Origin of the sequence: Helicobacter acinonychis (assembly GCF_900461455.1) — a bacterium.
In the GTDB taxonomy this organism is placed as follows: Bacteria; Campylobacterota; Campylobacteria; order Campylobacterales; family Helicobacteraceae; genus Helicobacter; species Helicobacter acinonychis.
This window is the reverse complement of record NZ_UGIA01000001.1, coordinates 1038085-1499457: the sequence shown is the minus strand read 5'-3', so window position 1 is coordinate 1499457 and position 461373 is coordinate 1038085. Positions and strand designations below refer to the sequence as shown.

The following is a 461373-nucleotide window of genomic DNA, read 5'->3' as shown; positions in this document are numbered from 1 at the left end:
CCATTCCATGGCATGAACGCTACACGCACATTTTTCCCTAACGCTAATTCGCCCCTGTCCATGCTAGGGCCATCAGCGATGATTTGCCCAGCTTCTACTTTATCGCCCACTTTAACGATAGGGACTTGATTGAAGCTAGTGTTTTGGTTGGTACGCAAGTTTTTTTGCAAAGAATACGCATCAATATAAGCTTCTTCTTTGCCTTCGCCTAAAATATAAATATTTTTAGAATCAATTTTTTCTACGACGCCTGCACGATTAGCTTTGATCGCTCCCCAAGAATCCCTAGCGATGATTTTTTCAATCCCTGTGCCTACAATGGGAGCATCGCTTCTTAACAAAGGCACCGCTTGGCGCTGCATGTTAGTCCCCATTAGAGCACGGTTTGCATCATCATGCTCTAAGAAAGGAATGAGCGATGCGGCTACCCCTACTAGCATGCTAGAGCTTAAATCCATTAAGGTTACTTTACTTTTTTCGTTTAAAACGATCTCGCCTTCTACACGCGTTTCAATCAAATCGCCTAAAATATTGCCTTCTTCATCAATGGGGGTGCTTGCGGGAGCGATCACATGGCTGTCTTCTTGAATAGCCGTTAAATAAATCGTCTCGCCCATTACCTTGCCATCTACAACCTTTTTATAAGGGGCTTCAATAAAGCCAAGATCATTCACTCTTGTGAAAGTGGAAAGGGTGTTGATCAAGCCGATATTCTGACCTTCTGGGGTCTCAATAGGGCAAATTCTGCCATAATGCGTTGGGTGCACATCTCTGGCTTCAAACCCTACTCTGTCTTTGACTAACCCCCCCTCACCGAGTGCTGAAAGGCGGCGCTTGTGCGTGACTTCACTCAAAGGGTTAGTTTGATCCATGAATTGTGAAAGCTGACCGCCCATGAAAAATTCCATGATCGTGCTTGTGATCATTTTAGAATTGACCAAGTCATGGGGCATGAGCGAATCAAAAGCCCCACTCATGGTAGTAAGCTTGTCTTTAATGGTCTTTTGCATTTTCACTAAACCTGAATGCAATTCATTAGCCAACAATTCCCCTACGGCTCTGATCCTACGATTGCCTAAGTGGTCTCTGTCATCAATCTTGCCCTGATTGTTTTTAATCTTCATGAGATATTTAACGGTGGTGATAATATCTTCATGCGTTAAAGTCGTGATGTAATCAGGCACATGCAAGCCCAATTTATGATTCATTTTCATACGACCCACCATGGTCAAATCATAGCGTTCTGGGTCAAAGAAAAGCTGTTTGACAAACTGCTTCGCCACTTCAGTGGTGATAGGCTCACCCGGGCGCATCACCTTATAAATACGAATCGCAGCTAACGCATTTTCATCATCAATCTTTTCAGTTTGCTTGAGCAATCTCAAAGACTCATAATCGGCCAAGAAAGAATGGATAATGGAAGCGTCATGCCCTAAAGCCAAATCATTGATGATCACAAATTCTTGCACACCTAGATCGTGGATTTTGTCTAACTTATTTTTATCCAACTGAGTGAGCATGTCTAGTAAAATCTCTTTCCCCGCCATAACAGGCTCAGCCAAATAACGATTGAGTAAAATATCCATAGGGTATTCCACCCATTCTAAATGGTTTTCTTTAAGCTCTTTGATCTTTCTTGGAGTGAGCTTTTTGCCCGCTAAAAGAATAGTTTTGCCTTGAGCGTCTTTCAAGTCAAATTCCATCCTTTGATTGGCGTCTAACGAAGCGAACGGAATCAGATATTTATCGTTTTCATAACGCACTTTGACAAGCGGATAGAATATTTTAATAATGTCTTGTTTTTGATAATCCATCGCTCTAAACAAGATAGTAACAGGTACTTTACGGCGTTTGTTGATACGAGCGTATAAAATATCTTTAGAATCGTATTCAAAATACAGCCACGAACCCCTATCAGGAATGATTTGCCCTGTGTAAATGAGCTTATTTAAAGAAGTGCTAGACTCTTCTTCTTTGAAAATCACACCGGGGCTTCTGTGGAGCTGATTGACGACCACACGCTCCACTCCATTGATGATAAATGAAGTGTGCTCCGTCATTAAAGGGATCTCACGGATAAAAATGCTTTGTTCTTTAATATCCTTGATACCGGTTTTTTCGCCATTTTTTGCATCTTTTTCCCACAAAATCAAGCGCACTTTAATTTTGAGCGGGATAGAGTAGGTAATGCCTCTCTCCATCGCCTCTCTAACGGTGTATTTAGCTTTGCCAAACTCACAACCTGCATACTCTAAAGTAATGCGGTTTTGTGCATCTTGGATAGGGAAAATAGATTTAAAAACCTTTTCAATCCCACTCTCTTTGCCATCTTTAGAATACAAGAAAGAATCATAGCTGTCTCGTTGCAATAACAATAAATTAGGAACTTCTAAATCTGTCGGAGTTTTTGTAAAATCAGCTCTCAAGCGGTTTTTTAGGGGAATTTTTTTTGACATATTTTAAGCCTTTTATCAAAAATTTTGAGTTTCTTAATGCATTTAATCGTATTGAGTAAGCATTGCAAAAGGATCTTTAAACTTTACAATCATCCATGATGAAAGAAATACCAAAACCCATCTGCAATGCCAACCACTTTAGACCACACGCTCACAAACCAAATCATGGAGCAAAATCTACCACACTAGGGCAAAGAAAGGCACAAAGACCTTTCAACTTTTTTTACTTAATTTCAACCTTAGCACCTACTTCTTCAAGTTTCTTCTTGATAGTTTCAGCTTCTTCTTTATTCACGCCCTCTTTAAGCACATGAGGGGTTTTTTCAGTAGCGTCTTTAGCTTCTTTCAAGCCAAGTCCGGTAATTTCACGAACCACTTTAATCACTTTAATTTTTTCAGCACCGCTATCAGCCAAGATCACATTGAAATCGGTTTTTTCTTCGCTCTCAGCCACTGCACCACCAGCCACAGCCGCACCGGCTACAACCGTTGGAGTCGCACTCACGCCAAATTTTTCCTCAAACATTTTAACCAATTCAGAAAGCTCTAAAACGCTCAATGAACCAATATACTCTAACACTTCTTCTTTTGAAATTGCCATAATTCAATCCTTCAAATTTTTTAATTAAAGCCACAATAGGGGCTCTTAGTTTTCTTCTTTTGCTTTACGCAAATTGTCTAAACCGGTCACAAAATAGCGTGCCGGAGCCGTCCAAACAGAAAGCAACATTCCCATAAGCTCTTCTTTGCTTGGAAGTTTTGAAACCGCTTCCACATGAGCTACGCTAACGCTTTCTTTATCAAACAAGCCCGCTTTTAACACAAAGTGATTTTTGTGATCTTTTTGGAAGTCAAACACGAGCTTAGAAAGAGCGATTTGATCATCGCCCCACAAAAACACATTGGTTTCTTTCAAATCCAAATGAGAATAACCCACTTCTTTCATTGCAATATGGGCAAGCGTGTTTTTAATCACTTGCACCTTAATGCCTTGAGTACGAGCCTTATTCCTTAAAGCTTCCAACTTGCTCACGCTAAGACCCTTATAATCGCAAATTAAAAGAGCTTTAGCACCATCAAATTGCGATTTCAAGCTAACGACTAGCTCTACTTTATGCTGTTTTTGCATCTTTTCCTCCTTTCTAGACTAGACCTCTGCAAGATTATCTTTTTAAAAAAGAAATTTTAAGCCTTTTAGCTCTTACGATCTTCAGCCTAAGATTAAAAACTCTTAAAGCTATTTAATATCCATCAATTCCTGTGCGTCCAAACTCACTGAAGGCGACATGGTGAGTGAAAGAGCGGCGTTTCGAATATACTTGCCTTTCGCGCTATTAGGCTTTAAGCGGTTGATCGTTTTCACAAGCTCAAGCATGTTTTCTTTGATTTTTTCTTCAGGAAAACTCACCTTCCCAATAGGGGCATGGATATTGCCCTTTTTATCCACTTTGAAATTCACTTGACCGCTTTTAGCATTAGTAACCGCCTTAGCAATATCCATCGTAACGGTTCCGGTTTTAGGGTTTGGCATCAAACCTTTAGGACCTAAAATCCTACCCACTTTACCAACAACCGCCATCATATCAGGCGTTGCGATCACCATGTCAAAATCAATGCGACCATTTTTGATTTCTTCAGCCAAATCGTCTCCGCCAACAACATCAGCCCCAGCGTTCTTAGCTTCATCTTGCTTAATGTCTTTTGCAAAAACGGCTACTCTCACTTTTTTCCCAGTCCCATGGGGAAGCACCACCGCACCACGCACCATTTGGTCAGCATGCCTTGGATCAACCCCTAGCCTTAACGCCACTTCAACGGTTTCATCAAATTTCGCTGAAGCGAGAGATTTAACTGCCCCAACGCCTTGCTCTACGCCATACACTTTATCGTTTTGGATTTTGGAGAAAAGTTTTTCCAATCTTTTAAATACTTTTTTTGCCACGATTCTAATCCTTAAAAATTTCTTTCAATTCCAATAAAACCAATAAGATCAATCCACAATCTCTACACCCATGCTCCTAGCGCTACCCATAACGATTTTTTTAGCCGCTTCCATGGTGCTCGTGTTTAAATCTTCCATTTTTAGTTGTGCGATTTCTTCCACTTGCTTGTGGGTGAGCTTTGCAACCTTATTTTTAAGCGGATTGTCCGAACCTTTTTCAACCCCAGAAGCTTTTTTGATCAAATCCGTTACTGGAGGCTTTTTAGTGATAAAAGTGAAACTCTTATCTTGATAAACCGTGATAATCACCGGAATATTAAAACTCCCCATGTCTTTAGTTCTTTCATTGAAAGCTTTGCAAAATTCCATGATATTGACCCCTCTTTGACCTAGTGCTGGTCCTACAGGAGGTGAAGGGTTTGCTTTACCGGCAGGGATTTGAAGTTTGATTTCTCCGACTACTTTTTTAGCCATATTGTCTCCTTAAAAGTCATATAATTTTTTCTACTTGCGAATGCAAAATCTCTATTGGAGTGTTCCTACCAAAAATAGAAATATTGAGTTTGAGTTTGCGGTGCTCCACATCATACTCTTCCACTGTGGCAGTGAAGTTCGCAAAAGGACCTTCCACCACGCGCACCACTTCCCCTTGCTCAAAAAAGATTTTTGGCTTGGGGGCTGCACGGTTGTTCATTTTTTCTAAAATATGCCCAATGTCCGCTTCACTCAATGGGGTTGGTTTTTTGTTTTCTCCAATAAAACGGCTCACTCTTGGCAAAGATTGTATCTTATGCCACAAAACCGTATCTAAATCCACCTTAATAAAAACATACCCAGGATAAAGGCTACGCTCCGTTACCTTTGTCTTGCTTTTTTTAGAAACCTCTATAATATCCTCAGTAGGCACAATAATTTCCTGTATCCTATCTTTTAGATCGTGGTCACTCGCTAAATTTTCAATCGCTTTCTTAACAGACTGCTCACTCCCTGAATAAGTTTGTATGGCATACCAATCCATTATCATTCTCCTTGATCTAAAGCCACCAACTTATAAAACACTAGAGACAAAAGCCCCTAGAGAAAAATCTAACAAAGCTAAAAACAGCGTGACAGCACTCACCACCACCAAAACAGAAACAAGTGCGTTGCGTATCTGCTCTTTAATAGGAAATATTACTTTAGAAAGCTCTTCTCTAGTCAATTTGTATTGCATGAACCATTTATTCATCGTCTCTTTTCGCCCCTACTTAATGCACAAAGCATTTAAAATGAACTTTCGATTCTATCCAAAATAGCTTAAACTAAAATTAAAAAACTTAAAAAATCTGTTGGAACAAAAAATGATGGATGAAGAATGGCAGGTCAGGAGGGACTCGAACCCCCAACAATCGGTTTTGGAGACCGGTGCTCTACCATTGGAGCTACTGACCTAACCTCCCCTCCCTTTAAAATCGCAACACCAAAGAAAGAACTAGCTCTTCAATTTGATTTCTTTATGAATAGTATGCTTGTTTTCTCTTGGACAGAACTTGTTAAGCTCCAGCTTTTCAGTGTTAGTTTTAGCATTCTTAGTTGTGCTGTAATTGATGTCTTCACAATCAGAACACTTCAATCCTATTTTAACTTTCATAACGACCCTTTTTTATGGTAACTCTTTTTGCTAATATTATTCAATAATATTGCTCACAACACCAGCACCAACGGTTCTACCGCCTTCACGGATCGCAAATTTTGTCCCTAACTCTAACGCAATAGAGTTGATCAATTCTACGGTGATTTTCACATTATCGCCAGGCATAACCATTTCTACGCCTTCAGGAAGGGTGATCGATCCAGTCACATCAGTCGTGCGCACATAGAATTGCGGACGATAGTTAGTGAAGAATGGAGTGTGCCTCCCACCTTCTTCTTTAGAAAGGACATAAATTTCCCCTTCAAATTTCTTGTGCGGAGTGATGGAACCTGGCTTACACAAAACCATACCACGCTCTACTTCTTCTTTTTTAGTTCCTCTCAAAAGCACGCCCACATTATCGCCTGCTTCACCTTTGTCTAGTTCTTTTCTAAACATTTCCACGCCGGTTACGGTTGTTTTTTGTGTGGCTCTGATACCAACGATTTCCACTTCATCGCCTACTTTCACCATGCCTCTTTCAATCCTACCTGTAACCACAGTTCCCCTACCTGCAATAGAAAACACATCTTCAACCGGCATTAAGAAACTTTTTTCAGTGTCCCTCACCGGAGTAGGGATATACGCATCCACTTCAGCCATGAGTTTGAGCACTTTTTCGCCCCATTCACCTACGCTACCCGCTTTTGCTTCTTCTAACGCTTTCAAAGCTGAACCCGCTACAATAGGAGTATCATCACCAGGGAATTCATACGCACTCAATAACTCACGCACTTCCACTTCTACAAGCTCTAACAATTCTTGGTCATCTACCATGTCTTGTTTGTTTAAGAAAACAACGATGTGAGGGACGCCTACTTGACGAGACAATAAGATATGCTCTCTAGTTTGAGGCATAGGACCATCAGCTGCAGAAACAACTAAAATCGCTCCATCCATTTGTGCCGCACCTGTAATCATGTTTTTCACATAGTCGGCGTGCCCTGGGCAATCCACATGTGCATAGTGCCTATTTTCAGTCTCATATTCAATATGAGAAGTAGCAATAGTGATCCCTCTTTCTTTTTCTTCAGGGGCGTTATCAATATTGTCATAGTCTTTCATTTCTGCAAGACCTTTCAAAGAAAGCACCGCTGAGATCGCTGCACTCAAAGTTGTTTTACCATGGTCTACATGCCCAATGGTCCCAATATTAACATGTGGCTTAGTTCTGTTAAACTTTTCTTTTGCCATTTGTATTTCTCCTTAATTTTTGAAATGGATTTTCGAATTATACTAAACAAAATCCTTATATGCCTGAATATTGTCAATGTTACCACAAATTTTAAGACATTTTTGTCTTATCGCCATTCAAGAGATTATAAAACTGGAGCCTATAAGCGGAATTGAACCGCCGACCTCTTCCTTACCAAGGAAGTGCTCTACCCCTGAGCTATACAGGCGTCTCAAAAATCAAGACATTGCCCTAAAACTGGAGCGGGAAACGGGGCTCGAACCCGCGACCCTCAGCTTGGAAGGCTGATGCTCTAGCCAACTGAGCTATTCCCGCACCTAAAAACAAACGATGGTGGTGAGACGTGGATTCGAACCACGGAAGACATAGTCAGCAGATTTACAGTCTGCCCTCGTTGGCCACTTGAGTATCTCACCAAAAAATTTGCAAAATAACATTTTAACTGGAGCTGGCTAAGGGACTTGAACCCCCGACCTGCTGCTTACAAGGCAGCTGCTCTACCAACTGAGCTAAGCCAGCAATAAATTAAATAAATCAAAGACTTGGGATTATAGCAGTTTTATGCTTAACTTGTCAAGAAATAGGGCTAAAAGGATCAATCATTTTTATAATAACGCAAGGCATGGTTAAAATTTTAGCTATAATCTAACTTAATGTGGCTTAACATAGTTCAAAAAGCTTATTGCATAATAAAAATTAATGGACACTTAAATTATGGCGAAAAAAAAACATAAAATTCCTACTTTTAAATACTTTTTGCGTTCTTTAAAGCAAATCTATATGCTCATCACTTTCAAGGAAAAAATGGTTTTTTTCCTGCTTGTGTTGATGGCTGTTTTCTCTTCTTTTGTGGAAGTGATGTCTCTTACACTCCTTATGCCTTTTATCACTCTCGCTTCTGATCCTAGCAGAGCTTTAGATGATAAAGATTGGAAAATGGTCTATGATTTTTTCCATTTTTCATCTCCCATTCGTCTTATGTATTTCTTTAGTTTTTGCTTGGTAGGGATTTATTTGTTTAGGATGTTTTATGGGGTGTCTTTCACCTATTTAAAAGGGCGTTTTTCAAATAAAAAAACTTATCAAATCAAGCAACAGCTTTTTTTGCAACACATTAAAAGCAACTACCTCTCCCACCTTAACCATAATTTGGATTCCTTAAGGGATATTATCAACAATAAAGCAGAAGGCATGTTTGCGAGCTTTAACGCTTTTTTAAGCTTATTGACCGAAATAACCGTGATTATTTTTTTCTACTCTACGCTCATATTGACTAACTGGAAAATAACGCTTGTTTTTACCCTAATTCTCGCTTTACAAATTTTTCTTATTGTCAAAAAAGTCACCGTCCTTATCAAAAAAAAAGGTGAAATGGCCGCCAAATCCAAAGCGCAAACGCTCAAAGTCTTTTCCAAATTTTTCAGCAATTTCAAGATCACTAAACTCAAAGACAATCATGAAGAAGCCCACAAACTCTTTGGGGAAAATAGCCGTAAAGCTCATGATATTGAGATTATTTACTCCACCTTGCAGGTAGTCCCCAAGTATTCAATAGAAACCGTGGGTTTTAGTTTGTTGATTTTAGCGGTCGCTTACATTTTATTCAAATACGGCGAAGCTAAAATGGTGCTCCCTACTATTTCTATGTATGCTTTAGCCCTTTATCGCATACTCCCTTCTGTAACTGGCGTGATCAACTATTACAATGAAATCGCTTACAACCAGCTTGCGACAAATGTTGTTTTCAAAAGCCTTTCTAAGACCATTATTGAAGAGGATTTAGCCCCTTTAAACTTTAATGACAAAGTCACTCTCCAAAACATTTCCTTCGCCTATAAATCAAAACACCCAGTTTTAAAAAATTTTAACCTCACCATTCAAAAAGGTCAAAAAATCGCTCTTATAGGCCATAGTGGGTGCGGAAAATCCACACTAGCAGATATTATTATGGGGATTACCTACCCTAAAAGTGGGGAAATTTTCATTGACAACACCCTTTTAACCAAAGAAAATATACGATCATGGCGTAAAAAAATAGGCTATATCCCCCAAAATATTTACCTTTTTGATGGCACTGTGGGGGATAATATCGCTTTTGGGAGCGCTATAGATGAAAAACGCTTGATTAAAGTGTGTAAAATGGCTCACATTTATGATTTTTTACGCGAGCATGAGGGGCTTAAAACCCAGGTGGGTGAAGGGGGCACTAAGCTTAGCGGTGGTCAAAAACAACGCATAGGCATCGCAAGAGCCTTATACGATAACCCTGAAATTTTGGTTTTAGATGAAGCCACTTCGGCCCTAGACAATGAAACTGAGGGTAAAATCATGGATGAAATCTATCAAATCGCCAAAAATAAAACCCTAATTGTTATCGCCCACCGCTTAAGCACGATTGAACGCTGTGAAGTCATCATTGATATGAGCAAGCACAAAGAACAACTTGGCTGATTAGCTTCACTCTTTTATAAGGTTTTGCAAATCAAACCCCTTAAAGCTCTCTAAATACTTCCCTTGGTAGCCATTTTGACCCACTAAATTTTTCAAAACCTTGCTGTTATAACCTAAAAACGCCACTTCATTAGCTTTAGCGCTTTCATAGTCATTGATGCTATCGCCTATCATTAGCATGCGGCTTGGGTTATAGGCGTATTCTTGAATGATATTATCAATGATTTTAGGTTTATGGGGCGGACTCCCTTCAATACTCTTAAAATACTCAACAATCCCTAAAAACTCACACAACACTTGTAATTCACTATGCAAGGCCGCTGAAGCGATATGAAAAGTATAATTTTGATAGTGCTTATCAATAAACGCCATCACTTCACTATTCAAATGCCCCCTATCAAAAAGCTTTTGCTCTATAATAGCGCCAAACTCTAGGGCTAATCGTTCCACTTCTTCTTGAGTAATAGAGGTTTTTAAAATCTCGTTATAAAAGTATTGGATCTTTTCATTCCTTGAAATCCCCCCACTTTGATAATGATAAACTTCAAATTGATTCAAACTCTCTTTATCATCGTTTCCATGCTTTTGGAACAACGCCTTAAATCCTTCATATTTTAAATGCATGCTATCAAAAATCACGCCATCAAAATCCCATAGAACCACTTCAAGCGCCATTAACTTTCCCTTTCTTATAGGTTTATTTGGTTTCATTTTATCTTATTTAAGCGATTATTTTTGTCATCATTGGAATATTTGGATTTGTTTTGGGTATTGGTAATAAAAAATGATCACAAGGTATTTTTTAAATTTGACAACACTCTATTAGAACAGAACTTTTTAAAACAAAAAAAGAAGCAGATTAGAAAAGATCATTGGTAATGGTGCCGAAGGTCGGACTCGAACCGACACGAGATTGCTCCCACCAGATTTTGAGTCTAGCGTGTCTACCAATTCCACCACTTCGGCGTATCATAAAGCAAGAGTGAGATTATACCCACCTATTCCTTAAAAAAACTTAATGGTGCACTGGGCGAGACTCGAACTCGCACGAGATTGCTCCCACCACCCCCTCAAGATGGCGTGTCTACCAATTCCACCACCAATGCTAAAAATTTAAAAAAAATTTAAAATGAGAAGATATTATAGCTAAATCATGCTTTTTAAGCAATAACTTAGCTCACCAAAACCCTTAACTCAAGAATGGGTTACTATAAATAGCGATAATAGCAAAGACTAAAGTATAAATCACTTGCGCTTCAATCATCGCCATAGCCACAAACATGGTTGTGAGCAATTTACCGCCCACTCCTGGGTTTCTCGCTGTGCCTGTAATGGTCGCTGCGGCTGCATTCCCCATACCGATCGCCCCACCAAAAGCGGCAATCCCTAGACCAATCATCGCTCCTAAGATAGAATAAGATTTAATCATATCCATCCCATCCATTCCACCATCATAAGCAAAAGCAACGCCCACTAAAGCTAGAAAAAATAACGCTAAAAATTTCATTCTCGCACTCCGTTTCAAAGATTAAGCTTGATTTTTATTTCGAATCGTTCCTCTACTTTCAAAAACACAAGCAGAAATTCATTTTAATACAAACTAGCTTAAAATCTCTTTTAAAAACGCTTTTTTAAATTTTAAGCCAAATCCAAGGCGATTTTACCCTTATTGAAGCTAATCACCCTACACCGAATGCTATCGCCTTCTTTTAAAGCCACTTGACACCTCTCCATGTGTTGCTTTCTCAACAAGCCTTCACCCCCCTTAGGTAGGCTCAAAAACGCCCCAAAATCCACGATTCGTTTCACTTGAGCTTCTAGCACCTCATCAATAGCGTATTGCTCTAATTCTTGATCTAAAGAATGCAAATAATTTAAAATAAATTCTTTAGTTTTTAAAACACGCTCTTTATTCCCCATGATTTTCACTTCACCGCTCGGTTTATTCAAATCAATTTTAACTTCAAACTTTTCTACTATTTCTCTAATCACACGCCCCCCTTGACCGATAATTTCTATAATTTTATCCGGTGCGACATTAAAAATTTCAGTTGTGGGCAAATGAGAAAAATTGATCACAATCTTTTCTTTCGCTTCATGCATGATTTTTAAAATATGTTCTCGCACCCTTTTAGCCTGGAGTAAGGTTTGGTATAAGATTTCTAATTGAATACCGCTCATTTTGGTATCCATTTGCATGGCTGTAATGCCTTCTAAATTCCCAGCAATCTTAAAGTCCATATCGCCTTCTGCATCTTCTAATCCGCTAATATCGCTTAAAATGGCGTAATCTTGCCCTTCACTCACCATGCCCATAGCCACCCCAGCGACTAAATCATGGATTTCTACACCGCTTGCATAAAGGGCTAAAGAGCCTGCACACACGCTCGCCATTGAGCTTGATCCATTGCTTTCTAAAATCTCAGAAACCAATCGTATCACCTGATCTTTATTTTTAATGCTTGTTTCTAAGGCTCTTTTGGCCAAATTCCCATGCCCTAATTCACGCCTTGAAGTTGCGCCAATAGAACTCGCTTCACCCACGCAAAAAGGAGGGAAATTATAATGGAACATGAAGCGTTCTTTTATAGGGGCTTTATGCTCCAAACTTTCATGGGTTTGAGCGTCATTATCCGTGCCTAAAACCCCTACGACCAAGCTTTGAGTCTGCCCCCTAGTGAATAAAATAGAGCTATGCGCCATAGGGAGCAAATTGCTCTCTATAGAAATGGGTCTAACTTCTTCTAACGCGCGTTTGTCTGGGCGGATTTTATCCCTAATAATCATGCGCCTAATCTCGGTTTTTTTCACTTTTTCTAAAGACAATTCAATTTCTTCTAAATTAAATTCTGAGTGGGCTTCACTGATTTTTCTGGCAATTTCATTGAAAACATTTTCTCGCTCGCTCAAAGCAGAGCTTTCAATACCCTTAATGATTTCATTAAAATACTGATTTTTTAATAAATCTAATAGCCTTTCATTAAAGACTATTCCTTGGCTCTCTTTAAAAAGAAGCGCGTTTTGATGGGGCGTGAAAGTTTCTTCATAAAGCGTGCAAGTTTCTTTTAAACTTTTTTGGGCTAATTCTAAAGCTTCTAGCATTAAAGGCTCTTCTAAAGCGTTTAATTTTTGCCCCAAAGAGCGCATTTCTATCATGTTCAAACTCTCTTTAGTGCCGGACACGAATAAGTCCAAACTGGATTGATTCAAAAGGCTTGTGCTTGGGTTGATAATAAATTCGTTATCAATCCTAGCGATCCTACAAGCGCTCACGCTTTTAAAAGGAGCTGCATGGGCTAAAAAAAGAGCGGCTGAAGCGGCATTTAAAGCAGAGACTTGCAAGTCATTTTCAATATCATGACTTAAAACCATTAAAGTGATTTGCGTGGGGTAGCGGTAGTCTTTAGGGAATAAAGGGCGTAAAGTCCTATCTATGAGCCTGGAAGTTAAGATTTCAAAATCTTGCGCTCTGCCTTCTCGTTTAACAAAACCGCCAGGAATCTTACCGGCAGCATAAGATTTTTCTAAAAACTGCACCACTAAAGGCAAAAAATCTTCGCTCACAAGCTCTCTTTCTACGCACACGCTCGCTAAAATGATGGTTTTTCCTAATCGGTATAAAAGAGAGCTAGTGGCTTGCTTGGCCACTTGTTTGAGGGCGAATTCTTCGGTTTTGTTAATAGAATTGATGGTGATAAAATCCATATTTAATGTTCCTTTTTTAAATTGGGTGCGTTGTTAGTGCCCAAGTATTTTTCAATTTCTTCATTGCTCAATCGCTTGAGTTCTTTATAATGATGCTCAATAGAGACAAAACATTCAGGGCGATACACGCTAATCACCCCATCGCACAAATTTTCTAAACCTTGAGCGGTATTTTGTGCAAGAATGGGGGTTAAAATATAAATGTCTTGGCATTCTTTTTTCAAGCAAGTTTGCACGCCTAAACCTGCTCTAAACCCAGTTTCAATCCCTCTGTCTATGATAAAAATATTTTTATCTTTTAAGCTTTTGATCGCATTGCCTTTGCGATACTGATAAATGCGAGATAAAATGTCTTCTTCATAGACTCTTTGGGCTTCCCCATAAACATAATCTAAAGCGATGTCAAAGGAATTGATCAAACTTTCATTCATCGCAATATCCATGCTTTCACTCACTAAAGCGATCTCGCATTTTGGGTTTAAAGGAGCCAGGATAGGTTCTAAAAAAAGTATATCATAAGTCGCTCCAAATTTTTGTGCTAAAGCGTGGGCTAAATACAGAGCGTTAAAACTCAAAGCGAGCAAAACAGAGTCTTTTAAATCAATGTGGTGCATGTGGATTTCATGGATTAGTTTATTTAAGGCATCTTCTTCATTGATAAAACGCATGCTCTCAATGTCAGTGATATAGCTAAGATCGGTATTCAAATCTATTCCTTTTCTTACTTACGCTGCAAGGAGCGGTAAGTCACATTGGTTTTGGTGATCGGTGAAAAATCTAATTCTAGCTTAACATAGTTATTTTCAAACACCCTTACAGGTTGGTTGGGATCGCCGGTAAGAATGGGGCGTCGTTGATTGACGAATTGAAACCCAATCCCAAAACAACGGATCTTTTTATAAAGCCCTACATTCCAGCTTAAAACCACATTGTTTGTAATATCATAACCCACATCCGCGCTCATGGAAAAATAACCAAAATCGTTGCTAAAACCCGCTTTCAAATAATTCGCAGAATTTTCCACAATCCTTTTAAAACCGCTACTAAAAATGTTGTTTAAGAAATAAGAGATATTAAAACTTAAAAATTTGCGCTGGTAATTGGCATTCACAGAGATTTCTTCCAAGCGGTTTTGATAAAACGAATAAAAGACATTCCCAAAGATATTCAATCCCCTTAAGGGCGAAAACCCAATCTTGCTTTCTAATGGCATTCTAAAGGGCGAGACTTTATCATCAATATTCACAAGTTGCGATATTTTAAAATACAACAACTCCTGCCCACCTAATCCGTAGAGATATTGCGTGAGATTTAGATTCAAAGTTTTATTACTCGTGTTAGTGGGTAAAATACTGCTTGGATTCCATACAGAGTCATATAAACGCCCTTGATAATTATAATCCCTTAACAAAGGCGAAGTGTAGCTGTTTAAGGCTTGCGAACTTAAAGCATACATGTTTTGAGAAAACAAGCCGTTTTTAAAAGTGTAATAAGGAAAATTGAAAATAGCTTCAAACTGGATCGTGTGGAAAAGTTTGTTGTATTCTTTAGCTAGATCCGTATTCACATATAAAGAAAGATCTGAAGAGACAAAATTCCCAAATTCCCTTGATTCGTTAGGGATAATAGGCACATAAGATCTTTTCGTTTGCATCAAAGCCACATTGGATAATTCTAAATTATTCCAAAGCCCCAAAGACAAATATTTTTTAAACAAAGAAAATTGCAAACCCACTGGGACATTCAAAGCGTTTTGCACATAGCCATAGCCAATCTCTCTTACGGTGTTTTTAAACTGATAATCCACCGAATACAACAAATTCCTAAAATACAAGTGGTTTAAATATTTGTGGTATTGCAAGTTAGGGGCAGACTGGAAAGTGCGGTTGTTGTTGATTTGATTTAAGTTCAGAAAATACATGATATTCAAGCCGTAATAATTATTTTCTGTTTGCAAATAATAATTCGCCCTAGACATGTGCGTGGCGTCTGTGATGCGCTTATTAACCTTTTCAAAACGCACATAATCCAAATCGTTCATGTATAAAAAGTCAATGTAATGCCCGTTATCCACATTGGAATTAAGGTGGAAGTATTTTTGCAAAGTGTCCCTGCTGGCACTTAAAAATTCAAAACCATAGATGTTTTGATTCCTCAGATCATAGCGTTTGACATATCGATCGTAATTCCTAAAATAGCGTGCATTGAATAAAAACCTATCGTCTTTAGAGTTAATGTAGCGTGCTTCAAAATTCACGCCAAAACCCCTTTTATAGCGCACTTGTGGGGTAAGGGTCATATCCCATGAATTCTGTGGGGCTATAAAAAAAGGCTGCAAATAAATAAACCCGTCTAAATTGGAAGTGCCAAATTCAGGGTATAAAAAGCCGGTGGTGCGTTTGTTGCTCGTGGACATGAAAATATAAGGCAAATACAACACAGGAATATCGCCGATGTAAATCTTAGGGTTCCACATGGACAAAAACGATTTTTTCATGTTAAATGAACCTGAAGTCGCGCTAACATGCCAAATAGGGGTATCAATACTACACCCTGAAGCGTTCATGTTTTTGATTTTATAAGTTTGATCTTTCCCACTAGCCATATCCGCGCTCACCCAAATCCCGCTCACGCTATCTTGGACATAAAAGGGGAAAATGATTTCATATTTTTCATTCAAACTCAATTTCACATAATCGGTTTTTATGAGCAAACCCTCGCCCTTATAAACCTTAATATTGCCCTCTAACAGCGCTTCTTTAGTCTTAGTGTCATAACGCACCTTGTCCGCTAGAATATACACATCATAATTCAACAAGATCGCATTCCCTGAAGCGGTTATCACATTGTCTTTAGCGCTCACTTTATCCGCAAGGATTTCAAAAATCTTATGGTTTTGTTTGTCAAATCGTTGCATAGCGATTTCTTTAGCCTCTAAAACGCTCAATAAAAAAAACACCACCGCATAAAACAAACGAATCATGATTAAAACAACACCAAAAGACTTTTGCTTTTTTCTTCATGCCATGCCCTATGATAGGGATTTTTGAAAATCACAAACCATAAGAAAGGGCATAGAAAAACCACAATTTTTAACCCTAAACGCTTGCATAACATAGCCCTGCTAGGGCAATCCGCTAAATAAATATCAATGATTTTAATCCTAAAAACAAGTTTAGCCAAACTCATCTTACACAAACACACAAAAAAGATTTCATAAACGCCATACAAGATAATAAAACTAAGCGCCACAAACACGCTGTAATAAATAGGGTTAGTCAGCCAATATAAAGAATGCAAAAAATCGCACGTGCCTAAAAGATCGCTCAATAAAAACGCCACTAACAAACTATCGGTTAAAAACGCTAAAGCACGCCAATAAAAGGGGCATAGACGCATTTTTTCATGCATAAGGAGTGTTTCTATGATTTCTGTTTCTTCTTTTTCTAAATTTGGGGATCGCATTCAAAACAAACAAGACAAATTTCCATTTGTCTCAAACTTTTAAGAATATTCTTTCAAATCCAACGCCTTAAAGCCAATATCCTTGCGATAAAACATGCCTTCAAAATGCACCTTTTGAGCGATCTCATACGCATGGTTTCTAGCTTCTAATAAGGATTTCCCTTTACCAATGGCAAACGCCACCCTCCCTCCACTGCTTTCAAACACGCCATTATCCTGATTGACTTCCCCTAAAATCAAATGACCCTTTTTTTCATCAACCGGATCAATATAAAGGGTTTGTTTGGGCGAAGAGCTAGTGGGGTAATTCCTAGAAACAAGCGCCACACTCATCACAAATTCTTTAGAAAACACCAATTCAAGAGAGTTTAATTCCCCTTTGGTCGTAGCTAAAAACAAATCTAAAAGCGGATTTTCTACAAGGGGTAAAATCGTCTGGCATTCCATGTCTTCAAAACGCGTGCTAAAATCCAATAAATACGGCTCTAAAACGCCCTCTTCTTCTACAACCATGATTTCAGCGAGTAAAACCCCTTTAAAAGGCGTACGATTGGCTTGAAGTTTTTTTAAAGTGGGTTTAAAAATCTGATCTTTAATCTTTTCTTCTAAATGATCAAAGAAAAAGTTTGCAGGAGCGAACGCCCCCATGCCACTAGTATTGACACCATTATCCCCCTCTAATAAGCGTTTGTAGTTTTGACAAAAGGGCAACAAAATAAAATCGTCATTGGCCACTAGTGCACTGACAGAAAGCTCAAAGCCCTCTAAAAAACGCTCTATGATCACAGGTTCATTGCTGTGTTTGAAAGCGCTTTCAAGGACTTTTAGCGCTTCTTCTTGATGGTTGATAACGCTTGCATGCTGGCTTGACGCTTTAACCACTAAGGGGAAAGAGGCATTTTGGAGATAATTTAACGCTTCTTTGAGATCGCTTGTTTCAAAATAAGATGCACTTTTAATACCGCACTCTTTAGCGAAAGCTTTCATATAGCCTTTAGAAGTTTCTAGCTTAGCGACCTCTTTAGAAGCCCCAAACACTAAAATACTCGCTTTTTCTAGCATTTCTGTAAGCCCTAAAATTAAAGGCTCTTCTTCTGAAATGATGGCTAAATGGATTTGTTTTTTAAGGGCTAATTCCACGACATGCTCGTAATGTTCGCATTCCAAATTTTCACCTAAATCTTGAGTGCCACCATTACCCAAACAAAAATACAAAGCATTCACTCGTTCGTCTTGCTGAAGCCTTTGCGCTAAAGCATACTCTCGCCCCTTATTCCCCACAATTAAAACATTATAGCTGTTGTTGTCTTTCATGTCTTCCCTAAAATGTGGTTGTTTTAAACCCAGATGACCGCTACTTTTACATGTGCATAAGTTCAATAACCTACACCAATAAGGCTAGGAGAATCTTATTAGGGGCAGATTTAAAAAATGCCATCACACAAAAACCACTACCTTAGCCTAACTTATTTTTTCAACGAACTTGCCATCAATAAGAAACGCAAATCATCCAGGCGACGCTAACAATTATACTTAAATTTTAAAGAAATTCCATGCAAAACTATTCAAGCGATTTAGCGCTAACTTATTTATTTCAATTTTTCTTTATACGCCACTTCCAAACTGCTATACCCTTTTTTTAATTCTCCCACATTCCCAAAAGCCACCACTTTGGCTTCTTTTAAAAAAATTGCGCAGTCTAAATACTTTTCCACATCCACCACCAAATGCGTAGAGACTAATAAGCTCGCATTCTGGCTCAATTCATTAGCGATTAACTCAAAAATCTCTTCTCTTGCAATAGGGTCAATCCCAGCCACCGGCTCATCAAAAAGATACAAAGAAGCATTTCGTGATAAGGTTAAAATCAGCTGTAACTTTTCTCTCATGCCTTTTGAAAGGGCTTTGAACTCTCTTTTTAAAGGCACGCTGAAGCGTTTTAATAAATCTAAAGCTTTTAATTCATCAAAATCGCTAAAAAAATCCTTATAAAAAGCGATCGCTTTTAAGGGCGTTATTTTAGGGTCTAAAAAATCGCCATCGCTTAAAAACGCCACGCTTTTTTTCGTCTCTATGCCAATATTTTTTCCTAAAATTTTCACTTTTCCCTGATAGTTTAAATTCAATCCGGCTAAAATTTTTAATAAAGTGGTTTTGCCTGCCCCATTAGGGCCTAAAAGCCCTATAAATTGCTGTTTGGGTAGTTTCAAATGGATATTGTCTAACGCTTTTAAACTCCCATAGGTTTTAGTCAAATTTTCTATTTCTACTAGCATTTTAATTCCCCGAATTTGCGCACTCTTTTATAAAAATCGCTAATGATGTTTTCTAAATCTTTAGGGGTGAAATCAGGCCATAAAATCGGTGTGAAAAACAATTCCGCATAGCTAGACTGCCACAATAAAAAATTAGACAAGCGCATTTCCCCCCCTGTTCTTAACAATAAATCCACTTCCGGTAAATCATGCGTGTCTAAACGATTGGAGATTTCATTTTCCAAGCTTTCTAAAGACTCTATATTATCAGGTGGATTCTCTAGTAAGCTTTTAAAAGCCCTTGAAAGCTCGTTTTTAGAGCCATAATTAAGGGCTAAAACTTGCGTAAAATCCTTAAAATACCTAGTATCGCTTTCAAGTTGTAAGATCGTGTCTCTCAATTCTTTAGAAAAGCCCTCTAAATCCCCTATCGCTCTGAAGCGTATATTATTATTCAAGTAAGTGGATCGCTCATCTTTAAGGTATTTTTTAAGCATTTTCATTAAAAAATCCACTTCACTTTTGGGGCGTTTCCAATTTTCCGTAGAAAAAGCGTATAGCGTCAAGCATTCTAATTTATAGTTAGCACACCATATCGTAATGTCTTTAAGGGTTTTTACGCCCTTTTTATGCCCATAAGCCCTAGCTTTATTCTTTAATCTAGCCCACCTGCCATTACCATCCATAATAATGGCAAGATGTTTGAGAGTGTTATCCAATGCCTTTACCTTTTAAAGAAAATCTTTAAAATTATACACCATTTAAAGCGTGCAAGCATCCACTAAATAAGCGATATGTTGCCAAGAAAATTGGGTTTTTTCACTCAAGCCAATCTCGCAAGTGCTAGAAGTTGAAAAACCCCTTTTAAGATTATAAGATTGATAAAATGTTTTAAAGCCATTCAAAGCACTCTCGTTTAGTTCAGGGGTAAAAAAGCCCTTATTCCCCGCAAAAGCGCAACAACCCGTCTCTTTATGGATAACAATCTCACCCAAAGTGCATTTTTTAGCCAAATTCAATAACAACTCTTCTTTATTTTCTAGCTTTAAAGCACACATCGTGTATAAGCCTATGTCTTCATTAATGGGGTTAAATTTTAATTTTGGGCTTAAAACTTCTTCAATATAAACGCTCAAATCATAGACTTTTAAATTCTTATAAGCTTTCATTTGTTTGAAAAAATGCGTCGAACATGCACTATGGTCCAAAACGATCGGTATTTTGCCATTATCGCTTAATTTTAAAAAAATCGCATGGTTTTTTTCATTGTTTTGCTCAGTCAATTGGGTGTAATTGATAAAAGCTTTCCCGCAACAAAGTGCATTCAATTCATTAGGATACATTACAGAAACTTTGGCTTTTTGGCATAAGGATTCAAACACTTCTTGAACGCTTCGTTTATCCGCCATTCTTGTTGATGGAGCGAACGAGCGGTTGATACAGGTGCTGAAATAAATGACTTTTTCTCCGCTCTTAAGCGTTTTATTTTCTAATGCATAGGCGTTGTTTTTAGGCATGTAATGAAAGGCTTTAGGAAAAGGCTTGATGAATTTTTTAATCTTTTTAGTCAGGCTTACTAAATTATTAGAGCCTATGAGGTTTTGAACCACGACAGCGCTTTTTAAAGAAAAACGAGCCGTGCTTGTGGTTGTTTGCATGTGATTAAGAATCTTTGAAGCAATCTTTTCACCTTTAGGGTTTGTTTGATAATGATTTAAGGCGATGCTTCCAGTATCAATTCCTAAAGGGCATAAAGTAGAGCACATATGACACACCGCACAAGTTGTGTGTGCTAAATATTCAGACTCTTTTAAAAGCTCATCTAATAAAGCTTGCTCTTCATTATAGCCTTGATTTGCTCTTTCTTTTAAACGCTCTATCTCTCTGTGAATGACGATGCGTTGTCGTGGCGTTAAAGACAAGTCTTTACTAGGGCAAATCCTTTCACAAAACCCGCATTCCATACACATGTCCAAATGCTCTTCAATAGGGTAAATGCTTTTTAAATTTTTAGTGTGGATTTCTTTATCATCAGTAATGATCACATCAGGGTTCAAAATACCCTTAGGATCAAACAACGCTTTGATTTGCTTATGGATTTTATAAGCTTTTTCTCCCCATTCCATTTCTACAAAAGGGGCTACCATCCTGCCTGTGCCATGTTCGGCTTTAATAGAGCCAGAACTTTTGCTCACCATTAAAAACATGTCATAAGCCAGTTTTTCAAACGCTTTCCTTTCGGTTTCATTTTCTAAAATCGGCGTAACGACAAAATGCAAATTCCCACTTAACGCATGCCCAAAAATAATGCTATTATCCTTAAAGCCATGTTTTTTTAAAAGCCCTTCAATCGCTTTTGTCCCTTCTACAAAATCCTCTTGACTAAAGCACACATCTTCAATGATTACAGAACTTTGGCTTTTTCTTTGAGATGCTGCGATGGGGAAAATGCCTTTTCTGATCTTCCACCACGATTGATAAATGCTAGGATCATTACTAATCTGAGTGTCTAAAACGACAGGGATGGTATTCAAGGCGTCTAAAATCGTTTGCATGTTGTTTTCTAAAATGGCTATTTCATCGCTCTCGCTTTGAATGAGTAAGCATGCGTTAGGCTCTTTGATTTCTAAAATCACGCTAGGCATGCCCTCCAAGTTTTTCACGCTCTTTAAGGATGCATAATCCATAAGCTCTGCTGAAGAAATCATTTCAGGTTGTTTGGTTTTTAAGGCGGCTAAAATTTGCGCGGCTTTGGTGCATTGCTCTAAATTTTCATAAAACAATAACGCGCAAGTTTTATAAGCGTAGTCTTTCACGCATTCTAATTCCACGCTTGAAATAAAGCCTAAAGTCCCCTCAGAGCCTATGAATAAATGGCTAACGATTTCAATAGGATCTTCAAAATCAATCAAAGCGTTTAAACTATAACCGGTGGTGTTTTTGATCTCGTATTTTTTCTTAATGAGAGCGTGCAATACTCGGTCTTTTAAAATTTCTTTTCTTAAGTTTAAAACCCCTTCAATCAAATTTTTGTGCGTGTTTTTGAAACTCTCAACGCTCTCTTGATTGGCCGTGTCTAAAAGCGTGCCATCCATTAAAATGACTCTTAAGGATTTTAGGGTTTTATAGCTATTTTGCTCCACCCCACAACACATCCCACTAGCGTTATTAGCGACAATCCCCCCTATCATAGCGGTGTTTATCGTAGCAGGATCGGGGCCTATTTTTTTACGATAAGGTTTTAATAAAGCGTTCGCATTGCTCCCTATCACCCCGCATGCTAGCTTAATGCTTTTAGCGTTATCTAAAATGTGAGCGTCTTTAAAAAAATGCGTAGCCACCACTAGCACCCCATCGCAACTCGCCTGCCCTGATAAGGAGCTCCCAGCCGCTCTAAAAGTCAAAGTAACGCTGTGTTTTTGAGCTAAAATGCAAAGTTTTTGAACTTCTTCTTCATTTTTCACCCAAACGACTATTTTAGGGATATAACGATAGCATGACGCATCAATGCCATAAGCCAAACGGCGTAAGTAGTCCTTAAAAATCCGTTCGCTTAAAAATTTGCTCGCTTCAATAAAAAAAGCATGGTAATTTTCTTCCACAACCGCTCCCTAAACATTCCTATTTATCAAATCATTGTAACATAACCTTACTTTAAAAATTAAGGATAAACATGCTTGAAGATTATGCAATCAGTTTAGAAGAAGTCAATTTTAATGATTTTATCGTGGTGGATGTGCGCGAGTTAGACGAATATGAAGAATTGCATTTGCCTAATGTTACGCTCATTAGCGTCAATGACGAAGAAAAGCTCGCTGATTTTTTATCCCAACACAAAGATAAAAAAGTATTGCTCCATTGCAGAGCTGGGGTTAGGGCTTTAAATGCGGCTAAAAGCATGCATGCCTTAGGCTATACGCCCTATTATTTAGAGGGCAATGTCTATGACTTTGAAAAATACGGCTTTAGAATGATCTATGACGACACTTCTTTGAGCGATAAAAAAAACTAGGCGTGAGGGAGATTGTGTGGGTGCATTCTCAAAGGATTGCCCCTTATAAAACTCTCATTTTAAATGGATTGCACTACTATCCTTTAGAATTAAATGTGAACCCTTTTAACGCCCTTATTTTTACCTCTAAAAATGCGGTGTTTTCCTTGCTAGAAACTTTAAAACATAGCCCTAAACTCAAAATTTTACAAAATATCCCTGCTTACGCTTTGAGTGAACCCACTGCCAAAACTTTACAAGATCACCATTTTAAAATCGCCTTTATAGGGAAAAAAGCTCATGGAAAAGAGTTTGCTAAAGAAATCATTCCTTTATTGAAAGGAAAAAGCGTTTTGTATTTAAGGGCGAAAGACATTGCTTCTTCTTTAGACACTATCCTTTTAGAGCATGGGATTAATCTTAAACAAGCCGTTGTTTATGAAAACAAACTCAAACATTTGACTTTAAGCGAACAAAATGCCCTAAAACCCAAAGAAAATAGCATTCTTATTTTTACAGCCATAAGCCATGCAAAAGCCTTTTTGCACTATTTTGGATTTTTAAAAACTCACACCGCTATCAGTATCGGCAACACGACTGCTCAATACTTGCAAGAGCGAGGTATTCAAAGCTATATTGCTAAAAAACCTTCTCTAGAAGCGTGTTTGGATTTAGCTTTAAGTTTGAAAGTTGATTAAAAACATCTTATTATAATGCTCTCAATTATTTTTTAAAGGATGATGCATGAATCTTGTCTTTTTATGGGCCGCTTTAGGGGGGGCTTTAGGGAGCTCGTTAAGGTATTTTGTGGGCAAGATGATGCCTAGCAAATTTTTAATGTTTGAAAGTTTTCCTTTAGGGACTTTTAGCGTGAATCTAATAGGGTGTTTTGTCATCGGCCTTATGGGGCATTTGGCTGCTAAAAAAGTTTTTGGTGATGATTTTGGGATCTTTTTTGTCACTGGGGTTTTAGGGGGATTTACGACTTTTTCTTCTTATGGGCTAGACACTTTAAAACTCTTGCAAAAATCCCAATACATTGAAGCTATTTCTTATGTTTTAGGCACTAATATTTTAGGGCTTATTGGGGTAGCTATCGGCTGGTTTTTGGCTAAAAATTTTGTTTAGTGCTCTTTAATTTCTTAAAAATCAAGCGTTAGTTTTTAGCAAAAATCTCCGTAAAAATTCTTTTAGGCTAAAAGGCTAAAGAATTAAGATTATCTCTTATTCTCTAGTGGGGAAATTCTCTAACAATTTCACAAATTCTTTAAAAATATAATGGCTCTCTTTAGGACCGGGGCTACTTTCTGGGTGGTGCTGGACAGAGATGATGGGGGCGTTTTTATAGTGCACGCCTTCAATGGTGTTGTCAAAAAGGTTGCGGTGTGTGATAGTAGCGATTTTTTCAATTGCTTCAGGGACACAATAGTTGTGGTTTTGTGCAGTGATTTCAACGGCGTTTGTTTCTAGGTTTTTGACAGGGTGGTTGCTCCCATGGTGGCCAAATTTGAGCTTGTAGGTAGGGTAGCCTTGCGCGATAGAGAGCAGTTGATGCCCTAAACAAATGCCAAACATAGGGATTTTAGCGCCAATGAGTTGTTTGATTTCTCCAATTTCTTGTTGCAAACTCAAAGGATCGCCTGGCCCATTAGAGAGGAAAATCCCATGGATTTCTTTTTTTTCATAAGCTTTGATAAGCTCGTTAGCTTTGGTGTGGTGCGGATAAATAAGGGCTTTTAACCCCACATTTTGAAGCTCATTTAAAATATTGCCCTTAGCCCCAAAGTCTAGCACAGCGATAGTTTTATGAGAGTTTTTTTCATCAAAAGGCTTGTAATCTAAGGTTTTGAAATCAAAAGTAGCGCGCTGATGGGTTATTATTTTTGGTGTAGAAACGCTAGCCACTAAAGGGGTGTGAGAAATTCTAGGGGCGTTTTTTAGAATCTCTTCAAGCTTGTTTTTATCATGCTCTATCGTGGAAGCGACCATCATCAAGCACCCATGATGGCGTAAAGTTTTAATCAAACTCCTAGTATCAACCCCACAAATCCCTAAAACGCCACGCTCTTTCAAATAAGCGCTCAAGCTAAAATCCGCCCTTGAGTTAGAAAAAAATTCGTTGTAATGGCGCACTAAAATCCCTGCACTTGAAAAAAAGGATTCATCATCTTTAGAATTAGCACCCACGACCCCAATTTCTGGCATGCTAAAAATCACAAATTGCCCTTTATAGCTAGGATCGCTAATGACTTCTTGATAGCCACTCATGGAAGTGTTAAAAACAAGCTCCCCCACTTGCGTACCGCTAGCCCCAAAACTTTGCACTTGTAAAAAAAGCCCATTTTCTAAATAGAGAGAGACCATTACAAAAAGCCTTTGCGTCTTAATTCTTCTTCATAAAGCCTTTCAAACACGAGTTCGTATTCATCGCTCCCTACGGGTAATTTGCGTTTGTAATGCTTGATTTTTTCATGCACTTCATTTTCAATGCTTTCATACGCCTTAGAATAGGTGTCAATGGATTTGTAAATCAAGTTTCTTATCAAATTTTCAGACACGCTAAACATGATCAAATCTTCATCTAAGATTTTATTCAAAATTTGGTGCGATAAATCGTTGCACCTTTCTTCCCAAAACAAATGAAAGCCTTCTTTTTGAGCGATTTGCCTTTTAATCATCCAAAAAAGCTGCCTTTCATCCATTCGCATGAATTCTATTTCGTCCGTGTTTTCTTCTAAAAGCTCCCTGGCTTGCTCATCTATGGCGTTTTCTTTTTTAACGCTTTTTTCCAAAATTTCTTCTATCAAGGTACACAATGATTCCCTAGGAGCTTTTAATTCTAGTAATTCTGAATGGGTAAAGTCGTTGGCAATCTTATGGCTTACATGCGTTATATGGGTTAGTTTGAGTCTCATGATTTTTCTCGCGTATTTTATTTATTTTTAGAGTGTATTTTATCACTCTTTAGATAAAATGCTTTTTAAAGATAAAATGCTTTTTAAAGCATGGGTTTAATGGCGCACCAAACTATAGGATTGTAGAATTTTATCAGCGTAGATGATTTCAATATCTGGGCGTTTTTTAGAAATTTTAGTGTTAATAAGCCTCAATCTCCCCCCCTTTTTAATGCCATAAAACTGAAGCCTTAAAGCGAGTTGTTTGTCATTAGTGCGGATTTGACGGATACCCCTTAATTGCAAAGCCGTAGCGACTTCTTTAGCTAAAAAATGCCGGTTTAATAACTTTTCATTGGCACCAGAAATTTTACTCCCCCACAAAAAGAGCGTTTCAGTGAGCATTAAAAGATACAGACTAAAAACACGCAAATAATACTGCCCCCTAAATTCCTTTAAACGCACCCTAAGGCTATTTAAAACGCTTTTAATGAATAAGGGCAAACCGATTAAGGCTAGAGGGGCGAAAGTTTTCAAATCTATCTCTTGACGCATGCTCAAAAGCAAAGGGAAAAGCCAACCGCTCGCGCTCATAAAGGCCAATAACGATGGCTTTTTATCAAAAAGGGCTTTATAGAGCGTATAAGGGTAGTAGAGGAACAATAAGGGTGAATACAAAAGCATGAGCTCTAAGCAAGTGTCTATAAAATACCCCCTAGGCAAGCCCTTAAAATTACCATTAAAAAGAGCGATATTCACACCCAAACAAACCAAAGCAAAGATCACGCTTTTAAAATAACGCCTTTTTAAAGTATAAATAAAAACCCCTAGCAAAAGTGCAACGAACGCGCCGTCTAAAAACGCACAAGCGCTAATGGTCAAATAGGGGATTTTTTGGGTTTTGACATACAAATAGCCAATCAAAAGCCCAAGGTTTAACACCAACACGCTTTTAGCCAATAAGATCGCAAAGAGATTCACTCCAGGCAATAAAGCGTAAGTCAAAACCACATAAAGGGCGTCTTTAGGCTTTTTTAAAGTCTTTCGCCCTATGAGATAGAATAAAAACATGTTGATAATGTGAGAGAGTAAAAAAGGCAATCTTAACGCCAAATCGTTTTGACCCAAGATTTCCGTGCTTTTTTGAGCGATTTTAACAAACCAAGCGTTGCTATAAAAAAAGTCTCTCGCCTCCTTGTAACTGATAGAAATTTCCCCAATCATCCATAGCCCTAAAGCCAGGACTAAAAAAACCATGATAATAAAAATCAAATCGCTTAAATCAAAACTCCTTGTTTTTTTCTCCGGATAAATAAAATAGCGAAAGTATAACAGTGCACTTTGTAGGGGGCTTAGTTGCATGATTTAAAATTTTTTAATTCTTTTAAAAGGGCGGGCAAGGCGATGAGTAAGCCTGAAAATAAAATCAAAGCCACCCCTAAAGAACTTTTAAGATCCAAAAATTTATCGCCTAAATACAGCCCAAACAAGAGTCCCCAAACAATGCGGGTATATTCAATAGGAGCAATGATCCCAGCAGGAGCGTTCATGTAAGCATAGGTTAGGAAATACTGCCCTAAAGTTCCGCTAATCCCTATTAAAGAAATCCACAAAATATCCTCTTTTCTGGGCATGTGAATGCCTGTGGATAAAAAAGGAATGTCAATAAACATGCCCACTAGCCCAAGCACGCTCATGCCAAAGGCGAACGCTAAAATCACGGCTTGCTTGTCGTAATACTCTCTCAAATCCCTTAAAGTGATATACGCCAAAGACACAAAGATTCCGCTCAATATACCCATAATAATTTCAACCGGTCCTACATTTTCCACACTAGGATTTGAAATGAGAACCACGCCCACTAGCCCAATGCATGCTGAAATTAACGCGCTTCTTTTGAGCTTTTCTTTCAAAAGGAAAGGAGAAAGAAGCACCGTGTAAATAGGCGCGCATTGCGAGAAAGCCGTTGCGGTAGCGAGCGAAATTTTTTCAATATTATAAAAAAACGCTAACATCGCTAAACCCCCTATAACAACCCTAAAAGCGAGTTTTTTAAAACCGCCTTGTTTGTAACTCTTTAAGCGGTAGGGCTTAAAAGGATAAACGAGTAAGAGTAAAAGCGTCATGGTAATGGAGCGGTAAAACACATTTTCCATGGGGGAAAAGTAGTCAGCTGTGACTTTAACAAACGCGCTCATGATCCCAAAGCATAAATTCGCCAAGAGTATCATTGAAACGCCAAATAAAATGGTATTACGCATGCCTTCTCCACCAACAAAATTTTTAAGGTAGTTTAACCTAAGATTTATAATTAGGACTTAAGTTTTGAAGCTCCAATATCGCTTGAATGGATCCAAAATATTTTATCTTACCCTAAAACCCATGCCATGATCTCACCTCATTATGGAATGGATTTTGCTTAATATTATCGTAAAATTCAATTCTAGGAAATCTGCATGGCCGTTTCTTCTATCAACCAATTTGATTCTAATCTCTATGGGCTTTTAAATTCAAAAAGCACTCCTAAAGAAGATTTAGCCCCTATTGAAGGCGTAGAAAAAGTAGAACGAGAAAAAAAGGACGCTCTCATAGAAAACCTCCCCTTTAACCCTAACAAGCGAGAGACTTATGGCTTTTTGGTTTTAGAATTGATGAGCGATAGAGAGTATGACGCTTTTTTAAGGGCGACGGCGGGAATGAATGAGAGTCAAAAACGCCTTGCGGCTCAATCGCTTTATAGCTTGACGGATTTTTATAATGGGAAATTCTCTAAAGAAGTGGAAAGCACTCCTAAACAACCGGTGAATGGCTTGCACAAGAAAGCCCTACAAACTTTTAACGCCACCAACCATAGCGATTTTTTGCAACGCTATCAAAACGCTTACAACAACGCTTCAACGATGGATGTGGTTCTTTAAGCGTTAGGGTTAAAATAGAGTATTGGTTATTAAAAAATACTCAAAAGTGTTTTTTGTAATAGCTAATATTCATTAAGATCAGAGCCAAAAATTTTATCTAATCTGTCTCTTCTAGGCTCTCAAACACTTTAATGAGATCAATATGCTCATCAATATCATGCACTCTTAAAATGCTCGCTCCATTTTGTAACGCCATTAAATGCAAGCTTAAAGTGCCAGCGAGTCGGTTTTGAACTTCACGCCCGGTGATAAGCCCGATCGTGTTTTTACGGCTCGCTCCCACCAATAAGGGTTTTTTGAATTTGAGGAAGTGGCTTAAATGCTTGATTAAGGCTAAATTATGCTCTTTTAATTTAGCGAATCCAAACCCAATATCTAAAACAATATCTTGAAGTGCATATTTTTCTAAAACCTCTAGCTTGTCTTTAAAGAAACGATCCATTTCGTCAAATAGATTATGGTAAAACACATTTTCTTGCATGTCTTTGGGGGTTTTTTGAGAGTGCATTAAAATGCAAGTAGGTTTGTAGTCTCTTGCGACTTCTAGCATTTCAGCGCTACTAAAACCGCTCACATCATTAAGGATAGAAAAATGATGCTCCAAAGCCATTTGGGCGGTTTTGGCATGGTAGGTGTCTATGCTAAATTGTGCAAGTTGGTAGAGTTTTTGGGATTTGATTTCCAATAAAACTTCTTTTAAGCGCTCTTGCTCTATTTTTGGATCAATGATTTCACTCTGTGGTCTTGAACTGGCTGCACCTATATCAATGAGTGTGATGCCCTTTTCTAGTAATTGATAGATTTCTTCAAGCGCTTTTTTGCTACTAAAACGGCTCTTTTCATAGAAGCTATCCGGCGTAAGGTTTAAAACCGCCATGATCTGTGGGGCGTTAGGTTTAGGGGCTTTGAGATGGCTTTTCAATTCTTGCGCTAAATGTTTAAGCCCAAAGGGTTGGGAATAGCACTTTATAATCAAACGCTCTAATTGATTAGCGCTCACGATCAACACCCCATCATAAAAAGGCTCTTTAGCCAAAATACAATCTTTTGGCGTGGCAAAATCGCCTCCAACACTTATGGCTTCTTGCTTTAAAATCAACGCAGCACTCAAGGGCAAATGTTTGATTTCAAAGACAAAGCTAACGCCTTTTTGGTGCATGCGGTTTTGCACGATCTTTTCTGGACCTATTTTTTGAAGGGCGTTTTTTAACGCATCAGAATTAAGGCGTTTTAAAGTCATCACACCCTCTTTTTAGACAAAAGGCTTAAAAGTAAGGGCAAAAGATTATAGCTAAGCTTATAATAAGAGCTATTGGCCTTGATCGCTAAATCAAAAGCTTGCAATTCTTGCTCGTTTAAATAGATCTGGTGTCTGTTGATGCTCTCTAGCAGGCTTTCAATTTTTTCCCTTTGATTTTCTCTAGAATCAAAATTTTCTTTGTCTAATTCCCTTAAAAACGCATAAATATCTTTTAAATCCAACTTGGATAAATCAAAATTTAAAGGTTTTAGAGGGATTTTTTGGCGCCTATCTTCTTTGATTAAGCGGGATTTAATGGTAGCTAAGACATGGTTTGGGCTTTTAGCAAACATGATAAAACAAACATTATTTGGGGGTTCTTCTAATATTTTTAAGAGCGCGTTTTGGGCTTCTATACCATAACTAGGGGCAGCGATTAAAAAGGCGTTCAATGTGCTGTGTTTGAGATTGGCTTTTGAAATCACTTCTTTGGCATGCTCTATTTTAAAGTCCTTGTTAAAAGTTTTGATCACCTTTTTGTCTTTTTCAAGGATTTCTGTGTAGAATTTAGTGTGGCGTTCAAAAAGGCTTGCAACTTCTTCTAAGCTTTCTTCAAGATTGTCCGTATAAATAAGGCGGTTGAAATTTTTCATAAAGTAACCTTATTGTATAGCACGCTAAAAAGCGCGTTTTCAAAGAGTTTGAAGAGTTGCAATAATTTATAATCTAACAAACTATCATGCTCTTTTAAAAGCAAGCAGTCTTCTTTAAGCTCTTCAAAAAGCCATAAAAAACTAGGGATTTTACTTAGTAGTATCGTTTTTAAGCCTTCATTTTCAATTTTGCCAATATGCCAAAACATGGGGTTTTGATAAGTGAGCTCTATGGTGGCTAGAGAGAGGTTTGCGTCATTTTTGGGGTAGAAAGAAGAAGCGTTAAAATCAATGACAGACAATAAAGGACGCTCTTTTAAATCTTTAGGGTTTAAGTTAGAAAGAATGTAGTTTAAAAACCAGTGCCTAGAAGAATCCACGCTCACTAACAGCGAACCGCCATTAAGCACATGCGAAATGGCTTGCGCCATGAGTTTTGCATAGCTTGAACGCTCTAATTCTAACCACCCACTTTGTTGGGCAATAAACTCACCCTGATCGCGCACAAATTCCCTGATCCAATCATAGAAATCTTTCATTTGTCTAATTCATACACCGCATGCAAAGTTCTAACGGCTAATTCCGCGTATTTAATATCAATTAAAACAGAAATTTTAATTTCGCTTGTAGAAATCATCATGATATTGATATTGTCTTTTGCTAGGGCTTTAAAAGCGGTGCTCGCCACCCCAGAATGCGATTTCATGCCCACGCCCACTATGGAAACTTTAGCGATATTTTCATCATAATCAATGGAGTCAATCTGCGATAAAAAAGGCTTTAGGGCGTATTTGGTCTCTTCTATTTGGGTTTTAACGATAGTGAAATCCAAATCCGTTTTGCCGTCTCTGCCGATCGTTTGGACTATCATATCCACATTGATGCGATACTCCGCTAAAGCACCAAAGATTTCTGCGGCAATGCCAGGCCTGTCTTCCACGCCCTCCATGCTCACACGAGCTTGATTTTTATCCAGTGCGATCCCACTCACAATAGGGGTTTCCATGCGTTCTCCTTTAAAGTCTTTTTCAGCCACAATGAGCGTGCCTTCGCTATGATTAAACGAGTTGCGAGTCACTAATTTCACGCTGAGTTTTTTAGCTAATTCCACTGATCGGTTTAACAAAACTTTAGCCCCCATAGAAGCCAATTCAAGCATTTCATCATAGCTGATTTGCGCGATTTTTTGAGCCTTTTCTTCAATGCGCGGATCGGTGGTATAAACGCCATCCACATCGGTATAAATTTCACACAAATCCGCTTTTAAAGCCCCAGCTAAAGCGACCGCACTCAAATCGCTCCCCCCACGCCCTAAAGTCGTCGTTTCGCCATGAGTATCAGCACCTTGAAACCCAGCGATCACCACAATGTAGTTTTTTTCCAAAAGTTCTCTAATGCGTTTGTTATCAATGGATTGGATCACAGCGCTTTGAAAATGCGAGTTGGTTAGAATGCCCGCTTCTTTCCCGCTCAATGAAATGGCTTTATACCCATATCTCTCTAACGCCATGCTCAAAGCCGCACTTGAAATCAATTCCCCCACGCTTACGATCCTATCCATTTCTCGCTTGCTAGGGTTATGGCTAAAATTCTTGCCAAATTCTAAAAGCCGGTCCGTTTCGCCGCTCATCGCAGAAACGATTACCACCACCTGATGCCCTAACTTAACGCTTTCTAAAACCCTTTGGGCGACATTGTGGATCCTTTCCACACTGCCCATGCTCGTGCCGCCATATTTTTGAACGATTAACACCCCAAATACCCCTCTCTTCTAAAATAAGCGATGACTTGGCGATACACTTGACGCTTAAAGGGAACAATTTTTTTAAGCAAATCCTTTAAATGAATGAACTGATAAGTCCTAAATTCTGGCGTGTGTTTGTTTAAATCAATGCTATTCGCATGCTTTAGGCGCACTAAAAAATAGCGTTGTTTTTGCCCATCAAAGGAATAGAAGTTATGTTCCATGTTGCTTGGGAAATCATAGGCGATCCATCTAGGGTATTGCGCTAAAACCTCTATTTCATTGGTGCCAATTTCTTCTAACAATTCCCTATAAAGCGCTTCTAAAGGGGTCTCGCCCTCGTCAATGCCCCCTTGGGGGAATTGCCAAGCCCCTTCAATATCCACACGCTCAGCGATAAAAACTTCGCATGTATTAGGGTAGTTTGGCGACATAATAATAGCCGCAACATTAGGACGATATTTCTTATGCAACATAGGTCTTGGTTTCAGCTCTTTCTTGTTTGATTAAGATCGTATTATAGTGTATGCTAGCTTTAAGTAGGGTTAAGAATGCAATGAAAAACAAGAATAAGAAAAAATAGTTTGAAACCAATCAAAATAGTGCCAAAAGCACTATTGAAATCAAGAGAGTTTATTTGAGAGTGGGGATGTATTTAGCTAAAGCCTTGATGTCTTCATCGCTCAATTTCTTAGCTTGCGCGTTCATGATAGGGCTTTTTTTCTTACCGGTTTTAAAGTCCATAAGCCATTCTATAATTTCTTTTTCGCTCAAAGTGTTAACAACTAAACTCTTACCTAAAGCCTTCTTTTCAAATTTAACCCCATGACAAGCGGCACAACCTTTTGCAAGAGCTTCAACATCGGTTGCCATTAAAGTGTTTGCGGATGCCAAAACGCCCAAAGCCAAAATAAACTTTTTCATAGTTCATCTCCTTATTTATCAAAATAATCCTAAAATGATACAATTCCAAGTTTAAGCTTTGCTTAAAATAAAGTAAAAATGAGAGAAATAAATATGATTTTATACATTCATATTCCTTTTTGCAACAACAAATGCGGTTATTGTGCTTTCAATTCCTATGAAAACAAACACGAATTGAAAGAAGAATACATTCAAGCGTTGTGCCTGGATTTAAAGCATGCCCTAAAACAAACCCATGAAAAAATTGAGAGCGTCTTTATTGGTGGCGGCACGCCTAACACCTTAAGCGTAAAGTCTTTTGAAAGAATTTTTGAAAGCATCCATCAAAATGCGAGCTTGAGCGCAGATTGTGAAATCACCACTGAAGCTAATCCTGAATTGATTTCTAAAGCGTGGTGTCAAGGCTTAAAAGATTTAGGGATCAACCGCTTGAGTTTAGGGGTGCAAAGTTTTAGGGAAGATAAATTATTGTTTTTAGAGCGCCAACATTCCAAAAGTATCGCCCCTGTGATAGAGGTTATTTTTAAAAGCGGGATTGAAAATATCAGCATTGATTTGATTTATAACACCCCATTAGATAATGAAAAATCTTTAAAAGAAGAATTGAAACTCGCCAAAGAACTCCCCATCAACCATTTGAGCGCTTATGCTTTAAGCGTTGAAAAGAACACGAATTTAGAAAAAAACGCCAAAAAACCCTCATGCGTGGATTTTGACAATGTGGTGAAAGAAACTTTAGAGGGCTTTTCTTTCAAGCAATACGAAGTGTCCAATTACGCTAGAAATTACCAAGTCAAACACAATTTAGCTTATTGGGAGGCTAAAGATTATTTAGGGTGTGGGGCTGGAGCTGTGGGTTGCGTGGCGAATGAGCGCTTTTATGCAAAAAAACTCATAGAAAATTATATTAAAGACCCCCTACAACGCCAAGTTGAGCCACTTAGTGGAAAAGACAAGCGATTAGAAAAGCTGTTTTTGGGCTTAAGGTGCATTTTAGGGGTTGAGATTAGCTTGTTAGATGCCCATAAAGTGGAGCTTTTGATTAAAGGAAATAAGGCTTTTATTAAAAATAACCGCTTGGTAGCGAGCGATTTTTTCATGGCTGATGAAATGGCTTTGTGGTTATTGTAGTTGCAGATTTTGCTTTCACAAAGTGTTAGCAAAATGCTAGAAAGCATGCTTAATCCTAGCGTTCTTAATCACAAAATACGCCGTAGGGATAATAAAAAGCGTTAAAACAACGCTGCTTATCATACCCCCTAGCATGGGCGCAGCAATGGATTTCATGATTTCACTACCTGTGCCATGGCTATACATGATAGGAATGAGTGAAGCTAAAATGCTAAAAAAGGTCATAAGTTTAGGTCTTACCCTAAGCACCGCCCCATGCATGATAGCTTCTTTTAAGGTGGCATTATTTTGCTCTTTTAAGGGGGTTTTAATGAATTTTTGAAACGCATCTTCTAAATAGATAATCATCACAATAGCCGTTTCACTCGCTACCCCTAAAAGGGCTAAAAAGCCCACTAACGTTGCCACGCTCATGTTAAAGCCCATGAGATTCATAAAGATCAACCCTCCCAAGAACGCAAAAGGCAAAGTGAAAAAGCATAGCAAGGAATTAGTGAAATCCTTTAAAGCAAAGACAATTAAAATAAAAATGATAAAAACGCTCACCGGCACGATGTATTGTAAGGTTTTAAACGCCTCTTCTAAATACTGGCTTTCGCCGCTAAATTCATAATAATATCCGCTAGGCAATTTGATTTTTTCTAACGCTTTTGTGGCTAGTTGTCTGTAAGTATCAGAGCTTATACCATTTTGTGGCACAATATAAATAAAATTCACATTCAAACCCTTTTCGCTTTTTAACACCGCCGGCGAGTTGTCGTAATACACATGGGCTAATTCTCTTAAGGGCATGTAATTGTAAGCGGTTTTGATATAGAGGTTTTTTAATTTTTCAATAGTGTTTCTTTCTGTATCTTCTAATCGCAAAGAGATAGGATAGCTTTCTACACCCTTAATCATGGTAGTGAGCGTGGCTCCGCCTAGAGCGAATTTAATCGCATCTAGAACGGTGTTTTTGTTGATACCATAACGAGCCAGATTTTCATCATTCAAATCCAGCGTGATATAGTAGCCATTGTTGGAACGCTCTGCAAAAACGGACAAACTCTCTTTTAGGGTTTTGAGCTGTTGCTCCATAAAGATCGATAATTCCTGCAATTTATCCGTATCATTGCCATAGAGCTTGATGCCTAAGGGCGTCCTGATACCCGTTAAAAGCATGTCCGTTCTCCCACGAATGGGGTAAGTCCATGAATTGGTCAAGCCTTTTAATCGTAAAGTTTTTTCTAATTTGTCTCTAACTTCTTTATAACTAAGCTTTTCTTTCCATTCATTTTGTGGCTTTAATTCAATGTAGGTTTCTAACATTCCTAAACCGGCAGCATCGGTGCTTGTGTTAGCGTGCCCCACTTTACCAAAAACTTGTTTGACAAAATCTAATTGCTTGATAGCGGTATTACTTTTTTTCAAATATTCTAAAGCTGTATCAATACCCACGCCATTAAGTGTTACAGGCATATACATTATTACCCCTTCATTGATTTTGGGGATAAATTCCCAGTTAAGTTTTTTATACGATACATACAAGCTCCCTAAACCCACAACGCTCGCTATTAAAAAAGCGTATCTAAACTTAAGCACAACCTTCAAACTCGCACCATAAATTTTAATGAAAAAGGCGTTAATGGGGTTTTTAGACTCTTCTAAGATCCGCCCCTTAATGAGCCATACCATTAAAATAGGGACTATGGTGATAGAGAGTATCGCCCCTACAAGCATGGCAAAGGTTTTCGTGTAAGCTAAAGGGGCAAAAAGCTTTTCTTCTTGACCAGTGAGTGCAAAAATAGGCAAGAAAGAAACCACAATAATCATTAAAGCAAAAAATATCGCCCCTCCCACATGCTTAACCCCTTGCATAATGCCATTAACCCTTTGAGTATTGTCTTTCATGTCAATATGTTGCAAATGCTTGTGAGCGTTCTCTACCATCACAATCGCCGCATCCACCATCGCCCCTATAGCGATCGCAATGCCCCCTAAACTCATGATACTCGCTTCAATATTGAAATAACGCATAAGCAAGAAACTAATACACACGCTTAAAGGAAGAGTGATAATAACGACTAATGCACTTCTAAAATGCAACAAGAAAATCGCAATAATAACTAAAACGATCGCGCTTTCTTCTATGAGCGTGTGGATCAAATTGTCAATGCCTTTTTCAATCAATTCGCTCCTGTCATACACGCTTGTGATTTTCACATCAGGGTTACTCGCTTGTAAGGTAGCGATTTTTTCTTTAATGGCTTTGAGGACTTTATAGGTGTCAGCGTGATAGCGCACCATCACAATGCCCCCCACCACTTCCTTATTGCCATTGAGGTTAGCGGCTCCTCTGCGTGGTTTTGGCACCAGTCTCACGCTAGCTATATCTTTCATTTTTAAAGGAATAGCCCCTTCTTTTTTAAGGACAATTTCTTCTAAATCTTTCAAAGATTGGATATACCCATGCGAACGAACAATTTTTTCAAACCCATTTTCTAAAATAATGCCCCCACCGGTATCGTTATTGGAATTTTTAATCGCATTAGCGATTTGCTCTAAACTCAGGTTATAGCGGATTAGAGAATCGTTGTTAAGCGTGATTTCATAATCCTTCACAAAGCCCCCCACGCTCGCAACCTCACTCACCCCATCAACCCCTAAAAGCGCATAGCGGTAATAAAAATCTTGCAAGACCTTCAAATCGCTTAAATTCTCGCTGTCGCTAGATAGAGCGTATTGATACGCCCAACCAATAGAAGTGGAATCGCTCCCTATTTCCACTTTAGCGTCTTTAGGGAGATTATTCACTCTGTTTAATTGCTCTAAAACCCTATCTCTAGCCCAATACAGATTGACGCCGTCTTTAAAAATGATGTAAATCAAACCGCTTTCATAGCTAGAAATCCCCCTGACCGTGTCAATATCAGCGATGCTCATAAAAGTAGAGACTAGCGGGTAAGTAACCTGCTCTTGCACGATTTTAGGGCTTTGATTGGGGTAAGTGATTTGCACGACCACTTGCACGGGGCTTAAATCCGGCAAAGCGTCCAAACGGATGCTTTTTATCGCCCACAAAGAGGCTAAGAAAATGAGTAGAGTGATTAAAGTGGTAAGGAGTTTGTTTTTAACGCTTAAATCAATGATTTTTTCTACCATCTTTAATAATCCCCATTGTTTTGAGCGTCAGCATCTAGCACGAATAAAGCGTTATTAGCGACTTCTTCACCCACCTCTAAACCCTCTAAAATTGCATAACTCCCATCGCTTAAGCGAGTGGCTTTAATCTCTAGGGGGCTTAAGCCAAAATCATCTTTTTTAAACACGATAGCTTTCCCCCCCTTAATCAAAACCGCTTCTTTAGGCAAGATCTTCATTTTTTTGGGTTTTTGAAAGATTTCTACTTGAGCGAACATGTTAGGGTAATAAAGCCGTTTAAGATTAGGCACATTGAAGCGCGCTTCTAGCATTTTATCTTGGGGGTTTATGATAGGGTTGATATTTTCAAGCGTGATTTCTTGCTTTTCTTTAATCCCCTCTACAAACAAGATCGCTTTATGCGTGTTTTTTAAAAACTCTAAATCTTCTTGATTGACTTTAGCCACCGCCCACAATTGGCTTAAATCTATGATTTGAAAAAGCTCTTGCCCTTTTTTAATAAAGCTCCCTTCATTTAAATCTGGGCTTTTTTTAAAAATAACGCCGTTGAAACGAGAATAAATATCCATGGTGTTTTGGACTTTATGAACGCTGATGATCTTTTCAATGCTAGAGCTTTCTAACCCTAATAGTTTTAATTTTTCTTTGATCGCTCCCACTTGTTGGTTGAATTTCAATGATGATAGTAACTCGCTTTGGACGCTCACTAATTCAGGGGAATACACGCTCAATAGTCTATCGCCCTTTTTAATGGGAGTATAAGTTTTATTCGCATAAAGCTTTTCTACATAGCCATCAAAACGCAGGGTTTGAGAAAAAATGAGCGCTTCATTAGGTTGTAAAAGCGCGTAATAGCGTCGGCTTTGGGCGAATTCTTTTTCTATGACCTTAATGGTAGAAAAATTAAAATGGGTTTGGCTTTTCACTTCTTTTATTTCTTGAGCGTTAGTGCATAAGGGGCTAAAGATAAGAGCCAATCCTAAGAATAAAAGCCGTTTCATTCTAATCCTTTAAGGTTTTGTAAGGACAAATAAGCGCTATTTAGAGCGCTTAAGGTTTCAAGCTGGGTGATTTGAATGTTGATTTTGTCGTTAAAGGCGTTGTAATAAGCGTTGTAATCGCCGCTAGATTTCAAATCAAGTGCATAAATTTGCGCGATTTTTTCATTTTGCCCTACAATTTTATCAAGGGCTTCTAGGTTTTTTTGTAAGGTTTCTAACTTTTTAAGGAGTTTTAGGGCCAGGTGGTGCGTTTTGTTTTTGGTGTTTTCCACTTCGCTTTTAAACACTAAACTTTCTTTTTTCTTTTGCTCCACTAATTTGGCTTGCTTGCCATAAAGAGGTAAGGGGATAGACAAAGCGATGCTAAACATGTCATAGTTATAGTATTGTTTGGAGCGGAAATAATACACTCCAGTAACATTCACATCTTCTAAAAAGCTTTTTTTAGCTAGAGTGATGTCTTTTTGCGATTTTTCTTCATCAAGTCTAGCGATTGCAATATCGTAATTGGTGGCGCTAATTTGATGGAGCTCTTGCTCATTGTTGAATTCAACATTTTTAGGGGCAATGCTCAAAAGCTCGTTTTCTTTAAAAGTCAATTCACCCATGGAATAATGGCTGCCAGACAAGGCTTCTTCTAAATTGTTTTTTTTGATTTCTAATTGCGATTTTAAAATTTCTAGTTTGGCGATCGCTATTAAATTGGGCGAACTAGAATGGTTGGCTGTATAAAGAGTGTTTTCTAAATTATGGATCGCTGTGTTTAAAAGCTCTATTTCTTTTTGATTTTTATAATTTTCAATGCCGCTTATCATTAAATTAATCACTAATTGTTGCTTGGTTTTTTTAAGCTCTAATATTTTTTTTTGTTTTTCTAAGTCAATCATTTTAGATTGCGTGAGTCTTTTACCATTTAAATCCACTTTTTGAGACAAACCCAAGCTCATGTTTTGCATTAAGGTGCTATCCAGCCTGAAAAAGTCGCTCACATTAGCGTTGTTATAGCCTAAATACAAAATAGGGTTATCCCATTTGCTAGTAACTTTAGCTTGAGAATTTAAGGCGTCAATTTGCTCTTGCAAAGCTTGTATTTTTTGATTTTTAGAAAGGTATTTAGCTGCAAAAGATTGGATCTCTAAGTCTTTAGCAAAACCCAAACCAACAAGCAATAAAAAAGCTCTTAAAAGGCGTGTAAACACGCCCCCTTTATAGAATACGCCCATAAAAGATAGCAAGTGCATGCCCTTATAAATCCAAGCTTGTTTTAGCGCGATAAACTTTGCCCTCTTTGGATTTAATATCCACTCTCACCTGCCATGTCCCATTCATAGAAAGATTGGTTTTAGCTTCATAAATGCCGTTTTTTTCGCTCGTTTGCACCATTTCTTTCATCGCTGGCATGCTAGGCATTTCAGGCATCATAAACTGCACCCTAACGATAGCTTTTTCTAAAGCTTTACCTTTTAGGGTAGGGCTAAGAATAAAAGTGTTATCGCCTTTAATGGGGTTACCCACGGATTTGATTTTCACTTCCAAATCATTGGCTTTTAGGGTTTGCTCCCATGCGTTTAAACTCATAACCCCCAACACGCCTGTTAACAATAAAGCGCCTAATTTTTTCATCGTTTTGACCTTTAAAATAAGATAACAAGAAAATCCTTGTTGCGAGTGTATAATAACCCTCTTTTGTGTAAAAATTGTGGAAATTAGAATAAAAATGGTTGATCCCTTGAGTGGTTTGCGGTTTTGAGAAGGAAAAACATGAAAATCAGAGCGTTATTTAAACCCACTGTTATTTTGGGACGCGTCATTATAGGGGTGCAAATTGGGGGGTCTGAATTGATCTTATGATGCGTGTTTAATCTGGGGGTGGATTTAAGGGGGTTTGTTGCAGGATTTCATCACGCCCCATAAGTAGCTTTATGGGGCAAACTCCAATTTAAGAAGGGTTTATCATGCGAGTCAAACATGATAAAAACTCTTGGCTAGCATTATACATTAAAATCTCTTTTAAGGGGTTTAAAGCAGTCTTTTTTATAAAAAAGGGATTTACTGGCCAAAGTTCCCTTAAGCTTTCAAGCTTAGGGGTTTCCTTTTCAAGTGGGTTTGTCTTTGACTTTTTGGGGCGTTAGCCGTTTAGCTTAAAATGACTCCCTTAAAAACCCATATTCATAGACTTTAGGCTGTATTTCTTTGGCTAAATCTTTTAAAGCGTCTTGCAAATGAGCGTAAAGCTGTTTGTAACACTCATCTTTAGCTTTAGCGGGTAAGTTTAATTTGCCTTGCGCGTTACGACCTTGAAAAAATTCTTTAATATCATAAAGGCTTGCATTAGCGTTATAAGGGGTGTTAGTGAAATCTTGGGCGTGGTAGTAGCGATAGATCTCTCTTCCGGCATCAAACACCTTTAAAGCGCTCGGGCTAAATTCTAGAGGTTTGTTTTCTTTTTTAGTGCTCAAAAAGAGGGTTTCGCCCTCCTCATTTTTCTTGCCTTTTAAAAAGTCCAATAAAGCGTGGCTGGTGTATCTTTCCTTAGGATCAACTTCTTTTTCGCTAAAGGGGATAAAATGGTTAATTTCCACTATTTTGGCATGGGTTTTACTAGCATTAAGACTGATTTTATTTTGCGAATGAAAAAGCATGAACGCCAAACAATTGTTTTTAAACTCGCTGTCATTTTGCCATGCATTATCATAAGGGGCGTAAAATTGATCTCTGTCATTCTGCCATGTGTGTTCGAACACATGGCGGATAGTTAAATACAAAAAAATAGGGATAACATTTTGTGTAGTGATGGGAGTAAATAATACCCTATCCACATCATTTGGTGTGAGCGTTAGGGTAAGAAAACATCCTGTGCTATTTTGAAAGTCTGCCCCTATCATGCGTAAAAAAGCTATAGGTTCATTTTTCTTATCATAAAATGGGCGTAAAAAATGGATAATGGGCTTAAGATTTTCATCATCTGCAAAATAATATTTATACCCTAAAAATCCACCAAACGAGTCAAACGCTTCTAAATTAATTGCACTGGTTGGTTTGAGGGGAGCTTTGGCAGTATCCCACACTAAAAAGCCAATAGGGAATTGCCCCTTCACGTTATCAAAGCTATCCGCAGGCACCATAAACCCTTTTAAAAACTTTGCCTTAAAGGCTTCTCTGAATTTTTTAAAATTGCTGGAGTTAAGGTATTTGAGCGTTGAAAAACTCGCCATGACAGAGCCGTTCAACTCTTTGTAAATGCGCATGAAAAATGCGCATGAAAAATTGGGCGAAAAGCTCACGACCTGCACTGCCTAATTCACTTTTATTCTTTGTGAAAAAAGTTGTTACAGCAACTTTAGGCTTATTGCTTCCTGTGCCACTTCTTGTGGCTGTTGTAGAAGCTTCTGCATAAGGTGGGTTGATATAAATAATGAGCTTTTTTCGTTTCTCTTTATCTTTTAAGATTTCTTGCAAACTTTTTGGCACTTTAGCGCTCAAAAAATCATCGTTTAAAAAATCAAATTGGAAAACATGGTTTTCCAGCAGGTTTAGTTGGTTGGTGGCGGCTAATTCTTTGACAATCGCTACATCATTACTATCCAAAGTGGATAGATACAAATTCGCTTTATTCAATAAACCCCTAAGCAAATTCCCAGTCCCCCCAGTGCAATCCCAAATGATATAATCGTCTTGATAATCTTGCCCCAAACTCATAGCTAAGCATTCTTGGCTTTTTTCTACCCAAATTTTAGGGGTGAAAAATGCCCCCTTCCTTTCTCTCACATCGCTTGGCACCAATAAATCGCGCCGCTCTAAAATAAAAGTTTGAAACTCTAATTTAGGAGGCCTTTCATAAACGCTCCAAAATTCTTTGTGGGCTTGCTGGCCGTCTGTGAAATCAACCCTCATCAAATCCATTACGCCTAAATCATTCAAGCCCCTTTTCAATTCATAATGGCTAGAGCTTAAAATCGTTTGCAATTTCTCAATAATGGTTTTATCGCCATCGCTAAGCAAGTCCGCTAAATAATAGTCTGCATCTAAAATGCCCTTGGCTTTGGCTAATTCCCAATTGGGCATGTTAATGGTGTGTTTGACAGCATAAAGCCACTTTTGATAGATCGTAACAAAATTGTTTTTATCAATTTGGATTTTATTTAAATGGCTGGAGTTTAAAATGTTTTTGATAAATTCTTTGCATTCTTCGCTTTGGGTTTTAAAGTCAAAAACAAATTTATTGGGTTTACACATGGCTTTAAACGCATCTAAAGCATGTTTAAAGCCCTCTGTGTTGTGGTTGCTTGGGGTGATAGAAAAGTCTATATCGCTTCTGTAAAGAAAGCTTGTGATCGCGTTATCAAAGGCGATAAATTCCATTCTAATAGCACTAAAAGTGCACAAGTAAGGTGGGGTGTATTGGGTATTGAGCTTATACTTGCCTATGGTTAAAAAGAGTTGCGTGAAGGCTTTGTCTAAATCGTCAAAATCGCCCCTTTTGGCTTCGCCCCATAAAACAGGTAAGATGGTGTTAGTGTGCTTATAGCTTAACATGAAATCTATCTTATCCCCACTATAAAGGAATTTCTTATCCTTAAAGAATTCGGTTTTGATCCTTTCTTTTAGGGTTTCTTCATTGAGGTTGATGAGATCTAAAAGCATTCAAAACACCACCGTTTTGTTTTCATGCACAAAGACTCTGTCTTCTAAAACCAGTTTTAACGCCCTAGCCAAAACCAGTTTTTCTATATCCTTACCCACCAAACGCATTTTTTCCACGCTGTAATTGTGGTTGATGGGTAAAGTGTCTTGTAAAATAATAGGCCCTGCATCAAGGCTTTCATTCACAAAATGTGCCGTAGCCCCAATGACTTTCACGCCTCTTTCAAAGGCTTGCTGGTAAGGGTTAGCCCCAATGAATGCGGGTAAAAAACTATGATGGATATTTAGGATCTGGTTTTCATAACGCTTTGTAAAATCATGGCTTAAAATGCGCATGTATTTGGCTAAAACGAGCAAGTCTATGCTTGTTTGATGCTCTGATTCCAAATTTTTGATGATCGCTAAAACTTCTTTTTCATGCAAAATTTGGTTAGCGCAAGGTGCATAAAAATAAGGGATATCAAATTTTTCCACTAAAGGGCGTAAAATCTCGTAATTGGCGATAACGCCTAAAATTTGAGCGTTTAATTCCCCCCCATACACCCTTAAAAGCAGATCCCCTAAACAATGGCTCTCTTTAGTGGCGAGTAAAACAATGTTTTTTTTGCGCATTAAAATGACTTCAATCAACAGCGCTTTAAAATTTTCTAAAGCTTTAAAAAGAGCGGTTTTTAAGACCCACTCTTCTTGTTCTTTAATTTCAGTGTTCAAGGGCTTAATTTCTTTTTGGATTTTTAAGCGCATGAAAAAGCGTTGTTTTAAAGGATCAACAAATTCATCGTTTTTGACAATATTATAGCCCTTGTTAGCGATGGTGGTGCTAATCGCACTCACCAGGCCTTTAGCGTCTTTGGCTTGGAATTTTAAAATGAATTCTAACATCTTACCTCATCAATAATTGATACCCAAGCGCTTGCGTGATGATATTTGTCGCTGATTGCGTGGCTTTTTCAATAAAACGCTCCATAGGGCTTTTTTCTAGCCAATAAGCTTTTTTGACCTTACTCAATTCCATTAAACGATTTTGGGCTTGTTTGATCGTGCTAATCTTATCAATAAGCTTTAAACTTAAAGCCTTTTGAGCGCTAAAAACTTTCCCTTCAGCAAAATTTTTATAATCCTTGGGGTTTAAGTTTCTCGCTTTAGCGACATCATTCACAAACATTTGGTATTGCTCATTGACTAAATTTTGTAAAAAATCCTTTTCGTTAGGTTTCCACGCCCTAGTGAAAGTGCCTATTTCTTTATATTCGCCTGCATGCACGCCTTGAGTGGCTACACCGACTTTATTGAGCAAGTTTTCCACATTCGCACCTGAAAAAATCACCCCAATAGAGCCAATCAAGCTCGCTTTAGAGGCATAAACTTCACTCGCTTGCATGCCCGCATAATAACTCCCGCTCGCCATAACCCCCCTAGCATACGCTAGAACAGGTATTTTTTGCTTCAAATCAGCAATTTTTTCGCTCAATTCCACGCTCGCTGACACAGCCCCACCAGGGGAGTCAATCAAAAGCAAAACGCCCTTAATGCTAGGGGTTTTTAAAATCTTATCCACTTCTTTGTTAAAATATTCCGTGCTAAAAATCGCCCCATTCAAATAGAGTTTGGCGAGATTAGGCGGAGTGCTTGGGGCACTTTCTTTAGCACTAAAAAAGACTAACACAATCAACAATAACACAAACGACTTGAAATATTTCGTAATAAAATCTAAAGGCATGATCACTAAAGCCTTAAAGATTTTTTGAATGAAACTCCACATGCAATTTTCCTAAACTTAAAATTTGACTATAAGAGTGTATTATACTTCAAATGTTTTAAGGATTAAATCATGGCGTGTAAATTTTGTCCTAAGATAAGAAAAACGGATTGGATTTTTATTTTAGTGGCGGCTTTGGGTTTTTATTTGGCCAATAAGCTAGGGTATATGCCCAAATTCACCCCCACTTCAAAGACTTCACATTCTGTTGAAAAGCCTAGCACCGAAGAAGAAAGGAAAAAACGCTTCATTGAGCTGCAAAAAGCATGCTTACTCAATAAAGATAAAAAGGCATGCGAAGAGATTTTTTAACCTCCAAACGCCCCCTACAACCCCAAAATTTAGGCACTCTTAAGCTAAACCTAAAGTCTAGTATAGTCAAAAGATTTTATTGCTTTTAATCTATAATAAAGGATACAAAATGAAAACTTATCAAAAAAATTATTGGGTGCGATCTGTTTAGCTTTGTATTTAGTCGGCTGTGGGAATGGTGGCGGCGGTGAATCGCCGGTTGAAATGAGCGTGAATAACAAGGGAGAGTTTCAGATCAGCTCTAAAGCAGATAGCATTACTATTCAAGGTGTAAAGCTTAATAGGGGGAATTGTGCTGTCAATTTTGTTCTAGTAACAGAGGCAGTTCAAATGGGTGTTTAAGTCAAATTGCTCCAATTTCTATACAGGGTTTTAAAGATATGGCAAGCGTTTATAAAGAATTTGACGAAAAAGAAAGGTTAGCAAACATGGAAAATAAAATTTCTCGATTAGAGCAAAAAGGTGTGACGATGGAATCTCAAACCCTTAAGTTTGGAGAAAAATAGAGAGCTTTTCTCAAGGGTGTGATATTAAAGAAGCAGAAATACAAACCGGCAAAGGCGCTTGGACTTTGAGCTTTGATAGATAAATATCAAACAACACGGAAAACACCCCCATAGGCAGAGAAAAAATCCTTGTAGAAGAGCTTAAAATTTTGCAAGGCATTACCAACAGAATGGCGCAAAACTCTTTGGAATGCAAAAAATGGACTCTCGTTCTTGCAACGGGTGTTTTGTCTCTTAATACCATAAACCCTTCATCCACGATAGAAAGTCTTTCTTATGGGTATCTTTTGGTTCTCAGATGCGTATTATCTTAGATTTGAAAGAATGTTTAGAGAGCAACATAAATGGCTGGTAGAAAACAGACCCACAACCACTCAAAGAATGTTTGAAGCGCTTCCCAAAAATGATTTGTTAAAAAAAGACTCTCGCAGATTCAATCACCTATATATTATGTTCTCGATCAAAAGCATGGCAATTTATTGGGTATTATTTTTATCTTTAGCGGGCTTAATTTTTTATAAAATCTTTCATGCATTTTACTCTAAATTCTAGCCTTACTTCAAACGATTCTTTTCCAAAGCATTTTGAATTGCAACAGAGGGAGAGAGATAATTGTAACGCACTAAAATTTCGGTGATTTCTTTAAAAATAGGGGCTGCAATCTTGCTGGCATAATATTCTTCCTTGCCATGCGAGCCTAAGATAACCACGCCAATGGTAAAAGCTTGCTTTTCATCTTCAGCAAACCCAAAAAAAGAGCTGTTGTAGGACTCCGTGCTATAACTCCCGTTTTTTGCCACCCTAGCGGTGCCTGTTTTACCCCCTATGTATAGCCCTTCAAATTGAGCGTTTTTGCCTGTGCCATAACGCACCACTTTAATTAAGGTTTCTTTCATTTTTCTAGCGCTTTTTGGGCTAATGACTTGAAAAGTTGGTTTGGGGCTAGGGATGTAAATATCGCCATTAGGGGCGGTTTCTCGTTGCACTAAATAGGGGGTGGTTAATTTACCTTCATTAGAAAACACCGCATAAGCCCTTAAAAGCTGCAAAAAAGTCGCATTCAACCCATAGCCATAAGAGACGCTGCCTTTTAACACTTCGCGCTTGAAAGCGGACAAAGGAGGGATCTTTCCTGTGGCTTCTAAAGATAAGTCGATACCAGTTTTTTGAGAAAATCCATAGCCTAAAAGCCCATTATAGAAATCCTCTGGGTTGAGATTTTTGCTGATTTTTATCATGCCTACATTACTAGATTGGATCAAAACATCTTCAACAAGGGCTTTTTTACTAGGGATAAAATCGTCTTTAATGGTGTATTTTCCTAGTTGGTGATAACCACGATTCAAATCAATGCGCTCTTTGGGGTTGATCAATTTTTTATCTAGTAGCAAGGAATAAACAATGGGTTTGATGGTGCTGCCTGGCTCAAAAACCTTTTCAGCAACGCTCAAATTCAAGTTTTCATAATCGCTGGCTTTAATCGCATTCGGATCAAAACGATTGCTTGAAGCTAAAGATAAAATTTCCCCACTTTTAGGGTTGATAATACCCACTAGGATTTCTTTAGCCTTGAGTTTGTCTTTGGTTTTGTCTAGCAAGGTTTCAATTTCTCTTTGAAGCTTTAAAGGAATGCTTAAATACACTTCATAGCCATCAAGGCGCTCTAATTCGGTGTAAGAGTGGTTTTGAATGAAATTAAAACCCACATCTCTTTTGCCTGTCCTTACGCCATTTTGTTGGGCTTTAAGCAAGTGGTTTTGAGATTTTTCAACGCCTTTTTTACCGGTAGTGAGAGTGAGTTTGTCTTCTTCTTTTTTTTGCACATAGCCAATGATAGGCTCTAAGCTATTTTGATAAGGATAATACCTAGAAACGCCACTCACTTCAATATTTAACCCTTGCTTTTGCCATACTTTATCGTGCGCGTCTTTGAAATTTTGAAAAACCCCAAAGGCTAAAAATTTCCTGTTCAAGTCTTTAAGATTGGCAGCCGTGTTGGGCGTGAGATCATAAGCTAGAATCGTGTAGCCTTTCGTGTTGATCGCATCTTTTAAGGATTTTTTAGGGATATTGCTATAAATAGAAAGGAAATCAATGAAAAAATCTTCTTTATTTGGGTTTAAAAACCTCGTGTCAAAGCCCAGTTTGAAAAGGGTTTGTGAAGTGGCTAGGCTGTAGTTATCTTGACTATAAATAGCCCCCCTAGTAGCAATGTCTTGCTTGCTTGCCATCAGAGTGGGCATGTTGGATCGCGGAGAAAAAGCCTTGAAAAACGCCACTATCAAAAAAAACAAAAAAAGCAATAAAAAAACTAAACCAGTAGAAGCACACTTGTATCTTTGGGTTTGTAAAAATTGCTCTAGGTTGAAGTGAGAATCAATATCTTTATTATCCATGAGTGCTTACTTAGAAATGGCGTGGCGTTGGAGTTTCACAACGCATGGGAGTGTGAATTTTGATGACAAGATCCATTAAAATTGGGTGTAGCAAAAAAAGATCGCTCTTCCAAAGAAAAAGACCAAGCGATCATTTTAAAAAACGCTACTTGAGAGATTAGATCTGCGTTCTTAAAAGCTCTTTGTAAGCACTAATAGCTTTGTTACGCACCTCAAGCATGAGCTTCATGCTCGTTTCAGCCTTCCCTATGGCGATAGCTGCTTGGTGCAAATCTTTGATTTGCCCTGTCGCCATGTCTGCTAAAGCTTTATCAGATTGCTCTTGAGTGTTGTTAAGCTCACTGATGGATTGTTTTAAGAGTTTAGAAAACTCCCCACCTTTTTGTTCTTTAAAGGTGCTACCTGATTCTTCTCTTTGAGTCCTATTGTCTGTGTTAAGCTCAGAGAAAGGACTCAATAAGCTTTTATCATTGTGTATGGCTTGCATAGAACCTCCTTAAGCTCTTTTTTAAAAATTTAACTTTATCAAATATTTTATTCATTTTTGTATTCTACTAATCTTTGGCTAATGCTACCTAAATTGCTCTAAATCATTCATGTTTGTAACATGCCGATTGCATTTTGTGCCATGTTTTTAGCGCTTTGAAAGGCGGCAACATTAGCCTGATAGGCTCTCGTTGCTTCCACTAAGTCCGCCATTTCAACCACCGCGTTCACATTGGGGTAAGCCACATAGCCTTGTGCGTTAGCGTCAGGGTGGCTTGGGTCGTATTTCATCAAAGGCTCGCTATCATCGCGCACAATCTTATCCACAACCACGCTTGTGATAGGGATTAAGGGGTTATCATCGCCTTCATCTAAGGGGTCTTCATAGGGGATAATTTGGTTGTTTTGAGCGATTTTTTGATTCAAAACTTCATTGAAATCAAAAGCCTTAAACACCGCTTCTTGCCTCCTATAAGGACCTCCTTCGCTCGTGCGCGTGGTGTTAGCGTTAGCGATATTAGAAGAAATCAAATTAGCTCTCAAGCGTTGAGCAGACAAGCCATAACCACTAATATCAAAAGAAGATAAAAACATGCTTTTCCCTTAACTATAAATTCTTACTAGAGTCAATGGCGTAATTCACGATACCTCGATACTTTTTTAAGGCTGAACTCAAGGCCAAATACATGGTAGAATTTTTACCCATCTCGCTCGTTTCAATGTCTAAATCCACGCTGTTGCCATCATTTTTAGCCAAATGCCCATCTCTAAAAAAAAGGCTTGCCCCATCATTTGCATTATTTTCAAAGTCTAAATGCTTGGGGTTAGTGTGGGCTAAAGGCAAAATCTTACTAGATTGGTTTTCAAAAATTTCTGCTTTTTTCTTCGCTAAAACGCTTTCAAAATCCAAATCCTTTGGTCTGTAAAAAGGGGTATCCACATTGGCGATGTTAGAAGCGATCATATCTTGCCTTAAAGCCCTATAATCTAGTGCTCTATAAACCAATCCAAACGCTTTAGAAAAATCCATATAAAAACCCTTTTTTTTAAACCCTTTAGACTCTTGAATATGCAAAAATTATTCCAAAACTCGCTTATTGCCCCTAAAGAGTGCAATTGATTAAAATCAAGCCTTAGCGATAAGCCAATTTGCACCCATTATAGTGTAAAATACCTCTAAAATACCTTAAGATAACACCCATTTAAACCTAAAATAAGGAAATCCTAATGACTACAGAGAAAAGCCTGTTTTTTTGCACTTCGCTATTGATTTTTTTAGGGGTATTGATGAGCTATTCGCTCTCAACTTACACCACAGTAGTGTTGTATCACTATGGGGAATTCCATTTTTTTATACGCCAGCTTATAAGCGCAATCATGGGGATTGTTGTCATGTGGGGGTTGTCTAGGGTCGATCCTAAAAAATGGTTTAGCCCTTTAGGGTTTTCGCTCCTTTTTATCCCACCATTACTCATCGTTGCCATGCCTATTTTGCCTGAAAGCCTTTCTAGTAGTGCAGGGGGAGCGAAGCGCTGGATCCGTTTGGGGTTTTTCTCTCTAGCGCCTTTGGAGTTTTTAAAGATTGGTTTTACCTTTTTTCTTGCATGGAGTTTGTCTCGCACCTTTGTAGCCAAAAAAAGGATCAATGTTAAAGAAGAGCTCATCACTTTTGTGCCTTATTCGTTTGTGTTTATGGCATTAGCGCTTGGGGTGGGGGTTTTGCAAAATGATTTGGGGCAGATCGTTCTTTTAGGGGCGGTTTTAGTCGTGTTGTTAGTCTTTTCTGGGGGGAGCACGCATTTGGTTGGTTTGATTGTTTCAGGGGCGTTTGCAATTAGCGTTTTAGCGATTGTTACGAGCGCTCATAGGATTTTACGCCTAAAATTATGGTGGTCCAATTTGCAAAATTCGCTTTTCACGCTTTTGCCGGATAAATTGGCTAACGCTCTTAAAATGAGCGATTTGCCCGAATCTTATCAAATCTTTCATGCGGGCAATGCCATGCATAATGGGGGGCTATTGGGTCAAGGGCTTGGGCTAGGGCAAATCAAGCTTGGGTTTTTAAGCGAAGTGCATACGGATATGGTTTTAGCTGGGATCGCTGAAGAATGGGGGTTTTTAGGGTTATGCATTTGTTTTATTTTGTTTTCTATTTTGATGGTTTTGATTTTTAGGATCGCCAATCGCTTGAAAGAGCCAAAATACGCGTTGTTTTGCGTGGGCGTGGCACTACTTTTAGGGTTTTCTTTGGTGATTAATGCTTTTGGGGTGGGCGGAATCTTTCCGGTTAAAGGTCTTGCGGTGCCGTTTTTAAGCTATGGAGGGAGTTCGCTTTTAGCGAATTGTATCGCCATAGGGATGGTTTTAAGCCTAGCGCGATACACCAAGAGCTAAAAAATATTAGCTCTTTTTTAAAAATTAATGCCACAAAAAGGGTTCAATTTCTGCATCATTCAAACCAAAAACCACTTTATAGTAATCTTTGATCATTGCATTAATATCCACGCCTTTAAACGCTTCAGGGTGGGCTTTTAAAGCGATAAACAAGCTAATGAGTGGGGCTCTTGGCCCACCAATATCCATTGTGGGGAGTTTATAAACTTGCTTGTTTTTGACAGCTTTGATGGTAGCGAATTTGGGGTTATTTAGAATATCTTCAGCATTAAGCGTGCTTATCCACCAGATGAAAATGATTTCAGGGTTTTCTTTAATAATCTTTTCTATATTGATTTCAGCGCGCCCATACTTGACATATTTAGAGCCAAGATTATCCACGCCCCCTTTTTCTAAAAGATCCGTATCCAAGGCTTTATGGCCGCTAACTTTATTGGGTTTGTCAAAAAATTCCACGCCCTTTTTCTTTTTGACATTCTTCAAACGCTCAGCAATAAAGTCCAAAGTTTCTTGCATTTTGGCGAATTTTTTAGAAGCGTCAATCTCTAAGATTTTGGCTTGCGTTTCAATAGATTGCATGGCTTCTTTAATGCTCTTTTCTTGGAAAGAAAGGATTGAAATCCCAAATTGTTTCGCATGCTCTACCGCTTTTGGGTTACCCACAAAGGTTACGACCACATTGGGGCTAATCTTTTTTAAAAGCTCCACATTCAATGCCGCCACATGATCGCTACTCATCACTTTAATGCGTTTGCGATCTTCATCTTTGAGAGTGGCTTTAACGATATCAGATTTAAAAGCGTAATCCGAAATACCTACAACCCTATCCCAAATATTCAGCATAGCAGGCACTTCTGCGTAACTACCCAAATAAACGATTTTAGAAATAGGAAGCTGTATGGTTTGCTCCCCAAAATAATCTTTGACTTTCATTTCTTTAGCGTTAGCCACGCCCAATAATGATGAAACAAGAAGCGCACCTAAAGAACAAGAAATTAAGGCTTTTTTCAAACTAAACATAACAATCCTTTCGTGTGAGTGTGATTTTATGAAATGATTATAACACTATAAAGGAAATAAAAGCAGTAAAAATGAAACTATTTTTCACAAAATCCTAAAATGTTAAAAAAAATATTTTTTCATTAACTTTTTAAGAATATACTCCCTATATGTTTCCGCAAGGGAAGTGGAAAACAGTCAAATTAAATCTGTTTAGATTTAACGAAATTTTTTAAACACTTAAGGAGTTACAGTATGTTAGTTACAAAACTTGCCCCCGATTTTAAAGCACCCGCTGTTTTAGGAAACAATGAGGTTGATGAGCACTTTGAACTTTCTAAAAATTTGGGTAAGAGTGGTGCGATCCTTTTCTTTTGGCCAAAAGATTTTACTTTTGTGTGCCCTACAGAAATCATTGCGTTTGACAAAAGAGTGAAAGACTTCCAAGAAAAAGGCTTTAATGTCATTGGTGTGTCTATTGATAGCGAGCAAGTGCATTTTGCATGGAAAAACACCCCTGTAGAAAAAGGCGGTATTGGTCAAGTGTCTTTCCCTATGGTGGCTGATATTACTAAAAGCATTTCTAGAGACTATGATGTGTTGTTTGAAGAGGCGATCGCTTTGAGAGGAGCTTTTTTGATTGACAAAAACATGAAAGTAAGGCATGCCGTGATCAATGACTTACCATTAGGTAGGAATGCCGATGAAATGCTTCGCATGGTAGATGCTCTCTTACACTTTGAAGAACATGGTGAAGTGTGCCCAGCAGGTTGGAGAAAAGGTGATAAAGGTATGAAACCTACCCATAAAGGTGTTGCAGAATATCTTAAAGAAAATTCTGTTAAGCTTTAATAACTTAACTCTTTTAGCCAAGAAGAATTTTATTGTTCTTGGTTGAATCCTTTTCTTTTTATTCTTTGCTAGTTTCCAAAATTTTCGTATCGTTTTATCTTTTTATAACTTTTGATTAATTTTTTAATAAAGGGTTTTTATGAATATATTCAAGCGTATTACTTGCGTAACGGCTATTATTTTAAGTTTTTTTAACCTCTTAGACGCCAAACACCACAAGAAAAAAAATGAGATCACTCGTGAGCTTAAAGTAGGCGCTACCCCTGTTCCGCATGCTCAAATCTTGCAATCTGTAGTAGGGGATTTAAAAGAGCAAGGAATTGATTTGGTGATCGTGCCTTTTACCGATTATGTATTGCCTAATTTAGCGCTCAATGATGGCTCTATAGACGCAAATTTTTTCCAACACCGCCCTTATTTGGATAGGTTTAATTTGGATAGAAAAATGCACCTTATTGGTTTAGCCAATGTCCATGTGGAGCCTTTAAGATTTTATTCTCAAAAAATTACGGACATTAAAAACCTTAAAAAAGACTCGGTGATTGCTGTGCCTAATGATCCGAGTAATCAAGGTAGGGCGTTGATTTTATTGCACAAACAAAGGCTTATCGTTCTCAAAGACCCAAGCAATTTATACGCCACTGAGTTTGATATTGTCAAAAATCCTTATAACATTAAAATCAAGCCTTTGGAAGCTGCCTTGTTGCCTAAAGTTTTAAGGGATGTGGATGGGGCTATTATCAATGGGAATTACGCTTTGCAAGCTAATCTCACCGGTGCGTTATTTTCAGAAGATAAGGACTCGCCTTACGCTAATCTTGTAGCCGCTCGTGAGGATAACGCACAAGATGAAGCCATAAAAGCGTTGATCCAAGCCTTACAAAGCGAAAAGACTAGGAAATTTATTTTGGATACCTATAAGGGAGCAATTATCCCAGCTTTTTAAGACCATTAAGCAAAACCCATCTTTAAGGCAGGTGGTGTTTGTTGGGCTCAACAAAAAGCACCGTTTTAATTTGACTATATAAAAAGCTTGCAACCTCAAGCGATAGAAATGTTAAAGATAGCCAAGCTCATAGAGTTTGTTGCTCATTTTCACTAACAAGCTCCCTAGTTTTGACCCTCCTTCCCCATGCTCTACTAAAATAGTGATAGCGTATTTGGGTTTTTCATAAGGCAAGAACGCCGTGATCCATGCATGGGATCGATGGAAATATTCCATATCCTTTTCCTTAATACGATCGACGATGTTTTGAGCGATCTCTACGACTTGTGCGGTGCCGGTTTTGCACGCTAAAGTGACTTTAGAACCTCTTGTAGAATGATAAGCGGTGCCGTCTTTATGGTTACACACTTCATACATGCCCACGCGCAAGGCTTGGAGCTTCTTTTTTTGAAAGCTATTCAAGGGATCTTTAAGGGGCGTTTTGTTATTGATAGCAAAATGAGGCGTTGCCAGTTTGCCTGTGGCAATGAGTCCCGTGTAGGCGAGCACTTGTAAGGGCGTGGTTAAAAAAGAGCCTTGCCCAATAGCGGTAATGAGCGTGTCCCCAACATGCCAGTCTTGATTGAAGCGCTTGAGTTTCCATAAATTATCCGGCACAATCCCCACAAATTCGCTCGGCAAATCAACGCCTGTTTTTTCCCCAAAGCCCATTTCCCTTAAAGTTTTAGAAAGTTTTTCTATGGAGATTTCAAGCCCAAACCTATAAAAATACACATCCACCGACTCTCTAATGGCTTTATACAAATTAGAATTGCCATGCCCTGTTTTTTTCCAATCTCTGAATTTGCGCTTACCCACTTCAATGAAAGGGGGGGTGGGTATGGTGGTGTTTTCTGTGATATTGAGATTTTCTAAAAAACTCAAGCCCACGCCCATTTTAACCACAGATCCTGGCGGATACAAAGCGTTAGCGAAGCGGTTTAGTAAGGGGTTATAAATATCATCTTGAAGTTTTTGCCATTTGTCTTGGCTGATTCCGCCCACAAAATCATTCAAATTGTATTCAGGGTAACTCCCTGCAACGAGCAATTCCCCATTTTCTGCGTTCATCACCAAAATAGCCCCCCTTTTGTTCTCAAAGAGCTTGTCCGCTTCTTCTTGCAAGCGTTTGTCTAAACTTAATTGCAAGTGGTTATTGGTGCTTGGTGGCATGACTTCTAAAGTGGCTAATTCTTGATTGAGAGCATTGACTTGCATGATTTTATAGCCCACCTTGCCTTGTAAAAGTTTGTTATATTCTTTTTCAATGCCCGTTTTGCCCACAATTTGGCTGTATTGATTCTCTTCATCGTCTTTTAAATCTTGCAAACTTGCCATTCCTACATAGCCTAAAACATGAGAAGCTAAAGCATTATTGGGGTAGTAGCGCTTGTCTAAAGGGTGCACAAAAATGCCTTGAGTTTGAATGAGTTTGGTATAAAGGGATTGCATGGTGGCATAGGGAATGAAACCAACCACTTTAATGAGGTTATGGTTATAAAGTGAATTTTCTTTTTGGTAGTTGTTTAGAAGCGTTTCTTTGGAAAAATTAGGGAAAAATTTTTGGATGATTTCAATTTTTTCCAAAAGCTCTTTTTGCTTCAATCTGCTAGGCAAAAACACGCCAAAAACCAATTCATTAAGGGCTAAAAATTCATGGTTTCTGTCTATAATATCGCCCCTTGTAGGGATTAGAAATTCTTTTTTGGTCATGTTTCGTTCGGCGAGTTTTTCATAATATGTTTGATTTTTAACGCTTAAAATGAATAAATTTAAGGCTAGTAACCCCCAAACCGCCATAAAACCAAAAAGCAAAAGGTTATAACGAATATTTTTCATACAGACCCCACAAAACGCCCTCTATGAGCACAAAAAGAGCGAGAAAACCTATCGTTTCTAAACTCAAAGATACCGAAAAAAAGCGCGATAAATAGAGATAATAAATAAAAAACACATGCAAAGATTTGAATAAAAAGCCATCATTAAAAAACTTTAACGAGTTTTTATAAATGATTTGATGGTAGATTAAAAACAGCAAAGCCAAAACGCCTAAAGTCTTTAAATGCATGCTTTCAAACCAAAACAAGCAACCAAACACGCTCAAACTTGACAATAAATGATCGTATTTTTTAATATAAAATAAGAATAAAAACCCAAGCATGGGGGGTAAAAAAGGCATCAAGTCCCTTAAAAGGCTATAAAAGTAAAAGCCAAAAACCCCTAAACATAAGAATAAAAAAGAATCTTGTTTTAAAGAGAGCATGGCGTTGTGGCTTATAGGGGGTTAGTGAGCAAGTATTTTAAAAGGGTTTGGCGCACTATTTCAAGGGTTGGGTATTTTGAAGAAAGGGCGTTAAAGTGGGTTGTGTTGATTAAAAAAGGTTTAGGGGCGTTTAAAAAAAGGCGGTGTTGCTCGTTTTTATTCAACTTGTCAAATTTCGTAAAAAGAGAAAGGTAAGCTTGATCGGACCTTAAAAGGGTTTGAATATTTTCTTTGGCGTTTTTATCAATTTCTAAATTCAAATGGCGTGCATCTATTAAATGGATAAAAAGCTTGATTGAAGTCCTCACACTCAACAATTCCCATAAAAACCCCTCCCATTCTTTTTTCAAGCTTTTAGAAACTTTGGCATAGCCAAACCCAGGCAAATCAATCACGCTAAAAGTGGTCGTTAAGGCGTTTTTTTTATCTTCCCAAGTGGTGGAAAAGAAATTCGCTAAACGGGTTTTTCCAGGCGTTGATGAGCTTTTAGCCAGATTTTTTCCTAATAAAGTGTTAATGAATGAGCTTTTGCCCACATTGCTACGCCCTAAAACCACCATTTCAGAAGTCAGGCTCGCAGGGCATTGTGAAAGTTGACTTGAAGAAGTGATGAAATGGGCGTCTTTAATAATAATCATGGTTTTTCTTTGGTGCTTTTCTTTCTTTGCTTCGCCTTACGATTTTCTTCGTTAATTTCCTCCATGTCAAACACGAATTTAGCGGGCCGTTTCGCACTCCCTAGCACATCAGCATAGCCTTTAGTTTTATTTAAAATGATTTCATCGCCGGTAATGACATTGGATTTCCCCACTTCTCTAACCACTGCATTTTGCAATAATTTGTATTCCCCATTCAATGCATTGTAGATGAGCTTATCAGCACTCCCACTGATTTCACGATGATCTTCTGTAAAAATATTAAAGCGCGTGTTCCCTATGGCTTCATAACGCTCTGGCTTTCGTTTATCGTTTAAAAACACGATCACTTTATTGGCGAACAGCCTATCTTTACCCTTTTTGATCTGCACATTGCCTTGAATGACGGCGGTTTTTGTTTTGTCATTCGCTACAAATTGATTGCCCGTAATCTCCAAAAGCTCTTTTTCTTTTTTCAAACTTTTATTATCTGTTTTTTGTGCACTCATCATGCTCAAAATCCCAAGACAACACATAAGAAAACACCACCAACGCATTAAAACCCTCCTTTGAAAGCGGGGAATTTTTTCTTTCCTTTTTGGCTTTGCTTGATTTCATCTAAAAATAAGTTAGCTTGAATGCTTTGCGCTTCAATAATGGCTAAAGCATGCGAATAAGAAATATCAAGCCCTTCAATTTTACTATTCTTTGAAGTGAGAATGAAACGACCCTTGCCTTTAAAATTTTGCTCCTTATGGTCATAAATCCCTGTTTCACTCCAAAAACTAGAATCATCGCTTCTTGTGTAAGTTACCCCATTAGGGAAGAAATACAAATCCTGCTGCCGTTTGGCTTTAGGAGACTCAACGCTTTCAATCATGTCTTCATCATAACGGCTGATTTTAGAATCAAAAAAGATTTCATAATCATCGTATTGCAAGGCTTTTTTACCCTCTATGGAAAGATCAAGGATTTTATCGTTGATTTGAAACGCTTTAAAATTTTCTAATTCAATTTTAGGGATATTTTCTTTAGAAACCACGCTAGTAGGTTGGGAGCGTAAAAAGAAAAAAACTAACCCTATCGTAATGAAAGATAAAACAATAAAAAAGTTTAAAACGCTATTAGAGGTAAAGCTTAAGCGCTTCATCTTGTAGGCCTTCTAATTCTAAAAGATAATCAATCGCTTCCCTAACAGCCCCCCTACCCCCCAAATTTTGCAACACTCTATAAGCCTTGCTTTTAATGATAGGGTGCGCATCAAAAGGGGCAAAACTCAAAGCGCATGCCTTAAACATGCCCAAATCGTTATAGTCATCGCCCACGCATGCGATTTCGTTTGCATCCAATTGCAAGTCTTTTTTGAGCCGCTCTATAACTGCACTTTTATTTTCAACACCCATAAAAACGAGCTGAACGCCTAAACTCTCCATGCGTTTTTTGACCATTATTGAAGTTCTTCCTGTAATAATAGCGATTTTTTTGCCTAATTTTTGCCACAGCATCATGCCAAGCCCATCTTTGACATTAAAAGCCTTGAGCTCGTGAAAATTTTCATCAAAATACAACGACCCATCCGTGAGCGTACCATCCACATCTAAAAGCAATAATTTAATCATTCTCTCGTTAATACCGCATTTTGATTGTATTGTTTCATAAAATCTCTAGCCTCTTCTTCGCTTTGAAACCCTTGGATTAAAACCTTATACAACCCCTCTTTAAAAGCAACCTTAACACTGTAATTCCTGCTCTCTATTTGCAATTTATCCACTAAAGTCTTGGCTCCCATTTGGTTTCTAAAAGCCCCCATTTGTAAGGAAAATTTCCCTCCGCTCACGCTTTTTTCACTCTCGCCAACTCTAAATTCTTTGTGCAAAATCTTTGAAGAATTGGCGTTAAACGATTGCTCATATTGTTTGGAGATAACCCCGCTAAAACCCAAAATAATAAGGCGGACGCTGGCCGTACCTTTTTTAACCATATCAATATCCCTAGCGGCCGCATTAGACAAATCAATGATGCGATCACTCACAAAAGGACCTCTATCGTTAATGCGCACAATGGTGCTTAAATTATTTTCAACATTAATGACTTTGACAATGGTGTTCATGGGTAAAGTCTTGTGCGCAGCGGTGTGGGCGTACATATTATAAATTTCCCCATTACTCGTCTTTTTGGCATGGAAATTGGGACCATACCAGCTCGCAATACCATCAAATTTTTCGCCTAAATCCACTTTAGTGGGGTAATACCACTTGTCTCCCACTTGATAAGGGCGCATGGTAGCTCTTTGGATCGCACTAGAATCACGCATGCCATTATTTAGGTTTTGGGTTTTTGCACTAGTGTCTTGCACATTGGTGTGATGTTTGAAATGGCGTTCAAAAAAATTGCGTTTATAGGTGGCTTTTTTGGTCACGGGGTCATAGTCTTTAGCGTTTTCATAAGCACGCAAGCCTTCATGCTTGTAAGATAAATTTTTGACCCCATCGTTTTTAGTCGTGCAAGCACTAATTAAAAGGACAAGCCCTAAAAAACAAATTTTTTTCAACGCCCACCCCATTAAAATTCCCTTATAGCGATGAGTTTTTTATTGGCAGGGATGAGCAAGCGTTGGCGGGTAAAGATATTGGAATCTTTAAGATTGTTGGCTAATTGGATGCTTGAAATGCTGACATGGTAGCGTTTAGCAATAGAAAATAGGGTTTCTTTAGGCAAGACGACATGGGTGATAAAAGGGCTTTTGGTTTGAGCACTTTTATGCTGCTTAAACTGGTGTTGTTTGAAAAGAGCGAGTTTTTCATAAGGGATATAGATGGTGTAAGTGGGATCTTTAGAGGGCAAAACATTGTAGCGGAATTGGTGGTTGTAAGATTTTAGGGTCTCTAAACTCAAGTTTAAACTTTTGGCGACTTGGACTAAAGAGATATGCCTTTTAAACGGAACGCCAACCAAACTCACCCTCGCCCCACGATTGAGCAAATACTCTTTGTTTTTGAGATTGTCTAGGTTGTTGAATTTTAACGCTAGGCTTAAAATGGAGCGGATATAATCCCTCGTTTCTTTGGGGAGGTATTTTTTATCCTCATCAAGCAAGATCTTAATATCCGAAGTGCCGGCGGCTTTAATGGCGTTTTGAACCTTTCGTAAGCCGTAATTATACGCCATAGCGACCAAATACCACTCTCCAGTTTGCTTGTATAACTGTTTTAAATAAACGATAGCCGCTTTGGTGCTTTTAATGGGATCTCTTCTTTCGTCAATGTAATGATTGACTTTAAGGTGCAATTCTTTCGCCGTGCTTGGCATGAACTGCCAAATCCCCACTGCTCTTTTCCTGCTATAAGCCCTTGTTGAAAAGTGAGACTCTGCCATCGCTAAAAACAAGAATTCCTGTGGGACGCTCGCTTCTCTTAACATGTTTTTTATGATGGGGATAAATTGGTAATTCGCATCAAACCTTTTGACCAACCTCCGCCATTCCTCTTCTTCATTCATTTTTTTTAAAACGCTTGGCATTTGGGATAAAAAGCTCGCATTAACCCCAAAAGCTTCTAACGCTTTGGTGTCAATACTAGATTCAAAAGCGATCTTAGCTTGGCTCAAAGAAGCCAATAAAAGCCAATGAGTCATTAAAAAAAACAGCCATTTTGTATTAAAATATTTCATTCTTTTTTAAAATCCTAATAATTTGATAAGTTTAATAATGGCTCTAATTATACCAAACTTGAATAATACTTTTTTAAATACAACTTTACTTTTAAGGGAAGTTAAAGAGCGTTTGGGCGTTATGCGTGCTTAAAGAAGCGAGCTCTTCAGTCTCTATATTAATTATTTCGGCAATTTTTTGAGCGATTAAAGGGATATAAGTAGGGCTATTTCTAGTGCCTCTAAAAGGGTGTGGGGTCAAATAAGGCGAATCCGTTTCTAAAAGAAGCCTGTTTTTAGGGATTTTAGGGAGGATTTCTACCAACCTTTTAGCATTCTTAAAAGTGCTAACCCCCCCTATCCCATAATAAAAACGATCGCTCAATTCCAAAAGCATGCCATCAGCATTAAAACAATGCAACACCCCAAAAGCTTTAGGATAATTTTTTAAAAGATTCAAACTATCAAAACTCGCTTCTCTAATGTGGACAATCAAAGGCTTCTTGTGTTTGACAGAAAATTCAATTTGTTTTGTAAAAATTTCTTTTTGTTTGTTTTTGTAATTTTCTCTTTCATTCAATTTAGGCAAGCGGTAGTAATCCAATCCGCATTCGCCTATCGCCACGCATTTTTCATGCCCAACAAACGCTTCAAACAAGCTTTCATCAAAGCTATCCGCATCATAAGGATGAGCACCTATGGCAAAAAACACGCCTTCATGTTTTTCGCTAATCTCTATTGCTTTATTCAAATCTTTCATGTCCGCACCTGGAATCACGCATTTAGAAACGCCTTTTTCTAAGCTTTCTTTTAACACTTCTTCTAAATCGTTTTCATAATCCTTGTGGTCTAGATGGCAGTGCGTATCAATAAACATGCTTATCCTATGGTTTTATTTAATATGTTATAATAACTGAGCATTTTAACATAAGGAAAATAACAACCAATTATGTTTAGTGGGTTAATCCATAAAATAGCTAAAGTGAAAAGTTTTAAAAACAATGTTTTAAGTATAGAAAGCGATCTTAGTCCCAAGCTTGGCGATAGCATTGCGATTAATGGGGCGTGTTTGACCGCCATAGAAAGTTCAAAAACGCATTTTAGCGTGGAATTGAGCCAAAAAACCCAAAACAGCGTGGCGTTAGAAAATTACAAGGATTTAGTCCATATTGAGCCGGCCCTAAAAGCGAACGCTAGGTTAGATGGGCATTTTGTGCAAGGGCATATTGATGCGATAGGGGTAGTTGAAAAAATCATTCACAACGCTAACCAAGTGGATTTTTTTATCAGCGCTTCTAAAGAAACGCTTTTATTGTGTGTTGAGCAAGGCTCTATTGCGATTGATGGGGTGAGTTTGACCTTGAGCAAGGTGGAAGAAAAAGGGTTTTGGCTAACGATCATTTCTTACACTTTAGAAAACACCCTTTTTAAGACTTATAAACTCAAAAGGCGCGTGAATATTGAAACCGATTTGTTAGTCCGTAGCGTTGCGTCTATTTTAAAAAAAACAAGAGGGTTTGAAAAAAATGTTTCTTGGAATGAAGCCGACGCCTTGACTTTAGGGTATTAGATGAATAAAACCATAAAAGCCGCCGCTCTAGCTTATAACATGGGGCAAGATCATGCCCCAAAAGTGATCGCAAGTGGGGTGGGCGAAGTGGCAAAAAGGATCATTCAAAAAGCTAAAGAATACGATATAGCGCTCTTTTCTAACCCCATGCTAGTGGATTCGCTTTTAAAGGTGGAATTAGACAGCGTGATACCTGAAGAATTGTATGAAAGCGTGGTGCAAGTGTTTTTGTGGCTCAATAGCGTAGAAAATGATGCACAAATGTCTAAGTGAGTTAAAATCAAACGATGGTAGTAGAATTAAAAAATATTGAAAAGATTTATGAAAATGGGTTTCATGCTTTAAAGGGCGTGGATTTAGAGTTAAAAAAAGGCGATATTTTAGGTGTGATAGGCTATTCAGGGGCAGGGAAATCCACGCTCATTCGCTTGATTAATTGTTTGGAGCGCCCCAGTTCTGGCGAAGTGTTAGTCAATGGGGTTAATTTATTGCAATTAAAGCCTAAAGAATTGCAAAAAGCGCGCCAAAAAATAGGCATGATTTTCCAGCATTTCAATTTATTGAGCGCTAAAAATGTGTTTGAAAATGTTGCTTTCGCCCTAGAAATCGCCCAATGGGAAAAAAATAAGATTAAATCTAGGGTGCATGAATTATTGGAATTAGTGGGGCTAGAAGATAAAATGCATTTTTATCCTAAACAGCTAAGCGGTGGGCAAAAACAGCGCGTGGCTATTGCTAGGAGTTTAGCGAATTACCCTAATTTGTTGCTTTGCGATGAAGCCACATCAGCCCTTGATTCTAAAACCACGCATTCTATTTTAACGCTTTTAAGAGATATTCAAAAAAAGCTTGATTTGAGCGTTGTTTTCATCACGCACGAAATTGAAGTGGTTAAAGAGCTGTGCAATCAAATGTGTGTGATAAGCAACGGCAAAATTGTAGAAAGAGGTTTGGTGGAAGAAATTTTTGCTAACCCTAAACATGCCGTCACTAAAGAATTGATTGGTATTAAAAACGAGCATGCAGATAAGAAATCGCAGAATGTTTATCGTATCGTGTTTTTAGGGGAGCATTTAGATGAGCCGATCATTTCTAATTTAATCAGGCGTTTTAAAATAGATGTGAGCATTATTTCGGGCAATATTGAAGAGCTTACGACCAAAGATATAGGGTATTTAGTGGTGCGGTTTTTAGGTAGCATTGCGGAAACGCAAAGGGCTTTAGAGTATTTAAACGCTTTAGGCTTGCAAGTGGAAAAATTAAAGGATTAAAATGATTGCTCAAATGCTAATTCAAGCCACGCTAGAAACGCTTTATATGGTGTTTGTGGCGAGTTTTTTGGCTGTTGTTTTTGGCTTGCCTTTAGGGGTTTTATTGTTAGTGAGTAAAAAAGGGCATTTGTTAAACAAGCCCCTTTTGCATAAAATTTTAGACACTTCTATCAACATGACTCGCTCTTTCCCTTTTATCATTTTGATTATTTTGCTTTTGCCTTTATCGCGCTTTTTGATTGGCACAAGCATTGGCTCAAGTGCGAGCATTATCCCACTAGCCATTTCAGCCATTCCTTTTGTCGCAAAGCTTTTTGAAAATTCTTTGATGGAAGTAGAGCATGGCAAGATTGAAACCACTTTAAGCTTGGGAGCGTCTCATTTAGGAGTTATTAAAATGATGCTTTTAGAGAGCCTACCCTCTTTAGTGAATAATATCACTATTACTTTAATTTCTTTAATAGGTTATTCAGCTATGGCAGGAGCTTTAGGAGCTGGTGGATTAGGGGATTTAGCCATTAGGATTGGTTATCAAAGTTATAGGGGCGATGTGCTTTTTTATGCGGTAGTCGTCATTATCGTTTTAGTGCAAATCATTCAAAGCGCTGGGGATTATTTGGTAAAACGCTTGAGAAGGCATAAGTATTAGGGTTTTGGCTCTCTTAACCCTTTTTTAATCATTTTTAATCACAAAATAACCAACGCCCCAAAAGTCAAGGACAAACCCACTTATAAGGAAACCCTAAGCTTAAGGGAACACTCTTGAACTCAGCGTTTCATCAAAAACACTATTTTAAACCAAGAAATTGAAATTTCAAGGTATAATACTTTCCAAGAGCGTTTATCGTGCACTTTAGACATGATGGCTCCTTTTGAGAACAGATTTGCCCCATATTGCGACTATGGGGCGTGATGAAATCCTACAACAAACCCGCTTTAAAGCCCTTAGATCAAACCATAAATCCCTCTAACTACGATATAATCTCAAAATTTATTGACTTAAGGGGCATGTTTGGCATTATCATTTCATCTAAAGTTTTTAAAGCCCCTAACTTGTCTGCAAGCCAGTTTGCTTTATAGCCTTATTTTTGGTGCGTTGTATCATTTCCCCTTATTCGTGTATGCTTATACAGAAAGCCATCAAATAAGTCTTATAGCAATTATCGCTATCGCGCTTTTTTGCGTTAATGGCGCTCTTTTTTTGGCGTTAGGTTTGATCTCTTCTTCTTTAATGCGTTGGAGCGCGATTGTTTTTAGTTTGCTCAATTCCATCGCTTTCTATTTCATTAGCGTTTATAAGGTGTTTTTAAATAAAAGCATGATGGGTAATGCCTTAAACACCAACACGCATGAAGCTTTAGGTTTTTTAAGCGTTAAATTATTCATTTTTATCGTTATTTTTGGGGTGTTGCCTGGCTATATCATCTATAAAATCCCCCTTAAAGCCTCTTCTAAAAAAGCGTGCTTTTTAGCCCTTTTAATATTGGTTTGCATCTTTATCGCTAACGCTTTGATCAACGCTAAAACCTGGCTATGGTTTGACAAGCATGCGAAATTTATAGGAGGTTTAATCCTACCCTTTGCTTATAGCGTGAATGTTTTTAGAGCGAGCGCTCTTAAACTTTTCGCCCCCACTATCAAGCCGCTCCCTCTTTTTTCCCCCAACCATTCTCATACATTTGTAGTGCTTGTCATAGGCGAAAGCGCTAGGAAGCATAATTACGCCCTTTATGGCTATGAAAAACCCACCACCCCAAAATTAAGCAAACGATTAGCCGATAATGAACTCACTCTTTTTAACGCCACTTCTTGTGCCACTTACACGACAGCGAGTTTAGAATGCATTTTAGATTCTTCTTTTAAAAATAGCTTTAGCACCTATGAAAACTTACCCACTTACTTGACTAAAGCCGGTATCAAAGTCTTTTGGTATAGTGCTAATGATGGCGAAAAGAATGTTAAGGTTACGAGCTACCTTAAAAACTATGAATTGATTCAAAAATGCCCTAATTGTGAAGCTATCGCCCCTTATGATGAATCCTTGCTCTATAATGTGCCTAACCTTTTAAAAGAGCACTCTAACGAAAATGTCTTACTCATCTTGCACCTTGCCGGATCGCATGGCCCAAACTATGACAAAAAAGCACCTTTAAATTTTATGGTGTTTAAGCCTTATTGCTCAAGTGCTGACTTGTCTTCTTGCTCCAAAGAAAGTTTGATTAACGCCTATGACAACACCATTGTTTATAACGACTATGTGTTAGACAAGCTCATTAGCATGCTTGAAAACGCCAAACAACCTGCCTTAATGATTTATTTGAGCGATCATGGCGAGAGTTTGGGCGAAGGAGCGTTCTATTTGCATGGCACTCCTAAAAGCATCGCCCCTAAAGAGCAATACGAGATCCCCTTTATCGTTTATGCTAACGATCTTTTTAAGAAAGAGCATTCCATCATCCAAACCCAAACCCCAATCAGCCAAAATACCATTTTCCATAGCATTTTAGGGGTGTTTGAAGATTTTAAAACCCCTAGCATTGTTTATCGCCCTTCTTTAGATTTATTTAAGCGCAAAAAAAGAGTAAAATAACACGCATGAAAAAGTTCTCATTCAAACAAAAATTTTGTGAAAGCTTACCCAAAAGCTTTTCTAAAACTCTGTTGTCGTTCAGCTTGGGCTTGATTTTATTAGGTATTTTTGTCCCTTTCCCTAAAATCCCTAAACATCAAAGCGTGCCTTTAGTGTTTCATTTCACCGAGCATTATGCACGCTTCCTCCCTACGATTTTATCTGTGGCGATCCCTTTAATCAAAAGAGATGTGATAGGGCTTTTTCAAGTCGCTAACGCCTCTATCGCTACGACCCTTCTCACGCACACCACCAAAAGGGTCTTAAATAATGTAACAATCAATCATCGGCGTTTGGGCGAGCGCCCTTATGGGGGTAATTTCAACATGCCAAGCGGCCATTCGTCTATGGTGGGTTTAGCGGTAGTGTTTTTAATGCGCCGTTATTCTTTTAAAAAATATTTATGGCTCTTGCCTTTAATCCCTTTAACCATGCTCACTCGCATTTATTTAGACATGCACACCATTGGCGCAGTGTTTGCTGGGCTTGGTATTGGGGTGCTGTGCGTGAGTCTTTTCACAAGTTGGAAAAAATCCTAAAAAGCCCTAATTCCTGTTTTTATAATCTTCATAAGAAAAGTTTTTAAGGATTTTGAAACCTTGTTCGTCTATTTTAGCTAGGCTTGGGAGCGGAATGCCGTTAAACGAATTGTTTTTAACGATCGTATAATGGAGCATGTCTTTAAATAAGATTTTATCGCCCCTTTTTAAAGGCGTATCAAAACTAAAGCTCCCCATAAAATCCCCCGCCAAACAAGTAGGACCGCCCAAAAAGTAAGAAAACGCCCCTTGATTTTCGCCCTTTTCAACTTCAATAAGCTCTCCATCGTTTTCTATGGAGATTTTAAGAATGCTAGGGCGATAAGGCATCTCTAAGCAATCGGGCATGTGAGCGCTAAAAGAAGTGTCTAAAATCGCAATTTCTTGGTCGTTTTTAATGATGTCTATCACGCTTGCGAGCAAAAACCCGCATTGCCACCCTATGGCTTCCCCAGGCTCTAAAATCACTTCTATGTTGCAGTAGCGTTCTTTAAAATCTTTGATCGTTTGAATGAGCAAATCCACATCATAATCGCTTCTAGTGATATGATGCCCTCCACCAAAATTCACCCACTCCATGCCCTCTAAATAAGGCTTGAAATGCCTTTCTACATGCTCTAAAGTCCTACACAAAGCATCAGCATTTTGCTCACAATGCGTATGGAAATGCAACCCATTCACCCCTTCTAAACCATGCTCTTTGACCCCTTTTTCAAATTCGCTAGGCACAATCCCTAACCGGCTTGCTTTAGAGCATGGGTTATAAATCGCTGGGGTTACTTCACTATAAAGGGGGTTGATCCTTAAACCCATTTTAATGGGGCTTAAGCCTAAGTTTTCTAATTGTTTGTTTTTCTCTAAAATCCTGTCTTTGTAGGTGGTATATTGATAAAAAGAGTTAAAAATAATGCTTGTGGCTAGGGGTAAAATGGCATTGATTTCAGCCTCCTTAAAGGCTGGGCTATAAACGCAAATTTCTTTCTGACTCTCTCGCCCCCCAAATTCTTCAAAAGCGAGCTTGGCTTCATAAAGACCGCTCGCACAACACCCATTCAATTTTTTCCTTAAAATTCCAAACTCGCGCCAAAACGCATACCCTTTTAAAGCGAGCAAAATTTTTGCCCCACTTTGTTGGTGCACAATCTCTAAGATGTTGGCGTTTTTTTCTAAGCGTTCGCTCTCTAGCACATAGCAAGGGGTGGGGATAGCACTGTATTGTTTCATGCTAATTCCAAAAATTGCTTAACCACTCGCTGTATGTCTTTGGGGTTAGATTTAGAGATGAAATCATCCGCCTTTAAACTCCTAGCCATGTCTTCATTAGAGCTACCGCTCATAGAAGAATTGACCACGATAGGGATTTTTGAAGTCAAAGGGTTGTTTTTAACCTGCTTGATCACTTCAAAACCGCTCGCTTCTGGCATTTCTAAATCGGTGATAATAAGACCAATGTTACTGATATTTGTTGTTGGGCTGAATAAATGCTCCAATAAGGTTTTGCCATTAATAAAGTCTATGTGCTTGACCCCTAATTTGTCTAAAATCATTTGCATGGTTTTTAAAACGCTTGGGGAGTCATCAGCAAGGAGAACGCACTGGTTAGAATGGATTTTAGAGAGCATTTCTAAATCGCTGTGTTTTTCTTCTTCAATCCAAGGGAACACATCTATAAGCATTTTTTCAATATCCACCACTTGCACCAAACGCCCATCAAAATAGCGCGTGCGGCTCACGAGCTTGTTATTGCCTGTAGATCCCCCTAATCCAGAGCTTTGCTCCATTTCAGTCCATTTCTTGCTTAAGATCCTATCCGCTTCATAGATCCTAACCCCTATAGTCCAACGGGAAAATTCACAAATCATAATGATGTCGTCTTCGCCCTTGTCTTTTTCTATTTTATAAGGGCGTAAATCCTTGTTTTTGTTTTGGCTGTCATAATAAAACCATTTTTTCATATCAATCAAAGGAATAGTGAGCTCTCTTATAATGATTAGCCCTTCAACTAGCGAATTGTTTTCGTGGCTAATGATAGTGAGATTGCCATGGTATTTCACCACTTCACGGATCTTAAAGACATTGACCGCATACAAATCCTTGTTTTTACCCAACCTAAAACACAACAATTGCAACTCGTTATTTTTATGCAAGCTCGTAACTTGATCAATGTTCGCTAAACTATCAGCCATGACTTCCCCTTAAGTTTTTATTAGTGGATTATATCGTTTTTTGCACCTGCACTTGAAAGCTAAATGTTACTTTAGGGTTTCTTTTTATATTTTTTAAGTTTATTCCAACTGCTTTAAAATAAACCCGTTTTTAAAACTGCGCACATATAAAATATTATGGCGGTTAGAACAAAAGACTTTTGGGGCTGCCACAAACCCTGAAAGCAATTCTTTAGCGTCAATGACTTCAGGGCTTTCAAGCGATTTTTTGCAAGGTTTTAAAGAAAACGAAAACGCCTCGGTGGAGTCGGCTTTGACTTTATAATGTTCAAAAGCCTTGTTGTCGATACGCATAACATAGAATTTATGTGCAAAAATGCTCGTGTTTCTCGTGTCTGCAAAGGTGCTTATGCCTGAATACAATGAAGTGATTAACCCCCCAAAAAACCCTAAATAATAATTTGCAATCGCTTGCAAACCCACCTTAAGAGTGGCAGATAAAATGGCTCTGGTGATGATATAGGGCAATTGCTTCCTAAACTCGCTCGCAACCACTGCATCTATTAAAGATAGCGTTTCAAAGGGTGTCGTTTTATTTTTCTCTTCAAGGGTGAAATTACGATAAAACGCTTCCCCTTTTTCCAACTTTGGGAAAGCCAGACTCGCATTATAAACCGAATCAATCATGACAATAGGCACATCGATTTTGAATTCGCTTTTTTGCGGCTCTTTGCCATCTTCAATGATGATCCAAGTGAAATGGCTTTTATTAGGGTTTTTAAAATAGAGCAAGTCTTTAGCCACAAAAGAGCTTTGAGTGATTCCATAAGCTTCGTTAAGATAGCCTAGCCCCTTATTTTTATCCCCATCTAAAGCGTAAAACAACCCTGAAAGATAGGAAACTGCCGGATTGATTAAGCCCTGATAGGCGTGGTATTTGTCTAAATTGGAGTAGGTATTACTTAAAAGCTCGCCCACTTTTTCCCTAGAGCGTTCCATATTGACATTGTGTTTTTTGCTAGTGTCCATTTCTTTGATGGCTTTTTGGACTTCTTTATAATAAAATTCTTTAGCCCTGCGTTGGCGCTCGTTCGCGCGATTGAATTGCACCCTAGCGTTCGCACTGTCGTTTAAAAGCATGTAATCTATGGCTTTATAGTAGTTGATCAAAACGCTTTCATAGATATTCCCACCATAAGCACGCACATTATCATTAATAATGGTAGCGCCCACATAACTAACCCCCTTTAAAAAAGCGTTCTGCGTCTTATCAAAGCGATCTTCAGCCTTGTCTAGCACCTCTAAAGAAGTCTTATAATCCCCTGCATACAAAGCACTCAAGCCATTTTGCAAATCCCATAAAAGAGCGTTCTTTTTTTTCTTGGTGAATTGTTTGGAAAATTCATAAGCTTGTTTAGGGCTTTCTTCATAATAGAGCGTGTTAAAATGGGCTAAATTCGCACGATAACCAATGCAACCGCTTAAGCATAAACCTACAATAACCCCCATCAATAAAGTGAATGATTTCAATATAGCCCTTTTTGGAATTTGCATGCATGAATTTGAGTGTATCATAACATTTTTATGAAAACATAAGCTTTTTATGGCTAAAATGTTCCCTAAGCTCTTATTTAGACCTATGCAATAGGATTTTAGGGTAACGCTTCAGGGTAGGAATACAGCAGAGTCCCCTAATTTCTTGTGTGCCTTAGCCATCTGAATAGGAGTGTTTCAATTAAAACTAACTCTTCAAAAGTTTTTCACGCCATTCTTTAGGATAGTCTTTTTGTAGCGCTTTCACTTTATTGACATGACTAGAGTCTGAATTAAAGATTTTCAAATAACGCCCCAAGCTCTCCAAACTCACATCAATCATGTTAGAACTCCCATTACCTAAATTTTTGACTAAAACCTGTCTGGCATACAAAGGGGTGTTTTCTAAAAAAGAAATTTCAGTTTCGCTCAAAGGCACATTGAAATGATTTTTCAATTCTCTAGCGTTTTTTTGCGGATACAAAATAAGAGTCCCCATGTTGCTTAAAAAACTATGGGCGTTTTTGACCCCACTCAGTTGGTAAATATCTTGCAAGGCTAACACCACCACGCCATTAGCTTTTCTGGCTTGCGTGATTAAAGCGTTAATTTTAGTGTTCAATAAATCGTTTTCCACATAGGATTTAAACTCGTCTAAAAAAACCAAAAAACCGCTATCGTTTTTCCTGGATTCTTCTAAGATTTTATAAAACAAATAATAGGCTAAAAGCCCTAAATCTTTAGGGTTTTGAGTGATTGTGTCTAGATTGATCACATTTAAAAAAGCGTTGGAATTGAATGCGTCATTCAGGGCGTTAAAAAGGGGGTTATTCAAATACGGCTCTAAACTCAAACCCAATTGGTTAGATGAGGTTCTTTTAAGCGTTTCTTTAAAATCTAGCAAACTAAAGGCTTTAGGGTATAAAGTCTCATAAAGGCTCTTAATCGCACTAGAAATCGCATTCATGTCTTCTAGGGCTTCTTTATTCCTTGAAGGCGTAAGATCAAACATGCTCAAAAAGAAAGATTGCAAAAACTCTAAATTTTGCAAATTAGGCTCTAAACAAAAGGGGTTGATGCTAAAAGATTTGCCGTCATGGTAATACCCTTTAAAAAACTCTGTGAAAGAATACAGCCCTTGCATCCTATCAAAGGCTAAAAGGCGCATGTTTTGGTATTTCAAAGCGCTCATCATCAAAAAGCTCATCAGCGTGCTTTTACCGCTCCCAGTAGCCCCTATGATTAGCGTATGCCCATTCACTCTAGGGATTTCTTTAGCGTTTTTGTGGCCCACTTCTTGGTTGTGGAAATTGAATAAAAAAGGGGAATAATCCAAATTTTTAAACACACTCAAAGGGCTATTCCCCCATGAATTAGCCTTAAAACCTAAATTTTGCCTTTCAAAGACCATTAAACACGCTAAGGCTTTAGAGGTTAAAAAACGCAAGCGGTGGTTTAAATGGATGCATTCAGGGAAAAAAGAAAAATACCCTCCCTTCAAGCCAAAAGTTTCTATAACACCCACTAAGTTTTCTTTAAATAAAAGCCCTAAAATTAAGCTTGTTTGAGCGTCTAATCTCCCTAAACTAGGGGCTTTAATAAGAATGTTTAAAGCGAATTTTTGCATGGATAATCGTTTGGTTTTGACCAGTTCTTGGTATTCTAATAATTCGTTTTTAACGAGACCAGACATGCTAAACTTAGCCCTTTCTTTTAAAAAACTCAGCGTTTTATGCACACTCATAGGCTCTATGGAAAAGATAATATCTAATGGTGTCTCTTGGTATAAGAGTGCCCCAATCGCTATGGAGGTGATGCGTTCGCTCTCATAGGCTTTAATGCCAATCAAGCGGTTGTAAATTTTTTGATTGAAGCTTTCTTGAATGAAATAATCTTTTTCAAAAGTAACAGAACTAGCGATATAGCTATCGCTCAAATACCCTCCTACTAAAGGCTTTAAAGGCAGTTCAAACCCATTGATGTATTCTGCGTAAAAATTCAAAACTTCTTTAGAGTTTAAGAGTTTGGGGGCATAATTTTTGAGTTGGATTTCTAAACTTCTTAAAGTTTCTTGTAAAAAATGCACTTTATAAGAGAGAATATCCTTAAAATTTTCTCTATTAGCGTGCATTAAGGATTTTTTCTTATGCTCTAAAACGCCTTGCAAGGAATGCGTGCTTTCTAAAACTAAAAAATACTGATTCTCATACACTTCTTTGTTTTCAAACTGGTTTAAAATCGCTTGCAAGTGTTGGGAATTGGCTTGAATATTTTGTTGATAATCAATTTTACGCCTTTTAACCACGATTCGCGCCACGACTTTTTCTAAAGAATCCAACGCCATTTGGCGATCCGTGAAAAGATCTTGCAATTGCTCCACGCTCAAATGGGTATAACTAACCCCCTCTAACCGGAGGACGCCAACGAGATTTTCATTTTTAGTGAGTAAAAAATGCTCATCATACAAGCCTAGGATATTGTTTTCTTCGCTCATAGAATAGCTTTTAGGCAAAACCCCTAAAAAATAGTTTGAAATTTTTTGTTTGATAGCGCTTACAAGCTTTTCTAGCATTCTATGCTCTATAACTTTTGGTTTTAGTTTTTATTCTGCTTTTAGCAATAATAATATCTGCAATATCTTCATCAAAAAATTCTAGCACGCTAAAGAGCGCTAAAAACCCCAAATACAATAAAAAAGCGCTCAACAAATCAATCCAAGGAAGCAAGATAAAAGGCACAAAAATAGAAATCAAATAAGATTTAGCGTTCAGCCACAAAAATTTTTCTTTGACCGAAATTTCACGCAAATTCTTCACGCTCGCTGATAAAATAATCATTAAAAAATTCCCATAAACCAATTCGCTAAACTAGGGGCTTTAAAGAATAGAAAAATCCCAAACACCACGCCAAGGATCGTGAATAAAATCTCTTTCCACCGGTCTAAATTCCTCCACACATAAATAGCGATCCCTATGAAAATCACCATTAAAATCCCCTTAGCAATAGGGCTTTTGAGCTGGGCTTCTAGGGCGTTAAAAAACCCCTCTAAGCCTTCAGCGAACAAGCTTGAAACACACATGCCTATTAAAAAAATGATTTTTAAAAAATGAGCGGACATCACAACCCTTTAAATGAATCTTAATAATGGTTTAAATTATCCCTAAAAAACCATTAAAACTCTCTAAAAGGGGGCTAAAAGGGGTGGCTTTTCTTTAAAAGGGGTAAAAAAGCAAAAGATGATAAAACCCTATTACTCTACGATTTGATAGACATAAGAAAGGTTGGCATGCTCTTTGGTTTGCAAGGCATTTTCTTCTAACAAGCTTTGAATCTTTTCAAAGCTGTATTGCAAGTGGTTGTAAGCAATGATTACCACCTCATCGCCTTTTTGCAAAAAATGCTCCTGTGCAAAAGGCATATAAGGGGTAGCCCCAATCGCCACCACGATTTTAGTGGGGAAATGATGGCACTCTAAAAAAGGTCTTAAAGCTTCTAAAGAGTCGCTGTCTTGTTGGTAGTTTAATCTGTCTTTGATCCAATCTAAAAGCTTTTGGTAAAAAAACTCGTATTTGAGCAATTTGCTGTTTTCCCCATAAATGTGCCAAACATTATTGTATTTTAAAAACGATGCGATAGAAAAGTTGTTACACACCCCTCCATAAACAAACCTATCAATGGGTAATTTTTGCCCAATACCTTTAGAAGCTGATGAAAAATTCTTTTTTTGTGAGAGTTTTTTGGCGTCTAGATTGCGCACAGAAGTGTCGTTAAACGCCATGAAGAAATTAGGCACAAGCTTTGAGACGAAATTTTTTTCATCGTATTTGACATCGCATTCCAAGGCGATTTCTGGTTCTGCTTGCACTTTTAAATTCAAATCATTGGGCAAAATAATCTTATGGTTATCAATGCAACAACGCCCCAAATAGCAATTTTCATATGGGATATAAAAAGGGAATAACCCTTTAGGGGCGTCCTTTTCTTCGCTTTTCATGTTAATAAAACTATGACTCTCCCCTGCCTGCTCCAAATGCCCTGCAAAATTCCCCACCACACCAAAACCTAAAAACTCCTGCATGCAAACCTCCTAAAAAACAGCTTAACGCTGATTAGAACTTTTTATTAATAGTATAAAAAGAAAACCCTTAAAACTCTTAAAAATCTCTTTTTAAGTGAATAAATACTCCCTAGCGCTCTCTTTATCCAAAGGGTGAAGCTCGCGTTTTTCATTCCCTATTTGAATGAGATAAGCTTGTTCTGTTGAAGTTTTAGCATACCCTAAAGCGATACGACCAGCTAATTCTTTATCTTCTTTACTCGCATTTTTATCCACCAAACTCAAAGGACCTTTACAACCTAACAATTCAATTTTATCCATTAAGGGGTGCTGAATGTCTAGTTTATGATTTTCCTCTTCATTCCTTGCCACCACCAAGCGGGCGTTATTGGGTAAGACAAAATAGCGCCCGATTTTGACAATCACGCTGTCTTCAAACACCATTTCTCTGTATTCTTTTAAATTCTTAATCTTATTACTCACTTGAATATCCGTAAGCAAGCACCCCCCACCCGGCTTTTCGTAATATTTCAAACCATAATCTTTAACCATTTGTAATTGCCTAGCACGCCCCCTACCATTCACATCTAAAAGCTTTTCTCTATCAACCCAACCCTTTTTTTCCATAAAAGTAGGCTCTAAGAGTTTAGCGCTCATGGGTCTTAGTAACAATTCATCTAAAAATTGCGCTTTTTCATTACTTTCTTGCGTTCTGTCTAAAATCCCATCAAAACGCACCTCTTCGCCCACCGCTCTAACCAATTTTCTCACCTGATCTAATGCTTCTTTTCTTTGAGATTTAGGGCGTTGCCCTAACACTTCCCCGCTCAAAACAAAATCTGCGTTTAGTTCAAGCATTTTATAAAACGCGTTTCTAAACATGTTGGCATGGCAGTCTATACAAGGGTTGAAATATTTCCCATAGCCGTATTTTGGCTTGAACAACACATCGTTAAAAAATTGCTCTCTAATATCACACACTAAGAGTTTAGCCCCGATTTGTGCGGTGGCGTTTTCAAAATACTCTCTTTTATCCTTATTCCCCCCAAACCCTATATTAAAGTGTAAGGCGGTTACTTCAATGCCTTGATCAATGAGTAATTTCATGGATAACAAACTATCTAGCCCCCCACTAAATAAGGCTAAAGCTTTAATCTTTTTCATATGGCGACTAATTCTCCTTGTTTTAATTTAATGATGGCTTGGCGGACCTTTTTTAAAGCGATCATTTTTTCGCTAAAAGAAAGCGGGCTTTTAGGGATTTCTTTGAGTTGCCGTTCAAAATAGCGTAAAATCAACAAACGCAATTCCTTTTCAAACCCCCCTTTTTTTAGGGGTAAATTCGCATCTAATAATAACGCAACTAATTTAGGGTCATCTAATTTTTCTTGACACAAAGCGTCAAATTCTTGTTTTTTATGCAAGAATACCCCACTATGGATATAACCCACCGCCAAATCTAATAAACTCCTGTCTTCTAAAAGATAGCGGATCACCAATTTTTCTAAAAATTCCAAACTGAGCGTGTTAGAAACATGCACAAACTTTTGAGAATAATTAGATTTTTCTGTTTTTGAATAAAAAGGTTGGAAAGATGAGCGCTCTTTGATCCCTAAAACATGCGAAGGCACTTGTAAAAGCGTAGCGATTAAGGGCTTGTATTCGCTTTGTAAAAGCAAGGAAAAGTTTTTCAAAAACCCTAACATTTCTTTAAGAGCCTTATCTTTTTCTAAAGGGTCATCCAAAACATAAGAACTCGCCATATGCCTTAAAACAAATTCAATAAAAGCTATGGGGTGCGATAACCAATTTTTTAAGGTTTCAATCTGGTTATTAGCGATCATATCCGCTGGATCTAGGTTGTTTTCAAATAAGATCACTCCCCCTTTTCTTTGCTCTTTAGCCAACATCAAGCTCGCTTTATACGCCGCATTCCTCCCTGCTTTATCCCCATCATAGCTCAAAAAAATCTCTGGCTCGCCTTTTTTAAGCAAGGGCAAATGCGATGGTGTTAAGGCCGTCCCAAGCGTGGCTATGGCATTTTTAAAACCCGCTTGGTGCAATAAAATCACATCTAAATACCCCTCTGTTACAATGACTTGTTTTTGTTTATAGATGCTTTCTTTAGCCAAATGATAGCCATAAAGCAAACTGGATTTATCAAAAAGCTTGCTTTGGGGCGAATTGATATATTTGGCTCCTTTTTCTTTTAAGGTGCGCCCTCCAAAACCCACCACTTGAGCGCTAGGGTTATAAATAGGGAACATAATGCGATCTAAAAAGCGTAAATAGGTTTTCTGATTGTTATCGTTTTTTCCTAACACGCCTAATTCAATGAGCTTGTCCTTATTCAAGCCTTTATTTTCAATGCCATGATAAATTCTATTTACGCATAACCCTAATTTAAACGCTCTGATACTCTCTATATTAAGCCCTCTTTTTTGCAAATAATCTAAAAAAAAGGGGGCGTTAAAAAGCTCTTCTTGATACAACGAGCTCACCATTTCTAAAAGGTGGTAATCTTCTTTATAATCGTAATAAACGCCTTTATCATATTCTAAAGTCACATTGAATCGGTGGGCTAGTTTCTCAAGCGCTTCCACAAACGAAAGCTTTTCAAACTCCATCACAAATTGAATGCTATCCCCACTCGCCCCACACCCAAAACAATGGTAAAACCCTTTAGCTTGATTGACGCTAAAACTCGCACTCCTTTCATCATGGAAAGGGCAACAAGCCATGTAATTAGAACCCGTTTTTCTTAAATCCACATAAGAACTAATGACTTCTACAATATCTGCAACTTGTAAAAGGCGATCAACGGAACTTTTAAGGATCATTTTAACGCTTTCACTTTTTCTTATAATTTAACTCGCTTCAACGCATTATACTCAATAAATAAAATCTTAAAAAAGGTTTGTCAATAACGCCCCTTTTTTAATCCCTATATTTTTAAACTAATGAAACTTTATACAAATAGACTTAATAATCCTTATAGCTATAATCTTATCTTTGTTTTTATGGCTTGACTTATCCCTAAAAATGCGCTATAGTTGTGTCGCTTAAGAACAATAAGCGCTAATTTCTATTTTATTTTAATCAAATTTAGGAGAACTGACATGAAGTTTCAGCCATTAGGAGAAAGGGTCTTAGTAGAAAGACTTGAAGAAGAGAACAAAACTAGTTCAGGCATCATTATCCCTGATAACGCTAAAGAAAAGCCTTTAATGGGCGTAGTCAAAGCGGTTAGCCATAAGATCAGTGAAGGTTGCAAATGCGTTAAAGAGGGCGATGTGATCGCTTTTGGCAAATACAAAGGTACAGAGATCGTTTTAGACGGCACCGAATACATGGTGTTGGAGCTAGAAGACATTTTGGGCATCGTGAATGCAGGATCTTGTTGCCATGCCAATAGTCATGATCATAAAGATCACAAGCATGCTGAAGCTTGCTGTCACGATCACAAAAAACACTAAAAACATTATTAAAGGATGAACAATGGCAAAAGAAATTAAATTTTCAGATAGTGCAAGAAACCTTTTATTTGAAGGCGTGAGACAACTCCATGACGCTGTCAAAGTAACCATGGGGCCAAAAGGCAGAAATGTGTTGATCCAAAAAAGCTATGGCGCTCCAAGCATCACAAAAGATGGCGTGAGCGTGGCTAAAGAGATTGAATTAAGCTGTCCGGTCGCTAACATGGGTGCTCAATTAGTCAAAGAAGTGGCGAGTAAAACCGCTGATGCAGCCGGTGATGGCACGACCACAGCGACCGTGCTGGCTTATAGCATTTTTAAAGAGGGTTTAAGGAATATCACCGCTGGGGCTAACCCTATTGAAGTGAAAAGAGGCATGGACAAAGCCGCTGAAGCGATCATTAATGAGCTTAAAAAGTCTAGCAAAAAAGTGGGTGGTAAAGAAGAAATCACTCAAGTAGCGACCATTTCTGCCAACTCCGATCACAATATTGGGAAACTCATCGCTGACGCTATGGAAAAAGTGGGTAAAGACGGCGTGATCACCGTTGAAGAGGCTAAGGGCATTGAAGATGAATTGGATGTGGTAGAAGGCATGCAATTTGATAGAGGCTATCTCTCCCCTTATTTTGTAACGAATGCTGAGAAAATGACCGCTCAATTAGATAACGCTTACATTCTTTTGACGGATAAAAAAATCTCTAGCATGAAAGACATTCTCCCCCTATTGGAAAAAACCATGAAAGAGGGCAAACCGCTTTTAATCATCGCTGAAGACATTGAAGGCGAAGCTTTAACAACTTTAGTGGTGAATAAATTAAGAGGCGTGTTGAATATCGCAGCGGTTAAAGCTCCAGGCTTTGGGGACAGAAGAAAAGAAATGCTAAAAGACATCGCTGTTTTAACCGGTGGCCAAGTCATCAGCGAAGAATTAGGCTTGACTTTAGAAAACGCTGAAGTGGAGTTTTTAGGCAAAGCCGGAAGGATTGTGATTGACAAAGACAACACCACGATCGTAGATGGCAAAGGTCATAGTCATGATGTCAAAGACAGAGTCGCTCAAATCAAAACCCAAATTGCAAGCACGACAAGCGATTATGACAAAGAAAAATTGCAAGAAAGATTGGCTAAACTCTCTGGCGGTGTGGCTGTGATCAAAGTGGGTGCCGCGAGTGAAGTGGAAATGAAAGAGAAAAAAGATAGAGTGGATGATGCGTTAAGTGCGACTAAAGCGGCTGTTGAGGAAGGCATTGTGATTGGTGGCGGTGCGGCTCTCATTCGTGCGGCTCAAAAAGTGCATTTGCATTTGAACGGTGATGAAAAAGTGGGCTATGAAATCATCATGCGTGCCATTAAAGCCCCACTGGCTCAAATCGCTATTAACGCCGGTTATGATGGCGGTGTGGTGGTGAATGAAGTGCAAAAACACGAAGGGCATTTTGGCTTTAACGCTAGTAATGGCGAATATGTGGATATGTTTAAAGAGGGCATTATTGACCCCTTAAAAGTAGAAAGGATCGCCTTACAAAATGCGGTTTCTGTTTCAAGCTTGCTTTTAACCACAGAAGCCACCGTGCATGAAATCAAAGAAGAAAAAGCGACCCCAGCAATGCCTGATATGGGTGGCATGGGCGGTATGGGAGGCATGGGAGGCATGATGTAAGCCCCCCTTACTTTCAATACAACTTGCTTTTTAAAATCTCTCTTCTAAAATCCCCCTTTTTGGGGGGTGCTTTTTACATTACAAAACCGCTCGCTTTAAAAAACGCATAGCGAAATGATCGCTCTATTAAAAATAAAACCTAAAAACCCTTTTAAAAACCGCTTTTAATGGTTTAGAAGAAATGGCTCAAAAATACCCTAAAACTTTTTTTGATAACAAAAACGCACTCAATGATTGCAAAAATCTTATCAATTCATGCTACATTGACGGAATCTTATTAAAGGGTCTTATTAAGACGCTTTCTGTAAGACTTGCTTACAAAATCAATCCAACCAAAAGCAAAACCAATGAAAAAGACTTTCTTACTCTCTCTTCATCGCTCTTAAACGCTGAAGGCAACGGCTTTTTGTAAGCGCAAGCTATCAAATCGGTGGGGCCACGCAAAGCGTTAAAAGCACCGGTGGGTTACAAAAACCCTCTGACGCTTATGGAAATTTAAACAACCTAGCTGCTCGGTTTCACCCTTAAACAACCTTATCAATCAGCCCAACAGCCCAAACGCCATCAATAAGTGCAAGGGGCAATTTAGGCTCAAGCGCTAGGAGTTTGCCAGATGAAAAAACCAATTCTCTTGCATATCAAGCGGCGCTTTTAGCGCTCCATGCAGCGGTGGGGTTGTGGAATGGGATAGGCTATGCGGTAATGTGCAGAAAGGGGAATGGTAGTGGGTCTAGTAACATGAATTTTGAAGACCAGCCAAGACAAGAAAGCGCGGCTGTTCAATGCAACCGGTATGAAGCCATAGGAAAAGACAAATCCATGAGCATTGAGAATTTTAAGAAACTCAATGAAGCCTGTCAAATCATCCAAGCGGCTTCAAAAAACAGGCGAGCGCGATGGTTAGAGCACTCCAAGACACTTGCCCGTATGCGCGCCCGCAAAGCGGTAATCATCCAGGTAATGGCTCTCCATGGGGCATTTCAGGAAATAGCAATAACATGCACAAGATTTTTGGCGCTTATTTCACTGCTGTCTAAAACATGATCAGCCGCGCTCAAAAAGTCGTAACGGAAACGAATTGCATTAAAAACGCTTTGAACACCAAGCCCAAAATGCGCCAGCCAATGACAACCCCTACACCAACGCCAATACAGCTTTCGCTCAAACGCTATTAAAAAACGCGCAAAGCCAAGCACGGATTTTAAGCCAAGCCGAGCAAGTGGTGAAAAACTTTGACAAATTCCCTAAAAACTTCGTAGCGGACTCTTTAGGCGTGCGCTATCAAGGAAGGCGGTGCTCATAGGGCACCAATCCAAGAGAGACGGCTTCTAACACCTAGGAGGCAGGCTTTGCACGTATGGGGAAGAGGCCATCACGCATCTCAAAAACAGCCTCGCTTGTTTTGGTAACCAAGCCGAGCGAATCAATCATGCACAAAAACTCGCCTGCACTTCAGCGGGCTTCAGCAGTGAATGCACTAAACTGGGGAACGGCTATCAAGCCACCCCTAAAGCGCTCCCTAATTTCCCCAATTCTTTATCTGATTTAGCGGCAAGCAAAACCAATGACACGCCTGATTTGAACGCTTCCACTCAATTGCAAAACATCACGAGAGAATAGGGTCATAACCCCTTCGTCTCTCAAACCCATAACGGCGCGATGCATTTGATTGGCGTGCAAGCGGGTTACAAACAATTCTTTGGCGGAAAGAAAACTTGGGGTGCAAGGGATTATGGCTTTTTAGACGATAACCACGCTTATATCAAGTTTAGTTTTTTCAATCCCGCTTCTGATGTTTTCCCTTATGGGGTGGGAGCGGGTGCACTCTATAACTTTACCAACGATAAAGCCACTCAAAACAACAAGATTTCTTTTGCGGTATCGCAATAGCTAGCGCTCCATGGCTTAACGCTCAATCCATGCATTCAGCGGCTTTTAACCATTTCTATAACGCCAAGTGGATGCGGCGGATTTTCCGTTTTTATCCAACTCGGGCTTGAGGGTGAATCCCGCCAAAAATAAGGAAAAAGCGATCATGCAACACAACATGGCATTGAACTGGGCGTGAAAATCCCCGCGATCAACACGAGCCACTATTCTTTATAAGGCACTCCATTGCAATACCGCTAGGCTTTAAAGCATCTATTGAATTATGTGTTTGCGTATTGGATATTGAAAAATGCTTTTAGAGCATTTTTAAAATAAAATAGCAAAGGGCTTGCGTAAGTAAGCGATGCAACTTTTTTGATATAACTAAAGAAGAAATCTCTAGCCTGTTGAAAAAAAGATGCTTGGTATCATAAAAAATAAAAGGGAAAAATAAAAAGCTTTTCTAGGAAGATAACACAAACTAGCGAAATATATCATTGAAAGCATTACAATTTGTAGCCCAAAAATTACTAGTAAAACAATAATATTTAAAAATGCTTCTCCATTCAAAATGCTGCCAAACTCATATTTATTCCAAATATCCTGCATGAGTGCGAAAATTTTTGTCGCATGAGTGACTATATTCTTATTGTTAATCTTTTGCGAAACATCTTGCACATTGAGTTGTTGTTGTAAGGATTTGACATCTTCGTCTATAGCTATTCCTAATAGATTGGCTAGAGCTTCTACAATTTCAACTACAATCTTATGCATTTTATTATCACTATGTATGTGAATAGTGGTAAAAAGATAAAAATTCAAAGAAAAAATAATTGTTGCAAAAGTTTTGGCTTCAAATAAATCATTACTTTGAAATCTCTTAAAAGCATAAAGAGTGATCAATAACACCCCTAAAATCCCTAACAAAATCCATGAGTTTAATCCGCTTTTAAACATCCAAAATCTTTTTTCCTACACTTCTAGTAGGAAACCCATAAGCGTCTAATTTAGCTTTGTGTGGCAAAAAGTTTTTTGATGGCATAAAGATAATCTTTTATTAAAGGGCTTTTACAGACAGCTCATTTTTGAATTTTTTTATAAGTGTTTTTAGGAGTTAAAGATTCTTTATCTAACCATTTTATTTCTTTAAGTTGTTGGTTAAGTTCTTTTTCATTTGTAGGGGGCGTGAATTTTTCTTTTTCCCAATGTGTTTTTTCTAATAAACTTTTTAGATCATTTAAATGATCAGATAGAGTTTTTTCTCTTTTTTTCAAGCTTTCTATTTGAGAAGTTGCACTGCCTAAAACCTTATAAAAATCATTTTCATGCCTAAAACTCTTATTGTTTCTAGCCTGTGTTTCTAGCGTATCTAACTCTGTCTCTATATTTTTAATCGCCTTATGAATATTGGGCGTGTTAGAATATTGCAATTCGCCTTTTGAGTTAGCAAACAAATAATCTTTAAATGTTTCTCTTAGTGTGTGGTAAAACTCTTTAGAGCTATCTTTAGAATGAAAGCGTAGTTGCTTATGGGTAATTTTGTTAGTTTTGTTGATAATCACATGTGCATGCGGATTGTTTTGGTGTGCATGGAGTTTTATTATAAAAGGATAATCATAACCTATCGTATTAGTGAGTGTTTGATACACGCTTAATTCCAAAGCTTTTAAATTTTTTTCATTACAATTTTCATCAATGCTAAACACTAAATATAAAGTGCAATTTTTAATACGACTCTTATTTTCTAATAGTTTTTCAAATTGCTCATTCCATTGCTCTGCTGTATCACCATAATCAACTTCAGTAAAAAATTCATCTCTCACTAGTTCACCATTGCTCATGAAATATACACCCTATCAAAACAGGCAATAGCGTAAAGCTATAGACAACAAGCATTGGGGGTAGAAGAAAAATTAAAAACAAACCTTTAAAAATATTAAAAATCTTATATTCGTATTTAATAATATCTTTCATTTCAGCCCAAACTGCCTTGCCATGACTATCCATATTGTGCCCATTAAAAAATAAGTAGACCGTCAAAAATAGTGGAAATAATGCACAAAAGAAAGAAACCTTAAAAAAACCGCTTTGAAAAAAATCATAGACGATGAGGGTTTGTTAGAAAACATCTTTAATTTAGCCAAATACAGATGAGTGTCAATAGATGAATGTTTATCATTTGACTTTAAGCGATACCAACATCGTTATAGAAAAAAGATATTAAACATTTACATATTAGCGTTTGCCCGCCCAATGGCTCTGTGCATGTGTCTTGCCTCCTAGCTTTAAGCGATGAGGGCCTTAAGCTTTCTTTGATTAAAAGGCTTCCTTGGATAAAAGAACAGCAACAAAACTTTTTAAACCAAAACAGACAGAGCCAAAGAGAAATGCCAGAAAGAGAAAGCCATTATCTTTTTGGAAAACGCTATTTGTTAAAAATTGAACACACTCAAAAAAACCCCTTTGTCCTCCAAAGCCCCACGCATTTAATCTTGCATGCCCATCAAAATACAAGTTTAGAAAATCGCTTAAAAGCGCTAGAAAAATATTACAGACAAGTTTTAAGAGAAAAAATACAAACTTGCATCAACCAATACGAAAAAGTTTTAAACGAAAGTATACAAAGCTTTAAAATCCAAAAAATGAAACGGATATGGGGGAGTTGCAATACTCTTAAACGCACCTTACTTTTTAATTTGGAATTAGTTAAAGCCGCTAGTGAAGGCATTGAATATGTGGTTGTGCATGAATTATTGCATTTAAAAGCGCACCACCATAACGAATATCTTAGAGATTTGTTGAGTTTGTATTTACCCAATTGGCAAAGGGCTAAGGCTAGCCTCAAAGAGACTTATTTGGAGCGTTCTTAAACAAAATGTTTAATTAACTTCAAGCACCCAATCTTTAGGGGCTTTTTGTTCGCCTTGTTGGATGGATAAAAGCAAATCATAGAGTCGCTTAGTAACATGACCTGGCGTTTCAAAAAAATAAGACTTGTTGTGGTGCACAATTTCTTTAATAGGCGTGATGATCGCAGCTGTCCCGCACGCTCCAGCTTCTTTAAACACATCTAATTTATCAATCAAAATTTCTTTTTCTTCCACTTTCAAACCCAAATATTCTTGAGCCAAAAACATCAAGCTTTTTCTGGTAATGCTTGGTAGAACGCTCGGCGAATGCGGAGTGATAAAAGTATTATCATGCGTGATGCCAAAAAAATTCGCCGCCCCCACTTCTTCAATTTTAGTGTGCGTGGTAGGGTCTAAATAAATGCAATCATCATAGCCTTGCTCTAGGGCCATTTTATGGGCCAATAAGCTTGCAGCATAATTCCCCCCCACTTTCACCCCCCCTGTGCCTTTAGGCGCGGCTCTATCAAAAGTCGTGGTGATAAATCTCGCCCCCCCTTTTTCTATACCCCCCTTAAAATACGCCCCCACAGGCACACAAAATACGATAAAAAGGTATTCATTGGCCGGCTTTACCCCCAAATTATCCCCTACGCCTATGACAAAAGGGCGCAAATACAAACTCGCCCCGCTTTTGTAAGGAGCGAGCCATTTCATGTTTGCTTTGATCGCTTCAGTGCATGCCCTTAAAAACAACTCTTCGCTCACTTTTGGCATGAGCAATCTTTCGCATGAAGTTTGCAAGCGTTTGGCGTTTTCTAAAGGGCGAAAGAGTAGGGCTTTTCCATCTTGAGAGCGATACGCTTTCAAGCCTTCAAAACAAGCCTGCCCATAATGCAAGACCGGAGAGCCTTCACTAATCTGTAACACATTTTCGCTGACTAACTCGCCCTGTGACCAAGAGCCGTTTTTATAAGTAGCGATGAAGCGAAAATCCGTTTTAATGTAGCTAAAGCCCAGATTTTTCCAGTCCAAATTTTCTAAATTTGCCATTTTGCACCTTTAACAGTTTTAGATGCGATTGTATCTAAAAGGGGTTAAAAATCCCTCAAATATTAACGCTCAAAGTAACTCCATTTAATTTAAAATGGGGTTTTAGTTACTTTATTTTAAAACCTAATTCTCTTAAGGGGATAGGGGGCGTTTTGAAATAACTCTCCCCCTTAACCCCCTTAAAAAGCCCTAATCCGAGAATACCGCTTCTTTAATTAAGCTATCACTTGACTAGCGTCAAGTTCTTTTGTTTGTTGTAAAAAATGCTAAAAGCATTTTTTAAGATTTTGCGATCAGCATTCCATGAAAATACAACTAATTAAAAATCTCTCAAATAGCTGACTTGGAATGCATACACTCTGCGCACATCCGCTTGTAAGGTATATCCTTTTTCATTTGTAATGGAAAAAAGCCGGTGCGTAATGGTGGGCACTTTAATCCCTAATTCTAGGCTATTGTATTTAGCGATATGGGTGCGGATCCCAAACTTCCATAAAAATTGGAAATTGGCCGGACTATAGCTAGAATTGCTATGGTGCTTTGCATAGCTTGCAATCTCTTTACTGATAGTCGTTGCCCAACTATCCCCAGCTACTTGGATTCCTACCACAAAGCCAAAAACCATGTTCTCTTTATTCACAAAATTCCACAGCGTATCCAATCCTGCACCATAAGTGAATAAATTGACATAATATTGCCCTCGATAGGAATCCCTTTCGGTTAAAGTCGTCCCACCAAAACTAAAACTATTATAAATAAACCCGCTAGCACCAACCGGAATACCCTTTGTCATCACGCCAAAACGATCATGCGTGTAGTCAAAAAACCCATAATAACGCATGCCAAACCACTTTTTCTTGCCAAAAAATTGCTTGTAACCCACTTGAGCACCCGCTCCTGCAAAAGGCGGAAACTTCATTAAAGGCTTTTGGACGCCAAGTTCATTCACCATTTTAGTTTGATTTTGTATCATACCGACTTGGTAATTAGCCCCTACAAACGCAGCGTTCTCTTCAGCGCTCGCTGCAACGCTCAAAGCTCCTAATAACACAACTCTTTTTAACATTCAGTCTTTTCCCTTTGTTCTTTCTATAATTAGCTTAATACCACAAAGTATTACTTATAGTGGAATAATAATATATTTTTTCTTAAACTCAATTAAAAAACTAACCTTTTAGATCATTCCAACGCTTTGCAATAAACGCGCTTGTTTCTAGCGGCACTCTTAAAGCATACACTTCATTGTTGAGAATGCGTTGGATTTCTTGCTGCAACTCTAGGGCGTTTTTTTCTTCAATCTCAAAAATCAATTCGTCATGCACTTGTAAAAGCAGCCTCACTGAAGAATCATTTTTAAAACGCTCGCTCACTTTGAGCATGCCCAGTTTCAATAAATCGCTCGCACTCCCTTGAAAGATCGCATTCACGCCCTCTCGCAAATAATTACCCTTAACATAATCATTAACGCCATTAAAGTCAAACACCCTATAACGCCCAAGCAAAGTGAAAGCTTTAGAAGTTTTTAAAATCTCTTCTTGCATGTTATTTAAATAATCTTTGATGCTAGGGAATCGTTTGAAATACGCTTCTATATAGCTTTTAGCCTCGTTTAAAGGGATATTTAAAGTTTCGCTCAATTTCTTACTCCCCATGCCATACACAAGCCCAAAATTAATGCTTTTAGCGATCGATCGTTTTTCTTTAGCTGAATTTTCGCCAAACAACGCCCTAGAAGTTTCTAAATGGATGTCTCGCCCCTTTAAAAACGCCTCCATTAAATCCTTATCCTGGCTAAAATGGGCTAACAAACGCAATTCAATCTGCGAATAATCCACCCCTAACAAACAATATTCTTTGGAGCTAGAAATAAAGCCCTTACGAATGAGTAAGCCTTTAGAAGATCGCACTGGGATATTTTGCAAATTAGGCGAATGCGAGCTTAAACGCCCCGTAGCTGTGCCGGTTTGAATGAAAGTGGTATGGATTTTATCGTCTTTGTCTTTTAGGCGTAACAAGGGGGTGATATAAGTGTTAGAAAGCTTGTTCAATTCTCTGTATTCTAAAATCAAAGGGATGCTTGGGTGCTTATCCATAATCTTTAATAAGTTTTTTTCATCGGTGGAGTGGCTTTTATTTTTAGGAAGGTTTAATTTTTCATACAAAACTCCACTGAGTTGTTTGGGCGAATTGAGGTTAAAATCCTCGCCGATTAAATCCAAAATTTGACGCTCTAAAACTTTTAATTCATCTTTAAACTCCTGCTCTAAGCGCTTAAAATAAGGTGCATCAATTTTAAAGCCTTGAAATTCCATATTCATTAAGACTTTCATAAACGGCATTTCAATCTCTTTAGCTAAAGAAAGTAAATCCTCTTCTAGCCCCTCTTTTTCAAAATACTCGCACAAACGCTTTAAAGCGTTTAATTCCACATTCAAGCACTCTAACTTTTCCGCCTTGCTTTTTGTCTTAAAATCTTTGATCTTTTCATGCAAAATTAAATCTTCTTTTAAATATTCCTTTAAAACCTCATCAAACCCAACTTTTTCTGGATTTTTCAAAAACGCTAAAATTTGAGTGTCTTGGATATGAATGTTTTCCAAAGAAACCTGATATTTGGCTTTTAAAAAGCTTAACAAGGGTTTTAAATCATGCCCTATGATGCACGCGTGCTGTAACATTTTAGAAAAAGCGTTTTGCAAAAACTCTAAAGAAAAGGGCGAAAATAACGCTTCTTCTAGGGGTAAAAAATAGCCTTGACATTCAAATAAAAACGCTAGGGCTAGAATTTCTTTTTCTTTATTCAGCACCAAACGCGCAAAAACCCTTGCACTAGAATTTTCTAATTTTTCTAAAAACGCGCTAAATGGTGCGGTATTTTCTAAAATGATCATGCTTGATTTTGTAGGAGCGCTGTCTAATAGAGGGGTTTCATCTAAAATTAAAGGCATAGGGGTATTTTCTAAATCCCTTAAAGTAGAAATAAAGCCATATTCTTTCAATTCATCTTTAATTTTCCATAAAGGGTTTTCACTAGGAAAAGCGCAACTTAAAAAATCAAATTCTTTAATACACTCTCTCTCTAAAGTGGCTAATTCTTTACTTAAAAACGCGCTCTCTTTATCATGTATAAGGGCTTGATACATTTTAGGGCTGAGTAAATTTTTCGCTAGATCTAAATTGTTATAGATTTTTTCCAAACTCCCTAATTGTTGCAACAATTCTTTAGCGTTCTTGCTCCCAATGCCTTTAACCCCCTTATAATTATCGCTGCTATCCCCTACAATGCCTTGATAATCAGTGAATTGACTGGGCAAAATCCCGTATTTTTCCACGCAATCTTTTGCTAAAAACTCCGTTTTACCATCAAAAAGCGCGATTTTATCGTTCAAAAGCTGGTTAAAATCCTTGTCTTTAGAATAAATGCGGGTTTTATAAGGGCTTAGCGTGGCTAAACTGGCGATAACATCATCAGCTTCAAACCCACTCACTTCCACGCAAGTAAAACCCATTTTTTGCAACCATTCTAATGCGATAGGGATTTGTAAAAGCATTTCTTTAGGGGCGTCTTTACGATTTTGTTTGTATTCGCCCAGTTTTTCAGATCGTTTCGTTTTAGTTTGGCTTTCTAGGGCAAACACGATAAAAGGCATGTTTTTTCTGTCTTTATAAAATTTTTTAATCATGCCCACAAGCCCCATTAAAAGCCCTGTTGGAAAGCCCTTATCGTTGGTTAAAGGCTTCGTTTTAGCACTCATGTAATAGCTTCTAAACAAATACGCAAAAGTATCAATTAAAGCTAAAGTCCCTTCTTTAGTGATTGGCTGTTCCATTGAATCTCTCTTAAATCAAGCAAATTTCAAATTTAATTGTAACACAAGCTTGCACCCCTAAATCCAATCTTAAACTTTTACGCTATAATTCTCTCACTTTTTCATTAAGGGATTTTATGCAAGATCGATTCGCTCAAAGTTACCCCCCCCCAATCAGCAATAAAAGATCACGCACCCAATAATGAAGAAATAGAGCTCCCCACTTACATCACAAGCCATTTAAAAAAAGAGCTTAGAGATTATCAAAAGCAAGCGATACATAATTATTTAGAAAGAAAACAATCTAACCCAACTCAAAAGCATTTCATGTTTGAAATGGCAACCGGTAGCGGTAAGACTTTAGTGATGGCAGGTTTGATTTTAGAATGCTATAAGAAAGGCTATCAAAACTTTATCTTTTTTGTGAATAGTGCAAGCATTTTAGAAAAAACCAAATTGAATTTTATAGACAGCGTCTCATCAAAATACCTTTTTAGTGAAAATATCAATATCAACGATAAAAGCGTAGAAATTAAAAGCATCAATCATTTAAACGAGAGCAATGATAGCGCTATCAGCATCTATTTTAGCACCATTCAGGGCTTGTTTTCATTATTCACCAAGGCTAAAGAAAACGCTATCACAATAGAGGATTTAAAAGATCAAAAATTAGTTTTTTTAGCGGATGAAGTGCACCATTTAAACACAGAGACCAAAAAGAAATTAAATGATACTGAGTCTAGTGAAAAACGCAATTGGGAAAGCGTCGTGAAATTAGCCCTAGAACAAAACAAAGACAATTTATTGCTGGAATTTAGCGCCACTATCCCTAAAGAAAAAAGCGTTGAAGAAAAATATAAAAACCTGAAGATGATAACTTACACCTTAAAAGAATTTAGCAAGGATAAATTTTGTAAAAATATCTACTCGCTCTCTTATGAAAGTAAAACGTTAGAAACACGATTTTTAGGGGCATGCGTTTCAAGTTTATATAAAGAATTGTTAGCCCAACACCACAATATTGAAAACTTTAAACCTTGTATTTTGTTTAAAAGCGAAAGGATTAGCGAGAGCGAAGACAATCAAAAGCGTTTCAACGCCTTTTTAAAGAATCTAAGCCATTTAGATTTAGAAGATTTTTTCAAATACAGCCACAACGCCTTTTTTAAAAACGCTAAAAACTTTTTTGATGCAAAAAACCACACCGCTAACCTTGCCGCATTCTTACAAACGAAATTCAAAGAAAGCACCCAGATTAACACCAATAATGAAAAAGAATTAGAAAAGAGCATGCTTTTATTGAACTCATTAGAAGACAGAGACAACCCTAAAAGGGTGATTTTTAGCGTGGATAAACTCAATGAGGGGTGGGATGTGCTGAACTTGTTTGATATCGTCAGGCTTAAAAATAAAGCAAATCAAAAAGACACCACCAAAGACGCCCAACTCATAGGGCGAGGGGCTAGGTATTACCCCTTTAGTTACAACGATTTTAAACCAAGCCGCATAGAGTTTTACCAACGCAAATTTGACCTCTCCGACCCCTTAAGCGCGCTAGAGAGATTAGACTACCATGCTATTTATGACAGCGAGTTTATCGCCAAATTAAAAAAAGAGTTACAAACTTCAGGTTTAGGATTTGCAAATGAAAAACAGACTATCCCTTTAAAACCCACCAAACATTTCAAATGCTACTATGCGAGCAATAAAAAGATAAAAATAAAAAACCTATTTAAAGACTATACAGGTCCTGTTAAAGTCAAACTCGAAAGTTTGCATATCCCCTTATTTGCCTTTGGCGTTCGTGAAAAGAAAGTGGATTTTAAAGAAGATAAAGGCGATAAAACTTATCATAAGACCCACAAATTAGATAAAATCCCCATAAACTATTTTTTAAAAGCCCTGAATTTAAAAAACCTGGATTTTAAAACGCTTAAAAAGGCTTTTAAAAAACATGCCTTCAACAATAAAGTAGAATTTATAGAGCGGTATATCTCTCAATTAAAAACAAACTTTCATAAAAACCAAAAGTTTGATGACAACAAAATACTTTTAGAACTCGCTGTTTATATCATTGAAAACCTAAAAGACACGCTTTTAAAAGAACAAGATAAACCCTTCGTGAGCGAATTAGAATTAAAAGAATTTGAAACGCATAACAAAAGCCTTAGCGCTAACGAATTTGAAAAAAACCCTTATGAATGGCTGCTTTTTAAGGACATGAGAAAGCTAGACAGCGAAACTGAAAGGGATTTTCTAATTTTTATCAACGACCATAGAGAGATTTTAGACAAGAAATTCAAAGAGTGGTGCATCTTAAGAAATGACCATTTTACTGAACTAAAAGTTTTTTGCAACATAGAAGGCCCTTATTACGGGCAAGGCTTTGAGCCTGATTTTATCCTTTTTGCTCAAACGCACGAAGATGAATTTTTAGGTTTCACTTGTTATATGGAAGTTAAGGGCGAACATTTAGAGCATTCTAACGCTTGGAAAGAAGAATTTTTAGAAATGCTAGAAAAGGCCACGCTTAAAAGCCACAATAAAAAGCTCCATTTAAAAGGCTTGCCCTTTTTCACGCTCCATAATGGCGTCGTAAAAGACGGATTTGTAACCGCCTTCAATCAAACTTTCAAGGACTCCCCATGTTAAAAAACCTACTAGACACTTTAATCCATCGTTTCACTAAAGAACGCTTAGCGACCTTAATCATACAGCATGATGAAAAGCTTTTAACCTTCATGCTTGAGAATGAAAACGCTAACGACTACAAAAAACACTTTTTTAAAACTATCGCCAACTCGCTTGTATTTGATGAAAAGGCGTTATTAGAATGTTTAGAAACAAGAGAATTAGAAAACTCTTTCACACGATTTAAAAATCAAATAGGTTTATTTTCACAAGGGCGTTTGATAAAATGCAGCGAACTGGTCGTCTTGAATTTCCCTTTTAAAGACAATGTTTTACTAGGCAACGCTAAAGACAACGCCACCAAATCTAACGAGCTTTTTTACCATGAAATACTGCATAAAAACGAAATTGACACGCTTTTAAGTCCAAAAGTGTTGTGCCATTTTGAAATGCATGGGAAAGGCGATTTAGAAAACGCTTTAAAAGAGAAAAACACGAACTACCTTATCAAAGGCAATAACTTAATCGCTCTCCATTCTTTAAAAAAGAAATTCGCTAAAAAAGTTAAATGCATCTACATTGACCCCCCTTATAATACCGGTAACGACAGCTTTAATTACAACGATAATTTTAACCACAGCTCTTGGCTGGTGTTTATGAAAAACAGGCTTGAAGCGGCTAGGGAGTTTTTAAGTGATAATGGCGTGATTTTTGTGCAATGCGACGATAACGAACAGGCTTATTTAAAAGTTTTAATGGATGAAGTGTTTGGCAGGGAGAATTTTGTGGCGAATTTGCATGTAGAATTATCAACAACGCAAGGCATGAAAGTGGCTTCGGCTAAAAAAGGAAATATTGTTAAAAATGCCGAATATATTTTAATTTATTCAAAAAATATGGAGAATTTTAGTTTTATCCGTTCTCTTTATGTGGCTAAAGAATGGGATGAACACTATTCGATCTATATAGATCCTAAAACTAAAAAACGAGAAACACTATTAAATTTCTTAAAAAGTAAGTATGAGAATATAACAAAAGACAAAATCGTGGCTCTTTACAATGATGATAAAGACTTTAGAGATTTTGTCCATAAAAATGCGAATAATATTTACAGAGATAATAATGCTGAGATTAATTTTAATTTCACGCAAGAACAAGAAAGCAATCTTAATAGTGGAGAGATTGTAGAATATAATCAATATTTAATATTTAAAACTTCAAATAATATTATAAGACAACTTCTTAAATTAAGTGATGCTATTGGCGAAACTGATGATTTTGACGCAAAAATTGGATTAAGAAAAATAAGGGGAGATTGGTGGGGAGGCTTTTATAAAGATATGATGAATATCAATAAAGAAGCAAATTTAGTATGGAAAGCTGGCAAAAAACCCGAACGACTTATTAAAGATATTTTAGAAATTTCCACCCAAGAAAACGACCTCGTGTTAGACTTTTTTGCCGGGAGCGGGACGACTTGCGCGGTGGCACACAAAATGAAACGCCGCTACATTGGCATCGAGCAAATGGACTATATAGAAAATATCACCAAAGCAAGGTTAAAAAAAGTCATAGAGGGCGAGCAAGGGGGCATTTCTAAAAAATGCGATTTTAAAGGGGGTGGGAGTTTTGTCTATGCTGAATTAAAAGAAGTGAATTTAGAGGTTAAAAGACAAATCCTTAACGCTAAAAACACCAACGAATGCTTAAAAATCTTTAACACTCTAAACGCGCGCATTTTAAAACGTGCAGATTATGAGATCGATCACATCCATAGCGAAGAATTCCAACATTTAGCTTTAAAAGAGCAGCAAGAGATTTGTTGCAAGCTTTTGGATTCTAACGAAGATTATTTAAACTTGGGCGATATTAACGAAGACGCATGGGGGATAGATGAGATCACTAAAAAATACAATGGAATTTTTTATCAAAACAAACCTTAATCAAAAGAGTTTTAACAAAAGCTAACAAGCGATGGGTTTTAAAAAGCGCTATTGAAAGTTAGGGGATTTTTAGTTAGGGGTTGTAGGGGATTTCAAAACGCCCCCTATCCCCTTAAGAAAATGAGTTTTAAACAAATTTTAAAAAGCAGTTAAAAGATTTTCTTTTTAACCTCTCTATAAAATTAGAACATTTTGAAATAAAAACCAACTCAAGGCGTTGTCAAATAGATTTTCATTTTTTGGTTGTCTAAAACAAGCGTGCCCTTGCCTTTAGTGATCATAAAAGTGCCCTTAAAATTCTCCATGAACGCCAATTCAAACGCCATCAACTGATCGTCTCTGCACACTTTTCTGGTGATCGCACTATCTCCAATTTCAATGCGTTTGCTGTCTTGCCATGCATAGCTAGCAAAATACCGGTTGCAATAGCCTCTCCCATAAATGCGGTTTTCCTTTTGGTCAAACACAAACTCTCCCATAGAGTTTTTAGGCTTTGGCTTCTTTTTAAAAAGCTCATACCAATGCTTTCTTTTTTCTTTTCTCTCTTGCTCTTTATTTGCGGCTGCTGTCTTGTCTTCAGGCGTATCCAAAGAAGAGTCTTGTTCTTCATGCTCTCTAAAAGCGCTATCGGCGAGCATGGTTTCAATATCATACACTTGATGGTTCATCTCCACTTTTTGGATATGCCAATCATCGCTAGAAAGCTTTTTGTTAAACACTCTTAAAAAAAAGCACCCCGAAAAAACACACGCTATCAAAACGCTCATTCCAACCAATCGCAAATTCAAAATCATGACTCCTTACTTTTTTAATGGGTTTTGCTCTTCAAGCGCTTTTTTAATCAAAGAGATCGCTTCTTGCACCGCTTGCACGCTCACATGCTGAAGGGATTGTATCGCGCTTTCTTGAAAATTTTGATTGTTATCTTTGCTCGCATGGGCATTTTTGTTTTCCAAACTGGAAATATTTTCATGCTTGATGATGATCCCTGATTGGGATTTGCCTTTCACGCTAATATCATACCCTAGTGCAAACTCTGCCCTATAAGCGCCATTCCCCTCTTCTAAAAGAGAAAACGATAAAATCGTAAAACGCACCGCATAAGTTGGCACGCCAACGCCATAAGGGGGCAAAGCCACGCTCAAGCACGCTTTTTCAGCCTCTTGCATGAACATGGTTTTTAGCATGTTGCGAGGCAAATCTATCCATTTTTGGCGCTTTTTGTAAGTGATTTGCCCGTCTTGTGTTTTAACCACAATCTCTTTAGTGTTGAACAAATCCGCGCTCAAAATGCTAACCAACCACACTTCAGCCAAAGGTTTAGCGCACTGGGATTTTTCAAAAGAACTTGCATTCAAATCATAGGTTTTAATCTCTGGCAGCACTTGTTTTAAATTGATACTCAAGCAACCCTGAAGCAACAAAGCTAATGCCGACGAAAGCGAAAAAATTTTGACACTAACGGCTCTCATGGTTACTTCCTTTCTCCAAAAATCGTTTTATAAGGATCGGCGTCAAATTTATCCATCAATGCAGAACCTTTTTGCACAAAATTATCAATATTCCTTAAGCTCAATTCCGCTTGCAAAATCAAAGGAGTGAACATCGCCTTAAAGTCGTATTGCCCTTCTTTTAGGCGTTTATCCACATTTAAAGCCACATCATTAGCACTAGAAACAAGATTATTAGCGTTTTTGATTAAAGAGTCAAATTGCACTTTTCTCGCGTCTAAATTGGCGATGAGATCATCCACTGAAGAAAGAATGTGCTTGACTTTCTCTATATTTTCATTATCCAGCACCCTATTGACATTGTTGATGACTTTCATCGCTTCTTTAACCATTTGGTTAGCGTCCCCGCTCAAGCGCCCTATAAACCCTTCTTTAAAGATCAAAACCCGCTCTTCTTTATCGTCACTGCTGTAAAATTCTTCATTGTGGCTTTGCTCTAAAGAGAGGTATTTTAACCCCATAAGCCCTTGCGAAGAAACCACCACTTTGGAGTCTTTACGGATCTTAACGCTGTTTTTAATCATCAAGTCCAAACGCACCACCCCCACTTTATCCTTTGCAAAACCCACTTTCACCACATTGCCCACCTGGATCCCCTTATAGCTGATAGGCGAATTCGTGGCAATGCCCCCTAAATCCTTGTCCGTATAGACCACATAGCGGTGGTATTTCCCATCATCTAATCCCACATGCCCTAGCCATAAAATAAAACCTACCATAAAAATTAAGCATAAAAAGAAGAGCCCGCCAATTAAAGTGTAATTCACATGCCTTTCCAAAATTTCTCTCCTCGCGTTGAATTGAATAAATTACCCTCATCAAGTCCTTGATTTTGGGCTTTTTTGATAAAATCTTTTAAATCTCCGTTAAATTCTAATAACCCGTCTTTAAGCATGATAAACCGATCCACGCAGTCATGCACGGAGTCCAAATCATGCGTAATCATCACCACCGTAAGCTGCAAGCTCTCTTTGAGCATCATAATCAGCTCATCAAATTTGCCCGCGCTATAAGGATCCAATCCGCTTGTAGGCTCATCTAAAAATAAAATCTCAGGATTGGTCGCCATAGCCCTAGCTAGACCCACGCGCTTTTTCATCCCCCCACTCAATTCATAGGGGTAAAGGCCGCAAGCCCTAGCGGGCAAGCCCACTTTTTCAATCCACATTTTAGAAATTTCTACAATGTTTTTTTTAGAATAAGTGCCGTATTTTTCTAGCATGATCCCCACGTTTTCTAAAACCGTAAGTGAGCTATAAAGCGCACCAAACTGGAAACAAATACCGCAACGGTTAAAAATCTTTCGTTGCTCTTCTTCTTTGATTTTCCAAATGTCTTTCCCAAAAAGCAGCACCTCCCCCTTAGTGGGGCGATTGAGTAAAACCATGCTCCTTAAAAGCGTGCTTTTACCGCTCCCTGACCCTCCTAAAACCGCCATCACTTCACCCTTATGCACGCTAAAACTCACGCCTTTATGAATAACGGTGCTCCCAAAAGCGTTATGGAGATCTTTCACTTCAATCAACGCTTGATTTTGAATAACGGCCATCATATACCCAATCGAGAAAAGACAATAGAAAAGGTGGCGTTTAAGAAGATGATCCAAAACAAGGCATTCACCACGCTAATAGTGGTCAAACGCCCCACGCTTTCAGTATCCCCCCTGACTTCAAACCCACGCATGCACCCTACTACCGCAATCGCAAACCCCCAAAAAGGCGCTTTGATAATCCCTACCCAGAAATGATTCCAAGTCACCGTGCTATGGAACCTATCCACATAGCTTGAAAAGGTTAGATCCAATTGGTATTTGACCGCGCACATGCTCCCTAAAATAGCGATCGCATCGGCAATAAACACCATTAAAGGCAGCACAATGATTAAAGCTAACACCCTAGGCAACACCAAAAACTCAAAAGGGTTAAAGCCCATGGTTTTCATCGCATCCAATTCCTCAGTGATTTTCATTACCCCAATTTGCGCGGTAAAACTGCTCGCACTCCTTCCGGCAACCACGAGGGTCAAAATAAAAGGGCCGATCTCTCTTAAAGCAAGCTTGGCTGTCATTTCAACCGTCGTTAAAGGCACGCCCATATCTTGCAATTGCAAAGCCCCTTGCAAAGTGATCGCAAAGCCTACGATAAACACCGTTAAAATGCTCACCGGCAAAACCTTAAACCCAGATTCATTGATGTGATAAACTAATGGGGTGAAGCAAAAACGCTTGGGGTTAAAAACCCCTTTAATGAAGTAGAATAAAATCATGCCACAAAAATTGAGTGCGTTTAAAAAGGTGTTGTAAGTCTCTACAATGCTTTTGCCCATTTTAGTGACCACAAGTTCGTATTTTTTGATCGTTTTTTGAGACTCAATATTTCCATCTTTTTCAAGCCAGTCCCTGACCACCTTTAAAGCGCAGGCGTTACTCTCGCTCACATTGCACAACTCAATGTTTAAAGAGCGCTCTTTAATGAGATCAAACAAGAACATGCCAAAAACAAAATCCACTTTTTGGCACCTTGAAAAATCCATTTTCAAACGCCCTTGATGGTTGGATAGGGTTTTTTTAAGCTCATCTAAAAGAAACACGCTCGTTCTAAAATCCCAATCCCCCCCTAAAATCAGCACAGAGCCAGATCCATCTTTACGCATCTCTAAAAATTCTTGTTTCTCTGTTTCCATTAAAATACATTCTCTCTATAGATTAGGTAAAATCTGTTAATCAATTTTAGTTTGTTAAAATTATTTTAGCACAATGATAAGTTAAACAATTAAACAACCTTAATAAAGGAATAACCATTCTCAAAAGTTTTAAAAAATCCGTTTATGGTTTCTTGATAGCGGAATTGATAGCTATAAGCCTTGATGCAACGCCCATCAAAAACCCCTCTAAAGCCCAATACAAAGAAGCCCATGAAAAGCTTTACAGAAGCATCATTAACCGCCAAAAACTCACGCGCCAGAAAAGCGGTTGGTATTTTTTAGGAGGTTTTGGCGCCCTAGAAGCCATTAAAGATTACCAAGGCAAGGAAGTGAAAAACTGGATCGTGACCTTCAACTTAAAAACCGGCGTGCAGAGTTTTTTTAGGAAATATATCGGCATTAGAGGGGTTTTTGCATGGGATCTTGGGGCAGGGAGGGTGAATTACCAACGCCATAAAGACCCCACCAACTCTTTTTTCACCATGCTTGCGGTGGGTTTGGATATTATTATGGAATTCCCTTTGGGGAGTTATAAGCATTATTTGGGGGCGTTTGGAGGGGCTGGGGGGGCTTTAGTTGTTTATGCAGACAGGCAGGATTTTAAATTTTTCAGGCATGCAGTGTATTCGGGCGGCTTGGTGATTGATGGAGGGGTTATGCTCACGCTTTTTTTAAGACACCGCCTTGAAGTGGGGTTTAAAATCCTACCCACTGCAAGATTGCTTTCTGATTCCCAACGCTTTGAGACTTCGCCCTTATTTTATGCGGCATACAGCTATAAGTTTTAAATTTTTAGAATAGATCCAAAGAAAACTTTTTCATATCAAGCTTCTTTTTTTAAAAAAGCCTAAAAATTTCTTAAACGCTTCTTTAGGATCGCATGCGTCGCACACCTTGCACCCATGCATGCCAATCAAAATCACAAGCCAGCTCACATACACCCAGCTCATCAAAAACCATAAAATAGAAACGCTCCCATAAAGCTCATGGTAAGTGCGGTTATACAACACATAATAAGTGAAAGCCCATTTCAGCACATGCCAAGAAACGCTCGTGAAAAACACCCACAAAAACACCCAAAAATAATGCTTAAACACCTTATTAGTGGGAATGGTAAAAAGGATTAAAAAAAACGCATAAGTGCCCATCCATCTTAAAACATGCAACAAACTTGAATTTTTATCTTCAAAAAACACTCGGATCTTAATGTCAAAAAACACCACCAAAGGCAAAGCGAATAAAAACACTAAAGTCGTGCCAAACCCCCAAAACAAAAAGATTTCTTTACCTCTGCAACGCGCATAATCCCTAGGCTTTGCATCAAAAATCTTGGATGCAATGGATCGGTAATTTTCACAAAACAACACCAACGCCACCACAATAGACACCGCTTCAAGAGTGCCTAATGCCGTATTGGTTTTTTTAAAGTTTTCCAAAAAATCCTTGATCGCACCAATGAGTTTGGGGGCGTTAGGGAAAATCAAGGCTTCCACTTCACCGCTGTGCGCTTGCATGTAATCAGACACAAAAAGACTGAACACAAACAACAAAATGGGCGATAAGGACAAAATCGTGTAAAAACTCAAGCTTGAAGCGTAGTAAAACAACTCGCTTAACCCCCAAAAGGCGTTTTTCAAGCGCTGGGGGAAAATCATTTTAAGAAGGCACAAAAACCCTCTGATGCTTTTAAAAAGTTCTCTCATTAATGACAGCTTGCCGCCATTTTCAAGCCATAAGAGAGCAGTCTTTCTATATCTTTTTTAGGGGCTTTGCCTTTGGTGGTTAAATAGTCCCCTAACACCACTGCGTTGATGCCGTATTCAAAAAGCTTGGCTTCCTTTTTATCGTTATCTTTAAACACCACTTCACGCCCCCCAGCTGCCATAAGCCTAGCGTTAGGCAAAAATTCTTTGGCTAAAAGCACGCATTCTAGGGCTTCATCCGCGCTTAAAGTTTCTGCATCAATGGGTAAAACCGGGTTTTTAATGAAAAAGTTAATCGGCGTGGTGTGCGGGGAGAGTGAAGCTAACGCCCTAAGCATTTCAATCCTGTCTTCCCAGCTCTCATTAAGCCCAAAAATCCCCCCGCTGCACAGCCCCAAGCCCGCCCTTAAAGCGTTTTCGCATGTGATAAACCTTTCTTCCCATGTGTGCGTGGAGCAAATTTTAGGGAAGAAATTTTGCGAAGTCTCTAAATTATGGTTATAGCTATGAATGCCTGCGTCTCTTAAAAACTCTAGTTGGTCTAAATCCGCGCGCCCACAGCATGCGATTAAATGCAAGCCCAATTCTTCTTGATTGATGGCTTTGGCTAATTTAGCGATATATTCGCATTTTTCATCGTCTAATTCGCGCCCTGAAGTAACCAAGCAAAACCCTAAAGCCCCTAGCTCCCTTAACGCCCTAGCCTCTTGCAAAACCACTTTTTCATCTTTAAATTTATAGCGCTTGATCGCTCCTTGATGGTGCGAGCTTTGCGTGCAATAAGCGCAATCTTCTTTGCAATCCCCACTGCGCACGTTGGAAATGGAGCATAAAAAAATCTCTTGCATAACAGTCCTTTGTTGTGTTAAAAAAGTTGGTTTTTTAGGCTGATTATAGCAAAGAAAAAGAAGCTCTTTTGATTTTAAAAGCGTTTAAAAGAGAAAATGCGGCGTTTTAAGCCCTTTGTTTTGGTTTCAAAACAACGAGTCTTTTTGAACGGGTGTTTCTTGGTTGATGATGGCTTTTGCGGCTTCTTTTTGAGCGCCGCTGTATGCAACCACGCCTTGAACGGTTTGTTTCGTTAGGGCGTTGATGAGGGTATGCATGAAATGGAAATCAATACTATCGAGGGTTTTAGTGTTAGCGGTGGGTTTTAGGGGTAGTGAAAATTTAAACTCTGCAATACTTTCTGTTGTAGAGCCTAGCCCCCAAGTCAAGGGTTTTAAAATAAATTGTAAAATCGCGCTTATAAAATGTAAAATTTTAGGGCTTTTGAAAGCAAATTTTGGTTTTAAAACTTTAACCTTATTGCCTGTAAAATAAGGTTGTTTTTGATAAAACACCGTGAAAGTATCTTGTGCGAATGAAAGGGTATTTTTGTCATTGGTAAATATAGGGTCATCCATAATAAAGCCTTTTATACCATTGTTGGTTGCAGCGCGCACGACATAAGGATAGCTGTTTTCTATTTGCGTGTCATGAATTTTTATCGTGTTAGCATGATAAATTTTCTTACTTGACAACACTTCAAACAAATCCCCCAGTTTGAAGCTTTGCCATTTCAAGGCGTTTTCGTGAAAGGCTTTAAGGGCGTTTTGTTATTCGCCAGAAAGGGTGGTGTTTTTTAGCCCTGTGGCTTTTAAGTAAGCCTCAAGTTCGGCGAGCCGACACTGCTCAAGTTCGGCGAGCCGACACTGCTCAAGTTCGGCTATAAAATTTTCCATGAAGTTGAAATCAATACTATCGAGGGTTTTAGTGTTAGCGGTGGGTTTTAGGGGTAGAATGACTTTATCATTTTTAATTTTTGCCCATGAACACATGTTTTCATAGCCGAATTTTTTAGGGTAACCAAAAAATAGCGTGGATAAAAACAAACCGATTTTATGGCTAATCTCAAATTTAGGTTTGAGAGAAAATACCCTAGCGTGTGTTACCATTTTGTAAGGAAAACTGCGATAAAACGCACAACCAAACATGTCTATAGTAATGGTATGGCTTTCAAAAACTTTTGCTTTTATATCGCTTTGCCCCAAAACGCCATTATTGCTAAGCCCTGCGGTAATGACAAATTCGCCCCTATGATTAATGTGGCGTTTTTGGATGTCAAAATCGCCATTACTCGCTTCAAACAAATCCCCTAATCTGAACTCGCCCCACTTAACAGCGTTGAGTTGGCTGCTAAGGGGCCTGTCACTTTGGGGGCGTTTGGTTTTTTAAAATCAAGCCCACTTCATAAGAAAGGTAATCGGCTATCGTTCTTTTAAAATCCTCTAGCGCGGGTTTGGTCTCATTCTTTTGGTGGGCTTCAAAATTAAAGTCTTTAGCATGCTTGTTTTCGTGCGGCTTAGCGATAAAATCTTCAATATAGATCGTTTCTAAATCGCCCCATAGTTCTTTAGAGACTTTAGCGTTTAAGCCGGCTTTATAAATTTTAATGATTTCTTCGTAGCGTTTAGTGGGGTTAGAGATTTCATTCAAGCCTCTTTTGGTGCGTTTGAAGCCATCGTTTCTAAAGTCTATGAATTTAACGGGCTTTTCATAATCATGCGGTTCATGGGCTTTAAAAATATAGACGCTTGTTTGCACCCCAGCTTGCGGCATGAATAAATCGGTGGGCATTTTAATGCTCGCTAAAAGCGTGTGTTTTTTTAAAATTTCCACATTGGATTTTAACGCTTGCCCACTCCCTGCACTATCTTGGATGATAATCGCCCCTAAACCGCCTTTTTGCATATGCTCTAATCCGAATTTAATAAAGGGCATGCCGTTTTCTTCATGGCTGAAAGGAGGGTTTAATAAAAGGATATTGGGTTTAAAATCCTCATAAATCTTTTTCTTGGTTTCAAAAGTGTTGCCTTTGATGATCAAACTTGAGCCATCGCCTCTTAAAATCATGTTAGTGGTGGCTAGAGAAAACATTTCAGCGTTAAGCTCTACGCCTAAAAGTTGCGTGGTTTTCATGGCTTTTATTTTTTCGTTCGCTTTAGTGGTGTTTTTGCCATAGGTTTTTTCAATGTCTTCAATCATTAGCACCATAGAAGAAATTAAAAAGCCCGCACTCCCTGCGGCCAAGTCCATCACAAAAGACTTTGCATTAACCCCTAGAAGTTCGCTCATCATTTTAGTGACATAAGGTGGGGTTAACACAATGCCCAATTCTTTACCATCCCCTAAAGCGTATTTTAAAAATTCGCTATACAGTTCGCCCATGATGTCTAAATGGCCGGTATTGTCGCTTTCATTAATGGGCTTATGGACAAATTCATAAAGAAAGGTAAAAATTTGCTTAGTGATGCTTGCATCTTTTTCTAAATGCATGCTGATGGCTTTATCAAGGCTCGCTATTTTATCGCGCTGCGGGTCTTTACTGATTTCTTTAAAACTGGCAAGCATTAAGTCTCGTTTTTCTTCGTTCAAGTTTTTGGTTTTCAAGAATTCGCTGATTTGGTTAAACACTAAAACGCCATCACGGCTAGTGTCGGTCACTTCGCCTTTTAAATCGCTTGGTTTTAAGCCCTCTTTTTTGCCCTTAATTTCTTGCATGGATAAAAGCATGCCGCTCACGTATAGCACGCGCTGAGGCGCGGTGATGTTGTGGTTATGCATAAGGCGGTTGAGTTTTTTAGCGGTTTCGTTTAGATCGGCTTTAGTTTTGATTAAGATTAAATGTTTTTCTTATTCAGTGAGCGTGCATTCTTTATAAAAAGCGTTAAACGATTCTTGATTTTCTAAAAAATGCAAGTTTTTAGTATGGGTGAGTTTGTGCGAATTAATTCCGCTTGCAAAAACATAATACACTTCTATAAAAAGGTTTTCTTCATCATCGCCAGCGATGCCTATAGCGATACATTCTTTATATTTTTCTTTGTCTCTTAAGATGTTTTGAGCGTAGTGCAAAGCCCCATTCACGGCGAATTTTGAAATGGAATTATCATCGTTTTGCAGCGTGTCGTTTTTGAGCTTTTTTAAATGTTTAGCGTAGAGCTTGTTTTCTATGATTATAGGGATAACACTCCCTTTATTTTTAGGGTGCGTGTATTTTTCTAAGCTAAAATCCGGTCTTCCAAAAGAATCTTTGTTTTTGGTTTTACTCGCATTCAAAAGGGCGTTTTTAAGGCTATCGCTCATTTTCCCTTCAACGTTAAAATCCTTATTTTTTATCAACCCTAAATTTGTCAATTCTTTTTTAACATAGTCATTAACATCATCTTCTAGCTTAAAAGCTGGCATGTTTTCATCCTTTTAGAAAATAGAATTATAACTCATTCATCCGCGCTGCAAAGCGCGATCGCAAAATGCGCTTTAATATTGAGAGTTTTAAGATATTTTAAGGCTTCTTTTAGGGTGGTGCCGGTGGTGATAATATCATCCAACAAGAAATAATCTAAAAATCCATCGCCTTTGAAAGTGAAATTCCTAGGGTTATTGGCGCGAAATTCTAGGCTTTTCCCGGCATACGAAACAGAATTAGTCGCCCTTAAATTCCCGTAAGCGGGCTTTAAATTGCCTTGACAAAAGCCTTTTAAAAGCGCGGCGGAATGCGAGTAAAAGGATTTGATCTTATCATCAATAGCGATGCCATAAAGGGGGGCGTTCAAGCCTTTTTCTTGTAAGATTTTCACAAACTTTGCGCCCACTTTTTGAGAAAGCAAGGGCAAAACGCGAGAGCCAATCAGCGCGTATTTGCTTTTAATCAATTCTTCTATTTCGCTATAAGCGTAAAAACTATACACGCTCACGCCCTCTAAAACCCTTACTTTTAAGCTTAAGGGCAAATCGTTCAAGCAATTCTGGCAAAGGGGCTTGAAAGAGAGCCTTAAACAAGTTAAACAACGCATTGGATAAAGGCGCTGATTCGCTCATGCAAATTTTTGGCGTTTTCTTTAGCGTTTAATTCCAAAACCTCGCACCCAAATTGTTCTTTTAAAGCATAAGCATGCGTTTTGAACTTTTGCTGGATATGGAGTAATTTTTCTACGCCTTGGTTTTCTATTTTGTCCAAGCTTTTAAGGCTTAAGCGCTCTTTTAAGCCCTCTTTGTCTATCCATAAAAGAATGATTTTTGCGGGTAAGATGCTTTGAGTGGCAAGCAGGTTTAATTCCAAGCTTGAAAATGCGCTATAAGCCATGCCAGAGATCAAACTCCTATCGCTAATGATGAGTTTTTTTTCTTTTAAAGCCGGTTTGATAACGCTTTCTATATGCTCAGCCCTATCGCTTAAGAATAAAAACGCTCTGGCTAACTCGCTGAGGTTTTCATGTAAAGCTATATGCCTTAAAGTTTCGCCTATTTTTGTCCCCCCTGGCTCTTTGGTAAAAAGGGCGTTTTGAAACGCGCTTTTTAACAATTCTATTTGAGTGCTTTTGCCCACGCCATCAATGCCTTCTAACACCACATACATTTTAAACCTTTGAAATAAAAGGGTAAATTTCTTTAGGCACTAAATGGCTCGCATCGCCCTTATGAGCGATAATGGATCGCACAATAGAAGAGCTAATAAACGCATTTTGTAAAGTGGGCATGAAATACAAGGTTTCTAATTCGTGGTTTAAGGATTTGTTCGCATAGCCCATTTGCAATTCGTATTCAAAATCGCTCACCACCCTTAAACCCCTGACTAACACCCTACAATGATACTCTTTAGCCAAGTTGGCTAATAGCCCTTCAAATGCGATGCATTCTACATTTTTAAAACTTTTAGTGGCAAGCTGTATCATTTCTAAGCGCTCTTTTAAACTAAACATAGGGTTTTTAGCGCTTGAGTGCGCCACAGCGACAATGAGTTTTTCAAACAATTCGCTAGAGCGATGGATGATGTCTATATGCCCATTAGTAACAGGATCAAAAGTGCCGGGGTAAATGCCTATTTTTTGCATCAGCCAACCCCCCATCGCGGGTATAAGTCATTGTCTATCCCTAAGCTATCAAACCACTTCCCCACTAAAAAATCTTGCATCGCTTCTAAAGTCTTGCTTTGGGTGTAATAAGCCATCATGGGCGGTGAAATGATCGCATTAGAGCGCGCGAGTTTGAGCAAATTTTCTAACATAATATCGCTTAAAGGCATTTCTCTAGGGGCAATGAGCAAGGGGCGCTTTTCTTTAAGCATGACAGAGGCACACCTGGAGATCAAATCCCCCCCAAAGCCATGCGCGATTTTAGCGACCATGTCCATGCTCGTTGGAATGATCGCCATTTTATGGATACCATAGCTCCCTGATGCAATGCTGGCATGGATATCTTGCTCGTTAAAAAAAATAGCGCTAGGCCGCAAGTCTTTCATGGCGTTTTTAAGGTTGATGTTGGTTTCTTCTAAAGCCACGATGTGCGCGTTTTTAGACGCCACGACAAACGCTTCAATTTCTTGGGGTAATTTTTCCAAAAACCGCAAGGCTAGGGGGATTCCACTCGCCCCGCTGATGCCTAAAACTAATTTCATGATGATCCTTTATAAGATTTGAACTTTAGAGCTGCTTAACACTTTTGCTTTTAAGATTTTATTGCTTTCTAAATTTTTCGCTTGAATGATTTGATTGAGCGAGCCATTTTCTAGGGCTTTTAGGCTTATTTCTATGCTGATACGCCCTTCTTCATACACTCCGGTGATGATGTCATTTTTACGCACAATGATTAAATCTTGGGTTTTGTCCGTGTTTAAAAGCGTATCAGCAGCGATGAAGACTTTCGCGCTCACTTTATCAATCGCGCTCTCTAATAAAGGGTTAGAAAGCGTGCCAAAAGCAATGCGCTCTTTTTTAGTGTTGTTAGCGGTGATGTTTTCATCTTTTTTAATCGTGTTGGTGCTTTTAAAAGCTTGCATGCTCCCTATCACGCTATAACGCACCGGTAGGCGTAAATTAGGCTCATTTTCCAATCTTAAAAACACGACCCCATCTTTTTTAAGCTTGTTGGAGGGGTTTAATTCATAGCTTATAATGAAAGAATTAGAAAAACGCTCTGGGATTTCTAAATGGATATTTTCAATTTCCAGTTTTAAGTCTTTGTATTTTTTAAGATAAATTGCTTTAATCTCTGTTTTAAGCGTATTAGTATCCATAGCCAATAGCGCGTTTAAAACCATGAAAAAAAGAATGAAAATTTTCAAAATCCGCTATCCACTTTTTCTACAAATTTTTCTGAAATTTTGTCATAGACATTCCCTCCGCAATTGATTTTAAAACACAAACCGCTCAAGCCTTTTTCTACGCCCAAAACCCTTCCGGTGCCAAAAATCTTATGCTTGATCAAATCCCCCACTTTAATGGGCGTGTTTTTTTTGTGATCTTGTTTAGGGGGTTTATTTTGTTGGAGCAACTGGGCTTCTTCTAAAAACGAAGAGGGTAAACAGGTGATTTTTTTCCCAAAATACGAACGCTCTTTGACATAAGAGAGTTGCAATTCTTCTTTAGCCCTAGTGATCGCCACGTAAGCCAAGCGCCTTTCTTCTTCCAAATCGCTTTCTTGATTAAACCCCCTATGCGGGAAAAACCCTTCTTCTAACCCAATCACAAACACATGCTTAAATTCCAAGCCCTTACTCATATGCACGCTCATGCAACTCACTTTATGCGCGTTTTCTGTGTTATGGACATCCAGCACGCTTTCATTTAAAAAGTCTAACAAAGAATGCGTGGGGTTAGTTTTAAAATGCTCTTTCACTAAGCTTAAAAGCTCTTTGACAAAGCCCTCTCTTTCTTCGTAATTGTCTTCTTTTTCATAGCTTTTTAACAGATTAGTCTCTTCTAAAAAACGCTCGCAAAACTTCTCTACAGAAAATTCAAAAGCCTCCCTTAATCGCCCTATCATGGCGGTGAATTTCTTTAAAGCGTATTCGTTTTTAGGGTTCAATTTGTCTTTAAACGCCCCAAGTTTTAGCGCTTCTTCTAAATTTGAGTCTCTCTCATCTAAAAGAGAAAAAATCAATTCTTGAGTGATCTTGCCAAGGCCTCTTGGGGGCTTGTTTAAAACGCGTTTGATAAAAAAACGATCGTCTTTTTGAGCCACTGCATGCATGAACGCCAAAGCGTCTTTAATCTCCGCTCTTTCATAGAAACTCACCGCTCCGATAAGCCTATAAGGGATATTCAAAGCGTTCAAGCTCTCTTCAATGTTGCGGCTAAGCCCGTTTAAGCGATACAAAATAGCGATATTTTCTAAATTTTCACCCTTATTTAAAAGGGCTTTGATTTGATAAGCCACATCCAGGCTCTCTTCTTTTTGCGTCAAATACTCTTTACAAATGACGCTTTTACGCGAGCCTTTAAAACTCTGGAGCGTTTTTTTGTGGCGGTTTTGGTTGTGGCTAATGAGCGCGTTAGCACACTTTAAAATTTCAGCGCTGGAGCGGTAGTTGGTCTCTAATTTCACCACTTTAGCCCCCTTAAAATGCTTGGAAAAATTTAAAATATTAGAAATATCCGCCCCCCTAAAACCATAAATGCTTTGATCATCATCGCCCACCACGCACAAATTATTATGCGTAAAACTCAATATTTTTAAAAACTCTAGCTGCAAGGCGTTTGTGTCTTGATACTCATCTACCATAATATAATGGTAGCGCTCACTAGTCTCTTTGGCGAGCTTTTCATTATCTTGTAAAATCTTAAGGCTTAAAAAAAGCAAATCGTCAAAATCCACTAAATTGTCTTTTTTTAAGGCATTTTGATAAAGATCATACGCTTTATAGCATTCTGTGTCTTGTGTATTTAAATCAATCATGCCGTTTTTGATTTGAGAAATATTGGCTCTAAAACCTGAAATTTTGAGCTGTTTGCAAAGCGTTTTAACCTCATCGCTATCTAGCACCGAAAAATCGCACGCCCTTTTTAAAAGGCTCATGTGTTGTCTTAAAAACAACAAACCAAAACGATGGAAAGTGCAAAGCAAGGGGGGGATAAACGCTTGGTTTTTCAATAATTTCAAAGCCCTTTCTTGCATTTCTTTACTCGCTTTATTGGTGAAAGTGAGCGTTAAAGTGTTCTCGCTAGGCACGCCACAAGCCCCAATCAAATACGCTAAACGGCTCGTTAAAGTCTTAGTCTTACCGCTCCCAGCTCCCGCTAAAATCAACAAAGGCCCTTGAATGTGGCATGCGGCGATTTTTTGCACTTCGTTTAAATTGTCTAAAATACTTTTTGCAAAATCCATTATTCTAAAAACTCGCCTTTTTTTTCTTGGTTCAAACGCTCTTTTAAAAGGTTGGTATCAATTTCAAAATCAAAATAAGGCGAAAAAAAATCAGAGGTTTTAATGGCTAGAAAATGGTTTAACGCTGATTTGAGATCCCCTTTTCTTTGATACAACAACCCTAAAGCGTAACGGATATTCTCATTATTAGGCTCATCTAATTTCCCAAGCTCTAGCCATAAAGCCGCGCTATCGTAATTATTTTGCGCGATATAAGCCAAACTAGCCAAAATTTTTAAACGCGCTTCATTATCTTTAAGACCATCAATGAGATTTTGATACAACGCGCTCGCTTTTTCATACTTGCCTTGAAACAAACTCACTAGCGCTAAATTGTCTAGCCAATCATTAGGGGCTTCGCTCTCTTCTAAACTGGCGATTTTTTGCTCTAGTAATTTTTCTTGTTTGTCTAAATCATTGACCATAAATCCCATGTAAGCGTAGAAATTACGCCCTAAAATTGGCCCTAGCATGGTTTGATCCCAGCTGATTTTATGCGAATCTAAAAGGGTGTAAATGCTTAAAGTGTGCCGAATGCTCGCATCATAATACGAGACAATTTCATAAAAGATATTAGAGATGAGATCGTTAGGGAGCATTTTTTTTAAATTCCCAAAAGATTGGACCATCAATTTTTTATCCTTGCTCTCTTTAGCGAAAACCGCTTCTAGCGCGTAATAAAAAGGGAGTTTTTTAGGGGCGTTTTTAAGCCAGTCCATATCCCAATTCGTGCGGTAATTCAAATAAGCGATGAGTGAAGATAATAAAGCTTTTTGCGTGGGGCTAGAAAAATCCTGACTGTAAAAACTCTCAGTAATTTCTCTTAAAAACTCCGTGGTGTCTTCATGGGTGAAATGCGAGGCTAAAATGGCAAAAATCGCGCTCAAATAATCCGCAGAATTCAAATGAAAAGCCCTTAAAAAATGGAAATAAGCCTTATAATAATCCTCTAATTGTGCATAAATCAAGCCCGCATTATAATGAAGAAGCGCGTTATTGGGGCTATTTTTTAAAGACAAATTGAAAAAACCAAGGGCTTTTTTCAGGCGTTTCTTTTCTAATTCTTTCAACCCTTTGAGCGCGTTTTTATCCGCTATCGCCATCAAACGCCCCCTTTTAAAAGCAAGGCTTGCCCCCTCTAAATCCTTTTGCGTGTCAGAATCCAAAAGAAACAGCCCCTCTTCAATCACGCCTAAGGTTTCTTTAGAGTCTAAAACCTTAAAAGGGGCGTAATAAAATAACAAACGGTAGATAAAATCCCTCTTGCCTTCAAAATATTGTGTGTTCCAAAAACGCTCTTTAGCTTTTTCTTTGTCTAAAAAAACAGGGTTGATGGTAGGTTTGATAGGGTAAAAAGAGTTGGCTAAGACGCTATCTTCTTTTGTGTGGCTGGCTAGTTTTAAGGCTTCGCTCGCTTTAAGGGTATCGCCCATTTTCAAGCCCACTAACTCCAAAGCCATTAAAGCGTTTAAATCTTTAGGGTAGTTGTGCAAATAATGTTGCAAATGCTGCAAAGCCTGCTTGTAATTGCCCAAACGAGCTTGTAAAAGCCCTAAAGAAAGCTCATCTTGAATATCTGCACTTTTTTGCAATTGTTTATAGGCGTTAGCTTCATCTTTAAACATCAAAAACAATTTAGAAGCTAAGCGAGCATTAGGTTTTAAAAAGGCGTTGGAATTAGGGTGCATTAAAGGCGATAGCGCTTCAAAATACTCTTCAGCGTAATAGGATTTGAGCGCGTAAGCGTAGGAATAAAAAGACTTTTTATAATCTTTATACAAAGTGTCTCTCGCAATTTTTAAATAATGATAATACAAATCCGCATCTTGTAAATAGTAAGCGCTCACTAACGCATCAATTGCGCTCACGCTCGCATTTTCTTTAGAGGCGATACTAGAATCAAACAAATCCAATGCCCCATTAAAATCCTTTTCTTTAAATTTAATCACCCCTAAATTGTGGCTCGCAATCCCTTGCGAAAAAGAAGCGATTTTATCAAACAAATGTAAGGCCTCATCTTTTTGCCCTTGCTCATACAAAATACTCGCTTTTTGTATCATCGCATCTACTTGATTTTCATCGCTTCTTTTGAGGGAGTCTTTACCGATTAAATCAGGTAAATCCAAATTCTCTATTTGCCCCTCGGCTTCTGTGGTGGTGTTGGTCTTATTAGGCGTTTCGCTAGCAGCGTTAGGGGTATTAGCTTGTAAAGAAGTTGGTTGGCTTTCTTTTTTATGCCCTATCAACAAGCTCAAAGCCGCAATGAGTGCAATGAGTAAAACTAACACTCCAAGCGTGATATAAAGCCTTTTTTTATTGTGTAAAAGTTGTTTGAAAAAGTTTTTAGAGTTTTTGATTTTATTAAGGGTTTGTTCTAAAGCCTGCTTGAAAGAAGGGATTTTAGAGTGAATGCCCTTTAAAGGGGTTTCTTTTTCAGCCTTGTTTTCGCTCCCTTTTTGCTCTAATTCTTCTAATTTTTGAGGATTTTGCTCTTCATTTAGCACAAACTAGCCTTAAAGGTATTTTTCTAACGCCTTAGGAATGTGGATGCTCCCATCCGCTTGCTGGTGGTTTTCCATTAAAGCGACCATCGTCCTTCCTACCGCTAAAGAAGAGCCATTTAGAGTGTGCACTAATTGGTTTTTTTGATTTTCCTTGAAGCGGATTTTAGCCCGCCTGGCTTGAAAATCTCTCGTGTTAGACACCGAGCTGATTTCTCTATAACAATTTTGCCCAGGCAACCACACTTCAATATCTATCGTATTACTTGCACTAAAACCCAAATCCCCACTGCATAATTGCACAAACCGATGAGGTAATTCCAAAGCCTTTAAGATCCCACTCGCGCTCTCTAGCATATACTCTTGCATGACATCGCTTTCTTTAGGGTGTGTGATAGCCACTAATTCCACCTTATCAAATTGGTGTTGTCTTATCATCCCCCTTGTGTCTTTTCCCGCACTCCCTGCTTCGCTCCTGAAACAAGGCGTGTGTGCGGTCATTTTAATCGGGAGTTTTTCAACGCTGATGATCGTGTCGTTGTATAAATTGGTGAGCGTTACTTCAGCGGTGGGGATCAAATACAAATTTTCATTTTCTATTTTAAAAACATCTTCTTTGAATTTGGGTAATTGCCCAGTCCCAAAAAGCATTTTTTCATTCACTAAAGCCGGCGTGTAGATGATTTCAAAGCCATTTTTTTCATTAAAATCTAACATTAAATGAATGAGCGCGCGATAAACTTTGGCCCCAAAACCCCTAATAACTGAAAAACGGCTTTTAGCGAGTTTCACGCCGCTTTCAAAATCAATCCAGCCATTTTTTTGAGCGAGTTCAAAATGCTCTTTAGGCGTGAAAGTGAAATCTCTTGGGGTTAAGATTTTTTTAATTTCTATATTATCTTCTTCGCTTGTGCCTAAAGGGGTTTTTTCATCCACTAGATTAGGGATTATTGAAAGCTTTAAATCAATTTTTTGCTCCAACTCGCTCACGCTTTTGGAAAGCTCATTCAACTTGATTTTATTGTTTTCTAGCTCTTTTTTGAGATCGCTTGCATCCACTTTTTGAGTCATTTTGATACCAAATTCTTTAGAAACCTTGTTTTGAAAGGCTTGCAAGCTTTCTAACTCAATGAGTTGTTTTTTATAATGCGTGATGATTTCGCGCAAACGCTCCAACCCATCATCTATCACGCTGTTACGCTTTTTTAAAGAATGAGCCACCTTATCAAAATCTTGTAATAAAAGTTTTCTATCAATCATTTAACCCTCTCGTTCTAAAATGCCATAATTTAGCCCATTCATCTATATCATTTTTATCAATTTGAACGCTCAAAGCCCCCATTTTACCCTCCAAAGAATTTTCAATAACGCCATTAGGTAAAGCCGCAAAACTATCCCCATAAAATTTCCACAAAAATTCGTTTTTTTGCCCTTCTTTTACAATGATTTGGCGATACGCTCCGATCCTATTGGCCCTTACCACCACACAAGAAGCGCAAAAAGCGCGCATCTGGCATAAAAAACGCCACCTTTCATTGGATTCAAACGATGCCACGCTGCTTAAAAGCACCACATCCACGCCCTGATTTTTAGCCTGAACCCATATTTCATCAAAATGCGCTTCAAAGCCAAACAAAGGGGCGAATTTCAAGCCACCTCTTTCAAAGACTAGCAATTCTTTAAAATTGCGCTTTTCATTGTCAAAAAAGCTCTCTTCATCCCAGTGAGGATAGGGGATGAGGCGTTGTTGCGTGTAATACTGAACGCTTTCTTTAGAAATGAGGGCGATTTTTTTATAGATTTTAGATTCTTCTTCTAAAAGCACCGGGGCTGAAATGATTAAGTCTAACTCTTGGCATTTTTGAGAGAGGAATTCAATCGCTCGCTTGGATTGATCGCTGATTTCATTCAAATCCAACTCCATGTTATGGTGGAAAAAGGGGTTGATCACATATTCAGGCAACACGATTACGCTTTGCTTTGGCACGGAGTTGAATAAGGATTGCATGAGAGCTTCTTTAAAAGACTCTAGCTGTAAGGCAAACACTTGCATGCCTTAAGCCTTTTTATCTGGCGTTTGGAGTTTTTCATACTCTAAATAAGCGTTTTCTAAAAGTTTTTGCGCTAAAAACAATTCTTGCATAGCCGTTTTATACAAATCCATCCCGTCTTTTAAAGACAAATTAGGGGCATTCAAGCACTCTATGGCTTGCTCTAAAGAATCAACATGCTCTTCAAAACTTTTTTTAGGAGCGTTTTTAACGCTTTTTTTGGGGGCTTTTTCAACCTCAAACAATTCATCTTGCATGGGGCATTCCTTTAGCTTTTTTTCACAAGCATGGTCGTTGAAATTTGAGCGATAGAATCTTCGGTTCTTAAAATCTCAAACCCTGCGTTTTTTAATTCACTTTTCAAACTCTCTAAACTCAAAAACCCTTCAATGGATTGCGGTAAATAAGAATAAGCACCATAATTTTTACTGATAGCCCCTCCCACTAAAGGCAAAACCTTATTCGTGTAAAACCATGAGATTTTATCTAACCATGTGGGGTTGTCTTTTTTTAAAAATTCTACAATCACTAAAACGCCCCTAGGCTTTAACACCCTAAAAAACTCTTTTAAAGCCTCTTGTCTTTCCACGATATTACGCAAGCCATACGCAATGGAGAGAATATCCACGCTGTTACTTTCAACGCCTTTTAAATCTTTGGCTTGAGCCTGGATAAAAGAAGTTTTGTTTCCAAGCTTCTCACATTTTTTAATGGCCAATTCTAGCATGTTGTTTGATGGGTCAATCCCCAAACATTCTTTAAACTCTATATTGCAATTTAGAGCGCTTTTTTGCCAAGCCAAAAGCATATCCCCTGTCCCGCATGCCACATCCACAAGCTTTAAAGCTTTCTTATTTTCTAAAAACAAAAACGCATGCTCGCAAGCCCTTTCACGCCATTTAACATCTAAACCAAAACTTATCAAGCGATTCGCTTGATCATAAGAGCTAGCTATATCATCAAACATGTTGATGATTTTTTCTTGCTTGAGATGCTTTTCTTTTTTCATGATCAGTCTTTAAAAGGGCTTGACAACCACTAAAATCACAATGAGTATCATTAAAATCGTGGGTATTTCATTAAACATACGATAAAACTTCCCGCTTTTTTGCGTGGGGTCTTTCTCTAAATCGCGCATGCATTTTTTGCAATAAAAATGATAGATTAAAAGCAACGCCACTAAGGACAATTTCGCATGCAACCACCCCCCACTTTTAAAGATTTCAGGGGCGATTAGTAGCATTAAAATCCCTGTAATGAGCGTGAAACCCATCGCCGGTGAAGCGATAAAGGAATAAAGCTTTTTTTCTTGGATTTTAACCACTTCCACAAACTCTTTTTTATGGGTGTTTTCTGCATGATAGACAAAAAGCCGTGGCAAATAAAATAACGCTGCCATCCACGAAATAACCGCTATCACATGAAAAGCCTTGATCCACATAAAGTATTCGTTCAAAAATTCCACTTGCATTCTCCCTAATTGGTGTTATTTTGTTTTAGAAACGCTTGCAAATTTTCCCTTGCACCGGTGATTTCCACTTCCACGCTTTGGCTTGAAAAATTCTTCTTGTTTAATTGTAAGCTAAATTTCTTAATTTCACGCTGAATGTGATCCAATTCTCTGTAAGAATAATGAGTGCTCCAACTCTCTAACTCCGCAAAATCCTTAAAAGCACTCTCTTTTTTGGCGTTTTCTATACACAATAATGCACTAGTGGCATAAGCTTTCATCAAGCCCCCCACCCCTAAAAGCGTGCCTCCAAAATAACGCACGCTGATTAAGCCTATATTGATTAAATCCTCTCGCCTTAAAACGCTAAGCATAGGCATGCCTGAACTCCCTTTAGGCTCGCCATCATCGCTAAAACCCTCCGTGATTTTTCCCTCTAAAGAATAGCGGAACGCCGTTACAAAATGCGCGGCTTTAAAATGCTCTTTTTTCAATGTTAAAAGGGTTTTTTCAAAATCATTAAAAGGCACAAGATACCCTAAAAAACGAGACGCTTTAGTCTGGTGCTTGGAAGCGATTAATGTTTTAAGCGTTTTCACAAGCTTTCTTTAACGAGCTGAGTTTGAACACACTCCCTATAAAACCCACCATAAAAATCACAATAAGCGCATAAAAATGGATGGACACATCCATAAATTCGGCATGCATTTGATTCAAGTGCCCTAACAAACTAATCCCATGGTAGGCTGGCACTGTTTGAACAAAAGCTTGCAAATAAGAGGGCAAGGATTCAAAAGGCCATACAAAACCCATCATAAAAATCAAGGGCAAAGAAGAAATCAAAATGATTTGAGTGGTGTGGGCTTCATTTTTAATCCATGCACCTAAAAACGACCCCAAACTCAAGGTTGCAAGCATGAAAATCAAGCTATTCAAAAACACCGCCAAAGCGCTCGCATGCCGTTCGATCCCATAGGCAGAAAACAGCGCCCCAAAATACCATAAAATAAAAACGCTAAACGCTCCCATAAAAATCAAGAGCCTTGCACACAGCCTTAAAGCGATTTGTTTCTTATCTAAAAAGGCTAATTCCAAACGATTAGAGCTAGCAAACATGCTACTTGCAATGAGCATCACCTGGTGCAAAATGAAAATAAACACGCTAGAGAGCGCATAATTCAAATAGCCTTCACTAGGGTTATACAAGGCGATGGGTCTGATTTTAATCCCATCTGTCCCCAACTCGGCTTCTTCTATTTGGGCGTTGCGTTTAAACCTGATTTCCTCATTTAAAGCGTTAATGCTCTCCACAATCGCATTCGCTAACGCGCCATAAATCAAAAAGTAATTGGAATTGGCGTAAAGATCGATTGTTACAGGCACTTGCTTGTGGATATTGGCTTCAAAATGCGAAGGGATGTGCAAGATCCCATAAATTTTTTCTTCTTTTAAAAGCTTTTTGGCTTCTAACATAGAGGGGCTAAAAAAAGCGATCTCTAATTCGTTGGAACTTTGCGCCATGAAGGCTAATCGCCTAGAAAGAAAGGAATTGTCTTCATCTACAAGGGCGATTTTTTGCTGCGTGACAACATCTCTTAAATAAGGCAAGGGGTATAATAAGCCATAGATTAAGGGAGCGCCTATAAGGATCAACAAAACGCCCTTATGAGAAACAATAGCCCTTAACTCCATCAAAAGGATTTTAAAAAAATTCATGCATTAACCCTGTCTTTTTTGAAAGAAAAATAAAAAACCAAAAGCCCTAAAGCCAAAAAGATTAAAAAAACAAAAAGCGGTATTAACGAACGCAAAGACTCTGCAAAATCCGTCTTATAATAAGCCTCTTGCAAAAAGAACTTCATAAAATGGCTAATGGGCAAGCAATGGCTCCAAAAACTCCCAAAAGTTTCCATGTTGTTTTGTGGGTAAGTCACCCCAGCAAACGCAAAGCTTGGAGCGGTATAGACCCCAATCGCACCGGCGGTTTCAATAACGCTTTTTGAAATGCCATAAACTAACACCACAAACCCACTCATAATGAGTGCCATTAAAACGACCGCCAAAAAGACTAATGACAAATGCGCATAATTCCCCTCCATGCCAATCAAATTAAAATAAAACGCCATGCCCATCCCCCAAAAGCTAAACACAAACACATTCGCTGCAATGCTTATGAAAAGCTCGCGCATGTTAGAAATTTTTTGAATGAAATTGAGCATGCCAATAGAAATAAGAATAAGCCACATGCAAGGCAGCATCACGCTTAAAAGGTATTGCGTGTAATTGTTTTCTTCATTGTATAGGGCATGCAATTCAAGCCGAATAGGCACCGCTTGGGCTTTAGCAGAAATCAAATTAGAATCTCGCACCAACGCTTTGGTGGCTAAAGTTTTAGCGTCTAAAGTCAAAGCGGTTTGCAAAAAGGCGTTTTTGAGCGTTTTCCCCACTAAAACATATTCCGCATTATAATAAAACGGCAAATCAACCTTTCGCCCCATTTTGATTTTTTTCTCTAAATCTTTAGGCAAGACTAACGCCCCATACACTTCGGCGGAGTTTAAAAGGCGTTTGGCTTCTAAAAGGCTAGTGACTTGGTATTTGATTTTAAGGGCGCTCGTAGCGCCTAATTCAAACGCCACTTGAACGCTTGTAGTGGTCTTATCCAAATCCACCACCACGATAGGAAGCTGTCTTGGGATTTCTTGCTCAAAGATTTGCTTGCCTAAAATCCCCAAACAAAAAGGTAATATAAAACACACGATAAACAAGAATTTATCTTGCAAAACCCATGCGCTTATCAATCTAAACAAGACAATCCTTTTAAGGTTTAATGGTGACTAACACGCTCATCCCTACCCTAAAATTTTCCAACTTTTCTAAGGGTATGGCCTCCACTTCATAGCTTTTCATGTCGTAAGTGTTAGAATTATTCGTCGCTTTCCAAGTCGCAAAATCCCCCATCACGCTCAAATATTTGACTTTGAATTTCGCGTTCTTTTTCAACGCCGGGATATAGCCTTCAAATTCCTTACCCACTTCAAAATCGCTCAAATACTTTTCAGGCACGCTGATTTTTAACCAACTATCCTTTAAATCTATCATGAGCACCACAGGAAAACCTTTAGGACTAAGCTCACCGCTACTTAAAAGCACATTGCTCACCTCCCCATCAATAGGGGCAGTCGCTTTAACATCTTTTAAATAGGATTCCACTTCATTCACCTGCCCTAACGCCGCGCTCTCTTTAGCTTTAGCAGCAATCTTACTTTCAGAGCTCGCACCCCCTAAAGCCATTTTATACTTTTGATAAGCTGCGCTCTCGTTGTATTTGGTGCTTTCATAAGCCGCATAGGCTTCATCGCGCTTTTGCAAACTCGCCACGCCATTATCATACAAATCTTGAACACGCTTATAAGTCTCTTTGGCTAGAGTCGCTTGAGATTTAGCCGCTTGCCAAATATCTCTTGCGGAATTAATCATTTCATCTCTAGAGCCTCTTTTGACTTCATCGCTAAGCGCTTTAGCGGCTTTGTGCCCAGCTTCGGCTTGAGCGAGCTTGGCTTCTAATTCAGGGCTAGAAATGCTAAAGGCTAGATCGCCTTTTTTGATTTGATCGCCTTTTTTAACAAACACCTTTTCAATGCGTCCAGAGACTTTGGAGCTCACGCTGTATTCTCTGGCTTCCAAAAACCCTTGCAACACTTCAGCCCTAGGGCGATAAGCCAAATAAAATAAAACGATAAGCCCCAACAATAAAACCCCACCCCCTATAAAAGCGGCTTTCTTTTGATCCAACTTGCTGTTTAACATGATTTTTCTTAACATGGTTTTTCCTTTTAATAAACAAATTCATAAAATAAATCAATGTGATCGCTTAATGCCATTAAATTCGCTAATGAAACGATGTATTTATAAGCCACGCTCTTTTGCTCCACGCTAATAGAAGAAAGCGTATTCCTTGCGTCAATGACTTGCGCGTTCGTGCTTAAGCCTTGCAAAAAAGCCTGCTCTTGGAGTTTGAGGTTTTCCTTAGCCAATTCCACGCTAGAAAGCAAGCTCTCGTATTCTTTCAAATAAGAGAGCGTCTCTTTATAAGTCTTATTCACTAACAATTCCATGTTTTTTCTGGCTTGGATTTTCTCGCTACTGGCTTGCAACTCAGCTAATTTGCTCGCTTGGTATTTTTGGATGCGCCCTGTAGGGGAGAGGATAGGCATGCGCCCTGCCACACCCACAAACCAGTTAGGGATCATGTCTTCAAACACCGAATTGTTTTGCTTCATGATATAAGAGCCAAAAAAATGCACTTGAGGTAAGAATTTAGCGATCTGTAATTTCGTGTTTTCTTTAGAGATTTGAACCTGATTTTCTAAAGTTTTTAAAGCTGGGTAAGAATTGAGCGTAGAAGAAACAAAAAAGCTCAAATCGGGTAATTTTTTTTCCGTGTGGATCTCTAATTTACTAGAGGGCGATAAATCGTCTTTGCTGGATAAAATAAAATTAAACGAGAGCTGTGAAACCTCTAACACATCTTTAGCCTTAACGCTAGCGATATGAGCCTTATCGTAAGCCACTTGAGCGCTCAAGGTTTCTACCCTAGCGATTTGCCCTGCTTGTTGCATTTTTAAAGCGTTTTGGAAATGCTTGTAATGGCCTTTTTCTACCTCTTCTAAAGTTTCAGCCACTTCAGTGTTTAGCACCATGCCATAATACACGCCCACGAGCTCTTGAAAAGTGGAAAGCTTTTTCAAGCGATACACTTCATTGGCGTCCTTTTGCATCAAATCCGCAATGCGCACCATCGTGAATCGTGTCCCACCCATATAAATAGGGTAAATAATGCTCAAAGCCCCAAGCACAACATTTTGCTTGGAAAATAAAAAAGGAGTGCCTAAAGCGCTACCCAACGCCCCAAAGCCTTGCATCACCCCTTGTATGCCCGCTTGGATTTGAGGCGTGATGAGTTGGGGAGGGACACCATTTTGGATATTTTGCAAGCCTTGATGGATCTGGTTGGTGGCTTTTTGAACGCCGGCTTGTTTTTGACTAGCAAAATCCACTTTAATGGGGTTAGAAAGATACACATAAAAAGCGCTCAAATCAATTTGAGGCAAAAAAGAAAGCTTGGCCGCTGATTTCATTTTGCCTGCACGCTTAATCGCGTATTCTTGTGCATGCAAGCCCTCATGGCTAGACAACACCCTACCCCATGCGTTTTTCAAAGAGAGTTTTTGAGCGTTATGGTTGTTAAAAGGTGCATTATTTTCAGCCAAGCTCAAAGAAGAAGGCTTGGTTTTTTCTTGGATATTTTTAGGGTTTTCATCCACAGCGTTTAAAAAACTACCGCACAACAAGCTCAATGCAAAGAGAATGGTTTTTTTCATTTTAATCTTCTTCCTTATTTTCTTTAATCGCTTTCAAGCGTTTTATCCTCGCTCCATCCACGCTTAAAACTTCAAAGGCATACCCATGCGAAATGATGGTATCCCCTTCCATAGGCATGCGCTCTAACAAGCTAAAAACATAACCCCCAAGCGTTACCTGCTCGCATTCTTTGTCAAATTGGATATGAAGCACTTCTTCTACACTCTCTAAATCCAACATGCCCTCTAATTCAAACACGCCTTCTTCAAGTTTATTCACGCCCTCTTGCTTTAAATCGTATTCATCGCTAATCTCCCCCATAATCTCTTCAATAATATCTTCCATAGTGAGCAACCCAGCTGTGCCGCCGTATTCATCAATCACTAAAGCAGTATGGATTTGTTCTTTTTTCATTTTAATAAGGATTTGAGAAATAGATGCACTCTCTGGGACAATGATCATTTTTCTGACGATTTGCTTGAAATCATGCATTTTGGGGGTAAAAAGGGAGCGAGAAAGCAAATCTCTGATATGCACCATGCCGATAATATTGTCTTTAGATCCCTTACAATAAGGGTAGCGCGTGAAACGGCTTTTTAAAACAATGTCTATATTTTCTTCATAGCTGTTTTCTTCATCTAAGCACACCATGTCTTTTCGTGGGGTCATAATCTCTTTAGCGCTTGTGTCAGAAAAATCCACTGCATTTTTAATGATCTCGCCCTCCACTGAATCAATAATGCCCTCCCTCAAGCTCTCGCCCACAATGATTTTTAACTCTTCTTCAGAATGCGTGCCCTCATGCTCTTTGGGATTAACGCCCATCTTTCTTAAAAAGAAATAAGCGATCACATCAAACAGGCGCACCACCGGGTAAAACGCCACCCAAAACACATGCAAAGGGCGCGCAATAAAAAGAGTGGCTTTTTCAGATTTGGCGATCGCTAAAGATTTGGGCACAATTTCGCCCAACACGACATGCAAAAAAGTGATGCTTAAAAACGCCACCACCACGCTCATTGAATGGATAAAAAGGGAGTTGTCTTCCAAATTTATAGATTGAAACAGCGTGGCTAATAACCTCGCGATAGTGGGCTCACCCACCCAACCCAAAGCCAATGAAGAAAGCGTTATGCCCAATTGCGTCGCGCTCAAATAAGTGTCTAGTCTCTGACTCATTTCTAAAGCGAGTTTAGCGTTGGAATTACCGATTTTAACCAGCTCTTCTAAACGGGTTTTACGCACTTTCACAAGAGCAAACTCTGAAAGCACAAAAAAAGCATTCAACAACACTAACAAAAAAGCAACCATCAACATCAAAATCGACTCAGACGGATCCAAATAAGCTCCTTGATCCTCCCCATGATTTTAAAAAACCTAACGATAACTAAAATCTTACAATTTTAACATAAAAGATTAAGCCTAACTTTAAAATCAGGCCTTTAAAACCCTAGAAAAATTTTTCCGCAAAATTAAGGACGATAAAAAGAAGCACTCCTAATAACGCAGAAATGGGCACCGTGACAAGCCAAGCGGTGACAATCTTTTTTAAAATGGAGCGTTTGATCACTTCTTCTTTATACACTTTTTTGAGCGACTTTTTCTCTTTCTTTTTCAATTCCAAAGCAATGGCGGTATTCTTGCTTTTTTTCAAGCTCTCTAACATGAGCGATTTTTCTTTCAAACTGGCTTTATCAAAGCGCTCCAAAAAGCCTTCAATTTCTTCTAAATCCCCCCCAAAGTGTGCCGCTACGATGTCGTCTCTAATCTTGGCAAAACGCCTTCTTGATTGCTCTCTTAAGCGCTCTCTTAAAAAGCCCACTCCAAACACCGCCCCTACCACAATGTGCGTAGAGCTTACCGGTAAGCCCAATTGAGAGGCTAAAAGCACGGTGATAACCGCAGAAAGCGCAATGCAAAAAGCTTGCATTTTATCCAACTCTGTGATTTCAGAGCCCACCGTTTTGATGAGTTTTGGCCCATACAAGCTCAAGCCTAAAGCAATCCCAGCCCCCCCTATGATCATAATCCACAACGGCACAGAACTTAAAGCATTCTTTACAGAACCGCTCGCCTCCCCTAAAGTCTGACTGATCGCTGCTAGCGGGCCAATCGCATTAGCCACATCATTAGCCCCATGCGCAAAGCTCAAAAGTGCAGCAGCAAAAATCAAAGGGATATTAAAAAGCTCATTGATGCTCTCATGGCTATTTTCTAACTTTAGGGCTTTTTTTAGTGCAAATCTTTTAAAAAGAATAAAGATTAAAAGTGCAAGGATACAGCCACAAACAAGCTGGATTTCAAAACCCACCGCGTAGAGGCGTTTGAAGACTTTTAACACTAAATACCAACTAAACGATAAGATCATCAACGCCACCAAGTAAGGCACGACTTTTAAAGCCGCACTCTTTTTATCTTCTTTATAGGCGATGGTCTTTTTGATAAACATTAAAAAAAACATGGCTATCAAAGCCCCCATTAAAGGCGAAACCACCCAGCTAGCCACAATGCCTAGTAAAAAACTCCAATTGACCACAGACGCACCAGCGGCCGCTATTCCAGCACCAATCACCCCCCCTACCACAGAATGCGAAGTAGAAACTGGTGCACCAATTAAAGTGGCTACATGCAACCACAACGCCCCACTGAGTAAGCTTGCCAACATCACTTTAATGAAAATATGTGCATCTGCAATCAATTCAGGCAAAACGATACGGCCTTTAATGGTAGAAACCACTTCCCCCCCAGCGATAACCGCCCCAAGCATTTCACAAACCCCAGCGATCAAAATCGCTCCTCCCATGCTAATGGCTTTAGATCCTACGGCAGGACCGACATTATTGCACACATCATTAGCGCCAATATTCATCGCCATATACCCCCCAATCACAGCCGCAAACATGAGCAACAAGCTCCTGGAGTTAGTCTGCCCAAAAATAAGAGCGAGCAAAGCGGCAACAATGAGAAACAAAAGTGCAAAAGCGATTTTTAAAGTGTCTTTTTGGAGTTTTTTAGAAGCTTTTTCAAACTCTTTGATATTTTTAATTTCCATATCGTCATCAAAACCTTGTTATAACAATGGGCGTATTCTAACCAATTAGCCCTTGAGCCACTCTTAAAAAGAGTTGTTTGATCAAAATGGCTCATTATGTGGTATCTTAAAGTAAAATTTCAAAGAGAGTTTTAAAAATGATAGAATTTAGCGATGAAGATTTGCAAAAACCAGTGCATATAGCGATAGAAAAAATCCGCCCTTACTTGCTCAAAGATGGCGGTAATATTGAAGTGTTAGGGATTAAAAGCATGAAAATTTATGTGACTTTAGAAGGGGCGTGTAAAACTTGTTCTAGCAGTAAAATCACTCTAAAAAATGTCATTGAAAGGCAGCTTAAAATGGATATTCACCCTAATTTAGAAGTGGTGTGTTTAGAAAATGCAAAGGAGTTTCACAAACTTTAAGGGTATGGGCATGCAAAAGTTTGATTATGAGTATAAAAAGCGTGCGTTGATTAAAGAGGGGTTTTTAGCGTTCAAACGATCGTATTATGCTAAAGCGTTGCGCCTTTTTTCTGAAGTTTTATTTTTGGATAAAGACAATCAAAAAGCTAAAGTGGGGGCGTTATTAAGCGATATAGCTAAAGATTTCCCTAAAGAGGCACACAGCTTTTATGAATTGTATCAAAGCTTGATCGCTATGCAAAAACGAAGCCAAAAACACCAAGCTGAAGAGCAAATCATGGCCTTAATCGCTTCTTTTGATGAGGGGTTAAGCCAAATGGCTGAAAAGATTGATGCACAAATTTCTCAAAAAGGCGAGGAATTGAATGGCATTTTGTATGCGGATTTCAAACGCTTGAGCTTGGAGCGTGGCTTTAAGGAAGCGTTTGAAGATTTGATGTTTAGTTCTAGGTTGGTTTTTGACAATAAAGAGGATTTTTATGAATTTTTAAAAGAATTGAACCGCTATGGCTATTATGAATTAGCGATCAATTACATTGAAAACATGCATCAAGACTCTTTCATTTATGATGAATTTTTGCGCTCTCTTTTAGAAGACGCCCTCAAATCCCATAAGGCTTAAAAAATGAAACTTAAAAAATCCCTGACTTATCGCAACCATAATTATTCTTTTTTAAGCGATAACACTAACGAGATTTTAGAAAACCCTAAAGAGTTCCTTTTTATCAAAACGCCTTTAAATGAAAAATACTCCTCCTTAATTGAAGCAAAAAACCTAGCTATTTTGGATTTTAACGAGCTTAAAAACTATTTTGATTTTAAGATTAAAATCATAGGTGTTACTGGCACTAATGGTAAAACGACCACGGCGAGCTTGATGTACTCCTTACTTTTGGATTTGAATAAAAAGGCCGCTCTCCTAGGTACAAGAGGCTTTTTTATTAACGACAAACGCATTAAAGAAAAGGGTTTAACCACGCCCACCCTTTTAGAGCTTTATGGCGATTTAGAAGAAGCGATGCGTTTAGAATGCGAATACTTTATCATGGAAGTGAGCTCCCATGCAATTGTCCAAGAGCGTATCGCTGGGCTTAATTTCGCCCTTAAAATTCTCACTAACATCACAAGCGATCATTTGGATTTCCATAAAAGCATAGAAAATTATAGGGACGCTAAAAACAGCTTTTTTAAAGATGAAAGCTTAAAAGTCATTAACAGAGATGAAACAAACGCCCTTTTTAACCCCATTAATGCACACACTTACGCATTGGATAAAAAAGCGCATTTAAACATTCAAGCCTTTTCGCTCAACCCTTCAATTAGTGCATCTTTATGCTACCAACAAGATTTAAGAAATCCTAATGTCAAAGAAATGGCGCTCATGCATTCCCCCCTTTTAGGGCGTTACAATCTTTATAATATTTTAGCGGGCGTTTTGGGGGTCAAATTACTCACTCAATTACCTCTAGAAACAATCACGCCGTTATTAGAAAACTTTTATGGGGTGAAAGGGCGTTTGGAGATTGCACATTCTAAACCTTTAGTGGTTGTGGATTTTGCACACACAACAGACGGCATGCAACAAGTCTTTGAAAGCTTTAAAGCCCAAAAAATCACCGCTCTTTTTGGAGCAGGGGGCGATAGGGATAAAACCAAGCGCCCTAAAATGGGGGCAATAGCGAGTTGTTACGCTCATAAAATCATCTTAACTTCAGACAACCCTAGAAGCGAGAACGAAGAAGACATTATTAAGGATATTTTAAAAGGAATCAATGATCCTTCTAAAGTGATTGTAGAAAAAGACCGAAAAAAAGCCATTTTGAACGCTTTAGAAAATTTAAAAGACGATGAAGTGTTATTGATTTTAGGCAAGGGCGATGAAAACACTCAAATCTTTAAAGACAAAACGATTTTTTTTAGCGACCAAGAGATCGTTAAAAATTATTATCTCAATTTAAAACAAGGATAGAACATGCAAGAATTTAGTTTGTGGTGCGATTTTATAGAAAAGGATTTTTTAGAAAACGACTTTTTAAAGCTCATTAATAAGGGGGCTATTTGTGGGGCGACCAGTAACCCTAGCTTGTTTTGTGAGGCGATTACAAAAAGCGCATTTTATAAAGATGAAATCGCTAAACTCAAAGGCAAAAAAGCCAAAGAAATTTATGAAACTTTGGCGTTAAAGGATATTTTACAAGCTTCTAATGCGTTAATGCCTTTACATGAAAAAGACCCTAAAAATGGTTACATTAGCCTAGAAATTGACCCTTTTTTAGAAGACGATGCGGCTAAAAGCATTGATGAAGCCAAGCGGTTATTTAAAATATTAAATCGCCCTAATGTGATGATCAAAGTCCCAGCGAGTGAGAGCGGACTTGAAGCCGTCAGTGCTTTAGCTAAAGCCTCTATTCCCATTAATGCAACTTTAGTCTTTTCGCCCAAAATTGCGGGCGAGATCGCTCAAATATTGGCTAAAGATGCACAAAAAAGAGCGGTCATTAGCGTGTTTGTCTCACGATTTGATAAGGAAATAGACCCCCTAGTGGTTCAAAACTTACAAGCTAAAAGTGGGATTATCAACGCCATAGAGTGCTATCATACAATCAATGAGCATGCTAGCAAATTCACAAGCACCCTTTTTGCATCCACAGGCGTTAAATCCAATGCTTTAGCTAAAGATTACTACATTAAAGCGCTATGCTTTAAAAACTCTATCAACACAGCCCCCCTAGACGCTTTAAACGCTTATTTACTTAATCTCAATACAGAATACCAAACCCCTTTAAAAAGTGCAGAAATTGAAGCGTTTAAAAAAGAATTACAAACGCAAAACATTGATTTAGAAAACACTGCTCAAAAACTCCTTAAAGAAGGCTTGATTGCATTCAAACAATCCTTTGAAAAGCTTCTAAAGAGTTTTTGATTTTTAAGGGTTTTTTGGATAGAATAGACCCTTATTTTATTTTAAAGGATTGACATGTTAGAAGGCGTTATTAGAGAGAGTATTACTAAAGCTAACGCTAAAGCTTTAAAAAAAGATGGCTATCTAATCGCAAATGTTTATGGTAAGGGCGTTGAAAATGTGAGTTGTGCGTTCAAATTAAACCCTTTCATTAAATACCTTAAGGAAAAAAAGCATTTGATTTTTCCGGTGAAATTAGGGGATAAGACTTTTGAAGTTGTAGTTCAAGAATACCAAAAAAACCCTGTCACTAACGAGCTTATCCATGTGGATTTACTCGCTGTCACTAAAGGCGTAAAGTCTAAATTTAAAGTCCCTGTTAAATACCAAGGCACTCCAGTGGGCTTGAAAAATAAAGGGATTTTAATGCTCTCTAAAAAGCGTATTAGCGTAGAATGCGCTCCAGAGCATTTGCCCAATCACTATTTAGTGGATGTAGCCCCTTTAGATGTGAATGAGTCTATTTTGGTGCGCGATTTAGAAAAACATGAGAATGTTAAGATCTTAGATCATGATTCTATCGCTGTGATCGGTGTGATTAAAGCGAAGTGATTTAATCATGACGCTTTTAGTAGGTTTAGGTAACCCTACTTTGCGTTACGCTCACACCAGACATAATGTTGGCTTTGATATTCTAGATTCACTCGTTAGTGGATTGAATCTTTCTTTCACTTTTTCTCCCAAACACAACGCTCATTTATGCATCTATAAAGATTTTATCTTGCTCAAACCCCAAACTTACATGAATTTAAGTGGTGAAAGCGTTTTGAGCACTAAAAATTTTTACAAACCTAAAGAGCTTTTAATTGTCCATGATGACTTGGATTTACCTTTAGGCGTTGTGAAGTTTAAAAATGGCGGAGGGAATGGAGGGCATAACGGCTTAAAATCCATTGACGCTCTGTGCTCTAACGCTTATTATCGCTTGAGAGTGGGGATTTCTAAGGGGACTAATGCCACCGAGCATGTGCTTTCTAAATTTAACGAAAACGAAGAGCCTTTAAAAAACGCTGTGTTTGAACATGCTAAAAACGCCCTAAAATTTTTTATAGAATGCAATGATTTTAACGCCATGTGCAATCATTTCACGCTTAAAAAACCTTTAGCGATAGAGACTTAAGGGTTTAAAGTGCGTTTGTTTAGATTTGTAGGGTGGTATTATTTCAAATATTTTTTAATCGTGCTTTTAGCTTTAGAATTGTTTTTTGTAGGTATTGATAGCTTGAAATACGCCGACAAAATGCCCGATTCTGCGAACATGATTATCTTATTTTTCACCTATGACATCTTATTTGCCCTCAATTACACCTTGCCCATTTCTTTGCTTTTAGCGATGGTTTTATTTTATATCACTTTCATTAAATCCAACCAATACACCGCTTTGCTCTCCATTGGCTTTTCCAAATGCCAGGTTTTAAAACCCATTTTTTTCATTAGCTTGTTTTTCACGGCGATTTATGTGGGGTTGAATGCAACTCCTTTTGTGTATATGGAGGAAAAAACGCAAAATTTGATCTATAAAGACAATTCTTTGAGCGTTTCAGAGCATTTGCTAGTGAAATATGACGATGACTATGTGTATTTTGGCAAGATCGATCCCTTATTGCAAAAAGCTCAAAATATCAAGGTTTTTCGCCTGAAAGACAAGACTTTAGAATCTTATGCTGAAGCCAATGAGGCCTTTTTTGAAGGCAAACACTGGACTTTGCATGACGCCACCATCTATAGCCTGCCTTTAAATTTTGATTTAGGCAATAACGCTTTAAGCGCTATGCATTTAGAAACCTTTAAAACGCTCAAAAATTTCCGCCCTAAAGTTTTAGACACCATTTACCAAAACAAGCCCGCGGTTTCTATCATGGACGCTCTTTTTTCCTTGCATGCTCTAGTGCGTCAAAAGGCAGACACCAAAAAAGTGCGCTCGTTTTTGTATGTGTTTGCGATCTTGCCCTTTTTTGTGCCGTTTTTAAGCGTGTTTATCGCCTATTTTTCGCCAAGCCTTGCACGCTATGAAAACCTAGCTCTTTTGGGGCTAAAATTCATCATTATCACGCTCGTTGTTTGGGGGCTATTCTTTGCATTAGGGAAGTTTAGCATTTCAGGGATACTTATCCCTGAACTTGGCGTGCTTTTGCCCTTTTTCTTATTCTTAATTATTAGTCTTTGGTATTTTAAAAAACTCAACAAGAGGTTGTGAGGGTTTAATCTTATTTTTGCTAGAACAATAAAAATCTGTCATTTTATTTTTAAAGGCTTCATTCAACGCGTATCGTTTCAAAAAGCACACGATTTTTAGCGTGTGGCAGAATCAAACACTCCAAAGAAGAAGCGTTAGCAGTTACGACCAATATCATACAGATACTGCTATCGTCTGAAGGGTTGAACAATATTGAAACCAAGTATATAGAAGAATACACAGATAAAGCCAGCTTAATGGGCCTGAAAATAAGAACGATAGAGAGCTTATTACCCAAAGGATCTAGTTCCCAAACTGCCTCTCTTTTAAAAGTGCAAACCCTTACTTTCCATCGTGCAAAAATAGAGGGGGGTGTTACCACTTCAATCTCACATGCGATCAAAAATTCTTTCATGAGGGGCCATTAGGGATCAATCTTTGTTGGGCTAAAAACAACACAAGCGAGTTTATCTATAGATTGACTTTTTGCATCACGCATGGGGCCATTCTTTACTCATCTCTTGCGTTCAAAGTAAAAAGATTTAGAGCTCATGCATTTTGACGCTTTGGCTAAATTGCAAAGCAAAAATCTCGTTTTTCTTAGTCGGTCTCGCTAAAGGATTAGGAAAGCTTTTAAGATGTTCCAAGGTGCTTGGCATCCCAAATGAAGGCTCTTCAATCAATGGGAAAATAAGAGCCGGGGAAAGATTGTTTCAACTACGATAATTTTTTTACCCAATGCGAAGCAGAGCTTATAGAAACAAAAGGATTTACCTTATTGGGAGATCCCCTTAAATGAAAAACCCATTGGAGAATACCCCCACAAACACCGCACCAAAAAAAGAGCCAGGAGAAAGGTGCTAGAAGCTTTCAAACAAGATTTGGAAAAAATCCTTGTATTAGAATGAAATCAAATATGAAGATAGACGCATTAAAATCGCTTTTTAATGGTTGGCGCTGTTGTTTTTGGCGTGCTTGATGATGAGATCTAGTATTTCTAAAACCTGTTTCTCTTCTTCATTGGTGTGCTTGGTACTTACCGTGGGGTTGTATTCGGTGACCTCAACGGCTCTCAATCTATCCTTAAAACTTTCTAAAAGCATGCCTAGCAATTGTTTTAACTCGCTAAAACTTAGCCCATGATTTTCGCGCACGCCGGTAGAGGTGAAAAGCTTGCCATCCATAATATCCAAATCCAAACTAAGATAAATAATACCCACTTCTTGCAATAATTCTTTCGTTTTTTTCACCACTTCTTGCATGTTTTCTCTTATCGTATCCACGCTAAATAAAGGGATTTGCAATTCTTTAATCACATCTCTTTCACTTTGTTCAACGCTTCTTACCCCAAAATACACCAAGCATTTAGGATCAACTTCTAACCCTCCCTTTTCTAGCCCCAAAGAGCAAAGCTTTTGCCATGCTTTTTCTTCGCTTTCATTCATGTGGTTAAACCCGCTACGGACACGATTTAAAACCATGCCTAAAGGCATGCCATGGATGTGTTTTGAATCGCTGTCATAAGCCGTATGAATATCCGCATGCGCATCCAAATACAAAATCCCTATTTTTTTGTCTTTATGAACGCTCCTAAACGCTTGGAAAATCCCAAACATGTTCGCATGCTCTGAGCTTAAGATTAAAGGAAAATCTTTTTTTGCAAACACTTCTTGCATGCAAGGGATCAAATTTTCTTTGCAAAACACATAGTAATCTTCAAAATTTTTAGCGTATCTAAACTCTTTATAAAGTACACAACGCTCTTGGATAATCATTTGCATGTTTTTTACTAAATCGTTATATTTTAGGCTTAAAGCCTCTCTCAAACGCCTAACGCCTGCATCTGTGCCTTTTTTTGACGCCCCTAACTCGGCTTCTAATCCTACTAAAATCATTTTATCGCTCCTTTAAAGTCCTTTTTCTTGCTGATAGCCCCATTGGTTTTTGCTCGCGTAATACGCCACATAGCAAAGCCCCATAAACACTAGCGTGAGATACCCTCCAATGCGTTCATTCGCATCCATATACGCACCCACAAGCCCCACCAAGCACCCGCCGATGCCAACAATTTGGATTAAGGGGTTAAAAGGGGCTTTATAGGGCAAATCTTTTAAAGACTTGCCTGAAGCCACATACGCTTTTCTAAACCTATACTGTGCCACGCTGATGCTAATCCATACAATAATCACCATAAAGCTCACCACATTAATTAAGCTTGCCATGATTTTTTCTGGTGCAAACGCATCAGTGAGCATGCCAACAAGTGTAACCCCTAAAGATAAATACAAAGCATAAGTGGGCGTGCCCAAAGCATTAAGCTTTGCAAAAATGGGGAAAAACATCTTTTTTTGACTCAAGCCATAAATCATCCTCCCTGAAGCGTATAGTCTAGAATTAGCGGTGGATAAAATCGCTGTCACAATAACAAAATTCATAATATCTGCCGCATAAGGAATACCCACGCCCAAAAAAGGCAGAGGGATTTTTTCTAAAACGCTCACAAAAGGGCTTTGCGTCAAACCGCCATCCGTCATGGGCAAAAACACCGACACCACAAACACCGCCCCCAAAAAGAAAAAACACGATCCGCCATAAAGTCGCTTTAACCGCTTTGGGCATGACTTTTTAGCGTCTTTAGTCTCTCCTTGCGGCAACGCCCATAATCTCTGTGCCCATGTAAGCAAAAATCACCGTTAAAATCGCCCCCACGCCTTTAGGGAAAAGCCCTTCTCTAGCCCTTGAACCTCCCCACTAAAATAGAAATTAGCAAACACCCCTTCAAAGCCATGCAGATAAAACGAATAAATAATGCCAACGCTCCCAAGCATGGTAAACACAAAGACCGCTAAAACTTTGATGGTGCTGAGTAAAAATTCGCTTGTCGCAAAAATTTTGACCGAAAAGAAATTCAATAAAAATAAAAGCACAACACATGCAATGACCCACACATACACAGAAATGCCAAGAAACCATCGTTGCATAAGCAAGCCAATAGCGATATATTGCACTGCCACGGTTAAAACCCAGCTCAACCAATACATCCAAAAGACCATATACCCTGCACTAGGGTTGATAAACCGGCTCGCATAACCCCCAAAACTCCCTGTGGTAGGATACACGCTCGCTAATTCCCCCAAAAATAAAACAATAGAATAAACGATAACCCCCCAATTAAATACGCTAAAAGCATGGCTAAATGACCTACGCTAGCGCTATTCCCTCTTGCACCTACAAAAAGCCCTATGCCAATCGTCCCCACCTAAAGCGATCATCATCAGTTGGTTTAAGCCAATGTCCCTGCTTAAGGTCGTGTTGTCTTTCATTATGCACCTCCTTTATTAGTCAAGTGTTCTTTATTTTAAACCCCAACCAACAATTAAAAAATAATAAGAAAATGGATAACAAACAAAAAGCATTTCATTGTGTAAAAGAGTAAGATTATTTGAGATTTTAAAAGAAAGATACCCAATCGCTTAAGGGAATGAGTATAATCACAATTAACACTATTCTTTAAAGGATGCAACATGGATATTGGGTTAGTCAAAGAGAGCATGGATTTAGAATCACGAGTGGCTTTGGTGCCTGATGATGTGGCGTTACTCACTCAAAAGGGCGTGGGGGTTTTAGTGGAAAATAATGCCGGTGCTAATAGCGGTTATAGTAACGTTGCGTATGAAAGCGTAGGAGCCAAAATCGTGGATTATAAAGTGGCGTGGGGGCAGGATTTGGTAGTCAAATGCAAAGAGCCTTTAGAGCATGAATACCCTTTATTGAAAGAAAAAGCGACTCTGTTTAGCTACTTGGATTTAGCGTATCAAAAAAGCTTGTGCGAAATGTTTATTGATAAAAAAATCACTTCTATTTGCACGGAGACTATCGCTGGACCTAAAAACGACTACCCTATTTTAGCACCTATGAGCGTGGTGGCTGGGAGGTTAGCGGCGCATTTAGTCCAACACTATTTATTGGCTTTAGAGCATGTCAAGGGGTTTATGGGCAAGGGGATCATGCTAGGGGGTTTATCTGGAGCACAAAGGGCTAAAATCGTCGTAATCGGTGGCGGCGTGGTTGGCATGGAAAGCGCGAAAGTTTTAAGCCAAATGGGGGCTAAAGTAACGATTTTAGAATTAGACTACGCTAAATTGCAAAACCACCCCTATTATCATTTGTATGATTTGGAAGTTTTGAGCGTGAATGAAGCCAATATCATCCACGCTCTAGAGGGGGCTGTGGGGTTAGTGGGAGCGGTGCTAGTGACAGCGAGCCAAACCCCTAAAGTGATTTTAAGAAGGCATTTAAAGTGCATGCAAAAACAAGGGGTGGTGATTGATGTGGCTTGCGATTTAGGGGGTTGTATAGAGACCATACACCAGACAAGCCATTCTAACCCAGTATATGTAGAAGAAGATTTATTGCATTATGGCGTGCCTAACATACCAGGGATTGTCGCTAAAACAAGCTCTATGGCTTATAGCCATGCGAGTGTGCCGTATTTGTTGTATTATTTAGAGCATGGTTTAAAGGGCTTTTTAAAAGCTAACACTAAAATCGTGGCGAACACGCTTGGAGGTTTGAGTGCTTATAACGGCTATATCACTCAAGAAGGCATCGCTAAAGCTTTCAATGTGGCGTTCAAATCGCCCTTAGACGTTTTAAATGAACTTTGAAAGCAAGTTTTAAACCGCATGGCTATCAAACCATGCATTTTAGTATTTAGAAATATTTCAAAAAAACATTTTTTAATGTTATAATCTATCTATCCCAAATCATACAAGGGGTTTTTATGGCAAAAAAATTGACAGCAACGATCTCAACCTAAGAAGTATTTTAAAAAATGAACTCTATTGCCAAATCCCTATCTACCAACGCCCTTATCAATGGACAGAAGAGAACTGCGAAAAGCTTTTAGGCGATTTGTTTTTCAATTATGAAAATTATAGGGAAAGCGATTATTTTTGCGGCTCACTAGTCTTAATCGTAACTTGCAGTGATCCTGAAACCAATGCCAACACCTATGATATTGTAGATGGCTAGCAACGCTTAAGCGCTTTTATCTTACTTGCAAAAGTTTTAGCCGTTCTTTATCGTGAATATCTAAACCGAACTAGCAGAGATTTTTTAGAAAAGAGTTTAAGCGATACTGATGAAGAAAAAAGAAAACGACTGAGTTTTAACACTATAGGGTCTAACGCTAAAAAAGATTTTGAGAATGCATTAAAATATTTTGATAGTTCTCATGCAAATTAAGAATAAAAATAACAAGAACAACTACTTAAAAAATGCAATTTTCTTAAAAAACTATCTTGAAAAAAGAGATTGGAGACATTAACGCTTTTATTAAGTGGCTTTATCTTAGGGTCATATTTATTAAAACCACTTGCCCCAATGTCAGCATGGCGTTAAGGATTTTTAGCGTTTTAAACGCTAGGGGTTTGTTAACGCGACAGATATTTTCAAGGGGGAGCTGTTAAAACACGCTAAAGAAATGATGGTTATTGGCGTGTTATTTTGTGCACTAGTTTGTTGCACGACTATAGCCAAAAAGACATAGACGCTTTAAAAGAATTGTTAGTCAAATTTTACTACCAAGATTGGATTGCAGGGCAGACAAAATCCACACGCGGCCAAACTTGTTGCAACATTATTAATGCCCTGAAAGAAAAGAAAAGCATTGAAAATATTACTTTTATTATGAAAAAATTATTTAGATAATCACAATGTAACGCAACACTTTAAAGAAAACCTAGAAGATAAAAACTTGTATCAAAACCTCAACAACAAAAAGAATTCATGTCTCAATCCCATTCTCATTTTAGTCAATTATTTTATGAGCGATAACGCCAACCCCACTTATATTAAAAAGGATGACGATTTTCATGTTGAACGCATCTTACCTCAAAAGCCCAATCCTTCAAGCCAGTGGGCGAAAGACTTTTAGCGAAGAATAAAGAGAGCTTTACACACACTCTTTAGGCAATCTCACGCCTTTAGGGGGCACGAAAAACAAGCAAGCTTCAAATAGGGATTTTAAAGAGAAAAAAGAAATCTATAAGGGGAATGCTACCACACAAGGCAAGAAAAATTCTAAGGTAATGACTTGTTATAATATAACCAAAGATATTGCGTTCAACTACGCAGAATGGACGCCCAAAAGTTTAGAAAAAAGAAAAGAATAATTGATTCAAATCATTGAAAGCACGCTAAAACTCTAGGGGAATACCCTAGAAAGTGAATACATAATTCACATACCACGAATACACACGCCTAAACCCCATATCCAAGTCTTTTGCGGTAATGTAGGGGTTTTTCTTTAGCATGGGGAATTTCACGCCTGCTTCAATGCTAGAGTGTTTTAAGACCCTAATGCGAGCACCCACATTGAATAAAAACTGGAATGAAGTGGGTTTTTTACTCACCAACGCTTGCTCCACCAAAAACCCTTCAAAGCTCGGCGTTGACATAATCCATGAATTCCCAGCGAATTGCACCCCACCAAAAACCCCTAAACTCATGATACCATTGTTGATGAAATTGACCATCAAATCCATAGCCCCTCCATAAGTGAGCATGTTGGGCGAAAAGATCTTGGGGTTAGCGAGATTGGATAAGCGATTGACTTGAGAAAGGGTGTTATCGGCTTGATCCTCACCGATTTGGTCAGCCAATTGCTCAACTTTACCCAAAGAGTTTTTATAGTTAGGGTTTTTAAGCTTGAGAGAGCTAGCACGCGCATAATCAAGAAACCCATAAGCGCGCAAGCCAAAGTATTTCCCAAAGAAAAATTGATACCCCACATTCACATCAAAGCCTCTGATGGGGGCACTAGTGACTTGTTTGTGAGAATTGATATTCGCATGCATTTGTGCCTCCCCTTGCAAATAACCCGCTCCTATAAACACGCCATTACTATCCATCGCCAATAGCGTATTCACAGACATAACCAAAGCTAGCAAAGGTTTAGAAAAAAAATTTTTCATTTATGACTCCCTAAAATATAATTTTTTGTTACTTGAAAAGAATACCAAAAAAATAATTAAAAAAGGTTTAAAATGAAATATTTTGGTAAATAAAGATAAAACTTTGCTCTCATCAAATACAAATAACCAAAACTTTTTATTTTTTAAAAATTGGAATTTTTAGCCTTGCCTTAAAACTCATTTTCTTAAAGAAATGAAATTTACACAACCATGATAAAAAAGCAGCTAAAACCCCATCTTTTAAAATTTTGTTTCAAGCTTTAAGCTACAATATACGCATGAAAGATTCACACCAAACTATCGGCGTGTTTGTGCGGCCTACCCACCATCAAAACCCTCTTTTTAGCGAGCTGACACAAGCTAAAGAATGGGTTTTAAGGCTTTTAGAAGATGAAGGGTTTGAAAGCTTTATGGCTGATGATAATGGGTTGAAAGATGAACGCTTGATAGAAAAAGCTTATGCGTTTTTGTGTTTAGGAGGCGATGGCACGATTTTAGGGGCTTTAAGAATGATGCATTCTTACAATAAGCCATGTTTTGGGGTTAGAATGGGAAATTTAGGGTATTTGACCGCTATTGAGCTTAATGAATTAAAAGATTTTTTACAAAATCTCAAACACAATAAAATCAAACTAGAAGAGCATTTGGCTTTAGAGGGTCGTATTGAAGAAATCTCTTTTTATGCGATCAATGAAATTGTGATCACTAGAAAAGAAGCTTTAGGGATTTTAGACATAGAAGCCTGCGTGAGCCATACGCCTTTTAACACCTATAAAGGCGATGGGCTTATCATTGCCACGCCCCTAGGCTCAACCGCCTATAATTTGAGCGCTCATGGACCCATTGTGCATGCTTTAAATCAAAGCTATGTTTTAACGCCCTTGTGCGATTTTTCTTTAACACAACGCCCCTTAGTGCTAGGGGCGGAATTTTGCTTGAGTTTTTGTGCAAATAAAGACGCTCTTGTCATCATTGATGGGCAAGCCACTTATGATTTGAAAGCTAACCAAAAACTATACATTCAAAAAAGCCCCACGACCACCAAACTCTTGCAAAAAAACTCAAGGGATTATTTTAAAGTACTTAAAGAAAAGCTGTTATGGGGGGAAAGCTCTAGCAAAAAAAACTAAAAACATTAAAAAGGGTAAAAAGCATGCAAGATTTCAATAACGCTCAAATCACGCGCTTAAGAGTGTTTCAAAACGCTGTCTTTGAAAAGCTAGATTTAGAATTTAAAGACGGCTTGAGCGCGATTAGTGGGGCTAGTGGTGTGGGAAAAAGCGTTCTTATTGCGAGCCTTTTAGGGGCGTTTGGGCTTAAAGAGAGCAACGCTTTAAACATTGAAGTGGAATTGATCGCCCCTTTTTTAGACACTGAAGAATACGGCATTTTTAGAGAAGATCATAATGAGCCTTTAGCCATTAGCGTGATCAAAAAAGAAAAAACGCGCTATTTTTTAAACCAAACAAGCTTGTCTAAAAACACCCTTAAAGCGTTATTAAAGGGGCTTATTAAACGCCTGTCTAACGATAGATTCAGCCAGAATGAACTCAATGATATTTTAATGCTCTCCTTACTAGATGGCTATATTAAAAATAAAAACAAGGCGTTTAGCCCCCTTTTAGACACACTTGAAAAAAATTTTATCCATTTAGAAAAACTAGAAAAAGAAATGCGATCGCTAGAAGATAAAAAGCGTTTTCAAAAGGATTTAGGAGAGCGTTTGAATTTTGAAAAAATGAAATTAGAGCGCTTAAATTTAGAAGAAGGCGAATACGAACGCCTTTTAGAACAAAAAAAATTACTCTCCAGCAAGGAAAAATTGAACGATAAAATCGCCCTCGCTTTAGATGTGCTAGAAAATACCCATAAAATCACGCATGCTTTAGAGAGCGTGGGTCATAGCGCTGAATTTTTAAAAAGCGCTTTAATGGAAACAAGCGCCTTATTAGAAAAAGAGCAGGCTAAATTAGAAGAGTGCGAGCATTTGGATATTGAAAAAGTGTTAGAAAAACTTGGCATCATTAGCGGAATTATTAAGGATTATGGGAGCATTACGCATGCTAAAGAGCGTTTGAATCACATTAAAAACGAGCTTCATAATTTAGAAGAAATTGACAATCATTGCGAAACCCACCACAAAGAAATAGAACAATTAAAAGCCGAATGTTTGAAATTGAGCGAGCAAATAAGCGTTTTTAGAAAAGAGCATTTAGCCGGATTTAACGCCCTTTTAAGCGCTAAAGCGAAAGACTTGCTGTTAAAAAGCCCTAGTTTGATTTTAGAAGAAGCCCCCATGAATAGCAAAGGCGCTCAAAAACTTATTTTGAATTTACAAAATTCCCAATTAGAGACTTTAAGCTCTGGAGAATACAGCCGTTTGAGGTTAGCGTTCATGCTTTTAGAAATGGAGTTTTTAAAGGATTTTAAAGGCGTGTTGGTGTTAGATGAAATGGATTCTAATTTGAGCGGTGAAGAGAGTTTAGCGGTTTCTAAAGCCCTTGAAACTTTGAGCAGCCATTCGCAAATCTTTGCCATTTCGCACCAAGTCCATATCCCAGCGGTCGCCAAAAACCATATTCTCGTATTCAAAGAAAATCACAAAAGCCTTGCAAAAACCCTTAATAGCGAAGAAAGGGTGTTAGAGATCGCGCGCATGATAGGGGGGAGTGAAAATATAGAGAGTGCGATTTCTTTCGCTAAAGAAAAATTAAAGGCGCAAGAATGAAATTTTTTCTTTTAAAGAAATTCAGCGAATTTTTAAACACTCAAACAAGCTTCACTCTCAAACGCTTGAATGCGTCTAGTTTTTTATTAGAGACTTTTTCAAAAGAAAAATATGCCTTTGTTGTGGATTTGAATATGCCTTATATTGGTTTGTCTAAAAAACCGCTAGAGAGCGTTTTAAAAAACGCTCTAGCGCTAGATTTTTGTTTGAATAAATTCACTAAAAACGCCAAAATTTTACAAGCAAATACCATTGATAACGATCGGATTTTAGAAATCAAAGGCGCTAAAGATTTAGCTTATAAGAGCGAGACTTTTATTTTGCGCTTAGAGCTTATCCCTAAAAAAGCCAATCTTATGATTTTAGATAAAGAAAAATGCGTGATAGAGGCCTTTCGTTTCAATGACAGAGTCGCTAAAAACGATATTTTAGGGGCATTGCCCCCTAATACCTACGAGCATCAAGAAGAGGATTTGGATTTTAAGGATTTGTTAGAAATATTAGAAAAAGATTTTTTATTCTATCAACACAAAGAATTAGAACACAAAAAAAATCAAATCATCAAACGATTAAATACCCAAAAAGAACGCTTAAAGGAAAAATTAGAGAACTTAGAAAACCCTAAAAACTTGCAGCTAGAAGCCAAAGAATTACAAACTCAAGCCTCCTTATTGCTCACTTATCAACATTTAATTAACAAGCATGAAAGTTGCGTGATTTTAAAAGATTTTGAAGATAAAGAATGTGCGATTGAAATTGATAAGAGCATGCCCTTAAACGCCTTTATCAACAAAAAATTCACTCTTAGCAAGAAAAAAAAACAAAAATCGCAATTCTTGTATTTAGAAGAAGAGAATCTAAAAGAAAAAATTGCCTTTAAAGAAAATCAAATCTATTATATTAAAGGAGCGACAGAAGAAAGCGCTTTAGAAATGTTTATGCCGGTAAAAAATTCTAAAATCAAACGCCCAATGAATGGGTATGAAGTGCTGTATTATAAGGATTTTAAAATCGGTTTAGGGAAAAACCAAAAAGAAAATATCAAGCTTTTACAAGACGCAAGGGCGAATGATTTATGGATGCATGTGAGAGACATTCCTGGATCGCATTTGATCGTTTTTTGCCAAAAGAACGCACCCAAAGATGAGATCATCATGGAATTAGCCAAGATGTTAATTAAAATGCAAAAGGATGTGTTTAATAGTTACGAAATTGACTACACGCAACGAAAATTTGTCAAAATTGTCAAAGGAGCTAATGTTATTTACTCAAAATACCGAACTATTAGCCTAAAGGACACTTAAACATTCAAGGAGGTTAGCATGGGTGTTTCCGCTTTAGGCAATGTAACTTATATCAACCAGAACGCTCCTTTAAATTCTGCTATCCAACAGGGTGCAAGAAGTGATATGCTAGATTTAGCACAAAGCTTTCAAAGTAAGCTTGAATTAGCCCAAGAAACAAGGGCGTTAGAAAACATGCAAGCCATTAGCGATAAAGATCATAAAGAAGGCTCTAAAAACCGCTATCAAAATAGCCAAAGAGCTAAGGCGTTTGGTCTAGAAGAAGAAGAGATTGAGTTATGGCATGAAGAGCGTTTGTTGGATATTGTGGGGTAGGTGTTGCAAATAACCCATATCCCATATCTTTTAAGAAAATAAATTTCATACAAAAACAACGAAAAAGGCGATCAAATAAGAGGTTACTCTAATATCTATGATGGAATTTTAAATCAAAATACCCTTTATGCTACCGCCTTATCAAAGAGAATGCACACGCTACACTTTTATCCAACAAGATTAAAAAACATTCAATTCTCCCCAATACAGACGAACTTACCTTATAGATACTATGAAAGAATATGATTTTGAATATTTTGGTGGAACTTCTTTCTGTCAAAAACACTTTAGCGCCAATAACTATAGAAATCTAAAAGAGTGTGTATATGAGTTAATGAGCAAAGAGTTTGAAATGGAACTCTCTTGGCAAGACAATGCTTATTAAAATTCTTATGCAAAAAGAACAAACATAACGCCCCATCAAAGACAAACCCACTTGAAAAGGAAACCCCTAAGCTTGAAAGCTTAAGGGAACACTCTTGAGCTCAGCGTTTCACAGAAACGACTCCTTTAAGCTCCAAAAAAAGCAAACTCAAAGTACAATTCTTTCCAAGAGCGTTTGTTATGTGGCTTTGGTATAACATGCTCCTTAAAATATCGGTTTGCCCCATATTGCAACTATAGGGCGTGATGAAATCCTACAACCCTTAAAGTTTCTATTCAATCAAACGCTAAAAACAAGTCGTTTTAAAGCAAACAAGCGATAATCTCAATAGGTTTTACAACTAAAAACAATAAAAATCCTAGCCCTAGTCAAACCCCATTAAACGGCTTTTGTTTAACTGGTTGCTTTTATGATATTTAACAAACCTTTTGTTCTCTCAAAAAGAGGGAATGGCGATGGGATCTCTTGGTGTCTGGCTCTTGGAGATCTTTTGATTAGAGTGTTAGCGCATTTGGAAAAATCAATCAAATCTATCGTGGTTTTGACATAATTAGGCAAGTTTAATAGGCATATTTCAAAGAGCTTGTAGCTCGCTAAAGCGTCCGCATAGGCTCTATGGCTGACCTCTATACCAAACCCTAAAAGCTCTTTTAAAAAGCTCAAAGAATAGCGCATGGATAAAATCGCGCGCCTGGATAAATCCAAAGTGCAAAGCTTTAAATTCAATAAAGGGCAATGCAGTTTTTCTACAAAATAACGCCCTAAAAAATTATAATCAAAATTAGCGTTATGGGCCACAAACACGCTATTACCCAAAAAAAGCCGCAATTCTTGCAAGGCTTCATGCACGCTTGGGGCGTTTAGGGTGTCTTCATAAGCGATGCCTGTAAGATCAGAAATATAATCGGGTACGCTTTTGACTTTCACAAGGGTTTCAAAACGATTAATAATTTTCCCACCGCTCACTTGCACGGCCCCAATTTCTAAAATCTCATGCTTTAGGGGGCAAGATCCGGTGGTCTCTAAATCAATAAAGGAAAAAACTTCATCTTTAAGGGGGGTTTTAAGGTTTTTGAGCGTGATTAAATTTTCGTTCGTTTCTATGAAATTAAGCCCGCACGCTTTTAAATACTCCAAATTGATTTCATCATAGATAAGGCGAGAGAGCGATTTTTCTAGCATACCCAAGCTTAAATCCTGGTTTTTTAAGCGAGCGATTAGGGCTTGAATATCTTTATGCAAGAGATTTATTGGCATTCTGTAAGCCTTCAATAGCTAGCTTACGATCTTTAGATTTAAAAATATAACTCCCTGAAACCACAATGTCCACATCCGCTTGTTGGAGTTCAAAGATATTTTGATCATTCACGCCCCCATCCACTTCTAAAAGACAGCTAGGGTTGTAGCGCTTGATCAACTCTTTGACTTTCAAGCATTTTTCTAGCACTAAATCTAAAAACTTCTGTCCGCCAAAGCCCGGATTCACGCTCATTAAAAGCACTAATCCCACGCTTTCTAGCAAGTATTTAACGCTTTCTTCATGCGTGTGAGGGTTTAAGACAATTCCTGGCGTGATGCCTAAACTTTTAATGAGTTGCAACACTCTGTGGGGGTGTTTTTCATTTTCTGCATGAATGCTGATGATTTCTGGCTTTAAAGGGGCGAATAACTCTACAAAAAAGCTCGCATTTTCTACCATTAAATGCACATCTAAAGGCACTTTGCTCATTCGGGTAACATTTTCTAAAATCACAGGACCCATCGTTAAATTAGGCACATAATGCCCATCCATCACATCCACATGCAAAAAATCAGCACTACTCACACTCTCTAACTCTTTGGCTAAATGCATAAAATCAGCGCTCAAAAGGCTTGGGGCTACTTTCAAAATACTTCCCTATTTTCAATGTTTTCAAGTAAAATATTAGCATCTTTAATCAAATCATAAAAGGGTTTTTCATGGATTACAAACATTTTAAAGGCGTGCATGCAAACATTGTTATAGAGGTTATCAGTCTTTTAGAAAAAGGAGTTAAAAAAGCTCAAGAGATTTTAGAAAAACCAGATGCAGGGAGCCACACCAAGTTAGAAAATAGCAGCGGAGATACGCCTATTAAAGCGGATTTAGCTCTAGACAAATTTTTAGAAGAAAATTTTTTAAGTTTAGAGAATGTGAAAAGCGTTTTTAGCGAAGAAAAAGAAAAACCTGTTACTAAAGAAAACGGCTCGTATTTGATCGCTTATGACCCACTAGATGGGAGTTCAGTCATGGAGGCGAATTTCTTAGTAGGCACGATTATAGGGATTTATGAAAAGGATTATAAGGCTCACAATTTAGCCGCAAGCCTTTATGTGGTTTTTGGGCATAAGATTGAATTAGTGGTGGCTTTAGATCAAGTTTATCGTTACGCTTTCTATCAAAACAAGTTTCATTTTATAGAAACCATCGCTTTAGAAAATAAGGGTAAAATCGTCGCTAGTGGGGGCAATCAAAAGGATTTTTCTATGGGCTTGAAAAAGGCTTTAGAGGGATTTTTTACAGAAAATTACCGCTTGCGGTATTCAGGATCTATGGTGGCTGATGTCCATCATGTGCTCATCAAAAAGGGTGGGGTGTTTTCTTATCCGCAAAAGAAATTACGAAAGCTTTTTGAAGTCTTTCCTTTAGCCTTGATCATTGAAAAAGCTAAGGGGGAAGCGTTTTATTTTGATAAGGGGGTTAAAAAGCGTTTGTTGGATCAGGGCGTAGAAAGTTACCATGAAAAAAGCGAATGCTATTTGACTAGCCAGCACGAAGCTCAAATTTTAGAAAAATATCTAAAGGGGGAATGATGCAAAATAACGCTAAAAAATTAGCCTATGAAGAGCGTTTCAATGACGCTCTTTTGAAATTGCAAGCATGCCAAGAAGAAAAGCAAGTAGTAAGTTGCTTGAAGTGCGAGCAGGTTTTAAATTGTGAGATTCGCAAAAGCTATGTGAACGCCGCTTATGAAAGCATGAGTTTAGGCGAAGCGGGTGGGTTTGATTTCAATTAAAAGCTGGATCAAAAATGGTTAGTGATGCTATCTTACAAAAGAATTTAGACGCTTTTTACACCCACCCCAAAATCGTGCGATTTTGTTTGGATTCATTAAAAGATCTCATCGCCCAAAGTTTAGGGCTAGATTTAAGTGCATTCCATTTTTTAGAGCCAAGTGCAGGGAGTGGGAGCTTTGTTCATGCATTAAAAGAATTAGGGATTAAAAATTGCCTCGCCCTTGATATTGCCCCAAGCGCTCAAGGCATTCAAAAGAAAGATTATTTGTTGGAGTTGATTGGGTTTAACAAAAAGCGTGTTGTTATTGGCAACCCTCCTTTTGGGCATAGAGGGAAATTAGCCCTAGATTTTTTAAACAAATCTTTAAGCGAAGCGCCTATCGTGGCGTTTATTTTGCCCAATTTGTTCAAACGCTATTCCATTCAAAAACATATTGATAAGCGTGCAAAATTGGTTTTAAACACCCCTTTAGAAAAAAACGCTTTTCTTTTTAATGAACGCCCCTATGATGTGAAATGCGTTTTTCAAATCTATATGCATAAAAATATCGCTTTAAATCTTAAAGATGAACGAATCATTGCACCCCCCAAAATCCGCCATGATGATTTTATCACTTATATTCATAATAACACGCCACACACCCTTAAATATTTCAATAAAGAAAAATACCAATGGGATTTTGCGGTGGTGAGACAAGGCTTTTATGACTACAACGAAAAGATCACCAATGCAAAATTGCTTATCAAAAACCGACAATACTTTTTCATTAAAGCCCACTCCAAAGAGGCTTTAGCCATTATCAATCAGGTTGATTTCAACAAACTCGCTCATAAAAACACGCAAGTTTTGGGGTTTTCTGCTTATGATTTTGTGGAAGAATATTGCAAATTAAAGGAAATGCATGCTTGAAAAAGTGTTTCAAGAAATTACCAATAAAAGAAAATTTTTTGCAAGTTCTCACACAGGGGAGCAATTTGAAAACAAATTCAGGAATGAATTAAAAAAACACTTTAGCGAAATCAATGGCGATTTAATCGAAGAATTAAGCCATATTGAAGAAAAGCCTAGCAAGGAAATCAAAGCCACTTTTAACCAACTCAAAAAGCAAGTTTTAGAAAAAAATCACCCCCATACCCTTAAAAACCCTTTTTCAAACCTTACAGACCATTTTTTATACCAACCTTTTGGATCACAAAATTACCCTGATTTTTTGGTTTTTACCCCTAATTATTTGGTAGGAATTGAAATAAAGTTCTCTAAAAACGATAAGGGTGAAAAAAATCTTCAAACTTCTCGCCCCATGTGGAATTCAAACTTGCCTAAACCTAATGCAATTTATGTGTATGGAGTCGCTAATGCAGACATTGCTTTTTTTAAAGGATCAGATATTTTGAGTCATGAAACCAGAGAAGTTTTACTCAAGTATTTTGATAATTTAGATAAAGATGAAGAAAGTTTGAAAAACGCCTTGAAAAATTTAGAAAACCCCTTTGGGTTTGCCCCTTACATTAGAAAAGCTTATGAGCATAAAAAAGAATTTTCTAACCACCACCAAAGGCAAAGCGAATAAAAACACTAAAGTCGTGCCAAACCCCCAAAACAAAAAGATTTCTTTACCTCTGCAACGCGCATAATCCCTAGGCTTTGCATCAAAAATCTTGGATGCAATGGATCGGTAATTTTCACAAAACAACACCAACGCCACCACAATAGACACCGCTTCAAGAGTGCCTAATGCCGTATTGGTTTTTTTAAAGTTTTCCAAAAAATCCTTGATCGCACCAATGAGTTTGGGGGCGTTAGGGAAAATCAAGGCTTCCACTTCACCGCTGTGCGCTTGCATGTAATCAGACACAAAAAGACTGAACACAAACAACAAAATGGGCGATAAGGACAAAATCGTGTAAAAACTCAAGCTTGAAGCGTAGTAAAACAACTCGCTTAACCCCCAAAAGGCGTTTTTCAAGCGCTGGGGGAAAATCATTTTAAGAAGGCACAAAAACCCTCTGATGCTTTTAAAAAGTTCTCTCATTAATGACAGCTTGCCGCCATTTTCAAGCCATAAGAGAGCAGTCTTTCTATATCTTTTTTAGGGGCTTTGCCTTTGGTGGTTAAATAGTCCCCTAACACCACTGCGTTGATGCCGTATTCAAAAAGCTTGGCTTCCTTTTTATCGTTATCTTTAAACACCACTTCACGCCCCCCAGCTGCCATAAGCCTAGCGTTAGGCAAAAATTCTTTGGCTTTAATTTCTAAATCTTTGATTGATCTAAAATTTGATATTTCCATCTTTGTCAATTCCATTGCTGCTCGCTTTTAGCGCTTCAAACAATCCTCAAACAAATATTGGTGCTCGCAAGGCAAAGCGTCAAACAAGGCTTTCGCTAAATCTTGCATTTCTTTTAAGGCTTTATTACTGCTTCTTAAAGTCAATAAATTTTGCAAGCTCCTAGCGTTAATGCTATAAGCTAAATGCGTTTTATAGCTTTCAGGCATGGCGTATTTGGCTAAATCGTTTTTGATGTTATGCTCGTTCAATAAAACCCTTAAATTTTCTAAAGCCAAAACGCTCATTTCATTCACTTTCTCATTATCCACAAAAACTAAAAACTCTTCCGCCCTCGCTAAATTCGTTTCATTAAGGGGTAAAAAACTCTCCACTTCTTTCAATTCCCTTAAAGTGTAACGGCTTGATTTCACGCTCAAGCTCGCTATTCTGTGTCGGCTCAATTCTTGTAACGCCCCCCTACTCAAACCCTTAATTTCAAAATTGTAATAAAGATGCTCCAAAGTGGAAGAATGCCTAAAGATATTCCCCACCCTATGGATCAATGCCTTATCCTTACAACCTCCATCATCGCTGTATTCAAAACTTTGCCAGCAAGTGCGGATCGCTTGGCTTGCAATGTCTAAAGGGGTGTGATGCTTACAAATCACTTCCATTATTTTACTCCTGTATCGCTATTAGCTCATTCCACGGTTACGCTTTTAGCCAGATTTCTTGGGTGATCCACATCATGATTTAAGCGCATAGCGATTTCTAAAGCTAAAAGTTGCATCGCTAAATTCATGCGGAAAAATTCTTCCATGTAGCTTTCACTCTCTTCTAATTGGATAAAATCATCAGCGATTTCTAAAACTTCAGAGCTTAACACGCAAATCGTAGAATCCCTAGCGCTCAATTCTTCAATATTGCTTTTTGTTTTATCAAACAATAAATGTTTAGACAATAACGCAATAGTAAAAAGGTTAGAATCCACCAACGCAATAGGCCCATGCTTCATCTCTGCACTCGCATACCCTTCAGCGTGCAAGTAACTAATCTCTTTAAGTTTTAACGCCCCCTCTAAAGCAAGCGGGTAAAACACATCGCGCCCAATATAAAAAAAGCCATGCCCATGCAAGTAGCGTTTGGATAGGCGCTTGATTTTTTCATGCAATTTAGACTCTATTTTCATCGCATTCACGCTATCTAACATGTTTTTAGCTTGGATCTTTTCTTCTTCTTTAGAAATCGTCCCTAGTTGTTTGCCCACATACACGCTCAAAAGCCATAAAAGCATCACTTGCGAAGAAAACGCCTTAGTAGATGCCACGCTCCTTTCTACCCCCGCTCTAATCAACAAAGTGTGATCGCTAATGCGGTTCATCATGCTAAAAGGGGCGTTACACAAACTAATGGTTTTAAGCCCTTGCGCTTTGGCTAATTTTAAAGCCTCTAAAGTGTCAGCGGTTTCTCCGCTTTGAGAAATCGCTATAAAAAGCTCGTTAGGGTTGCTTTTGAAATTGGCGTAGCGGTATTCGCTCGCTAAAATGGCTCTCGCTCTTATTTTGGCCAACCTTTCAAACAAATACACGCTCGCCAAACTCGCATGATAGCTACTCCCACAAGAACACAGCGTGATCTCACTCACATTTTCTAAAAATTTAGGATCGATCTCGCAATACACATTCAAGGCTTCCAAACGCCCCTCTAAACACTCTAACAAACTGCTATGCTGCTCATAAATCTCTTTTTCTAAATAATTCCTAAAATTCCCTTTAGAATAATCCTTATTGTCAAAGGCGTAATCTTTCATGTTTTCAATGTGTTTTAAATCTTGAAAATTCTCTAAAGAAATTTGCCCCACGCTGTTTTCTTCTAAGATGACAAATTGCTCCACTTTAGGGGCTAACACGCTCAAACTTGACGCAAAAAACAACCCCTCTTGCCCCTTACCCACGATTAAAGGTGAAGAAGATTTAGCGTAAAACAAGCTCTCTTTGGCCCTTTTATGGAGCATTAAAATCGCATAACTCCCCTCTAAAAGGCTGATGCTTTTTTCAAAGGCTTTCAATAAATCGCTCTCGCTTTTAAGCGTTTCTTCTAAGAGATGTGCAATGACTTCCGTGTCCGTTTGGCTCAAAAACGCATGCCCTTTATTTTCTAATCCTTTTTTCAAACTCGCATAATTTTCAATGATCCCATTATGCACTAAGGCTAAATTTTCTGTAAAATGCGGATGGGCATTCACGCTGTTTGGTTTCCCATGCGTTGCCCATCTGGTGTGAGCGATACTCACGCCAAAATTCAAAAACTCCTTATCTTTAAGCTCTGATATAAGGTTTTCTAATTTCCCTTGAGCTTTAAACACTTCCAAACGATTATCGCTCAATATGGCCAAACCAGCACTATCATAACCTCTGTATTCTAATTCCTTCAAGCCCTCTAAAAGAATGGATTTTTTTTCACTATTCCCTATATAACCTACAATCCCACACATTTAAAACACCAATAACCCTTTTTTGATTTTATTTAAAGCGTTGATAAGCTCCTTTAGGCGCTCCACTTCTTCGCTTAATTGCGTAAAAAACGCTTCATTCACGCTCTTTGGCATGTCCATGCTCCCTCTTTTAATCTCAATAAAATCCCCCAAACTCAAATTCGCTAATTTTAAAAGCATTTCAATTTCATTTTGCGAATCTTCAATATCCGCTAAAATCTTGCGCATTTTTTCAAACATTTGATTGCCTTTAATTTAGAATGCTACATGATAGCTAAACTATCAATCGTGTTTTCTAAAACTTGTTTGACTTTGGCGTGGTTTTCCTTAAATTCCTTGCGTGCATTAAGCCCCACATGATTACTCACGCAAAAAATCCCTTTAGCCTTTAAAGAAAAAGTTTTAGCCACGCTCAAAACGCTAAAAAACTCCATGTTTTCTAATAAAACGCCCTTTTGAACCATTTTTGCAGCAAACATTTCGTTTGTATGGATATAGTTACTGCTATTCACACGCGCCCTTTTAAAAAGCGCCTTCTCTTTAGTTTCTATTTGAATGAAATTGTCTAAAGGCGTGTAGCTATTTAGATGGCTAAAACTCTCTTCAATTTGATAGCCTTGAGCGCTTTCAAACACGCTTAAAAGCTCAATTTCTAGGCTATAACTCCCCGCGCTCCCTATAAAAATAACGCTCTCTATACTAGGGTTTTTTAAGCATATTCTCGTTAGGTTTATCGCGCTTTCTATCAAACCCACACCAATAGGTACCGCTCCTTTTAAAGCTTCATTTCTTCCAGCACAAAGCAGCATGAAAATCCTTTTTTCGCTTATTATTGAAGTAAGCATTATAGACAAACCTTTAAAAAAATACCTTAATTTAAGGCTTCATTCACATTTCATTCACATGTCTTTCCTTTTTCATTCACAACTTATTCACGCTATAATAACGTTATGGATACGAATAACGACATTGAAAAAAGAATCTTAGAGTTAGCCAAGCAACAAGTTAGCCCTATAGAATACGAAAATTACTTAAGCCAGCTCAAATACAACCCTAACGCGAGCAAGAGCGATATTGCCTTTTTTTACGCCCCAAACATGGTCTTATGCAGCACCATTACGGCTAAATACAGCGCGTTGCTCAAAGAGATTTTGAGCCAAAATAAAGTCGGCATGCATCTAGCCCATAGCGTGGATGTGCGTATTGAAGTAGCCTCTAAAGTCCATGTTAGCGATCATTCTAATATCAATTACAAAGCCACAAAATCCAGCATCAAAGACTCTTACACTTTTGAAAATTTTGTCGTAGGCTCATGCAATAACACCGTTTATGAAATCGCTAAAAAAATCGCCCAAAGCGACACTCCCCCTTATAACCCGGTGCTTTTTTATGGCGGCACAGGGTTAGGCAAAACGCACATTCTAAACGCTATCGGCAATCATGCCCTAGAAAAGCATAAAAAAGTCGTGCTAGTCACTTCTGAAGATTTTTTAAGGGACTTTTTGAAGCATTTGAACAACCGCTCCATGGATTCTTTTAAAGAAAAATACCGCCATTGCGACTTTTTCTTATTGGATGACGCCCAATTTTTGCAAGGAAAACCCCAACTAGAGGAGGAATTTTTCCACACTTTCAACGAATTGCACGCCAATAACAGACAAATCGTGTTGATTTCAGACAGATCGCCTAAAAACATCGCCGGTTTAGAAGATCGCCTAAAATCGCGCTTTGAATGGGGGATAACCGCTAAAATCATGCCCCCTGATTTAGAAACCAAGCTTTCTATTGTCAAGCAAAAATGCCAGCTCAATAAAATCATTTTGCCTGAAGAAGTGATGGAATACATCGCCCAACACATCAGCGACAATATCCGCCAAATGGAAGGAGCGATCATTAAAATCAGCGTGAATGCAAACCTAATGAACGCCCCTATTGATTTGAATCTCGCCAAAACCGTTTTAGAAGATTTGCAAAAAGATCAGGCTGAAGGCTCAAGCTTGGAAAATATCTTACTCGCTGTCGCACAAAGCTTGAACCTAAAATCCAGTGAAATCAAAGTCTCTTCACGCCAAAAAAATGTCGCTTTAGCAAGAAAATTAGTCGTGTATTTTGCAAGGCTTTATACCCCAAACCCCACGCTTTCGCTCGCTCAATTTTTGGATTTAAAAGATCATTCAAGCATTTCTAAAATGTATTCTAGTATCAAAAAAATGCTTGAAGAAAAAAACCCCTTTGTCTTAAGCCTTAAAGAAGAGATTAAAAACCGCTTGAATGAATTGAATGACAAAAAACAACACTGAATTTGAGTGAATGAAAAAAGGCTTATCAAAAAGCGTTTCATTCACTTTTTTCTAAACCCCACAACCCCCTAAAAAACGCACACCCTTAAAGCCTTATTAATGTTTCATTCCATTGATTCACGCCCCTACTACTGTTACTAAATATCTTTTATTTAAGCCTTATTTTACCCATAATCTTTATCCAATCTCTTTTTAAGCTATAATCAAAACAAAAAGGAACTTGCATGAAAAAAATCCTTTGTCTTTTCTTGCTTTTTTTAATCCCCCTTCAAGCTTTTGTCATCGAACTTTTAGAAGAAATCAAAACCTCACCATCTAAAGGCACTTTTAAGGCTAGAATCATAGATTCTAACGAACCAAAACAGGTTTTAGGGACTTACAAAATCTCACCACACCAAAAACTCACGCTCACTATCACCCATATCGCTAAAGAAAATTCTTATCAACCTCTCAATGATAAACCTTCTTTAGAAACGAACTTAAACCCCAATCGCTCTATTATCCCTAAAAACACGCAAATTGTCTTTTCTTCAAGAGAATTAAAAGACCCCTACTCCAACCAAACCACTTCTTTAAATTTGCCGAAACAAAAACCACAAAACAAACCCAGTTCATCGCAACAATCTCAAAAATTTTCCTATTTGGATTACCCTAACAAACTCAATTCTAAAGCTCCTAAAAATAACCTTTTAGTGCCTTTAAGTCTCCCTAAAACAAAAAGCGAAGCCAAAACAGGCGACACGACTTCTGAAAACTCTTCATCCAATCAAGGAGGTGGGATTTTTATGGTGCCTCAAACTGAAAAAACCCTCTCTAACGATAAAACCCCTAACGCTGACACAAATGAAAGTAATGAAAACAACGAAAATAATGAGAACAATAATAATGAAAATAGTGGGGAAAAACAAGCCATTAGAGATCCTAATATCAAGGAATTTGCGTGCGGAAAGTGGGTTTATGATGATGAAAATTTACAAGCCTATCGCCCAAGCATTTTAAAACGCATTAATGAAGACAAACAAACCACCACAGACATTACCCCTTGCGATTACAGCACGGCTGAAAATAAAAGCGGTAAAATCATCACCCCTTATACCAAAATCTCTGTTCATAAAACAGAGCCCATAGAAGAGCCCCAAACTTTTGAAGCTAAAAACAATTTCACGATTCTTCAAGCTAAAAGCACCACAGAAAAATGCAAAAGGGCTAGAATGCGAAAAGACGGCACTATTAGGCAATGCTATTTGATAGAAGAGCCTTTAAAACAAGCATGGAATAGCCAATATGAAATCACTTCTCAGTTAGTGAAAGCTACTTATGAACGCCCTAAACAAGATGATCAAATAGAGCCAACTTTTTATGAAACCAATGAATTGTCTTATTCTTCTACGCGAAAAAGTGAAGTCACACAAGATGAATTGAAATTGGATAAAAAATTCATGGAATTTGTGGAAGTGTATGAGGGGCATTATTTAAACGATGCAATCAAAGAAAGCAGTGAATACAAAGAATGGGTTAAAAACCATGTGCGTTTGAAAGAAGGGGTGTGCATGGCGTTAGAGATAGAAGAAAAACCGCGAGCTAAAAGCACGCCTTTGAGCGTTGAAAATTCTGAAGTTGTTTGTGTGAAAAAAGGGAACTATTTATTTAATAGGGTTTGAAATGGTGGCTTGAGGCGGAATCGAACCACCGACACGAAGATTTTCAGTCTTCTGCTCTACCGACTGAGCTATCAAGCCAAGCAAAAGCTAATTATCACATAAAAAAGGTAAAATAAAGCTTAAAGATTAAAAAATTGAACAAGGATTAAAATGAAATTGATTTCATGGAATGTGAATGGTTTGAGAGCTTGCATGACTAAGGGCTTTATGGATTTTTTCAATAGCGTGGATGCGGATATTTTTTGCATTCAAGAATCTAAAATGCAACAAGAACAAAACACCTTTGAATTTAAAGGGTATTTTGATTTTTGGAATTGCGCGATCAAAAAAGGCTATTCTGGGGTGGTGACTTTCACCAAAAAAGAGCCTTTGAGCGTGAGCTATGGTATCAATATTGAAGAGCATGACAAAGAAGGGCGCATCATCACTTGCGAGTTTGAATCGTTTTATTTAGTGAACATTTATACCCCCAATTCCCAACAAGCCCTATCCAGACTCAATTACCGCATGAGTTGGGAAGTAGAGTTTAGAAGATTTTTAAAAGCTTTAGAGTTGAAAAAACCTGTCATTGTGTGCGGAGATTTGAATGTGGCTCACAATGAAATTGATTTAGAAAACCCTAAAACAAACCGAAAAAATGCAGGCTTTAGCGATGAAGAGAGAGGGAAATTCAACGAGCTTTTAAATGCCGGTTTTATTGACACTTTCCGTTATTTTTACCCCAATAAAGAAAAGGCTTATACTTGGTGGAGTTATATGCAACAAGCGAGAGATAAAAATATCGGTTGGCGCATTGATTATTTTTTATGTTCCAATAGTCTAAAAACGCGTTTAAAAGACGCTTTAATCTATAAAGATATTTTAGGGAGTGATCATTGCCCAGTAGGGTTGGAATTGGTTTAGAGGTAGAAAGTGTGCGAAATAAAAATAGCAAACATTCTCACAAAAGGAGAGTTGTATTCAAAGGCAAAAGGCCATTTGACCCCCACTTCTATGCTAGCGTCGTGGTTGAATAGCACGGTTTGGAATTTAAACCCCACCAAGCCCAGCATCCTAAAATTAGAGGTTTTGAGTGAAAACCCTTGAATGCTGCGCCAATCATCGATGATAAAATTCGCGCTGTGTTTGGAAATCGTCCATGTGTTTTCTGCAATTTGCATGCCGTAAAAAAGCGAAAAAACATACATGGGGTTTTTATTGTATTCCACGATCAAATCCCCCCCCAAGCCGTAAGTGAACATGTTCGCTTGAGCGCCCGTTCTCTTATTGAGCATCACATTCCCATAATCCATAAAAAAATAATAACGAGAATAAAACCAGTAATTAGTGGGGTTAATCTCCCAGCCTAAAGAAAAGCTCGCCCCTTCGATCGTGCGTTTCAAGTCGTTGTATTTTTGCATGATCATCTTGCCCACTTGGTATTGGGAAGCCACATAAAAACGGCTTTTTGCTTTTATAATGGGGGGGCTTAAAAAAGAAACGCTTAAAAACAGGGGGGTTATTTTTTTAAGCAAATCCTTTGAAAAACGTCTCAAAATTTAATAATTCCTATTGAGTGGGGAGCTGAGATTGTCCAGGTGGTTAGTGGATCGTTGCAAAATATTGTTATTCCTTTTTTGCGGTTGAGCGTTTTCTTCATTGATTTCATCTGTTTTATTTTCTTCATCGATCAAATCATCCACTTCTTTAGTGATTTTTTCATCATCTTCTTCATGCTCAATTTTTTCCACATCGCTATTGGTTTGATTAGCTTGATTGGTTTTAGGAGCCGTTTCAGTCGTTTGATGCTGATTTTGGTGCGATTGAGACGATTTTTTAACTCTATCTTTACACGCGCTAAACAGGGTTAAAACAAGAGAAATAGCGATAAAATGAGTGATTTTAGATTGCATGATTTTATTCCTTAAGTCAATGTATAATTTGATTATCTTATCACAAAATGGTTAAAATACTAGGATAAAACTAATGAGGTTAAGGCTTTTTATGGGATTAGCTAGGGTAAGAACAAATTGCAAGAAATAAATCATTTATTAAAAACATTGAATGTGAAATCGCTTTTAGAAGCCTTGCTTGTTTATACGCCTAAGGGTTATAAAGATTTAAGCTTGTTAGAGCGTTTTGAAATGGGTTTGAGCGGCGTATTAGAAGTGGATGTTTTAGATAAAAAAAACTATGCCAAAGTTTTAAAGATTTTTGCTTATTCCAAACGATTTTGCAAAAATTTAGAGCTTGTCTTTTTCAATTACAGCGCGTTCCATTACAACCAATTTAAAATCGGCGAGAGTTTATTTATTTATGGTAAATTAGAGCAAAGCTCTTTTAATCAAGCTTATATTATTAACACGCCTAAAATCCTTAAAGAATTTGGCGGCATTTCTTTGCTTTTTAAAAAAGCCAAAAACCATAAAAAAATCCAAGAAAATTTGCAAAAACTCATTTCTTTAGAAAATCTAAAAAATGAAGGTATTAAAGAAAATATCGCGCATCTGTTATTAGAAATCTTTTTCCCCACTCCACATTTTCTCAAAGATTATGAATACTATAAAACTTTCCCTTCACAGCATTTAAATGCATTAAAATATATTGAAATGCTTTTTTATATGAAAAATTTAGAGCGTAAAAAATTGCAATTCAACGCTAAAATCATATGCCCCAATAATAGCGAGCGCTTAAATCATTTCATCGCTTCTTTACCCTTTAAACTCACTAACGACCAACAAAACGCCATTAAAGAAATCCAAAACGATCTCACTAGCCCTATAGCGTGTAAGCGTTTGATTGTAGGCGATGTGGGGTGCGGGAAAACGATGGTGATTTTAGCGAGCATGGTATTAGCTTATCCTAATAAAACCCTTTTAATGGCGCCCACTTCCATTCTCGCTAAACAGCTTTATAACGAAGCCTTAAAATTTTTACCCCCTTATTTTGAAGTGGAATTATTGCTAGGCGGGAGTCATAAAAAAAATCATTTATTTGAAAAAATCACTCATGTTGTTATAGGCACGCAAGCGTTGTTATTTGATAAGCGCGATTTAGATGAATTTGCTCTGGTGATCACTGATGAGCAGCACAGGTTTGGCACAAAACAGCGCTACCAATTAGAAAAAATGGCGAGCAGTAAGGGCAATAAACCCCATTCCTTGCAATTTTCCGCAACCCCCATTCCTCGCACTCTAGCTCTAGCCAAAAGCGCGTTTGTCCAAACGACTATGATTAGAGGAATCCCCTACCCTAAAGAGATTAAAACTCTGGTTTTGCATAAAAGGGAATTTAAATTAGTTATGGAGAAAATTAGCGAAGAAATCGCTAAAAACCATCAAGTCATTGTCGTTTATCCTCTTGTGAATGAGAGCGAAAAAATCCCCTATTTATCGCTGAGTGAGGGGGCAAGCTTTTGGCAAAAACGCTTTAAAAATGTTTATATCACTTCAGGGCAAGATAAAAATAAAGAAGAGGTGATTGAAGAATTTAGAGAGTCAGGGAGTATTCTTTTAGCGACCACGCTCATTGAAGTGGGCATTTCTTTACCGCGATTGAGCGTGATGGTGGTTTTAGCGCCTGAAAGGTTAGGCTTAGCGACCTTGCACCAATTAAGGGGGCGTGTGTCTCGTAATGGTTTGAAAGGCTATTGTTTTTTATGCACGATTCAAGAAGAAAACGAACGATTAGAAAAGTTTGCTGAGGAATTAGACGGGTTTAAGATCGCTGAATTGGATTTAGAATACAGAAAGAGCGGAGATTTACTCCAGGGTGGGGAGCAGAGCGGGAATAGCTTTGAATACATTGATTTGGCTAAAGATGAAAGCATTATCGCTGAAGTGAAACAGGATTTTTTAAAAAATGTCAGTGTTTCACAAGGAACATTGAACATTTGAAAATTAAGGTGGAATTGGGTAATTTAAATCATTTAAAATAAAGGACAGAGATGCAAAATAAAGAGATTTGTGAAGAAGAAAGCGTTAATGAAAAAAATTTAGAGATTTTTAACCGCTATTTTCCCGGTTGCTTGAACATGGAAAATGGTGGTAAACTCACGCTAGATGCAGAAAAATTAAAAGCGTTATTAGGGGATTTTAGCGGAATAAAAGAAGAGGGCTATGGGTTGAATTTTGTGGGTAAAAAAATCGCTTTAACTCAAGCTTTTAAGAAAAACGATAAGATTTTACAACCCTTAAACGAATCTAATAGCAAGCACATCCTCATCAAGGGCGATAATTTAGACGCTCTCAAAATCTTAAGACAAAGTTATAGTGAAAAAATCAAAATGATTTACATTGACCCTCCTTACAACACCAAAAACGACAATTTTATTTACAGCGATGATTTTTCACAATCTAATGAAGAGCTTTTAAAGCAATTGGATTATTCTAAAGAAAAATTGGATTATATCAACAATCTTTTTGGGTCAAAATGCCATAGCGGGTGGCTTAGCTTCATGTATCCTAGATTGTTACTCGCTAAAGATTTGCTCAAAAAAGACGGCGTGATTTTCATTTCTATTGATGACAATGAAGCCGCCCAACTCAAACTTTTATGCGATGAGATTTTTGGGGAGGGGAATTTTGTGGCTCAATTTATATGGCATTCTAAAAATAAGCCAAGTGGCAATACAACAGAAGATAAAACGATTGACACAAGAACGGAATATATTTTTTGTTATCAAAAATGTAATTTTAAAGCAAATAAACATGAAAATACAAAAGAAGAATTGGAAGAAAAAGGTTATGTTTTAAAAGATGAGTATTTTGAAACAAGAGGGCATTATAAGCTCACTCCTTTAATGCGCTCATGTTCTGCAAGTAGTTTTCAATATATTGAAAGCTTGGATTATGAAATACAAGCACCTGATGGCACATGGTTTAAAAATCATCAAAATATTAAAAAAGAGAAATCATACTGCTATACTTGGAGTAAAAAATTATTTGATTTTGGTAATCAAAATGGATTTATTGAATTTCAAAAAACAAGCGATGGTTTTTGGTGTGCATATAGAAAAATGTATGAATTATGTGCAATTGATAATAAAAACTACAAGATTATCTATCGTAAAAGTGGGAATGCATATTCTAATTTAATTACTAATCTTTATAGTGATATAGGAGCAAATGAAGTAAGAAATATTTTTAATGGAGAAAAAATTTTTTCATACCCCAAACCCCTAAAACTCATTAACCGATTGATTGAATTATCCACAAACGAGGGCGACATCATTTTAGACTTTTTTGCTGGGAGCGGGACAACCGCGCATGCCGTGTTAGAGAGTAATAAGAGCGATTATCAAAAATTAAGTGAGGGGGGGGGTTATTTAATGGCTTGAATGCTGAATTTAAAGAAAGGCGATTCATTCTGGTCCAATCAGACGAAAAAATTGATCCCAAGAAAAACAAAAGCGCGCATGACTTTTGTTTAAACACCCTAAAATCTGCCTCCCCAAGCATTTTTGACATCACCGAAGAAAGGATTAAAAGAGTGGGGGCTAAAATCAAAGAAACTTGCCCTCTTTTAGATGTGGGTTTTCAAGCGTTTGAAATCGTTGATGATGAAATGAGCGTTATTTATAATAAAAATCTTAGCGAAGTGGAGCAAAAGGATTTATTCGCTTATTCTAACCCCAAAAAAAGAGAAACCCAAACGATTTTAACGAATCTTTTATGGTGTGAGGGTTTAGAACTCACTACCCCTATAACTTGCTTGATTGAAAATGTTTTGTATCTGGCTAAAAATACGGCTTTCATTGTGGGGGATATAGAAATGAGCGAAGTTTTAGAAAACTTGAAAGATAAAGGGGTAGAAAAAATTAGCATGTATATGCTTAATATCAGTAACGATAATTTATATTTGGAATTGAGCAGTAATTTGAATGAATTGCATTTAGAGATTAACGATTTAAAAAGTAGGAGATAGATGATGAAAATCAAATTCAAACGATTAAATTATCAAGAGCAATGCTTGAAGCAAATTTTAGGGGTGTTTAATGGGATTAGATTGAGAGAGTCACAAAAGGATGTTCAAAGGATTTTTAACCCTGTTTTTGAAATAGAGGCGCTCAAAGATCTTTTATTAGAAAATATCAAAAACTTGCAATCAGAGCAAAAAATAACCCAAGGAATTATAGGGATTGAGAAGTCGTTAAATTGCGATATTTTAATGGAAACAGGTACGGGGAAGACCTTTTGCTTTTTGGAATGCGTTTATGCCTTGCACAAAGAATATGGTTTGTCAAAATTTATCGTTTTAGTGCCAAGCAACGCCATTAAATTAGGGGTTTTAAAGAATATTGAAATCACAAGAGAGTTTTTTAAAAGCGAGTATTCTAACACGCATTTAGAAAGCTATGAAGATATTGAAAGCTTTATTTTAGTGAGTAATCACAAATGCTGTGTTTTGGTGATGACTTTTTCTGCTTTTAATAAAGAGGGCAACATTATCAATAAATCATGTTTAGAAAACATGAATTTATTCAATGGTGCAAAAAGTTACATGCAAGCTTTAGCCAATATCCGCCCAGTAGTGATCATGGATGAACCGCACCGATTTTTAGGCGATAAAACAAAGAATTATTTGGAAAAATTAAACGCTTTGATCACGCTCAGGTTTGGGGCGACTTTTAGAGATGATTATAATAATTTGATTTATGCATTAGACAGCAAAAAAGCGTTTGATGATGGGCTAGTGAAAAGCATTAGCGTGGCGTCTGTGGGAGAGAGTCAAGAGTATTTTTTGGAAGTTAAAGAGATTAAAAAAATACAAAATGAATACGAAGCGATGATTAGCTACACGGATTTAGAAAATAAAACTAAAAGCGTTAAAGTCAAAAAGCACGATAATTTGGGGGAGCTAACCAATATCAGCACTTTAAAAGATTATATTGTAGAAAAAATCGCTAAAAAGGAAGTGCTATTTCTTAATGGCTTTAATTTATTGTTGGATCAAAAAGAATCTTTTTCCCATCTTTTAGAGGGTGAGCAAGAAATGATGCTAAGAATAGCGATAGAAAGCCATTTTGAAAGAGAAGAAGAGCTTTATAAAAAAGGGGTTAAAGCCTTGTGCATGGTGTTTATTAGCGGGGTGAATAGCTATTTAAGTGAAAATGAAAAGCCGGCTAAATTAGCCCTTTTATTTGAAAAACTTTACCAACAAGAGCTTGAAGAAGTTTTAAAAAAGCCTTTAGATAAAAATTATAGAGCGTATTTAGAGCGCGCTAAAGATGACATTAAAAAAGTGCATGGAGGGTATTTTGCTAAAAGCAATAAAGAGGGCGATGAAGCTAAAGCGATTGAACTCATTTTAAAAGAAAAAGAAAAATTGCTGAGTTTTGATTCCGATCTCAGGTTTATTTTTTCGCAATGGGCGTTGCAAGAGGGGTGGGATAACCCTAATGTGATGACGATTTGCAAATTAGCCCCCAGCCATTCTAATATCACTAAATTGCAACAAATTGGCAGAGGCTTAAGGCTCGCTGTGAATCAAAAGGGCGAACGCATCACTAAAGAGCATGTTGATTTTGATTTTGTCAATGAATTGGTGGTGATCGTGCCGCAAGTTGAGGGGGATTTTGTGGGAGCAATCCAGCAAGAGATAAGCGAACATAGCTTGATTAAAAAGGAATTTAGTGGGGGGGAGTTGGAAGAAAATGGGGTGATTAAAAAAGGGTTTTATGGGGCTTTGTTTGACAAATTAGAGGGTTTGGGTTTTGGGGAAAACACAGATGATGGGAATTTTAAACTCACTCTCAATCAAAATGAATTTTTAGAAAAAGAGCCAAAATTAGAAGAATTAAAAAGTGAAAAATACTTGGATTTTGAAAAATTAAAAGATTTTTTAAAAGATCGCTTGATTGGCCATTCCAGGGTGAGAAACAAAAACGAGCGAAAAATTGAAAAAATTAAAATCAATCAAGAAAATTTTAAAAAATTTGAAGCCTTATGGGAAATCTTGAATTGTAAAGCCTGGATCACTTATGCTATTGATAGCGAGCGCTTGATTGAAGAGATTGTCAAAAAAATCAATTCTTCTTTTGAAATCAGTTCAAAATTCGTTGCGGTTACAACGCATAAAAAAGTAGAAACCATGAAAAAAAACGAAGTGGCAAAGTCTATTGAGCAAAAAAGCGCATGTTCATTTAGCTTGCATGAATTTATCAGTGCCTTGTCTAATAAGGTGAAATTGAGTTTTAAAAGCGTGGCTAAAGTATTAGAAAAAATTGATGCAAAAAAGTTTAACTCAATTAAAAACAATGAACAAGAGAGCTTAAGGCGCTTAGGGGATCTATTTTTAGAAATTATTTATCAAAATATTAAAGATAAAATTTCCTATCAAATGCGCGAAACGGCTATTAAAAACAAAAAAAACGATGCGTTTTATGATGAAAAGGGAGAGGTTAGAGAATTTTTAGATGGGAGTTTAGGGGCACGAAAATATGAAATTAAAAATGCAAGCGCGCGAGAAAAATGCTTGTATGAAAATTTCATGCAAGTGGATAGTGAGGCTGAAGAAGGCACGATTGAAGAATCTAACGATACCAAAATCATTGTTTTTGGCAAACTCCCTAGGGTTAAGATCCCAGTAGGATTGAATCAATCTTATAGCCCTGATTTTGGGTATGTGGTTGAAAATAACGATAAAAAAGTGTTGTTAGTGATAGAAACTAAGGGGTATGATAGAGAAATCCAATTGCGCCCTGAAGAAGAGCGAAAAATTTCAACCGCTGAGAAATTTTTTGAAGCTTTAAAAAAGCAAGGCGTGAATATTGAATACAAAACAAAGATGAGTAAGGATCAATTAAGCGCGTTGATCAATGAAGTTTTAAACCATACAAAACAGAGTTAAAATAGATCCATTACCCCAATGTTTCACATGAAACAATTTGACTTTTTAACTTTATCTAAAATTCTATTTTATAACTCGCGTTTGAATAGCGAAAAGCGCGGTTTTAAAGAAAAGCGTTTTCTTTGGATTTCACAGCCATTTTGCTATAATTTGATCGCATTTCATTAGATCTCAAAGGCATTTTATGATCAGTTTCATTTTCAACCCACTCAAAGATTTCATTAAAAAGTATAGTCCCCAAACACCCACAATAGAAACTATAAAAAAATTTAAAAAAGAAATAAAAAGCTTGCTAGAAAACGCGCCAAAACAAGATGATGAAGAGTTTCAAAAAAACAAAATCAACAAATTTTTAGACAATGTCTATGAATATGAATGCAACACTTATAAAAAAGTTGATAGCGCGATTTATAATAGTAATGAAGAAGTTTTGGTGCTTATTGAAGTCAAAAAATTGAGTAATAAAAATGAATTCCCCAAAGACAAAACAAAGTTGCTCAGTAAAGCCTTTTGTCAAATGGTTTTGTATTTTTTAGATGAAACCGAAAAAGAAAAAAACAATTCCCTAAAACACACCATTATCTGCAACGCGCATGAATATTTTCTCTTTGATTGTAAAGATTTGCTCTTTTTAAAAGAAGATAAATGCATCAAACAATTCTATAAAAATTGCGTTAAAAAAGAAGGCACAGATTCTTCAAAACCAAAATTTTACAGCGAGTTAGAATTGTATTTGCAAGAAAATTTTCAAGGCAAACTCCCATACACTTATTTTAATTTGAACGATTGGAGCGATGAAGAACTCCCCTTGATCTATCAAGTTTTAAGCCCAGAAGCTCTTTTAAAACAAAAAAGAACCCTTGATGCCAACACGCTTAACAAAAATTTTTATAAAGAATTGCTTTATATTTTGGGGTTAGAAGAGCAAAGTAGGGATGGGAAAATTTTAATCAAACCCAGCCATACCAAAAACTCCCTAAGCGATGCCCTAAAAGAGCAATACAACAATTTAGATGATGAAGAAGTCATGGCGTTACTGATCGCTTGGAATAACCGCATTTTATTTTTACGGCTTTTAGAAAGCCTTTTAATCTCTTTCAAGCATTTTGAAAAACCTTTTTTAACCACAGAAAACTTTAAGCATTTCAACGCCCTAAACACCCTCTTTTTTGAAGTTTTAGCCAAGAAAAACAGCGAACGCTCCCAAGCGATTAAAGAAAACAAGATTTTAGAAAAAATCCCTTATTTGAACTCCAGTTTGTTTGATAAAACGCCCTTAGAATTAAAGAATTATCAAATCAAATTGCTCAATAACAATTCCTTAGAGCTTTATCCCCAATCCATTCTCAAAAAAGACGACAAAAAATCTTTGCCCTTGCTGGAATACCTTTTTGCATTTTTGCATGCTTATGACTTCACCACCACCCCTAAAGACATCAAGCAAGGAGTGAAGCAAAACCACGACACGCTGATCAATTCAGCCGTGCTCGGGCTTGTTTTTGAAAAACTTAACGGCTATAAAGAGGGGAGTTTTTATACCCCAAGCCTTATCACAAGCTACATGTGCAAAGAGAGTATCACATCAATTGTGTTGGATAAATTCAATCAAACCTATCAAATAAAGTGTGAAGATTTAACAGAATTACAAAATTATCTAAAAGATAGCTACAAAGAGGATAAACACAAAGAATACCTGAACACGCTTTTAACCTTACGCATTTGCGATCCGGCGGTGGGGAGTGGGCATTTTTTAGTCTCTGCACTCAATGAAATGGTATGGATTGCTTACGATCTAGGGCTTATCACTTCTTTGTATCGCTGCGATCTCATATTGGAAAACGATGAAATCATCATCCGCACGCCAAAGGGCGGGATCTTTAACTACACAATGCCAGAGATTGAAAACGACGATCACCACCAAATCCAAAAAGAACTCTTTGAGCTTAAGAAATCCATCATTGAAAACTGCCTTTTTGGCGTGGATATTAACCCCAACTCTTGCGAAATCACCAAGCTCAGATTATGGATAGAGCTTTTAAAATACAGCTACTATATTTTTGATGAAAAAGGTAACACCCAAGCGCTTGAAACCCTCCCCAACATTGATATTAATATCAAATGCGGTAACAGCTTGATTTCACGCTTTAGTTTGAATGACGATCTCAAAAAGATTCCTAATATCAAGAAAAAAGTCCAAGAATACAAAGATCTAGTCGCCCAATACAAAGACCCAAACCCTCTCTATCCCTTCAATAAAGCAGATCTTATTAACAAAATCTCAGACTTAAAAAACACTTTTTCGCTCACGCTCAAAGACCCTAAAACTAAAACAGAGCTTGAAAAGGCTATTGAAAAACACATTAACAATTACAATGATTTTGCCCTAGATGATAAGAGTTTGCTGGATGGCTTAAGTTATTTTATCCCAAATATTTTTGGCACGCCTGAACTAAGCCCTGAAAAACAGGAAGAGGCTTTTGCTTCTTATGGGCGTATTAGAACTTTGAGAAAAAGGCTTGATGACGCCTTAAGTGGTAGGGAGTATCAAAATGCGTTTGAATGGCGCTTTGAATTCCCTGAAGTGCTGGATGATGAGGGGAATTTTTTAGGCTTTGATTGCATCATGGGCAACCCGCCTTATATCCGCCAAGAAAAAATCAAAGACTTAAAACCTTTATTAGAAAAGCAATACCAAAATTTCTATAACAGCTCCGCTGACATTTACACCTACTTTTTTGCCCTAGCTTCCAATCTTTTAAAAGAAAAGGGGTTTAACGCTTTCATCACTTCTAACAAATACACACGCGCTAAATACGGCGCTAAATTAAGAGAGTTTTTACTCAAAAACACCACCATTATTAGCTACATGGAATTGAGTGCCTTAAAAGTCTTTGAAAGCGCTACAGTGGATACAAGCATCATCAATTCCATCAAACAAGTGCCCCTTAAAGAGAGCCGCTTTAAATATTACGAACCCACCCCAAACGATAAAAACGATTTGAAAAACACCCACCCCCTACTTATGAGACAAAACGCGCTCAAAACAGAAAGCTTTATTTTTGCCAACACCAAGCTTTTAGATTTAAGGGATAAAATAGAACAAAACGGTACCCCGCTTAAAGACTGGGGTATTCAAATCAATTACGGGATAAAAACCGGCTGCAACGAAGCCTTTATCATTCCCACTGAAAAAAGAGACGAAATCTTAAAAAATTGCGATGATTCGCAAAAAGATGGCATGGGAATGAGCGAAAGAGAAAGAACTCAAAAGCTTATCAAACCCGTTTTAAGAGGGAGAAATATTAAGCGGTATCGTTATGAGTGGGCGGGGGAGTGGCTGATTAACACCCATAATGGCTATACTTCTTTTTCTAATCATAAAATCCCTCCAATAGATATAGAAAAATACCCCACGCTCAAAGCGCATTTAGACTCTCATTGGGACGCTATTGCAACACGATCCGATCAAGGAGACACCCCCTACCATCTCAGGAATTGCGCGTATATTGAAGAGTTTGAAAAAGAAAAAATTGTGTATGGCGAGATCGTGCAAGAGCCACGATTTTATTTAGATAATGGATCATGTGAGTTAGGATATTGTTATGCAGAAGCCACGAGCTTTATTCTCACAGGAGAGCATTTACACTATCTTTTAGGAATGTTGCATTCTAAATTGATTACTTTTGCTTTCAAAACTTTCTACGCAGGCGGTGGACTAGGTGAGAGTGGTTATCGCTATAAAAAGGCTTTTTTAGAACGGCTCCCCATTCCCCAAATCACCCAACAAAACCAAGAATCAGCCCAAAAAATCGCCGATTGCACAGAGCGGATCTTACAAACAAAAGAGAAAGACCCCAAAGCCAACACTCAGGAATTAGAGCAAGAAATTGACGCCTTAGTCTATCAGCTCTACAACCTCACCGATGAAGAGATTCAAACCATTGAAAATGGGCAATAAATGGCAATAAATAACAAGCGATTGACCCTAAAGGAAAACCCCTACTTTTTAAGCAGAGGAAACCTTTGGCTTAATGGGTTTTTTTAACCACTGTTTTAACCCTAGACTTATAAAAGAGGTATTTTTAAGTATAATAGAACCAAAGGTTTTTTACCATGTTTTTTGGACATAATAATCTTTTGAAAGGTAATCTTACCCCCTAATCTCTGGCAAAAAAACTAGGGGGGTAATCGTTATTTTACCCTAACCTCAGAAACAAGCAAGAACAACCAAACGCGATCTAAAGATTAAAAAGCCAACTCATCGTAAAAAATGACCGATAAAATTATTTTTAAACCGATATAGTGGGAGAAAAGACTTATTTTGATTATAAAAAGCGGTTCTTGTTTAAAAGGGTTGTTAAAAGATGAAAAAAGCGGGTGATTTTTTAAGAAATCTTGATTTATTCTTATTTTTGAGTTACAATGCATCCGCGTTATAAGGGTTTCAGTGGCCCACTTTTTTACAAATCGCTTAGACTTTCCAAATCTTTAAAAGAGCTTATAGCTTGGTATAATAAAAATCAGTTTTTTATTATCAAAATACCTGCGATTTTAAGCCACTGCCAACCATATTTCAAGGCTACCTTTAATGATTTGTTAGGCTTATTGGGCAGTATCTTCTGCACTAACAATCGCCATAACGCGCATGGGGTAAAAAACTTTGATGATTGTTAACCTTTTGGTGCGATAAAAGCTTTAAAAAGCCTTTCAAAAAACCATTTCTTCTATAAACCCCTTAATTTTTTCTAGCATGGCGTTTTCATTATTCAAATTTTCTTCTATGATTTTGACTAACGCTGAGCCGCAAATCACGCCATCAGCCCCCATGCCTTTAGCGTTTTTGATGTGTTCTTTTTTAGAGATTCCAAAGCCCAGTAATGCAGGGATAGGGCTAAAAGTTTTTAAGGTTTTAATAACAGCGCTCGCATCATTTTCTAAAGCATGACTTGCCCCAGTAACCCCACTCCTGGCTAAAGTGTAAATATAGCCTTGCGAATTTAGGGCTACTTGTTCTAAATCCTTAACGCTCGCATTAGGGCTAGCGATAAAGATTTGTTTAATTTGGTGTTTTTGAGCGGATTTGATGACTAATTCTTTTTCTATCAGGGGCATATCCGCTATTAAAACGCTATCTGTACCGCATTCTTTAGCTTGAGCGTAAAAACTATCAACGCCATAAGAAAAAATTAAATTCGCATACGCTAAAAGCCCTATGGGAATATGAGAATCATAATCTCTAATTTTTTTTAAAAGTTGGAAATTTTTAGCCATAGAAGCGTGTTTTAACGCCCTTAAATGGCTCGCTTGTATAGTGATGCCATCAGCTACAGGATCTGAGAAAGCAAAACCTAACTCTAAAGCGCTCACACCGCTAGCAATTAAAGTTTTAATGATTTCAAAACTCAGTTCATAATCAGGATCGCCCAAGGTTACAAACGGGATAAACGCCATTTTTTCTTGTTTTTTCAAAGTTTCAAACATGGTTTTATACCTCATTTTAAATCCCCTTTTAAAGCGCTATAAACGGTATTTAAATCTTTATCCCCCCTGCCGCTCAGATTCACTACAATAATGCTTTCTTGTGTGCATTTTTGAGCGAGTTTTAAAGCATACGCTAAGGCGTGTGAGCTTTCTAAGGCTGGGATAATGCCTTCTTTTTGGCATAATAAACTAAAGGCTTCTAGCGCTTCAATATCGCTTGCACTTTCATAAATCGCGCGCCCGCTTTCTTTTAAAAAGCTGTGCTCTGGCCCTACTCCTGGATAATCAAGCCCAGCGCTTATGCTATGACTTTCTATAATTTGGCCTTCATCATCTTGCAAAAGATAGGTTTTATTCCCATGCAAAATCCCCACTCGCCCCTTATTCAAAGTTGCTCCATGCTTATTAGTTTCTAGCCCCAAGCCTGCCGGCTCTACGCCTATGAGTTTGACCTCTTTATCGTTTAAAAACGCGCTGAATATCCCTATGGCGTTAGACCCCCCTCCAACGCATGCGATAACATAATCAGGCAAGCGGTTTTCTTTTTCTAGAATTTGTTGTTTGGCCTCATCGCCTATCATTTTTTGAAAGGTTTTGACCATTGTAGGGTAAGGGTGCGGCCCAGCGGCTGTGCCCAGCAAATAGTGCGTGTCTTTGTAGCTGCTCGCCCAATCTCTTAAGGTCTCATTCACAGCGTCTTTAAGTGTCGCGCTCCCTGAATTGACTTCTCTGATTTCAGCGCCCAACAAACGCATTCTGAAAACGTTCATTTCTTGGCGCTTGATGTCTTTGCCTCCCATAAAAATCACGCATTTTAAATTTAACAATGCACAAGCGATAGCCGTTGCAACGCCATGCTGCCCAGCGCCTGTTTCAGCAATGATCCTGGTTTTACCCATTTTTTTAGCCAAAAGGGCTTGCCCTAACGCTTGGTTCGTCTTATGCGCTCCGCCATGGATTAAATCCTCTCGTTTCAGATAAAGCCTAACTTTAGGGTTAGAAATGATATTTTGACACAAAGTTAAAGGGCTAGGGCGGCCCACAAAATCCTTTAAAAGATGGAAATACTCTTGTTGGAATTTATCATCTTTTAAACAAGCATCAAACGCTTGTTCTAACTCTCTTAACGCAGGCACTAACAATTCTGAAACAAAACTCCCCCCAAACTCCCCAAAATACGCTTTTTTATTCATTTTAATACTCTCTTAAAATTCGGGCTAACCGCTTGATTTTATCCTTATTTTTAATACCAGGGCTTATTTCCAAACCTGAATTAAAATCCAGACCCAACGCTTTGACCTTTAAGGCTTTTTGAGCGTTATCCAAATCAAGCCCACCGGCTAGCATGAAAGGCGTTTTGACATGGTCTAAAATATCCCAATCAAAACTCACGCCATTGCCTCCATATTTATCCCCTTTAGTGTCGTATAAGATTAAAGAGGCTTCTTCAGTTTTAGGGGCTAAATCTTTAGAATCCGCGACGCTCACTACTTGCCAGATTGCACAAGTTTTAGGGAGCGATTTTTTTAATTGAGCGATTTTTTTAGGCGAATAGTTATAAAGCTGCACCGCTTTTAAATCAAGCTTTTGAGCGATTTTTACGATTTTTTTAATTTTATTTTTCACAAACACGCCCACAAAATCCAATTTTTTAACCGCTTTTGTGATTTTTAGGGCTTCTTTGGGTTTAATGTATCTGGGCGAAGATTTTTCAAAAATCAAACCCCCATAAATAAAATGGTTTTTATAGACGGCTTTAGCGTCTTTGATTCTTGTAAGCCCGCACACTTTATTTTCGCCTAAAATCAATTTAATGCACGCTTTTTTCAAATCCTTTTCTTTCATTAAAGAGCTTCCCACTAAAAAGCCATTCACATAAGGGGCTAGGGCTTTGATTTGTGCATGCGAATGGATACCGGACTCACTGATGATGAGCGTGTCTTTAGGCAATAAGGGGCGTAATTCTAGCGTGTGAAACATATCGGTTTTTAAGGTGTGTAAATCCCTATTGTTAATGCCTATAATGTCGTATTTAAGTTTGAGTAAGCGCTGGATTTCTTGCTTGTTGGAAACTTCACTCAACACGCTCATTTTTAAGGACTTGGCGAGTTCAAAAAGCTCTAAATAGTTTTTGTCATCTAGCACGCTTAACATTAAAAGCACCGCATTAGCCCCCATAACCCTAGCGAGTTTGATCTGGAAACTATCAATGATAAAGTCTTTGCATAAAATAGGCTTGGTGGAATGCTTTGAGACAATCTTAATGTTTTCATAAGATCCTAAAAAATGCTTGGCGTCGGCTAAAACCGAAATGCAAGAGGCAAATTTTTCATAAACCTTCGCTATTTTTAGTAAATCAAAATCTTTTCTGATCAAGCCTTTAGAGGGCGATGCTTTTTTACACTCTAAAATAAAGCTTGTTTTTTTTTCCAATAACGCTTTTTTAAAATCCCTATCGCTTGGGCTTATGTTTGCGGGCAAGGTGTAATTTTTTTTAAGTGCAGAGACTTCTAAGAGTTTGTCTTTAAGGATATTCTCTAACACGCTAGGCATGGCTTAATCTTATGATTTTTTGTAAATGCGTATAAGGCGCTTTGGTTTTTAAATGCTCTAAAGTCATGCTCACGCCCTCTTTTAAATCTTTAGCTCTATTACTCAAATACAACAAACTCGCCACATTCGCCACAACCACCATCGTGTGCGAATCCTTGCCCTTATTTTCTAAAATATCCAAACACGCTTGAACGCTTTCTTGCACGCTTTCAATCTGTAATTCTTTCAAATCATAGGGGGGTAAATTAAAATCTTTAGCGCTCAAGTCATACTCTAAAATCTCGTTATTTTTTAATTCACACGCATGCGTAATAGCATGCAACACGATTTCATCTGTCCCTCCTCCATTAACCACCATCGCCCTTTTAACGCCTAAAGCCTTTAATGCTAGCGCCATAGTCTTGCACAAGGATTCATCATACACGCCTAAAAGCTGGATTGTGGGTCTTAAAGGGTTGATTAAAGGCCCTAAACAATTAAAAATCGTTTTAGTGAAAAGCTCTTTTCTTAAAGGGGCAGATTTTTTAAAACTTTGGTGGTATAAAGGCGCGAATAAAAACCCAAAATGCGATTCTTTGAGGCAATTTTCTAATTGCGCGCGATTCATTTCAATATTCACGCCTAGATTTTCCAATAAATCCGCGCTCCCGCTATGACTGGACACGCTTCTTGATCCATGTTTAGCCATCGGTAATCCCATAGAGCTGGCAATGAGTGCAGCAATAGTGCTAATATTAATCGTTTTTAGCCCATCACCCCCCGTGCCGCAATTGTCTATTAAATCCAATCCGCTCTTAAAAGGTTTAGGGGCATGCTCTAAAAGCGTGGTTGCAGCGGCGCTAATCTCACTCAAGCTCTCGCCCTTAATCTTTAAAGCACACAAAATCGCCCCAAGTTGCGTGGGGCTTACTTCTTCGTTAATAATAAAAGTGAATAATCTTTTGACTTCTTCATCATTCAAGTCTTTTTGATGGTACAAGGCGTTTAAAATCCCTTTCATGATGATAGCCCTTTTAAAAACCCCACGCTTTGTTCCAGTAACGCCCTCCCTTGTAAAGTCATGATGCTTTCAGGGTGGAATTGATAGGCTAAGATTCTATCCTTTTCATCAACAATAGCCATAGGGATATTTTCATGTTCTGCGATCACTTCTAAATTTTTAGGCAATCCGCTCGCCATTAAAGAATGGTAACGCCCCACCACCATGCTCTCCCCTAAGCCTTTAAAAACGGCATGCTTTTTGAGCGCGATTGTCGTTGCTTTGCCATGCACGATCTCTTTACTCCTTATGATTTTGGCTCCATAGCTTTGCGCTAAAGCTTGCAACCCCAAACAAACCCCTAAAATGGGGAATTTCTTTTTAGCCATTGCAATGATTTCTAAAAGATTACCCGAACTATTAGGGTTACCAGGCCCAGGCGAAATAAACAATAAGGGCGTTGTTGATTCTTTAAGCATTAAATCCATGAGATAGCTAGGCTCAATATCGTTTTGATAAACAGCCACTTCATAACCCAAGCACTCCAATTCATACACCAAGTTATAAGAGAAAGAATCAAAATTATCTATAAAAAAGATTTTCATAAGCTTGTTTTCCTGATCGCATCAATAAGGGCTTTAGCTTTGGCTTTTGTTTCATCCGCTTCATTTTGTGGCACGCTATCTAAAACGATGCCAGCTCCTGCTTGGATCACAGCTTGATTGTTTTTGACAAAACATGAACGGATAGTGATACAAGAATCCATAGACCCTTCGCTATTCAGATAACCCACACTCCCTCCATAAGAGCCTCTTCTTTGATTTTCTAATTGGTAAATGAGTTTAATTGCAGAGATTTTAGGCGCCCCGCTAAGCGTACCGGCGTTCATAAAACTCCTATAAGCATGCAAACTATCGCACCCTTTTTTCAATTCCCCCACAACCCTTGAAACTAAATGCATGACATTAGAATATTTATCCACTTTTAAAAGCTTATCGCAATAGCGCTTTTTTGAAACTCTGGCCATGTCGTTTCTGGCTAAATCCACTAGCATGATGTGTTCAGCCCTTTCTTTAAAGTCGTGTTGCAAATCAAATTCCATTTTACTATCTAAATCGTAATCAATATTCCCTTCTTTATCCTTACCCCTCAAACGAGTGCCAGCAATGGGGTAAATTTCAGCCATATTCGTTAAAGCGTTGTACTTCAAGGCGCTCTCAGGGCTTGCCCCAAAAAGAATAAAATCGCTATCTTTGATATAAAACATATAAGGGCTAGGGTTAGTTAGCTTTAAATGATAATACGCGCTCAAACCCTCCAAGCACTCCATGTAAAAACTGCGCGATAATACCGCTTGAAAAATCTCGCCCTTTTTAATTTCTTCTTGTAAGGATAACACTTTTTTTTCAAACTCGCTATCGCCGCAACTAACACTAACTTCTGTGCTTTGCTCAGATTTTTTAGGGATAAAGTCGCTTTTAATGTTTTTAGCCAACTCTTTTAAATCTTGTAATTCTTTAGCTATCTCTGTTTTAAAGCGCTCATCAAAACACGCCCCCAAAATTTCAGCGCTTTTTTCTTTGTGATCGATAATGATCAAATTTTGCGCGACGAAAAAAATAAAATCATGCGCTGTGTTGTCTTTTGCTTTTAAATGGGGTAAATCTTCAAAGAAATTGAGCATTTCAAAAGAAAACACGCCCGCGCTTAAAAGCGTAAAGGGGTGTTTGGGGTTTGTTTTAACGCTTTTAAAAAGCCCCCTTAAAGCGTCAAAAGGGCTAGGCTCAAAGAGTTTAGAAAACTCATCTTTGGCTTTTTTGTCTTGCGTGTAAGTTAAAGTTAGGGTATTGTCTTTTGTGGGCGTTTTAAAAAACGCGCTCAATTTTTGCAAAAACGCTCCGCCATTAGCCGTCAAGCCAGTGATAGTTACGATATTGTGATTGCAAATTAGCTTCAAACAAGCTTTAGCCATTAACAGGGATTTAGTGTGCGCTTTGCTTTCAATCTCAGCGCTTTCAAAAAGCAAGGTGTGTTGGCGCTCTAATTTTTCATAAAGAGCTAGGGGGTAGGGAATGTAAGGGGCTTTTTCTATGAGACTAATCATCGCTTGCTTCAAATTAAAAATGAAGTCGTATTTTACAAGAAATAGATAAATGGGCTCTAAATTGGCTATTCAAACGCAATAACAAGAAAAATTTGTATCCAGTTTTATGGGGACGGATACAAAAATCCGGTTCAATGAAGCTTTTATTTTTCAGCTTTATCATAATCCATGTGATTACAAGAAAGCCTTTTTCTGTGGGTGTCAAACTTGGGGCTAAAAAGGTTTTTACTCTCTATCGCGTCTTTAGTGTGGATGCCCACTAAAGGCAAAAGAGAATGGATTAAATCATCGCTCATGAAAGGTTTGTTGAGGGCGTTTTTTATCAACTTTACTTTCTCGGGGTGTTTTTCTTTGAAAATGCCACTCACATAAATCATAAAAGGGATTTCTACGCCCGCTTTAGAACACCTATGCCCATAAGCAGGACCGCTTTCAAAAATATCTTGTGCATGGTCGCTCAAATAAAACACAATAGCGTCTTTATCTTTAAAAAGGTTAAAAATTTGATTCAAAATGGCGTCGTTATAATAAAGCGAATTGACATAATCAACAACGATTTGCTTGTCTCTGTCATTACTCACATGCAAATCAGAAAAAGACAAATCGCTTGTTTTGAATTTGGCAAAGCTTTGGGGGAAGCGATCGGCATACCAATCGTGTGAGCCATGCAAATGGAACACGATAAAATTCTTGCTTTTTAATTGGGGTTGGATATTTTTAGAATAAAATTTTACAAGCTCTTCATCGTATGGACCATAGCCTTCTAGGATATAGTGGCGGTTTTTAGAGCGTTCAGAGACTAGATCTTGTACGACTGACCATCGATCAATGTATTGTTTTTCTAGCCAAAAAGTTTCATAATGGGATCGCTTGAAAATATCTATCATGTTGTGGTATTGATACCAAGGCTTGGTTGTTTCAGCGTCGCTATAATTGAGCAAACTCTCAAAGGTAGGAGAAGTATGGGCTTCTTTGCTTATGACATCAGAAAAGACGAATAGGCTACTCTCTCTCTCTCTCTCTCGTTAGCGAGTTGGCTCAATAACGGGTTATTAGGAACGCTATACCTATAGAGTTGCATAAAATTTCTGCTTGCACTTTCGCCGATGACTAAGACAACATTTGGGACATCGCCCATGCTAGAAAGATAGCCGCTTGGTAAATAAAGGTTCTTTAAAGCGCTATAAAGCTTTATGGCTCGTTGGCGATCAAATAAGCTTAAATAGGTGGAATAAAGCCCCTTGGTTAAGGAAAGGGAAAACAATGATTTTTTTAAAATGGTGTCGTTGTTTGTAAGGGGCTTAAGGTTACGAACGCTCCCTATCATAAGGATAGAAACTCCTAAAACGCTCGCTATCACACCAGGCACAAGCGCTCTAAAACGAATCATTTTAATGGCGATCAACAAAGCGATCAAAATAAAGGCGTAGTAAAGCAAATAGTTTTTATAGCTTTTTATAAACGCCATCGTTTCAGAGCCATTTGTGGCTAAAAGCGTGTCAATCAAGCCTTTTGAAAAAGGCATTTTAAACATGAATAGCATAAAAATTTCTGCCACGCTAAGAGCGATATTGCTCCCTATAAACAGCCACTCTAATGAATATCTCAAGCGTTTTTTAGGGATCAGTGCACAAAAATAATACACCACAAACCCGATTAAAAAAGCGCCTAAAAAGCCTTTAGAGAAAGAAAACAAATCGTTATTCCTGTAAGCGTTAGCTAGAGCGTTGCATACAAGAAACATTAAAAATTTTTCATCTAACGCCACGCTCTTTGCAAAGAATTTTAAAAACTTCAATGGTTTTTCCATGAAAATGTCCTTTAAGAGAATTTGAAAACTTTTTTCAAAATATTTTTTATTCTATAATAAAAATAATCTCTAACCGTCCGCGATCTTATGTGGGTTTTAAAAGATTGCATTTGTTTGTCTTTAGTCATTTCAAGGCGTTCTTTTAGGAAATCGTTTTTAAAAGGGGTGCAAAAAAGGTTTGCGAGCCAAAAACTCGCTGCAGTTTCATAGCAGATCAAACGCCCGTTTAAAGAACTGACAGAATGCCAAGGCTTGTATTTGATGAAATGGAGCATGACGATATTTTTATGGTAGTGTTGATTGAAAAGGTCAGAATAGCAATTATAATGGATGGGCAATTCTAAAATGCGCTCCAAAAACACCATATTCACTAAGCATTGTTCAGAGTAGAAAAGATCTTTTCCTCTATTTTTTAAAAACTCTAAAGCGATTTTTTCAAACCCCTCTTGGCGCCATAAATCTAAATTCGCCACCAAAAAGCCCATGTTAAAGCCTTGGTGGATGCGTTTCAATTCGTTGGAACTAAAATGCGAAAAATCAATTTTAAAATTCTTACAAGTGCGTTTGATAAAATTGCAAAAGGTTTCAAAAGAAAGATGAGAAAAAGTGTCTCTAACCATGCCAAGTAGTTTAGTGGGCTCATTATCCAGCGCAAAATAAGCGCTTGCAATATCGCCTAAAAACACCGTATCCACATCTATGGAAATGATTTTAGAATAATTAGAAAATAGCGAAGCGAGCAAAAGCCGGCATAAAATGAGAAGCCCACCATAACGCTTGGAGCAAGACTCATTAAGATAGCTTTCTATGGAATTGTCTAACAAATCACTATCTATAAACTCTAATGAAGCGAATTCTTTAAAAGGCTCAATGGTTTTTAAAAGCTTGTTTTGTTGCTCTAAAGTTACCCCTTTAATCAAACAATGGATTTTGTATACGATGTTAGCGGGTAAAAGTTTGTTGCTTTGATTGAGAGGGCTAAAATCTATAGCGCTTGTGTGCTTGCTCGCATGAGCGAGTAAAGAATAAAGGCTCACACCTGCCCCTAGCGCGTAATTTTTATCAAAACTCATAAAAATAGGGATAACTTGATTGGGTGAGATTTGCGTGTTCATGGGCTATTCTTTAATACCGCTTTTTGAGCGCTTTAAAATCGCATGCCTAACTTCTTCAACGCTCCCCACATAAAGGTTGTTGAATTGGGTTTTATTGAAAGTGTTTTGCCGCTTGGCTAATTTTATGGTGTTAGAGACAATCGCTTCTTCTAATTCTTTTAAAGTGAGCTGTTTTTCTAAATAAAGAATGCTCTCTTTAACGCCTATGGCTTTAAAAGGCTGTGAATCTTTAGGGTATTGGGTATAAAGGGCTTTGATTTCTTCAATAAGACCGCAATCAAGCATGTTTTTAGTGCGCTGTTTGATGCGGTTATGGAGTACGGTTTTTTCAATACAAAGAGCGAATAGCGTTATGGCATGCTCAAAGGGCTTTTTGGGATTTTTTTTAAAATACTCGCTTGGGGGCGTATGGGTGGCATAAAAGATTTCTAAAGCCTTATGAATGCGGTAAGTGTCGTTTGAATGAATTTTAAAAGCCATGTTAGGGTCAATGGATTTTAAAAAGGCGTAAGGGTTAGTCAGGGTGGCAATTTCTCGCTCTATTTTTAAAATTTGATCGTTATTAAGTTTTGGCATGCTGCTCAAACCTTCTAAAATGGATTTGAGGTAAAAACTGCTCCCCCCCACAATGAGTAAAATCTCTTTTTGGGATACTTTCATGGCGTCTTCTAAAAGGGTTTTAAAAAGGGGGGCGTTATTTTTTTCATCAATGTTAAGGCAGTCTAGGGCGTAATGTTTGATATTTTTTCGCTCTTTTAGGCTGGGTTTAGCCGAAGCGATATTAATATCTTTATAAATACTCAAAGAGTCCAAAGAAAAGATTTCTGCGTCTAATGTTTGGGCTAGTTCAATAGAAAGAGCGCTTTTCCCGCTCCCGCTAGGCCCTAGAAGCGCGATAAGTTTCTTAGGCGTTTTGATAAGTAAGCTCCCTTTTATAAGCGTTTAAAAACCCTTCTAAATCAAATTTTTTACGGCATTCTTCTGTGAAAAGATGGATCATCAAATCCCCTAAATCTAAAATGATCCACTCTTCATTGGATTCATCTATTTGGTAAAAGACTTCACCTAAAGACTTAAGGGTGTTTTTTAGTGCATCTAATAAAGAAAGGGCATGCTTACTCGCTAGAGTGGTGGCGATAATGACATCTTCTACCAAATAGGGGGTTTTAGACAAATCAATATGCGTAATATCAAAAGCCTTTTTTTCATCCAATAAAGCCGTAATAATCTCTATGCGTTTGTTCATTGAGTTTCCTAAAAAATGGGTTAAAATAGCCTTATTATAACTTAAATCAAGGAATATTCATGAGTTCTGAATTAAACCTTAAATTATTAGGCGCTAAAACGCCCTATATTTTTGAATACAATAAAGATTTGTTGGAAGCTTTCCCTAACCCAAACCCCAATTTAGACCCCTTAATCACTTTAGAATGCAAGGAATTTACAAGCCTTTGCCCTATCACTTCCCAACCGGATTTTGGCGTTGTTTATATCCGCTATATCCCTAAAGATAAAATGGTAGAAAGCAAGTCTTTAAAACTCTATTTATTCAGTTATAGAAACCATGGGAGTTTTCATGAAAGTTGTATCAATACGATTTTACTGGATTTAGTGGGATTGTTAGAGCCAAAGTATTTGGAAGTGTATGGGGATTTTGTCTCTAGGGGAGGGATTGCGATCAAACCCTTTGTGAATTATGCGATCAAAGAATACCAAGACTTTAAAGAAAAACGCCTTTTGGGTGCGAAATAATATGCTGTTAAATATGCATTAACTTTTTGGCTAAAATGAGTTGTTAAAGAATTAAGGAGCGTGAAACAATGAAATGCATTTTTAAAAATTTGCTTTCTCTTATAAGATCCCAATCTTTTATTCTCAATATTCAAATTGTTTAATGTTTTTAATTTTTTCAACCCCATATCGTTTTTTGCATGCGGGGTTAATAAAGTTAAAAGGAGCAAAAATGCCTGGGGATCATTTAGAAAGAATCGCTAGTGCGTTAGAGGAAATGGCGTAAGCAATGCAAGATTCAGTCAAAAAGCAAGAAGAAATTGCTCAAGAGACAGAAACTGTTAGAAGAAGTGTTTATGATTGGGTTGATCAATGCGAATCGCAAGGTAGTAGATTTAGCGCTCCATCAGCCAATATTAACCGCAATTTAAGAATGCTCAACGGACAAGCCTTTAAGGCGCTGCAAAGTCAAGATTTACTAGATCCGCAAGCAAGAAAGGAATTAGACGAAGCTTTGGGAAGCATTACTAACGCTAGATGGTATTGCCGTGGGCATCATAGCAGACAATGGAACGCTTAATGAGAAGCCAAAATGAGTGGCGAGGGTAATAAAGAAATGGGAACAATAAACGCTAACATTGACAAATATACGGATGGATAAAAGCCTATTGTCCCTCAATGGTAGTGGGATTAAAACATTACTATTTAAAACGCCCTAACCCCATAAAACGCTACTCTTATTATTCTATCCAACCCAACAAACCTTATTTTTTAGCCCCTTATTCAAATAATTTCAAATAACTTTTATCAAATTTCTCTCAAACTTTAAGCAAACTTTAAGCATCGTATGTCTATAATTACATTTCGTTTTTAAAGAACGAGCTTTAAAAAGTTCTTCAATTCAAACAACCAAACAAGTTGTTACAAGCCAAAAAGCTTAAAAAAGCTAAAAGCTCATAACTTGATAAGTTAGAAGAGATTAGAGATTAAACATTTTTAGTCTTCTTGTTAAAAAGGGTTTAAAATTTGAACTTATTATAGCGAGTTTTTGAATAAAACGGAGTTGTTTGATTTAATATTGTTAATAGCCTATGTAAAAGTAAAGTAAAACTACAATGACTCTGTCTTACATTCACTAAGGCAGTGGTAGCGCTAAAGAATATTGGTGCAATTGTCGTTATTCATTATAAAAGGGCGGGTTTTAAAGGATATTTTAAAATTTAAAACAAGCTTTTAAGAGCAGATGGCGGATGCCTTGCCAAAGAGAGGCGATGAAGGACGTACTAGACTGCGATAAGCTATGCGGAGCTGTCAAGGAGCTTTGATGCGTAGATGTCCGAATGGGGCAACCCAACTAATAGAGATATTAGTTACTCTAATAGAGAGAGCGAACCTAGTGAAGTGAAACATCTCAGTAACTAGAGGAAAAGAAATCAACGAGATTCCCTAAGTAGTGGCGAGCGAATGGGGAAAAGGGCAAACCGAGTGCTTGCATTCGGGGTTGAGGACTGCAATATCCAAGAGAACGCTTTAGCAGAGTTACCTGGAAAGGTAAGCCATAGAAAGTGATAGCCTTGTATGCGACAAGGCGTTCTTAGGCAGCAGTATCCAGAGTAGGCCAGGACACGAGAAATCCAGGTTGAAGCCGGGGAGACCACTCTCCAACCCTAAATACTACTCTTTGAGCGATAGCGAACAAGTACCGTGAGGGAAAGGTGAAAAGAACCGCAGTGAGCGGAGTGAAATAGAACCTGAAACCATCTGCTTACAATCATTCAGAGCCCTATGATTTATCAGGGTGATGGACTGCCTTTTGCATAATGATCCTGCGAGTTGTGGTGTCTGGCAAGGTTAAGCGAATGCGAAGCCGTAGCGAAAGCGAGTCTGAATAGGGCGTTTAGTCAGATGCTGCAGACCCGAAGCTAAGTGATCTATCCATGGCCAAGTTGAAACGCGTGTAATAGCGCGTGGAGGACTGAACTCGTACCCATTGAAACGGGTTGGGATGAGCTGTGGATAGGGGTGAAAGGCCAAACAAACTTAGTGATAGCTGGTTCTCTTCGAAATATATTTAGGTATAGCCTCAAGTGATAATAAAAGGGGGTAGAGCACTGATTGGGCTAGGGCTGCTCGCCGCGGTACCAAACCCTATCAAACTTCGAATACCTTTTATCGTATCTTGGGAGTCAGGCGGTGGGTGATAAAATCAATCGTCAAAAGGGGAACAACCCAGACTACCAAATAAGGTCCCTAAGTTCTATTCTGAGTGGAAAAAGATGTGTGGCTACTCAAACAACCAGGAGGTTGGCTTAGAAGCAGCCATCCTTTAAAGAAAGCGTAACAGCTCACTGGTCTAGTGGTCATGCGCTGAAAATATAACGGGGCTAAGATAGACACCGAATTTGTAGATTGTGTTTGACACAGTGGTAGAAGAGCGTTCATGCCAGCGTTGAAGGTATACCGATAAGGAGTGCTGGAGCGGCATGAAGTGAGCATGCAGGAATGAGTAACGATAAGATATATGAGAATTGTATCCGCCGTAAATCTAAGGTTTCCTACGCGATGGTCGTCATCGTAGGGTTAGTCGGGTCCTAAGCCGAGTCCGAAAGGGGTAGGTGATGGCAAATTGGTTAATATTCCAATACCGACTGTGGAGCGTGATGGGGGGACGCATAGGGTTAAGCGAGCTAGCTGATGGAAGCGCTAGTCTAAGGGCGTAGATTGGAGGGAAGGCAAATCCACCTCTGTATTTGAAACCCAAACAGGCTCTTTGAGTCCTTTTAGGACAAAGGGAGAATCGCTGATACCGTCGTGCCAAGAAAAGCCTCTAAGCATATCCATAGTCGTCCGTACCGCAAACCGACACAGGTAGATGAGATGAGTATTCTAAGGCGCGTGGAAGAACTCTGGTTAAGGAACTCTGCAAACTAGCACCGTAAGTTCGCGATAAGGTGTGCCGCAGCAATGCGGTCTCAGCAAAGAGTCCCTCCCGACTGTTTACCAAAAACACAGCACTTTGCCAACTCGTAAGAGGAAGTATAAGGTGTGACGCCTGCCCGGTGCTCGAAGGTTAAGAGGATGCGTCAGTCGCAAGATGAAGCGTTGAATTGAAGCCCGAGTAAACGGCGGCCGTAACTATAACGGTCCTAAGGTAGCGAAATTCCTTGTCGGTTAAATACCGACCTGCATGAATGGCGTAACGAGATGGGAGCTGTCTCAACCAGAGATTCAGTGAAATTGTAGTGGAGGTGAAAATTCCTCCTACCCGCGGCAAGACGGAAAGACCCCGTGGACCTTTACTACAGCTTAGCACTGCTAATGGGAATATCATGCGCAGGATAGGTGGGAGGCTTTGAAGTAAGGGCTTTGGCTCTTATGGAGCCGTCCTTGAGATACCACCCTTGATGTTTCTGTTAGCTAACTGGCCTGTGTTATCCACAGGCAGGACAATGCTTGGTGGGTAGTTTGACTGGGGCGGTCGCCTCCTAAAAAGTAACGGAGGCTTGCAAAGGTTGGCTCATTGCGGTTGGAAATCGCAAGTTGAGTGTAATGGCACAAGCCAGCCTGACTGTAAGACATACAAGTCAAGCAGAGACGAAAGTCGGTCATAGTGATCCGGTGGTTCTGTGTGGAAGGGCCATCGCTCAAAGGATAAAAGGTACCCCGGGGATAACAGGCTGATCTCCCCCAAGAGCTCACATCGACGGGGAGGTTTGGCACCTCGATGTCGGCTCATCGCATCCTGGGGCTGGAGCAGGTCCCAAGGGTATGGCTGTTCGCCATTTAAAGCGGTACGCGAGCTGGGTTCAGAACGTCGTGAGACAGTTCGGTCCCTATCTGCCGTGGGCGTAGGAAAGTTGAGGAGAGCTGTCCCTAGTACGAGAGGACCGGGATGGATGTGTCACTGGTGTACCAGTTGTTCTGCCAAGAGCATCGCTGGGTAGCTACACACAGATGCGATAACTGCTGAAAGCATCTAAGCAGGAAGCCAACTCCAAGATTAACTTTCCCTGAAGCTCGCACAAAGACGATGTGCTTGATAGGGTAGATGTGTAAGCGCAGTAATGCGTTTAGCTGACTACTACTAATAGAGCGTTTGGCTTGTTTTTTGCTTTTTGAATAATATAACGACAAGAAGCATCAATAAGTTACCACTGCCTTACTGAGTGTAAGAGAGTTGGAGTTTTACAAAAGACTTTTATAGTTGGTTTTAAGTGGGGATAAGACACGCTCTATTCCTTTTTAAAATAAAAGGCTATTAATGTCTTCTTGGTTAGAAACAGCTCCCTAATAAAGAAAGGGGAGTTAAGGGTAAATGCGGTTTATCTTTAACTCCCTTTTCCTTGTGCCTTTAGAGAAGAGGAACTACCCAGCTAACCATTCCGAACCTGGAAGTCAAGCTCTTCATCGCTGATGATACTGCTCTTTTCAAGAGTGGGAATGTAGGTCGGTGCAGGGATAGGGAAATGTTTTTAATTCTGTCTTGTTTTATCTTGTTTGGTTTATTTTTTATGGCTTATTTTTTATTTCTTTGGTTTTTTAATCTCTTAGTGGTTTTAGTTTATTGTTTATTCTGTATTTTTAATTTTGGTTTGTTGCTTAAGGTTTTGGTTTTTGGGTTGTTTTTAACCTCTTAATGTTTTATTTTTTTATTTTATATGCTTTGTTATAGTGGTGTTTTTATTTCTCTTGTTTTTAACTTTTTTTGGGTTGTTTAATCTCTTAATGTCTTGTTTTATTGTTTAGTTTATTGTTTAAGGTTTGGTTTTGATCTCTCAATGATTTGTTTTAGTGGCGATGGGTTGTTGGGTTGTTTCAGTTTTTTGGTTTGGTTTTGGGGAGGGTTGGTTTGGTGTGCAAATAATTAAGTCATAGCGTAACGCATAGAGTTTGGTATTTTATAAGAAAACGAGTTTTGCAACAAAATAAAATTTAAAGCTATAAAATACAGCTTAAAATTTATTTTTTAAAAACTAAAGGACATTGGAGTTAAATTAAAATTTTATGTTTAATGAGAACAAGAGCCTGCATCAATCAAACATGAACTTAAGGGATTTAAAACTTGTTTGTATAAGTGGGTTTTGCAAAATCATGCAAAAAAGGGTTTTATTTGGGATTGTTATTAATAAACCCATCCATTTGCCCTTCTAAACCTATGATTTGCGTTATCGCTCCGTCTAAAATTTCAAAATTTTTAGCGTTTTTTGGGGTAAGGCATGCGAGTTTGCTAGAAGTTTTTTCTAACGATTGGAGATCTTTACGCAAGGTTTTTAAAACTCCTACGCTTTTGAAATCTTTCTCAAAATAGTCATCAAATTGTTGTTCTGTTTGAGATAAATTTTCTAAAAAAGCGTTTTGGAGGCGTATTTGGGTGCGATCATGCCCGCTCTTTATGCAGGTTTTATAAGTTTTATTGATTGCGCTAAAAGCCTCTTTAGCCTTTAAAAAAGCCTTTGAAAGTTCAGCGATGATTTCATAATGTTCGCCCTCCGCTCTTAAAAACCCTAAAAATAGTGCAATAAACAATAACTTTTTTAACATTTTATCCCTTTACCATTCATAAGAAAAGCTCACCCCATAGCGGTTTCTCCCCTTAAAATCGCTAGAAATTTCAGGATAGAGCATCCATTGTTTAGGCTTATAGCGTGAAGTGAATAAATAAGCAAATCCCCAAGAAATAAGGCTGCCAATCGTAACTTGCAAGATCGTGTGCTTTTTGGCTACTACTCTGCTAACATCCGTAAGGAATGCAAGAGCGATCACAGGAAGAGCCGGCTTCCACCCATAGCGGTAATACACAAACCCAGCCGCACTAAATGCTCCCCCAGCATGTCCGCTTGGCATGCCTCTCCAAGAATTACAGCATGGGCGTTTGGCAAAATCCACTCTAGCCCCATTCTTATGGGCGGAACTGAGCGCTCCTTTAATGCCATAAATCACCCCTTGAGTGACTAAAGTGCCTACCGCTAACTCCCCTAACCCCCTATAATCTCGCATCGCTAAACTAACCGTGCCGACAAAAATAGGCAAAAACCTGAGCACATCGCCAATTTCTTCTAAAACATATGCTCCGTTACTCAAAGGCTTGCTCTCTAAAGGATACAAGCATAAAAGCAAGCTCAAAAAAAGACCTTTAAGCCTTTTCATTAAGATGCTCGTTTTTCTAGGGCACAAACTTGCCTGTTTAAATAAAAATAGCCCATTAAATAGCATGCGATAAAGACTAGGCCAATAATAATGAGTGCATAAGGATTCAAGCGGAATAAGACGCTTGTTAAGATAAAAGGCAGGTTGCATACAATGATGATAAAGGCGCATAAAGAATTAGGATAACCCAAAGAGCGCCGTTGCAAGAATTTGAATAAAAGGGTGTGCAAATGCAAATTATCTGGCATGGTGGCTTTTTGGCGTTTTATTTTGCGCCTAAGGATACTAAAAAGCACCTCTATGATTGGATAAAGCATTAAATTTAATCCAAAAAACACGCTGATTTTTTGCTCTAAACTCAAATATAAGAGGGAAATTCCGCACGCCAACCCTAAAAAATACGCCCCCCCATCACCTAAAAAAATCTTTCCTAAAGGGAAATTTAACACCATAAACCCAAGCACCATGTAAGCTAACAAACACGATGGACCATTAGGCTCTATGTAATGGACGATTAAAAGCGTGATCGTGCAAATCCCAGACGCAAGCCCGTTAAACCCATCAATAATATTGATAGCGTTACTGATACCTACAAGCATAAAAATAGCGAATAAAAAAGCGATAAAATAAGGTAGGCTAAAAAGAGGCGAAAAATCGCTCACCACTAAAGGCGTTGATGAAATGATGCAAACGACCCCTATGCCTTGCAAAATAAGGCGCGTTTTGGGGCTAAGCGAAAGGTTAATGTCTTCTAAAAAGCCGCTCAAAAAGACTAATAATAGCCCCAAAAAAACAAAAGATCCCTTAAAAGGCATCTCTAAAGGCTCAAAAAAACAAGCCAACACGAAAGAAAGAAAGATCCCAAGCCCCCCAGCTCGTGGGGTTCTTGCGTGATGGAAGCCCTGGATCTTGTTGGCGTTATCCACAAAGAGCGTGGATTTTTTAGACCACAAAACAATCAAAGAGCAAATGAATAGACTGGTTAAAAAATATAGCACCCACAACACTTTTTATTAGATTTAGTATTTTTACTTCAGTTATTATAGCAAAAGATAGCTTGATGATAAAATCTTATACATAGGGAGGGTTTTTGTGTTACAATTTCAAAAATCATTATTACAAAATAAAGGATAGCCATGCGTTTTGGATTGAATATTGATCATATTGTTACTTTAAGAGAAGTGAGGAAAACTTACGAGCCTGAGATTTTAGAAGCCCTATTCATCGCTAAAAACACCCATAAAGTGGATTTAATCACTATCCATTTGAGAGAAGACAAACGACACATTCAAAATGAAGATGTTTTGAGACTGCTTGAGATTAGCCCTTTACCTATTAATATTGAATGCTCTATTAATGCTCATATCACTGATTTTTTATGCTCCTTAAAGAATAAGCCAAGTAAGGTTACCATCGTGCCTGAAAATAGAAACGAAGTTACGACAGAGGGGGGGTTGGATTGTTCTCTAAAGGGTTTAGGGGAAACTATTAAGGCGTATCAAAACAAAGGCATTGAAGTGTCTTTATTCATTGATCCTTTAGAAGACGCTTTGCATTTTGCAAGAGAGCATCAAGTCAAACAAGTGGAGTTTCATACCGGCGTGTATGCGAATTTGCACAACGCCTTGTATTCTAACGCTAACAATCAAATCCATGCCATTAGTGCGCTCAAAGAAAAAAGCCCTAAAGAGTTGAAAGAAGAATTACACAACGCCTTTTTGCAATTAAGGAAGATGAGTAAGGAAGCGTTTTTTATGGGTATTATGGTGTGTGCAGGGCATGGGTTAAATTACTCCAATGTGAAAGAATTATTAAAAATCCCTTCTTTAAGAGAGCTTAATATCGGTCATAGCGTGATTTCAAAAGCGGTTTTAGTGGGCTTAGAAAAAGCGATTTTAGAAATGGCGCAACTCATTAAACGCTAAAATGGTTAAAAAGAAAATTGCGATCAGTTGTGGGGATATTCAAGGTATAGGCTTAGAATTGATTTTAAAAAGCCATAAGGAAGTGAGCGTGCTTTGTGAGCCATTGTATCTCATTCATAGCGAACTTTTAGGGCGAGCCAATCAATTACTTACTAACGCTTATGAAGTAAAGCCGCTTAATGCTATCGCTATAAATTCCCCCTTACCTTCATTCAACTCTAGCACGATAGGCAAAGTCAGCGCTCAAAGCGGAGCGTATAGCTTTGAGAGTTTTAGAAAAGCTTGCGAGTTAGCAGATGATAAAGAAGTGGATAGCATTTGCACCATGCCTATCAATAAACTCGCATGGCAACAAGCTCAAATCCCTTTCGTGGGGCATACCGATTTTTTAAAACAACGCTACAAAGAGCATCAAATCATTATGATGCTTGGGTGTCCTAAACTCTTTGTGGGACTATTTAGCGACCATGTGCCTTTAAGGGCGGTTTCTCAACTCATTCAAGTAAAAGCGTTAGTCCAGTTTTTATTGGCGTTTCAAAAAAGCACTCAAGCTCAAATTATTCAAGTGTGTGGTTTTAACCCTCATGCGGGCGAAGAGGGTTTGTTTGGAGAAGAAGATGAAAAGATTTTAAAAGCCATTCAAGAGAGTAACCAAACGCTAGGCTTTGAATGTTTTCTAGGACCACTGCCGGCTGATAGCGCTTTTGCCCCCAATAAGCGCCAAATAACGCCTTTTTATGTGAGCATGAGCCATGATGTGGGGTTAGCCCCTTTAAAGGCACTCTATTTTGATGAGAGCATCAATGTGAGTTTGAACGCCCCTATTTTGCGTGCTTCCACTGACCATGGCACTGCATTTGATATTGCTTATCAAAACAAAGCGAACAATAAAAGCTATTTGAATGCGATCAAATACCTATCTCAAAGGCTTTAAATAAAATTAAGATAAAATGAAAGCGATGCGCCAATAAGCGGCATCAAGCGAACTAAAAGGCGAATTTAAATGATTAAAAGCGTAGAGATTGAAAATTACAAAAATTTCAAACACCTTAAAATGGAAAGTTTTAAACCCATCAACTTTTTTACCGGTCAAAACGATATGGGCAAAACCAATCTTTTAGAAGCCCTTTACATCAACACAGGTCTTTGTGATCCTCTTATCAATCAAGTCAGTCTTCCCCCTGAACATGCCACACTTGTTAGTGAATTTAGGAAAATCAAACCCAATAACGACAACTTAAAAACCTTTTTTACCAAGGGAACACTGCTAATCTTATTAGCATCCGCACTGAATTTGAGCATGCCACTATCCCTCTTACTATCCAATACCACACCTATGCAAATGATAACGATCACATGGCAAACCTTATCAATCAAAACAACCAGCTAAAGGCTAAACCACAACTGCAATTTTTCTACAACCCCTCTCTTTATCCCAAGGCAATGACTCTAACTTATGAAAGCGAAACGCACAATTCTGGTTCAATCCATTCTGATTTAGATAAAATCGCTCAAATCTATAAAGAAAACGCCGCATTTATTCCCATAGAGTTGCCCGCTCTCAATTCTCTTAAAGCGTTGCAAAATTTACGAAAAGCGAGCAAAGAAAAGGAATTGGTTGGAATCTTAAAATGCTTCAACTCTGATATTTTAAACGCTGAAGATATAGGCAATTCCATGCTATATTTAAATCAAAGATGAAAACACACCGCTGGAAAAAAGCCCCAAAAGACTTTTAAATTCGTTTGGTTGGGGATTTATCAAATTCTTTATCATGGCGAGCATTCTTATGGATAATCGTGTTAAGTACCTTTGCGATACCGCCATAAACCCCCACAGAGAGCTTGTTGTTTTTACCTAAAAGTTGGTGGCTTTGTCGTTGATGAATTATAGAGAGCGTCCGTGCCCACGCCATAAGTTCAAACCTCAGAAGCGGCATTGAAAAATTGGGATTTGGTATAGGCATGGTTGTAATCCACAAAGCCATAATATCTAGTGCCCCATCGTTTCTTTTTGCCAAAAAATTGCTTATAGCCCACTTGAAAACCGATCCCATTCATCGCACCGTTGTTGTTTTGAGAGCTAATCCTTACTACGCTTCTAAAAGGGTTGTTGGCTAATTGTTGTGCAGCACTTGCATTTGATTGTAAGCGTTTTGGTTGAAATTATAGGTGTTTTGCAAAGGATCAACGCTGTTAGAGAAATTGAGTAGCGTGTTAGCGATGGTTTCAGCCCAATTGATCTGATCGCCATAATAAGCCACGGTGTTTTCTAAAGTGCCTAAAGTGGATGCAAGCTTTGCGCAGCTTGAATACCTAGCGTTATGACCAACCCCACCAACGCCTCCTAGGCATGTTTGCATGTAGTGTTGTTGCAAGGAATTGATGCTTTTGAAATTATTCGCCACTTGAGTGGCGAGATTGAGGAGCGCTGATTGGGATATCAAGCGTTTTTGGAGCATTTTGTCAGCGAATGCTGTCTCGTTAGTGTTGAAAGGGTTGAATTGGCCTAGGTTTTGGATTTGACTTTCTTGTGTGCTATTAAGGGCTTTAGTTTGGTTCACGACTTTATTGGCGTTAGCGATCATGTTGTGATGCTATCTGAAGTGTTTTTAAAGATACTACACACTGCCCCACTCGTGCTAGTTTATCCAAATGCTTTACCGCCATCGCTTGTTTCTAGCCATGGGCATTGGGTTTTAAGTGTGTCTATGATGGTGCTAGCGTTGGTGAGTAGGGTTTGAGCGTCATTTTTGACTTTCTGGTCTGCACTTGTTCCGCTACCACTACTACCTGAGCCGTTTTTTAGCGTATCCACTGTGACTTCAGCGTTACCATTTGTTCCTAAAGCACTCATCCCTTGTTTTAAAACCGCCTAGATCTTTTGGTAGGCTTCATTGATCTTTTTGGATTCATCGGTTTTGAGAGTACCTTGAACCCCTACATGTTGAGTGCGGTTGCAGTTAGTCGTCCTAGCGGAGGTGTTTTGAAAAGTGTTTCCATTGTTTCCGTAGCCAAATATTGGGAGCGACGAATTGCCGCATCGCCACTGCAGAATTGAGAGCTAAAAGCACCGTCTGATACGCGGGCGAAGAGGTGGTGTTTTGGGTTAGATTTTTAACGCCTTCATTGAGATTGTTGATCGCGCCATTGATACTAGTGGTACTGCTAGCGTTAGTGACTGCCCAATTCAATTTGTTGAAACGATCTAAAAGGTTGTTTAAATTTTCATAAGTGTCTGAAAGCCTTTTGATCGTGCCGGTGTTTTTAACCATCTGCGTGGCTTGACCGATTTGATAGCCAATGCTTACAAAATAATCGTTGCATTCAGCGTTTAAGAGCAATGAATAGAGAGTAATAGGGTTTTTTCATAAATATTCTTTTTGGAATAAAATTGTTTTGTGAAGAAGTCTTGCAAGAATTTAAGTAAAGCCATATCACAAGCTTAATATACTCTAAATTAATGGGTTTTTTAAAATAATGGGGCGTTTTTGCCCTTTCAAAAAAAGTTTTGTGGTATTTCTAAACAAATGTTAAACAAATAAAAGCGGTTTTTGACTTTTGTTTATCAAATTGAGTTTTTTATTGGTGGATTGTTAAATTGTGGGGGTTAACCCCCCCCTTTTTGTGGTAGTGGTTATTTCCCCACATAAACCTGTCTTGGGCGCGTGATTTTGGCTTGAGGGTTTTTGACATGCTCTAAAAGTTGTGCACACCAACCCACGGTTCTGCCGATGACAAAAACCGGCGTGAAAAAACGCACCGGAATTTTTAAAGCCCTTAAGATTGTGCCGGAGTAAAAATCCACATTAGGGTAGAGATTCCTTTCAATGAAATACTCGTCTTTTAGGGCGATTTCTTCCACTTTAGCGGCGATTTCGCTTAACCTTTCGTCCATTTTAACGCCTTTTTTATGCAATTCATCTTTCAAGCCTTTTAGGATTTTGGCACGCGGATCGTAACTCTTATACACCCTATGCCCAAAGCCCATGAGTTTGAAGCTGTCGTTTTTATCTTTCACTCGTGCGATGTATTTATCCACATTTTTCACATCGCCGATTTCTTCTAATTGCAAAAGGACTTTTTCATTCGCTCCGCCATGCAAATGCCCCCATAAAGCGCTAATCCCCGCACTAATTGCAGCATAAGGGTGCACGCCGGTGCTAGCGACATTCCTTACGGTGGTAGAAGAGGCGTTTTGGCTGTGATCGGCGTGTAAAGTTAGAATCTTGTCAAAGGCTTCTATTTCTAGGGGCGTGATTTCGACTTCGCCTTTGGTGGTGTGTTTTAAGCGGCTATAAGGATAACCTCTCAACATAAAAAGGATATTTTCCACATAAGAGCGTGCAATATCCGGATAAATAATAGGTGCTCCCACTTCATTACGATAGCAAATAGCCGCAAGAGTGGGGATTTTGGCGATGATCCTTCTTGCCATCGTTTGGTAATCTTCTTCAGTGTGCATGTTTTGGTGCGTGGAATAAAGAGTGGATAAAATAGACACACCGCTAGAGAGTTTTGCCATAGGGTGGGCGTTAGTGGGGAAGGCTGAAAACATGTTGAGTAAGCTTTCATGCACAAAACTTCTGTGACGTAATTCTAGTTCAAACTCTAGGCTTTCCTCTTGATTTTTAGGCAATTCCCCTGTAAGGAGCAATTTGCACACATCTACATATTGGTATTTGGCGACTAGATCTTCTATTTTATGCCCTCTGTAATACAATTCGCCTTGTTTACCATTGATATAGCTTATGGTGGATTGGCAACCGGCAGTGGAAGAATACCCTGGGTCGTAAGAAAAAAACCCAGTCGTTTCAAAAAGCTTGGAAAAATCCACCGCTTTAGGTCCACGGGTGCATTCAATTATCTCAAATTCGTAGCGTTCATTATTTTCATTATTGATTAAAGTAACAGACATTTGACTTCCTTAAAGTTTCAGAATGAATGATAAATTATAAGCCAAAAAATTAAATATTTTTTTAAAAACATTTCGTTTTTTCAAGTTATTTCTAAACGCTACTTTTAAACACGCCTCTAAAAAAGATTAAAAGATTTGATTAAGGGTTAAGTCATGTTTTTATGCTAGTATAATCACCTAAATTTATAAAAAAGGATGAGAGATGGCTTACAACCCTAAATTTTTAGAAAAACCTAAAGAGGGCGAAGAAATTACGATTAAAAATGGCAAATTGTATGTGCCAAATTGCCCTATTATCCCTTTTATTGAAGGCGATGGCATTGGATCGGATATTACCCCAGCGATGATTAAAGTGGTGGATAGTGCGGTTCAAAAAGCTTACAAGGGCGAGAAGAAAATCGCATGGTATGAAGTGTTTGTAGGCGAAAAATGCTATCAAAAATTTAAAGATCATAAGGAATTAAGCCCAGAAGAGCAATGGCTCTTACCGGACACTATTGAAGCAATCAACCATTATAAAGTTTCTATTAAAGGGCCTTTGACCACGCCTATTGGTGAGGGGTTTAGATCGTTAAATGTGGCGTTACGCCAAAAAATGGATTTGTATGTGTGCTTGAGACCAGTAAGGTGGTATGGGAGTCCAAGTCCGGTTAAAGAGCCTCAAAAAGTGGATATGGTGATCTTTAGAGAAAATTCTGAAGACATTTATGCGGGCATTGAATGGCAAGAAGGCAGCACGGAAGCGAAAAAACTCATCCATTTTTTACAAAACGAACTAAAGGTTAAAAAAATCCGTTTCCCTGAAAGCAGTGGCATAGGGGTAAAACCCATCAGTAAAGAAGGCACAGAAAGATTGGTAAGAAAAGCGATTGAATACGCTATTGATAACGACAAGCCAAGCGTAACTTTTGTGCATAAGGGCAATATCATGAAGTACACTGAAGGGGCGTTCATGAAATGGGGCTATGCGCTCGCTCAAAAAGAGTTTAACGCTCAAGTCATTGATAAAGGTCCATGGTGTTCTTTGAAAAACCCTAAAACCGGTAAAGAAATCATCATTAAAGACATGATCGCTGATGCGTTCTTGCAACAAATCCTTTTGCGCCCGGATGAATACAGCGTCATTGCGACCATGAATTTAAACGGAGACTATATCTCTGATGCACTAGCGGCGATGGTAGGGGGCATTGGGATCGCTCCTGGGGCTAATCTTAACGACACAGTGGGCATGTTTGAAGCCACCCATGGCACCGCCCCTAAATACGCTGGGCTAGATAAAGTCAATCCGGGGTCTATTATTTTGAGTGCAGAAATGATGTTAAGGCATATGGGTTGGGTGGAAGCGGCTGATTTGATTGTCTCTGCTATGGAAAAAGCGATTAAGAGCAAGAAAGTGACTTATGATTTCGCTCGTTTGATGGATGGGGCTAAAGAAGTCAAATGCTCTGAATTCGCTAGCGTGATGATCGAACACATGTAAAAAATAAAGAGCGTTAGGGCTGATATTTTTATTAAGGAATAAAGTTGGTAAAAGTAGTGCGTAATGTGGTTTTATCCCTTGTAACGATAATCTTTTTAGCACTCATGCTCGTGGTGAGCTATTGCATGCCCCATTATAGCACGGCTGTCATTAGTGGGGTGGAAGTCAAAAGGATGAATGAAGACACGCCCAATAAGACGCTAAAAAGCCCCACTAGAGATGTTTATTTCATACAAACTTACGACCCTAAAGACAAGCAAAGCGTGAAAGTCTATCGCAACGAAGACACGCGCTTTGGCTTCCCTTTTTATTTCAAGTTCAACTCTGCTGATATTACAGCTCTCGCTCAAAGTTTAGCCAACCAGCAAGTGGAGATTGAATACTATGGTTGGCGGATCAACATGCTTGATATGTTCCCTAATACGATTTTTATAAAGCCCTTAAAAGAGAGTGCTGAAATTTCAAAACCCATTTTTAGCTGGATTTTATACGCCTTACTGCTTGGGGGCTTTTTTATCAGCGTGCGTTCTATCCGCTCCTTATTTAAGAGTAAAATCCATTAAGTTTTTTAAACTTTTTTGAAAAATCACAATGGGGTTATTGGATCGCTCATTAAAAAGCTCAATATAAGGCAAACTAATGCTATTAAAAGCGGTGCTATTTTCTCTTAAATTGATAGCGATTTGATAATCCATTTTATGGGATTTCAATAAAAAGTCATTCAACAAACAATCATTGATTAGACCCAAATTGTCATGGCTAATCAAAAGCGTTTTGGCTTTTAATTTCAAGGCTAAATCCAGCATGTTTTCTTCTAAAGTGACAGGCACGCATAACCCTCCAGCCCCTTCAACGATGACTAAATCATAAGTTTTTGTGAATTTTTGAATGCGTTGGATTAAATGATGGGTATCAATAGGGGTGTTTGGATCTTCTTCTTGTTGGGCGATGAGGGGGGCTGAAGCTTTACCATAACGATAGAATGAAATGTCGTTTAATGTTAAAGAGCTGTCTAAAAGGCGGTTATCTTGTAAGAATAAATGCGCATCGCTAGAATGATTAATCGCATCATTAACGCCGGTTTCAATGGGTTTTAACAAAATGGTTTTAACGCCACAAGTATTGCAATATCTGGCTAATAGCCTGGCACAAGTGGTTTTGCCGGCATTGGTGTTAGTCGCACTGATAAAGAGCATGGTTTAACCTTTTTAATGCTTTATTATTGGGATTGTAGCGCTTTAAACTTCAGCGGTAATTAGGGTTTATTTGCTATAATATCAAAACTTCATGTAAGGTTGGTCTTATGAATATTTTATTTGGGATTAGTGACACGCAAGAATGTTATAACGCCATTAAGTTCGCTATCAAGTTCGCCCATTCGCTTAAAGAGGTTCGTTTTACTTTGTTGCATGTGAGCATGGAAGTGTTTATTTATAGCGAAAGTGGGATGATGGATTATGGCCAAACAGAAGCTTTAGAAGAAGAAAAAGCTAAAATTTTATTAAAGCAATTTGAAGACGCTTTCAAAAAGGAAAATATAGAATGCGAGAGCGTTTTAAAAAGTGGTGATTTAGTGGATGTGGTTTTAGAGATGGAGAAGGATTATGATTTGTTGTTGATCGGAGCGAGTGAGTCTAATTTGTTGTATCGTTTGTTTAGTTCAAACCAAAACCGTTTGGTTGAGCAATCTAGTATCTCTGTAATGATCGCCAAATAGCATGAAAATCTATAAAATACCCATCCCCACCATGTCAGGAGTGATCATGCTCAATGACCCTGTTACGAAAGCTGAGTTTGTGATCTCTACTTTGAGGGATGTTTTTGACAAGTCTTTAGAAGAGGCCCAAGATCTCATGTTAAGCATCCACCATAATGGCGATGGGGTTTGTGGCGTCTATCCTTATGAAATTGCCATATATAAAGCGGTATGCGTGAGGGATAAAGCCAGAGCGTTAAAATTCCCTTTAAGATTAATGGTGCAAGAGATAAGATAATGGATAAATTCAATAAAGATTTAAATGAGGTATTATCCCATTCTTTAGATTTAGCCCTAGAATTCAACCATGCCCTTTGCACCACAGAGCATGTGCTATTAGCCGTATTAGAGCATGAGATTGGGGTAAGGATCTTTAACACTTTAGAAGAAGATGAATACCACAAAATGGGGCAAATCCTTAAAGACTATTTGCAACAATATATCCCTTTAAAAAATGATCCGACCAAAGTCCCAGACAGAAGCCCCGTATTAGCAAGGGTGTTTAAAAAACTGCGTGTGAGCTATTTAGAGAGCGTGGGCGTGGAAGAATTGTTGATTTTTATCCTAGAATACGCCGATTGCTACGCTTCGAAGCTCATGGATAGTTTTGGCATCACTCGTTTGTATTTCAAGTCTGCTTTATTGGATCTTGATATTTCTAGCGAGACGAACGCCAACCAAGAGGAAACGCCCAAAAATAACGCCCTAAAAAAATACGCTAAAAATTTGAGCGCTTTAGCCCAAGATAACGCTTTAGATCCGGTCATTGGGAGAGAAAAAGAGATTTTAAGGGTCATAGAAATTTTAGGGTGCCGCAAAAAAAATAATCCGCTTTTAATTGGCGAAGCAGGGGTAGGCAAAACCGCTATCGCTGAAGCTTTAGCCCTAAAAATCGCCCACAAAGAAGTGCCAGAATTTTTGCAAGAATATGAAATTTATTCTTTAGATTTAGCTTTAATGGTGGCTGGGGCGAAGTACAGAGGGGATTTTGAAAAACGCCTGAAAAAAACGATTAAAGAGATCCAACAAAACGGTCGTGTCATTTTATTCATTGATGAAATCCACACCCTTTTAGGTGCAGGGAGCAGTAGTGCAGGGACTTTAGATGCAGCAAACATGCTAAAACCGCTTTTAACGGATGGGAGTTTGAAATGTTTGGGGGCGACCACTTTTGAAGAATACCGTAGCGTGTTTGAAAAAGACAAGGCTTTAAACAGGCGCTTTTCGGTAGTGAAAGTTGAAGAGCCCACTAAAGAAGCGTGCTATTTGATTTTAAAAAAGATTGCCCCCCTTTATGAAGAGCACCACCAGGTGCGTTATGATGAGAGCGTGTTTAAGGCATGCGTGGACTTGACGAGTTACTACATACATGATAAATTTTTGCCGGATAAGGCGATTGAATTACTAGATGAGGTGGGATCAAGGAAAAAGATTAACCCCAAAAAAGGTAAAAAAATCAGCGTTGATGATGTGCAAGAAGCGCTCGCTCTAAAGCTTAAAATCCCTAAAATGCGTTTGAGTGGCGATAAAAAAGCCCTTTTAAGAAACTTGGAAAAATCGCTAAAAAATAAGATTGTCGCCCAAACACAAGCGATCAATCTCATCAGTAATGCGATTAAAATCCAACATTGTGGGCTTTCTTCTAAAAATAAGCCTGTGGGGAGCTTTTTATTCGTGGGACCTAGTGGGGTGGGGAAAACAGAGTTGGCTAAAGAATTGGCCTTGAATTTGGGTTTGCATTTTGAACGCTTTGACATGAGCGAATACAAAGAAGCCCATAGCGTGGCAAAGCTTATTGGTAGCCCTAGCGGTTATGTGGGGTTTGAACAAGGGGGGTTATTGGTGAATGCGATCAAAAAACACCCGCATTGTTTGTTGCTTTTAGATGAGATAGAAAAAGCCCACACCGATGTGTATGATTTGTTGTTGCAAGTGATGGATAACGCCACTTTGAGCGATAATCTAGGCAATAAAGCGAGTTTTAAACATGTGATATTGATTATGACTTCAAATGTGGGGAGTAAGGATAAGGATACGCTAGGGTTTTTTAGTGCTAAAAACACTAAGTATGATAGAGCCATTAAAGAGCTTTTAACCCCTGAATTACGCTCCAGGATTGATGCGATTGTGCCATTTAGAGCGCTGAGTTTGGAGGATTTTGAACGCATTGTTTGGGTGGAATTGAATGAGTTAAAAGCTTTGGTGCTAGAGCAAGGTATAACCTTAAATTTCCATAAAGAAGCGGTGAAATTTATCGTGCAAAAGAGCTATCAAACGACTTTGGGGGCGAGAGAAATTAAAAAAATCATCTATCATGAAATCAAAACAAAATTAAGCGACATGCTGCTCTTACAATCGTTTAAAAAACCTTGTAAGATCGCTTGCTTGTTGGAAAACAATCAATTGGTTTTAAAAGAAATCAAGCGTGCACAAAAGGTGAAAGAAAATGACTTTTGAAATGCTTTATAGCAAAATCCACAGAGCGACTATCACAGATGCTAACCTCAACTATGTGGGCTCGATCACCATAGATGAAAATTTAGCCAAGCTCGCTAAACTCAGAGAGGGTATGAAAGTAGAAATCGTCAATATCAATAACGGCGAACGCTTCAGTACCTATGTGATTTTAGGGAAAAAAAGGGGCGAAATTTGCGTCAATGGTGCAGCAGCGAGAAAGGTAGCCATAGGCGATGTGGTGATCATTTTAGCTTATGCGAGCATGAATGAAGATGAAATGAATGTGCACAAGCCGTGCATTGTGTTAGTCAATGAAAAAAATGAAATTTTAGAAAAATAAAAGGTTAGATATGGATTTTAGTCAATTGAGTGGGTTATTAGACGGCGTGAAAAAAGAATTTTCTCAATTAGAAGAAAAGAATAAAGATACGATTTACACTTCCAAAAGCGGTGGGGGAATGGTGAGCGTGAGTTTTAATGGGGTGGGGGAGTTAGTGGATTTGCAAATTGATGACAGCCTGTTAGAAGATAAAGAAGCGATGCAAATCTATTTGATGAGCGCTTTGAATGATGGGTATAAATCCGTAGAAGAAAACAGAAAAAATTTAGCTTTTAGTATGTTGGGGAATTTTGCCAAATTGTGATGCTTTGCAAAGCCCTTATTGTTCTATTGTTTTTTGTGAATGGCTTAGGGGCTTATGATTTCAAGCATTGTCAGGCATTTTTTCAAAAAGCCAGTCTTCAAAAAGGGGGTGTGGCTTTAAAAGAGTTGCCTAAAGGCGTGTATTTATATTATTCTAAAACCTACCCTAAACATGCCAAAGTCATCAAATCCGATCCTTTTATAGGGTTGTATTTGTTGCAAAGTGCACCAAGTGCTTACGCTTATACTTTAAGGGATTTAGATAAAAACGCTCTCACAAGACCTATGGCTAGCGTGGGGGCAAACCAAGTCACAGAAGTGCAATTACTCTCTAAGCAAAAAGGCTATAACCATTACGCTCGCATTTCGCAAGCGATTCAAAAAAATGGTGTCATTAGCAATATTTGCTATCAAATGTTAGGGCTAGGGGTAGGGGGGAATGGTTTTATAGAAACAAAATTTATCAAGCGTTTTTTAAGCCAAAAAGAGCCTTATTATGGGGATATTGGGGTGCGTTTAGAAGAATATCATAAGCGTTTAGTGGTAGTGCAATTTGATCCCTTTTTCCCCAAAAACCCTTTTTTAAAAAACGATGAAATCATAGCGATCAATGATCAAAAAATCCATTCGTTAGCGGAGTTTGAATGGGTAGTGAGCAATCTCAAATACCAAAGCCTTGTTAGAGTGAAAATCAAGCGGAACCGCCAAATCAAAGAAGTAACGCTTAAAGTCAATAAGCGTTATGGGGGGTTTTTACTCAAAGACACTTTTTTAGAACGCTATAATATCGCTTTAGATGAGCGTTTTGTAATCACTAAAATAGGCAGTCATTTACCCAAAGGCTTGGATTTTTTAAAGCTTGGGGATAGGATTTTATGGGTGAATCGTAAAGATGTAGCCTTCAATCAAAAAGCTTTAAGAGAAGCATTGAGTGCACCTAAAATTGAATTGTTGGTGTTGCGTAAAGGCTTTGAATTTTACATTAAAGCGCGTTGAAACATTGATGAAAAATGACGCTTATGAAATTATTCTTTCTTGGTTTATCACACCGCTCACGGCGATTTTAGGGCGTTTTGCTGAATTTTTTCTCTACACTTTGCATGCACAATTCGTGTTTAATAGCGCGGTCGCTTTGGCGTTCATGTTCTTTGCTTATAAAAGTTTGAAAGAGCAGAATTTCTTTAGCGTTAGCACGATTTTAGAGGCGTTATTGTTTGTGGGGTTTTTTGTGCTTTTTAACTACGCTTTGAAAAATCCTTTGCATTTTTATGAATTTTTTCAAAACGCTATTTTTATTTTGCCTAATATGGTTACCCATGCCCTTTCTCAAAGCTTGAATCATTTTTCTAGCCACACGCTTTCATTAGATTTTATTTTCAATCATGGGTTTTATGCCCTTAGCTTTATCAGCGATTTGAGTCATAGTGAAATATCTGTTTGGCTTTTTTTAAGCGTTTTGCAAGCGCTTTTTTTGAGCGTGCTGTTTGCGATTATTATTTTAGTGTATTTGGAAGTGCATGTGTGGTGCTCTTTAGGGGCACTGTTTTTAGCGTTTGGGTTTTTTAAAACCTGGAGGAGCGTTGTGTTTGTATGCCTTAAAAAATGCCTAGCCCTTGGGTTTTACAAGCCTTTTTTGTTATTGGTTGGGTTTTTGAATGTGTCTGTAACTAAAGCCCTAATGGACGCTCGCATGCAGGAACAACAAGACTTGAGCCTTTTATTGGTGGTGGCGTTATTTTTGTGTTGCGTTTTTATCATAGGCGTGCCTTTTTTCATCAACGCTTTGTTTAGGGTGCAAAATAGCCTTAAAGAAACTTACAAACTCGCTACAAATCTGGGCACTAACATGAGCCAAAACGCTCTCACTTCTTTGCAATATGTTACTACCCCACCTGTTACTACTGCTCTCTCTAGCGTCTCTACTTCTACAAGCGAAAGCGTCTCTAAAGAAAAGGAAACGCATTCCCCCACATTCAAGGTAGAAACCACCCGATTGGATGTAAAAATTCCAAATTTCAAGCAAAAAAAGGTTAAAAAGGATACAATAAATCCAAAGCATGAAATTTAAATAAAATTAAATAAATGAGAATATAATGAAAATTTTTTTATTATTGGTGGGGTTGGTGCTTATTGGTTGCACAAGCAAGGTGCATGAGATGAAAAAAAGCCCTTGTGCATTGCATGAAAAGATGCATGAAAAACTATATGAAAACGGATTAAACCTTGCATGAAAGAAAAGCCTTTCAACAGCGAGCAATTGGCTTTTTTAGAAGAGCTTTTAAGCCACCAAGAAAAGCATTTAGAAAACAAGCTCTCTAGTTTTTCGGTGAATGATTTGGACATGCAAAGCGTGTTTAGGTTGGAGAGAAACCGCTTGAAAATCGCTTACAAACTTTTAGGTTTGATGAGTTTTATCGCTCTTGTTTTAGCGATCGTTTTAATCAGCCTTCTACCCTTACAAAAAACCGAACACCATTTCGTGGATTTTTTAAATCAAGACAAGCATTACGCCATTATCCAAAGAGCGGATAAAAGCATTTCTAGCAATGAAGCCTTGGCTCGCTCACTGATTGGGGCGTATGTGTTAAACAGAGAGAGCATTAATCGCATTGACGATAAGTCGCGCTATGAATTGGTGCGTTTACAAAGCAACGCTAAAGTGTGGCAGCGCTTTGAAGATTTGATTAAAACCAACAACAGCATTTATGCACAAAGCCACTTAGAAAGAGAAGTCCATATCGTCAATATTGCGATTTATCAGCAAGACAATAACCCCATTGCAAGCGTGTCCATTGCCGCCAAACTCTTGAATGAAAACAAATTGGTGTATGAAAAGCGTTATAAAATCGTGCTGAGTTATCTTTTTGACACTCCGGATTTTGATTACGCTTCCATGCCTAAAAACCCTACCGGCTTTAAAGTTACTCGCTATAGCATCACCGAAATTGCACCTAGAAATAAGAGCGATTGATGCAAAGATTTTTATTTATTCTTGCGTTTGTTTTTAGCGCTTTAAGGGCCGATGATTTTTTAGAAGAAACTAACGAAAAAGCCCTCACGAATTTAAACCACCCCATGCAAGATTTAAACGCCATTCAAGGGAGTTTTTTTAATAAAAACCGCTCAAAAATGTCTAACACTTTGAATATTGATTACTTTCAAGGGCAAACTTATAAGATCCGCTTGCGCTATGCGATGGCAACTTTATTGTTTTTTTCAAAACCTATTAGCGATTTTGTTTTAGGGGATAAGGTGGGCTTTGATGCAAAAATATTAGAAAGCAATGATCATATTTTGCTCATCAAGCCTTTACAAATTGGCGTGGATTCTAATATCAGCGTGATTGATAGTGAGGGTAAGATTTTTTCTTTCTATGTGTTTTCTACCACTTTCACTAGCTCCAAACACCCTAATTTACAGGTTTTTATAGAAGATAAGAATTATTATTCTAACGCTTTCATCAAGCCTAAAAAAGGGAATATAGCTGAAAATACAGCCGAAAACAATAACAAACCCTTAAAAGAAACCAAAGAAACCAAAGAAGAAGAGATCATAACTATTGGTGATAACACCAATGCGATGAAAATCGTTAAAAAAGATATTCAAAAAGGCTATAAGGCTTTAAAAAGCTCTCAAAGGAAATGGTATTGTTTGTGGCTATGCTCTAAAAAATCCAAACTCTCTTTAATGCCTAAAGAAATTTTTAACGACAAACAATTCACTTATTTCAAATTTGACAAAAGATTAGCGCTCTCTAAATTCCCAGTGATTTATAAGGTCGTTGATGGCTATGATAACCCAGTGAATACAAGGATTGTGGGCGATTATATTATCGCTGAAGATGTTTCGGCTAAATGGACTTTAAGGTTGGGTAAGGGCTATTTGTGTATCCGTTTTATAAAAAAGGGTAGAGATGAATAAGTGGCTCAAGGGGGCACTTATTGTTGTAGGGGGTTTTATAACGATTGTAACAACCTCTTTAATCTACCACCAAAAGCCAAAAGCCCCCTTAAACAACCAACCCACTCTTTTAAATGATGATGAGGTGAAATACCCCCTACAAGATTACACTTTCACTCCAAGCTTACAACCAACCCATACAGAAAGCTCCAAAGACGCTACTATAAAAGCCTTACAGCACCAACTAGAAGTCGCTCTCAAAACCTTAAACGCCCAAAAAATGAATATTCCTAAAGAAGAAACTAAAGAACCCAACAATCCTCCCATAGAGCCTCAAACAAAACCAACTAAAAAAGACGTTTCTTTAAAACAATTAGATTTATTAGCCGCTCGCATCACTCCTTTTAAACAAAGCCCTAAAAATTACGAAGAAAACTTGATTTTCCCAATGGATAACCCTAAAGGGATCGATGGCTTTACTAACCTTAAAGAAAAAGACATTGCCACTAATGAAAACAGGCTTTTACGCACCATTACAGCGGATAAAATGATACCCGCTTTTTTGATCACGCCTATTTCTAGCCAGATCGCTGGTAAAGTCATTGCACAAGTGGAGAGCGATATTTTTGCGAGCATGGGCAAGGCTGTTTTAATCCCTAAAGGCTCTAAAGTTATAGGTTATTACAGCAACAATAACAAAATGGGCGAATACCGCTTGGATATTGTGTGGAGTCGCATCATCACCCCCCATGGCATCAATATCATGCTCACTAACGCTAAAGGGGCGGACATTAAAGGCTATAACGGATTAGTGGGGGAATTGATTGAAAGGAATTTTCAACGCTATGGCGTGCCTTTATTGCTTTCTACGCTCACTAACGGCTTGTTGATTGGGATCACTTCCGCTTTAAACAACAAAGGCAATAAAGAAGAGACGACTAATTTCTTTGGGGATTATCTTTTATTGCAATTGATGAGGCAAAGCGGTATGGGGATCAATCAAGTGGTCAATCAAATTTTGAGAGACAAGAGCAAAATCGCCCCCATTGTTATCATTAGAGAGGGGAGTAGGGTATTCATTTCGCCTAATACTGACATTTTCTTCCCTATACCCAGAGACAATGAAGTCATCGCTGAGTTTTTGAAGTGATAAATGCTGTGTTAAAAACGCTATAATAACCCTAAAAGCAAAAGAGAGCATGACAAGAAAGCCCATGAAAATCAAACATATCTTACTGAGTGGGGGGAGTGGCAAACGCCTATGGCCTTTGAGCCGTAGCCTATACCCTAAGCAATTTTTAAAGCTTTTTGATCATAAAAGCCTGTTTGAGTTGAGTTTTAAAAGAAACACTCCCTTAGTAGATGAAACGTTGATCGTGTGCAATGAAAAGCATTATTTTTTAGCCCTAGAAGAAATAGAGGGCGAAATCCAAAATAAAAGCGTGGGTTTTTTATTGGAGAGTTTGAGTAAAAATACTGCTAATGCCATTAGTTTGAGTGCTTTAATGAGCGATAAAGAAGATTTGCTCATCGTTACGCCAAGCGATCATTTGATTAAAGACATTCAAGCGTATGAAAATGCGATGCAAAAAGCGATTGATTTAGCCAAAAAAGGCTTTTTAGTTACTTTTGGCGTGAGCATTGAAAAGCCTAACACGGAGTTTGGGTATATTGAAAGTCCTAACGCTTTAGATGTCAAACGATTCATTGAAAAGCCAAGGTTAGAAAAAGCGATAGAGTTCCAACAAAATGGAGGGTTTTATTTCAATAGTGGCATGTTTGTTTTTCAAGCGGGCGTTTTTTTAGAGGAATTGAAAAAACATGCCCCTAATGTTTTAAAGGGGTGTGAAAGGGCGTTTGAATCGCTAGAAAACACGCATTTTTTTGGCAAAAAGATTGCACGCTTGAGTGTGGAGAGCATGCAAGATCTAGAGGATGTGAGCGTTGATATAGCCTTAATGCAACAAAGCCATAAAATCAAAATGGTAGAATTGAACGCTAAGTGGAGCGATTTAGGGAATTTTAACGCTCTTTTTGAAGAAACAGCTAACGGATCTAAAGAAAATGTCAGCTTGAATCAAACGCCCGTTTTTGCTAAAGAAAGCGAGAATAATTTAATCTTTTCTCATAAAGTCAGTGCTCTTTTAGGGGTTGGGAATTTAGCAATCATTGACACTAAAGACGCTCTTTTAGTCGCCCATAAAGACAAGGCTAAGGATTTAAAAGCTTTAGTGAGCGAGATAGAAACACACAACCAGGAATTATTGCAAACGCACACTAAAGTGTATCGCCCTTGGGGGAGTTATGAAGTCTTGCATGAGAGCGGTTGCTATAAGGTTAAGATTTTAGAAGTCAAACCAAACGCTAGGCTTTCTTTACAAAAGCATTTCCATAGGAGCGAACATTGGGTGGTGATTAGTGGGATGGCGAGCGTGGAATTAGATTATCAATTGTTTGAATTGCAAGCCAATGAATCCACTTATATCCCTAAAAACACCTTGCACCGCTTGGCTAATTATGGCAAAATCCCTTTAATTATCATAGAAGTCCAAGTGGGCGAGTATGTCGGTGAAGACGATATTGTAAGGGTTGATGATGATTTTAACAGACAAAATCCGAGTAAATAAAGGACAATAATGAAAGAAAAAATCGCTTTAATCACTGGGGTTACCGGTCAAGATGGGAGCTATCTGACTGAATACTTGCTGAATTTAGGCTATGAAGTGCATGGGCTAAAAAGGCGCTCTTCTAGTATCAACACTTCTAGGATCGATCATCTGTATGAAGATTTGCACAGCGAACACAAAAGGCGTTTTTTCTTACACTATGGGGATATGACAGACAGCTCTAATCTTATCCATTTGATCGCCACCACAAAGCCTACAGAGATTTATAATTTAGCCGCACAAAGCCATGTAAAAGTCTCTTTTGAAACCCCAGAATACACCGCTAACGCTGATGGTATTGGCACGCTAAGGATTTTAGAGTCCATGCGGATTTTAGGGCTAGAAAATAAAACACGATTCTACCAAGCCAGCACGAGCGAATTGTATGGTGAGGTCTTAGAAACCCCACAAAATGAAAACACCCCCTTTAACCCACGAAGCCCCTATGCGGTCGCTAAAATGTATGCCTTTTACATCACTAAAAATTACAGAGAAGCCTATAACTTGTTTGCGGTTAATGGCATTCTTTTTAACCATGAAAGTAGGGTGAGAGGCGAAACTTTTGTCACTCGTAAAATCACACGAGCCGCAAGCGCGATAGCGTATAATTTAACGGATTGCTTGTATTTAGGGAATTTAGATGCTAAAAGAGACTGGGGGCATGCCAAAGATTATGTGAAAATGATGCATTTAATGCTCCAAGCGCCCACTCCGCAAGACTATGTGATCGCCACAGGAAAAACCACAAGCGTGCGCGATTTTGTGAAAATGAGCTTTGAATTTATCGGTATCAATTTAGAATTTCAAAATACAGGGATTAAAGAAATTGGTTTGATTGAAAGTATTGATGAAAAAAGAGCGAACACTTTAAATCTAAACTTAAGCCATTTAAAAACAGGCAAAATCGTGGTGCGTATAGATGAACGCTACTTTAGGCCTACTGAAGTGGATTTGCTCTTAGGCGATCCCACTAAGGCTGAGAAAGAGCTAGGCTGGGTGAGAGAATACGATTTGAAAGAGTTGGTTAAGGACATGTTAGAGCATGATTTAAGCGAATGCCAGAAAAACTTTTACTTACAAGATGGGGGCTATACTTTAAGGAATTTTTATGAATGAGATTATTTTAATCACCGGTGCCTATGGCATGGTGGGGCAAAACACGGCGTTGTATTTTAAAAAAAATAAGCCTGATATCACTTTACTCACCCCTAAAAGAAGCGAATTAAACCTGCTAGACAAAGACAATGTTCAAGCCTATTTGAAAGAATACAAGCCGATAGGCATTATCCATTGTGCTGGGAGAGTGGGGGGCATTGTCGCTAACATGAACGATCTTTCAGCTTACATGGTTGAAAACTTGCTCATGGGCTTGTATCTCTTTTCTAGCGCTTTAGATTTGGGTATCAAAAAAGCCATCAATTTAGCGAGCTCTTGTGCTTATCCTAAATTCGCCCCTAACCCTTTAAAAGAGAGCGATTTGTTAAACGGCTCTTTAGAGCCAACCAATGAAGGCTACGCTTTAGCCAAACTCTCTGTGATGAAATATTGCGAATATGTGAGCGCTGAAAAGGGCGTTTTTTATAAAACCTTAGTGCCTTGCAACCTTTATGGAGAGTTTGACAAATTTGAAGAAAAAATAGCGCACATGATACCAGGGCTTATTTCTAGGATGCACACCGCCAAATTAAAGGGCGAAAAAAATTTTGTGATGTGGGGCGATGGAACCGCTAGAAGAGAATATCTAAACGCTAAAGATTTAGCCCGATTTATTGCTCTAGCTTATGATAATATCGCTCAAATCCCTAGCGTGATGAATGTAGGCTCTGGCGTGGATTATAGCATTGAAGAGTATTATGAAATGGTCGCTCAGGTTTTAGACTATAAAGGCGTGTTTGTTAAAGACTTGTCTAAGCCGGTGGGCATGCAGCAAAAACTTATGGATATTTCCAAACAAAAGGCTTTAAAATGGGAATTAGAAATCTCTTTAGAGCAAGGCATCAAAGAAGCTTATGAGTATTATTTGAAGCTTTTAGGAGCTTAAAATAATGGTTTTGACGCTTTATTTATAAAGTCCATGCTATGCTCATAGTGCTTTGATATAACAATCTATTCCTTTTTAAATGGATGCTAGCGATCTAGTCAAATAGCGTATAATATTTATGTGGGCGGTTCGTTGGATTTGGCGCTTGTTATTCAAATGGTTGCAGTAAGTTTCATGAGATATTTTCTCCTAAAGCTAGGGTCTTTACGGCGTTAATTGGTAAATATTCACCCTTTAAGCTTAATTTAATTTTTTAATAACCTTTTTAAAATATTTTGATATGAAAAAATACGAAAAAAAATAAAAACGATAAAATCTAAAGAAGATGTCTCAATGAATGACATTTTAGACGAAGGTGTGGAACATAGGGCTAATTTGTGTTTTTAGAACAAGCTTTCAGAAGGCTCTATAAAGATTACTTTTATAATTTTAATTAAATAGAGTTTATGTAAAAAATTAAGCTTTCTACATAAATTCTTGGAGTTTATTCGCTTGTGCCATCCATTCTGCAAGGCTTTCATAATCGTTATTTTCTATCCAAGCCTTAGCTTGTGCGATTTCTTTTTCGCATTTTTGAATCGCTTCTAAGACATTGTCTCTATTTTGTTTGAAAATATCCTTCCACATTAAAGGCGAGCTTTTAGACAAACGACTCATATCCCTAAAGCCCCCACCCGCTAAAGATAGAATCATCTCTGGGTCGTTTTGCTTTAAAACGCTATTGGCTAACGCATAGCTCAAAACATGGGGTAAATGGCTAATATAAGCCACATGTGTGTCATGCTCGTTAGATTTCATTTTAATCAGGCGTGCTTTAATGCCTAGAAAGATTTCTTTAGCGAGTTCTGCTTGCTTGACCCCTGAATCTTCTAAATCGCACAATATCACTAGAGCGTTTTCATACAACCCCTTAACGCTCGCTTTAGGGCCATAAAATTCTGTCCCACACATAGGGTGTGCAGCGATAAAATTTTGACGAATGCTTTTAGGGATATTGTGAATGATTTGAGCTTTAGCGCCCCCTAAATCAATGATCGTTGCGTTTTTTTTAATGGAAGTCATTTTTTTTAAACATTCAATAATGCCTTCAACGGGAATGGCCAAAAAAATCACATCGCATTCTAAAATCTTTTCAAATTCCACACATTCATCTACAAGCCCCAAAGTCAAGGCTAATTTAGCATGCAAGGCGTTATGATCATAGCCTATAACGCTTTTAAAACGCCCTAATTCTTGCAAAGCCAATCCCAAACTGCCTCCCATAAGCCCTAAACCAATGATTCCGGCTTGCATTTTAAAGTAAGGTTTTTTCCAACACTTCAGCGATGTTTTTCACCGCAACGATTTTTAAATTCTCTAGCACTTCAGCAGGGATTTCATCTAAATCCCTTTCGTAATTTTTGACAGGAATGAGAGCGGTTTTAATGCCGGCTTTAAAAGCAGCGATCAATTTTTCTTTCAACCCTCCTATGGGTAAAACTTCCCCACTCAAAGTCAGTTCGCCCGTCATTGCCACATCGCTTCTTGTGGCTTTGTCGCACAAAATACTCGCAATCACGCTCGCCATAGCGATTCCAGCGCTTGGCCCATCTTTAGGCGTGGCTCCTTCAGGGACATGCAAATGCAAATCGTAAGCGTTATAAACCTTAAGCGCTTTTTTCTTTTTCTTACCCTCTGTGTCTTTAAGGGTCTCGCTAGGGATTTTGGGGGCTTTTAATTTTTCTTCATCCAACAAGACTTTAACGACAGAAAAAGCGATCAAAGCGGATTCTTTCATCACATCGCCTAAGCTTCCCGTGAGTTTCAATTCCCCTTTACCCCTAATCTTAAGCGCTTCAATTTTAAGCACATCGCCGCCTACTGGCGTCCATGCCAAGCCATTGACAATACCGATTTTATTTTCTTTATCTATGGGGTCAATTTCAAACACCGTGCGTTCTAAATACTCTTTAAGGTTATTAGGCGTGATAGAGACACAAAAATCTTTATTTTCGCCTTTTTTATTTTCATCTTCTTCATTTTCGTCTTTTTTGGCTCGCCCTTTTTTGTGCGGATTATCCTCTAGGTATTTTAAAGCCACCTTGCGCATAATCGTTGCGATTTGTCTTCGTAAATCCCTAACGCCCGCTTCTCTGGTGTATTTTTCAATAATGAGCTTCAAACACGCCTGGCTAATCTTAACCTCGCTAGGTTTTAAGGCATGCTTTTCTAATTCTTGGGGGATAAGGTAGTTTTTAGCGATTTCTTCTTTTTCACTAGGCGTGTAGCTAGACACGCTAATAAATTCCATTCTGTCTCTTAAAGGAGCTGGGATTCTATCCACATTGTTGGCGGTGGCGATAAAAATCACTTGCGACAAATCAATGCTAAAATTCGCATAATGATCCCTAAAAGCAACATTTTGCTCAGGGTCTAAAATCTCTAACAAAGCGCTCGTTGGATCACCCCTAACGCTCCTATCCACTTTATCAATTTCATCTAAAACCATGACCGGATCCATTTTTTTAGCTTCAATAAGCCCTTGGACAATGCGCCCAGGCATTGAGCCTACATAAGTGCGCCGATGACCTCTTAATTCATTCACATCCTCTAATCCCCCTAAAGCGATCCGAACTAATGGGTGCTCTATCGCTTTAGCAATGGAATTGGCTAGGCTTGTTTTACCTACGCCAGGAGGCCCATAAAAACACAAAATAGTGCCTTTGGTTTTGTCTTTTTTGTTTGGTTGTAGCTCTTGTTTTTTCTTTTGGCGCATTTCTAAAAGCTGCATGGTGGCAAAGTATTCCACAATGCGCTCTTTAGGTTTTTTCAAGGAATAATGATCCTTATTCAATTGTTCTCTAACATGCTTAATGTCTAACGCTTTTTTCCCATATTGACCAAAAGGCACATCCAACATAGTTTCAATATAGCTTTGCAAAGTCGCACTATCAGAGCTATCCACATGGGTTCGGCTTAATCGGTCAATTTGTTTTTTGATTTCTTTAAACGCTTCTTCTTTTAAAAAAGGCTTGATGCTTTCTAATTTTTGGTAGTATTGGTTTAAATCCTCATCTCGTTGCTTGTCTGTGCCAAGCTCTTTTTGGATTTGTTTGAGCTGCTCTTTTAAGAAATATTCCTTATTGACTTGCTCCATTTTTTGATGGACTTTGGATTTGATTTCTTTTTGGAGTTTTTGGGTTTTAGTCTCTTCTATCACAATATCAATCAAATCCAATAAGCGTTGCTCGGTGTTGTTGTTAGCAAAAAGGGAATACGCTTGATCTTTTTTCAAGCGCAAAGCCGCTGCGATTAAATCAGCGATGCGGTTGGGATCGTCATTGTCTTCTAAAGCTTTGATCAAATCTGGGGGGAAGAGCGAGCTTACATTCGCTAGAGTGATCACTTTTTCTTTCAACACTTCCACGATAGCTTGAATGTTTTCTTTATCGTATTCTAAATATTCAATAGGGCTTATTTGAGCTTCCAAAAAGCCTTGCTCATTTTCTTTAGCGGGCTCTAAAATACGCCCTTTAGCGATACCATTAAAAAGCAATTTCACGCGTCCATTAGGCATGTCCGCTTCGCGCATGATAGAGCCAATCACCCCCACATCATAATAAGGGGCTTCATTGTCGTTCAATTTGTCTTTTTGGCATGCAATAAAGACTAATGATTTGTTGCTTTTAGCGTAAGCCACCGCCTTGATACTCGCATTATTTTGCAAAAAAATAGGGGCTATCATAAAGGGGTATAAAAAAGTGTCTTCTTCTACCAACACGGGCAGAATTCTAGGAAAATATTCAGTCATTTTTCATCTCTCTGTTATGGTTTGTATGGTTTGAAATATCCTACCAATCAAAAATCAACACATACCAAGGCATGTGTGATGGTTTGGGTTTAGTCTCTTTCTCTAAAGTCTCATCCACTCTTTCTAAATAGCGTTTCACGCCCTCAGGTTTGTGGCGTTTCCTATAAACATTTGCGATCGCACGATTGAGCTCATTTTGCCCCAAAATAAATTTCACTTGCATGTATTCCACATAAGGGCGGTAGCGGCTGTTAGGGTATTTTTCTATAAATTCACCCAAATTGACAATGGAGTTAGAGATAAATTCCTGGTCTTTGGAGTGGTTTTTAAAAGCGTAATAATGCGATTGCAGTTTCAAAAAAGTCAAATAATCCACATTGTCTTCCGTCCCAAAGCGCTTGATATATTCATCAAAATAAAAAGACGCCAAAACATATTCTTTCTTTTTCATGTGTGCTTGCCCTAAAGCCAACATGGCCTCTGGGACAAGGGGGGAGTTGATGTGTTCGCTTTGTAAGGAAGAATAATAATTGTCTGCTGTTTCTAAATTGCCAAAAAGGATTTCTCTTAAAATCCCTTGATACCAAAAGATCGCCGGTTTGTTGTATTCATCTTTTTTCTTTTTATTCGTACAACCTGTGCTTACCACAATAACTGCCATTATGATAAAAAGAAATGTTTTAAAATGTTTCAAATGCATGCCACCTATCTTGTATAAGTTTTTTGAATTGTTTAAAAGGCTAAACCTATCTTTTTCAAATTATACCCAAAACTAGCAAAAATTGATTTTATAAAAATTGTTTGATATAATAGGAATTTGAGTTTAGAAATCATTGAGCGCTAGTTTTAAGGCGGTCTCTATTCTTTAAGGAGAGGATTTTGTGCTTTTTTAAAGGGAATGCAATCGCCTATGCTTTTTGATGTGAAAGTGCCTATATTGGGGTTTGAAACCATTCATAAAATGCGTTTGCAAAAGATTGATGAAATCTTTTTGCGTTTGAGTAGTGCAGAAGAGAATTCTGTCGTGTCTTTCACGCTTGTCAATCCCTTTGCTTTAAGAAAATACGAGTTTGAAGTGCCCACCCCTTTAAAAATCCTTTTAGAATTAGAAGAGGCAAAGAGCGTGTTAGTCGCTAATATTATGGTCGTTCAAACCCCCATTGAGCTTTCCACCGTGAATTATCTAGCCCCTTTAATTTTCAATTTTGATAAGCAACTCATGGGGCAAGTGGTTTTGGATTCTAACAAATACCCACACTATCATTTAAGAGAAAATATTTTAAGCCACACGCATGAATGATGCATGAAAATGCAAAATAAAATAATGCTTAAAAAGCCATTTTTAAACTTATTTTTAATGCATGGGAGTTTTTGCAAAAGCGAGCGGTTTTCTTGTGGTATAATAGCAGTTATTTTTTAAAATAGCAGGTGCTAAAATCATTAGTTTAATCAAAAAGGAGTTGGTATTCCATGGAAACAAGCCAAAACCCACAATCTCAATTTTTTATAGAGCATATCTTACAGATTTTACCGCACCGCTATCCCATGTTATTAGTGGATAGAGTCGTGGAGTTAGAAGCCAATAAAAAAATTGTCGCCTATAAGAATATCACTTTCAATGAAGATGTGTTTAATGGGCATTTCCCCAATAAGCCCATTTTCCCAGGCGTTTTAATCGTAGAGGGCATGGCGCAGAGCGGAGGGCTTTTAGCTTTCACTAGCTTGTGGGGGTTTGACCCTGAAATGGCGAAAACAAAAATCGTGTATTTCATGACTATTGATAAGGTTAAATTCCGTATTCCTGTAACCCCAGGCGATAAATTAGAATACCATTTAGAAGTCCTCAAACATAAGGGTATGATTTGGCAAGTGGGTGGCACGGCTCAAGTGGATGGCAAGGTGGTCGCTGAAGCCGAATTGAAAGCCATGATCGCAGAGAGAGATTGAAAATGAGTAAAATTGCAAAAACGGCTATCATTTCTCCTAAAGCAGAGGTTGGTAAGGGCGTAGAAATTGGGGAATTTTGCGTGATTGGGGATGGTATCAAACTAGATGATGGCGTGAAACTCCACAACAATGTAACCTTACAAGGGCATACTTTCATTGGAAAAAATACCGAAATTTTTCCTTTTGTGGTTTTAGGCACACAACCTCAAGATTTAAAATATAAAGGCGAATACAGCGAACTGATTGTTGGAGAAGACAATCTCATCCGTGAATTTTGTATGATAAATCCTGGCACTGAAGGTGGGATTAAAAAAACCATTATTGGGGATAAAAACCTGCTCATGGCTTATGTGCATGTCGCGCATGATTGCGTGATTGGTAATCATTGTATTTTGGCTAATGGCGTAACTTTAGCAGGGCATGTTGAAGTAGGCGATTATGTCAATATTGGCGGTCTCACTGCAATCCATCAATTTGTGCGCATCGCTAAAGGATCTATGATAGCCGGTAAGAGCGCTTTAGGCAAAGATGTGCCACCTTATTGCTTGGCAGAGGGCAATCGCGCTTTTATCAAGGGATTAAACCGCCACAGGATGCGCCAATTGCTAGAGAGTAAGGATATTGATTTTATCCATGCACTTTATAAAAGGCTGTTTCGCCCTGTTCTCTCCTTGCGAGAGAGTGCTAAATTAGAGTTAGAAGAGCATGCCAATAACCCTATTGTAGAAGAGATTTGCTCTTTTATTTTAGCGAGTTCTAGGGGCGTGGCGTATAAATCAAGCGAATATTCTAGCGAAGAAAAACAAGAGGATTAAAATGAACGAAACGCTTTATTGTAGTTTTTGCAAAAAACCAGAATCTAGAGATCCCAAAAAACGCCGTATTGTCTTTGCGAGCAACTTGAATAAAGATGTGTGCGTGTGTGAATATTGCATTGATGTGATGCATGGGGAATTGCATAAATACGATAGATTTAGAAGAATGGAATCAAGTGCCTATGCCTATGAAGAAGAGTTTTTGCTCTCCCACATTCCAGCCCCTAAAGAGCTTAAGGCGGTTTTGGATAATTATGTGATAGGGCAAGAGCAGGCCAAAAAGGTTTTTTCTGTGGCTGTGTATAACCATTACAAGCGCCTATCTTTTAAAGAAAGACTCAACAAACAAGAGAGCGATTTAGAGCTAGAGCATTTAGAAGAAGTGGAGTTGGGCAAGTCTAATATCTTATTGATTGGACCTACAGGATCAGGAAAGACTTTAATGGCACAAACTTTAGCCAAGCATTTGGATATTCCTATCGCCATTAGCGATGCGACTAGCCTTACTGAAGCGGGTTATGTGGGTGAAGATGTGGAAAATATCCTTACAAGATTGCTACAGGCGAGCGATTGGAATGTCCAAAAAGCTCAAAAAGGCATTGTGTTTATTGATGAGATTGATAAAATCAGCCGCTTGTCAGAAAACCGCTCCATCACCAGAGATGTTTCTGGCGAGGGCGTGCAGCAAGCGTTGTTAAAGATCGTTGAAGGCTCTTTAGTGAATATCCCCCCAAAAGGCGGAAGAAAGCACCCTGAAGGTAATTTCATTCAAATTGACACGAGCGATATTTTATTCATTTGTGCAGGGGCGTTTGACGGACTGGCTGAAATCATTAAAAAACGCACCACGCAAAATGTGTTGGGCTTCACCCAAGAAAAGATGAGTAAAAAGGAGCAAGAAGCAATCTTGCATCTAGTCCAAACCCATGATTTGGTTAGTTATGGGCTTATCCCTGAGCTTATTGGCCGTTTGCCTATTTTAAGCACGCTAGATAGCATTAGTTTAGAAGCGATGGTAGATATTTTACAAAAGCCTAAAAACGCACTCATCAAGCAATACCAGCAGCTTTTCAAAATGGATGAAGTGGATTTGATTTTTGAAGAAGAAGCGATTAAAGAAATCGCTAAACTCGCACTAGAAAGAAAAACTGGGGCTAGGGGCTTAAGAGCGATCATTGAAGATTTTTGTTTGGATATTATGTTTGATTTACCCAAGCTTAAAGGCTCTGAAGTGCGTATCACCAAAGATTGTGTTTTAAAACAAGCTGAACCTTTGATCATTGCTAAAACGCATTCTAAAATCCTTCCTTAAGGAATACGCTTATAAGTTTAATTCAATTTAATAATAAAGGATTAGAAAGAGCATGATTTTTAGCAAATTAATTGGTCTGTTTTCGCATGATATTGCCATAGATTTAGGCACGGCTAACACGATCGTGTTAGTCAAAGGGCAGGGCATTATTATCAATGAGCCTTCTATTGTAGCGGTGCGCATGGGATTGTTTGATTCTAAGGCTTATGATATTTTAGCAGTGGGGAGCGAGGCTAAAGAAATGTTAGGTAAAACCCCTAAAAGCATCAGAGCGATTCGCCCCATGAAAGATGGCGTGATTGCTGATTATGACATTACCGCTAAAATGATGCGCTATTTTATTGAAAAAGCGCACAAACGAAAAACATGGATTCGTCCGCGCATCATGGTGTGCGTGCCTTATGGATTGACGAGTGTAGAAAGGAATGCGGTCAAGGAGAGCGCTTTGAGCGTTGGGGCTAGAGAAGTCTTTTTGATTGAAGAGCCTATGGCAGCTGCGATTGGGGCAGGCTTGCCGGTGAAAGAGCCGCAAGGGAGTTTGATTGTAGATATTGGCGGTGGCACGACTGAAATTGGCGTGATTAGTTTAGGAGGGTTAGTCATCTCTAAAAGCATTAGAGTGGCTGGGGATAAGCTGGATCAAAGCATCGTGGAATATATCCGTAAAAAATTCAATTTATTGATAGGTGAGCGCACCGGCGAAGAGATTAAGATTGAAATCGGTTGTGCGGTCAAACTAGACCCACCACTCACTATGGAAGTGTCAGGGAGGGATCAAGTGAGTGGGTTGTTGCACACGATTGAATTGAGCTCTGATGATGTGTTTGAAGCCATTAAAGATCAGGTGAGAGAAATCTCTAGCGCTTTAAGGAGTGTGCTTGAAGAAGTGAAGCCGGATTTGGCTAAAGACATTGTGCAAAATGGCGTGGTGCTTACCGGCGGTGGGGCTTTGATTAAAGGTTTAGACAAGTATTTAAGCGATATGGTTAAACTTCCTGTATATGTGGGCGAAGAGCCTTTGTTGGCGGTAGCTAAAGGCACGGGAGAAGCTATACAAGATTTGGATTTACTCAGCCGTGTGGGTTTTAGTGAATAATATTATGCACTTTTATTCCAAATTCCTTTGGCTTTTAGGGATTTTTCTTATTTTTTATTTTTCAGATATTAAAGGTGGCTCTTCTTATATCAGCGACAAGCTTAAAGACGCCTTGATGAGTGCGAAAAATAGCTTATTAGACAACATTCAAGCTTATTTTTTTCAAGCCAAAAACATTAAAGAATTTCAAAAAGAACGCTTGGTTTTAGAAGCTTTAAAACTAGAAAACGCTGATTTGAAAGAGCGCTTAAAGGGCGTGTATCCTTTAGAAAAGCCAAAAATGATTTATACCCCCACCTTTATGACTTCCTTTATTAGTTTAGAAGACACGCACAGCGTTTCTCTCAACCCTATCATGAATTTAGAAGAAAATAAGATTTATGGTCTTGTTTCTCATAATCAAGCCATAGGTATTGCGGTGCTAGAAAAAGGGCGTTTGAATGGGTTTTTGAACGCCCACAAGCGGTGCGCTTATAGCGTGATGATAGGCAAAAATCAAGCGTTAGGTTTTATAGGGACTAATTTCAAGCAAGAGTTAGTCGTGGATTTTATTGTCCCAAGCGCTGAAATTAACATAGGTGATCAAGTGCTAACAAGCGGATTAGATGGGATTTTTGGAGCGGGGGTGTTTGTGGGCGAAGTCTCAAGCATTGAATATCATTACACTTATAAAAGCGCGGTGTTAAAAAACGCTTTTTTAAGCAACGCTAAACTTTTAAGGCATGTGTTTTTGAGCGATGTCAAAAACTAGTATGGATGGTGGATTTAAGAAATTTTAATGGATGGAGTTGTTTGATGATTTTAGATTCTAAATTTTTTGTGTTCATTCTTTTTAATGTGCTTTCAGCATGTTTTCTCTCTTCAGCGAGTGCGGATTTTATTCTTAGGGCGTTCTTGTATAGTTTTATATGGCTTTTTATCGTTTATTGGGCGATTAGTTTTATTAAGAATGGGTTTGTAGCAGAAATCCTAAAAAGTTTTATATTGGTTTTAGGGATTGTGTTTAGCTGCATAGATATTTTTGGTTCATATTATTTTCATTTGCCTTTGTCTAATGAGTTGGGTAATATTTTATTCACCACGCATTATAAAGAGAGCTTGGAGTTTCTCCATGCTTATGTTTATCCGAATTGGTATTTTGTGGTAGGTCTTATTTTAATAGCTGTAGGCTCTCTAAAACTATTTAGCTTCATTCCTAATAAACCCATTCCTTTAAAAATGGCTAGTATTCTAAGTGTTTTATTTTTGATTGTAGAAGTGCCACACACTATAAAAACAATCAAAAAATATAAGGAGCATGAAGCTCTGTTGAACGCTGATGGGACGATGGAATACATTGCTTTAGCTAAAGGAGTGTATTATTTTGGTAGGAATATCAGCAGCTTGAGAGAAAGCAACAACTCTAGTCAAGTTTTAGAAAAAGCTTCTTACCCTAAAGATTACCTGCTCAAAAATACAGGAAGTGTTGAAAATGTGGTGTTGGTTTTTGGCGAGAGTTTGAACAGAAACTTTATGGGTGTTTATGGTTATCAAGCCCCTACAACCCCTTATTTAAGCGCTCTAAAAGAAAAAGGTTCGCTTTTAGTGTTTGATAATGTGATTAGCCCAGCTTTTTATACGGACAAAAGTTTCACAATGCTTTTAACTTACGCTAATAGGGATAATCTCAACCAAAAAGCATGGTATCAATTTAAAAATCTAGCCCATATCCTTAAATTGAGCGATTATAAAAGCGTTTGGATCACTTCTCAAGGTTTTGGAATCATGTGGGGCAATAGCTATTATCAAGTGGCTAAGTATTTTGATACTTATATAGAAAATGATAAACCTTATGATGAAAATTTGGTGGCTCTTTTCAAGCGGTATTATGACAATGAGAGAGAGAGAGAGTAGCAAGCGTAAAAATTTTGTTGTTTTTCACTTGATTGGCAATCATTTTGAATACAAAAACCGCTTTCCTAAAGAATTTTCCCGCTTTAATCTCAATAACACTTCTTATTTTTCAAAAACCAAGTCTTTGAAGGTTAAAAACAATACTGACAAGCAAGTTGTAGCCGATTATATTAACAGTGTTTATTATAATGATTATGTTTTGCATTCTTTGATTGAATTGTTTAAAGACAAGGATAGTCTCGTTATCTACCTAAGCGATCATGGCGATGACATGTTTGAATCAAGTGCTTTTAATACCCATGAATGCTCAAATGCCAGCATGGAAATCCCATTTTTAATCTATATGAGCGATGCATTCAAACAAAAACACCCCCAAATGGTAAAAAGATTTGAAGAAGCTTTGCACAAGCCTTTTATGAGCGATGATTTATTGCATACCGTATTGCCATTAGCAGGAATAATAACCAAAGATTATGAAAAAACGAGGGATTTATTTAATGAGAATTATAACGATAAACGCCCAAGGAAGCCATGCGATAACAAGGTTTATCCTATGGATAAATGAGTGGTATTTATAATTGCCCATTTAAAAAATCAATCAAGCTTTGCTTGTCATGGTATGGGCAAATGTTATGACTTAAAAATAGGATCAATCTCATTCAAACTTTAAACCCATTTTTTGATGGTTTGATTTAGTGAAAAATAGGCTCAAATTTAGCCTTAAAAAATTTAGTCATACACCTTTAACACCGCAAGTTTTTCAACTTAAAGCTCTTTTTAGAGCTTGTCTTTAATTCTTAAACAAAGACTCTAAAGCTTCTACCCCTACTTTTGGTGTTTCTTTTTCGTCTTCATTTTCTGTATTTTCTTTGACGCTAGGAATGGTTTCAAACTCTATATGATAGCTAGTAAGCATGGACGCTAGGCACACATTCACCCCACCCTTGCCGATAGCCTTAGATTTTTCCGTGTCTAACAAACGCACTTTAGCCTTTTGCAAATGGTTATTGACAATAAAACGCTCTTGGATTAACTCTTTTTCTTGAGCGCTCAATTCTTCTATGGGAATTTTTTTAATCTCAACGCTTAAAATTTTAGCAGGAGCGAGCGCCAAAGTGATATAAATTTCAGGCACATTAGAATACTCTATGCAATCAATATTTTCTTTATTCAATTCATTGCTTATCGCATTAATGCGCACGCCTTTAACCCCTACAGCCGCACCTATAGGATCAATCCTAGAATTGTTAGAAAAAAAGCTCACTTTCGCTCTATTACCTGGGATTCGCACGCAATGGATAATTTCAATTTCTTTATCCTTAATCTCAGGGACTTCTAATTCTAGCAAAGCTTCAAGCATTTTAGGGGTGGTGCGGCTAAGCTCTAATAACAAGCCTTTTTTAGTGCGTTTGACTTGCGTTAAAACCGCCTTAATACTATCGCCTATTTTAAAACTCTCGCCCTTGATGCGATGGCGCATGGAAAGAACGCCTTGAAATTGTTGCTCAATTTCAATAAAAGTGTTTTGATTGTTATCCACTAAAATCACTTGCCCCATTAAAACGCTGTTGAGACGCTTTTGGAACGCTTCAAAATGGCTGTCTTCTAACGCCTTTTCTAACTGGTATTGCAAATCTTTAAAAAGGCGGTTGATCGCTCCTTGTTTCATGCTCTCTAAACTCAAACTATAAGACAATTCATCTTTAATCTTAACGCTCGGATCCATTTCTTTGGCTTTAGAGAGGCTAATATATTTAGAAGGATCGTTAATCAATCCTTCATCATCATCTTCTAAAACTTCTACCAACTGGATAAGCTGGAGCTGCTTGTTTTCTTCAATCACTAAGTAGCGTGCTAGGGGGTCTAATTCATTTTGCGCCATTTTTAACAAACAACCTTGAACCACTTTTGAAATCATCTCTTTAGGCAAATTTTTTTCATACGCAATGCATTCTATAAGGTCGCTGATTTTTTCCATTTTTGAGTTCCTTTAAATTTTTGTAGGAGAGAGTATTTTAAAAGAGATTCTATTATAGCGAATTTTTAAGCCTTATTAAGGATTTCTTCTAAAACTAGAGCGATTTTTTCCAAATCTTCTCCATCCAAGCTAAAGACTTCAAAACACACAAATTCGCATGAGATTCTTGAAATAACGCCTTTTTGAAAAAGTCTTAAATAAAGCTTCTCACAATCTAAAATCTGGGTGTTTTTAGACCGGATCTTCACGCAAAAGGATTCTAATTCTGTATGGGACAAATTCCCTATTTTAGAAAAGCTAGACGCTATGCTCACATCTAATTCTAAAGGTTTTAAAAGAGCGTAGAGTTTTAAAGCTTTTTGTAACAATTCGTCTTTAGTTTGATTGAGTAATTCATAGAATTTAATCTCTTCTTTATGGCTTATCCATGCTTTTAGGCTATGGAAAAGCAAAGTGAGCGTGATTTTATCCGTTCTCAAAGCTCTATAAAGGGGGTGGTTTTTTAAGGTCTCAATCAATTCTTTTTGCCCCATAATAATGCCAGCTTGCACGCCATTAAAGAACTTATCTGCACTAAAGCTTAAAAGCGATGGTTTTAGGGCTAGAATTTCTTCCAAAGCCCTTTTATTGAATAGATCCACATCCCCTAAATTGTAATAATCTATCAAACCATGCTCTTTAGCTAGGGCTTGCAAATCTTTAAAAGGCGTGTCTTTTTTAAAAGTGGGGTTATGGATTTTAAATAGCATTTTACTATTTTCATTCAAGGCTAAGCGGTAATCCCTTAAATAAGTGCGATTGGTATTTCCCACTAAATGCAACCTAGCCCCACTGGCTAACAAAATGTCTTTAATCTTAAAATTCCCTCCCATGCCCACTAATTCGCCATAAGAAACAATGATTTCTTGTTGCAAGGCTAAAGCGTTAGCAATAAGAATTAAAGCGCTTGTGTTATTATTGACAATCAAAATTTCTTCAGTGTCAAAACACGCTTTAAAAAGCTTTTTTAAGGGGGTTAAGCGGTTGGTTTTTTTGGCGGTGTTTAGATCGCATTCCAAATCAATGGGGTGGGTTAAGATTTCTTTTAAGCAAGGTTCAATCCTTTCATAAAATTTTTGGCTAAAAAACGATCGCCCATGGCTTTCATCAAAAACGCTCGCACTCGCATTGATGATCTTTTGGTAAGGGTTTTTCAAGAGATCGGAGATTATTTGGGGCGTTTCTTTAGTCGTGATATTAGCCATAGATGAAAGCGCGTTTGCTTTTCCTTTTTGAGAGTTAATAAGGCACGATTTTAATTCAAGCTCGCTAAATTTTTAATAAAACTACTTTTTTAAAATCCTTAAAAGCGTTTTAATGAGTCTGTTGAGCGAGCGGAACTTTTTCCATAAGGTTTGGTAATTTTTGTAAGGTTTTTTCATGTTCAAAATTCAAAAAGAAATCCTAAGATTTCTTTCAATTTAGAACTGATAGGACACCTCAAAACGCGCATTAAATCCAGGAGCCGGAAGTGCCATGCGTTTGTCTTTAGGGATCATATCGCTCGCTGGAGCGTCTGCACTCGCTTGCCATACTGAAGCCTGACTGATATATTGCTTGTTTAAGATATTGTTAAACACGGCTGAAATCCTTAAGCCCTGCCATTTTTTAGAAGTGGGAGTCCAGTTGACAAAGACATTATGTACGCCATACCCAGGTTTATGGATTTTCATCAAGCCGTATTGCGGATAGTAAATAGAATAGCCTTCATAAAACATGTTGGTTACAAAGCGTGAGAGCCAAGTCAAGGTAAGCCCCCATTTATGGATATTGTAATCGGCTTTTAGGATAAACACATTCCCTGTGGTTGCAGCTAGTGCGTAAGTATCGGCTAATAAATGCCCCCTAGCTGTCGGCCAAGAGCGTGCCACCGAGAAAGTCCCTACGAAATTTTTATATTGCACATTCCCTGAAACTTCATAACCATAGATATTGATGGTTTCAGGTAAATTCCCTGACATGTTTTTTGCCGTTGCATTACCCCCACCATTTTTAGAGGTGTCTTGCCCATAGCTGTTGATGAAGTTGTTGATCACTTGATAGAACGCTGCCCCACGCACATTGAAATACTTGCTGTTGTAATCCACATTGAATTCCACATTTTGACCGATTGCAGGGCGCAAATTCCTTTGATAAATCACTGTGGGATCGCGCATCAAAACGCCATCTCCCGGTAAAGCTCCCTTAGTCACATACGCGTAGCTCACTTTCAAGCCAATGCTTTCAATAGGGTTATAAAGCACGGTTGCAGAAGGTGAAAAGCCAGAAGTCACATGCGTACGACCGTTTTTATCTAGCAAGGTGTAAATATCATAACGAGTTCCCGCACCCACGATGAGATTTTCCAAAAGATTGTAGTTGGCCTGCATAAACCCACCGATGATATTGCCAATCGCATGCGAATTTTGGGGCATGTTACGATAGAGCGGATTAGGCGTGTTCAAATTTTGAGGGTATTGGGAGCTTTGATCGGTGTAATAGTGGCGGTAAGGCAAGCCCAAGCCGTTAGGGTCGTTAGGGTTAATGTTGTTTTTATAGTAGCCGTTTTTACCTTTATCCAATCCAGAGAAAACGCTCAAATTTTGATAAATCATGCCGTATTCAAACACATTCCCATAGTCTTCGCTAATGGGGTGGGTGACTTTGAAATTAACACCCGAGTTGATTAAGAAAATCCTTCTCGCTAAAGTCCCCTCAGCGTCCGCATTCCCTAAAGTCCAATCGTTAGAAGCGGTGTTTTCAGCGTTTGGAGGGGTCATGTCGTAATCAGGGTTTTTAGGAACAAGCCCATGGTAAATATTAGAGCCTGTAGAAATCATAGAAGTGTTTTGCCAATCGATTGCACCCGGCTTCCCATAGCCTATTTGATAGCCTCCATCAGAGGGTCTGATAGCCCCTTGCGTGCACTGGCTGATATTATCGGGGTTGTTACACCAATCCTTAACTTCAGGAATGTAATCTGGGTTGGCTGGCTCGTTGGAATTATAAGCGAAAGGATTCACCACAGGGTTATAATCGCCTCCCCTTACCCCTAAAAAGGCGGTGGATTCAATGCGAGGCTGACCAAATCTAGTACCACCGTCATGCTTGTATTTCAAGCTCAAATTGTGGTTGAAGTTGATCGTATGGGCTAACTCTTTCCCAAAGTCAATCACAAAAGGTGCTGGTTGGCTTCCTGGATCGTTGGCTTTAGAAAGAGCTGATGTGGTGTTGGGGCGTAAGAGCCTAGTGGAATTTTCCCTTGTCATGTTATAGCTTAAGCTGATGGTGTCCGTGTCGTTGATATAGCCATTGACTTTGCCTAAAACACTATTGACTTCACTAGGAGTCCCTACGCCAATATCACTATTGCTTGGATCTTGCAAGTCAAAATTGGGGTGGAAGAGACTCCTAAAAGCGTTGTTCCCATCTCTGTAATAAAAAATATCTTGATGGTTGTAATACGCAAGAATATCCCAATTTTTCCCACGGTAAGCTGCAGTGGCGTTCATGCGGTATCCAAAGTTAGTGTAAAAGCCCGCTTCCATTTTGGCACCATAAGTTTGATTTTTCCTTAAAAAGTCGTTAGCGTCAATCGTGGTGAAAGACAATTTACCTGCCACCGCACCCGGACCCGCTGAAGCGTTCGCTGCACCTTTGATGACTTCCACTTCTTTGATCATGTTAGGATCGATTACGGTGTTAGCGTCATGGTGGAAAATATTACCATTTTGAGCGACGCCATCGATCGTTACCCTTAAGAGACGGCTTTCAATCCCCCTAACATAAATCTTTTGTGCCATTAAGCCCCCACTAGCCACATTCACATCGGCTCTAGTCCTAAAAATATCACGGACTTGGTTACTTTGGCGTTGTTGGAGCTCTTTTCTTTCAATATACATTTTATTGTTATACTCAAAGGTCCTTTCGCCTAGCGTGGTTACCTTACCCAAAGTGTGGGTTTCTTCTTGAGCTTGCAAACTGCTAGCGACAATACAGGAGACAAATACAATACGAAATCTATTTCTGAGCATTTCTTTTTAGCCTTTTTCTTTACTTTTTCTCTAGGAGTTAATCTTCTTGAACCTAGATTATTATTACACTATTCTATTTAATAATACCTTAAATTTTGTTTTAAAATTAAGAAAATACGAAGAAAAATGTGATCAAAAAACGCTTTAGCATTTTATTGAGCGACCGAATCAACCACGATCCGCGAAAAATTACTGCTCATGCCCCTTAAAAAAGTTTGAGAAGACACATTGATTTCAGCGTTTTGGCGAAAAATATCGCTTGGTTGGTTGCTTTGGCGTTCTTCTAAGTCATGGCGTTTGATAATGATTGTATTCCCCCATTGAAAGGGTTTGTAAGATCGCTTTTTTTTGATGACAAAACGAGGTTCTAAATCCAAAAATTGCGCGTAACTTGGGAAATATAAAGGCTCTAGTAGGGGGTTTATGGGTTGTGCTTTTAAAATAATAATGAGAAAAAAGAGGTTAAAGATGGTTTTCATAGTTAATTTTCACGCTCGCCCCCACTTGAGAATTTTTAGAAATCTCTAATTTGCTGATCTTTAAAAAAAGCTCAGTGATCTCCTTGTAGCGTGTTTTTAAGATGCGGCTTAAATCTTTAAGGGCGTCTTCAATGAGTAAGTATTGTTTTTCTTGCATCGTGTTTTGAATGATTTCTTGGATTTCCATGTAGTCTAAATAGACCTTGTTGGGTGATTCCGTGTAGAAAAGATCCAAATTTACGCTTATTTTTTGGGGTTTCAAGCGTTCAAACTCTAAAATCCCTAAAATCGTTTCAAACACGAAATGATGGATATGAACGGCTTGTTTGATTTTCATAAGACTTTCTTTTCTTTACCGGCGAGCAAGTTAAAAATATTGCCCACATGCTTGATAAGAGTAAAAATAAAGATTAACACCATAGGCGTTTGTGTGCCTACTTCTTTAAGGATATTGACGCTATCTGGGATATGCATGTAGGGGACAAAAAAGATAAGAATTGTCGCTGTGCCTACCCCTACAATGCTAGCGAGAGAAGAGATTTTAAGCACCTTACCCACAAAAAACCACACCATTAAACCGATTAAGCTTTCAATAGGGATAAGCAACACCACAGAGCCCATGATCGTAGAAACGCCCTTGCCTCCATTGAAATTTAAAAAAGGCGAATAACAATGCCCTAAAATGCTTGCGATAGCGACCATCCATTGCAAGCTATAATCCAACCCAAACAATTTGCTTAAAAAAACAGCAAACATGCCTTTGAATAGATCCAAGATTAAGACTAATAGTGCCATTTGTTTGGCGTTACTCACGCCCCTACTTTGTAAAGTGCGCAAGACATTCGTCGCGCCAATGCCCCCTGATCCGATCTTAGTAATATCCATACCATAAAAGATTTTCATTAACGCATAGCCAAAAGGAATCCCTCCAATAAGATAGCCCAAAAGGGTGAAAATCACATTGATATTGGTTAGGAAGTTTAAAACGCCATCCATAAATACCCTTTCAAATAAAATGTTTGCCATTATAACATGTTGATTTTAAGTGAAAGCGTTAAGTTGTTAGGGTATAGTGGATTAAAAATTTTAGGATATGAGAATGCTTGAATCTTCTAGCCATTTTTTAAAATCGTTTCGCTTGAAGCGTTACATAGGGTTTTTATTGATCTCTTTAGCGCTATTAATCACGCCCTTTATTCGTATTGATGGGGCACATTTGTTTTTGATCTCCTTTGAGCATAAACAATTGCATTTTTTAGGCAAGATCTTTAGCGCTGAAGAATTGCAAATCATGCCTTTTATGGTTATTTTGCTTTTTATAGGGATTTTTTTTATTACCACTAGCCTTGGGCGTGTGTGGTGCGGATGGGCTTGTCCGCAAACCTTTTTAAGGGTGCTTTATAGAGATGTGATTGAAACTAAGATTTTCAAACTCCATAAAAAGATCAGCAACAAACAAGAAAGCGCTAAAAACACCCCAAGCTATAAGATCCGTAAAATATTGAGCGTTTTGTTATTCGCTCCTGTTGTGGTGGGGCTTATGATGTTGTTTTTCTTTTATTTCATCGCCCCTGAAGATTTTTTTATGTATCTTAAAAACCCTAGCGAGCACCCTGTTGCTATGGGTTTTTGGCTTTTTAGTGCGGCTGTGGTGTTGTTTGATATAGTGGTGGTTGCGGAGCGTTTTTGTATCTATTTATGCCCTTATGCTAGGGTGCAATCGGTGTTGTATGACAATGACACCTTAAACCCTATTTATGATGAAAAGCGCGGTGGGGTGCTTTATGATAATCAAGGCAATCTCTACCCTCTATCCCCTAAAAAGCGCAGTGCGGAAAATGAATGCGTGAATTGTTTGCATTGCGTACAGGTTTGCCCCACGCATATTGATATTAGAAAGGGCTTGCAATTAGAATGCATCAATTGTTTGGAATGCGTGGATGCATGCACCATAACAATGTCTAAATACAACCGCCCTTCACTCATCCAATGGTCTTCAACCAACGCCACAAACACGCGCCAAAAAGTGCATCTCGTGCGTTTAAAAACAATCGCTTACATGGGGGTTATCGCTATTGTTAGCGCTCTTTTAGTCATCACTTCGTTTAAAAAAGAACGCATGCTTTTAGACATTAACCGCAACAGCGATCTGTATGAAACGCGCTTGCAAGGGTATGTGGATAACGATTATGTGTTTTTATTCCACAACACGGACAATAAAGATCATGAGTTTTATTTCAAAATTTTAGGGCAAAAGGACATTCAAATCAAAAAACCTTTAACCCCCATTATGGTTAAAGCTGGGCAAAAGATTAAAGCGGTAGTGATTTTAAGAAAACCTTTAAAAAGTGCAGAACAAAAGCGTGCCAAAGACATTTTAACGCCTATTAGAATACAAGCTTACAGCACGGACGATAAGAATATTATGGTAGAAAGAGGATCGGTGTTTATCGCACCAAGTGAAGATTGAGCCTAAAACTAGCGCTCAATCACTTCATAAGGCAGACCTTGTTTAGTCAATTCTTCCATGAAAGGATCGGTGTTTAATTCTTCTATGTTAAACACCCCAGCCTTAAAATGCTCCACGCTCCAAGTGTCATTGCAAATCATTTTAGCCGTGCACATCGCTGGCACGCCGGTGGTGTAGCTTATAGCTTGCGAGCCTACTTCTTCATAGCATTTCTTATGATCGCACACATTGTAAATGTAGAGCGTTTTGTCTTGGTTGTTTTTAATGCCGGTCATATAGCACCCAATATTGGTTTTACCGGTAGTGTCTTTGGCTAGAGTTGCCGGATCAGGGAGCAAGGTTTTTAAAAATTGTATCGGCACGATTTTTACGCCTTGATGCTCTATCTCTTTAATGCCTAGCATGCCGACATTTTTTAAGCATTTCATGTGAGTCAAATAGTTTTGAGAGAAAGTCATAAAAAATCTCGCCCTCCTTAAACCTTTAATGTTTTTGACTAACGATTCCAATTCTTCATGGTATAAAAGATACGAATCCATTTCGCCAATTTGAGGGTAAGCCCACACTTGTTTGATTTCTAAGGGCTTAGTTTCAATCCATTTGCCATTTTCATAATAACGCCCTTTAGAGCTCACTTCTCTTAAATTGATTTCAGGGTTAAAATTGGTAGCAAAAGGGCGTTTGTGATCCCCAGCGTTGCAGTCTAAAATATCTAAAGTGTGGATGGTGTCAAAATGGTGTTTTTGAGCGTGAGCGACATAAGCGTTAGTTACGCCTGGATCAAACCCCGATCCTAAAATCCCTAAAATCCCTGCTTCTTTGTAAGCTTTATCAAACGCCCATTGCTCTTTGTATTCAAACTTCGCTAAATCCGGATGCTCGTAATTAGCGGTATCAATGTAATGGGTTTTAGTCTCTAAACATGCTTGCATGATTGTTAAATCTTGATAGGGTAAAGCCACATTAACAACGACTTTAGGCTTGTATTTGTTGATTAAAGTTATTAAGGCTTGCGTATCGTCAGCATCCACTTGTTCAACACTGATTTCCCCCAAACCTTTTTTGAGCATGCTTTCTTTAATCGCATAGCATTTGTCTAAACTCCTACTTGCTAAAACGATATTTTTAAAAACATCTCTGTTCATGCCCATTTTGTGTGCTACCACACTGCCTACGCCACCAGCTCCAATTTGTAATACTGTATGCAAGGAACACCTACTTTCTAGCTAATCTCGTTCTTTTAAGTGTCTATTATATTATAATAAGATGAATTGATTAACCAAAGGAGACAAGCTTGCAAGAAATTAAATTAGACATTTATGCCACTTTGGTGTGCATGGTTTTAGTGTTGCTTTTGGGGCGTTATGTGATTTCTAAAGTCAAGTTTTTACGAGATTATGATATTCCAGAACCTGTTGTGGGTGGGGTTTTGATCGCTTTTTTTATCATGCTAGCCCACCATTTTTATAATTTTGATTTGCGTTTTGATTCTTCTTTAAAAGATCCTTTGATGCTGACTTTCTTTATCACTATTGGTTTGAGTGCGGATTTCAAATCTTTACAAAAAGGCGGGAAAATGCTCGCGGTTTTTTTGTTGGTTGTGTCTGGGTTTGTGGTGTGTCAAAATGTGGTAGGGGTTTCTGTCGCCGGTCTTTTAGGGGTCAATCCTTTAATGGGGCTTTTAGGCGGATCTATCGCTTTAGTGGGAGGGCATGGCACTAGTGCGGCATGGGCTAATTTTTTCACCCAACCGCCTTATGATTTTAATTCTAGCCTAGAAGTGGGCATGGTGTGTGCGACTTTTGGCTTGGTGAGTGGGGGGATTATTGGGGGGCCTGTCGCTAAATATTTGATTTCAAGATACAAACTAGAGCCTAAAGACACTAAAGAAAAAGACGCTTTAGAGGGTATTGTGGCTAAAGGTTTTGAAACCCCTAAAGAGCAACGCTTAATCACCGCATCTAGTTTTGTAGAAACTTTAGCTCTAATTGCGATCGCTTTATTGGTGGGGACTTTTTTATCGCATTTGATGCCTAAAAGTTTCACCTTGCCCACTTTTGTGTGGTGCTTGTTTATAGGGGTTCTTTTAAGGAATGCCTTGTCGTTTTTTAAAATCCATAGCGTGTTTGATAGGGAAGTTTCAGTCATTGGGAATGTGAGCTTGAGCTTGTTTTTGGCTTACGCTTTAATGAGCGTGAATTTGTTAGAATTATTAAAACTCGCTGTGCCATTGGCGATTATTTTGAGCGTTCAAGTGGTGTTTATGATCCTTTATGCGGTGTTTGTGACCTTTAGGATTTGTGGGAAGGATTATGATGCGGCGGTGTTGTGTGCGGGGCATTGCGGTTTTGGGCTTGGAGCGACACCAACAGCTATGGTGAATATGCAAACCATCACCAACCACTATGGGGCGTCGCATGTGGCGTTTATCGTGGTGCCTTTAGTGGGAGCGTTTTTCATTGACATCATCAACGCTTTGGCGATCAAAGGCTTTTTGTCCTTACCCTTTTTCCCATCATGAGACTTTATGAGAGTTTATTAGAAATTTGTTTGAATAAGGCGTGGGAATACCAGACCCTAGCCTTAGAAAACCCAAGTGTGGCTTGCATGGTGTTAGATAAAAACCATGAGATCTTAAGCTTAGAGGTGCATAAAAAAGCCAAAACTCCGCATGCAGAAGTCTTAGCCACTAAATCGGCGTTGAAGATTTTACGCCCTAGTTTAAAAATCGATTTAGACCAACTAGAAGATCCTAAAATCTTAAGCGACTTTTTAAAAACACACCATGATAACGCTTTTAAAGACTGCGTTTTTTTAATCACCCTAGAGCCATGCAATTCCTATGGTAAAACCCCCGCATGCAGTGAATTATTAGAAATTTTAAAGCCTAAAAGAGTGGTTATTGCGATAGAAGAAAATAAAGCTAAAAAAGGGGGGTTAGAGAGGCTCAAAAAAGCCCATGTTGAAGCGCTCATTTGCCCAAGTTTAGAAAACAAGGCTAGAGATTTGCTCTTGCCTTTTAGGATAATGGAAAAAAAGGGACGTTTTAATTTATTCAAACTCGCTTTAAGAATGAATGGGGATTACCAGCATGGCAAGATCACCGGTCAAAAAAGCGCTATTTTCACGCACAACCAACGAGCGGTATGTGGCACTCTTATTGTCTCTGGAAAAACCATAAGAACGGATAATCCCTTATTAGATGCACGCTTTTGCGATGGTTTTTATCAAGGTAAAAACCCTAATATCGCTATTTTATCCAAGCATCCAACTAACTCTCATTTGAGAGTTTTTTCTGCACCTAATCGTTTAGTTAATACTTTTCATGACCCTAAGGATTTGCCCTCAGATAAGGGGTTTAATTTCATTGAAGGGGGGTGGGAATTGTTTGAGAGCTTGAGAGACAAAATAGACATGTTACTTTTGCATTCCCATGCGTCTATGATTGGCGAATCTTTTAGCTCGCTCGCTCTAAAAACCCCTTTTAAAGGCCGTTTGTTGCACACGCAAATCTTAGAAAATGAAGCCCTTTTATGGATAGAAAACTCTTAAGATTATACCAACCTTTAAACGCTTATGCTTACAATAGCGATTCGCTCTTTTTATACGATTTTTCATGCCCTTTGATTAAAAATAGTGGTGCGATTTTAGACATAGGCTCAGGGTGTGGGATTTTAGGCTTACTTTGTGCTAGAGACAACCCACTAGCCAGCGTCCATTTAGTGGAAAAGGATAGCAAAATGGCGTTTTGTTCTCAAAAAAACGCCCTTAAATTCCCTAACACTCAAGTGTTTGAAAGCAATTTTTTAGATTTCAACCCCCCAATTTTATATGATGTAGTTGTGTGTAACCCTCCTTTTTATGCGTTAGGCTCTATCAAATCCAAACATAAAGGGCATGCGAGACACCAGAGCGAATTGGATTTCCCCTCTTTGGTTTCTAAAGTGAAAAAATGCTTGAAACCTAAGGGGTATTTTATTTTTTGCTATGAAGCTTTGTCGCTTTGCTTAGTTATAGAGAGTTTAAAAAGCGTTAAACTCACGCTAGAGATTTTAAGGTTTGTCCAAAGCTTTAAAGATAAAAACGCTCATTTGATGCTTGGAGCGAGCAGGAATAATTCCAAAAGCGCTTTAAAAGTTTTGCCCCCCTTAATCACGCACAATTCCAAAAACCAAAGCGACAACACTAAAGAAGTTTTAACAATTTATCAAACTTGTAATACTTATTCTATAAAAGCACTTTTAGATTAAGGATTAAAAAATGAAATGTTCGCATTGCCAATTAGAGTTTAAAGAAAGCGAGCTTTTTAAAGAGACTATCAACCATAAAGAATTGCATTTTTGTTGTGCAGGGTGTGCTAGGGTGTATGCGTTGTTATTGGATTTGAATTTAGAGAGCTTTTATGACAAGTTAGGCGCTTCTACTTTAGCCCCTGTAACGCATCAAGCTCCAGTGAATGCTTTAGAATTAGAGCAAGCTATTGAAGAAAACGATAAGGGCGATTTTACCCTTAATCTTTTGTTAGAAAAAACGCATTGCAACGCTTGCTTGTGGCTCAATCAAAAGGTTTTAGAGCGCTTAAGTGGGGTTAAAAAAGTGAGCGTGAATTTCACCACCCACCACTTACAAATCGTGTTTGAGAAGTCCTTAAACCCCAAAGAAATCATTCAAAAAATTGAGAGTTTGGGCTATGGGGCTAAAGTCTATAACGCTAAAAATTACACCCTAAAAGCGCAAAAAGAGCAACGATCTTACTTGCTCACTTTAAGCGTGGGGTTTTTTGCCACCATGAACTTGATGTTTATTGCAATTGCCAAATATGCGAGTTATGGTAGCAGTGGCATGGATAAGCTCATGCAAAGGAATTTGGATCTCGTATCGCTCTTTTTAAGCTTGTTGGTGTTGGTGGTTGTGGGGCGCTTTTTCATTAAGGGGGCGTTTTATGGGCTAAAAAATGGTGTTTTTGGCATGGATTTGAGCGTGTCTTTTGGGGCGTTGTCGGCGTTTGTTTATTCCGTTTATGCCATGTTTGTGTCTCAAGAGACTTATTTTGAAGCGAGCAGTACCATTTTAACGCTTGTTTTTGGATCTAAGTTTTTGGAATTGAAGGCTAGGTTGTTTGCGAATGAAAAATGTTTGGCCCTAGAATCGCATGAAATCCATAGCGTGATCGTTTTAGAAAAGGACAAACAAGTGGAAAAACACCCCAAAGATGTGGCGATAGGCTCTATTATTTTGGTGCCAAGTGGGGCTAAAATCGCACTGGATGGCGTGCTTTTAAATAATGCGAGCGTGGATGCGTCTTTAATTAGTGGGGAGTTTAAACCTTTGGAATTGGGGGTTAATGATCAAATTTTAGGGGGTTATGTGAATGTGGGCGTGCCTTTTAGCTATCAAGTGAGCGCGAATTTTCAAAACTCACGCCTTTCTAGTTTGCTAGAAACCTTAAAAAAGAGTTTTTTAGAAAAGCCCTTAATTGAGAGCAGTGCGAATAAAATTGCAGATATTTTTTCTAAAACGGTGCTATTTTTAGCCTTTGTGAGCTTAATTTTATGGCAATTTGGTTGGGGGGCTAATTTTGAAAAAGCGTTAATGGTATGCATTAGCGTGTTAGTCATAAGCTGCCCTTGTGCATTCGCTCTAGCTACGCCCATTGCATTAGTGATAGGGGTGTTTAAAAACCCTTTGATTGTGTTTAAAGAAGCGTTGTTTTTAGAAACTTTAGCCAAAGTGAAAAAAATCTTCATAGACAAAACCGGCACTCTCACGCAAAAAGAAGTCCTTTTAAAAGAGAAAATTATTTATGAACATTTTGATGAAAGGCTTTTAAAGAGTCTTTTAAAAACCAGAGAGCATTTAGCCCATAGTGCGATTCTTAAATCATTAGATGGCGATGAGGTTATTTTAGAAAAGATAGAATTTTTTGCCCATGGTTTGAAAGCGCATTATCACAACGAAACCTTGATTGTAGGGAGTTTGAAATTTTTAAATGCTATGGGGGTTAGCGTAAAAGTTAAAGAGAGTGCAAATATCATGGTAGGTTTTGCGAAGAATAAGACTTTATGCGCGTTATTCATTTTAGAAGAGCGTTTGAAGAATAACGCTAAAGAAGTCGTTCAAGCTTTGCACAACAAAGGCTTGGAATTAGAAATTTTAAGTGGGGATAATGAAAGTTCTGTTAAAGAGTGCACGAAAAAATTAGGGATTTCTAAATACCATGCGAATTTGACCCCTGAAGATAAGGCGCAAATCATTAGTTCTTATAAAGGCGTGTGCGCGATGATAGGCGATGGCAATAATGACGCACTAGCCTTGAAACAAGCGAGCGTTTCTTTAGGGTTTGAAAAAAGCGCTTTGAGCAAAAGCGCATGCGATATTTTGCTTTTAGAAGAAGATTTGAGTTTGTTAGAAAAAGCGCTTCATAACGCTCAAAAAGTCTATCAAGTGGTGTTACAAAACATTGTTTTGAGCTTGATTTATAACGCTATTTTAATCCCAGTAGCTATGCTAGGCTATATTAACCCCTTAATAGCGAGTTTGAGCATGAGTGCAAGTTCTTTATTAGTGGTATTAAATTCTTTGAGACTGAAACGCTCTTAAGTGGATTTGTGGTTTTTACTGAAATAGTCGCTAACTATTAGAGTTTTTGCCACTCAAAAATCCGATTAAAACGACTCATAAACCCTTAAAACCCTCTCTTGCGTTCTAAATAAAACAAACTTAAAATACATCAAAAACGATTAAAAAATGAGTGCGTTAGCAAATCCTAGGCAACAGCTCGCCTTCTGGCATTTCTAAGATCCTTTCAAAACCCCATGCGTTCTTTAAAACCACGATAGGATAAGGGCTTTCAAGCACTTCGCCGATCATGCAAGCGTTTTTGGCTTGTTCATTACTTTTTAAAATTTCTAAGGCTTTGGGGGCGTCTTTTTGATTGAGTGCTAAAACAAACACCCCCTCATTAGCTAACGCATAAGGTTCTAGCCCTAAAATCTCACAAATCCCTTTAGTTTCTTCTTTTAAGGGGATTTTTTCTTCTTCTATGACGATTTTTACTTTTGAGCTATTCGCCCATTCGTTTAACACGCTCGCTAACCCACCCCTAGTCGCATCTCTTAAAGCATGGATTTTTAGATTGCTTAAAAATAGGGGTCTTACTAAAGGATAGAGCAGTTGGCAATCGCTTTTAAGATTAGTTTTAAGCTTGATTTCATTACGCATCGCAAACAGGCTTGCCCCATGATTAGCGATAGTATCGCTCACGATAATGGCTTGCCCTTGTTTTAAATGGTGTGAAGAAATCCCTGTTTTTATGATTTTACCAATACAAGTCGTGTTAATAAAAAGCTTATCCACGCTCCCCTTTGGCACGACTTTAGTGTCTAGGGAGAGGAGTTTGAGGTTGGCTTTAAACAACTCTTTTTGCATGGATTGTAGAATTTGTTTTAAAAGAGCGATTTCTAAACCTTCTTCTAAAATAAAACCGATATTCAAATACAAAGGTTTGCCCCCTTGCATGCTCACATCATTCGCACTCCCGCAAACACAAAGCTTGCCTATATCACCCCCATTAAAAGTTAAAGGCGTGATGACAAAACTATCCGTGCTCACGCAATATTCCCCATTGGCTTCAAATTTAGGGGCGTCTTCACCAAATGCACTGATCAACTCTTTTAAATAGGGCATAAAAACTCGCTCAATTAAAGCGTTTGTTTCTTTCCCACCATTCCCGCATGCTAGAGTCACGCTTTCCATTTTTATCCTTTCTTGATGATTGTAGGGTTAAAATACGCCATTAAGGCTTGACCGACAGCAATACTGCTATCGTTAGGGGGGAAATGTTTGTGGAAAAAATACTTCCTTTGAAGTGTTTTTAATCGTTTGGCTAATTGTTCGCACAATAATTGGTTACAAAACACACCCCCACTACACACCACCACATGCTCTTTAAAAGGTGCAATCAAAGCGATAATGATTTCTATTAAGCTATTAAAAAATTTCTTAGCGATATGTTTAGGCTCTAAAATATCCAAATCCTTTTCAAACGCTTGATAAAATTCTTTCAAACCCACCACGCTATTTTTGATTTTAAAAGGATAAAAGGCGATCTCTTCGCTTTGTAGGGCCAAATTTTCTAAAACCTGTCCGCTCTCTGCTTCAAAACCAATCGTTTCTACTGCCCCTAAACTAAACGCCACTATATCAAACAAACGGCCTATGGAATTGGTGGCTACGCTTTGAATTGCTTTGGCATGCATTTGTTTAAAAATTTCTATTTCATCTTCCTTAAAGTGTTTTTGAATGCGTTTTAAAAGCTTGTTGAGTTGGTGTTTTAAAGCGATTTCTAAAACCAAGCGTTTAGGTTCTTTAATCGCTTTTTGTCCCCCTAAAAGCAAAAATTCTTCAAACCTAGCCGCTTCTTCAATTTGGTTAAAATCCCCCACAAAACACTCCGCCCCATAAATCTTATTTTCATAAGCCCCACTCCCATCCCAAACAATACCTATAAAAGGATAGTTTAAGTGGGGGTCTTGTAAAAACGCATCTAGCATGCTCGCTAAAAAGTGGGCATGGTGGTGCTGGACTTGCAATAAAGGCGTGTTAAAATCAAAAGCCATTTTAGTGGTGGTGTAGTTTTTATGCTCATCGCAAGATAAGAGCGTGGGTTTGAAATTATAAGTGTTTAAGAAAAAATTCAGGGTTTCTTTGAAATGTTTTTCATTTTCTAAAACGCTCAGATCCCCACAAAAAGGCGAGAGTAAAAGAACAGAAGTCTCACTATCCAATAAACTAAAATGCCCTTTTTGCTCCGCTCCAAGCGCTAAAATTTTTGTGGGCGAATGAGTAGAGCGTTTAGGGAGAGTGAGATAAAGGGGAGCAAACCCTCTAGCCAAACGCATGGGGCGAATCGCATTATCCACATATTGCGTGATACTATCATCAATCCTGTGAATGATAGTGCGATTGTGCGTGAGCTTAAAATCAAAAATAAAATGAAAACGATCCATCTCTTTTTCATCGCTCGCTAAAGGGAGGGAGTTAAAATTCGCGCTCGTGAACACAATAGGGAAATCCAATAAATCCAACAATAAAGCATGCAAAGGGGTATAGGGTAAGATAACACCATAAAAGGGGGAGTTTTTGGCGATATTGGGGGCTAATTTTGTATCAGGTTTTTTATGCGCTAAGAGGATGGGGGCGTTAGCGGATCTTAAACTCTCGCATTCTAATTCATTCAAAAATACATATTGTTTGGCTGTGTTTAAATCTTTAAACATGAGCGCGAAAGGCTTTAGGGGGCGCTTTTTTAAAAGTCGCAATCTTTCTATGCTCTGAAAGTTTCTCGCATCGCACACCAAAGCAAAGCCCCCCAGACCTTTAAGAGCGATGATTTTACCCTTTTGAATGTCTTTAGCGCATTCTAAAAGCGCATCATAATCCTCTAATTGTTTATAGTCAATCGCAATACCGCACTTTTTGCAGCTTATACCTTGGATATGGAATCGTTTGTTATTAGTGTCTTTATAGACAAATGTGCAAAATTCACAGAGTTTAAAAGGTTTTAAGGCAGAGTTTTCTCTGTCATAGGGTAAGGCGTTTAAAAGGCTGTATCTTGCTCCGCATTTTGCACAAGAATTAAAAGCGTAATGGAAATAGGGGGAGCTTTCATCTCTAATCTCACGCAAGCAATCATCGCACACGCCTAAATCTTTAGGGATTTGACTGAGCAAATTTAAGGGGTGGTTTTTGCTTTCTAAAATCCTAAAATCATTAAATTTGAGCGTTTTATCATAAGGGCTAATAATGATTTTTTCAATCAAAGCTAAAGGGGGCAACTCCTTTTTTAGGGCGTTTAAAAAAGATTCTGTTTTTTGAGTGGGTAAGATGATCTCTAAAGCCGCTTGAGTGTTACGCACAAAGCCTACAAGCTCTAATTTTTGAGCTAGGGTATAGATAAAAGGGCGCATGCCCACGCCTTGAACCACGCCAAAAAGCGTGATTTTATTCAATAAAGTTGCATCGTTACACAATGCAAACTTCCATGCTGCTTGATTAAAGTATTACAATCAACCCCTATCACTTCTAGGGGTGTGTGTTGCTTGAAGATCTCTAAAATGAGTGCGTCTTTAGGGTCGTTGTAAGTGGGCACGATTAAAGCGTTATTGCAAAATAAAAAATTCACATAAGTTGCTGGCAAGCGTTGTTGGTTTTCATCAAAAATAGCTTTGGGGATTTCTAGAGGGATAAGTTTATAAGGCGTGCCATCTAGTTTTTTAAAGGTTTTTAATTCTTCTTGCATTTTTTTTAGGGCATCGTAATGTTCATCATTTTTATCCTTGCATGCACTATAAACAATGGTGTCTTTATCTAAAAAGCGAGCGAGCGTGTCAGTGTGGCTATTGGTATCATCGCCTTTTAAATAGCCATAAGAATACCATAACACTTGTTTAGCCCCTAATTCCTTTTTAAGCATTTCTTCTATTTCATTTTGATTCAAATGGGGGTTACGATTTTTTTCTAACAAGCATTGGGTGTTGGTTAAAATACTCCCATCCCCATCGCTCTCTATACTCCCACCCTCTAAAATATAGGGCACCGTTTTTAAAGGGTGTTTTAAAAACCCTAAATTTTTGAGCTTGAAATTCACTAGATTGTCTAAATTGGATGGGTATTTTAACCCCCAACCATTAAAACCAAAATTCAAGCACTCTAAAATGCCCTGATTTTCAATGCTAATCGCTCCAAAATCCCTAGCCCATGTGTCATTAGTGTCAATCCTTACAATTTCTACGCTAGATAAATTTTTAAGCATCTCATAACCGATAGTATCGCTAGTATGGACACACACTAACACTTTAGTGTGTTTGGCTATGGTTTGAATGATATTTAAAAAGCTCTCTCTGGCTTCTTTAATGCAATACGCCCAATCGCCAAACTCATGGGGAAACGCCATCAAGATCGCTTGGATTTTTTCAAACTCTGCTAACATTCTTTTCATTAAAAATCCTAATTAAGGTATCATTGCAAGCAACTATAACACAATCTCATTCAAATAGCGTTTTTAAAACTAGCCTAAACGCTTTTTAGCGATTTGAAAATATTCTTTTTCTAATTCTGTACCGATAAAGTTTCGCTTTAAATTCTTGCATGTTAAACCGGTGGTGCCGCTCCCCATAAAAGGATCTAGCACGAGATCATTAGGGTTTGTGTGGATAGAAATGATTTTTTCCATTAAGGCTAGGCTTTTTTGCGTGGGGTGTTTAACTCTTTCGGTCCTACTCACTATGGGGCTATGGGGCTTTTTAAAATCAAGGGGCGTAAATTAGGTTTCATTGTTGGGTTTGTTAAACGCCCATTTAGCTTTCTTTTTAACCGCCCATAGGGCAAATCCCATGTCTTGGATATAATGCCGATTAAGGTTTCTTAGCATGGGATTGGTTTTAACTCATTGGATAAAGTCTTTTGTTACAAAGCCATTTTCTTCTAAAAAATCAGCGATATAGCTCATAAACCTATTAAGAGCAAAAAATAATCATGCAACCGTTTGGATTGACTAATGGGGCGTAGTGTGTGATCCATTCTAAAAGCTTGAAATTTTTATCTTATTCCCCAAAATCTATACCTTGTCTTTTAGCGCTATTTAGGGTGGGAAAATTATTTTTAACCGAAATATTATAAGGAGGGTCTGTGATAATCGCATCCACTTTTAAATTTTGTTGGCGGGAATCCTTGATGATTTCAAAGGCGTTAGCGTGATGAATTTGTATCATTTTTTTAAGCTTTTTAAGATCGCTTTGCCTAAAGCTAGGGCTAAAAGAGGAGGCACAGCGTTACCGATTTGCTTGCAAATACTTGTTTTATTGCCATAAAAAATATAAGTATGGCTAAAGCTTTGTATCCTAGTAGCTTCTCTGGGCGTGATAGAGCGGTGCAATTCGGAGTGGGAGTTGGTGCCATTGTTTGGAGTGTCAAACCTTGTGTCTATGGTGGGGCTTATTTTCTTCCAACTCAAACGCCCCATGTGCTTTAAATTGTTGTTTGCCATGCAGGTTTTTAGGCAAACATTCTTTGCCTTGCTCTTTGTCAATGAGCTTTAATTTTTCTAAAGCGCCTTGTGAGTGGTTGGTGGCTTGATGGTTGTATAATTTAGGGCTATTTTTTCGCATTAAAGCTTGATAATTGGATTGGATAGGGTTTAAATAATCGCTTTCAAACGCCAAACGCCCCCTCATTAGAATGAAAATAGGCTAAATCGCTTATAGCCTCTTGAACGCTCACGCTTTGAGAAGGCTCTAAAAGATTAAAATCAAAACTAAAATGAGTAGCCCCAACAATAAAAGCTCTCTCCCTGCTTTGAGGCACGCCATAATCTTTAGCGTTTAGGATTTGATAGCTTAATTGATACCCTAAAGCGTTTAATCTTTCTTTAATCTCTTCTAAAAAATAGCCTTTAGTGTATAAGATTAGGTTTTTCACATTTTCAATGATAAAAATTTCTAGTTTTATGGCTTTCACTATTTCTATAATATCCTAAGAATAAGAAATTTCTAGGGTCTTTTAGCCCTAAATTTTTTCCCTTTAATTAGAAAAGCCTTGATTAGGGAGACCCACCAATGATCATGTTGATTTCTAGTTTTTTAGCCAACTCTATAACTTTTTCTTTAATGTCGGCTTGAGTGATGTCCCCACAAATACCCATAGCGTTTTTATGGTTGTTTTTAAAAGTATTCAAGGCTTGCTTACCGCAATCTAGCCCTATTAAAGGGCTAAACTCCTTTAAACGCTCTAACCTAGCCCTAAAACCTCCAGCCCCACAAAACAAATCTAAGATTTTATAATTCATTTTAAGTTTTTTAAAAAGATTATAAAATAGCGCTCATTAGTTTTTGTTTAAAGGGATTAGAATGTTGTTAATAAGGCGTGTTTTTAAAAGTCTTAAGTGCATTCAAGTTCTAAAAGGACAAAAGGGCATTCATGTCCTCTTTTTTATTATTAAATAATCCACGATTATGGGAATTTTAGGGGTGGTTTTTGCTTGACTTTTAAGATTGCAATTGGTTATAATAAAATAATTCAGAAAGTAATACTGCATTAGGCAGAGTGTCTCAAAAATGGCACTCCATTTTATAGTAAAGAAGAAGAGTAGGATGCAAAATCGCAGGGTTTGTAAAAATTTTAATCGTAAGGAATCTGTTTTGATGGCTCAATTTGTCTCTAAAAAAGGCTCGGTAGTTTTAGGTGCTCTTTTGAGTTCGTTGTGGCTGACAAGCCCCTTAATCGCCCATGAAAAGAATGGTGCGTTTGTGGGGATCAGTTTGGAAGTGGGTAGGGCTGATCAAAAAACAAACGCTTATAAAAACGGCGAATTGTTTCAAGTGCCTTTTGGCGATGTTTCGGCTAATGATGATGGCAATGTGCCCAATGGGCAAACAGGTGGCTGTCAGCCAGCTTCTGGGACACCTGGAACACCAGGCTATACTAAAGCTAACTGCGTGGTCAATTGGACTTCTCGCACCATGTTAAGCACTAATAAAAATATTCCTGGTCGTAACCAGCCAATGTATGGGCTAGGCGTGATGACAGGCTATAAGCATTTTATGGGTAAAAAGAGGTGGTTTGGGTTGCGTTATTATGGTTTTTTTGACTATGGGCATTCCAATTTCTCTAACTCTAGGGCCGCTAACGCCATATCGCCTTTCTATTTGAGCGATCAAAAAACCGACATGTATACTTATGGTTTTGGTACGGACACGCTTTTTAATGTGGTGGATAAGCCTAAAGTTACGGCTGGGTTTTTTGTGGGCGTGAATTTTGCGGGTAACACTTGGACTAATAATCGTGTGGGGTATTTTAAGGATGGGTATGTTTATGGCGTCAATACCAACGCTGACGCTTACATGACTAACGCTGATGGCACGATCACATGTGGGGATACGACGCCAGCGAGTTGTAATGTGGGGATCAACCCTAACAGCGTCTATGCCACAGGAAAATTAAACTCTAAAGTGAATAGCACGATTTTCCAATTTTTAGTGAATGTGGGCATTAGAACCAATATTTTTGAACACCATGGCATTGAGTTTGGTATCAAAATCCCTACGCTCCCTAATCACTTTTTCAAAGGCTCTACCACCATTAAAGAGCAAAGCCAAGGTCCGCTAAAGAATGGCAAACCAACCACTATCGCCGGAGCAGAAACCAATTTCAGCTTAACCCAAACCTTACGCCGTCAGTATTCTATGTATTTGCGTTATGTTTATACTTTTTAAGGTTATCAAAGCTTGATTTTTCAAGCTTTTATTTAGTGGCTTTTTTGTTATTCTGCTTTTTGTAAGATCAGCATAAAGTTTCGTTAATCTTATCTTTGAATTGAGCAAATTCCATCTATTTTTTGGAGTTATGAAGACATTCTCGTTAGTATCAGAACTCCCCCTTTAATCCATTTTCTTAAGCGACTTTATTGAAAGAATAACTTTTTTGAGAGCTTGAATTGAAGAGAGCTTATATAATTGATTAGTAAAAAGCGGATTTTGTGCTTTTTATAATCTGAATACGGAAGTTATTTTCCCACGAAACTTTTAATGCAATTAGACTTGTTCAAAATAGGTTGTTTCGTTGATATTAGACGGTGTATCTTCTTTTAAAAGATGAGGTGCAAAATGTTTAATGGTGTTAATAATATCTTGCGGATTTACAAAATCTGCTGGTGGGTGTAACATAGTCATAGCTTTGATTACTCCATTGGGTCTAGAAATTATTTTTTCAAAATTCCTTGGGTAAATCATGTGAATATTAGGACCAATTTCCTTTGGATAGGGGTTGAATCTTGGAATTGAGAGACCAGAAGCGATTATAAACGCATAAGGAATTCCCAGACAAGCAGCCAAATGCGTAATAGAAGATTCATTCCCTATTGCAAAACTAGCGTTTTTTAAAAGATGGATATATTCCATCAGGTTTGTTTGATTGACTAAAGAAATGGCATTTTTGTGGCGCTTCAGAATGGAGCGAGCAAGTTTTTCATCTTTTTTGGAGTTCCCACAAAGAATGAGCTGGTAGGTAGGATTTAAGAAAGCAATCATTTCATCAAAGCGTTTATACACTCTAAAATCATCGCTAGCTCCGAGATTTAACACGCCATAAGGTGGTTTTAGGAGATTTTGAAATTTTTCATATTCAGGAGCAGCTGGGAGTTTTAATTCAAGTTTAACAAACCCTATATCCACACCTTTAAAATGTTTAAAAAAAGACTGAAAAAAATCTTGATTTGAATCATAGATAAATTGTGGCACTTCCTTAGGATAAAATAAATGCGTGTAAAAACTTTTCCTAATCTCTCCTCTATTTCTATAATCAGTCCTAAGACGAGATTCTATTGGATGGGTGCAAAAAACCCCCACTTTATTTTCAGCAATTATATGCCTTATAATAGCGTCTTCTTTAGTTAAAAAGTAAAACATATTGCTATTAACGCATATCTCGTAGCTTTCTTGTCTCAAAACAGAAACATCTTTATAGCGTTTTCTCATAAATTTTGGGAGAAAAAATAACAATTCTTTTAGTTTTGAAAGGCGTGAGCCATTAGTGCCAATCTGCAAGTATTTTTCCCAATAAATGTTGTCTAAAAAGATAAATTTGTCTATATGTTTGGAATCGCAATAGGTCGCTATATCCTTGACTGCAGTGTTTCCAATAAAGGTAATTTTATAATCTTTAAAATATTTTTTAAAAAGGGGTAAAAAATTGCGATGGAGTATATAATCCCCTAATAGATCTAATCGGATAATGCATAAGGTTTTTTTACGAATGGGTGGAGGGGTAGGCTTTGTGAGAGTGATCAATCTGTCTAGTTGGTTTTGGATGCGAATAAGGATTTTTTTTTGAATAGTGTAACGACTCTTAGCAGACATTCCAATAGAAAGAAGCTCTGTAAAAATCGCAACCATCAAAACAAATATCACATAAGGGTAATAGTAAAGATAAGACAATCTTGATTTTAAAAACAAAGAGAGTAAAAAGATTCTCAAAAATAGCTCCTATTTTTTAGCGTTTAATAATGTAAAGTTCACGCAAACATTAAGAATAAGCAAAGACACAATTGTAGCAAAAATATCTTATCAAAACTATGTTTTGCAACAATGGATAAAATTCATTACATTCTCATACTCTACTTCAACCAAACCCATATCGTTTGAGCCATTAGGTGGAGTGATGCCCAAAAAGCGTTCATTGAAAGGCCGCCATCTGGCAATAGAGGCGGTGAGTTCGTTAGGGTAAAATCCGATGGATTGGTTGTCAAATAAAGCGTTCACATGCAAAGGACCTGAAGCGTTCCCAATATAGACGGACAAATTTGCGCACAATTTGGCTAAATCCACTAAACTATGGCTCGTATCATAAAGGTGGGCGAAAGGGATTTCTTTAAGAATCTCTTCTGTTGTCTCTCTCTCTCTGGGTCCGCAAGTAAGAATGATTTCACAATTTAAATTTTTGTGTAAAAATTCAATCAATTTAATAAAATGTGAGATGGGCAATGCGGGCGAACTGCCCCCACTATGCACATGCACGCCAATCCATGGCAAATCAAAATGGGCGTTGAGTTTTGAAGCGATGAGGGATCGCTCTTTTGGTTTGTCTTTAAGCTTCCATGCGATTTTTTGGAGTTGAGCGTTAGGGAGATTATGATCTTTACAAAAAACATTGATTAAATCCAAATTGTATTCGTATTCAGTTTTTAAACATAACGATCGGCTTTGGTGCACGCTTTTTTTATAAAGCCAAAAATAGGCTTTGGTTTTAGGGGCTAGAATATAAGGAATATGGTTTCTCAAACTGAAAGCGAGTTTAGCGTTTTTGAAATTGGAAAATAAAAAGATAAGAGCGTCAATGGATCGCTTTTTGAGAGTGGTAGATAATTGATTATCTTCTACAATGACTTCATCAATGAAAGGGAATTCTAAAGCGATAGGGGCGGTGTAATTAGGCACAACCACGCCCAAATACACTTCTTTGCCTTTTTCTAAAAAAGCATGCTTTAGGGCGATTAAAGCCGGGATAGCTAAAATAAAATCGCCCAATTTATCGTTACGGATGACAAAAACTTTTTGAGAGTTTTCTTTGTCCTTACATTTTAAATCTTCAAACCCTACAAAATCCATTCAAAACCTTTGCCATAAAAACCCTTTTGCATGCGAGCAAAAAGGTTTTTTGTGCTTAAGCTTTATTTTTTTTATGACTTTTATTTTGGCTTTTGTGGTGGTTTTGATTTTGCCAAGCTTTTATGGGTTCTTTCTCCCATGTGCCATAAAGAGAATTGGGTAAAATGATCCACTCAGTGCCAAATTTTTGAGCGTTTTGCAAGACTTTGGCTTGTTGCTCTTGGGTGTTTTTAGCGTCTTTGGCAAAAATGGCGTCAAAATCATGCAAAGTATCGCCCACTTGCAAAATAATCTCATAGTTTTTAGCGACCATTTCTCGCCTTACGGCTTTAGGCTTGTCTTTTTCCTCTAATAAAACGGATTCTTCACTCACTTGTGGGAGTTTAAAATCTTTCAGTGCTTTTAAGGTGAATGCCTTATTTTTTTGAGAGCGGTTAGAAATGTAAAAAATCTTAACGCCTTTAGAATTGGCGTATTCTAAAAAGTCCAACGCTCCAGGAATGAGCGAGAGCGAGCCTTGTTTTTCAAAATCATCCCAAGTTTCTGGGGTGTATTTAATGCAATTTTTAATCAAATAGCCTGAATAATCCGCCGTGCTTAAAACGGTTTCATCTAAATCCAAAATGACGGCTGGCTTTTTATCCTTAACAAGCTTAAGGTTGTTGTCTAACGCCATTTTTGCCATTTTGTAAGCTTGCAATTGTATAGCTCTAATTTCAGCGCTTTGCTGATGGTATTTGGCACTCTGTATCAAGGGCGACACACATTCTTTAGCGTTTGAGATGCCCAAACTCAATCCCAATAAAACGACTGCGATGGTTTTTTTTATCATAACGACTCCTACCTAAAATGAGATGCTTTATTATAGCTCAATATACCTTAAATAAAGAGGGGTTAAAAACAGAAATTAAAGCTATTTCTTAAATTAACTAAATTTGTTGTATAATCGTCGTTTTAATTTAAGAATGAATCGAGGAACAATGAAAAAAGCGTTACTATTCACCCTTTTTGGCGTTGGTTTGGCGTTTGCAAAACCTTATATGATTGATAAACCGCACTCTAGCGTGTGGTTTGAAGTTAAGCACCTTAAATTTAGCAAAGTCAAAGGTGCGTTTGATAATTTTGATGGCAAAATTGATGCAGATCCTAACACCAAAAAGATCAATGTTTTTGAAGGCACTATTGATGTTAAAAGCATCAACACCAGGAACAAAAAAAGGGATAACCACCTGAGAACCGCAGATTTTTTTGATGCTATGAAATACCCGCAAGGGAGTTTCAAAATGACAAAATACGAAAATGAAAAAATCTATGGGGATTTGACCCTTCATGGCGTGACTAAGCCTATTGTACTAGAAGCAGACATTAAAATCCCTTTGCAACACCCTATGGATAAAAAAGAATTCATGGTTCTAGAAGCTGAAGGCAAGATCAACCGCAAGGATTTTGGTATCGGTAAAAGCACAAGCGATCATATCGTGAGCGATGAAATAGAGATTGATATTAGGATTGAAGCTTACGCCCAATAAACTTTTTGCAAGAGATAGATTGTCTCTTGCACTTTTCTAGCAATACAAAACTTTCATTCTAACTAAAACTCGACGCTTTAAAATGCTAAAAAAGAGTGCTAAAACCCCCAAAAAATCATTATGATTTGCCTTTCTACTTCCTTGTAAATATCTTCAAGGTAGTCGTATTCTTTAACTTGGACAACTGATGGGGCGTATGCTGGAAGTGTATTTCATAGGAATGGGTGTTTTAGTATTATCAATGTGTATGGATTACTTCAAGTTATTCAATATAATATACTATATAAATGTTTATATTATATTTTGCAGATTACCACTCCTTCACATGTAAGCTCTAGAATGGGTAACCCAAAATTGATGAGTGCCGCTATGCAACAAATCAAAATCTCCCTTCCCCCTAAACGAACAAACCGCTATCGCTAACATTTTAAGCGCTTTGGACAATGAAATCACAAGCCTTAAAAACAAAAAACGCCAATTTGAAAACATCAAAAAATCTTTAAACCACGATTTAATGAGCGCTAAAATCAGAGTTTTAAACAAACATAACGCCCCATCAAAGACAAACCCACTTGAAAAGGAAACCCCTAAGCTTGAAAGCTTAAGGGAACACTCTTGAGCTCAGCGTTTCACAGAAACGACTCCTTTAAGCTCCAAAAAAAGCAAACTCAAAGTACAATTCTTTCCAAGAGCGTTTGTTATGTGGCTTTGGTATAACATACTCCTTAAAATATCGGTTTGCCCCATATTGCAACTATAGGGCGTGATGAAATCCTACAACAAACCCCCTTAAATCGTTTGAAAATTGTATTAAACAAAATGATGCGTTTGTTTATAGATGATAATCAAGCTGAGCGTGGTTGCAAAAAGCTTTCAACCCTACCTTAAAATTTTCACTTCTTCTTCTAAATGAATGCCGCATTCTTGTAACACTCTAACTTTGGCTAACTCTATCAAATCCAATGCCTCTTCAAATTCTGCACCCCCCAAATTCACCAAAAAATTCGCATGCTCTTTAGCAAAGCCCACCCTTTTCAAACAATAACCCCTTAAGCCCACGCCCTCTAAAAGCCTGCCCGCATAATCATTAGGCGGATTTTTAAAACAGCTCCCAAAATTAGGCAATTTAGGGTGGCTTTTTCGCATGCTTTTACACGCTTTTAAGACTTCTTCTCTAAAGCCGTGCATTTTTTTAAACCTAGCCCTTAAAACAACGCCGTTAAATTTGCTGCTACGATAATCTAACCCTAACGCTTTATTTTCTAGCCATTCATTATTGATACAAGCGCTTTCTAAAACATTTTTTATTTCATATTCTTTCATGCCAGCATTCATTTTAACTAGTGCCCCTAAAGTGCCAGGTAATTGCCCTAAAAACTCCAAACCCCCTAAATCATTCGCCCTAAAATAACCAAAAATTTTAGAAGAATTCGTCGCCCCTCCTATTTCAATACATTCGCCCCTATCGCAAATATAATCATAGTTTGGGCCCAATAGGGCAAGATTTTTCGTACTAGGAGCGATTAAAAGGTTGTTCGCTAACCCTATGATCTGGTGTTCTTTAGAAATTTCATCATCCTTTTCTAAAACGCTCACTTTTAAAGGTGCGCCGATTTTTACGCTACTATAACGAGAAAAATCAATAACGGTTTCTAGCATTTTCTAGCCTATGATTTTAGGAATGAGCTTGATTAAGGTTTTGGTGTAATCTAAAAGCATGTTAGTCATCCAAGGCATGGTTAAAATCAGCACGCCAATCACGGCTAAAATCTTAGGCACAAAAGACAAAGTCATTTCATTGATTTGAGTAGTCGCTTGAAAAATACTCACCAATAACCCCACCACTAATCCCACTAACAATACCGGTAAAGAAATTATCAAAGTGATTTTATAAGTCTCAATGGCGAGTTTCATAAGCTGTGATTCCATCATATTCCTTTTATTTTAAGATTTCTTCTAATTGTTTAGCACTTTGTTCAAAAGGCTGCAAGGCGTTTTCATCTTGCACTAAAAATTGCTCCATTAAAGCCTTTTTGTTGATCGCTTCATCAAGCTCTTTATCATTCCCCATTTGATAAGATCCGATGCGAATAAGCATCTCATTTTCTTTCAATAACGCATACAAACGGCGGAATTTTCTTGCATAAAGGTTTTGAGACTCGCTGATAATGTCTTTAGCCACCCTTGATGCGGAGTTTAAAATATTGATAGGCGGATAGATCCCATAATCGGTTAATTCCCTGCTTAAGACAATATGCCCATCTAAAATACTCCTAGCTTGATCGGCTATTGGATCACTCAAATCATCGCCCTCTACAAGCACGCTAAAAAAAGCCGTAATGCTCCCCTTGCCCTCTTCTTTGCCCGCTCTCTCCATTAACTGAGGCAATAAGGAAAGCGCGGATGGAGGGTAACCTTTGGAGGTGGGCGGTTCGCCTAAAGCCAAACCAATTTCTCTTTGAGCCATAGCAAAACGAGTTACTGAATCCATGATAAACAACACATCTAGCCCTTGATTTTTAAAATACTCTGCCACGCTCATCGCGCAAAACGCCCCATATTTTCGCATTAAAGGGCTATCATCGCTTGTAGCGACCACCAACACGCAAGAGCTTAAATCCCCTTGCAGGTTTTTCTCTATAAATTCAGGGATTTCTCTGCCCCTTTCCCCAATCAAAGCGATCACTTTAATAGGCACTAAGCACCCCCTAGTGATCATGCCCATTAGCGTGGATTTACCCACCCCAGAGCCGGCAAAAATGCCCAGTTTTTGCCCCTTACCGCAAGTCAAAAGCCCATCAATGCTTTTCACTCCCACGCTAAAAATCTCATCAATCAAGCCCCTTTTTAGGGGGGCTATAGGCGTTGTGATCACTGGAGCCAATCGCTCATAATCCAACGCCCCCTTATTGTCAATTACTTGCCCTAAAGGGTTAAGCACCCGCCCTAAAAGATTATGCCCCACAGGGAAATTCAACCCCTCTTTTAAAAACAGTACCTTATCGCCAGCCCTAGCCCCCTCTATAAAATTAAAGGGCGTGAAACCAAATTGTTCTTTTTCTACCACCACCACCATTCCCACGCATTCAGTGCCATCGCTTTTTTCAATCTTCACCACATCGCCCACAGATGGGTTAAAACCATTCGCATAAACGATATTGGGCATGATTTTTTTCACGCTCCCATAACGAGGCGATAGATCAAAATGTTGATTCAAGCGGTTTTTTAAGGATTTTAGGGGCATTTAAAGCTCTTTAGTCCATAAAACTTCAGCGATTTGGCGTTCATTCTTGATCCTATTGACATGCACAATCACATCAATCGCACTTTTAAAATACGCATGCATCAAATCCTTATCTAAAATATGTGCATAACGCATGCTTAGATTCAATGAAAGGGCTTCTAAAGTTTTTTGAGCACTGCTAGCATGAATGGTTGAAAGCATGCCCTTATGCCCCGTGTTTCCTAAACGCAAGAAGAGTGCGGCGTTTCTCGTGTCAATCTCACCCACAATGAGCCTGTCCGGATTTAGCCGCATGGCCATATTGAGAGCGTCTTCGTAATTAAAACACCCATTTTCTTGTTTGCCCACTAAAAGCCCCACGCAATTACTAAACGCCTTTAAATCCAATTCCTGGCTATCTTCAACGCTCACCACCCTTTCATCTTTATTCACGCAATCTAAAAGAGCGTTTAACAAGCTTGTTTTACCGCTTGAAGTTTCTCCGCTAATTAGAATATTATGCCCTTTAAGCGCTAAATTTTTCAAACTCTCTTTTTCGCTTGCTTTAAAAGTGAAATCCTCTAAACTTAAAGGCTTAAGCCTAGGCACACGGATATTGAGCGTGATTTGATTATTGGTAGTGATACTAAAGTGGTTCGCGCTCACCCTATAGCGCGTGAAAGGGATAGAGCAATTCAAAGTGGGGTGCTCTTCATCAAAAAACAACCCCCTAAAACCCGCTAATTGCTCGCAAAATCTCAATAAAAACGCCCTATTAAAAAGTGCATGCTCTTTTTTTTCTCGTGTGTTATTAGTTTTATAAAGCCAAAGTTCTTGCTCGGTGTTGATGATAAGCTCGGTGATCCCACTTTCTAAAAAAGGGGTAAAATGGCCAATTAGGGCTTGTAAAACTCTATGGGTTTGTAAAGTTTCCAAAAGCCCTATTCCCTTATCATTGTCGTTCTTTTAAAACCTGTTTGCAGCGCTTGCAAGGGGTGTTTTCTAATTCGCTTTTAAAACGCCAGCATCTAGGGCATTTGAAAAAGGGGGCTTTAAAGAGCGTGAATGTTGGAGTTTCGCTTATTTTTTCATTTGCAGACCCTACAGAGCTTACCATCAGCAATTCTTCTACTAAATTTTCACACAACGCTTTTTCTTCCACTTCAATAGTGCATTCCAACGAATTTTTAACTACGCCTTCTTTTTTCAATCGGTCTAGCTCTTCATTAAAAGCAGAGCGCAAGGCTAAAAGGGCTTCAAAATTTTCTGGTTTTTTACATTCTTTAAGGTGGAGTTTTTCTAAAACATTAATATCTTTTAAATCAAACACATCTTTGGCTTGTAAAAATGCGCAAAGCACTTCGCTATGCTCTAAAACCTCTTCAATCGTGTGCGTTAAAATGGGGGCTAAAAAGTAGCATAATTTACTAGCCACAACGAGCAAGACCATTTGAATAGCTTGTCGTTTTTCACTACTTATGCTATCACAATACAAGCTATCCTTACAAGCGTCTAAATAAATCCCACTCAATTCATTGGTAACAAACGCCATTAAAATGTTCAAACCCTTCACAAAATCATGCTCTTCAAACACGCTATTGACTTCATTGCTTATTGTTTCTAAAGTCTCTAGTAAAAAATGATCTAAAGGGCTAAAATCATGGGAGCGTTCTAAATTCTTAAGATCCATATCGCTAAAATTGGCGAGCAAGAATTTCAAAGTGTTACGGAATTTCTTATAATGCTGTTCTGTTTGAGTGAAAAAGGTTTGAGAGACCCTCAAATCGTTTTGATAGTCATTAAACGCCACCCACAAACGCACCACATCGCTCCCATGCTTTTTGAGCAAGTTGTCTAAAGACACCACATTGCCTTTAGATTTGCTCATTTTCTCGCCCTTTTCATCTACGATAAAGCCATGCGTAATGACCTTTTTGAAAGGGGCTTGGTTGTTTAAAATACAACCCAGTAAAAGCGAGCTTTGAAACCACCCCCTATGCTGATCGCTCCCCTCTAAAACCACATTGCTAGGGCTTTTCCCTTTTTCTCCATGATAGTCTTCTAAAACCGCCTTAAAGGTGCTAGCGCTATCAAACCACACATCTAAAATGTGCATGACTTTTTCGTAATGCTTGGCGTTATCTTGACAGCTAGGGGGCAATAAATCTTTTATATCATACTCCCACCACACATCACAGCCTTTTTCTTCAAAAAGATTGGCGGCATGCTCTAAAACTTCGCTTTCAAAACAAGGCTTATTCGTGCGTTTGTCTATAAAAAAGGCTAGCGGTACGCCCCATTTTCTTTGCCGGCTCAAGCACCAATCAGGGCGGTTTTCTATCATGATTTTTAGGCGGTTTTTTCCGCTACTTGGCACAAATTCCACCTTTTCAATCGCATTCAAAGCCACTTCTCTTAAAGTTTTTTGAGAGCCGTCATTTTGGATAAAAGGCTCATCCATTAAAATAAACCATTGCGTAGTCGCTCTATAAATCACAGGCTTGTGTGTTCTCCAACAATGCGGATAGGAATGTTCGATCTCTTGTTCTAGCAATAAAGAATCGCCCAATTGCTCCATAATGCGTTTTTGAGCCTTAAAAATATGCTCGCCCAAATAACTTTCATCTAATAATTTCTTATGGATAATGCTCTCATCATAGCAACCCTTTTCATCTACAGGCATTAACACTTCTAAATGATATTTTAAGCCTAAATGATAGTCGTCTTCACCATGCCCAGGTGCGGTATGCACGGCTCCTGTGCCATCTTCTAAACTCACATGCTCTCCTAAAATCACTAGCGAATCTCTTTGATTTAAAGGGTTTGTTGCGACTAAGTATTCTAAATCATTAGCATTAAATTCATGCGTAATTTTGCTATCCACCACCCCTAAAGCGACTAATTTTTCATGCAAGGCTTTAGCGACTAAATAGCCTTTTTGGGTGAGTGCATAAAGGGCGTCTTTTTTCAAAGCGATCGCTACATTCGCGCACAAAGTCCAAGGCGTGGTCGTCCAAATCACTAAGCTCGCTTTTTTGATTTTTAACTTTTCTAAACTCTCTTTTTTTAAACCAAACGCCACGAAAATGGAGGGCGATTTTTTCATCTTGTATTCCACTTCAGCTTCCGCTAAAGCGCTCTCGCACGCATAACTCCAATAAATAGGCTTATGGCGTTCTTTCAAAAGCCCTTTTTTAGCCACTTCCACCAAAGCCCTATAGATGCTCGCTTCAAATTTAAAGTCCATGGTTTTATAAGGATCTTCAAAATCCCCCAAAACGCCTAATTGTAAAAACTCATTCTTTTGGATTTCTAAAAACTTTTTCGCATGATCTCGGCATTTTTCTCTAAAAAGCGTGGGGTTTTCTAAGCTTGTTTTTTCTTTTTCTAATTGCTCTAAAATTTGTTGCTCTATGGGCAAGCCATGGCAATCCCAACCGGGCGTGAAATAAACCTTCTTCCCTTTAAAATATTCCCTTTTAACAACAATATCTTTTAAAATTTTATTTAAGGCATGTCCTAAATGCAAATGCCCATTCGCATAAGGTGGTCCGTCATGCAAGGTGAAATCCCCATGGTGATCCTTTCTATTTTGCATGCGTTTAAACGCTTGTTGCTCTTGCCATTTGGCGTAAGTTTTAGGCTCATTGACGCTCAAATTCCCTTTCATAGAAAAGGTGGTTGTGTTTAAATTTAAGGTGTCTTTGTACTCTTTCATTGATTGATCCTTGATTAATGTTTTGTTTCATTGATCTTTTGTTTTGGGAGCGATATAAAGGTGTGTGTCTTTTCGCGGCACATTTTTTAAAGTGGGGATTTGTAAAATCGTGTATTCTTCTATCCCCTTTAAATAGCGCAAGCTAATCACATCGCCTATTTTCACTTCTTTGCTGGGCTTACTGCAACTCCCATTGATCCACACTGCCCCCACATTACACATATCTGTCGCTAAAACGCGCCGTTTAACCAAACCCACCGATTGTAAAAATTTGTCTATTCGCATGCGTTTATTTTACCCTATTCTTTAAGTTTTTATTCACAACTTATAAGGGTTTTAGTTTTAGCATGTTAGCATTCAACCACCATTCTTTTTAAGGAATTTGTTTGAAGTTTCATGTTGTGAGTTTGTTATTGGCTTTTTTATTAGTCTCTTGTTTGCCTCCTAAAGGCCATTACTCTAGTTTAGTGGATATTTATATTGCACATCAAGGCCAAAGCGTGCGCACTTATTGGCGTAAAGTGGATAGAGAAGTTGTCGCTAAACATAACGAATTGCTTGAAAAAAACCCCAAAATAAAGCTCAAAGACCCTAGGGGGCATTTATTCATGCTAGGGAGTAATCGCTTCATGCTTTTATGGAAAAACGGCTACCCTTTAGCTAAAGTCCAATCAATCAAGCTAGAGCCTGGGTTTTATTACTTGGATTCTTTTAGCGTGGAAACTAAAAAAGGCATTATACAAAGCGCTCCAGGCTATTCATATACAAAAAATGGCTATGACTTTAAAAACAACCGCCCTTTTTTCCTAGCCTTTGAAGTCAAGCCTGACAATAAGATAGTCCTCCCTAGCGTGGAATTGAACTTGATTAAAACCCCTAAAGGCTTTTTAGGGGTGTTTTTATTTGATAATAATGAAAAAGGGGCTAACGCTCAATGGATTGAGGGGAGCTTGAATCAAAAGCTTAAAAACAAAACGAAGTTGGATGACGCTTGGTTGTTAAAAGATGAATGAAGTTAAATTGACAGATTAAACGAATACAAAAACTAGGAGCGACCCTAAAGTTGCCCCTAGCCACACCAATATTACTCGTGATGTCCGTGGCAACAACCGTCTTCATGTTGTTCGTGATGAGTGTTGCAACAACCCTCTTCATGATGAGAACCATGATGATGATGGTGATGGTGTTCGCCGCCATGATAATGGTGGTGGTGTGTGTGATGGTGGTGATGGTGTTCGCCGTGTTTTTCTTCATGGTGTGCCATGATGACTCCTTCAGTTTGAAATTTAAACTCTAGCTTATTAGGCTAGGATCCTATTTTATAATGCAAATTCCAATCAATTGTTAATGGAAGAAATTTTGACGCTAATTTTTGAAAGTACTGATACTTATTTGAAAAGAGAGTTAAAAACAAACTACACAAACTTACTAGTGGGGTTTAACAACATTCAACACAACCCACTTTAGATTAAAAAAGATTAAAAGATAAAACCTAGGAGCAACCCTAAAGTTGCCCCACAAACGCTCCGATCAAGATTGTTGGTTTTGTTGTTGGCGAGCTTGCTGATTGGCTTGTTGTTCTGCATGCTGTTCAGCATGATGATGGTGGTGGTGTGTGCCACCATAATAATGGTGGTGGTGCTCGTGATGGTGGTGCTGACCATTAGCTTGTTGTTGATTTTGTTGGCATGCTTGAGCTTGCTGTTGATTTTGTTGGTTGTGTTCATGGTTTGCCATGATAACTCCTTTAATTGAAATTTAATCTAGCTCATTGGCTAGGATTTGATTATACAGCGTGAAATTTAATGGATTGCTAACAAAAAAGATTTTGATACTAATTTTTAATACGAGCTCCAATTCAAGCGATCTAGCTTTTAGGGTTATCAAAACTTTAAATCAAAAAAGCTATAATGGAAGAGTTTTAAATTTTAGGGTATAATATTAGGAATTAAAAGCGTGCTATGGTAGTAGCTAAAAAGTCTTTAGGGCAGCATTTTTTAACGGACGAGTCGTTTTTAGATCGTATTGTTAGTGCTTTGCCCCCCTTAAATTCGTTAAGATTGATTGAAATTGGCGTGGGGCTAGGGGATTTGACTCTTAAATTGTTAGATCGCTATCCTTTAAAGACTTATGAGATAGATAGCAGTTTGTGCGAGAAAATGCGAGAAAGGCTAAAAAAGCAAAAAAAACCTTTTGAGTTGGAATTAGCAGAAAAAGACGCTCTTTTTTTAAAAGAAGAAGAGCCTTATTTTTTGATCTCTAATTTGCCTTATTATATCGCTACTAGGCTTGTTTTAAATGCGTTTAAAGACCCTAAATGCAGGGGTTTATTGGTGATGACACAAAAGGAAGTGGCGTTAAAATTTTGCACTAAAGATTCACAGAATGCTTTAAGCGTTTTGGCTCACGCCATAGGGAATGTTACCCTTTTATTTGATGTGCCACCTAGCGCGTTTAGCCCATCTCCAAAGGTGTTTTCTAGCATGTTTGAAGTGATCAAAGAGCCGTTGAAAGAAAAGGCGTTAGCGTCATTAATTCCAACGCTATCTTTTGAAGAAGCCCTACAAAAAGGGTTTGAAACATTAGAAGATTTTTTGAAAGCTTGTTTCTCATCTCCTAGGAAGACGCTTTCAAACAATCTTAAAAAAAGCGTTTCTTATAAAGAAAAGCTTGATAAGGTGTTAGATTTTTTAGCGTTAGAAAACCAACCAACAAGCGTGAGAGCGTCTGAGATACAAGATTATCTCAAGCTCTTAAAATACCTTTTAAAAGGCTAATACCTTTTAAAAAATTGAAATGAAGGAAAGAAAGTCATGAGTGATAATGACCATTTTGAAAACAACAGACACAATGAACATAATGAACATAGTGAAAACTCAAAAGCTGACGAGGTGCGAGATGGGGCGTTTGAGCGATTCACCAACCGCAAAAAGCGTTTCCATAAGGAAAATGCACAAAAAAATGAAGAATCTTCGCACCATAAAAAAGAGTGTCACCCTAACAAAAAACCCAATAACCACCACAAACCTAAACACGCCAAAACACGAAATTACGCCAAAGAAGAATTGGATAACAACAAAGTAGAGGGCGTCACTGAGATTTTGCATGTGAATGAGAGAGGGACTTTGGGCTTTCATAAGGAGTTAAAAAAGGGCGTTGAAGCGAATAATAAGATCCAAGTGGAGCATTTAAACCCACATTATAAGATGAATTTAAACTCTAAAGCGAGCGTTAAAATCACGCCTTTAGGGGGCTTGGGCGAAATTGGGGGGAATATGATGGTCATTGAAACCCCAAAAAGCGCGATTGTGATTGATGCGGGCATGAGCTTTCCTAAAGAAGGGCTATTTGGCGTGGATATTTTAATCCCTGATTTTTCTTATTTGCACCAAATTAAGGACAAGATCGCCGGTATTATCATCACCCATGCCCATGAAGATCACATAGGAGCGACGCCCTATTTATTCAAAGAGTTGCAATTCCCTCTTTATGGCACGCCTTTAAGTTTAGGGCTGATTGGGAGCAAGTTTGATGAACATGGTTTGAAAAAATACCGCTCGTATTTTAAAATCGTAGAAAAGCGTTGCCCCATTAGCGTTGGCGAATTTATCATTGAATGGATCCACATCACGCATTCTATCATTGACAGCAGCGCTTTAGCGATCCAAACAAAAGCGGGCACAATCATTCATACCGGCGATTTTAAGATCGATCACACCCCAGTGGATAATTTGCCCACTGATTTGTATCGTTTGGCACACTATGGCGAAAAGGGGGTGATGCTTTTATTAAGCGATTCCACTAATTCCCACAAATCTGGGACTACGCCAAGTGAAAGCACCATAGCACCGGCTTTTGATACCCTTTTTAAAGAAGCGCAAGGGAGGGTGATTATGAGCACTTTCTCTAGCAATATCCACCGGGTGTATCAAGCCATACAATACGGCATTAAATACAACCGCAAAATCGCTGTGATTGGGCGCTCTATGGAAAAAAACCTAGATATTGCCAGAGAATTAGGCTATATCCATTTGCCTTATCAATCTTTTATTGAGACCAATGAAGTCGCCAAATACCCAGACAATGAAGTCTTAATCGTAACGACCGGTTCACAAGGCGAAACCATGAGCGCTCTTTATCGCATGGCAACAGACGAGCACCGCCATGTTTCTATCAAGCCAAACGATTTAGTCATTATCTCCGCTAAAGCCATTCCTGGTAATGAAGCGAGCGTTTCAGCGGTATTGAATTTTTTAATGAAAAAAGAAGCTAAAGTGGCTTATCAAGAATTTGACAATATTCATGTGAGCGGACATGCCTCCCAAGAAGAGCAAAAGCTCATGTTAAGACTCATTAAGCCTAAGTTTTTCTTACCTGTGCATGGGGAATATAACCATGTTGCGCGCCACAAACAAACCGCTATTTCTTGTGGGGTGCCTGAAAAAAATATCTATTTAATGGAAGATGGCGATCAAGTGGAAGTCAGCCCCACTTTTATCAAAAAAGTCGGCACGATTAAAAGCGGTAAAAGCTATGTGGATAACCAAAGCAATTTGAGTATTGACACAAGCATCGTGCAACAAAGAGAAGAAGTCGCTAGCGTGGGGGTGTTTGTGGCTACAATTTTTGTGAATAAAAACAAACAAGCGCTTTTAGAAAGCTCTCAATTTTCTAGTTTAGGGCTTGTGGGCTTTAAAGATGAAAAGCATTTGATTAAAGAAATTCAAGGGGGCTTAGAAATGTTAATAAAATCTGCTAACGATGAGATTTTGAATAACCCTAAAAAATTAGAAGATCACACTCGTAATTTTATGAGAAAAGCGCTCTTTAAAAAGTTTAGAAAATACCCAGCTATCATTTGTCATGTCCAATCTTTTTGATTGTAACGCTACCGCTGTGCAAGTCTTGCAAGATGAAGCAAGTGCGCTTTTAGAAAGCGTTCAGCAATTCCAAAAACCTAACGATTTAGAAGCGATTGTCAAGCTTATTTTAGAGAGCCAAGAAAAAGGGGGTAAGCTTGTGATCGTGGGCGTGGGTAAGAGTGCTTTAGTGGCACAAAAAATCAGTGCTTCCATGCTAAGCACCGGTAACAGGAGTGCGTTTTTACACCCCACAGAAGCCATGCATGGGGATTTAGGCATGGTGGAAAAAAACGATGTGATTTTAATGATTAGCTATGGGGGCGAGTCTTTAGAATTATTGAATTTAGTGAGCCATTTAAAACGCTTGAGCCATAAAATCATCACTTTTACCAAAAGCCCTAATAGCTCGCTCTCTAAACTTGGCGATTATTATTTAAGCTTAAAGATTAAAAAAGAATCTTGTCCTATTAACACCGCCCCAACGACTTCCACCACCCTAACTTTAGCCTTAGGCGATGTTTTAATGGCATGTTTGATGCGGGCGAAAAACTTTAGCCAAGAAGATTTTGCCTCCTTTCATCCGGGTGGGCTTTTGGGTAAAAAACTTTTTGTCAAGGTTAAAGATTTATTGCAAACCACCAACCTCCCCTTAATCCCTCCTAACACAAGCTTTAAAGACGCGCTCATAGAAATGAGTGAAAAACGCCTAGGCAGCGCGATTTTAGTGAATGCTAATAACGAGCTTGTGGGGGTGTTGAGCGATGGCGATGTTCGCAGGGCGTTACTAAAAGGGGTTAGTTTGGAGAGCGAAGTGAGGGATTTTGCCACTTTAAAACCTAAAAGCTTTAAGAATTTAGACGCCCTTCTTTTAGAAGCGTTAGAATTTTTAGAGCGTCATAAGATCCAGCTTTTAGTGTGCGTGGATTCTCACAATAAAGTTTTAGGGGTCTTGCACTTGCACCAACTTTTAGAATTAGGGCTTAAAGCATGAAACCTAGCGTTTATGATTTCACTTTAAAGGAATTGAGCCAACTTTTAAAGCCAAGCTTTAGGGCTAAACAACTTTATTTGTGGCTTTATGCAAAGTATAAAACGAGCTTTAAAGATATGCAAAATAATTTTTCAAAAGATTTTATCGCTTCTTTGGAGCAAGAATTTGTTTTGCGCACGATAGAAATCACGCATGTGAGCCATAGCGTTGATGGCTCTAAAAAATACCTTTTTAAATCTTTAAAAGATAATCATACTTTTGAAGCGGTGTTTTTGAAAATGAAAGATAAAAAGATTGATGAAGAGACTAACGCCATTTTAGAGGGAGAAAAATACACCGTGTGCGTGTCTTGTCAAATAGGCTGTCAAGTGGGTTGCTCGTTTTGTTTCACTCAAAAAGGCGGTTTTGTAAGGAATTTAAAAGCGAGTGAAATTATCCAACAAGCTTTACTCATTAAAGAGGACAACAACCTCCCCATTGAAAAAGCGCTCAATATTGTTTTTATGGGAATGGGCGAGCCTTTGAATAATTTAGATGAGGTGTGTAAAGCGATTGAGATTTTTAATACCGGCATGCAAATTTCCCCTAAAAGGATCACCATTTCCACTAGCGGCGTAGCGGATAAGATCCCTATTTTAGCGGAAAAAAACTTGGGCGTGCAATTAGCCATATCCTTACACGCCGTAGATGATAAAACGCGCTCGTCTTTAATACCCTTGAATAAAAAATATAATATTGAATGCGTTTTGAATGAAGTGAAAAAATGGCCTTTAGAACAACGAAAAAGGGTGATGTTTGAATACCTTTTGATTAAAAACTTAAACGATAGCCTAAATTGCGCTAAAAAACTTTTAAAACTTTTAAACGGCATTAAATCCAAAGTGAATTTGATCTTATTCAATCCGCATGAAGGCTCTAAGTTTGAACGCCCTAGTTTAGAGAGCGCTAGAATGTTTGCGGATTTTTTAAACTCTAAAGGCTTATTATGCACCATTAGAGAGTCTAAAGCTTTAGATATTGAAGCGGCTTGTGGGCAATTGAGAGAGAAAAAACTCTAGCAGAAAATTTAAATTTTTTGGTGGCACTTTTCAATATTTATGAATAGTCTTCTATGACAGAGCATGTGAAATAACCCATAAAAAGCGTGAGCAGCCATAAAACAATGTAGCCTGCACAAAAAACCATGTTATTTTTGATAAAGACCACCCCATTGCGGCTGACAAAACGCTAAAATCCCCAATAATTCTATAACCCACAAACCATTCCGGCTAAACATGCTAAAGAAACAGCCCCTAAAATAAACACCACCAATCTTTCACTGGCTGTAAGACTACGGCGGCTAAAAATCCAACCGGCTAGCATTGGAATAGCCAATACTGCTCCAAGACCTGCAAACATGCTTCCAAGTCCAAACTTTGCTAATGAAGAAGTGAAAAACGATGCTGAACCCTTTGTAAACCAACCCCAAAGACCAAATCCAGTAAGAGCTTGAGCGAGCCAACCACCCTTCCTAACTTTATTGATACATTTCGTTATGCGATCCCAAAGCATGACAATAACGACTAATCCCAAAAGCACCACAATAGCAGAAAAATAAAATACACCATGCAAAAACTCCTTAAACATCAAATGTTGGAGTGTATCGTTTTTTTGCTTGTCAAGGGGGTGGTGGCTAGAAAAATACGATTGAATGTTTTATAGAATAAGATGATAGTATTGATAGTGATTAAAGTTTAGCCCCTAATTGTAGCACCCCTAACAAGCCCTTTACATTCAACCCTAACCCCACGCTTAAATTCTTGCTTGAGCTTATAATATAGGGCTTATGAAAGTCTTCTAAACGCACACAGCCCGTGCTTTCTTGCCACAAACCGCTTTCTAAATATCTTTCTACTTCGTTCAAATCAAACGCCCCTAAACGCGCTTTAAAGCCAGATAAATCCAGCCATTCTAATTTAGGAGAAATCAAGGCAGAGCAGGTTAAAATCTCTATTTCATTATCGCTTTGAAGTTTTAAAAATTCAAGGGCTTCTTGCTTGTTTTTGGCTTTTCGTTGCATTTGGCAACCCACACTCACCACACTATCAGCAACCACGATAGTGCAATGATTGGCAATTAGCTTTTTGGCTTTTTCTAACTTCCCCTTGCATGCTAAATAGACAAACTCTCTTGGGTCTGTAACTTTCAAGCTTTCTTCATCAAAATCCAGCGCTTTTTGTTTGAATTGAATGCCATGCTCTTTTAAAAGATTCGCTCTAGAGCTAGATTGAGAGCCTAAAATCAACTCCATGCTATTTTTCTAAAGCTTTTAAAGCGGTATTTTTCGCCGCATTAAGTGCTGCTTGTAATTTTTCAATATCCTTACCTCCAGCACTCGCAAAATCGTCTCTTCCGCCCCCTTTACCCCCCAAAATTTGCGCCACTTCATTAGCCCACACATGCGCTTTTATAGGGGCATTTTTTACCCCACATGCGAGACTGATGCGCTCATTTTCTTGCTTAAACACCATAGCGAGCAATTTTTCATGCTTGTTTTTTAACCGGTCAATCATTTCTTTAATATCGCCTTGTTCCACTACGCCCACCACTACGCTTGTGCCATTAATCGTTTCAATCGGCAAATCCATAGGGACGGATGCTTTTTGGCTATTCTTCACGCTCTCTTTGAGCTTATTAATGCCGGCTATCAAATCGTTATTTTTCAATAAAATCCTAGCGTTTTTAAGCTCTTTATTTTCTTCTTTAGCCAATTGGTAAAAGGCTTTCCCACATACCGCTTCAATGCGCCTGACCCCACTGCTTACCCCGCTTTCTTTAAGGATCCTAAACCCCCCAATAAGCCCAGTATTTTCCACATGAATGCCCCCACACAATTCAATGGACGCTTCTTTAAAGCTCACCACCCGCACATTTTCAGCGTATTTTTCACTAAACAACGCTAACGCCCCCTTATCCTTGGCTTGATTTAAAGGCATATGCTCCACTTGGCTGCTTAAGTGCTTGAAAATTTGAGCATTGACTAAATCTTCTACTTTTTCCAACTCTTCATCATTGAGCGCTTTAGAATGCGAAAAGTCAAAACGCAATCGTTTGGATTCTACTAAACTCCCCGCTTGACTCACATGCGAGCCTAAAACTTCTCTTAACGCACTCTGTAATAAATGCGTCGCACTATGGTGTTTAGCAATTTCTAAGCGTTCATTGCTCACTTGTGCAATCACTTGATCGCCTTTTTTTAGCGCTTTTTTGATTTTAAGGAGCGAAAAATTAAGCCCAAAAAAGTTTTTTGTATCTAGCACTAAAGCCGCTTCTTCATCATCTTTTAAAAGTGCACCCCTATCGCCTATAGCCCCCCCACCTTCTGCATAAAAAGGCGTTTTTTCTAACAACACCCAAACTTCTTGGTTAGGATTTGTTTCTGTCATTTCTTTAAAATCGCTATCAAAAAACCCTAACGCTTGGCTAAAACATTCTGTCGTTTCATACCCCACAAATACATTAGGTGCATAAGCGTTTAAAATGGTGCTAAAATCGGCGTTGTTTCGTTTGCCTTTCCATGAGGCTTTAGAGCGTTTCACCTGCTCTTGCATGCAACTTTCAAAGCCTTGCATATCCACACACGCCCCATGATTTCTTAACATATCGTTCGTTAAATCCAAAGGGAAACCAAAAGTATCATAAAGCTTGAAAGCGATTTTCCCATCAAAGATTTTATTGTCATTCAAATGTTTTAAAGACAAATTAAATAATTCCATGCCAGATTCTAAAGTCTCTAAAAAGCGTTTTTCTTCTTCAAAGCACTCTTTCATCACCATTTCTTTAGACTCTTTCAAATACGCATGCGTGTCGGCAAATTGCTCGCACACCACGCCCACGACTCTGTATAGAAACGCTTCTTTCAAGCCCATTAAATACCCATGCCTTAAAGAGCGCCTTAAAATACGCCTTAAAACATAGCCACGACCCTCTTTATTGAAATGCACCCCTTGAGCGAGCAAAAACGCCACCGCCCTTGCATGATCGGCCACTACCCTAAAGCTTGGCTGGAACTCGCTCGCATAATCTAGGCTTGTAAGTTCGCTGATCTCTTTCATTAAAGGCGCAAATAATGAAGAATCAAAATTATTGAGCTTATGTTCTAAGAGCGCTTGCACCCTTTCTAGCCCCATGCCTGTATCAATGCTAGGCTTTGGCAAGGGGGATAAAATGCCATCATTAGAGCGTTCGTATTGCATGAACACCAAATTCCAAATTTCTAAAAACCTATCGCCCTCGCCCCCAAAATAATCCTCACTCCCCTTAAAGTGTTTTTCGCCTTGATCAATATAAATTTCACTGCAAGGCCCGCAAGGCCCGCTATCACCCATTTGCCAGAAATTATCTTTATCGCCCATTTTTTTGATTTTATCAGTAGGCACAAACTTTTCCCATAATTTAAAGGCTTCATCATCTTTCTCATGCACGCTAATATACAAATCTTTAGGCTTAAACCCTAAATTTTTGGTTACAAATTCCCACGCAAACAAAATCGCTTCTTCTTTGAAATAATCCCCAAAAGAGAAATTCCCTAGCATTTCAAAAAGCGTGTGGTGTCTTGCGGTATAACCGACATTTTCTAAATCGTTATGCTTACCCCCTGCACGCATGCATAGTTGCGAGCTTGTTGCTCTAGGAATGCTAGGGTGTGGCACCATGCCGGTAAAAATGTCTTTAAATTGCACCATACCAGCATTAGTAAAAAGCAAGGTAGAATCATTAGGTACTAAGGGCATGCTAGGATAAATCTCATGCCCCTTATTTTTAAAAAATTGTAAAAATTCGTTGCGAATATCCATGGGTATTCCTTTTTGTTGTTTTATCGCACCTTTTAAGACTATTTTATAGCGCTTTTAAGTTGTTTTTTAAAAAGATAGTTTATTATACTTTAAACATCCAAAATAAAGGAGAAAACCATGTTCCATGAATTTAGAGACGAAATCAGCGTGTTAAAAGCGAATAATCCGCATTTTTATAGGATTTTTGAGAAACACAACCAACTTGATGATGATATTAAAACCGCTGAGCAACAAAATGTTAGCGACGCAGAAATCAGCCACATGAAAAAACAAAAATTAAAATTAAAAGATGAAATCCACAGCATGATCATAGAATACAGAGAAAAGCAAAAATCTGAACATGCTTAAGCGTTCATCTTTTTAAAACACGCTAAAACGCTTTTAAAAGCGTTTGACTTGTGATTTCATTAAGATCTGCTAAATTTAACGCCTTGATTTCAAATTAAAGCATTAGGTTGTTTTTAACTTCAATATCCTTTCATTCTTTAAAAAACTTAGTTTTATTTATTCTCAAATTATAGCGTTAAGATAGATCGTTTAGAGAATTTTCATTAACAAAAAACTTATATCAAGTCTTGTAATGACCCTAGCTTTTTATAATCAAGCCCCCTTAAAAGGGACTTTTTAAAAGTTAAAAAGAGGGTTTAGGGGTTTTGTCTGTCATCACAGGGAGTTCTGGGTAGATTATTTTAGGTTTTTTACCCTTTAAGGCTTCAAAGAAAGTTTCAATCTTTTGCGCTTCTGTATCGCTGATTTGAATGCCTAACTGGATAGAGCCCATTTCTTTGATCGCATCTTTGACATCCCAAAATTGTCCGTTATGAAAATAAGGCATCGTTTCGGTGATATTCCTTAAAGTAGGCACTTTCACAAGCCCGTTTTTATCGCCTTTGAAATCGCCCACATTAGCGAATTTATAAGGTTTGACCACCCCAAGAGGTTGCATCGATCCGCCAAGATTGATCCCATTATGGCAAGCCACACAGCCTTTAGAAATGAATAAATCCAGCCCTTCTTGTTCGGCTTTACTGAGTGCTTTAGGATTGCCCCTTAAAAAATCATCATAGCGGCTTGGGGTAATGAGCGTGGCTTCAAACATAGCGATACTATCTGCGATCAATTTAAAGTCAATTTTGACTTTAGAGCCATAAGCTTTTCTAAAGAGTTTGACATAGCCTGGCATGGAATTGATTTTTTCTACCACGACTTTTGGGTCAGCCCCCATTTCAAAAGAAGACTGGATAGGCCCTTGCGCCTGCTCGTTTAAATGCGTAACCCTACCATCCCAAAACTGCACATCATTAAAGACAGAGTTATACACCGTTGGGGAGCTTAAAAGGTGGGGGTTTTTCCTCCATTGAGAGCCTACTGCACTTGGGACTAGATCCACTCCGCCTAAGCCTAGATTATGGCATGTGTTACAAGACACAAGATAGGAAGTAGAAATCCTAGGGTCAAAATAGAGCATTTTGCCTAATTCCACTTGAGCGGGGGTCATAATCTCGCTTTTTTTAGCACCAATACCCACATCTTTAGTTTTTTTGATCTGGTATTCTTTGAGCTCCTTGCCCATAGGCATGGGTTCTAGATGGCTTTCTTTCGCTTTTTTGATGAGATCCATATCGCTTAAAGCGTGAATGCAAGAAAAAGCCAAGCAAACGCTCAATAAAATGGATTTTTTCATGATGAACTCCTTAATATAGCATCATAATAAGAAATATTTTCTCATTATAAGCATCATTATACAATAATTATCATTAAATTGACTTAATAAGAATAAAGGGTTTTTTAAAGAGCTATCAGTATAATGGCACTAAATCCAAACAGGGGTTATATATAGGGGTTAGACAATGAAAGAGACTAAAGCTTTTACGCATTTGCACTTGCACACAGAATATTCGCTTTTAGATGGGGCCAATAAGATTAAAATCTTAGCCAAACGCATTAAAGAATTGGGCATGAAAAGCGTGAGCATGACCGATCATGGGAACATGTTTGGAGCGATTGATTTTTATACGAGCATGAAAAAAGAAGGCATCAAGCCTATCATAGGCATGGAAGCGTATATCCATAATGACGACAACCTCTCCAGCAAAGAAACCAAACAACGCTTCCATTTGTGTTTATTCGCTAAAAACCAAGAGGGCTATGAAAATTTGATGTATTTAAGCTCTATGGCGTATTTAGAGGGGTTTTATTATTTTCCGCGCATCAATAAAAAGCTTTTAAGGGAGCATTCTAAAGGGATTATCGCTTCTAGTGCGTGCTTGCAAGGGGAAGTCAATTACCATTTGAATACCAATAGTGAGAGAAATCGCAGGTATGGGGCTAAGGGCTATGATGAAGCTAAAAAAATCGCTTGCGAATACCAAGAGATTTTTGAAGACGATTTTTATTTAGAGATCATGCGCCATGGCATTTTAGATCAGCGATTCATTGATGAGCAAGTCATTAAAATGTCTTTAGAAACAGGGTTAAAAATCATTGCCACAAACGACACCCACTACACCATGCCTAACGACGCTAAAGCTCAAGAAGTAGCGATGTGCGTAGCGATGGGTAAAACCCTAAACGATCAAGGGCGTTTGAAACACTCCGTGCATGAGTTTTACATTAAATCCCCTGAAGAAATGGCGAAGTTGTTTGCAGATATTCCAGAAGCTTTAGAAAACACCCAAGAAATCGCTGATAAATGCGTTTTAGAGATTGATTTAAAAGACGATAAAAAGAACCCCCCAACCCCCCCAAGCTTTAAATTCACCAAAACTTACGCCCAAAACGAAGGGCTAGATTTTGAAGATGACGCTTCTTATTTCGCCCACAAGGCTAGAGAGGGCTTGAAAGAGCGTTTGATTTTAGTGCCTAAAGAAAAGCATGAGCAATATAGAGAGCGATTGGAAAAAGAAATTGAAGTCATTACGAACATGAAATTCCCAGGTTATATGCTAATTGTGTGGGATTTTATCCGTTACGCTAAAGAAAGGGGTATTCCTGTAGGGCCTGGTAGGGGGAGCGCGGCAGGGAGCTTGGTGGCTTTTGCACTAAAAATCACCGATATTGACCCCTTGAAATACGATTTGCTTTTTGAAAGATTTTTAAATCCTGAAAGGATCAGCATGCCTGATATTGATACGGATTTTTGCCAACGCCGGCGTAAAGAAATCATAGAATACATGATTGAAAAATACGGCAAATATAATGTGGCTCAAGTCATCACCTTTAATAAAATGTTGGCTAAAGGCGTGATTAGAGATGTTGCAAGGGTTTTGGACATGCCTTATAAAGAGGCTGATGATTTTGCCAAACTCATACCTAATCGCTTGGGTATCACGCTTAAGGGCTATGAAAAAAATGGCGAGTTCATAGAGGGGGCGTGGGAATTAGAGCCTAAAATCAAAGAATTAGTAGAAAGCAATGATACGGCTAGACAAGTGTGGGAGTATTCGCTCAATTTAGAGAACTTAAATCGCAACGCAGGCGTGCATGCCGCAGCTTTGGTGGTGGATAGCCAAAAAGAATTGTGGCACAAAACCCCTTTATTTGCTTCTGAAAAAACCGGCGGTATCGTTACGCAATATTCCATGAAATATTTAGAGCCGGTGGATTTGATCAAGTTTGACTTTTTGGGGCTTAAAACCTTGACCGTGATTGATGATGCACTTAAAATCATTAAAACGCAACACCAAATTGATGTGGATTTTTTATCGCTGGATATGGACGACCCTAAAGTGTATAAAACGATCCAAAGCGGCGATACGGTGGGGATATTCCAAATTGAATCCGGAATGTTTCAAGGGCTTAACAAGCGCTTAAGACCTTCAAGCTTTGAAGACATTATCGCTATTATCGCGCTAGGGAGACCAGGACCCATGGAATCAGGCATGGTAGATGACTTTGTCAATAGAAAGCATGGCATTGAGCCTATCACATATGCGTTTAAGGAATTAGAGCCGATTTTAAAGCCCACTTATGGCACGATCGTCTATCAAGAGCAAGTGATGCAAATCGTGCAAACTATCGGCGGGTTTAGTTTGGGCGAAGCGGATTTGATCCGCCGTGCTATGGGGAAAAAAGACGCTCAAATCATGGCGGGCAATAAGGCTAAATTTGTAGAAGGGGCTAAAAATTTAGGGCATGATGGTCAAAAAGCGATTAATTTGTGGGATTTGATCGTTAAATTTGCCGGCTATGGTCTCAACAAATCGCATTCAGCCGCCTATGCGATGATCACTTTCCAAACAGCGTATTTAAAGACTTATTATAAGCATGAGTTCATGGCAGCGATGCTCACTAGCGAATCCAATAAGATTGAATCCGTGGCACGCTATATTGATGAGGTTAGGGCTTTAGAAATTGAAGTGATGCCTCCGCACATCAATTCTTCTATGCAAGATTTCAGCGTGGCAGAGTTTAAAAACGAAAAAGTAGAAAAGAAAATCGTGTTTGGTTTAGGTGCGATTAAAGGGGTAGGGAGCGAGCCGATTAAAAACATCATTGAAGAAAGGACTAAAGGGGATTATAAGAATTTAGAAGATTTTATTTCACGGATGGATTTTTCCAAACTCACTAAAAAATCTTTAGAGCCTTTAGTGAAATCTGGGAGCTTGGATAATTTGGGCTACACACGAAAAACCATGCTCGCTAACTTGGATTTGATCTGCGATGTGGGGCGTGCTAAAGACAAGGCTAATGAAATGATGCAAGGGGGCAATTCTCTTTTTGGGGCAATGGAAAGTGAAACAAGAGAGCAGGTCATTTTGGATATGGCTGATTTAGGCGAACATGACGCTAAGATGCTTTTAGAATACGAGTATGAAACTTTAGGTATCCATGTTTCAGGCAACCCTTTAGATGAGTTTAAAGAAGAGATTAAGGGCTTTAAAAATTTGGTCAAAAGCATTGATATTGAAGAGTTAGAAATCGGATCGCAAGCTTACTTGCTTGGTAAAATCATGGAAGTTAAAAAGAAAATTGGTAAACGAAGCGGTAAGCCTTATGGCACAGCGGAAATTTTAGACAGATACGGCAAGTTTGAGCTCATGTTTTTTGAAAAGCAATTAAACGCTTTAGAAGAGTTGGATATAAACAAGCCTTTAGTGTTTAAATGCAAGATTGAAGAGCAAGAAGAGGTTGCACGATTAAGGCTTTTTGAAATCTTGGATCTAAAGAGCGCTAGAGAGGTTAAAATCCCTAAAGCCCACTATAAAGACTCTAACAAACAAAAAGAAGATGTGCGCGAAATCCCCCCCATTGAAATGCTCGCTTCTAGCTCTTGCTCTTTAGCGATCGTGTTAGAAAACGATGTGAAAAAAGAGTTTTTAAGACAAATCAAAGAGAGTGCTTTAAAACACCAGGGCAAACGCCCCTTGTATTTGATTATCAAAGATAAGGGCAAGCAATTCAAATTCCAAAGCGATTTGTTGGTAGATGAAAAGATTAAGGACGATTTTAAAGAATTAGAGTGGAGGGATTTAGCTTGAGGATCAACCAATTTTTAGCCCATTATACCAAGCATTCGCGCAGAGAGGCTGAAAAATTGGTTTTAGAGGGGCGGGTGAAAATCAACCATGAGCATGCCAAACTCGCTAGCGTGGTTAAAGAAAACGACAAGGTTTTTTTGGATAAGCGTCTCATCAAGCCCTTAAAAAACAAAAAATTCAGCGTGCTAGTTTATCACAAGCCAAAGGGCGAGTTAGTGAGCAAAAACGATCCCTTAAAACGGCGCATGATTTATGAAAGCTTGGAAAGAAAATACGCGCATTTTGTGCCTGTGGGCCGTTTGGATTTTGCTAGTGAGGGGGTGCTATTATTAAGCGATAGTAAGGCGGTGGTGAGTGCTTTAATGCATGCAAATTTGGAAAAAGAGTATCTTATTAAAATTCAAGGTTTTGTTACAAAAGAGATGGAAAACGCTATGCAAGAGGGCTTGAAATTAGAAAACGCCACTAAAGGAGCACACCAAAAAACCCCAATTAAAAGCATGGAATTCGCCCCCTTTATTGGTTATGAAATCATCAAAAACCATGCCAAATACTCTAAAATTAGAGTTGTTATCAATGAGGGGAAAAACAGAGAATTGAGGCGTTTTTTTGCGTTTTTTAACGCTAGAGTGTTGGATTTAAGGCGCGTTCGTTATGGTTTTGTGAATTTGAATGCCTTGCCGGTAGGGAAAATGCGTTTTTTAAACCGCCAAGAATACAATGAATTGCATGCGTTTATGGCCAATGTTAAAGGGGATTAGCTTTTGGGTGTAGGGTTTATGCTATACTTTTAAAGTTGGGGGAAATAAAAATTAAGGATTATCATGTTAGAAGTGATTAACGGAAAAAATTACGCAGAGAAAATCGTTCATCAAGCGGTGGTGGTTAATGTTGGGGCGAGTTGGTGTCCGGATTGCAGAAAAATTGAGCCAATTATGGATAATTTAGCCAAGACTTACGCAGGCAAGGTGCATTTTTTTAAGGTCGCTTTTGATGAGAGCCAGGATTTAAAAGAAAGTTTAGGCATTCGCAAGATCCCCACTTTGATTTTTTACAAAAACGCTAAAGAAGTGGGTGAAAGGCTTGTAGAACCCAGCTCTCAAAAACCGATTGAAGACGCGATCAAAACGCTCTTATAAATAAAAATAAGAGCTTAAAAATCTTTTAACCCTTTTTTGGTCTCTTTTTTGTTTAGTCCCCTTTTTTAGGGGGCTAACTTCGAAAAGAGCTTTTATTTGTTATCGCTTTTTTTGGATAAAATGGCTTGGTTTTAACCCCCAACATCTGATGAAACAATCATCGCTCTAAACAACAAAGATAGGACTTTATTCTATGCGAAATACAAAAATGCACAGATTGAGACTCTTATTGATAGCGTGTGTGAGCATATGGGAGGGTGCTTGTGTTCTAGAGAAGTGGGATTTAAAGAAACTTCTTCATTGCAAGCCAGTCTTTTAAAGGACTTCATTGTAACTTGCCCTAACCATTCTTGGAAATTAGATCTTAACGCCTCAACTTATCAAAATGGCATCAAAAAACCCCTTTAAAAAATTACACCATTAAAGATAATATTTTGAATGTATCTCAAATCTCGCATTTAGAAAATCCGTTTAATGGGGCTAGAAAAGGCGTATTTCATTGCGCATATTTAAACCATGCAAGTTTGTTTTTTGAATGCGACAAGATCAAAATCATCACCGACCCATGGTTAATAGGTCCTTGTTTTTTGGGAGATTGGTGGCATAGCTAGCCAAACTCTAAAAGAGTCATAGAATGCTTAAAGAGTGCAGATTTTATTGACATCTCTCACAACCATCTGGGATCATTAAACGCTCAAACTCTAGCTCTTGTGCCTAAAGACAAGCCTTTTATTATCCCTAATTTTGAGTCTAAAAGCGTGGAAAATTCACTGAAAGGGATTGGTTTCACCTGTATTTATGCACTTGATTTTAAAGAAATTGTTGCGTTAAGCCCTAAAGTCCAAGCGAGCGTTTTAAAATCCGGAGATTTTAGAGATGATAGCGGGTTGTATTTGTGTTTGGATAACCATGAGATATTGCTTTCTGTGGATAGCAATTTTTTAAACCACTATGTATTGCCTAAAGAAATTACAATGTTAGTCACATCATTTGCGAGCGGATCAAGCGGGTTTCCCTTAAAAACGCTCAATATCATGACAAGCAGATCGTTACCTTATACCGACGAATGATGATTCTAGCACGATAGGTGGTGCATGTGTAGAGGCGAATTTTGACACTCAAAAATTCAGGGTTTTAAAATCTAATGAAGCCCCTTTAAACGAAAAAGAAAACTTATGCAATTAAAAGTGAGGGCTGAGATTTTAGCATGCGTTATCAAGCATGCTTTGCCTTTTTGAGGACTTTTCCATAGGGTTTCATTGCAGAATTTTACGCAGTCCTAATGTCTATGAAAGCGCTTTTTGGTTCCATTCCACTAACCTTTATATCAACCCTAGTGCGGTGTGTTTTAAAGAAGTTGAAAAAAATGGCGTTTTTAAGTAGAAGGTATAGGAGTTTATGCTATTTTTTTAAGGTTTTAAAATCAAATTTCAAAGGATTAGCATGCAATTTAGAATCGAACATGACACGATGGGCGAAATTCAAGTAGATGACAGCAAATACTGGGGGGCTCAAACGCAACGCAGCTTTGAAAACTTTAAAATCGGCACTGAAAGAATGCCTAAAGAGCTGATTGGCGCGTTTGCAAAGCTTAAAAGAAGTTTAGCGGTAGTCAATCACAAGTTAGGAAAATTGAGTCTAGAAAAATCGCAAGCCATTATCAAGGCGTGCGATTGCATTTTAAAAGGTGAGTTGTGCGGCGAATTCCCTTTAGTGATATGGCAAACAGGGAGTGGGACTCAAACGAACATGAATCTCAATGAAGTCATTGCCAATAAGGCTACCGAAATTTTAGGGGGTAATTTTAGAGAGAAAAAACTCATCCACCCTAACGATGATGTGAATATGTCCCAAAGCTCTAACGACACTTTCCCTACCGCAATGCATATTGTGAGCGTGCTAGAAATCACGCATAAACTGCTCCCTAGTTTGGAGAATTTGTTAAAAACCTTTAAAGAAAAAAGCCAACAATTTAAAGAGATTGTCAAAATTGGGCGCACGCATTTACAAGACGCCACGCCTTTAACTTTGGGGCAAGAATTTAGCGGTTATGCGAGCATGCTAGAGCATTCTAAACAACAAATTTTAGAGAGTTTGGAGCATTTAAGAGAGCTAGCCATAGGTGGGACTGCCGTAGGTACCGGGCTAAACGCTCATAAAGAATTGAGCGAAAAAGTGGCTGAAGAATTGAGCCAATTTAGTGGGGTGAAATTTATCTCTGCACCTAATAAATTCCACGCTCTCACTAGCCATGACGCTATCGCTTATGCACATGGGGCTCTTAAAGCTTTGGCGGCGAATTTGATGAAAATCGCTAACGATATTAGATGGCTTGCGAGTGGGCCGCGCTGTGGTTTGGGCGAGCTGAATATCCCTGAAAACGAGCCAGGTAGCTCTATTATGCCCGGTAAAGTCAATCCCACGCAATGCGAAGCGATGACAATGGTAGCCGTGCAGGTGATGGGGAATGATACCGCTATTGGTGTTGCAGCCAGTCAGGGTAATTTTGAATTGAATGTTTTTAAGCCGGTGATTATTTATAATTTCTTGCAAAGTTTAAGGCTGCTAAGCGATAGCATGGAAAGTTTTAATATCCATTGCGCGAGTGGCATTGAACCTAATAGAGAAAAAATTGATTATTACTTGCATCATTCTTTAATGCTAGTAACCGCTCTCAACCCGCATGTAGGCTATGAAAACGCCGCTAAAATCGCTAAAAACGCCCACAAAAAAGGCATTTCTTTAAAAGAAAGTGCAGTGGAATTGAAGCTATTGAGCACTGAAGATTTTGACAAATTCGTAGTGCCTGAAAAAATGATTGGACCTAAGGTTTGAAAACCTTGGGTGGGGGAGTTAGATTTTAGCAAGATTAAGGTTTTTGCATGGCAGATGAAGAAAAAATTAAAACAGAAAGAGAGTCTTACTTTTTAAAATCAATAGCGTTCGGTATGATTTCACCAAACAAAAATGCACCACGCTTATCCAAGTTTTGGTAGTGGTGCTTGGATTTATGCCGTTTGTAGCATATAAAGATAAATATGGCTCCTATTTTGCAACCTATTGATTGCTTCCGTTTAGCGCCTTGGGATCGTATAGTTTCAGTATGTGCGGTTATTATTTCTTTGATTTGTTACACGGTTTTAGTTATTCATACACTCGGTTCGGCTTATATTATAATTGTTTGATAATGCATGAGGCTTATTTTGATAACCAGGTCAAGACAATAGAATATGATATTAGAATATTGCAAAGCGATACGGATGCAGAAAGAGAGAGTATAAAAAAGGAAAAACAAGAACATGAAATTCAAGCAAAAAGATCATGCGAAAATTATGAAAAAGCAGTCAGAGGGCCTTTGGCAAGCCTTGTGTTTATAATTGTTTCAGCAATGTTTTGTATAATATTTAGTATTATTTATAACATTGATGTTTTAAGCCACAAAGATACAAAGAAAATGAATAACAATCAAAATTCAAGCATGGAGTGTTTTTTGGCATTCAAGTTGCAAAGGAAAATTTTAAACCAAAAGACAACACTAAAAAATAAGGCATTTTAAATGACTCTAGGCATTGATGAAGCGGGTAGGGGGTGTTTGGTTGGTTCGCTTTTTGTGGCTGGGGTGGTGTGTGGTGAAAAAATAGCCTTAGATTTTCTAAAAATGGGTCTTAAAGATAGCAAAAAACTCAGCCAAAATAAGCGCTTTTTCTTAGAAGATAAAATCGAATCGCATGATGAGGTCAAATTTTGCGTAATTAAAAAAAGCGCAGGTGAAATTGATAGCTTGAGTTTGGGGGTGTGTTTGAAACTCGCTGTGCAAGAAATTTTAGAAAAGCTAAGCCCTTTAGCTCAAACAATCAATATAGACGGCAACACGGCGTTTGGTTTGAATAAACGCTATTCTAATCTAAAAACGATCATCAAGGGCGATGAGAAAATCGCTCAAATCGCTATGGCGTCTGTTTTAGCAAAAACTTCCAAAGACAGAGAAATGCTAGAATTGCACGCCTTGTTTAAGGAATACGGTTGGGATAAGAATTGCGGGTATGGGACCAAAAAACACATAGAAGCGATTGCTAAACTAGGGGCTACGCCCTTTCATAGGCATAGCTTTGTGCTTAAAAACAACCTATTTTCTTAAGTATCCACATTAAATAGCACCTTGTTTAAAATTACGCTCAAACTTTTAGCGCTTTTTGGAGAAAGTTCGATACTTTTCCCTTTGAAATGAGCGATAAGATCTTCAGGATAGACAAAAGGGAATTGCACCATGATGTAGACGCGCTTGTTAGCGTTATCCACGAATCTTTTAGCCAAAATGGATTTAGAGACCAAAAAATCAACCACTTCAAACAAATTATTGATGGATTTATTTTGAAACTCCTTATAAATGCGCTCCCGCACTTTTTTAGTTAATAAGACAATCTCTAAAGAGCTGTAAGCGTTCATTTTAGCCCTTAAAAAAGCCACTTTTTCGGCGTTTTTTTCTGGGAATAACTTGTCGTCATAGGGGATGTAATTGGCGTAAAAATCGTTCCTTTTACCGGTCATAGAGGCTGATCCGACATATTGATTGAGCGGATTATTGCCATCAAAAAGGTTGGTTTTAAGCCAATTAGGGTAGTTGGTCGTATCTTGCAAGATTTCAGCATGCACTGCTTGAATTAAAAAACTTAAAGACAAAAGAGAGCCAAGAATGAATTTGATCCATGTTTTCATTTTATTCCCTTGAGTATCAGTTAAAATCTCTTGTATTTTTGGGATAGATGGGATCTCTCAAAAATACAAGGGTTTGGAAGTATATAAAGGGTTAGCTTAAGAAAAAATAAAAATATGTAATAATCATTTAAAAAATGCATAATGGTGCTTAATATTAAATAGATAAATAGATAAATAGATAAATAGATAAATAGATAAATAGATAAATAGATAAATAGATAAATAGATAAATAGATAAATAGATAAATAGATAATAATTATTATACCAAAATAGATTGAATATCCAAAGAAAAATCAATAAAATTAAGGTGTTTGTAAGAAGAATTAACCGCTAAAGTGGGGGCGTTGATAGAAACGACGATGATGTTTAAAAACCCATGTTCATTACACCATAAAAGCTGTTTTTCTAAAAAATGGGGCGTGGGGAAAGCATGGGCGATGAGGGCGAGCTTGTTAGCGTCGTTTTCGCTTAAGATGAAGATTCCGTTATCATGGGAGTAAAGCTTGTGGTTGGGGAATTGTTTGTAAAGCTCTAAAAAAACCATGTTTTCAAAGATATTTAAAAGCGAGGGGCTAGAAGTCAAGCTATAAGGCAAAGCAAAATCGCACAAATACAATTTGGTTTTATTGCTTTCAAAACTGGGGACTAAAAAAAGGATTCGTTGTTGTTCTAGGGTGTGTAAAAGTTTATAGAGAGTGTCTTTAGAGATTTTAAGCTCTTTTTTGAGTTGGGTATAAAGGTAAAAAACGCTCATAAACTTGGATTGATAAGCACAGATTTTAGCCATTAAAGGGGCGTAAGCTTGAAAGACTGATTTGATATTTTCTTGTTTTTTTAGGATTTTTCCTTGTTTATTCCCTGTAAAAAGCGAATCTAAAGCATTGCCCTCTTTTAAAAAGCGGTTAAACAGAGCACTTTTAGGGGTGTTGGGCTTGAAAAAGCGGCTGTATTCTTTAAAACTCAACCCTAACGCATAGCATAGGCTAAAATCTGGCATTATTATAGGGCTTAAAAGGCTAGGGATAAGAATGATTTGAGCGAGCTTTGGCAGGCTGAAATCCAAGCGATCGATATTGTCTAAAATGAGCAAATCCATTTTCTTTTCTAAATGCCATTTTAAAAGCCAAGAGCTTAAGATATTTTTATTCAAGCGCATGTCATTGTAATTGATATACACAGGGTTTTTAAAACGCTTTGCTAATTTGAGTGCGAAAGTGGTTTTACCGGATTTCATCGGGCCTAAAAGACAAATTTTATCGCTTGAATGTGGATCTAAAAGGGGGTTACTAAGGCTAGGTTCGTTAGGGGTTTCAAAAGGGCCAAAAGGGTGCAAGCAAGAAAGGGGCATGAACTTCCTTTTAATGGAATTGAATAAGATAAGCATACCGCATTTTCTTTATATTTCCTTATAAAAAGGAAGTAAAAATCCCTAAAAAGCACCTAAAAAGGGTAAAATCTATTGACTAAATGGTGCATTTTGAGTAGTATTTCAGTTTTTATTTTATTGTTTTATTCTATTTAGCAATGAATGAAACGAGTTCTTTTAGGAGAGTTTATGGAAAAAATCAGGTTGAAGCTCAAAGCTTATGACCATAGAGTGTTGGATCGCTCCGTTGTGGCTATCGTGGAAGCCGTAAAGCGTTCAGGTTCTGAAATTAGAGGGCCTATCCCTTTACCGACTAAGAATAAGCGTTACACCGTTTTACGCTCTCCGCATGTCAATAAGGATTCAAGAGAGCAGTTTGAGATTAGGGTTTATAGCCGATTGATTGATATTATTTCGGCCACCCCAGAAACCGTGGATAGCTTGATGAAGTTAGATTTAGCTCCTGAAGTGGATGTAGAAGTAACTTCTATGGAAACGAAGTAGTCCTAACACAGATAAATAAATTAAGGGTTAGATATGGAATTTTTAGTTCAAAAGATAGGCATGAGTCGCACCATTGATGCTAACAGCACGCCTGTAACCTTGCTTAAAGTCTTGCAAGCGAAAGTGTGCCAGCTAGAAAACGGAAAAGCTTTAGTGGCCTATGCGATGCATAAAAAACACAATAAGGCGATTGAAGGCCAGCAAAAGAAATACCAACTCAGCAAAGAGTTTAACCATTTCGCTACCTTAAAAGCTTCCCAACAAAAAGAGCTTGGCGATTTGGATTTGAGTGCTTTAGAAACGCTTAAAAGGGTTAAAGCGAGCTTTAAAACTAAAGGAAGAGGCTTTGCAGGGGTGATGAAGCGTTGGAATTTCCAAGGCGGGCCTGCAGCTCATGGGAGCCGATTCCACCGCCGTCCTGGTTCTATTGGTAACAGAGAATGGCCAGGAAGGGTGCAAAAGGGTAGGAAAATGGCGGGGCATTATGGCAATGAGCTAGTTACTTGTCAAAACGAGGTGCTCTCTTTTGATAAAGAAAGTATGGTGTTAGTTCTAAAGGGTTCAGTAGCCGGCTTTTCTGGGGCTTATGGGCGCATTAGGGCGTTATAAAACCATCGTTGAATGTAATATAAAGGGTTTGATATGAGTAAGGCCATCGTTTTAGACAGCCATTTGAAAGAAAAGGGTAGCATGGAGTTACCCAAAAGATATGAGGGTATTAACAGCCATAATCTCTATCTTTATGTGAAGCACTATTTATCTTCTGTGCGTGCTAATACCGCTAAAAGTAAAAACCGTGCTGAAGTGAGTGGGGGCGGTAGGAAGCCTTGGGCACAAAAAGGGGGCGGAAGAGCTAGAGCAGGGAGCATCACTTCGCCTGTGTTTGTCGGTGGGGGTGTCTCTCATGGGGCTACGAACAACCGCAATTACAACCTTAAAATCAATAAAAAACAAAAACGCTTAGCTTTAGAATATGCTTTAGAAGAAAAAGCACAAGCGAATAAGCTTTTTGTGGTGGAAAAAATTGCTATAAAAGGCGTGGTTGAATACAATAAAAGGAAGCATTTGGCTAAAGAAGCGAACAAAATGTTCCAAGCTTTAGAGCAACGAGACACTTTGTTTGTGTGCATGAACATGGACGAATACACTGAGTTAGCCTTTAGTAACCTTAAAAAATGCCTTGTTATTGATGTGAGCGAATTAAACGCTTATCTTTTAGCGGCGTTTAGCTCGGTAGTGATGGAAGAAGTAGCGTTTCAGCATGTGGTGCAAGATAAGACAGAGGAGTAAAAAATGGCAGACATCATGGATATAAAGTCAATTCTTTACACTGAAAAGTCATTAGGATTGCAAGAAAAAGGCGTTTTAGTGGTCCAAACGGCTCAAAATATGACCAAAAACCAGCTTAAAGAAGTGTTTAAAACTTACTTTGGCTTTGAGCCTTTAAAAATCAATTCTTTGAAACAAGAGGGTAAGGTGAAACGCTTTAGAGGGAAACTTGGACAAAGAAAGTCTTTTAAGAAATTTTATGTGAAAGTTCCAGAGGGTGCTAGCATTGTCGCCCTTGGCGCGTAGAAAGGAGAAAGCGTTATGGCGATTAAAACTTATAAGCCCTACACTCCAAGCAGACGCTTCATGTCGGTGTTGGATTCTAAAGATATTACCGCAAAAAGCAGTGTCAAAGGCTTACTCACTAAGCTTAAAGCGACAGCAGGGAGGAACAATAATGGACGCATCACCAGCCGCCACAAAGAGAGAGGGGCTAAAAAACTCTATCGTATTATTGATTTCAAACGCAATAAATACAATATTGAAGGGAAAGTGGTTGCGATTGAGTATGATCCTTACAGAAACGCGCGCATCGCTCTTGTAGTCTATCCTGATGGGGATAAACGCTATATTTTACAGCCAAGTGGTTTGAAAGTAGGGGATAGCGTTATCGCTGCTGAAGGCGGTTTGGATATTAAAGTGGGCTTTGCGATGAAGTTGAAAAATATCCCCATAGGAACGGTGGTGCATAACATTGAAATGCATCCGGGAGCTGGCGGACAATTAGCAAGAAGTGCAGGAATGAGCGCTCAAATCATGGGTAGGGAAAATAAATACACTATCATTAGAATGCCAAGCTCTGAAATGCGCTACATTTTAAGCGAATGTATGGCAAGTATTGGCGTGGTAGGGAACGAAGATTTTATCAATGTTTCTATTGGTAAAGCAGGGCGCAACCGCCACAGAGGGATTCGCCCACAAACTCGTGGAAGTGCCATGAACCCAGTGGATCACCCGCATGGTGGGGGTGAGGGTAAAACAGGGACAAGCGGTCATCCTGTATCGCCTTGGGGCACTCCAGCTAAGGGCTATAAAACTAGAAAGAAAAAAGCTAGCGATAAGCTCATCATTTCCAGAAAGAAACACAAATAAAGGGTTAAAGAATGTCTAGGTCAATTAAAAAGGGTCCTTTTATAGACGACCACTTGATGAAGAAAACGCTCAAGGCAAAAGAGAGTAAGGATAACCGCCCCATTAAAACATGGTCTAGAAGAAGCACCATTTTGCCTGAAATGATTGGTTTTACTTATAATGTGCATAACGGAAGGGTTTTTATCCCTGTGTATATCACAGAAAACCATGTGGGTTATAAGTTAGGGGAATTCGCTCCTACAAGAACTTTTAAAGGGCACAAAGGCAGTGTCCAAAAAAAGATTGGTAAGTAAGGAAGTAGAATGAGCAAAGCGTTATTAAGATTTGTGCGGTTATCTCCTACTAAAGCCAGATTGATTGCAAGACAAATTCAAGGCATGAATGTTGAATTAGCGATCGCTAGTTTGGAATTTACGCCTAATAAAGCAGCTAGAGTGCTTTCAAAGGTAGTCGCTTCTGCAGTCGCTAATGGCTCTTTGGACGCTAAAAGTGCCCTTATTGTTTCTTGCAGAGTGGATGCTGGTCCTGTGATTAGGCGCTCCATTCCAAGGGCTAAAGGTAGAGCCACAGCCATTAGAAAACCAACATCTCATGTATTCGTAGAAGTAGCAGAAGGGAAAGAAATGAAATCTTCTAAAAGCCATAAAAAAAATCAAGCAGAGGGTAAGTAGGGCATGGGACAAAAAGTTAATCCGGTAGGTTTAAGATTAGGTATTAATAGGAATTGGACTTCTAGATGGTTTCCTAGCGCTCGCACCGCTCCAAGCAATATTGATGAAGACAATAAGATCAGAAAGTTTCTTAAAAAAGAGCTTTATTATGCAGGCGTGAGCCAAATTGTGATTGAAAGAGCGGCTAAAAAACTGCGCGTTACGGTTGTGGCGGCTCGCCCAGGGCTTATCATTGGTAAAAAAGGCGTGGATATTGAAAAAGTCAAAGAAGGTCTAAAAACGCTCATCAAAAAAGAAGTCTCCATTAATATTAAAGAAGTCAAACGCCCCCAAGCTGACGCTCAATTAGCCGCAGAAAATGTAGCCACCCAACTAGAAAAAAGGGTCGCTTTCCGTCGTGCGATGAAAAAGGTCATGCAAGCGGCGTTAAAATCTGGTGCTAAAGGGGTTAAGGTGCGTGTTTCTGGTCGTTTAGCAGGGGCTGAAATTGCCCGCACTGAGTGGTATATGGAAGGGCGCGTGCCTTTACATACTTTAAGGGCTAAGATTGATTATGGCTTTGCTGAAGCGATGACGGTCTATGGTATTATTGGTGTGAAAGTGTGGATTTTCAAAGGGGAAGTTTTGCAAAAAGGCATCCAATTTGAAAAGAAAGAAGAGGTTAAAGAAGAAAGAGAGCCTAGAAGAAGCAGAAGAGGGAGGCAATAATTATGTTAATGCCAAAAAGAACAAAGTATAGAAAGCAAATGAAAGGGCGTAATCGCGGCAAAGCCCATCGTGGTAATTCCATTGCGTTTGGGGATATTGCGATTAAAGCTATAGAGCATGGGAGGATTGATTCACGCCAGATTGAATCCGCAAGGGTGGCTATGACAAGGCATGTTAAAAGAGTGGGTAAGGTGTGGATTAGAGTGTTCCCAGATAAGCCTTTAACTGCTAAACCTTTAGAAACTAGGATGGGTAAAGGCAAAGGCTCTGTGGAAAAATGGGTGATGAACATCAAGCCTGGCAGGATCGTTTATGAAATGTTAGGCATTGAAGAAGGATTAGCGAGAGAAGCTTTAGCGCTAGCTCAGAGCAAACTTCCTTTTAAAACCAAAATCGTAACTTGTGAGAGCGAAAATGAAATATACTGAATTGAAAGATAAAAGTATCAAGGAATTAGAAGAGTTGTTGCATGCTAAAAAGACGGAGCTTTTTGAGTTGCGCGTTAAGTTAAAGACCATGCAATTGAGTAATCCTAACGAGATTAAGAAAGCCAGAAGAAATATCGCTCGCATTAACACTGCCATTAACGCGTATTATTCTTCTAGTGTTGAATAAAAAAGGGTAAGCAATGAATACGAAAGAGCCGCATAAAAGGGTGGTGCAAGGCAAGGTGATCAGCAAGTTTGCTGAAAAAAGTGCTGTGATTCTTGTGGAAAGAAAAGTGGTGCATAAAAAATACCGAAAGATTGTTAAAAAGTTTAAAAAATACACTATCCATGATCAAGACAATCAAGTGAAAGTGGGGGATTTTGTGAGTGCGATTGAGTGCAAGCCACTTTCTAAAACCAAGTCTTTCACGCTTAAAGAAATTTTAGTAGTGGGAGTATAAGCATGATACAGAGTTTTACAAGATTGAATGTCGCTGATAATAGCGGTGCTAAAGAAATCATGTGTATTAAGGTGTTAGGAGGCAGTCATAAACGCTATGCGAGTGTGGGTAGCGTGATTGTGGCTTCCGTGAAAAAAGCTATCCCTAATGGCAAGGTGAAACGAGGTCAGGTGGTGAAAGCCGTTGTGGTGCGAACAAAGAAAGAAATTCAAAGAAAAAATGGTTCTTTGGTGCGTTTTGATGACAATGCAGCGGTTATCTTGGACGCTAAAAAAGACCCTGTTGGCACAAGGATTTTTGGACCAGTGAGCAGAGAAGTTCGTTACGCTAATTTTATGAAAATCATTTCTCTAGCACCGGAGGTTGTATAATGAAAAGCGAAATTAAGAAAAATGACATGGTTAAAGTCATTGCAGGAGATGATAAGGGTAAGGTTGCTAAGGTTTTAGCGGTGTTGCCTAAGACTTCTCAAGTCATTGTTGAAGGGTGCAAAGTGGTGAAAAAAGCGATTAAACCCACTGACGATAACCCTAAAGGGGGTTTTATCCACAAAGAAAAGCCCATGCACATTTCTAATGTGAAAAAAGCTTAAGGAGTTAGATAGTGTTTGGTTTGAAACAATTTTATCAAAATGAAGTGAAAGTGAAACTCGCTCAAGAATTAGACATCAAAAACCCCATGCTTTTGCCTAAGCTAGAAAAAATCGTTATCAGCGTGGGTGCTGGAGCTCATGCAAAAGACATGAAAATCATGCAAAATATTGCACAAACGATTTCTTTGATTGCAGGGCAAAAAGCCGTTATCACTAAAGCGAAAAAATCCGTTGCAGGCTTTAAGATCAGAGAAGGCATGGCAGTGGGGGCGAAAGTTACCTTAAGAAATAAACGCATGTATAATTTCTTGGAAAAGTTGATTGTGATTTCATTGCCTAGAGTGAAGGACTTTAGAGGGATTTCACGAAATGGGTTTGATGGGCGTGGGAATTACACCTTTGGTATCAATGAGCAATTGATTTTCCCAGAAGTGGTTTATGATGATATTATGGTAAGTCATGGCATGAATATCACTATGGTAACTTCTACGGATAACGATAAAGAAGCGTTCAAGTTGTTAGAATTGCTTGGATTGCCTTTTGCAAAAGTGAGATAAGGGGTTAATATGGCTAAAAAATCAATGATAGCAAAGGCTCAAAGGAAACCAAAATTCCAAGTAAGGGCTTATACTAGATGTCGCATTTGTGGGAGATCTCATTCGGTTTATAGGGATTTTGGACTTTGTAGGGTGTGCCTTAGAAAAATGGGCAGTGAGGGACTCATCCCAGGCTTAAGAAAAGCTAGTTGGTAAGGATAAGATATGGTAAATGATATAATTGCAGATTCATTAACTCGTTTGAGAAACGCTTCCATGCGTCGCTTGGAATTCACACAGCTTTATTACGCAAAGATTGTGGTTTCTATCTTAGAGATTTTTAAGGAAAAAGGTTTCATTAAAGATTTCAATATCAAAGATAAAGACAAAAAACAATCGGTTTATGTGCAATTGGCTTATGACGAAAAAGGGTATTCAAAAATCAGCGAAGTGAAGCGCTTAAGCAAGCCCGGTCGTCGTGTGTATAAGCAAAAAAACGAGTTGAAGCGCTTTAAAAATGGCTATGGCGTGATTGTGGTGAGCACTTCTAAAGGGGTGATCACTAACGAAGAAGCTTACAGACAAAATGTCGGTGGCGAAGTGCTCTGCAGCATTTGGTAAAGGATTAAAAATGTCAAGAATTGGGAAAAGAATCATTGAAATTCCAAGCTCTGTGCAAGCGAGCGTTGAAGGGAGCAAGCTTCTTTTTAAAAACAATAAAGAAAAGCATGAGTTAGAAACTCATAACCGAGTGAAAATCACGCTTGAAAACAACCAATTGAGCTTCCAACCTATAGGCGAAGATGTGCAGTCTAGGGCTTATTGGGGGACTTATGGGGCGTTAGCCAATAATATTGTAATAGGCTTAAGCACCGGTTTTAGTAAGACTTTAGAAGTCAATGGCGTGGGCTATAAAGTGGCTTTAGGCAATAAGACTTTGGATTTGAGCTTGGGTTTTAGCCACCCAGTGAAATACCCCATTCCAGCAGGGATTGAAATGGTGGTGGAAAAAAACACGATCACTATCAAGGGGAGCGATAAGCAAAAAGTAGGGCAAGTCGCCGCTGAAATCAGAAGCTTCAGACCCCCAGAGCCATATAAGGGCAAGGGTGTGAAATACAGCGATGAAGTCATTATTAGAAAAGCTGGTAAAACGGCTAAAAAATAAATAAGGTAAATTGATGAACGCAAAAGCATTATACAAAAAGAAAGCCTTAAGAGATCGCAGGAAATTAAGAATTAAAAGCAAGCTCTTGGGCGATGCATTAAGGCCTAGGGTGAGCGTTTTTCGTTCCAACCGCTATTTCTATGCACAAGCGATTGATGATGTGAAACAAAGCACCATAACGCATATTGATGGCAGGAAAATGGGCTTTAAAAACACGCAAGAAGACGCTAAAAAATTAGGTGTTCTCTTTGCTGAAGAATTGAAAAAAGCAGGGATTGAGCGAGTGGTTTATGACAGAAATGGTTACCTCTATCATGGCGTGGTGGCAGCGTTTGCTGAAAGCTTGAGAGAGAATGGGATCGCTCTATGACAGAAAGGAAAGGCATGGAAGAGATTAACAGAGAAGAGTTTCAAGAAGTCGTTGTGAATGTTGGTCGTGTAACCAAAGTGGTTAAGGGCGGTAGGCGGTTTCGCTTTAACGCTTTGGTGGTTGTAGGCAATAAAAATGGGCTTGTAGGTTTTGGTTTAGGCAAGGCTAAAGAAGTCCCTGATGCAATCAAAAAAGCGGTAGATGATGCGTTTAAAAACCTTATTCATGTAACGATTAAAGGGACAACTATCGCTCATGATATTGAGCATAAATACAATGCGAGTCGTATTTTATTGAAACCGGCAAGTGAGGGGACAGGGGTGATTGCTGGGGGTTCAACACGCCCTATTGTGGAATTGGCAGGCATTAAGGATATTCTAACCAAGTCTTTAGGCTCTAATAATCCCTATAATGTGGTGCACGCGACTTTTGACGCTTTAGCTAAAATCAAGGCGTAGTTAAAAAGGATATTACAATGGGATTAGAAAATTTAAAATCCGCTAAAGGTAGCGTTAAAAAAATCAAACGAGTGGGTCGTGGTCAAGGCAGTGGCATGGGAAAGACTGCCACTAGAGGCGGTAAAGGTCAAACCGCAAGGACAGGCTATAAGGCTAAAAGAGGCTTTGAAGGAGGGCAACAACCCCTACAACGCCGTTTGCCTAAAATAGGTTTTAGGACTAAAGATTCTCATATCTATTCTATCAATGTGGATAAAAATGAAGCGATCAAGCATTTAGAAGAAATCACTTTTTCAAGCTTGCGTTCTTTGCACCATTTCCCCCTTTATATTGAAAGCGTGAAGTTGATCGGCAAAGACGCTAAAATTTTGGCTTCTAAAATCAAAGATAAGAGAATTAAAACAAGTGGGCAGAAATAATGCCTCTGTTTTATCAGCTTGATTGGAGAGGAATAAGTTATTATGAATAAAGCCATTGCTAGTAAGATACTCATCACTTTGGGTTTTTTATTTCTCTACAGAGTATTAGCTTATATCCCCATTCCTGGCGTAGATTTAGCAGCAATCAAGACTTTTTTTGACAGCAATTCCAACAACGCTTTGGGGTTGTTTAACATGTTTAGTGGGAATGCGGTTTCTCGCTTGAGCATCATTTCTTTGGGTATCATGCCCTATATCACTTCTTCTATCATCATGGAGCTTTTGAGTGCGACTTTCCCTAACTTGGCTAAAATGAAAAAAGAGCGAGACGGCATGCAAAAATACATGCAAATCGTGCGCTATTTAACCATTTTAATCACCTTGATCCAAGCGGTGAGCGTTTCAGTGGGGTTAAGGAGTATTAGCGGAGGAGTGAATGGGGCGATCATGATTGATATGCAAGTCTTTATGATCGTTTCAGCGTTTTCTATGCTTACAGGAACGATGTTGCTCATGTGGATAGGGGAGCAAATCACGCAAAGGGGCGTGGGAAATGGGATTAGCCTTATTATTTTTGCTGGGATTGTTTCAGGGATCCCATCGGCTATTTCAGGCACATTCAATTTAGTTAATACGGGTGTGATTCATATCTTAATGCTCATTGGTATTGTCTTGATTGTTTTGGCGACTATTTTTGTGATTATCTATGTGGAATTAGCCGAGCGCAGGATCCCTATTTCTTATGCACGTAAAGTGGTGATGCAAAACCAAAACAAGCGTATCATGAATTACATTCCCATTAAGTTGAATTTAAGCGGAGTGATTCCGCCCATTTTTGCTTCAGCCTTGTTAGTGTTTCCTTCTACGATTTTACAGCAGGCCACAAGCAACAAAACTTTGCAAGCGATTGCGGATTTCTTAAGCCCACAAGGGTATGCGTATAATATTTTGATGTTCTTGCTCATCATATTCTTCGCTTATTTTTATTCTTCTATTGTGTTTAATTCTAAGGATATTGCAGACAATTTGAGGCGTAATGGTGGGTATATTCCAGGGATTAGACCTGGAGAGGGGACTTCATCGTTTTTAAATTCTGTAGCGAGTAAGCTCACTTTGTGGGGTTCGTTGTATTTAGCGCTCATTTCTACCGTGCCTTGGATTTTGGTTAAGGCTATGGGCGTGCCTTTTTATTTTGGAGGCACGGCGGTGCTGATTGTGGTTCAAGTCGCTATTGATACCATGAAAAAGATTGAAGCACAAGTTTATATGAGCAAGTATAAGACTTTAAGTGCGGTGGGCTTTTAATGGCGATCTCTATCAAAAGCCCAAAAGAAATCAAAGCGTTAAGAAAAGCTGGGGAATTGACGGCTCAAGCGTTAGCTCTTTTGGAGCGAGAAGTAAGGCTTGGTGTTTCACTTTTAGAGTTGGATAAAATGGCTGAAGACTTTATCCAATCTCTTGGGGCTAGACCTGCTTTTAAGGGGCTTTATGGTTTCCCTAATTCTGTGTGCATGTCCTTAAATGAGGTGGTTATTCATGGCATTCCTACGGATTATGTTCTACAAGAGGGGGATATTATAGGCTTGGATTTGGGGGTGGAGGCGGATGGTTATTATGGCGATTCAGCTCTCACGCTCCCTATAGGTGCAATAAGCCCACAAGATGAAAAATTGCTCGCTTGCTCTAAAGAGAGTTTAATGCATGCTATTGATTCAATTAGAGTGGGCATGCATTTTAAAGAATTGAGCCAGATTTTAGAGAACGCTATTATAGAAAGGGGCTTTGTGCCTTTGAAGGGATTTTGTGGGCATGGCATTGGTAAAAAACCCCATGAAGAACCAGAGATCCCTAACTACCTAGAAAAAGGCGTCAAAGCTAATAGTGGCCCTAAAATCAAGGAGGGCATGGTATTTTGTTTAGAGCCTATGGTGTGTCAAAAACAGGGCGAGTCTAAAATATTGGCGGATAAGTGGAGCGTGGTTTCAGTGGATGGGCTTAACACAAGCCACCATGAGCATACTATCGCCATAGTTGGCAATAAAGCAGTGATTCTTACGGAGTGTTAATGGCAAGAGATGATGTTATAGAAGTGGATGGGAAAGTGATTGAGGCGTTGCCTAACGCTACCTTTAAAGTAGAGTTAGACAACAAGCATGTGGTGTTGTGTCGTATTTCTGGAAAGATGCGCATGCACTACATTAGGATTGCTTTAGGCGATAGGGTCAAGCTAGAGCTTACGCCCTATAGCTTAGACAGGGGTCGGATAACTTTTAGATACAAATGAATTTAAGAGTTATTTCAATAAAAATATGTTAGCATAAAAGTTTTTAGTAGTGCCTAATTTTTTAAAGGAGCGAAATCATGAAAGTCAGACCATCAGTGAAAAAGATGTGCGATAAGTGCAAAATTATTAAAAGAAGGGGCGTTATTAGAGTGATCTGTGCTACCCCTAAACACAAACAAAGACAAGGATAAAGCATGGCAAGGATTGCTGGTGTAGATTTACCAAAAAAGAAGAGAGTAGAGTATGCCCTTACCTATATTTATGGGATTGGGCTTAAGAGTTCTAGAGAGATTTTAGAAGCGGTGGGCATTTCTTTTGACAAGCGCGTGCATGAATTGAGCGAAGATGAAGCGTCTAGTATCGCCAAAAAAATCCAACAAAGCTACTTAGTAGAAGGCGATTTGCGTAAAAAAGTTCAAATGGATATTAAATCCTTAATGGACTTAGGGAATTATCGTGGGATCAGGCATCGTAAAGGTCTTCCTGTAAGAGGTCAAACCACTAAAAATAACGCTAGGACTCGTAAGGGTAAGAAAAAAACCGTGGGTAGCAAGTAGCAAATTAAGGAGATGATGATTTAATGGCTAAGAGAAATGTAGCGACTAAAAAGAAAGTAGTCAAAAAGAATATTGCTAGGGGGGTTGTTTATATTTCAGCGACCTTCAACAACACCAACATCACTATCACTGATGAAATGGGCAATGTGATTTGCTGGAGTACTGCAGGCGGTTTAGGGTTTAAAGGCTCTAAAAAATCCACCCCTTATGCAGCCCAACAGGCCGTAGAAAGCGCTCTAAGCAAGGCTAAAGAGCATGGCGTTAAAGAAGTGGGCATTAAGGTTCAAGGTTCAGGTAGTGGGCGTGAGACTGCTATTAAGAGCGTGGGTGCGACTGAGGGCGTTAAAGTGCTTTGGATTAAAGACATTACTCCGCTTTCTCATAATGGTTGCAGACCCCCTAAAAGAAGAAGAGTGTAAGGAGGCTTTATGGCAAGATATAGAGGTGCAGTAGAAAGACTAGAAAGGCGTTTTGGGGTTTCTCTAGCTTTAAAGGGTGAAAGGCGATTGAGTGGTAAGAGCGCACTAGATAAAAGGGCTTATGGACCAGGTCAGCATGGGCAAAGGCGTGCTAAGACTTCTGATTATGGTTTGCAATTGAAAGAAAAGCAAAAAGCCAAAATGATGTATGGCATTTCTGAAAAGCAATTTAGGAGTATTTTTGTGGAGGCCAATCGTTTGGATGGCAATACGGGTGAAAACCTTATCCGCTTGATTGAAAGAAGATTGGATAATGTCGTCTATCGCATGGGGTTTGCGACCACTAGAAGTTCTGCTAGGCAATTAGTAACGCATGGGCATGTGCTTGTAGATGGTAAGCGTTTGGATATTCCCTCTTATTTCGTGCGTTCAGGGCAAAAAATTGAAATCAAAGAAAAAACCAAGAGCAATCCGCAAGTGGTGCGTGCAATGGAATTGACGGCTCAAACAGGGATTGTGCCATGGATTGATGTGGAAAAAGATAAAAAATATGGCATCTTCACCCGCTACCCTGAAAGAGAAGAAGTGGTTGTTCCTATTGAAGAAAGACTCATTGTAGAATTGTATTCTAAGTAAGGGGTTAGAGCATGAAAGTTATCAAAACAGCACCTTTGATCCCATCAGAAATTAAGGTGCTAGAGAAAGAGGGCAATCGGATTAAGATTTCTCTAGCTCCATTTGAGTTTGGTTACGCTGTTACGCTCGCTCATCCTATTAGAAGGCTCTTGCTTTTAAGTTCCGTGGGGTATGCTCCTGTGGGTTTAAAGATTGAAGGCGTCCATCATGAGTTTGATTCATTAAGAGGCGTTACTGAAGATGTGTCGCTTTTTATCATGAATTTAAAGAATATCCGTTTTATAGCCAAGGCGTTAGTGGGGCAGGATAGCCCTTTGGAAAACCAATCGGTTGTGGTGGATTATTCTTTTAAAGGGCCTATGGAGCTTAGGGCTAGGGATTTAAATTCTGAGCATATAGAAATCATCAATCCTGAAATGCTCCTAGCCACGATCAACGAAGACGCTCAATTGAATTTTTCGCTCATCATTTATAAAGGAATGGGGTATGTCCCAAGCGAAATTACAAGAGAATTGATGCCTGAAGGTTACATGCCTTTAGATGGATCTTTTACGCCGATTAAAAATGTGGTTTATGAGATTGAAAATGTTTTGGTTGAGGGCGATCCTAACTATGAAAAAATCATTTTTGATATTGAAACAGATGGGCAAATTGATCCTTACAAAGCGTTTTTATCAGCGGTGAAAGTGATGAGCAAGCAACTAGGCGTTTTTGGTGAAAAACCCATTGCTAACACAGAGTATTCAGGCGATTACGCCCAAAGAGATGATGCTAAAGATTTGAGCGCTAAGATTGAAAGTATGAATTTGAGCGCTAGGTGTTTTAATTGCTTGGATAAAATCGGTATCAAGTATGTGGGCGAACTGGTTTTAATGAGCGAAGAAGAGCTTAAAGGCGTGAAAAACATGGGCAAAAAATCCTATGATGAAATCGCTGAAAAATTGAATGATTTAGGCTATCCTGTAGGCACAGAATTAAGCCTTGAACAAAGAGAGAGTTTGAAAAAAAGATTAGAAAAATTAGAAGATAAAGGAGGTAATGACTGATGAGACACAAACACGGATACCGCAAGCTTGGGAGAACTAGCTCGCACAGGAAGGCATTATTAAAGAATTTAGCTATCGCTTTGATTGAGCATAATAAAATTGAAACAGGGATTTATAAAGCCAAGGAATTGCGTAGCTATATTGAGAAATTAACGACAGTGGCTCGTGTGGGCGATTTTAACGCACACCGCCATGTTTTTGCGTATTTGCAAAACAAAGAAGCCACCCATAAGCTCGTCACTGAAATCGCACCCAAATACGCACAAAGGAATGGCGGATACACTAGGATCCAACGCACCACTTTTAGAATAGGGGATGCTTCTACTCTAGCCACCATTGAATTTGTGTGAAATGTGATGAACCCACTGACCGAGTTTTAGTCTTGGTCGATGGTTAATCTCTTTGTATCCCTTGTGAAAAATTGGCTAAACCATGCCAACCATGAAAATTAAAACAATGATTTGATCACTGCTTGCAATAAAAACATTCCAACTGACAATCTTTACTACCATTTTTATTCATCAAATATGACGAGTTTTTATAAATCATGTTTAAATAGCTTTTATCTTTCTTTATTTCAAAAAATCGTTTTTTTTTTTTTTTATAATTTTCAAATGATTAAGATGTGTTTTAATTTTGTTGTTATATAACCAAGCTCAAATTTATTTTATTTTCAAGGAGTTTTAGCAATGAATTGGCTAAAAGGTTGTAGTTTGAGTGTGTGCACGTTAATGCTTATTGTAGGGTGTGCGAATAATCCTAGTCATAGCGGATCGTTTGGGTCGTCTAAGGCTAAAAAAGTTAAAAAAATTGAAGATGGTTTTAACAAGTTCGAGTAAGCTTATTATAATAAAGATTTTAAGAGTGCTCATGAAATTTTACAAAATTTGATTGAGACGGACAAGCATCAGCATGACGCCCTTTTGTGGAAATTGCAAAGTGGGGTGAATGCGTTTGAGATGAATGATTACAAGCAGTCTATCACAAATTTAGAAGATGTGAATACGAGCTTTGACAATAAATTCAAAGACGGGACGACTGTGGGTGGCAAGGTATTGGCTTCTACAGTGGGGAATGAAAAGAATATCCCTTATAAGGGGAATGTGTATGAATGGGTGTTGGCTGATTATTATTTAGCGTTAGATTATGCGTTTTTAAATGATATAGATAAGGCTAGAGTGTTTTTTAATCAAACGGCTGAGCGCCAAAGAAGAGCCAAAGACTATTTTGCTAAAGAGATCGCACAAGAGCAAGAATATATCAAAAAACAAGAAAAAGAAGCTAAATCTAAGTCTAAAGGCAAAAAGGAAGTTTCTGCTCAATTTTTAGGTTCTCTTAATAATTTAACAAACAAATACAAAAGCTTGGAATTAATGAAGGGCTATGAAAACTTTTCTAACCCTTTAGTGAATTATGTTTCAGGGATATTCTACCTTTTGAATAACGATAAAGATAAGGCTGAAGGCTATTTGAAAGAAGCGTTTGCAATCAGCCATGCTAAGGTTGTGGGCGAAGATTTAGCGGATGTGAATAAAGCAAGGGATGTAAAAACCACTTGGGTGATTGTTGAAGATGGCGAACAGCCTTTATTGGAAGAAGTGGCTGATAAGGACTTGTATTTTGCGATGCCTTATTTGAAAGATGAAGGCAAGGGGACTGATTTCAAGCAAAAATATAGCCTTAATGGTAAAGATTTGGAAGTTTTGAGTAACTTTAATGAGGTCATCAAAGCCGAATTCAACCACAAGCTCCCTAGCATCACGGCGAGAGTGGTTAGTGCGGCTGTGACTAAAAACCTTTTATCAAGGGGAGTTGAAGAGGTAGGTAAGGTTACTGAGGCGGCTTCAGGTAGTGCTGCAGGTCAGATGGCTGGCATGGGGTTAAAAATGTTTGGTAAAGCTATGAAAATGGTTAATGCCCATACCACGCAAGCAGATACCAGAAACTCAAGCGTGTTCCCTAATAAAATTTATGCCGCTAAATTAAAAGCGAGCGAATTGGGGGTTTTGAACGCTGATGGAATGAAATTATTGGATCTAAATCCTACAAAATGTGAAAAAACAGACGCACAAAATGGTAAAATTTGCAGTAACACTAATAACATTGTGTTTATTAGGACTTTGAAAACAGGAACGAGCGTTTCTATTTTAAACTTAAAGTAGGAGTTTTATTTTATGGCATTACAAACAAAATTAAAAGTTATAGGATCAGTGGTTTTAGGTGCGTTATTGTGGGTGGGCTGTTCAGGGGGAGCAGTGAGCTATCAAGATGTGAATGATACCAAGAACAACACGACTGCAAGTATCAACAGCACGGATCTCGTATTGACCGCTAACGCCATGTTAGAGTCCATGCTCAATGACCCCAATTTCATGCAACTCAAGGGCAAGCATTTGATTGAAGTCTCTGATATTATTAATGACACCACACAGCCTAATTTGGACATGAATCTCTTAACGACTAAAATCACGCAACAATTACGATTGCGATCTCAAGGGAAGTTTGGCGTCACAAGAGCGAGCGGTGGGAGTGGCATTGCAGCGGATAGCAGGATGGTAGAACAGCGCAAAAAAGAAAGAGACAGCCAAGAGTATAATCAAGACACGACGATGGAAAAAGGCACTCTAATAGCCGCTGATTTATCTTTAAGTGGTAAAGTATCTAGCGAAGCGGCTTCTATCAATAGATCTAGACAGCGATTAGACTATAATTTCACCTTGAGTTTGACCAACAGAAAAACCGGTGAAGAAGTGTGGAGCGGTGTTCGGCCTATTGTGAAGAACGCTAGCAACAAACACATAGCGTTTTAACGCTATTAAAAAGGATTAGCGATGAAAAATCAAGTTAAAAAAATCTTGGGATTGGGCGTCGTAGCCGCAATAATGGTTGTAGGTTGTAGCCATGCCCCCAAATCAGGCGTTAGCAAAAGCAATACCAAATACAAAGAAGCGATTAAAGGTGCTCCTGAGTGGGTGATGGGGGATTTAGAAAAAGTAGCGAAGTATGAAGAATATTCAGGCGTGTTTTTAGGAAGGGCTGAAGATTTGATTACAAGCAATGATGTGGATTATTCCACTAGTCAAGCGACAGCAAAGGCTAGGGCTAATTTAGCGGCGAATTTAAAATCCACTTTGCAAAAGGAATTGCAAAACGAAAAAGCTAGGACGATGGATTCTTCAGGCAAGAGTTCCATAAGCGGTTCTGATAGCGAGAAAATTTCCCAATTGGTGGATAACGAATTAGTCGCTTCTAAAATGCTCGCTCGTTATGTGGGTAAAGATAGGGTTTTTGTTTTAGTCGGTTTGGATAAAGGGATCGTGGATAAGGTGCGATCTGAATTAGGCATGGTTAAGAAAAAGTAAAATTTGATGAAACATCTTGTTGTTGTGCTTGTTTTAGTTGTGGGGGTTATGTGGGGGAGGTCGTTACCTAAATGGGCGAAAGAGTGCTCTAAAGAGGTAGAGGTAAAAAACGCACAAACCAATCAAGCCCAAGAGGGGAAAATTTTAGTGTGCGGGGCGAGTGAGATCTTGCCTTTGGATATGGATTATAGCCTGTCTTCGGCTAGGTATAACGCTTTAGAGAAAGTGTTGAACGCTTTCAAAGGGGATAAAATAGAGATCACCGCTAGCCAGCTAAAGGCGACTTTTATTGGTGCAGATAAAGTGTATGTGCTGATAGAAATTGATAAGAAAAACATCGCTTTAATGAATAAGGATCAATGATGAAAAAGATTATTCTTGCATGCCTAATGGTTTTTGTGGGTGCTAATTTGAGTGCAGAGCCTAAGTGGTATAGCAAGGCATACAAAAAAGAGCAAAAAGGCTATTTTTATGGCAATGGTGCAGCCGCATCCAAAGAAGCTTCCAAGCAAAGAGCGTTAGCGGATTTAGTGGCGTCTATTAGCGTGGTGGTCAATTCGCAAATCCATATCCAAAGAAGTCGGATGAATAACCAGTTGAAATCCAGCGATTCGCAAACCATCAACTTAAAAACCGATGACTTGGAATTGAATAATATAGAAATAGTCAAACAAGAAGTGCAAAAAGGGACTTACTACACCCAATTAAGGATCAATAAAAATTTGTTTTTGCAAGGCTTAAGGGATAAGTATAACGCTCTTTATGAGCAATTTGCTACTTTGATGCCTAAAGCTTGCAAAGGGGTTTTTTTGCAACAATCTAAAGGCTTGGGGGATTTACTCGCCAAAACAATACCTATGGAAAGGATCTTAAAAGCGTATTCTATTCCGGTTAGCTCGTTAGAGACTTATGAAAAAACCTATTATCAAAACGCTTTCAAGCCTAAAGTGCAACTTGTTTTTGATGACAACAGCGATGCAGAAATCAAAAGCGCTCTTATAAGCGCGTATGCTAGAGTATTGACTCCTAGCAATGACGAAAAGCTCTATCAAATCAAAAACGAGATTTTTACAGACAACGCCAACGGCACGCGTATTAGGGTGTTTATCAGTGCGAGCGATTGTCAAGGCACGCCCATACTCAACAGAAACATTGAGGTGGATGAAAAGGATAAGAATTTCGCTCTCACGCGCTTGCAGTCTTTGCTTTATAAAGAATTGAAAGACTATGCCAATAAGGAAGGGCAAGGCAATACAGGGCTATAATGCCAATCCCCTTGCACTTGCTTTTTAAAACAACTATTCTAAAAAATTTTGGTTTTTTCTCATTAAACATTAATAATGAATTTTTAAATAATGCTAAAACCCCTTTTTTAGGCGTTTCATTTTCCTAAACAAAATTCACTGAACATGCTATCAAGCATTTGGCTAGTTTCATAAGGGCGAGTGAGCAAGTTCAAGTTTTCTATTGCGCTTAAAATGTGGTAAGAAAAAAGCTCTAAAGTTTCTAAATGGTTTTTAGCGTTTTGTAATTCAGTAATGGCGTTTTCTAGGGCGTTTTTTTGGGCTAGGGAAGTGAGTAAAAGCTTGTTTTGAGTGTCTAGTTTGGGGAAAAAAGCGCTGATTTTTTGGCTTAAGTCTTTCAAGCAAGCTTTGGAATTAAGGGTGTTTGTCTCTAGCATGGAGTAAGGGATTTGAAGATGGGATTTTAAAACTTCAAGCTCTAGCTTGGGCGATAAATCATTTTTATTCAAAACAACAATACAAGGCTTTTTAGTGCGATTAAGAGCGTCAATGATATTAAAATCTTCTTTTTCTAGGGGTTTAGAAAGATCGAACACACTCAAAATAATGTCGCAATTTTCTAAACTCTTAAGGCTTTTTTCAATCCCCAGTTGCTCTATTTTATCTGCACTCTCTCTAATGCCGGCAGTGTCAATCAAGCGCACTTTATGCCCTTGTAATTCAATGACTTCTTCTATGGTGTCCCTTGTTGTGCCTTTAATGTCGCTTACCAAAGCCCTTTCTTCTAAAAGCATGGCGTTTAGTAAGGAGCTTTTGCCCGCATTAGGTTTGCCAATAATGCTTAAAGCATGCCCCCTATTTTTTTGTTTTTGCATGTTAGAAAAATCCAATAAGTCCTTAAAAGAGGCGATTTGTTTTTCTAGGCTTAGAAACACTTCGTTTAAAAAATCGCTAGGAATGTATTCTTCACTATAATCAATCAAAACTTCTGAGCTCGCTAGAAGTTTTAAAAGATTATTTCTAGCTTCTTCAATAAAGATTTTTAATTCACCCTTAAGTTGCCTAGCTAGGGCGTTTAAAACGCTTTCATCTTCACATAGGATAAGTTGGACACTCGCTTCAATCTCGCTCAAATCCATTTTATGGTTTAAAAAGGCTTTTTTACTGAATTCCCCCGCTTGAGCAAGCCTAGCTCCTAAATTCAAACAAGCTTGAAGGATGTTTTGAGTTAAAAGGGGGCTTCCGTGGCATTGGATTTCGCACACATCTTCACCGGTGAAACTATAAGGGGCTTTGAAATAAATCGCTAACGCCTTGTCCAATAAAATATTATTAGAAAAAATATCGCACACATAAGCGTATCTAGGGGTGAAGTCTTGTTTTTTGGTGAGTTGTTTGAGGATGTTTAAAGCGTTATTGCCGCTGATTTTAACAATGCTAATCGCTCCTTTGCCTAATGGGGTAGCGATAGCGGCAATGGTGTCATTCATGGTGGAAGTCGTTAATGACGATGCATTTTTCATCGTTTAAGTTGGTTTTGATGGAGACATATTTGTTGGGGAACGCTTTCCTTAATTTTTTTAAAGCGATATAGGTTAAAACGCCATCAGGGGCTTTCATTTGCCCCTTACCCACTTCATGCACGGTCATGATCACGCTTTGGAGTTGCACTTCCATAACCTTTTCTTGGTTTTGTAAAAAAGTAGAGATTTCTAAGCGGATATTATAGCCATAAGTGGGGTGGATCCAATTAAAAAGCAAGTAAGAAAGGGCTTTGTAACGATAGCCTTTTTCACCAATTAAAAGAGCGGAATCTTCGCCATCAATATCAATCAATAACACCCCCGGTTCATAAAAACTCACCTCCACTTTATGGATTTTATAAGGCAAGTGGGAGAAGAGATCTTTTAATTCTTTGGTGATTTCATTGAGTTTTTCTTCGTCGCTAAGTTCTTTTTTAGGGGGGGTTTTAGGAGGTTTTGAGGGCGTTTTGGGCACTTTTGGTTCTGAAATTGGTTTTTGTTCTTTGGTGTTTTGATTGGTTTTTTGAATGTCGGCTTCTTGAAGGTTGGTTTTTTGAGGGCTATTCTCTGTAATTTCTTTAGGGCTATTCTCTGTAATTTCTTTAGGGCTAGTCTCTTTACTTTCTTTAACGCCCACTAAAATGATGGCTTCTTTTTTACCGATGCTTAAAAAGCCTTTAGAGGGTGTTTGAATGACCTCGTATTGCAAATTGATGATGGGGCAATTTAGGGTGATAGAAGCCTGGATAAGGGCTTCTTCTAATGTTTTGGCTTTGATTTCAATAAAATTTTGCATCAATTTTCCTTTATTTTTTGGTTTGTTCGTGCGCGTGTTTTTTGTTTTCTAATACTTTATTGATAATGAGTTGTTGCAACACTGAAAGAATATTATTCGTGATCCAATACAAGACTAATCCCGCAGGGAAAGTGATCAAAAAGAGCGTGAATAATAGGGGCAAGAATTTAAAAATCTTCGCTTGCATGGGATCGGTCATGGTGTTTGGCGTGACGCTTTGGTGCCAATACATAGACGCCCCCATAAAAAGCGGTAAAATAAAATACGGATCCATGATGGACAGATCGTGGATCCATAAAATCCACTCTGAGCTTTTCAATTCCACAGCATTATAGAGCACTCTATAAATCGCAAAAAATACTGGGATTTGCAAGATTAAAGGCAGACAGCCACCTAATGGGTTAGCCCCATGTTTTTTGTAAAGTTGCATCATGTTGGCTTGCAATTTTTGGGGTTCGCCTTTGTATTTTTCTTGAAGTTCTTTCATTTTAGGGGCTAATTCTTTGAGTTTTTGCATGCTCACCATACCCTTATAACTTAAAGGATAGAGGATAATGCGCACGATAATAGTTAAAAGAATGATAGCCCAACCCCAGTTACCCACAAATTGATACAAATAATCTAGTAAAACAAACACGCCTTTAGCAAAGAAAGTGATCAAGCCATACTCTATCACATCGGTGAGCATGGGTGAAATTGCTTTTAGGGAGCGGTAATCTTTAGGACCAATATAGCCATGCAAAGTCGTTTCGTTTTTGAGAGAAATGAATCCTAAGGGGTTTTTAGTGCCGGTTTCTGAATCAATTAAGGCTTCAAAACCTTGAGGGTTATCGGTAAAAAGCAAGGTGGTGAAATACCTATCCACGCTAGATAAAAAGCGAATATTGGAAAAGCGTTTGATTTCTTTGGCATCTTTATCTTCAATTTTTTCAATTTTTTTGTCATTGTTTTCTAAAAGCACGCCCGAAAAAGTGTAACTATCCAAATCAGCCACCGGTCTGTAACCATTGGTGATCACATAGTTAGGGATAATGTTGTTAGGCGATTTGAATGCGATTTGTAAATCATAATGCAAATCATCATAAAAAGTTAGGGTTTTAATGATTGTAAGATCGCCTAAATCTTGGGTTAAAATCAGCTGTTCGTTAGGACCAAGAGTGGTTTTTGAAGCGCTATAAGAGGTGTTGAACGCTTTGTTATTGAGCGTAGGGTCTAAAAAGCGCACCTCTAAAGGTTTTAAATTATCGCCTAGAAGGGGGAGCTCTTTTAGGAGAGGTTGCGTGTTTTCTTTGGAGCTAAAAAGATGGCTCACATGCTCTAAAAAGCCTTTTTCTTTAGGGGTTAGGTATTTTTTATTCTTGAGATAAACCTGTTTGATGCGCCCTAGAGAGTCAATCTCAATTTTGGCATGCTCAAAAGAAATGGTGCTTAACAAACTCTCTTGGGGGATCGCTTGAGCGGCACTAGAATTTTGTGTGGTGGGTGCGTTGGGGTTTAAAGCCGTGTTGTTGTTCGCTGCTTCTTGCTTTGCTGTTTCTTTGGGGGTTGTTTTGTCTGGTTTTTGGAAAAAATAGCTATAAAGAGTGATAAACAAAAAAGACAAAGCGATCGCTAAAATCAAGCGCAAATTGGTGTTATTGTTTTTATCCATTGTGATTAAACCTTAATGATGTAATAAGTCGCATGGCTTTTTGTGGGGATAAGCCAAAAAGTGATGGTTTTAAAATTTTTATTAAATTGGAGCAAGCTAGGGCGTTTCAAGCAAGTGGTAGGGTAAGCAATGCCCCCAGAGCAAAAAGGGTTGCATGAGAGTACCCTTAAAATGATTTTGCCCATAGCACTCAAAGGATTTTCAAAAGAGAGTAACCATAGAGCGTAGTTGGAGCAAGTGGGGTAAAACCGGCAACTTGAAAAAGTGAAAACTGAAAAAAAACGCTGATAGCCTTTAACTAACACTATAAAAATCGCATTCAAAAAAGGCGTTTTATGGTTTCGCATAGGTGTGGTTCGTTCCTTTTTCTTTTTTGTTCATATAGCCTTTAATGGAAATTAGCATTTCTAAGAAATGTTTTTCCAAAGTTAAAAAATCCAAACGCTCGCAATCTTTTTTAGGGACAAACACGAGAGCGAACCCTTGACAAAGAGAGGCATGTTTTAATACAAGCGATCGCAAACGGCGTTTGATGAGGTTGCGTTTCACGGCGTTACCGACTTTTTTAGACACGCTCAAACCTAACAAGCAAGATTTTTCTGTGTCTTTAAGCCTGCAAAAAAATGGGTTTTTAAAATGAGACGGCTCTTTTGATGCGTCTAAAACAAAAAGCGAAAAAAAAGAGTTGTGTTTTTTAAAACCTCTTTGATAAACCCTATCAAACTCGCTCTTATTTTTTAAAGAGTCATAGGGTTTAGACGGAAAGTTTTTTTCTGCCCTTAGCTCGTCTAGCATTGATCACCTTGCGTCCGTTTTTAGTTTTCATCCTCACAAGAAAGCCATGGGTTCGCTTCCTTGGTGTGTTGTGTGGCTGGTAAGTGCGTTTCATTATTGAACTCCCTTTTTTTTATAAAAATTAAACATAAACTCATATTTTAGCTAAAGAATGCTAAAAATTCACTAAAACCACTCTTTATTGATTCTTTTTATCTTCAACAAGAATGTAAAGCTCCTTCAGATCGTTGGTTTGCAACAAATCCACCACTTTGACAAAACTATCCAAATTGCTTTGCTTATCGCCTTGCAAGACAATGGGGGTGTCTTTGGCCAAAGTGGAAACCTTGTTTTTTAAATCTTTAAAGCTGATTTCTTTGTTGTCAAAATAAAACGAACCCTTATTAGAAATAGCGATGGTCACTTGTTTTTTGTCTAATACATCTTTAGAGTCAGTGCTGTCTTTATCCACTTTAGGGATGCTAATAGGGAGCTTTGAAGTTTGCACAAAAGACGCAGTTGTGAGCACGATCACCAACAAAACAAGCATGATGTCAATGAAAGGCACCACATTCATGGATTCTACTTTTTTCACCGCTTAATCCTTATGCTTTGTTATAAATCTCATGAGATTGCGTATCAACTGGGTTATGGAAAATATCCCATTTAGTGACTAAAATCTCGCTTTTTCTCACTAGTAAGTTATAAATCACAATCGCAGGGATCGCCACCAATAACCCCATACCAGTCGCTTTTAAAGCAAGGGCTAGATTGGTCATGATCGCTTTAGTGTCAATGCCTGAAGCTGATCCCAAATCCATAAAGGTGAGCATGATCCCCACCACTGTTCCTAAAAGACCAATATAAGGGGCGTTAGAGCCAATCGTCGCCACTAGAGTCAAGCGTTTGTGCAAGGCCAATTCCAATTTGCGTCTGTCTTTATAGTCATTCATGCGGATGGTGGCAAAAAACCACATCCTTTCTATTGCGATCGCTATAACGATGACCGATAAGAATATCAAAAAACCTATGATCCCATAATCTACCATTTCTCTCATTATTATCCTTTAAAGTGGTGTTTTAAATCGGCAAGAATTTCTTTATTGAGTGCTTTTTCTTTGAGGTTTTGTCTTTTATCGTGCAATTTTTTTCCTTTCACTAAAGCAATTTGGATTTTAGCTCTATTTCTTTGGTTAAAATACAATTTTAATCCTACAATACTCAAGCGTTCTTTAGACGCTTCAATTTGCCATTTCAATAATTGCTTTTTATGTAAAAGCAACTTACGCTCTCGCCTTTCATTGGGCTTATAATACGCATGGATTGTATCTAAATAGGATATATGAACACCAAATAAAAAAGCTTCTCCTTTGATTATTTTAACAAAATTATCCTTTAAATTCACCCTAGTTTGTCTCAAAGCCTTGACTTCAGAGCCTAAAAGCACCAATCCTGCTTCTAAAGTCTCCAAAATTTCATAATCAAAATAGGCTTTTTTATTGCTGGCAATAAGTTTCATTCGCTCCCTTTTTGAGTGGGCTTTAGCCTAAAAAACGCGCTCCCACTCCCGCTAAAAAACCACTCCTTACCCAATTGGCTCTCTATATCCTTTAAAGCTTGATGGGTGAGTAAAGCTGGTTTTAAAAGATCGTTTAATTCGCTTCTATCACAAGTTTTTAAGCATTCTAAACTTGGTTTTTTAAGCCATTCTTTAGCTTGATAAAAACAAGTTTTGGGCTTATAAGCTTGATAAACGGCTTTGGTGCTGCAAAAAATATTATCCGGCACATAGATTTCTAGACGATTTTCTAAAGGCTTTTCTTCAAAATTTTCAATGACTTCACCATAAGAAGTGGCGTTAGCGCTTTTATATTGCGAGATGAAAAAGTTAGTGTCCGCACCCACTAAAGATCCTATAGTATAAAGCTCTTCTAAATTCAAGCGTAAATCAAAAATTTGATTCAAATGATACAATAGCCCTCCAGCATCAGTGCTCCCACCACCTAACCCAGCTTGAGTGGGGATGTTTTTTTCCACTTCAATCGCTAGGGTGTCTAGGGATTTGATAACAGAATGTGAGAGTTTTTTTGATTTTAAAAAATTTTTTAAAATTTGGAGGGCTTTAAAAAGCGAGTTTTCTTCTAAAGGGCAGTCAAAATTCCCTTTTAAGCAAAACGAAGGCGCGTTTTTAACGCTAATAATGTCTTTTAACTGGCCTTTGACTAAACACATGCGAGAGATGAGCTTATGATAAGCCCCTTCTTTGTAAAGGATTTTTAAAAAAATATTGACTTTAGGATAAACTTCAAAAGCATGCGTCAAGGCTTAATGACCTTTTTGATGTTTTCTAACAAGCTTTCATCTACGGAAGCAGAAGCTTTTTGGTTTTCGCTCACAATGGCCTCTTTGAGTTCAGCGCGCAAGATAAGAGTACTTTCAGGCGCTTCAAACCCTAAACGCACGCTCCCTCTATCTATGGAAACGACTTTAATATGAATGTGATCGTCAATGACAATCCCTTCATTAACTTTGCGGCTGAGTATGAGCATCTTTAATCTTTTTTATAGAGAGGTGCTAAACTCAACGCTCTCTATAATATCGCCTTGTTTGATTTTATCCAAAACGCTAAGACCTTCTGCGTTAGTGATTTTACCAAACACGGTATGCTCGCCATCTAAATGGGGCAAATCCACAAAACACAAGAAAAATTGACTCCCTCCTGTGTCTCTTCCAGCATGCGCCATAGAAATAGAGCCTCTTTTGTGCTTGTTGGGGTTATGAACCACTTCGCATTTAATGCGATGCCCTGGTCCGCCTGTGCCTGTGCCATAAGGACAACCCCCTTGAGCCACAAAGCCTGCAATCACACGATGGAAATTAAGCCCATCATAAAAGCTCTCTTTAGCTAGAGTGACAAAGTTACTGACCGTTTGGGGTGCATCTTTGTAAAAAAGCTCTAGAGTGATATTACCTTTATTGGTTTTGATCGTAGCGTAAGCAGATTTTACAAGCTCTTCTTCTTTAATCTCATAAGTTTTAATTGGATCCATAGATAAACCTTTAACTTTTGTTATTCAAATTTTCTATTATAGCAATAAATTAAAGCAAATGGTATTTTAGCCGATAGTAATTTAGGATGTCTTTGAAATTTAAGCGGTAAGTTAATGTGGGTTTAGTCATGGCGTGTTGGTGTAAAAGATTGGCGGTTAGTTGTTGTATCTTTTTATTGTCATGCGTGATGAACGCCCATAATGTTGAGCTTGTTAGAAACGATCCGCCCCTTGATTCAGAACTCCCCACATGGGTCTATTCTATTGCGTTATTGAAAGTGTATTTTAGCGATGGGACTTATAAAGAAGGCTATGCGACTTTATTAGAAAATGGGCATTATATCGCTTCTTCTGAAACGCTTTATTCCAATGGTTTGTATCCTAAAACGATTTTAGCCAAGATGCAAGACAGTAGTGCTAAAGAGTTGATTTGCATAGCTAGCTTGCACCTTGAAGCGATTGATAGGGATCAAGGGCTTTCGCTTTTAAAAACCGCCGATTTTAGAGATGATTATTGCCATAAAAGAGAGGAGAGCTACTATCATGCAAGGATTTATACCAAATACGCTCAAACTTTTTATTCAAACCCCTATATAAATAAAAAAACATCCGATTCCGATCTTTATTACCCTGCATTAAATGAGGGGAATTCTTTTTCTATACAGACGATGGGCATTTCTGTGGCTGAACTTTTAAAATCCAAAAAGTTTCTTTCGCTGGATAGCTCTTTTAAAAAAGGGAGCGTGTTGTGGGGAGGGAGACCTTATTTTAGCGAGATGGGGGAGTTTATGGGAATGGCTAGCAGCGTTTTAGGGGATCAAGAAAATTTGGTGATTATCCCTAGAGAAAAGATTGTGCAATTTTTGAATACTCTAAAAAATCAAAACATTTTTCAAAACATTCCCTAGCTTTAAGCAAACCTTAAGCTTTCTATGACTATAATTTCATTTCCTTGTTTCAGCAAGGGCTTTTAAAAAGCCGTTTTGTAACCTGCAAGGATAGCTAATACAAGCGAACGATCTTTGAAAACTAAGCAAACTGAAGAAGTTCTTTTTAAAGGGATATTCTGACTTAAGGATAACTTATTAAAGAGCGGGAGTTTTTATCGCTTCCATTTTTTGATAGGAAGTTCTTATCCAACCAATGCCAATCCATTGACAATCCATTGAATGGATGGCATGAGAGTATTTTGGGTTAGCGTTTTGCTAAACCTTTTTAAAAAGTTTCTTTCTTTTTTGTTGTTGTAATACTTAAGAACACAACCCGTTTTATTTGCTAAAATGCTAAAATATAAAACGAGTTCTTGTGATACGCTAAAGCTATTGTCAGAAATAACAATAGCCTATCAAAAAAACGGAAGAGCTTTAAGGACAAACACTTTTATGGAGAGTTTGATCCTGGCTCAGAGTGAACGCTGGCGGCGTGCCTAATACATGCAAGTCGAACGATGAAGCTTCTAGCTTGCTAGAAGTGGATTAGTGGCGCACGGGTGAGTAACGCATAGGTTATGTGCCTCTTAGTTTGGGATAGCCATTGGAAACGGTGATTAATACCAGATATTCCCTACGGGGGAAAGATTTATCGCTAAGAGATCAGCCTATGCCCTATCAGCTTGTTGGTAAGGTAATGGCTTACCAAGGCTATGACGGGTATCCGGCCTGAGAGGGTGAACGGACACACTGGAACTGAGACACGGTCCAGACTCCTACGGGAGGCAGCAGTAGGGAATATTGCTCAATGGGCGCAAGCCTGAAGCAGCAACGCCGCGTGGAGGATGAAGGTTTTAGGATTGTAAACTCCTTTTGTCAGAGAAGATAATGACGGTATCTGACGAATAAGCACCGGCTAACTCCGTGCCAGCAGCCGCGGTAATACGGAGGGTGCAAGCGTTACTCGGAATCACTGGGCGTAAAGAGTGCGTAGGCGGGGTTGTAAGTCAGATGTGAAATCCTATGGCTTAACCATAGAACTGCATTTGAAACTACAACTCTGGAGTGTGGGAGAGGTAGGTGGAATTCTTGGTGTAGGGGTAAAATCCGTAGAGATCAAGAGGAATACTCATTGCGAAGGCGACCTGCTGGAACAATACTGACGCTGATTGCACGAAAGCGTGGGGAGCAAACAGGATTAGATACCCTGGTAGTCCACGCCCTAAACGATGGATGCTAGTTGTTGGGGGGCTTTGTCCTCCCAGTAATGCAGCTAACGCCTTAAGCATCCCGCCTGGGGAGTACGGTCGCAAGATTAAAACTCAAAGGAATAGACGGGGACCCGCACAAGCGGTGGAGCATGTGGTTTAATTCGAGGATACACGAAGAACCTTACCTAGGCTTGACATTGAAGGAATCTGCTAGAAATAGTGGAGTGTCTAGCTTGCTAGACCCTGAAAACAGGTGCTGCACGGCTGTCGTCAGCTCGTGTCGTGAGATGTTGGGTTAAGTCCCGCAACGAGCGCAACCCTCTTTCTTAGTTGCTAACAGGTCAAGCTGAGAACTCTAAGGAGACTGCCTCCGTAAGGAGGAGGAAGGTGGGGACGACGTCAAGTCATCATGGCCCTTACGCCTAGGGCTACACACGTGCTACAATGGGGTGCACAAAGAGAAGCGATACTGCGAAGTGGAGCCAATCTTCAAAACACCTCCCAGTTCGGATTGCAGGCTGCAACTCGCCTGCATGAAGCCGGAATCGCTAGTAATCGCAAATCAGCCATGTTGCGGTGAATACGTTCCCGGGTCTTGTACTCACCGCCCGTCACACCATGGGAGTTGTGTTTGCCTTAAGTCAGGATGCTAAAGCAGCTACTGCCCACGGCACGCACAGCGACTGGGGTGAAGTCGTAACAAGGTAACCGTAGGTGAACCTGCGGTTGGATCACCTCCTTTCTAGAGAAAAGCTTTTAATATTCGCTTGTTAAAAGCCAAAGAGTATTACCTGACAAAGAACTTCTTGTTGCTTAGTTTTGAAAGATTGGGCTTGTTTTTCCCGTCTTTTTCTTTTTAATTCTTTTTGCTTATTTGTTATTTTAATGCTTGTTTCTTGCTATCCATTCATTTAAATTCTCTTTTTCTAAATCATTCAATTTAGGTCGCATGATTTCTATGAGAGCAAACACACTCTCTTTATCTTTAATGCTAGGAAACCATTCATCTAACATAATAACCCCTAACTTACTAGTTTGCAATACAGAAATATAGAGATAATCCACATGGGCTCTTGGGTGTTCAGCGATATAAGTTGGGGTATTTTTGGGGTAATAACCCATCTTATTGAGTCTTGCTGTGCCATCTATAACGCCTAGATTACCCAATAACCCATTAGTACTATGAGTTTGTTTTTCTCCATAGATATAGACCCCCATATCATCAAACGCATTATCCATTAAAGCATAGCAACCATACCAATCCCCTATGCCTTGTGGACTATGGATATTTAAAGCTACAATAGAGCTGACATACACTTCTTTAGAAGTTGGCGGAATATAACATGCTAAACTCCTTAACCTGATTGATTGGTTTTAGTTTAGCAAATTTTTACTGACTATTTCTTGTTATATTCATTGATGAAATCCCCGCACGCCTTCATGTTGGTTTTATAATCTCTAGGGAGTCAAAAACAAGAGTTATAAATAAGTGCACTTTTTAACCCCTTTCAATAAAACTAAGCTAATTTTTTAAGGTTAGAAAAAAATCTTTTAATCTCTCTTTTTTAATCCAATAATTCTCATAATCTTCTACAATTTCTTTATCATCATTTTGATAAAGCCTTAAAACTACTTTAATTTTTTTGAGGTTTTGATCGTTTTTAGGCTTAAAAATTTTATCTTCAAAAAGTTTTTTTATAGCCTTTCACTTTAAACTGATATTCAGAAGCCACACTCCCTTTAGGGTCAATGAAGCAAATAATCTGCGTATCGCCCTTTTGTAACCAAAAGATAAAATCAGGAAAAAGCACTTTTCTGTAGTGTTGTTGAAATATGGACAAACAAATCATTTAAGTGTTCATCAATCTTGCTGAACGCCCAAAAATCATAGTTTTCTTGTAGCGTTTCTGCAATCTTTAACAACATCTTCTAAAAAATCGCTCTCGCTCTTTACCTTAACGACATGCTTAAGTCAGTCGCAGTTTTTGGCTTTAATGAGTGGGGTGTAGCAATGCTCTTTGAGTTTTAAGAATTTTGTGCCATCAAGTTCAAATTCTTTGCTTGGTTTGTATTTATCTATATCATCAATACCAATCTCACCTTGTGTAATTTTTGTTTTTAGGGTTTCTTTATCCAAAGGTGCATACTCTCTCACTTCTTGTATTTTATTATCCAATGCAGTTTTTTATCCGCTTTAATTTTAATCTTTTTAAAATGCACGATTTTTTCATCATCTAGGGCGTTAAACTCATCTTCAGGCACTTTTTGATTAAGGTATAGCCTGGTTTTAAGCCTAGAAATCAAATCATCTAAATGTTTATAATGCTAGTTTAACTCTATCTTAAAGCGCTTTTTTGTATTATTTCTTTTAACAGCACATAATTTTTAGAGTCATAAAATTCATGCTTTAAAATAAAATGTTTTTCACTCATAAAATTAAGATACTCTTTTAAATCCTTAAAATTTTTGCCGCTCATTTTAAACGAACCGCTTTGTAATTCAACGGCTTTAATGGGCTTTGTTTGGTAGCTAGGCACAAACAAAACATGCTCTATGGGCGTTTTTTCTAATTCTACTTCACACCATAAAGCTTCGGAGCTTTTTTCTTTAATATCAAGGACGCCCTAACGCTTTCGTTTTCAGTCGCTATCACAAAAAGCGTTTCTAACATTGCAGCGTTTGGTTTCAAGTCTTTTTAATGGATTTGTCTGTGTTTAAATACGCTAACCTTATTCACGCTCTCTAATTTTTTATAGATCCATGCTTTAAAAGGCTCTCATTTCATTGTAAAATTCTTTCATGTAAATCTATTAAGTTCTTAATAAAAGGTAAAAATAACATTGAACATCAATAAAGTGTTTTATCATAGTAGCACCAACATGAATGAAGTGCTAGATAATAGCGTGGATTTAATCATCACAAGCCCACCTTATTTCAACATTAAAGATTACACGAAAAATGGCACACAAGATTTACAGCATTCAACCCAACATGTTGAAGATTTAGGGGCGTTAGAAAAATATGAAGATTACCTTTTAGGTCTTTTAAAAGTTTGGCATGAATGCTATAGGGTGCTAAAACCAAATGGTAAGCTATGCATTAATGTGCCTTTAATACCCATGCTTAAAAAGGTTTTAAACACGCACTATAACCGCCATATTTTTGATCTGCATGCTGATATTCAACACTCCATTTTGCGTGATTTAAACAACATGTTGGAAAACAAGCCTAAAATATTTTTATTAGATGTCTATATTTGGAAACGCACAAATCCTACTAAAAAATTGATGTTTGGGAGTTACCCTTATCCTAGAAATTTTTATGCACAAAATACTATAGAATTTATTGGCGTGTTTGTCAAAGACGGCAAGCCCAAACAACCCACAAAAGAACAAAGAGAACAAAAAGAACAAAGCCAATTAACTCAAGAGGAGTGGGTAGAATTTACCAAACAAATTTGGGAAATCCCAATCCCTAACAAAAACGATATTGCTTTTGGTAAGCATGCGGCTTTAATGCCGGCTGAATTAGCAAGGCGTTTGATTAGATTGTATAGTTGCGTGGGCGATGTGGTGCTAGATCCATTTAGCGGGAGCGGAACAACTTTAAGAGAAGCAAAACTTTTAAAAAGGAATTTTATAGGCTATGAACTCTATGAAAATTATAAGCCCTTGATTGAGCAAAAATTAGGAAACTTGTTTGATTTTGAATAAGATTTATATAGAAGATGTTTTTGCTTTCTTAGACAAGTTAGAAGATAAAAGCGTTGATTTAGCTATTATTGACCCTCCTTACAATCTTAAAATTGCTTCATGGGATAGTTTTAAAAATGATGAAGAATTTTTAACATTTTCTTACGCTTGGATTGATAAAATGCTACCCAAAATCAAAGACACAGGGAGTTTTTATATCTTTAATACCCCCTTTAACTGCGCTTTATTTTTAGCATATTTGTGTCAAAAAAAGTGCATTTTTTAAATTTTATCACTTGGGTCAAAAAAGATGGGTTTGCCAACGCTAAAAAGCGTTATAACCATGCACAAGAAAGCATTTTATTTTATAGCATGCATAAGAAAAATTACACTTTTAATGCTGATGAAATTCGCATCGCTTATGAATCCACTGAACGCATCAAACACGCTCAAAGCAAAGGGATTTTAAAGAATAACAAACGCTGGTTCCCTAACCCTAATGGCAAATTATGCCTTGATGTGTGGGAGATCGCTTCACAAAGGCATGTTGAAAAAGAGAATGGTAAGATCCTTAAGCCAAAACACCCTAGCATCAAACCTAAAGCGCTCATTGAACGCATGATAAAAGCCAGCTCTCACAAAAACGATTTGATTTTAGATTTATTTAGTGGCAGTGGCATGACTAGCTTGGTGGCTAAAAGTTTAGGGCGTAACTTTATAGGGTGTGAAAGCCATGCTGAGTATGTGCATGAAAGTTTGGAAATATTAGATATGATAAGTATCACTTAAATAAGTAAAAAAGGGTATTTGACATGCCAAAAATAGAAGAAATTTTGCAAGAAATCACCTAGCTTGACCCTAGTAAGGAGTGTTTAAGATTTTTAGTTAATCGTATAAAAAGCCCTGATTATAGGGGATTGCAATTATCCCAACACAATCGTTACGATCAAAATAAAATTAAAATCATTATTCAAGCTATTTTTAATGAAGTGGGAGAGGATTTTTTACAAATTCGCACCACTGACATGAGCAAACGCCCCAGCAATATAACAGGCGAAGAGATTTATGCAAAAGTGGTGGATAATATCTGCAAGTCTGAAATATCTCAAGATAATTTAGGAAAAAAGAATCAAGTAGCCCAAGATAGTTTGAGGAAAAATCTTTTCGTAGATATGCATAGAATGGGGTTGATTGAACGCTACAATAAAAATAAAGAGCTTATAGACCCCTATATTCAAAGCAATATCAAATATATTCGTTTAACTCCCTTAGCCATAGAATTTTTAAACGCACAAGATTTGTTAAGAAAAAATTTTTGTTACACGCAAGCTTTAGAAAATCTTTTAAAAGGTTTTGGAGCAGAATGCAGAGAGGTAATGATAGGGCTTGACAATCATCACTTAGATATTGAAGAAATGATGTTTTTTGTTACATTTTTAAATATTGAAAATTTTACTAGAAGTGAAATTATAGAATATGTTAGAGAATACAGGAGTTTAAGCCGCATCCAAAAAGAAAAATTAAAAGAGTCAGTGCAAAATTATTGCAACCCTAACCATTTTAGTGGGAACAAGTTAAATAAAAGAGATTATCATAATTGGAAAAATCAAGCCCAACAAATTTTTAGCTTGCTAGAACAAAGCGTATTTTTTGAAACCAATAAAGAGAGGCTTATTTTGAAAACGATCAGTGAAGAAAACAAACAAAACGATAAAAAGCTCAAACGCTCCATTAAAGAAAAAGCCCTTTATTTTGAAAAACATGGCGTAAAAAAAGAAAAGGGCTTTGAGTTGCACCATATTGTGCCTTTGTGTTTGGCTCGCTCTTCTATAGAAGAGTTTGATCTTTTAGATAAATGGGAAAATTTAATCTATATTGACGCTTTTAACCATGCAAAAATATCTCAAACACAAAATAAACATATTTGTTTGTATTTTAAAAATTGCGATGTGATCTTATCTAAAGGCTTCAAAGAAGAACAAGAAAGCCTTTATTTGACTTACATTGAAAATGTATCCTATAAACTTGATTTGCAAAATACCATGTTGGAATACAATAAGGATCTATTGCATTCTAAAAACGGCTGACAAAATAAAGCGGTGTCTTTTTTAAGAGAGCATTTTTCATAATCGCTTTTAGCATAAAGGCTATCGTATAAGGGCGTGTCATTGAAATAAATCCCCCCATTAGTGCTAAAATAACGCTTGAAAAAACTATAGAGTTTGTCAGACAATTATTCTTTAAAATCGTTGTTGTCTCGGCATTTTAAATTAATGAATTTTTCTAATTCTTGTTTTTTTATTCTTATAATACTAGCTCTTAGCTTTCATGAGATTTGAGCATGCCATTTTTTATCGCTCTAGCGTCAGCATCTAAAAGGCTTTGTGGCTAGTCTTCAATTTTAACGCCTATAAAAAGGTTTTCTAAAACTTCATAAAATTTAGCTTCGTTCGTTTTCATTATAGCTCCCTTAAAAACATGAAAGAGTATTATAGCAAAGCCTACCATTAAGCGCTACAATACCCCCATGCAAAAAAAGATTTTTTTACTAGAAGATGATTACCTTTTAAGCGAGAGCGTTAAGGAGTTTTTAGAGCATTTGGGCTATAAAGTAGTTTGTGCTTTTAACGGAAAAGAGGCTTATGAAAGGCTTTCTGTTGAGCGTTTTAATCTCTTGCTTTTAGATGTGCAAGTGCCTGAAATGAATAGCTTGGAATTGTTTAAGTGCATCAAAAACGATTTTTTAATCTCTACGCCTGTGATTTTTATCACCGCTTTACAAGATAACGCCACCTTAAAATGCGCTTTTAATTTAGGTGCAAGCGATTATTTGAAAAAGCCTTTTGATTTAGACGAATTAGAAGCACGCATTAAAAGGTTTTTCAATGATGATCCGATAGAAATCATGCCTGATGTTTTTTATTCCCAACACTCTTTGAATGTCAAGGGGAAAAAGGAAATCTTAGCGCCCAAAACCGCCCAACTTTTAGAGTATTTCTTAGAGCATAAGGGGCAAATCATTAGCTCTCAAGTGTTAGAAAATAACTTATGGGATCAAGCTATTGATGACTCCACCTTACGCACTTATATTAAAGTGTTGCGTAAGCTTTTAGGGAAAAATTGCATAGAAACGCACAAGGGGGTGGGCTATTGCTTTAACCCACTATGAAAAAAAATCCCTTAAACTCTTTTTAGGGACTTATTTAGGCTCTTCGTTTGTTTTAATGCTAGTGATTAGCGTTTTAGTGTTTAATTATGAAAAAAACGAAAAAATCAAAATGATACGCATGGATATGGACAAAATGGCTTCTAAAATCGCTAGTGAAGTGATCCAATTACACATGCAAACGCATACAGATTATCACAACGCTTTAAACGCCCTTATTTCACGTTATAAAGACGCTTCCATAGCGCTTTTTGATAATAAAAGGCGTGTTTTGTATTCTAATATCCCTGAAAGCATGGATTTGATTAAAAACCATAGAGAGGCAGGCTTTTTTAGTTTTAAGAGGGAGTATTATCTTATGACTGATGAAACTTTCGCTCATTTAGGCGTGGCTAAAATGCTTTTTAAAAACGCTAAACCCCTTAATTTTTCTTCTTTGTATCGTAATATTGTTTTAGTGTTTTTCGTAGCGTTTTTATGTGTGATAGGGGTTTCTGTGTTTTTAGGGCGTTTGTTTTTAAAGCCCATTAGGAATGAAATCACGCGCATTGATCATTTTTTAAAAAACACCACGCATGAATTAAACACCCCCATGAGCGCTTTAGTCTTATCCTTAAAAACTTTAGAAGACAATCAAAAACACCGCCGCATTAAAATCGCTATCCAGCGCATGAGCTTTTTATACCGCTCGCTCTCTTATTTAGTGATGCAAGATATTGGGCGCGAATCCCCTATACTTTTAGATTTAAAATCCCTAATCCTTAAAGAAAACACGCTTTTTAGCGAGATGATAGACTACCACAAGTTGGAATTTAAAAGCGATTTAGTGCAAGTCAAATTGAAAGCTAGGGAGCAGGATTTCCTTTCGCTTTATAGCAATTTGCTCATGAATGCGATCAAATACAGCGTAGTGCATGGGTATATTCACATAGAGCTAACGCCTAAGTTTTTGAAAGTGAAAAATTTAGGGTATGAAATCCCTAAAGACAAGATCACAGAATTAAGCGTTCGTTATGCACGTTTCAATTCTAGCGTGTTGGGTTATGGTATAGGGTTAGATTTAGTTAAAAAAGTGTGCGAAAAGTATAAAATGCGTTTAGAAATTCATAGCGAGCCTTCTTTAAAAGGGTCGTTTTATGAAAATTCGTTTTGTATTTATTTTCAAGGATAAAGATGCTTTCAGTGTATGAAAAAGTGAATGCCCTAGACAAAAGGGCGCTTGAAGAATTGCTTTTGAGTGAAGATATTTTAATGGAAAACGCTGCGATGGCTTTAGAAAGGGCGGTTTTAAAAAACGCTTCTTTAGATTCTAAAGTCATTATCCTTTGTGGGAGCGGGGATAATGGAGGCGATGGCTATGCACTCTCTAGGCGTTTAATGGGGCATTTTAAAGTGCTAGTTTTTGAAATGAAACCGGCAAAAAGCCCCATGTGTCAATTGCAAAAAGAAAGGGCCAAAAAAGTAGGGGTAGTCATAAAAACATGGGAAGAATATCATAAAGATTTAGAATGCGATGTGTTAGTGGATTGCGTGATAGGGAGCAATTTTAAGGGCGAATTAGAGCCGTTTTTAAATTTTGAAAGCCTTTCTCAAAAAGCACGCTTTAAAATCGCTTGCGATATTCCTAGCGGAATAGATTCTAATGGCAGAGTGGACAAAAGAGCGTTTAAAGCGGATATGACTATCAGCATGGGCGCTGTCAAATCATGCTTATTAAATGATAGGGCTAAAGACTATATAGGGGAATTAAAAGTGGGGGATTTAGGGGTTTTTAATAGCGTTTATGAGATCCCAACAGACACTTTTTTATTAGAAAAAAGCGATCTCAAATTACCCATAAGAGGGAAAAAAAACGCCCATAAAGGCGATTATGGGCATGTGCATGCACTTTTAGGCAAGCATAGCGGAGCAGGGTTATTGAGTGCATTGAGCGCGTTGAGTTTTGGGGCTGGAATAGTGAGTATCCAAGCTTTAGAATGCGAGATAACTTCTAATAACAAGCCTTTAGAATTGGTTTTTTGTGAAAATTTTCCTAACCAAACAAGCGCGTTCGCTCTTGGCATGGGTTTAGAAAATATTCCAAAGGATTTTAAAGTATGGCTTGAAATAGCCCCATGCGTATTAGATGCGGGCGTTTTTTATCACAAAGAAATGTTGCAAGCCTTAGAAAAAGAAGTCGTTTTGACCCCTCACCCTAAAGAGTTTTTATCGTTATTAAAATTAGTGGGGATAAACATAAGCATGCTAGAATTATTAGACAACAAGCTAGAAATCGCAAGGGATTTTTCTCAAAAATACCCCAAAGTGGTTTTGCTTTTAAAGGGGGCTAATACCCTAATCGCCCATCAAGGGCAGGTTTTTATTAACACTTTAGGGAGCGTGGCTTTGGCAAAAGCAGGCAGTGGCGATGTGTTAGCAGGGCTTATTGTAAGCTTGCTCGCTCAAAAATACACGCCTTTAGACGCCGCCATTAACGCAAGCTTAGCGCATGCTATAGCGAGTTTAGAGTTTAAGAATCATTACGCTTTAACGCCATTGGATTTGATAGAAAAGATTAAATTATTATAAAAGGATAGATAATGAATAGTGCAGAACAATTGCAACGATTGCTAGAAATTGAAAGGATCGTGCTTTCAGGCATTGTGTTTGCGAATCATAAGATTGAAGAGATCCATAGCGTTTTAGAGCCTAGCGATTTTTACTATCCGCCCCATAGATTGTTTTTTGAAATCGCTTTTAAACTCCATGAAGAAAATTACCCTGTTGATGAGAATTTTATCCGCCAAAAAATGCCTAAAGACAAGCAAATCAATGAAGAAGATCTAGTCGCTATTTTTGCTGCAAGCCCTATAGACAATATTGAAGCCTATGTGGAAGAGATTAAAAACGCCTCCATTAAACGAAAACTTCTTGCTTTAGCCAACACCCTTAGAGAGCAATCCCTAGAAAACTCGCAAAAATCTAGCGATATTTTAAACGCCATAGAGCGAGAAGTCTATACGCTTTTAAATGGCAGCACGATAGAGGGCTTTAGGGACATTCAAGAAGTGCTTGCAAGCACGATGAATATTATTACAGAAAACCAAAAAAAAGGGAGTTTAGAAGTTACCGGCATACCGACCGGCTTTGCCCAATTAGATAATTACACGAGTGGTTTTAATAAGGGGAGTTTAGTCATTATAGGTGCAAGGCCGTCTATGGGTAAGACTAGTTTGATGATGAACATGGTCTTATCTGCACTCAATGACGATAAAGGGGTAGCGGTTTTTAGCTTGGAAATGTCAGCGGAGCAACTCGCTTTAAGGGCGTTATCAGGTCTCACTTCCATTAACATGCATGATTTAGAGAGCGGGAGGCTTGATGATGATCAGTGGGAAAATTTAGCCAAATGTTTTGATGATATTTCTAGGAAAAAACTTTTCTTCTATGATAAAAGTTATTTAAGAATAAATCAAGTCCGCTTGCAGCTACGAAAGCTTAAATCCCAACACAAGGAATTAGGTATCGCTTTTATTGACTATTTGCAACTCATGTCAGGGAGCAAAGCCAATACAGAACGCCATGAGCAAATCGCTGAAATTTCAAGGGAGCTTAAAACTTTAGCCAGAGAATTGGAAATTCCTATTATAGCGTTAGTCCAGCTTAACCGCAGCCTAGAAAACAGAGACGATAAGCGCCCCATTCTTTCGGATATTAAAGACAGTGGGGGGATTGAACAAGATGCGGATATTGTCTTATTTTTGTATAGAGGCTATATCTATCAAATGAGGGCTGAAGACAACAAAATAGACAAGCTTAAAAAAGAAGGCAAGATTGAAGAGGCACAAGAGTTGCGTTTAAAGGTCAATGAAGAAAGGCGTATCCACAAACAAAATGGCAGCATTGAAGAGGCTGAAATCATTGTAGCTAAAAACAGGAATGGGGCTACAGGAACGGTATATACGCGCTTTAACGCTCCTTTCACGCGCTATGAAGACATGCCTATAGATTCTCATTTAGAAGAAGGGCAAGAAACTAAATTTGAAATACCCATAACTTGAAAGATAAAACCTTTCAAGGGGCGTTTGATATTCTTTCAAGCCCCAAAGAATACTTATGGTGTGGGGTTGTTTTAAGCCTTTTGTTTGTCATTAACCTCTATGCAGAATACTTGAATTATCAAAAGCTTGATTTTTCAAAACCTACAAGCTTGGACGCTCAAATCTTATTGCAATACCCTAAGACAAACAATCAAAAATCCTATTTCGTTTTAAAGCTCCAATCTAAAGGCATGATTTTTTACACCACCATTAAAGAGCCTTTAAAAAACCTCCAATACCGCCATGCACATTTTTTTGGCAAGATCAAGCCTTGCTCGTTTTTAGAATCGTTAAAATCATGCTTTTTTCAAACCTATTCTTTTTCTTTAACACGAAAACAAGATTTTAAATCCCACTTACGCAACTTAATTGATAGCGTCCATGAAAACGCTTTAGTGGGCAATTTGTATCGAGCGCTTTTTATAGGGGATAGCTTGAATAAAGATTTAAGAGACAAAGCCAACACGCTAGGGATCAACCACTTATTAGCCATTAGCGGGTTTCATTTAGGGGTTTTGAGCGCGAGCGTTTATTTTCTTTTCTCTCTTTTTTATACTCCCTTACAAAAACGCTATTTCCCTTATAGGAACGCTTTTTATGATATAGGGGTTTTGGTTTGGGTTTTTATGCTAGGGTATTTAGTGCTATTAGATTTTTTACCCTCTTTTTTTAGGGCGTTTTTAATGGGCTTACTAGGGTTTTTGGCATGCTTTTTTGGGGCAAGGATTTTAAATTTTAAACTTTTGATTTTAGCGTGTTGTATCGCTATTGCCCTGCTTCCTAAATTGCTTTTTAGCGTGGGGTTTTTGCTTTCTGTTTGTGGGGTGTGGTATATCTTTTTATTTTTAAAACATGCCAAAGTTTTTTTTAAAAACTCTTCTTTTTTGATGCGATCGTTTCAAGCCATAAGCTTGAGCGTGTTGGTGTTTTCAAACATGCTCATTGTTGTGCATGCCTTTTTCCCTATGTTTTCGCCCTACCAACTTTTTAGCATTCCTTTAGGTTTGATTTTTATCGTGTTTTTCCCTTTGAGTTTGTTTTTGCATGCTGTAGGTTTGGGGTCTTTATTGGATCAAATTTTAAGCATGCCTTTAGAAATCCCCACGATCTCTATTTTTTCGCCCTTATGGCTTTTGGGGGTGCATTTCTTTTTAACGATTTTGAGCGTGCGATTTTTTAAAGTTTATTTAAGCATGAATGTTTTAAGCATGGGCTTTTTCTTGTATTGTTGCTATCAATATACTATAATGCCTAGTTTAATTGTAGGGGGTTAAGGGCAATACCATGTTAAATTTAAGTGCACTTTAAGGGTTTAGAAAAGTCATTTTACTAGGGATCAAATAATTGCTTAAAAAAATCACGCATAAAATCAAAGCCTTAAGCGAATTAGTCGCTTTGGAGCATACGATATTTTCTAGCATGTTTTTACTCATGGCTATGGTAATAAGCTCCTATCAAAAAAATCAAACGCTCTTTTTTGGGTTAGAAACCTTAATCCTTTGTTTTTTAGCCTTACTAGGGGCAAGAAATTTCGCTATGGGGTTTAACCGCTTAGTGGATAGAGACATTGATAAGGATAACCCAAGGACGAAAAATCGTCCGAGCGTAGATGGTAGGATTAGCGTTAAGGGCATGGTGGTTTTTAGCGCTTTAAACGCCCTTTTATTTGTTGGGGTGAGCTATTTCATTAACCTTTTAGCGTTCAAGCTTTCCCTGCCTTTTTTAATCATTTTAGGGGGGTATTCGTATTTCAAGCGCTTTTCTTCTTTGGCGCATTTTATCGTGGGTTTGGCTTTAGGTTTGGCCCCCATTGCTGGGAGTGTGGCGGTTTTAGGAGCGATCCCTTTATGGAATGTTTTTTTGGCTCTTGGGGTGATGCTATGGGTGGCGGGGTTTGATTTGCTCTATTCTTTACAAGATATGGAGTTTGATAAAGAAAGGGGCTTGTTTTCCATTCCTAGCCAATTAGGGGAAAAATGGTGCTTGAATCTCTCAAGGCTTTCACACCTTGTAGCGCTTGCATGCTGGCTTTTTTTTGTAAAGTGTTATAATGGGGGGCTTTTTGCGTATTTAGGTTTAGGGGTTTCAGCCTTGATTTTACTCTATGAGCAAATCTTAGTGGCTAGAGACTATAAAAACATTCCTAAAGCTTTTTTTGTGAGCAATGGCTATTTGGGGGTGGTGTTTTTTATTTTTATTGTCCTTGATGTGGGGTTCAAACATGCATGAGTTGGTTTTAAAAACCCAAGCTTTAGGGTTTGAAACCCGTTTAGTCCAATGCGATCTATCGCTCTCTTATGAAAGATTTATTTCTAAAAGCAAACGCTCTTTAGTGATATTAGAAGAATTTGAATTGCTAAATTCTGGCTTTGATTTTTCACGCTTGAAGGTTGAAAACGACACTTTGGAATTACTCAAAGCGGTGTATCTTAAACTAGAAAAACTGGAGAGCTTGCTTTTAAAAGAAAAGTTGCTTGAATTGGAGCAAGATAATCGCATTGTGGCTTTAGGGCATGGATTAATTTGTGTGAAAAAACAAAGTTTTATAACGCCTCAAACTTACTACGGGCGTTGTGTGTTAGAGGGAAGAATCCTTGCCTTTTTTGGCGTGGCTAGGGATAAGAGCGTTTTAGAAATCACGCGCATGCACGCATTAGACATTAAGCGTTATGATTCTTTCATTGTCCATAGCGAAAGAAAAGGGCTAAAATTATGAATGGGAGCAATAATGTTATCTTCTGATGATTTGTTTATGGTCGTTTTAGGGGCGATTTTATTGGTGTTGGTGTGCTTGGTGGGGTATTTGTATTTTAAAGAAAAAGAGTTTTACCATAAAATAAGGCGTTTAGAAAAAACCTTAGATGAATCCTATCAAGAAAATTACATTTATTCTAAACGCTTGAAAGAATTAGAAGGGCGATTAGAGGGGCTTTCTTTAGAAAAAAGCGCTAAAGACGATAGCTCATTAAGAACGACCCTTTCACACCTTTATAACCAATTGCAAGAAATCCAAAAATCCATGGATAAAGAGTGCGATTATTTAGAAGAAAAAATCATTATTTTAGAAAACAAATTCAAAGACATGGGGCATTATGCCGCTAGCGATAAAATCAATGAAAAACAGGTTTTGAAAATGTATCAAGAAGGTTATAGCGTGGATTCTATTTCTAAAGAATTTAAAGTGAGTAAGGGCGAAGTGGAATTTATATTGAACATGGCAGGGTTAAAATGGTAGCTTTAAGTAACGCTCTTTCAAGGGCTTTTGGCTCTTTGGCTGGTTATGAATTCCCTTTTTTTATCCAAAAATGCATCAACGCCCTTTATGTTAAAATCTTCAAAATTGATTTGAGCGAGTTTGAGCCTTTGGAAAATTATAAAAGTTTGAATGCCCTTTTCACGCGCTCTTTAAAAAAAGAACGGCCCTTTGACAAAGCCCTTAAGACATGCATTGCACCATGCGATTCTTTGGTAACTGAATGCGCTTTTTTAGACAATGATACCGCCTTACAAATTAAAGGCATGCCCTATAAAGCGCATGAATTAGTGGGCGAAATTAACCCCCTAGACCCTTCTTTTTTTTATGTGAATTTCTACCTTTCGCCCAAAGATTACCACCACTACCACGCTCCTTGCGATTTAGAAATTTTAGAGGCTCGTTGTTTTGCGGGGAAATTATTACCGGTGAATAAGCCATCATTAAATAAAAACAAAAATTTGTTTGTGGGCAATGAAAGGGTGGCGCTTGTTACAAGAGATATTCAAGGCAATCAATTGTATTTTGTAGCGGTGGGAGCGTTGAATGTGGGTAAAATGCGTTTTAATTTTGATCAAAATATCCAAACTAACGCTAAATCCCATTTTACGCAAACCTATTCTTACAACCCCCCTATTAAGGTGAAAAAGGGGGATAATTTAGGGAATTTTGAAATGGGATCTACTGTTGTTTTATTCACTCAAAATATCGCTTTTAAAGAATTAAGGGAAAAAAGCGTGAAGTTTGGGGAAAGTATAGGGGAATTTCATGCCAACTGACAGCGATTTAAAAGCCTCTATTGTAGAATTATTAAACGATTTAGACGTGCTTTTAGTGGCTCATTTTTATCAAAAAGATGAGATTGTGGAATTGGCTCATCATTCAGGCGATAGCTTGGAATTGGCTAAAATCGCAAGCCAAAGCGATAAAAACCTCATCGTGTTTTGTGGGGTGCGTTTTATGGGTGAGAGCGTGAAAGCCCTAGCCTATAATAAACAAGTGATCATGCCCAAACTCTCATGCTGCTCCATGGCGAGAATGATAGACAGCCAATACTATGATAAGAGCGTTAGCCTTTTAAAAGAATACGGCATTAAAGAATTTTACCCTATCACTTATATTAATTCTAACGCCGAAGTGAAAGCCAAAGTCGCCAAAGATAACGGCGTGGTATGCACCAGCAGGAACGCTTCTAAGATCTTTGATCACGCCCTAAAACAAAATAAAAAAATCTTTTTTTTACCCGATCGGTGTTTGGGGGAAAATCTAGCCCTAGAAAATGGCTTAAAAAGTGCCATTTTAGGCGTGAGTAGTCAAGAAGAAATCCAAAACGCTGATGTCATTTGTTATAACGGCTTTTGCTCCGTACATCAGCTCTTCAAACTAGAAGACATTGAATTTTATCGCCAAAAATACCCAGATATTTTAATCGCTGTCCATCCAGAGTGCGAGCCTAGCGTGGTTTCTAATGCGGATTTTAGCGGATCAACGAGCCAAATCATAGAATTTGTAGAAAAGTTAAGCCCCAATCAAAAAGTCGCCATAGGCACTGAAAGCAATTTAGTCAATCGCTTGAAAGCCAAGCGAAATGATCAAAACACTTTTATCCTTTCTAGCACGCTAGCGCTCTGTCCTACCATGAATGAAACGACTTTAAAAGATTTGTTTGAAGTCTTAAAGGCCTATAAAAACCACAGGGCTTTCAATACGATTGAATTAAAAGATGAGGTGGCTCGTTTGGCTAAACTCGCTTTAACTAAAATGATGGAGTTGTCATAATGGAGATTAGAGCCTTTTTAGAATTTGCTTTAAAAGAAGATTTGGGGCATGGGGATTTGTTTGAAAGGGTGCTAGAAAAGGATTTTAAAGCCACAGCCTATATTAGGGCTAAACAAGAGGGCGTGCTTTCAGGCGAAAAATACGCTTTAGAATTGTTGAAAATGACCGGTATTGAATGCGTTCAAAACATTAAAGATAAAGAGCGTTTCAAGCCTAAAGACACTTTAATGGAGATTAGGGGGGATTTTAGCATGCTTTTAAAGGTTGAACGCACCCTTTTAAATCTTTTGCAACACAGCAGTGGGATTGCCACTTTAACGAGTCGTTTTGTAGAAGCTTTGAACTCTCATAAAGTGCGTTTATTAGACACACGAAAAACCAGACCCCTTTTAAGGATCTTTGAAAAATATTCGGTGCTTAATGGGGGGGCGAGCAACCATCGCTTGGGTTTAGATGACGCTTTAATGCTCAAAGACACGCATTTAAAGCATGTGAAAGATTTAACAAGCTTTTTAGCGCACGCTAGAAAGAATTTGCCTTTCACGGCTAAAATTGAAATTGAATGCGGGAGCTTTGAAGAGGTTAAAAACGCCATGAATGCGGGAGCGGATATTGTGATGTGCGATAACATGAGCGTTGAAGAGACGAAAGAAATTGCCGCTTATAGGGATATGCATTATCCTTTTGTCTTATTAGAAGCGAGCGGGAATATCTCACTAGAGAGCGTTAACGCTTACGCCAAAAGCGGCGTAGATGCCATTAGCGTAGGGGCTTTAATCCATCAAGCCACTTTTATTGACATGCACATGAAAATGGCTTGAAAACTTTGAAAAAGGGGTTATTAGTATGCTAAAAGAGTATTTAGAAAGCATTAAAGACATCACGCCCGAAAAGAATGAACACACGCACCGCCTTTTTTTATACAACTTGCTTGAGGGCTTAAAAGACAATTTCAATAAAGAATTTAAGATTGAGCATGAGCCTAAAAGAGACAAACAAGGGGGTCAGCCTGATTTTCGCATTTCTTTTCAAGGGCTTAACATTGGCTATGTAGAAAACAAAAGAGCAGGGACCAAACTTAACGAACTCTTAAAAAGCGATCAGGTCCTCAAATACTTAGAGCTAAACCAAAATCTCATGCTCACGGATTACCTTAATTTCATGTGGGTGGGAAAAGATGAAAATAACAAGCCTTGGATTAAAAAAGAAATCTCTATCGCCAGCCTTGATGAACTCTCTAAACCCCTAAAAACTGAACGCGATCTCATTGAATTTTTTAGAGGCTTTTTCAACTACGAACCAGTGCCTATCGCTAACGCCAAAGATTTTGCAACGCATTTAAGCACACCCACCAAGTATTTAAAAGGCGCTTTAATCGCATACCAAGAAGACGCACAAGTTTCTAGCATTTTTAACAATTTTAAAGAATATCTTTATGAAGAATTGAGTTTTGAAGACTTTAGCGATGCGTTCGCTCAAACGCTCACCTACAGCCTTTTTCTAGCCAAACTCAACCACCCTTTTGAAAAAATAAATTTGGATAATGTGAGAAGCTCCATTCCTAAAAATTTCGCTGTGATCAGAGAAATGGCGGATTTTTTAAAGAAACTTGATGGAATCAAAGAAATCCAATGGCTTTTAGATGAAATTTTAATCTTGATCAACCATGTTGATATGGACTCTATCGTTAAAGATTTGAGTGAGGATAAAGACCCTTATTTGCACTTTTATGAAACCTTTTTAAGCGCTTATGACCCTGAATTGCGAGAGAAAAAGGGCGTGTATTACACTCCGGATTCTGTGGTGAAATTCATCATTAACGCTTTAGATAGTTTGCTTAAAACGCATTTTAAAGACGCTCCCTTAGGCTTAAAAAGCGCTTTAGATAACGAAAATATCAAGCTCTTAGATTTTGCTACCGGCACCGGCACTTTTTTATTGGAAGCGTTCAGGAAAGCACTAGAAATGAGAAAAACAAGCGATGGAGGCATCTCCACTAAAGAGGACAAATACCAAAACCTCTTGAAGCAATTTTATGGGTTTGAATACTTGATCGCTCCTTATGCGATCGCTCATTTGAATCTCTATCAAGCCTTTAAGGAGGAATTTAAAAAGCCTCTCAAAGAAAACGATGCACTCAAAATCGTTTTAACTAACACTCTCATACAGCCTAGTGAGATCGCCGCTTATCGTGGGCTAAACCCAATTTTTGAAGAAGAGCTTTTAAACGCTCAAGAGATTAAGAAAGATGAAAAGATCCTTATCATCACCGGCAATCCCCCTTATAGCGGAGCGAGCAGCAATAAGGGCTTGTTTGAATGGGAAGTGAAAGCCACTTACGGCATAGAGCCTGAATTTCAAACCATAGAAATTGAAAAAAATGTTAAACTCACCGACAAAATCCAAACGCTTTTAAACAGCATTCAAACCCAAAAACAAAGCGGCAGCAAAAACGCTCTCAAAACCCTTAAAAAATTTCATTCCAAATACAAACTAAAAAATGAGAAAAACCCTAAAGGGCTTTTAGATGATTATGTGAAATTCATGCGTTTCGCCCAAAACAAGATCGAATCATTGGGGTATGGTCTCTTTGGCTTTATCTCTAACAACAGCTTTTTAAATAACCCTACTTTTAGGGGGTTAAGGCGCTCTCTTTTAGAATGTTATGATGAGCTTTATATTCTCAATTTGCATGGAGATGCGAGGAAAAAGGAGCTAACCCCACAAGGCGCAAAAGATGAAAATGTTTTCAATATCATGCAAGGGGTGTCCATTAACCTTTTTGTCAAAAACCCACAAGCCACCAAGCAAAAAATCTATTATTATGATGTGTATGGCGAAAGGGCTGAAAAATACGCCTTTTTAGCCCAACATGATTTGGATAGTATTAATTGGCTTGAGCTTACCCCAAGAGAGCCTTTTTGCTTACTCATACCCCAAAAAATGCACTTTTTAGATGAGTATGAACAAGGGTTTAGTGTTCAGGAGATGTTTCAAATCTCAAGTGTGGGGATTGTTACAGGAAAAGATAAAATTTTTATTGCCAACAGCACCAAAAGTTTAAAAGAGCAAGTCTTAAAATATTGTAACGAGTTTAACGAACAATGCGTTAAGGACATTCACTATCGTCCTTTTGATATTCGTAAAGTTTATTACGACACCAAAAAATTAGGAAGAGCGAGGGAAAATACATTTAAACACATGTTACCCCCCCCAACAGATCCTAAAACACCCAATCAAACACGCAAAAATATCGCGCTAAACACCCCACGACAACTAAAAAACAACGATAAAAATTGGACGCAATGTTTGATAAGCTCTCACATTAACGATCAAGGTTTAAGCTCTGGGGCAATGGAAGTGGGGTTAATTACCCCCTTTATCAATTCCAAGACCCCAACTACACCGAAAATTTTACGCCAGAGTTTAGAAACTTTATAGACAAGCGCTATAACCATTATTTTGAGCCACTAGAGATTTTAGGCTATATTTATGCGTTATTGTATTCCCCAAACTACCGCAAGCGTTATGAAGATTTTCTCAAAGCCGATTACCCTAAAATCCTTTTCACAAACAATAAAGATTTGTTTAGAGCTTTAAGTTTTTTAGGGATTGAATTGATCGGCTTGCATGTTTTAAACACAGAAAGCCTAAACTACAGCTTTGAAAAATTAAACGACACCACTATAGGCGAATCCTACTATTGCGATAAAGAAACGCACGAGCGTAACCCCATCATTAAAAAACCCTCTTATAACAAATCAGAACAACGCCTCTATATCAATAGCAGCGCTTATTTTAAGGGGGTGAGTAAAGAAATTTATGATTATATGATAGGGGGGTATTGCGTTTTAGACAAATATTTAAAAAGCCATAAAAACGAACCTTGCAGCTTTGATCATGTAAAAAATATCATTAAAGTCATCGCACGCACGATTGAAATCCAAAGAACGCTGGGTATTTTAACGAGCGATTTACCCCATTTAGAAGGGAATGATAATAAAGCATTAACGCAAGAAATCTTGCAAAATCCACCCCCCCCCCCCCATTTAATACCAATATCGCCCTTATCTTATCGCGCCAAGCCAAAGCCATTGGGAGTCTTGACTTTGATGCCGCATTCATCAATAGAAACGCAAGCGATAACAACATCTACCGCAGAGGCGGGGGCTCAGCCTTCCCTTTATTTTGCTTTATCTAATCTCGCGCTAGTTTGCGATAGAGGCTCTAAAGTAAGCCCTATTTCTAATCTTTTTGTAACGAACATGCTTTGTGATTTGCACTTGAATGGATCGGGGAGTTATGCGTTTTTGTTGTATTGTTTAAATAAGTAAAAACCATCCAATCTGATTTCTTGTATCTATATTAAGTAAGATTTGATACAAGTTTTCTTTATTATTGTGTCTAAACTCACACTCTTTTAAGTAGAGTAAAAAGAGAGCGTTTTTTATCCTATTGAATTTGCTTAAACGATCCTTTGCGTAGAAACAAAACACTTATTGGGATTTTATGATCTTTGCACTATTGTGTAACAATGCTTTTAATAGGATTGTGGTATAAAATATTCTCATAAGGTGTGTCCAACATGCCTTGAATCTCAATTTTATGAAAGGATTTTGTTATGAGTCAATTAAAAACATTTGGTTGTGTAGTGGTTTTATGCGGTGCAATGGTTAATGCAGCCATAGCTAGTCCTAAAATAGAGGCAAGGGGTGAATTCGGCAATTTTGTAGGGGGAGCTGTTGGAGGTTTTGTTGGTGGTAAAATAGGTGGACTTGCTGGTAGTGCAATAGGAGGATATATTGGGTCTAAAATAGGCGATAGGGTAGAAGATTTTATCCGTGGCGTTGATAGAGAGCCGCAAGCCCCACGAGAACCTATCCGTGATTTTTATGATTACGGCTATAGTTTTGGGCATGCTAGGTAATCTTAAATGAGCCAAGGTGATGAGGCGAAAGGAAATAACATGGATACTGCAAGAGAGAACTTGAATGGCTCAAAAGAGCGTTTGAGTGGATCAGAATATTTAAGAGCAAATGCTTTAATCTGGGGGATATGTGTTTACATATCCAATAGGGTTCTTTATGACCCAAGTGGATCAGCTAGCGCTCCGATCTTTAACCCTAAAGACAGCTATTATGTGTGGCTAACGACTCTAATAGTGGCTTTATTGTCTAATCTCTTGTTTAATCCGCAAGGCAGGGGTTGTTATGAATTGCAAGTAAGATACCCTAGGTTTCTCAAATCCATTTTTAAGGCTAGGTTTTTTGGTGCGTTATATGACGCTGTGCTAGGAGCAAGATTGAGAGACTTTTATATAGTGCTTTTAACGATGCCCTTTTGTATCGCTATGCATGAAATTTCAGCGTATTGTGGGCATCCTAGCAACTTTCTTGTAGAGGCTTTGGCCGTTTTGGGGTTTCTATATTTTCTTAGGCTTTGCGCTAAATTGGGGTGGTGAGTTTAACTTGAAGTAACCAAATGGAGGGGAATAAGAGTATTAAAGAAATTTGAAGAGTTGGTTTTCATTGGTTTGTGTTAGAATAAAGAGAATTTAAGGGGTGCTTTTTAAAACGCTCAAAGTTTTAAAAGGCTGAGATTAAACCCATAGAACTTGTCAAGGTAATTCTTGCGTAAGGAAATAGCATGTTAATATCCGCTCCATTATCCAAACGATTTTATCTCACACTCGCTCTTGCTTGCGTGTTTTTGATCGCCACTAACATTCTTGTCAAAGGCTCGTTTATGAACCTTTTAGCGGGGCTTAGTGGGGTTTTGTATGCGTTTTTTGCTGGGGAGAGACAAATTATTTGCTTTGTGTTTGGCTTTATTTATAATTTGAGTTACGCTTATGTCGCTTACCAATGGAAATTGAACGCCGATGTGATTTTATGCCTTTTTTTGTATATGCCGGTAACGATTTATGGGCTATTTGCATGGAAAAAAACAGAGCAACAAAGCGGCACTATCAAGGCTCAAAAGCTTTCCAAGAAGTGGCGTTTTACACTCATTTTAGGCGTAGGGGTTTTAACTTATGTGAGCGCTTTGTTTTTTAAAGAGATCAAAACGAATTTTTTATGGGCAGAGAGTTTTAATTTTGTAATATTTATTATTGCTTTTATTTTACAGGTTTTGCGCTACACAGAGAGTTATATTCTGGTAACTCTAGGAAATATCGTGTCTATTATCGTGTGGTTTTGTATTTTTCAAATCTCCACAGAGAGTTTAGTGCAACTATTCACAACGATTTTATACCTTTTTATTGGCATGTATTATTTTAACCGGTGGAACAAGTCATGCAGGCAGTGATTTTGGCCAATGGGGAGTTTCCTAAATCTAAAAGATGCTCAGACATTTTAAAAAACTCTCCCTTTTTAATCGCATGCGATGGGGCTGTTGCGTCTTTGCATGCACTCAAATTCAAACCCAGCGTTGTTATAGGCGACTTGGATAGCATTGATTCGCATTTGAAAGCCTTGTATAACCCCATATGCGTGAGCGAGCAAAACAGCAACGATTTATCCAAAGCCTTTTTTTATGCTTTAGATAAAGGCTATGATGATTTTATTTTTTTAGGGCTGAATGGCAAACGAGAAGACCACGCTTTAGCGAACACTTTTTTATTGTTTGAGTATTTTAAGTTTTGCCAAAAACTCCAAGTCATAAGCGATTATGGTTGTTTTAGGGTGCTAGAAACCCCTTTTGTTTTGCCTAGTTTTAAAGGGGAGCAAATCTCGCTTTTTAGCTTGGATTTTGAAGCCCAATTCACTTCTAAAAATCTCAAATACCCCTTAAACAACTTGCGTTTAAAAACGCTCTTTTCTGGCACGCTCAATGAAGCCACGGATCGTTTTTTTAGCCTTAGCTCTATTCCTAAGTCTGTGGTGCTAGTGTATCAAAAGTTTTAAAGAATATTATGCTACACTATACGAAAAAATTCTAGTTTTAGGGATCTCATGAATGTTTTAATGTTGTTATCGCCTATTGCACTGTTGCTAATTCTTATTGCAGTGTCACTGTTACCTATTGTAATATTGAATAACTATTGCAATGGAAAGGTTTTTGATTGGTCTTGGAAACTCTTTAGACTTTCACAATTCCTAATAGATAAGTTGCTTTCTATTGCCCCTATTAAAAGTCAAAATCCTACAGAAAAAGCGTTGTGTGTTGTGAGATTGGATGTGGTTGGCGATTATCTTTTAACACGCAATTTCTTTGCTCCCCTAAAAGAACATTATAAAGATTATAAGATTGTTTTTATTGGCAATTCAGTTGTAAAAGATTTGAGCGTGGTTGCAGATAGTCCTTATATTGATGAATTCATTTTCTTAGATCATTCAGTTTGGCATCAGTTTAGGAGATACACAGAAAATAGGCGGTCTTTTCATACTATTAGACTTGTGTGCTATTTGTTCAAATTTATTATCAAGCGTTATAATGAATTATTGATGCTTAAAAAAACGCATTATGAAATTGCTATTAGTCCCATTTTGCCTTTTGGCGACATCTTAAGGGATGATATAGTGATGAAGCATCTAAACGCTTCTGTCAAGCTTGCTGTAAGATACGAACCTTTTGTGGATAGAAATCATTATTTGGAATATTTTGCCGATTCAGAACGATTGCATTTTTATACCCATTGTTTCTGTATTCCTAAAGTTGTCAGGAAGTTCTTATTTGAATACCATCAGGATTTATTTTCTACTTTTTTTAAAACTTTTAAAGGAGTGGATCTAGCTCCTGTACCTTTTGGCATGGAACTGCCTCCACCTTCTGTTCTCAAAGAAAGTTCGCAAGGCTTGCTCAATGGTTTGAGTCGTCGCTATGGCGTGTTGAATTTGGGTGCGAGCGATTTTTTTAGGTGTTATAGGTATTTCAATCGGATTGTGCGTTATGCTTTTATTGTGAGTGGTGGTAGCTCTTGGGTATTCTTCCATCCTTATCCTAAAACGCTTTATGCCAATCAGCATGTAATCTATCCTACTGAATTTGCAATTCTTAGAAAAGAAGAAAAATTTTGGGAACAACGAGATGTCAATACAATAAAACCCAGTGCTGTTATAACAAGCATCAAAGAACATGCCCCACACTTATTAAAGGAGAATATTCCTGATGATATTGATGAGGATTACTTCATAGAAGAAATTTGAAGCAACCCAAGCAACGCCCTTTTATATTCTAACGCCGTTTTTTCATCCTTGCCTTCAAAGCGAGTGACTAAAAAGGGGGTGGTGTTGCTTGCACGAATAAGCCCAAAACCATGTTTAAAAACCACTCTCACGCCATCAATGTTAATTATCCCTTTGATTTTAGGGAAATGACTTGGCGGGTTTTTAAGTGCTTCTTGCAAGTTATGAATGATTTCAAATTTTTCTTCTTCGCTCACGGCGATTTTTTCTTCAGGCGTGGTGTAGGAATAGGGGAGGTTTTTAATGGTGTTTTCCAAATCGCTTGGACTTTGTTCAAGCAATAATTCTAAAGCCCTTAAACATGCATAAAGAGCGTCATCATAGCCAAAATAACGCTCTTTGAAAAAGATATGCCCGCTCATTTCAGCCGCAAAATGTGCATTGGTTTCTTTAAGTTTGATTTTTAAATTGCTATGCCCGGTTTTATACATGAGCGTCTTACCAAAAGTGTTAATCGTGTTATACATCATTTGAGAGCATTTGACTTCGCCTATCACAAAGGGAGTAATGCCTTGAGCATGCAAGCGTTTAGCGAATAAAATCGCTAATTCATCGCCCGCATAAGTGTGATGAGAGCTTAGCATCGCAATCCTGTCCGCATCGCCATCAAAAGCAAAGCCTACAGCCATAGCGTTTTTTTGCATGTGCACTTGCAAATCCTGTAAGTTTTTCGCTTCGCTAGGGTCTGGGTGGTGGTTAGGAAAATTGCCATCAGGATCGCTATAAAGGCTGCTAAATTCAATGTTTAAAGCCTTTAAAATAGGCTCTAGTCCTAACGCCCCCACGCCATTACCAAAATCTAAAGCAATCTTGTATTTAAGATTCTTTAAATGCTTAAAATCCTTGATCAAATAGCGGTGATACGCTTCTAGAGCATTGACTTTTTCTGGGATTTCTTTTAAAGGTTGGATTTTGTGTTTAGTGCTTAAAAGCGTGTCTTTTAAAGCTTGAATCTCCTTGCCATAAAACGGGTTTTGATTGAGCGTGATTTTAAAGCCGTTGTATTCTTTGGGGTTGTGAGAGCCGGTGATCATGATAGAGTTAGGGCATTGGATACCATTGATTGCATTAAAAGCTGCAAAATACGCTACCGGCGTGGGGATTAGCCCTAAATCATACACTTTCAAGCCGCTTGATTGCAGCCCCACGCTCAAAGCTTCAAACAAAAAACGCCCATGCACCCTTGCGTCATGCCCTACAAACACGCTTTTATCGTATTTCCGCATGATTTTTCCTAACTCCACGCCGATACTAAAAGCGCTCTTTTCATCTAAAGTGGTCGGATAAATGCCTCTAATATCATATTCTCTAAAAATGCTAATGTCCATTTAAAACTCCTTGTTTTTGAATAAACTTAAACCTTGTTCGCATAAATTTTGCCATGCGTTTGTTGGATTTTGTTTCAATTGAACGCATTTTTCTAAACTTTCTTTAGATTTTGCTTTTTGATTGGTTAAATCTAGTAGGCTTGATTGTAAATACAAGGCTTTTTGGTGATCTTCTAAAGAAAGCCTGCGGTTTAAAAGTCTCTCTAGCACTTCTAAAGCTTGCAAGTAGTCTTTGGTGGTTCTGTAAGCGTCAATGAGAGCGAATTCACCAAAAGGCGTGTAAGAATAATCCTTGTAAGTATCTTGGAGTTTGAGCAAGCTTGTGGCATAAATTTTGACGCTTGTAGGGTCTTTTTCATTCTCTAATAATTTAAAATAAACTAACGCCATGCGTTTATCGCCTTTGAAATGCTTTTCTAAAAACGCATACAAATTGAGAGCCAATTCCTTTTCATTATTTTGCATGTAATCTGAAAATAAAACAAAAGCAATATCATAAAATTCTTTTTTATCCAAGCTTTGAGCGAGAATCAAGGCGTCTTTAGAAGCCAGAGTGGAATTTTTAAAATCCCCTAAGCGGTAGTTATTACGCCCCAAACGATAAAGCCATATTAATTTCTCGCTAGGGGTTTTAGCTCTATTTAAAGCGTTTAAGGCGATGGTTTGCGCTTTTTGATTGAGCGATGCGAAATACAAGCAATCAAAGGCTTGGATTTCTTCTTTTGGGTTGAATTCAAAGGCGGTGATTTTAGATAAGTATTTTAAGGCTTCTTCACAACGATTATTTTCTAATGGGGTTTTAGCAAGGATATTGAGCGTTTTTTGGATTAAAGGAGAATCTTTGGACAAATTTTTTTGCATGCCTAAAACTTCAGCATAACGCTTATTGTCAAACAATAGTTGGGCTTTCAATTCCAAAGCCTTCAGGGCTTCATTAGTGTTAGGGAAATTTTGAATGATTTTATCATAGTGGGCGATTTTTTCTTGCGTGTTCCCCTCCATTGAAAAAAGGACCTCTTCATCGCGCGCTCTAACAACAGAGGCTCTATCTAATTCTGCATGATCTTGCAAATACTGCACATTATAAAGATGGGCGTTTTTAAAATCCTTGATCCTTGCATACAGCGCCCCTAAATCATAGAGCGCTTGCTCTTTAGCCTTCAAATCATCATCTTGATTGAGGAGCAAGTGGGCGATTTGAATGGCGTTTTCATTCATCTGGGTTTTTTTCAATAACTTGAGCAAGTCTAGGGCTAATGCACTGTGTTGAGAAAGATAATCAGGGTTGGATTGGACCACTTTATTGATGAGATACTTGGCGTTATCAAAATTTTTGTAGTTCATCTCCACTTCAGCCCAATTAAGAGCGATTTCACTCGCACTCTCTTTGTCTTTGGCGTTAGAAAAAGCTTCCTTAAAAAGCATGTTAGCGTTACTCAAATTAGAAGCGTTAGCCGCTTCAACGGCCAAATGCATTTGGGCTAAAGGAGCGTAGCGGGAATTTTTGTATTCTAAAAGGATGCGTTTGTAAAAACGCATGGCTTGTTTGTAATTGTTGTTTTCATCTAAGGCTTTGGCGACATAATACAGCACTTCAGGGATATTGGGATCGGCTGGATAATTTTTAATCCACTGGGTGCCAATATCTATGAGTAAGGTTTTTTTAATCCCTAATTTACCCAGTGCGATAATTTCTAATAAATACAAATCCTTTTTAAAAATCGTTTGAGGGTAGTTTTTAAACGCACGGCTGATGGTGCGCAAAGCCTCAAAATAGGCTTGCGAATCCATTTGTTTTTTAGCTTCTAAATAAGCGTTTAAATCGTAGCCTTTTGTGGTGAGTAGGGGTTTGTTATTGACATCTAATTCTTGAATGATAGGGGTTTGGGCGTCCTTAATGACAATGGGGAAATTCAAGCCCTTTTGACTATTAGCATAAGGCTTTTCACTCAAAAAAGGGATATTTTGATCATAGCCTATGATTTGCCACATTCTGGCTTTAGGATCGTTTTCCACAAAAAGGGGGATCGCTTTTTTATAATCTCTATCAAAGGAAAAAAGGGTGATTCTTCGCATCACTTTGGGTGCAATGCGTAAAATGAATTGCTGTTGGTGCATAGAATAGGTGATATTGAAAAAAGCGTTTTCTAAAGGGGTAAAACCCTCTTTAGGAATGGAGTCTATCACGCATTCTATGGGGCGTTTAGCGTGCGTGATGGATAGAGAGGCTTCAATATTGCTTGGTGGTTTTTCATTCACATAAGAGCAAGAAAACGCCTTATTGTGTCGTAAGGTTAAAACCGAAAAGTCTTCCCCTTCTTCTTTGCCTTGCGTGAGTGTCAAGCTTAAGGCATTAAGCGAATGTGCAAACAAGCTCACGCCCATTAAAAGAAAGATTTTTGACTTAAGCCACAAACTCTAAAAGCCCTCGCATCATAAAAACAGAGAACAAGCACACTAACGCCATAGCGATGATGACCGCATAAATGGGCATGGTGGCGTTTTGGGTGTAAATGTCGCTTTCAGCGTAGCTTTGGGTTTGCAAGGGCTTATTAAAAAACATCGCCACAAGCCAGCGGAAATAATAAAACACAGCCACCGCACTATTAGCTAACATCACCGCCGCTAAAAGAATGTGGTTGCTCTCTAGAGCGCTTTCGACGGCTAAAAATTTCCCCCAAAACACGCTAAAAGGCGGGATTCCTGCAAGCCCAAAAACAAAAATAGCGCCTAAAATAGCCACTAAAGGGTGGGTTTTGATAAGACCGTCAAATTTAGAATAGGGGTGATCATAGCGTTCATCCCATGTTTTTTCACGGCTTTTCAAAAGCCATAAAAGACCAAAAGCCCCAATGTAAGTGAATGCAAACATAAACCAATAAACAAACATCGCTTTTTGACTTTCTTCAGTGTGGATAAACACGCATGCTAAAGCAAACCCAGAATGCGAAATGGAGCTATAAGCGAGCATCCTTTTGACATCTTCTTGCCATAAAGCGATCAAATTAGGAATGGTGATAGTGATAAGAATGAGGGCGTAAAAAATGTCTTCTACCCAAGCGATACGAGTGTCTATAAACGCCCCAAAAAGGCGAGTCGCTACCACAAAACCAGCGATTTTAGGCACGATGGAAATATAGCTTGCAAAAACCGGGTTATTGCCCTCATACACATCAGGCATCCAAGTATGAAAAGGCACTAAAGAAACCTTAAAGCCAATCGCTCCAATCAAAAAGATAACGCCCATCGCAAAGAGCATGGGGTTTGTGACGCCTTCTGTGTACAAATATAGGGTAATGACTTCAAGATTCAAGCTCCCTGTAAGCAAATAAAAAGCCATCGCCCCCATAGCAAAAAACGCACTCGCCATCGCCCCCATGGTGAAATACTTGATCCCTGCTTCTAATCCGTAGCGTTTACCGCTCAACGCCATTAACACACAAATAGGCAAGGACGCTGTCTCCAACCCAATCAGCATTAAGAGTAAATGATTGCTTGAAACCATGAACTGAAAGCCGGCGATAATAAACAAGTATAAAGGATAAAACTCAGCGGTCTGAAATTCGTTGAAACGCTCTTTTGAAAGGGCTAAAAAAATGAGCAAAAAGGCTGAAATTAAGACAATGCTTTGAGAAACTAGCGAGAGGGTGTCTAGGCTCAAAAATCCGAAGAAAGCGTTTTCTTGCTGCTCTAACCCTAAAACCACTAAAAAATCCAAAACCAAAAAGAGCATGCATAAAAACATGTTCAAGTTGCGTGAAAATCTTGAAGTGAAAGCGTTGATTAAGAGCGTGAAAATCCCCCCACACACCAACACAAGCATGGGTAAAATGCTCTCAAAATTGAAGCTATCAAAAGAGATATGGAGACTATCTATTAACATAAGAGACCTCTTTTATATTGGTGTCCAATGAGCCTAAAAAAGGGAGCGAGCGCGTTTCTATCACTTCTAAAAGCTGTTTAGAGCCTTGTTCAATCGGTTTTAAAAGTATTTTGGGGTAAATCCCTAAAATTAAAATCAACGCTAAAATCACGCTTAAAACCCCTACCTCACGAGCGTTCAAGTCTTCAAACACGCTGATTTGATTGTTCCCAGTTTTTAGATTGCCAAAAAACACATTTTTATACGAAGTGAGCATGTAAATCGCTGATAAAATAATGCTTGTTCCAGCAATGATGGCCAAAAGAGGGTAAGTGGCAAAAAACCCTAACAAGCTTAAAAACTCTCCCACGAAACCAATGCTTAAAGGCATGCCCATGTTCGCCATTAAAACGATCATAAAAAAGGCTGCAAAAATAGGAGCGTTTTTAGCGATAGATCCAAAGCGAGCGATTTCTAAACTGCTAGCGCGATCTTCTAAAATACCGGCGAGCAAAAATAACCCCATAGCGACAATGCCATGCGCAAACATCATAAACACCGCTCCTGAAATCCCCTCAACATTGAATGCAAAAATCCCAAGCACCACCACGCCCATGTGCGAAAACGAGCTATAAGCGATGAGAGTTTTTAAATCTTTTTGAGTGTAAGCTAAAAAACCTCCATAGATGATCATGCATAGCGCTAAAACAGCTATGGGGGTTAAATAGATCTCTGAAAGCTCAGGAAAAAGCGGGAGCAAGAAGCGTAATAAGGTGTAAGTCCCCATTTTAGAAAGCAAGGCTGAAAGCATGACAGAGCCTAAAGTAGGGGCGTTAGAATACGCATAAGGCAACCATGTGTGTAAAGGAAAGAGCGGGATTTTAACCGCAATCCCTATTAAGAAAGCCAAAAAGAGCCAAGTTTTAACTTCGCTAGAAAAGTTTAATTGATACCAATCTAAAATATCAAAACTCATCATGCCGTAATTGCTAGCGTAGTAATACCCAATGTATAAAATGCCTAAAAGCATGCACAACGACGCTAAAAAGGTGTAGAGAAAAAACTTCATGCCAGAATAGATTTTGTTATTGCGTCCAAAACGACCGATGAGGTATAAAACCGGCAAGAGCGAGATTTCCCAAAAAGCGTAGAAAAAGATCATGTTAAGAGAGGAAAACACGCCCATTAAAATCCCTTCTAACAATAAAAAGCAAATGGCAAAGTCCTTACGATGCTCTTTGACATAAATCACGGATAAAAGCACCACAATAGCGTTTAAGAGCAACAAAAAGAGCGTGATGCCATCAATACCCACATGGTAATTCACGCCTATTTGATAGACTAATTCCTTTATTTCTTCAAACTGCATGCCTGTAACTTGAGTATCAAACCCATGCCATAACAATAAAACCAATAACAATTCAATCAAAGCGATGACAATCGCATACGCCCTGCTCGCTTGAGCGCTCATAAAGAACGCCAATACGGCACTTAGCATAGGGAAAAAGATCACCACGCTTAAAAGATGTGCATGTAAATACTGCATTGTTTATCTCCAAAAAACAGCCACAAACGCTAATAAGATTAAAACCCCAGCCACCATGAAGCGCAGCATGGAGGTTAAATTCCCATCTTGACTGGCTCTAAACACACGCCCTATAACAAAAACGCTTCTCCCTATAGTATCCACGATCGCGTCAATGATCCTTAACTCCACGACTTGGTGCAAAAATAAAGCGAGGGCACTAAAAATTTTTACAATCCCTTGATAAAGTTGTGGGATATAGTATTGGTTGAGTAAGAGCTTGTATAAAAAGCCCCCCTCTTTTTTGGAAGTGATACCATTTTTATATTTAAAGATAGCATAGGCAATGCTCAATAACACCACAATGGTGGTAACACTGATCAAAAGAGCGAGCGGGATGGGGTATTCTCCAACACTAGGGATCACTTGAGAAATAAAATGGAAAAACGGCTCTTCAAAAAACCCAGCAATGACCGCTAAAATCCCTAATGGCAGCATGCTTAAAAGCATGAAATTTTTAGCCTCATGGGGGTGGTTGATTTCGTGTTGTTTGGGTGCAAAAAAGACAAGCATGATCAATCTAAAGCTATAAAAAGCGGTAAAGATCGCCCCAATTAAAAGCATAAACCATAAAATGTGGTGGTGCATGCCAAAGGCAACTTCTAAAATTTTGTCTTTAGAAAAGTATCCGGCAAAAGGATAAATCCCGCACAAGGCCACTGAGCCTATAATCATAAAAATAGCCGTAACTTTCATGGGTTTGTATAAAGCACCCATTTTAGTAATATCCAAATTGTCTTCCATCGCATGCATCACATTCCCTGAACCTAAGAAAAGGAGCGATTTGAAAAACGCATGCGTAAAGAGATGGAAAAGCGCGATTGCATAAGCCCCAAGACCGGCTGCTACAAACATATAGCCCAATTGAGAAAGCGTGGAATAAGCCACAATGCGTTTTAGATCCTTATTGACTAAAGCCATGCTCGCTCCAAAAAGAGCCACAAACGCCCCTAAGCATGCAATAAAATAACCCACTTCAAAAACCGCACTATACAAAGGGTTGGCTCTAATGACTAGATACACCCCAGCGGTTACCATCGTCGCTGCATGGATGAGAGCAGACACAGGGGTAGGCCCTTCCATAGCGTTGGCTAGCCATGTGTGCATAGGGAATTGCGCGCTCTTACCCATAGCGCCAATGAAAAGGAACACGCTGATGTAAAAGAGCATTGTATAATCGGTGGTATTAAGGGCACTAAAGACTTCCTTATATTGGAGCGTGCCAAAATTCCAATAAATCAAAATAATCCCCATGAGCATGCCTAAATCCGTGATCCGGTTCATCACAAAGGCTTCAATGGAGGCGTTGTTTGCACTCTCTTTATGATACCAAAAGCCAATGAGCAAGTAAGAGCATAGCCCCACCCCTTCCCAGCCAATGAAAAGCCCTAAGAAATTATCGCTCAACACCAAAACCAGCATGGAAAACACAAAGCCACTGAGATAGGAAAAATAGCGGTTAAACCCTTCATCATGCTCCATGTAACCTATGGAATACACATGCACTAATAAAGAAACTAAAGTAACCACGACAATCATGACGGCATTGACATTATCTAGCATGAGAGAAAAGCCCACTTTAAAATTCCCCACCACGATCCAATCAAATAAATATTTTTCATAGCTTTGATGGTGCCATGCTTGAATGAAAAGGATCACCGCGCCAATTAAAGAGACTAGCACGCATAAAGAATTAAAAACACCCACATGCAACGCTTTCGCTTTAGCCCCAAACACCCCTGCATAAATCGCACCGATTAAAGGCAAAAACAACACGACAGACAGCCAAGAAGAATACTGCATGCTTAACCTTTCATAGCGTTTAAAGAATCAATATCTAGGCTTTTGAATTTCTTAAACCATAAAATCACCAATCCCAAACCAATAGCAACCTCACTAGCGGCAATAGCGATAATAAAGAGTGCAAACATCTGCCCATCTAAATTGTGTATGTATTTAGAAATCGCTATAAAACCGATATTGATCGCATTGAGCATGATTTCTGTAGAAAAAAAGAGTAAGAGTATGTTTTTGCGCTTCAGCATGCCCGCTAAACCGATGCAAAAAAGCAACCCTGAAACAATCAAATAGTGGTTTAACCCTATCATAGAGATTCCTTTATAAATTGTGCATGGCTTTTCCCATGGATTTTTTGGATCCCTGTGGCGATGCCTCCAACCATAGCGACTAAAAGCATTAAGGCTGCCGCTTCAAAAGGGATGAGATAATCTGTAAAGAGCACATAGCCAATCGCTTTAATGTTAGAGATTTGCACATCAATAGCGTTGGGATTGACTTGTTTAGAAAGGTTTTCGCCAATGCTAGGCGCGCTTAAAATCAAAGTGAGTAATACCGCGACTCCAAACGAAAGAATGCATAAGATTTTAGGGCTTTGTTTTCGTTCAATCACTTCCGCAGCAGAGTTGAAAAACATCATGCCAAAAGCATACATCACAATGACCGCGCCCACATACACCGTGATTTGCACCACGCCCAAAAACTCAGCGTCTAACAAAAAGAAAAAAGCAGAGATAAAAACCATGCTACTAGCAAGAGCGGTAATGGCATAGAGAATGTTTGTGGTCGTGATCACCACTAACGCCATGCTCAAAGTAAGGATCGCAAAGAAATAAAAGGCAATGGTTTCAAACATTTTCATCTCCCTTGTTGGCCTCTGGGCTTGTTGGAGTTTCTTTTTTTGATTCTTCTTTTGAAGGCTCTTGGACATAATCTAAAGGGGTGGCTTGCATGCGTTCGTTATAGTTAGGGCTTACAAAACCAAAGCCTAAAAACTCGGCATGCGAGCAATCTTTAGCGTCTTGCTCGCTCGTTAAAAACTCGCTTTTAGATCCGTATTGGGAGCGTTGGGTACTAGCGTTTTCAAAACGATTCCCCATCACGATCGCTAATTCGGGGCAAACTTCTGCACACAATCCGCAATAAATACAGCGCCCCAAATTGATTGTGTAAGAATCAATCTTTTTGCGGTTGTCTTCGCCCTTATGCGTGATGATCCTTATGCAATTGCTCGTGCAAATCTTTTCGCACAACCCACAGCCAATACACCTTTCAGAGCCTGAGTCTAAAAGCCGTTGCAAATTATGCACCGCACGATAGCGTGGGCTTAAAGGGAGTTGCTCCATGGGATAATGGATGGTTACGCTAGGGCTAAAAAATTCCTTGATCGTAAGGCCTAGCCCTTTGAATAGATCCAAACCCAAGCTTGTTTTAATGGTGTCTTTAAATTGCTCTGTCGCGCTATGGATTTCGGCTCGTTTAGGAAGTTGTTTGTATTCTTGTTTAGCCATAAAACCTCCTTAAATTAAAATAATAACGCCTGTTAGCACAATGTTCAATAGCGCTAAAGGCAACATGATTTTCCAACACATGTTCATCAGTTGGTCTGGGCGCACATGCGGGTAAGTCGCTCTAACCCACATGGACAAAAAGACAAAAAAGCTTACTTTAATCAAAATCGCTATGCCTCCAGGGATAAAGCCCCATGCGTTAAACCCACCAAAAAACACGATAGAAATCACAAAAGAAAAAGCGAATAAATGTGCGTATTCTGCCAAAAAGAACATGCCCCATTTCAAACCGCTGTATTCGGTGCAATACCCAGCTACGATCTCGGCTTCATGCTCTAGCAAGTCAAAGGGCGTTCGATTCAATTCAGCATAGCTTGCGATCAAAAATAAAATAAACGCTAAAGGTTGCTTGAAAACAAGCCAGTCTAAAAACCCACCGCTTTGGTAATTATTGATCTCTACTAAAGAAAGCGATCCTACCACCATTAAAGGGGCTAGAATGGTTAAGGTGCTTACCACTTCAAAGCTGAGCAGTTGGATCGTCGCTCTTGCTGATCCAATTAAAGAGTATTTATTATTAGAAGCAAGCCCAGCTAAAATGGGTGCATAAATCCCTGCTGCACCCACGGCTAAGAAAAATAAAAAGCCAATGTTAATGTCAGAAATAATGGGCTTGATCTCATAGCCAAACAGAGTGAAATTAGGGAAAAAGGGGATAGGCGCCATGGACACAAATGCACTCACCATCGCAATAATGGGCGCTAGGGTGAAAATCAACTTATTCGCGCCTTGGGGGATAATGTCTTCTTTGGTGAAAAGCTTAATGCCATCTGCTGCGACTTGTAAAAGCCCAAAAGGCCCCACATAAGAAGGCCCTAAACGGCGTTGGAAATAGGCTAACACTTTCCTTTCGATATAGGTGGCAAAACCCCCTAAAGCCGAAAAAACAGCGACTAAAATCAAAATTTTAATCAAAGTTTCAATGATATAAGCGCTCATGCTTGCTCCTTTAAATCCACGCTATCAAACACGCTCTCTTTAAAAAAGTTAGAACCATTCCCTAAAAGAGAAGGCGAAACAACAAACACCTCTTGATCCAAGCTTTCATCAAGATACAAAATACCCATCAATTCCTCTTCTTCTTTAGCCAAAGTGATATGTTGCCCCACTTCTTTATTTAATTTCTTTAAGAAAGCTTTAGACACATAGATACCGGCCTTTAATTGCAAATTTTCGCTTTTATTGGTAGCGTTATTGAATTGCGTTTCTGGGTATTTTAAATACGCGTTGAAAGCGATTTTTTCTTTTAGGGGTTTGATAGGCTCGCATTCTGTTTCTTCGTGTTCTTTAGCACTCTTTTCAAAATGGCTTGTTTCTAGTTCATAGCCCCTATGATTGGCCCTGTCGTTAGTGAAATAGTTGGTTAAACGATCAAATTCTATGGCTTTAAAACCCGCTTCTTTAGGGAGTTTATGGGTGTATTCAACTAGATTTTCTTCCACAAAGCTAAAGCCTTGCATAATATCGCTCAAGTCATAGCCTTCAAATCTTAAAGCCGGTTTTAAGGGCAACACACGCCCTTCAATATTAGTGATCGTGCCTTCTAGCTGGTTGAGACTGGGTAGAATGAAATCCACTGCGCTCACAGCGTCTTTTCCAAAAACCTTTTCATCGCTATTGATAGTGAAATCCCCTTGAGCGCGAATGCCTACGATTTTTTCATGTTCAAAAATTTCTTCGCTCAATTCACAAAGCGAAACGATGCCTAAAGCGTTTGCACTTGGAGGGATAAGAATGAGTTTAACAGCGCTTTTTTGGACCAGTAAACGCAACATTTTAGCGATATTGTGGGCTTGTTTGTGGCGATAAATTTCTTCGCCTACAACCAACAAGGTGTTGTTTGATTTTTGCAAAAGAGTCAGGATTTTTTCATAAGTTTCTAAGTTGATCCCTACTTCTTCAAGCAACAAATAAGTGGTTTTGGTAGGGAGTTTTTCTTCTTTATTCTCCGTTTTGTTTTCTTCCTTGTTTTCTGTACTCTCTGCTTTATTTTCTTCAAGACTGCACCCTTGATTGGCTTGTTCTAAAGTTTTTTTCCTTTCTTCTTCTAAAGCTTTAAGGGCCGCTTCATCTGCAATATCTTGCTTGGAATCTTCTAAACTTTTTAGAGCCACACTTTCAATATTAAGCATTTTTAAAAGCATGCCTAAAAGGATTTCTTCAGCCCCCACTTCATGGGTGATACAAAAAGAGCTTCGGCACAAATTCGCTAAAGCGTTATCCTTGATAGGGTGCATAGCGATTAAAGAAGCTTTATTGAGCTTGAGGGCGTTATTAATGGCATAGCGCACGAGTGGGTTTTCTGTTTTGATAGAAGATCCGATCGTGATGACTAAATTAGAAGTTTTAATTTCTTCAATGCTAGGGCGTTTAATCTCGCCCAATACTTTTAAAAATTGTTGGAAAGGGTATAAATCTTTGTTGTAGATTTTAAAATTCAACTCTTTCCTCAAACGCTCTATTAAAAACACCTCTTCATTAGTGGCATCTCCTCCTATTCGCACCGCATCGCATTCTTTGAGAGCGTTTTGGGCTTCTTTAAGATTAGCACTGCCTTTAGGACTAGAGCTCACATCAAAAGCGAAACGGCCTGCCCCACAAATAGGGTTATGATAAAAATCATTAAGCACCCTAAAAATCTTAGATTCTTCGCCTAGAGTGTCAAAATGGCGCACATCATAAGAAATCAAACACCCAGCTGAACAATGCGAGCATGTAGAATGGATTTTTTTCAATTCCCATGCGTTAGCCGTGTAAGCGAAATCTTTGTAACTCAAAGCACCCACAGGGCATACCGCAATACATTCCCCACAATCATAGCAAGGCGCACTGCCCACAAAAGAAATAATGCCTTTTTGCTTACGACTCCACACGCTAAAAGCGTCCTTGGACATGCTGTCTTTAAACTTATCTGGGGCGTGCAAGTCGGCTTTGGTGGCTTTCAGGTTGTTTTCCCCCACATTGTCTTTACAAGTGGTTACACACCTTTCACACATGATGCACAAATTAGGATCATACAAGGCTTTTGCCCATGAATCTAGGGCTTTAAAATCATCAGCCACTGCATAGGGCTGGTGCTCTACGCCGGTTAAATGCGTCATGTCTTGCAATTCGCACTCCCCGCTCTTATCGCACACGCCGCATTCTAGGGGGTGATTGACATCATAGGTTTGCATGATGCTTTTTCTCTCATCCATAAGCGTGGGGGTGTTCGTAAGGATAACGGCGTTGTTTTTGGCTTTCGTGTTGCAACTATAAATGCGTTTACCATCCATTTCAACCATACACATTTTGCATGCGACCGTGGGCGAGCAACCGCTTAAATAACAAATAGTAGGGATGTAAATCCCAACGCTCCTAGCGGCTTCTAAAACGCTTTGTCCCTCTTGGCATTCAATCATTTTGCCATTGATATTCATTGTGATCATGAAATTCCTTGAGAGTGGGATAAAATAGGGATATAGGGGTAAGTGTCAAAAAACGCTCCTTCTAAAATCGCAACCAAGCCTTTCAAATAAGGGCTTTCTTCTAATTCGCATTCTATCGTTTTGTCTGAGATTTGAAAAGGGGCTTTGGAATGCTGGATTTTATTGGCGATTTTAAATTGTTTGGAAAAATATAGTTTTGGGGTTTCAAGGCTCTTATTGGAAACATAGACAAACGAGCCGTTAGCTTCACTGATTTGTTCTAAAAGCTCTAAATCTTTTGGTTGGAGTTGCACCTTAAAAGGTGAAATGCTCTCTTTTAGGGCTGCTTCTAGCAACAATTCTTTATCTTTTGAATGGTAAAAAACAGGTGTTGCACCTGAATCATTACAAGGAATGTGTAAAATTTCTAGGTAGTTTTGCAACCCGCTTAAAAGGGCATATAAAAACACGCTATCCATGTGTTTTGTGATTTCTCTATTGATTGCAAGCACCCCTTTTTTCGCTTTAACAATCAATGCGATAAGCTCTTGCAATTCTTCTTCGCTCATGTTGGCTTCAGAGCTTAAATACCCCACATCAATGTTTTCTAAAACATGCCCTTTTAATTGGGAAGTTTTTTCTAAAATACCCCTTAAGATTAAAGTTAAAACCGCCACTTCAGTGTTAATTTCATAAGACGCAAAAAGGCAAGTTTCTTGCAAATCTCTCGTATCTTGTAAGGGTCTTAATAAGGCGTAAGGGAGTTTTGATTGGTTGATGCTTTCTAAAATTAATCGTTCATTTTCATTCAAACAAGCGTTTGAAAACCCCCCAAACAAAACGCACAAATCGCTTTTTTTTAAAAGACTTAAATCATTTTCAGTCATCTTGTAATTGAACTTAAACCCTTTTTTAAGGGATAATTTTTCTAAATAATAGATCTCTTTTAAGCTAAGAGAAGAGCTTGCGATTAAGGGAGAATTTAAGGGGTTAAAGCCACTCAAAATCAAGCCTTTTTTCTCACGACAATCGTCCAATCCGCTTGATTGAAACGCAAAGAATTGAGAAGCTCATGCCCTTTAGTTTGAATAAATTCAGCGCTTTTAGGGATATTGGAAAAATCCCCCACTTCAAACATAAAAATGGCGACTTCACCAAATTGCATTTCTTTTTCAATCAATTCTTCTAATCGTTCAAAAATATCCGCTTTTAAGGGGCGTAAATCAAAGCGTTTCATCTATCCACCTCGCCAAATACCGCATTGGTTGATCCAATCACGGTTACCGCATCCGCTAAATACTGCCCCACTAAAATATCGCCTAACGATCCAATGTGATAAAAGCTTGGGGCTCTGATTTTTAATCTATGTGGGTAAGACTCGCCCTCTGAATGGATAAAAAACCCTAATTCCCCTTTAGGGCTTTCTGTGGGAGCATACACTTCCCCAATGGGCGGACGCATGCCTTGAGCGACTAAAACAAAATGCTGCATCAAGGCGTAGTTTTGCGTCATTATATCTTCTTTAGGGGCAGAAATGTAATGCGGATTTTGAGCCATAATAGGCGTATCGGTTTTGGCATACATAGGAATGAGTTGTTCAATGATGCGAATGCTTTCATCAATTTCTAACATATACAAACAATACCTGTCATAGCTATCGCCATAATTGCCCACCGGCACATCAAAATCAAGCTCTCTATAAAGTTCGTAAGGCTCTTCTTTTCTAATATCATAGGCAATTCCCGTTCCTCTTAACATGATACCGCTCATGCCCCAACTTTGCGCCATTTTTGGCGTGACAACGCCCACATTTTCCAAACGCATCCGCCAAATGCGGTTTTTATCCAATAAGCCTTGAATGAGTTTTTTGCATTCCCTCATTTCGCCTAAGAATTTTTTCAAGCCTTCTAGCCAGTTAGGGGGTAAATCTAAAGGCACGCCCCCAATCCTTATAGCGTTATGCGTGAGCCTAGCTCCGCAATAATCCTCCATCAAATCCAACCCATGTTCCCTTGTCTTAAACGCATACAAAAACACGCTCATCGCCCCCACATCTAAAGCATGCACGCTGATAAAAAAGATGTGTGAAATCATGCGGTTAAGCTCTAGTAAAATCGTGCGGATCACTTGCGCTCGGCGTGGGATTTCTAAATTGAGCAAGGTCTCTACCGCATGGGCGTAAGCGTAATTATTGCTAGCAGAAGAAGTGTAATCCAACCTATCAGTAGTGGGCATGTATTCATTATAGGTCATGTTTTCGCCCAACTTCTCACAACCCCTGTGCAAGTAGCCAATTTCAGGGGTAGCCTTAATGATTCTTTCGCCCTCTAATTCTAAAATCAAGCGCAATTGCCCATGGCTAGAGGGGTGTTGGGGGCCAAAGTTTAGCACCATTTGGTTATCGTCATGTTCAAAAATGATGTTTTCAAATTGGGGGTTGAGTTTCGTGAAATTTTGAGCCATTTTATAATCTCTTTTTTAAGATAGTAGGGGTCATTTTGTGTAAATCTTTGACAAAAGGGATTTTTTTAAACACATGTTTTTCTTCTATTTCTTTCAACTCTTCGCCCTTGCCTTGCTCATAGCCAATTTTTGCAAAATTGAAAGTGTCTTTTTCATCCACTCTCGCACTGTCTCGTTGCTCTTTACCCACCACTTCTCTGTATTCTTTACCAAAAATCTTATCCACCTCATACCATTGGGCAAATTCATCGCCCTTAAGCGGATAAGAGCGCAACAAGGGGTGTCCTACCCAATCATGCGGCATGATAAGGCGTTTTAAATAGGGGTGTTTGTCAAACACAATGCCAAACATATCATACGCTTCCCTTTCGCTCCAATTAGCCGATCGGTATAAAAAACTTAAAGAATCCACGCTCTCATTAGGCAATAAAACGCATTTTATACGCACCCTACGGCGGTTTTTACAACTGTCGCTAAAACCCACAAATTGATAAAACAATTCAAAATGCCCTTTTTTAGCGCATAAATCTATCGCACTCATCTCGCTTAAAGATTCATACCCCAAATGCCGTAAAATCGTAGCGATAGAAAAAATATCTTCTTTTTTGATCCAAAACACAGCCGTGTTAGTTTCTATGTATTTGTCTAAAATTTCATGCTTGTAAGAAAGGTGGTTATAGATAACTTCATAAGCACTGCCCTCTAAATATTTTTTAGGGGTAGGCTCTATGATTTTATAGGGGTCATGCTGGCGTGATTGTTTTTGCACATCTTCATAGGGGGATTGTTTTCTTACCATTACACTAACCTTTTTGGGGCATCTTGTTTGATCGCTTTAGAGCGTCTGATTTTATCTTGCAAAACCATAAGAGCGTATTGTAAAGTCTCTGGGCGTGGTGCACAACCGGGTAAATAAATATCCACAGGAATGATCCTATCCGCTCCTTGAACGGTCGCATAAGTGTTAAACATCCCACCCGTATTAGCGCAACTCCCCATAGAAATCACCCATTTAGGCTCAGGCATTTGATCATAAAGCCTACGCATAAACTCGGCATGTTTTTTAGTGAGCGTGCCAGCGATAATCATCACATCAGATTGTCTAGGACTCGCTCTAAAGATCGTGCCAAATCTATCAAAATCAAACCTTGAACCCCCTGTTGCCATCATCTCAATCGCACAACACGCCAAGCCATAGGTTAAGGGCCAAAGCGAATTAGAACGCCCCCAATTCAATAATTTATCCAAAGTGCTTAGAACAACCGGTGCTTGTTGCATTATTTCACCTCTAAATTTTGCCAACTCAAAGCATTTCGCTTTAAAGCGTAAATAAAACCAATCGTTAAAAAGAAAACAAAGCCTAGCATTTCAACGAGCCCAAACAAGCCTAACTTTTTAAAATCAATCGCCCAAGGGAACATGAAAACGATCTCTACATCAAATAAAATAAAAAGCATGGCCATGATATAGAAATGGTGCGACACTCTATTAGGTTGCTTGAGAGCCACAGGTCCACACTCATAGGGAGCGAGCTTGAGCTTTTCGCCCTTTTTTTGAGCCATCTTTCGGCTTAAAAACCTTTGGATCCTTAAGGTTAAGTTAAACACCCAAAAAGTGAATACCAGTAAAATAAAAACGCCAAAATAGGGGTGATTCAATGCTTCTGTGGCTTGTTGCATCAGACCTCAAACTCCTTATATTATTACTTTTAGCAAATGATGAAACCAATTAAACCATGTTTTTGCTAATCGTTAGCTGAAAAAATAAAAATTAGACACTTAAAACCTTATTTTTAATCTCTTAAAAAATAGGGTTTTAGTTACTTTGTGTTAAACTCATTTCTTTAAGGGGATAGGGGGGTATTTTACGATAATATCCCCCTTAACCCCCAACTAAATCCCACTAACCCCAAGAAGACCGCTTTTTAAAGAGGCTATCGCTTGATTAAAATCAAGCTATTTATTATATTAGTTTTAAAAAAGCCTTTAAGCATTTTTAAATTTTATCATTCAATGATAACGGATCTCAAAAAGATTTAAAAACCTCTTAAGAGGCCATCTCTATGAGTTTAGGCATTAAATTATGCATGGCATTCACTGCACTTTCATTAATGCATTGGATATTTTGGGGTAAATGGGCGTTTTTAGCTTTAGGGTCAATGTAATAAATAAGAGCGTCTTTATGGGCATGCGTGTAGAGACTGGCTGCGGGATAGACTTGCAAAGAAGTGCCAATGATGATTAAAACATGCGCTTGTTTGACTAAAGAAATCGCTTCTTTAAGCAAGGGGACAGCTTCGCCAAACCACACAATATCAGGGCGTAATTGCACTTTATCTTGGGCTAAATCGCCTAAATTCAAGTCCTTTTCCCACCTATAAACCAAATGAGGATCTTTTTCACTGCGAACGCTCAACAATTCCCCATGCAAGTGTAAAATGCAAGAAGAGCCCGCCCTTTCATGCAAATCATCTACATTTTGGGTGATAATATTGACTTGATAGTGTTTTTCTAATTCCGCTAGAGTCTTGTGGGCTTTGTTAGGATAGACTTCAAAAAGCTGTCTGCACCTTTGATTGTAAAAATCCAACACTTTTTGTGGGTTCTTTTTCCAGCCATAAGGCGAAGCGACTTCCATGATGTCATGCCCTTCCCACAAGCCATTGGCGTCTCTAAAGGTTTTAATCCCACTTTCTGCTGAAATGCCAGCCCCACTTAAGATCACTAAATTTTTCACTATTCCTCCTTGATGGTTTCAATATGAGTGCCGCTGAATTTGTCATGCAAAAACAACTTAAAAATAAAAGGTGCAACAAACCCCACGAGTAACCCCATGCTCAATACCCACAAAATAAAGCGCCACAACGCCAAAAAAAAGCCCACTCTTTCGCCATTATTTTTGACTAATCTAAAACGAGCGTAACGCATACCAGGGCTTTGGGATTTAAAAGCGATAAAAAAGCTGTGCGTTAGAGCGTAAAAAAGGAGACACAAAAAAATCGCGCTTTGATTTTCCCTAAAATCCTTCGCACTCCCTAAAATCATGTAAGTCATGATGTAAAGCATGGGGGTATAAATCATAAAAATATCGGTGATAAAGGCCTTTAAGCGTAAAGAGAGATTCAGCCCTTTTAAGGGGCTTTCTAACGCTTGTTTTTTTTCTAGGGTTTTATTTTTTTTAGTTGCCACGACTTCCCGGTTTGATAGCAACGCTAGTGGTACATAAAGGGCAATGCTTAGGCTCATGCATGTCAAAAACAAAATCTTCTAAAGCAAAAAGAGGCAGTTCGCTAGGCAAACATGCATCCTCTTGAGCCTTTAAAGAAGAATGGGTGCGTTTGCAAATACCCCGATTAGCTAGAGCGGCAAAAGCCACGATGTGAGCACCCTTTTCTTCTAAAACTTTAGCGCATTCCATAGCGGATTTTCCTGTAGTGATAATGTCTTCACACACTAAAATTTTTTCATTTGGCTTGACTTCAAAACCACGCCTTAACGCCATAACGCCATTCACTCTTTCGGTAAAAATAAAACGCACACCCAAAGCCCTTGCAAGCTCATACCCGGCTAAAATCCCCCCAATGGCAGGCGAGCACACGCATTCAATGTTTAAACGAGCGTTTTGAATTTGTTTGGCTAATTCTAGCGCTAATTGTTCGGCTAATTTAGGGTTTTCCAACACTTTAGCAGATTGCAAATAGTAGTTAGAATGAAACCCGCTACTGAGTAAGAAATGCCCCTCCAACAACGCTTTAGCGTTTTGATAACATGCTTTGACATCCATTGTTTAGACCTTTAAAATCGCATCTTCTTTGTTTTTCACGCTTTCATCAATTTTTTTAATGGCTTCATCGGTGATTTTTTGCACCTGTTCTTGGGCTTTCTTGCTTTCATCTTCGCTGATTTCTTTGTCTTTTTCCAATTTTTTCACTTTATTATTAGCGTCTTGGCGGATATTCCTCACAGCCACTTTAGCCTTTTCACCCATCGCTTTGGCGTCTTTTGCGATGAGTTTTCTTTGCTCTGTTGTCATGGGTGGGAAAAAAAGCTTAATGGTTTCGCCATCGTTATTAGGATTGACGCCGATATTGGCTTCTTGAATGGCCCTTTCAATTTCTTTGAGTAGGTTTTTTTCCCAAGGGCTAATTTGTAGGGTAGTCGCATCTAAGCTCATCACGGAGCCGACTTGGTTTAAAGCCGTGGGTGTGCCGTAATAATCTACCTTAATGTGATCTAAAATATTGACTGAAACTTTCGCGCTCCTTAAAGTGGAAAACTCTCTGTTTAAGGCTTGAATACTCTTTTGCATTAAATCTTTGGTTTCGTTATAAATCGTTTGTAACATTATTTTTCATCCTTTTTTTGGTTTTTATGGGCGTTGGTTTGCGTTGCATGCGTTTTGGGTTTGTGCTGGGTGGTTGGGTGCGTTTTTGCGTTTTCTTTGGTTTTTTTGGTATCGCTCTTTTTAACATCGTTTTTCTTAACATCATTCTTTTTGGGGCTTTCTTTAGGGAGTGTTTTAGGGGCTTCTTTTGGTATTAAAGGGTTAGTGGGGGCTTGTTCTAAAGGGTTAAGCGTTGGGTTTAATGTGGGATTGAGTGTAGAGTTAAGCGTGCCGGTGGCAGGGACCAAAGGCGAAAGCTCTTTGTTGGTTTTGGTTTCATCTAAAATACTTTTGCCGTATTCTTTGTTATAAAGATAGCCTAGAGCGATGGTGTTGATGACAAATAAAAGACCTAAAAACATGGTTAATTTCGCCATAAAGCTTGCGGGTCCTTTAGCGCCAAATAAAGATTCGTTGCTCCCACTATAAGCCCCTAAACCGATGCTAGAACTTTTTTGCAACAAAACCACCACTACAATCAATACCGCTAAAACAATTTGTGAGCCTAACAGAGTGCTTGTCATAAACACTGATTCCTTAAATTCCTAAAATTTAGAAAAAATTAGGCTTGATCTTATCTAAAATTTGCTAAGAATGCACTAAAATTTAGTCTTAATTTTAAGTGCGGTGTGTTAAGGCGGTGGTGTTGGACTCTTTACATTCAAATAAGCATGCATTCAACAGGCATGCAAAAACTTATCATCTTTTTGCCCATATCCAACAACAAATCGCTATCTATCTCATGCAATTTTTAAAACAAAAACATTACGATAAAGTTTTGGACTTAGGCTCAGGGAGTGGGGCTGTTTTTAAAGCTTTAGAGCAGCAAAATATTATGATTGAAGACTTTATCGCACTGGATAATTCTATTAACATGCTCAAGTTACACCCCACGCATTCTAGCAACATTCAAAAAATTTCTCTAGAGCATGCGGATTTTGAAGAATATGTTTTTCAAACTTATGATTTGATATTATCTTCTTCATCGTTGCAATGGGCTAGGGATTTAAAAAGCGTTTTAGAAAAAATGGCTTTTTCTAGTAAGGAAGTCGCACTAGCGATCCATACAGATTTTAGTTTGCATGAAGTGCATGAGTTTTTAGGCACGCCTTCGCCTTTAAGGGATATTAAAACGCTCAAATCCTTAATCAAAGACGCTTTTAAAAATTTTCAAATAGAATTGGAAAACAAGCGCTTCGCCCTTTATTTCAGCCACAAACAAGATTGCTTGAATTACCTTAAAAAATGCGGTCTTTTAGGGGGTTCAACGCTGAGTTTTAAGCAAAAAAAACATTTCTTTCAAAACATGGCGTTTGAAAAGTTGAGTTATGAAGTGTTACTATTTTCGGGGATTAGGCGCTCTTAAAAACTAAAATCAATCAATATTAAAATTAGATGGTTACAATGGCATTAATCTAAATGAATGAGAAATAACATGCAAAAAAAACGAGTCTTTTCAGGCATTCAACCAACAGGGCAAATCCATTTGGGCAACTATCTAGGAGCGATCAAACACTGGGTAAAAATGCAAGATGAATATGAAAACCTTTTTTGTGTCGTCAATTCGCATGCGATCACTCTCCCCATAGACCCTAAAATTTTACAATCTCAAAGTTATGATCTCGTTAAATTGCTTTTAGCTTGTGGGATTAGTCCCAAGCAATCTGGGTTATTCATCCAAAGTGAAGTTGATGAGCATCCGGCTTTAGCATGGCTATTAGATTGTCAAGTGTCTATGGGGGAAATGCAACGAATGACGCAATTTAAAGACAAGTCTTTAAAAAACCCTAAAAGCGTGAATGTGGGGCTTTTCAATTACCCTATTTTAATGGCGTCAGACATTTTATTATACCAGAGCGATTTAGTGCCAGTGGGCGAAGATCAAAAACAGCATTTAGAGCTCACACGAAACATTGCAGAAAAATTTAACAGGGATTTTGGAGACTGCTTTAAAGTCCCTGAGCCTTTGATCGCTAAAGTAGGGGCAAGGGTTATGGGGCTAGATGAACCGCAAGTGAAGATGAGTAAATCGCATAAGGGGGTTAATCATGCGATCTTTCTTTTAGATGAACCAGATATTATTGTAAGAAAAATCAAAAAAGCGACCACGGATTCCATAGGCACTATTCAATTTGATGCGGCAAGAGAGGGGATTTTTAATCTTTTAAATATCTACATGCTTTTAAGCGGTGAAAGTCAAGAAAACATAGAAGAGCGTTTCAGAAATAAAGGCTATGGGGATTTTAAAAAAGAATTGGCTGAAGTGATCATTCAAGCTTTAAAACCCATCCAAGAAAGATACAAAGAAATCAGCGATGATGAAGTGAAAGCCATTTTAAATCATGGCGTAGAAAAAGCCAAGCCTTTAGCGAGGGCGACTTACCAAAAAGCTAAAGAATTGATGGGGTTGGTTTAGATGAAAATTTTAGGCTTATGGTTAGGGGTTTTTGTTTTCTTAAGGCTACACCTTAATTTATACTTGGGTGAAGAGCCCAAATACAAAGACAATTTCACGCATTTTGAATACGCTAACCCTAACGCCAGAAAAGGCGGTGCCTTAAGAAATGACGCCATAGGGGCTTTTGACAGCCTTAACTCTTTTGCGCTCAAAGGCACTAAAGCCGAAGACTTGGATCTCATTTATGACACTTTAATGGTGCAAAGTTTAGACGAACCCTTTGCAGAATACCCCTTGATCGCAAAAGATGTACAAGTGGCTAAAGACAATAGCTATGTGGTTTTTACTTTAGATGAAAGAGCGAGGCTTAGCGATAATCCCCCCATTTTAGCGAGCGATGTGAAATTCAGTTTTGATACGATAATCAAATTAGGATCACCTCTCTCTATCGGCAGTATTACTAGGATGTCAAAGAGATGATGGTTTTAGACAAATACCGTGTGAAATTCACTTTCAAAACCACTGAAAACAGAGAGTTGCCTCTCATTTTGGGGCAGTTGCAAATCTTTTCCAAAAAAGCATTCCAAAAGGATTATTTTGCAAAAAACCCTTTGCTCATTTCTGTTTCTAGTAGCCCTTATGTGATCGCTTCTTTTGATGTGAGCAAGAAAATCACCTACCAAAGAAACCCTAATTATTGGGCGAGGAATTTGCCTAGCAGAAAGGGGCAATTCAATTTTGATCAAGTTAAGTTTGAATATTATAAAGATGAAACCGTCGCCTTGCAGGCTTTTTTGAGTGGGGTGTATGATTGGTGCATTGAAAGCATGGCTAAAGTTTGGGCCAGGGGCTGCGTAGGGAAAGCCATAGAAAATAAAGAAATCACTAAATATTTAATCGCCCACAAAATGCCAAGTGGCATGCAAGGGTTTTTTTAACGCACGCCGTGGAATCTTTAAGGATAAAAGGGTGCATGAAACCTTATTCTATGCGTTTGATTTTGAATGGGCGAATAAAAACTTATTCTTTTCGCAATACAAACGCACCACCAGTTTTTTTAGTAACTCTATTTATGCATCCCCTCCACTTCCAAGCTCTGAAGAAAAGTTCTGTCAGCCCCTTATGAAAAAGTTTAGATGAAAGGGTTTTTAAAGAGCCTTATGTCGTGCCTAGAACTGATGGGTCTGATGTTTTGGGCTATAATTTAAGGGAAAATTTAAAATACGCTCAAAAGCTTCTAAAAAGCGTGGGCTTTTCTTAGCTTTTAAATAGCCCAGCATTTGAAAGATTAGCTCTGGCTTTCGCTAAAAACTTGAGGGTGTTAGGGATTGAAATGAAAGTCCAAAGAGTGGATTTAAGCCAGTATGTCAATAGGGTAAAAAGCTATGATTTTGACATGATAGTGGGGGTGATGGGCCAGTCGTCTTTCCTAGGCAATGAACAACGCTTTTATTTTGGCTCTTTGAGTGCAAAAGAAAAAGGCACAAGGAATTATGCGGACGTTTCTAGTAAGGCGGTAGGTGATTTGATTGAAAAAATCATTAACACTAAAGACTACAAGGAACAATTAGCCACGATCCAAGCGATGGATAGGGTGCTATTGTAGGGGTTTTATGCGGTGCCACATTTTTATTTGCCCAATTACAAGATCGCAACATATAATTATGTCGGCATGCTTGAAATAATCCCTAGCTATGAATTTTCGCCGTATTTATGGTGGATCAAAAAAGAAAGGGGTCTTTAAATGATTGCTTGCATTCTTAAACGCTTGCTTTTGATTATTTCTACTTTATTAGCCATCATGACGATTAATTTTTTTTTTGATCCAATCTGCCCCCAAAGGACCCATTGATCAGATGATGGATAAAATCAATGACACGCAGTCCAAAGAAACCCAAGACCTCGTTAAAGATCGTGTGTATAGGGGTCTCAATGGCTAGAGAGCGATTTAGTAGAGAGCTTGAAAAAGCTTTATGGTTTTGATAAGCTCATAGGAGAGCGCTACTTGCTCATGCTTAAAAAATACCTGCAATTTGATTTTGGGGAGAGTTTTTATCGCCAGATTAAAGTGATAGACTTGATTAAGGAAAAATTGCCGGTATCCATTTCTTTAGGGCTTTTTAGCACGCTTTTGATTTACCTTATCTCTATCCCTTTAGGGATTTTAAAGCCAAACGCAATAACGAGCCTTTAGATGTGATAAGCAGCGTGGTGATCATTGTCGCTAACGCTATCTCGACCTTTTTGTTTGCGGTGGTGCTGATCGTGTTTTTTGCCGGAGGGAATTATTTGCACTGGTTCCCTTTAAAGGGGCTAGTGAGCGATGATTTTGAAAGTTTGAGTGCATTAGGTAAAATCAAGGATTATTTATGGCATATCACTTTGCTTGTTCTTTGTATTTCTTTAGGGGGTTTTGCAAGCCTTACGCTTTTAGTGAAAAACTCTTTTTTAGATGAAATGGGCAAGCTTTATGTGGTGAGCGCTAAAGCTAAAGGCTGTTCAGTGGGGCGTATATTTTATGTGCATGTGTTTCGTAATGCGATTTTATTAGTGGTGGTGGGTTTTCCGCAGGCTTTTTTGGCATGTTTTTTTAGCTCAAGTTTATTGATCGAGATTGTTTTTAGCCTAGATGGGTTAGGGCTTTTAGGGTATGAAAGTATTGTGAGTAGGGATTATCTTGTTGTGTTTGGATCGCTTTATATTTTCACGCTTTTAGGTTTGGTGGCGAGTTTGATAAACGATTTGCTCTGCGTGGTGATTGACCCTAGGATTGATTTTGAAAAGCGTTAGGGTTTTTAAAGTTTTGATTCGACTCTATTCTCACTAAGTGTTAGTAATAAAAAATGCTTTTTAGCATTTTTAAAAATAAACATATAAAAGGACTTGCCTAAAGCAAGCAATAGCCTCTTTAAAAAGCGGTCTTCTTGGGGTTGGGGGGATATTATCGTAAAATACCCCCCTATCCCCTTAAAGAAATGAGTTTTAGCCATTGAATTTTTTGCGATACAATCAAGTGCTATTTAAACATTACAAAGAGCAAAATTATTTATTCTTGTTATCGTTGAGGTAAGAGATGAAATCTTTTTTAAAACTTTTTGGACAACCTTCGTTGGTGGTTTTAGGGTTTATGTTGGCGTATGTTTTAGTGCATGCTGAACTTGGCTTGTCTGTGAAAAAAAATCACATTGAAATAAGCCAAAATGCAGAAAAAAACGAGATGGAATACCAAAACAGCACGATTTCACATAAGCAAAAAGAAGCCAATACCTCTGCAACTATTACAGAAGAAAGCCCTACTAAAAACACTCTTTTACCTTTAGAAACAGCTTCGCAGGAAGAAGAAGCCAAACAAGAGATTAAGCAAGAAATCAAACAAGAGCAAGCGATCCAAAACACACAAAATAACGCACCCTCCATTCAAAGCGATCAAAAAACCCCTGCAATTGGAAAAAAACCTTTAGAGTATAAAGTCATCGTTAGTGGCGTGAATGTGCGATCCTTTCCTAGTATTAAAGGCAAAATCATAGGGTTGCTTTTGAAAAATACAAGCGTGAAAGTTTTAGAAATCCAAAAAGATTGGGCTGAAGTTGAATTCACTAAAGAAACAAAGGGCTATGTGTTTTTAAAGTATTTAAAAAAGGTTGAATAGAACAGCAATGGGTTTAAAATCTTTTGGGGTTTTAGGAAATCCCATCAAGCATTCCAAATCGCCCCTAATCCATAACGCTTGTTTTTTGACCTTTCAAAAGGAATTGGGGTTTTTGGGGCATTACCACCCTATATTACTCCCTTTAGAAAGCCATATCAAAAACGAGTTTTTGAATTTAGGGCTTAGTGGGGCTAATGTAACCTTGCCCTTTAAAGAAAGGGCGTTTCAAGTTTGCGATAAAATCAAGGGTATAGCACTTGAATGCGGAGCAGTCAATACGCTTGTTTTAGAAAATGATGAGCTTGTGGGTTACAATACCGACGCTTTAGGGTTTTATCTTTCTTTAAAGCAAAAAAACTATCAAAGTGCTTTGATTTTAGGCTCTGGAGGGAGCGCTAAAGCCCTAGCGTGCGAGTTAAAAAAACGAGGTTTAAAAGTGAGCGTGTTGAACCGCTCCACTAAGGGCTTGGATTTTTTCCAAAACTTGGGTTGTGCATGCTTCACTACCACTCCTAAAGGTGCTTTTGATTTGATCATTAACGCCACTTCAGCGAGTTTGAATAACGAATTGCCTTTGGATAAAGAGGTTTTGAAAGGGTATTTTAAAGAGAGCCGGCTCGCTTATGATTTGGCGTATGGGTTTTTAACGCCCTTTTTGTCTCTAGCCAAAGAATTAAAACTCCCCTTTCAAGACGGAAAAGGCATGCTCATCTATCAAGCCTCTTTAAGTTTTGAAAAATTTAGCTCTTCTCAAATCTCTTATTCAAAAGCGTTTGAAATCATGCGAAGTGTTTTTTGATGCAAGGGTTTTTAAGAAGCTTGTTTTTTGGGGTTAAAAAGATCCCTAAACCATTCGCCCCCTTAATAAGAAAGGGCGTTTTAAAAGAAACGCTTGAATTGAAAAAGGAGCGTTGGATTCTAAAAGAAGGCTTTGATATAGGCAAGATTGAATGGGTAAAAAATAAAGCGTTTTTTATTTCTTTAGCGAGAAATTACCCTAAAGACCCTTTAATTAAAAACTTACCCTCTTCTTTCAAAACAGATGCATTGATTTTATGCCAAATAGAATATTCTAAAAAACGCCCCATAGCCTTTTTTAAAGCCGCTCTTCTAAATGAAAGCCATACAATGATAGCTTACTTAACAAAAGAAAATAACCAAATTGTGGCTATCCCTTTTAAAGAGCCTTTTAAGAAAGCCCTTATCTTAAAACACAGCCAAAAATCCTTATTAGAATTGCCTAGGCATTGCGTGGTGAAAGTGGATATTAAAAAGCGTGAGATCAGCGAGATTTTAGGGGCTTTAGAAGATCCTTTAATAGATGAAAACCTTTCTTTAAATCTTTTTGATAGAGTGAAAGATTTTTCAAAAGATTGTTTGGGTTTAGCCAAACGCTATGCGCAACTTAAAGCGAGCGATTTTAAATGCAGAGTGGATTATTCTCATATCCCTTTTATCACCATTGACCCCAAAGACGCTAAAGATTTTGACGATGCGATTTTTTATGATCAAGAAAAAAAAGTTTTGTTTGTGGCGGTTGCTGATGTGAGCGAATTCGTGCCAAAATATTCCAGTTTGGATAAAGAAGCTAGGATTAGAGGCTTTAGCGTGTATTTTCCTAACAGCGTGTATCCCATGTTGCCTTTGAGTTTGTCTCAAGGGGCATGCTCGCTAAAGGCGTTTGAAAAACGCTTAGCTTTGGTGTATGAAATCCCTTTAGATGATTTAAAAAACGTCCAATTGTTTCAAGGCGTTATTGAAGTTAGGGCTAATTGCAGTTATGAAGAAATCAATCATTTTTTAAGCACCCAACAAAGCTCTTTGAGTAAAGATTTACAACAAAGCCTTTTGGGGTTTTTAGAAATGGCTTTGAAGTTAAAAAAGGAGCGTTTGAAAAAGGGGTTTAATTTCAATTCGTTTGAAAACAAGCTTTATTTAAACCAAGAAGGGCGTATAGAAAAAATTGAAACACAACAAGAAAGCGATGCACACACCCTTATAGAAGAAGCCATGCTCTTAGCCAATCAGTCTAGCGCTAGGTTATTGGATAAGCATTTTCAAAATAGGGGGATATACCGCACCCATAAAGAGCCAAGTTTGGAGCAACAAAAACGCCTCTACGCCAAGCTTTTTGATTATGAGATCACACGCCCTAAAAACATGGGCTTTTTCCCTTTTTTAGAGCATGCCTTAAAAATAGCCAAAGAAAAGAATGTAGAAAGAGAAGTTTCGCGCTTAATGATTAAATCTCAAAATTTAGCCCTTTATAGCCCCATGCAAGAAAACCATTTTGGTTTGGGGTTTGCTAGCTATACGCATTTCACTTCGCCCATTAGAAGATACAGCGATCTAGCCTTACACAGGCTTTTAAAAGAATTGTTGTTCCATCAAGCTAAAGGCTGCTCGTATTTGTTAGAAGAAATGCCTGAATTATGCTCTGAATTGAACGCTTTACAAAAAAAGGTTGCTTTGATTGAAAGGGATTTCATCAAGCGTAAATTCGCCCGCTTGGCTTTAGAGTATTTAGAAAAAGAGTTTTTGGGCGTTGTTTTAGAAACTAAAGATGAAGTAATCGTGGGGCTAAAAGAGTGGGTAGGGCTTAAGGTTTTAGTAAAAACGAACAAGATTTTTAAACCCTTAGAAAAGGTGCGCGTTAAAATCACGCATGCTCATTTAATTTTAGGGCAAGTTAGGGGTGAAATCACAGAAAGGATTAAAGAGCATGTATCGTAAAGATTTGGATCATTATTTAAAACAGCATCTCCCTAAAGCGGTGTTTTTGTATGGGGAGTTTGATTTTTTCATCCATTATTACACTCAAGCGATTAGCTCACTTTTTAAGCTCAATAACCCTAACATAGAAACTTCGCTTTTTTATGCGAGCGATTATGAAAAAAGCCTTATTATGACCCTTTTAGAGCAAGATTCTTTATTTGGCGAGAGCAGTTTGGTTGTTTTAAAACTAGACTTTGCATTGCATAAGAAATTTAAAGAAAATGATATTAATCTTTTTTTAAAAGCACTAGAGCGGCCTAGCCATAATAGGCTTATCATAGGGCTTTATAACTCTAAAAGCGACACCACCAAATACAAATACAGCAGCGAGGCCATCGTTAAATTTTTCCAAAAAAGCCCCTTGAAAGATGAAGCGATTTATGCACGCTTTTTTACCCCTAAAACTTGGGAGAGTTTGAAACTCTTACAAGAAAGGGCTAATGTTTTACATTTAGACATCAGCAACCATCTTTTAAACACTCTTTTTGAAATCAATAACGAAGATTTAGGCATTGCGTTTAACGATTTAGACAAACTAGCGATTTTAAAGGCACCCATCACTTTAGAAGACATTCAAGAATTAAGCTCCAATGCGGGGGATATGGATTTGCAAAAGCTCATTTTAGGGCTTTTTCTTAAAAAAAGCGTTCTTGACATTTATGATTATTTGCTCAAAGAGGGCAAGAGGGATGCGGATATTTTAAGGGGTTTGGAAAGGTATTTTTACCAGCTTTTTTTATTTTTCGCTCACATTAAAACGACCGGTTCAGTGGATGCTAAAGAAATTTTAGGCTACGCTCCTCCTAAAGAAATCACCGAAAATTACATTAAAAACGCCCCGCGTTTGAAAGAAGCCGGCTATAAGAGGGTTTTTGAAATTTTTAGGTTGTGGCACATTCAAAGCATGCAAGGGCAAAAGGAATTAGGCTTTTTGTATTTGACCCAGATTCAAAAGATTATTAATCCTTAAAATTTAGGTTTTTTTGCAAAAACTAAAATTTTGTTTAACTTTTAGCAATGCTTTAATTTTTTAAAAACTCTATTTTTATGATAAAACTCTTAAGGGGATAGGGAGGTATTTTGAAATAATTCCCCCTACAACCCCCTTAAGAAACCCCCTAACCCAAGAAGACCGCTTAAGAAAATACCGCTCGCTCACGCAAGCTCTTTAGTATGTGATTGTAAAAATGCTAAAAGCATTTTAGATTGTAGGTTCAACCAAATTTAATCCAAAAACAAGCGAAAGAAAGGTATAATTAGAGGTTTTTTAGACCTTGCTCTTTTTTAGTAAAAAAAGGGCTATACAACCACAAGGAGAATGGATGAGGCATTATGAAACGATGTTTATTCTCAAACCTACTTTAGTAGAAGAAGAGATTAAATCAAAGATTGAGTTTTATAAAGAAGTGATCACTAAGCATAACGGCGTGATTGAAACAAGCCTAGATATGGGCATGCGTAATTTAGCTTATGAAATCAAAAAGCATAAAAGAGGCTATTACTATGTGATGTATTTCAAGGCAGAGCCGTCAATGATTTTAGAGCTTGAAAGATTGTATCGCATCAATGAAGATGTGTTGCGTTTCATTGTAATCAAATACGACAGCAAGAAAGAAGTAGAAGCGTGGCATGCGTTAGTGGATAGGGCTAATAAAAAGCCATCACACGCTAAAGAAAAACACGAAAAAACCGAACACGCACACTCTCATCACACAGAGGAAGCAGGAAGTAAAGAATCTCATAGCGAGTGAAAATAGGGGCTTATCATGTTTAATAAAGTGATTATGGTAGGGCGTTTGACTAGGAATGTGGAGTTGAAATATTTGCCTAGCGGTTCAGCTGTAGCTACAATAGGTTTGGCGACAAATAGGCGTTTTAAAAAACAAGACGGTACGCTAGGCGAAGAAGTGTGCTTTATAGATGTGCGCTTGTTTGGGCGAACGGCTGAAATTGCCAATCAATATTTGAGCAAGGGGTCAAGCGTTTTAATAGAAGGGCGTTTGACTTATGAAAGCTGGACGGATCAAATGGGCAAAAAAAATTCTCGCCACACTATCACAGCAGATGCGTTGCAATTTATGGACAAGAAGTCAGACAACTCTCAAGCTAACGCCATGCAAGATAGTGTTATGCATGAGAATTTCAACAACGCTTATCCAACGAATTATAACGCCCCTAGCCAAGATCCTTTTAACCAAGCCCCTAGTTATTCTCAAAATGCTTATACTAAAGAGAATTTACAGGCACAGCCATCTAAATACCAAAACAGCGTGCCTGAAATCAATATTGATGAAGAAGAAATCCCCTTTTAAGGGTGAAAATTTAAGGAGACATTATGGAAAAAAAACGCTATTCAAAGCGCTATTGCAGATACACTGAAGCTAAAATTAGCTTTATTGACTATAAAGATTTGGACATGCTCAAGCACACGCTATCAGAACGCTATAAAATCATGCCTAGGAGATTGACAGGCAACAGCAAAAAGTGGCAAGAAAGGGTGGAAGTGGCGATTAAAAGAGCCCGCCACATGGCTTTAATCCCCTACATTGTGGATAGAAAAAAGGTCGTGGATAGCCCTTTTAAACAGCATTAAACTTTTGATTAGATAGGGGGCATGCCCCCTTTGTCTTTAATCTTGTTTAGCTTGGCTTTTGTTAAACATTAATTATTAAAAAGTGTTGAAAAGCATTTTTTAAGACAAAATCAAAAAGCTTGATTTTAGTCAAGCGGTAGTTTTCTAGGAAAATAACTTTCATAAAATTAAATATCAAACCATAAAACAAAATAGCTAAAATCTCATTTTAAAAAGTAATTAAGAGCTTGATTTGCCAATTATTAAAACAGAGCCATTACTTTTAAGTATTTATCATTAAAAAATAGGTCTTTGGAAGAACTTAAGATTTTAAAAAATAGCGTTAAAAAAGCGTTTTTAAGTTTATTCAAATTTAATCTTATTTTTGTTAGAATTTTAAGTGATTAAGTTTTAGTTTAAAGGGAAAAATCATGCTCCGCTCTCTCTATAGCGCTACTTCAGGGATGCTCGCCCAACAAACGCATATTGACACCACTTCAAACAATATCGCCAATGTCAATACTACTGGGTTTAAAAAATCTCGTGCGGATTTTAACGACTTGTTTTACCAAGCTATGCAATACGCTGGCACTAACACAAGCAATACGACCTTATCGCCAGATGGCATGGAAGTGGGCTTAGGCGTGCGCCCTAGTGCGATTACCAAAATGTTTTCGCAAGGCAGCCCTAAAGAAACGGAGAATAATTTAGATGTCGCCATTGTAGGCAAAGGCTTTTTTCAAGTCCAGCTTCCTGATGGCACTACCGCTTATACAAGGAGCGGTAATTTCAAGCTAGACGAACAGGGTAATCTTGTAACGAGCGAAGGCTATCTTCTTATCCCTCAAATCACTTTGCCTGAAGACACCACACAAGTGAATATCGGGGTGGATGGTACGGTGAGCGTGACTCAAGGCTTGCAAACGACTTCTAATGTGATTGGGCAAATCACTTTGGCTAATTTTGTCAATCCGGCGGGACTTCATTCTATGGGAGACAATTTGTTTTCAATCACCAATGCTAGTGGCGATGCGATTGTGGGCAATCCCGATTCTCAAGGTTTAGGCAAATTAAGGCAAGGCTTTTTGGAGCTTAGTAATGTGAGGTTGGTAGAAGAAATGACAGATCTAATCACCGCTCAAAGGGCTTATGAAGCGAATTCTAAAAGCATTCAAACCGCTGATGCTATGCTTCAAACGGTCAATTCTCTCAAACGCTAATTGGAGCGGTTGCTATTCTTATTATAATGCTTGTGGCTAGGATTTTTAGAATCAATTCTTTGATTGTTGCTTGATTGGTATTCTCCTTTTCTAAAAAAAATAACTAACAAAATAATGGCTAAAAAGAAAATAACTAGAGAAATAAAAATACGAGTTCCTTCAGTTTCATTGTCGTTTGTTTGATTTGTATTTGTTTGTTGTGTTTCTTGGCACAAAGAGTTACCGGAATTTGCTTTAGCAATTCCATTGATAACATTGATAAGCTGTTCTATGTCTTCTTGCCTCTGATCTGAATGCATGACTAAACAACACCAAACAGTCAATATTACCCACAAAAGAAATGAAAAGAAAAACCAAACAATCTGCAGTGCAAGTCCTCCTAAAGCAAAAGTACCCAGAGCTAGATCAGAACGAACAAATCCAAAACTATGATTAAATATTAGAGCAACAACCGTAAAAATAAACGGAAAACAAAGAATGACCCAAAGAATAAAGCTGAATATAGCCGAAAAAACTCTACCGCTCAAGAAATACAGCTAATGTATAAATCACAATTTAGTGATTATAGCATCATTTTTAAATTAGGTCAAGGGTTTTTGAGCGAGTTTCTTGCTTAAAGAATCCAAGATAGCGTTTAAAAATTTGGGGGTGTTAGGCTCAGCGTAGAGTTTGCCAAGCTCTATGCATTCATTGATGATGATAGGATTCTGTGTGGGCGTGAAGCCAATTTCATACGCCCCTAAGCGTAAAATCGCCTTTTCCATACTCCCTAAGCGTTTGAAATCCCAGTCTTTCAAATGCGGTTCAATGAGGGCGTCAATTTCATTGATCTTTTCTAACACGCCATTAAAAAGGCTTAAGGCGAAAGCGAGCTGGTTGTTTTTAATCTTTTTTTCTTCTAGCATGCTAGGGGCGATTTTTTTAATTTCTTCATTACCGCTCTCAAACGCATACAACAATTCAATCACAGCCCCTCTAGCTTGAGTTCGTGTCGCCATTTTAACCCTTGAGAGTTTGGCACAAGCTCAATAATTCAATGAGGGTGCTCATCGCTTCAAAGCCCCTATTACCGGCTTTACTGCCCGCTCTTTCAATCGCTTGTTCAATATTGTCTGTGGTAAGGACCCCAAAGCTTACGGGCATGCTGTATTTTAACATCGTGTTGGCAATGCCCTTGGTCGCTTCCGCGCTCACATAGTCAAAATGCGGAGTCCCCCCTCTAATGATCGCTCCTAAAACGCACACGCCATCGTATTTTTTGCTCTCTAACAATTTGTCTAAAATCAAAGGCAATTCATAAGCTCCAGGCACTAGCACGAGGTTTAAAAGCTTTTCATTGCCCCCATGCCTTTTAAAGCAATCAATCGCCCCTTCTTGCAATCTGTCTGTGATAATGTGATTGAAGCGCGAGATTACAATAGCGATTCTTTCATTCCCTTGTAGTTGTAATTTCCCTTCTATAAGTTGCATGAAACTCCTTTAAAATAAATTTTGGATTTTTAACATATCGGTTACCAAGCTTTCAAGCTCATTAGGTTTGAGCATGTTAGCCCCATCGCTTAGGGCGTTTTTAGGATCAATATGCGTTTCTGCAAATAGCCCATCAACACCCACCGCAGCCGCCGCTCTGGCTAAAATAGGGGCAAAAGAGCTTTCTCCTGAACTTTTCCCATTCGCACCCCCTGGCATTTGCACGCTATGAGTGGCGTCAAAAATCACCGGGGCAAATTCTCGCATGATTTTTAAAGAACGCATATCCACCACTAAATTCCCATACCCAAAGCTGCTCCCCCTTTCACACAGCCACACGCCATTAGCTAAAGCGTTTTCATAAGTGGGGTTTTGAATATTTTTATCTCTTGTTTTAAGGGCTTTTAAGACAGAATATTGCATGTCTTTTGGGCTCATGAATTGCCCTTTTTTAATATTGATAATGGCGTTAGTTTGACTCACTTCTACAATCAAATCCGTTTGTCGGCATAAAAACGCCGGTATTTGTAAAATATCAGCCACTTTGACCGCTATGCTTACTTGATAGCTCTCATGCACATCGGTTAAAATCTTATAGCCAAATTCATCTTTGATAGCTTGTAACATTTCTAAGCCTTTTTCTAGTCCGGGCCCTCTATAGCTTTCTAAACTTGTGCGGTTAGCCTTATCAAAACTCGCTTTAAAATAAAAATCCAATCGCTCATTGTTGGCTAGGGGTTGTAACTTAATAGCAATACCTCTTAGATTGTCTAAACTCTCAATGACGCATGGTCCAGCGATTAAAACTAGTTTAGGGGTTTTTGTTTTAGAGATTTTCATGGTTTATCCTTTGTTTAATGGTTTCTTCAATGGGTTCAAAAAAATGGCTTTCAAAATTATAATTATAAATCTTGCCTGTCTCTATTATATAATGCCAACCAAAAATTTTCAATTCATTCTTGATCACTTTTTCTTGGATAAAATCATAGCTTAAGAGGTTGTTGAGTTGTAAGTGCACATTCAAACGCTCCGTAAACCATGATCGCCTTGCAGAATGGCTGCTAAATTGTGGGTGATCTTTTAATTCTTTTTTAATAGGCTCTAAAAATTGTATCCAGTTTGTGGTATAAGGGGTTTTAACTTTTGTGGTTTTATTATCAATTAAATGAATGCTCTCGCAAGCCCCACAATTACTATGCCCACAAATAATAACATTTTGAATGCCCGCATGCATGATAGCGTATTCAATGCTCGCAATGGTAGAAAGGGATTCTTTATAGCTTGTTTGAGAGGGGATCACATTGCCCATGTTACGGATCACATACAATTCACCAGGTTTTGTGCCTGTGATTAGATTGGGCACGACTCGTGAATTCACGCAAGAAATAAACAAAGTATGAGGCTTTTGCTTAGTCTTTAAGCTTTCACAAAGCTCTTTAAGCTCTTCATACTCATTCTCTTGAAACTCTAGCACCCCTAAAAATGCTTTCACTCTTTAACCCTTAAATCTAATTTCATGAAACTTTGTTTTATTTTCAAACGCTTATCATAGCTAAAATTCTTTCATTTCTTTTTGTTATAATGGCGTTATTTTACACTTTAAAGGGCTTTCATGCAATTATGTGTCGCGCTAGACTTGGAAGAAAAAAAAGACAACCTTTCTTTATTGAAAGAATTGAAAGGCTTGAATTTATGGGCTAAAGTGGGGCTTAGATCGTTTATAAGAGATGGGGCTATTTTTTTAGATGAGATCAGAAAGATTGATGGAAATTTTAAGATTTTTTTGGATTTGAAGCTTTATGATATTCCCTATACTATGGCAAATGCCGCGCTAGAATGCACGAAATTAGAAATTGATATGCTCACCGTGCATTTAAGTAGCGGTAAAATCGTGCTAACAACCTTAATGCAACGCCTAAACACTCTTAAAAAACGCCCCTTGATCATGGGCGTGAGCGCTTTAACGAGCTTTAGCGAAGAGGAATTTTTGAGCGTGTATAACGCCCCTTTAAAAACTCAAGCGATCAAATTAAGCGTTATGGGTAAAGAGAGCGGTATTGATGGGGTGGTGTGTTCGGTGTTTGAAAGTTTAGCGATTAAAGAAAATTTAGGTAAGGACTTTTTGACTTTAACCCCTGGTATAAGACTCAATAAAAACGATAAAGAAGATCAAGAAAGGGTGGCTAACGCTAAAGAAGCTAAACAAAATTTAAGCGATTTTATCGTGGTGGGCCGCCCCATTTACCAAGCTAAAGAGCCTAGAGAAGTGGCTTTAGAGCTTTTAAAGGATTGTTGAGAATGCAAGTTTTAGAAACGATTTCTGATTTAAGAGAATATCGTAAAAATGTAAAAGAAAGCGTTGGTTTTGTGCCGACTATGGGAGCCTTACACAAAGGGCATCAAAGCTTGATAGAAAGGAGTTTGAAAGAAAATTTTCACACGATTACGAGCGTTTTTGTCAATCCCACGCAATTTGGAGCTAATGAAGATTTTAGTGCTTATCCGCGTCCTTTAGAAAAGGATTTGGCTTTATGCGAAAAATTAGGCGTTGATGTGGTGTTTGTGCCTAAAATTAGCGAGATGTATCCTTACAAATCAGAGCAACGCTTAAAACTTTATGCCCCTAAATTTTTATCCCATTCTTTAGAAGGAGCGATGCGTAAGGGGCATTTTGATGGCGTCGCTCAAGTCGTGTTAAGGTTGTTTCATCTTGTCAATCCCACTAGAGCGTATTTTGGTAAAAAGGACGCCCAACAGCTTTTAATCATTCAGCATTTAGTCAAAGATTTGCTTTTAGACATTGAAATAGTGCCATGCGAAATTGTGCGCGATAGCGATCATTTAGCTTTAAGCTCTAGGAATGTGTATTTGAATGCAGTAGAAAGAAAACAAGCCCTAGCGATCCCAAAAGCTTTAGAAAATATCCAGCAAGCCATAGACATGGGTGAAAAAGCGTGCGAAATGCTCAAAAAAATAGGGCTTGAAATTTTAAAAAATTTAGAAGTGGATTATTTGGAGTTTTGTAACCACAAACTAGAGCCTTTAAAGATCATAGAGCCAACTAACACGCTCATTTTAGTGGCGGCTCGTGCGGGCAAAACAAGGCTTTTAGACAATTTATGGGTGTAGTTAAAATTTTGTTTTTGGGGTTAAAATAGCTTATTATCCCCACCAATAGCTAACAAAACGCATGGCGTTTATTTTGAGATGATACCATTAAACACAGCCAAAGTTTTAAGTGCAATATCCGTTACTAATGCTACTTAAGAAATTTCTATGAAAAGGGCGATATTTTTTCAATTATTGTTGATTATCCTTGACAAGCGTTAAAAAAAATTGTATCATTGTCTTTTTGTGAGATCCGTTAGCTCAGCTGGTAGAGCAATTCCCTTTTAAGGAATGGGTCGTTGGTTCAAATCCAACACGGATCACCATTTGAGCATCGTGGCTCCTTCATCTAGTGGTTAGGATACCACCCTTTCACGGTGGTTACAGGGGTTCAAATCCCCTAGGAGTCACCACTCTTTTAGATTTAGTTGGATTTATCTCAATATTTTGGTCGCTTAGCTCAGTTGGTAGAGCGCTACCCTTACAAGGTAGATGTCATAAGTTCGAGTCTTATAGCGACCACCATATGAACTTCAAGCATGTGTTTTAAGCTATGGAGTTTGGATAGGGAGCGGTAGTTCAGCTGGTTAGAATATCTGCCTGTCACGCAGGGGGTCGCGGGTTCGAGTCCCGTCCGCTCCGCCACCAAATGCTTTTTAAATCATTTTCTGTGCTTTAGTATAATAATCAATCGTTATAAAAATGACCCTTTCATCTAGTGGCCAAGGATACCACCCTTTCACGGTGGAAACGGAAGTTCAAATCTTTCAAGGGTCGCCACAAAGATTTCAATAGTTTTTTAAAGATTAAAAAAAACCTTTTCTAACGCATGGCTTTGGACTAAAAACATGTAAAGAATAGTGGGGATCGTGATGCTTAAAACAAACACCTTAAAAATCCGGTGCAAAAAAACAACGGATAAAAGAGCGATGATTTCATTGATCCCATAAGGGGGTTTTAAAATTTGCGTGTCTTTGAAACAATAAACCACGAGCATGCCTATCACTGAACATGACAAAGCCCTACCTAAATAGCGCACAAAATCATTGGGTGGGTTTTTCGCATTAAATACGATAAAAGGCCAAATGCGCGTGAAATAAGTCGTCAGCATGATGATTAAAATAATAAGGGTGGAATGCTCTAACATTCTAACTGCTTTCTGAAAGAAATGAGGGCGAGTAGCATTAAAACTAAAGCAAAAAGCAAAAAGTATTTGGATCCAAAGAGCGCTAAACAAACAACTGCGATCAAAACCCCAAGCCATGCGTTTTTATGATTCGTGTTTCGTTTGTATTGCTCCATAAACAGCACGATAAAAATCGCTGTCATCACAAAGCCCACGCCTTGAGTGTCAAAAGAAAAACGAGAGCCGGCTAATGAACCGATTAAAGAGCCAATAACCCAATAAGAATGGTTGAGTAAGGAAATGCTCAACATGAAATCGTTTTCATTAACCCCCTTTTTAGGGGCGTATAAATTCAATAATGCAAAGGTTTCATCGCTGAGCGTGTGCGCTAAATAAGGCAAACGCCATTTGGTGTTTTTGAATCTATCTAGCATGGAGAGTGCATAGCAGGTTTGTCTTGCATTCACTAACAAGCTCACAATAAGCACATTCATCAAATCCGCTTGCATGCTTAAAAGCGTGATCGCCACAAATTGGACCGCCCCAGCATAGATGAATAACGACATGAATAAAGCGACTTTATAATCATAGCCTTGTTGGGTTAAAAGCATTCCAAAAGTCGTTCCCATAAGCAAATACCCTAACAAAATAGAAATGGTGTGAGGGAAAGCGTTTTTTAAAGCTTTTAGAAACTCATGCATCAACAACCTTTAAACCAATCTTTAAATTTAGAAATACAAGTTTCTAAAAGGCCTTTATGCGGCTCGCTCTCATAACCAAAACTCGCATGCAATTTCTCCAATAACGCTTGCTGCTCTTTATCCAAACTTTTAGGATAAACCACTTGCAACACCACGATCAAACTCCCCCTGTAAGAGCTTTCAGGGTGCTTCACACCCTCATTTCTAAACACAAAAGTTTGTTTGTCTCTGGCGTTTCTAGGGATTTTTAATTCTAATTCATCTCCTTTTAAAGACGGCACTTTGATCGTATGCCCTAAAGCGATAGTGGTGAAAAATACCGGCGCTTCAATGAATAAATCACAGCCCTTGCGCTTAAAATGCTCATCTTCTTTGACTTGCACTTCTAAATATAAATCCCCTCTTTTGCCCTTCTCGTATTCATTACCCTTATTTTTAAGCACCATGCGGTTTTGATCATCAATGCCTTCAGGGATTGTCGCATCAATTTCTTCATCTTTAAGAATGTAGGTTTTGCCCTTACACGCTTGGCATGGGGTTTTAATGATCTTGCCCTTGCCTTTACACGCCCCACAAGTTTGCGCAAAGCTCATAAAACCCTGACGCATAAACACTTGCCCTTGCCCATTGCATTGCTTACAAGTCTCTAGAGCTTTATCTTGAGCGCCTGTGCCATCGCAAACTTCACAAACGCTTTGGTATTGGACTTTAATTGTTTTTTTACAGCCAAAAACCGCTTCTTTAAAACTCAATTTAATGGTTTGCAAATAATCCGGTGCGATAGCACTTTTTTGCCTTTTACTCCCCCTAGCGCTAAACCCAAAAGCGTCTTCAAAAAACGATCCTAAGTCTTCAAAAAAATCAGAAAAATCGCTTTGGCTTGCACCGGCTTGATTTAAGCCTTGCTTACCATACCTATCGTATAAGGCCCGTTTCTTTTCATCGCTTAACACCCCATAGGCTTCATTGATGAGCTTGAATCTTTCTTCGGCTTCTTTATCGCCGGCGTTTCTGTCTGGGTGGTATTTTAAAGCGAGCTTTCTGTAAGACCTTTTAATCGTCTCTTGGTTGCTGTGTTTTTCCACTTCTAAAATTTCATAATAACTTAATTCCACGATCGCTCCAAAAATGGCATCAAAACGCTTATTTTACCTTAAAAGCGATGAATTTGCGTGTTTTGTGCACGCCAAAACTTAGATAAAATAACACGATGAAACTATAGTGATAAAGATAACCTTATGAGATTTTTTAGCTTTTTGGTATTTTTTCTAACTTTTTCAAACGCGCAGATAATGATGACCTTTGATTCTCAAACCAATGCCAAGCTTTCGCGCTCTAACGAACAGCTTTCTGACATGCTCTATAAACTCAATGAAAGTTTAAGGGTCTATCAAAATGTGCTTTCTAACAATCAGGATCAACTTAAAGAAATCAAAAAAGCTAACAGTACGCTATCTAGCCAAAGGCGTTTTTTAAACGCTAGCCAAATCCGCCTTATGGACACTGATGCGTTATTGAAACATAGCGCTTTGGAATTAGAAAAATTACAAGCTTTAGAGAAACGCTTAAAAGAGAGCGTGGAGCAAGAACGCTTGATTGAAGAATCTCAAATGCTTTTTTTACAAGAGCATTGCCCTTATTTGAGTGGCGTTAAGAATTTAGAAGAGGCTTTAAACGCTTTAGAAGTCCAAGAGCAAAATAACGCCCTTTTTTTACTTAAAGAGCCTAAACTCGCTTATTTGCTCTCACAATTAGATTTAATGAGCGCTTTAAACGCCTTATGCGATCAAGTTTTAGAAAATCAAGCCCATGATCAACAAGCCCACAACAAAACTTTAGAATACAACGCTCTGATCAACCATGATTTTCAAGCCTATAAAGCCATGCGTTTGAAAAAAGTCCAGAACAAGCTTCAAGATCAAATCCAAGCCCAAGAAGACGCTCTAAAAACCTTTTTACCCCTAGAAAAACGCCTAGAAACTTTAAAAACGCATTTTTTATGCGACAAAGAAAACCTAAAATCATGCAAAAACCAACTCCAGCAACGCTACCAAAACGCTTTAATAGAGCGAGACAAGGAATTAAAAAACGCTAAAAACAATAAAGAAAAGCAAGCCTTGATTTTAGCCAATTACGAGCATACTTTAAAAACCTTGAATATAGAGTTTTTAAGCGAATTAAATAAGCAAATGGCGTTTTTAAATGAGACCATGGCACTAAACGCCCAAGTTTTAGTCCTTTTAGCCAAACAGCACACCAAAACCCAAAAGCCCTTCAATTCTAGCAATGGTTTTAATGGTCATTCTAGCAATGAAAAAGCTTCAATCAAAAATATCCGCCTAGATCCGCATGGATTCCCTAGTTTTAAAAATTTTAAGCAAGAATAAGGCTTAAGCTTTTAAAACCTTTTTATAGGACACAAGCATAAAAGTCTTAAACAATCACGCCCCCACCAAGCACAATGTCATCTTTATAGACCACCAAGGCTTGCCCTTTAGCCACGCCATAAAAAGGCTCTTTAAGCTCCACTTCAATCATTTCATCTTTCAAGCTCACGAACGCTTTAGTGGGCATGCTCCTATAACGAGCCTTGATGAAATATTCGCCACTTTTAAAATCTTTCATCAAAGATTTGTTTTTAGCTTTGAGAAAATGCGTGGCTAGATCTTCTTTTTTACCCACGACTAGCTCGTTCTTTTTAGCGTCAATCCTCACCACAAAATGCGGTTCTAACGCCCCCTTAATGTTAAAGCCTTTTCGTTTGCCGATCGTGTATTGCATATAGCCCTTATGCGTGCCAATAATTTTGCCTTGTAAATTTTTCACCACGCCCTCTTTTTCCACTTCAACATGTTTTTTTAAAGTGTCAATGTAGCTTTTTTCCACAAAACAAATTTCTTGAGATTCCTTATAAGTCTCTAGAGTGCCTAAAAAAGGCATTGCATTCAAGGCTAAAGGCTTAATATCCTTTTTTAATAAATCCCCTAAAGGAAACACCAATTTAGCGATGACTTCATGCTCTAAAGCGTATAAAAAATAGCTTTGATCTTTAGTTTTATCCAAAGCTTCTCTTATGTAGCTCACCTTATCATTCTCTTCAATTCTCGCATAATGCCCAGTAGCGATTTTTTCACACCCTAATTTTAAAGCGTGATCTAAAGCTAGCCCAAACTTCATTAAAGGGTTACACAAAGCACATGGGTTAGGGGTTTGCCCTTCTTCATACGCTGAAATGAATGCGTCATAAACCACGCTTTTAAAATCCTTTTGAAAATCCAAAACTTCTAAAGGAATGCCTAAAAACTCGCACGCTTTTTGAGCGTTTTTAATGTATAGATCGTGCTTTTTTTCACTCGCATGGAGTTTTAAATAAATCCCCACTAATTCATGCCCTTGCTCTTTTAGGTTATAAGCGCTATAAGAGCTATCCACCCCCCCACTGAGTAATACTGCTATTTTCATTGTTATTCTTTCATTCAATTATTATGGCTTGTAGTCTAGCGCAAAAACCATTCATAACTGCCCTTTTTTAATCATTGGCATGCTAAAATACCCAAAGATTTTTAAAATCGCACCAAAATCAAAACGCATGGAGAATAAAGGGTAATGGCAAAAATTGAATTGTTAGCCAAATTCACGCAAATCGCGCTCCCTAACAGCCACCCTTTATTGAAAAAAGTTTTAAACTACGCTAAAAAGCATTTTAGCCAATGCCACATGCTCTCTTCATCGCTATTGATTTTAAACGACACGGAATGTTTTAAAAAAAATTACTTCCTTAATTGGGTTTATCATGCCCTTGAATGTGCGCATGAAAAGGATATTAGTCCGTATTCTTTAGAAGAAATCTTGCAAAAAAGCCACTTACCCATACGCATTAAAATCATGGCTCAAAACACGCTTTTAGAAAAAATAGAAGTGAAAGTTTTAACCTTTAGTGCAGAATACGCTCTTTTTATCACCAAGCACCCCATTGCCAAGCGTTTTTTACGCCAAAAATTTAACGACTATGTGTTTTTAGAAACCCAAGATGAATTGCATATAAGGGGCAATTCAGAGCGTTTTTGGGAACTCATTTTAACGCTCAATGAAAATAAGATCGTCCATAACGCATGCTTGAATTTTATCTACCCTAATGGTTTTGATAATAACAGCTACACCACCATAGCCGAACGAAAATTAAGAGAATGCTATAAAACGCTAGGGTTTATCAAGCATGAGAATTTTAGCGAAGTCAAAAAGCGCTATTTAGAATTAGCTAAAACCTACCACCCTGATTTGTGTGCCCCTAAAGAAAAAAAGGTTCTTTATGCCAAGCGTTTTGCGATCATTCAAGAGGCTTACAGCCACATTAAAAAACACGCTTAAAGCCCTAAACTAGCCCTAATTGCACTGGAAGAAATCGGTGCATCAATGCCTTTTAAAGGGAAATAACGCCCCTTAAATTGGATCTCTTCATAGCCAATCCTTTCAAAAACCACTAATTCCACCCTTTTTAAAAGCTCTGTGGCGTTTGTCCAAGAAGACAAATGCCTTAAGCAATCCGCTCCTATGACTAAATAAAGCGTTTTAGGGCAATAGAGTTTTTGAAAATGAAGAACACTTTCTATCGTAGGCACGGTCCTTTCTTGCTTGATTTCAAAATCGCTCAACAACACCCTAGGCATGCCTTTTAAGGCTAATTCTAATTCTTTAAAACGGATTTGTGCGTCTAAAAAACATGGCTTTTTAAAAGGGTTTTGATAAGCGGGTAAGACAATAAGATCAGCGAGAGGTAATAATTCTAAAGTTTGCTCAATAATGGCTAAATGAGCCTTGTGTAAGGGGTCAAAACTCCCTCCATAGAGCGCTAATTCTTTTGGCATGTTATATGGCTACTCATTGCTTTCAAAACTAGACGCCTTAGTCAATTTAGCAAACTTAACCCCCCTAAGCCCCCCAATTTCTAATTGCAAGCGTTGGACTTCTGCAGAACTGCCTTTTAAAATGATCGTTTCTAAGCAATTATGCGAATCCATATGAATGTGCGTGGTGCATAAAACATGCGTTTCACTGGCATGCTGAATATCTATCATGCGTTGGTTTAATTCCCTTTGGTGGTGGTCATAAATCACCACTAGCACGGCAACCTTGCTCTTATCATCAGGGCTATCTTCTATCCAATTGTCTTCTACTAACTTTTCTCTGATCAAATCGCGCACCAATTCTGAGCGAGAAGAATAGCCGTTTTTAATGATGCGGTTGTCTAATTCGTCCAATAAATTTTGTTGTAAAGAAACCGAAAAGCGGATGATTGAATCGTCTTTATTGTTTGTGTCCATTGAAAAAATCCTTTTTTTGCATAAATTTTATATTAAAAAATTCTTTTATAATACTTTGTTATAATACTCTTATTGAATTAGTTTAATCTTAATGCGAGAAATTAGATTAAATTTAGTTATAATTATCATTGATTGTTATTGACTTGTTATTATTAAAACAATATAATCAACAATCTAATATTCCTTTATCATTTTTGAAGCGTTTATGCGAAAAGTGAGTTTTATTGCAGCGTTACTTTGAAGTGTGTAGGGGAGTGCTTATTATTTAAAAGGAGTTTTTATGGGAGCTGGTTTCTCCACTGAATTGTTGAAAGAGTATGTGGATACTTTCGTGTTTGTTGCACTCGGCATTGCGAGTTTTTTAGCCTTATGGTTTGTGATTGAAAGGATTATTTTTTATTCCAAAGTCAATTTGAAAGCTTACACAGATGTGGACGCCTTGAATTTGGATTTGACTAAGAATTTAACCATTCTTTATGTGATTTATTCTAATGCACCTTATGTGGGTTTACTGGGAACGGTGCTAGGGGTCATGGTCACTTTCTATGACATGGGTATTAGTGAGGGGATGGACGCTAAAACGATCATGGTAGGTTTGTCTTTAGCTTTAAAAGCGACCGCTCTAGGGCTTGCAGTGGCGATCCCCACACTCATTGCATATAACGGTTTGTTGAGAAAATCCGATGTGTTGAGCGAAAAATTCAGGATTATGTCCAAATGAAAAGCATCAGAAGAGGCGATGGGCTCAATATTGTCCCTTTCATTGATGTGATTCTCATTTTATTAGCGATTGTGTTAAGCGTTTCTACCTTTATCGCACAAGGCAAGATTAAAGTCAGTCTCCCTAACGCTAAAAACGCGGAAAAATCACAACCCAGCGATCAAAAAGTGGTGGTGGTTTCAGTAGATGAGCATGACAATATTTTCATTGATGACAAGCCGACGGATTTACAGGCGTTAAGAGAAGCGATCAAGCAAGTCGATCCCAAGACTTTGATTGATTTAAAAAGCGACAAAAACTCTCGTTTTGAGACCTTTATTGGCATTATGGATATTCTAAAAGAGCATAACCATGAAAACTTCTCTATCTCCACACAAGCTCAGTAAGTTTTCAACGATCATTGGCTTTTTGAGTGCATCTATTCTTTATGCATTGGGGATTGTGTATTTTTTATTGCGTGAAGATGCACCCTTGCCTTTAGCGCAAGCGGGCAACAACAAGGTTACCATGAGTTTAGCGAGCATCAACACTAATGCGAACAAAAAAGTCAACGCTGAGTCCGCTAAAAAAGACGAACCCAAAAAGAAGGAAGCACCTAAAAAAGAAGAACCCAAAAAAGAGGTGACAAAGCCTAAACACAAGCCTAAGCCTAAACACAAACCCAAACCAAAGCCAAAACCCAAACCTGATCCTAAAATTGCACCCAAACCTGAGCCAAAACCTGAGCCACCTAAAGAAGAACCCAAAAAAGAGGAGCCTAAAGAAGAACCCAAAAAAGAGGAGCCTAAAGAGGAGCCTAAAGAGGAGAAAAAAGCTAAAGAAGAAAGTGCACCTAAAGAAGTCACAACCAAAGACGCCGTGAAAGACATAACCAAGCAAGAAGAATCCAATAAAACTTCTGAGGGTGCGACTTCTGAAGCGCAAGCTTATAACCCAGGGGTGAGCAATGAATTTTTGATGAAAATCCAAACCGCAATCTCGGCTAAAAACCGCTACCCCAAAATGGCGCAAGTCAGGGGGATTGAGGGTGAAATATTAGTGAGCTTTGTTATCAATATGGATGGGAGCGTTACGGACATTAAGGTTGTTAAAAGCAACACCACGGACATTTTAAACCATGCGGCTTTAGAGGCGATTAAAAACGCTGCACCCTTATTCCCTAAACCAAAAGAAGTGGTGCACCTAAAAATCCCTATCGCTTATAGCTTGAAAGAAGAATAAAATCTTAAAAATGCTAACAGCGTTTTTAAGAGTAAAGAGCTTGATTTCAATCAAGCGCTAGCGTAAAAGAGGTCTTTTAGGGCGGTAAAAGTTTAGGGGTAGGGGAGGATTTCAAAACGCTCTCATATCTAAAAATGAAAAAATAAAGCAATCAAAAACCTATTTTAACTACCCACATTTGAAAAGAACAAAGCCTTTTATAAAGGGCTTCTTAAGTTTGTTTTTTAGAAACGGCTTTTATTTTTTGATTTTCTTTTCTATGAAAATATTCAGGCATTCTATGATGAGAGCAAAACCAATGCCCGCATACAAATAATTTTTATCGACATGCAAATGCAAGCCTTCTAGCAATAAGCTCACGCCCACAAAGAGCAAAAACACAAACGCTAAAGTTTTGATGCGGTAATGCTCTTCAATAAAATTCCCAATGATTTTGGAAAAAAAGAGCATCGCTATCACGGCTAAAATGATCGCAACAACCATGATTTCTAAATGTTTAGCAAGGCCAATAGCTGTGATCACGGAGTCTAAAGAAAAGACAATGTCTAAGAACATGATTTCTATAATGGTGATGAAAAAGCCAAACGCTTTTTTTGGGGCGTTTTCTTCTTTGGGGCTAATCTGCTCTTTCAACTCCATTAACGCCTTAAAAGCCAAAAACGCCCCCCCTATAAGCAGCACCACATCGCGCCCTGAAAAATTCATGTCCGCTATGACAAATAAAGGTTTTTGCAAATGGCTGATGAAAAACAAGCTCCCTAAAAGCCCTATGCGCGTAAGCATCGCTAGACTTAAGCCTAAAATCCTAGCTTTATTTTGCTGGTGTTTGGGGAGTTTATAGACCACCACCATGATAAAAATAATGTTATCAATCCCTAGAATGATCTCTAAAAGCGTGAGCGTGCTTAATGAAATAACGCCATCTATGGTGGAAAGGGCGTTAAAAAGCGAAGTTATAAAATCCATGAAAGGCTATAACCAACCCTTCTTTTTGAAATAAATCACCGGTAAAATCGTAGAAATCGCCATGATAATCAGCGCGAAAAGATACCCATATTGCCACTCCAATTCTGGCATGAATTTAAAATTCATGCCATAAATCGTGCCAATCAAAGTAGGGGGCATCATCGCCATAGTCACCACGGTGAAAAGCTTAATAATCTCATTTTGCTCCACATTCACTTGCGAAGCGAAAAGGTTTTGGATATTATCAAGCGAGTTGAGATTGACGGTGGCAGACTCCACTAACGAGCTAAAATCGGTTAAAATGATATTTAGATTATTTTTGGTATCGCTATCCACTTTATTGCTTCTTAATAAAGCGGTGATAATGCGCCGTTTGTCAAAAAAAGAATCCCTTAAGGCCATATTAAATTCTTGCAAATTGGACAAGCGTATTAAAATATCATCATGCGTGGAATTTTCTTTAAAAATGATGTTTTTACGCAATAAACCTGTTTGCTTGTTGATCCACTCCAAACATTCCACGCCTTTTTCAAAATACACTTCAAAAACTTTCGTTAAAATATCAAACCCATCTTCAAATTTTTTAGGGCTCGCTAACACCTTTTTTTGGATCGCATCAAAGATCTCTAACGCTCCATAATAAATCGTAAAAAGAATGTTATTGGACAAAATAAAGGTCGCCATTTCCGTATGAAAGCTTTCATGGTCATCTTGGTTGGTGAAAAAGGCGTTAATCGTCACGCTAGAGCTGTCTTCCCAGTATTTGGTGACTGAAGCAACGCGGTTAGAATGATCTGTGTTGTAATGGATAGCGTATTCTTGGCTTAAAATCGCCAATTCATTGGGCGTGGGGTTGATTAACTCAAACCACAAAACCTCATTTTCTTCTATATCAAAACCATTAAAATCGTTAAAGCGTTTCTTAATGACAAATTTTTGCTGCTTGAAAAACACATTCACCATAAGTGATCCTTAAAGTCAATGGCGTTTATCCAAAACCTCAAAACAAGGTAAAATTTTGCCCTCCAATAATTCCAAACTCGCCCCTCCACCGGTGGAAATAAAGCTCATGTTATCCTTTTCGCCTACGCGGTTGATCGCATCAATGGTATCGCCCCCACCCACGAGCGAAAAGGCGTAAGTGTCAGCGATTTTGTGGGCTAAAAAGGTCGTGCCTCTAGCGAATTCTTGTTTTTCATGCACGCCTAAAGGGCCATTCCATATGATCGTGGGTGCACTCTCTATGACTTCAGAGAACAATTTCACGCTCGCAGGCCCTATGTCAGCGATTTTGTGCTTGGGCTCAATGTCTTGGACGGGCGAGATTTTAATGTGCTTGGGGTTAAGAATGTCATCGGTAGTGACAGCGTCTATGGGTAAATAGACTTTGACTTTTTTTTCTTTCGCGCTTTTTAACAGCTCCAAGGCGTCATTTAGTAAGGAGTCTTCCACCAAAGAATCTTGCACATCATAGCCTAAGGCTTTTAAGAAAGTGTTACTCATTGCTCCGGCAATAATGAGCTTGTCAATGAGATCTAAAATGTTTTTTAATAAGGTGAGTTTGGAGCTAACCTTAGCCCCCCCTACAATCAACAATAAGGGGCGTAAGGGGTGGTTAAACGCTTGATAAAACGAATCAATTTCTTTTTTGAGTAAAAACCCGCTCACTTTAATGGGAGCGAATTTAGCGGTGCCATAAGTACTCGCATGCTTTCTGTGGCTAGTGCCAAAAGCGTCATTCACAAACACATCGCACAAACTTGCTAAATCTTTAGCCAAGTTTTCATCATTTTCTTCTTCGCCTTTTAAAAAGCGGATATTTTCTAAAAGAAAGATCCTTGTGGGTGCGTTTTCGTTTAAAGCTTGTTTCAATTGCACGATATTCTGAGAAAAAATCACCTCATGATTAAGCAATCTTTCAAGGCGCTTTAAAAAGGGCTTTAAGCTCAATTTTTCTTCAACCCCTTTAGGGCGACCCAAATGGCTCACTAAAATAATATCTTTAGCCTTGTTGTCAATACAATATTGAATGGTAGGCAAGCTCTCTCTAATGCGCGTATCATCAGTAATATTCAAATTTTCATCTAAAGGCACATTAAAATCCACTCTAATAAGCACTTTTTTATGATTGACATCCACTTCTTGAATGTTTTTAACATTTTGCATAAACGACATTTTAGCTAACATAAAAATCCTTTTCTTTAATTTTGCGTTATATATTGCACCATGTCTATCAAGCGCTCGCTATAACCTATTTCATTATCATACCATGCCAATACTTTAGCATTTTTTTCGCCTATTGTCATGATCTGATCATCAATAATAACTGCACTAAAAGGCGAAGAAATAAAATCGCTTGAAACAAGCCTTTCTTCATCAACGCTCACAATCCCTTTAAAGGCATGCTTACAAGATTCTTTAAGTGCATGCTGAAGGCTTGCTTTACTCACGGCTTTTTTAAAGCTCAAAGACAAATCCACTAAGCTCACATTAGGGGTAGGCACTCTAATCGCAAGGCCTGTAATCTTAGAGCCTAGATGCGGTAAGACTAGCGAAATAGCCTTACTCACACCAGTGCTTGTAGGGATAAGATTTAAGCCAGCCGCTCTAGCGCGCCGAATATCCTTGTGTTTGGTGTCTAAGAGATTTTGATCGTTAGTGTAGCTATGAATGGTCGTTAAGAGCGCGTTTTCTACTTCAAAGGCTTCATCTAATATTTTTAATAAAGGGGCGGTAGCGTTAGTCGTGCAAGAGGCGTTAGAAATCACGCTTTCATTATGGTAACTTGTGTGATTCACCCCATAGACAAAGGTAGGCGTATTTTGGGCAGGAGCAGAGATAATGACTTTTTTCACGCTGTTTTTAAGATGAGCGCTTGAAGCTTCTAATGAATTGAATTTACCGGTGCATTCTATGACAATTTCCGCCTGCACAACAGAAAAATCAAGCTTATTAATATCTCGCTCGCTCAACACTACAATCTTTTTACTATGCCCAACACTTAAAGTCCCATCAGCATTCAGCTTGGCTTCAAAATGCCCATGCACGCTGTCATGGCGGATTAAATGCAATAGCGTTTCTATCTCAGCGGTAGAATTGATCGCAACGATTTCTATATCTTTTCTTTGACTGGCAACTCTTATAGTGCACAAACCGATACGCCCTGTCCCATTGATAGCGATTTTAATTGGCATGTTTTCCCTTTATTTAAAAATTGACATTTTATCACAAATGCTCTTAAATGAAGCCATTCTTAAGGGGTTCTGTCTCAAACATTAATCACAAACTAAAATCAAAATCCTTGCGATAAATCTCTCTATAAGCTTTTTGAATGCTTGTAAAAACCCCACTCCCTAAAAACCCTCTAGCCAGTGGGCTTGGGTGGGGGGCTGTGATGATGATGTGTTTATTTTTGGGAATTAAAGCGATCTTCTTTTGGGCAACTTTCCCTAATAACACCACGATTAAAGGGGAGGTTGTTTCAAAAAGACGCGCTAATATCCTGTCGCTAAAATTTTCCCAGCCAATATATTGGTGCGAAGCGGCTTGCTTTTTTTCCACGCTTAAAATGGCATTCAATAACAGCATACCCCTTTTAGCCCATGCACTCAAATCCCCACAACAAGGTATAGGCACGCCTAAATTCGCATGCAATTCTTTAAAAATATTCCTTAAACTTGGAGGGATGGGGGCGTTTGGATTCACGCCAAAGCTTAACCCCATCGCCACAGGCAATTCTTGGCTATTTTCTAGGTAAATGGAATGGTAGGGGTCTTGCCCTAAAAGAATGATTTTCACCGCACAAGGGGGCGTTAGATTGAGTGCGTAAAACAAATGCGAGCTTTTAGGGAAAATGGTTTTAGGGCTTTTTAGGGCTTCTAAGTAGCGTTTTTCTATTTCTAAAAAATAAGGTTTTTTAAATTCGCTTTGTAAAAACTCCCGCCAAGCTAGGCTTAAGGGAGCGTAATCAAAAAGCTTCATTTAATTCATGGTAGTGTTTTAAATACTCTTTTTGCATGCGTTCTTCTAATTCTTCATACCAAGTGGGCGAATTAAAATCAGGCGTATAGCCTTTTAGCATGACTAAACGGGTGCGAGCCTTATAGGCTTCTAGGGGCTTGGAATTAAAGATTTTAATGGAATTGATTAAGACTATCGGCTGGATTTTGAGCTGGAATTTCTCAGCGATGATTTTAGCCCCTTGCTTGAAAGGGAGGAATTTTTCTCCTCCTTTTCCCCTAGTGCCCTCAGGGAAAATCACTAACGGGCGGTTTTGCTCTAGTTTTTCCTTGCACGCTTTTAAAAGGCTCGCGATCCCCTTTTTATCCTCTCTGTCAATCAAAATCATTTCCGTATCCGTTAAGGCATGCCCATAAAAAGGGATTTCGCCAAGCTCTTTTTTAGCGATCCAGCAAATATTATTGGGGTGGTAGGCTTCTAAATAAATAATATCCAATAAGCTTTGGTGGTTTAAAACAATGAGTTTAGCGTCCGTATCAAAGGCGCCTACTTTTTCTAAATGAACCCCTGCGAGAGAGAAAAAGCATGCACAAGTTTTACGGCTGGAGCGCGCGTTGTTATTCTTACGATTAAAATAATTGAAAACAATGATAACAGCTAGTCCTATAGCGATCACTAAAGCCCTATAAATCGCTCTCAAACGATTTGACTTTTTATTTGATTTCATTTTTTTTGACCCATCCTATTTGTTCATGCGGTGTTAGAACTTTATAATAATCATCATGCGAGCCTAAGATTTTAATGGGCATTTCATTTTTAGAAAGCCCTAAAATGGTGGAATTTTGCGTGGGCAAAATGCGGATTTTTTTATGAGCGAGCAAAACGGCTGATTTTTGCGTGAATAAAAGGTGGTACAAAACAAACCCTAAGCACAAAATCCCAAGCCCTAAAAAAATGAGTTTGCGTCCAAAAATAAAAAACAATACCAAGAAAAACACGCATAAAGCGAGCAACACCACATTAGAAAAGACTAAAAAATTGTTTTTAGGGACGAGATCGCTTTGAATACCGGTAGTGTTTTGAGTGGGAATGACAGAAAAAGACAAAGTCTTAAACTGCCTGTTAGAAAGCGAAAAATAATCAAAAGAAAGGCTTTGAAGGGTTTTAGGTAGCACACAATAATAAAAAACGCTGCCTTCTTTAGCCTTGATTTGATTCAAAGAGGCGTTATCAAATCCCTGCTTGATCGCTTCTTTAATGTTAAAATCTTCCCAATTAGCCTCTTTGAACGCCAATTCCATCACCAAAATATTGTTTTTATCGTCGTAGTCTTTGGTTTTGTATTGCAAGACTTGCAAATCTTTAGCCATAATTTTTGCATAGCGAGGGTTTTGGGATAAATCCGTTACCTGTAAATCCACTTTCGGGGCTATGGAATAATCTATGTATTTGTCTTTATTAGAAAACGCACTCACTTCTAAAGGTGGGATACTCGCTTTCATGCCCTTAATCTTGTAATAATAAGTCGCTCTAAAAAGCTCTTTTTCTACCTTTTTCCATTTGGGCATTTTATTTAAAGGTTCAATCTGGGTTTTATCCATGTTTTTGATTTTAGCTTCTAAAAACTGAGCGTCAAATAACAACAAATCATAAGTGACGCCGATAACTTGACCGATATAAACTGGGTTGTTTTCCAAATCTTCCAAACGAGAGATTTTCACATAAGCCACTTTGGCTTTGATCTCTTCTTGCTCGTTTGCATTTCGATTGGTATCATCAGCCACCAAAAAGGTGGCTAGAAAGCTTAAAATCAAGCCAATGATTGCAAGGGTTTTCATAAAATGCACATTAAAACTAAAACTTGGTTTTATCATTTTTCAAATAAAACCCCATGCGTTTTACTTTTTCTTGGGCGTTTTCTCATCTGTGTGGCTATCAATGATAGACCAAGTTTTCAAGCTGTCAATAGCGGTTTTTAGCTGAATGTCGTTATTGATCATCTCTAGCGTGATCTCTTTTTCTTCATCTTTCTTGTTTTTATCTGCCTCTTTAGAATTAGGGTTTTTATCATCAAGCTTTTTAAGTTCTTGCTCTAAATGGTGTTTTAAATCCGCTTCTTTCAGGCTCAATGTGTTGTCATTTTCTGGCACTTTACCCGGATAAATCACAATATCAGGCGTGATGCCTTTAGCTTGAATGGTGCGCCCACTCGGTAAATAATAGCGCGCGGTCGTGATTTTAATCGCTTCATCTTTATTGACAGGGAGTAACACTTGCACGCTTCCCTTACCAAAGGTTTTTTCACCGATAATCACGGCTCGTTTGTGATCTTGCAACGCCCCCGCTACGATCTCACTCGCGCTCGCTGAACCGCCATTGACTAACACCGCCATGGGTAAATTCGTATAAGGGGCTCTGCCATTGGCTTTGTATTCTAAATTATCTTCTTTATTTTTGCCTTTTTGAGAGACTAAAATCCCATCTTTAATGAAGAGGTTAGACAAGCCCACCGCTTGATTGAGTAAGCCTCCAGGATTGCCCCTTAAATCTAGCACAATGCCTTTAATGTTAGGGTTAGCTTTCAAGCCGTCTAAAACCGATTTGGTCACATTCCTGTCAAAACCAGCCACCCTTATATATAAATAAGGAGTGTCCTTAATCTTTTTCACAGAGACAGAGGGGATTTTAATGATGTCTCTGATGATATTAAACACTAAAGGTTTTGACTCTTTTTTCCTCACAACAGTGATTTGGATTGGGGTTTTTGGCTTGCCACGCATGAGATTGATCGCATCATCAATGCTCATGTTCAGCGTGCTTTCGTTATTGATTTTTAAAATCTTATCGCCTGATTTAACCCCAACCTTGTAAGCTGGAGTGCCCTCTAATGGAGCAACAACGGTCAAAACGCCATCGCGCATGCCCACTGTGATCCCAAGCCCTCCAAATTCGCCCTCGGTTTGGGCTTGAAAATCCTTGAATTTCTTTTCATTCAAATACGCTGAATGCGCATCCAAATTGAAGAGCAAGCCCTCAATCGCTTTAGTCATGATTTCAGAAATAGTGATTTTATCCACATATTTTTTTTCAATTTCTGAAACCACATTCGTGAAACGATTGAACGCTTCCACCCTTTTAGCCGCTAATTCTTGCGGATTTTCCTTGATTGGTTTAGCCGGCTTTTTTTCCTTAATTTCGCCACCATGCAAACTCACAGCAAGAGAAATCGCTAACAACCCTTTAAAAAGTCGTTTTGTCATTGTTAAATAGTACCACCCATTTTTGAGATTAGAAAAATCACCCTTAAGGTTTTATTCAATTTTTGCGTTTATTCTATCTAAAATTTAGATAACATGCCCACTACCCATTAAAAGAGTGTGGGTTTGAGTATAATAACCAAGGAAAACTTGTGTCAAGTTTTACTCAAAGAGATTAAAAATTTGATTGAGTCTAAAACACCATCATTCAAAGATAAGGCATGATTTTAAGCATTGAAAGTTCTTGCGATGACAGCTCTTTAGCCCTTACAAGAATAGAGGACGCTAAACTTATCGCTCATTTTAAAATCTCTCAAGAAAAGCACCATAGCTCTTATGGGGGCGTTGTACCTGAGCTTGCATCGCGCCTGCATGCTGAGAATTTGCCGTTGCTATTAGAACGCATTAAAATAAGCTTGAATAAGGATTTTTCTAAACTTAAAGCCATCGCTATCACCAACCAGCCAGGTTTGAGCGTTACTCTAATAGAGGGCTTGATGATGGCAAAAGCCTTGAGCTTGTCCTTAAATTTACCCTTAATTTTAGAAGACCATTTGAGAGGGCATGTGTATTCGCTCTTTATCAATGAAAAAAAAACTTGCATGCCTTTAAGCGTGTTGTTAGTCTCTGGGGGGCATTCTTTGATTTTAGAGGCTAGAAATTATGAAGACATTAAAATTATGGCTACGAGTTTAGACGATAGCTTTGGGGAGAGCTTTGATAAGGTTTCTAAAATGCTAAATCTAGGCTATCCAGGAGGTCCTGTAATAGAAAAATTAGCCTTGGATTATGCACATAAAAATGAGCCTTTAATGTTCCCTATCCCTTTAAAAAACAGCCTGAATTTGGCTTTTAGTTTTTCAGGTTTAAAAAATGCGGTGCGTTTGGAGATTGAAAAAAACGCCCCCAATTTGAATGAAATAACCAAACAAAAGATTGGCTATCATTTCCAAAGCGTGGCCATAGAGCATTTAATCCAGCAAACCAAACGCTATTTTAAAACCAAACGCCCTAAAATTTTTGGCATTGTGGGGGGAGCAAGCCAAAATTTGGTCTTAAGAAAGGCGTTTGAAAATTTGTGCGATGAGTTTGATTGCAAGCTTGTTTTAGCTCCGTTGGAATTTTGCAGTGATAATGCCGCCATGATAGGGCGATCAAGCCTAGAAGCTTATCAAAAAAAGCACTTTGTCCCTTTAGAAAAAGCTAGCATTTCGCCAAGAACGCTGTTAAAAAAGGCTTTGAGTGAATAGAGATAAAATAAGGAGTGCATGATAAAAATTCTAAAAGTTGTCAATTTTTATTTGCATTTTATAGAATTAATAAAGAAAGCAAGATGTAAACCATAGCGTAACGCAAGCTATCTATACTTATAATCCTAGTTTTAATTTAGTATCTTTCTTATTTTTTGGTTTTAATCCTTTTTTGATTGAATGCCACAGCTTGGGCGAACCATTTGGGTGCCGTTGTTTTAGAATAAATATTTATGATATAGATACAATAGAAAAAAGATAACTTTTTATGAAAAAAAGTATAATTTAAGCATTTTTTAAGAATAGACATGCTAAAATTTCTCTAAGTTTTGATAAGGAATTTTAAAGCTAAATTAGAATTTGAAGCACAAGGAGGAGATCCTTAAAGAGTTGGTGACTCTCGAGGATCTGTGGTTTAGTGTAGTGGTGTTGCGAACGCCGCTAGGATCGTTATGATGAATAATAGTTTTATTGTTTCTCCTTTCATGGGATTTGTGGCGTGTCTCTTAACAAGACATTACTTTTCTTCGAAACATCAGTATTAGAAACTAATGTTTTCAAATGGCTTGTAAGTATCGCCATGTTTGAATTATTTTATTATTATAGCACAGAATATTTATTATTGTCAAGTATCCATAAAGACAAGATTTTAAACTTTTTCAATGCAAAAAATGGTATTTAAATTCCAATAAAACTTATATCAAGTCTTTACTCAATAAGGGATAGGGGGTATTTTGCGATACCCTAAAACGCTTTTTAAAATTATTGTTTGCTTAAAATCAAGCTCTTTTATAACTAACACTTAATAAGACAAAGCCATAAATAAACGCCATAACCCACCAAACACAAATCTAACGCTAGATTATAGTATTTAGCAATAAAAGGCTAGGAAAACACAAAGAGCGAAAACATAACCTTAAAAGTAGGGGAAGGCGAAGAATTTTGTAAGAATTTAAAACATAAAAAGGAAAACCATTTAATGGTGTAACCCCTACCAACAGGCAAGGAAATAGTAACCTAAATCGCATCAAAGAATTGTAGAGCAAAAGAAAAAGACTAGTCAAAAACTTTATTTTAAGATATGGATTTAAGAAGTTATTTTAGTGGGTTTTTTTGGGCGTTTAAATAGCTTTTGATTTTAAACTATCTAAAAATTTTTTAACTTCTTTAGCAATCGCGCTTGACAAAGCAATAGGCACAGCGTTACCCACTTGTTCGCAACGCTTGGTGTGTGAGCCAAAAAATTTGTAAGAAGTAGGGAAGCCGGTAATGCTTGCCGCTTCTCTAATGGTGATACTTCTATGCTCTATTGGGTGTAATGGAAAATTACTATGCCCTGGCACTAAAGTAGGAGATAGGGCGTCCATTTTTAAACGCATGGTATTGCCTCTAGAATAGAATTTAGAGATTTGTAAATGTTTAGGCAAACTCTCAATGCATTCTTGGATATTTTTGCCTTCTTGTATGTATTTAAAGCGCTCAATTGTTTTAGGGTTGTGTTGCATGGGCAAATTGTCTGTATCATCTGAGTTGGAATAATCAATCAAATCAAGAGCGTCTCTAATCAAAAAAGGTTTTTTAAAGCTTGTCGGTAAATCTTTGAAATCTAACTTAGTATTGATTTCATCGTTTAAATGGGTGGGTTTAGGGAATGCAAAATTAAAGGGCAAATCGTTTCTAATAGCCACTATGATCAATCTTTCTCTTTTGGTCGCACTCCCATACCATGCACTGTTTAAGACTTTAAACTCTACACGATAGCCCAAGTTTTCATAAATTTTTAAAATATCATCTATGACACCATGCAATAAATGATTGAGTTCCTTTTGCAAGTCTTGTTTTTTTTGGCGTAAATTTAAGCCGTAATTTTCAAATTCTTTAGTGATAGAATTTTTTTTTCTTAACTCCGCTTTTTTGCCCTTATAATTTTCTAACTCTTGATATAAAATATCCACTTCTTGTAAAATTTTAGGATCTAAATTTTGTGGCAAAATTTTAGCGTTTAGCATGCCTTTTACATTTTCTATAATGCTGATTTTTGGCCTTAGGGTTTTGATGATATCCAAATAATAGCGGTAAAAATAATTGCGTTTATCGTTGGGTGAGCGCTCCCCAGCTAAGGAAAAACTTTTGCACACAATGCCAGCAAAAATAACATCAATCTCTTGTTTTATTTGTGTTTGTAATTTTTTAGGGTCAATTTCTGTAATGCTTGTTTGATCTATAATTGCATCTTTTAATTCTTTATTGTTATGAAGTAAAGTTTTTAGGGCATCTTTGTCTATATCATTAACATAGAGCGTTTTAAAACCTTGTTGGATAAAGCCTAAATGCGAACCACCAGCTCCCACAAAAAATTCACAAACATTATATGCCATTTAAGATTTCCTCATATCTTTCTTTATATTTATTGTATAGTGAATATTTTTCAATATGCTTAATAAAATTTTCTTTATTGCTAGTAAAAGGGTTAAAGATTAATCGCCTTTGTGCTAATCTTTTAGTAAAACTAAAAAAAGCAAAATCATCTTTTGCGATGTTAAGCCATGATGAAATGTATCTTGAATTTGACTCAGTCAAAAATAAGACTTCATGGTTGTTAAAATTCATCTTAATGCGTTCTGCAATTTCATTATTTTTTAAATTAAGCGTATCATTTTCTAGAAGTTTAAAAATTTCAATATAGTAAGGCTTGATATAACTTTCAAAAATCATCACAAGAAATTCACTATAACTCATATTAACAAAGTTTAACCCTGTGCTTGTGGGATAATTTTTGCTATCAATGAAACCTAATGTGGATAGCGTGATAAAAACATTCCGCCAATTACCATTATTAAGCGAATTTGTCTTTTTTAAAATAGTTTCTTCTATATTTTTACGATGCACTAATTTATTTTTAAATTTAAAAATGGCTAAAACTTGGAGCAAAAAATACACTTCAAAAAATCTAATATCGCGCACATAATAAGGCGAAATGACCTTAAAATCCTTATGTTTTGTTTCTCTTAATTTTTCTAATTCACTATCATTAATGTATCTAACAGCTAAATTATGTGAATTGATCTCTAAAATTTTCTTGCTTTTAGGGTATTTAAAAAGCCCCACATTAAAATCGTTGTTTTTTAAAACGCTTTCAGGAAAAATCAATACGCTATTAAAATTTTGGCAAAATTCATAATTTTTAAGGCTCAGATTATTTTCAAAAAAATATTCGTATTGAAAAATTTGACCAATACCACGCACATACTCGCTCACTCCAATAGATCCGCCCTTACACTCTATAATGGCTCTGACTTTATTTTTCTCAAAAAGCGTGAAATCTGCTGTAATGCCATTGATATAAGTGTCTTCTCTTAAAAGTTTAAAATCTTTATGGTTTATTTCTAAAATAGAACAAATATCTTTTTGAATGTTGCTGTTATTAGTAATTAAATCTTGGAAGTCTTTTTCTAGTCTATAAGGCATGTTAATTTGGATTGTTTAAAAATCATGAAAGTTTTTAAGTGCAAAATGCACTTAAAAACTCACTTCATTTGCAAAGCCACTTCTTCAGCGAAATTCTCTGCCTTTTTCTCAATGCCTTCGCCTAATTCAAAACGCACATACTCAGTGATTTCTAAAGTATCGTTTAATTCTTTGGAATAATCAGCGATGACTTGAGCGATCGTTTTTTTATCGTCCATGACATAGAATTGCCCTAAAAGGGTTAGGCGTTGATCAATAAGGGTGTTGTCAGCGATAAATCTTTCCATTTTCCCTAGAACGATTTTATCCCAAATTTTTTCAGGTTTGCCTTGCTCTTTCAATTCGTCTTCAAAGACTTTCTTTTGATGGGCTAAAACTTCATCGCTCAATTCAATGCGACTCCCAAAAGTAGGAATGTTTTTCAAAGGTTTGCCCAATCGTTTGGCTTCTTCATTGTCTTTTTCAATTTCAGCGATCAATACTAAAGTTTCTTTTTTGACAAAATCAAGGCTAAAGTCTTTGCAATCTAGCACTTGAGGTTTCATCGCTGCGGCATGCATAGCGATATTTCTAGCTAGTTCAACCGCTTTTGGAGCGTTTTTTTCATTATTGTATTTCATGGTGATTAGCACGCCCACTCTAGCATTAGAATGTGCATAACCATTGATGATGTGAGAGCTAGGGGCTTTAGAATTAGCGATTTTCCTCACTAAAATGTTCTCACCAATCACAGCGATTTGAGAGTGTAAATATTCTTCAAAAGGCTTGTTGTCTAACGAGCTTTTAAGCAACTCTTCTCTTGTATGGGCGTTGTGGACTTTGATCGTTTCTAAAGTTTTTTTAACCAATTCCTTAAAGCCCTCATTTTTAGCCACAAAATCCGTTTCACTATTGATTTCTACCATCACTGCACTTTTAAAATCAGGTGCGACTTCTAAAGCGACCACGCCCTCAGAAGCGATCCTATCGGCTTTTTTAGCGGCTTTGCTCAAGCCCTTTTCGCGCAAGAAATCAATAGCCTTTTGCAAATCCCCAGCCACTTCCACAAGGGCTTTTTTGCAATCCATCATGCCCACATCGGTTAAGTCTCTCAGCTTTTTGACTAATTGAGCACTAATTTCTGACATTATTCGGCTCCTTGAGTGATTTCTTTTTGGATTTCAGCGAGCATTTCTTCTTTTTCTTCATTGCTCACAAACTCTATCTCTTCGCTATTTTCATCTGCATGGACGATTTCTTCTTGCATGAGTTCTCGCCCCTCTAAAATCGCTTCGCTCATTTCTTTACAGAACAATCTAATGGAGCGGATCGCATCATCATTCCCAGGAATGGGGTAATCCACTAAATCAGGGTCGCAGTTGGTGTCTAGCGGAGCCACGATAGGGATATGGAGTTTTCGCGCTTCGGCGACGGCGATTTTTTCTTTAGCCACATCAATCACAAAAATCATATCAGGGATTTTTTTCATGTGACGCACCCCACCAAGATACTTGTCTAGCTTTTCTTTTTTCCTTAAAATCATAAGCTTTTCTTTTTTGGTCAACAGATCAATTTGACCGCTATTTTCCATTTCTTCAATGATTTCTAATTTTCTTACCGACTTCCTAATGGTGCTAAAATTGGTTAGCATGCCACCAAGCCAGCGGTAATTGACATAAGGGACTTGGATGCTTTCAGCAAATTCTTTCAAAGTCTCATTGGCTTGCTTTTTAGTGCCTACAAACATGATGCTTTTGCCTTGAGCGCTCGCATCACGCACGATATTATAAGTGTATCTAAAATAGCGCAAGGTTTTTTGCAAATCAATAATATGGATATTTTTCCTAACGCCAAAAATGAATTTTTTGGTTTTAGGGTTCCAACGCCTTGTTTGGTGTCCAAAATGCACACCACATTCTAATAAATCTTTCATGGTTACCATGAGAATTCTCCTTAAAGTTATTTTGGTTCTCTTCCTCCATGCTCATTCAATTCTTAAAATTTCTTAAGAACACCTAAATATCAAGGATTAGCATGTGTGAATTTGACGCTGTCTTTGCCCTTTGATTTCTAATAAAGATAGAAAAAATGACAAAACCCTATGATTATAGCAAAAGATTAAGGTTTTTTAGCTTAAGTAACAAGGGCTTTTAGGTTATAATAAAACAAAAACAGATTTTAGGATATTTAGTAATGGATACAAAAAGACAATGCATGGTTTTAAAAGCTTCAGCAGGGAGCGGGAAGACTTTCGCTTTGAGCGTGCGGTTTTTAGCCCTATTGTTTGAGGGGGCTAATCCTAGCGAGATTTTAACGCTCACTTTCACTAAAAAAGCCACCGCTGAAATGGAAGGGCGCATTTTAGATTATTTAAAAATTTTGCAAAAAGAAAGTTCCGAGAGCGAAAAAGAAAAGTCCCAAAATATCCTCAAAGAATTAGAAGAAAAATACGACTTAAACCCTAGTTTAGTGCAAGACAACGCCAAAAAAATCTACCAACGCTTTTTAAACGCCGAAATCAAAATCAGCACTATTGATGCGTTTTTTCAAAGCATTTTAAGGAAATTTTGCTGGTTTGTGGGGTTGAGCGCGAATTTTGAAGTCAATGAAGACACGCAAGCGTACCAACAACAGCTTAGTGAGAGTTTTTTGAGCGCTTTAGATAGCGAGCAACTTAAAGAATTGAGCGTTTTTGTTGCACAGTGTTTGAGCGATGAGAATAGAAGCGATTCTGTTTTAGAACAACTGCGTTTTTTAAAAAATAAACTCTATTTGTTTGATTTCAATAAGCAAGAGATTGTGTTTGATGAAGAGGTTTTTTTAAAAAAATTAAGGGATTTAAACCATCAAATCCAAAATATAGAAACAGCGTCAGATAAAGCTAAAACAGCCATTAAATGCGAGAGTTTTAAAGAATTTTTAAACAGCTCTTTAACTTGGCTTGAAAAAAAGAGCGAGTATAAGTATTTTAAAAAACTCAAAGATGAAATCCCCACTTTAGACACAAAATGCGAAGAGATTGAAAACGATCTCAAACGCTATTATAAAGCTAGAGAAACTGCGTTGTTTAAAAAATTCCCTAAATTCATCCAACTCTATGATAACGCCACTTCTAAAATCCAAGCCCTAGATTTTAGCGCGATTAAAGATAAGGTCCATGTTTTGTTGGATAATCAGGAAAATAGCTATAAAAATAACTATAAAAATAGTTACGGAAACATGCCGGCGGAATTTTTTTATTTTAGGTTGGATAGCAAGATCGCCCACATTTTGATTGATGAATTTCAAGACACAAGTTTGAATGATTATAAGATTTTAGCCCCTTTTATTGATGAAATTAAAGCTGGGATAGGGCAGGCTAAATGTCAAGGGAGCGTGTTTCTTGTAGGCGATGTCAAGCAGAGCATTTATGGCTTTAGAGGGAGTTGTAGCTCCTTGTTTGAAAGCGTTTCTAAGGATTTTTACCACGATAATTTGGAATTCAACTACCGCAGTTCGCCTTTAATCATCAACTATGTGAATACCATATTTAAAAAGGCTTATCAAAATTCTTCCACCGCTTATTTGGAGCAAAAATACCCTAAAACTTCCAACAATAAACATGCCACAGACGGCTATGTTAAAATCTCTTTAGTGGCTAATGAAAAGGAGTTGTTATTAAATCAAGTCTTACAAGAAGCTAAAAACCTTTTAGAACATCATATTGATCCTAAAGACATTACCATTTTATGCACCACTAATAAAGATGCTTTAGAAATCAAACGCCATTTACAAGAGCGTTTAAGCGAAATTCATCCAAGCACAGAATCTAGCGCTAATTTGTCTCAATTTGTAGAATCTAAAATCATTAAAAACGCCCTAGAACACGCTTTAGCTGAAGAAGGCTATAAGCCTTTTTATAAGCATAGCGTTTTAAAACTCGCTGGATACTTGCATGATGATGTGATTATTTTACCCAGTTTTAACCCTAAAAAAGAGAGCGTGGCAAGCTTTGTGTGGAGGGTGATGGAGCAATTTGAACTTTATGAAGAGCCGGTGCAAAGCTGTTTGGAATTGGCGGTTGGGTGCGAAGATGCGAATGAATTTTTAGAAAAATTAGAGACTAAAAAGATCGCTTCTTTCAATGCAAAAGGCACACAGATTATGACCGTTCATAAATCTAAGGGCATGCAATTCCCTTATGTGATCGTGTGCGAACGCTTGAATAGCCCTAAATCAGGACCCACAAGTAAATTCCTTGAAGAATACGATAACACAGAGCTTATGCGTCTGTATTACAGAATGAAAAAGCGTGAGGTCGTAGATAAAGATTACGCTAGAGCTTTAGAAAAAGAAAAAGTGGCTAAAGATCATGAAGAAATCAATAAGTATTATGTCGCATTCACTAGAGCTGAGTTAGGATTGATTGTCGTGGCTAAAGACAAAGATCAAGCGGCTAAAGACAAAGGCAAAAAAAAAGACACAAAAGAAAACAAAAACAAAGAAATGCACGAAAAATTGGACCTTGCACCTTTAGAGACGGGAAAAATTACGCCGATTATTTCTTCTAAAAAAGAGCCTTTAATCACAAGCACTCTCATCAAGCCCCATGCTTATGGCGAGCAAGTCCAAGAGATAGAAGAAGAGCCAGATATTGATTATGAAAAAAATGACAATCAAGAAGCGATTAATTTTGGTATCGCCTTACACAAGGGATTAGAATACCAATACGCTTATAACATTCCTAAAGAAAGCGTTTTAAAATATTTAAACTACCATTATGGTTTTTATGGTTTGGATAATCAAGCGTTAGAAGAGAGTTTGGAGCTTTTTAAAAACGATAGGGAAATCCAAACTCTTTTTAAAAACAACGCCCTAAAAGGTGAAGTGGCGTTTTTATTCCAAGGGGTTGTGTCTAGGATAGATGTTTTATTGTGGGATAGGGGGCAAAATTTGCATGTTTTAGATTATAAAAGCTCTCAAAATTACCGACAAAGCCACAAAGTGCAAGTGTCTCATTACGCCGAGTTTTTACGAACTCAAGCCCCCCATTTTAAGATACAAGCGGGCATTATTTACGCTCATAAAAGACTGCTTGAAAAATTATGGGTTTGAAATTAAAAATTTTAAGGTTGTCTATGAATTTTAAAAAAACAGAAAATGCACTCAGTTTGACGCTTAAAAACTTTATTAAAAGCGAGTCTTTTGGGGGGATTTTCCTCTTTTTAAACGCTGTGCTAGCGATGGTGGTGGCTAATTCGTTTGTAAAAGAAAGTTATTTTGCTCTATGGCACACCCCTTTTGGGTTTCAAATAGGGGATTTTTTTATCGGCTTTAGTTTGCATAATTGGATTGATGATGTCTTAATGGCGTTATTCTTTTTGATGATAGGATTGGAAATCAAGCGAGAGTTGTTGTTTGGGGAATTATCCAGTTTTAAAAAAGCTTCTTTTCCTGTGATTGCAGCCATTGGGGGCATGATAGCTCCAGGATTGATTTATTTTTTCCTTAACGCTGACACGCCCTCTCAACATGGTTTTGGGATCCCTATGGCAACGGATATTGCGTTCGCTTTAGGCGTGATCATGCTTTTAGGCAAGAGAGTGCCTACCGCTCTAAAGGTTTTTTTAATCACTCTAGCAGTGGCTGATGACTTGGGGGCTATTATGGTGATCGCACTCTTTTATACCACGAATTTAAAATTCGCATGGCTTTTAGGGGCTTTAGGGGTGGTTCTTGTTTTAGCGCTATTGAACCGCTTGAATACCCACTCGCTTATCCCTTACTTGCTTTTAGGGGTGTTGCTTTGGTTTTGCGTGCATCAAAGCGGTATTCATGCCACGATCGCTGCGGTGGTTCTAGCTTTTATGATACCGGTGAAAATCCCTAAAGATTCCAAAAATGTAGAGCTTTTAGAATTAGGCAAACGATACGCAGAGACGAGCTCAGAAGTCCTTTTAACCAAAGAGCAGCAAGAAATTTTACATTCTATTGGAGAAAAAGCGAACGCTTTGCAAAGCCCCTTGGAAAAATTGGAGCATTTTTTAGCGCCCATTAGCGGGTATTTCATCATGCCATTATTTGCGTTTGCAAATGCGGGGGTGAGCGTTGATTCTAACATCAATTTAGAAGTCGATAAGGTGCTTTTAGGGGTCATTTTGGGGCTTTGTTTGGGTAAGCCTTTAGGGATTTTCCTTATTACCTTTATAGGTGAAAAATTCAAAATCACCTCGCGCCCTAAAGGTATAAGTTGGTGGCATATTTTAGGGGCAGGGTTTTTAGCAGGGATTGGCTTTACTATGTCTATGTTCATTTCCAATTTGGCTTTCACTGGCGAGCATAAGGACGCTATGGAAGTGGCAAAAATTGCGATTTTACTGGGATCTTTGATTTCTGGGATCATAGGGGCTTTGTATTTATTTTTACTAGACAAAAAAGCGACTTTAAAGAAATAGCTAAAAATGCTATAATTTGAGATTAAAATATCTTTATAAGGAAATTGAATGGGAACAAGAGACATTATAACGACGCTTTTACCCTTTGTGGTGTTTCTTCTTATTTTTTATTTTTTGATTTTTCGTCCGCAACGCCAACAACAAAAAAAGCACAGAGAAATGATAGAGAGCTTGACTAAAGGCGATAAGATTGTCACTCAAGGTGGGTTGATCGTTGAGGTACTTAAAGCGGAAGCGAATTTTTTTAGCGTGAAGCTCAGCGATGATTCTACGGCTAAACTTTCTAAAAACTATATAGCGTTCAAATTAGACGAAGAAGTAGTGCCAAACAACAACTAAATGAAACTTTTTAATTTTCGTTTGATCGTTTTTGTTTTCGCGCTTTTTTTTGGCGTAGGGTTTTCTGTGCCTTCTTTACTAGAGACTAAAGGTCCTAAAATCACTTTAGGTTTGGATTTAAGGGGGGGGTTAAACATGCTTTTAGGGGTGCAAACCGATGAGGCTTTAAAAAACAAATATTTAAGCCTAGCGTCCGCTTTAGAATACAACGCTAAAAAGCAAAACATCTTGCTTAAAGACATTAAATCCAGTTTAGAAGGGGTTAGCTTTGAGCTTTTAGATGAAGATGAAGCGAAAAAATTAGACACGCTTTTAGTAGAGTTGCAGGGTCATAGCCAGTTTGAGATCAAAAAAGAAGCGGAGTTTTATAGCGTGAAGCTCACCCCTTTAGAGCAAGAAGAATTGCGTAAAAACACGATTTTGCAAGTCATAGGGGTTATCCGTAACCGCTTGGATCAATTTGGTTTGGCAGAGCCTGTGGTTATCCAACAAGGCAGAGAAGAAATTTCGGTGCAATTACCTGGCATTAAGACTTTAGAAGAAGAACGGCGTGCTAAAGATTTGATTTCTAGATCCGCTCATTTGCAAATGATGGCAGTGGATGAAGAGCATAATAAAGATGCCATGACAATGACGGATTTAGAGGCTCAAAAATTAGGCAGCGTGTTATTGTCTGATGTGGAAATGGGGGGTAAGATCTTACTCAAAGCGATCCCTATTTTAGATGGCGAAATGCTTACAGATGCGAAAGTGGTGTATGACCAAAACAACCAGCCGGTGGTGAGTTTTACTTTGGATGCGCAAGGGGCTAAGATTTTTGGGGATTTTTCAGGTGCGAATGTGGGCAAACGCATGGCAATTGTTTTGGACAATAAGGTCTATTCAGCCCCCGTGATCAGAGAGCGCATTGGGGGAGGGAGCGGGCAAATTAGTGGGAGTTTTAGCGTGGCTCAAGCGAGCGATTTAGCGATCGCTTTAAGGAGTGGGGCGATGAAAGCACCCATTCAAGTTTTAGAAAAACGAATCGTGGGTCCGAGTTTGGGGAAAGACAGCATTAAAACTTCCATTAACGCTCTAATAGGGGGCTTTATTTTGGTGTTAGGTTTTATGGTGTTGTATTACTCTATGGCTGGGGTGATCGCTTGCGTGGCGTTAGTGGTGAATCTTTTTTTGATCGTGGCGGTGATGGCGATTTTTGGAGCGACGCTGACTTTACCTGGAATGGCAGGGATTGTTTTAACTGTGGGGATTGCCGTAGATGCTAATATCATTATTAATGAGCGTATTAGAGAGGTGTTAAGGGAGGGCGAGAGTATCGCTAAAGCGATCCATTTAGGCTATATCAATGCAAGTCGGGCGATTTTTGATTCCAATATCACCTCCTTGATCGCTTCAGTGTTGTTATACGCTTATGGCACAGGAGCGATTAAAGGCTTTGCGCTCACCACAGGCATTGGGATTTTAGCCTCTATTATCACCGCTATTATAGGCACGCAAGGGATTTATCAAGCCCTTTTGCCTAAATTGACCCAAACCAAGAGCCTTTACTTTTGGTTTGGCGTGAAAAATAAAAGAGCTTAGGAGTTTTTATGGAATTATTCAAACAAACTAGAATTTTAAGCTTCATGCGTTATTCCAATTATGGGGCGATTCTTTCAGCGATTTTGGTGCTTCTAGCGTTAGGGCTTTTGTTTTTTAAAGGGTTTTCTTTGGGGATTGATTTTGCTGGGGGGAGTTTGGTGCAGGTGCGTTATCCACAAAACGCTCCCATTAAAGAAGTGCGCGCTCTTTTTGAAAAAGAAACCCGTTTTAAGGGTGTTCAGGTGAGTGAGTTTGGCTCTAAAGAAGAGATTTTAATCAAATTCCCTTTTGTAGAAACAGCCCAAAACGAAGATTTGAACGCTATCGTCGCCAACATTCTAAAGCCCAGTGGCGATTTTGAAATCCGTAAATTTGACACCGTGGGTCCTAGAGTGGGGAGCGAGTTGAAAGAAAAGGGCATTTTATCGCTGATTTTAGCCTTAATAGCGATCATGGTTTATGTGAGTTTCCGCTATGAATGGCGTTTCGCTTTAGCGAGCGTTGTTGCACTTGTGCATGATGTGATTTTAGTGGCAAGCTCAGTAATCCTTTTTAAAATTGATATGAATTTAGAAGTGATTGCGGCTTTGCTCACTTTGATTGGGTATTCTATTAACGATACGATCATAATCTTTGACAGGATTAGAGAAGAGATGTTGTCTCAAAAATCTAAAAACGCCGCTCAAGCCATTGATGAAGCCATTTCTAGCACGCTCACGCGCACGCTTTTAACTTCTTTAACCGTGTTTTTTGTGGTGTTGATTTTATGTGTGTTTGGGAGTAAGATCATCATTGGTTTTTCATTGCCCATGTTAATAGGCACGATTGTAGGGACTTATAGCTCTATTTTCATTGCCCCTAAAGTGGCGTTGTTGTTAGGTTTTGATATGTATAAATATTATGAGAATGAGGCTAGAAAAGTCAAAAAAGCTCAAGAAAAAGAAAAAATGCGCCGTTTGTATGAAAGCGGTCTAGTTTAAGGAGTTTCTATGGATTGGGGTCGAGTCGTTCATGTGTTGTTCAGTCTTATTTCTTTAACGACCATTGCAGGGTTTTTGTATGAACCTAATATTGCGGTGCTGTTTGTAGCGCTCGCTTTAAACCTTATTTCCGTTACGCTTAAAATTGGGGTGAGCAAGCGTTTCGCTTCAGAATTATTGGCCAGCTCTTTAGCCACTGTGTTGCACCTCATACCGGCATTTGTTTTTTTACAGATTTTAAATAATTTGGTTACAGCTTACATGCTCATGATTGGGGCGTTGATTAGTAACACTTTTAGTTTGATCTTTTTATTGATTGAAAGCGTTGTAACGAGTGAAACAGACTAAGGGATAGCGATGGATTTTGTGAGTATAGAAAAAAAATGGCAAGAATTTTGGCACCAAAATGAGAGTTTTGAACCTAAAGACGATTTTAACCTCCCTAAAAAATACATTTTAAGCATGCTGCCTTATCCTAGTGGGGAAATCCACATGGGGCATGTGCGCAATTACACCATTGGCGATGCTTTGGTGCGCTATTATCGTTTGCACCATTACAATGTATTACACCCTATGGGGTTTGATTCTTTTGGGATGCCTGCAGAAAACGCTGCCATTAAGCATGGTATCCACCCTAAAACCTGGACTTATGAAAATATTGAAAACATGCAAAAAGAGTTTGAAGCTCTAGGGTTTTCTTTTTCTAAAAATAGGGAATTTGCCACTTCAGATCCCAATTACACGGAATTTGAACAACAATTTTTCATTGACTTGTGGGAAAAAGGATTGATTTATCGTAAAAAGGCCATGCTCAATTGGTGTCCTAACGATAAAACCGTTTTAGCTAACGAGCAAGTCATAGAGGGGAGGTGCTGGCGTTGCGATACAGAAGTCGTTCAAAAAGAACTCTACCAATATTATTTAAAAATCACAAACTACGCTGAAGAATTGTTAAAAGACTTAGAAACTTTAAAAAATCATTGGCCTTCTCAAGTCTTGCTCATGCAAAAAAATTGGATAGGGAAATCTAGCGGGTTGCAATTTCGTTTTAAAATCGCTGATGAGTGCTTGAAAGCTTGCAATGACATTCAAGAAATTGAAGTCTTTACCACAAGAGCGGATACCATTTATGGCGTAACTTACATTGCAATCGCCCCAGAACACCCTTTAGTAGAGCATGCCATCAAGCAAGTGAATCAAGAGGATTTAAAGACTATTAAAGCGATTTTAAACACGACTCCAAGAGAAAGAACTTTGGAGAAAAAGGGGGCGTTTTTAGGCATTTACGCTATCCACCCTTTAACGAAGCAAAAAATCCCTATTTGGGTGGCCAATTTTGCATTAGCCAATTACGGCTCTGGGGCGTTAATGGGCGTGCCTGCTTGCGATGAAAGGGATTTTGAATTCGCTAATCTTTATCATATCCCTATCAAAGTGATCACTCAAAGCCCTCAAAATTTGCCCCACACCAAAGAAGAAACTTTAAAAAATAGTGGGGAGTGGAGCGACCTTCCTAGCTCAGTGGCTAGAGAAAAAATCATCGCTTATTTTGAAAAAGAAAATCTCGGTAAAAGAGTGATAAACTACCGCTTGCAAGATTGGGGGGTAAGCCGTCAAAGGTATTGGGGAGCGCCCATTCCTATGATTCATTGTAAGAATTGCGGGATCGTGCCTGAAACCCAACTACCGGTAACTTTACCCGAAGATATTGTGATTGATGGGGAGGGCAATCCTTTAGAAAAGCATGCCAGTTGGAAATTCACTCAATGCCCTAAATGCCACAAAGACGCTTTAAGAGAAACAGATACCATGGATACTTTCATTCAGTCTAGCTGGTATTTCTTGCGCTACACCACCCCTAAAAATCAGCGTGAAAATCAAGCGTTTGATAAAAACTACTTGAAGTATTTCATGCCAGTGGATACTTATATTGGTGGCATTGAACATGCGATTTTACACTTATTATACGCGCGCTTTTTCACTAAGGCTTTAAGGGATTTGGGCTATATTGATTTAGATGAGCCTTTCAAACAGCTTATCACTCAAGGCATGGTCTTAAAAGATGGCGTTAAAATGAGCAAGTCTAAAGGCAATGTCGTTAGCCCTAAAGAAATACTCAAAAAATATGGGGCGGATGCGGCAAGGCTTTTTATCCTTTTTGCTGCCCCACCGGCTAAAGAATTGGAATGGAATGACAGTGCTTTAGAGGGGGCACATCGGTTTATCAAGCGCTTATACGACAAAGCGAACGCTATTAACCCAACCACTTATAAGCCTGAATTTAAAGAAGCGAACTTGAATGAAGCGGAAAAATTAGCTCGCAAAAAAGTCTATGAGGCGTTGAAAAAATCGCATGAAATTTTCAATAATCCTGAAAGCACTTACGCGTTTAACACTTTGATCGCAAGTTGCATGGAAGCTTTAAACGCTTTAAATACGCAAAATAATGAGCGAATTTTATGCGAAGGCTATTTTGTGTTATTACAAGTTTTAGAGCCTATGATCCCACACACCGCATGGGAATTGAGCGAAAGGCTTTTTAAAAGAGCGAATTTTAAGCCTATAACAATAGATGAGAGCGCTTTAATAGAAGACTCTATGACTTTAGCACTCACGATCAATGGCAAAAGGCGTGCGGAATTGAAAGTCCATATTAACGCCAGTAAAGAAGAAATTCTCGCTTTGGCTAAAAAAGAATTGGAGAAATATTTAGAAAATGCGAGCGTTAAAAAAGAAATTTATGTGCCTAATAAGCTTGTTAATTTTGTTATCGCATGATTTTTAGGGCTTTATTTTTCTTTATTGTGTTGTTTTTGTTAAAGGGCTGTGGGTATAAGCCCATCGCTACTTACGCCCAAAACGCGCTTGGCAATAGCGTGTATGTGCAGCTTATTGTGAATATGCCTAACCCTGAAAACTCTGTGGAATTTAAAGACTTGATGAATCGTTTAGTCGTGCAACGCTTCCAAAACCGCCTGGCGAGTGAAAAGGATGCAGATTCCATTATTATCATAGAGATCACGAATGTGACCGATACGAGCATCACGCAAAATAAAGAAGGCTTTACGACTTTCTATCGCGCGACTGTGTTTGTGAATTACACTTATGATAATAAAAAAGGCGTCAGAAAGACTTTTCAAAATAGCGGATATTACAACTATGCTGTGAATTTGCAAGACCCCCTAAACACCTACAACAACCGCTATTATGCGATCAATCAGGCTGTGGAGCAAACTTTGACTAAATTTGTAGCGCAAATCGCTTATGAAGGGAAATTCAATAATGAAAAATAGCCCTTTGAAAGGATTGAAGGCGTTTTTAGAAACAAAGCCTAAAGAATACCATAAATTTGACCCTAGCCGTTTCATTCAAATTTACAAGGATTTTAGAAACGCTTTTTTTGAGATTCAAGCAAAAGCCATTCACATTGTAGGGACGAATGGTAAGGGTAGCACAGGGCGGTTTTTAACCCTTTTATTAGCCGATCGAGGGTTTAAGGTGTTGCACTTCACTTCACCGCATGTTTTTGAATTTAGAGAACGCTTTTATTTGAATGGTTCTATCGTTAATGAAAGCGCTTTAGAAAACGCCCACCAGCAATTGCAACTGCACGCTTTCAGTAACGCTTGTTCGTATTTTGAATACGCTACCTTACTGGCTGTCATGTTGGCTAAAGATTGCGATTATCTAGTTTTAGAAGCAGGGCTTGGGGGGGAGTTTGACAGCACAAACGCTTTAGAAAAAACGCTGAGTGTTTTCACCCCCATTGACTATGATCATAAGGAATTTTTAGGAGATAGTTTAGAAAGCATTGCAACCACCAAATTAAAGGCGATGAGCACTCTTAATATTGTCGCTTTGCAACAAGAACTAGTTTTAAATATAGCTCAAAAAATAGCCAAAGACAAACAAGCCCAATTAATTGTAGTTCAAAATGAGATCTCACAAGAAGTGAAAGACTATATTGAACGCTACCATTTAGCCCATTTTTTAGCGATGAATTTAGAAGTGGCTTTGAAGGCGTTTGAAACGCTTATGCCATGCAATAAACAAGAAGTTTTACAACATTTAAAGCCTTTGGATTTAATCGGTCGTTGCGAGCTTTTAAGCCCTAATATTTTAATAGATGTGGGGCATAATCCCCATAGTGCGAAAGCCTTAAAAGAAGAAATCAAGCGTGTTTTTAACACTAAAATCATTTTAATTTATAATTGCTATCAAGATAAAGACGCTTTTGGGGTGCTAGAAATTTTAAAACCGGTAATTAAAAAGGTTTTGATTTTAGAATTAAACAAAGAAAGGGTGATTCAATTAGAAACGCTTCAAGGGATTTTAGAAAATTTAGGGTTAGAATACGCTTTGTTTGAAGATGTGAAAGAAAACGAAAATTATTTGGTGTATGGCTCATTTTTAGTGGTCAATGCTTTTTATGAACGCTATCAAAAGAAGAGGGATTGATGCCGCAAAACCAACTCGTGATCACCATCATTGATGAATCAGGCTCTAAACAACTCAAATTCTCTAAAAATTTAAAACGCAACCTCATCATTGCTATTGCGTTTCTTTTATTGATTGTGGGGTTTGGCGTGGGTTTTTTAAAATTTTTGATCGCCAAAATGGATACGATGACAAGCGAAAGGAATGCGGTTTTAAGGGATTTTAGGGATTTGTATCAAAAAAATTACGCCCTAGCAAAAGAGATCAAAAACAAACGAGAAGAAATTTTTATCGTGGGGCAAAAGATTCGGGGACTAGAATCCTTAATTGAAGTCAAAAGAGGGGCTAATGGGGGGGTGCACCTCTATGATGAAGTGGATTTAGAAAATTTGAATCTGGCTCAAAAACATTTAGCACTCATGCTCATTCCTAATGGCATGCCCTTGAAAACTTATAGCGCGATTAAGCCCACCAAAGAAAGGAACCACCCCATTAAAAAGATCAAAGGTATTGAATCTGGGCTTGATTTCATTGTGCCATTAAACACGCCTGTTTATGCGAGTGCTGATGGGATTGTGGATTTTGTGAAGACTAATTCTAATGTGGGGTATGGGAACTTGGTACGCATTGAGCATGCGTTTGGTTTTAGCTCCATTTACACGCACCTAGATCATGTCAATGTGCAACCTAAAAGCTTTATCCAAAAAGGGCAGTTGATTGGGTATAGCGGGAAGAGCGGGAATAGCGGTGGCGAAAAGTTGCATTATGAAGTGCGGTTTTTGGGTAAAATTTTAGACGCACAAAAATTTCTGACATGGAATTTGGAACATTTTCAAAGCGCTTTAGAAGAAAATAAATTTATTGAATGGAAGAATTTGTTTTGGGTTTTAGAAGATATTATCCAGCTCCAAGAGCATGTGGATAGAGACGCGTTAGTAAGCCGGTAAGGATTTTGGTGTTTTTAGACAGGCGTTTGATTGTGATGGTTACGGACTCTAAAGGGAGTCGTTATATCAATGTGCATATACTATTCCGTCAAATTGGCTTGTATGCACTTTTGAGCGTTGTGGGTTCTTTGTTGTTTTTGGGTATTTCGTTATTGGTTTTGAATAAAGAAATTAAAAATATTGACCAACAGCATGCCCTAATCACTAAAGAATTTGAGAAAAAAAAAGAGACTAACGAAAAGCTTTCTTTGCAAATGGATGAATTTTTAGATGATCTGCAACTTTCAGGGGAGCGCATCAACGATTTAGAAGAAGTGGTGGGGGTGAATAAACCTGAAGAAAAAGAAGAGGGGGATTTATCAAGCCGCTTGGATGTCGCTGGGATTACCGGACTTCAAAAAAGCTTTATCATGCGCCTTATCCCTAATGACTACCCACTAGAATCGTATCGGCGTGTTTCAGCGAATTTTAGTAAAAGGATCCACCCTATTTTGCATGTGTTGCATAACCATACTGGGCTTGATTTAAGCACCGCTATTAACACCCCTGTGTATGCGAGCGCAAGTGGGGTAGTGGGATTAGCCAATAAGGGGTGGAATGGGGGGTATGGGAATTTGATTAAAATATTCCATCCTTTTGGTTTCAAAACCTACTACGCCCATTTGAATAAAATCGCTGTTAAAACAGGCGAATTTGTCAAAAAAGGGCAGTTGATTGGGTATAGTGGTAATACAGGAATGAGCACAGGACCGCATTTGCATTATGAAGTGCGGTTTTTGAATCAGCCCATAAACCCTATGAGTTTCACCAAATGGAACATGAAAGATTTTGAAGAAGTTTTCAATAAAGAAAGGAGCATCAGATGGCAATCTTTGATAACAATCATAAATCGGTTAATGCAAAAACGGGACCAGCGACCATCATCGCTCAAGGCACAAAAATAAAAGGTGAGCTTTATCTTGAATGCCATTTGCACATAGATGGTGAATTGGAAGGGGTGGTGCATTCTAAAGGCACGGTGGTGATTGGGCAAACCGGCTTGATGGTGGGTGAGATTTTTGCCAATAAATTGGTGGTGAATGGCAAGTTTAATGGGGTGGTGGAAGCGGAAGTGGTAGAAATCATGCCTTCAGGTCTCCTTGAGGGTAAAGTTTTTAGCCAAGAACTTGTGGTGGAAAGGAAAGGGATTTTGATTGGGGAGACTCGCCCTAAAAACCTGCAGGGAAGTGCACTGCTTACCAATAAGCAAGAAAAGAAAATCAAAAGCTAGTGATCCAATCTATCCTTTATAGAGCCTTAAATAAAGGCTTTGATTGTCAAATACTCGCTTGTAAGGATTTTAAAGAGTCTGAGCTTGCTAAAGAAGTGATAAGCTATGTTAAGCCACATATTAAAGCCATTCTTTTCCCAGAATTTAGGGCTAAAAAAAATGACGATTTGCGTTCGTTTTTTGAAGAATTTTTACAGCTTTTAGGGGCTTTAAGGGAGTTTTATCAAGCCTTAGAAAAAAAGCAAGAGGCTATTATCATTGCCCCTATTAGCGCGTTATTGCACCCTTTACCTAAAAAAGAACTTTTAGAGAGCTTTAAAATCACTCTTTTAGAAAAATACGACCTTAAGGAGTTAAAAGACAAGCTCTTTTATTATGGTTATGAGATTTTAGATTTAGTGGAAGTGGAAGGGGAGGCGAGCTTTAGGGGGGATATTGTAGATATTTATGCACCTAATTCTAAGGCGTATCGCTTGAGTTTTTTTGACACAGAGTGCGAGAGCATTAAGGAATTTGACCCACTCACTCAAATGAGTCTTAAAGAGGATTTATTAGAAATTGAAATAACCCCCACGCTTTTTAGTTTGGACGAACAATCTTATAAAAATTTACAAACAAAAGTAGAACAAAGCCCCCTAAATAGCTTCTCTAAAGATTTAGCTAGTTTTGGTTTGTGGTTTTTAGACGAAAAAGCGCAAGACTTGTTAAGCGTTTATCCAAGCATTATAAGCCCCAAGGCTTTAGAAGAAATTCAAGAATTAGCGAGCTTAAACGAATTGGATTTACAGCGTTTCAAATCTTTAAAAATCTTAGAAACCCCCCAAGGCTATGAAGATTTAGAAATCCATGCACGCACGATAGAAAGCTTTATTGCTTTACACTCACACCATAAAATCACGCTTCTAGCCCCTAATAAAACGATTTTAGACAATGTCTTAGGTACACTTGATACAAGCCACATTCAATGCGTTATCGCCCCCTTTGTGTTAAATTTTAAAACCCCTGATAAAATTTTTATCTCGCTCAATTCTTTTGAAAGGAAGAAAAAACACAAAAAATCCAAGCTCGCTTTGAATGAATTGAATGCGGGCGAGTGGGTGGTACATGATGATTATGGGGTGGGTGTGTTTTCTCAATTAATCCAGCACAGCGTTTTAGGGAGCAAGAGAGATTTTTTAGAGATCGCTTATTTGGGCGAAGACAAACTGCTACTACCGGTAGAAAATTTGCATCTAATCGCTCGCTATGTGGCGCAAAGCGACAGCGTACCTACTAAAGACAGGCTAGGGAAAGGGAGTTTTCTCAAACTTAAAGCTAAAGTAAGAACCAAACTTTTAGAAATTGCAAGTAAGATTATTGAATTAGCGGCTGAACGCAATTTAATCTTAGGTAAAAAGATGGACACGCATTTAGCGGAGTTGGAAATCTTTAAAACGCATGCGGGTTTTGAATACACTAACGATCAAGAAAAAGCCATCGCTGAAATCTCAAAGGATTTAGGCTCTCATAGAGTGATGGACAGGTTATTGAGCGGTGATGTGGGCTTTGGGAAAACGGAAGTAGCGATGCATGCCATTTTTTGCGCGTTTTTAAACGGCTTTCAAAGTGCGTTAGTTGTGCCTACTACCTTACTAGCCCACCAGCACTTTGAGACTTTAAGGGCGCGTTTTGAAAATTTTGGCGTTAAAGTGGCTCGTTTGGATAGGTATGTGAGCGAAAAAAACAAGCTTTTAAAGGCGGTAGAATCAGGGTTAATTGATGTGCTTGTAGGCACGCATGCGATTTTAGGCACGAAATTTAAAAACTTGGGTTTAATGGTGGTGGATGAAGAGCATAAATTTGGCGTGAAACAAAAAGAAGCTTTAAAAGAATTGAGTAAAAGCGTGCATTTTTTAAGCATGTCCGCCACGCCTATCCCACGCACTTTAAACATGGCGCTCTCTCAAATTAAAGGCATTAGCTCTTTAAAAACCCCACCTACAGACAGAAAGCCTAGCCGCACTTTTTTGAAAGAAAAGAATGATGAATTATTAAAAGAGATTATCCATAGAGAATTGCGCCGTAATGGGCAAATTTTTTATATCCATAACCATATTGCTAGTATTTCCAAAGTCAAAAAAGAGCTAGAAAATTTAATCCCTAAACTCAAAATCGCTATTTTGCATTCCCAAATTAACGCTAATGAAAGCGAAGAAATCATGTTAGAGTTTGCTAAAGGGAACTATCAGGTTTTATTATGCACTTCTATTGTGGAATCCGGCATTCATTTGCCTAACGCTAACACGATTATTATTGATAATGCACAGAATTTTGGGTTGGCTGATTTGCACCAATTGAGAGGGCGTGTGGGGAGAGGCAAGAAAGAAGGTTTTTGCTATTTTCTTATAGAAGATCAAAAGAGTTTGAACGATCAAGCTTTAAAACGCTTGCTCGCTTTAGAAAAAAATTCGTATTTAGGTAGTGGGGAGAGTATCGCTTATCATGATTTAGAAATTAGGGGGGGTGGGAATTTGCTTGGACAAGATCAAAGCGGGCATATTAAAAATATCGGTTATTCGCTTTATACACGCATGCTTGAAGATGCGATTTATGAATTGAGTGGGGGGAAAAAAAGGCTTGAAAAAAGCGTAGAAATCCAATTGAGCGTGAGCGCTTTTTTAAACCCTGAACTCATCGCAAGCGATAGTTTGAGGTTGGATTTGTACCGCCGTTTGAGTTTGTGTGAAAATGTGGATGAGGTGGGGCAAATCCATGAAGAAATAGAAGACAGGTTTGGCAAAATAGACGCTTTGAGCGAGCAATTTTTACAAATCATTACGCTTAAAATTTTGGCTAATGAGCTTGGCATCCTCAAACTTTCTAATTTCAATCAAAATATCACCATCGCTTATAGCGATGAAACTAAAGGGAGTCTAAAAGCCCCAAGCAAAGACGATAACGATATTTTAGAAACCCTTTTGAAACATTTACGCGCTCAAATTTCTTTAAAACGGCGTAAAAACGCTTCATTTTAATCTTTTGAGCTTTAATTTTTTATTTTAAAAAGATTATTAAGAAGTTTGTTGTAGAATAGCCGTTTGCTATGCCTTTAGTCGTAAGGTAATAATCATTAAGGAGTTTTTTAATCATGGCAGATATTAAAAGGCGTGATTTTTTAGGAATGAGCCTTGCTAGTGTTACAGCCATAGGAGCCATAGCGAGTCTAGTGGCGATGAAAAAGACTTGGGATCCGCTTCCAAGCGTCGTTTCAGCCGGTTTTACAACCATAGATGTGGCGAGTATGCAAGAAGGGCAGTTTTCCACGGTGGAATGGCGTGGGAAACCAGTCTATATTCTCAAGCGTTCTAAAAAAGAAAGCTTTAACGAAAAGCGCGATTTTAAAATCGGCGAAAGCGTTTTTACCACAGCCATTCAAATTTGCACGCATTTAGGGTGCATCCCCACCTATCAAGATGAAGAAAAAGGTTTTTTATGCCCATGCCATGGGGGTCGTTTCACTTCTGATGGCGTGAATGTTGCCGGCACTCCCCCTCCACGCCCTTTTGATATTCCGCCTTTTAAAGTTGAAGGCACTAAGATCACTTTTGGCGAAGCTGGGGCTGAATACAAAAACATGGTGGCTAAAGCGTAAGGAGAGTTTCAATGGCAGAGATAAAAAAAGCGAAAAATTTAGGCGAATGGTTGGACATGCGTCTTGGCACTAACAAGCTTGTTAAAGTGCTAATGACAGAATATTGGATCCCTAAAAACATCAATTTCTTATGGGCTATGGGGGTGATTTTATTAACCCTTTTTGGCGTGCTTGTAGTTTCAGGGATTTTCTTGCTCATGTATTACAAGCCTGATGCGAAAATGGCGTTTGATAGCGTGAATTTCACAATCATGCAAGAAGTGGCTTATGGCTGGCTTTGGCGCCACATGCATGCCACTGCAGCAAGCATGATTTTTGTCATCATTTATATCCATATGTTTGTCGCTATCTATTATGGCTCTTACAAAAAGGGTCGTGAGATGATTTGGATTAGTGGCATGATTTTATTTGTGGTCTTTAGTGCGGAAGCCTTTAGTGGGTATATGTTGCCTTGGGGGCAGATGAGCTATTGGGCGGCAGCGGTTATCACCAATTTATTTGGAGGTATTCCTTTTATTGGGGCTGATGTGGTGGAGTGGATCAGGGGTAATTATGTCGTGGCAGATTCCACTTTAACGCGCTTTTTCATGCTTCATGTGTTTTTATTGCCTATTGCGATTATTTTGCTCATTGGGGTGCATTTCTACTCTTTACGCATTCCGCATGTCAATAACCAAGAAGGCGAAGAAATTGACTTTGAATTGGAAGAGAAAAAATTCATTGAAGGCAAGAAAAAGGAATCTAAAGTCATTCCTTTTTGGCCGGTATTCTTGTCTAAAGATATTTTTGTGGTTTGTGCATTCATGGTCTTTTTCTTTTACTTGGTGTGTTACCACTATGATTTTGCGATGGATCCTATTAACTTTGAAAGGGCTAACAGCCTTAAAACGCCGCCTCATATTTACCCTGAGTGGTATTTCTTATGGAGCTATGAAGTCTTAAGGGGCTTTTTCTTTAGCGCTGATTTAGGGTTAATGGCCTTTGGCGTGGCGCAAGTGATTTTCTTCTTACTGCCTTTCTTGGATCGAAGTCCGGTGGTCGCTCCTGCACACAAACGGCCTGCTTTTATGGTGTGGTTTTGGCTTGTAATTATTGATATGATTGTTTTAACGATCTATGGTAAATTGCCTCCACTTGGAATAGGTAAATACATTGGGTTGGCTGGTTCGATCACTTTCTTAGCCCTTTTCTTTGTGGTATTGCCCATTATTACTATTGCTGAGAGGAAGAAACAAGGGGGTGTTAGATGAAAGAATTTAAAATTCTAATTATCCTTATTGTAGTGATAGGCGTGATTTATTATGGGGTTGAGCCTTATGCACATTCTGTGATGCACCCTAAAGTCGCTCCGGCAGATTTTGCTTTCAAAGATTTAGAGCCTATTGATTTGAAAAATGGCGATGCCAATAGGGGCAAACAGCTTGTAGCAGAAAATTGCACCGCTTGTCATGGTATCAAGTCTCAAAACATTCCAGCCCCTATGGATAGTCTTAGTGCGAGCAACTCTTTTGGGGTTGTGCCACCGGATTTAAGCCATGTGGCGGGGGTTTTGAATGCGAATTTCTTAGCCCACTTCATCAAAGACCCTGTGAAAACAGCGAAGTTGAGCCATAAATTCAACGATGAAAGGCCTTATCCTATGCCGGCGTTTTCTCAATTTAGCGATAAAGATTTGAGCGATATTGTGGCGTATCTCACTTCTATTTTGCCTAAAAGCTTGAGCGATAAGGAAGTGTTTGCTCAAAGCTGTCAAAGATGCCATAGCCTAGATTATGCTAAAGACAAGGCGTTTAGCGACGCTAAAGATTTAGCCAATTATTTAGGCTCTCATGCACCTGATTTGTCCATGATGATTAGAGCTAAGGGTGAACATGGCTTGAATATTTTCATCAATGACCCACAAAAGCTTTTACCTGGCACGGCTATGCCTAGGGTGGGGTTGAACGAACAAGCTCAAAAACAAGTCATCTCTTATTTGCAAAAAGCAGGCGATCGCAAAAAACATGAAAGAAATACTTTAGGGATTAAGATTATGGTTTTCTTTGCGGTGTTATCGTTCTTGGCTTATGCTTGGAAAAGAAAGGTTTGGGGCGAAGTGCATTGAATTGAAAAAGGGGGAGGGCTTATCTTATAATCTTTTATGGGTTCAATCTAACCCACTCTCCAAAAAGGGCGTTAAGCTAAAAGGCATGCATTAAACTAGTCTGCCATTAAGCGATAATTTATTTTCAAGTTTTATACAAGGCTTGCAACGACAAAACGCCAGATTTACAAAAAATGCAAAGAAATTGGCTACAAATTTGATGCAAAATTTCTAGCAGTTGCTATTCTTTTTATGGGAGAAAAACTTAAATGAAGGGGAAAAATACATTTCAAACAAACTCTATAATAAAGGATTTATCTTATAGTTTGGAGCGTGTTTTGCAAGAAGATCCTGCAGCTAGGAATAAGTGGGAGGTTTTCTTGCTTTATCCGGGTATTCATGCACTGCTTTGCCACCGCCTAGCGCATGCGTTGCACAAGCGTGGGTTTTATTTTATTGCACGCACACTTTCTCAGCTGGCACGCTTTATCACTGGGATAGAAATCCATCCGGGTGCTAAGATTGGGCGAGGGCTTTTTATCGATCATGGCATGGGCGTGGTGATTGGCGAGACCACAGAGATTGGAGATGATGTTACCATTTATCATGGCGTAACTCTAGGGGGCACGGGCAAGCTCAAGGGTAAGCGCCACCCTACTTTAGGCAACCGTGTGGTAGTGGGGGCAGGGGCTAAGGTCTTGGGTGCAATTTGCGTGGGCGATGGTGCGAAGATTGGGGCTAATGCTGTGGTGCTTTCAGATTTACCCGCAGGCTCTACTGCTGTAAGCACTAAAGCTAAAATCATTATAAAGGATTGTTAGGTTTTAGATAAGCAGTTGATCTCATTTGTGCTATGGTTGGTGGGTTATTTTGATCCTAAATTTTATAAAGAAGAGGTTTTTTAAAGATGAATAAAAGCAAAAAAGAGTTATTTTCAGAACTTGCTCAACCTGATGAAAATGGGGTGAGTCGTTGGGTAAGCGTTACAGAATTTGTAGGAAAATATCAAGAATTACAGCTAGGTAATGGGGGAGTTGGTGTAGGAAGAGTTCATCTATAGCTAAAGAATTTAACTTGGAGTTTGATAAGGAGCAAACTCCAAGAAATTCTATTGATAGAATACGCTTGAATGGCTATAATACCAAGTGTGTTTTTAACCAAAGTATCCGTCAAGATATTAAAAATCACTATAGCCAACAATGTTGTGCTATGTGCGGTGTGTGGGGCAACTCTGAAAACACTCAAATAGAGGTAGATCACAAAGACGGCCGCAAAAATGATCCAAGAGTTTCTGATTTAAGCATGCAGACTTTAGATGATTTTCAGGCTTTATGTAAAGCTTGTAATGATAAGAAACGCCAAATTTGTAAAGAATGCAAAGAGACTGGCTATAGATTTGATGCAACAAAAATTCTTGGCAATCATTATCCTTTCTATGAGGGGGAGGCTGAATATGACGGCTGTGTGGGTTGCTATCAATATGACCCCATACAATACAAGAAAACTTGTAATGATAGGATATACAATGAAGGGTATCAAAAAGGTTATGATGAGGGGTATCAAATTGGATACCATCAAAAAACTACTTTATAGTGGTTGCAATGAACTACATCGGTTCTAAATACAAGCTCATTCCCTTTATTAAGGAAAATATCCATGCGGTTGTGGGCAGTGATCTCTCTTGCACGATTTTTTGTGATCTGTTCGCTGGGACGGGTATTGTGGGGCACGCGTTTAAAAAAGCCGTTAATAAGATTATCTCTAATGATTTGGAGTATTATAGCTTTGTTTTGAATCAAAATTATATTGCCAACATTCAAGAGATCCCTAACAAACAAGAGCTTATTGATGAGATTAATAGCGTTGCTTTAAAAAAGGGCTTTATCTATTCGCATTATTCTTTAGGAGGGAGTTCAAGGCAGTATTTTAGCGAAACGAACGCTCAAAAAATTGATGCGATGCGTTTAAAAATTGAAGAGCTCAAGCGTTCTCAAAATATTGATGGCCATGCGTATTATTTTTTGCTCGCATCGTTATTGGAGAGTGCAGACAAGGTGGCTAATACCGCTTCAGTTTATGGGGCTTTTTTAAAACACCTTAAAAAAAGCGCTCAAAAAGAACTCATTTTAGAAGGCGCTCATTTTGATTTGAGCCAAAACGCTAACGAAGTATATCAGCAGGATTCCAATGATTTGATTGAAAAGATTTCAGGGGATATTTTGTATTTAGACCCCCCTTATAATGCGAGACAATATGGGGCGAACTATCATTTATTAAACACGATTGCCACTTATACACCCTTTATCCCAAAAGGTAAAACCGGCTTGCCCAGTTACCAGAAATCATCGTTTTGCTCTCGCAATAAGATTTTAAATGCCTTTGAAAACTTGATCAAAAAAGCGCGATTCAAATACATCTTTTTAAGCTATAACAATGAAGGGCTTATGAATGAAACAGAGATTAGAAATATCTTAAAAAAATACGGCACTTACTCTTTATTCACCAAAACCTACATGCGTTTTAAAGCAGACAATACACGCGTCCACAAAGCCACGCACACCAAAGAATTTTTGCATGTTCTTATTAAGTGAGGATGAATGCGAGCGGATTTTTTATATCCATTTTAATCAGACTTGATGCAAGTTTTTCTTATATCTAATTCCGCATTTTTTAAGTTAAAAGTTTTAGTTGTCAGTGTTTAATGAGAAGTGAAAAGATAGCAAAGAATGGCTCCAGATGTAGGATTCGAACCTACGACCAAGCGGTTAACAGCCGCCTACTCTACCGCTGAGCTAATCTGGAATTTCGCTTGAAAAAAGAAATTCTAGTGTGTTTTTTATAAAAAGTCAAGTAAAATCACGGCGTTGTTGGCAGAGAGTTAAAAATTTTCAAAGCGTTTTGCAAATCTTCTTTCGTGTCAATACCCACGCTTTCACTTTGAACGATTTTCACTAGAATATTTTTTTGATAATACAAAGCCCTCAATTGCTCTAACTTTTCTATCTCTTCTAAAACGCATGGCTTTAAGGAGCATAATTCTTCTAAGATCTCTCTATTATGAAAACCATAAATGCCAATATGCCCTAAAAGAGGCGTGGGGCGTTTCAAATCAAAATCTCGTAAAAAGGGGATAAGGGAGCGTGAAAAATACAAGGCGTTATTTTGATGGTCTAAAACCACCTTGACTAAATTAGGGTTTTTGGCTTTTTCTTTATCAATGACTTTAGCGCAGGTCGCCATGAAAGGAGCGTTTTTAGTGGCTTCTAATAACATTGCAATGACTTCTTTTTCTAAAAAAGGCTCATCGCCTTGCAAGTTTAAAACCCTTTCATCGTTTTTTAATCCTAAGAGTTGAGCCGCTTCCAAACAGCGCTCCGTGCCGCTATTATGGTGTTTGGAGGTCATCACCGCTTTAATATGGAATTTTTGACACACTTCCATAATGCTTTCATCATCGCAAGCGACTACGCATTCATCAACTAAACTCGCATTTTTAGCGCAACGGACCACCATAGGCAAGCCAAAAATACATTCTAGCACTTTATTTTCAAAACGGCTGGATTTTAATCTAGCAGGGATGATAATCATCTTTTAAGCCTTATAAAATAGGGGATTTTTATGGTATTATACCCATTTAAGAAGCTTATTTCTTTTGAGATTTAGGCTAATGAACTTTAGGAGTTTTTAATGATATTAAGAGCGAGTGTGTTGAGCGTGTTCCTTCTTGTAAGTTTAGGGGCAGCCCCTGAAAGTCCGGCTAATAAGCAAATGCAAGACAATTTAGTTAAGGTGATTGAAAAACAAACTAGTAAAAAGGTGCGTATTTTAGAGACTAAATCTTTGAAATCCAATCAAGATTTAAAAATCGTGGTGGTAGAAGACCCAGACACTAAATATCAAATCCCGCTTGTGGTGAGTAAGGATGGTAATTTAGTCATAGGGCTTAGCAATATCTTTTTTAGCAATAAAAGCGACGATGTGCAATTGGTCGCCGAAACCAATCAAAGAATCCAAACCCTTAATGCTACCCAGCAAAATAGCGCGAAATTGAACGCTATTTTTAATGAAGTGCCTGCTGATTATGTGGTAGAACTACCTTCCACTAACGCTGCAAATAAAGACAAGATCCTTTATATTGTCTCTGATCCCATGTGTCCGCATTGCCAAAGAGAGCTCACTAAACTCAGAGACCACTTGAAAGAAAACACCGTTAAAATGGTTATTGTGGGGTGGCTTGGGGTCAATTCGGCTAAAAAAGCGGCTTTGATCCAAGAAGAAATGGCACAGGCTAAGGCTAGGGGAGCGAGCGTGGAAGATAAAATCTCTATCATTGAAAAGATTTATTCCACCCAATATGATATTAATGCCCAAAAAGAGCCTGAAGATTTACGCACTAAAGTGGAAAATGTCACTAAAAAGATTTTTGAGCCCGGCGTGATTAAAGGCGTGCCTTTCTTGTATCATTATAGGTCATAACATAAGGCTACTCGCATGAAAAAACCATACAGAAAGATTTCTGATTATGCGATCGTGGGTGGTTTGAGTGCATTAGTGGTGGTAAGCATCGTGGGGTGTAAGAGCAATGCTGATGACAAATCCAAAGAGCAAAGCCATTTAACTCAAAGCGTTCAAAAAGGTGCGTTTGTGATTTTAGAAGAGCAAAAGGACAAATCTTACAAGGTTATTGAAGAATACCCTAGCTCAAAAACCCACATTGTGGTGCGTGATTTAAATGGCAATGAACGCGTGCTCAGCGATGAAGAGATTCAAAAGCTTATTAAAGAAGAAGAAGCTAAAATTGATAATGGCACGAGCAAACTTGTCCAACCCAATAGTGGAGGGAGTAATGAAAGCTCAGGCTTTGGCTTGGGGAGTGCGATTTTAGGGAGTGCGGCGGGGGCGATTTTAGGGAGTTATATCGGTAATAAGCTTTTCAACAACCCTAATTACCAGCAAAACGCCCAACGGACCTACAAATCCCCACAAGCTTACCAACGCTCTCAAAATTCCTTTTCTAAAAGCACACCTAGTGCTTCAGGCGTAGGTGGTGCGAATAGGGGAAAAAGCGGTTTTTTTGGCTCTAGCAAGCCTACAAGTTCGCCGGCGGTAAGCTCTGGGACAAGGGGCTTTAACTCATAATTCAAGGCTAAAAGATGCAAGTAATTCCTTTAAAACCTTTAGACAATAAGACTTTAGAAGAAATCGGTTTGGATTGGCACACTGATAGCGATAACTCTTCTTATATCGCTGATGAAATGGTGGTAGTTTCTCAAAAAGAAGCGGACGCCTATTATGACGCTTGCAATGAGCTTTATGACATGTTCGTAGAGACGGCTGAAGAGGTGATAGAAAACGAGCGCTTTTTTGAATTAGATATTCCTAACATGCTCATTCCTATGATCAAGCAGAGTTTTGAAGAAGAAGTGCATTGGCATATTTATGGGCGTTTTGATTTGGCTGGGGGGCTTGATGGTAAGCCCATTAAATTGCTAGAATTTAACGCAGATACCCCCACCATGCTCTATGAAACTGCAGTGATCCAGTGGGCGTTACTCAAAGCCAATGGCTATGATGAAAATAAGCAATTCAATAATCTCTATGAAGCACTTGGCGAGAATTTCAAACGCATGGTAACTTTGGGCGAAGACACGAGCCATTTTGAAGAAATGTATGAGGGGTGGAAAATCCTTTTTTCAAGCGTTAGGGATAATATTGAAGAAGAACGCACCATGCGTTTTTTACAAGACGCCGCTCAAAGCGTAGGGTTTGAAACGGATTTTTCTTACATTGATGAGGTGGAGTTTAATGCAGAAGAGGGCGTGTTTAAAAACGGCTTGAATTATGAATTTCTATTCAAATTAATCCCATGGGAAAATATCGCTATTGATGAGCCAGAATTGGCCCTTTTAATGCAAAGCATGATGGAAAATAGAAACACGATTTTTTTAAACCCTGCTTATACGATCCTTTTCCAATCCAAGCGTTTTTTAAAACTTTTATGGGATAGATACCCCAACCACCCCTTATTGTTAGAAACGAGCTATGAACCTTTAGCCAATAAAAAGCAAATCAAAAAAGTGGCTTTTGGTAGGGAAGGGGCCAATAGTGAAATTTTTGAAGCTTCCATGCAATCGCTCTTAAAAACGGACGGCGTTTATTCTAACCACAAGCCCATTTATCAAGAGTTTTATGAACTCAATTCGCATAATGGCTTGTATTACCAACCCAATGTGTTTTTTGCTTATGAATCTTGTGCATTAGGGTTTAGAAAAGGGGGGTTGGTTTTGGATAATTTTTCTAAATTTGTGAGCCACAGGTTGCAATAATGACTAAAATGATGCGCTATTTCCACATTTATGCGACCACTTTTTTCTTCCCCTTAGTGTTGCTTTTTGCAATGAGTGGGTTTTTATTGCTCTTTGGGGTGAGACAAGACACTGGTGCTAACATCAAAGAGTGGGTTTTAGAAAAATCTTTAAAAAAAGAAGAGCGGTTGGATTTTTTAAAAGACTTTTTAAAAGAAAATCATATCGCTATGCCTAAAAAGATAGAGCCTAGAGATTATAGGGGGGCGTTAGCTATCGGCACGCCTTTGTATGAAATCAGGATTGAAACCAAAGACGCTCAAACGAAAATCAAAACCATTGAAAGAGGTTTTTTAGGCGCGTTAATCATGTTGCATAAGGCTAAAGTGGGTATCGTGTTTCAGGTGCTTTTAGGGATTTTTTGCGTGTTTTTGTTGTTGTTTTACTTGAGTGCGTTTTTAATGGTAGCGCTTAAAGATACTAAACGCATGTTTGTGAGTATTTTGATGGGGATCGTTGTGTTTTTAGGAGCGATTTATTGGTCTTTGTAGGGTTTTAATCAAATATTGACTTTCATTTTTTCAAAAAAGGGGTTTTTAAATTCCATTTTATGATAAACTCTTAAAACCCTATTTTAGCATTCTAGCGTTTTGGCTAACCCCCCTAACGAAGTCTCTTTGTATTTTTCATTCATGTCTTTCCCAGTCGCATACATCGTAGCGATCACTTCATCTAAACTCACTTTAGGCTTGTATGCATCTTCTAAAGCCAATTTAGAAGCGCTGATCGCTTTAATTGCCCCTAAAACATTGCGTTCAATACAAGGGATTTGCACCAAGCCCCCAACAGGATCGCATGTCAATCCCAAGTGGTGTTCCATAGCGATTTCACTAGCCATTAAAACCTGTTTGATCGTGGCTTGATACAAATAAGCTAACCCCCCTGCAGCCATAGAGCTTGCCACACCAATTTCAGCCTGACACCCCGCTTCTGCACCACTCAAGGAAGCGTTTTTCTTATAAAGATAGCCAATCGCCGCACTAGTGAGCAAAAAATCATTGATAGATTTTTGCGATAAATTTTCAAACAAATGGTTTTTAGCATATAAAAGCACACTTGGCACCACCGCACACGCTCCGTTAGTAGGGGCGGTTACCACCTTACCGCCACTAGCATTTTCTTCAGCAATGGCACGAGCGTAAAGCGAGATGTAATCAATCAAAGCTAAGGGGTCATTCCCATTTTTGGGGTGTTTTTCTAAACGCGTTTTAATGCTTGGGGCTAATCGTGTTACTTTCAAAAAACCAGGAAGATACATTTCTTTAGAGTTAGCCCCATTATGATAGCATTCAAGCATCGCATGATAAATTTTAGTCATCGTTGTATCAGGGTGGTTTTTGAGTGCGTTTTCTCTCAAACGCACGATTTCAGCAATGTTTTTTTCGTGTTTTTGGCATAATTCTAGCAATTCTTTAGCGCTTGAAAAATCATAAGCGACGCTTTCATTTTCATTCTCTTCAGCCAAGTTGTCTAATTCTTTTTCAGTATAGACAAATCCTCCGCCAACAGAATAGTAGGTTTCTTCTTTTAAAACCTCATTTTTAGCGTTAAAAGCTTTTAAAATAAGAGCATTTTGGTGTCTTGCTAAAGGTTTATTGTCAAAAATCAAATCTTTAGAATAATCAAAAGGGATATGATGTTGGTTAGCGAGTTTTAAAACCTTATTTTCAAACACTTCATGCAGCAAGGCTTTTTTGGTTGCTATATCCAACTCGTTAGCATAAATACCATGCAAGCCAATCAAAACCGCCTCATCGCTCAAATGCCCTTTACCGGTCAATGCTAATGAGCCATGCAAGGTGATTTGAATGCGTGCAACTTGTTCTAAAATATCTTTTAACAATCCGCAAAATCTCGCCCCAGCTTCCATAGGCCCTATGGTGTGTGAAGAGCTAGGCCCAACGCCGATTTTAAAAATGGATAAAATAGAAAAACTAGCCATTAGAACAATCCTAAAAACACGCTCAAAGCCGTTAAGCTCCCAAAGATAAACACAAAAATATCCACTTTGAAATTTCTAAAACGCTTCAAACTAGAAACGCTATAAAAAGCTACCATAGGCATTACAAAAAGAATGAGCGCGATAATGGGACCGCCTAAATTTTCAATAAAATCTAAGATATTAGGGTTAATATAAGCCACAAGCGTGATACTAAGCCATAAAAAGATCGTTACACCCACGCTCAAGGTTTTAGAAGCCTTTTTCAATTTTAAGCCTTGTATAATAATGCCTTCTAAGCCCTCTTTAGCTCCGTAATAATGCCCAAAAAAAGATGAAAAAATCGCTAAAAAAGCCACCACAGGCCCTGCATAATTGATTAAGGGGTTGTTTAAAGTGTTAGCAAAATAGCTTAAAATGGGGATATTTTGCTCCCTTGCTTTCATAAAATCATCAGCATTCAAGCACATGACACAAGAAAACACAAAAAACATCACAAACCCTAAAAGCATGAGCGATGTGCCTAATTCAATTTGATTGAGTTTATACTCTTTGAAAGCGCCGTATTCTTTTTCCACATTTTGAGTGAAGGTTGAAATAATGGGGCTATGGTTGAATGAAAACACAAGCACCGGTAAGGTTAGCCAAATAGCTAGCACAAATTCTTTAAAACTCGGCATTACAGAAAGGTTATTAACTTGCCAATAGGGGATAAGATACAAAGAAAAAAGCAATAAAATCAAGCATAAAGGATACACTAAAGCGTTACAAATGCGTGTGACAATCGTGGCGTTAAAAACCATTACAAGCATCATTAAAGAAACTAAAACGACAGCCAATAAGCTACGATGAAAAGGCACTAAATGCAATTGATTGGTAAAAAAATTGTCAAACACATTCGTGATACCCACCCCATAAGCCAAGCAAATAGGATAAATCGCCAAGAAATAAAGCAAAGTGATAAGAAACCCCCATTGAGTGCCAAAATGCGAGCGAACGACCATCGTAATGTCTTCTTTATCTTTAGATCCTATAAAATAAGCTAAAGCTCTATGCCCTAGGTAAGTTAAAGGGAAAATAATTGCACTCATCGCTACAATGGCCCATATCCCATGCCCACCGGCTCTAATAGGCAAAAATAAAATCCCAGCCCCCACCGCCGTGCCAAATAAGGACGCCATCCAGCGCAAATCAAACAAATTGAGTTTTTTGAGATCTTTTGGAGTTTCTTTTTTTTGCGTCATGCCATAACCACCCTTTTATCGTATGAATTTTCATTGTATCATAAAGCTTTTTATGATTAGGGTTTATTGGAATTAAAGGGAGGTTGAAGCGTGCATTTACTTTCTAAAATCCACGATTTAACCCGCACAAGCTATAATAACGCTTAAAAAATTAAATTAAAGAAAAGAATATTAGGGATATAGAAATGTCAAATACAACTTGGTCGCCAACTTCATGGCATTCTTTTAAGATAGAGCAACACCCCATTTATAAAGACCAAAAAGAGTTAGAGAGAGTTAAAAAAGAGTTGCACTCCTACCCTCCTTTAGTGTTTGTTGGTGAAGCGAGAAACTTACAAGAGCGCTTAGCTCAAGCGATTGACAATAAGGCGTTTTTATTGCAAGGGGGCGATTGCGCAGAGTCGTTTTCTCAATTTAACGCTAACAGGATCAGAGACATGTTTAAAGTGATGATGCAAATGGCGATTGTTCTCACTTTTGCTGGCTCTATACCGATCGTGAAAGTGGGGCGCATTGCTGGGCAGTTTGCCAAACCGCGCTCCAATGCGACTGAAATCTTAGACAATGAAGAAGTGTTGAGTTATAGAGGGGATATTATCAATGGGATTCCCAAAAAAGAAAGAGAGCCAAATCCTGAAAGAATGCTTAAAGCCTACCATCAAAGCGTGGCGACTTTAAATCTTATTAGGGCTTTTGCTCAAGGCGGGTTAGCCAATTTGGAGCAAGTGCATCGTTTCAATTTGGATTTTGTCAAAAACAACGACTTTGGGCAAAAATACCAACAAATCGCTGACAGGATCACGCAAGCTTTAGGGTTTATGCAAGCATGCGGGGTGGAGATAGAGCGAACGCCTATCCTTAGGGAGGTGGAATTTTACACGAGCCACGAAGCGTTACTGCTCCATTATGAAGAGCCTTTGGTGCGTAAGGATAGCTTGACTGACCAGTTTTATGATTGCTCCGCACACATGCTGTGGATTGGCGAAAGGACAAGAGATCCTAAAGGCGCTCATGTGGAGTTTTTAAGGGGGGTTTGTAACCCTATTGGTGTGAAAATTGGGCCTAATGCGAGTATAAGCGAAGTGCTAGAATTGTGCGATGTTTTAAACCCGCACAACATTAAGGGGCGTTTGAATTTGATCGTGCGCATGGGTTCTAAGATGATTAAAGAGCGTTTGCCTAAACTTTTACAAGGGGTGTTGAAAGAAAAACGCCATATCTTATGGAGTATTGATCCCATGCATGGCAACACGGTAAAAACCAGCTCAGGGGTTAAAACAAGGGCTTTTGATTGCGTGTTAGATGAGGTGAAAAGCTTTTTTGAAATCCATAGGGCTGAAGGTAGTTTAGCTTCTGGGGTTCATTTGGAAATGACAGGTGAGAATGTTACAGAATGTATCGGTGGCTCGCAAGCGATCACCGAAGAGGGTTTGAGCTACCATTATTATACGCAATGCGATCCAAGACTAAACGCCACTCAAGCCCTAGAACTCGCTTTTTTGATTGCGGACATGCTTAAAAAACAACGCGTTTAGTTGAATAAATTAAAGCTCTATTTTAATTAAAAATGGGTCACTAAACTTTTTTGTCATTTTAGATTTACTTTATTATAAAACTCTTAAGGATAGGGGGTGTTGTGGAATAATTCTCCTCTACAAGCCCCAACTAAACCCTCCAAGGAAGCGTTTTTTAAAGATTGGTTTTAAAGAATGTTTTGAGCGTTTTTTAAAATTGCAACAACGCTCCGTTAAAACAGAATCAAAGATTAAACTTTTTTTAACTCTTATTTTCTTATAATGGATCGTATATTTTAATATTTAAAGGAGCTTGAAATGAAATTTTCCTTTTTAGCTGTAATCTTGGTGTTATTGTTTGCAGCTTGCCATGAAACTAAACAACAAATTTTACAAAACGAAGCTGATAGCACCCCTTCAGAAAAAACCATTTGGCAACCTGAACAAAAATAAATCATTGTAAAAATGCTTTTAGCGTTTTTACAATCAAAGGTTGGTTTTAGTCAAGCGGTCGTTTTTAAAAAGCGTTCTTTAGAGACATTATCGCAAAATAATTTCTTATCCCCTTATGGGTTTAAAACAAAGCGACCAAAATTTTTCTAAATGAAAGAAATAATTAAAAAGCCCAAACATTAAAAGGGGCGAAAGCTTGAGAATGAAACTACAAACTCTCTAAAACTTTTTGAGCATGACCTTTCGCTTTGACATTGTAGAAACACTTTTCTAAAACGCCTTGCGTGTTGATAATGAAAGTGGAGCGGATGATCCCCAAATGCTCCTTCCCATAAAGCATGCGTTTGCCATAAGCTTTGTAGAGATTAGCGACTTTTTTGTCTTCATCGCAGAGCAAGATCACATTCAAAGAGCATTGGCTGATAAATTTTTGATGCGATTGAATATTATCAGGGCTTACACCCACGACGATAGCGTTTTTCTTTTCAAACTCATTAAACAGAGCGCTAAAATCTTGCGCTTCTAATGTGCATCCGGGTGTGTTGTCTTTAGGGTAGAAATACAACACCACTTTTTTATGGAGCAAATTTTTTAAAGAAATCTCTACCCCATCGCTGTTTTTTAATCTAAAATTGGGGGCTAACTGCCCAGCTTCTAATTTTTCCATTCTTATCCTTTAATAGAGAATGATAGCGACTTTTTGAGGCCCATGCACCCCAAAAACGGTTTTTAATTCAATGTCAGCTGTCCGGCTAGGTCCACCAATAAGGAGCATGTTTGTGGGTAAGACGCCGTTTTTACTCTGGTTTTTTAAAGCTTGCATGCCTTCGCTTAAATTGCGCACAATGGATTCTTTTTTCAATAAGATAATGCAATTAAGGGTAATGAGTGAAAGCAATCGTGGGCTTGCATGCGAAGAAACCGCCCCAATCATGCCCAAGCTTGAAATCCCACAAGCCCCATGCAACAAAGCCGTGTCAATGTTAAACAATTCTTCACGCATTGCTTCAATTTCTTTATCATAGGGTTGTAAAGTAAAATCCTTAAACGCTTCAAAATTTAAATCTAAATCCGTAGCGTGTAAGATTTTTTCGCTTTTAAAGTTTTCTAAAGCTTTTAAAATCGCTTGCTCTAAATTTTCTTTATCGCTTTCAATGACTTCAGCTTTATTCAACACTTGAAAATGCTTGTATTCTTCCACCAAATCTTCAAACTCCACTTTAATGATATTTTTATAAGTAGGGTTTGCTCCCTTAATGGTATGCTTAGCTTTGGCTTCTTTAATGCGGTTTAAAATAAGATCTTTACTCATAGATCACCCCTTCTAAATGTTGGACTTTTGCATGCAAGCTTGTGTCCATATTGGGTAAGGTTCTCACACTAGCCCACTCTTTGACTAAAGGCAGTATGGGAGCTAAAAGCTTGCCTAAAGGGGAGAAAAATTGAGCCATTTTCAATTGAAAACGCCATTTAGATCCATCACTCGCCATTTTAGCGAACATTTTCATAGAGAATTTTTCCATTGTGCTGTGTTGCGTGCTTTTAGCCCCCTTGACTACGCCCCTGCCTTCGCCCACTTTATCCGATCGTAAATCTCTAATAAGCTCCGCTAGTGGGATTTCTACGGGGCATACTTCAGAACAACGCCCACAAAGACTGCACAAATTAGGGATATGCCCATAATTATTAAGCCCAAAGAGTTGGGGAGATACCACCACGCCTATAGGACCAGGGTAAGTGGAAAGATAGGCATGCCCACCGATTTTATCATAGACAGGGCAGTGGTTCAAACAAGTCCCGCAACGAATGCATGAAAGAGCGCGATAATACTTTTCATCAGCCAAAATATTGGAGCGGTTATTGTCTAATAAAATGACATGGGCTTCTTTAGGACCGTCCAAATCGTCGTTTTTTCTAGGACCTGTGATAATGTTTTGATAGCAAGTGATAGGTACACCCACAGCGCTTGGAGCGAGCAAATTGTTTAAAATCGCTGCATCATCAAAGCTTTCTACTAATTTTTCAATCCCACAAATAGCGACATGCACATCGCATGCGGTGGTACTCATTCTGCCATTGCCTTCATTTTCCACTAACCAAATCGCCCCCTCATTAGCGATAGCGAAATTAACCCCACTAATCCCCATTTTAAAGCTTTCAAATTCCTTGCGCATGTGCTTTCTAGCGATCGCATTAAGTTTTTCAGGCTCTTCTTCATAAGCGGCGTTGAGTTTTTCTTCAAAAATTTTACCGATTTGTTTGCGGTTTTTATGGATAGCTGGCACGACAATATGCACAGGGTGTTCATTGATAAGTTGGATAATCAATTCGCCCAAATCTGTTTCTTGCGCTTGAATGCCCTTTTCTTTGAGATAATGGTTCAAGCCGATTTCTTCGCTCGCCATAGACTTTTGCTTTAAAATGCGCTTAATGTTTTTTTCTTTAGCGAGATTGTAAATGATTTCATTAGCTTCATCGCCGTCTTTAGCATAATGGATTTTAAAGCCGTTTTTGGTGGCGTTTTTTTCAAACAATTCCAAATACTCATCAAGCCTGGATAAGATTTTAAGCTTGACTTCCTTGCCTAACTCCCTTAAATTTTCCCATTCGCTGTAACGATTTTTAATCAAATTCTTGCGATTAGCCCTTAAGGTATCCATTGCAGAACGCAAATTTTCCCTTAATTGTATATCGCCTAATTGGTCGGTGATGATTTCTTCGTATTCTTGGTCGCTGTGGTGTTTTTCCATGATTATCCCTTTATCCCTTAATGTTAAAGTCCAAGCCTTGAGGCTAAAAAGTCATAAAAATGCATGGGTTTTGTTGAAGAGCCCATTTTTTGCATAGCGGTGCTAATATTCATCAAACACCCAGCATCCGCTGAAACGATCACATCCACTTGACGGCTTTCTATGTCTTTAATCTTTTCTTTAACCATAACGGCTGAAATTTCAGGCTCTTTAACCGAAAATGTCCCCCCAAACCCGCAACACTCTTCTTCTTTTTCTAATTCAATGAGTTCTACATTTTTAAGCTGTCTGATGAGATTTTTAGCCGAGTCAATCACTTGAGCCACCCTTAAGGCATGGCAATTAGAATGCCATGTGATTTTAAGCGGTTCGCCCTTATCTTCATACTTGACTTGCAATTTTTTATCCAAAAATTCGCTCAATTCATACACCCTAGAGCAGAAATCTTTAACCATATTGAATTCGGCATGCCCTTCAAATAATTCCAAATAATCATGCCGCATCATCCCTGTGCATGAACCACTGGGTAAAATAATGGGGTAGTCGTTGTTAGAATAAAGCTTGATATTGTATAAAACGACTTTTTTAGTCTCTTCATAATACCCTGAATTGTAGCTTGGCTGACCGCAACATGTTTGATCTTTTTTAAAAACCACTTCCAAATTTTCCTTGCGGAGTAATTTGATAGCACTAAGCGATGCGTTGCTATATATGGCTGTCCCTAGACATGTCGCAAAGAAATTGACTTTCAAAGAATGCTCCTTAAAATTCCAAATTTAAGAGTTTCAAACATAGTATAATATCAAAATTAGTAAGATTATGAAACACAAATTGATAAACCCACTCTCTTAGATATTGTTACCAAAATAAACTACAAATCTGCTCAACCCCACTTAATATTAAACGCTACTCAAAATTAGTTTTTCTTTTAAGTAAGATATAAAAATACTTTTAATCATTCAAGGAAAATGCATGGAATTTCATCAAATCTATGACCCATTAGGCAATATTTGGATGAGTGCTCTAGTTGCACTCTCGCCTATTGCACTCTTTTTTGTCTCTCTTATTGTCTTTAAGCTTAAGGGGTATAGTGCTGGGTTTTTGAGTTTGGCACTTTCAGTGTTGATCGCGCTATTTGTGTATAAAATGCCTACTGAAATGGTGAGCACGAGTTTTATTTATGGCTTTCTCTATGGCTTATGGCCGATCGCTTGGATCGTGATCGCTGCGATTTTTCTTTACAACCTTTCAGTGAAATCCGGGTATTTTGAGATTTTAAAAGAAAGCATCTTAAGTTTGACCCCAGATCATCGCATTTTAGTGATTTTGATTGGCTTTTGTTTTGGCTCGTTTTTAGAAGGAGCGATTGGTTTTGGAGGTCCAGTAGCAATCACAGCAGCGATTTTAGTAGGTCTTGGGCTAAACCCTTTATACGCTGCTGGGTTATGCTTAATCGCTAATACCGCCCCTGTGGCTTTTGGTGCGGTGGGTATCCCTATTACCGCTATGGCTAGTGTGGTGGGTGTCCCTGAATTAGAGATTTCTCAAATGGTGGGCAGGGTGTTGCCCATTTTTTCTATTGGCATTCCTTTTTTCATCGTGTTTTTAATGGATGGTTTTAAGGGCGTTAGAGAAACCTTTCCGGCGGTGGCGGTTACTGGGTTTAGCTTTGCTATCGTGCAATTTTTAAGCTCTAATTATTTGGGACCACAACTCCCAGATATTATTTCAGCTTTAGTGTCATTGATTGCTACCACTTTATTTTTAAAGTTTTGGCAACCTAAAAATATTTTCACTAGCAATGGCAAAGAGCCTACGATTAGCACAGAAAAACACCATATTTGCAAGGTGATCGTGGCGTGGATGCCTTTTGTGTTGCTCACTATCACGATTATTATATGGACGCAACCTTGGTTTAAAGCGCTCTTTAAAGAAGGTGGGGCTTTGGCGTTTTCTAGCTTTGCGTTTGAATTCAGTTCTATCAGTCAAAAGATTTTCAAAACCGCTCCCATCGTCGCTGAAGCGAAAAGTTTTCCTGTCGTGTTTAAATTACCTTTAATCTTAACGACAGGCACTTCCATCTTTTTAGCCGCCATTTTGAGCGTGTTTATTTTGCGCGTGAAAATCAGCGATGCAATAGGGGTGTTTGGGACCACTTTAAAAGAAATGCGTTTGCCGATTTTAACCATTGGCGTGGTCTTGGCGTTTGCGTATGTGGCTAATTATAGTGGCATGAGCGCTACTTTAGCGTTGGCGTTAGCCGATACTGGGCATGTTTTCACTTTCTTTTCGCCTGTTGTAGGCTGGCTTGGAGTGTTTTTAACCGGAAGCGATACGAGCTCCAACCTTTTATTTGGCTCTTTGCAAATGCTCATCGCCACACAGCTTGGCTTGCCTGAAGTGCTTTTCTTGGCGGCAAACACTTCAGGAGGCGTTGTGGGTAAAATGATAAGCCCTCAAAGTATCGCTATCGCTTGTGCGGCGGTGGGGTTAGTGGGTAAAGAGAGCGAATTGTTCAAATTCACGGTTAAATATTCCCTTGTTTTTGTAGTAATCATGGGAGTTGTGTTCAGCGCGATTGCGTATTTGATCCCTGAAGTGGTGCCTGCGATAAAGTAGGCTCGCTTTGTATTTGGCAAGAATTAAACCCCCTTTGAGTGGGGAATGTTGAAAAATAAAGCGGATCTAAATTGAGCCATTCTTTAGAATGCTGGTTGGAGTTGCTAGGATCTTTTAAATTCCCATAAGGGATAGCTCCCATAATACTTCTATAGCATTGCAGATTGTTTTTGCTCATGCTCGGATTTTTGCATGCATTTAAAAGGATGAGTGCTAATACAAAAAGGGGTATTTTTAACATGGCTTTAACTCCCAAATAAGTTTTTATGTTTTAAAAAATTCAAGATTTTAAGCGTCATAGAGCTTATGGGTAAGGTCTCTAAATCTTTAAGGCTATAAAAATTGATGGGGTTTTTTAAATCTTTTGCAGCGGCCAAATACAGGTTTAAATTGAGCTTGAATTTGGTGTGGCTGTGTTTGATTACGCCTAAAAAGGGGAGCTTGAATTCTAAATTTTCTTTTAAGTTAGGGAAATGGTGCATGCCAAAATAAAGTTTTTGCTCTATTTTTTCTAAAGCGATTTTGTTATTTTTGATGACAACGCCTAAATAACGCTCTTCTTGAATGATTTCTTGTTTTTTCTTAAGCGTGTGTTTTTCTAAATGGTTTTTACCTAAACAATAAGGGTTTAAGGGGCAAATCGCACACTTGGGTTTAGGGGAGCAAATTAAAGCCCCTAGATCAATTAAAGCTTGGTTATGATTAAAGCTTTCATTAAGATTGAGGAAGTTATTCGCTTTTCTTTGCAAATCTTTAGCTTGAATGTTAGGATCTAAACCAAAAAGCCTTAAAAGTGCGCGCTTGATATTAGCATCTACGCATGCGGTTTTTTTTCTAAAGCCAAAACACAAGATCGCATTAGCCGTGTATACGCCAATGCCGGGGAGTTTTAATAGGCTTTGATAGTCATTAGGTAGTTGTGAATGATGTTCTTTTGCACAAATTTCAGCGCTTTTTTTTAAATTTTTAGCCCTAGAATAATAGCCAAGCCCTCGCCATAACAATAAAATCTCCTCTAATTGAGCGTTCGCTAAGTCTTTTAAAGTGGGGAAGGCTTTTAAAAAAGGGAAATAAAAACGCTCAACTACCGTGTTGATTTGGGTTTGTTGGCTCATCACTTCGCTAATATAGACTTCATAAGGGGCGTTAATGCCCTTTAAATTCCTAAAGGGTAAATCCTTGCGCCCAAATTCTTCATACCATTTTAAAAGGGCGTTGTGTAAAGTTTCCAGCTATAACCACCTAAAAGCGATGGATTTTACCCAAGGCACGCACACGCTTAAAAACACGATCAAATACACAAACCCAAAAATAAGCCCCAATTTCCAAAAATCCTTGCTTTGAATATACCCACTCCCATAATAGATGGTGGATGGGCCTGTGCCATAGGGCGTTAAAATCCCCATGATCCCTAAAGATAACATCAAAAACAAACTCAATTCTTGCAAATTGATCCCTTGAATATGCGAGCCTATCCCTATAAAAAGGGCTAATAATGCACTCACATGGGCGGTGATGCTTGCGAAGAAATAATGCGATAAATAAAAGAGGGTTATGACGAGTAATAACGCTATTAAAGGATCCAAGTTGGCATGCTTTAAAAAATCGCTAGTAATATTACCGATAAAATCTAAAAAGCCTACATTTTTAAGCCCACCGGCCATCGTGAGCAACGCTCCAAGCAATAAAAAAATATTAAATGCACTCTTATTTTTAATGGTGTCTTCATAGCTTACAATCTTACAAAAAGCCATTAAAACCATGACAATCAAAGCCGTCGCGCTCGCATGCAAGCCTAAAGATTTGCCAAAAATCCAACCCAATAAAGCCAGTAAAGTGAGACTGAGCATTAAAATTTCTTTTAAAGAAAACCTCCCCATGCCCTCTAATTCTTTTTTAGCCCACAAACTCACTTCTTTTGAGCCTTTTAAGGTGGGGGTGCAGGTTTTATACGCCAATAAAGGCACAAGCAAGATTAAAAGCACCCCACAAGGCAAGAACGCTAAAAACCATGAAAACCATGAGATTTCACGCACTCCCATTTTGGTGGCGATTTCCATTGCTAGGGGATTAGGAGCGAGCGCGGTTAAAAACATGGACGAAGTGATGCAAGTTGAAGCTAATGCGACCCACATCAAATACGCACCAATTTTGTTAGGGTTATTATTGGGGGTAGATCCCATTAGAGGCGGGATAGAAGAGACGATGGGGTAGAGTATACCCCCACTTCTAGCGGAGTTGCTAGGGATAAAGGGGGCTAGACACAATTCGCTCAAACTAACCGCATAGCCTAAACCTAAAGGGGTTTGCCCTAAAAATCTAATGAGTAAAAGAGCGATCCGTTTCCCTAACAAGCTTTTTTCATACCCTAAACCCAAAATAAAAGCGACAAACACGAGCCACACCGTTTTATTTGCATACCCACTCAAGCCCCACGAAATAGCCTTATTAGCGCTCGCTATTTCACTATTAACGCCAATTTTTAACGCCACGCATAACATTAACGCGCTCAACGCTACCAAGCCTGCTGGCACCGGCTCTAAAATAAGCCCTACAATCATGCCTATAAAAACACAAAAATAAAGCCATGCGTTAGGATTTAGCCCACTAGGAGCGCCTAAAAAATACAATAATACTGCGATAAAAAAGGGGGCAAGGATTGAAACGATTGGTTTTTTCATGTTTATCCTTTCATTAAAAAAGACAAGGGGTGCACTCAATTTAAAAATCGCGCTCAAATCATCAAATTAAATTGCATTTAACTCTTAATTTAATGTTACAGAAAAATCCTAAAATTTAAGCTTTTTGAAAAAGATAAAATCTTATAATTATATTATGTTTTGCCTTGTTAAATTGACTACAAATAGGAGTATTGCATGCAAAAAAGTGTGCCTTTAAGTTACGATTATTCCATTAGCAAGCTATTTCTTTATGCAATGATTGCATTTGGGGTAGTGGGCATGTTAATAGGGATAGTGTTGGCCTTTGAGTTGTCTTTCCCTAGTTTGAATTATATTGCAGGGGAGTATGGGATTTTTGGCCGCTTGCGCCCTTTACACACCAATGCAGTGATTTATGGATTCACTCTTGGAGGGATTTGGGCGAGTTGGTATTATATTGGTCAAAGGGTGCTTAAAATCACCTATTACCAACACCCTTTTTTAAGGTTCGTGGGGCTGTTGCACTTTTGGCTGTGGATACTTCTTTTAGTGCTAGCGGTCATTAGCCTGTTTGCTGGGTTGAATCAATCCAAAGAATACGCTGAATTGATGTGGCCTTTAGACATTATTGTAGTTATCGTGTGGGTGCTATGGGGGATTAGCATGTTTGGGAGCATGAGCGTTAGGAGAGAAAATACTATTTATGTATCTTTATGGTATTATATTGCTACTTATGTGGGCATAGCGGTGATGTATATCTTCAATAACCTTTCTATCCCCACTTATTTTATCGCTGATATGGGGAGCATTTGGCATTCTATTTCTCTGTATTCAGGCAGTAATGATGCACTCATTCAATGGTGGTGGGGTCATAATGCGGTCGCTTTTGTTTTTACGAGCGGTTTGATTGGCACGATTTATTATTTCTTGCCTAAAGAGAGCGGTCAGCCTATCTTTTCTTACAAGCTTACTTTGTTTTCTTTCTGGAGTTTAATGTTTGTTTATATCTGGGCAGGTGGGCACCATTTGATTTATTCCACCGTGCCTGATTGGGTGCAAACTCTCTCTAGCGTGTTTTCAGTGGTGTTGATTTTGCCTTCTTGGGGGACAGCTATTAACATGCTTTTAACGATGAGAGGTCAATGGCACCAACTCAAAGAAAGCCCTTTAATTAAATTCTTGGTTTTGGGCTCTACTTTCTACATGCTTTCTACTTTAGAGGGGGCAATTCAAGCGATTAAAAGCGTGAACGCATTAGCGCACTTTACTGATTGGATTGTAGGGCATGTGCATGATGGCGTGCTTGGTTGGGTAGGATTTACTTTGATTGCAAGCATGTATCACATGACGCCTAGGCTTTTCAAAAGAGAGATCTATTCAGGGCGTCTTGTGGATTTCCAATTCTGGATCATGACTTTAGGGATTGTGCTTTACTTTTCGTCCATGTGGATTGCAGGGATCACGCAAGGGATGATGTGGAGGGATGTGGATCAATATGGGAATCTCACTTATCAGTTCATTGATACGGTTAAGGTGTTGATCCCTTATTACAATATTAGGGGCGTTGGGGGTCTTATGTATTTTATTGGATTTATTATCTTTGCCTACAATATTTTTATGACAATCTCTGCAGGCAAAAAGTTAGAGCGCGAGCCCAATTACGCTACGCCTATGTCTCGATCAAGGGAGGTTGAAAATGTTTAACTTTTTGGAAAAAAATCCGTTCTTTTTCACTCTTGCGTTCATTTTTGTGTTTGCGATTGCAGGCTTGGTGGAGATTTTGCCCAACTTCTTTAAATCCGCTCGTCCGATTGAAGGCTTACGACCTTATACGACTTTAGAGACAGCGGGGAGACAAATTTATATTAAAGAGGGTTGTTATAACTGCCATTCCCAGCTCATCCGCCCTTTCCAAGCTGAGGTGGATCGCTATGGTGCATATAGTTTGAGTGGGGAGTATGCGTATGATAGACCTTTCTTGTGGGGCTCTAAAAGGATTGGTCCTGATTTGCATAGGGTGGGGGATTACCGTACAACCGATTGGCATGAAAAGCACATGCTCGATCCTAAAAGCGTCGTGCCTCATAGCATCATGCCAGCCTATCAGCATTTATTTGCAAAAAAGAGCGATTTTGATACCGCTTATGCAGAAGCTTTGACGCAAAAAAAGGTTTTTGGCGTGCCTTATGACACAGAAAATGGCGTGAAATTAGGGAATATGAAAGAAGCTAAAAAAGCCTATTTAGAAGAAGCGCAAAAAATCGCCTCTGACATGAAAGATAAACGAGTGTTAGACGCCATTCAAAGAGGCGAAGTGCCAGAAATCGTAGCTTTGATCGCTTATTTGAATAGCTTGGGTAATTCTAGGATTAACGCTAACAAAAGCGCTAAACAATAGGGGGTGAGTGATGGATTTAGAAAGTGTGAGAGGCTTTGCGTATGTGTTTTTTACCATTCTTTTTACGCTCTTTTTATATGCCTATATTTTTAGCATGTATAGAAAGCAAAAAAAAGGCATCGTGGATTATGAGCGATACGGATACTTGGTGTTAAACGATACATTAGAAGATGAGTTGATTGAACCACGCCATAAAAAAGTTTATGGTAATAACACAAAGGAAAGTTAAAATGGATTTTTTAAACGACCATATCAATGTTTTTGGCTTGATTGCAGCGCTTGTGATTTTAGTTTTAACCATCTATGAATCTAGTTCGCTCATTAAAGAAATGCGCGATAGCAAATCCCAAGGGGAGCTCATAAATAATGGGCATTTGTTTGATGGGATAGGGGAATTTGCTAATAATGTGCCAGTAGGTTGGATCGTGAGTTTTATGTGCATGATCGTGTGGGCTTTTTGGTATTTTTTCTTTGGGTATCCGCTGAATAGCTTTTCTCAAATTGGGCAATATAATGAAGAGGTTAAAGTGCACAACCAAAAATTTGAAGCCAAATGGAAGAATTTGGGTCAAAAGGAATTGGTGGATATGGGTCAAGGCATCTTTTTAGTCCATTGTTCGCAATGCCATGGTATCACGGCTGAGGGCTTGCATGGGAGCGCTCAAAATTTAGTGCGATGGGGTAAAGAAGAAGGCATTATGGACACCATTAAGCATGGTTCTAAAGGCATGGATTATCTTGCTGGGGAAATGCCCTCTATGGAATTAGATGAAAAAGACGCTAAAGCGATTGCAAGCTATGTGATGGCAGAAATTTCTAGCGTTAAAAAGACCAAGAACCCTCAACTCATTGACAAAGGCAAGGAATTGTTTGAAAGCATGGGCTGTGTGGGTTGTCATGGTAATGATGGTAAGGGCTTGCAAGACAATCAAGTGTTTGCGGCCAATTTGACTACTTATGGCACAGAGAATTTCTTAAGAAATATCTTAACGCATGGTAAAAAGGGCAATATAGGGCATATGCCATCATTTAAATATAAAAACTTTAGCGACTTGCAAGTGAAAGCGTTAGCCGAATTTATCCAATCGCTAAAACCCTTAGAAAATTAAAGGAAAAGAAATGAAATTTTTAAACGGATTAGTAGGAAATTTACTGATTGTGGTTATTTTGTTGTGTGTGGCTGTTTTCTTTGGGCTTAAAGCGGTTCATATCCAAAAAGAGCAAGCCACCAATTATTACCGCTATAAGGATATTAACGCTTTAGAGATGAAGAGCACTCAAAACCACGCTAATTATGAATTGGTCAATCAAGGGAGTCAAAAATGAAATTCACCACTCTAGAAAAAATCTTAGCCCTAATGGTCGTAGCGACCATTCTAATGACGATTGTTATTTCTTTTGTGCCTAACTTGTTTTTGTTTAGCACATGAAGAGCTTATGGCTTGTCATAGCCTTTATTCATTTTTTGTGGGCGAATGGGTCTTATGTTTTTAACAATTCTAAAGGGCGTTTGGTAGAAAAAAGCGTTTCGTTTGTGGAGGGCGTTTCTAAAGAGCTTTATCTTAAAACAGGCGTGAGCTTTGTGATTGACATGACAGATTTTGAAAAAAATCCTATCATTCTAGCGGATAAAAAAGAGCGCCAAAGCTATCAAGAGGGCTTTTTAAAACAACTCAAACCCCCTTTTGTGGCATTCTTTTTTTACCATGACGCTCAAAAAATAGAATTGGTGGCTAACCCTAAAGATTTGTTAGACACTGATAAAATCTTTTTTGAAAAAATCGCTCCCTTACTGCCTGCAAATGCTAAAGAATACACGCCTTCAAGGATTTCAGCCATGCTCATCAATGGCTATTCGGTTGCAGTGGATGCTTTAGCGGAAAAATATCGTGTGAATATTACGCAAAATTTTAACGCCCCTAAGGGAGCGACTTTTTCAAAGGTGGTTATTTATATTTTGTTATTGACGCTTTTGGGTGCGTTTTTGGGGTTTTATTTTTTTAAAAAGTCTTAAGAGGGAAAATCAATGAAAGAAAAAAACTTTTGGCCTTTAGGAATTATGAGCGTGTTAATTCTTGGGCTTGGGATTGTGGTGTTTTTGGTGGTGTTTGCCCTAAAAAATTCGCCTAAAAACGATTTGGTTTATTTTAAGGGTCATAACGAAGTGGATTTAAACTTTAACGCCATGCTTAAAACCTATGAAAATTTTAAATCCAATTATCGTTTTTTGGTGGGTTTAAAACCCCTTGCAGAAAATTTTAAAACCCCTATTTTGCCTTATTTTTCTAAAGGCACGCATGGGGATAAAAAACTCCAAGAAAACCTTTTAAAAAACGCCTTGATTTTGGAAAAATCCAACACGCTTTATGCACAATTGCAACCGCTAAAATCCAATGTTAATTTGCAAAATATTCAGGTGTATTTAGCGTTCTATCCTAGCCAATCCCAACCCAGATTATTAGGAGTGCTTGATTGCAAAAACGCATGCGAGCCTTTAAAATTTGATTTGTTAGAGAGCGATAAAATGGGGCGCTATAAGATCCTTTTTAAATTCATTTTTGAAAATAAAGAAGAATTGGTTTTAGAGCAATTGGCTTTTTTTAAAGAGCTTTAGTGTTTGTATGAGATTTTGACACACAAAGTCTCTCTAAAAAATCGCTTTAAAAATTAAAAGCTTTATTTTTATTAAATATCAATAAACCTTTTTACTTTTTTAAAAAATGGGATTTTAGTTGCTTTGTTTTAAGCTCATTCCCTTAAGGGGATAGGGGGTATTTTGCGATAATGCCCCCCTTAACCCCAACAAACTACCCCCTACCCCCAAGACCGCTTTTTTTAAGAGATTATCGCTTGACTGGCGTCAAGCTCTTTACTATTTTATTTTAAAAAATGCCTTTGAGTCTTTTTTATTAACATTGAATGAGAAAAAACCTAAAATCTCTATCCAAATGGATATAATAAGGCTATGGGTTTTTTAAAAGTTTTTAAACATGACGCTTTAGGGCAAGTAGGGAATGTTGTTATAGGGAATTTTTTATTGACGCTCACGATTTTAGCGGTTTGTTTTTCCTCTCAAAGCGTTGAAGAAATAACCATGCTCACTTTAAGCTACACGCTCTTTTTTGTTTTTGGGGCGTTTTTACTAGTCGCAATCAGCGTGGGAGCGGTTAAAAACCTCAACGCGCTTTTTTCTAAAAGAGGGGTTTTAAGCTTTTCTTTACCTATTAGTTTGGAGTCTTTATTGCTCCCTAAAATCTTGCTCCCTATGGTGTTTTTTGTCTTTAGTCTGTTTTGGTTTGTGGCGAGCGTGCGTTTGGGATATTATCTTTTTAACGCACAATCAAGCGTTTTATTTATCTTGCACACCACTTTAAAAACCTTTGTGTTAAAGCCCACTAAAACCATAGGCATTGCTCTGTTTTTAGGGCTTGTTTTAATGAAATTTTTATTTGTTTTAAGCGTTTTAAATGCGGCTAGGATCAAAAGAGCGCGTTTTTTACTAGGAGGGTTGTTATTTATCTTTGTAGGGGTTGTTTTGGAATTAGCGTTTAATTCGTTGCTCCCCTTAATGCATTCTCATTTAAGCATCAATGAAGGGTTTTATTACTTCTTACAACAACAAGAATTACAAGAAAATCAATACTATCTTTTATGGGGAGTGGATTTTTTAAAAATCCTTTTATTGTATGGAGTGAGCCGTTATCTACTCGCCCATAAATTAGAATTGGATTAAGAAAAGCGGTATTTTAAATATTCATCAGTGAGCAAGCAATCTTTAGCTTTTAACAAATGGGCATAAAACCCATGCTGATAGCCTAATTCAAAAAGCTTGTCTATGGCTAAAATTTGAATCCCACTCAAGCGCGTTGAAGTCTCATTCGCATACAAGTTTAAATAGGTTTTTAATTGCTCTTTATTGACACGAATGAGCGAGCGTTCTAGCAGCATTTGAGAGAGTAAATCTTGGTGTTTTAAGGCGGTTTCAATGGCTTTAATCAAAGCCTTTTTAATCAAAATCGCGCGATACAAAGGGATAGAGCGCCTAATCGCCATGCCCCCTAAAGGCAAGGGCAAATCAATTTCAATCAATTCTTTCCAAACATCCCACAATTCTTTTTCCACTTCTAATTCGCTATGAAAATCCAAGATATTTTCATGGATCAATACGCCCGCATGCACTTTTCCTTCAAGCACCGCTTTTTCAATATCTAAGAAGTTCATATAAACGATACGCGCATGTTTGTAATAGATTTTAAATAAGAGGGCGTTTGTAGTATGCTCCCCACTTAATGCGACTCTAAAATCTTTTTTTAATTTCACGCCTTTTTTTTTCACCAATTTAGGTCCATAGCCATTCCCAAAGCTCGTCGCCGTAGGGAGCAAGGCGTAATCGTTCGCAATTTTAGGGTATAGCCCAAAACTAATCGCGCTCACATCATAAGTGTTTTTTAGGGCTTCTTTATTTAGGGTTTCAATATCTAGGGCAATGTTTTTAAATGTTTTGTTTTTAATGGGGCAATCTATCCAGCCAAACTTAATCGCATAATACATGAAAATATCATCAGCATCAGGGCTATGAGCGACACTAATCAAAGCAAATTCCTTTTATGGTAGGGTAAGCCCTTTTATTATAATAGATTTTAGGCTAGGATTTGATAGAATAAACGAATCAAATTCAATAAGGTGGTTTAATGGCGATAGATGAAGACAAACAAAAAGCGATTTCTTTAGCGATCAAACAAATTGATAAGGTTTTTGGTAAGGGGGCGTTGGTGCGCCTTGGGGATAAGCAGGTAGAAAAGATTGACTCTATTTCTACGGGCTCGTTAGGGTTGGATTTGGCTTTAGGGATTGGGGGCGTTCCTAAAGGTAGGATCATTGAAATTTATGGGCCAGAGTCAAGCGGTAAGACTACTTTAAGCTTGCACATTATTGCAGAATGCCAAAAAAATGGAGGCGTGTGTGCATTTATTGACGCTGAGCATGCCCTAGATGTGCATTATGCAAAAAGGCTGGGCGTGGATACGGAAAATTTACTCGTTTCCCAACCAGATACCGGCGAGCAAGCTTTAGAGATTTTAGAAACGATCACCAGAAGCGGAGGGATTGATTTAGTGGTGGTAGATTCTGTGGCGGCTCTTACGCCTAAAGCTGAGATTGATGGGGATATGGGCGATCAGCATGTGGGCTTGCAAGCAAGACTTATGAGCCATGCGTTAAGAAAAATCACCGGTGTTTTGCACAAGATGAACACCACTCTCATTTTTATCAATCAAATAAGAATGAAAATCGGCATGATGGGTTATGGGAGCCCAGAGACCACAACCGGAGGTAATGCTTTAAAATTCTATGCGAGCGTTAGGATTGATATTAGAAGGATTGCGGCTTTAAAACAAAACGAACAGCATATCGGCAACAGGGCTAAAGTCAAAGTGGTTAAAAATAAAGTCGCTCCGCCTTTTAGAGAAGCGGAATTTGACATCATGTTTGGGGAAGGGATTTCTAAAGAGGGCGAAATCATTGATTATGGCGTGAAATTAGACATTGTGGATAAGAGTGGGGCATGGCTTAGCTACCAGGATAAAAAGCTAGGGCAAGGCAGAGAAAACGCTAAAGCTTTATTGAAAGAAGATAAAGCCCTAGCGAATGAAATCATTCTTAAGATTAAAGAGAGTATTGGCTCTAATGAAGAGATCATGCCTTTACCGGATGAGCCCTTAGAAGAAATGGAATAAAAGGATCTTGATGCTAACGATTAAAGATATTCATGCTTTAGAAGTGATGGATAGTAGGGGTAATCCCACCATTCAAGCCAGCGTGATTTTAAGCGATAACACGAAAGCGAGCGCGATTGTGTCTAGTGGGGCGAGCACCGGTAAAAGAGAAGCACTAGAATTAAGAGATAACGACAAAACCCGTTTTTTAGGTAAGGGGGTCTTAAGGGCATGCGAAAATGTCAATACTGTGATCAAACACAACTTAATAGGGCTTGAAGCGATCAATCAAGCCTTTGTGGATGGGAGACTGAAGGCTTTAGATGGCACACCTAATTACGCTAATTTAGGGGCGAATGCCTCCTTGGGCGTGTCTATGGCGTTAGCAAGAGCGAGTGCAAAGGCTTTAAACATGCCATTATATCGCTATTTAGGGGGGGCTAACGCTTTAACTTTGCCTGTTCCGATGCTCAATATCATCAACGGCGGATCGCATGCCAATAATTCTATAGACTTCCAAGAATACATGATCATGCCTTTAGGGTTTGAGAGCTTTAAAGAAGCCTTAAGAGCGAGTGCAGAAGTCTATCACACGCTCAAAAAACTTTTGGATGAAAAAAACCAGCTCACAAGCGTGGGCGATGAAGGGGGCTTTGCACCTAATTTTAAAAACAATGTAGAACCCCTTGAAGTGATTTCTCAAGCCATTGAAAAAGCCGGTTACAAGCTAGGCGAAGAAATCGCACTCGCTTTAGATGTGGCGAGCAGCGAATTGGTGGATGAACATTTTAATTACCATTTAAAAGGTGAAAATAAGATTTTAAACGCACAAGAATTGGTGGCTTATTATAAAGAGTTGGTCGCAAAATACCCAATTGTGTCCATTGAAGATGGTTTGAGCGAAGACGATTGGGAGGGTTGGGCGTTTTTAAGCAAGGAATTAGGGCGTCAAATTCAGCTGGTGGGCGATGATCTGTTTGTAACGAATGCGAGTATTTTGCAAAAGGGTATTAAAAAAAACATTGCCAATGCGATTTTAATCAAACCCAACCAAATTGGCACTATTAGCGAGACTTTAGAGACCATAAGATTAGCCAAACACCATGCCTATCAATGCGTGATGAGCCATAGAAGCGGAGAGAGTGAAGACAGCTTTATCGCTGATTTTGCAGTCGCGCTCAATACAGGAGAAATCAAAACCGGATCCACCGCAAGGAGTGAAAGGATCGCTAAATACAACCGTCTTTTAGAGATTGAGCATGAATTAAAAGGGGGGATTTATATCGGTAAAGAGTTGTTTAAACATGGCTGAGAGCCTTTTTGAAAACGATGGAATCAAAAGCAATAAAGCACGAGACTTTTTCTATAACCATAGCTCACTTATTGTTTTTTTCCTTTTATTGCTTGGGTTTGGGTATTATTTAGGGAAATTGCTTTTTGGGGGCTCTTCGTTAGAAGTCTATTTGGATTTAAGAGACAAGCATGAACGCTTGCAACAAGAAATCACCGAATTGCAAAGCAAAAATGCACGCTTGCAAAAGCGTTTGTTTGAATTGAAAGAATTGCAGCCTAAAGATTAAGGAAAACAGCCGTGTTAAACAAAATGATAGGTTTGATCGCAGTTTTAAGCGTGTTGCTAGCTAGAGACAATCCTTTTGAACCTGAAGTCAATTCTAGGAATTTGCAAGGGGGGTTTAATGGGATTTATGATGATTATTTCAAAGAAATCAATGTGGATTTGCCCACGAGCGCTAGGATTTTAAAACAAATCACGCTCACTTACCAGGATATTGATGGCTCTATCCATTCTAAAGTCGTGGGCATTGATAAAAGCATTGATTGGCACTACCCCTTAAAACTCTCCCAACACACCCTTAATCAAGCCTCTTTTGAAAAACGCTACCGGATCCAAGATTTTGATTTTTCAATGGCAAACAACACGATGGTTTTACGCTCCCCTTATAAAGTTTTACGCTCTTTTGTGTTGGTTAAACCTTATAGGATCGTGTTAGACACGCAAAAAGGCCCTTTGGACATTTATCAAAGCGTGGGTTTAAACCAGAAGTTTTTTTCTCAAATTAAAGTTGGCACGCACAAAGATTATTACCGCATCACGCTCGTTTTAGATGGGAAATACCGCTATCTTTTGGAAGAAAAAAATGGGGCTTATGAATTAAAATTGAAATAAAAGCATGCAGCATTTAGTCTTAATTGGTTTTATGGGGAGCGGTAAAAGCTCTTTAGCACAAGAATTGGGGTTGGCTTTGAATTTGGAAGTGTTGGATACAGACATGATCATTAGCGAAAGGGTAGGCTTGAGCGTGAGGGGGATTTTTGAAGAGCTTGGCGAAGATAATTTCAGGATGTTTGAAAAAAACTTGATTGATGAATTAAAGATGCTAAAAAACCCCCATGTTATCTCTACGGGTGGGGGCATTATTATGCATGATAATTTTAAGGGTTTGGGCACGACCTTTTATTTAAAAATGGATTTTGAAACGATTATCAAGCGTTTGAGTAAAAAAGAAAGGGAAAAGCGCCCCCTTTTAAATAATTTAACTCAAGCCAAAGAGCTTTTTGAAAAACGGCAAGCTCTCTATGAAAAAAACGCTTCTTTTATCATCAATGCACAAGGCGGTTTGAAAAAATCTTTAAAACAAGCGCTACAATTCATCGCATAAATTTTTTTAAAGGCCTTTTGATGTTGAGTAGAGACATTGTCCAGTATTCCAAGATCCGCACTGAATTATACGCCTATCTTACTTATTTGTTTTCGCACAATATCCGCAACCATCTCCCTGAAATCACTTTAGAGTATTTGATCAAACAAATCAGCAAGATGCAAGCTGAAATCAAAATGGCAAAAAGTTTTTTTGTTTTAGACGCTAAAGGCATGCTTGCACTTAAGCCAAGCCATTTTAAAGAGCAGGGGCATAAGGAAGGGGCGTTAGAGCATGATTTAGTGGAAGGCATTGAATTGGAATCGCATGTGAGTTTTAGCGATAAATATTATTTTTATCAAGCCATCAACGAAAAGCGTTGCATTTTAACCGATCCTTACCCTTCTAAAAGAGGAAGCCATTTGGTGGTGAGTGCATCTTATCCGGTGTATGATCAAAATAATGATTTGGCGTTTGTGGTGTGCTTGCAGATTCCTTTAAGGGTGGCGATTGCGATTAGCTCGCCTTCAAAGTATTTTAGAGCCTTTAGCGAAGGGAGCATGGTCATGTATTTTATGATTTCTGTCATGCTCACTTTAGTGTCGTTGCTTTTATTCGTGAAATGCATTTCTAGTTTTTGGACAGCGATTATGTATTTTAGCAGTTTTGATATTAAAGAAGTGTTCCACCCCATCGTGCTTTTAACTTTAGCCTTAGCTACCTTTGATCTAGTCAAGGCGATTTTTGAAGAAGAAGTTTTGGGTAAAAATAGTGGGGATAACCACCATGCAATCCATCGCACGATGATCAGGTTTTTAGGCTCTATCATTATCGCCTTAGCCATTGAGGCTTTAATGTTAGTGTTTAAATTCAGCGTGAGCGAACCGGATAAAATCACTTATGCGGTGTATTTAGCGATTGGCGTGGCAGTGCTATTGATCAGTTTAGCGATTTATGTTAAATTCGCTTACAGCGTGTTGCCTAAACGAGAACGCTAAAAGCTTGAGAGTTTTTCTTTCAGGCGTTTGAAAATTCTATTCAATCTAAAAAAGACATATTCTAAAAGGGTTTTTGGATTGAGTAGGGGAGCTAAAAATTCAAAGGTTTTTTGCTTGTCTTTAAGGCTTAAAAAAGTTGTCATTTGTTTGAGGAATTTCACGGAGTATTCAGCATAAAAAGGGGTTTTTAAAAGAATCTCATGCCATTCTTTGGAATATAAGGCAGAGGGTAAAACCCAAGGTTTTCCTGTAAAATAAAAATGCAGCATGATAATTTCTTTTTTGTTGGGGATAAAGCGTTTTTGATTGACCATGAAAGGGTGGGTGTTATAAAGATAAGGCAAAATTAAAACCTTTTGATAGCATGCAAGCGTCAAAAGATCCTGTTCAGGGTAAAACACGCTTTGACCTTTTTGATGGGCTAGATTGAATAGTTGATCTTCTAAATGATCAGCACGCCATAATTTTAGATTTGCGATTAAAAATCCGGCGTTATAGTTGCTTTCATAAATGATTTGCATGTCGCTTTCATTAAGGTAATGCTCATAGAGAAAAAATTTTTGGCGAGGCTCCCTTTCTCTTTCAATTTGGAAATGTTTAGGGCTTTTAGAAGAGGCAAAATCTTTAGCCACTCCCAAATAATCATTATCTATGGGGATAAAAAAGCTCTCGCTAATATCATTTAAAAACAAAGTGTCCGCATCAAACATGATAATCTTGTCGTATTCTGGGAATAAAGAAGCCAAAAACAAGCGGCACATGACCATTTTAGAAAAGCGCGTTTTGGCATAATCGTTGAGCTGCAAAAAGGCTTCATTGATTTTATCAATCACAAAAGGTTCTATTGTGATAGTGGAATGGCTGGGCTCTGAAATATCCATAAAATCCACGCTAGAAAAAGCGCTAAAGGGGGCTAGAGTCTCTTTTAATTTGTGTTGGTTTTCTGCACTTAAATGATCCACCAAGCAATAGATTTTATAAAATAACTTTTTATTATAATTCTCTGTTTTAGCGTTCGCTAGCATGGAATATAAGCTCACGCCAGCTGGGATAGCGTAATTATTGTCAAAAGCGATAACAATAGGGATAGTGGCATTCATTTCAAATTATTTCCATAAACACTGATTTTAACCATAAAGATTTAAGCTAAATTTATTCTATTTTTTTAATATTATACTATAATAGCCTATTAGATTGGAGTTTTACTAATTTTTCTTTGAGTGAGCGTGGAGCGTTTGCTTATAGTTTTAAGGAACGAGATGATAAATAGTTGGACTAAAAAGTGGGCTTTTATTTTGTTTTTAATGGCAGGCTGTTTGGGTCATTTGATGGCTCGAACCGGTGAGGCGTACCTTAAAAAGGCTAATCAAGCCCTTAAGATGGGGCACCATCAAAAAGCGGTGGCGTTTTATAAGAGGAGTTGTAATTTGAGGGTGGGGGTGAGTTGCACGAGTTTGGGCTACATGTATGAAGATGGCGAAGGCGTGGATCAAGATATCACAAAAGCCGTTTTTTATTACAAAAGAGGGTGTAATTTGCACGATCGCCTCGCTTGCGCGAGTTTGGGCTCTATGTATGAAGATGGCGACAGTGTGCAAAAAGACCTTTCAAAAGCCCTTTATTATTACAAAAGAGGGTGCCATTTAAAAGAGGGAGTGAGTTGCGGGAGTTTAGGCTTTATGTATTTTAAGGGCGTTGGCGTGACACAGGATGATGTTAAGGCGCTTGCTTTAAGCAAACAGGCTTGCAATTTGAATTATGCGGTTAGCTGTAATTTAGCAGGCTATATGTATAGAAACGCCAAAGGCACAGAGCAGGATCTAAAAAAAGCCTTTATGAGTTTTAGAAGAGGTTGTCATCTAAAAAATGGGGCGAGTTGCACGAGTTTGGGCTACATGTATGAAACCGGTATTTATGTCAATCAAAGTGGGGAGCAGGCTTTGAGTCTTTATAAAAATGGTTGCTCTTTAAAAGAGGGGAGTGGTTGCCATAATGTCGCAGTGATGTATTTAAGCGGTAAGGGTGCTCCAAAAGATTTAGAGAAAGCCACTTCATTTTATGAAAAAGGGTGTTCTTTTGGCTTTAGCGGTAGCTGTAAAGCGTTAGAAATTATCCGCGACAACCCTGATATTTATTATAATGGGCATAAGTAAAGCTTCTGAGAATAGATAGGGATTAAGTCTCTATCTATAACCATTGAGAATGCGATAAAAATCTAGAATTTAGGATTTAGAACCGCTTTTATTGAGTCCTTTTTTGCCTTTAGTGGTTTAAAGATTAAACAAAAGAGCTTGATTTTAACAAGTCATAGCTTTACAAAAAGCGGTGGTTAGGGGGATTTTAAGAAAGATGGGTTGTAGGGAATCATTTCAAAACCCCCCCTTAAGAAAATAGCTTTTAAAATCTAAAACAAAGTAGCCAAAACCCTATTTCAAAAAACTAAGGCTTTAATTTTTAGTTTTAAAATCCAATAAAAGATTGAAAAGGGTTTTATCATAAGTTTTATCATAATATGATAGGGCTAAATTGTTTATGTTGGGATAAAATGATAAACTTCCAAGAAGTGGTTCCAAAAAGATCGCTTTTGGAGAAAGGATTATTAAAAAAGGTTGGGTTAGCGTGAAATTTGTTTAAAATACTTTTATATTTTCATCATTCTTTATAAGATTTTACAAAATTGTAGCAACAAAATGCCTTTGAGTGTTTTTACAAAAAGTTAATACCCTATACAAAAATGATAGCGTTTTATATGGTTTTATGGAGTTTTAGTTACTGTTTGTAGCCCTCTAGCTTTAGCTATGGGGAGTGTGTCAAATTTCACTCAATATTCGTATAAAGCGCGACCACATCATCATCGTCTTCAATTTTATCCAGTAATTTTTCGGTAAGCTCCATTTGTTCGTCATTCAATTCAATGGGCGTTGTGGCGATGCGTTGCAAACTCGCTTTTAGAATGGGTAATTTCAAGCTTTCAAACCCCTCATTTAAGAGTTTAAAGCTATTATAATCCCCCCTAATAATGATCTTATCTCCCACTTCTTCTAACTCTTCCAAGCCATAATCAATGAGAGCGAATTCCAAATCTTCTAAACTTAATTTTAAATTTTCCACTTCATTTTTTAAGCATTCAAACACGCTTTTTCTATTGAACATAAACTCCAAAGAGCCATTAGGCACGATGCTCGCCCCTTGCGTTTTATTGAAATAGCTTTTAAGGTTGGCAACGGTTCTTGTGGGGTTATCGGTCATGCATTCCATGATGATTAGCACGCCAAAATTCGCCTTACCCTCATAGGTGGTTTCACTCAAATTCCCCTCTTTACTGCTCGCTCTTTTAATCGCCGCATCAATATTATCTTTAGGCATGTTTTGCGCTTTAGCGTTTAAAATTGCTGTTCGTAGCTTGGCGTTCGTGTCCGGATCGCCCCCGCCATCTTTTGCCGCTAGAGTGATCGCTTTTGCGAGTTTGGGGAAAACCTTACTCATCTTATCCCATCGTTTTTCTTTAGCCGCTCTTCTGTATTCAAACGCTCGTCCCATTCAATTCCTTTGTAATAAGTTAGCCACTTCTTTAGCATGATAGCTAATAATCATATCCGCTCCCGCTCTTTTAAAGCAAGTCATCGTTTCTAACAGCACGCTTTCATAATTGATCAAGTTGTGTTTTTGAGCGAGTTTGAGCATGGCGTATTCCCCACTCACATTATAGAGCGCTAAAGGGAGTAAAGTGTGATTTCTAATCTCTTTAACAATATCCAAATACGCTAAAGCCGGTTTGACCATTAAAATATCCGCGCCCTGTTTTTCATCTTCTAAACTTTCTAAAAGCGCTTCTTTTTGATTGCCGTAATCCATTTGATAGCTCTTCCGATCGCCAAAACTTGGTGCGGAATTTGCCGCATCTCTAAAAGGCCCATAATAGCTGCTCGCAAATTTAGTGGAATAGCTCATAATAGGCGTGCAAAAATACCCAGCCTTATCCAGTGCGTTTCTTAAGCTTAAAACATTCCCATCCATCATGCTGCTTGGGGCTAAAATATCCACACCGCTTTCGGCTAAAATAAGCCCTTGAAGGTTTAAAATCTCTAGCGTTTTATCGTTAGACACAGAAGTGTTTTCTAAAATCCCGCAATGCCCATGGTCAGTGTATTCACAAAAACACAAATCCGCTATAACGATCAAATCCTTAAATCGTTTTTTAATCTCTCTCGTGGCTCTTGCGGCAATATGATCCTTATTTAACGCATGGCTTCCTGTGGCGTCCTTGTGTTTAGGGATACCAAACAATAGAACGGCTTTGATACCAAGACTCACCAACTCTTCGCATTCTTTCAAAAGAGGCTCGATACTCATTTGATAAACCCTAGGCATGGAGCTAATTTCATTTTTAATATTACCATCGCTTTCTATGACAAATAGGGGGGCGATGAAATCGTTAATATCTAAACGCGTTTCTCTTATCATAGCCCTTAAATTTTCGCTACTTCGTAGTCTTCTCAATCGTTTGAACATGTTTTCCCTCTATACATTGGCTTTCTTTAGCTTTGCAATCGGTCTTTTTTGTCTCTTTCATCTCTTTTATTTCTTTCAAATTTTCGGAGGGGGGGGTAGCTCTTCGCCATTTTTTAAATCGCAATAATTCAAAACGCAATCATGGATAGTGAAACAATTTTTCCCCTCGCTATAATGGTAGCTCAAATCCAACCCCATAGTCTCTAAAGCATTTTTAATGATATACATGCCTAACCCAAAGCCATGGGCTTGGCTTGGGTTAGGAGATTTAAAATAAGGTTGCAAATACTTTTCAAAATCTTCTTTTAAAGGCTCGCCTTTGTTTGAGATCACCAAATCATTGCCGATGAAGTCCAAAAACACTTGTTTGTCATCGCTGTATTTGATCGCATTGTCTATCATGTTTTTTAACGCTATGGAAAACAAGTCAAAATCCGCTTCAATGATATGATTTGAAGAGGGCACATGGATAGGGCTTTCTTTATCCATATCAATCAAAAGCATTTTTTCAATCTTATCAATCAAATCGCTGATTAAAAATTTTTCCTTACTGTGCCTATAATTTTTTGAAGCGAGCTGCTCAATGCGGGCAAATTGCTCAATCAGCATGTTCAAGCGTTCAAAAATAGAAATGAAGCGCTTTTGAGGCAGTTCTTCTTTGAGCATTTCGCTTAAGAGCCTGCCTTTTGTGATAGGGGTGCGCAATTCATGCATGATGGAGCGCAAGAATAAGATCCGTGATTCATCCAACGCGTTGATTTTTTGGATGCAATGATCAAATTCGTTAGCTAGATCCCCTATTTCATCTTTTTGCTTGCTCTTGCAACTCACGCTTTTATCCCCTTGAGCGAAGCGATTGACTTGAGTCCTTAACTCTCTTAAAGGCAATAAACTCTGCAAAACAAGTAAAAAGAGCGATAAAATCAACAACAAGCCTACCGTAATCGCAAAGAAATAATTCCTATAAGAAATGGAGTGTAAATCCTTATAAAGCACAAAACGCTCTTTCTTTTTCAAAAGGATAAAAATCATGTCGCTGAATTTAAACACTTCCGCATACCCCATATCTCTATGGTGCAACTGGTGGCGTCTTTTGACTAGAATTTTTTCTAAATTTTCTATCGTGGTTTCCCTAAAACCAATTTTATAGAGGTAAGCTTCTACGGCGTCATAATCAGAGTATTTGTTTAAAATTTCATTAATCGTGGTCACAAATTGATAGTGGCGCATTTCATTTTGATACTTTTCGTGATTGATTTGAGAAGACACGAAATAGTAAGCGAACGCCCCAAAACTAAAGAGCGTTATCGTAAACAAAACGAAAACTTTAAAAAAGATAGAAAAACGCAAAATCCTTTAGCTCCTTATTAGAATCAATATTCTAATTTATAGCCAATCCCCCTAACCGAAATGATATGCTCTGGCTGTTTGGGGTTTTTTTCAATTTTGGATCGCAAACGGCCAATGATCACATCAATGCTTTTATTGGAGCTTTCAGGGTTGATGCTCTCGCTCTCAATCGCAATGCTTTCACGGCTAAACACATAACCTTTTTTGCTGATGAGAAGCGAAAGGATTTCGTATTCAGCCTTAGTTAAGTCTAGCTTTTTTTCATGCATATACACTTCTCGGCTGTCTTTATCTATCCTAAACATATGCGTTTCGCTAGGCTCACTCACTTCTTCTTTTTTATGGGAGCGCCTGAGTAAAGACTGGATACGAGCTAACAATTCTTTAGGATCATAGGGTTTAGGGAGGTAATCATCCGCCCCATAATCTAGTGCTTTAATCTTGTCTTCCACATCGCTTCTTGCTGAAGAAATGATAATGGGGATGTGTTTTTGCTTGGAAATGCGTCTGCACACTTCAAGCCCATCCAAATTAGGCAAAGTCAAATCCAACAACAACAAATCGTAATGCTGCGTGTTGGCTGCACTAATGCCGGTATAGGGTTCATCGTAATTGGTGACATGGATGCCATGTTGGGATAAAAATTCGCTCAAAAATTCAGCCAATTCTATATCATCTTCAATCATCAAAACTTCTATCATTGATCTTGGTAACTCCTTAAACGATTTTTAAACGATTTTTAAACGATTTTTAAACGATTTTTAAACGATTTTTAAACGATTTTTAAACGATTTTTAAAAATCTAATTTCATTAGCAAAGAGTCTAATTATAGCATGTTATTGCTGAAATATAAATAAAAATCCCAAACATTATCATAGTGATCAATGGCGGTTTAAGGCTTTGTTTTTATGGATTAAAAAGTTAAAAATTTATTTTTATTTCCTTAAAAAATAGGGTTTTTTAACTTTATTTTTATAGTAAAACTCATTTCCTTAAGGGGATAGGGAGCATTTTGAAATAACTCTCCCCTTAACCCCCTTAAGAAACCTCCTAACCCAAGAAGACCGCTTAAGAAAATACCGCTCGCTCACGCAAGCTCTTTAGTGTTGATTGTAAAAATGCTAAAAGCATTTTTTATTCTGTGTATTCTTCCTCCAAAGACTCCAAGCGCTTTTCAAGCACGCTCAATTGGTATTGTAAGAAACGCGCCACTAAATCCAAGCGTTCTATCGCCTCCTTTTCTTCTAAAGCTTGCATGCCTTTAAAAAGCACTAAAGTTCTCTCTAGTAAATTTTTTAAAAAAACCCGCTCGCTTGAAATTTGCACTTGCTTTGGGGTTTCTGTTGTGATTTCTTTTATAATGATTTCTTGTGCATGGTTTTCTCCTACGATTTTTTCTTGCGTTTCTATTTTAGGGGTGTTTTTTGGCTCCGTGTTACTAATTGGTGGCGTTTCAGCGTTTTTGGTGTTTTGCAAATAAGGGGGCGTTTTAAAAAAAGAGGGCGTTTTTTGCGTCACATCAAAATCATCAATCGTTTTAGCCATTTTTTCAATCTCGTTAAGGGTTTCTGAAATAATATTTTTCAATTCCATTCTACCAGCCATTTTTCTAAATTCTCAACATTCAAAAAATCCCCTTTGATAAAATTTAAATAATGCCGTTCCAATAGTGCGTTGTGCTTGAAATGAGCGAGATTGTTTTGGATTTTTTCTAATCGTTTCATTTGTTTTAAGGCCTCTTGATGGTTAGGGGTTTTTTCTAAAATATTCGCATAAATTTGCAACGCTTCTTTTAAAAACCCTTGTTCTTCATAAATACGAGCGAGCGTGATGGTTTCTAATGGCATGATCTTCTCTTAATTGTTTTTAATACCACGATTTTTAGCGTCAATCAAATCCCATTTTAGACTCCACTTGGGTGCGTAAAAAACTAAACGCCGGTAAAAGCGTGGGCAGTCGCACTAAATTCACATTCCCGCTATGGATAGTTTCTAACTCGGTGTTATTTTCTAAAAGGATTTTATAAAGCACCAAATAATAGCGTTTTTCAAAGGTATAAATCTTGCCAATTTCATTGACTATGGGCGTGATAGCCGCATTTTTTGGGGTGATGATTTCATAGGCGATGTTAGTGGTGGTGGTGAATTTGCACGCAAAAAAACGCCCATCTTCGGTCACTTCGCCACTGACTTGAAAATCCCCTTCACTAATGGCTGTTTGGTGGTTTTGAGTGTCTAGCCTTTCAAAAGGCCTTCGCATCAAATAGCCATCGGTAAAACCCCTATTTTTAAGCGTGTTCAATTCGCTAGTATAAAAGTTGGGTCTAAAGGTGTTGTGATAAAAATCATCAATCGCTAAACGATAGATGCGCGTGGTTTGCGCGGCATAGTAACTGGACTTGGTGCGCCCTTCAATCTTAAGTGCACTGATGGCGTTTGAACTTAAAATTTCAGCGATATGGCTAGAGAGATTCAAATCTTTAGCGTTAAAAATATGCGTGCCTACGCCCTCTTCTTCAACTAATCGCATCATTACGCCATTATCAGGGTTTTTGACATAATATTCATAATCAAAACGGCAATCATTCGCACAACTCCCCCGATTGGGCACGCGCCCCTTTTGTAAAGCCGAAATCAAGCAACGCCCCGAAAAAGCAAAGCACATGCTCCCATGCACAAAAATTTCTAATTCTAAATTAGGTAAGGTTTTTTTAATTTCAATCGCATCATTCAAGCTCAATTCCCTGGCACACACAATGCGTTTAACCCCTAAATCATAAAACACTTGTGCATCTAACACATTTAAAACATTCGCTTGCGTGGATAAATGGATAGGGATGCGTGGGGCGATTTTTAAAGCGAGTTTGACGACACCAGGCGTAGCGATAATAAAAGCGTCCGGCTCTAGCTCTGCCATTTTAGAGATGTGTTCTTCTAAAAGTTTGAGCTGTGAATTGAAAGGGAAACCATTGATCGTGGCATAGACTTTTTTATTCAGTGCATGCGCGTAATCAATGCCTTCTTTAAAGGTCTCTAAAGTGAATTCTTTGCTCGCACGATTGCGTAAAGAAAAATGGCTCACTCCCCCATAAACCGCATCAGCCCCATAGTTGAGAGCGATTTTAAGCTTTTTTAAATTACCGGCTGGAGAGAGTAATTCTGCCACTTTTACTTGGCTCCAAAAGAAGCGATCAACGCTTCAATATCATCAGCACTAGCTAAATCTTTATCGTCATCGCCGGTGATATAAGTCGCTGAACCCACACGCTTGGAATCATCAATTTTGCCTTCAAAAAGCGAGTTCATGTATTGGCTGAGCGCTCGCATGACATTGACTACCCGTTCAATTTTTTGGCGGTGAATATCTTGAAATTGCATAATATCCATCGCTTGCATGGAGCTATCCGAGCAATTATTGGCTTCTTCTTCAATCGTTTTTAGGGCGTTTAGGATTTCTTGCTGTTCATTGAGCACGGTTTTAAAAGATTCAATGTTAGGGAAATGGGCATGCAAATTTTCAAAAATTTCTTGGTGTTTTTTTAGAGGTTCTTGGATTTTTTTAACCATTTTGGCGATTTTTTCAGCACTAGCCCCAATCAAATCCAATTGATCAAAAATTTGCGTGGCTTTCACTTCAGAATCTCTTGTAACATCGTCTAATTGATGCACGACCTTATGCTCTTCAGTGGGGGGAGGGGGAGGCCATTCGTTAGGACTAATCTTGCCGTATTTTTCAGCATCTTCTTTTTTGACAATCATTTTTTCGCTAGAGTTACAATTTTCTTTACTCTCTTTAGCGAGCTCTTCTTTAGCTTCTTCTTTAGTCTCAGCCTCTAAAGCTTCTAATTTTTCTAAATCGCCCCCACTCATTAAAGCGTCTAATTCTTCTTGTGTCATCGTTATTCCTTGTGCGTTTAAAAGCGTTTTTAACCATAATGCATTGCTGTTATTTTAGCGCACTTAAGCTTTAGCGATCAAAACACCCTCTAAAATGGCGTCAATATCGCCATCTAAAATCGCTTCCACATTGCTATAAGCGATATTGGAGCGAGCGTCTTTGACTTGCTGGTAGGGGGCTAGGACATAGCTTCTTATTTGATGCCCCCAACCGATCTCGCTTTTTTCTTCATTTTTGGCGGTGCTTTGTTGTTTTTCTAATTCCAATTCATAAAGCTTGGATTTAAGCATTTTTAAGGCGCTCGCTTTGTTTTTATGTTGGCTTCTGTCGTTTTGGCATTGCACCACAATACCGGTGGGAAAATGCGTGATCCTAACCGCGCTTTCTGTTTTATTGACATGCTGACCACCTGCCCCACTAGCCCTATAATAATCATAGCGGACATCTTTTTCATCAATTTCTATATCAATATCATCATCCAATTCAGGGCTAATTTGCACGCTCGCAAAACTCGTGTGCCGTTTGGCGTTTGCATCAAAGGGTGAGATCCTAACAAGCCTATGCACACCGCTTTCATTTTTCAAATAGCCATAAGCGTTTTCGCCCTTAATAATAAAGGCTACCCCTTTAATGCCTGCTTCTTCGCCATCTTGATAATCTAAAATCTCGCTTTTAAAACCCCTTCTTTCTGCCCACCTCAAATACATGCGATACAAAATACTCGCCCAATCCTGGCTTTCAGTCCCCCCCGCTCCAGGCTGAATGGTGATAATGGCGTTTGAAGCGTCATGTTCGCCGCTTAACATGATTTCAATTTCTACCTTTTGCACACCATGTTCTAAAATAGGAGCCTCTTCATAAAGTAAAGACAAAGTAACTTCATCGTTATCGTTTTGGGCGATCTCAAACAATTCTACGCTTTCATCTAAAGCGTTTTTGGTTTTTTGATAGGTTTCTAGCAAGCGGTTTAAGCGCACTTTTTCTTTATTGGTGTCTCTGGCTTTTAAGACATCTTGCCAAAAATTAGGGTCTTCTTGCTCTTTTTCAATGCGTTCTAATTTCTGTTTGACCTTTTCAGGCTTGATGATTAAGGCGATATTATCGCATTTGTTTTGCAAGCTTTTTAACAATTCGCTATAAGTGTAGTTATCCACAAATAGAACCTTTATAAGTGGGGTTTTAAAGTGGTCATTATAGCATTGTTAGAGGCTATTTTAAAAGATTTTACTAATCGTACTAAACGCCAAACTGATTTCATCTTTAAAACGCCCCATGATAGCCGAAACAATTAAAATAATGCCCACAAACCCAATCGCAATTTTAACTGGGAAACCAATAGCAAGCAAGTTGAATTGAGGGTGTGTTTTCATGATCATTCCAAAAATAATATCGCTCAATAGCACCAAGCACAAAATAGGGAACGCCATAGAAAACCCTATAATAAACAAGTGCGAAAAGGCTTTGACAATGTTTTTAGCTAGTGCCGGTTCAAAGACAAATTGCCCTAAAGGGACGGCTTTTAAGCTGTGATCCACAAACAAAATGATTTGATGATGGAAAGATAAATCCAGTAAAATTAAAATCGCTAGCAATAAAAGGGCTTGCCCCACAATGGGTTTTTGCGCTCCTGAAATAGGATCATAAACGCTCGCCATGGTAAGCCCCATAGAAAAGCTAATGCTATCGGTTGCAAACACTAAACTCGCAAAGACGATTTGCAAAAAGATAGACGCGCACACCCCTAAAAACAGCTCACATAAACATGCGATGATGAAACTCTCAGGCGTGTAAGTGGCGTTTGAAAATTCTAAAGTAGGGTAAAAAATCGCACTCACATACAAGCTCAAAGCCCCACGCACTGACAATGGCACCAAATGGTTTTCAAAAAAAGGGAAAAAAGATAGCACCCCACTAACCCTTAAAAATAATAAGAAAAAATCCCTTACATGCGGGGTGCTAAGCTCTTGAATAAAATCTAGCATTCTTTTTCTTTAAGGATAAAAAAGTAGTGCGTGAGCATGAGGGTTTGCAACAAGGTGGCAAAAAAATTAAAAAAAGGGATTAGAGAAAAAAGATAGCAAAAAAATGAAAAACGATAATGCTTCAAACGGTGTTGTTTGAGGAGGTTTTGATAACTTTGATGATTAAAAATTGCACTAGCTATATCCAAACTCATGGTGTTTTTAAAAAAGAGGAAATGCACGATTGTAGAAAAAAAGACCCCAAAAATCCCTATAAAAGGAATGGAATAAAAGGGCGTTAAAACCGCCATCAATAAAAGCATAAAAAGGAGCGATTTTAAAAAATATTTAATAGAAAAAAGGATAGAGCCAAATTCTTCTAAAACAACATGGGAATAATATTTTTGGTGCAAATAGGAAACCACTAAAGGGGTGTAAAAAATAGACACAAAAATATTGATGACTAAACTCAAAAAAATCACGATCCAAAAAATAAGAAAATACACTAACGCTTTAAAAACCCATGCAAACACGCTAGAAAAAAAGCCTTGAGCATGGGCATAATCATTTAAAGATTGCGGTAATAAGGTTTGGCAATATCTCACAATGCTCTCGCCATCGTAGTAAAAAACAATTCCAAAAAACGCCAAACTCAAAAGAATGGGACCAAGATTGATTAAAAGCATTCTAGTGCTTAAAAAATCTTCAAAGCTTTTTTTAAGGATAGATAAAGACAAAACCATAACCCAAAACCCTTCTTAAACTCACCTTTATAAGGGGTATTTAAGCACAAAGTCCCTTAATCTTATCCCATAGTCAAGCTTATAAAACACTAGAATAGTTAAAAGAGTATAGAATTTTGCTTTAAACTTGCTATAATGTAGTTTTAATGATGACATTTTAGTAAGGTGGAGAACACACAGATGAAAAAAGGTATTTTAAGTTTAGCGTTAATGGGTATGTTGAGTGCATCGTTTTTGGGGGCTAAGCCTGCTCACAACACGGCTAATAACAGCAAAAAAACGACTGATGCTTCAGCAGGCGTGTTAGCAACAGTGGATGGCAAGCCCATCACTAAAAGCGATTTTGATGCGATCAAGCAACGAAACCCTAATTTTGATTTTGACAAGCTTAAAGAAGAAGAAAAAAAGGCTTTGGTTGAGCAAGCCATTCGCACTGTGCTTGTGGAAAATGAAGCTAAAACCGAAAAATTGGATAGCACTCCAGAATTTAAGGCGATGATTGATGCGGTTAAAAAACAGGCTTTAGTGGAATTTTGGGCTAAAAAACAAGCCGAACAAGTGAAAAAAGTTAAAATTCCAGAAAAAGAAATGCAAGATTTTTATAACGCCAATAAAGAGCAAATTTTTGTGAAACAAGAAGCGCACGCCAGACATATTTTAGTGAAAAGCGAAGATGAGGCTAAAAGGATTATTTCTGAAATTGACAAACAGCCAAAGACTAAAAGAGAAGCTAAATTCATTGAGTTGGCTAATCGTGATACGATCGATCCTAACAGCAAAAACGCGCAAAATGGTGGCGATTTAGGGAAATTCCAAAAAAACCAAATGGCTCCGGATTTTTCTAAAGCCGCTTTTGCCTTAACTCCTGGGAATTACACTAAAACCCCTATTAAAACGGAGTTTGGTTATCATATTATCTATTTGATCTCCAAAGATAACCCTGTAACTTACACTTACGAGCAAGCTAAACCCACTATTAAAGGCATGTTGCAAGAAAAGCTTTTCCAAGAGCGCATGAATCAAAAAATTGAGCAACTAAGGAAGCAGGCTAAGATTGTTATCAACGATAAATTATGAGGTGTTGTCATGCTGGTTAGAGGTAATGAAATCTTATTGAAAGCCCATAAGGAAGGTTATGGGGTAGGGGCGTTTAACTTTGTGAATTTTGAAATGCTAAACGCCATTTTTGAAGCAGGAAACGAGGAAAATTCTCCGCTTTTCATTCAAGCGAGTGAAGGGGCGATCAAATACATGGGGATTGATATGACAGTAGGCATGGTGAAAATCATGTGCGAACGCTACCCACACATTCCTGTAGCTTTACACCTAGATCATGGCACGACTTTTGAAAGCTGTGAAAAAGCCGTGAAAGCGGGTTTCACTTCTGTGATGATTGATGCATCTCATCATGCTTTTGAAGAAAATTTGGAATTGACTTCTAAAGTGGTCAAAATGGCACATAACGCTGGAGTGAGCGTGGAAGCGGAGTTGGGGCGTTTAATGGGGATTGAAGACAATATTTCAGTAGATGAAAAAGACGCTGTGCTAGTGAATCCTAAAGAAGCAGAGCAGTTTGTCAAAGAATCTCAAGTGGATTATTTAGCCCCAGCCATTGGGACAAGCCATGGAGCGTTTAAGTTTAAGGGTGAGCCAAAATTGGATTTTGAACGCTTGCAAGAAGTCAAAAGACTCACTAATATCCCTTTAGTTTTGCATGGAGCGAGCGCGATACCGGATAATGTAAGAAAGTCTTATTTGGACGCTGGAGGCGATTTGAAAGGTTCTAGAGGCGTGCCTTTTGAATTTTTACAAGAATCCGTAAAAGGGGGGATCAATAAGGTCAATACCGACACGGACTTAAGGATCGCTTTTATTGCAGAAGTGCGCAAGGTGGCCAATGAAGATAAGAGCCAATTTGATTTGAGGAAGTTTTTCGCTCCGGCCCAATTAGCGCTTAAAAATGTGGTCAAAGGGCGCATGAAACTTTTGGGTAGCTCTAATAAAATTTAATTAACAGGGAAAGAGTGTAACATGGCAATTGGGATGAGTGAGCTCAAAAAGGGCTTAAAAATTGAATTAGGCGGTGTGCCTTATAGGATCGTAGAATACCAACATGTCAAGCCCGGTAAGGGTGCGGCTTTTGTGCGCGCGAAAATCAAGTCGTTTTTAGATGGTAAAGTGATTGAGAAAACTTTCCATGCGGGGGATAAGTGCGAAGAGCCTAACCTTGTGGAAAAAACGATGCAATACCTTTATCATGATGGCGATGCGTATCAATTCATGGATATAGAGAGCTATGAGCAAATCGCCTTAAGCGACTCTCAAGTAGGCGAGGCTTCTAAATGGATGTTGGATGGTATGCAAGTGCAAGTTTTATTGTATAATGACAAGGCGATTTCAGTAGATGTGCCTCAAGTTGTGGCTTTAAAGATTGTAGAAACGGCCCCTAATTTTAAGGGCGATACTTCAAGTGCGAGCAAAAAACCAGCGACTTTAGAGACCGGTGCGGTTGTGCAAGTGCCTTTCCATGTTTTAGAGGGTGAGATTATTAAGGTTAATACCGAAACAGAAGAGTATCTTGAAAAAGTGAAATAGTTTTTCATTGGGTATGGATAAAATACTCAAAAGCATTTTTAAAATCTAGCATGAAAGAGCTTGATTTTAAGCAAGCGATAATCTTCTAAAAAGCGATCTTTTGGGTTAGGGGGATTAAAAGATAGGATTTTTCGCTCCATTTAAAGGAGTGTGAGTTTGGGTGTAAGGAAAACTCACATCAAATTTTATTAAAATGGATACAAGAAAATTCTTTTAAGTTATTTTTTACCCTAATCTGTTTTGTTGCAATCACCTTAAAAGCAAAAGATAGTTGGCAGATAAAATGAAACAAAAAATAAAAAATCAAACAGACTTACAACACTACCAATGGTATTAAGAACTTGAATGAATAAATATAATTGCATAGATTTATTTAGTGGAGCTGGCGGTTTATCATTGGGTTTTGCAAATACAAATAGATTTAATATTTTAGCCCACATTGAGTGGGAAAAACCTATGGTTATGACATTGAGAAATGCTTTGATTAAACGCTTTAAAATTAGTGAAAAAAAACAAAAAAAAGAGTTATCAAATTTGATATTCAAAAAACTGATGAATTGATCAATGGCTCTTGGAGTGATGAAACTCTTAAAATTTATGGCTCTGATAACGACGAAAGCGTTAGTCAATTTGGATTAAATGGTGTGGTTAATGGTAGAAAAATAGATGTTATCTTTGGCGGTCCTCCTTGTCAAGCCTATTCTCTTGCAGGTAGGGCGCAAGATAAACACTCTATAAAATATGATTATAGGAATTATCTTTTTGAAAGTTTTGTTAGGATAGTTGATTGTTATCAACCAAAATGCTTTGTGTTTGAAAATGTTCCTGGCATGCTTAGTGCAAAACCTGGTGATCAGTTCGTGAAAGATAGGGTTTATGAAGCTTTTTTAAAAATAGGGTATGAAATTAAAAAACCAAATGGAATGAAAGATATAATCTATTCTAGCGGTGATTATGAAGTCCCACAAACTAGAAAACGAGTAATCATATTTGGCGTTCGTAAAAACAGCAAAGAATTACTATCTAAATTTTATCAAAACCTAGACGATCTCAAATCCAAAAACCCACCGCTTAGCGTTAAAGACGCTATTGGTCATCTACCCAAGTTTAGACCACTCAAAACACCTCTAAAAATCAACAATAAAAACATTTCTCACGAATTTATCGGCACAAATCATTTGACACAAAATTTTCCACGATATAATAATCTACGAGATTTAAAAGCGATGAAATTTTGGATTGAAAACAACATGAATAACGCTCCCACAAAAGAAAAGCTTGATTTTTATACTAGGATTACTGGAAAAGTTTCAAACCATAACAAATATAGAAATTTAGAATGGGATAAACCATCGCCAACATTAGTGGCACATTTACAAAAAGATGGTTTTATGTTTATACACCTAGAAGCCGATCAAAGCCGTTCAATCACTATAAGAGGAGCAGCGATTTTACAGACTTTCCCTAATGATTTTGAATTTATGGGATCACAAGCGGCTTGTTTTAAAATGATAGGCAATGCAGTGCTAGTCAATTTTGCCAAAAATATAGCTTTAGCAGTAGCAAAGGTTTTAGATGAAAAAACTAATATAAATGTTTTAATAGCTTGTGAAGAAAGCCAAAGAGTGTGTAATGAGTTTAGAAAGCTTGGTTTCAACGCTTATAGTTGTGATTTGTTAGAGTGTAGTGGTGGGCATCTAGAGTGGCATTTTAATTGCGATGTTTTTGAAGTGATTGAAAATAAAGGCGGTGTTTTGCAAAATGGCAAACATGCAAAAGTTTCGCAATGGGATATAATGATAGTGCACCCACCTTGCACTTTCTTAGCCGTTAGTGGAGCAAAGTGGTATTACCACCCTAAAGATAAAGATTTGCCCATAGAACAAAAAAGACCCCACCCAAAATTCCCAAACCGCACAAAAGACAGAGAGGAAGCTTTAAAATTTTTTATGGATTTAGTGGATGCAAAAATCCCTTATATCGCAATAGAAAACCCTATTGGTATAATGAATACAAGATACAAAAAACCTGAACAAATAGTCCAACCTTACCACTTTGGTGATAGCGCTTCAAAAAAGACTTGTTCGTGGCTTAAAAACTTACCGCCCTTAAAACATACAAATATCGTTGATCCTGGCGAGTTTATAGAGTTTAAAAGTGGTAAAAAAATAGCAAAATGGTATAGCGATGGACTGACTAAAACAAAATCAGCTAAAGAGCGTCAAATTTGGAGGAGCAAAACATTCCTAGGATTTGCAAAAGCGATGGCAGAGCAGTGGGGGGAGTTTGTAAAAAATGAGATGTTTAAAAAGGTAAAAAATGAAAATTTATTTAAGGAAAGTTGATAATCAATGTATTGTCAAACAAATCAGCATTACAAGAGGTATTTTAGAACATTTTTTTTGATAAAGCCAACAATCAAGATGAAGTAAATATGAAAGGTGTGCTATCTGGTTATAGTGATAAGGTTAGCATTCTTTTAGCAACAGATCCTAGACTTGGTGGAGGAATTAAGAAAATTATCAGTGCGGAAGTCAATCAGCTAAAAGAACACAGATTAGACCATGAATTAAAAACTGATGATATTCTACTTTTTACTTGCATATCTTCCAAAGAATACACATTAGAAATCATTTTACCAACTGATACAAAATATCATGTTTTAAATAGTTTAATAAATAATAGCAAACATTTATTGGTTTTTAGTGAGAATGAAACAAGATCTTTAGATGATAAAATAGACGAAAGCGTTAGAATAGATGGAGGAAAAAATATAATCCTTTATGGTGTTCCTGGTAGCGGCAAAAGCTACGCTTTGCAAAGAGATTATTGCAATGATAACAGCGTGGTAGAAAGGATAGTGTTCCATCCTGACTATTCTTACAGTGATTTTGTGGGACAAATTATACCGAGTATAGATGATAGCGGTATTGTAAGCTATAAATTTAATCCTGGACCATTTACAAACATTCTTAAAAAGGCGTATCATAACCCACAAACTAAGCATATTTTAGTGATTGATGAAATAAATCGTGGTAATGCACCTGCCATATTTGGGGAAATTTTTCAGCTTCTTGACAGACTTAAACATGACAAAGATGGTTTTAAAAAGGGCTCAAGTGGGTATGCTATCAATAATATGGATATTGCAAATGTTGTATATAATGATAAAGACGCAAAAATAAGGATCTCATCAAATTTATGGATAATAGCCACAATGAACACGAGCGATCAAAATGTATTCACGCTAGATACTGCCTTTCAGCGTAGATTTTCTATGCAACTTATTGAAAATTCCTTTGAAAATGTCAGTGATGATTTTAAAAATATGAAAATTTTAGATACTGATATCACTTGGCAAAAATTTTGCACCACTATGAATGAAAAAATAGCTTAAAATAACGAGGGGCTGAACTCTATGGAAGACAAGCGATTTGGCGTTTATTTTGTCAGTATTGATGATTTAAAGAATAAAGAAAATTTTGCACACAAAGTCATAAAATATCTTTTGGACGATGTGTTTAAATTTGATAGAAATATAATATTTAATACTATAAAGTTTAATACACTTGAAGCTGTTGTAAAGAATTTTACCAAAGAAAAAGGTAGAACCCAATTTGATATTTTTCATGATGAGATAAAAGAACTTTTATTCAATGTTTAATTTAAAAGCGTGTTGTTTTACAGACAATGAATTGAATGATGATTTTGTAGGTGTTAGAAGCGTCAATAATGACTTGCAAATTTGTTTCCCACTAGGATTTGATATAGGCGGTGATAAAAGCATCAGAGAAAATATAAAAAAACTCATTTCTGTTCTTTTGGAATATAACAAAACATTTGCATATGAAAATTTGTTAAATAATAAAAATGATATTATAATCTCAAATTTTCCACTTAAATCATATAAAAATATCATAGAATATTTTTTATCACATGGTTACTACACAGAAAATAAAAGCTATTATGAAAATAGTGCAAAAGGCAAGATAAATTTTTCTAAAATAATTAAGAAAAATAGACCCATTATTCAAAATCTTAATAATAAAAACTCTTTTGTCTATACTCGTTTTCAAGTTAAAAAGAAAATGATAAATGAAAATGAATTGATAACAGCTATAAACAAATATTGCGTGTATGAAGCGTTTTCTAAATTTGGCTTTGTTTTTAGCTCGTTTATGCCACCAAAATTCAAACTACCTACTGATAAAAATTATTGCATTTATCTGCTTGAAAATAAATTAAATCACACATTTAATGATAACAAAAAAACCCTTTTTCAATCCATGAAAAATATTCTTTTGCACGATGATGGTGTTCTAGATAAGACTGATTTTAAATTTGGAACATATAATTTTTATGTTATTTGGGAAAAAATGATAGACAAAGCATTTGGTATCAAAAATAAAGAAGTTTATTTCCCTAAAATAAAATGGAATTTGCACTATTCTAAGCAAAAATCTGATTGTGTATTACAACCAGATAGCATCATGTTGTTTGAAGATAAAATTTATATATTAGATGCAAAATACTATAAATATGGTGTAAGTGGTGTTGCAAACGATTTACCCAATAGTGCATCCATAATAAAACAGATTGTCTATGGCGAATATGTGGCAAAACTGGAAGCAAAAAAAGAGATTTACAGTATCTTTTTAATGCCATTTAACAGATTTAACAATCCTCTAAAATTAAATAATATTTTTGAAAATATAGGCTTTGCAAATGGAGAGTGGAGAGACAATCTAAAGCGATATGAAAACATACAAACAATTTTAATAGACACTAAATTTTTAATGCAAAATTACAATAAAAAATCCAATAATCTTTTAAAATTACTAGTAAAAAATGTGCAACAAAATAAAATATAATTTTTAAAAATTTTAATCAAAAATAAAATAAATCTAAAACGATAACAACAAAGTTTTAAAACCCCACTTTTTCATCAAAACAAACCTACAGCGATCGTTTTATGCCATCAGCGTTTAAAGGGGTGTTGGCTTTCAAGAATTTTGATGCTCTTTGACCTAAAATTTCTTTATAAAATTTAGGGTGTAGACCAAGATTGGGGCGTAAGGCTTTGATATTATCGCTAGTCAATGTTTCGCCTTTTTGAATATCCTTAATAACAAATAAAGAGCGGGCGAAAAATCTTTGCTTCTCTAAAGTCTTTGGATTGATTTTGGGCTCTTCTTCGCCTAAAGCTAAAACACTTTGTTTGATTGTTTTGACCATGTTTTTAAATTCGTTAAAATCCATGCTAAAAGCGCTGTCTAGGGTTTGTAAGGATTTGTTTAAAATGAAATGCTTTTCTATCATGCTCGCTCCCAAAGTGGTAGCTAAAATGGGACAAAGAGAGCCAATCGTATGATCGCTCAAGCCAAATTTGACGCCAAACTTTTCGCCCAATTTAACCATGCTCAACAAATTAGCGTCTTCTAATTGGCTAGGATAAGCGCTCACGCATTTTAAAAGGGTGATGTCAAAATTATTCACTTCTTTGCACAAATTTATAGCGTCTTGCAATTCAGTGTGTGTAGCGATACCGCTAGAAAGGATAATGGGCTTTTTTGTGTGTGCAACCTTTTCAATCAAATCTAAATCAACGATTTCAAAACTAGCGATTTTATACATAGGGCAATCCAAACTCTCTAAAAGCTCTAAAGCTTGTGAGCTAAAGGGCGAGCTAAAAATACCTAAATCAAGCTTTTTAGCTAACTCAAACAATTCAGCATGCCATTCTAGGGGGGTAGAAGCCTTTTGATACAACGCATACAAATTTTCTTTATCCCACAAAGTGCCTTGAATGATGAAAGGATCTTCTTTGGAGTTTAAAGTCATGCAACTTGGGGTGTAGGTTTGGAGCTTCACAAAATCCGCACCACTCTCCTTAATGGCATGAAGGCTTTCTTTAGCGAGATTTAAATCTTGGTTATGATTAGCGCTCAATTCAGCGACAATTTTAGGGTATTGTAACATTTTTATTTTTCCTTAATCAAAACTTCTTTTTCTAAGCGATAGACTTGAGAGCAAGTGAAAGCTAAATGTTCATCATGCGTGGCTAAAACTAACGCCCCTTCTTTTTCTACAATATAGCTTTGCAGCATGCTAATAACTTGATTAGCGCTCGTGGTGTCTAAATTCCCAGTAGGTTCATCAGCGATAATGATTTTGGGTTTTTTAGAAAGCACTCTAGCGATGCTTAATCGTTGTTGCTGGCCACCGCTTAATTCGCCCACGCCTTGCTTTAGGGTGTGGGCTATGCCTAATTTTTCTAAGATGGAATGATCTATTTCTTGCTTGGCTATGATTGAAGCGACTTGCAAGTTTTCTAAAGCGCTAAAACCCTTAAAAAGATAATGTGCTTGAAAGACTATACCCACTTTTAAGCGCCGTAATTCTAAAAGCTTTTTGGAATTTAAGGCATAAATATCTTGGTGTTCTAACAAGCTAATCGTTCCGCTATTTGGTTTTAGCATGGTGGCTAAATGGCTTAAAAGCGTGCTTTTTCCGCTCCCACTTACGCCTAAAATCGCTAGGCTTTCTTTGGGTTTAATGTGTAAATTCACGCCGCTATAAAGGGGCTTTTCAAAGGCATGAGAAATATTAACGGCTTTAATCATGATTGTTTCCTAAAAAGAATATCGCCCAATAAACTAGGGCTTAAAATGTAAGAAGGTGAAAGATTCGCGCTGTGTAAGATGGTTTTATCATAACGCCTTGCATAGTATTTTAAAAGCATTCTTTGTAAGGTGGGTTCAATGCTTGGGCTAAACCATGCGTTATTGCTCATCACTATAAAAATTTTTGAAGGGCTGTTCAAGTAAGCGGATTTTGAAGTACCTTCATAGCAAATCAGGGGGCGGAAAGTAAAATCATCTAATGTGAAATCGCTAAAATTGGAAGCGTTGCGGTATAAATAAGCGCTCTCGCCAAAAAAGAGTTTTTCAAGGGGTTTTTGAAGAAATTCTGGTAAGGGCATTGTTTCGCCAAAGGGGGCTAAGATCACTTTATCGGCGACTTGAACGCTTTCTTTAGAAAATAAAAACGAGCTGTTGTAGAGATTATAGCCTTGAGTTCGCAATGTCCCTATTAAAATGGAAATGTCATCGCTTAAATCTTCTAGTTTAGCTTTAAAAGGGGAGTTTTCTAGGGGGATAGGGTAGGCGGTCTCTGGAAAGACGATTAAGGTTTTTTTCTTATTTTGAGCGAGCTTGATTTCTTTAAGAATGTTGTTTTCAATGTCATTAAGGTAGCTTGAGTCAAATTTCAAATCTTGGGGCGTTCTTGTAGAGACTAATTCAATGTTTCCAACCTTGTTTAAATCGCTTGTTTTAAAGAAATTAAAATCTAACGCGCCAAGTAAAAATAAAACCCCTATGATTCTATATTTTTTAAATTGTTTAGCGCTCAAAAAAATGCAAGCCAAAAAAACAAGCCCTAGCGATAATTGATCCACCCTAAACACGCTGTAAGAAAAAAAGCTATCCAAGACTAACCAATCAAATCCAAAGGGGTGGATAAAACTAAGACCTAAAAAACTTAAAAGTCTGAAATAGGGGTTTTCAAAATAGAGCAACAAATAAAATAAAACCCCATAAACTAACGCTATTAAAATAACGATTAAAGGCAATAAATAAATAAAATCAGAGTAGCGAAAACTTAAAGCGCACCAATAAAACAACAACGCCCCCACAAAAAACCCTAAAGCAAACGCGCTGTTTTTAGG

444 protein-coding genes, 14 tRNA genes, 3 rRNA genes, 1 other RNA gene, 36 pseudogenes and 1 riboswitch (2 of these 499 cut by a window edge) are annotated in these 461373 nt (G+C 38.2%); of the genes and pseudogenes, 243 read left to right on the top strand and 255 right to left on the bottom strand.

Features of this window, described 5'->3' with window-relative positions; all coding sequences use genetic code 11:
* The 14 genes from DYI00_RS07445 to DYI00_RS07375 form a co-directional block, all read right to left on the bottom strand.
* Positions 1-2456, bottom strand: partial view of a DNA-directed RNA polymerase subunit beta/beta' gene (locus tag DYI00_RS07445; RefSeq protein ID WP_011578373.1) — the 5' end (the start) only. Its footprint begins 6217 nt before the window's first position; only the first 2456 of its 8673 coding nucleotides appear in the window; the start codon lies at positions 2454-2456; the stop codon falls past the left edge of the window.
* Positions 2457-2679: 223 nt separating this feature from the next.
* Entirely contained in the window at positions 2680-3057 is a 378-nt protein-coding gene (gene rplL, locus DYI00_RS07435; protein ID WP_011578374.1) for a 50S ribosomal protein L7/L12, read from the bottom strand.
* A 45-nt stretch (positions 3058-3102) separates the two neighbouring features.
* On the bottom strand, positions 3103-3585 hold the full coding sequence (gene rplJ / locus DYI00_RS07430) for a 50S ribosomal protein L10 (protein WP_011578375.1): 483 nt from the start codon (positions 3583-3585) through the stop codon (positions 3103-3105).
* A 108-nt stretch (positions 3586-3693) separates the two neighbouring features.
* On the bottom strand, positions 3694-4398 hold the full coding sequence (rplA, locus tag DYI00_RS07425; protein WP_011578376.1) for a 50S ribosomal protein L1: 705 nt from the start codon (positions 4396-4398) through the stop codon (positions 3694-3696).
* Positions 4399-4446: 48 nt separating this feature from the next.
* Positions 4447-4872: a 50S ribosomal protein L11 gene (gene rplK, locus DYI00_RS07420; protein WP_011578377.1), complete on the bottom strand. Its 426-nt coding sequence runs from the start codon at positions 4870-4872 to the stop codon at positions 4447-4449.
* A 16-nt stretch (positions 4873-4888) separates the two neighbouring features.
* The gene (gene nusG / locus DYI00_RS07415) at positions 4889-5416 is read right to left on the bottom strand and encodes a transcription termination/antitermination protein NusG (RefSeq protein WP_011578378.1); all 528 of its coding nucleotides are present in this window, start codon (positions 5414-5416) and stop codon (positions 4889-4891) included.
* Between the two features lie 30 nt (positions 5417-5446).
* Entirely contained in the window at positions 5447-5626 is a 180-nt protein-coding gene (gene secE / locus DYI00_RS07410) for a preprotein translocase subunit SecE (RefSeq protein WP_011578379.1), read from the bottom strand.
* A gap of 127 nt (positions 5627-5753) precedes the next feature.
* A tRNA-Trp gene (locus DYI00_RS07405) sits at positions 5754-5829 on the bottom strand.
* Positions 5830-5869: 40 nt separating this feature from the next.
* Positions 5870-6028: a 50S ribosomal protein L33 gene (rpmG, locus tag DYI00_RS07400; protein ID WP_011578380.1), complete on the bottom strand. Its 159-nt coding sequence runs from the start codon at positions 6026-6028 to the stop codon at positions 5870-5872.
* Between the two features lie 36 nt (positions 6029-6064).
* Positions 6065-7264, bottom strand: a complete 1200-nt coding sequence (gene tuf / locus DYI00_RS07395; protein WP_011578381.1) for an elongation factor Tu — start codon at positions 7262-7264, stop codon at positions 6065-6067.
* Between the two features lie 134 nt (positions 7265-7398).
* Positions 7399-7473, bottom strand: a tRNA-Thr gene (locus DYI00_RS07390).
* Positions 7474-7503: 30 nt separating this feature from the next.
* Positions 7504-7580 (bottom strand) — tRNA-Gly (locus tag DYI00_RS07385).
* A gap of 16 nt (positions 7581-7596) precedes the next feature.
* Positions 7597-7681 (bottom strand) — tRNA-Tyr (locus tag DYI00_RS07380).
* A gap of 27 nt (positions 7682-7708) precedes the next feature.
* Positions 7709-7784, bottom strand: a tRNA-Thr gene (locus DYI00_RS07375).
* Positions 7785-7979: 195 nt separating this feature from the next.
* On the opposite strand from DYI00_RS07375, the gene DYI00_RS07370 reads away from it, so the two are divergent.
* Positions 7980-9716 (top strand): ABC transporter ATP-binding protein/permease, encoded by a 1737-nt coding sequence (locus tag DYI00_RS07370; protein ID WP_104709254.1) that lies wholly within the window; start codon positions 7980-7982, stop codon positions 9714-9716.
* 6 nt (positions 9717-9722) lie between these two features.
* On the opposite strand, the gene DYI00_RS07365 is transcribed toward DYI00_RS07370, so the two are convergent.
* The 12 genes from DYI00_RS07365 to DYI00_RS07310 all read right to left on the bottom strand — a co-directional run bounded on the left by DYI00_RS07365 (position 9723) and on the right by DYI00_RS07310 (position 22743).
* On the bottom strand, positions 9723-10391 hold the full coding sequence (locus DYI00_RS07365) for an HAD family hydrolase (RefSeq protein WP_011578383.1): 669 nt from the start codon (positions 10389-10391) through the stop codon (positions 9723-9725).
* Positions 10392-10595: 204 nt separating this feature from the next.
* A tRNA-Leu gene (locus DYI00_RS07360) sits at positions 10596-10682 on the bottom strand.
* Positions 10683-10735: 53 nt separating this feature from the next.
* A tRNA-Leu gene (locus DYI00_RS07355) sits at positions 10736-10822 on the bottom strand.
* Positions 10823-10905: 83 nt separating this feature from the next.
* Positions 10906-11223, bottom strand: coding sequence for a F0F1 ATP synthase subunit C (locus tag DYI00_RS07350; protein WP_011578384.1), 318 nt, complete (start codon positions 11221-11223; stop codon positions 10906-10908).
* 131 nt (positions 11224-11354) lie between these two features.
* Positions 11355-13421: a polyribonucleotide nucleotidyltransferase gene (locus DYI00_RS07345; RefSeq protein WP_011578385.1), complete on the bottom strand. Its 2067-nt coding sequence runs from the start codon at positions 13419-13421 to the stop codon at positions 11355-11357.
* Between the two features lie 2 nt (positions 13422-13423).
* Positions 13424-14128 (bottom strand): phosphoribosyltransferase, encoded by a 705-nt coding sequence (locus tag DYI00_RS07340; protein WP_011578386.1) that lies wholly within the window; start codon positions 14126-14128, stop codon positions 13424-13426.
* Between the two features lie 14 nt (positions 14129-14142).
* Complete coding sequence (locus tag DYI00_RS07335) at positions 14143-16404, bottom strand: LPS-assembly protein LptD (protein WP_104687706.1); 2262 nt, start codon at positions 16402-16404, stop codon at positions 14143-14145.
* 2 nt (positions 16405-16406) lie between these two features.
* Complete coding sequence (locus DYI00_RS07330; RefSeq protein ID WP_011578388.1) at positions 16407-16886, bottom strand: RDD family protein; 480 nt, start codon at positions 16884-16886, stop codon at positions 16407-16409.
* A 39-nt stretch (positions 16887-16925) separates the two neighbouring features.
* Positions 16926-18200, bottom strand: coding sequence for a phosphoribosylamine--glycine ligase (gene purD, locus DYI00_RS07325; protein WP_011578389.1), 1275 nt, complete (start codon positions 18198-18200; stop codon positions 16926-16928).
* A gap of 275 nt (positions 18201-18475) precedes the next feature.
* Positions 18476-19162 (bottom strand): ABC transporter ATP-binding protein, encoded by a 687-nt coding sequence (locus DYI00_RS07320; protein WP_011578390.1) that lies wholly within the window; start codon positions 19160-19162, stop codon positions 18476-18478.
* Entirely contained in the window at positions 19156-19860 is a 705-nt protein-coding gene (locus DYI00_RS07315) for a di-trans,poly-cis-decaprenylcistransferase (protein WP_081430813.1), read from the bottom strand. Before DYI00_RS07315 ends, DYI00_RS07320 begins: the two co-directional genes overlap by 7 nt.
* Positions 19861-19902: 42 nt before the next feature.
* Complete coding sequence (locus DYI00_RS07310; protein WP_104687708.1) at positions 19903-22743, bottom strand: FAD-binding and (Fe-S)-binding domain-containing protein; 2841 nt, start codon at positions 22741-22743, stop codon at positions 19903-19905.
* Between the two features lie 71 nt (positions 22744-22814).
* On the opposite strand from DYI00_RS07310, the gene DYI00_RS07305 reads away from it, so the two are divergent.
* The 3 genes from DYI00_RS07305 to crcB are packed head-to-tail and all read left to right on the top strand — an operon-like array spanning position 22815 to position 24260.
* Positions 22815-23153: a rhodanese-like domain-containing protein gene (locus tag DYI00_RS07305; RefSeq protein WP_011578393.1), complete on the top strand. Its 339-nt coding sequence runs from the start codon at positions 22815-22817 to the stop codon at positions 23151-23153.
* Positions 23154-23155: 2 nt separating this feature from the next.
* On the top strand, positions 23156-23830 hold the full coding sequence (locus DYI00_RS07300; protein ID WP_041600236.1) for a uroporphyrinogen-III synthase: 675 nt from the start codon (positions 23156-23158) through the stop codon (positions 23828-23830).
* A 46-nt stretch (positions 23831-23876) separates the two neighbouring features.
* Positions 23877-24260 (top strand): fluoride efflux transporter CrcB, encoded by a 384-nt coding sequence (gene crcB, locus DYI00_RS07295; protein WP_011578395.1) that lies wholly within the window; start codon positions 23877-23879, stop codon positions 24258-24260.
* A 96-nt stretch (positions 24261-24356) separates the two neighbouring features.
* On the opposite strand, the gene carA is transcribed toward crcB, so the two are convergent.
* The 4 genes from carA to DYI00_RS07275 form a co-directional block, all read right to left on the bottom strand.
* Positions 24357-25496: a glutamine-hydrolyzing carbamoyl-phosphate synthase small subunit gene (carA, locus tag DYI00_RS07290; protein ID WP_011578428.1), complete on the bottom strand. Its 1140-nt coding sequence runs from the start codon at positions 25494-25496 to the stop codon at positions 24357-24359.
* On the bottom strand, positions 25496-26047 hold the full coding sequence (locus tag DYI00_RS07285) for a DUF507 family protein (protein ID WP_011578429.1): 552 nt from the start codon (positions 26045-26047) through the stop codon (positions 25496-25498). The genes carA and DYI00_RS07285 overlap by 1 nt, the downstream gene beginning before the upstream one ends.
* A gap of 96 nt (positions 26048-26143) precedes the next feature.
* Complete coding sequence (locus DYI00_RS07280) at positions 26144-27388, bottom strand: glycosyltransferase family protein (protein WP_011578430.1); 1245 nt, start codon at positions 27386-27388, stop codon at positions 26144-26146.
* Positions 27379-28287 (bottom strand): DMT family transporter, encoded by a 909-nt coding sequence (locus DYI00_RS07275; RefSeq protein ID WP_011578431.1) that lies wholly within the window; start codon positions 28285-28287, stop codon positions 27379-27381. Before DYI00_RS07275 ends, DYI00_RS07280 begins: the two co-directional genes overlap by 10 nt.
* Positions 28288-28482: 195 nt before the next feature.
* Here DYI00_RS07275 and DYI00_RS07270 point away from each other — a divergent pair, with 195 nt between their 5' ends.
* A complete protein-coding gene (locus tag DYI00_RS07270; RefSeq protein WP_011578432.1) occupies positions 28483-28944 on the top strand; it encodes an HP1233 family protein in 462 nt (153 codons plus the stop codon).
* A 97-nt stretch (positions 28945-29041) separates the two neighbouring features.
* Here DYI00_RS07270 and folP read toward each other — a convergent pair whose 3' ends face one another.
* From folP to DYI00_RS07240, 6 genes are all read right to left on the bottom strand, one after another.
* Positions 29042-30184: a dihydropteroate synthase gene (folP, locus tag DYI00_RS07265; protein WP_011578433.1), complete on the bottom strand. Its 1143-nt coding sequence runs from the start codon at positions 30182-30184 to the stop codon at positions 29042-29044.
* On the bottom strand, positions 30184-30837 hold the full coding sequence (locus tag DYI00_RS07260; protein ID WP_011578434.1) for a DNA polymerase III subunit delta': 654 nt from the start codon (positions 30835-30837) through the stop codon (positions 30184-30186). The genes folP and DYI00_RS07260 overlap by 1 nt, the downstream gene beginning before the upstream one ends.
* Positions 30834-31376 (bottom strand): DNA replication regulator HobA, encoded by a 543-nt coding sequence (hobA, locus tag DYI00_RS07255; RefSeq protein WP_011578435.1) that lies wholly within the window; start codon positions 31374-31376, stop codon positions 30834-30836. Before hobA ends, DYI00_RS07260 begins: the two co-directional genes overlap by 4 nt.
* Entirely contained in the window at positions 31373-32590 is a 1218-nt protein-coding gene (locus DYI00_RS07250) for an aspartate kinase (RefSeq protein WP_011578436.1), read from the bottom strand. The genes hobA and DYI00_RS07250 overlap by 4 nt, the downstream gene beginning before the upstream one ends.
* On the bottom strand, positions 32584-33057 hold the full coding sequence (locus tag DYI00_RS07245; protein ID WP_011578437.1) for an RNA pyrophosphohydrolase: 474 nt from the start codon (positions 33055-33057) through the stop codon (positions 32584-32586). Before DYI00_RS07245 ends, DYI00_RS07250 begins: the two co-directional genes overlap by 7 nt.
* 157 nt (positions 33058-33214) lie before the next feature.
* Entirely contained in the window at positions 33215-33505 is a 291-nt protein-coding gene (locus DYI00_RS07240; RefSeq protein ID WP_011578438.1) for a c-type cytochrome, read from the bottom strand.
* A 93-nt stretch (positions 33506-33598) separates the two neighbouring features.
* Between DYI00_RS07240 and hemW the strand changes: the two genes are divergently transcribed.
* Positions 33599-34636: a radical SAM family heme chaperone HemW gene (hemW, locus tag DYI00_RS07235; RefSeq protein ID WP_167514848.1), complete on the top strand. Its 1038-nt coding sequence runs from the start codon at positions 33599-33601 to the stop codon at positions 34634-34636.
* 36 nt (positions 34637-34672) lie between these two features.
* On the opposite strand, the gene DYI00_RS07230 is transcribed toward hemW, so the two are convergent.
* From DYI00_RS07230 to sppA, 7 genes and pseudogenes are all read right to left on the bottom strand, one after another.
* Entirely contained in the window at positions 34673-37777 is a 3105-nt protein-coding gene (locus DYI00_RS07230; RefSeq protein WP_011578440.1) for an efflux RND transporter permease subunit, read from the bottom strand.
* Between the two features lie 2 nt (positions 37778-37779).
* The gene (locus DYI00_RS07225) at positions 37780-38778 is read right to left on the bottom strand and encodes an efflux RND transporter periplasmic adaptor subunit (RefSeq protein WP_011578441.1); all 999 of its coding nucleotides are present in this window, start codon (positions 38776-38778) and stop codon (positions 37780-37782) included.
* Entirely contained in the window at positions 38775-40013 is a 1239-nt protein-coding gene (gene crdB, locus DYI00_RS07220; RefSeq protein WP_104687728.1) for a copper resistance outer membrane protein CrdB, read from the bottom strand. The genes DYI00_RS07225 and crdB overlap by 4 nt, the downstream gene beginning before the upstream one ends.
* A gap of 10 nt (positions 40014-40023) precedes the next feature.
* Complete coding sequence (gene crdA, locus DYI00_RS07215; protein ID WP_011578443.1) at positions 40024-40401, bottom strand: copper resistance determinant CrdA; 378 nt, start codon at positions 40399-40401, stop codon at positions 40024-40026.
* Positions 40402-40919: 518 nt separating this feature from the next.
* Positions 40920-43422 (bottom strand): annotated as a pseudogene (locus tag DYI00_RS07210) (hypothetical protein).
* Positions 43423-44304, bottom strand: coding sequence for a formyltetrahydrofolate deformylase (gene purU, locus DYI00_RS07205; RefSeq protein ID WP_011578446.1), 882 nt, complete (start codon positions 44302-44304; stop codon positions 43423-43425).
* A gap of 1 nt (position 44305) precedes the next feature.
* The gene (gene sppA / locus DYI00_RS07200) at positions 44306-45184 is read right to left on the bottom strand and encodes a signal peptide peptidase SppA (protein WP_011578447.1); all 879 of its coding nucleotides are present in this window, start codon (positions 45182-45184) and stop codon (positions 44306-44308) included.
* A 69-nt stretch (positions 45185-45253) separates the two neighbouring features.
* Between sppA and DYI00_RS07195 the strand changes: the two genes are divergently transcribed.
* Together DYI00_RS07195 and DYI00_RS07190 are read left to right on the top strand one after the other, a co-directional pair.
* On the top strand, positions 45254-45493 hold the full coding sequence (locus tag DYI00_RS07195; RefSeq protein ID WP_011578448.1) for a hypothetical protein: 240 nt from the start codon (positions 45254-45256) through the stop codon (positions 45491-45493).
* Between the two features lie 204 nt (positions 45494-45697).
* Positions 45698-46082, top strand: a pseudogene (locus DYI00_RS07190) (hypothetical protein).
* On the opposite strand, the gene DYI00_RS08105 reads toward DYI00_RS07190, so the two are convergent.
* The gene (locus tag DYI00_RS08105; protein ID WP_158296025.1) at positions 46010-46258 is read right to left on the bottom strand and encodes a hypothetical protein; all 249 of its coding nucleotides are present in this window, start codon (positions 46256-46258) and stop codon (positions 46010-46012) included. The pseudogene DYI00_RS07190 and the gene DYI00_RS08105 overlap by 73 nt on opposite strands.
* Between DYI00_RS08105 and DYI00_RS08610 the strand changes: the two are divergent.
* Positions 46146-46551, top strand: a pseudogene (locus tag DYI00_RS08610) (hypothetical protein). The gene DYI00_RS08105 and the pseudogene DYI00_RS08610 sit on opposite strands and share 113 nt — an antisense overlap.
* A 2-nt stretch (positions 46552-46553) precedes the next feature.
* Here the strand turns inward: DYI00_RS08610 and DYI00_RS07180 are convergent.
* The 4 genes from DYI00_RS07180 to flgB all read right to left on the bottom strand — a co-directional run bounded on the left by DYI00_RS07180 (position 46554) and on the right by flgB (position 49911).
* Positions 46554-48395 (bottom strand): peptidoglycan D,D-transpeptidase FtsI family protein, encoded by a 1842-nt coding sequence (locus tag DYI00_RS07180; RefSeq protein ID WP_011578450.1) that lies wholly within the window; start codon positions 48393-48395, stop codon positions 46554-46556.
* A gap of 157 nt (positions 48396-48552) precedes the next feature.
* On the bottom strand, positions 48553-48882 hold the full coding sequence (fliE, locus tag DYI00_RS07175; protein ID WP_011578451.1) for a flagellar hook-basal body complex protein FliE: 330 nt from the start codon (positions 48880-48882) through the stop codon (positions 48553-48555).
* 107 nt (positions 48883-48989) lie between these two features.
* Entirely contained in the window at positions 48990-49475 is a 486-nt protein-coding gene (gene flgC, locus DYI00_RS07170) for a flagellar basal body rod protein FlgC (RefSeq protein WP_011578452.1), read from the bottom strand.
* Between the two features lie 13 nt (positions 49476-49488).
* Positions 49489-49911: a flagellar basal body rod protein FlgB gene (gene flgB / locus DYI00_RS07165; RefSeq protein ID WP_011578453.1), complete on the bottom strand. Its 423-nt coding sequence runs from the start codon at positions 49909-49911 to the stop codon at positions 49489-49491.
* A gap of 197 nt (positions 49912-50108) precedes the next feature.
* Between flgB and DYI00_RS07160 the strand changes: the two genes are divergently transcribed.
* Positions 50109-51275 carry an FtsW/RodA/SpoVE family cell cycle protein gene (locus tag DYI00_RS07160; RefSeq protein WP_041600240.1) on the top strand — a complete coding sequence of 389 codons (1167 nt, stop codon included), beginning with the start codon at positions 50109-50111 and terminating at the stop codon, positions 51273-51275.
* 24 nt (positions 51276-51299) lie between these two features.
* Here DYI00_RS07160 and DYI00_RS07155 read toward each other — a convergent pair whose 3' ends face one another.
* Positions 51300-52295, bottom strand: coding sequence for an ABC transporter substrate-binding protein (locus DYI00_RS07155; protein WP_011578455.1), 996 nt, complete (start codon positions 52293-52295; stop codon positions 51300-51302).
* Positions 52296-52529: 234 nt separating this feature from the next.
* Between DYI00_RS07155 and DYI00_RS07150 the strand changes: the two genes are divergently transcribed.
* On the top strand, positions 52530-53126 hold the full coding sequence (locus DYI00_RS07150) for a peroxiredoxin (RefSeq protein WP_011578456.1): 597 nt from the start codon (positions 52530-52532) through the stop codon (positions 53124-53126).
* Between the two features lie 139 nt (positions 53127-53265).
* A complete protein-coding gene (locus DYI00_RS07145; RefSeq protein ID WP_011578457.1) occupies positions 53266-54072 on the top strand; it encodes a MetQ/NlpA family ABC transporter substrate-binding protein in 807 nt (268 codons plus the stop codon).
* A gap of 111 nt (positions 54073-54183) precedes the next feature.
* Here the strand turns inward: DYI00_RS07145 and mrdA are convergent, their stop codons facing one another.
* The 9 genes from mrdA to DYI00_RS07100 all read right to left on the bottom strand — a co-directional run bounded on the left by mrdA (position 54184) and on the right by DYI00_RS07100 (position 61534).
* Positions 54184-55950: a penicillin-binding protein 2 gene (gene mrdA, locus DYI00_RS07140; RefSeq protein ID WP_041600242.1), complete on the bottom strand. Its 1767-nt coding sequence runs from the start codon at positions 55948-55950 to the stop codon at positions 54184-54186.
* Complete coding sequence (locus tag DYI00_RS07135) at positions 55931-56374, bottom strand: hypothetical protein (protein WP_011578459.1); 444 nt, start codon at positions 56372-56374, stop codon at positions 55931-55933. The genes mrdA and DYI00_RS07135 overlap by 20 nt, the downstream gene beginning before the upstream one ends.
* A gap of 11 nt (positions 56375-56385) precedes the next feature.
* Positions 56386-57012 carry a ribosome biogenesis GTP-binding protein YihA/YsxC gene (gene yihA, locus DYI00_RS07130; protein WP_011578460.1) on the bottom strand — a complete coding sequence of 209 codons (627 nt, stop codon included), beginning with the start codon at positions 57010-57012 and terminating at the stop codon, positions 56386-56388.
* Complete coding sequence (lptA, locus tag DYI00_RS07125) at positions 57009-57566, bottom strand: lipopolysaccharide transport periplasmic protein LptA (RefSeq protein WP_011578461.1); 558 nt, start codon at positions 57564-57566, stop codon at positions 57009-57011. Before lptA ends, yihA begins: the two co-directional genes overlap by 4 nt.
* The gene (locus DYI00_RS07120; protein WP_011578462.1) at positions 57566-58159 is read right to left on the bottom strand and encodes a hypothetical protein; all 594 of its coding nucleotides are present in this window, start codon (positions 58157-58159) and stop codon (positions 57566-57568) included. The genes lptA and DYI00_RS07120 overlap by 1 nt, the downstream gene beginning before the upstream one ends.
* Positions 58134-58628: a KdsC family phosphatase gene (locus DYI00_RS07115; RefSeq protein ID WP_011578463.1), complete on the bottom strand. Its 495-nt coding sequence runs from the start codon at positions 58626-58628 to the stop codon at positions 58134-58136. Before DYI00_RS07115 ends, DYI00_RS07120 begins: the two co-directional genes overlap by 26 nt.
* Entirely contained in the window at positions 58625-59572 is a 948-nt protein-coding gene (locus tag DYI00_RS07110; protein ID WP_011578464.1) for a septal ring lytic transglycosylase RlpA family protein, read from the bottom strand. Before DYI00_RS07110 ends, DYI00_RS07115 begins: the two co-directional genes overlap by 4 nt.
* The gene (locus DYI00_RS07105) at positions 59572-60678 is read right to left on the bottom strand and encodes a lytic transglycosylase domain-containing protein (RefSeq protein WP_104687733.1); all 1107 of its coding nucleotides are present in this window, start codon (positions 60676-60678) and stop codon (positions 59572-59574) included. The genes DYI00_RS07110 and DYI00_RS07105 overlap by 1 nt, the downstream gene beginning before the upstream one ends.
* Before the next feature lie 91 nt (positions 60679-60769).
* Positions 60770-61534 (bottom strand): TatD family hydrolase, encoded by a 765-nt coding sequence (locus tag DYI00_RS07100; protein WP_011578466.1) that lies wholly within the window; start codon positions 61532-61534, stop codon positions 60770-60772.
* Between the two features lie 72 nt (positions 61535-61606).
* Here DYI00_RS07100 and ribE point away from each other — a divergent pair, with 72 nt between their 5' ends.
* The 6 genes from ribE (at position 61607) to lpxE (ending at position 66666) form a co-directional block, all read left to right on the top strand.
* Entirely contained in the window at positions 61607-62227 is a 621-nt protein-coding gene (ribE, locus tag DYI00_RS07095; RefSeq protein ID WP_011578467.1) for a riboflavin synthase, read from the top strand.
* Positions 62228-62500 (top strand): FlhB-like flagellar biosynthesis protein, encoded by a 273-nt coding sequence (locus DYI00_RS07090; RefSeq protein ID WP_011578468.1) that lies wholly within the window; start codon positions 62228-62230, stop codon positions 62498-62500.
* Between the two features lie 14 nt (positions 62501-62514).
* On the top strand, positions 62515-63498 hold the full coding sequence (locus DYI00_RS07085; protein WP_011578469.1) for a methionine ABC transporter ATP-binding protein: 984 nt from the start codon (positions 62515-62517) through the stop codon (positions 63496-63498).
* Between the two features lies 1 nt (position 63499).
* Entirely contained in the window at positions 63500-64147 is a 648-nt protein-coding gene (gene metI / locus DYI00_RS07080) for a methionine ABC transporter permease MetI (protein ID WP_011578470.1), read from the top strand.
* 363 nt (positions 64148-64510) lie between these two features.
* Positions 64511-66088 carry a phosphoethanolamine--lipid A transferase EptA gene (eptA, locus tag DYI00_RS07070; protein ID WP_011578471.1) on the top strand — a complete coding sequence of 526 codons (1578 nt, stop codon included), beginning with the start codon at positions 64511-64513 and terminating at the stop codon, positions 66086-66088.
* Positions 66089-66093: 5 nt separating this feature from the next.
* On the top strand, positions 66094-66666 hold the full coding sequence (gene lpxE, locus DYI00_RS07065; protein WP_011578472.1) for a lipid A 1-phosphatase LpxE: 573 nt from the start codon (positions 66094-66096) through the stop codon (positions 66664-66666).
* A 6-nt stretch (positions 66667-66672) separates the two neighbouring features.
* Here the strand turns inward: lpxE and nspC are convergent, their stop codons facing one another.
* The 3 genes from nspC to DYI00_RS07050 all read right to left on the bottom strand — a co-directional run bounded on the left by nspC (position 66673) and on the right by DYI00_RS07050 (position 70385).
* The gene (gene nspC, locus DYI00_RS07060) at positions 66673-67890 is read right to left on the bottom strand and encodes a carboxynorspermidine decarboxylase (protein ID WP_011578473.1); all 1218 of its coding nucleotides are present in this window, start codon (positions 67888-67890) and stop codon (positions 66673-66675) included.
* Complete coding sequence (gene cheV1 / locus DYI00_RS07055) at positions 67887-68852, bottom strand: chemotaxis protein CheV1 (protein ID WP_011578474.1); 966 nt, start codon at positions 68850-68852, stop codon at positions 67887-67889. The genes nspC and cheV1 overlap by 4 nt, the downstream gene beginning before the upstream one ends.
* A 99-nt stretch (positions 68853-68951) precedes the next feature.
* Entirely contained in the window at positions 68952-70385 is a 1434-nt protein-coding gene (locus DYI00_RS07050; protein ID WP_011578475.1) for a COG3014 family protein, read from the bottom strand.
* 74 nt (positions 70386-70459) lie between these two features.
* Here DYI00_RS07050 and ffs point away from each other — a divergent pair.
* An RNA gene (gene ffs, locus DYI00_RS07045) (signal recognition particle sRNA small type) lies at positions 70460-70557 on the top strand.
* A 15-nt stretch (positions 70558-70572) separates the two neighbouring features.
* On the opposite strand, the gene DYI00_RS07040 is transcribed toward ffs, so the two are convergent.
* The 6 genes from DYI00_RS07040 to dnaG form a co-directional block, all read right to left on the bottom strand.
* Positions 70573-72936, bottom strand: coding sequence for a VirB4 family type IV secretion/conjugal transfer ATPase (locus DYI00_RS07040; RefSeq protein ID WP_011578476.1), 2364 nt, complete (start codon positions 72934-72936; stop codon positions 70573-70575).
* Position 72937: 1 nt separating this feature from the next.
* Positions 72938-73201, bottom strand: coding sequence for a hypothetical protein (locus DYI00_RS07035; RefSeq protein ID WP_011578477.1), 264 nt, complete (start codon positions 73199-73201; stop codon positions 72938-72940).
* Positions 73201-73482 (bottom strand): TrbC/VirB2 family protein, encoded by a 282-nt coding sequence (locus tag DYI00_RS07030; protein ID WP_011578478.1) that lies wholly within the window; start codon positions 73480-73482, stop codon positions 73201-73203. The genes DYI00_RS07035 and DYI00_RS07030 overlap by 1 nt, the downstream gene beginning before the upstream one ends.
* 132 nt (positions 73483-73614) lie before the next feature.
* The gene (locus DYI00_RS07025; protein ID WP_011578479.1) at positions 73615-74442 is read right to left on the bottom strand and encodes a DUF5718 family protein; all 828 of its coding nucleotides are present in this window, start codon (positions 74440-74442) and stop codon (positions 73615-73617) included.
* A gap of 90 nt (positions 74443-74532) precedes the next feature.
* Positions 74533-75585, bottom strand: coding sequence for an MnmA/TRMU family protein (locus DYI00_RS07020; RefSeq protein ID WP_011578480.1), 1053 nt, complete (start codon positions 75583-75585; stop codon positions 74533-74535).
* Positions 75582-77261 carry a DNA primase gene (gene dnaG / locus DYI00_RS07015; protein WP_011578481.1) on the bottom strand — a complete coding sequence of 560 codons (1680 nt, stop codon included), beginning with the start codon at positions 77259-77261 and terminating at the stop codon, positions 75582-75584. Before dnaG ends, DYI00_RS07020 begins: the two co-directional genes overlap by 4 nt.
* A 279-nt stretch (positions 77262-77540) precedes the next feature.
* Between dnaG and groES the strand changes: the two genes are divergently transcribed.
* The 6 genes and pseudogenes from groES to DYI00_RS08925 form a co-directional block, all read left to right on the top strand.
* Positions 77541-77897 carry a co-chaperone GroES gene (gene groES, locus DYI00_RS07005; RefSeq protein WP_011578482.1) on the top strand — a complete coding sequence of 119 codons (357 nt, stop codon included), beginning with the start codon at positions 77541-77543 and terminating at the stop codon, positions 77895-77897.
* Positions 77898-77919: 22 nt separating this feature from the next.
* Entirely contained in the window at positions 77920-79560 is a 1641-nt protein-coding gene (gene groL / locus DYI00_RS07000; protein WP_011578483.1) for a chaperonin GroEL, read from the top strand.
* Between the two features lie 181 nt (positions 79561-79741).
* Positions 79742-79972, top strand: a complete 231-nt coding sequence (locus tag DYI00_RS08940; protein WP_011578484.1) for a hypothetical protein — start codon at positions 79742-79744, stop codon at positions 79970-79972.
* Positions 79973-80078: 106 nt separating this feature from the next.
* Positions 80079-80442 (top strand): annotated as a pseudogene (locus tag DYI00_RS08935) (SabA family sialic acid-binding adhesin); the annotation flags it as partial.
* Positions 80443-80600: 158 nt separating this feature from the next.
* On the top strand, positions 80601-80735 hold the full coding sequence (locus DYI00_RS08930; RefSeq protein ID WP_411697125.1) for a hypothetical protein: 135 nt from the start codon (positions 80601-80603) through the stop codon (positions 80733-80735).
* A gap of 445 nt (positions 80736-81180) precedes the next feature.
* Positions 81181-81690, top strand: a pseudogene (locus DYI00_RS08925) (outer membrane protein); the annotation flags it as partial.
* Between the two features lie 138 nt (positions 81691-81828).
* Here the strand turns inward: DYI00_RS08925 and DYI00_RS06980 are convergent.
* The 3 genes and pseudogenes from DYI00_RS06980 to DYI00_RS08605 all read right to left on the bottom strand — a co-directional run.
* Positions 81829-82386 (bottom strand): hypothetical protein, encoded by a 558-nt coding sequence (locus tag DYI00_RS06980; RefSeq protein ID WP_011578488.1) that lies wholly within the window; start codon positions 82384-82386, stop codon positions 81829-81831.
* Positions 82387-82442: 56 nt separating this feature from the next.
* Positions 82443-83276, bottom strand: a pseudogene (locus tag DYI00_RS06975) (relaxase/mobilization nuclease domain-containing protein); the annotation flags it as partial.
* Positions 83266-83499: pseudogene (locus tag DYI00_RS08605) on the bottom strand (hypothetical protein); the annotation flags it as partial. The pseudogenes DYI00_RS06975 and DYI00_RS08605, both read right to left, overlap by 11 nt.
* On the opposite strand from DYI00_RS08605, the pseudogene DYI00_RS08785 reads away from it, so the two are divergent.
* Positions 83491-83583, top strand: a pseudogene (locus tag DYI00_RS08785) (type I restriction endonuclease subunit R); the annotation flags it as partial. The pseudogenes DYI00_RS08605 and DYI00_RS08785 sit on opposite strands and share 9 nt — an antisense overlap.
* Before the next feature lie 10 nt (positions 83584-83593).
* Positions 83594-84299: pseudogene (locus tag DYI00_RS06960) on the top strand (M48 family metallopeptidase).
* Positions 84300-84308: 9 nt separating this feature from the next.
* On the opposite strand, the gene ilvE reads toward DYI00_RS06960, so the two are convergent.
* The 3 genes from ilvE to polA form a co-directional block, all read right to left on the bottom strand.
* Positions 84309-85331: a branched-chain-amino-acid transaminase gene (gene ilvE, locus DYI00_RS06955; RefSeq protein WP_011578496.1), complete on the bottom strand. Its 1023-nt coding sequence runs from the start codon at positions 85329-85331 to the stop codon at positions 84309-84311.
* Between the two features lie 319 nt (positions 85332-85650).
* Positions 85651-86397 (bottom strand): outer membrane protein, encoded by a 747-nt coding sequence (locus tag DYI00_RS06950; RefSeq protein ID WP_011578497.1) that lies wholly within the window; start codon positions 86395-86397, stop codon positions 85651-85653.
* A 100-nt stretch (positions 86398-86497) separates the two neighbouring features.
* Positions 86498-89161: a DNA polymerase I gene (gene polA / locus DYI00_RS06945; protein WP_104709355.1), complete on the bottom strand. Its 2664-nt coding sequence runs from the start codon at positions 89159-89161 to the stop codon at positions 86498-86500.
* Positions 89162-89196: 35 nt separating this feature from the next.
* On the opposite strand from polA, the gene DYI00_RS08600 reads away from it, so the two are divergent.
* Genes DYI00_RS08600 through DYI00_RS06935 form a run of 3 tightly spaced genes read left to right on the top strand, consistent with a single transcriptional unit; the run spans position 89197 to position 93714 of the window.
* Positions 89197-89343 carry a type III restriction endonuclease subunit R gene (locus DYI00_RS08600; protein WP_233755700.1) on the top strand — a complete coding sequence of 49 codons (147 nt, stop codon included), beginning with the start codon at positions 89197-89199 and terminating at the stop codon, positions 89341-89343.
* Positions 89273-91792: a DEAD/DEAH box helicase family protein gene (locus tag DYI00_RS06940; RefSeq protein WP_324807913.1), complete on the top strand. Its 2520-nt coding sequence runs from the start codon at positions 89273-89275 to the stop codon at positions 91790-91792. The genes DYI00_RS08600 and DYI00_RS06940 overlap by 71 nt, the downstream gene beginning before the upstream one ends.
* Positions 91786-93714 carry a site-specific DNA-methyltransferase gene (locus tag DYI00_RS06935; RefSeq protein ID WP_104709356.1) on the top strand — a complete coding sequence of 643 codons (1929 nt, stop codon included), beginning with the start codon at positions 91786-91788 and terminating at the stop codon, positions 93712-93714. The genes DYI00_RS06940 and DYI00_RS06935 overlap by 7 nt, the downstream gene beginning before the upstream one ends.
* A gap of 209 nt (positions 93715-93923) precedes the next feature.
* Here the strand turns inward: DYI00_RS06935 and DYI00_RS06930 are convergent, their stop codons facing one another.
* Genes DYI00_RS06930 through DYI00_RS06910 form a run of 5 tightly spaced genes read right to left on the bottom strand, consistent with a single transcriptional unit; the run spans position 93924 to position 97907 of the window.
* Positions 93924-94502 (bottom strand): META domain-containing protein, encoded by a 579-nt coding sequence (locus tag DYI00_RS06930; RefSeq protein WP_041600300.1) that lies wholly within the window; start codon positions 94500-94502, stop codon positions 93924-93926.
* A gap of 12 nt (positions 94503-94514) precedes the next feature.
* Positions 94515-95186, bottom strand: coding sequence for an ABC-type transport auxiliary lipoprotein family protein (locus DYI00_RS06925; protein WP_104687740.1), 672 nt, complete (start codon positions 95184-95186; stop codon positions 94515-94517).
* Positions 95187-95188: 2 nt separating this feature from the next.
* A complete protein-coding gene (locus DYI00_RS06920) occupies positions 95189-96004 on the bottom strand; it encodes an MlaD family protein (RefSeq protein WP_104687741.1) in 816 nt (271 codons plus the stop codon).
* Complete coding sequence (locus tag DYI00_RS06915; protein WP_011578504.1) at positions 95989-96774, bottom strand: ABC transporter ATP-binding protein; 786 nt, start codon at positions 96772-96774, stop codon at positions 95989-95991. The genes DYI00_RS06920 and DYI00_RS06915 overlap by 16 nt, the downstream gene beginning before the upstream one ends.
* A complete protein-coding gene (locus tag DYI00_RS06910; protein WP_011578505.1) occupies positions 96774-97907 on the bottom strand; it encodes an ABC transporter permease in 1134 nt (377 codons plus the stop codon). The genes DYI00_RS06915 and DYI00_RS06910 overlap by 1 nt, the downstream gene beginning before the upstream one ends.
* A 152-nt stretch (positions 97908-98059) precedes the next feature.
* Here DYI00_RS06910 and DYI00_RS06905 point away from each other — a divergent pair, with 152 nt between their 5' ends.
* Positions 98060-98716 (top strand): outer membrane beta-barrel protein, encoded by a 657-nt coding sequence (locus DYI00_RS06905; protein WP_011578506.1) that lies wholly within the window; start codon positions 98060-98062, stop codon positions 98714-98716.
* A 30-nt stretch (positions 98717-98746) separates the two neighbouring features.
* On the opposite strand, the gene DYI00_RS06900 is transcribed toward DYI00_RS06905, so the two are convergent.
* From DYI00_RS06900 to DYI00_RS06785, 23 genes and pseudogenes are all read right to left on the bottom strand, one after another.
* A complete protein-coding gene (locus DYI00_RS06900; protein ID WP_041600244.1) occupies positions 98747-99631 on the bottom strand; it encodes a YihY family inner membrane protein in 885 nt (294 codons plus the stop codon).
* Positions 99631-100479, bottom strand: a complete 849-nt coding sequence (locus DYI00_RS06895; protein WP_011578508.1) for a biotin synthase — start codon at positions 100477-100479, stop codon at positions 99631-99633. The genes DYI00_RS06900 and DYI00_RS06895 overlap by 1 nt, the downstream gene beginning before the upstream one ends.
* Positions 100480-100605: 126 nt before the next feature.
* A pseudogene (locus DYI00_RS08595) lies at positions 100606-101763 on the bottom strand (restriction endonuclease subunit S).
* A 58-nt stretch (positions 101764-101821) separates the two neighbouring features.
* Positions 101822-103861: pseudogene (locus DYI00_RS06880) on the bottom strand (HsdM family class I SAM-dependent methyltransferase).
* 32 nt (positions 103862-103893) lie between these two features.
* Positions 103894-104469, bottom strand: a complete 576-nt coding sequence (locus DYI00_RS06875; protein WP_011578511.1) for a ComF family protein — start codon at positions 104467-104469, stop codon at positions 103894-103896.
* Complete coding sequence (tmk, locus tag DYI00_RS06870) at positions 104457-105032, bottom strand: dTMP kinase (protein WP_011578512.1); 576 nt, start codon at positions 105030-105032, stop codon at positions 104457-104459. The genes DYI00_RS06875 and tmk overlap by 13 nt, the downstream gene beginning before the upstream one ends.
* Before the next feature lies 1 nt (position 105033).
* A complete protein-coding gene (gene coaD, locus DYI00_RS06865) occupies positions 105034-105507 on the bottom strand; it encodes a pantetheine-phosphate adenylyltransferase (protein ID WP_011578513.1) in 474 nt (157 codons plus the stop codon).
* A complete protein-coding gene (locus DYI00_RS06860) occupies positions 105507-106070 on the bottom strand; it encodes a UbiX family flavin prenyltransferase (protein WP_011578514.1) in 564 nt (187 codons plus the stop codon). Before DYI00_RS06860 ends, coaD begins: the two co-directional genes overlap by 1 nt.
* A 9-nt stretch (positions 106071-106079) precedes the next feature.
* Complete coding sequence (gene flgA, locus DYI00_RS06855; RefSeq protein WP_104709263.1) at positions 106080-106736, bottom strand: flagellar basal body P-ring formation chaperone FlgA; 657 nt, start codon at positions 106734-106736, stop codon at positions 106080-106082.
* Positions 106733-108778: a DNA helicase UvrD gene (uvrD, locus tag DYI00_RS06850; RefSeq protein ID WP_172460806.1), complete on the bottom strand. Its 2046-nt coding sequence runs from the start codon at positions 108776-108778 to the stop codon at positions 106733-106735. The genes flgA and uvrD overlap by 4 nt, the downstream gene beginning before the upstream one ends.
* The gene (locus DYI00_RS06845) at positions 108778-111321 is read right to left on the bottom strand and encodes a tetratricopeptide repeat protein (RefSeq protein WP_104709262.1); all 2544 of its coding nucleotides are present in this window, start codon (positions 111319-111321) and stop codon (positions 108778-108780) included. The genes uvrD and DYI00_RS06845 overlap by 1 nt, the downstream gene beginning before the upstream one ends.
* Before the next feature lie 9 nt (positions 111322-111330).
* Positions 111331-112578: a serine--tRNA ligase gene (serS, locus tag DYI00_RS06840; RefSeq protein ID WP_011578518.1), complete on the bottom strand. Its 1248-nt coding sequence runs from the start codon at positions 112576-112578 to the stop codon at positions 111331-111333.
* On the bottom strand, positions 112571-113371 hold the full coding sequence (locus tag DYI00_RS06835) for a carbon-nitrogen hydrolase family protein (protein ID WP_011578519.1): 801 nt from the start codon (positions 113369-113371) through the stop codon (positions 112571-112573). Before DYI00_RS06835 ends, serS begins: the two co-directional genes overlap by 8 nt.
* 3 nt (positions 113372-113374) lie before the next feature.
* Entirely contained in the window at positions 113375-113626 is a 252-nt protein-coding gene (locus DYI00_RS06830; RefSeq protein ID WP_011578520.1) for an exodeoxyribonuclease VII small subunit, read from the bottom strand.
* A gap of 11 nt (positions 113627-113637) precedes the next feature.
* Positions 113638-114378: a bifunctional demethylmenaquinone methyltransferase/2-methoxy-6-polyprenyl-1,4-benzoquinol methylase UbiE gene (ubiE, locus tag DYI00_RS06825; RefSeq protein ID WP_011578521.1), complete on the bottom strand. Its 741-nt coding sequence runs from the start codon at positions 114376-114378 to the stop codon at positions 113638-113640.
* Between the two features lie 9 nt (positions 114379-114387).
* Positions 114388-114834, bottom strand: a complete 447-nt coding sequence (gene hemJ, locus DYI00_RS06820; protein ID WP_081430819.1) for a protoporphyrinogen oxidase HemJ — start codon at positions 114832-114834, stop codon at positions 114388-114390.
* Positions 114835-114845: 11 nt separating this feature from the next.
* Positions 114846-115418, bottom strand: coding sequence for a YigZ family protein (locus DYI00_RS06815; RefSeq protein WP_011578523.1), 573 nt, complete (start codon positions 115416-115418; stop codon positions 114846-114848).
* On the bottom strand, positions 115405-116535 hold the full coding sequence (locus DYI00_RS06810) for an ABC transporter permease (protein WP_011578524.1): 1131 nt from the start codon (positions 116533-116535) through the stop codon (positions 115405-115407). Before DYI00_RS06810 ends, DYI00_RS06815 begins: the two co-directional genes overlap by 14 nt.
* Positions 116532-117629, bottom strand: coding sequence for an ABC transporter permease (locus tag DYI00_RS06805; RefSeq protein ID WP_104687749.1), 1098 nt, complete (start codon positions 117627-117629; stop codon positions 116532-116534). The genes DYI00_RS06810 and DYI00_RS06805 overlap by 4 nt, the downstream gene beginning before the upstream one ends.
* 10 nt (positions 117630-117639) lie before the next feature.
* Positions 117640-118629 carry an HlyD family secretion protein gene (locus tag DYI00_RS06800; RefSeq protein ID WP_041600301.1) on the bottom strand — a complete coding sequence of 330 codons (990 nt, stop codon included), beginning with the start codon at positions 118627-118629 and terminating at the stop codon, positions 117640-117642.
* Between the two features lie 26 nt (positions 118630-118655).
* Complete coding sequence (locus tag DYI00_RS06795) at positions 118656-120203, bottom strand: TolC family protein (protein ID WP_104709261.1); 1548 nt, start codon at positions 120201-120203, stop codon at positions 118656-118658.
* Between the two features lies 1 nt (position 120204).
* Positions 120205-121500, bottom strand: a complete 1296-nt coding sequence (locus tag DYI00_RS06790) for a hemolysin family protein (RefSeq protein ID WP_050711598.1) — start codon at positions 121498-121500, stop codon at positions 120205-120207.
* Between the two features lie 133 nt (positions 121501-121633).
* A complete protein-coding gene (locus tag DYI00_RS06785) occupies positions 121634-123235 on the bottom strand; it encodes an inorganic phosphate transporter (RefSeq protein ID WP_011578529.1) in 1602 nt (533 codons plus the stop codon).
* A gap of 137 nt (positions 123236-123372) precedes the next feature.
* On the opposite strand from DYI00_RS06785, the gene DYI00_RS06780 reads away from it, so the two are divergent.
* From DYI00_RS06780 to DYI00_RS06750, 7 genes are read left to right on the top strand one after another with little or no spacing between them, the layout of a single operon-like run.
* On the top strand, positions 123373-123642 hold the full coding sequence (locus DYI00_RS06780) for a NifU family protein (RefSeq protein WP_011578530.1): 270 nt from the start codon (positions 123373-123375) through the stop codon (positions 123640-123642).
* A gap of 10 nt (positions 123643-123652) precedes the next feature.
* Positions 123653-124264: a histidine kinase gene (locus tag DYI00_RS06775; RefSeq protein WP_104709260.1), complete on the top strand. Its 612-nt coding sequence runs from the start codon at positions 123653-123655 to the stop codon at positions 124262-124264.
* 3 nt (positions 124265-124267) lie between these two features.
* Positions 124268-125611 (top strand): UDP-N-acetylmuramoyl-L-alanyl-D-glutamate--2,6-diaminopimelate ligase, encoded by a 1344-nt coding sequence (locus DYI00_RS06770; protein WP_011578532.1) that lies wholly within the window; start codon positions 124268-124270, stop codon positions 125609-125611.
* Positions 125612-125614: 3 nt separating this feature from the next.
* A complete protein-coding gene (locus DYI00_RS06765) occupies positions 125615-126565 on the top strand; it encodes a transaldolase (protein ID WP_011578533.1) in 951 nt (316 codons plus the stop codon).
* Between the two features lie 54 nt (positions 126566-126619).
* On the top strand, positions 126620-127156 hold the full coding sequence (locus tag DYI00_RS06760; RefSeq protein WP_011578534.1) for a 50S ribosomal protein L25/general stress protein Ctc: 537 nt from the start codon (positions 126620-126622) through the stop codon (positions 127154-127156).
* 7 nt (positions 127157-127163) lie between these two features.
* Positions 127164-127724: an aminoacyl-tRNA hydrolase gene (pth, locus tag DYI00_RS06755; RefSeq protein ID WP_011578535.1), complete on the top strand. Its 561-nt coding sequence runs from the start codon at positions 127164-127166 to the stop codon at positions 127722-127724.
* Between the two features lie 9 nt (positions 127725-127733).
* The gene (locus tag DYI00_RS06750) at positions 127734-128801 is read left to right on the top strand and encodes an LptF/LptG family permease (protein ID WP_011578536.1); all 1068 of its coding nucleotides are present in this window, start codon (positions 127734-127736) and stop codon (positions 128799-128801) included.
* 58 nt (positions 128802-128859) lie between these two features.
* On the opposite strand, the gene DYI00_RS07840 is transcribed toward DYI00_RS06750, so the two are convergent.
* The 3 genes and pseudogenes from DYI00_RS07840 to DYI00_RS06735 all read right to left on the bottom strand — a co-directional run bounded on the left by DYI00_RS07840 (position 128860) and on the right by DYI00_RS06735 (position 131941).
* On the bottom strand, positions 128860-129195 hold the full coding sequence (locus DYI00_RS07840; RefSeq protein WP_041600245.1) for a hypothetical protein: 336 nt from the start codon (positions 129193-129195) through the stop codon (positions 128860-128862).
* Between the two features lie 529 nt (positions 129196-129724).
* Positions 129725-130675: an arginase gene (gene rocF / locus DYI00_RS06740; protein ID WP_011578538.1), complete on the bottom strand. Its 951-nt coding sequence runs from the start codon at positions 130673-130675 to the stop codon at positions 129725-129727.
* A 12-nt stretch (positions 130676-130687) separates the two neighbouring features.
* Positions 130688-131941: pseudogene (locus DYI00_RS06735) on the bottom strand (amino acid permease).
* A 363-nt stretch (positions 131942-132304) separates the two neighbouring features.
* Between DYI00_RS06735 and DYI00_RS06730 the strand changes: the two are divergent.
* A complete protein-coding gene (locus DYI00_RS06730) occupies positions 132305-133447 on the top strand; it encodes an alanine dehydrogenase (protein ID WP_011578542.1) in 1143 nt (380 codons plus the stop codon).
* Between the two features lie 91 nt (positions 133448-133538).
* Positions 133539-134956: pseudogene (locus DYI00_RS06725) on the top strand (DUF262 domain-containing protein).
* Between the two features lie 45 nt (positions 134957-135001).
* On the opposite strand, the gene DYI00_RS06720 reads toward DYI00_RS06725, so the two are convergent.
* Positions 135002-135757 carry an outer membrane protein gene (locus DYI00_RS06720; RefSeq protein ID WP_011578547.1) on the bottom strand — a complete coding sequence of 252 codons (756 nt, stop codon included), beginning with the start codon at positions 135755-135757 and terminating at the stop codon, positions 135002-135004.
* A 278-nt stretch (positions 135758-136035) separates the two neighbouring features.
* Here DYI00_RS06720 and DYI00_RS06715 point away from each other — a divergent pair, with 278 nt between their 5' ends.
* From DYI00_RS06715 to DYI00_RS06700, 4 genes are read left to right on the top strand one after another with little or no spacing between them, the layout of a single operon-like run.
* On the top strand, positions 136036-136887 hold the full coding sequence (locus tag DYI00_RS06715) for an NAD(+)/NADH kinase (protein WP_011578548.1): 852 nt from the start codon (positions 136036-136038) through the stop codon (positions 136885-136887).
* A 23-nt stretch (positions 136888-136910) separates the two neighbouring features.
* Positions 136911-138485 (top strand): DNA repair protein RecN, encoded by a 1575-nt coding sequence (locus DYI00_RS06710; protein WP_104709259.1) that lies wholly within the window; start codon positions 136911-136913, stop codon positions 138483-138485.
* Complete coding sequence (locus DYI00_RS06705) at positions 138482-139789, top strand: putative RqcH family protein (RefSeq protein WP_011578550.1); 1308 nt, start codon at positions 138482-138484, stop codon at positions 139787-139789. The genes DYI00_RS06710 and DYI00_RS06705 overlap by 4 nt, the downstream gene beginning before the upstream one ends.
* Positions 139790-139807: 18 nt before the next feature.
* Positions 139808-140104 carry a hypothetical protein gene (locus DYI00_RS06700; RefSeq protein WP_011578551.1) on the top strand — a complete coding sequence of 99 codons (297 nt, stop codon included), beginning with the start codon at positions 139808-139810 and terminating at the stop codon, positions 140102-140104.
* 778 nt (positions 140105-140882) lie between these two features.
* Here DYI00_RS06700 and DYI00_RS06695 read toward each other — a convergent pair.
* The gene (locus DYI00_RS06695) at positions 140883-141746 is read right to left on the bottom strand and encodes a 3'-5' exonuclease (protein WP_041600246.1); all 864 of its coding nucleotides are present in this window, start codon (positions 141744-141746) and stop codon (positions 140883-140885) included.
* On the bottom strand, positions 141724-142377 hold the full coding sequence (gene rpe / locus DYI00_RS06690; RefSeq protein WP_011578553.1) for a ribulose-phosphate 3-epimerase: 654 nt from the start codon (positions 142375-142377) through the stop codon (positions 141724-141726). Before rpe ends, DYI00_RS06695 begins: the two co-directional genes overlap by 23 nt.
* 71 nt (positions 142378-142448) lie before the next feature.
* On the opposite strand from rpe, the gene DYI00_RS06685 reads away from it, so the two are divergent.
* From DYI00_RS06685 to DYI00_RS06670, 4 genes are read left to right on the top strand one after another with little or no spacing between them, the layout of a single operon-like run.
* Positions 142449-143321: a class 1 fructose-bisphosphatase gene (locus DYI00_RS06685; protein WP_104709258.1), complete on the top strand. Its 873-nt coding sequence runs from the start codon at positions 142449-142451 to the stop codon at positions 143319-143321.
* Positions 143321-143524 carry a hypothetical protein gene (locus DYI00_RS06680; RefSeq protein WP_011578555.1) on the top strand — a complete coding sequence of 68 codons (204 nt, stop codon included), beginning with the start codon at positions 143321-143323 and terminating at the stop codon, positions 143522-143524. Before DYI00_RS06685 ends, DYI00_RS06680 begins: the two co-directional genes overlap by 1 nt.
* A 14-nt stretch (positions 143525-143538) precedes the next feature.
* Positions 143539-144435 carry an SAM-dependent methyltransferase gene (locus DYI00_RS08085; protein ID WP_172460804.1) on the top strand — a complete coding sequence of 299 codons (897 nt, stop codon included), beginning with the start codon at positions 143539-143541 and terminating at the stop codon, positions 144433-144435.
* Positions 144428-145096, top strand: a complete 669-nt coding sequence (locus DYI00_RS06670; RefSeq protein ID WP_050711599.1) for a hypothetical protein — start codon at positions 144428-144430, stop codon at positions 145094-145096. The genes DYI00_RS08085 and DYI00_RS06670 overlap by 8 nt, the downstream gene beginning before the upstream one ends.
* Here DYI00_RS06670 and DYI00_RS06665 read toward each other — a convergent pair.
* The 6 genes and pseudogenes from DYI00_RS06665 to DYI00_RS06640 all read right to left on the bottom strand — a co-directional run.
* Positions 145073-145558, bottom strand: a pseudogene (locus DYI00_RS06665) (YihY family inner membrane protein); the annotation flags it as partial. The gene DYI00_RS06670 and the pseudogene DYI00_RS06665 sit on opposite strands and share 24 nt — an antisense overlap.
* Positions 145558-145770: pseudogene (locus DYI00_RS06660) on the bottom strand (biotin synthase); the annotation flags it as partial. The pseudogenes DYI00_RS06660 and DYI00_RS06665, both read right to left, overlap by 1 nt.
* Positions 145771-145842: 72 nt before the next feature.
* On the bottom strand, positions 145843-146469 hold the full coding sequence (thyX, locus tag DYI00_RS06655; RefSeq protein WP_011578560.1) for an FAD-dependent thymidylate synthase: 627 nt from the start codon (positions 146467-146469) through the stop codon (positions 145843-145845).
* 26 nt (positions 146470-146495) lie between these two features.
* Positions 146496-148289 carry a glutamine--fructose-6-phosphate transaminase (isomerizing) gene (glmS, locus tag DYI00_RS06650; protein ID WP_104709350.1) on the bottom strand — a complete coding sequence of 598 codons (1794 nt, stop codon included), beginning with the start codon at positions 148287-148289 and terminating at the stop codon, positions 146496-146498.
* Positions 148290-148529, bottom strand: coding sequence for a DUF2443 family protein (locus tag DYI00_RS06645; protein ID WP_011578562.1), 240 nt, complete (start codon positions 148527-148529; stop codon positions 148290-148292).
* A 23-nt stretch (positions 148530-148552) separates the two neighbouring features.
* Positions 148553-149098, bottom strand: coding sequence for a nucleoside phosphorylase-I family protein (locus tag DYI00_RS06640; RefSeq protein WP_104709349.1), 546 nt, complete (start codon positions 149096-149098; stop codon positions 148553-148555).
* A 141-nt stretch (positions 149099-149239) separates the two neighbouring features.
* Between DYI00_RS06640 and dnaA the strand changes: the two genes are divergently transcribed.
* Complete coding sequence (dnaA, locus tag DYI00_RS06635) at positions 149240-150589, top strand: chromosomal replication initiator protein DnaA (RefSeq protein ID WP_011576992.1); 1350 nt, start codon at positions 149240-149242, stop codon at positions 150587-150589.
* A 224-nt stretch (positions 150590-150813) separates the two neighbouring features.
* A complete protein-coding gene (locus DYI00_RS06625; RefSeq protein WP_104709348.1) occupies positions 150814-152250 on the top strand; it encodes a competence protein in 1437 nt (478 codons plus the stop codon).
* 2 nt (positions 152251-152252) lie between these two features.
* Here DYI00_RS06625 and DYI00_RS06620 read toward each other — a convergent pair.
* Positions 152253-152328 (bottom strand) — tRNA-Phe (locus tag DYI00_RS06620).
* 72 nt (positions 152329-152400) lie between these two features.
* Between DYI00_RS06620 and DYI00_RS06615 the strand changes: the two genes are divergently transcribed.
* Entirely contained in the window at positions 152401-153153 is a 753-nt protein-coding gene (locus tag DYI00_RS06615; protein WP_104687290.1) for an exodeoxyribonuclease III, read from the top strand.
* Here DYI00_RS06615 and DYI00_RS06610 read toward each other — a convergent pair.
* Complete coding sequence (locus DYI00_RS06610; RefSeq protein WP_104687291.1) at positions 153150-153785, bottom strand: outer membrane protein; 636 nt, start codon at positions 153783-153785, stop codon at positions 153150-153152. The two genes, DYI00_RS06615 and DYI00_RS06610, sit on opposite strands and share 4 nt — an antisense overlap.
* Before the next feature lie 3 nt (positions 153786-153788).
* A complete protein-coding gene (locus DYI00_RS06605) occupies positions 153789-154142 on the bottom strand; it encodes a hypothetical protein (protein ID WP_104687292.1) in 354 nt (117 codons plus the stop codon).
* A 117-nt stretch (positions 154143-154259) separates the two neighbouring features.
* Between DYI00_RS06605 and recG the strand changes: the two genes are divergently transcribed.
* The 5 genes from recG (at position 154260) to DYI00_RS06580 (ending at position 165037) form a co-directional block, all read left to right on the top strand.
* A complete protein-coding gene (gene recG, locus DYI00_RS06600; protein ID WP_104709347.1) occupies positions 154260-156125 on the top strand; it encodes an ATP-dependent DNA helicase RecG in 1866 nt (621 codons plus the stop codon).
* A 50-nt stretch (positions 156126-156175) separates the two neighbouring features.
* Positions 156176-157567: a site-specific DNA-methyltransferase gene (locus DYI00_RS06595; RefSeq protein WP_011576998.1), complete on the top strand. Its 1392-nt coding sequence runs from the start codon at positions 156176-156178 to the stop codon at positions 157565-157567.
* Positions 157564-158154: a hypothetical protein gene (locus DYI00_RS06590; RefSeq protein WP_011576999.1), complete on the top strand. Its 591-nt coding sequence runs from the start codon at positions 157564-157566 to the stop codon at positions 158152-158154. Before DYI00_RS06595 ends, DYI00_RS06590 begins: the two co-directional genes overlap by 4 nt.
* Positions 158155-158157: 3 nt before the next feature.
* On the top strand, positions 158158-161079 hold the full coding sequence (locus DYI00_RS06585; RefSeq protein WP_104709352.1) for a type III restriction-modification system endonuclease: 2922 nt from the start codon (positions 158158-158160) through the stop codon (positions 161077-161079).
* Between the two features lie 184 nt (positions 161080-161263).
* Positions 161264-165037, top strand: coding sequence for a type IIG restriction enzyme/methyltransferase (locus DYI00_RS06580; protein WP_104709344.1), 3774 nt, complete (start codon positions 161264-161266; stop codon positions 165035-165037).
* Positions 165038-165786: 749 nt separating this feature from the next.
* Here DYI00_RS06580 and trpA read toward each other — a convergent pair.
* The 11 genes from trpA to rsfS all read right to left on the bottom strand — a co-directional run bounded on the left by trpA (position 165787) and on the right by rsfS (position 176367).
* On the bottom strand, positions 165787-166575 hold the full coding sequence (gene trpA, locus DYI00_RS06575; protein ID WP_041600146.1) for a tryptophan synthase subunit alpha: 789 nt from the start codon (positions 166573-166575) through the stop codon (positions 165787-165789).
* On the bottom strand, positions 166572-167753 hold the full coding sequence (trpB, locus tag DYI00_RS06570; RefSeq protein WP_011577004.1) for a tryptophan synthase subunit beta: 1182 nt from the start codon (positions 167751-167753) through the stop codon (positions 166572-166574). Before trpB ends, trpA begins: the two co-directional genes overlap by 4 nt.
* A 1-nt stretch (position 167754) precedes the next feature.
* Positions 167755-169113, bottom strand: coding sequence for a bifunctional indole-3-glycerol-phosphate synthase TrpC/phosphoribosylanthranilate isomerase TrpF (trpCF, locus tag DYI00_RS06565; RefSeq protein ID WP_011577005.1), 1359 nt, complete (start codon positions 169111-169113; stop codon positions 167755-167757).
* Complete coding sequence (gene trpD, locus DYI00_RS06560) at positions 169106-170113, bottom strand: anthranilate phosphoribosyltransferase (RefSeq protein WP_104709343.1); 1008 nt, start codon at positions 170111-170113, stop codon at positions 169106-169108. The genes trpCF and trpD overlap by 8 nt, the downstream gene beginning before the upstream one ends.
* A complete protein-coding gene (locus DYI00_RS06555; protein ID WP_011577007.1) occupies positions 170110-170697 on the bottom strand; it encodes an aminodeoxychorismate/anthranilate synthase component II in 588 nt (195 codons plus the stop codon). The genes trpD and DYI00_RS06555 overlap by 4 nt, the downstream gene beginning before the upstream one ends.
* Positions 170694-172196: an anthranilate synthase component I gene (gene trpE, locus DYI00_RS06550; protein ID WP_104709351.1), complete on the bottom strand. Its 1503-nt coding sequence runs from the start codon at positions 172194-172196 to the stop codon at positions 170694-170696. The genes DYI00_RS06555 and trpE overlap by 4 nt, the downstream gene beginning before the upstream one ends.
* 143 nt (positions 172197-172339) lie before the next feature.
* Positions 172340-173176, bottom strand: coding sequence for a phosphoethanolamine transferase (locus DYI00_RS08590; RefSeq protein WP_233755686.1), 837 nt, complete (start codon positions 173174-173176; stop codon positions 172340-172342).
* Positions 173173-174006 carry a sulfatase-like hydrolase/transferase gene (locus DYI00_RS08585; RefSeq protein WP_256594188.1) on the bottom strand — a complete coding sequence of 278 codons (834 nt, stop codon included), beginning with the start codon at positions 174004-174006 and terminating at the stop codon, positions 173173-173175. Before DYI00_RS08585 ends, DYI00_RS08590 begins: the two co-directional genes overlap by 4 nt.
* 11 nt (positions 174007-174017) lie before the next feature.
* Positions 174018-175121 carry a glycosyltransferase family 8 protein gene (locus DYI00_RS06540; RefSeq protein WP_104709340.1) on the bottom strand — a complete coding sequence of 368 codons (1104 nt, stop codon included), beginning with the start codon at positions 175119-175121 and terminating at the stop codon, positions 174018-174020.
* A 3-nt stretch (positions 175122-175124) separates the two neighbouring features.
* Positions 175125-176018, bottom strand: coding sequence for a tRNA (adenosine(37)-N6)-dimethylallyltransferase MiaA (gene miaA / locus DYI00_RS06535; RefSeq protein WP_081430785.1), 894 nt, complete (start codon positions 176016-176018; stop codon positions 175125-175127).
* 7 nt (positions 176019-176025) lie between these two features.
* Complete coding sequence (rsfS, locus tag DYI00_RS06530; RefSeq protein WP_104687302.1) at positions 176026-176367, bottom strand: ribosome silencing factor; 342 nt, start codon at positions 176365-176367, stop codon at positions 176026-176028.
* Between the two features lie 59 nt (positions 176368-176426).
* On the opposite strand from rsfS, the gene queF reads away from it, so the two are divergent.
* From queF to rrf, 4 genes are all read left to right on the top strand, one after another.
* Entirely contained in the window at positions 176427-176873 is a 447-nt protein-coding gene (queF, locus tag DYI00_RS06525) for a preQ(1) synthase (protein WP_104709339.1), read from the top strand.
* A gap of 268 nt (positions 176874-177141) precedes the next feature.
* On the top strand, positions 177142-177432 hold the full coding sequence (locus DYI00_RS06520; protein WP_041600149.1) for a hypothetical protein: 291 nt from the start codon (positions 177142-177144) through the stop codon (positions 177430-177432).
* Positions 177433-178075: 643 nt separating this feature from the next.
* Positions 178076-180961: ribosomal RNA gene (locus tag DYI00_RS06515) — 23S ribosomal RNA — on the top strand.
* 232 nt (positions 180962-181193) lie between these two features.
* Positions 181194-181311: ribosomal RNA gene (gene rrf, locus DYI00_RS06510) — 5S ribosomal RNA — on the top strand.
* 647 nt (positions 181312-181958) lie between these two features.
* Here rrf and DYI00_RS06505 read toward each other — a convergent pair.
* The 3 genes from DYI00_RS06505 to wecA are packed head-to-tail and all read right to left on the bottom strand — an operon-like array spanning position 181959 to position 184006.
* On the bottom strand, positions 181959-182393 hold the full coding sequence (locus DYI00_RS06505; protein WP_011577015.1) for a hypothetical protein: 435 nt from the start codon (positions 182391-182393) through the stop codon (positions 181959-181961).
* A gap of 9 nt (positions 182394-182402) precedes the next feature.
* Positions 182403-182999, bottom strand: a complete 597-nt coding sequence (locus DYI00_RS06500) for a phosphatase PAP2 family protein (protein ID WP_041600150.1) — start codon at positions 182997-182999, stop codon at positions 182403-182405.
* Positions 182999-184006, bottom strand: a complete 1008-nt coding sequence (gene wecA, locus DYI00_RS06495) for an undecaprenylphosphate N-acetylglucosaminyl transferase WecA (protein ID WP_011577016.1) — start codon at positions 184004-184006, stop codon at positions 182999-183001. Before wecA ends, DYI00_RS06500 begins: the two co-directional genes overlap by 1 nt.
* 129 nt (positions 184007-184135) lie before the next feature.
* On the opposite strand from wecA, the gene pdxJ reads away from it, so the two are divergent.
* From pdxJ to DYI00_RS06480, 3 genes and pseudogenes are all read left to right on the top strand, one after another.
* Positions 184136-184924, top strand: a complete 789-nt coding sequence (gene pdxJ / locus DYI00_RS06490) for a pyridoxine 5'-phosphate synthase (RefSeq protein ID WP_011577017.1) — start codon at positions 184136-184138, stop codon at positions 184922-184924.
* Between the two features lies 1 nt (position 184925).
* The gene (pdxA, locus tag DYI00_RS06485) at positions 184926-185858 is read left to right on the top strand and encodes a 4-hydroxythreonine-4-phosphate dehydrogenase (RefSeq protein WP_011577018.1); all 933 of its coding nucleotides are present in this window, start codon (positions 184926-184928) and stop codon (positions 185856-185858) included.
* Between the two features lie 69 nt (positions 185859-185927).
* Positions 185928-186737: pseudogene (locus DYI00_RS06480) on the top strand (AAA family ATPase); the annotation flags it as partial.
* 53 nt (positions 186738-186790) lie between these two features.
* Here the strand turns inward: DYI00_RS06480 and DYI00_RS08920 are convergent.
* From DYI00_RS08920 to DYI00_RS06460, 4 genes and pseudogenes are all read right to left on the bottom strand, one after another.
* Positions 186791-187094, bottom strand: a pseudogene (locus DYI00_RS08920) (outer membrane beta-barrel protein); the annotation flags it as partial.
* 476 nt (positions 187095-187570) lie between these two features.
* Positions 187571-187780, bottom strand: coding sequence for a SabA family sialic acid-binding adhesin (locus DYI00_RS06470; RefSeq protein WP_011577023.1), 210 nt, complete (start codon positions 187778-187780; stop codon positions 187571-187573).
* A gap of 115 nt (positions 187781-187895) precedes the next feature.
* Positions 187896-188267: a SabA family sialic acid-binding adhesin gene (locus DYI00_RS06465; protein ID WP_011577024.1), complete on the bottom strand. Its 372-nt coding sequence runs from the start codon at positions 188265-188267 to the stop codon at positions 187896-187898.
* A gap of 293 nt (positions 188268-188560) precedes the next feature.
* The gene (locus tag DYI00_RS06460) at positions 188561-189841 is read right to left on the bottom strand and encodes a citrate synthase (RefSeq protein ID WP_011577025.1); all 1281 of its coding nucleotides are present in this window, start codon (positions 189839-189841) and stop codon (positions 188561-188563) included.
* 202 nt (positions 189842-190043) lie between these two features.
* On the opposite strand from DYI00_RS06460, the gene icd reads away from it, so the two are divergent.
* A complete protein-coding gene (gene icd, locus DYI00_RS06455; RefSeq protein ID WP_011577026.1) occupies positions 190044-191321 on the top strand; it encodes an isocitrate dehydrogenase (NADP(+)) in 1278 nt (425 codons plus the stop codon).
* Between the two features lie 44 nt (positions 191322-191365).
* Entirely contained in the window at positions 191366-191884 is a 519-nt protein-coding gene (locus DYI00_RS06450) for a DUF1523 family protein (RefSeq protein WP_011577027.1), read from the top strand.
* Here the strand turns inward: DYI00_RS06450 and bioD are convergent.
* A complete protein-coding gene (gene bioD / locus DYI00_RS06445) occupies positions 191861-192517 on the bottom strand; it encodes a dethiobiotin synthase (RefSeq protein WP_011577028.1) in 657 nt (218 codons plus the stop codon). The two genes, DYI00_RS06450 and bioD, sit on opposite strands and share 24 nt — an antisense overlap.
* A gap of 107 nt (positions 192518-192624) precedes the next feature.
* On the opposite strand from bioD, the gene DYI00_RS06440 reads away from it, so the two are divergent.
* The 14 genes from DYI00_RS06440 to DYI00_RS06375 all read left to right on the top strand — a co-directional run bounded on the left by DYI00_RS06440 (position 192625) and on the right by DYI00_RS06375 (position 204784).
* Complete coding sequence (locus DYI00_RS06440) at positions 192625-193038, top strand: universal stress protein (RefSeq protein ID WP_011577029.1); 414 nt, start codon at positions 192625-192627, stop codon at positions 193036-193038.
* 1 nt (position 193039) lies between these two features.
* Entirely contained in the window at positions 193040-193315 is a 276-nt protein-coding gene (locus DYI00_RS06435; RefSeq protein WP_011577030.1) for an ATP-dependent Clp protease adaptor ClpS, read from the top strand.
* Complete coding sequence (locus tag DYI00_RS06430; RefSeq protein ID WP_011577031.1) at positions 193315-195534, top strand: AAA family ATPase; 2220 nt, start codon at positions 193315-193317, stop codon at positions 195532-195534. Before DYI00_RS06435 ends, DYI00_RS06430 begins: the two co-directional genes overlap by 1 nt.
* The gene (gene panD, locus DYI00_RS06425; protein WP_041600152.1) at positions 195524-195874 is read left to right on the top strand and encodes an aspartate 1-decarboxylase; all 351 of its coding nucleotides are present in this window, start codon (positions 195524-195526) and stop codon (positions 195872-195874) included. The genes DYI00_RS06430 and panD overlap by 11 nt, the downstream gene beginning before the upstream one ends.
* Positions 195875-195884: 10 nt before the next feature.
* A complete protein-coding gene (locus DYI00_RS06420) occupies positions 195885-196178 on the top strand; it encodes a YbaB/EbfC family nucleoid-associated protein (RefSeq protein ID WP_011577033.1) in 294 nt (97 codons plus the stop codon).
* Positions 196178-197173: a PDZ domain-containing protein gene (locus DYI00_RS06415; RefSeq protein WP_011577034.1), complete on the top strand. Its 996-nt coding sequence runs from the start codon at positions 196178-196180 to the stop codon at positions 197171-197173. Before DYI00_RS06420 ends, DYI00_RS06415 begins: the two co-directional genes overlap by 1 nt.
* A gap of 7 nt (positions 197174-197180) precedes the next feature.
* The gene (locus DYI00_RS06410) at positions 197181-198245 is read left to right on the top strand and encodes a TrbL/VirB6 family protein (RefSeq protein ID WP_104709291.1); all 1065 of its coding nucleotides are present in this window, start codon (positions 197181-197183) and stop codon (positions 198243-198245) included.
* 25 nt (positions 198246-198270) lie between these two features.
* A complete protein-coding gene (locus tag DYI00_RS06405) occupies positions 198271-198408 on the top strand; it encodes a hypothetical protein (protein WP_041600153.1) in 138 nt (45 codons plus the stop codon).
* Positions 198405-199148 (top strand): VirB8 family type IV secretion system protein, encoded by a 744-nt coding sequence (locus DYI00_RS06400; protein ID WP_011577036.1) that lies wholly within the window; start codon positions 198405-198407, stop codon positions 199146-199148. The genes DYI00_RS06405 and DYI00_RS06400 overlap by 4 nt, the downstream gene beginning before the upstream one ends.
* A complete protein-coding gene (locus DYI00_RS06395; protein WP_011577037.1) occupies positions 199148-200098 on the top strand; it encodes a TrbG/VirB9 family P-type conjugative transfer protein in 951 nt (316 codons plus the stop codon). The genes DYI00_RS06400 and DYI00_RS06395 overlap by 1 nt, the downstream gene beginning before the upstream one ends.
* Positions 200091-201227 carry a DNA type IV secretion system protein ComB10 gene (locus tag DYI00_RS06390; protein WP_011577038.1) on the top strand — a complete coding sequence of 379 codons (1137 nt, stop codon included), beginning with the start codon at positions 200091-200093 and terminating at the stop codon, positions 201225-201227. The genes DYI00_RS06395 and DYI00_RS06390 overlap by 8 nt, the downstream gene beginning before the upstream one ends.
* A gap of 64 nt (positions 201228-201291) precedes the next feature.
* Positions 201292-202704 carry a mannose-1-phosphate guanylyltransferase/mannose-6-phosphate isomerase gene (locus tag DYI00_RS06385; protein ID WP_104687755.1) on the top strand — a complete coding sequence of 471 codons (1413 nt, stop codon included), beginning with the start codon at positions 201292-201294 and terminating at the stop codon, positions 202702-202704.
* Positions 202705-202713: 9 nt separating this feature from the next.
* A complete protein-coding gene (gmd, locus tag DYI00_RS06380; RefSeq protein ID WP_011577040.1) occupies positions 202714-203859 on the top strand; it encodes a GDP-mannose 4,6-dehydratase in 1146 nt (381 codons plus the stop codon).
* Complete coding sequence (locus tag DYI00_RS06375) at positions 203852-204784, top strand: GDP-L-fucose synthase family protein (RefSeq protein WP_011577041.1); 933 nt, start codon at positions 203852-203854, stop codon at positions 204782-204784. The genes gmd and DYI00_RS06375 overlap by 8 nt, the downstream gene beginning before the upstream one ends.
* 465 nt (positions 204785-205249) lie before the next feature.
* Here DYI00_RS06375 and DYI00_RS06370 read toward each other — a convergent pair whose 3' ends face one another.
* From DYI00_RS06370 to DYI00_RS06360, 3 genes are read right to left on the bottom strand one after another with little or no spacing between them, the layout of a single operon-like run.
* Entirely contained in the window at positions 205250-206077 is an 828-nt protein-coding gene (locus DYI00_RS06370) for a prephenate dehydrogenase (protein WP_011577042.1), read from the bottom strand.
* 1 nt (position 206078) lies between these two features.
* On the bottom strand, positions 206079-208574 hold the full coding sequence (gene lon, locus DYI00_RS06365; RefSeq protein WP_011577043.1) for an endopeptidase La: 2496 nt from the start codon (positions 208572-208574) through the stop codon (positions 206079-206081).
* Positions 208575-208614: 40 nt separating this feature from the next.
* Positions 208615-209274 (bottom strand): outer membrane protein assembly factor BamD, encoded by a 660-nt coding sequence (locus tag DYI00_RS06360; RefSeq protein ID WP_041600154.1) that lies wholly within the window; start codon positions 209272-209274, stop codon positions 208615-208617.
* Between the two features lie 210 nt (positions 209275-209484).
* Between DYI00_RS06360 and fliW the strand changes: the two genes are divergently transcribed.
* The 8 genes and pseudogenes from fliW to DYI00_RS06315 all read left to right on the top strand — a co-directional run bounded on the left by fliW (position 209485) and on the right by DYI00_RS06315 (position 216202).
* Positions 209485-209874, top strand: a complete 390-nt coding sequence (fliW, locus tag DYI00_RS06355) for a flagellar assembly protein FliW (RefSeq protein ID WP_011577045.1) — start codon at positions 209485-209487, stop codon at positions 209872-209874.
* Between the two features lie 170 nt (positions 209875-210044).
* Complete coding sequence (gene fabZ, locus DYI00_RS06345) at positions 210045-210521, top strand: 3-hydroxyacyl-ACP dehydratase FabZ (protein WP_011577046.1); 477 nt, start codon at positions 210045-210047, stop codon at positions 210519-210521.
* Positions 210522-210523: 2 nt separating this feature from the next.
* Positions 210524-211336, top strand: a complete 813-nt coding sequence (gene lpxA / locus DYI00_RS06340; RefSeq protein ID WP_011577047.1) for an acyl-ACP--UDP-N-acetylglucosamine O-acyltransferase — start codon at positions 210524-210526, stop codon at positions 211334-211336.
* Between the two features lies 1 nt (position 211337).
* Positions 211338-212648: an ATP-dependent protease ATP-binding subunit ClpX gene (clpX, locus tag DYI00_RS06335; RefSeq protein WP_011577048.1), complete on the top strand. Its 1311-nt coding sequence runs from the start codon at positions 211338-211340 to the stop codon at positions 212646-212648.
* 52 nt (positions 212649-212700) lie between these two features.
* On the top strand, positions 212701-213744 hold the full coding sequence (locus tag DYI00_RS06330) for a rod shape-determining protein (protein WP_011577049.1): 1044 nt from the start codon (positions 212701-212703) through the stop codon (positions 213742-213744).
* Between the two features lie 4 nt (positions 213745-213748).
* Complete coding sequence (gene mreC, locus DYI00_RS06325) at positions 213749-214495, top strand: rod shape-determining protein MreC (RefSeq protein ID WP_011577050.1); 747 nt, start codon at positions 213749-213751, stop codon at positions 214493-214495.
* Between the two features lie 44 nt (positions 214496-214539).
* Positions 214540-215669 (top strand): annotated as a pseudogene (locus DYI00_RS06320) (sulfatase-like hydrolase/transferase).
* Positions 215666-216202, top strand: coding sequence for a sulfatase-like hydrolase/transferase (locus DYI00_RS06315; RefSeq protein WP_367971989.1), 537 nt, complete (start codon positions 215666-215668; stop codon positions 216200-216202). The pseudogene DYI00_RS06320 and the gene DYI00_RS06315 overlap by 4 nt, the downstream one beginning before the upstream one ends.
* A gap of 225 nt (positions 216203-216427) precedes the next feature.
* Here the strand turns inward: DYI00_RS06315 and nusA are convergent, their stop codons facing one another.
* From nusA to plsY, 6 genes are all read right to left on the bottom strand, one after another.
* On the bottom strand, positions 216428-217615 hold the full coding sequence (gene nusA, locus DYI00_RS06310; RefSeq protein WP_011577053.1) for a transcription termination factor NusA: 1188 nt from the start codon (positions 217613-217615) through the stop codon (positions 216428-216430).
* A 65-nt stretch (positions 217616-217680) separates the two neighbouring features.
* Positions 217681-218859: an aminotransferase class V-fold PLP-dependent enzyme gene (locus DYI00_RS06305; protein WP_011577054.1), complete on the bottom strand. Its 1179-nt coding sequence runs from the start codon at positions 218857-218859 to the stop codon at positions 217681-217683.
* Between the two features lie 216 nt (positions 218860-219075).
* On the bottom strand, positions 219076-221667 hold the full coding sequence (locus DYI00_RS06300) for a TonB-dependent receptor (RefSeq protein ID WP_011577055.1): 2592 nt from the start codon (positions 221665-221667) through the stop codon (positions 219076-219078).
* Between the two features lie 152 nt (positions 221668-221819).
* Entirely contained in the window at positions 221820-222146 is a 327-nt protein-coding gene (locus DYI00_RS06295; protein ID WP_011577056.1) for a Plug domain-containing protein, read from the bottom strand.
* Positions 222130-222483, bottom strand: a complete 354-nt coding sequence (locus DYI00_RS06290) for a FolB domain-containing protein (RefSeq protein ID WP_011577057.1) — start codon at positions 222481-222483, stop codon at positions 222130-222132. The genes DYI00_RS06295 and DYI00_RS06290 overlap by 17 nt, the downstream gene beginning before the upstream one ends.
* Positions 222480-223142 (bottom strand): glycerol-3-phosphate 1-O-acyltransferase PlsY, encoded by a 663-nt coding sequence (plsY, locus tag DYI00_RS06285; RefSeq protein ID WP_218564363.1) that lies wholly within the window; start codon positions 223140-223142, stop codon positions 222480-222482. The genes DYI00_RS06290 and plsY overlap by 4 nt, the downstream gene beginning before the upstream one ends.
* A gap of 103 nt (positions 223143-223245) precedes the next feature.
* Between plsY and ccoG the strand changes: the two genes are divergently transcribed.
* Complete coding sequence (gene ccoG, locus DYI00_RS06280; RefSeq protein ID WP_011577059.1) at positions 223246-224616, top strand: cytochrome c oxidase accessory protein CcoG; 1371 nt, start codon at positions 223246-223248, stop codon at positions 224614-224616.
* A gap of 8 nt (positions 224617-224624) precedes the next feature.
* Here the strand turns inward: ccoG and DYI00_RS06275 are convergent, their stop codons facing one another.
* The gene (locus DYI00_RS06275; RefSeq protein WP_011577060.1) at positions 224625-225824 is read right to left on the bottom strand and encodes a saccharopine dehydrogenase family protein; all 1200 of its coding nucleotides are present in this window, start codon (positions 225822-225824) and stop codon (positions 224625-224627) included.
* A gap of 86 nt (positions 225825-225910) precedes the next feature.
* On the opposite strand from DYI00_RS06275, the gene gltS reads away from it, so the two are divergent.
* From gltS to DYI00_RS06255, 4 genes are read left to right on the top strand one after another with little or no spacing between them, the layout of a single operon-like run.
* Positions 225911-227137 carry a sodium/glutamate symporter gene (gltS, locus tag DYI00_RS06270; protein ID WP_011577061.1) on the top strand — a complete coding sequence of 409 codons (1227 nt, stop codon included), beginning with the start codon at positions 225911-225913 and terminating at the stop codon, positions 227135-227137.
* A complete protein-coding gene (locus DYI00_RS06265) occupies positions 227134-228168 on the top strand; it encodes a dihydrofolate reductase family protein (RefSeq protein ID WP_011577062.1) in 1035 nt (344 codons plus the stop codon). The genes gltS and DYI00_RS06265 overlap by 4 nt, the downstream gene beginning before the upstream one ends.
* Positions 228150-228866, top strand: coding sequence for a tRNA1(Val) (adenine(37)-N6)-methyltransferase (locus DYI00_RS06260; RefSeq protein WP_011577063.1), 717 nt, complete (start codon positions 228150-228152; stop codon positions 228864-228866). The genes DYI00_RS06265 and DYI00_RS06260 overlap by 19 nt, the downstream gene beginning before the upstream one ends.
* A gap of 10 nt (positions 228867-228876) precedes the next feature.
* On the top strand, positions 228877-231216 hold the full coding sequence (locus tag DYI00_RS06255) for a heavy metal translocating P-type ATPase (RefSeq protein ID WP_011577064.1): 2340 nt from the start codon (positions 228877-228879) through the stop codon (positions 231214-231216).
* Between the two features lie 156 nt (positions 231217-231372).
* Here the strand turns inward: DYI00_RS06255 and hypE are convergent, their stop codons facing one another.
* The 5 genes and pseudogenes from hypE to DYI00_RS08560 all read right to left on the bottom strand — a co-directional run bounded on the left by hypE (position 231373) and on the right by DYI00_RS08560 (position 237460).
* Positions 231373-232371, bottom strand: coding sequence for a hydrogenase expression/formation protein HypE (hypE, locus tag DYI00_RS06250; protein ID WP_011577065.1), 999 nt, complete (start codon positions 232369-232371; stop codon positions 231373-231375).
* A gap of 2 nt (positions 232372-232373) precedes the next feature.
* Positions 232374-234626, bottom strand: a complete 2253-nt coding sequence (hypF, locus tag DYI00_RS06245; RefSeq protein WP_011577066.1) for a carbamoyltransferase HypF — start codon at positions 234624-234626, stop codon at positions 232374-232376.
* Entirely contained in the window at positions 234623-235615 is a 993-nt protein-coding gene (locus DYI00_RS06240) for an agmatine deiminase family protein (protein WP_011577067.1), read from the bottom strand. The genes hypF and DYI00_RS06240 overlap by 4 nt, the downstream gene beginning before the upstream one ends.
* A gap of 69 nt (positions 235616-235684) precedes the next feature.
* A pseudogene (locus DYI00_RS08565) lies at positions 235685-236387 on the bottom strand (DNA-methyltransferase).
* Positions 236384-237460: pseudogene (locus tag DYI00_RS08560) on the bottom strand (DNA cytosine methyltransferase). Before DYI00_RS08560 ends, DYI00_RS08565 begins: the two co-directional pseudogenes overlap by 4 nt.
* Before the next feature lie 268 nt (positions 237461-237728).
* On the opposite strand from DYI00_RS08560, the gene DYI00_RS06220 reads away from it, so the two are divergent.
* Positions 237729-238886 (top strand): outer membrane protein, encoded by a 1158-nt coding sequence (locus DYI00_RS06220; RefSeq protein ID WP_011577075.1) that lies wholly within the window; start codon positions 237729-237731, stop codon positions 238884-238886.
* A 318-nt stretch (positions 238887-239204) separates the two neighbouring features.
* Here DYI00_RS06220 and DYI00_RS06215 read toward each other — a convergent pair whose 3' ends face one another.
* The 3 genes from DYI00_RS06215 to DYI00_RS06205 form a co-directional block, all read right to left on the bottom strand.
* The gene (locus tag DYI00_RS06215) at positions 239205-240563 is read right to left on the bottom strand and encodes a glycosyltransferase family 9 protein (RefSeq protein WP_225236262.1); all 1359 of its coding nucleotides are present in this window, start codon (positions 240561-240563) and stop codon (positions 239205-239207) included.
* A 177-nt stretch (positions 240564-240740) separates the two neighbouring features.
* Complete coding sequence (locus DYI00_RS06210) at positions 240741-241775, bottom strand: glycosyltransferase family 9 protein (protein WP_011577077.1); 1035 nt, start codon at positions 241773-241775, stop codon at positions 240741-240743.
* Positions 241776-241830: 55 nt separating this feature from the next.
* Positions 241831-242607, bottom strand: a complete 777-nt coding sequence (locus tag DYI00_RS06205; protein ID WP_011577078.1) for a 5'-nucleotidase, lipoprotein e(P4) family — start codon at positions 242605-242607, stop codon at positions 241831-241833.
* A gap of 148 nt (positions 242608-242755) precedes the next feature.
* Between DYI00_RS06205 and DYI00_RS06200 the strand changes: the two genes are divergently transcribed.
* From DYI00_RS06200 to DYI00_RS08760, 3 genes and pseudogenes are all read left to right on the top strand, one after another.
* Complete coding sequence (locus tag DYI00_RS06200; RefSeq protein ID WP_011577079.1) at positions 242756-243304, top strand: YceI family protein; 549 nt, start codon at positions 242756-242758, stop codon at positions 243302-243304.
* A 228-nt stretch (positions 243305-243532) separates the two neighbouring features.
* A pseudogene (locus DYI00_RS08765) lies at positions 243533-243727 on the top strand (hypothetical protein); the annotation flags it as partial.
* Positions 243696-243848 (top strand): annotated as a pseudogene (locus DYI00_RS08760) (restriction endonuclease subunit S); the annotation flags it as partial. The pseudogenes DYI00_RS08765 and DYI00_RS08760, both read left to right, overlap by 32 nt.
* A 77-nt stretch (positions 243849-243925) precedes the next feature.
* Here the strand turns inward: DYI00_RS08760 and DYI00_RS08550 are convergent.
* The 7 genes and pseudogenes from DYI00_RS08550 to DYI00_RS06160 form a co-directional block, all read right to left on the bottom strand.
* Positions 243926-244110: pseudogene (locus DYI00_RS08550) on the bottom strand (hypothetical protein).
* Between the two features lie 73 nt (positions 244111-244183).
* A complete protein-coding gene (locus tag DYI00_RS06185; RefSeq protein ID WP_011577081.1) occupies positions 244184-244963 on the bottom strand; it encodes a UDP-N-acetylmuramate dehydrogenase in 780 nt (259 codons plus the stop codon).
* A gap of 3 nt (positions 244964-244966) precedes the next feature.
* Positions 244967-245233, bottom strand: coding sequence for a flagellar biosynthesis protein FliQ (gene fliQ / locus DYI00_RS06180; RefSeq protein WP_011577082.1), 267 nt, complete (start codon positions 245231-245233; stop codon positions 244967-244969).
* 10 nt (positions 245234-245243) lie between these two features.
* Positions 245244-246548 (bottom strand): flagellar protein export ATPase FliI, encoded by a 1305-nt coding sequence (fliI, locus tag DYI00_RS06175; protein WP_011577083.1) that lies wholly within the window; start codon positions 246546-246548, stop codon positions 245244-245246.
* The gene (locus DYI00_RS06170; RefSeq protein WP_011577084.1) at positions 246549-247463 is read right to left on the bottom strand and encodes a CpaF/VirB11 family protein; all 915 of its coding nucleotides are present in this window, start codon (positions 247461-247463) and stop codon (positions 246549-246551) included.
* A 16-nt stretch (positions 247464-247479) separates the two neighbouring features.
* A complete protein-coding gene (gene ileS, locus DYI00_RS06165; RefSeq protein ID WP_011577085.1) occupies positions 247480-250245 on the bottom strand; it encodes an isoleucine--tRNA ligase in 2766 nt (921 codons plus the stop codon).
* A gap of 27 nt (positions 250246-250272) precedes the next feature.
* A complete protein-coding gene (locus DYI00_RS06160; RefSeq protein WP_011577086.1) occupies positions 250273-250530 on the bottom strand; it encodes an RNA-binding S4 domain-containing protein in 258 nt (85 codons plus the stop codon).
* 101 nt (positions 250531-250631) lie between these two features.
* Between DYI00_RS06160 and DYI00_RS06155 the strand changes: the two genes are divergently transcribed.
* Complete coding sequence (locus tag DYI00_RS06155; protein WP_011577087.1) at positions 250632-251258, top strand: hypothetical protein; 627 nt, start codon at positions 250632-250634, stop codon at positions 251256-251258.
* On the opposite strand, the gene DYI00_RS08545 is transcribed toward DYI00_RS06155, so the two are convergent.
* The gene (locus tag DYI00_RS08545) at positions 251209-251442 is read right to left on the bottom strand and encodes a hypothetical protein (protein ID WP_496559734.1); all 234 of its coding nucleotides are present in this window, start codon (positions 251440-251442) and stop codon (positions 251209-251211) included. The genes DYI00_RS06155 and DYI00_RS08545 overlap by 50 nt on opposite strands.
* Positions 251393-251509, bottom strand: a pseudogene (locus DYI00_RS09040) (hypothetical protein); the annotation flags it as partial. The pseudogene DYI00_RS09040 and the gene DYI00_RS08545, both read right to left, overlap by 50 nt.
* On the opposite strand from DYI00_RS09040, the pseudogene DYI00_RS08540 reads away from it, so the two are divergent.
* A pseudogene (locus DYI00_RS08540) lies at positions 251508-251712 on the top strand (hypothetical protein). The pseudogenes DYI00_RS09040 and DYI00_RS08540 sit on opposite strands and share 2 nt — an antisense overlap.
* A 63-nt stretch (positions 251713-251775) precedes the next feature.
* On the opposite strand, the gene hpnL reads toward DYI00_RS08540, so the two are convergent.
* Positions 251776-251982: a nickel-binding protein HpnL gene (hpnL, locus tag DYI00_RS06145; protein WP_081430787.1), complete on the bottom strand. Its 207-nt coding sequence runs from the start codon at positions 251980-251982 to the stop codon at positions 251776-251778.
* Between the two features lie 224 nt (positions 251983-252206).
* Here hpnL and rsmA point away from each other — a divergent pair, with 224 nt between their 5' ends.
* The 4 genes from rsmA to rlmN are packed head-to-tail and all read left to right on the top strand — an operon-like array spanning position 252207 to position 257156.
* Entirely contained in the window at positions 252207-253022 is an 816-nt protein-coding gene (gene rsmA, locus DYI00_RS06140; RefSeq protein WP_011577089.1) for a 16S rRNA (adenine(1518)-N(6)/adenine(1519)-N(6))-dimethyltransferase RsmA, read from the top strand.
* 36 nt (positions 253023-253058) lie between these two features.
* Entirely contained in the window at positions 253059-255125 is a 2067-nt protein-coding gene (locus tag DYI00_RS06135) for a ribonuclease J (RefSeq protein ID WP_011577090.1), read from the top strand.
* A complete protein-coding gene (locus tag DYI00_RS06130) occupies positions 255109-256098 on the top strand; it encodes a KpsF/GutQ family sugar-phosphate isomerase (RefSeq protein ID WP_011577091.1) in 990 nt (329 codons plus the stop codon). The genes DYI00_RS06135 and DYI00_RS06130 overlap by 17 nt, the downstream gene beginning before the upstream one ends.
* Positions 256095-257156: a dual-specificity RNA methyltransferase RlmN gene (rlmN, locus tag DYI00_RS06125; RefSeq protein WP_011577092.1), complete on the top strand. Its 1062-nt coding sequence runs from the start codon at positions 256095-256097 to the stop codon at positions 257154-257156. Before DYI00_RS06130 ends, rlmN begins: the two co-directional genes overlap by 4 nt.
* A gap of 37 nt (positions 257157-257193) precedes the next feature.
* Here rlmN and DYI00_RS08175 read toward each other — a convergent pair.
* The 3 genes and pseudogenes from DYI00_RS08175 to alaS form a co-directional block, all read right to left on the bottom strand.
* Positions 257194-257445, bottom strand: a pseudogene (locus tag DYI00_RS08175) (hypothetical protein).
* Positions 257446-257824: 379 nt separating this feature from the next.
* The gene (maf, locus tag DYI00_RS06115) at positions 257825-258388 is read right to left on the bottom strand and encodes a septum formation inhibitor Maf (protein ID WP_011577094.1); all 564 of its coding nucleotides are present in this window, start codon (positions 258386-258388) and stop codon (positions 257825-257827) included.
* Between the two features lies 1 nt (position 258389).
* The gene (gene alaS, locus DYI00_RS06110; RefSeq protein WP_104687319.1) at positions 258390-260933 is read right to left on the bottom strand and encodes an alanine--tRNA ligase; all 2544 of its coding nucleotides are present in this window, start codon (positions 260931-260933) and stop codon (positions 258390-258392) included.
* Between the two features lie 117 nt (positions 260934-261050).
* Here alaS and DYI00_RS06105 point away from each other — a divergent pair, with 117 nt between their 5' ends.
* On the top strand, positions 261051-261281 hold the full coding sequence (locus tag DYI00_RS06105; protein ID WP_011577096.1) for an HP1242/YdcH family protein: 231 nt from the start codon (positions 261051-261053) through the stop codon (positions 261279-261281).
* Between the two features lie 283 nt (positions 261282-261564).
* Here the strand turns inward: DYI00_RS06105 and DYI00_RS06100 are convergent, their stop codons facing one another.
* Positions 261565-262617: a cytochrome-c peroxidase gene (locus DYI00_RS06100; RefSeq protein ID WP_011577097.1), complete on the bottom strand. Its 1053-nt coding sequence runs from the start codon at positions 262615-262617 to the stop codon at positions 261565-261567.
* Positions 262618-262783: 166 nt separating this feature from the next.
* On the opposite strand from DYI00_RS06100, the gene dnaE reads away from it, so the two are divergent.
* The 9 genes from dnaE (at position 262784) to DYI00_RS06060 (ending at position 271690) form a co-directional block, all read left to right on the top strand.
* Positions 262784-266413 carry a DNA polymerase III subunit alpha gene (dnaE, locus tag DYI00_RS06095; RefSeq protein ID WP_104709293.1) on the top strand — a complete coding sequence of 1210 codons (3630 nt, stop codon included), beginning with the start codon at positions 262784-262786 and terminating at the stop codon, positions 266411-266413.
* Complete coding sequence (locus tag DYI00_RS06090) at positions 266395-267174, top strand: pseudouridine synthase (RefSeq protein ID WP_104687321.1); 780 nt, start codon at positions 266395-266397, stop codon at positions 267172-267174. The genes dnaE and DYI00_RS06090 overlap by 19 nt, the downstream gene beginning before the upstream one ends.
* A 63-nt stretch (positions 267175-267237) precedes the next feature.
* Complete coding sequence (locus DYI00_RS06085; protein WP_011577100.1) at positions 267238-267552, top strand: thioredoxin family protein; 315 nt, start codon at positions 267238-267240, stop codon at positions 267550-267552.
* 261 nt (positions 267553-267813) lie between these two features.
* Complete coding sequence (locus DYI00_RS08535; RefSeq protein ID WP_231899481.1) at positions 267814-267960, top strand: hypothetical protein; 147 nt, start codon at positions 267814-267816, stop codon at positions 267958-267960.
* 302 nt (positions 267961-268262) lie between these two features.
* The gene (locus tag DYI00_RS08530) at positions 268263-268622 is read left to right on the top strand and encodes a hypothetical protein (protein ID WP_011577103.1); all 360 of its coding nucleotides are present in this window, start codon (positions 268263-268265) and stop codon (positions 268620-268622) included.
* 151 nt (positions 268623-268773) lie between these two features.
* A complete protein-coding gene (locus DYI00_RS08525; protein ID WP_011577104.1) occupies positions 268774-268935 on the top strand; it encodes a hypothetical protein in 162 nt (53 codons plus the stop codon).
* A 60-nt stretch (positions 268936-268995) separates the two neighbouring features.
* The gene (gene fumC, locus DYI00_RS06070) at positions 268996-270387 is read left to right on the top strand and encodes a class II fumarate hydratase (protein ID WP_104709294.1); all 1392 of its coding nucleotides are present in this window, start codon (positions 268996-268998) and stop codon (positions 270385-270387) included.
* Between the two features lie 352 nt (positions 270388-270739).
* A complete protein-coding gene (locus tag DYI00_RS06065) occupies positions 270740-271108 on the top strand; it encodes a hypothetical protein (RefSeq protein WP_041600157.1) in 369 nt (122 codons plus the stop codon).
* A complete protein-coding gene (locus DYI00_RS06060) occupies positions 271109-271690 on the top strand; it encodes a ribonuclease HII (RefSeq protein WP_104687324.1) in 582 nt (193 codons plus the stop codon).
* Here the strand turns inward: DYI00_RS06060 and DYI00_RS06055 are convergent.
* Positions 271687-272268, bottom strand: a complete 582-nt coding sequence (locus DYI00_RS06055) for a hypothetical protein (RefSeq protein ID WP_104709296.1) — start codon at positions 272266-272268, stop codon at positions 271687-271689. The genes DYI00_RS06060 and DYI00_RS06055 overlap by 4 nt on opposite strands.
* 260 nt (positions 272269-272528) lie before the next feature.
* Complete coding sequence (locus DYI00_RS06050; RefSeq protein WP_104709297.1) at positions 272529-273617, bottom strand: ATP-binding protein; 1089 nt, start codon at positions 273615-273617, stop codon at positions 272529-272531.
* 207 nt (positions 273618-273824) lie between these two features.
* Here DYI00_RS06050 and rpsJ point away from each other — a divergent pair, with 207 nt between their 5' ends.
* The 35 genes from rpsJ to DYI00_RS05880 all read left to right on the top strand — a co-directional run bounded on the left by rpsJ (position 273825) and on the right by DYI00_RS05880 (position 291940).
* Entirely contained in the window at positions 273825-274139 is a 315-nt protein-coding gene (gene rpsJ / locus DYI00_RS06045; RefSeq protein ID WP_000411561.1) for a 30S ribosomal protein S10, read from the top strand.
* Positions 274140-274172: 33 nt separating this feature from the next.
* Positions 274173-274748 (top strand): 50S ribosomal protein L3, encoded by a 576-nt coding sequence (rplC, locus tag DYI00_RS06040; RefSeq protein WP_000395312.1) that lies wholly within the window; start codon positions 274173-274175, stop codon positions 274746-274748.
* Positions 274749-274781: 33 nt separating this feature from the next.
* Complete coding sequence (rplD, locus tag DYI00_RS06035; protein WP_011577109.1) at positions 274782-275429, top strand: 50S ribosomal protein L4; 648 nt, start codon at positions 274782-274784, stop codon at positions 275427-275429.
* A gap of 3 nt (positions 275430-275432) precedes the next feature.
* Complete coding sequence (locus DYI00_RS06030; protein WP_011577110.1) at positions 275433-275714, top strand: 50S ribosomal protein L23; 282 nt, start codon at positions 275433-275435, stop codon at positions 275712-275714.
* A 15-nt stretch (positions 275715-275729) separates the two neighbouring features.
* Positions 275730-276560, top strand: coding sequence for a 50S ribosomal protein L2 (gene rplB / locus DYI00_RS06025; RefSeq protein WP_011577111.1), 831 nt, complete (start codon positions 275730-275732; stop codon positions 276558-276560).
* An 11-nt stretch (positions 276561-276571) separates the two neighbouring features.
* Entirely contained in the window at positions 276572-276853 is a 282-nt protein-coding gene (gene rpsS, locus DYI00_RS06020; RefSeq protein WP_011577112.1) for a 30S ribosomal protein S19, read from the top strand.
* A 9-nt stretch (positions 276854-276862) separates the two neighbouring features.
* Positions 276863-277231: a 50S ribosomal protein L22 gene (rplV, locus tag DYI00_RS06015; RefSeq protein WP_104687327.1), complete on the top strand. Its 369-nt coding sequence runs from the start codon at positions 276863-276865 to the stop codon at positions 277229-277231.
* Between the two features lie 3 nt (positions 277232-277234).
* Positions 277235-277939, top strand: a complete 705-nt coding sequence (gene rpsC / locus DYI00_RS06010) for a 30S ribosomal protein S3 (RefSeq protein ID WP_011577114.1) — start codon at positions 277235-277237, stop codon at positions 277937-277939.
* A gap of 2 nt (positions 277940-277941) precedes the next feature.
* Positions 277942-278367 (top strand): 50S ribosomal protein L16, encoded by a 426-nt coding sequence (gene rplP / locus DYI00_RS06005; protein WP_104709298.1) that lies wholly within the window; start codon positions 277942-277944, stop codon positions 278365-278367.
* Complete coding sequence (gene rpmC / locus DYI00_RS06000) at positions 278354-278554, top strand: 50S ribosomal protein L29 (RefSeq protein ID WP_041600158.1); 201 nt, start codon at positions 278354-278356, stop codon at positions 278552-278554. The genes rplP and rpmC overlap by 14 nt, the downstream gene beginning before the upstream one ends.
* A 13-nt stretch (positions 278555-278567) precedes the next feature.
* Positions 278568-278828, top strand: coding sequence for a 30S ribosomal protein S17 (rpsQ, locus tag DYI00_RS05995; protein ID WP_011577117.1), 261 nt, complete (start codon positions 278568-278570; stop codon positions 278826-278828).
* A 2-nt stretch (positions 278829-278830) separates the two neighbouring features.
* Positions 278831-279199: a 50S ribosomal protein L14 gene (rplN, locus tag DYI00_RS05990; RefSeq protein WP_000616110.1), complete on the top strand. Its 369-nt coding sequence runs from the start codon at positions 278831-278833 to the stop codon at positions 279197-279199.
* Positions 279199-279420, top strand: a complete 222-nt coding sequence (gene rplX / locus DYI00_RS05985) for a 50S ribosomal protein L24 (RefSeq protein WP_000834236.1) — start codon at positions 279199-279201, stop codon at positions 279418-279420. Before rplN ends, rplX begins: the two co-directional genes overlap by 1 nt.
* An 11-nt stretch (positions 279421-279431) precedes the next feature.
* Entirely contained in the window at positions 279432-279977 is a 546-nt protein-coding gene (gene rplE / locus DYI00_RS05980) for a 50S ribosomal protein L5 (protein ID WP_011577118.1), read from the top strand.
* A gap of 9 nt (positions 279978-279986) precedes the next feature.
* On the top strand, positions 279987-280172 hold the full coding sequence (locus DYI00_RS05975) for a type Z 30S ribosomal protein S14 (protein WP_001085695.1): 186 nt from the start codon (positions 279987-279989) through the stop codon (positions 280170-280172).
* Between the two features lie 9 nt (positions 280173-280181).
* Complete coding sequence (rpsH, locus tag DYI00_RS05970; protein WP_011577119.1) at positions 280182-280577, top strand: 30S ribosomal protein S8; 396 nt, start codon at positions 280182-280184, stop codon at positions 280575-280577.
* Positions 280578-280587: 10 nt separating this feature from the next.
* On the top strand, positions 280588-281124 hold the full coding sequence (gene rplF, locus DYI00_RS05965; RefSeq protein ID WP_011577120.1) for a 50S ribosomal protein L6: 537 nt from the start codon (positions 280588-280590) through the stop codon (positions 281122-281124).
* A gap of 13 nt (positions 281125-281137) precedes the next feature.
* On the top strand, positions 281138-281494 hold the full coding sequence (rplR, locus tag DYI00_RS05960; RefSeq protein ID WP_011577121.1) for a 50S ribosomal protein L18: 357 nt from the start codon (positions 281138-281140) through the stop codon (positions 281492-281494).
* A gap of 14 nt (positions 281495-281508) precedes the next feature.
* Positions 281509-281952: a 30S ribosomal protein S5 gene (gene rpsE, locus DYI00_RS05955; protein WP_041600253.1), complete on the top strand. Its 444-nt coding sequence runs from the start codon at positions 281509-281511 to the stop codon at positions 281950-281952.
* Between the two features lie 17 nt (positions 281953-281969).
* Complete coding sequence (gene rplO / locus DYI00_RS05950) at positions 281970-282371, top strand: 50S ribosomal protein L15 (RefSeq protein ID WP_011577123.1); 402 nt, start codon at positions 281970-281972, stop codon at positions 282369-282371.
* A gap of 42 nt (positions 282372-282413) precedes the next feature.
* A complete protein-coding gene (gene secY / locus DYI00_RS05945) occupies positions 282414-283676 on the top strand; it encodes a preprotein translocase subunit SecY (RefSeq protein ID WP_011577124.1) in 1263 nt (420 codons plus the stop codon).
* Positions 283676-284437 carry a type I methionyl aminopeptidase gene (gene map / locus DYI00_RS05940; protein ID WP_011577125.1) on the top strand — a complete coding sequence of 254 codons (762 nt, stop codon included), beginning with the start codon at positions 283676-283678 and terminating at the stop codon, positions 284435-284437. The genes secY and map overlap by 1 nt, the downstream gene beginning before the upstream one ends.
* Complete coding sequence (gene infA, locus DYI00_RS05935) at positions 284437-284655, top strand: translation initiation factor IF-1 (protein WP_011577126.1); 219 nt, start codon at positions 284437-284439, stop codon at positions 284653-284655. The genes map and infA overlap by 1 nt, the downstream gene beginning before the upstream one ends.
* A gap of 77 nt (positions 284656-284732) precedes the next feature.
* Positions 284733-284846: a 50S ribosomal protein L36 gene (gene rpmJ / locus DYI00_RS05930; protein WP_000868339.1), complete on the top strand. Its 114-nt coding sequence runs from the start codon at positions 284733-284735 to the stop codon at positions 284844-284846.
* Between the two features lie 3 nt (positions 284847-284849).
* Positions 284850-285212, top strand: a complete 363-nt coding sequence (rpsM, locus tag DYI00_RS05925; RefSeq protein WP_000090804.1) for a 30S ribosomal protein S13 — start codon at positions 284850-284852, stop codon at positions 285210-285212.
* A 23-nt stretch (positions 285213-285235) separates the two neighbouring features.
* A complete protein-coding gene (rpsK, locus tag DYI00_RS05920; RefSeq protein WP_011577127.1) occupies positions 285236-285631 on the top strand; it encodes a 30S ribosomal protein S11 in 396 nt (131 codons plus the stop codon).
* A gap of 9 nt (positions 285632-285640) precedes the next feature.
* Complete coding sequence (gene rpsD / locus DYI00_RS05915; protein ID WP_000135247.1) at positions 285641-286267, top strand: 30S ribosomal protein S4; 627 nt, start codon at positions 285641-285643, stop codon at positions 286265-286267.
* 11 nt (positions 286268-286278) lie between these two features.
* The gene (locus DYI00_RS05910) at positions 286279-287313 is read left to right on the top strand and encodes a DNA-directed RNA polymerase subunit alpha (RefSeq protein WP_011577128.1); all 1035 of its coding nucleotides are present in this window, start codon (positions 286279-286281) and stop codon (positions 287311-287313) included.
* A complete protein-coding gene (gene rplQ / locus DYI00_RS05905; protein ID WP_011577129.1) occupies positions 287313-287663 on the top strand; it encodes a 50S ribosomal protein L17 in 351 nt (116 codons plus the stop codon). The genes DYI00_RS05910 and rplQ overlap by 1 nt, the downstream gene beginning before the upstream one ends.
* A gap of 339 nt (positions 287664-288002) precedes the next feature.
* Positions 288003-288152, top strand: coding sequence for a hypothetical protein (locus DYI00_RS08520; protein WP_233755662.1), 150 nt, complete (start codon positions 288003-288005; stop codon positions 288150-288152).
* Positions 288153-288200: 48 nt separating this feature from the next.
* A complete protein-coding gene (locus DYI00_RS05900) occupies positions 288201-289475 on the top strand; it encodes a COG3014 family protein (RefSeq protein ID WP_233755660.1) in 1275 nt (424 codons plus the stop codon).
* Positions 289476-289487: 12 nt separating this feature from the next.
* A complete protein-coding gene (gene lpoB, locus DYI00_RS05895) occupies positions 289488-290123 on the top strand; it encodes a penicillin-binding protein activator LpoB (RefSeq protein WP_104709299.1) in 636 nt (211 codons plus the stop codon).
* 21 nt (positions 290124-290144) lie between these two features.
* Positions 290145-290675 (top strand): LPP20 family lipoprotein, encoded by a 531-nt coding sequence (locus DYI00_RS05890; RefSeq protein ID WP_104709300.1) that lies wholly within the window; start codon positions 290145-290147, stop codon positions 290673-290675.
* A gap of 6 nt (positions 290676-290681) precedes the next feature.
* Positions 290682-291038 carry a hypothetical protein gene (locus tag DYI00_RS05885; RefSeq protein ID WP_104709301.1) on the top strand — a complete coding sequence of 119 codons (357 nt, stop codon included), beginning with the start codon at positions 290682-290684 and terminating at the stop codon, positions 291036-291038.
* Positions 291038-291940, top strand: coding sequence for an LPP20 family lipoprotein (locus tag DYI00_RS05880; RefSeq protein ID WP_104709302.1), 903 nt, complete (start codon positions 291038-291040; stop codon positions 291938-291940). The genes DYI00_RS05885 and DYI00_RS05880 overlap by 1 nt, the downstream gene beginning before the upstream one ends.
* 116 nt (positions 291941-292056) lie before the next feature.
* Here the strand turns inward: DYI00_RS05880 and mnmE are convergent, their stop codons facing one another.
* The 12 genes from mnmE to DYI00_RS05820 all read right to left on the bottom strand — a co-directional run bounded on the left by mnmE (position 292057) and on the right by DYI00_RS05820 (position 299713).
* On the bottom strand, positions 292057-293409 hold the full coding sequence (gene mnmE / locus DYI00_RS05875; protein ID WP_162494918.1) for a tRNA uridine-5-carboxymethylaminomethyl(34) synthesis GTPase MnmE: 1353 nt from the start codon (positions 293407-293409) through the stop codon (positions 292057-292059).
* Positions 293402-294238 (bottom strand): Jag N-terminal domain-containing protein, encoded by an 837-nt coding sequence (locus DYI00_RS05870; RefSeq protein WP_104709303.1) that lies wholly within the window; start codon positions 294236-294238, stop codon positions 293402-293404. The genes mnmE and DYI00_RS05870 overlap by 8 nt, the downstream gene beginning before the upstream one ends.
* Positions 294239-294248: 10 nt before the next feature.
* Positions 294249-295889 carry a membrane protein insertase YidC gene (gene yidC / locus DYI00_RS05865; RefSeq protein ID WP_104709304.1) on the bottom strand — a complete coding sequence of 547 codons (1641 nt, stop codon included), beginning with the start codon at positions 295887-295889 and terminating at the stop codon, positions 294249-294251.
* A 5-nt stretch (positions 295890-295894) separates the two neighbouring features.
* A complete protein-coding gene (gene yidD / locus DYI00_RS05860) occupies positions 295895-296236 on the bottom strand; it encodes a membrane protein insertion efficiency factor YidD (RefSeq protein ID WP_104687344.1) in 342 nt (113 codons plus the stop codon).
* A complete protein-coding gene (gene rnpA, locus DYI00_RS05855; RefSeq protein WP_011577139.1) occupies positions 296223-296684 on the bottom strand; it encodes a ribonuclease P protein component in 462 nt (153 codons plus the stop codon). The genes yidD and rnpA overlap by 14 nt, the downstream gene beginning before the upstream one ends.
* Positions 296644-296778: a 50S ribosomal protein L34 gene (rpmH, locus tag DYI00_RS05850; RefSeq protein WP_001847286.1), complete on the bottom strand. Its 135-nt coding sequence runs from the start codon at positions 296776-296778 to the stop codon at positions 296644-296646. Before rpmH ends, rnpA begins: the two co-directional genes overlap by 41 nt.
* Before the next feature lie 84 nt (positions 296779-296862).
* On the bottom strand, positions 296863-297258 hold the full coding sequence (locus DYI00_RS05845) for an ExbD/TolR family protein (protein WP_011577140.1): 396 nt from the start codon (positions 297256-297258) through the stop codon (positions 296863-296865).
* A 10-nt stretch (positions 297259-297268) separates the two neighbouring features.
* Complete coding sequence (gene exbB / locus DYI00_RS05840) at positions 297269-297721, bottom strand: TonB-system energizer ExbB (protein WP_011577141.1); 453 nt, start codon at positions 297719-297721, stop codon at positions 297269-297271.
* A 2-nt stretch (positions 297722-297723) separates the two neighbouring features.
* A complete protein-coding gene (gene smpB, locus DYI00_RS05835) occupies positions 297724-298182 on the bottom strand; it encodes an SsrA-binding protein (RefSeq protein WP_011577142.1) in 459 nt (152 codons plus the stop codon).
* A complete protein-coding gene (locus tag DYI00_RS05830) occupies positions 298179-298985 on the bottom strand; it encodes a 4-(cytidine 5'-diphospho)-2-C-methyl-D-erythritol kinase (RefSeq protein WP_011577143.1) in 807 nt (268 codons plus the stop codon). The genes smpB and DYI00_RS05830 overlap by 4 nt, the downstream gene beginning before the upstream one ends.
* The gene (locus tag DYI00_RS05825) at positions 298982-299212 is read right to left on the bottom strand and encodes a carbon storage regulator (protein ID WP_011577144.1); all 231 of its coding nucleotides are present in this window, start codon (positions 299210-299212) and stop codon (positions 298982-298984) included. The genes DYI00_RS05830 and DYI00_RS05825 overlap by 4 nt, the downstream gene beginning before the upstream one ends.
* Before the next feature lie 12 nt (positions 299213-299224).
* Positions 299225-299713 carry a peptidylprolyl isomerase gene (locus tag DYI00_RS05820; protein ID WP_104709305.1) on the bottom strand — a complete coding sequence of 163 codons (489 nt, stop codon included), beginning with the start codon at positions 299711-299713 and terminating at the stop codon, positions 299225-299227.
* Between the two features lie 128 nt (positions 299714-299841).
* On the opposite strand from DYI00_RS05820, the gene DYI00_RS05815 reads away from it, so the two are divergent.
* Both DYI00_RS05815 and DYI00_RS05805 read left to right on the top strand, forming a co-directional pair.
* On the top strand, positions 299842-300621 hold the full coding sequence (locus DYI00_RS05815; protein ID WP_011577146.1) for a hypothetical protein: 780 nt from the start codon (positions 299842-299844) through the stop codon (positions 300619-300621).
* A 471-nt stretch (positions 300622-301092) separates the two neighbouring features.
* Positions 301093-302595 (top strand): 16S ribosomal RNA (locus DYI00_RS05805).
* Between the two features lie 140 nt (positions 302596-302735).
* Here the strand turns inward: DYI00_RS05805 and DYI00_RS05800 are convergent.
* Both DYI00_RS05800 and DYI00_RS05795 read right to left on the bottom strand, forming a co-directional pair.
* Complete coding sequence (locus DYI00_RS05800) at positions 302736-303218, bottom strand: hypothetical protein (RefSeq protein ID WP_041600160.1); 483 nt, start codon at positions 303216-303218, stop codon at positions 302736-302738.
* A 157-nt stretch (positions 303219-303375) separates the two neighbouring features.
* Positions 303376-304583: pseudogene (locus tag DYI00_RS05795) on the bottom strand (DEAD/DEAH box helicase family protein); the annotation flags it as partial.
* 110 nt (positions 304584-304693) lie between these two features.
* On the opposite strand from DYI00_RS05795, the gene DYI00_RS05790 reads away from it, so the two are divergent.
* The 3 genes and pseudogenes from DYI00_RS05790 (at position 304694) to DYI00_RS05780 (ending at position 307632) form a co-directional block, all read left to right on the top strand.
* Positions 304694-305566 carry a DNA-methyltransferase gene (locus DYI00_RS05790; RefSeq protein ID WP_011577153.1) on the top strand — a complete coding sequence of 291 codons (873 nt, stop codon included), beginning with the start codon at positions 304694-304696 and terminating at the stop codon, positions 305564-305566.
* Positions 305553-306342 (top strand): annotated as a pseudogene (locus DYI00_RS05785) (DNA methyltransferase). Before DYI00_RS05790 ends, DYI00_RS05785 begins: the two are co-directional and overlap by 14 nt.
* A gap of 15 nt (positions 306343-306357) precedes the next feature.
* A pseudogene (locus DYI00_RS05780) lies at positions 306358-307632 on the top strand (restriction endonuclease subunit R).
* A 2-nt stretch (positions 307633-307634) separates the two neighbouring features.
* On the opposite strand, the pseudogene DYI00_RS08515 reads toward DYI00_RS05780, so the two are convergent.
* Positions 307635-308005, bottom strand: a pseudogene (locus DYI00_RS08515) (DNA methylase); the annotation flags it as partial.
* A 67-nt stretch (positions 308006-308072) separates the two neighbouring features.
* Between DYI00_RS08515 and crdR the strand changes: the two are divergent.
* The 18 genes and pseudogenes from crdR (at position 308073) to DYI00_RS05690 (ending at position 325972) form a co-directional block, all read left to right on the top strand.
* Positions 308073-308714, top strand: a complete 642-nt coding sequence (gene crdR, locus DYI00_RS05770) for a copper response regulator transcription factor CrdR (protein ID WP_011577157.1) — start codon at positions 308073-308075, stop codon at positions 308712-308714.
* On the top strand, positions 308695-309882 hold the full coding sequence (gene crdS / locus DYI00_RS05765; protein WP_104687346.1) for a copper-sensing histidine kinase CrdS: 1188 nt from the start codon (positions 308695-308697) through the stop codon (positions 309880-309882). Before crdR ends, crdS begins: the two co-directional genes overlap by 20 nt.
* A 2-nt stretch (positions 309883-309884) precedes the next feature.
* A complete protein-coding gene (locus DYI00_RS05760) occupies positions 309885-311279 on the top strand; it encodes a bifunctional ADP-dependent NAD(P)H-hydrate dehydratase/NAD(P)H-hydrate epimerase (RefSeq protein ID WP_011577159.1) in 1395 nt (464 codons plus the stop codon).
* Between the two features lie 11 nt (positions 311280-311290).
* Positions 311291-312751 (top strand): replicative DNA helicase, encoded by a 1461-nt coding sequence (locus tag DYI00_RS05755; protein WP_011577160.1) that lies wholly within the window; start codon positions 311291-311293, stop codon positions 312749-312751.
* A complete protein-coding gene (locus DYI00_RS05750; protein ID WP_011577161.1) occupies positions 312748-314064 on the top strand; it encodes a ComEC/Rec2 family competence protein in 1317 nt (438 codons plus the stop codon). Before DYI00_RS05755 ends, DYI00_RS05750 begins: the two co-directional genes overlap by 4 nt.
* Positions 314065-314185: 121 nt before the next feature.
* Positions 314186-315019, top strand: a complete 834-nt coding sequence (gene mqnP, locus DYI00_RS05745) for a menaquinone biosynthesis prenyltransferase MqnP (RefSeq protein ID WP_231899505.1) — start codon at positions 314186-314188, stop codon at positions 315017-315019.
* The gene (locus tag DYI00_RS05740) at positions 315012-315506 is read left to right on the top strand and encodes a hypothetical protein (protein ID WP_050711590.1); all 495 of its coding nucleotides are present in this window, start codon (positions 315012-315014) and stop codon (positions 315504-315506) included. The genes mqnP and DYI00_RS05740 overlap by 8 nt, the downstream gene beginning before the upstream one ends.
* Before the next feature lie 12 nt (positions 315507-315518).
* Positions 315519-316025 (top strand): DUF6115 domain-containing protein, encoded by a 507-nt coding sequence (locus DYI00_RS05735; RefSeq protein WP_011577164.1) that lies wholly within the window; start codon positions 315519-315521, stop codon positions 316023-316025.
* Positions 316019-316822 (top strand): phosphatidylserine decarboxylase, encoded by an 804-nt coding sequence (locus DYI00_RS05730; protein WP_011577165.1) that lies wholly within the window; start codon positions 316019-316021, stop codon positions 316820-316822. Before DYI00_RS05735 ends, DYI00_RS05730 begins: the two co-directional genes overlap by 7 nt.
* Complete coding sequence (gene nadA, locus DYI00_RS05725) at positions 316812-317822, top strand: quinolinate synthase NadA (RefSeq protein WP_104709208.1); 1011 nt, start codon at positions 316812-316814, stop codon at positions 317820-317822. Before DYI00_RS05730 ends, nadA begins: the two co-directional genes overlap by 11 nt.
* On the top strand, positions 317822-318643 hold the full coding sequence (gene nadC / locus DYI00_RS05720) for a carboxylating nicotinate-nucleotide diphosphorylase (RefSeq protein ID WP_011577167.1): 822 nt from the start codon (positions 317822-317824) through the stop codon (positions 318641-318643). The genes nadA and nadC overlap by 1 nt, the downstream gene beginning before the upstream one ends.
* A 25-nt stretch (positions 318644-318668) precedes the next feature.
* Positions 318669-321263, top strand: a complete 2595-nt coding sequence (locus DYI00_RS05715; RefSeq protein WP_440589168.1) for an N-6 DNA methylase — start codon at positions 318669-318671, stop codon at positions 321261-321263.
* Positions 321236-322156 (top strand): annotated as a pseudogene (locus tag DYI00_RS08915) (type ISP restriction/modification enzyme); the annotation flags it as partial. The gene DYI00_RS05715 and the pseudogene DYI00_RS08915, both read left to right, overlap by 28 nt.
* Before the next feature lie 287 nt (positions 322157-322443).
* On the top strand, positions 322444-322749 hold the full coding sequence (locus DYI00_RS05710) for a pantothenate kinase (RefSeq protein WP_104709209.1): 306 nt from the start codon (positions 322444-322446) through the stop codon (positions 322747-322749).
* Positions 322750-322755: 6 nt separating this feature from the next.
* Positions 322756-323283 (top strand): hypothetical protein, encoded by a 528-nt coding sequence (locus DYI00_RS05705; protein ID WP_104709210.1) that lies wholly within the window; start codon positions 322756-322758, stop codon positions 323281-323283.
* A gap of 86 nt (positions 323284-323369) precedes the next feature.
* Positions 323370-323479, top strand: a riboswitch (TPP riboswitch).
* Positions 323469-324131: a nicotinamide riboside transporter PnuC gene (gene pnuC / locus DYI00_RS05700; protein WP_011577172.1), complete on the top strand. Its 663-nt coding sequence runs from the start codon at positions 323469-323471 to the stop codon at positions 324129-324131. Its footprint overlaps the riboswitch before it by 11 nt.
* A complete protein-coding gene (locus DYI00_RS05695) occupies positions 324119-324730 on the top strand; it encodes a thiamine diphosphokinase (RefSeq protein WP_104687352.1) in 612 nt (203 codons plus the stop codon). The genes pnuC and DYI00_RS05695 overlap by 13 nt, the downstream gene beginning before the upstream one ends.
* Positions 324731-324778: 48 nt before the next feature.
* The gene (locus tag DYI00_RS05690) at positions 324779-325972 is read left to right on the top strand and encodes a glycosyltransferase family 9 protein (RefSeq protein WP_104709211.1); all 1194 of its coding nucleotides are present in this window, start codon (positions 324779-324781) and stop codon (positions 325970-325972) included.
* Here the strand turns inward: DYI00_RS05690 and DYI00_RS05685 are convergent.
* The 21 genes from DYI00_RS05685 to secG form a co-directional block, all read right to left on the bottom strand.
* Positions 325951-327339 (bottom strand): phosphomannomutase/phosphoglucomutase, encoded by a 1389-nt coding sequence (locus tag DYI00_RS05685; protein WP_104709212.1) that lies wholly within the window; start codon positions 327337-327339, stop codon positions 325951-325953. The genes DYI00_RS05690 and DYI00_RS05685 overlap by 22 nt on opposite strands.
* On the bottom strand, positions 327340-329754 hold the full coding sequence (locus DYI00_RS05680) for a DUF7494 domain-containing protein (protein WP_041600164.1): 2415 nt from the start codon (positions 329752-329754) through the stop codon (positions 327340-327342).
* Complete coding sequence (gene nuoN / locus DYI00_RS05675; RefSeq protein ID WP_011577177.1) at positions 329744-331222, bottom strand: NADH-quinone oxidoreductase subunit NuoN; 1479 nt, start codon at positions 331220-331222, stop codon at positions 329744-329746. The genes DYI00_RS05680 and nuoN overlap by 11 nt, the downstream gene beginning before the upstream one ends.
* Positions 331209-332747, bottom strand: coding sequence for an NADH-quinone oxidoreductase subunit M (locus tag DYI00_RS05670; RefSeq protein ID WP_011577178.1), 1539 nt, complete (start codon positions 332745-332747; stop codon positions 331209-331211). Before DYI00_RS05670 ends, nuoN begins: the two co-directional genes overlap by 14 nt.
* Before the next feature lie 3 nt (positions 332748-332750).
* Positions 332751-334589 (bottom strand): NADH-quinone oxidoreductase subunit L, encoded by a 1839-nt coding sequence (gene nuoL, locus DYI00_RS05665; RefSeq protein ID WP_011577179.1) that lies wholly within the window; start codon positions 334587-334589, stop codon positions 332751-332753.
* A gap of 2 nt (positions 334590-334591) precedes the next feature.
* Positions 334592-334894, bottom strand: a complete 303-nt coding sequence (gene nuoK, locus DYI00_RS05660; RefSeq protein WP_011577180.1) for an NADH-quinone oxidoreductase subunit NuoK — start codon at positions 334892-334894, stop codon at positions 334592-334594.
* Positions 334891-335439 carry an NADH-quinone oxidoreductase subunit J gene (locus DYI00_RS05655; RefSeq protein WP_011577181.1) on the bottom strand — a complete coding sequence of 183 codons (549 nt, stop codon included), beginning with the start codon at positions 335437-335439 and terminating at the stop codon, positions 334891-334893. Before DYI00_RS05655 ends, nuoK begins: the two co-directional genes overlap by 4 nt.
* Positions 335432-336094 carry an NADH-quinone oxidoreductase subunit NuoI gene (nuoI, locus tag DYI00_RS05650; protein ID WP_011577182.1) on the bottom strand — a complete coding sequence of 221 codons (663 nt, stop codon included), beginning with the start codon at positions 336092-336094 and terminating at the stop codon, positions 335432-335434. Before nuoI ends, DYI00_RS05655 begins: the two co-directional genes overlap by 8 nt.
* Positions 336095-336103: 9 nt before the next feature.
* Positions 336104-337093 carry an NADH-quinone oxidoreductase subunit NuoH gene (nuoH, locus tag DYI00_RS05645; RefSeq protein ID WP_011577183.1) on the bottom strand — a complete coding sequence of 330 codons (990 nt, stop codon included), beginning with the start codon at positions 337091-337093 and terminating at the stop codon, positions 336104-336106.
* Positions 337090-339582 carry an NADH-quinone oxidoreductase subunit G gene (locus DYI00_RS05640; protein ID WP_011577184.1) on the bottom strand — a complete coding sequence of 831 codons (2493 nt, stop codon included), beginning with the start codon at positions 339580-339582 and terminating at the stop codon, positions 337090-337092. Before DYI00_RS05640 ends, nuoH begins: the two co-directional genes overlap by 4 nt.
* On the bottom strand, positions 339579-340565 hold the full coding sequence (locus tag DYI00_RS05635) for a hypothetical protein (protein ID WP_041600165.1): 987 nt from the start codon (positions 340563-340565) through the stop codon (positions 339579-339581). Before DYI00_RS05635 ends, DYI00_RS05640 begins: the two co-directional genes overlap by 4 nt.
* Positions 340566-340567: 2 nt before the next feature.
* Positions 340568-340798 carry an NADH-ubiquinone oxidoreductase subunit E family protein gene (locus DYI00_RS05630; protein ID WP_011577186.1) on the bottom strand — a complete coding sequence of 77 codons (231 nt, stop codon included), beginning with the start codon at positions 340796-340798 and terminating at the stop codon, positions 340568-340570.
* Entirely contained in the window at positions 340795-342024 is a 1230-nt protein-coding gene (gene nuoD, locus DYI00_RS05625; RefSeq protein ID WP_011577187.1) for an NADH dehydrogenase (quinone) subunit D, read from the bottom strand. The genes DYI00_RS05630 and nuoD overlap by 4 nt, the downstream gene beginning before the upstream one ends.
* 1 nt (position 342025) lies before the next feature.
* Positions 342026-342823: an NADH-quinone oxidoreductase subunit C gene (locus DYI00_RS05620; protein WP_011577188.1), complete on the bottom strand. Its 798-nt coding sequence runs from the start codon at positions 342821-342823 to the stop codon at positions 342026-342028.
* Positions 342823-343302: a NuoB/complex I 20 kDa subunit family protein gene (locus DYI00_RS05615; RefSeq protein ID WP_001183507.1), complete on the bottom strand. Its 480-nt coding sequence runs from the start codon at positions 343300-343302 to the stop codon at positions 342823-342825. Before DYI00_RS05615 ends, DYI00_RS05620 begins: the two co-directional genes overlap by 1 nt.
* The gene (locus DYI00_RS05610; protein WP_011577189.1) at positions 343302-343703 is read right to left on the bottom strand and encodes an NAD(P)H-quinone oxidoreductase subunit 3; all 402 of its coding nucleotides are present in this window, start codon (positions 343701-343703) and stop codon (positions 343302-343304) included. The genes DYI00_RS05615 and DYI00_RS05610 overlap by 1 nt, the downstream gene beginning before the upstream one ends.
* A 367-nt stretch (positions 343704-344070) precedes the next feature.
* Positions 344071-344760, bottom strand: a complete 690-nt coding sequence (locus DYI00_RS05605; protein ID WP_011577190.1) for an SIR2 family NAD-dependent protein deacylase — start codon at positions 344758-344760, stop codon at positions 344071-344073.
* Positions 344760-345212 (bottom strand): RDD family protein, encoded by a 453-nt coding sequence (locus DYI00_RS05600; RefSeq protein WP_011577191.1) that lies wholly within the window; start codon positions 345210-345212, stop codon positions 344760-344762. The genes DYI00_RS05605 and DYI00_RS05600 overlap by 1 nt, the downstream gene beginning before the upstream one ends.
* Entirely contained in the window at positions 345202-345807 is a 606-nt protein-coding gene (gene pyrE, locus DYI00_RS05595) for an orotate phosphoribosyltransferase (protein WP_011577192.1), read from the bottom strand. The genes DYI00_RS05600 and pyrE overlap by 11 nt, the downstream gene beginning before the upstream one ends.
* A gap of 3 nt (positions 345808-345810) precedes the next feature.
* Positions 345811-346368, bottom strand: coding sequence for a ribosome recycling factor (gene frr / locus DYI00_RS05590; protein WP_011577193.1), 558 nt, complete (start codon positions 346366-346368; stop codon positions 345811-345813).
* On the bottom strand, positions 346368-346931 hold the full coding sequence (gene secG / locus DYI00_RS05585; protein ID WP_011577194.1) for a preprotein translocase subunit SecG: 564 nt from the start codon (positions 346929-346931) through the stop codon (positions 346368-346370). The genes frr and secG overlap by 1 nt, the downstream gene beginning before the upstream one ends.
* A gap of 122 nt (positions 346932-347053) precedes the next feature.
* Here secG and DYI00_RS05580 point away from each other — a divergent pair, with 122 nt between their 5' ends.
* The 12 genes and pseudogenes from DYI00_RS05580 (at position 347054) to flgG (ending at position 359021) form a co-directional block, all read left to right on the top strand.
* Entirely contained in the window at positions 347054-347773 is a 720-nt protein-coding gene (locus DYI00_RS05580; protein ID WP_041600166.1) for a methyltransferase domain-containing protein, read from the top strand.
* Positions 347774-347842: 69 nt separating this feature from the next.
* Positions 347843-348823, top strand: coding sequence for a tryptophan--tRNA ligase (trpS, locus tag DYI00_RS05575; RefSeq protein ID WP_041600167.1), 981 nt, complete (start codon positions 347843-347845; stop codon positions 348821-348823).
* Positions 348824-350549: pseudogene (locus DYI00_RS05570) on the top strand (extracellular solute-binding protein).
* A pseudogene (locus tag DYI00_RS05560) lies at positions 350550-351595 on the top strand (ABC transporter permease subunit). It begins immediately after the preceding pseudogene.
* 283 nt (positions 351596-351878) lie between these two features.
* Complete coding sequence (locus DYI00_RS05555) at positions 351879-352454, top strand: SH3 domain-containing protein (protein WP_011577206.1); 576 nt, start codon at positions 351879-351881, stop codon at positions 352452-352454.
* A 7-nt stretch (positions 352455-352461) separates the two neighbouring features.
* Positions 352462-353253 (top strand): shikimate dehydrogenase, encoded by a 792-nt coding sequence (locus DYI00_RS05550; RefSeq protein ID WP_011577207.1) that lies wholly within the window; start codon positions 352462-352464, stop codon positions 353251-353253.
* On the top strand, positions 353253-355187 hold the full coding sequence (locus DYI00_RS05545; protein WP_104709213.1) for an RNB domain-containing ribonuclease: 1935 nt from the start codon (positions 353253-353255) through the stop codon (positions 355185-355187). Before DYI00_RS05550 ends, DYI00_RS05545 begins: the two co-directional genes overlap by 1 nt.
* On the top strand, positions 355177-356199 hold the full coding sequence (gene holA / locus DYI00_RS05540) for a DNA polymerase III subunit delta (RefSeq protein ID WP_041600169.1): 1023 nt from the start codon (positions 355177-355179) through the stop codon (positions 356197-356199). Before DYI00_RS05545 ends, holA begins: the two co-directional genes overlap by 11 nt.
* 352 nt (positions 356200-356551) lie before the next feature.
* The gene (gene rpsF, locus DYI00_RS05535; RefSeq protein WP_011577210.1) at positions 356552-356980 is read left to right on the top strand and encodes a 30S ribosomal protein S6; all 429 of its coding nucleotides are present in this window, start codon (positions 356552-356554) and stop codon (positions 356978-356980) included.
* Positions 356981-356995: 15 nt separating this feature from the next.
* Complete coding sequence (locus DYI00_RS05530; protein ID WP_011577211.1) at positions 356996-357541, top strand: single-stranded DNA-binding protein; 546 nt, start codon at positions 356996-356998, stop codon at positions 357539-357541.
* A 23-nt stretch (positions 357542-357564) separates the two neighbouring features.
* Positions 357565-357822, top strand: coding sequence for a 30S ribosomal protein S18 (rpsR, locus tag DYI00_RS05525; protein WP_011577212.1), 258 nt, complete (start codon positions 357565-357567; stop codon positions 357820-357822).
* A 410-nt stretch (positions 357823-358232) separates the two neighbouring features.
* Positions 358233-359021 (top strand): flagellar basal-body rod protein FlgG, encoded by a 789-nt coding sequence (gene flgG / locus DYI00_RS05520; RefSeq protein ID WP_011577213.1) that lies wholly within the window; start codon positions 358233-358235, stop codon positions 359019-359021.
* Here the strand turns inward: flgG and DYI00_RS05515 are convergent.
* From DYI00_RS05515 to DYI00_RS05495, 5 genes are read right to left on the bottom strand one after another with little or no spacing between them, the layout of a single operon-like run.
* Positions 359018-359557: a hypothetical protein gene (locus DYI00_RS05515; protein WP_041600170.1), complete on the bottom strand. Its 540-nt coding sequence runs from the start codon at positions 359555-359557 to the stop codon at positions 359018-359020. The two genes, flgG and DYI00_RS05515, sit on opposite strands and share 4 nt — an antisense overlap.
* Before the next feature lie 45 nt (positions 359558-359602).
* Complete coding sequence (gene nusB, locus DYI00_RS05510) at positions 359603-360019, bottom strand: transcription antitermination factor NusB (RefSeq protein WP_011577215.1); 417 nt, start codon at positions 360017-360019, stop codon at positions 359603-359605.
* A 1-nt stretch (position 360020) separates the two neighbouring features.
* On the bottom strand, positions 360021-360491 hold the full coding sequence (gene ribH, locus DYI00_RS05505) for a 6,7-dimethyl-8-ribityllumazine synthase (protein WP_011577216.1): 471 nt from the start codon (positions 360489-360491) through the stop codon (positions 360021-360023).
* 9 nt (positions 360492-360500) lie between these two features.
* Positions 360501-361331: a 3-deoxy-8-phosphooctulonate synthase gene (kdsA, locus tag DYI00_RS05500; protein ID WP_011577217.1), complete on the bottom strand. Its 831-nt coding sequence runs from the start codon at positions 361329-361331 to the stop codon at positions 360501-360503.
* The gene (locus DYI00_RS05495) at positions 361318-361983 is read right to left on the bottom strand and encodes a carbonic anhydrase (protein WP_011577218.1); all 666 of its coding nucleotides are present in this window, start codon (positions 361981-361983) and stop codon (positions 361318-361320) included. The genes kdsA and DYI00_RS05495 overlap by 14 nt, the downstream gene beginning before the upstream one ends.
* Before the next feature lie 120 nt (positions 361984-362103).
* Here DYI00_RS05495 and pyrF point away from each other — a divergent pair, with 120 nt between their 5' ends.
* The 7 genes from pyrF to DYI00_RS05460 all read left to right on the top strand — a co-directional run bounded on the left by pyrF (position 362104) and on the right by DYI00_RS05460 (position 364379).
* Positions 362104-362787: an orotidine-5'-phosphate decarboxylase gene (gene pyrF / locus DYI00_RS05490; RefSeq protein ID WP_011577219.1), complete on the top strand. Its 684-nt coding sequence runs from the start codon at positions 362104-362106 to the stop codon at positions 362785-362787.
* Positions 362788-362789: 2 nt separating this feature from the next.
* Entirely contained in the window at positions 362790-363620 is an 831-nt protein-coding gene (gene panC, locus DYI00_RS05485) for a pantoate--beta-alanine ligase (protein WP_011577220.1), read from the top strand.
* A 229-nt stretch (positions 363621-363849) separates the two neighbouring features.
* A tRNA-Lys gene (locus DYI00_RS05480) sits at positions 363850-363925 on the top strand.
* A 12-nt stretch (positions 363926-363937) separates the two neighbouring features.
* Positions 363938-364012, top strand: a tRNA-Glu gene (locus tag DYI00_RS05475).
* Between the two features lie 36 nt (positions 364013-364048).
* Positions 364049-364124 (top strand) — tRNA-Val (locus tag DYI00_RS05470).
* 43 nt (positions 364125-364167) lie between these two features.
* Positions 364168-364244: transfer RNA gene (locus DYI00_RS05465), tRNA-Asp, on the top strand.
* 59 nt (positions 364245-364303) lie between these two features.
* Positions 364304-364379 (top strand) — tRNA-Glu (locus tag DYI00_RS05460).
* Between the two features lie 19 nt (positions 364380-364398).
* On the opposite strand, the gene DYI00_RS05455 is transcribed toward DYI00_RS05460, so the two are convergent.
* The 3 genes from DYI00_RS05455 to dnaJ are packed head-to-tail and all read right to left on the bottom strand — an operon-like array spanning position 364399 to position 366541.
* Positions 364399-364746, bottom strand: a complete 348-nt coding sequence (locus tag DYI00_RS05455; protein WP_104687365.1) for a branched-chain amino acid transporter permease — start codon at positions 364744-364746, stop codon at positions 364399-364401.
* Positions 364740-365426, bottom strand: a complete 687-nt coding sequence (gene azlC / locus DYI00_RS05450) for an azaleucine resistance protein AzlC (protein ID WP_011577222.1) — start codon at positions 365424-365426, stop codon at positions 364740-364742. The genes DYI00_RS05455 and azlC overlap by 7 nt, the downstream gene beginning before the upstream one ends.
* Complete coding sequence (gene dnaJ, locus DYI00_RS05445; RefSeq protein ID WP_011577223.1) at positions 365426-366541, bottom strand: molecular chaperone DnaJ; 1116 nt, start codon at positions 366539-366541, stop codon at positions 365426-365428. Before dnaJ ends, azlC begins: the two co-directional genes overlap by 1 nt.
* A gap of 177 nt (positions 366542-366718) precedes the next feature.
* Between dnaJ and DYI00_RS05440 the strand changes: the two genes are divergently transcribed.
* Positions 366719-367813, top strand: a complete 1095-nt coding sequence (locus DYI00_RS05440; protein WP_225236256.1) for a coiled-coil domain-containing protein — start codon at positions 366719-366721, stop codon at positions 367811-367813.
* Between the two features lie 46 nt (positions 367814-367859).
* On the opposite strand, the gene mnmA is transcribed toward DYI00_RS05440, so the two are convergent.
* Positions 367860-368888, bottom strand: a complete 1029-nt coding sequence (mnmA, locus tag DYI00_RS05435; RefSeq protein WP_011577225.1) for a tRNA 2-thiouridine(34) synthase MnmA — start codon at positions 368886-368888, stop codon at positions 367860-367862.
* A gap of 144 nt (positions 368889-369032) precedes the next feature.
* On the opposite strand from mnmA, the gene DYI00_RS05430 reads away from it, so the two are divergent.
* Positions 369033-369794, top strand: a complete 762-nt coding sequence (locus DYI00_RS05430; protein ID WP_011577226.1) for a J domain-containing protein — start codon at positions 369033-369035, stop codon at positions 369792-369794.
* Here the strand turns inward: DYI00_RS05430 and nadD are convergent.
* Both nadD and nikR read right to left on the bottom strand, forming a co-directional pair.
* Positions 369791-370291 (bottom strand): nicotinate (nicotinamide) nucleotide adenylyltransferase, encoded by a 501-nt coding sequence (gene nadD, locus DYI00_RS05425; protein WP_011577227.1) that lies wholly within the window; start codon positions 370289-370291, stop codon positions 369791-369793. The genes DYI00_RS05430 and nadD overlap by 4 nt on opposite strands.
* A gap of 9 nt (positions 370292-370300) precedes the next feature.
* On the bottom strand, positions 370301-370747 hold the full coding sequence (gene nikR / locus DYI00_RS05420; RefSeq protein ID WP_011577228.1) for a nickel-responsive transcriptional regulator NikR: 447 nt from the start codon (positions 370745-370747) through the stop codon (positions 370301-370303).
* 280 nt (positions 370748-371027) lie between these two features.
* Here nikR and exbB (DYI00_RS05415) point away from each other — a divergent pair, with 280 nt between their 5' ends.
* Genes exbB (DYI00_RS05415) through DYI00_RS05405 form a run of 3 tightly spaced genes read left to right on the top strand, consistent with a single transcriptional unit; the run spans position 371028 to position 372689 of the window.
* Positions 371028-371468, top strand: coding sequence for a TonB-system energizer ExbB (exbB, locus tag DYI00_RS05415; RefSeq protein ID WP_011577229.1), 441 nt, complete (start codon positions 371028-371030; stop codon positions 371466-371468).
* Positions 371465-371854 (top strand): TonB system transport protein ExbD, encoded by a 390-nt coding sequence (gene exbD, locus DYI00_RS05410; protein WP_011577230.1) that lies wholly within the window; start codon positions 371465-371467, stop codon positions 371852-371854. Before exbB (DYI00_RS05415) ends, exbD begins: the two co-directional genes overlap by 4 nt.
* Positions 371820-372689, top strand: coding sequence for an energy transducer TonB family protein (locus DYI00_RS05405; protein WP_011577231.1), 870 nt, complete (start codon positions 371820-371822; stop codon positions 372687-372689). Before exbD ends, DYI00_RS05405 begins: the two co-directional genes overlap by 35 nt.
* A 237-nt stretch (positions 372690-372926) precedes the next feature.
* Here DYI00_RS05405 and DYI00_RS05400 read toward each other — a convergent pair whose 3' ends face one another.
* From DYI00_RS05400 to DYI00_RS05365, 8 genes are all read right to left on the bottom strand, one after another.
* The gene (locus DYI00_RS05400; protein WP_011577232.1) at positions 372927-373655 is read right to left on the bottom strand and encodes a TerC family protein; all 729 of its coding nucleotides are present in this window, start codon (positions 373653-373655) and stop codon (positions 372927-372929) included.
* 6 nt (positions 373656-373661) lie between these two features.
* Complete coding sequence (gene corA / locus DYI00_RS05395) at positions 373662-374618, bottom strand: magnesium/cobalt transporter CorA (protein ID WP_011577233.1); 957 nt, start codon at positions 374616-374618, stop codon at positions 373662-373664.
* Between the two features lie 15 nt (positions 374619-374633).
* Positions 374634-375842 carry a phosphoglycerate kinase gene (locus tag DYI00_RS05390; RefSeq protein ID WP_011577234.1) on the bottom strand — a complete coding sequence of 403 codons (1209 nt, stop codon included), beginning with the start codon at positions 375840-375842 and terminating at the stop codon, positions 374634-374636.
* A gap of 14 nt (positions 375843-375856) precedes the next feature.
* Entirely contained in the window at positions 375857-376849 is a 993-nt protein-coding gene (gene gap, locus DYI00_RS05385; protein ID WP_011577235.1) for a type I glyceraldehyde-3-phosphate dehydrogenase, read from the bottom strand.
* An 85-nt stretch (positions 376850-376934) separates the two neighbouring features.
* On the bottom strand, positions 376935-377636 hold the full coding sequence (gene ung / locus DYI00_RS05380; protein ID WP_011577236.1) for a uracil-DNA glycosylase: 702 nt from the start codon (positions 377634-377636) through the stop codon (positions 376935-376937).
* Positions 377623-378342, bottom strand: coding sequence for a 1-acyl-sn-glycerol-3-phosphate acyltransferase (locus DYI00_RS05375; RefSeq protein ID WP_041600171.1), 720 nt, complete (start codon positions 378340-378342; stop codon positions 377623-377625). The genes ung and DYI00_RS05375 overlap by 14 nt, the downstream gene beginning before the upstream one ends.
* On the bottom strand, positions 378329-379453 hold the full coding sequence (locus tag DYI00_RS05370) for an SH3 domain-containing protein (protein ID WP_041600256.1): 1125 nt from the start codon (positions 379451-379453) through the stop codon (positions 378329-378331). Before DYI00_RS05370 ends, DYI00_RS05375 begins: the two co-directional genes overlap by 14 nt.
* A 60-nt stretch (positions 379454-379513) precedes the next feature.
* The gene (locus DYI00_RS05365) at positions 379514-380875 is read right to left on the bottom strand and encodes a S41 family peptidase (RefSeq protein ID WP_104687760.1); all 1362 of its coding nucleotides are present in this window, start codon (positions 380873-380875) and stop codon (positions 379514-379516) included.
* 218 nt (positions 380876-381093) lie between these two features.
* On the opposite strand from DYI00_RS05365, the gene tsaD reads away from it, so the two are divergent.
* On the top strand, positions 381094-382122 hold the full coding sequence (gene tsaD, locus DYI00_RS05360; protein WP_011577240.1) for a tRNA (adenosine(37)-N6)-threonylcarbamoyltransferase complex transferase subunit TsaD: 1029 nt from the start codon (positions 381094-381096) through the stop codon (positions 382120-382122).
* A gap of 1121 nt (positions 382123-383243) precedes the next feature.
* On the opposite strand, the gene DYI00_RS05355 is transcribed toward tsaD, so the two are convergent.
* From DYI00_RS05355 to rpsB, 4 genes are read right to left on the bottom strand one after another with little or no spacing between them, the layout of a single operon-like run.
* Positions 383244-384500 (bottom strand): DNA cytosine methyltransferase, encoded by a 1257-nt coding sequence (locus tag DYI00_RS05355; protein WP_011577241.1) that lies wholly within the window; start codon positions 384498-384500, stop codon positions 383244-383246.
* Positions 384490-385590: a DUF5343 domain-containing protein gene (locus DYI00_RS05350; protein ID WP_011577242.1), complete on the bottom strand. Its 1101-nt coding sequence runs from the start codon at positions 385588-385590 to the stop codon at positions 384490-384492. Before DYI00_RS05350 ends, DYI00_RS05355 begins: the two co-directional genes overlap by 11 nt.
* A gap of 59 nt (positions 385591-385649) precedes the next feature.
* Positions 385650-386717, bottom strand: a complete 1068-nt coding sequence (gene tsf, locus DYI00_RS05345) for a translation elongation factor Ts (RefSeq protein ID WP_011577243.1) — start codon at positions 386715-386717, stop codon at positions 385650-385652.
* Entirely contained in the window at positions 386717-387511 is a 795-nt protein-coding gene (gene rpsB / locus DYI00_RS05340; RefSeq protein ID WP_000258276.1) for a 30S ribosomal protein S2, read from the bottom strand. Before rpsB ends, tsf begins: the two co-directional genes overlap by 1 nt.
* A gap of 251 nt (positions 387512-387762) precedes the next feature.
* Between rpsB and DYI00_RS05335 the strand changes: the two genes are divergently transcribed.
* From DYI00_RS05335 to DYI00_RS05245, 19 genes and pseudogenes are all read left to right on the top strand, one after another.
* Entirely contained in the window at positions 387763-390663 is a 2901-nt protein-coding gene (locus tag DYI00_RS05335) for a RecB-like helicase (RefSeq protein ID WP_104709214.1), read from the top strand.
* A 23-nt stretch (positions 390664-390686) separates the two neighbouring features.
* Positions 390687-392003 (top strand): sodium/proton antiporter NhaA, encoded by a 1317-nt coding sequence (gene nhaA / locus DYI00_RS05330; protein ID WP_011577246.1) that lies wholly within the window; start codon positions 390687-390689, stop codon positions 392001-392003.
* Between the two features lie 48 nt (positions 392004-392051).
* Positions 392052-392342 (top strand): preprotein translocase subunit YajC, encoded by a 291-nt coding sequence (yajC, locus tag DYI00_RS05325; RefSeq protein ID WP_011577247.1) that lies wholly within the window; start codon positions 392052-392054, stop codon positions 392340-392342.
* Complete coding sequence (secD, locus tag DYI00_RS05320) at positions 392343-393923, top strand: protein translocase subunit SecD (protein ID WP_011577248.1); 1581 nt, start codon at positions 392343-392345, stop codon at positions 393921-393923.
* A gap of 8 nt (positions 393924-393931) precedes the next feature.
* Positions 393932-394903: a protein translocase subunit SecF gene (gene secF, locus DYI00_RS05315; protein ID WP_011577249.1), complete on the top strand. Its 972-nt coding sequence runs from the start codon at positions 393932-393934 to the stop codon at positions 394901-394903.
* A gap of 9 nt (positions 394904-394912) precedes the next feature.
* Complete coding sequence (locus tag DYI00_RS05310) at positions 394913-395251, top strand: DUF6394 family protein (RefSeq protein ID WP_011577250.1); 339 nt, start codon at positions 394913-394915, stop codon at positions 395249-395251.
* A gap of 9 nt (positions 395252-395260) precedes the next feature.
* Entirely contained in the window at positions 395261-397681 is a 2421-nt protein-coding gene (leuS, locus tag DYI00_RS05305) for a leucine--tRNA ligase (RefSeq protein ID WP_011577251.1), read from the top strand.
* A complete protein-coding gene (gene lptE, locus DYI00_RS05300; RefSeq protein WP_011577252.1) occupies positions 397678-398196 on the top strand; it encodes an LPS assembly lipoprotein LptE in 519 nt (172 codons plus the stop codon). Before leuS ends, lptE begins: the two co-directional genes overlap by 4 nt.
* On the top strand, positions 398186-399361 hold the full coding sequence (locus tag DYI00_RS05295) for a glutamate ligase domain-containing protein (RefSeq protein WP_041600173.1): 1176 nt from the start codon (positions 398186-398188) through the stop codon (positions 399359-399361). The genes lptE and DYI00_RS05295 overlap by 11 nt, the downstream gene beginning before the upstream one ends.
* On the top strand, positions 399361-400287 hold the full coding sequence (csd2, locus tag DYI00_RS05290) for a M23B family cell shape-determining DD-metalloendopeptidase Csd2 (protein WP_011577254.1): 927 nt from the start codon (positions 399361-399363) through the stop codon (positions 400285-400287). Before DYI00_RS05295 ends, csd2 begins: the two co-directional genes overlap by 1 nt.
* Positions 400288-400295: 8 nt before the next feature.
* On the top strand, positions 400296-401231 hold the full coding sequence (gene csd1, locus DYI00_RS05285) for a peptidoglycan DD-metalloendopeptidase Csd1 (protein ID WP_011577255.1): 936 nt from the start codon (positions 400296-400298) through the stop codon (positions 401229-401231).
* Positions 401150-401557 (top strand): bactofilin family protein, encoded by a 408-nt coding sequence (locus DYI00_RS05280; protein ID WP_011577256.1) that lies wholly within the window; start codon positions 401150-401152, stop codon positions 401555-401557. The genes csd1 and DYI00_RS05280 overlap by 82 nt, the downstream gene beginning before the upstream one ends.
* The gene (gene mfd / locus DYI00_RS05275; protein ID WP_011577257.1) at positions 401557-404571 is read left to right on the top strand and encodes a transcription-repair coupling factor; all 3015 of its coding nucleotides are present in this window, start codon (positions 401557-401559) and stop codon (positions 404569-404571) included. The genes DYI00_RS05280 and mfd overlap by 1 nt, the downstream gene beginning before the upstream one ends.
* A gap of 113 nt (positions 404572-404684) precedes the next feature.
* On the top strand, positions 404685-405188 hold the full coding sequence (petA, locus tag DYI00_RS05270; protein ID WP_011577258.1) for a ubiquinol-cytochrome c reductase iron-sulfur subunit: 504 nt from the start codon (positions 404685-404687) through the stop codon (positions 405186-405188).
* Between the two features lie 11 nt (positions 405189-405199).
* Positions 405200-406438 (top strand): cytochrome b, encoded by a 1239-nt coding sequence (locus DYI00_RS05265; protein ID WP_011577259.1) that lies wholly within the window; start codon positions 405200-405202, stop codon positions 406436-406438.
* Positions 406435-407292: a cytochrome c1 gene (locus tag DYI00_RS05260; RefSeq protein WP_011577260.1), complete on the top strand. Its 858-nt coding sequence runs from the start codon at positions 406435-406437 to the stop codon at positions 407290-407292. Before DYI00_RS05265 ends, DYI00_RS05260 begins: the two co-directional genes overlap by 4 nt.
* A gap of 248 nt (positions 407293-407540) precedes the next feature.
* Positions 407541-408092 (top strand): serine O-acetyltransferase, encoded by a 552-nt coding sequence (gene cysE, locus DYI00_RS05255; RefSeq protein WP_011577261.1) that lies wholly within the window; start codon positions 407541-407543, stop codon positions 408090-408092.
* An 86-nt stretch (positions 408093-408178) separates the two neighbouring features.
* Positions 408179-408864: pseudogene (locus DYI00_RS05250) on the top strand (NlaIII/IceA1 family type II restriction endonuclease).
* Positions 408865-408872: 8 nt separating this feature from the next.
* A complete protein-coding gene (locus DYI00_RS05245; RefSeq protein WP_104709215.1) occupies positions 408873-409862 on the top strand; it encodes a DNA adenine methylase in 990 nt (329 codons plus the stop codon).
* A 136-nt stretch (positions 409863-409998) separates the two neighbouring features.
* On the opposite strand, the gene DYI00_RS05240 is transcribed toward DYI00_RS05245, so the two are convergent.
* A tRNA-Asn gene (locus tag DYI00_RS05240) sits at positions 409999-410073 on the bottom strand.
* Positions 410074-410127: 54 nt separating this feature from the next.
* The gene (gene kdsB, locus DYI00_RS05235; RefSeq protein ID WP_011577264.1) at positions 410128-410859 is read right to left on the bottom strand and encodes a 3-deoxy-manno-octulosonate cytidylyltransferase; all 732 of its coding nucleotides are present in this window, start codon (positions 410857-410859) and stop codon (positions 410128-410130) included.
* Positions 410860-410958: 99 nt separating this feature from the next.
* Between kdsB and dsbK the strand changes: the two genes are divergently transcribed.
* Genes dsbK through DYI00_RS05215 form a run of 4 tightly spaced genes read left to right on the top strand, consistent with a single transcriptional unit; the run spans position 410959 to position 414127 of the window.
* On the top strand, positions 410959-411747 hold the full coding sequence (dsbK, locus tag DYI00_RS05230; protein ID WP_011577265.1) for a protein disulfide-isomerase DsbK: 789 nt from the start codon (positions 410959-410961) through the stop codon (positions 411745-411747).
* A gap of 15 nt (positions 411748-411762) precedes the next feature.
* A complete protein-coding gene (locus DYI00_RS05225; RefSeq protein ID WP_104709216.1) occupies positions 411763-412410 on the top strand; it encodes a UPF0323 family lipoprotein in 648 nt (215 codons plus the stop codon).
* Positions 412411-412424: 14 nt separating this feature from the next.
* Positions 412425-413597 (top strand): glutathionylspermidine synthase family protein, encoded by a 1173-nt coding sequence (locus DYI00_RS05220; protein WP_104709217.1) that lies wholly within the window; start codon positions 412425-412427, stop codon positions 413595-413597.
* Positions 413597-414127, top strand: coding sequence for a PepSY-associated TM helix domain-containing protein (locus DYI00_RS05215; RefSeq protein WP_104709218.1), 531 nt, complete (start codon positions 413597-413599; stop codon positions 414125-414127). The genes DYI00_RS05220 and DYI00_RS05215 overlap by 1 nt, the downstream gene beginning before the upstream one ends.
* Before the next feature lie 83 nt (positions 414128-414210).
* Here the strand turns inward: DYI00_RS05215 and DYI00_RS05210 are convergent, their stop codons facing one another.
* A complete protein-coding gene (locus DYI00_RS05210) occupies positions 414211-415578 on the bottom strand; it encodes an L-serine ammonia-lyase (RefSeq protein WP_011577269.1) in 1368 nt (455 codons plus the stop codon).
* Positions 415578-416819 carry an aromatic amino acid transport family protein gene (locus DYI00_RS05205; RefSeq protein ID WP_011577270.1) on the bottom strand — a complete coding sequence of 414 codons (1242 nt, stop codon included), beginning with the start codon at positions 416817-416819 and terminating at the stop codon, positions 415578-415580. The genes DYI00_RS05210 and DYI00_RS05205 overlap by 1 nt, the downstream gene beginning before the upstream one ends.
* A 185-nt stretch (positions 416820-417004) precedes the next feature.
* Here DYI00_RS05205 and DYI00_RS05200 point away from each other — a divergent pair, with 185 nt between their 5' ends.
* Positions 417005-418354, top strand: a complete 1350-nt coding sequence (locus DYI00_RS05200; protein ID WP_011577271.1) for a class II 3-deoxy-7-phosphoheptulonate synthase — start codon at positions 417005-417007, stop codon at positions 418352-418354.
* Between the two features lie 297 nt (positions 418355-418651).
* Positions 418652-418786 (top strand): HP0135 family lipoprotein, encoded by a 135-nt coding sequence (locus DYI00_RS08510; protein WP_104687376.1) that lies wholly within the window; start codon positions 418652-418654, stop codon positions 418784-418786.
* Between the two features lie 208 nt (positions 418787-418994).
* On the opposite strand, the gene DYI00_RS05190 is transcribed toward DYI00_RS08510, so the two are convergent.
* Genes DYI00_RS05190 through DYI00_RS05175 form a run of 4 tightly spaced genes read right to left on the bottom strand, consistent with a single transcriptional unit; the run spans position 418995 to position 422288 of the window.
* Positions 418995-419453, bottom strand: coding sequence for a peroxiredoxin (locus DYI00_RS05190; protein WP_011577273.1), 459 nt, complete (start codon positions 419451-419453; stop codon positions 418995-418997).
* Positions 419454-419462: 9 nt separating this feature from the next.
* Positions 419463-420098: a LutC/YkgG family protein gene (locus DYI00_RS05185; RefSeq protein WP_011577274.1), complete on the bottom strand. Its 636-nt coding sequence runs from the start codon at positions 420096-420098 to the stop codon at positions 419463-419465.
* Positions 420091-421536 carry a LutB/LldF family L-lactate oxidation iron-sulfur protein gene (locus DYI00_RS05180; RefSeq protein WP_011577275.1) on the bottom strand — a complete coding sequence of 482 codons (1446 nt, stop codon included), beginning with the start codon at positions 421534-421536 and terminating at the stop codon, positions 420091-420093. Before DYI00_RS05180 ends, DYI00_RS05185 begins: the two co-directional genes overlap by 8 nt.
* 23 nt (positions 421537-421559) lie before the next feature.
* Positions 421560-422288 (bottom strand): (Fe-S)-binding protein, encoded by a 729-nt coding sequence (locus tag DYI00_RS05175; RefSeq protein ID WP_011577276.1) that lies wholly within the window; start codon positions 422286-422288, stop codon positions 421560-421562.
* 220 nt (positions 422289-422508) lie between these two features.
* On the opposite strand from DYI00_RS05175, the gene DYI00_RS05165 reads away from it, so the two are divergent.
* Positions 422509-424155, top strand: a complete 1647-nt coding sequence (locus DYI00_RS05165) for an L-lactate permease (protein ID WP_011577277.1) — start codon at positions 422509-422511, stop codon at positions 424153-424155.
* Here the strand turns inward: DYI00_RS05165 and DYI00_RS05160 are convergent.
* The 3 genes from DYI00_RS05160 to DYI00_RS05150 are packed head-to-tail and all read right to left on the bottom strand — an operon-like array spanning position 424106 to position 426836.
* Positions 424106-424396, bottom strand: a complete 291-nt coding sequence (locus tag DYI00_RS05160) for a hypothetical protein (RefSeq protein WP_011577278.1) — start codon at positions 424394-424396, stop codon at positions 424106-424108. The two genes, DYI00_RS05165 and DYI00_RS05160, sit on opposite strands and share 50 nt — an antisense overlap.
* A gap of 4 nt (positions 424397-424400) precedes the next feature.
* Complete coding sequence (locus tag DYI00_RS05155; protein WP_081430791.1) at positions 424401-425387, bottom strand: adenine-specific DNA glycosylase; 987 nt, start codon at positions 425385-425387, stop codon at positions 424401-424403.
* Positions 425388-426836 (bottom strand): DASS family sodium-coupled anion symporter, encoded by a 1449-nt coding sequence (locus DYI00_RS05150; protein ID WP_011577280.1) that lies wholly within the window; start codon positions 426834-426836, stop codon positions 425388-425390.
* Positions 426837-427031: 195 nt separating this feature from the next.
* Between DYI00_RS05150 and ccoN the strand changes: the two genes are divergently transcribed.
* The 8 genes from ccoN to DYI00_RS05110 all read left to right on the top strand — a co-directional run bounded on the left by ccoN (position 427032) and on the right by DYI00_RS05110 (position 432946).
* Positions 427032-428519 carry a cytochrome-c oxidase, cbb3-type subunit I gene (gene ccoN, locus DYI00_RS05145; protein WP_011577281.1) on the top strand — a complete coding sequence of 496 codons (1488 nt, stop codon included), beginning with the start codon at positions 427032-427034 and terminating at the stop codon, positions 428517-428519.
* A complete protein-coding gene (gene ccoO / locus DYI00_RS05140) occupies positions 428512-429213 on the top strand; it encodes a cytochrome-c oxidase, cbb3-type subunit II (protein WP_041600174.1) in 702 nt (233 codons plus the stop codon). Before ccoN ends, ccoO begins: the two co-directional genes overlap by 8 nt.
* Positions 429214-429223: 10 nt before the next feature.
* Positions 429224-429442 carry a cytochrome c oxidase, cbb3-type, CcoQ subunit gene (locus DYI00_RS05135; RefSeq protein ID WP_011577283.1) on the top strand — a complete coding sequence of 73 codons (219 nt, stop codon included), beginning with the start codon at positions 429224-429226 and terminating at the stop codon, positions 429440-429442.
* 1 nt (position 429443) lies between these two features.
* The gene (gene ccoP / locus DYI00_RS05130; protein WP_011577284.1) at positions 429444-430322 is read left to right on the top strand and encodes a cytochrome-c oxidase, cbb3-type subunit III; all 879 of its coding nucleotides are present in this window, start codon (positions 429444-429446) and stop codon (positions 430320-430322) included.
* A 10-nt stretch (positions 430323-430332) separates the two neighbouring features.
* On the top strand, positions 430333-430539 hold the full coding sequence (locus tag DYI00_RS05125) for a DUF4006 family protein (protein WP_011577285.1): 207 nt from the start codon (positions 430333-430335) through the stop codon (positions 430537-430539).
* Positions 430540-430639: 100 nt separating this feature from the next.
* Positions 430640-431227, top strand: coding sequence for a hypothetical protein (locus tag DYI00_RS05120; RefSeq protein ID WP_011577286.1), 588 nt, complete (start codon positions 430640-430642; stop codon positions 431225-431227).
* A 12-nt stretch (positions 431228-431239) separates the two neighbouring features.
* A complete protein-coding gene (locus DYI00_RS05115; protein WP_011577287.1) occupies positions 431240-431827 on the top strand; it encodes a hypothetical protein in 588 nt (195 codons plus the stop codon).
* A 351-nt stretch (positions 431828-432178) separates the two neighbouring features.
* On the top strand, positions 432179-432946 hold the full coding sequence (locus DYI00_RS05110) for a hypothetical protein (RefSeq protein ID WP_011577288.1): 768 nt from the start codon (positions 432179-432181) through the stop codon (positions 432944-432946).
* On the opposite strand, the gene DYI00_RS05105 is transcribed toward DYI00_RS05110, so the two are convergent.
* The gene (locus tag DYI00_RS05105) at positions 432943-433806 is read right to left on the bottom strand and encodes a menaquinone biosynthesis family protein (RefSeq protein ID WP_011577289.1); all 864 of its coding nucleotides are present in this window, start codon (positions 433804-433806) and stop codon (positions 432943-432945) included. The genes DYI00_RS05110 and DYI00_RS05105 overlap by 4 nt on opposite strands.
* A 98-nt stretch (positions 433807-433904) precedes the next feature.
* On the opposite strand from DYI00_RS05105, the gene recA reads away from it, so the two are divergent.
* From recA to DYI00_RS05075, 6 genes are read left to right on the top strand one after another with little or no spacing between them, the layout of a single operon-like run.
* Positions 433905-434948, top strand: coding sequence for a recombinase RecA (recA, locus tag DYI00_RS05100; protein ID WP_011577290.1), 1044 nt, complete (start codon positions 433905-433907; stop codon positions 434946-434948).
* Between the two features lie 10 nt (positions 434949-434958).
* Positions 434959-436239, top strand: a complete 1281-nt coding sequence (eno, locus tag DYI00_RS05095) for a phosphopyruvate hydratase (RefSeq protein WP_011577291.1) — start codon at positions 434959-434961, stop codon at positions 436237-436239.
* Entirely contained in the window at positions 436232-436507 is a 276-nt protein-coding gene (locus DYI00_RS05090; RefSeq protein ID WP_011577292.1) for a hypothetical protein, read from the top strand. The genes eno and DYI00_RS05090 overlap by 8 nt, the downstream gene beginning before the upstream one ends.
* Positions 436508-436518: 11 nt before the next feature.
* Entirely contained in the window at positions 436519-437115 is a 597-nt protein-coding gene (locus DYI00_RS05085) for an AMIN domain-containing protein (RefSeq protein ID WP_011577293.1), read from the top strand.
* A 4-nt stretch (positions 437116-437119) separates the two neighbouring features.
* On the top strand, positions 437120-437608 hold the full coding sequence (locus DYI00_RS05080) for a shikimate kinase (RefSeq protein WP_011577294.1): 489 nt from the start codon (positions 437120-437122) through the stop codon (positions 437606-437608).
* A 20-nt stretch (positions 437609-437628) separates the two neighbouring features.
* Positions 437629-438585 (top strand): PDC sensor domain-containing protein, encoded by a 957-nt coding sequence (locus DYI00_RS05075; RefSeq protein ID WP_011577295.1) that lies wholly within the window; start codon positions 437629-437631, stop codon positions 438583-438585.
* Here DYI00_RS05075 and rfaJ read toward each other — a convergent pair.
* Positions 438582-439685: an HP0159 family lipopolysaccharide 1,6-glucosyltransferase gene (rfaJ, locus tag DYI00_RS05070; protein WP_011577296.1), complete on the bottom strand. Its 1104-nt coding sequence runs from the start codon at positions 439683-439685 to the stop codon at positions 438582-438584. The genes DYI00_RS05075 and rfaJ overlap by 4 nt on opposite strands.
* Before the next feature lie 159 nt (positions 439686-439844).
* Here rfaJ and DYI00_RS05065 point away from each other — a divergent pair, with 159 nt between their 5' ends.
* Positions 439845-440738, top strand: a complete 894-nt coding sequence (locus DYI00_RS05065; RefSeq protein WP_115365295.1) for a tetratricopeptide repeat protein — start codon at positions 439845-439847, stop codon at positions 440736-440738.
* 664 nt (positions 440739-441402) lie between these two features.
* Here DYI00_RS05065 and DYI00_RS05060 read toward each other — a convergent pair.
* The 11 genes from DYI00_RS05060 to DYI00_RS05010 form a co-directional block, all read right to left on the bottom strand.
* Positions 441403-442125, bottom strand: a complete 723-nt coding sequence (locus DYI00_RS05060) for a YebC/PmpR family DNA-binding transcriptional regulator (protein ID WP_011577298.1) — start codon at positions 442123-442125, stop codon at positions 441403-441405.
* On the bottom strand, positions 442126-443097 hold the full coding sequence (gene hemB, locus DYI00_RS05055) for a porphobilinogen synthase (RefSeq protein WP_011577299.1): 972 nt from the start codon (positions 443095-443097) through the stop codon (positions 442126-442128). It lies immediately after the preceding gene.
* 75 nt (positions 443098-443172) lie between these two features.
* The gene (gene arsS / locus DYI00_RS05050) at positions 443173-444447 is read right to left on the bottom strand and encodes an acid-sensing histidine kinase ArsS (RefSeq protein WP_011577300.1); all 1275 of its coding nucleotides are present in this window, start codon (positions 444445-444447) and stop codon (positions 443173-443175) included.
* Between the two features lie 23 nt (positions 444448-444470).
* Positions 444471-445148, bottom strand: a complete 678-nt coding sequence (gene arsR, locus DYI00_RS05045) for an acid response regulator transcription factor ArsR (RefSeq protein ID WP_011577301.1) — start codon at positions 445146-445148, stop codon at positions 444471-444473.
* A 434-nt stretch (positions 445149-445582) separates the two neighbouring features.
* A complete protein-coding gene (locus DYI00_RS05040) occupies positions 445583-446041 on the bottom strand; it encodes a CiaD-like domain-containing protein (RefSeq protein ID WP_011577302.1) in 459 nt (152 codons plus the stop codon).
* Entirely contained in the window at positions 446032-446295 is a 264-nt protein-coding gene (locus DYI00_RS05035; RefSeq protein ID WP_011577303.1) for a tetratricopeptide repeat protein, read from the bottom strand. Before DYI00_RS05035 ends, DYI00_RS05040 begins: the two co-directional genes overlap by 10 nt.
* A gap of 40 nt (positions 446296-446335) precedes the next feature.
* Positions 446336-447613 (bottom strand): peptidase U32 family protein, encoded by a 1278-nt coding sequence (locus DYI00_RS05030; RefSeq protein ID WP_011577304.1) that lies wholly within the window; start codon positions 447611-447613, stop codon positions 446336-446338.
* Positions 447614-447615: 2 nt separating this feature from the next.
* Positions 447616-448344: a protein phosphatase CheZ gene (gene cheZ, locus DYI00_RS05025; protein WP_011577305.1), complete on the bottom strand. Its 729-nt coding sequence runs from the start codon at positions 448342-448344 to the stop codon at positions 447616-447618.
* Between the two features lie 63 nt (positions 448345-448407).
* Positions 448408-449499 carry a peptide chain release factor 2 gene (gene prfB, locus DYI00_RS05020; RefSeq protein WP_011577306.1) on the bottom strand — a complete coding sequence of 364 codons (1092 nt, stop codon included), beginning with the start codon at positions 449497-449499 and terminating at the stop codon, positions 448408-448410.
* Between the two features lie 60 nt (positions 449500-449559).
* Entirely contained in the window at positions 449560-450327 is a 768-nt protein-coding gene (fliR, locus tag DYI00_RS05015; protein ID WP_011577307.1) for a flagellar biosynthetic protein FliR, read from the bottom strand.
* A complete protein-coding gene (locus DYI00_RS05010; RefSeq protein ID WP_011577308.1) occupies positions 450321-451049 on the bottom strand; it encodes an EI24 domain-containing protein in 729 nt (242 codons plus the stop codon). Before DYI00_RS05010 ends, fliR begins: the two co-directional genes overlap by 7 nt.
* 180 nt (positions 451050-451229) lie before the next feature.
* On the opposite strand from DYI00_RS05010, the gene DYI00_RS05005 reads away from it, so the two are divergent.
* The 7 genes and pseudogenes from DYI00_RS05005 to DYI00_RS04980 all read left to right on the top strand — a co-directional run bounded on the left by DYI00_RS05005 (position 451230) and on the right by DYI00_RS04980 (position 458515).
* Positions 451230-452126 carry a peptidylprolyl isomerase gene (locus tag DYI00_RS05005; protein WP_011577309.1) on the top strand — a complete coding sequence of 299 codons (897 nt, stop codon included), beginning with the start codon at positions 451230-451232 and terminating at the stop codon, positions 452124-452126.
* A 9-nt stretch (positions 452127-452135) separates the two neighbouring features.
* A complete protein-coding gene (locus DYI00_RS05000; protein ID WP_011577310.1) occupies positions 452136-453059 on the top strand; it encodes a class II fructose-bisphosphate aldolase in 924 nt (307 codons plus the stop codon).
* A 21-nt stretch (positions 453060-453080) separates the two neighbouring features.
* A complete protein-coding gene (gene efp, locus DYI00_RS04995; protein WP_011577311.1) occupies positions 453081-453644 on the top strand; it encodes an elongation factor P in 564 nt (187 codons plus the stop codon).
* Positions 453645-453989: 345 nt separating this feature from the next.
* Positions 453990-455227 (top strand): annotated as a pseudogene (locus tag DYI00_RS08755) (DNA cytosine methyltransferase); the annotation flags it as partial.
* Positions 455228-455233: 6 nt separating this feature from the next.
* Positions 455234-455989: a hypothetical protein gene (locus tag DYI00_RS08750; RefSeq protein ID WP_172460809.1), complete on the top strand. Its 756-nt coding sequence runs from the start codon at positions 455234-455236 to the stop codon at positions 455987-455989.
* Positions 455964-457308, top strand: a pseudogene (locus tag DYI00_RS04985) (McrB family protein). The gene DYI00_RS08750 and the pseudogene DYI00_RS04985 overlap by 26 nt, the downstream one beginning before the upstream one ends.
* Positions 457301-458515 carry an LlaJI family restriction endonuclease gene (locus DYI00_RS04980; protein WP_104687388.1) on the top strand — a complete coding sequence of 405 codons (1215 nt, stop codon included), beginning with the start codon at positions 457301-457303 and terminating at the stop codon, positions 458513-458515. Before DYI00_RS04985 ends, DYI00_RS04980 begins: the two are co-directional and overlap by 8 nt.
* An 85-nt stretch (positions 458516-458600) precedes the next feature.
* On the opposite strand, the gene pseI is transcribed toward DYI00_RS04980, so the two are convergent.
* The 3 genes in view from pseI to DYI00_RS04965 are tightly spaced (at most 2 nt apart) and all read right to left on the bottom strand, a layout consistent with a single transcriptional unit that may run on beyond the window.
* Positions 458601-459623 (bottom strand): pseudaminic acid synthase, encoded by a 1023-nt coding sequence (pseI, locus tag DYI00_RS04975; protein WP_011577316.1) that lies wholly within the window; start codon positions 459621-459623, stop codon positions 458601-458603.
* Positions 459624-459625: 2 nt separating this feature from the next.
* Positions 459626-460267, bottom strand: a complete 642-nt coding sequence (locus tag DYI00_RS04970; protein WP_011577317.1) for an ABC transporter ATP-binding protein — start codon at positions 460265-460267, stop codon at positions 459626-459628.
* A protein-coding gene (locus tag DYI00_RS04965; RefSeq protein WP_011577318.1) for an apolipoprotein N-acyltransferase crosses the window boundary here: on the bottom strand, positions 460264-461373 show its 3' portion. The gene runs 168 nt beyond the window's last position; only the last 1110 of its 1278 coding nucleotides appear in the window; its start codon lies off the right edge, out of view; its stop codon occupies positions 460264-460266. The genes DYI00_RS04970 and DYI00_RS04965 overlap by 4 nt, the downstream gene beginning before the upstream one ends.

Excerpts from the sequence above, each read along its gene's own strand:
- DYI00_RS06595 (WP_011576998.1), top strand. The coding sequence starts at position 156,176 with ATGCAAAATAAAGAGATTTGTGAAGAAGAAAGCGTTAATGAAAAAAAT.
- flgC (WP_011578452.1), bottom strand. The coding sequence starts at position 49,475 with ATGTTTTTATCTTCTTTTGATATTAGTGGTTATGGCTTGTCTGCTCAA.
- rplV (WP_104687327.1), top strand. The coding sequence starts at position 276,863 with ATGAGCAAAGCGTTATTAAGATTTGTGCGGTTATCTCCTACTAAAGCC.
- DYI00_RS06790 (WP_050711598.1), bottom strand. The coding sequence starts at position 121,500 with ATGTTGATGGTTGCTTTTTTGTTAGTGTTGTTGAATGCTTTTTTTGTG.
- DYI00_RS06765 (WP_011578533.1), top strand. The coding sequence starts at position 125,615 with ATGCAAGAATTTAGTTTGTGGTGCGATTTTATAGAAAAGGATTTTTTA.
- rpsD (WP_000135247.1), top strand. The coding sequence starts at position 285,641 with ATGGCAAGATATAGAGGTGCAGTAGAAAGACTAGAAAGGCGTTTTGGG.
- icd (WP_011577026.1), top strand. The coding sequence starts at position 190,044 with ATGGCTTACAACCCTAAATTTTTAGAAAAACCTAAAGAGGGCGAAGAA.
- DYI00_RS06670 (WP_050711599.1), top strand. The coding sequence starts at position 144,428 with ATGCTTGAAAAAGTGTTTCAAGAAATTACCAATAAAAGAAAATTTTTT.
- DYI00_RS05615 (WP_001183507.1), bottom strand. The coding sequence starts at position 343,302 with ATGCAACAAGCACCGGTTGTTCTAAGCACTTTGGATAAATTATTGAAT.
- DYI00_RS05075 (WP_011577295.1), top strand. The coding sequence starts at position 437,629 with ATGTTGAGTAGAGACATTGTCCAGTATTCCAAGATCCGCACTGAATTA.
- DYI00_RS07335 (WP_104687706.1), bottom strand. The coding sequence starts at position 16,404 with ATGATTCGTTTGTTTTATGCGGTGGTGTTTTTTTTATTGAGCGTTTTA.
- rplC (WP_000395312.1), top strand. The coding sequence starts at position 274,173 with ATGGAATTTTTAGTTCAAAAGATAGGCATGAGTCGCACCATTGATGCT.
- rpsC (WP_011577114.1), top strand. The coding sequence starts at position 277,235 with ATGGGACAAAAAGTTAATCCGGTAGGTTTAAGATTAGGTATTAATAGG.
- DYI00_RS05215 (WP_104709218.1), top strand. The coding sequence starts at position 413,597 with ATGACTAAAATGATGCGCTATTTCCACATTTATGCGACCACTTTTTTC.
- dnaE (WP_104709293.1), top strand. The coding sequence starts at position 262,784 with ATGAAAGAGACTAAAGCTTTTACGCATTTGCACTTGCACACAGAATAT.
- DYI00_RS07260 (WP_011578434.1), bottom strand. The coding sequence starts at position 30,837 with ATGAAAAATTTCAACCGCCTTATTTATACGGACAATCTTGAAGAAAGC.
- hypE (WP_011577065.1), bottom strand. The coding sequence starts at position 232,371 with ATGGAAAGCGTGACTCTAGCATGCGGGAATGGTGGGAAAGAAACAAAC.
- DYI00_RS08085 (WP_172460804.1), top strand. The coding sequence starts at position 143,539 with ATGGTTAGTGATGCTATCTTACAAAAGAATTTAGACGCTTTTTACACC.
- rpsF (WP_011577210.1), top strand. The coding sequence starts at position 356,552 with ATGAGGCATTATGAAACGATGTTTATTCTCAAACCTACTTTAGTAGAA.
- nadD (WP_011577227.1), bottom strand. The coding sequence starts at position 370,291 with ATGCCAAAAGAATTAGCGCTCTATGGAGGGAGTTTTGACCCCTTACAC.
- DYI00_RS05375 (WP_041600171.1), bottom strand. The coding sequence starts at position 378,342 with ATGAAATCAAATAAAAAGTCAAATCGTTTGAGAGCGATTTATAGGGCT.
- rplB (WP_011577111.1), top strand. The coding sequence starts at position 275,730 with ATGGCGATTAAAACTTATAAGCCCTACACTCCAAGCAGACGCTTCATG.
- DYI00_RS06060 (WP_104687324.1), top strand. The coding sequence starts at position 271,109 with ATGACTCTAGGCATTGATGAAGCGGGTAGGGGGTGTTTGGTTGGTTCG.
- DYI00_RS05200 (WP_011577271.1), top strand. The coding sequence starts at position 417,005 with ATGTCAAATACAACTTGGTCGCCAACTTCATGGCATTCTTTTAAGATA.
- queF (WP_104709339.1), top strand. The coding sequence starts at position 176,427 with ATGAGTTCTGAATTAAACCTTAAATTATTAGGCGCTAAAACGCCCTAT.
- secG (WP_011577194.1), bottom strand. The coding sequence starts at position 346,931 with ATGACAAGCACTCTGTTAGGCTCACAAATTGTTTTAGCGGTATTGATT.
- pdxA (WP_011577018.1), top strand. The coding sequence starts at position 184,926 with ATGGTTAAAAAGAAAATTGCGATCAGTTGTGGGGATATTCAAGGTATA.
- DYI00_RS06305 (WP_011577054.1), bottom strand. The coding sequence starts at position 218,859 with ATGGCTAATATCACGACTAAAGAAACGCCCCAAATAATCTCCGATCTC.
- DYI00_RS05040 (WP_011577302.1), bottom strand. The coding sequence starts at position 446,041 with ATGGAATTGAAAAATATTATTTCAGAAACCCTTAACGAGATTGAAAAA.
- serS (WP_011578518.1), bottom strand. The coding sequence starts at position 112,578 with ATGATTGATAGAAAACTTTTATTACAAGATTTTGATAAGGTGGCTCAT.
- fliE (WP_011578451.1), bottom strand. The coding sequence starts at position 48,882 with ATGCAAGCCATACACAATGATAAAAGCTTATTGAGTCCTTTCTCTGAG.
- DYI00_RS06730 (WP_011578542.1), top strand. The coding sequence starts at position 132,305 with ATGGATATTGGGTTAGTCAAAGAGAGCATGGATTTAGAATCACGAGTG.
- DYI00_RS05125 (WP_011577285.1), top strand. The coding sequence starts at position 430,333 with ATGAAATTTTTAAACGGATTAGTAGGAAATTTACTGATTGTGGTTATT.
- DYI00_RS07365 (WP_011578383.1), bottom strand. The coding sequence starts at position 10,391 with ATGGCGCTTGAAGTGGTTCTATGGGATTTTGATGGCGTGATTTTTGAT.
- DYI00_RS05655 (WP_011577181.1), bottom strand. The coding sequence starts at position 335,439 with ATGTTTGAAACCATTGCCTTTTATTTCTTTGCGATCCTTACTTTGAGC.
- DYI00_RS06715 (WP_011578548.1), top strand. The coding sequence starts at position 136,036 with ATGAAAGATTCACACCAAACTATCGGCGTGTTTGTGCGGCCTACCCAC.
- hemW (WP_167514848.1), top strand. The coding sequence starts at position 33,599 with ATGATTTTATACATTCATATTCCTTTTTGCAACAACAAATGCGGTTAT.
- DYI00_RS06400 (WP_011577036.1), top strand. The coding sequence starts at position 198,405 with ATGAAAGAAAAGCCTTTCAACAGCGAGCAATTGGCTTTTTTAGAAGAG.
- DYI00_RS07195 (WP_011578448.1), top strand. The coding sequence starts at position 45,254 with ATGGCGTGTAAATTTTGTCCTAAGATAAGAAAAACGGATTGGATTTTT.
- DYI00_RS05150 (WP_011577280.1), bottom strand. The coding sequence starts at position 426,836 with ATGAAAAAACCAATCGTTTCAATCCTTGCCCCCTTTTTTATCGCAGTA.
- exbB (WP_011577141.1), bottom strand. The coding sequence starts at position 297,721 with ATGAGAGAAATGGTAGATTATGGGATCATAGGTTTTTTGATATTCTTA.
- secF (WP_011577249.1), top strand. The coding sequence starts at position 393,932 with ATGGAATTATTCAAACAAACTAGAATTTTAAGCTTCATGCGTTATTCC.
- DYI00_RS08545 (WP_496559734.1), bottom strand. The coding sequence starts at position 251,442 with ATGGCGGCGAACACCATCACCATCATCATCATGGTTCTCATCATGAAG.
- rsmA (WP_011577089.1), top strand. The coding sequence starts at position 252,207 with ATGGTAGTAGCTAAAAAGTCTTTAGGGCAGCATTTTTTAACGGACGAG.
- DYI00_RS06520 (WP_041600149.1), top strand. The coding sequence starts at position 177,142 with ATGCAAGATTCAGTCAAAAAGCAAGAAGAAATTGCTCAAGAGACAGAA.
- DYI00_RS05160 (WP_011577278.1), bottom strand. The coding sequence starts at position 424,396 with ATGTTAAAAATACCCCTTTTTGTATTAGCACTCATCCTTTTAAATGCA.
- DYI00_RS05715 (WP_440589168.1), top strand. The coding sequence starts at position 318,669 with ATGCTAAAAGAGTATTTAGAAAGCATTAAAGACATCACGCCCGAAAAG.
- infA (WP_011577126.1), top strand. The coding sequence starts at position 284,437 with ATGGCAAGAGATGATGTTATAGAAGTGGATGGGAAAGTGATTGAGGCG.
- DYI00_RS06800 (WP_041600301.1), bottom strand. The coding sequence starts at position 118,629 with ATGTTAAACAGCAAGTTGGATCAAAAGAAAGCCGCTTTTATAGGGGGT.
- eno (WP_011577291.1), top strand. The coding sequence starts at position 434,959 with ATGCTAACGATTAAAGATATTCATGCTTTAGAAGTGATGGATAGTAGG.
- DYI00_RS06935 (WP_104709356.1), top strand. The coding sequence starts at position 91,786 with ATGTTAAAAAACCTACTAGACACTTTAATCCATCGTTTCACTAAAGAA.
- DYI00_RS07105 (WP_104687733.1), bottom strand. The coding sequence starts at position 60,678 with ATGAAATATTTTAATACAAAATGGCTGTTTTTTTTAATGACTCATTGG.
- polA (WP_104709355.1), bottom strand. The coding sequence starts at position 89,161 with ATGGAACAGCCAATCACTAAAGAAGGGACTTTAGCTTTAATTGATACT.
- tuf (WP_011578381.1), bottom strand. The coding sequence starts at position 7,264 with ATGGCAAAAGAAAAGTTTAACAGAACTAAGCCACATGTTAATATTGGG.
- recA (WP_011577290.1), top strand. The coding sequence starts at position 433,905 with ATGGCGATAGATGAAGACAAACAAAAAGCGATTTCTTTAGCGATCAAA.
- DYI00_RS06050 (WP_104709297.1), bottom strand. The coding sequence starts at position 273,617 with ATGCCCCTTTCTTGCTTGCACCCTTTTGGCCCTTTTGAAACCCCTAAC.
- rpmJ (WP_000868339.1), top strand. The coding sequence starts at position 284,733 with ATGAAAGTCAGACCATCAGTGAAAAAGATGTGCGATAAGTGCAAAATT.
- thyX (WP_011578560.1), bottom strand. The coding sequence starts at position 146,469 with ATGGAAGTGATTTGTAAGCATCACACCCCTTTAGACATTGCAAGCCAA.
- coaD (WP_011578513.1), bottom strand. The coding sequence starts at position 105,507 with ATGCAAAAAATAGGCATTTACCCCGGCACTTTTGATCCTGTTACTAAT.
- DYI00_RS05555 (WP_011577206.1), top strand. The coding sequence starts at position 351,879 with ATGAAATCTTTTTTAAAACTTTTTGGACAACCTTCGTTGGTGGTTTTA.
- DYI00_RS07305 (WP_011578393.1), top strand. The coding sequence starts at position 22,815 with ATGCTTGAAGATTATGCAATCAGTTTAGAAGAAGTCAATTTTAATGAT.
- trpE (WP_104709351.1), bottom strand. The coding sequence starts at position 172,196 with ATGATTAGTCTCATAGAAAAAGCCCCTTACATTCCCTACCCCCTAGCT.
- DYI00_RS06240 (WP_011577067.1), bottom strand. The coding sequence starts at position 235,615 with ATGAAAAGAATGTTAGCAGAGTTTGAAAAAATCCAAGCGATCTTGATG.
- DYI00_RS07285 (WP_011578429.1), bottom strand. The coding sequence starts at position 26,047 with ATGAGACTCAAACTAACCCATATAACGCATGTAAGCCATAAGATTGCC.
- rpsE (WP_041600253.1), top strand. The coding sequence starts at position 281,509 with ATGGAAGAGATTAACAGAGAAGAGTTTCAAGAAGTCGTTGTGAATGTT.
- DYI00_RS07245 (WP_011578437.1), bottom strand. The coding sequence starts at position 33,057 with ATGTTGCATAAGAAATATCGTCCTAATGTTGCGGCTATTATTATGTCG.
- DYI00_RS06500 (WP_041600150.1), bottom strand. The coding sequence starts at position 182,999 with ATGAAAAGGCTTAAAGGTCTTTTTTTGAGCTTGCTTTTATGCTTGTAT.
- fumC (WP_104709294.1), top strand. The coding sequence starts at position 268,996 with ATGCAATTTAGAATCGAACATGACACGATGGGCGAAATTCAAGTAGAT.
- lptE (WP_011577252.1), top strand. The coding sequence starts at position 397,678 with ATGATTTTTAGGGCTTTATTTTTCTTTATTGTGTTGTTTTTGTTAAAG.
- DYI00_RS06430 (WP_011577031.1), top strand. The coding sequence starts at position 193,315 with ATGGATAAATTCAATAAAGATTTAAATGAGGTATTATCCCATTCTTTA.
- rplX (WP_000834236.1), top strand. The coding sequence starts at position 279,199 with ATGAAAAGCGAAATTAAGAAAAATGACATGGTTAAAGTCATTGCAGGA.
- smpB (WP_011577142.1), bottom strand. The coding sequence starts at position 298,182 with ATGAAACTTATTGCCAGCAATAAAAAAGCCTATTTTGATTATGAAATT.
- folP (WP_011578433.1), bottom strand. The coding sequence starts at position 30,184 with ATGACTTTAAAACGCCTTAATTCTGATGCGTTAAAAAACGCCCTTCAA.
- DYI00_RS05550 (WP_011577207.1), top strand. The coding sequence starts at position 352,462 with ATGGGTTTAAAATCTTTTGGGGTTTTAGGAAATCCCATCAAGCATTCC.
- DYI00_RS06710 (WP_104709259.1), top strand. The coding sequence starts at position 136,911 with ATGCAAGATTTCAATAACGCTCAAATCACGCGCTTAAGAGTGTTTCAA.
- DYI00_RS05110 (WP_011577288.1), top strand. The coding sequence starts at position 432,179 with ATGGGTTTTTTAAAAGTTTTTAAACATGACGCTTTAGGGCAAGTAGGG.
- cysE (WP_011577261.1), top strand. The coding sequence starts at position 407,541 with ATGAAGGGGAAAAATACATTTCAAACAAACTCTATAATAAAGGATTTA.
- DYI00_RS07025 (WP_011578479.1), bottom strand. The coding sequence starts at position 74,442 with ATGCAGGAGTTTTTAGGTTTTGGTGTGGTGGGGAATTTTGCAGGGCAT.
- DYI00_RS08525 (WP_011577104.1), top strand. The coding sequence starts at position 268,774 with ATGCTTTGCCTTTTTGAGGACTTTTCCATAGGGTTTCATTGCAGAATT.
- DYI00_RS07240 (WP_011578438.1), bottom strand. The coding sequence starts at position 33,505 with ATGAAAAAGTTTATTTTGGCTTTGGGCGTTTTGGCATCCGCAAACACT.
- hemB (WP_011577299.1), bottom strand. The coding sequence starts at position 443,097 with ATGTTCAAACGATTGAGAAGACTACGAAGTAGCGAAAATTTAAGGGCT.
- tsf (WP_011577243.1), bottom strand. The coding sequence starts at position 386,717 with ATGTCAGAAATTAGTGCTCAATTAGTCAAAAAGCTGAGAGACTTAACC.
- DYI00_RS07100 (WP_011578466.1), bottom strand. The coding sequence starts at position 61,534 with ATGTTTATTGATACGCACTGCCATCTAGACCACAAGGATTATGAAAAC.
- DYI00_RS08520 (WP_233755662.1), top strand. The coding sequence starts at position 288,003 with ATGAATTGGCTAAAAGGTTGTAGTTTGAGTGTGTGCACGTTAATGCTT.
- DYI00_RS05610 (WP_011577189.1), bottom strand. The coding sequence starts at position 343,703 with ATGCAACAAGCCACAGAAGCATTGAATCACCCCTATTTTGGCGTTTTT.
- DYI00_RS06470 (WP_011577023.1), bottom strand. The coding sequence starts at position 187,780 with ATGAGTGCTTTAGGAACAAATGGTAACGCTGAAGTCACAGTGGATACG.
- DYI00_RS07035 (WP_011578477.1), bottom strand. The coding sequence starts at position 73,201 with ATGATTATTTTATCAGCGAGCGTGAAGAATTTGCGTGAAATTTCGGTC.
- DYI00_RS05000 (WP_011577310.1), top strand. The coding sequence starts at position 452,136 with ATGCTGGTTAGAGGTAATGAAATCTTATTGAAAGCCCATAAGGAAGGT.
- plsY (WP_218564363.1), bottom strand. The coding sequence starts at position 223,142 with ATGGATGGCGTTTTAAACTTCCTAACCAATATCAATGTGATTTTCACC.
- rpsB (WP_000258276.1), bottom strand. The coding sequence starts at position 387,511 with ATGGTAACCATGAAAGATTTATTAGAATGTGGTGTGCATTTTGGACAC.
- lpoB (WP_104709299.1), top strand. The coding sequence starts at position 289,488 with ATGGCATTACAAACAAAATTAAAAGTTATAGGATCAGTGGTTTTAGGT.
- rnpA (WP_011577139.1), bottom strand. The coding sequence starts at position 296,684 with ATGCTAGACGAGCTAAGGGCAGAAAAAAACTTTCCGTCTAAACCCTAT.
- rlmN (WP_011577092.1), top strand. The coding sequence starts at position 256,095 with ATGAAACCTAGCGTTTATGATTTCACTTTAAAGGAATTGAGCCAACTT.
- corA (WP_011577233.1), bottom strand. The coding sequence starts at position 374,618 with ATGGTGAATGTGTTTTTCAAGCAGCAAAAATTTGTCATTAAGAAACGC.
- DYI00_RS07330 (WP_011578388.1), bottom strand. The coding sequence starts at position 16,886 with ATGCGATCCCCAAATTTAGAAAAAGAAGAAACAGAAATCATAGAAACA.
- pth (WP_011578535.1), top strand. The coding sequence starts at position 127,164 with ATGACGCTTTTAGTAGGTTTAGGTAACCCTACTTTGCGTTACGCTCAC.
- DYI00_RS07040 (WP_011578476.1), bottom strand. The coding sequence starts at position 72,936 with ATGCTAGAAAAGCTTGTAAGCGCTATCAAACAAAAAATTTCAAACTAT.
- nadA (WP_104709208.1), top strand. The coding sequence starts at position 316,812 with ATGCCAACTGACAGCGATTTAAAAGCCTCTATTGTAGAATTATTAAAC.
- DYI00_RS05730 (WP_011577165.1), top strand. The coding sequence starts at position 316,019 with ATGGTAGCTTTAAGTAACGCTCTTTCAAGGGCTTTTGGCTCTTTGGCT.
- DYI00_RS06370 (WP_011577042.1), bottom strand. The coding sequence starts at position 206,077 with ATGCAAGCCGGAATCATTGGTTTAGGGCTTATGGGAGGCAGTTTGGGA.
- rplP (WP_104709298.1), top strand. The coding sequence starts at position 277,942 with ATGTTAATGCCAAAAAGAACAAAGTATAGAAAGCAAATGAAAGGGCGT.
- DYI00_RS06295 (WP_011577056.1), bottom strand. The coding sequence starts at position 222,146 with ATGAAAACCATCTTTAACCTCTTTTTTCTCATTATTATTTTAAAAGCA.
- nspC (WP_011578473.1), bottom strand. The coding sequence starts at position 67,890 with ATGAAACAATACAGTGCTATCCCCACCCCTTGCTATGTGCTAGAGAGC.
- mrdA (WP_041600242.1), bottom strand. The coding sequence starts at position 55,950 with ATGAAAAATATTCGTTATAACCTTTTGCTTTTTGGTTTTATGGCGGTT.
- panC (WP_011577220.1), top strand. The coding sequence starts at position 362,790 with ATGCAAGTTTTAGAAACGATTTCTGATTTAAGAGAATATCGTAAAAAT.
- trpB (WP_011577004.1), bottom strand. The coding sequence starts at position 167,753 with ATGAATAAAAAAGCGTATTTTGGGGAGTTTGGGGGGAGTTTTGTTTCA.
- DYI00_RS06760 (WP_011578534.1), top strand. The coding sequence starts at position 126,620 with ATGTTAGAAGGCGTTATTAGAGAGAGTATTACTAAAGCTAACGCTAAA.
- DYI00_RS05885 (WP_104709301.1), top strand. The coding sequence starts at position 290,682 with ATGAAACATCTTGTTGTTGTGCTTGTTTTAGTTGTGGGGGTTATGTGG.
- rfaJ (WP_011577296.1), bottom strand. The coding sequence starts at position 439,685 with ATGAATGCCACTATCCCTATTGTTATCGCTTTTGACAATAATTACGCT.
- maf (WP_011577094.1), bottom strand. The coding sequence starts at position 258,388 with ATGGAGTTGATTTTAGGCTCTCAATCTAGCTCTAGAGCGAATCTTTTA.
- csd2 (WP_011577254.1), top strand. The coding sequence starts at position 399,361 with ATGCCGCAAAACCAACTCGTGATCACCATCATTGATGAATCAGGCTCT.
- DYI00_RS06330 (WP_011577049.1), top strand. The coding sequence starts at position 212,701 with ATGATTTTTAGCAAATTAATTGGTCTGTTTTCGCATGATATTGCCATA.
- DYI00_RS06780 (WP_011578530.1), top strand. The coding sequence starts at position 123,373 with ATGATAGAATTTAGCGATGAAGATTTGCAAAAACCAGTGCATATAGCG.
- dnaG (WP_011578481.1), bottom strand. The coding sequence starts at position 77,261 with ATGATCCTTAAAAGTTCCGTTGATCGCCTTTTACAAGTTGCAGATATT.
- DYI00_RS06640 (WP_104709349.1), bottom strand. The coding sequence starts at position 149,098 with ATGCTGCTTTGTGCTGGAAGAAATGAAGCTTTAAAAGGAGCGGTACCT.
- hobA (WP_011578435.1), bottom strand. The coding sequence starts at position 31,376 with ATGAAAGATTTCTATGATTGGATCAGGGAATTTGTGCGCGATCAGGGT.
- DYI00_RS06440 (WP_011577029.1), top strand. The coding sequence starts at position 192,625 with ATGAATATTTTATTTGGGATTAGTGACACGCAAGAATGTTATAACGCC.
- nusB (WP_011577215.1), bottom strand. The coding sequence starts at position 360,019 with ATGGCGACACGAACTCAAGCTAGAGGGGCTGTGATTGAATTGTTGTAT.
- nuoH (WP_011577183.1), bottom strand. The coding sequence starts at position 337,093 with ATGAGCGCTTATATCATTGAAACTTTGATTAAAATTTTGATTTTAGTC.
- DYI00_RS05755 (WP_011577160.1), top strand. The coding sequence starts at position 311,291 with ATGAATAGTGCAGAACAATTGCAACGATTGCTAGAAATTGAAAGGATC.
- DYI00_RS05820 (WP_104709305.1), bottom strand. The coding sequence starts at position 299,713 with ATGGATCCAATTAAAACTTATGAGATTAAAGAAGAAGAGCTTGTAAAA.
- DYI00_RS08940 (WP_011578484.1), top strand. The coding sequence starts at position 79,742 with ATGGCTCAAAAATACCCTAAAACTTTTTTTGATAACAAAAACGCACTC.
- rpsH (WP_011577119.1), top strand. The coding sequence starts at position 280,182 with ATGGTAAATGATATAATTGCAGATTCATTAACTCGTTTGAGAAACGCT.
- ccoG (WP_011577059.1), top strand. The coding sequence starts at position 223,246 with ATGCTTGAATCTTCTAGCCATTTTTTAAAATCGTTTCGCTTGAAGCGT.
- nikR (WP_011577228.1), bottom strand. The coding sequence starts at position 370,747 with ATGGACACAAACAATAAAGACGATTCAATCATCCGCTTTTCGGTTTCT.
- DYI00_RS07160 (WP_041600240.1), top strand. The coding sequence starts at position 50,109 with ATGACTACAGAGAAAAGCCTGTTTTTTTGCACTTCGCTATTGATTTTT.
- nadC (WP_011577167.1), top strand. The coding sequence starts at position 317,822 with ATGGAGATTAGAGCCTTTTTAGAATTTGCTTTAAAAGAAGATTTGGGG.
- mreC (WP_011577050.1), top strand. The coding sequence starts at position 213,749 with ATGCACTTTTATTCCAAATTCCTTTGGCTTTTAGGGATTTTTCTTATT.
- DYI00_RS06625 (WP_104709348.1), top strand. The coding sequence starts at position 150,814 with ATGAAAAAAATCCTTTGTCTTTTCTTGCTTTTTTTAATCCCCCTTCAA.
- DYI00_RS06205 (WP_011577078.1), bottom strand. The coding sequence starts at position 242,607 with ATGATAAAAAAAACCATCGCAGTCGTTTTATTGGGATTGAGTTTGGGC.
- tsaD (WP_011577240.1), top strand. The coding sequence starts at position 381,094 with ATGATTTTAAGCATTGAAAGTTCTTGCGATGACAGCTCTTTAGCCCTT.
- DYI00_RS06615 (WP_104687290.1), top strand. The coding sequence starts at position 152,401 with ATGAAATTGATTTCATGGAATGTGAATGGTTTGAGAGCTTGCATGACT.
- DYI00_RS07145 (WP_011578457.1), top strand. The coding sequence starts at position 53,266 with ATGAATATATTCAAGCGTATTACTTGCGTAACGGCTATTATTTTAAGT.
- DYI00_RS05695 (WP_104687352.1), top strand. The coding sequence starts at position 324,119 with ATGCAGGCAGTGATTTTGGCCAATGGGGAGTTTCCTAAATCTAAAAGA.
- efp (WP_011577311.1), top strand. The coding sequence starts at position 453,081 with ATGGCAATTGGGATGAGTGAGCTCAAAAAGGGCTTAAAAATTGAATTA.
- azlC (WP_011577222.1), bottom strand. The coding sequence starts at position 365,426 with ATGCATGAGTTTCTAAAAGCTTTAAAAAACGCTTTCCCTCACACCATT.
- uvrD (WP_172460806.1), bottom strand. The coding sequence starts at position 108,778 with ATGGATTTTGCAAAAAGTATTTTAGACAATTTAAACGAAGTGCAAAAA.
- DYI00_RS07020 (WP_011578480.1), bottom strand. The coding sequence starts at position 75,585 with ATGAAAAAGATTAAAGCTTTAGCCTTATTTAGTGGGGGGCTAGATAGT.
- DYI00_RS06925 (WP_104687740.1), bottom strand. The coding sequence starts at position 95,186 with ATGAGAGCCGTTAGTGTCAAAATTTTTTCGCTTTCGTCGGCATTAGCT.
- crcB (WP_011578395.1), top strand. The coding sequence starts at position 23,877 with ATGAATCTTGTCTTTTTATGGGCCGCTTTAGGGGGGGCTTTAGGGAGC.
- yidD (WP_104687344.1), bottom strand. The coding sequence starts at position 296,236 with ATGCGAAACCATAAAACGCCTTTTTTGAATGCGATTTTTATAGTGTTA.
- mnmE (WP_162494918.1), bottom strand. The coding sequence starts at position 293,409 with ATGAATGACACCATTGCCGCTATCGCTACCCCATTAGGCAAAGGAGCG.
- DYI00_RS06980 (WP_011578488.1), bottom strand. The coding sequence starts at position 82,386 with ATGTTTAAAAGCGGATTAAACTCATGGATTTTGTTAGGGATTTTAGGG.
- DYI00_RS06160 (WP_011577086.1), bottom strand. The coding sequence starts at position 250,530 with ATGCGAATAGACAAATTTTTACAATCGGTGGGTTTGGTTAAACGGCGC.
- mnmA (WP_011577225.1), bottom strand. The coding sequence starts at position 368,888 with ATGAAAATAGCAGTATTACTCAGTGGGGGGGTGGATAGCTCTTATAGC.
- DYI00_RS07115 (WP_011578463.1), bottom strand. The coding sequence starts at position 58,628 with ATGATTAAATTATTGCTTTTAGATGTGGATGGTACGCTCACGGATGGG.
- DYI00_RS06135 (WP_011577090.1), top strand. The coding sequence starts at position 253,059 with ATGAGTGATAATGACCATTTTGAAAACAACAGACACAATGAACATAAT.
- trpA (WP_041600146.1), bottom strand. The coding sequence starts at position 166,575 with ATGAGGTATAAAACCATGTTTGAAACTTTGAAAAAACAAGAAAAAATG.
- trpS (WP_041600167.1), top strand. The coding sequence starts at position 347,843 with ATGCAAAAAAAACGAGTCTTTTCAGGCATTCAACCAACAGGGCAAATC.
- DYI00_RS05190 (WP_011577273.1), bottom strand. The coding sequence starts at position 419,453 with ATGGAAAAATTAGAAGCTGGGCAGTTAGCCCCCAATTTTAGATTAAAA.
- secD (WP_011577248.1), top strand. The coding sequence starts at position 392,343 with ATGAAACTTTTTAATTTTCGTTTGATCGTTTTTGTTTTCGCGCTTTTT.
- DYI00_RS06215 (WP_225236262.1), bottom strand. The coding sequence starts at position 240,563 with ATGGTTGCGATTTTTACAGAGCTTCTTTCTATTGGAATGTCTGCTAAG.
- DYI00_RS05440 (WP_225236256.1), top strand. The coding sequence starts at position 366,719 with ATGATGACCTTTGATTCTCAAACCAATGCCAAGCTTTCGCGCTCTAAC.
- rplQ (WP_011577129.1), top strand. The coding sequence starts at position 287,313 with ATGAGACACAAACACGGATACCGCAAGCTTGGGAGAACTAGCTCGCAC.
- DYI00_RS05630 (WP_011577186.1), bottom strand. The coding sequence starts at position 340,798 with ATGAAACGCTTTGATTTACGCCCCTTAAAAGCGGATATTTTTGAACGA.
- DYI00_RS05430 (WP_011577226.1), top strand. The coding sequence starts at position 369,033 with ATGGCAAAAATTGAATTGTTAGCCAAATTCACGCAAATCGCGCTCCCT.
- DYI00_RS05405 (WP_011577231.1), top strand. The coding sequence starts at position 371,820 with ATGAAAACTTCTCTATCTCCACACAAGCTCAGTAAGTTTTCAACGATC.
- DYI00_RS05010 (WP_011577308.1), bottom strand. The coding sequence starts at position 451,049 with ATGGTTTTGTCTTTATCTATCCTTAAAAAAAGCTTTGAAGATTTTTTA.
- DYI00_RS07090 (WP_011578468.1), top strand. The coding sequence starts at position 62,228 with ATGAATAAAACCATAAAAGCCGCCGCTCTAGCTTATAACATGGGGCAA.
- DYI00_RS05870 (WP_104709303.1), bottom strand. The coding sequence starts at position 294,238 with ATGCAAAATTTTATTGAAATCAAAGCCAAAACATTAGAAGAAGCCCTT.
- DYI00_RS06415 (WP_011577034.1), top strand. The coding sequence starts at position 196,178 with ATGCTTTGCAAAGCCCTTATTGTTCTATTGTTTTTTGTGAATGGCTTA.
- DYI00_RS05245 (WP_104709215.1), top strand. The coding sequence starts at position 408,873 with ATGAACTACATCGGTTCTAAATACAAGCTCATTCCCTTTATTAAGGAA.
- fliI (WP_011577083.1), bottom strand. The coding sequence starts at position 246,548 with ATGCCCCTAAAATCCTTAAAAAACCGCTTGAATCAACATTTTGATCTA.
- DYI00_RS06100 (WP_011577097.1), bottom strand. The coding sequence starts at position 262,617 with ATGAAAAAATCCATTTTATTGAGCGTTTGCTTGGCTTTTTCTTGCATT.
- DYI00_RS06810 (WP_011578524.1), bottom strand. The coding sequence starts at position 116,535 with ATGAATTTTTTTAAAATCCTTTTGATGGAGTTAAGGGCTATTGTTTCT.
- trpCF (WP_011577005.1), bottom strand. The coding sequence starts at position 169,113 with ATGCCTAGCGTGTTAGAGAATATCCTTAAAGACAAACTCTTAGAAGTC.
- yihA (WP_011578460.1), bottom strand. The coding sequence starts at position 57,012 with ATGATTATTATTAAAGACGCCCATTTCATCACTTCTTCAAGTCAACTT.
- DYI00_RS07030 (WP_011578478.1), bottom strand. The coding sequence starts at position 73,482 with ATGTCCGCTCATTTTTTAAAAATCATTTTTTTAATAGGCATGTGTGTT.
- DYI00_RS06910 (WP_011578505.1), bottom strand. The coding sequence starts at position 97,907 with ATGGAAACAGAGAAACAAGAATTTTTAGAGATGCGTAAAGATGGATCT.
- nuoD (WP_011577187.1), bottom strand. The coding sequence starts at position 342,024 with ATGGCTCAAAATTTCACGAAACTCAACCCCCAATTTGAAAACATCATT.
- DYI00_RS06265 (WP_011577062.1), top strand. The coding sequence starts at position 227,134 with ATGAGACTTTATGAGAGTTTATTAGAAATTTGTTTGAATAAGGCGTGG.
- cheZ (WP_011577305.1), bottom strand. The coding sequence starts at position 448,344 with ATGACACAAGAAGAATTAGACGCTTTAATGAGTGGGGGCGATTTAGAA.
- purU (WP_011578446.1), bottom strand. The coding sequence starts at position 44,304 with ATGTTAGAATTCATTTTAAAATTCCAAGCCAAAGACGCTAAAGGCCTG.
- lpxA (WP_011577047.1), top strand. The coding sequence starts at position 210,524 with ATGAGTAAAATTGCAAAAACGGCTATCATTTCTCCTAAAGCAGAGGTT.
- DYI00_RS05035 (WP_011577303.1), bottom strand. The coding sequence starts at position 446,295 with ATGCCATTAGAAACCATCACGCTCGCTCGTATTTATGAAGAACAAGGG.
- DYI00_RS06830 (WP_011578520.1), bottom strand. The coding sequence starts at position 113,626 with ATGCAAGATGAATTGTTTGAGGTTGAAAAAGCCCCCAAAAAAAGCGTT.
- DYI00_RS05370 (WP_041600256.1), bottom strand. The coding sequence starts at position 379,453 with ATGAAAACCCTTGCAATCATTGGCTTGATTTTAAGCTTTCTAGCCACC.
- DYI00_RS06385 (WP_104687755.1), top strand. The coding sequence starts at position 201,292 with ATGAAAATCAAACATATCTTACTGAGTGGGGGGAGTGGCAAACGCCTA.
- nuoK (WP_011577180.1), bottom strand. The coding sequence starts at position 334,894 with ATGATAGGGTTAAACCACTATTTGATTGTTTCAGGGTTGCTTTTTTGC.
- DYI00_RS07270 (WP_011578432.1), top strand. The coding sequence starts at position 28,483 with ATGGCCGTTTCTTCTATCAACCAATTTGATTCTAATCTCTATGGGCTT.
- sppA (WP_011578447.1), bottom strand. The coding sequence starts at position 45,184 with ATGTGGAGTTTCATTCAAAAAATCTTTAAGGCTTTAGTGATCATGCCT.
- DYI00_RS05355 (WP_011577241.1), bottom strand. The coding sequence starts at position 384,500 with ATGGCATATAATGTTTGTGAATTTTTTGTGGGAGCTGGTGGTTCGCAT.
- DYI00_RS06900 (WP_041600244.1), bottom strand. The coding sequence starts at position 99,631 with ATGAGAGAACTTTTTAAAAGCATCAGAGGGTTTTTGTGCCTTCTTAAA.
- rpsQ (WP_011577117.1), top strand. The coding sequence starts at position 278,568 with ATGAATACGAAAGAGCCGCATAAAAGGGTGGTGCAAGGCAAGGTGATC.
- DYI00_RS05295 (WP_041600173.1), top strand. The coding sequence starts at position 398,186 with ATGAAAAATAGCCCTTTGAAAGGATTGAAGGCGTTTTTAGAAACAAAG.
- DYI00_RS05880 (WP_104709302.1), top strand. The coding sequence starts at position 291,038 with ATGAAAAAGATTATTCTTGCATGCCTAATGGTTTTTGTGGGTGCTAAT.
- DYI00_RS06505 (WP_011577015.1), bottom strand. The coding sequence starts at position 182,393 with ATGTTAAAAAAGTTATTGTTTATTGCACTATTTTTAGGGTTTTTAAGA.
- metI (WP_011578470.1), top strand. The coding sequence starts at position 63,500 with ATGATTGCTCAAATGCTAATTCAAGCCACGCTAGAAACGCTTTATATG.
- DYI00_RS05225 (WP_104709216.1), top strand. The coding sequence starts at position 411,763 with ATGAAAAAACCATACAGAAAGATTTCTGATTATGCGATCGTGGGTGGT.
- rpsJ (WP_000411561.1), top strand. The coding sequence starts at position 273,825 with ATGGAAAAAATCAGGTTGAAGCTCAAAGCTTATGACCATAGAGTGTTG.
- arsR (WP_011577301.1), bottom strand. The coding sequence starts at position 445,148 with ATGATAGAAGTTTTGATGATTGAAGATGATATAGAATTGGCTGAATTT.
- alaS (WP_104687319.1), bottom strand. The coding sequence starts at position 260,933 with ATGGATATTCGCAACGAATTTTTACAATTTTTTAAAAATAAGGGGCAT.
- DYI00_RS05390 (WP_011577234.1), bottom strand. The coding sequence starts at position 375,842 with ATGTTAGCTAAAATGTCGTTTATGCAAAATGTTAAAAACATTCAAGAA.
- DYI00_RS05310 (WP_011577250.1), top strand. The coding sequence starts at position 394,913 with ATGGATTGGGGTCGAGTCGTTCATGTGTTGTTCAGTCTTATTTCTTTA.
- DYI00_RS06585 (WP_104709352.1), top strand. The coding sequence starts at position 158,158 with ATGAAAATCAAATTCAAACGATTAAATTATCAAGAGCAATGCTTGAAG.
- dsbK (WP_011577265.1), top strand. The coding sequence starts at position 410,959 with ATGATATTAAGAGCGAGTGTGTTGAGCGTGTTCCTTCTTGTAAGTTTA.
- DYI00_RS05280 (WP_011577256.1), top strand. The coding sequence starts at position 401,150 with ATGGCAATCTTTGATAACAATCATAAATCGGTTAATGCAAAAACGGGA.
- DYI00_RS07135 (WP_011578459.1), bottom strand. The coding sequence starts at position 56,374 with ATGCTCTCTTTAAAACAAGATTCTTTTTTATTCTTATGTTTAGGGGTT.
- rplO (WP_011577123.1), top strand. The coding sequence starts at position 281,970 with ATGGGATTAGAAAATTTAAAATCCGCTAAAGGTAGCGTTAAAAAAATC.
- leuS (WP_011577251.1), top strand. The coding sequence starts at position 395,261 with ATGGATTTTGTGAGTATAGAAAAAAAATGGCAAGAATTTTGGCACCAA.
- ung (WP_011577236.1), bottom strand. The coding sequence starts at position 377,636 with ATGAAGCTTTTTGATTACGCTCCCTTAAGCCTAGCTTGGCGGGAGTTT.
- rplJ (WP_011578375.1), bottom strand. The coding sequence starts at position 3,585 with ATGCAAAAACAGCATAAAGTAGAGCTAGTCGTTAGCTTGAAATCGCAA.
- nhaA (WP_011577246.1), top strand. The coding sequence starts at position 390,687 with ATGAATTTTAAAAAAACAGAAAATGCACTCAGTTTGACGCTTAAAAAC.
- DYI00_RS06705 (WP_011578550.1), top strand. The coding sequence starts at position 138,482 with ATGAAATTTTTTCTTTTAAAGAAATTCAGCGAATTTTTAAACACTCAA.
- DYI00_RS05265 (WP_011577259.1), top strand. The coding sequence starts at position 405,200 with ATGGCAGAGATAAAAAAAGCGAAAAATTTAGGCGAATGGTTGGACATG.
- DYI00_RS06915 (WP_011578504.1), bottom strand. The coding sequence starts at position 96,774 with ATGGCCGTTATTCAAAATCAAGCGTTGATTGAAGTGAAAGATCTCCAT.
- DYI00_RS05705 (WP_104709210.1), top strand. The coding sequence starts at position 322,756 with ATGAGCCAAGGTGATGAGGCGAAAGGAAATAACATGGATACTGCAAGA.
- bioD (WP_011577028.1), bottom strand. The coding sequence starts at position 192,517 with ATGCTCTTTATCAGTGCGACTAACACCAATGCCGGCAAAACCACTTGT.
- flgG (WP_011577213.1), top strand. The coding sequence starts at position 358,233 with ATGCTCCGCTCTCTCTATAGCGCTACTTCAGGGATGCTCGCCCAACAA.
- DYI00_RS06220 (WP_011577075.1), top strand. The coding sequence starts at position 237,729 with ATGGCACTCCATTTTATAGTAAAGAAGAAGAGTAGGATGCAAAATCGC.
- DYI00_RS07370 (WP_104709254.1), top strand. The coding sequence starts at position 7,980 with ATGGCGAAAAAAAAACATAAAATTCCTACTTTTAAATACTTTTTGCGT.
- lon (WP_011577043.1), bottom strand. The coding sequence starts at position 208,574 with ATGACTGAATATTTTCCTAGAATTCTGCCCGTGTTGGTAGAAGAAGAC.
- DYI00_RS06835 (WP_011578519.1), bottom strand. The coding sequence starts at position 113,371 with ATGCAAGTGTTTGCCTTACAGCTAGAGTCTTTTAAAGAAGCTCTCATG.
- map (WP_011577125.1), top strand. The coding sequence starts at position 283,676 with ATGGCGATCTCTATCAAAAGCCCAAAAGAAATCAAAGCGTTAAGAAAA.
- petA (WP_011577258.1), top strand. The coding sequence starts at position 404,685 with ATGGCAGATATTAAAAGGCGTGATTTTTTAGGAATGAGCCTTGCTAGT.
- DYI00_RS07345 (WP_011578385.1), bottom strand. The coding sequence starts at position 13,421 with ATGGATTTTATCACCATCAATTCTATTAACAAAACCGAAGAATTCGCC.
- dnaA (WP_011576992.1), top strand. The coding sequence starts at position 149,240 with ATGGATACGAATAACGACATTGAAAAAAGAATCTTAGAGTTAGCCAAG.
- rocF (WP_011578538.1), bottom strand. The coding sequence starts at position 130,675 with ATGATTTTAGTAGGATTAGAAGCCGAGTTAGGGGCGTCAAAAAAAGGC.
- DYI00_RS05185 (WP_011577274.1), bottom strand. The coding sequence starts at position 420,098 with ATGAGTAAAGATCTTATTTTAAACCGCATTAAAGAAGCCAAAGCTAAG.
- pyrE (WP_011577192.1), bottom strand. The coding sequence starts at position 345,807 with ATGGATGTCAAAGCATGTTATCAAAACGCTAAAGCGTTGTTGGAGGGG.
- nusG (WP_011578378.1), bottom strand. The coding sequence starts at position 5,416 with ATGGATTGGTATGCCATACAAACTTATTCAGGGAGTGAGCAGTCTGTT.
- DYI00_RS06105 (WP_011577096.1), top strand. The coding sequence starts at position 261,051 with ATGTTCCATGAATTTAGAGACGAAATCAGCGTGTTAAAAGCGAATAAT.
- panD (WP_041600152.1), top strand. The coding sequence starts at position 195,524 with ATGACTTTTGAAATGCTTTATAGCAAAATCCACAGAGCGACTATCACA.
- DYI00_RS05640 (WP_011577184.1), bottom strand. The coding sequence starts at position 339,582 with ATGATCACAATGAATATCAATGGCAAAATGATTGAATGCCAAGAGGGA.
- DYI00_RS07840 (WP_041600245.1), bottom strand. The coding sequence starts at position 129,195 with ATGAAAGAATTTTTGATCGCATGTGAGATTGAAGTGGTAACACCCCCC.
- rplK (WP_011578377.1), bottom strand. The coding sequence starts at position 4,872 with ATGGCTAAAAAAGTAGTCGGAGAAATCAAACTTCAAATCCCTGCCGGT.
- kdsA (WP_011577217.1), bottom strand. The coding sequence starts at position 361,331 with ATGAAAATCTCTAAAACAAAAACCCCTAAACTAGTTTTAATCGCTGGA.
- rplR (WP_011577121.1), top strand. The coding sequence starts at position 281,138 with ATGAACGCAAAAGCATTATACAAAAAGAAAGCCTTAAGAGATCGCAGG.
- DYI00_RS07120 (WP_011578462.1), bottom strand. The coding sequence starts at position 58,159 with ATGAAGCGCTTAAGCTTTACCTCTAATAGCGTTTTAAACTTTTTTATT.
- DYI00_RS07275 (WP_011578431.1), bottom strand. The coding sequence starts at position 28,287 with ATGCGTAATACCATTTTATTTGGCGTTTCAATGATACTCTTGGCGAAT.
- DYI00_RS05090 (WP_011577292.1), top strand. The coding sequence starts at position 436,232 with ATGGCTGAGAGCCTTTTTGAAAACGATGGAATCAAAAGCAATAAAGCA.
- ilvE (WP_011578496.1), bottom strand. The coding sequence starts at position 85,331 with ATGGCAAATTTAGAAAATTTGGACTGGAAAAATCTGGGCTTTAGCTAC.
- DYI00_RS07180 (WP_011578450.1), bottom strand. The coding sequence starts at position 48,395 with ATGGATAATAAAGATATTGATTCTCACTTCAACCTAGAGCAATTTTTA.
- DYI00_RS06260 (WP_011577063.1), top strand. The coding sequence starts at position 228,150 with ATGGATAGAAAACTCTTAAGATTATACCAACCTTTAAACGCTTATGCT.
- DYI00_RS05005 (WP_011577309.1), top strand. The coding sequence starts at position 451,230 with ATGAAAAAAGGTATTTTAAGTTTAGCGTTAATGGGTATGTTGAGTGCA.
- DYI00_RS06055 (WP_104709296.1), bottom strand. The coding sequence starts at position 272,268 with ATGAAAACATGGATCAAATTCATTCTTGGCTCTCTTTTGTCTTTAAGT.
- holA (WP_041600169.1), top strand. The coding sequence starts at position 355,177 with ATGTATCGTAAAGATTTGGATCATTATTTAAAACAGCATCTCCCTAAA.
- crdR (WP_011577157.1), top strand. The coding sequence starts at position 308,073 with ATGCAAAAAAAGATTTTTTTACTAGAAGATGATTACCTTTTAAGCGAG.
- DYI00_RS06580 (WP_104709344.1), top strand. The coding sequence starts at position 161,264 with ATGATCAGTTTCATTTTCAACCCACTCAAAGATTTCATTAAAAAGTAT.
- fliW (WP_011577045.1), top strand. The coding sequence starts at position 209,485 with ATGCTTTTTGATGTGAAAGTGCCTATATTGGGGTTTGAAACCATTCAT.
- DYI00_RS04980 (WP_104687388.1), top strand. The coding sequence starts at position 457,301 with ATGTTTAATTTAAAAGCGTGTTGTTTTACAGACAATGAATTGAATGAT.
- DYI00_RS07280 (WP_011578430.1), bottom strand. The coding sequence starts at position 27,388 with ATGCAACTAAGCCCCCTACAAAGTGCACTGTTATACTTTCGCTATTTT.
- DYI00_RS07225 (WP_011578441.1), bottom strand. The coding sequence starts at position 38,778 with ATGAAACGGCTTTTATTCTTAGGATTGGCTCTTATCTTTAGCCCCTTA.
- DYI00_RS05910 (WP_011577128.1), top strand. The coding sequence starts at position 286,279 with ATGAAAGTTATCAAAACAGCACCTTTGATCCCATCAGAAATTAAGGTG.
- DYI00_RS05620 (WP_011577188.1), bottom strand. The coding sequence starts at position 342,823 with ATGGTAAGAAAACAATCCCCCTATGAAGATGTGCAAAAACAATCACGC.
- DYI00_RS05210 (WP_011577269.1), bottom strand. The coding sequence starts at position 415,578 with ATGGCTAGTTTTTCTATTTTATCCATTTTTAAAATCGGCGTTGGGCCT.
- DYI00_RS06065 (WP_041600157.1), top strand. The coding sequence starts at position 270,740 with ATGCATGAGGCTTATTTTGATAACCAGGTCAAGACAATAGAATATGAT.
- DYI00_RS06085 (WP_011577100.1), top strand. The coding sequence starts at position 267,238 with ATGTTAGAAGTGATTAACGGAAAAAATTACGCAGAGAAAATCGTTCAT.
- fliR (WP_011577307.1), bottom strand. The coding sequence starts at position 450,327 with ATGCTAGATTTTATTCAAGAGCTTAGCACCCCGCATGTAAGGGATTTT.
- ribE (WP_011578467.1), top strand. The coding sequence starts at position 61,607 with ATGTTTAGTGGGTTAATCCATAAAATAGCTAAAGTGAAAAGTTTTAAA.
- DYI00_RS05400 (WP_011577232.1), bottom strand. The coding sequence starts at position 373,655 with ATGGATTTTATAACTTCGCTTTTTAACGCCCTTTCCACCATAGATGGC.
- DYI00_RS06420 (WP_011577033.1), top strand. The coding sequence starts at position 195,885 with ATGGATTTTAGTCAATTGAGTGGGTTATTAGACGGCGTGAAAAAAGAA.
- DYI00_RS05670 (WP_011577178.1), bottom strand. The coding sequence starts at position 332,747 with ATGCAGTATTTACATGCACATCTTTTAAGCGTGGTGATCTTTTTCCCT.
- DYI00_RS06895 (WP_011578508.1), bottom strand. The coding sequence starts at position 100,479 with ATGCAAGAGATTTTTTTATGCTCCATTTCCAACGTGCGCAGTGGGGAT.
- rpsK (WP_011577127.1), top strand. The coding sequence starts at position 285,236 with ATGGCTAAGAGAAATGTAGCGACTAAAAAGAAAGTAGTCAAAAAGAAT.
- DYI00_RS06460 (WP_011577025.1), bottom strand. The coding sequence starts at position 189,841 with ATGTCTGTTACTTTAATCAATAATGAAAATAATGAACGCTACGAATTT.
- DYI00_RS06255 (WP_011577064.1), top strand. The coding sequence starts at position 228,877 with ATGAAATGTTCGCATTGCCAATTAGAGTTTAAAGAAAGCGAGCTTTTT.
- DYI00_RS06405 (WP_041600153.1), top strand. The coding sequence starts at position 198,271 with ATGAAAATTTTTTTATTATTGGTGGGGTTGGTGCTTATTGGTTGCACA.
- DYI00_RS05735 (WP_011577164.1), top strand. The coding sequence starts at position 315,519 with ATGTTATCTTCTGATGATTTGTTTATGGTCGTTTTAGGGGCGATTTTA.
- DYI00_RS07230 (WP_011578440.1), bottom strand. The coding sequence starts at position 37,777 with ATGGTAGAAAAAATCATTGATTTAAGCGTTAAAAACAAACTCCTTACC.
- fliQ (WP_011577082.1), bottom strand. The coding sequence starts at position 245,233 with ATGGAATCACAGCTTATGAAACTCGCCATTGAGACTTATAAAATCACT.
- nuoI (WP_011577182.1), bottom strand. The coding sequence starts at position 336,094 with ATGGCTAAACAAGAATACAAACAACTTCCTAAACGAGCCGAAATCCAT.
- DYI00_RS06185 (WP_011577081.1), bottom strand. The coding sequence starts at position 244,963 with ATGCTAGAAACCGTTATTGATTTTTCTCGTTATAGTAGCGTAAAAATC.
- DYI00_RS06210 (WP_011577077.1), bottom strand. The coding sequence starts at position 241,775 with ATGGATTTTGTAGGGTTTGAAGATTTAAAATGTAAGGACAAAGAAAAC.
- pseI (WP_011577316.1), bottom strand. The coding sequence starts at position 459,623 with ATGTTACAATACCCTAAAATTGTCGCTGAATTGAGCGCTAATCATAAC.
- DYI00_RS06300 (WP_011577055.1), bottom strand. The coding sequence starts at position 221,667 with ATGCTCAGAAATAGATTTCGTATTGTATTTGTCTCCTGTATTGTCGCT.
- DYI00_RS06860 (WP_011578514.1), bottom strand. The coding sequence starts at position 106,070 with ATGAAATTAGTTTTAGGCATCAGCGGGGCGAGTGGAATCCCCCTAGCC.
- groL (WP_011578483.1), top strand. The coding sequence starts at position 77,920 with ATGGCAAAAGAAATTAAATTTTCAGATAGTGCAAGAAACCTTTTATTT.
- DYI00_RS06390 (WP_011577038.1), top strand. The coding sequence starts at position 200,091 with ATGAATAAGTGGCTCAAGGGGGCACTTATTGTTGTAGGGGGTTTTATA.
- DYI00_RS06435 (WP_011577030.1), top strand. The coding sequence starts at position 193,040 with ATGAAAATCTATAAAATACCCATCCCCACCATGTCAGGAGTGATCATG.
- DYI00_RS05205 (WP_011577270.1), bottom strand. The coding sequence starts at position 416,819 with ATGACGCAAAAAAAAGAAACTCCAAAAGATCTCAAAAAACTCAATTTG.
- lpxE (WP_011578472.1), top strand. The coding sequence starts at position 66,094 with ATGAAAAAGTTCTCATTCAAACAAAAATTTTGTGAAAGCTTACCCAAA.
- DYI00_RS05165 (WP_011577277.1), top strand. The coding sequence starts at position 422,509 with ATGGAATTTCATCAAATCTATGACCCATTAGGCAATATTTGGATGAGT.
- DYI00_RS07350 (WP_011578384.1), bottom strand. The coding sequence starts at position 11,223 with ATGAAATTTTTAGCGTTATTTTTTCTAGCTTTAGTGGGCGTTGCTTTT.
- DYI00_RS05350 (WP_011577242.1), bottom strand. The coding sequence starts at position 385,590 with ATGCCTTATAGACTAGAAAAAGACTTCCAAGATTTAATTACTAATAAC.
- DYI00_RS06395 (WP_011577037.1), top strand. The coding sequence starts at position 199,148 with ATGCAAAGATTTTTATTTATTCTTGCGTTTGTTTTTAGCGCTTTAAGG.
- DYI00_RS06680 (WP_011578555.1), top strand. The coding sequence starts at position 143,321 with ATGCAAAATAACGCTAAAAAATTAGCCTATGAAGAGCGTTTCAATGAC.
- DYI00_RS05135 (WP_011577283.1), top strand. The coding sequence starts at position 429,224 with ATGGATTTAGAAAGTGTGAGAGGCTTTGCGTATGTGTTTTTTACCATT.
- DYI00_RS05975 (WP_001085695.1), top strand. The coding sequence starts at position 279,987 with ATGGCTAAAAAATCAATGATAGCAAAGGCTCAAAGGAAACCAAAATTC.
- DYI00_RS04970 (WP_011577317.1), bottom strand. The coding sequence starts at position 460,267 with ATGATTAAAGCCGTTAATATTTCTCATGCCTTTGAAAAGCCCCTTTAT.
- DYI00_RS05890 (WP_104709300.1), top strand. The coding sequence starts at position 290,145 with ATGAAAAATCAAGTTAAAAAAATCTTGGGATTGGGCGTCGTAGCCGCA.
- rpsR (WP_011577212.1), top strand. The coding sequence starts at position 357,565 with ATGGAAAAAAAACGCTATTCAAAGCGCTATTGCAGATACACTGAAGCT.
- lptA (WP_011578461.1), bottom strand. The coding sequence starts at position 57,566 with ATGCGTTGGTGGTGTTTTCTTATGTGTTGTCTTGGGATTTTGAGCATG.
- rpsS (WP_011577112.1), top strand. The coding sequence starts at position 276,572 with ATGTCTAGGTCAATTAAAAAGGGTCCTTTTATAGACGACCACTTGATG.
- pnuC (WP_011577172.1), top strand. The coding sequence starts at position 323,469 with ATGTTAATATCCGCTCCATTATCCAAACGATTTTATCTCACACTCGCT.
- yidC (WP_104709304.1), bottom strand. The coding sequence starts at position 295,889 with ATGGATAAAAACAATAACACCAATTTGCGCTTGATTTTAGCGATCGCT.
- DYI00_RS05115 (WP_011577287.1), top strand. The coding sequence starts at position 431,240 with ATGAAAGAAAAAAACTTTTGGCCTTTAGGAATTATGAGCGTGTTAATT.
- DYI00_RS06540 (WP_104709340.1), bottom strand. The coding sequence starts at position 175,121 with ATGAACACGCAAATCTCACCCAATCAAGTTATCCCTATTTTTATGAGT.
- ccoO (WP_041600174.1), top strand. The coding sequence starts at position 428,512 with ATGTTTAACTTTTTGGAAAAAAATCCGTTCTTTTTCACTCTTGCGTTC.
- DYI00_RS05690 (WP_104709211.1), top strand. The coding sequence starts at position 324,779 with ATGAATGTTTTAATGTTGTTATCGCCTATTGCACTGTTGCTAATTCTT.
- DYI00_RS05530 (WP_011577211.1), top strand. The coding sequence starts at position 356,996 with ATGTTTAATAAAGTGATTATGGTAGGGCGTTTGACTAGGAATGTGGAG.
- DYI00_RS05760 (WP_011577159.1), top strand. The coding sequence starts at position 309,885 with ATGCTTTCAGTGTATGAAAAAGTGAATGCCCTAGACAAAAGGGCGCTT.
- DYI00_RS06720 (WP_011578547.1), bottom strand. The coding sequence starts at position 135,757 with ATGAAAAATTTTTTTTCTAAACCTTTGCTAGCTTTGGTTATGTCTGTG.
- rplF (WP_011577120.1), top strand. The coding sequence starts at position 280,588 with ATGTCAAGAATTGGGAAAAGAATCATTGAAATTCCAAGCTCTGTGCAA.
- DYI00_RS06555 (WP_011577007.1), bottom strand. The coding sequence starts at position 170,697 with ATGAAAATCTTTTTTATAGATAATTTTGATTCTTTCTCTTATAACTTG.
- secY (WP_011577124.1), top strand. The coding sequence starts at position 282,414 with ATGAATAAAGCCATTGCTAGTAAGATACTCATCACTTTGGGTTTTTTA.
- ccoP (WP_011577284.1), top strand. The coding sequence starts at position 429,444 with ATGGATTTTTTAAACGACCATATCAATGTTTTTGGCTTGATTGCAGCG.
- DYI00_RS08510 (WP_104687376.1), top strand. The coding sequence starts at position 418,652 with ATGAAATTTTCCTTTTTAGCTGTAATCTTGGTGTTATTGTTTGCAGCT.
- nusA (WP_011577053.1), bottom strand. The coding sequence starts at position 217,615 with ATGGAAAAAATCAGCGACCTTATAGAATGCATTGCGTATGAAAAAAAT.
- ribH (WP_011577216.1), bottom strand. The coding sequence starts at position 360,491 with ATGCAACTTATAGAAGGGAAATTACAACTACAAGGGAATGAAAGAATC.
- DYI00_RS05685 (WP_104709212.1), bottom strand. The coding sequence starts at position 327,339 with ATGGACATTAGCATTTTTAGAGAATATGATATTAGAGGCATTTATCCG.
- DYI00_RS06785 (WP_011578529.1), bottom strand. The coding sequence starts at position 123,235 with ATGGAAATTAAAAATATCAAAGAGTTTGAAAAAGCTTCTAAAAAACTC.
- tmk (WP_011578512.1), bottom strand. The coding sequence starts at position 105,032 with ATGTATGTGGTGTTAGAAGGCATTGATGGCGTGGGCAAAAGCACTCAA.
- DYI00_RS07320 (WP_011578390.1), bottom strand. The coding sequence starts at position 19,162 with ATGCTAGTAGAAATAGAAAATTTGACTAAAACCTATGGGAGTTTAAAA.
- DYI00_RS08585 (WP_256594188.1), bottom strand. The coding sequence starts at position 174,006 with ATGGAAAAACCATTGAAGTTTTTAAAATTCTTTGCAAAGAGCGTGGCG.
- gap (WP_011577235.1), bottom strand. The coding sequence starts at position 376,849 with ATGCCAATTAAAATCGCTATCAATGGGACAGGGCGTATCGGTTTGTGC.
- glmS (WP_104709350.1), bottom strand. The coding sequence starts at position 148,289 with ATGTGTGGGATTGTAGGTTATATAGGGAATAGTGAAAAAAAATCCATT.
- DYI00_RS07110 (WP_011578464.1), bottom strand. The coding sequence starts at position 59,572 with ATGGGGTGGGCGTTGAAAAAAATTTGTTTTTTAGGGCTTGTCCTTTTA.
- frr (WP_011577193.1), bottom strand. The coding sequence starts at position 346,368 with ATGTTACAAACGATTTATAACGAAACCAAAGATTTAATGCAAAAGAGT.
- DYI00_RS06795 (WP_104709261.1), bottom strand. The coding sequence starts at position 120,203 with ATGAAAAAAACCATTCTCTTTGCATTGAGCTTGTTGTGCGGTAGTTTT.
- fabZ (WP_011577046.1), top strand. The coding sequence starts at position 210,045 with ATGGAAACAAGCCAAAACCCACAATCTCAATTTTTTATAGAGCATATC.
- secE (WP_011578379.1), bottom strand. The coding sequence starts at position 5,626 with ATGAATAAATGGTTCATGCAATACAAATTGACTAGAGAAGAGCTTTCT.
- DYI00_RS05220 (WP_104709217.1), top strand. The coding sequence starts at position 412,425 with ATGCAAGTAATTCCTTTAAAACCTTTAGACAATAAGACTTTAGAAGAA.
- DYI00_RS05740 (WP_050711590.1), top strand. The coding sequence starts at position 315,012 with ATGCATGAGTTGGTTTTAAAAACCCAAGCTTTAGGGTTTGAAACCCGT.
- ubiE (WP_011578521.1), bottom strand. The coding sequence starts at position 114,378 with ATGAAAAAAGAAAAGCATCTCAAGCAAGAAAAAATCATCAACATGTTT.
- DYI00_RS05825 (WP_011577144.1), bottom strand. The coding sequence starts at position 299,212 with ATGCTCATACTCAGCCGCAAAGTTAATGAAGGGATTGTCATTGACGAT.
- ileS (WP_011577085.1), bottom strand. The coding sequence starts at position 250,245 with ATGAAAGAGTACAAAGACACCTTAAATTTAAACACAACCACCTTTTCT.
- exbB (WP_011577229.1), top strand. The coding sequence starts at position 371,028 with ATGGGAGCTGGTTTCTCCACTGAATTGTTGAAAGAGTATGTGGATACT.
- clpX (WP_011577048.1), top strand. The coding sequence starts at position 211,338 with ATGAACGAAACGCTTTATTGTAGTTTTTGCAAAAAACCAGAATCTAGA.
- DYI00_RS05455 (WP_104687365.1), bottom strand. The coding sequence starts at position 364,746 with ATGTTAGAGCATTCCACCCTTATTATTTTAATCATCATGCTGACGACT.
- DYI00_RS06775 (WP_104709260.1), top strand. The coding sequence starts at position 123,653 with ATGCAAAAGTTTGATTATGAGTATAAAAAGCGTGCGTTGATTAAAGAG.
- rpmH (WP_001847286.1), bottom strand. The coding sequence starts at position 296,778 with ATGAAACGCACTTACCAGCCACACAACACACCAAGGAAGCGAACCCAT.
- flgB (WP_011578453.1), bottom strand. The coding sequence starts at position 49,911 with ATGGATTTTTCTAAAGCGTTTGGATTGGTTTATAGAGCACTAGATTAT.
- yajC (WP_011577247.1), top strand. The coding sequence starts at position 392,052 with ATGGGAACAAGAGACATTATAACGACGCTTTTACCCTTTGTGGTGTTT.
- DYI00_RS06360 (WP_041600154.1), bottom strand. The coding sequence starts at position 209,274 with ATGCATTTGAAACATTTTAAAACATTTCTTTTTATCATAATGGCAGTT.
- crdA (WP_011578443.1), bottom strand. The coding sequence starts at position 40,401 with ATGAAAAAATTAGGCGCTTTATTGTTAACAGGCGTGTTGGGGGTTATG.
- DYI00_RS05545 (WP_104709213.1), top strand. The coding sequence starts at position 353,253 with ATGCAAGGGTTTTTAAGAAGCTTGTTTTTTGGGGTTAAAAAGATCCCT.
- DYI00_RS06875 (WP_011578511.1), bottom strand. The coding sequence starts at position 104,469 with ATGCGTTGTTTAACTTGTTTAAGGCTCTCTTTCAAGCCCCTTTGCCAG.
- exbD (WP_011577230.1), top strand. The coding sequence starts at position 371,465 with ATGAAAAGCATCAGAAGAGGCGATGGGCTCAATATTGTCCCTTTCATT.
- rpmC (WP_041600158.1), top strand. The coding sequence starts at position 278,354 with ATGAAATATACTGAATTGAAAGATAAAAGTATCAAGGAATTAGAAGAG.
- rplD (WP_011577109.1), top strand. The coding sequence starts at position 274,782 with ATGAGTAAGGCCATCGTTTTAGACAGCCATTTGAAAGAAAAGGGTAGC.
- DYI00_RS06950 (WP_011578497.1), bottom strand. The coding sequence starts at position 86,397 with ATGTTAAAAAGAGTTGTGTTATTAGGAGCTTTGAGCGTTGCAGCGAGC.
- rpsM (WP_000090804.1), top strand. The coding sequence starts at position 284,850 with ATGGCAAGGATTGCTGGTGTAGATTTACCAAAAAAGAAGAGAGTAGAG.
- DYI00_RS07050 (WP_011578475.1), bottom strand. The coding sequence starts at position 70,385 with ATGCAAATTCCAAAAAGGGCTATATTGAAATCATTCACTTTATTGATG.
- purD (WP_011578389.1), bottom strand. The coding sequence starts at position 18,200 with ATGAAAGACAACAACAGCTATAATGTTTTAATTGTGGGGAATAAGGGG.
- DYI00_RS06605 (WP_104687292.1), bottom strand. The coding sequence starts at position 154,142 with ATGCAATCTAAAATCACTCATTTTATCGCTATTTCTCTTGTTTTAACC.
- rpmG (WP_011578380.1), bottom strand. The coding sequence starts at position 6,028 with ATGAAAGTTAAAATAGGATTGAAGTGTTCTGATTGTGAAGACATCAAT.
- DYI00_RS05180 (WP_011577275.1), bottom strand. The coding sequence starts at position 421,536 with ATGGAAAAACACCACAGCGACCAAGAATACGAAGAAATCATCACCGAC.
- hpnL (WP_081430787.1), bottom strand. The coding sequence starts at position 251,982 with ATGGCAAACCATGAACACAACCAACAAAATCAACAGCAAGCTCAAGCA.
- nuoN (WP_011577177.1), bottom strand. The coding sequence starts at position 331,222 with ATGTTAATAGATAGTCTCCATATCTCTTTTGATAGCTTCAATTTTGAG.
- rplN (WP_000616110.1), top strand. The coding sequence starts at position 278,831 with ATGATACAGAGTTTTACAAGATTGAATGTCGCTGATAATAGCGGTGCT.
- DYI00_RS05335 (WP_104709214.1), top strand. The coding sequence starts at position 387,763 with ATGGATACAAAAAGACAATGCATGGTTTTAAAAGCTTCAGCAGGGAGC.
- DYI00_RS07150 (WP_011578456.1), top strand. The coding sequence starts at position 52,530 with ATGTTAGTTACAAAACTTGCCCCCGATTTTAAAGCACCCGCTGTTTTA.
- DYI00_RS05060 (WP_011577298.1), bottom strand. The coding sequence starts at position 442,125 with ATGGGACGAGCGTTTGAATACAGAAGAGCGGCTAAAGAAAAACGATGG.
- DYI00_RS08930 (WP_411697125.1), top strand. The coding sequence starts at position 80,601 with ATGATCAGCCGCGCTCAAAAAGTCGTAACGGAAACGAATTGCATTAAA.
- DYI00_RS05120 (WP_011577286.1), top strand. The coding sequence starts at position 430,640 with ATGAAGAGCTTATGGCTTGTCATAGCCTTTATTCATTTTTTGTGGGCG.
- gmd (WP_011577040.1), top strand. The coding sequence starts at position 202,714 with ATGAAAGAAAAAATCGCTTTAATCACTGGGGTTACCGGTCAAGATGGG.
- DYI00_RS06685 (WP_104709258.1), top strand. The coding sequence starts at position 142,449 with ATGGATTACAAACATTTTAAAGGCGTGCATGCAAACATTGTTATAGAG.
- DYI00_RS06695 (WP_041600246.1), bottom strand. The coding sequence starts at position 141,746 with ATGCCAATAAATCTCTTGCATAAAGATATTCAAGCCCTAATCGCTCGC.
- DYI00_RS06700 (WP_011578551.1), top strand. The coding sequence starts at position 139,808 with ATGGGTGTTTCCGCTTTAGGCAATGTAACTTATATCAACCAGAACGCT.
- rsfS (WP_104687302.1), bottom strand. The coding sequence starts at position 176,367 with ATGAACAAACGCATAGAGATTATTACGGCTTTATTGGATGAAAAAAAG.
- DYI00_RS07155 (WP_011578455.1), bottom strand. The coding sequence starts at position 52,295 with ATGTTTAGTTTGAAAAAAGCCTTAATTTCTTGTTCTTTAGGTGCGCTT.
- DYI00_RS06770 (WP_011578532.1), top strand. The coding sequence starts at position 124,268 with ATGAAACTTAAAAAATCCCTGACTTATCGCAACCATAATTATTCTTTT.
- rplL (WP_011578374.1), bottom strand. The coding sequence starts at position 3,057 with ATGGCAATTTCAAAAGAAGAAGTGTTAGAGTATATTGGTTCATTGAGC.
- DYI00_RS07085 (WP_011578469.1), top strand. The coding sequence starts at position 62,515 with ATGGTAGTAGAATTAAAAAATATTGAAAAGATTTATGAAAATGGGTTT.
- groES (WP_011578482.1), top strand. The coding sequence starts at position 77,541 with ATGAAGTTTCAGCCATTAGGAGAAAGGGTCTTAGTAGAAAGACTTGAA.
- DYI00_RS05080 (WP_011577294.1), top strand. The coding sequence starts at position 437,120 with ATGCAGCATTTAGTCTTAATTGGTTTTATGGGGAGCGGTAAAAGCTCT.
- DYI00_RS06200 (WP_011577079.1), top strand. The coding sequence starts at position 242,756 with ATGAAAAAAGCGTTACTATTCACCCTTTTTGGCGTTGGTTTGGCGTTT.
- DYI00_RS06130 (WP_011577091.1), top strand. The coding sequence starts at position 255,109 with ATGTCCAATCTTTTTGATTGTAACGCTACCGCTGTGCAAGTCTTGCAA.
- DYI00_RS05065 (WP_115365295.1), top strand. The coding sequence starts at position 439,845 with ATGATAAATAGTTGGACTAAAAAGTGGGCTTTTATTTTGTTTTTAATG.
- DYI00_RS05260 (WP_011577260.1), top strand. The coding sequence starts at position 406,435 with ATGAAAGAATTTAAAATTCTAATTATCCTTATTGTAGTGATAGGCGTG.
- DYI00_RS06410 (WP_104709291.1), top strand. The coding sequence starts at position 197,181 with ATGAAAAATGACGCTTATGAAATTATTCTTTCTTGGTTTATCACACCG.
- DYI00_RS06645 (WP_011578562.1), bottom strand. The coding sequence starts at position 148,529 with ATGTTTGAAAAAATGCGCAAGATTTTAGCGGATATTGAAGATTCGCAA.
- ccoN (WP_011577281.1), top strand. The coding sequence starts at position 427,032 with ATGCAAAAAAGTGTGCCTTTAAGTTACGATTATTCCATTAGCAAGCTA.
- kdsB (WP_011577264.1), bottom strand. The coding sequence starts at position 410,859 with ATGATTATCATCCCTGCTAGATTAAAATCCAGCCGTTTTGAAAATAAA.
- DYI00_RS06375 (WP_011577041.1), top strand. The coding sequence starts at position 203,852 with ATGAATGAGATTATTTTAATCACCGGTGCCTATGGCATGGTGGGGCAA.
- DYI00_RS05815 (WP_011577146.1), top strand. The coding sequence starts at position 299,842 with ATGGCGTGTTGGTGTAAAAGATTGGCGGTTAGTTGTTGTATCTTTTTA.
- DYI00_RS05710 (WP_104709209.1), top strand. The coding sequence starts at position 322,444 with ATGAGTCAATTAAAAACATTTGGTTGTGTAGTGGTTTTATGCGGTGCA.
- DYI00_RS06030 (WP_011577110.1), top strand. The coding sequence starts at position 275,433 with ATGGCAGACATCATGGATATAAAGTCAATTCTTTACACTGAAAAGTCA.
- pdxJ (WP_011577017.1), top strand. The coding sequence starts at position 184,136 with ATGCGTTTTGGATTGAATATTGATCATATTGTTACTTTAAGAGAAGTG.
- carA (WP_011578428.1), bottom strand. The coding sequence starts at position 25,496 with ATGGTCTCTCTCTATTTAGAAAATGGGCTTTTTTTACAAGTGCAAAGT.
- DYI00_RS05365 (WP_104687760.1), bottom strand. The coding sequence starts at position 380,875 with ATGACAAAACGACTTTTTAAAGGGTTGTTAGCGATTTCTCTTGCTGTG.
- nuoL (WP_011577179.1), bottom strand. The coding sequence starts at position 334,589 with ATGCAGTATTCTTCTTGGCTGTCTGTCGTGTTGTTTTTGCCTTTAATC.
- DYI00_RS06290 (WP_011577057.1), bottom strand. The coding sequence starts at position 222,483 with ATGAAAATCAAACAAGCCGTTCATATCCATCATTTCGTGTTTGAAACG.
- cheV1 (WP_011578474.1), bottom strand. The coding sequence starts at position 68,852 with ATGGCTGATAGTTTAGCGAACATTGATCAAGTTACGAGCTTGCATAAA.
- trpD (WP_104709343.1), bottom strand. The coding sequence starts at position 170,113 with ATGAAAGGGATTTTAAACGCCTTGTACCATCAAAAAGACTTGAATGAT.
- pyrF (WP_011577219.1), top strand. The coding sequence starts at position 362,104 with ATGCAATTATGTGTCGCGCTAGACTTGGAAGAAAAAAAAGACAACCTT.